Below are 461,373 nucleotides of genomic sequence, written 5' to 3' on the forward strand. Positions count from 1 at the left end.
AGTGTTGTACAGCCCTTATACTAATCCCTTTATACTAAGTCTTTTATACTACGTATTGATCGTTTATAAACTGCCCGATTAACATGGCGTGAGAAATTTCAGGTGAAGTTCATAAAGTATTTTTTGATCCTTATTGTTGTTTGCATTTTCTTGGGAGTTGCCTCGATTTTTGGTTTGTACAAATATATCGAGCCACAGCTTCCTGATGTTGCGACGTTAAAGGATGTCCGGTTACAAACACCTATGCAGGTGTTCAGTACTGATGGCGAATTAATAGCCCAATATGGTGAAAAACGCCGTTTACCCCTTACCTTGTCAGAAATACCTCCCCTAATGGAGAAAGCCTTTATTGCCACGGAAGATAGCCGTTTTTATGAACACCATGGTGTTGATCCCATCGGGGTTATCCGTGCTGTTTCTGTGGTGATCACTTCCGGTCATGCTTCCCAAGGGGCGAGTACCATCACTCAGCAGCTTGCGAGAAACTTTTTTCTTAGCCGAGAGAAGACATTGATACGTAAAGCGAAAGAGGCATTTTTGGCGATTAAGATCGAACAATTATTAACTAAGGATGAAATCCTGGAGTTGTATCTCAACAAGATCTATCTCGGCTATCGTGCTTATGGTGTTGGCGCGGCGGCTCATGTTTATTTTGGCAAAAACGTCAACGAGTTGACATTGGGTGAGATGGCGATGATTGCCGGTTTGCCGAAAGCACCTTCAACATTTAACCCACTTTATTCTTATGATCGAGCGATCAGTCGCCGCAATGTGGTACTGGGCAGGATGCTGGAAGAGGGGTATATCACCCGGCGTCAGTATGAGGAAGCCAGAGAAGAAAAATTGGTTGCCCGCTATCACGCTCCACAAATTGTTTTTTCTGCGCCTTATCTGACAGAAATGGCTCGTCAGGAATTGATCAATCGTTATGGTGAAAATGCCTATACAGATGGTTATAAGGTCTATACCACTATCACGCGCAAATCCCAGTTAGCGGCTGTGAACGCGGTTCGTTCCAATGTGATTGACTATGATGTCCGTCACGGTTACCGCGGCCCTCAAGAAGTGTTATGGAAAGCCAATCAGCCAGCATGGAGCCAAACGCAGATTATCGATAAGCTGAAAACCTTACCTAAATATGGCCCTCTGGTGCCAGCCATTGTGACGAAATCCAGCGCTAACCAGGCACAAGTTATGCTGGTGGATGGCAACAAAGTTGAGTTGACAATGGCAGGCGTGCGCTGGGCACGTCCATTTAAAACCGACAGCTTACAAGGTGCTGTACCACATAGTGTCAATGAAGTTATTCGGGCAGGCGAACAAATTTGGATCAGAAAAGTCAATGATACTTGGTGGTTGGCTCAACTTCCCGAAGTTAATGCAGCGCTGGTTTCCATCAATCCGATGAATGGTGCAATAGAAGCGTTGGTCGGTGGATTTGATTTTGAATTGAGTAAATTTAACCGTGTGACACAATCGTTGCGTCAGGTCGGTTCCAATATCAAGCCATTCCTGTATACCGCCGCAATGGACAAAGGGTTGACGTTGGCTTCATTACTGAATGATGCGCCAATCAGTCGTTGGGATGCCGGAGCTGGGACGGATTGGCGTCCGAAAAACTCACCACCGAATTACGATGGGCCAATTCGTTTGCGTCAGGGGTTGGGACAATCTAAAAACGTAGTGATGGTTCGAGCCATGCGAGCGATGGGGGTTGATTATGCTGCGGATTACTTAAAGCGCTTTGGCTTACCGGGTGAAAACGTTGTACGAACAGAATCTTTGGCTCTGGGTTCCCCTTCATTTACTCCGCTACAGTTAGTACGCGGTTATGCCGTGATGGCAAACGGTGGTTACTTGGTTGATCCTTACTTCATCAGCAAAATTGAAAATGATGAAGGGAAAGTGCTGTTTGAAGCGAAACCTAAAATTGCTTGTCCTCACTGTGAAAACATTCCGGTGATTTATGGTGAAACAGCACGTTCTATCGAATTATCTGAAGATTCCATTGAGAACGTAGCGCATTCTGATGTTCCACAAAATCCAGATTTACTGCCTCAACCGGAGTTAGAGAGCGTATCGGGAAATGTTAATATGGATGATCAACAGTATGCTCCTCACGTGATCAGTACACCGTTGGCGTTCCTTATTCATGATGCCTTAAATACTAATATCTTTGGTGAGCCGGGTTGGATGGGGACGGGCTGGCGTGCTGCTCGTGATTTGAAGCGCCGTGATATTGGTGGCAAAACCGGGACAACCAACAGCTCAAAAGATGCGTGGTTCTCTGGTTATGGCCCAGAGATGGTGGCAACCGCCTGGATTGGCTTTGATGAACATAGCCGAAGTTTGGGACGTACTCCGGCGTTAAAAGGTGAAGGTGGAGCGAAAACGGCTCAACCAATTTGGGATGATTTTATGAAAGTGGCGTTGGCAGGCGTTCCAGATAAAGCCATGGAACCCCCTGCCGGTATTGTTTCTGTCACAATTGATCGGGCAACGGGCAAGTTAGCTAACGGTGGTAACAATACCCGTAAAGAGTATTTCATTGATGGCACTCAGCCGACGGAATATGCTGTACCCGATGTAGGTACGACAGTCATTGAGAATGGTGAAAGCCGTGAATTATTCTGATTGATCTGTCTGTAACCAATATAACGGCAATGAAAGATAAAAAGGCCTTGCTGGGGAACTGGCGAGGCCTTTTGTTATTTTTGATTTTGTCTTTTACCGCATTGGCAAACTGCTGCTGTCCTACAGCAAAGATTACAAAAAGGGTTTTGTTTTTTTTATGGGGAAGATATGATAATGATGCGAATTAATTTGGAAGATGTAGTTAATTTCTTTATTTATTATTTTTAATAAACTGAGTTATTTTTCATAAATATCATTAAAATTATTACATGTATAAAATTAAATCTTACTCTATTTAGGTGTTTATTCTCTATCTCCGTATTTCACTTAAAACGAGTATAAAATTGGTATTGGGATATCAATTGCATACCCGTTTTTAAAGAATGCATTAATTAATGTTTCCTATTATTTTTTTGCTTGCAGGTATCGTTGAGCAAAAAATAGGGCGCTGACATTTCTGGCTTCGTTAAAATCGGGATGCTCCAATAGTGACATCATGTCAGAGATTGGCCAGCGTTTCTGCACGAGTGGTTCGGGTTCATCTCCTTTCAGACATTCTGGGTAAAGATCATGAGCAATCATGATATTCATCTTGCTGGAAAAGTAGGACGGTGCCATCGTCAATTTCGTCAACAGCTCCAATTTTCCTGCGCCGAAACCAATTTCTTCCTTCAATTCACGATTGGCGGCTTCCAAAATACTCTCGCCAGCATCAATGGCACCTTTTGGAAAACCTAATTCATATTGTTCGATGCCAACGGCATATTCGTGAATCAGAATTAATTCATCCCCGATAATTGGAATAATTAGAACCGCTTCACGATTTGCCGGTTTCATTCGTTCATAAACGCGTTTTACACCATTGCTGAATTCAAGATCAACAGATTGAATACTGAATAAGCGAGAGTGGGCAACGTCATTTATATTCAGTATCTTAGGTTTTTTAAGATCAATCATGCTTGCCCCTGATGGTTGTCATATACCGGATAATTGAAAATAATAATGCGCCAAATAACTTAAATATTACTGTATTTTTAAGTGTTGTGATGAAATGGTTACGCATTCAAGCTTTGCTTTAATATGGCGGATTATGTTAGTAAATGATAGCGATTATCGCTTGAATGTATTTTTGTTGCTATCTTACTCACTCTTGCAAAAAGATGTTAGTTTATGGAAAGGTATGAGAAAAATTATATAACCTTTTGTAAATAAAATTAAAAATAGAAGACAAAAATAGGAATAGCCTGATTCTGGGTGTTTCATGAGATTGTTATTCTGCTGATCTCTGTACTGCTGTTATGAGCATGGGGAAAAAATGAGCTTATTGGTCATTATATTGGCTATTTTTATCATTAGCCTGATTATAATGGCTTCCTTTCTGATTTTCAGATGGAGGCGGCTTGGTAACGCGTGTTATCTACAGTCAATGACTAAAACTGCCAGCCGTAAACTGGATACTGATGAATACCAGGCCATAGGATCTTACTTGCGAAATGCCCGTCTTCTGATGAAACCGAATAGTAGACACAGGGCTGATTATCCGGTACTACCTGTTAAACAGGCTGATGTCTATACCATCACGCATCCTATTAGCCGTTTTTCTACTGCAACGGATGGGGAGCACTATTGGCGCTATTATCTTGGTGAAACAGAAATACATTTGCCTGTGTTGTTTGAACCATTTATCAAGCAGCGGAATACGATTGAGATTGTTCTAACCTCATCAATACCGCTAGTCATCGCGGTTAATGGTCACTTTTTGCAAGATTATCAGCAAGATCTGTTCATCACGAGAGTAACGGCAAAAACCGAACATGCCTCCATTCAAAAAAATGGCAATTCGAGCGCTAAATTACTGCATATCCGCAAGGAGACATTAGAAGAATATCGTTTGCGAAAATCAACGGGCATTCAGGGAAGCATCCTGATGTGTGTTGGTTTATCGCTGTGGTTTGTGGCTCTTTTTGTGCCCATCCCGATGTTGCCGTGGTTAATGCTGGTGGTGTTTTTGTTTATTCTAGGCAGTTTTTGGTCACATTTTCGATTGCCCTCTAGTCGAAAATTAGCCAATATCCATTGTTTCAATGGCATTCCGAAACGATGGGGAATATTTAGCGAATTTGAGCCGGAGCAAAGGAAGAACATCTCCCTGGGCGGCATTGATCTGGTTTATCCCGTACATTGGGAGCCTTATATTTCCCATGATCTTGATCAGAATACCGATATTGACACTTACACCAACTGCCATGTTGTGCGGCAGGGGCGCTATCTCTCTTTGCATGAAGAAGAGAAGCACTATCCTTATCAGCGTAGTAGAAAGAATGTGATGTTGGTGGCTTTCTCTATATTTGTCATACTGTTGCTTTACTTTTACCAACCGGTGAACTTATCCATGCGGCTTAGTTTTGCCTGGTTATATGGCAGTAATACCAAGGTCATTACCAGCTTTCATGAGCTACAAAATATGCCGTTGAAGGAAGGGGATGTATTAAAGGTCAAAGGTGTTGGGATGTGTTATGTTCCTCCTAATATCATGCCCAAAGCGAATATTACAATATTCGCACCATTTGATTGTGTGGGTATCTATTGGAATAGTGAAATTCCATTACCTATGCTGGAATCTGAAGTTGTCGAAAGTGCTTCAGCACTGATTACAGCGGTTGGTGAGCAATTACATCCAGTTGAACGTAAAAATAACCCAGGCCTAAATGCAGCCATTGCCAAATCGGGTATGACCTTGCTCGACAATTTTTCACAAATCATTTTGAAAACACAAAAGTTGTGTCAAAACGATGCTGATTGTGACCGTTTGAAAAATGCATTGGTCAATTTGGGAAATGCCAAAAGTTGGCACAAATTGTTAAAAACCGCGGAAAGCGGCAAGTTGGACGGAACTAAGGTATTACTGCGTTCTGTCAGTGCCGATGCGTTGGAAAAACTGGTTGATTCTACTACTGCATCATTTATCTATCGCGAGATCGATAGAATGGTCATTCTTATAAACAGTCCATCTCCGGGAGGCGTTTTATTGCTGAGTGATGAGGGGAAAACCTTAGTTGAATACCCGATGCGGACACAATACATATACGAGCACTCAGCGTTAGATCGGTGGCGGGAATTAGAGGGGCTTTTAGAACTGTTGATGAAGACACCATTTGAGGCAGAGGGGATTGTGACAAAATTGTCAGAAGATCCCAATGGAACTCGCCATATCATGTTGCATCGTGAACCGGATTCCACGTCGATTATTCGTTATCTGGGTAGTTGTCTGCTGCTGGCGATCTTGCTGGTAACGTTGATCATCAACGTCATATTGATTATCAAGAAAAAGCAGAAGAACCGACGGCGTCCTCAACAAATCACCCAATACTATGATAACTGTTTTAATGAGAGAAATATCCATGCAGAATTCAGACACTGATCAGGCTGTTCGCCTTGATAAATGGCTGTGGGCTGCCCGTTTTTATAAAACCCGTTCCATCGCCCGTGAAATGATTGAAGGGGGAAAAGTCCATTATAATGGGCAGCGGAGTAAGCCGAGTAAGCTGGTTGAGTTGAATGCAGAGATTAAACTGCGTCAGGGAAATGATGAAAAAACGGTGATCATCTTGGCATTGTGCAGTCACAGACGGAGTGCTACCGAAGCCCAGCAGCTTTATCAGGAAACGGCAGAGAGCATTATCAATCGGGAAAAAACGGCATTAGCTCGTAAAATGAATGCGCTCACGATGCCGCATCCCGATCGCCGTCCAGACAAAAAAGAACGGCGTACACTAATAAAATTCAAGAACGCAAAACTAAATGAGTCGGAAGATACTTAATCGATTTTAAGCTGCATCCAATAAAAACAGGCAACTTGAAAGACGAAGGGTACAACCGTCTCAATGAAATGAGAGAGATTTATGACCAAGCATGACCAATTACACCGCTTTTTATTTGAAAGCCATTCTGTCAGGGGGGAACTTGTTTCCGTTAGTGAAACTTACCAACGAATGTTGGAAAATCATCATTTCCCCCAACCGGTACAGCAGCTATTGGGTGAATTGTTGGTCGCAACCAGCCTGTTAACCGCTACCTTGAAATTCAATGGGGATATCACGGTACAGATCCAGGGGGATGGGCCGGTCAAACTGGCGGTGATTAATGGTAACAACCTGCAACAGATGCGTGGCACGGCTCGCATTGATGATGAAGTGAATGCCGCAAGTAGCCTGCGCGATATGATCGGCAATGGTTATATGGTCATCACAGTGACACCAACAGAAGGTGAGCGTTATCAGGGCGTTGTGGCACTGGAAGGCAATACGTTGGCAGAGTGTCTGGATGCGTACTTCAAACAGTCAGAGCAGTTACCAACTCGTCTGTTTATCCGTACTGGGGAGCAGGATGGAAAAATAGCAGCAGGTGGCATGTTATTGCAGATCTTGCCTGGGGCACAGGAAAGCAGCGAAGACATGCTTGATCATTTGGTGCAACTGACTGCAACCATTAAGGGAGAAGAGCTGTTTACGCTGGATGCGAAAGAGATTTTGCATCGCCTTTATCATGAAGAAGATGTCACGCTATATGAACCTCAGCAAGTGGAATTCCGTTGCACCTGCTCCCAGCAACGTTGTGCTGATACTCTGGTGACATTATCGGAAACCGATCTACAGGAAATTTTGCACAATGATGGCAAAATTGACATGCAATGTGAATTTTGCGGCATGCATTATGTTTTCGACGAGAAAGATATCAACGAAATAAAAGCGGCAAAAACAGAGCGGTTGCACTAATTAGGTTTCATAGGGCGTTATATACGCCCTTTTTATTACGAATGATTTCGCCATTCCGTGTTCTGTGTCTCATATGAACTTAAAAAAAGTAATGTGATTTCAATTTTTTGATAACAATCGCTGTTAATTAGTCATAATTATTTATTATCCCCTACAGAGATAAAGTATAACCGACCAGGAGCAACAAATGAGCGTTACAGGCATTACTGAGCAGGAACTTGCGGTTTATGGTATTCACGGTGTTAGTGCAATTGTTTATAACCCAAGTTATGAACTGTTATTCTCTGAAGAGACTCAACCCATGCTACAAGGGTATGAGCGTGGCACATTGACTAACCTCGGTGCGGTCGCGGTAGATACAGGTATTTTCACGGGGCGTTCTCCGAAAGATAAATATATTGTTCGCGATGATGTTACCCGCGACACCGTATGGTGGGCTGATCAGGGCAAAGGAAAGAACGACAATAAACCGCTCAGTCAGGAAACCTGGTCTCATCTAAAAAGTTTGGTTACTCAGCAGCTTTCAGGCAAACGTTTGTTTGTGGTTGATGCTTTTTGCGGAGCCAATGCGGATACGCGTCTGAAAGTGCGTTTTATTACTGAAGTGGCGTGGCAGGCACATTTTGTGAAGAATATGTTTATCCGCCCGTCAGACGAAGAATTAGTTGACTTCACACCTGATTTTATTGTGATGAACGGAGCTAAATGCACCAACCCACAATGGAAAGAGCAGGGGCTGAATTCTGAAAACTTTGTTGCTTTTAACCTGACCGAGCGTATGCAGTTAATCGGTGGTACTTGGTACGGTGGTGAAATGAAAAAAGGGATGTTCTCAATGATGAACTACCTGTTACCACTAAAAGGTATTGCCTCTATGCACTGTTCCGCCAACGTGGGTGAAGCGGGAGATGTCGCTATTTTCTTCGGTCTTTCTGGGACAGGGAAAACCACGCTTTCCACTGATCCGAAACGTAAGTTAATCGGTGATGATGAACATGGCTGGGACGATGACGGCGTGTTTAACTTTGAAGGTGGTTGCTACGCGAAAACCATCAATTTATCCAAAGAGGCTGAACCGGATATCTATCACGCCATTCACCGTGATGCCCTGCTGGAAAACGTCACTGTACTGGCGGATGGTACGGTTGATTTCAATGATGGCTCCAAAACAGAAAATACCCGTGTTTCTTATCCAATTTACCATATTGAAAATATCGTTAAACCGATCTCAAAAGCAGGGCACGCGACCAAGGTTATTTTCCTGACCGCAGATGCTTTCGGTGTACTGCCTCCGGTTTCCCGCTTAACCCCAGAACAAACCCAATACCACTTTCTGTCTGGCTTCACGGCAAAATTGGCGGGAACTGAGCGCGGTGTGACAGAACCAACCCCCACTTTCTCTGCTTGCTTTGGAGCGGCATTCTTGTCACTGCATCCGACACAATATGCGGAAGTTCTGGTTAAGCGTATGCAGTTATCGGGCGCGAAAGCTTATTTGGTCAATACCGGCTGGAATGGCACGGGTAAACGTATCTCCATCAAAGATACCCGTGCCATTATTGATGCGATCCTCAATGGTGACATTGAAGATGCGGATACCCTTCAACTGCCGATTTTTGATTTAGCCATACCAACGACATTGCCGGGTGTAGATACCCACATTTTGGACCCACGCAATACCTATGCCGATAAATCTGAATGGGATGTGAAGGCAAAAGATTTGGCCGAGCGTTTTATCGATAATTTTGACAAATATACTGATACTGCTGCGGGTGCTGCATTGGTAAAAGCAGGCCCTAAGCTGTAGTGTAATTTGAAAGAACTCTATTCGGTTGGGTAGAGTTCTTTTTCAATACCCAACATCAGTTGGGTGGTAAGTCAAACAGTAGGATCTCACTTTCTTGATTTGCAGTTAGCCGAAATCGGGATTCATTCCAAATAGCAATACCATCGCTGGTAGTAGCCCGAGTTCCATTGACCATCACTTCACCACGAATCACCTGAATCCAGACATTTCGTGTTTTTTCCATGTTATATTCACCCTCTTCGCCATTTTTTAATGCCCAACGCCATAATGTCATACCTGAAAAACTTTCAGGGAGCCAGCACGGGCATCAGGAGAGAGAATTAATTGGCGACCTTCTGTAGTATCAAAACGGTGTTGTTCATAACGGGAAGTGAGTCCTGTTTTTTCCGGTATTACCCCGATCTGGTAGAGGATGCAGTTGGCTATCATGTTGTGGATTGTATTCTGAGTGACGGATGCCTGTTCCTGCACTCATAATTTGGAATTCTCCCGCAGACACGCTTCCTTTGTTCCCCATACTGTCTTGATGCTCCACCGTTCCAGACAGCACATAGGTCAATATTTCCATATCCTTGTGAGGATGCATACCGAATCCCTGACCAGCGTCAATCACATCTTCGTTAATGACCCTGAGTGCAGAAAATCCCATGAAATTCGCATCATAATAGCTGGCGAAGGAAAAAGTATGCCAACTGTCCAGCCAGCCATGATTGGCATGACCCCGTTCTAAAGCTTGGCGTAAGTAGATCATTGCAAAACCCTTCAAAGTTTTTTTGGTAGTCTAGTTGAAGGAATGAAATAGAAAAGACGGGAAATTTAATCTTAAATGTCAAAATATTTGAATAAAAATAAGCATAGCATATCGCTACGCTTATTGACTATTTACATAGGGATATATCTTTTACATATTTATTAGGGGCCATCCATGATGATTTATCACATGTGGTGTAATTTTCATTTTTTAGTTTAAAATCAACATAAAACGAAAAAAATAAACTAAAAACGAAACCAATTACACCTATAAGAATAAAAGAACCTCCTATTTTATTATTGAATGTAACCTGTTTTTTGGTTAAAAGATACTTGAATGATAATAGAGAAAAATACATAGAGAATGGGCTGCACCAAATAAACCAAGCGCTTTTTGTCGAAAATGTAACAATATCACTTCTGGTTAAAAAGCTGCTATAGTCAACTATTGATGCTAATCCCCCAAATATAGAAATACTCATAAGAACCAGTGATAAAATGAATATTTTTACTCTGGACGGAATATTTTCATTAGCCACGGGAATACCTGCCCCACACGTTAAAAAATTGATCTGGATGATAAGGTGTAGGTGGTTTTATCTTATATTCTTTTAAATTTTTAATTATGGTTTCACTGATTTTATATTTGCTATCTAAGTAATATAAACCATAAGCAACACTTACCCCAACTAGAAAAACACTGAAAGCTATAGCAGTGGCACTAAGAGCCGTGGTAAACATGGCTGAAGTTGCCACTGAAACAGTTACCTTAGCTATCGCTGTTGCTACAACTAACTTTGCTATGTCTACTGATAAGTTAACGAAAAAATCTGTTAGGCTATATTCATCCTTGATCATTAATTCAACAGCTCTATATCCAGCAGAAAATACAATACCGAACCTAGCGCCAGAAACAATACTACTTTCCATAGCGACAGAACCGACTCCAACCTCCATTATTTTTTTATCATTTATAAGATATCTTGTGGAATTTAAATATCGTCTTACATCTGGGGAGTCAGTTAGTTTTATATATCTTATGCCATTTTTTCCTAAATACTCTATGGCTTTTACACCTTTTCCTTTTAATTCATTTATTATATGCGTTGTTATTCCAACATTTATAGGCTTGAAATGTTTTGCTACTTTAAAAACTCCAGGTGCATCTTTTATGTTTCCAGAAAAATTTGACAATGGATCAGTTATTGAATAGATATCATCTCGTAATGATTCAAGATTGCTTCCTAATGTTTTCAAAAAAATGATAGCTTCATCCTGATCTAATAAGGCATGATAATCTACGTTTTCATTCAGTTGCTTTTCAAGATCTTTATAATTAATGTAATCCATTTGTTTTTTAAAGTTTGCTTCATAGTCAAAATCATCTTCAACCCATGTTCTTAAGCGAGGATCATATTTCATTTAATAACTCCTTTTTATTTAAATTTAATATCTTATCGTACTTAATTGTTTTTTCTTTGATTTTTATTAATTATTGTGAACTAGGTCAAGTTTTCCTATTGGAGAATTACATTGTGTTTTGAGTTGTTCAACAAGATGGTAAGTACAGGCTATTGTGTTGTAATTTTTGTTCACTCCTTAAATCCGTGATAATCGCTTGTAGGCAGCATTGCACCGTTGATAATCAAATAAAAACCGTAAGTTAAATCGCAATTTTTATATATACTTAATAAAAATTATTAATAATAAATCTATTAAAAGGATGTTTTTTTATATTTATATGTCTGTTTTTATTCTTATTTATATGTTAAGTTTTAAACTTAAGCTATCAGATTGAATGATAAAAACTAGGATGGTATTTGTATGTCATATATGATTTATTTATCTTTAAATGGTAAAAAACAAGGCTTAATTTCTGCGGGGTGTTCAACCCCAGACTCAATAGGAAACAGGTATCAAAATGGACACGAAGATCAAATACAGGTATTGAGTTTAAACCATACAATAACGCGACAACAGAATGTCAGCCATCAGCCAATACAATTCATTAAACCAGTGGATAAATCATCACCATTATTAGCAATGGCGATAGATTCAAACGAATCTCTAAATGGTACTTTTGTTTTTTACAGAACGAGCCAAGCTGGCCAATTAGAATTATTCTATGAAGTAAAAATAACTGAAGCTACTATCACTGACATTTCCTGTGTATACCCACATTCTGTAAATAATTTCGATGCTATGCCACATGAAAGAGTTTTACTAAATTATAAATCTATATCATGGAATCATATAACAGCCGGCACATCAGCTTATAGTATATGGGAAGACAGAACCTATTAATAAAATAAGCATAGCATTCTGCTATGCTTATTGATTATTTGCATAAGGATATATCTTTTACATATTTATTAGGTGCTATCCATGATGTTTTAGCACATGTAATATAATTTTCATTTTTTAGTTTAAAATCAACATAAAAAGAAAGAAAGAAATTAAAAATAAATCCTATTACAGCGATAAAACCAAATATACTTCCTATTTTATTATTGAAATGCACCTGTTTTTTAGTTATCAGGTACTGGAATAATAATAAAGAAAAATACATACATAATGGGCTAGTCCAGATAAACCAAGCGCTTTTTGTTGAAAAAGTAATAATATCATTTCTAGCTAAAAATCCGCTATAATCGTTTATTGATACTAAACCAAAAGCAGCAACGCACATAAATATTACTGCTGCAAAAAAAACTTTAAATCTATTTATATTAACCACGAGAATATCTACCCCACATGTTAAAAAATTGATCTGGATGATAAGTGCTTATAGGTGTTTTTACATTATTTTCTTTTGGTTTTTTAATTATGGTTTCACTGATTTTATACTCGTCATCTAATAAATATAAGCCATAAGCCATAAGCAATACCAATCCCAATAGCAAAAACACCAAGAGCTATAACAGTAGCACTAGCAGCTGTAGCAAAAAATGTCGAAGTTACCGCTGTAACAATAACCTTTGAAGCTGTTGTTGCTACAATTAACTTCGTTATATCCATTGTTAAATTAACAAAAAAATCTGTTAGGCTATATTCATCCTTAAGCATTAATTCAACAGTTCTATATCCAGCAGAACATACAATACCGAATCTAGCACCTGAAGCAATATTGCTTTCCATAGCCACAGAACCTATCCCAACTTCCATTATCTTTTTATTATTAATAAGATATCTTGTAGAATTCAAATATCGTCTAACGCCTGGCGTGTCAGTGAATTTTATATATCTTGTGCCATTTTTTTTTGAAATTATTTTCATAATCAAAATCATCTTCAACCCATGTTCTTAAGCGTGGATCATATTTCATTTTTATAACTCCACTTATATCTATTGTTAATTAATATTTTATCGGATTTACCTATTTTTTCTTTAATTTTTCTGAATTATTGGGAGACAGGTCAAGTTTTCCTATCGGAGTAAAAAGTGGCGTTTGGGCTAGTTATGACGCTATTTAAGGATATCTTCAGGAGCTATGATATTTTTTGCAAATTCAGGGCAAAAAAAAAGCCAACATAAAGTTGGCCTATAAAAGTAAACACTGGAAGCAATGTGAGCAATGTCGTACTTTCACATGGACCCTGAAGGTGGTGCACTGAAAGTGTTAGTAATGATAATCGTTCTCAATATCATTTGTAAAGTGTTTTTTTAATCAAATTTCAAATTTGAGGTACTGTTTAAAATGCGATTTTTGACATGTCAGTTGTATGGTTATTAACCCCCCAATTCCATCTGATAAAGATGTTGAGTGCCCTTATCATGAAATTGATAGGACGTTAATTGGTAGCCTCGTAGCCACAGCAAAAACCATCCATCATAGGTGTCTGGGCAAAGTCCGGCGAATCGGAATCCGCCTTTTTTCAGTAATGAGTACAACCTCAGAGCTTCTTCACATGCAGGCAGTTTCAAATAGATTAACTGTCCAGAGGGGAGATCGATAACCTCCGATAAAAAATCAGCCTGAACTTTGTATAGTGTGATTTCCAAACGTCTACCCGATTTTTTAATGGTAATCGGCTCAGAAAGAATAGAGTGCCGATACACTGATGGTTCACTTTGGGATGATTCGCCAACATATTGGCTGATTTGAGTGACCCAGCCTTGCCAGGGCTGGGGCCAGTTCAGCTTAGGTAATGGCAATGATTTAAACGGCAAAATGCCCTGAACGATACTTTCGGGTTCTGGCAAACCAAATGGCGAATCAACATAATCCAGCATCAGCGCCGTAGAATAAAACCCCAAATTTTGGGCGATGTATTGGCTTTTAGGATGTGAACATACCTGTTTCATCGTCAATAAATTATAGCCTTGCTCTTTCGCATAGCCGCATAAATAATTGCCCAGAGACTTAGCCACACCATGACCTTGAAAATCGGAACACACCGCAATAAGTGCCAGCTCTGCCTGATTTTTCTGTACCGTATCTTTAACCAGAGACGCATGACCAATGAGCTGACCTTGATGGAATGCCAAGGCAGAGTACCATTGCCCTGTGGACTGGTACTCATTGATAAGCCTCGGCAAATAGATGTCAGGATAGACATACGAATCACCATAAACCTCACGGAATAATTGGCTGATTTTTTTATCATCACCTGACTGGTAGCTGCGGATTTGAATAGTGGATTGGAAGATAGTCATCGATTTCAACCTTAGTTATAACGACGTAGATCCACAACTCGCTGCAATTTTCCTGATCGTGGGTGCGTATACATGCTATCAATATTGGTTTGCACGATCTCCAGCATATTTTGGTGTATGCAAGTCTCTTCCAGGCCCGGAAAGGCGGCCATAACCCTATGGCGTATTCTGTCGATATCTACAGTTTGCAAGCTTGCTACCAACAATCGGATTTGATCTTGCCCCGCCTTCTGGCTTAACTCCAATTGCCAGGCTAAAAGCTCTGTTTGTTGTGATAGTTGTGTAGCTAAGTCGTCAGGGAATAACGACAGGGTGCCAAATCGTATACGATAGCCTTGATTAGCACGTCCTTGCAGGGCAAATTTACGGCCTGTCTGCTCTGGCTCGCACCAGCAAGCCATATCACCAGTAGGATAGCGGATCACAGGCATAAGTTGTCGTTGCAGGTTAGTGACAACTAATAAGCCACGTTTCCCTGGCACAGTAATGGGCTGGTGAGTTATTTCATCCACGATTTCGATAATCGTGTCGTCAGAAAATACGCGGTGCTCTCCCTGTTTACAATCGGGATCAGCAAAACCAATCAAACCCGCATCGACACTGGCACAACCGATGGAGCCTAAACGGGCGTGAGGAAAAACTTGTCTTATAATAGTGATCTGTGAATCAAATAAACTTTCGCCACCATAAAGAATGGTCTCCACCATTGGTAATGTTTGTTCTGTCTCTTTCAGATAGTGAGCTAAGCGGATTAGCTGCACCGGTACACCGGCCAGCACATTAATGTTGTGAAGGCGGATGTTGTTAATCAGTAGTTCATCCTCAACCTTACAGGTGAAAGGAAATTCCAATATCGGGATTGGTGAATTCGATAATGCGCCGTGGATAAATATAAAGCTGGTATAAAGATCGCCAGCAAAAAACAGGTTAGCTACCCGATCCCCGGCTTTTAATTGGCGGGCAATGCCTTGACCAAAGGCATAAATGAAGGCTTTCCATTCTTGTTGACTGAAAACCGACAAGCGCCCATCGCTGGTAGAACCACCTGTTTTAAACACATGGCCGCCTTCCAGCGGTGCAGTCAGCACCGGCCATGTCGGTAAGTCGTTTGAATGTGCCCAATAATGGTTAGGCTCCACGAGAGGTAAATCTTCCAAAACCCAATTATCGGGAATGGACTTATAGTGTTCCAGGTAATAAGCAGAATGCTCGCGCGCATGATGGAGCAAATCAGTCAATGTCGTTTTGGTCATCATCTTAATTTTACTCAATTAATATTTACGCAAGTCGTTGAATAATGGTGTTTTCCCACTGTGTTCATTGCGGTGAAATTCAGCGCTTGGAGTAGAAATAACATCTAAATGCAGCAGGTTTCCTTCAACAACTTCGGCAATTTTGGGATCTTTTAATAAATTTTGGCGCACAGTGAGGGGATCGGTATGATCAACCAATAGCTGAATGCTATCGATACCATCACTGTTATGGTCGATTATCCACTGTACGGGTAATGACAGTTGTTCAGACAAATCAGCAAGATTGAAAAAAATACTGCCTATGCGCAGCAGGGAACCATTACGCCCTTTAAGTCGGAAACGTGGTGAGGTCAGACCACAAGAACAAGGTTGATTAATCCAGCAACCGAGATCGCCTAAATCGTAGCGTTGGACGGGTAGAGCCTCACGGTGGCGGGAAGTAAATACCAGACGACCTGTTTCACCCTCTGCCACGGGGTGATCATTCTCTATATTGAGAATTTCCAGCCATTGGGTATCAGCCATTAAATGGAAAACACCGTCCTCGCTGGCTGCACACGCATGACCCATTGGTCCCGCATCGACTGAGCCATAAATTGTTGAACGTATCAGGGTAACACCAAAGCGGGTCAGGAAATTTCGCTGGCTTATATTGAGGTGTTCACCCCCCAGTAATAACTTACGAATACCGCCATATTGACGTAGTTTGGTTTCTTCATTTAGAAATAGCCGATGTATTGTGCTTGGCATACCCACCAGCGTATTAATGCGTTGATGTACGATAAAATCAGCGATTTCACTAAAGTCATTATCAGTAGGGCCACCCATTGGATATTGTGTCACTCCCAATTTATCCAGGATGGTGAAGAAGCTCATCATGCCACCGTACAACTTCCCGCCATACAACAGGTTCATGACGCGATCGGTTGCAGGTTCAAGCCCTGAGGCGAATACGCCATCAGCGGCCGCTTGCATCTGCCTGTGGTAATCATGGTAGCTATAAGCAGCCAGCTTAGGCGTACCACTACTACCGCCACTGCGGAAAAACAGGCGAGTCTTATCGTTAGGAACCAGCGCCTGAAAATCTGCCTTATTCATGACAGGCAGATTTTCTAATCCGCGTGGACGTGATGGAGGTACATCAAGATGGGCGCAACCTGCCATTAAATCAGGTGCAAGGCTGACAGAGACTCGCTTGGTAAGGCGTGATAGTGCATAGACTCCATCGTGTGGCTCACCATGATAGCCGTCATGCATCTGTCCCGCCGGAGTGATACGGCTGACACCAGCAGCAAACAGGGTATGACTCATTTCGGTGATATGCTCTTGACGGGTAATCAAAGCACAGCTTTGTAGATAGTTACGCCAGGGCAGCAAAATCGAGCACAGGCGCTGACGTGGTGCAGGGCGGATCTGTAATGTGCGGAACAGCGGAGAGACCGCTAATTCCTCTTCATGGCGCCATATGACTCGCCAGCCGTTGGCTTGCCATATTTCACCGCGTACCTGTGTAAACGCAAAATCGAGTTGTTGAAAAGCCGTTTGAGTCGTAATTTCAGCAGCTTCCTGAATATCCGGTTTCAGGGCTGGATGCAATCCGGCACGGCGTTGCAAAGCGGCCGCCATGCGTTGTCCGATATGTTGTAAAATTTCAGGATCACAGCTATCGACCAGCAAACATTGCGGGCTGGAACAGGCTTGTTGGTCATAACGACAGATATCATCAGCCAATGCATCCAATTGGGTATCATCGGCGTCGTCGGGGCTTAACCAGCCAATACTGATACGGTGCCCCCAATCTATCCAGCGGCAACCTGCGGGGAGTTGAGCACGAATGGATGTCAGGGAAGAATCGCTTCCCCAGGCAGAAACCGCATCAGCCTGACTGAACAACTCTGCCAATTGCGCCACTGGCAACGGTAAGACTGCTACCCGAGCAGCTAAATCACCTGAAATATCATGGGACAAAAATTCTGCCAGCAGTTGAGCACTAAACCCGTTATCGCTGCTGCTTGGACGTAACCAGTTAATATTCCCCACCAGCAAACTCTCGATTACGGCCATAAAGGGCAAAAGTTCAGCATTGGCAGGCGTAATGTGGACGACTAATCCCAATGGTTTCCAGGTCTCATATCGGTTCTGGTTATAATCAAATCGACGCAGTGAAAAAGCGTTTTGCCCAAGTTCCCGCTCCAGTTTGGTTTCCAGCGCTTCACGTTGGCAAAAAGCGATAAGCGATTCCCGTGTCTGGGCATCAAACAATGGATGTTCACTCAGATTGGCAAGATATTCGGCAAAGCGTTGCGCACAATCCAGAACCTGCTCAGCAGTATGGGGACGTGCCAGCAGATCAGGTAAACGCTGACGTAATTTTGCGATTTTTTGTTCTGCCGATTGTTTTGCAGAAATCGGATTATTCATGTTTTTTACGGAAGACATATCAAGATCTCTGAATCAATTCTGAAGCGGCAATCGCACAACTCCGGTTTTTGCTAGTGCCAGCGCGGCCAAGCAGTTCAAACCAATCTGTTTCAAGTTCACATCCACAGTTTTCACCGGAATGCAGTACAGCCAGGTCACTGGTAACAATACTGTGGGCTGGGCAGGAAGTGATATAAGGGGATGTAAAATGCAGAAAACCCGGTTTCCCATAAGGTTGGCAGGTCAAGTTAGAGGTATGACGCACATAGGCACGGGCGTAGACTGGAACATGGAAATTATGGTGAGAACATTCAACATAAGGGACTGGGTGTTCAACGGAACCATAACCATCACGACAGCGAATATCAGGGATACCCAATTGTTCGGTTATTCGTTGATACAGTTCTTTTTTAGGAATGGATTTATCGGCATGGGTTTTCCATCCTCCACCGAAGAAAACCAGTGAATCAGGATGTAATTTTAGTGCTGGTAGCCCCATTTGTTCCATTCTTTGCAGGGTAAACCACAAAAAGGCAGGAAAACCGAAAATCCGCACTGGCAATCCTTCTTGGGCGAATTGCTGGAGTGCCGTAATAGTACCGAAGGGATCGAATTCATTACCTTGTCCGTTATGGCGCAAAGCATAATAAGCCCGATTTACCGGAGCATATTTACACAGGAATTGATCGGTGTAGGCTGTACCCAGAGTGACGGCACCAGCGGGTTCGTAACTAAGCAGTAGGTAGTTACAGGGATGATCGGGGGTATTCCAGCCATAATAGTCAAAAATACAGTCCACCATATGTTGGGCAGCCGCCATACTTGCAGCGTCATAGCGCATACGGCTTTTTTGTCCGGTGGTTCCAGAGGAAGTCAGCTCCAGCGCATCGTGTGCACTATCGCTGAGTATTAGGTTACGTTTGAAATAATTAGCAAATAGCAAAGGCAGATTTGACCAATCATCCAGTGTCATTAGCGTCTGTTTATCCAAGCCATGCTCTGTCAGCCACTGCTTGTAACCAGGAGTATGTTCACAGTGATATAGCGTCAGTTCATACATGGCGTTATTAAATAACGCATCATATTCGGTACAAGCACGGTAAGGATGTGTGATAGTACACAGTGCTTTGACGTGAGGTAAGTTTTGCATATCAGCACTCATTCTTCAGTAGCAGCTATAAAGAATTATTAATTAAAATATATTAATTAATTTTTTATTCTTATTCTTAGGTTGGGTGTAATTATTTTTGATAGGTGTTATTAATATAATAAATAAGGTGCCTGTTTTAATTTAATCTTTAGACGTTGTTGGAAGATGATGTTTTGGTTTCTGACAATATGTAATTTTTATAAAAACAGCGGGTTATTGATAATAAACAGGTGTTTTTTTACCGTTATTTATTTTTACGTCAGTACCGTGTTTGCGGAGCGCATTATTCCAAATCGAATGATAACAATCAAACTATATTTATAATGTTATGCCTTATTTTGTGTTTGACGCAAACATTATTTGATATATCAGTTCCATTATTTAGTATTATATGATGATTGGGTTAAATTTATTTTTTTGTGTGCGTTATTTATTTGATGGGAATGCTTATTTTAAATTATTTTAAGAAATCAAAGTGAATTTTATATTCAGAATGGTTTCGTTTTCTCTGAAAGATTTTTATCACAAAGAATGGGTAGTAAATTTAATGAGAAAAGCGTGAAGCTACCACCGCCGAAGGCAAGGCGGTTAAGAAATATAAATAACATTATTCAAATAAATAGCGTGAATGGCGTACTACATTCTCCGTAATGAGGGTTAAGAAATTACCCTACTTCATTTAAGACTATCTAACTTAAAATGAAGCTATATCTAGTTTTTCCAAGATAGCAGACAGAACTTGATGAATCATTCGCATACACAACTAGAAGTTCGTTCATATAAATGATCTGAGTCCAAATCGAAAACGATGAAGCGTTAAATCCTAAAATTTAGATCTATTGAATTCTTCAGCTTATTCATGACCTGCCGATCGTAAATCATCAATTAAAGGTCTAAAACATTTGATAATAGCTCTGCCCTGAGAGGGATTCCGCCAAAGGCTTATCTTTAATAATGAGAGGCGAATACAAATATCATTCTTCATATTCTTTTATGGGTACACTCCACAGCCACGATGAAGAGAGCAGGGACGACATCGTTCATATAAATATCTGGATGAATACGTGAAGCGTAAACTAAACTTTCTGCTTCAGCTTCATGACCTCGCTCATCTCGAAATCATGAATTAATGATAATAGCTTGCCCTGAGAGGATTCCAGCCCGAAAGGCTTTATCTTTAACAATAATTTCTTCATATTCTTTTATGGGTACAACGCCTGTGCACAAGCCCACGCCGAACTCCATGCCCACTGGAAGTTATACCCACCAAGCCAACCGGTTACATCGACCACTTCACCAATAAAGTACAACCCTTTCACCTTATGGGCTTCCATCGTTTTTGATGACAACTCGTGAGTATCCACGCCGCCAAGAGTAACTTCCGCTGTACGATAACCTTCCGTACCATTGGGTTGCACCTGCCAGCATTGCAGGGTTGTGATTAGCGCTTTTTGCTGTGCGCCATTAAGTTGTTTCAAAGACAGTTCCGGCAATTGCCCCAGGGACTGTAAACATTCCACCAGACGTTTGGGCAGTAATTTAGCCAGTGTGTTTTTCAAACTCTGATTAGGATGAGATTCCCGTTCCTTATCCAGAAAACTCTCGAAATCTGTATCAGGAAGTAAGTTAATACTCACATACTCACCAGGCTGCCAATAGCTGGAAATTTGTAAAATAGCCGGGCCAGAAAGACCGCGATGGGTGAACAGAATATTTTCCCTGAATACGGTGCCATCTTTTGCGGTCACAACCGAGGAAACCGAGACACCGGAAAGGGTTTGAAGTTGTTCCTGTAGTGGTTTATGCAGGGTAAAGGGAACTAATGCTGCACGTGTAGGCAGGATGTTGAGTCCAAACTGTTCTGCGATACGGTAACCCAAAGGAGAGGCTCCCAAGCCCGGCATGGACAAACCACCGGATGCCACAACAAGTAAGTGGGCGCTTACCTTTCTTCCTGTCGCCGTAATGACAAAACCCTGCGCTTTCTTCTCGACATGAGTCACTTCACTGCGCAATTGAATCGTTACCTGTCCTATTTCACTCTCTTTCAAAAGCAGGTCTATGATTTGTTGGGCTGAGTCGTCGCAGAAAAGCTGTCCCAATGTTTTTTCGTGGTAAGGGATTCCATAACGTTGTACAAGATCAATAAAATCCCACTGGGTATAGCGAGCAAGTGCTGACTTACAAAAATGGGGATTGGCAGAAAGGTATGCTGCTGGTTCGGTATACATGTTGGTGAAATTGCAGCGCCCACCACCGGACATCAAAATCTTGCGGCCTGCTTTTTTGCCATTATCCAGTACCAGAACGTTTAATCCAGCTTGCCCTGCTTGTGCAGCACAGAATAAGCCGGCAGCGCCAGCACCAATAATAACTACATCAAATTTTTCCATTCATTTGTCTCTTTTTACCGAGTTAATTGTGGGAATTCACTGCATTGTGAAGGCTCTGTTCACGAACTACGGAGAAAAATAGGCATTTGGTTTAACTTTCTACGGTAAAAAGTTATTTTTCATCAAAAAAATATCAAAATATTAAAATTAAATAACTATTTGATATGATTAACAAATGCAAGAATTTTTATGTCATTTGACCATCATTAAATCAAAAAAAGGTCATATTTCTCTTTTCCCGCTACCATTTGTCACTGATAATGCGCGCGTTCATGTCCTACTAACTGGCTTAACGTTTATGCTACATCTGTTTACTGGCCTGGAATTTTATACCGGCCTTATGTTAGTGCTTGCTCTGTTGTTTGTGCTTTTCTATGAAGCCATCAATGGGTTTCATGATACCGCAAACGCAGTAGCAACTGTTATTTATACCCGGGCAATGCGTTCACAGCTTGCTGTTGTGATGGCAGGGGTTTTTAACTTTTTGGGTGTTCTCCTTGGTGGGTTAAGTGTCGCTTATGCGATTGTGCATCTACTACCAACGGATCTTCTGCTAAATGTCAGTTCAGCTCACGGTTTGGCTATGGTTTTTTCCATGCTGCTGGCGGCGATCATCTGGAATTTAGGTACGTGGTATTTCGGTATTCCTGCATCCAGTTCCCATACGTTGATTGGTTCTATTATCGGCATCGGCCTGACTAATGCGATAGTGACCAGTTCTTCAGTGGTTGATGCGTTGAATATTCCGAAGATGATACAGATTTTCATGTCCTTGATCCTGTCTCCTCTCGTTGGCCTGATCATTGCTGGCGCGATGGTGTTTTTACTGCGTCGCTATTGGAGTGGTACAAAAAAACGTCGCCGTATCCATATGACGCCTGTTGAGCGTGAAAAACAGGATGGCAAACGTAAACCCCCATTCTGGACACGTACTGCCCTGATCCTCTCTGCTGTTGGTGTGAGTTTCTCCCACGGAGCGAATGATGGTCAGAAAGGTATCGGTTTGATTATGCTGGTTCTGATTGGCGTCGCGCCTGCGGGGTTTGTCGTCAATATGAATTCAACCAGTTATGATATTGCTCGCACTCGTGATGCCGTTGTTCATTTGCAGCAGTATTATGGGCAGCATGCTTCAGCGCTGACTCATGCGATTGAACTAAATCCAGCCGCTTCTTCTGTTGAAGATCAACTCGATATGACTTTCCATTGCAATAGCTCACGCGCATTGGTGGTGCTGAACAAAGCGGAAAGCATGTTGGCGAGTATTCAAAATTTCAACGAGTTAACACCGGATCAACGTAACAGCATGCGCCGTATGTTGATGTGCGCCGCTGACACGACCAACGTTGTGGCTAAGCTGCCAGAAACCAGCCTTGAAGATGCACGTTTCCTGAATAAGCTGCGTAAAGATCTGCTAAGTACGGTGGAATATGCGCCATTATGGATCATTGTTGCCGTGGCTCTTGCCCTGTCTTTAGGCACAATGGTTGGCTGGAAACGTGTTGCTGTGACTATCGGTGAGAAAATTGGCAAAAAAGGCATGACTTACGCCCAAGGTGTTTCTGCTCAGGTAACTGCTGCGGTTTCTATTGGTGTTGCCAGTTATACGGGGATGCCGGTATCCACGACACAAGTGCTCTCATCTGCGGTAGCAGGGACGATGCTGGTTGATGGTGGAGGTGTGCAGAGCAAGACCATCAAGAATATCATGTTGGCGTGGGTTTTGACGTTGCCGATTTCCATTGCATTGTCGGGCTTACTGTATTGGATCGCCCTGAAACTGATCTAATCACATCTTAGAAAAAGGGTTGGTTGTTTGTTATTGTAAGCCAACCCTTTTTTATTTATCTCAGATCATCATCGCTATCAGGCAAAGCAGGACAACGCCACAGAGTATTTCTGTCAATATAAATTGTTTCCTCATCCTTTCGCACAACAAGACGACATCAGGGTCGTGATGGTTAATATAACTTTGTGAATTGATATAACGCACGAGCCGAATCTGCTTATTGAATTGACTATTAGCCTTAAAAAAACCATTCCCATCAACGGCTTGATACAACATGGGATCTGTCTCACGTAAAATTGACAGAAGTACACGGAGCGAAGAAAAATAGCGCATTATGTTAATAATGCAGATAAGGCAAACGGCCCAAAATAGTGCAGTGGTATTGAACATACTTCCCCCTCCTGATCGTGGCAGTAAAGGTTGCCAATAGCTGCCAGCAAAAGAAGAAACCAATAGGAAACGTTTTGATTTGAATAATAACTATACTAAATCTTAGTTAAAAATACAGTGCTCAGTGGGTATTATCGTAAGGCATATAATCCATTATTGTGGCCAGTCTGCGAGAAATAAAACAATAAGTTGTGATCAAAACAACACTCAAAAGACACATTGAGCGGTTATAGTATAAACATCGAATCATGGCGTTTAATGTTGCCAATCCATTTAATCGACGTTATGGAAGGAGTTCTTATGGCTTACAAACACATTCTTGTTGCGGTTGATTTATCTCCAGAAAGTCGGATTTTGGTGGAAAAAGCTGTATCATTGGCGAAACCGTACAATGCCAAAATTTCCCTGATCCATGTTGATGTTAATTACTCTGATCTTTATACCGGCCTGATTGACGTAAACCTTGGCGATATGCAGGAGCGTATCGCGGATGAAACGCGTAATTCTCTGAAAGAACTCTCTGCTAGTGCAGATTATCCCGTTCAGGAAACGTTGAGTGGCAGTGGTGATTTAGGGCAAGTCCTTGTAGATGCGATTAAGCAATACGATATGGATCTGGTTGTATGTGGTCACCATCAGGACTTTTGGAGTAAGTTGATGTCTTCAGCTCGTCAGCTTATTAACACCGTTCATGTTGATATGCTGATTGTACCTTTGCGTGACGAAGAATAATCTTCGGTTGATGTTTTATTTCGTAAAATCGCCTGCTTATGCAGGCGATTTTTTTATCCTCAGAAAAGATAATGAAACTGGTTTAGAAATTGTCAAAGGTATTTTTGAGAAAATACATAAAAAATAGTTGTTGAAATTTAAGCATAGAACAGTGCTATATTCAGAAAGCAAACCGTAACTACCTCACATTTTCGACAAAAAAATAATATGGAAAATGGCAGGGGGTCATCACATCTGAATGACAAAAAGGAAGCCCAAATGAATGTTTCATTATCTTTAGTTTCGTTTCTCGATTCAGTTCAATCCCGTAATCAGCATCAACCAGAATACCTACAGGCAGTACGAGAAGTATTGACTTCTCTCTGGCCTTTTCTGCAACAAAACCCACAATATTGTGAGCAAGGGTTATTGGAACGTTTGGTGGAGCCGGAAAGAGTTATCCAATTCCGCGTCTGCTGGGTGGATGATCAAGGGAAAGTACAGGTTAACCGCGCGTGGCGGGTTCAGTTCAGCTCTGCTATTGGACCCTTTAAAGGAGGGATGCGTTTTCACCCTTCTGTTAATCTTTCTATCCTGAAATTTTTAGGTTTTGAGCAGACATTGAAGAATGCGTTGACAACGTTGCCGATGGGTGGCGGAAAAGGGGGTTCTGATTTCGATCCCAAAGGGAAAAGCCACGGTGAAATTATGCGATTTTGTCAGGCATTGATGACAGAACTTTACCGTCATTTGGGGCCAGATACTGATGTGCCAGCCGGGGATATTGGCGTAGGCAGCCGTGAAGTTGGGTTTATGGCGGGTATGATGAAAAAACTGTCGAACAATACGGCGTGCGTTTTTACGGGTAAGGGCCTGTCTTTTGGTGGCAGCCTGATCCGCCCTGAAGCTACCGGATATGGGCTGGTTTATTTCACCCATGAGATGCTTAAACGTCATGGTATGGAACTTGAAGGCATGCGAATATCTGTGTCTGGTGCGGGGAATGTCGCCCAGTATTCTATTGAAAAAGGTATGGAATTGGGGGCGAAAGTCGTCACAGTATCGGATTCAGGCGGTACGGTATTGGATGAAGATGGTTTTACACCGGAGAAACTGGCTCATCTTCAAGAGATCAAAAACCAGCGTTATGGCCGTGTGGAAGAGTATGCCAAAGAGCGTGGACTGACTTTCCTTAAAGGCCAGGATCCGTGGTCTATTCCTGTGGATATTGCCTTGCCTTGTGCGACGCAGAATGAACTGGATTTGGAAGCCGCAAACACATTGATTAAAAATGGTGTGAAAGCTGTTGCGGAAGGCGCCAATATGCCGGCGACGATTGAGGCTACTACCGCTTTCCTTGATGCAGGCGTTTTGTTTGCACCGGGTAAGGCGGCTAATGCGGGTGGAGTGGCAACTTCGGGTCTGGAGATGGCACAGAACGCAGCGCGTCTGAGTTGGAAAGCAGAGAAAGTGGATATTCGCTTACATCATATTATGCTCGATATCCATCAGGCTTGCGTAGAATATGGTGGAGAAGAGAAACAAACTAACTACCTGCAAGGCGCAAATATCGCTGGCTTTGTCAAAGTGGCGGATGCGATGTTGTCACAAGGCGTTGTTTAGAAAAGTCATTGTTTAGGCAATTAATTGTGTAGCCAGGTAATTTAAAAACCCCATTCAGAACATGGGGTTTATTTTTTCTAACAAGGATAAATATCGAATCGGTGATTTTTGGTAGTAATTGCAGCGGATGCTTTAACACCCGCCAGCGGTTCTGCATAATCTGGCCGTTTTACCACAACCCGACGTTTTGCCAATGCTCGGGCTGGTTCCAGCAAACTGTCAGCATCCTCATCCGCCCCGACCAGCGATTGGAAAACCCGCATCTCTTTTTTGACCAACGCGCTTTTTTGCTTATGTGGATACATTGGATCAAGATAAACCACATCTGGCGGCGGTGTAATATCAGTCAATGCTGCAATGCTTGAGGTATGGATCAGCGTCATGCGTTCTTTCAGCCAGCCACCAATCTCTTCATCCTGATAGCCACGCTGTAGGCCGTTATCCAACAATGCTGCTACCACCGGGTTGCGCTCCAACATCTTGACATGACAGCCGATAGAAGCCAGTACAAAAGCATCGCGTCCTAATCCAGCGGTGGCATCCACAACATTGGGTAAATAATCTTTCTTGATGCCGACGGCTTTCGCGACGGCTTCGCCACGGCCACCACCAAAGCGACGACGGTGTGCCATTGCCCCGCTGACAAAATCGACATAAATCCCGCCCAGCTTAGGCTCATCGCGCTTGCGTAATTCCAATCGCTCGGGAGTCAATACTAATGCCATGACTGAATCTTCATCATGGATCAGATCCCAACGTTCAGCCAATCGCGATAAGGCGCTGCGATCCGCGCCTTCTTCACAAATCAAACAAATCTTCACAGGTCATTATCCGCCGATGCCATAGCTCTTTAGCATGGCATCCAGTTCTGGTTCGCGACCACGGAAACGGACAAACAGGGTCATCGGATCTCTGAGCCGCCGCAGGTCAAAATGTTGTCGAGGAATGACTGACCAGTGGCGCGATTGAAAATTCCCTCTTCCGAGAAGCGAGAATAGGCATCGGCTGCCAGCACATCCGCCCACAGATAGCTGTAATAACCCGCAGCATAACCACCATTAAAGATATGGCTAAAGGAGTGCGGGAAGCGTCCCCAATCGGGTGATGGCGCAACTGCAACCTGTTTTTTCACAGATTGCAGCGTTTCCAGGATTTGCGCTCCTTTGGCTGGATCATATTCCACATGTAAGCGGAAATCGAACAGGCCAAACTCAAGCTGGCGCAGAATTTTCATTGCCGCCTGATAGTTTTTGGCTGCCAGCATACTATCCAGCATCTCTTGTGGCAGCGGTTCCTGAGTTTGATAGTGACCGGAGATAAACGCCAATGCTTCCGGCTCCCAGCACCAGTTTTCCATAAACTGGCTTGGGCACTCTACCGCATCCCACGGTACGCCACTGATGCCGGCAACATCCAGGGCTTCAATCTCGGTCAGCATATGGTGCAGGCCATGCCCAAATTCATGGAACAGCGTTGTCACTTCATCGTGTGTAAACAGGGCCGGTTGATCACCGATTGGCTTGTTAAAATTACAAGTCAGATAAGCGACTGGGTTTTGCAACTCGCCAGATGCATGGCGCATTCTGCCGACATAACTGTTCATCCACGCGCCACCGCGTTTATGTTCACGGGCGTAAAGATCTAAATAGAAACTACCACGCAATACCTGCTGATCATCATACAGATCAAAGAAACGAACATCAGGATGCCATGTATCTACATCATGGCGTTCTTTGGCGGTGATGCCATAAATGCGGCGAATGACTTCAAACAGTCCTTCCAGCGCCCGTTGTTCAGGGAAGTAAGGACGCAGTTGTTCATCATCAATGGAGAAGTCATGTTGCTTTTGCTTCTCGCTGTAATATGTCAGATCCCACGCTTCCAGCCCATCAACACCGTGGTGAGATTTGGCGAAGTCAGTGAGTGCTTCCAACTCTTCTTTACCTTGTTGATGGGCGCGTTTGGCCAGATCGTTCAGGAAATCGAGTACTTGCTGAGGTGTTTTAGCCATTTTGGTTGCCAGGGAACTTTCAGCATAGTTCTTGAATCCCAGTAATTGGGCGAGTTCATGACGTAATGCAAGTAGTTCCGCCATCACTTCACTGTTATCCCATTTTCCGGCATCTGGCCCTTGATCGGAAGCACGGGTCGTATAGGCGTAATACATTTCTTTGCGCAGTTCACGATTATCGCCATAGGTCATGACTGGCAGATAACTTGGCATATTGAGTGTCAGCAACCATCCATCCAGCCCCTTGACTTCGGCCGCCGCCTTGGCTGTGGCTCTGGCACTGTCAGGCAGGCCAGCCAGATCGCCCTCGTCGGTAATCAGCCTGGTCCATCCCATAGTAGCATCCAGTAAATTATTGCCGAACTTTGCGCCCAGCTCAGATAAACGGGCAGTAATTTCACCGTAACGCTTCTGTTTCTCTTCTGGCAAACCGATGCCGGTCAATTCAAAATCACGCAAAGTATCTTCAACAACCTTGCGCTGTGGCTGGGAAAGGGTTTCGAAGGCTTGGCTCTCTTTTAGCGATTTATATGCCTGATATAACCCTTCGTGTTGCCCCAGCCAGGTATCGAATTCAGAGAGCAGGGGCAGGCTTTGCTCATAGGCTTCGCGAAGCTCTGGACTATTCTTGACCGCATTCAGGTGTTCGACTGGCGACCACATACGGGAAAGCCTGTCTTTCTCTTCTGAAATGGGTTGGCACAGGTTATCCCAGGTAAAAGCGGCATTTTCGGATAAAATCTTCTCAATGGCTTGGCGGTAATTGGCTAACGTCTCTTTCACAGCAGGCACGACATGTTTTGGTTCGATTGCAGAGAACTTAGGCAATGCAGAAGATGTCAGTAACGGATTAGTCATAATGAGTGCCTTATAGGTGTATTTGGGTATAGGCTTAAACCAGCCCCGCATCCCAATGGGTTGTTGACGATAGATGGGGATAAGATATCGTGAGTTCAATGCTAATGCCGCACTTTTATGCGAATAATTAGGCTCTTTTTCTGTCAGGGATCTGTGAGGTCATGGAAACGTTTAGATATTATTGAAGACGCGCTATAATCCTTGCTCTTCATCAATTTTATTAATGGAAGATCATCGTCCCCGGTGGGGTGGCTGGGCGTCAAAAAAGAGATACCCCCAAATGAAATTAACAGCCCGTCAAGTAGATACTGCAAGCCAAAGGAAAGTTACATTACTTTTTTACCTTCTGAAAATGCTTTTCTTGCTTCATTTAAACTCATTTCATTGGCTCCTCCTTGAAATTCGGCATCTTTAGACTGCACCGGATCATCTTCCCACCCACAAATGTCACAAATAAGATATTCACCAAGTTCATCAAGGGTCGTATGATTACAACATGGGCAATGGTATTTATCACTCATTGATTACTCCAATATTTAAAAGATTATAAATTGTCTGATGGGCATATTAACACTCAAATAAACATAAACCGCCGGCACGCCTTCAATCGGGAAGACCAGAATATAGTCCCGGAAATCCCGCTCCTGTACCGGTGTGGTTGTCTTCGTCGGCCCGCGATCTGTGCCGTCTGATATCGGCGTTTCCGTTGTGTTCCCCGCCATTTCATTCGGATCCTGCGGCGGATTGACCATAATCCCGTCCCGCCACGTTGTCTGATCCGGGATTTCCAGGCCGGGGGTTTGACCGGTCAGGCTCGGATCATCAAGCGGCACGGTATTGACATTGATTGGCGTGCCACGCTGGTTAAAATATTGAGGCAGGTCCTGCGGTGATAATGCCTGATACACTGATGACGCGTTAGTGTACCAGACCAGTATAGGCGAATCCGCGCCATCCTCCCGAAATTCATAGGTTCCCGGGGCAGTTTGCTTCACATGACGCACTTTAACCGTATCCATACCACTCCCTTCGCGGGTATGGTAGCCAACCACCTTCACTTCACCGGTCTGCTCATCCGCCACAAAACGATAGCGAACCCGGGTTTCTGCCCGGCCTTTTTGATCAGCCAGTTGTTTCAGTCTTTCGAGCTGGTGTTGAGCCGTGTCACTGTCCGCGCCCAATGCCCGTTTCATTGCCCCCCAGACGGCCTGTGCCCGGTCCGCCGGTGTGGCAGAAATGGCGGCCATAAACAACTTCTCTTTCTCAGAAAGCCGTGGAAGCGCGCTTTGGGTTTCCCATGATCCCTCATTATCACTCGCCGTCCCCGCCGCCCCCGCCGCCGCATTTAATGCCATCTGCGTCTCCATTGCCTGATACACCAGCGGGTTGGCTTGTGCCGGTGGCACCACCTGGTCAAGCAGCCACCCTATCGGCACCATATACCATGGCGGCGTGTTTTTATTCTGCGCCGCAGAAGCCATCACGGATGTCTGCGGTGCGGATGCAGGCAGGTAAACCTGCAATTGGCCAAAATTGGCAGCTGGCTCGGTTTCTGTCCCCGCATCGGTACAACCCAAAGGTTGCAGGCAGGATTTGACTCAAATAAACATAAACCGCCGGCACGCCTTCAATAGGGAAGACCAGAATATAGTCCCGGAAATCGCGTTCCTGTACCGGTGTGGTTGTCTTCGTCGGCCCGCGATCTGTGCCGTCTGATATCGGCGTTTCCGTTGTGTTCCCCGCCATTTCATTCGGATCGTGGGCGGATTGACCATAATCCCGTCCCGCCACGTTGTCTGATCCGGGATTTCCAGGCCGGGAGTTTGACCGGTCAGGCTCGGATCATCAAGCGGCACGGTATTGACATTGATTGGTGTGCCACGCTGGCTAAAATATTGAGGCAGGTCCTGCGGTGATAATGCCTGATACACTGATGACGCGTTAGTGTACCAGACCAGTATAGGCGAATCCGCGAGAACAGGGGGGGGAACGACGACAAGAACGGGGGGAGAAACACAGGGAGACAAACGAGCGACGGGGGGGCGAGCAGGAGCCGAGCTGGGTCGAGCGGGAGGGAGGAAGGGGGGGGGGGGGCGATACCCGATGATTTTGTCTGAGCCTGCCAAACAATCCGCGCAGAAAATGGTCTTTCACACTTAATTCCACATCCAAATCATTCAGTTTTGGGTTTGAACAAATCGCTTTCTTATCCTGCCCCTTGGCTTTGACACAGTCAAAATTGGCAGCAAAACCGAGTGGGGAGAAAATAAGCAACATAAATCAGAGATATTTCATTTACTTCTCCTTTATGGAGAAGAACTTGAATAATCGGGCTTTGCCAGTTGCATCTAATTTGCAGGAGAATCGAATGTTATGCCGGCCATCATTTGTCCTATACATACCAATGCCGACCAATTCAGAAGGCTGTTTGAGTCTGATACTCTCTTCTGAAACCACACCGAGAAAAATTTTATCAGCGTCTTTGTAATATTTCTTAATGATGGGTAAGGCAAAAGGACGACAAATAAACTCTGCCACTTTTTTGGTATCTGACCAACTTTCTACCATTGGTATGCAGATTTATCTGTAACTTGTTTATTAATCTGCTGTTGCAGGTATTTTTTCTGGTCTGGAGATAATTGTTGAGATGGCACTGTGCTTAGCAAAGGCAGATAATAGTAGACTGATAACCCCCAAATAAGTTAAGTATCTTGAGTAAAACATAATGGTATACTCCTTGTTTGAGATTAAAAAATTATGGCATAAATTTTGTAGGTGCGCCATTAATATACTGCTATTGCATGCGTTTTGGATTACTTATCTATGAGATTAATGGTAAAAATATATCGATTAAATTGTCTGATGGCTATTCGGGTCACGTATTCAACATGTCGAGCAGAATTAAAATAATATTTCTTTCGATAAAAGTCCCGATGATTTTGTCATGCATTTTTTTGATAAGTAAGGTGTTACTTTTTTTTGAAAGAGAAAAACATACCTCACCTTATTTTTAGTGAGGTATGTTATTTAAAAGATTTTATAAATAATTCAATATGCCAAATGACGATATATAAATAAAATTATCATTTGGATATTAAATAGATTGATTCATAAGGTTTAATTCTAATCTCATGATCTACCGTTGCAGGTGATGAGTAATTGCTCATCAATACCTGCCATTCTGTGCTTACAAGTGAAGTCTCTGGAGACCACAGTTGAATTTCATCGCTTAGGTTTGCAATAACCAGTAAGGTTTGATCCTGCCAACGACGCAGATAGCACCACAGTGAAGGGTGCTCTGGCAGCAAATCCAGGTAATCACCGTATGTCAGAATGGGCTGTTGCTTTCTCAATTTAATCAAATTGTGGTAGCAATAGAAGACGGAATCTTCATCCTGTAATACGGTTTCGGCGTTGATCTCTGAGTAATTATTACAAGGCGCAATCCACGGCGTTCCGGTGGTAAAACCCGCGTTTGCTGAAGCATTCCACTGCATGGGGGTTCGGCTGTTATCACGGGATTTCTGCGCCAAAATTGCCAGTATATCCTCTGGTTGCATACCTTTTTCAATGCGCTCTTTATACATATTCAGGCTTTCGATATCCCGATAATCCTCAATACGTGTAAAGTGAGGGTTTGTCATGCCCAGCTCTTCGCCCTGATAAATATAAGGCGTACCCTGCATACCATGCAGCACCATCGCCAGCATTTTAGCGGATGTTTTGTGGTGCTGATGTTCATCCCCGAACCGAGAAACAATGCGCGGTTGATCATGGTTACACCAAAAAAGCGCGTTCCAGGCTTTTTGGTGCATACCCTGCTGCCATGTTGAGAAAATCTTTTTCAGCTCAACATAATCTGGTTTTGCCCGAGTCCATTTTTCTCCATTTGGGTAATCAACTTTTAGATGGTGAAAATTAAACGTCATAGACAACGCTGCTCCGTCCAAGGCAGCATAGCGTTGGCAGTGCTCAAGGCCGGTCGAGGACATTTCACCAACGGTCATCAATCCCTTGGGTTGAAAAACATCACGGCTCATTTCTTGCAGAAATTCATGTATCCGCGGGCCATCGGTGTAGAATCGGCGGCCATCACCATGATCATCATCAGGAAAATTTTGCTGTTTTGAGACAAGGTTAATGACATCCAGACGCAAGCCATCAACACCACGATCAGCCCAGAACTCACAGATTTTCTTAAGTTCCGCGCGAACCGGTTCATGCTCCCAGTTCAAATCTGCTTGTTCAACCGCAAACAGGTGGAGGTAATATTGTTGGCTTTCTGCATGCCATTGCCATGCATTACCACCGAATTTGGATTTCCAGTTATTGGGCAGGGAACCTTCCGAACCATCCTGCCAGATATAAAACTGGCGGTAGGGGTTGTTAATATCCTGTGCCGACTGGAACCACGGATGCTGGGTTGATGTATGATTGAAAACCATATCCAAAATAATGCGAATGCCACGGCGATGGGCATTTTGTACCAAATTATCAAAATCTTCCATCGAGCCATAATCAGGATTGATGGCACAATAATCAGCGACATCATAACCATTATCGACTTGAGGAGAGGGATAAATTGGCGTGATCCAAATGGCTTCAACGCCGAGTTGCTGGAGATAATCCAGCCGTTGGGTGATCCCGTTGATATCTCCTGTGCCGCTACCGGTACTATCCTGAAAACTTTTGGGATAAATTTGGTAGATAACGCTATCCATCCACCATGGTTTTTGTTCCGTCATAAATAGATACCTGCAAAATTAATTAGTAGCCTGTTCATTGGGTAAGATCGGCATTGAGTAAGGTTGCTTTGCGTTCATTTCTACGATAAGCCAGAACGGTCAGCAGGAATGGCACAATAATCGCGACGAGCATGGCAATCAGATAAACCACCCAGAACTGTGGCTTGATAGAGAGAATTCCCGGTATTCCGCCAACACCGATACCATTGGCCGTGACATGGTTGAGTCCACAAATCAGCCCGGCTATGGCTGCACCAATCATCGCACAGAACATGGGGTAACGGTATTTCAGGTTGATTCCATACATAGCGGGTTCGGTGACACCTAGATAGGCTGAAATCGCCGCGGGAATAGAAATTTCGCGCTCTTTTTGTTTTTTGCTTGCCCAGACAATGCCGACAACGGCAGAACCTTGAGCGATATTAGATAGCGCAATAATCGGCCAGATTGGGGTGCCGCCGGTGCTTTGGATCATTTGCAGATCGATTGCCAGTGTGGTTTGGTGTACACCGGTGATTACCAGCGGGGCGTAGAAGAAACCAAACAAGGCGGCTCCAATAGGCGCAAAGCTACCCGTCATTAATCCTTTGACCGCCCAGGCAACACCATCCCCGATAGCGCGTCCGGCAGGACCTATCAACGCATGGGCAAGGAAGACGGCCAGTAGCAGAGAAACTACAGGGACAATAACAAGATAAAGGTAATCCGGAACCCATTTTTTCAGTCGGGTTTCAATCCATCCCAACGCCAAACCGGCTAATAAGGAAGGAATGACCTGAGCCTGATAACCGACTTTAGAAATGGTAAACCAGCCGAAATTCCAGACTTCGGGCGTTTGTTGCCCAATCAGGTAAGCATTCATCAATTGTGGGGAAACCAGGGTAATGCCGAGAATAATCCCCAGAATGGGGGTTCCACCCATTTTTTTGACGGCAGACCAACAGATGCCTACAGGAAGGTAGAAGAATATTGCTTCACCGATCAGCCAGAGAAAATCATAAATACTTTGCCAGACCGGATAGAGTTGTGCGAGCGATTTGCCCTCACTAAACGGGATATCCCCGATAAGGTTACGAAAACCGAGGATTAAACCGCCACTGATCAGGGCTGGCAGTAGAGGGAAAAAGATCTCGGCAAAATGTGAAATTGCATTTTCATACCATTTCATATTTTGGCGAGCAGCTTGCTTAACTTCCTCTTTATTAACGGATTGTTTTCCCGTGGTTTCAAGCAGAGCTTTATAGTAGACATCCACATTCGTCCCAATTACTACCTGAAATTGTCCGGCATTGGTGAAGCACCCCTTGACCATGGGCAACTCTTCAATGGCTTTGGCATCGGCATTTTCGGGTGTATTAAGAACGAATCTGAGGCGGGTGATGCAATGACTGACGGAAGCGATATTCTCTTTGCCGCCAATCAAAGTAATAAGATTATCAATATCCTTTTGATTTATTTGTTTTTTCTTCATGCCTTTGCTCCTTGGTATGGCAGGAGGTAAATAACGGAGTTTTGCGATTAACAGAATGATTACTCTCGTAATGAGATAGTGAATAGACTGAAGTAATAGCAAGTTGATCCTAGACAGATTTTTATATTTTGAATATGAAAAGTTGCTTTGTTTGAGTTTTAGATCACATTTTGTACCATTGATTTGAAATTAAAGGGTTTTTTATATTCGTAATGCTTATCATTATGGGTTTTTAGTTTTCCTTGAAATTAATAGATATGGTTTATGGGTTTATGCCATCGGTTGGTCAATAAAGGAAAGTTCGCAATTTAGCGAGTGATAGCCTGGATCTGCGCCCAGTGACGGCGCAGCATATTATTTAATTCGATGATGTAAAAACCAATAACTTATACTCCATATGATTATCGGTATTAAGGCTATAATGAAAGCCAATAGCAAACTTTGTAATCCGCTGCTGATCAAGTAAACCACAGGCGTATATAAGAGACCTGAAAAATAGATTCCTAATGTGGTGGTAATGAAAGCGAGATAAAATCGATGATATTTAAATAAAATGATGTGTGAAATTAATAAAAATAGGAATGGGATGGTAATTAAATAAGAAAGAACTGGTGTTTTTATAGAAATTATTGCGCAGAGTAATCCAATAAAAAGAAAGGGAAGTTGTCTGTAAATTTTTTTTATCTTATGATCCCGCTGATTATGGAAAAGATGTTTCCCCCAGAATAAACAAAGCATTAAAATGCCGATGCCAAGAGCAGCGGTAACATGGGGAGACATGATAACCAATCCGTACAGGGGCAATGGAAAGTAAACCGCACCCTTATTATGTTTCAGTAGTGCCATATCTTGTTGTACGACAAAATGATAACCCACTTTTCTCACGGTATCCTGATATTGGAATAAGGTCTCAGCGGAAATATTTTCCAGCGTGTCGCTCATTCGGTGATAATGTTCGAAGCCCTGCACGACTGCGAAATTCAGTCCGGCTATTCCTTTTTCTTTAAATACCGTGTAATCAGTATCGTTTTGTAATATCTCATATATCAAAGGGGTAAATGAGAAGGCGGTAATGTTGCTTACATTCTTATTTAATGCAGCCATCAGATCATAAGGTTGAGCAGAGGTTTCAAATAATACCGGAATGCCATGATTTCCCCTTGCTTCAAAGTTCAAAACAAGGCTAATCGATTGTAACTCTTCATCGGTCAATTGGTTGGCAAAATATTTTGCGCCTAACAAGCCCAGCTCTTCACCATCGGTCAGTAAGAAGATGACATTATTTTTTATCGTCGTGACTTGGGTTAGATCCCGCATTAGCTGCAACATGGACGCGACAGCCATGCCATCATCACCGGCTCCGGGAGAGGAGCCAACACTGTCGTAATGCGCGACAATCAATATCGTATTTTTTGCGGAAGGAGAAGTGCGTTTGGCAATGATGTTGGTGCCATAAGCGGAGTTTCCCTGTTTTAACCCTGAACGGATACGGACTTCTTCTTCAAAGGTTTTAGCGCCGATGCGGGCTAATTCTGCATCAAATTTGCGGCGTTGGTATTCATCAAGTTGTGAATAGATTTTTTCCTGACGTGCAACAAGTTTATCGATAGTAAAAAGGAATGGTTGTTCAACAACAGGGTATCCCATTGCTTGAATTTCTGTCAGTAAATAGCGGCGGATCTGCTCTTGCTGTACGGATACGGTAGGGTGGGGTTTGGCTGCAATGATGCTTAGCGCTTTTTGTACGTTTAAGTATCCTGTTGCTTTAGTGGGTAAGGTGACCATCATGGTCGGTTGTACCATGCTGACACCTTGATATACAGATAAACAAAGAACAACGACTAAAATCAGGCTCAAAATGATACGCGTCATATTGTTTCCCAGTGTTGTCAATAGGCTGCGTGATAAAAGTTTCCTGGTAAGAACAGGTGCTGTCACACGCAGTGCTAATACTTAGCTCATTTTTACGTCCATTAAGGTTTCGGTAGCACCACTTTGTAATACTCGCTGCATTTTGGGAACCACTTTAGTATTTTGGTCGATTGGCAGAACATTCACACCAGAACCCAGAAATACGGGAATGGTTGTAATGAACAATGTCAGATACCAAAAAAGTGGCAGAGTTTATTTGTCGTCCTTTTGCCTTATCCATCATTAAGAAATATTACAAAGACGCTGATAAAATTTTCCTCGGTGTATTTTGGGGATTCTTGGGTGACTACTGCGTTGATCCCGACGGGAATGGAGAGTTTTTTTTGAAGAAAGGATGAATGACGGAATATCTTGATAAGGCCAATCATTAGCTGAGTTTTTCATGATCCATTCATAAGTTGCAGCCCCCATAATGGCCGCGCCAATTCCACGGTAAAAATCATCATATGGGGTGGCATCATCGCCAAGTGTGAATTCATAGAGTCAATCCAACTCGTGGTTTTCCGTTGCGATATAACCATCCATTGTTGCAGCAACATAATAAATGAGCTTTGACATCATTTTTCCTCATAGTTACACATGACTATTAAAAACTTTGGCTAATTAATCCTGCTTGGCAAGTAAAAATATTTATTAATTAATTACCAGTAAATTTAAATAGCGTTTCAAAATGATAGGCGTATTCCAGCGGTGTATGCGCGCTCTGTTTCGAGAGGTTTGGTTGCGCTATTTCCATTACCAGATGGTACTTATCGCATCAGCATTGAAGATAATCAAAGAATGGATTTGCCGGTCAAGCAACCTGTTACCAGAGAAGAGATTGCGAGTAGTATGTCTGCCATTTTGGGGCAGGATTTTGGGTTAGGCGATATTTTATGGAGTGCACGTTACAGAAGTAAACAGCGGTTAGCGGAACGGTATCGAGAGGGAAAGATCTTCCTGCTTGGTGATGCGGCTCATACCCATGTTCCTGCTGGTGGTCAAGGGCTTCAAATGGGGATCGGTGATGCGGCCAATTTAGGTTGGAAATTGGCTGGCGTTATTCAGGGAACTTTATTGCCAGATATTCTGGATTCCTATGAAAACGAACGCAGGCCGATAGCAAAAGCGGCATTAAAAAATACAGACTTACTGTTTAAATTCAATACAGCGACAGGTATTTGGGGGCGAATGGTGCATTGGATTGGCGTGCAGGCAACCAAAATTCCCTATATCGAGAAAAAAGTTGTCAGGATGTTGGCTGGTGAAGATGCTCAATATCATTGCCTGCGACAGAAAGGTGATCATAAGCGAGTTGGTCAGCGTTTACCGCATGTAGTGCTGCGTCATGCGGGACAGGAACGTAAGCTGACAGAAGTATTGCGGGAAAGACAGTTTGTCTTAATACACAATCATGCACCCAGACTGGTATCTGCACTGCAATCATATTTTCAAACCGCTGCTCAACAATTGACGGTGGTTGAGATAATTTCTCCTCAGAAACTACTGCGAGATGGACAGGCGACTATCGTGAGACCTGATGGCATTGTTTTGTGGTTGGGGAGTGATATTACACAGGCAAAAACACGTTTAGAGAGTTGGATAAATCGTTAGCGTAATCGAATATCCTCACAATATTTTTTAGTTTTGGCGAGATAAGCGCGATCGGGGCAGATTGTTGTTTACACAAATCTCCCTAAAATGGGGTTTTTGTGTATAGAAATAATTGCTATGATCAATATCTATACACATAACACCCTTTAAGGGGGTGTCAGAGTGGAGATAATGAAATGGATAGGATCACAGCAATTAACAAGTTAGATGAGTTCAGCAAAATGGGAAGAGCTATTTTCCTTTTACAAGATTTGGAAGTCATCTTTGCTGACGAACCTTCCCGGACATTGCAAAAATCTATTGATCGCCTCGTCAAAGCTGGGCTGTTACTTCGCATTACCAAAGGCGTTTATGCCTAACGCGGGCCAGTATGGGAAGCTATCCTCTGGAAACTATCGCCAAAATATCCGACGAGGTGAATATAATTACATCAGTCTGGAGTCAGCTTTATCGCAATATGGGCTCATCTCACAAATTCCCATTGATCGCCTGACCATTATGTCTACTGGCAGAACAGGAGAGTTTAAAACACCGTGGGGAGTTATTGAAATCACCCACACTAGCAGAAAGCCTAACGAAATTCTGAAAGCAACATTAGAAAGCCGTGGGCCCCTGCGTATCGCAAAAAAAGAGACGGCTTTGCGTGACCAAAAAAGAGTAGGTAGGAATATACATTTAGTGCAGCTGGAGGAACTCGACTATGTCATATGAGACTCTGCCTGATACGGCAATCAATCGCTCGCAGGCGACAAATTTCCTGCTTGATCTGCTTAAAGAATGGCATTTTGCTTGGTTAGATCTAAGAACAGTCATCACCATGAGTAAAACAATTATGCGAACCGCGATGGTAGATAGGCAACCATTAGAAAAATGGAGTCGTGGGCGGTGTGTTCTGCTGGGTGATGCTGCGCACCCGATGTTTCCGGTTGGGGCAAATGGTGCAACCCAAGCTATTATTGATGCAGAAACTCTTGCCTATGCGCTATATGAATACCCTGATTTCGAATCTGCAATCGCGGCATATGAATATGTTCGTATACCTGCCGTCTCTAAAATTGTCATGGCAAATCGTAAAATGAATGAAAGAGATCTGATGCTCCGAAACCTCAATCCCCAAGAGCGTAGTCAAGAAATTGCCATGACGACGACCAATTACGAAACCGAAACGATTAAAGAGATGTTCGGATTCACGCCGTATAAAAACGCAGGACTTTTGTGAATCTCCTAATAGGCCCCTATTTCATTGTGTAATCCGCCAAAACGTCGGTAATACGCGGCGGAGGGTTGAGGTAATTGTCCAATGGTCGTTTCACCGTGTTCACTGACATAGCGTGTCGCAGCAAGGTCAATGTGCTGATAAATATTTATACACAAATTACGGGCAATCTGCCCTTCCCATTGTGCTGGTAGCAGGGCACTCGGCAACTGTGGATCGCGTAGCACTACGCGGCGGTAAAAATGAATCAGCAGCAGACGCAACTGGAAACAGCGTTCTGGAGTCAGGTCGGCCTCATGGCAATCCCGTAGCAGTGTCATCAACGGACGGAAGAAAACAATAAATTCGTGATAATGCTGTGATATCTGCGCCAGTGACCAATTGATGGATACAAGTTCTTTCAGGCTCTGCTCCGAATGCGGGTAAGGATAATCAGCACGGAAGTAGATGACAGAATCGCTGGCGTTGAGTTCTCCCAACAGAGAGAGAATGTCTCTTTGGGAATTGCTTGGTGCAGCCATCAGGGTGCTGTTAAATTGCGCGAATCCGAGCCAGCCCAACGCTTTTTTCAGGCGGGTACGCTCATTTTTGGTTGTGCCTTCCAATAGCAACAGATCCCACTTGCCATCCCATTCTGGCTGCTCGCTGAGATAGATTTTATCCTCTGCATGACGAAATTGATGCATTCCCCGTTCGGCGATGCGGTAATAACTGCGTCGCCCGAGTTTTTCTACTGTAAGCCACCTCTCTTTTTGCAGCCTGAATACGGATGTTCTCACGAAACGGTCACTAAACCCCATCGGTTCCAGCAAGAGGCTCAAACTGCCAAGCCAGACTTCACCACCACGGTGGCTGAGAGCATCGCCATATAGGGAGATGATCAGTGATGTTCCGCTGATAGGTTGGGCATCAAGGGCGTGCCGAATAAAGTCGTCAAGTTTGTGCGTCATATTTTTCTGTAATCTGCTCAAAAGTGTGTCATGACATTAGCATAACTGTATAAATATGCTTAATCGATACGCTTAGAAAAATCCCTTTAAGGCGACATACTATTGGGAAAAATACCATTGGAAAAAGGTGCCACCGCTGTTTCATATTATTTAAATTGCGATGGCGAAAGGTTTAATCATGTGGGCGATTATCGATTACCCGAACGGCTTTTCCTTCTGAACGAGGGATGTCTCCGTAGTTGACAATACTGACATCTGTATTGAGTCCTATCATGGATTTAATGTGATGGCGCAATTGATGGCTGATGTCGCTGCGTTGTTGAGAGTTCAACAGGTCTGATTCTTTCAGTTCGACCTTGACGGATAGTTTGTCATAATTGCCGACACGGTTTACTTCCAATTGGTAGTGCGGCGATAGTTCTTTGATGTGCATGATCTGTTCTTCTACCTGTGATGGGAACACGTTAATACCACGAATAATCAGCATGTCATCGGAACGTCCGGTGATCCTGTCCATGCGCCGCATATTACGCGCCGTACCGGGCAATAAGCGTGTCAGGTCGCGGGTGCGATAACGGATCACGGGCATGGCCTCTCTGGTCAGGGTGGTGAGGATCAGCTCTCCGGTTTCGCCATCTGCCAGGTTATTCAGGTTGTCAGGATCAATGACTTCCGGGTAGAAATGATCTTCCCAGATGGTAGAGCCGTCGGCGTATTCCAGTGATTCCATGGCAACGCCTGGTCCCATTACTTCGGACAGGCCATAGATGTCTAGGGCTTTGATACCCATACGTGTTTCAATTTCAGTACGTAAGGTGGTTGTCCACGGTTCTGCGCCAAAAATACCAATACGTAAGGAGCATGTGCTGGCATCCCCACCCATTTGGCGCTCCAGCTCATCCAGTAAAGTCAGGCAGTAAGAAGGCGTCATCATAATGATGTCAGGCTTGAAATCCACAATCAGTTGCGCTTGTCTGGTGGTGTTACCGCCAGATACCGGAATGACGGTTGCTCCCAGTCGTTCGGCACCATAGTGCGCTCCCAATCCTCCTGTGAACAGGCCGTAACCGTAGGCGATGTGAACTTTGTCTTTGGCACTTGCCCCGGCAAATCGCAGGCTGCGGGCGACCAGCTCTGACCAATTATCGATGTCCTGTTGGGTATAACCCACCACCGTTGGGCGTCCCGTTGTGCCGGATGATGCATGAATGCGAACTATCTGTTCCATCGGGACGGCGAAGGCATCAAAAGGATAATGTTCACGCAGATCTTGCTTGGTGGTGTAAGGAAATTTGGCGATGTCACTGAGTTGCCTGAAATCACTCGGATGGATTCCGGCTGTATCAAATTTGTGGCGGTACATGGGAACGTTGCTGTAAGCGTGGTTGAGGGTCCATTTCATCTGGTTAAATTGCCACGCCTGAATCTCATCACGTGAAGCAAACTCAATGGCATCCAGATTTTGGGATTTTCTAGGTTTTTTACGTTGTTGCTCATCGTTTCCTGTCCTTTTGTTGATTTGTTTGTAACAGGTTGCTTTTGTCGTTATGTGCACGTAGTGATATGCAGGTGTTGGTTAAGTCAGGTAATCGTGTATCAGTTTGTTGTTGTAAAAATGGTTATGGTTGTTGTGAAAATAGCGGCTATGAAACACGTTCAATAATCATGGCGATGCCTTGTCCCACGCCAATGCACATGGTGCACAAGGCGTAACGTCCGGCCCGTCGCTCCAGTTCAAGGGTGGCAGTTAGCGCAAGGCGGGCGCCGCTCATACCCAGAGGATGCCCCAGCGCAATCGCTCCACCATTCGGGTTTACGTGCTCTGCATCATCTGGTAACTCGAGTTGGCGCATAACAGCCAGTGCTTGTGCAGCGAAAGCCTCATTCAGTTCAATAACATCCATTTGATTTAGGGTTAAGCCTGTGAGTTCCAGTACCTTGCGAGTCGCAGGCAGTGGCCCGATCCCCATGATGCGTGGCTCAACACCACATGTTGCCGTTGCGACGATGCGCGCCCGTGGTGTCAGCCCCTGGCATAAGGCTGCTATTTCTGAGGCGATGATCAGTGCTGCCGCGCCATCGTTGACGCCGGAAGCGTTGCCTGCGGTAATGGTGCCGTCCGTACGGAATGGGGTTTTGAGCTGTTGTAGCTGTTCGAACGTTGTTTCGGGTCGGGGATGCTCATCCTGTGCGATGATCGTTGCTACGCCTTTTTTGTTGGATGCGGGCAGAGTGACAGGGATGATTTCCCCGGTCAGTACACCGCGTTGTTGCGCGCTGGCGGCACGTTGCTGGCTGCGCAGGGCGAAGGCATCCTGGTCATCGCGGCTAATTTTAAATTGGGCGGCGATATTTTCTGCCGTTTCTGGCATGGAATCTGTGCCGAATTGCTGTTGCATCAGAGGGTTAATAAAGCGCCAGCCAAGGGTGGTATCAAAGATCTCAACCTGCCGGCTGAAAGCACTGTCTGCTTTGCCCATCACAAAAGGAGCACGGGTCATAGATTCAACGCCACCCGCCAATATCAATTGGGCGTCGCCGGATTTAATACTGCGAGCGGCGAAGGCCAACGCATCAAGGCCTGAGCCACATAACCGGTTGACTGTCGTACCAGAGACCGAATTTGGTAGCCCTGCCAACAATAGTGCCATACGTGCGACGTTGCGATTATCTTCTCCTGCCTGATTGGCGCAGCCGAGGATCACATCATCGATTTGTTGCCAATCCAATGCTGGATAACGCGTCATCAATGCCCGTAGCGGTAGGGCTGCCAGATCATCAGCCCGCAGGCTGGACAGAACTCCACCATAACGGCCGATAGGTGTGCGGATACCATCACAGATAAATGCGTGGTTCATGATTGCTCTCCCTGACGGTTTGGCTGAGTTTTTTTCACCGTATTGTCAGAAATAGGGTGGCTGAGACGATGGGAGTAACCGCGGAAAAAAGCCACAACGTTGCCGTTCTGGTTGATGATCTCCACGTCGTACAGGCCAGTGTTTTTGCCTTGATGCCGAACGGAAGCGGTGGCGGTCAGTCGATCACCCACTAATGCCGGACGGATAAAATCAATGCTGCCTCTGGAAGCGACCGCAGCCAGTCCTTCACTGTTACAGGCATAGGCGAAAGCCGTATCTGCCAGACTGAACAGAATGCCACCGTGACAACGTTGATGACCGTTGAGCATGTGAGGCATGATCTTCATACTGAGTCGGGCCAACCCGATATCAATATGTTCAATATGCATACCCATATTTTGGGCGCAGCTATCTTGGGTATAAAGGGTTTCAATGTGATGGCGAGCCGTGTTGACATTATTTTGCATAGTCATCCCCTTTCTTGTGTTTTTGGGCCTGTTGATAGGGGAATTGGGTATGCCCTGCCGCGAGTTGGCGCAGTAAGGGGGCTGGGCGGTAACGGGGTTCCCCATAAAACTTCTGCAAATTTTCCAGCGTACTGAGAATATGTTTCCAACCCAACTGTTCACCCCATGTCAGCGGTCCAATGGGATAATTCACACCGTGGCGCATCGCCAGATCGATATCTTCAGCGCTGGCGATGCCTTTATTGATGGCATCCAGCGCTTCGTTGCACAGCATGGCGACGGTACGCATTGTTAGCAGGGCGGGATAATCCGGCAGGAGAATGACCTGTTTACCGAGGGATTGCAGAAAGCCGATCACCTTTGTTGTTTGTTGGGGCGTATTCTGGCAGGCGGCACTGAGTGTCATGACAGAAGCCGATTGGTGATTGGCAGAAAGGTCAAATTGCACCACGGGTATCCTGACTTCGTCGGCAATCTGGGCACAGGTTCTCCCTTTGGTCAGAATCAAAAGAATGTCATCAATTTGCAAGGTCGGGGAGTGAAATCGGTCATTTTTGCTTTCTTCGAAAATGATCCCATATTTTTGTAACTCAGGCTGTTGTAACGGGGCGACAAAGTGTGGCAATGCCGCCCAATTTCCTGTCGCCTTGATCCGCACTGGCTGTTTTTGTGCTTTGGTGTATTTCGGTTCTAGTTTGGGTTGCGGCTGGGTCTCTTTTTTTCCGCTGCTTCCTTTTATGTCATAGGCGTAAAAACCACGACCGCGTTTACGCCCAAGATGATTGGCATCCACCAGCTCTTTTTGCAGCAGTGAAGGCTGGAAGCGGGGATCATAATGGAAGGCATGGAACAGGGATTCAGTCACGGTATAGTTAACATCATGGCCGATCAAATCCATCAGCTGCAACGGCCCCATCGCGAAACCGCCAGATTCTTTGAAAATGGCATCCAGTGTGGCGGGAGTTGTAATCTGCTCTTCCAGTGCGCGCAGAGCTTCAGCATAGAACGGCCGGGCGATGCGATTGACGATAAACCCGGGCGTAGAACGGCAAATCACCGGCTGTTTTTTCCAGTCGGTCACGAGGGTTTTGAGCGTAGCCACGGTTTGGGATGACGTTTCCAGACCCTGCACGATTTCCACCAGTTTCATCAGGGGGGCCGGATTGAAAAAATGTAGCCCTGCCATGCGCTGTGGTGCAGACAGAACACGGGCAATGGCGGTAATCGACAACGAAGAAGTGTTGCTGGCAAACAGGGTTTGGTGTGAACAAATGGATTCCAGTTGCTGGAAGAGATTTTGCTTAGATTCCAGTTGTTCGACAATGGCTTCAATCACCAGACCACACGGTGCCAGCGCATGTAACGAATTCGCCTGAGTGAGGCGTTGTAACAGGGCTTCTGTTGCGCTGGCTTCTGCTTTGCCTGCTGCCACACGTTGATGCAGGCGCGTGCGTAAATTGTCCAGCGCCTGACTGACCGCTTCACCGTTGATGTCAAACAGCAGGACGGAATGTCCTGCTTGAGCCGCAACCTGAGCAATGCCGATGCCCATTGTTCCCGCACCGATAACGGCTATGGGACCGTGGAGGTGAGGCGTGTTCATGATCATTTCCCCTTGAACATCGGCTGACGTTTTTCAATGAACGCATTGACACCTTCACGGAAATCTTCACTATGCCCGCACCGACGTTGTAAATCTCGTTCGAGAGCAAGCTGTTGTTCCAGCGTATGGGCTGCGGCTGCATAGGTGGCTTGCTTGATGCAGCCAAGGGCCAGGGTAGGTTGGGCAGCAAGGTGTAGGGCGAGCTTCTGGGTTTTATCTTCCAATTCGTCTGACTCAACAACCTGCCAGATCATTCCCCAATCCAGCGCTTGTTCAGCGCTGATTTTGTCGCCCAAAAGTGCCATCCCCATTGCCCGCGCCTGCCCAATCTTATGAGGCAGGAACCAGCTACCGCCAGAATCAGGTGTCAGGCCAATACGGCAGAAAGCCTGAATAAAACTGGCGGTACGAGAAGCGATAACTATGTCACAGGCCAAGGCAAGGGAAACACCAGCCCCCGCCGCTACGCCGTTGACGGCGCAGATAATGGGCTTAGGCAGGGAAGTCATACGCCGGATTAGCGGGTTGTAGTAGCGTTCAACCGATTGGCCGAGATCAGGGATACCACCATCAGAGATAACGACATTGCGATCATTTAAATCTTGTCCGGCACAGAAGCCGCGTCCAGCTCCGGTGAGCCGGACACAGCGTACGGACTCATCCTGTTCAGCAATATCCATTGCCTGACTTAATTGTTGGTGCAGCTCCTCGTTAAAACTATTGAGGCATTCTGGACGGTTGAGAGTAATGCTAAGGACACCTGCTTGTATATCAGTCAGTACCGTTGACATGTTTTCCATCGATCAGAACCCTTTAAATGTTGGTTTACGTTTTTCCAAAAAGGCGGAGATGCCTTCCTGACGATCGGTTGTGCCTGCCAACGTAACAAAATGCTGGCGTTCGGCGAGTAGCCCTTGTGACAGGCTTGTTTCTTGGGCGGTCTTGAGGGCTGCTTTGGCTGCCCGCAATGCCAGAGGGGAAAATTCGCTGATGCGTTGCGCTATCTGCTTTGCACGTTCTAGTGTCAGGGCATCAGGGCAAACTTCGCTGACCAGACCCGCTCCCAGGGCGCGATGGGCATCGATAGCTTCGCCGGTCAATACCATCTGGTAAGCCAATGCCTTGCCGACGCTGCGGATGAGCCGTTGTGTTCCTCCCGCCCCTGGCATCAGCCCCAAGGTGATTTCTGGCAGGCCAAAACGGGCGCTTTCTCCACAAATCACCAAATCACAAGCCAATGCCAGTTCGCAGCCAGCGCCAAGTGCGTAGCCATTGACAGCAGCGATCAGGGGCTTGCTGATATTATTTAAACATTGCCAAAGTTGTGGACGGCGATCCGTCATGGCTGTAGCAACGCTTTGTTGTTGTAGTTCTCTCAGATCGGCACCTGCCGCGAAACAGCGCCCGGATCCCGTAATAACAATGGCGCCTGTACCGTTATCTGCCTCCGCGAGTTCCAATTGCTGCACGAGCTGTTCCAGACAATCATTACTGAGGGCATTGCGCACTTCTGGCCGGTTTAGGGTCAATGTGCGTACCCTTTGCTGCTGGTGGCATAAAATCCATTCCTGACTCATGGTGACTCCTCAGACATCAAAATCGACAACGACACCACCGCCTTTCGGCCATGACTGGCAGCTCAAAATATAACCGGCAGCCAATTGATCGGGTTCAAGGCTGTAGTTCACCCTCATATCTACTTCGCCGGCTTTAAGCTGGCATTTACAGGTAGCGCATACTCCTCCTTTGCAGGCGTAGGGCAAATCTGCGCCCTGGCGTAATGCGGCATCGAGGATGCTGTCATCTTCGGCGTTCATGGCAATGTTGAGGATGCGGCCATCCAGGTGGATCTCAACGCGGGTTTCACTGCGTTCTGCAAGATTGGCAGGGCGGGAATTTATCGTGGCTTGTCCGGTATTGAAACGTTCACTATGGATGCGTTCAACAGGTATCCCCGCCTGCTCCAGCGCAGAATGGGCATCATCCAACATGGCTTCTGGTCCGCAGAGAAAAGTATGGTCAAATTGGGTAAAATTGAGCAGGATTTTGCCGATGTGGTTTAGGTGTTCAGTATCAATACGTCCGTTAAATAATGGGCTATCGGTGGTTTCCTGACTGAATAAGTACAGCACCTGAAAACGGCTCAGGTAGCAATTTTTGAGATCGGCCAGCGCTTCTTTGAACATGACAGAGCGACTGGTGCGATTGCCATAAATCAGGGTAAAAGTACTATTGGACTCCAGTGCCAGCGTACTTTTGATGATCGACAAAATAGGAGTAATACCTGAACCGGCGGCGATAGCCAGATAGTGCCCTTGTTTATCTGTAGCGGGACGATGGCCAAAATTGCCCTGTGGCTGCATGACTTCCAGCTCATCCCCGATTTTTAATTGTTGGTTGATGAAGGCCGAAAAGCGGCCGTGATGGATGGCCTTGACGCCAATTTGTAATACATCATCCAACGGCGAGCTACAGATAGAGTAGCAGCGGCGTAGTTCTTCGTTATTCACTTTCGCTTTGAGTGTCAGGTGTTGGCCGGGGTGATAGCAGAACTGTTTTTTCAGTTCAGCGGGAATATGCAGGGTGACAACCACAGCATCCGGCGTTTCCCGTTCGATGGCAGTAATGCTTAAGCGATGAAAGCCATGTGAGCGTGTTTGATGCAAAGTGGACATCTTCTACTTTCCTCGTTAAGTGCACTCCTCGTTAAATGCATTTGAAATAATCAAATGGTTCCAGACAATTCCGACAGCGATAGAGGGCCTTGCAGGCCGTGGAACCGAATTCGCTGATTGTTTCTGTTTCATGACTGCTACAGTACGGGCAGGTAATGGGTTCCATATCCGCTGTTTTTTCGCAAGCCAATCCCTGCGGAGGGGCAATACCAGAGGTTCGCAAGCGTTGTTTGGCATCTGCATTTATCCAGTCGGTCGTCCACGCAGGGTTCAGGCTCACTTCGATATCCACCGGCGAAAAGCCTGCTTGTGTCAGTGTTTCCTGAATGATTCCGATTAGGTACTCCGTTGCAGGACAGCCGGAATAGGTTGGGGTAAGTGTCACCCGCCAGCCGTTTTGTAACGGCGTAACGACCCGTATCATGCCAAGTTCAGTAATGGAGAGTGCAGGCAGTTCTGGATCGGCAATTTGGTGCAGACATTGCCAGATTTGATGAATTTCCGGCGGTTGTATCTCTGCATGGAAGCGAGGGTTACATTGCTGTTCCATGATCTTCTCCTATACCATCCGTATTGTCACCAGTTGCAGTTGGGGTAAGTGCGTTGCAGGTATTGCATTTCTGCCAACATGTATCCCAAATGTTCTGTATGCAGCCCTTGTTTTCCGCCTTGTCGGTAAGGCGCCTCTTGTGGCATTGCTAGCGTGGCTTCGGTGAGCGTTTCGTTGATGATTTGCAGCCACGGTTCATGCAGCGTGCTGGGGTCAACGGCAATGCCTTCTTCTGCCAGTTGCTGCTCGATTTCGTCACAATGGAACAGTTCGCCGGTAAATCGCCACAGTTGATTGATAGATTGCTGGATTTTTTCGTGGCTCAATGCTGTTCCATTCCCTAATCTGATCATCCAGCCTCGGCTAAAGCGCAGGTGATATTCCACTTCCTTTAACGACTTGGCACTGATTGCTGCCAATTGGGGATCACGGCTTTGTTCCAAGGCTTGATGCAGCAGGAAGTGATAGGCATCAATAAAAAATTGGCGTACCAAAGTGTCGTTAAAGCCACCATTGGGTTGTTCTACCAGCAGCAGATTGCAGAATTCGCGCTCATGACGCCAAAACGCCAGATGATCTTCATCCAACCCTGTTTCTGAAAGGGTGCCTGCATAACTGAGGAAATGGCGTGCTTGCCCCAATAGGTCGAGTCCGATGTTGGACAGAGCGAGGTCAATTTCCAGTTCTGGTGCATGTCCACACCATGCGCACAGGCGCTGTGCCAGAATCAGTGGGGTATCTCCCTGACGAAGGACATAGTTGAACAGGGGGTGGTTTAACAGGGAATGGTTGGGAGATGAAACTTTATGTGTATGCATATTCTCGTCCCCTACATATTCTTGATGCCATCAGGAATGGTGTAGAACGTGGGATGACGGTAAATTTTATCCTCCGATGGCTCGAAAAAAGCGCCACGATCTTCCGGTTGTGACGCCACCAGATAGATGGATTTTACTACCCAGATGGAGCAGCCTTCGTTGCGCCGGGTGTAGGCATCACGTGCGTTTTCTAGTGCCATTTGATCATCGGCCGCGTGGAGGCTGCCGACGTGACGGTGCGCCAGTCCCTGTTTACTGCGGACAAAGACTTCATACAGTGGCCAATCGGTATCGTTCATTAGATTTACTCCCTTCAAGGCGGTTCAGGTAACGCAAGGTACTAAGCGACACGATTTTTGGCGGCTATTTTTCCGGCGTGAACCGCCGCCGCTTCCCGTACCCAACATCCGTTTTTCCAGGCCCGGCGTTTGGCTGCCAGTCGTTCGTGGTTACATATCCCTTGTCCTTTCAGCACTTGATAAAATTCATCCCAATTGATTTCACCAAAACGGTAATGTTCTGTTGCTTCATCCCAAGCTAATTCAGGATCGGGAGCTGTCATGCCCAAGGCTTCCAACTGGGGTACGGTGTTGTCGATGAATTTTTGCCGCAGTTCATCATTGCTGAATCGCTTGATTTTCCATGCCATGCTCTGGGCGCTGTTGGGGGAATTACTGTCATTGGGACCAAACATCATCAATGTCGGCCACCAGAAGCGGTTGATAGAATCTTGTAACATGGCACGTTGGGCTTCGCTGCCATTCGCCAGCACTGTTACCGCTTCATAACCCTGCCGCTGGTGGAAACTTTCCTCCTTGCAGATTTTTACCATCGCACGGGCATAGGGACCGTAAGAGGCACGGCACAAGGCAACTTGATTGACAATTGCCGCACCATCCACCAGCCAGCCAATCACGCCAACATCAGCCCAATTGAGGGTGGGATAGTTAAAGATCGAAGAATATTTCATCTTGCCATCCAACAACTTTTGGTAGATATCCTGACGGGAACAGCCCAATGTTTCAGCGGCGCTGTAGAGATACAGCCCGTGCCCGGCTTCATCCTGGACTTTCGCCAGCAATATGGCCTTGCGACGCAGGGTCGGGGCACGGGTGAGCCAATTGGCTTCCGGTAACATGCCGACGATTTCCGAGTGTGCGTGTTGACCGATTTGGCGTATCAGGGTTTGGCGATAGGCTTCGGGCATCCAATCTTTAGCCTCGATTGAGAGATCTGCCGCTATTTTTGCCTCAAAGCTCGCCTGAAGTGGATCTGTTGTCATATGCGACTCCATTATGATTCTTATTTTTTGATATAAGACATAAAAATGAATCACTATCTATAACTATAAATCTACAAATTGATAACAAAAATAGCAAACATAAAAATTGTGTATTTGTCGTTCATATCAAAATATTAATTTTTATTCCTTATAAAACAATTGATTAATTATTTTTATTTAGCGATGGGATAAATATTAACAAGTGATTAGATGATAATGTTTATTTTTTGTTAATTACATGGGTGGTTTTGTCAATCATATATGTGATACATAAATGGCCTTACAATACTTAATGATTGTTTCATTGGTTAAATCGGTGGAGAAAAAAATGCAACAGTTAACGAGTTACATTTGTGGTGCCTGGGTTTATGGGCAAGGTGATCCCAGAACCATTCATCATGCAGTAAGCGGCGAAGCTTTGTATCAGGTCTCTTCAGAAGGTTTGTCATTGGCAGAAAGTTTAGGCTACGCCCGTGAAAAAGGCGGAAAGGCGCTGGCTGCGATGACGTTCCAGCAACGTGCGCAGATGATGAAGGCAGTTGCAAAACACTTGCTCGCCAACAAAGAAGCCCTGTATGCCATTTCCACAGAAACAGGCGCAACCCGTGCGGATAGCTGGGTGGATATTGAGGGGGGCGTAGCAACCCTGTTCTCCTATGCCGGGTTAGCCGGGCGTGAATTGCCGGATGATACCCTGTGGCCGGAAGATGAGATGATCCCGCTGTCTAAACAGTCTCAATTTGTGGCTCGCCATGTGCTGACTTCCCGTTCTGGTGTGGCGCTGCATATTAATGCGTTTAACTTTCCTTGTTGGGGAATGCTGGAAAAACTGGCACCAACGTGGATGGCCGGTATGCCGGCGATTATCAAACCGGCTACGGCATCCGCCCAATTGACACAGGCGATGGTGAAAATGATCATCGACAGCGGTCTGGTGCCGGAAGGGGCGTTGCAATTGATCTGTGGTGGCATTGGTAATCTGTTTGATCATCTCGATTATCAGGATGCCGTGACCTTTACCGGCTCGGCACAAACGGGGAGAAAGTTGCGTGTCCATCCTCGACTGATAGAAAAATCTATTCCTTTTACGATGGAAGCGGATTCGCTTAACTGCTGTATTTTAGGCGCGGATGTGACACCTGACATGCCAGAATTTGGCGTTTTCATCAAGGAAGTTGCTCGTGAGATGACGGTGAAGGCCGGTCAGAAGTGTACGGCTATCCGGCGCGTTATTGTCCCTGCCAGCCAATTGGCAGTGGTCAAACAAGCGCTACTTAAACGGCTATCTGGCGTGGCAGTTGGTGATCCTACTTTACCAGAAGTGCGCATGGGGGCGTTGATTAATCGGGAACAGCGTGATGAGGTGCAGGCGAAGGTTAACGAATTGCGCAATAGTGGCTGTGAGGTTTTATGTGGCGGTTCACTGGATAAATTGGCGTTGACAGGCAATAGCAACAGTAATGGCGCATTTTACCCACCAACATTGCTCTACTGCGCTGATCCAATGACCAATCAGGTGGTACACAACACGGAAGCCTTTGGGCCGGTTGCCACGTTAATGGCGTATCAGGATACCGAGCAGGCGATTGCATTGGCGATGATGGGACAGGGTAGTTTGGCGGGGTCATTGGTGACGGCAGATGAACAGATTGCAGTACAGGTGATCCGGGAAACTGCGTGTGCTCATGGCCGGATGTTGGTGCTGGATGAAGCGGCTTCTGCGGAGTCCACGGGACACGGTTCCCCGCTGCCCATGTTGGTACATGGTGGACCAGGGCGTGCCGGTGGTGGAGAAGAGTTGGGGGGCTTGCGTGCCGTGAAACATTATATGCAGCGCACAGCGATTCAAAGCAGTCCAAGTATGCTGGCAGCGATTGGCCGTGAGTGGGTTCGTGGCGCAAAAGTGAAGGAAGAGCCGATACATCCATTCCGCAAGTATTTTGAGCAGCTTGAAATTGGTGAAAGTTTGCTGACCGCTCGCCGGACGGTGACGGAAGCGGATATCGTGAATTTTGCCTGCTTGAGTGGGGATCATTTCTACGCCCACATGGATAAAATCGGCGCGGCTGAATCCTTGTTTGGCGAGCGTGTGGCACATGGTTATTTTGTCGTATCGGCTGCTGCGGGTTTGTTCGTTGATAGCGCGGTGGGGCCAGTGCTTGCCAACTACGGTATGGAAAATCTGCGTTTCATTGAGCCGGTTAAGATTGGTGATACCATTCAGGTACGTCTGACCTGCAAGAAGAAAATTAAGAAAGTCCAGAAAACGCCAGAAGATAAACCACATGGGGTAGTGATGTGGGATGTGCAGGTGCTGAACCAGGAACAACAGCCAGTGGCGCTGTATAGTATCCTGACGTTAGTAGAACGGCAGCAAGGTGATGCGGCTTAGGATAAGCGTTGTTAAGTCAGGGAAAAGAGCCTGAGGGGATTGTCAAAGGCAAGGGCAGTGGTAATCCTCAGGCTGTTTGTGTCACATGTCCATTTTAACCCTCTTCTAAAATTCTTGGGCCAGTTCCATTTTGTCCAAGAACATCATTCGGATTACGTAAAGGACAGGCTGTTAACGAAAGACATCCACACCCGATACAATTACCTAAATTATCACGCAATCGGATGAGTTTTTTGATGCGCTGATCCAGTACATCCTGCAATTGTGAAGAGAATGTTAGCCATTGTTCTGCTGTCAATTTACTGTCAGGTGGGAACTGATCTAATGCTTTTTTTATTTCTTTCAGAGAGATTCCAGTGCTTTGGGCAACTTTGATGATCGCAATATAGCGCAATACAATCGAAGGAAAACGGCGTTGGTTACCTTGATTACGTGAACTTTTGATTAACCCTTTCGATTCATAAAAATGGAGGGTAGATATAGTAACTCCACTACGTTTTGATACCTCTCCGATAGTTAACGGCCTATTAAAATTAATGTCTTTATCTTTCGCCATATCTATTGACCCGAAGTTAACTTTAGGTTGTAGAACATATATGATGATTTTGTCATTAAATACTGCACTCCTTTTTTATAATTTGAAAAAAAGACAGTATCTTGTCTCTGAAAATTGTGTATGACATCAACAGGGGCAAGCCCCATAGCCAAGGGGCGATCCAGAGCCCCGCAACAGTCACACACTTTAGTGCAAATTCATTTTTTCATTTCAATGATGTAGTAGTTGCCATTTTCTGTGGAAAAATTCATGCTGTAGATATTTGTAATAGAGAGTCCAGCTTGTTTTGCCATAAATTCAAATTCTGATTGAGATCGTTTCCGGCCTAGCAGAAGGGTATCTATATATAAATCAAATGAAACAGTCTCATTTTGTTCTTTAATCATATCGATAACATATAAAACGGAATCCTCCCGCATTGCTTTATGACAATTTTTCAAAATATCAATGGATTGATTATCAGGCCAATCATCCAAAACATTTTTTATGCTGTAAGCATCATATCCTGATGGAATAACAGAAAAGAAATTACCATTAATAAAGTTAACCCCTTCGGATTCTTGCCGAGAAAAATCATATTGATCCATGACGTGGCATTGGATGTGTGGATAATACATTTTTATATTTTTTGCAAAAGAACCCACACCACCTCCGATATCCATAAATGAAAAAATGCCATTTAGAGGGATGTGCTCAATAATAGATTTATTCATCTTATCTGTCATTTTTGCCAATAAATTATCAAAAATCGTTTTGATATTTTTATTATTTTTATGACTGAGATAATCAAAAAATGGCTCATTATGGGTAAGCTCAAAAGCAGATTTTTCATTCATTTTACTTAAGGATGCACTGTATTGTGACCAAGCGTTCCAGAAGGCAGGATCTAACTCAAACTTTATATATAATGTTTCAAAGCTGTTTGGATCACTGAGTGATGCCCATTGTCCAGTCAGGTAAAATTTATCATCTTTTTTTGTTAACACATTGAGGGTTTGCATGTAATCCAATAGCCTATGGAATCTATCTTGATAAACATGACATAGCTGAGCAATTTGTTCTACGGTTTTGCCATCTTGGGTCGTTAAATATAATGGTGCTTTGCTATCAACAAACGCAAAAAGTGCATTTGATTTACGATAGGCAGTAACCAGTTCCAATGACATTATTACTCTCCTTGTTCAAATTATTACATAAACTTATTCGGCTGATTTTTAACTTCATTAGATATATGTATTTTTATTTTAAATTTTATAATTACTTTCTCCTGATTAAAGGATGCACTATAAAACCTTAAGTTAACTTGAGGTCAAGTGATATTTATCTAATTAAATCCAATGTTTTTTGTAATAACATGAATAGACAATAATAAAAATATAATGTTTTTATCTCTTTCCTTACATGCTGAAATGATATTTACCATTTATACCCTTGATTTTTCAAGTTGCCTCTTTTTGCTGCACTCACTCACCCCGTTACATTATTTCTATGCCTCCGTCTTCCCTTGCTGCTGTAACGCAACTTGAAATCCATTGAGATAGACTGTGCTTTTTTATTTCAACTGACAGCTTTCCCGTAATATGCGCATTACGGTATCTGCACCGCTGCGATTGGGATTGATGCGGATCATACGCTGTTCCAGTGTGGGATCTGTTTGACGAAAAGTGCCGGAAATGCGGTAAAACAGAGGCGGGATTTCAAACTTTGACTCTGCACCTACCGGATAAGGGAGTGCACCAAGTGTATGGGCTGTGGCGAGTACGCTTTCTGCAATGGGATCGTGAAATTCCACTAATAATACTTTTGATTGTGCATTGGCGAGAAAGGCGTGTTTCACCTGTGGTAACTCCCCTTGGTTCAGACGGGTCACCAGTTCGTTATTCACTTCTGCTTGCACTGCGTGCATCACTGGCGCGAATACCATACCGCGCAACGCTTCCATAGCCTGATAACCTTGTATCTGGCAGCCACCGGAGTACATGCTGTGGCGTAGATTATCAATAATTGCCTGTTTTCCTACAATTAACCCAACGCCTTGTGGTCCCAATAATTTGAAGCAAGAGAATGTAGAAAGGGTTGCGCCATATTGACAACCGATATGTGCCACTTTCATCGCCGCGTAGTTATCATCGACTAATGAAGGAATGTCATATTGATTCAGGGTGCTGATAACCTCTTGCAGGGAATAACGGTCAGACATTTTCTGGCGTGTATGTTGGACAAGACTGGCTGCGGGTTGGTATTGCTGAATAGCGGCCACAATTTGCTTTGTGTGGTTGAAATCTGCCTGAACGACACGAAGCCCCATTTGTTCAATCGATGCCTGGGTTGTGGGATAAATCGGTGCATTATGCACAAGTAACGTTGAATTAGGGCTGACCAAAGCGGCCAGCCCCGCGCGTAATGCGCCTGTTCCTGCTCCATTGACAAAAGCGGCAGTTTCAGCACCAAAAAACTCTGCAATCACCGCTTCAATGCGTCGGGTCATCCGTGGTTGGTGAAGATCTGGGACCAAGCCCAGATCGCCTTGCGAAAGAAAATCAGCACCAGGAAAGTGGCGACAAATAATATCAACCAGCCTGAATTGTTGCTGTTGCGCTTGCGCCATCGTCATGTTTTGCAATGGATAGGTTTGCATTTTCTTATTTTATTCCCAGCAGAAAGAGCAAGTTTGCAAGAATACCCACGATGATGGTTGCAATTGGGCCAATAGCCATTTCCACTAAAGGACGTTTGGATGTACGGTTAAGCAGGTAGATACCCGCCACGATCATAAAGCCCATACCCGGCAGAATGGCATTGGAAGCAATCATGGCACCAACCAGCAAGGCAACTTCGAGCATTTTGGTGATCGCGGTACGAATATGTCCGCTGCACGCTTTCACTCCAGGGTATTTATCCAACCAGATAGCGATTTTTGCCAGTAGCTGGATTTCAATAAACATGGTGATACCGCCTGCGATAAAGGCAATCCATGGGTTGTTAGTTGCTAACCCTGCCACAAACACAAATTTCATGCCATTTGGACTATAAACGCCGGTGGCGATAGCTGTCGTACCCACTAACGGGATAAAGCTAATGGCACGTGCCAGTGCTACCAGTAGTGCATTGGTCTGCTCACCTTGTGCCATGAGTTGCAGGGAAACAGGCCCTTCCGCCAGCAGGCTAAAAGACATGGTGGCTGCACTGGCGGTCAGGCCACCGCACAGGATTAACAGCCATTTGTTTTTTTGGATACGCTCTATGCGGGTTGAAAACAGGCCGACTAAGACCTCGTTGGTGCCTTTTTGCTCCGCTATCTGCGTTGGGCGCTCACGCATTGCAAAGTAGAACATGGCAATCATTGACAGCAATAGTGCCGCGCCGTTAGGGTCAATGCTGACGGGTTTTTCGATCATCCCCCCAAAGCTCAATGGGCCAATGGCCTTGGTTGCCAGATAGCCGACCAGTGCGGTGAACATGACTAAAAGCCCTTTGCGATAGCCATATTGATAGCCGACGACCATCGCAGGAAACAGGGCAAAACAGGCCACAATCGGATCGCCCACTTTCTTGAGGTCATCGGTGAAATTGACGGGCAGCATGGCAAACAGTTCCACCACCGAACGCAGACCAGCCAGCAACGCGATGGCATATAAGGCACCAATGATGCCAGAGGTGATAAAACCTCTCCGGCTGTTAGTACACCAAATCCCGATCATGTCTGTACCGAGTAACAGGCTGTGAACCAAGACAATTGGGGCAGTGAGTGAAAAGGGAATGCCAAAACCGACAACCAAACCGATGCTCAGGGCGAAACTGGTTGCGGCAAGCGTTTTGCGGCTCATGCGACCTTCAAGGTATTCCGGCAAAAGTGGCCGCAGGCCATCGTGGAAAACGGCGATACCACGGTTTGCCATCATAGCGGCAATGGCACCAATGGTTGCCAATAACCCGGCTTTAAAAGGATCAACTTCCATCAATCTCAGCAGGAAATCATGGAAATGTTGCATGATTGCCTCCTTACAGTGAGATGATGGTATTGATGATCACAGGCAGGACGATATCAATATCTTGGCCGGTAAAGCCAAATGCCTTCTTGCCTGCTTTCACATGGGCGATGATCTCGTCATTAGACAGGATTTTTCCCGGCATTCCGATGGTGACACATTGGTTTAGTCCAATAAGAGCAATTGCCATTGCCAACGCACCTCCTCCCCCCGTATTGCACGCGCCAAAATAGTAATCCGCTTCGCCATTTTTAATTGCCATCGCCGCGTCAATATCATTCATGATGGTAATGGCGGTGGCTTTATTGCCTGCTAATTGACGAATACCTTCGGCTATTGCCTGTTTCTCTATTTGTCCACCAACGACAAATTTCATGTTGTTATCCCTCTCTTTTGTATCTTCATATCGGATTGCTTTTTGAAAAAGCTAAGTTTTTAGAATTAACGTTCTGTTTTATAGATTTATTTTTTATTTAACCTTACCTTGGAAAAATTGTGCAGGATTATCACGCAGCATTTGGTCTATCTGTTTTTGGCAAAAACCAGCTTCCAGCAACATGGGAACGAATACGGTTAGCAAGTAATCAAAGCCATTTCCCCCATTGTTTTTCAAATGCGATCGACGCGTGATATCTTGGGAAAGCATGACCCGATCAAGCAGCCCACGCTTGGCAACCTCTTGTAACATGGTAATGCGCCGACTGTCGGGATAGTAATTATTCTTGCCGATTGTATCGAATTGTACCCATGCTCCGGCCTCTAGCAGCGGAATAATGGTGCCCAGGTTATCTCTCAGATCACAATGACCGATAGCCACATATTCAGGGGAAACGCCAAACTCCTTTAGCAGCGCCAACTGCTCACGTCCCATTGTGCTTAACGTCGTGTGGGTGGAAATGGGACAGCCTGTAGCCTGGTGTGCTAATGCCGCAGCAGTGAACACCTTTTGCTCATCTTTCGTAATTTGATCGAGACTAGAACCAATTTCTGCAATGACCCCTGCTTTTAATGCGGTGCCATCAATGCCAATTTCAATTTCAGCGATCATGTCATCGGCGATAGCCTGTACACTTAATTCACTGAAATGGGCAGGGAAGTATGGTTGTTTATAATAACCGGTCGAGGCAATGATATTGATACGGGTATCACGCATCAGATCCAGCAGAAAAGCGGCGTTGCGCCCCATGTAACGATTGGTCATCTCCACGATGTTTCTTACCCCAAGGATATAGAGGTAACGAAGTTCTCCTACGATCAGATCGTATTGATCCAATCGACAATCCAAATTTCCTTTCACATCAGAGAGATCGATATGCAAGTGTTCATGTACATAGGTGTAGCCTGAAACATCAATCAAATTATTTGCCTTATTGCCAAACGGCCGGATCATGCGGTAATTCCGTTATAGCGAAAATAATATTATTTAATGATGGAATGATCTTATTTGTAATACCTTCGTTGGGGGGATTAGTCACAATAACCACTATTTTTCCAATTTCCTTGACTGTCATAAATACCTTCAAGTTTTGGAGAGCCAGATTGAATACCTGAAACAAGGGCAACATCGCTGCGCGTTATGAAAATCTGAGGGCGAAAACACATGATCACTGGGCTACCAATAGGATGAGTGCCTGCTAATGGGAGGTGGTAGTCAATGCAGGGTTCACCCAGACGCAGTATGCGTACTTTTTTAGCCAGGGTAATGCCTGGAGGGATGGTGCGTTCAGGGAGAACCAATGCATGTTTCATACGCCCGCGTTTATAATAGCCGCCACCATAGCAGTAACTATGACCATCGTGGTGATGGGAAATTTCTGTGAGATAGACCATTGCAATATGTTCCGGCTCTCGTCCGCAGAAGTTAGCGGGGATGGTTCCGGTCAGGGCATGGCCTGGTTCCAGGTGAGTGGCGCCGTATTTGGCCAGTAATGGTATGGTGTTACAGCTTGAGGCCGCCGGAGCATTAATTTGCGCAAGTTTGATGCCGAGCTGTTCCAGTCGGTTTCGTGCACGAATGAGGGTGAGCAAATTGGTGGTAGGTAAGGTTATCTGATAGCGGGAATCCCATGCCAGGCAAGGAAAATGCGTCAGTCCGCTCAATTTGATGCCTGGCATGCGCTTTAAGGCATCCACGATGGTATCTAACTCATTAAAGGCGATCCCGGCTTCTTGACCGGGAAAGGCGATATCTCGTTTATCAAATATTTTCAGCATGATGGGCTGAATTCGCCCCAATTTCTCCGCAATATCCGAAATAGCTTGGGCTTTTTCAAGGGAAAATACGGTAATGATACTCGGACTATGCTTGAGCATAGATTCTATTAAATGGGTTGGGGTCTGCACTAAATGGCCGATGTGGCACAGTGGAATACCATGCTGGCTTAGGCTATAAGCTTCCCTGAAATCGACAGCCACGACACCGCGATAACCGAGTTCAATCAATTTCTTGGTCAGCCATGGGTTACGTCCAATTTGTTTGGTCATCAAATAGAGTTCAATGTCATACCGCTCTGCGGTTTGCAACAAACGCCGACCATTGTCCAAAACCTGATCGACGTCGATGATGTAGGTATCTGGCAAGATTGCACCTTGTTGCCAAAGGTTTTTTGCAACTTCAATCAATTTAGGGTTCTGTTTTTTTAATGCCTCAATAAACATAGGACTCCCTTTATAGCTGTAAAGCAGCCAAGCTGTGTGAAATCAACATTTTTTACAGATAAATTTTCATTTTTTTGAATATTTTTATGAGAATCAAAAACTAACCTCTTTCGAGTGAAAATATTAAACCATATAAATTTGCCAACAGATAGCCTTCCTCGTTGGGATGTAAGGCTACGGTAAATTTTTCAATTAGGGAGTGATGAATGGTGAGTAATTGCTCGTAGTATTCAGATTGTTTGAGTGTTGCCAATATTTCTTTATCCAACGGAGCAATTATTTCACCACGGCGTGAACGCATGAAAGCACTTGCCATATGGGTGAGCGCCATTTCGCCTTGTGGATGACGGATAGGGATGAGCCACATATCTTCCAGAACATGCACAACTTCCAGCATGTTTTCGTAGATATCTTGATCGATAACGTTACCTTGTAGCAGGATAGTTAACCGTTGTTCTATCATTGCTCTTTGTTATACGTAGGTGTTAATCAGCTGTTTATTTTGGTTAATCGAGTTTCAATAAACGGGTTCAATGATGCCTGTTACTACGTTTTGTTGATGGGTCAGCAATAGATCCCGATCCACCATAGTATGCAGGAGTTGCTGGATAGGGATATTACCCTTGCGGGTAAGGATAACGGCTTCAGAAGCCTTGATAAAACACGCACTATTGTCAGGGAGTTGGGTCATCAGGCCTTGTGCTATGAGCTCATGGCCTTGCCCAACGTTCCAGATGGCCGCATCAATGTGGCCTTTTATGATTTGATTTAGGCATTCATGATAGGAAACCTCGACCAATTCAATCTCTTTGTCAGCAAAGTATTGCTTTGTCATTATTTTTTGGTCTGCTGAGGTGCTATCTAACCCAACGCGACGAATTGATTCCATTTCGCCATTGCGAAAGATTAACCTATGCCTGTCTGTATAACTTTGTGTCCCTAGTGAAAGCGCAATATATAGATCTTTATTTTCAGGGTGCTGCTCTGCGGCAAGCCTTGATGTTACCGCTAAATCGTAAACACCGTTCAGTAAACACTCAATGCGGATATCTGAGCCACGCATGTGTGCAAAGTAAAAGGGAACACTTGCACACAATGCTTTTAAACCACTTGCCAGCCCTTCATAAGCACGGGTATACGGGAGCGGCATCGCACAAACCACATTGCCAATATCGGCATACTGTAACAGTAATCTGTGGTTTATCTGTGCAAGAAAGCTACCACTACGACCACGACGCTTAATTCCAACCACCTGTGCTTGTTCAAGAGATTTTAATGCTGCTTGCATCAAACCCACGGACAACCCACACTCTTTAGCTAATAACTCTATGGTTTTCAGTCTGTTACCACATTGTTCAGAGAGGAGATAACGAGCCAGAAATGACTGTGCGATCCCCTCTTTCTTAATGAATGTTTGACTCATCATTACAAGTTGTTGTCCATTCCCATTTATATTCATAAAATTGAACATAAATCGCAATAAGCGAATTAAAGAAAGGGGATTAATATCACAATTACAAAAAAAATGAAAATTTAAAAAATGATAAAGTGTAATATTATCAATACATTGAATATATATTCTAATTTTGCATTGAAGATATAAAAATCTCCATTATGGGAGAATATAGAGAAGGCGGGAGTATTATTAATGCTTACTCACTGTATTTTTCTGTATATTACTGAATCCAACAATGTTGGCATAGCTTGTATTTTGGGGAGTAATTATATTTGAGCCAATAGCACATGCTGGGATTCAGCAATAAACCATTTATGGTCGGGAGATTGTAATGAAGTCAATATTTTCTCTATGGAACATTCTCCCGCAATATATTCTTCCAGTTCATCTTGGTCATGCCATAAATAAGAAAAGTAAAAACGATAGCTTGGCATCAAATAACCAATTGAATTAAATAAAAATAAGGGAATTGCGATAAAAAATAGGGATGATTGATTTCGAAAGTTAACGTTCATTTGCGGACATTGATGAGTGGGAAAAAACGTATATGACAGGAATAAATCGAAATAAAAAATAGCGATAATTTCTATCGCCATTTTAAAAATCAATCTTGCAATTAAGCGGCTTTGGCGTTTTGTGCCAGCCAGTCAGCTACACGCTGTTTTTGTTCATCAGTGAGCCACATACCCAGTTTGGTACGGCGCCAGATAGCATCATCTAACTGCGTTACCCATTCGTGTTTAACCAAATAAAGCAGTTCTGCTTCATATAAACCGTGGCCGAAGCATTCGCCGAGATCGGCCAGCGCTTCTGTGCCTTGCAGGATGAATTGGCTGTTGCTGCCGTAAGTACGGGCATAACGCAGCGCCACACCTTCTGGCAGCCAGTTATAACGCTGACGTAACAGGCGCGCATAACCATCGCGATCACAGCCTTCCAGATCACCGCCTGGTAACTTGCCGTTTTTAGTCCAGGCCTTACCCGCGTTAGGGTAGTACTGCGCCAGTTTTTCCATCGCGTGTTCAGCCAGTTTACGATACGTTGTCAGCTTACCACCAAATACGGACAGCAATGGCGTCTGGCCTTGCTCATCTTGCACATCCAGCGTGTAATCACGGGTGATCGCTTGTGGTGAATCGGATTCATCATCACACAGGGGACGAACGCCAGAGTAAGTCCAGACAATATCATCGCGACCAAGTTGTTTCTTAAAGTGGTCGTTATAGACTTTTAGCAAATAGTCGATCTCTTTATCGTCAATTTTGACTTCTTTAGGATCGCCTTTGTATTCAACATCCGTCGTGCCGATAATCGAAAATTCGTCATTCCATGGAATAACAAATACGATGCGATGATCTTCATTTTGCAGAATATAAGCCTGCGGTTCATCGTGAACGCGAGGCACAACGATATGACTGCCTTTGATCAGACGGATGCCATAAGGCGATTTCAGTTGCAGACCGTTATCGAAGAAATTTTTCACCCACGGACCTGTTGCGTTAACCAAACCTTTTGCGCGCCATGTATTGGTTTCGCCAGTTTTGAGGTCTGTGGCTTCAACCATCCAATAACCATTTTCACGCCATGCACGGGTGACTTTAGTGCGGGTACGTACTTCACCGCCGTGTTTTTGCACTTCTTGTGCGTTCAGAACAACCAGACGCGCATCGTCAACCCAACAGTCGGAATATTCAAAGCCACGGGTGATCGAGGGTTTCAGTACTGAGTTTGCACCAAATTTCAGCCCCTTACTGCCTGGTAAGCTAACGCGTTTGCCCAAGTTATCGTACAGGAACAGGCCAATGCGGATCATCCACGCTGGGCGCAGGTGTGGTTGATGTGGAAGGCGAAAGCGCATCGGGAATGCAATATGGGGAGCCAGTTTTAAAAGCACTTCACGTTCTGCCAATGCTTCACTGACCAAACGAAACTCATAATGTTCCAGATAGCGTAAACCACCGTGGATCAGCTTGGAGCTGGCAGACGAAGTTGCGCTGGCCAAATCTTGACCTTCCAACAGTAGGACAGAAAGTCCTCGGCCAGCAGCATCTGCCGCGATACCAGCGCCGTTAATTCCGCCGCCTATTACAATCAAGTCTTTGGTTTCCATTGCATCCCCTATGAAATGTTCGAAACAGTTCTTTAATGTTCGTTTTCGCTCAAGGATTGTAATTAAAAATTCATCAATCGCCAACCTTTAACTCAGAAAAAACACATTCACGTGATATGGGTAGCAAAATCTCATCATATACATAAGATTAATAAGGATTCTGTGGGATACAAATTTGAGGGGGATATTGGTGGGAGCTAACCCCACCAGAATCTCTGATGGGGCATTATTACGGCACTTTTACCTAAAAAGCGATCAGCACAATTCCAACTTAACGCTGTGTTGCTCGATAATTTTCTGGATGCCGGAAGGAGGTGCTTTATCCGTGAACAAAAAATCAATCAGGTTCATGTTACCGAGATTTACCATGGCATTGCGGCCGAATTTTGAATGGTCGGCAACCAGCATGACACAGCGGGAGTTTTCGATAATGGCACGTTTGGTACGAACTTCGTGGTAATCGAATTCCAGCAGTGAACCATCACTATCGATGCCGCTGATCCCAAGAATGCCAAAATCAAGGCGGAACTGGGAAATAAAGTCTAACGTTGCTTCACCGATGATGCCGCCATCGCGGGAGCGTACTTCACCACCCGCTAAAATCAGGCGAAAATCTTCTTTGCCCATAAACAGAGTTGCGACGTTGAGATTGTTGGTGACAATCCGTAAATCGCGGTGGTTGAGCAGGGCATGTGCTACGGCCTCTGGCGTTGTTCCAATATCGATGAACAGGGTTGCGCCATTTGGAATTTGGGTGGCAACTTGTTGTGCAATTCGAGCTTTTTCATTCGACCACATGATCTTGCGGTCATGGTAGGCAGTGTTGACGGAGCTGGATGGCAACGCGGCGCCACCGTGATGACGCTGGATCTTATTTTTATCTGCGAGATCATTTAAATCGCGTCGAATGGTTTGCGGGCTAACATCAAAATGTGCAACCAGCTCTTCAGTGCTGACATAACCTTGAATGCGCACGAGCTCGATTATTGCATCATGTCGCTGAGTTTGCTTCACAAAATTCCCCTAATATATACATAGATGGATTATAGTTGACCAAAATTATCTCCCTTCTATTTCAAGCCGATGCTGAAACTTGAAATCTATTGGGGCTTATTTGGCATTTTTTGGTTTTTTTGTTTACGCAAATTATCCCATAACCCCATTAATAACCCGATGATTAATCCTGCAACATGGGCGGCATTAGCGATTTTTAACGAAAATAGATCGTCGAAATAGCCCACCAACAACCAAACGACAGAGACAGCGATTAATCCTCTGGGAGCACTGATCCCACGTTTTGGGGAGATTTCACCTGTTAGCCAAACATATCCAATCAGTGCGTAGACGACACCGGATAATCCCCCGAAATCAGATCCGCTGAATAATGATTGCGCCCAACTACTGAAAATGGCTGACACTATCGTGATTTCAAACAGTTTGCTGCCCCCAATCTTCTGCTCTACCTGGCTGCCGAAATACCACCATAAGGCAAGATTAAAGAGCAGGTGTGTCAGAGAGAAATGTAATAGAGCAGGGCTTATCCAGCGCCATAATTCCAGATACTGATCACTGTTGGCTGGCCATGCTAACCAGTTCATAACATCCTCTATGCCTGCCATTGCTATCCAGAGGTAAACGAGGATGCAGAGCAGGGTTATGGCAATAGTCAGTGGGCCAGACTGGTTTTTGAGCGTACTCAAATTCAGGTTGTTATGATACTTGAAGAAGCTGACAGATTTGCCTGTTTGCCAACTGGCAGCTTGATAGCGTTCATTAAGTGGATCGCGAGCAAAGTGGCGAAGTTCTTCTTCAACCCGACTTAGTTGGCTATCATCCTCTAACCAGAGTTCAACTAATGGTGGCTCCTTGGTGGGCCGCATGGTCAAATGAATACCCTGCGTCGCCATATAATCAATAAAGGCCTGAGCCAGCCGAGGATTAGATATTGAGGTTATATGGATCATTGCTCGTCTTATCTCTGCCTTAAGTTGAAGTTAATCGCACTGGAGTTAATGGCATTAAAATCAATGCATTAAATGTTTATTGAGTATGGACAGCGTGAGGATAGTCTTTTTGCCAGCCTTCAAAACCGCCATTGACACTATAAACGGTCTCAAAACCCATATTGACCAGGTACTGTGCTGCTCCCTGACTGCTATGACCGTGGTAGCACATCACCATGACCGGCTGGTCAAAATCCGCTGCCTGTAGAAAGTCATTGAGTGTTTCATTTGTTAGGTGAAATGCATTGGTTGCGTGTCCGGCATGGAAGCTTTGTGGATCGCGGATATCAACCATGACTGCGGTTTTATCGAGCCAATGTTGGTAAGCCTGTTCAGGCGTTATCGTTTGAAAATGGTCCATAAATACTCAACGTAGTTTCTAAAATTTTCATTTTCAATATATTCATTTCTTAATAGTCGTCTGGTATGACCTGACTGTCTTCCCAATATTGACCATTGGGAAGACATAGAAATTGAGATAGAAAACGTCAGAAACAGAAAAATTGTCAAAATAAGAATGAAAAATCAGTAATATGAATGTTCACCGCGCTGGTGCTCAGTCAGATCTCTCACGCCTTTTAATTCAGGAAATAGCTGTAATAACTGTTTTTCGATCCCCTCTTTCAGAGTGACATCGACCATTGAACAGCCGTTACATCCACCACCGAATTGCAGGATAGCATAGCTTTCATCGGTGATTTCCATCAGGCTGACACGACCCCCATGCCCAGCTAGCTGTGGATTGATCTGCGATTGCAGGACATATTCAACACGATCAATCAGTGGGGCATCATCTGCCACTTTACGCATTTTAGCGTTCGGGGCTTTCAGGGTCAGTTGGGAACCCAGTTGATCGGTCACAAAATCAATGACGGCCTCTTCCAGAAAAGGGGCACTAATTTCATCAACATAAGCAGAAAGTTGATCAAACTTCAATTCGGTGTCAGTGGCTTCAACAGCATCCGGTGGGCAATAGGAGACACCGCATTCAGCGGTCGGCGTTCCTGGATTAATAACAAAGACGCGGATCTGTGTGCCCGGTTCTTGATTTGCCAGTAGCTTGGCAAAATGTGCTTGCGCTGCTTCAGTAATATTAATCATGTCATTTGCTCAATAGTTGACTGTTCTAGTTGGTTATAATACGCCCATTTATAAAGGAACTACAAGGTTCGGCAGATTGCCCAAGCCTGTACAGAGCGAGCGCCAGCACGAATCATCAACTGTGACGCTTCATGCAGCGTTGTGCCCGTGGTGATCACATCGTCGAAAATCGCGATATGTTGATCGGTAAAATCGCCCTGTAATTGAAAGGCTTGCTTAAGATTGGTTCTCCTTTGGGCGGCAGATAAACCCCGCTGCGTGAGTGTAGCACGTGAGCGGCGTAAAAAATCGGGTTGATATGGACATTGCAGCCAATGTGATAGGGATCGGGTAATGAGTTCAATGTGATCGAAACCCCGTTGCCAGCGTTTTCTGCTGTGCAGAGGAATACCCAGTATGCGATCTGGCTTATGCCAGCGGCCTTCACGATAGCCTTGCAACCAATGCAGCAGGAACACACGCGCCAGCATTGGTGCGAGTTGCGGGGTACTGTAATATTTGTATTGTTGAATAAGCTGGCTTAATGGTGGGGTGTAATCCGTAATGGCGATCAAATGTTGCCATGCTGGGGGATTCCTTACGCATCGTCCACAGGGAAGGTTGTCGGATTCAGAAGGCAATGCACAGCGTGGACAGACCTGTTGCAGCCGCCTTAAATGACGATGGCAGATGTTGCAGATCCCATGATGGGCAAAATACAAATTTTGATGGCATAGCCAACAGTATCCAACCATTGTTAGCATAGTTTCCTTCCTTGGTGACAAATAAAGTGAGAATAACAATGAATCAGTTGTTTTGGCAGACAATTGGCGATATGCCACGTGATCTTGTGATGCTGCATGGATGGGGTCTAAACTCTGAGGTTTGGCGCTCAGTGGAAACGCGATTGGCTTCGCATTTTCGTTTGCATCTGGTGGATTTGCCGGGTTATGGGCGTAGCCAATCGTATTCGGCTATGTCATTGGCGGATATGGCGGACACTGTATGGCAGCAGGCGCCAGAGAATGCCTTGTGGTTAGGCTGGTCTTTAGGTGGATTGGTGGCTAGCCGGATTGCTTTGGATCATCCGGCACACATTGCGGGTTTGATAACCGTGGCCTCCTCGCCAAAATTTAGTGCTGATGGCGACTGGCCGGGCATTAAGCCAGAGGTCTTGAAGGCATTTGAGCATCAATTGAGTGCTGATTTTCAAAAGACGGTTGAACGTTTTCTGGCTTTGCAGACCTTAGGAACAGACAGCGCCCGCCAGGATGCCCGTGTACTGAAATCAGTGATACTGAATCAGCCGATGCCGACAGTCGAGGTACTTAATGCCGGTTTGGAAATCCTGCGCACTGATGATCTAAGGGAGGAGTTATCCCAACTTCAATTACCTTTCCTGCGCCTTTATGGTTATCTTGATGGTTTGGTGCCGCGTAAGATGGCTTCACAGCTTGACAAGGCATGGCCACATACGCACTCCGTTACTATGCGCAAAGCCGCCCATGCGCCTTTTATTTCCCATCCTGATGAGTTTGTTGAAGTGTTAACGAATTTTGGCTTCTGATATTGGATGGTAATGACCGATAATTACTCTCCCTCTCTGGTGTTAGCACATAAGCTATGGGTAATTTGAGTAGTAGCAGAGAGGGATTTTAACCACAGGGCAGGTCATAAAAGAAATAAGCATCTTGAATAGATTGGTATGGTAATGACCGATAATTACTCTCAGGGAGGTGATAAAAGATAATTTAGGAATCTTTTGAGAGATTGGGGAGATGCTCCTGAAATACAATGATATTTACCCAAACCACACATCAACAAAATTTATCGAAAATACTCACAAATGTGACATTAATCACTATTTAACCTAATGATAATTAATCTTATTTAGGATAATGTTCCTCTCATGGTAATGTTATTCAAAAATGGATATAAGATTATGTTATTTATAGCAATTTTATTTATGATATTTGTATGTTTTTTTATTCTAACTGTGATTGTTAATTATTTTTTATAGAGCACATAGCTTGGGTAGAGTGAGCAAATTAAGAAAGTTAAAAGAAGAAGAGGTGACATAAAAGAAATAATTGTAATGACCAAAAAGCGCGAAAAGTCCCATCTTTTGAGAGATGGTGCAGATCTCCAAATTGACAAATCCCCCAACCCAAACGACACATCAACAAAATTTATCGAAAATACTCACAAATGACATTAATCACAAAACCATATTAGTGTCAATTTTAATGACTATTATTGCAATAATAAGTCATTTTCTACCTATGGTTCTTTAGCCAGTCAATTTTTTAATTGATAAATAGATTTCATGAAGTCGCGCATTTAATGCGAGACTAATTGTTTTTTATCAGTTATTTTTATTGACCAAGCATAGGTTTAATTTTGTTTTCATAAACATCTTTGTTTACCTCGAAATTAACTGATTCAGACCATTCACCAGTAATAACATACGGCGTTCCATTAGGTTATTCCGCTAATACCAGTTACATTTTTTATAACTTATAACCTAATGATAATTAATCTTATTTGATAATGTTTGTTATAGGGAATTTATTCAAAAATGGATATATTATGTTATTTAATAGCAATTTTATTTATGATATTTGATATGTTTTTTTATTCTAACTGTGATTGTTAATTATTTTTTATATTTAAAAGAAACGTTAAAAAAACCATATTAGTGTCAATTTTAATGACTATTATTGCAATAATCAAAACAGATTAACACCCAGTTTTATCAACAATAAGTCATTTTCTACCATGGTTCTTTACCAGTCAATTTTTTAATTGATAAATAGATTTCATGAAGTCGCGCATTTAATGCGAGACTAATTGTTTTTTAAAATAACATACGGCGTTCCATTACATTTCTCTGTGACCAGTTACATTTTTTCAGTTATTTTTGACCAACATAGGTTTAATTTTGTTTCATAAACATCTTTGTTACCTCGAAATTAATGATTCAGACCAGATAATTTGTATTTTGATTCCTTAGAAAAATCATAAGAACAGGTGGAAAATCGGGTTATCGATTATAGCAATAATGCAGATAATTTACCGACAGCGTGTATATCATATGGATCAGTGAATTTATCATAAAGTTCATAGTTTATTACACCAGAAACGCTATATTTATACCCAACGTGGCGTTTTCTGCCTCCTTGTCAAAACCCCGGACTGTTGCTAACCAATTACCAATAGCCCACAGATGGCGATAGATAACCCGCGTTTTCTGCCTTAATGTCAAAACCCCGCGACTGTTGACCACCAAGAATGGATGATAATTTGTATTTTTGATTCCTTAGAAATTAATCATAAGAAAGGTGGAAAGATCGGGTTATGGATTATAGCAATAATGCAGATAATTTATCTAATTAACTTACCAAATAGCACCCCGTGGCGACCAATAACCCCGAGAGACTTATGCCGACAACGGGGTTATAAAGCCAGTAATGCCTTATTTTTTTATGGCAAGCTGATACGCCTTCGTGTCACATTTTTGTGTTTCCGGGCACTGCTTGCAGCCCCCGCTGAGGCAGGAGGAAGCATCCACTTCCTCCAGTTTACCCATTATGACAAGCTGCTTGAGCATGGCTTCTACCATTGGCAGCGGTGCTGAGAACTGATGGCTCAATGACCCGGCATCGGTACGCCCGTTGAGGGCAACAGCATCTCTGATTTTCAGCAGGTTAATCATTTATGGCTCCTCAGTGGCTCCGGCTAGTGACAGCTATTGTTTGAACATTCGCAACTATGGCCAGCAGCGTTGTTGAATGTCACAGTGACTCGGCTGCGTGCGCAGCGTAAACCAATAACTATCAGGATGTTAAACAGGATCACGGCCAGAATGGTGATCAGGCTACTTTGTGGATGAGCTGAAAACGTTGTGATTTGATAAAACAGGGCTGACAGAGAATAAGCGACGTTTAATCCCCACAGAATCGAGAATGTCATCCAGCCACGACTGGTTTCACGGGCAATGGCGCCCATCACGGAAACGCAAGGTACGTACAGCAACACGAAAATCAGGTAACTGTAAGCGGAAATGGCAGAGCCAAATTTGGCGCTCATTGTTCCCATAGAGCTGCGATCCATGTTGCCATCCCCTTTGCTGGCTTCAATCGGGTTAGAAAGTGCGCTCAAAGTGAAGGTTTCTTTCAGGCTATCCCACGTTTCTGCGACAGAATCTTTGAGTTGATCCAGTAAATTAAATTCATCTGGATTAAATGACTCTTGAGCAATGTTTTCTGCGGTATAGAGGGTATTTAGGGTTCCTACAACCACTTCTTTTGCCATCGCTCCAGTGATAAGTCCGACGGTGGCTTGCCAGTTATCGGAATGCACACCGATAGGTTGCAAAACAGGAGTGAGCACTTTACTGACGGAGGCCAGCGCCGATTGGTTGATATTGTCTACGGTCTTACCGGAGAAGGAGAAACTGTTCAGGGCACCAATCAACATGCTTGCTGCGACAATCACTTTACCTGCGCGTATGACAAAACCTTTCAGCCTTTGCCATGTCTGGAGCAGCAGGGTTTTGGTATGGGGAACGTGATAGACCGGCAGTTCCATGACAAATGGCGATGCTTCACCGCGCATTAGCGTGAATTTCAATAGCAGCCCTGTCAGGATGGCGATGACAATCCCCAGAATATACAGGGAGAAAACGATGCTTGCGCCGTCTTGGCCGAAGAAAGCCGCCGCAAAGACGGCAAAGATCGCCAACCTTGCCCCGCAAGACATAAACGGTGCCATCATGATGGTAATCAAGCGTTCACGAGGGGCATCCAATGTCCTTGAACCCATGACGGCTGGCACATTACAACCGAAGCCAACAATCAGGGGCACAAAGGATTTACCCGGCAGCCCCAAGGCTTGCATCAGCCTGTCCATGACAAATGCCGCCCGTGCCATATAGCCGGAATCTTCCAGAAAGGAGAGGAACAGGTACATCATGCCAATTTGGGGAACCAGCGGCAGTACGGTATTGATACCCCCACCAATACCTTGAGCAAGGAACACCGTTAACCAATGCGGGAAATGGAGAGTATGACCAATCCATTGCATTCCATCAATAAAAATGGCGGTGGAAGCGCCGTCAAAGATAGGCTGTAAAGCTCCCCCTATATTGATAGCCAGCACAAACATCAGGTACATGACAAACAGGAAGATAGGCAGACCCAACCAGCGGTTCAGAATAACGGCATCTAACGCTTGGGTCAGTTTGTTGGGGGTGGCTGTGCGGGTATCAATGACAGCCAGACAAATTTCACTGATGGTTTGATAGCGTGAGCCTGCAATGATGAGGTCAGGTTCTTCGATTTGTTGTTTTTGTAAGCGTTCGCTGCTTTCAGCCAGTTGTGCGTGAGTCAGGCCGGATACTCCACGGCTGTAAATATCCCCTTCCAGGACTTGTAAAGTCAGCCAGCGGCGCTGTTGTGGGGTGAATTTTTCTGCGATCTGGCTGGAAAGGTGGGAAATCTCCTGCAATAACGTATCAGGATAATTAACCTGTACAGGGCGGGTATGCTGAGGGTAATGGTCGATGGCTTTTTTGAGCGTATCTATCCCTGTGGCACGGGTTGAAACCAGTGGGATGACCGGACAGCCAAGGCGTTTTTCCAGTGCAGGAATATCAATATTGATGCGTTGATTTTGGGCGATATCCAGCATGTTCAGCGCAATGATGCAGGGAACACCCAGTTCAATCAATTGCAGTGAGAGATAAAGGTTACGTTCCAGATTAGACGCATCAACAACGTTGATCAGCATATCTGCTTCGCCACTGAGGATATAGTGGCAGGCGATTTGCTCATCAATGGAAGTTTGCTCAGAAATGGTGGTAAGGGAGTAAGTGCCGGGAAGGTCGACAAGTTCGATCTGATGGTTATTGGTGGTAAAGTGGCCGGTTTTGCGTTCTACGGTAACGCCAGCCCAGTTTCCCACGCGTTGGTGAGAGCCTGTAAGCTGGTTAAAAAGCGTTGTTTTGCCGGCATTGGGATTACCAATCAGGCCAATGGTTAATTGTTTCATTATACTTTCTGCCAATCAGGAAAGTGAATTTCGTACCTTAGTTATATTCAGTACCAAATTGACTTAGGGCCTTGCTAATTCAGATCTTCATGTAACATGAGAAATGCCAGGTCTTGTTTACGAAGGGTAAGGTTAACTCTGCGTGTTTCGATTTGTATTGGATCGCCTAATGGCGCGAAGCGAATGACCTGAAATGTTGAGCCAGGTAACATGCCGAGTGACAATAATTTTTGTCGGTAAGCTGGGGTAATCTTTGGAGAAAATCCCAGAATTTTATATCTACGTTCTGGAATAAGAACCATATAAATCTCCATTCTAATTGAAAAAATAAGTGATTATAAGAATTATTATCCTCAATAATGGAAGAACCACAAGAAAAAAGTATGGTAATTTCTCTGAATTATAGTTGTTAATGATAATAATACGCAATTGCGATGTTAGCCATTTATCCTGAATAATGTGGAAATGAATTGATATTAATCAAATTAATGTTTATTAAAATAAATTTTTATCAAGAAGGGGAATATTCGGATATTTTTTATTGATAAGCCCCGTTTAATAAACAAGGCTCATTGATTTCAATTTTATTATTAATTTAATAAATAATTTATTGGTATTTACTAACTAAGATCCTGAACTGACACAATTGAGCCAGTTCAGGAAATCATTTAAGCCATCTAACGTTTTTTATTAATTAACGTTTTTTGTTAAAAGCAGCGGCCAATGCATCACTCATGGCGCTGTTGGCTAAAGGCGCAGAACCTGAACGCGAAACAGGTCGATTTCTGCCATTACCGTTACGGTTATTGCGATCCTGGCGGTTACCTTCTTGGGCGCTACGGCGGGCTTGAGTTTCGCCTGGTTGCTCATCAAGACGCATGGTTAATGCAATACGCTTGCGGTTGAGGTCAACATCCATCACTTTCACTTTCACGATGTCACCTGTCTTGACGATGGTGTGTGGATCTTCCACAAAGCGATCGGATAAGGAAGAGATATGAACCAGACCATCCTGATGGACACCGATATCCACGAATGCACCAAAATTGGTCACGTTAGTTACCGTACCTTCCAAGATCATGCCTGCTTGTAGGTCGTTCATGGTTTCAACCCCATCGGCAAATGTGGCGGTCTTAAATTCAGGACGCGGATCGCGACCCGGTTTTTCCAACTCTTTCAGGATATCGGTAACAGTCGGAATGCCAAATTTTTCGGTCGTGAACTCTTGGGCGCTCAGGTTACGCAAATTAGCAGGGTTGCCCATCAGTTCAGGCAGTGTCTGCTGGGTTGTTGCCAGGATCTTCTCAACCACGGGATAGGCTTCTGGGTGAACCGTTGAAGCGTCCAGCGGGTTATCACCCTGATTAATGCGCAGGAAGCCCGCACATTGCAGGAAGGCTTTTGGTCCCAGACGGCTGACTTTCAATAATTGATTACGGTTGTCGAAACGACCGTTTTCATCGCGCCAGTTAACAATATTTTGGGCAACAGTGCGCGTCAGGCCAGCAACGCGAGTCAGCAAGGCAACAGAGGCCGTATTCAGGTCAACACCGACGCTATTTACACCGTCTTCAACCACGTTATCCAGTTTCTTAGCAAGCAGGGTCTGGCTAACATCATGTTGATATTGACCAACACCGATGGATTTGGGTTCTATTTTCACCAGTTCAGCCAGTGGATCTTGCAAGCGGCGGGCAATGGAGACGGCGCCACGCAAGGAAACATCCAAATCAGGGAATTCTAGTGCAGCCAATTCAGAGGCGGAATAGACAGAAGCTCCCGCTTCGCTGACCACTACTTTTTGTGCCGTGACGTCAGGATACTGTTTTTGCACGTTGACAAAGAAACGTTCTGTTTCACGGGATGCAGTACCATTGCCAATGGCAACCAACTCCACTTGGTGTTTGGTGCACAGCGCTGCGACGATAGCAGCCGCTTTGTTTTCCTGTCCGGTGTGCGGATAAATGGTATCGGTAGCAATCAGTTTGCCTGTCGCGTCAACAACGGCGACTTTTACGCCTGTGCGCAAACCCGGGTCCAGGCCCATTGTTGCACGCATACCCGCAGGCGCAGCCATCAGCAGGTCATTCAGGTTACGGGCGAATACGTTGATGGCCTCGTTTTCGGCTTTCTCACGCAGTGTACCCATCAGTTCGGTTTCCAGATGCAGCAGCACCTTGATGCGCCATGTCCAGCTCACCACGGCTTTGCGCCAATTGTCAGCCGGTGCATTGTTCAGGCGCAGGTTCAGGTGATCGGTAATAATTTGTTCGCAGTGGCTCTCTTTTGGTGCTTCCTCAAATTGTGGATCCGCATTCAAAGAGAGTTGCAGGATGCCTTCATTGCGTCCACGGAACATAGCAAGGGCACGATGGGAAGGAACAGTGGCGATGGCTTCGTGGTGGTCGAAGTAATCGCTGAATTTAACACCTTCTTCCTCTTTACCCTCGATAACCTTGGAAACCAGGTGGGCATTTTTCCATAAATATTCACGGACCTTCGCCAGCAAGGTTGCATCTTCGGCGAAACGTTCCATCAGGATATAGCGGGCGCCATCCAATGCTGCCTTGGTATCAGCAACGCCCTTGTCAGCGTTGATATAGGCAGCCGCCGCCAGTTCTGGTTCTTGTTGTGGATCTTGCCACAGCAGATCGGCCAGAGGCTCCAATCCGGCTTCAATGGCAGTTTGTCCACGGGTACGGCGTTTAGGTTTATAAGGCAGGTACAGATCTTCCAACTCAGTTTTGCTCAGTGTCGCGTTAATCGCTTCTGTCAGCTCAACAGTTAGCTTTCCCTGTTCCTCAATGGATTTCAGGATAGTCTGACGGCGGCTGGACAGTTCACGCAGATAACCGAGACGGCTTTCGAGTTGGCGGAGCTGTGTGTCATCCAGACCACCGGTGGCCTCTTTACGGTAACGGGCGATAAAGGGAACTGTATTTCCCTCATCAAGCAGGGAAATGGCAGCTAGGATTTGCTGTGGTTGAGCCTGTAGCTCACCGGCAATGATTCGACTTAAAGATTCATTCATGGTCTGTTTTCTTCAACTTCTTTAGGGCCTGTAGATATTCAGGGACATCAGCAGACAGAGCCGGATAAGATCAAATTTCATCTGAAACAGTATCGGCATGGTTCAAACTGGCTCCATTTATACGTGCTGAACGCGATAATTTCCAGTTTAGCGCGATATTTCGGTTATGTTGCAGCAGAATTCATCAAATATCTTCTGAATTGGGATTGGGTTGATGAAAGTTGATAAGATATAGTACTCCGCCATTAATCCTCTTTTCTCAAGTGAGTTTTTCATGACCAAGAGTCACTATATTACCCGAGAGGGCTGGCATGTACTTGATCAGGAATTGAAATATCTCTGGAAAGTTGAACGTCCCAAAGTCACCCAAGCTGTTTCAGATGCTGCTGCATTGGGGGATCGTTCAGAGAATGCAGAGTACATTTATGGTAAAAAAAGGTTAAGGGAAATTGACCGCCGAGTACGTTTTTTGTCCAGGCGACTTGATGTACTGCAAATTGTCGATCCTGACCCGCGACAAGAAGGGAAAGTCTTTTTTGGGGCATGGGTAAAAGTTGAAAACGAGAATGAAGAGGAACACCTATTTCGTTTGGTAGGGCCGGATGAATTCGATCCTGCCAGGAAGTGGATCTCCATTGATTCTCCGGTGGCGAGGGCATTACTGGGTAAGCAGGTTGATGATGAAGTCACAGTGATGACACCGAATGGCGTGGTGACTTACTGGATACTGGAAATTAGCTATCAGCCTTTGGCATAAGTTTCCTAAAAATACATACGGTTAAGTTTCTATTGGGGTTATGGGTTTTCTGTGAAAGTAATGGATGTTGCGGGCATGGAGTATCTTGGGAGCTGAAACATGCAAGAGAGTTATAAAATCCTTGTTGTTGATGATGATATGCGCTTGCGGGCGTTACTGGAACGCTATTTATCCGAACAGGGGTTCCAGGTGCGTAGCGCAGCAAATGCAGAACAGATGGATCGTTTATTGACCAGAGAATCCATTCAATTGATTGTCCTGGATTTAATGTTGCCGGGCGAAGATGGGTTGTCTATCTGTCGAAGGCTGAGAAGTCAGCATAACGCGATCCCGATCATCATGATATCCGCGAAAGGGGAAGAGGTTGATCGGATTGTGGGGCTTGAAATTGGTGCTGATGATTATCTTGCCAAGCCTTTTAACCCGCGTGAATTGTTGGCACGTATGCGTGCTGTCCTGCGGCGACAGGCGAAAGAATTGCCGGGGGCGCCGACGCCGGATGATGCGGTGATCAAGTTTGGGAAATTTAAACTTGATCTTGGAACGCGTGAAATGTTTCATCAAGATGAATTGTTACCTTTGACCAGTGGGGAATTTTCCGTGTTGAAGGTGTTGGTTTCTTACCCACGTGAACCATTATCACGGGATAAATTGATGAATCTGGCTCGGGGACGAGAGTATGGTGCGATGGAGCGTTCCATTGATGTCCAGATTTCCCGTCTGCGTCGTCTGATTGAAGAAGATCCTGCCCATCCGCGTTATATCCAGACGGTTTGGGGGCTGGGATACGTTTTTGTTCCTGATGGAAACAAGGTATGAAAAAGCCCAGTGTAAAAAAGTATTGGCTTTCTCTGCGTACTTTGTTTTTCCGTGTCCTGTACTTAGTGCTGGGCAGCTTGCTGTTCAGCTCTCTGGTTACCTTACTGCTGGTGGTATTAGAATCGCTTCCTTTTAACGCGGTATTTCCCTATCTCTTTATCAGTGTTTTTGCGGTGGCATTGTCCGTGTTCATGGTGTTCGGGCGATATTCCGCTGTCCAGAAACATTCATTGAAAGCTATGCGGAAAGCCGTTATCGACATGGGAAAAGGAAAAAGAGGCTCCTCAGTGCCTGAAAGGGGGACGCCCGCTATCCGTTCCGTGATTAGGGCGCTTAACCAATTGTCGGCGGAGCTGAAATCACAGGAAAGCGATTGGGCGGTATTAATGGCTGGCGTGAGCCATGACTTGCGCACTCCGCTTACCCGTATTCGTCTGGCGATGGAAATGATGGAGGGAAAAGATGATTTTCTGACAGAATCTGTCCATCAGGACATTGAAGAGTGCAATGCCATGATTGATCAATTCATTGATTATCAACGGACAGGGCAGGATATGCCGATGACATGCTGTGAATTGAACGGGTTGCTTGGAGAGGTAATTGCAGCAGAACAGCGTTGTGCGGCAGATACCGATATTGAAAATCGTTTAGCTACAAGTTCGATTTTCATTTTAGCCCATTCTTTTTCCATCAAACGTGTACTGGTCAATCTGTTTACTAATGCCCGGCGTTATGGCAATGGGTGGGTTCGTATCAGTAGTGGCTCAACAGAAAAATTTGGCTGGTTTCAGGTTGAGGACAACGGTACTGGAATGACGAAAGAAGCCGCCGCCATTTTATTTCAGCCTTTTATGCAGGGAAATAATAGAAGTGAAATAAATAATAGGGCGAAATAAATAGGGGCGTGGGGCTGGGGCTGGCGATCATCCGCCGTATCATTGATAGCCACGGGGGGATATTCAGGTGGGGAGCAGTGAAAAACAGGGGTTATCCATTCGTATATATATTCCATTGAGTGCAACATAAGAACATCGTTGAACACAAAATAAGGCACTACCGCAACCTCCTGTCATAAAAATGTCATAATTCATACATCTTATTGTCATTGAATTCACCTATTTTCTTTATTGAATCATTTTCTTACCTGAATATCAGATTGTCAGCGATACCTGTCATTTATTTTTCATTCATGATGCGTATTCCAACAGGAGATAGTATGAAATCAATGCGTACCACCGTGGCGAGTATCATGGTTACTGTATTTGCCATGACATCCCTGTCTTCATTTGCTGCCGCCAGCTTGACGGGGGCAGGTGCAACATTTCCTGCTCCGATATATACCAAATGGGCGGATTCTTATCAGAAAGAAACGGGTAACAAAATCAATTATCAAGGCATCGGTTCTTCTGGGGGGGTAAAACAGATTATTGCTAATACCGTTGATTTTGGCGCATCTGATGCCCCGCTTTCTGACGAAAAATTGGCGACTGATGGTTTGTTCCAGTTTCCAACGGTAATCGGTGGGATTGTGCTGGCGGTGAACATTACCGGTGTTAAAGCGGGTCAGTTGATTCTGGATGGCAAAACCCTTGGTGATATTTATCTGGGTAATATCAAGAAATGGAATGATCCAGCGATTGCAAAGTTGAACCCCGATCTCAAACTGCCAGAGCAAAACATTGCTGTGATTCGTCGCGCTGATGGTTCAGGGACTTCCTACGTTTTTACGAGTTACCTGTCCAAAGTTAACAGCGATTGGAAACAAAAAGTTGGGGCTGGCTCTACCGTCAAATGGCCAACAGGATTGGGCGGTAAAGGTAATGACGGGATTGCTGCATTTGTTCAGCGTCTGCCGGGTTCGATTGGTTATGTCGAATATGCCTATGCAAAGCAGAATCACCTGGCTTATACCAAACTGATTTCAGCGGATGGTGCCGTGCTAGCGCCTACCGAAGAGAACTTTAGTGCGGCGGCCAAAGGGGCAGATTGGAGCCACAGCTTTGCCCAAGATCTGACAAACCAGAAAGGCGATAATGCGTGGCCAATTACCTCGACGACATTCATTCTTATCCACAAGCAACAGGCAAATGCTGCCAATGGTATCGCAGTGCTGAACTTTTTCAATTGGGCCTATAACAACGGTAAAAAGCAGGCGAAGGCGCTGGATTATGCCACCCTGCCGGAAGAAGTGGTCAGCCAGGTGCGTGCAGCGTGGAAGAGTAATCTCCCCTTTTATTAAGGGGAAATAACCTAACATGAGAATGAAGCGTATGGCCGAACGTAAAACGGCACTGAAAGCACCACGCAAAAATGGTGACATTATCTTCAGCGCGCTGGTTAAGTTAGCGGCGCTGCTAACTTTATTTCTGCTGGGAGGCATTATCATTTCGCTGATCATTGCTTCCTGGCCGAGTATACAAGCATTTGGTTTTGCTTTCTTATGGAGCAAAGAGTGGGATGCGCCGGCAGGGATGTTTGGCGCATTGATACCGATTTATGGCACATTGATGACTTCGTTAGTTGCCTTGATTATTGCGGTTCCCGTGAGTTTTGGTATCGCCCTGTTTCTGACGGAATTGTCACCAAACTGGCTAAAACGCCCGTTGGGTATGGCGATTGAGTTATTGGCAGCGATCCCCAGCATTGTTTATGGCATGTGGGGGCTGTTTGTTTTCGCTCCACTGTTTGCCACCTATTTTCAGCAACCCGTTGGTGACGTGTTCTCCAGTATTCCCATCGTGGGTGCGCTATTCTCCGGTCCTGCCTTTGGCATCGGCATTCTGGCGGCGGGTGTCATTCTTGCCATCATGATTATCCCCTATATCGCTTCTGTCATGCGTGATGTGTTTGAACAGACCCCTGTGATGATGAAAGAATCTGCCTATGGTATCGGTTGTACAACATGGGAAGTGATTTGGCATATCGTCTTGCCGTATACCAGGAATGGTGTAATTGGTGGCGTCATGTTGGGGCTTGGCCGGGCATTGGGAGAAACAATGGCTGTCACTTTTATTATCGGTAATACCTACCAACTTGATAGTTTGTCTCTGTATATGCCGGGGAACAGTATCACTTCTGCATTGGCAAATGAATTTGCTGAGGCTGAATCAGGCCTGCATACCGCCGCATTGATGGAGCTGGGGCTGATTTTATTTGTCATCACTTTTATTGTATTGGCGTTATCAAAATTGATGATTCTGCGTCTGGCAAAAAATGAGGGGCAGCGCTGAGATGACAACCATCAATGAGCAACCCTCACATTTAGTCAATACAGTAAATGAAGCGGAGATGAAAAGCCGTCGCCGTATGCAGTCATGGCGTCGTCAGAAAAACCGGCTGGCGCTGATGCTATCCATGATGACGATGGCATTCGGTTTATTTTGGCTGGGCTGGATTTTAATCTCCACTGTCACTAAAGGTATCGATGGTATGTCGCTGGCGTTGTTTACTGAAATGACGCCACCTCCCAATACCGAGGGTGGTGGGCTGGCAAACGCCATTGTGGGTAGCGGTTTGCTGATCTTCTGGGCGACGGTGTTTGGTACGCCATTGGGGATTATGGCGGGAATTTATCTGGCGGAGTATGGCCGCCGTTCATGGCTGGCAGAAATCATCCGCTTTATTAATGACATCCTGCTTTCAGCCCCTTCGATTGTGGTTGGATTATTTGTCTACACGGTTGTGGTGGCAAAAGTGCAACACTTTTCGGGTTGGGCAGGAGTCATTGCACTGGCACTGTTGCAGATCCCCATTGTTATTCGTACGACGGAAAACATGCTGAAATTGGTGCCGGATAACTTGCGTGAAGCCGCTTATGCACTGGGCACACCGAAATGGAAAATGATCTCTGCCATCACTTTGAAAGCCTCAATATCTGGCATTATGACCGGTGTATTGCTGGCTATTGCTCGTATCGCCGGTGAAACGGCGCCCTTGTTGTTCACTTCGCTTTCCAACCAGTTCTGGAGCACCGATCTTAGCCAGCCGATGGCCAACTTGCCTGTCACTATTTTCAAGTTTGCCATGAGTCCATTCTCTGACTGGCAGCAATTGGCATGGGCGGGGGTATTATTGATTACGCTATGTGTATTGCTAATTAACATTGTGGCGCGGGCGTTGTTTGTGAAGAAAAAGTACTGATATTTTTTCAAAGGAACAAAAGCAGAAAGTATTAAAGAGACAAATACTGATGAATAAGGCTAATGACGTTATTTCAGTAAACAATACGGCGATAAACAACATGGCAGTCAATAAAATCGCAGGAAGTAAAATTCAGGTACGTGATCTGAATTTCTATTACGGCAAGTTTCATGCATTGAAAAATATTACGCTGGATATCGTACAAAATAAGGTAACGGCATTTATCGGGCCATCGGGCTGTGGTAAGTCCACGTTACTGCGTACTTTCAATAAAATGTATGAATTGTACGGTGATCAGCGCGTTGAAGGTGAAATTATTCTGGATGGCACCAATATCCTGACAGACAAGCAAGATGTTGCCTTGCTACGTGCCAAAGTTGGGATGGTCTTCCAGAAGCCGACACCATTCCCGATGTCCATTTACGACAATATTGCTTTCGGGGTGCGCCTGTTTGAAAAACTGCCCAGAGCAGAGATGGATGAACGTGTCCAATGGGCGTTGACCAAAGCGGCATTGTGGCATGAAACCAAAGATAAATTACACCAGAGTGGGTATAGCCTTTCTGGTGGTCAACAACAGCGTCTGTGTATCGCCCGTGGTATTGCTATTCGTCCTGAGATTTTGTTGCTGGATGAACCCTGTTCGGCACTTGATCCCATCTCGACAGGGCGCATTGAAGAGTTGATCAGCGAACTGAAATCGGAATATACCGTCGTGATCGTCACCCACAATATGCAGCAGGCGGCTCGCTGTTCGGATTACACGGCCTTTATGTACCTTGGTGAACTGATTGAATTTAGCGATACCGATAGATTGTTTACCACACCAAAGATGAAACAGACCGAAGATTACATTACCGGCCGTTACGGTTAAGAAGGTACAGGGGTATAGCATAATATGGACAATCTGAATCTCAGCAAACATATCTCCGGTCAGTTCACTGCTGAACTGGAACATATTCGTACAGAATTGATGACAATGGGCGGGCTGGTGGAAGAACAGCTCAGTAAGGCAATTCTGGCGATGCACAACCAGGATGAAGTGTTGGCGCGGCAAGTGATTGAGGATGACCAAAAGGTCAATATGATGGAAGTGGCGATTGATGAGGCGTGTGTCCGCATCATTGCAAAACGTCAACCGACGGCCAGTGATTTGCGTCTGATCATGATGATTTCAAAGACCATTGCTGAACTGGAGCGGATTGGCGATGTTGCCGATAAGATCTGCCAGACTGCGCTTGAAAGATTTTCACATCAACAGAAATCCTTGCTGGTCAGTTTGGAATCATTGGGACGCCATACGATCCAAATGTTGCATGATGTGTTGGATGCCTTTGCCCGTATGGATCTGCAAGAAGCTATCCGTATCTACCGTGAAGACAAAAAAGTTGATCAGGAATACGAAAGCATTATCCGTCAACTCATGACCTACATGATGGAAGATCCCAGAACGATTCCGAGTGTCATGACGGCGCTTTTCTGTGCCCGCTCGATTGAGCGCATTGGTGACCGTTGCCAGAATATTTGTGAATTTATCTTCTATTACGTCAAAGGACAGGATTTCCGCCATATTGGTGGTGACAATCTGGAAAAATTACTGACCCAAAAAGAATAGTTTTATTCCAAATTTGAATAAATATAGTATTTTATATTATTTCAGGTGCTATATCGAAATTGATAGCTTTTGTTGATATATAAAAATTAATAACCAACAGGGGTGTACAATGAAGATGCGCAACAAATCTCGCGTAGCGGTTACCGCTCTGCTGACCAGTTTGGCCTTGGTTTCAGGAGTGGCAAAAGCAGATAAACTCGATGACATTAAAAAAGCCGGCACGGTACGTATTGCGGTATTTGACAGTAACCCACCATTTGGTTTTATCGATCCCAAAACGAAAAAATTGGCAGGCTATGATGTCGATATTGCCAATGCGATTGCTAATGATTTAGGGGTGAAACTGGAATTGCGCCCAACAAATCCGGCAAACCGTATTCCTCTGCTTTCTTCCAAAAAAATTGACTTAATTGCCGCTAACTTCACCATCACTGACGAACGTGCAAAGCAAGTTGATTTTTCCGTTCCTTATTTTGCCACGGGCCAGAAGTTCATTGCCCGTAAAGGCGTTCTGACCAAGCCGGATGATATTGCCAAACTGCGTATTGGTGCAGATAAGGGAACGGTACAGGAGATTACCCTGCGTGAACGTTATCCAACCACCAAAGTGATCTCTTATGACGATACGCCGCTGGCATTTGCGGCGTTGAGAAATGGCAATGTTCAGGCGATTACGCAGGATGATGCGAAACTGGTCGGTTTACTGGCAAATGTACCCGAAGCCCAGAAAGCCGATTTTGAAATTTCCCCTTTCAGCATTACTCGTGAATATCAAGCAGTTGCGGCCTCCAAAGGAGAAAAGCGATTGGTTGATTCAGTTAACCAAACCTTAGTGAAATTGGAAAAAGAGGGTGAAGCAGAGAAAATCTATAATCGCTGGTTTGGCCCAGACACTAAATCCGCTCAACCGCGTGGTGATTTTAAATTTGCTCCGTTAGAGGATCAGGCAAAACAGTAATGTTTGTTTAGTGCTTCCATTTAAGAACACAAATTGATTAGCCCCGTTATTTCGGGGCTTTGCTGTTTGTTTATGCGGTGAATGATATGTTTGAGCAATTTATTACCGAGCATTTACTGGCTCCTGAATATCTGCGATGGCTTTGGCAGGGATTTCTGATCACCTTGTGGCTTTCTGCCTGTGTCATTGTCTCTTCCACTTTACTGGGTTTTGTCATTGCGGCGGTACGGGATAGCCAAATCAAGCCTCTGCGCTGGCTGGTTACGGTTTACACTACTGTATTTCGTAACACGCCTTTGTTGGTACAACTGTTTTTCTGGTATTTCGCATCCGGGCAAATTCTGCCACAAGAGGCGATGATGTGGCTGAACACGCCCCACGACACCATGATTTTCGGCCTGACACTGGAATGGCCATCTTTTGAATTTTTAGCGGGATTTCTTGGATTAACCCTCTATTCAGCCCCGTTTGTGGCGGAAGAATTACGAGCAGGTATTCAAGGTGTTGCACGTGGACAGAAATATGCTGCCCATGCATTGGGTTTAACGAGCTGGCAGGCTATGCGTCACGTTGTCTTGCCACAGGCACTGAAAATCGCCATGCCGCCGTTGTTGGGGCAATACATGAATATCGTCAAGAATTCATCATTAACCATGGCGATTGGTGTGGCAGAACTCTCCTATGCTTCCCGTCAGGTAGAAACCCAATCCTTACAAACCTTTGAGGCATTTGGTGTGGCGACAGTACTCTACATCGCCATTATTGCGGTGATGGAAGGTTGGGGACAATGGCGCCAACAGAGAACATTGGCGAGAGGGTATTAATATGGACTTTACTGTTATTGCAGAAAACTGGCGTTATTTGCTATTGGGCACCTTCCCTGATGGGCCACTGGAAGGAGCAGCCTTGACGCTGGTAATCAGTATCATCGCGGGGATGATTTCCATTGTATTGGGGATCTTAGGTGGAATTGCGTTGGCGATGCTACGCGGCTTTTGGGCCAATCTCTTGGCGGCAGTGCTGGGTTTCTTCCGCGCCATTCCGGTCATTATGCTGATTTTCTGGACATATTTCTTGCTGCCCGTCGTATTGGGAATGGAGATCCCTGAAATTACTACCGTTGTCTGTGCGCTGGCATTGATTACTTCGGCCTATTTGGCACATGGCGTTAAAGCGGGGATTTTAGCGATTGGTGATGGTCAATGGCGGGCAGGGTTATCACTGGGTTTCAATCGTTGGGAAGTGCTGTGGTATATCATCCTGCCGCAGGCATTGCGCATGATGGTGCCCTCATTCATCAACCAATGGATTGCGTTAATCAAGGATACCTCATTGGCTTATATCGTCGGGGTAGGGGAATTGTCATTTTTGGCGGCCCAGGTGAATAACCGCAGCATGGTTTATCCGATGGAAGTCTTTTTATTTGTTGCGCTGGTTTATTTTGTGATGTGTTTATCACTGGAATTGATTGCCAATTATGTTGCTCGCCGTTTCTCGGTGAGACGTGAAAAAAACGCAATCTTCGGATTCTGGCGTAAAAAAACGTTGACCGTGGTTCCGCAAAATTAATATCTGGCACTTGGCAGATATTTTTGCTGTTATATTCATTCCCTGCTGTGTAAGGCAGGGATTTCTTATTTACCACTTTAACTTTATTTCATAAAATTCAGGACAAAAGCTACAAAATATAATTTTATTACTCAGCGTCTTGTTAATCATTGTACTCCGGTTGAGGTTATTTATTATAAAAAATAATTAACTCCATGAACCCGTTCCCCCACCTAAATATTATTTTATTATATTCATAATGTTTTTTAAGAAGAATAAATAAAATAACAGCAAAATACTTCTCTGGTTCGAGATGAAAATACTATAAGATTTGCAAAATCACCTTTAATTTGTGATGTGAATCACGAAAATATTTAAAAAATTAATCAGCTTAAAGGAACATTTTCAGAGAGAATCACAAATATAAGGGCTTAGAGGTGCGTAAATTTAGCGGCGCTTAATGCGGCTTTTTCATGTTTATTGGCTCAATTAATGGCGTTTTTCTTTTCCAAACACAGCAATGAGTACTGAGGTTAACAACAGCAATGTCCCTGCTGCGATTAATACCGACAGGAATGAGTGATTGAAAGCCTGTTTTGCTGCATGGACCAGTGACAGTGCGACCTCTCCTTTTAGCCCTTCTGCAACAATAAGTGCCTCATCAATACTGTTTCGTGCCAGTTCTGGAATACTTATATCAGCCGGAAGAATAAATGCGGCAGAATAGACCGCCACCATCAGGCTGCCGAGAACGGCTATCCCGATTAAACTTCCCAGTTCATAAGCGACTTCTTCGATAGAGGCAGCGGTGCCAGCTTTGTTTTCTGGGGCATTTAGCATGATGGATGTGGAAGCGGCGGTCATTGCCGCACCGATACCAAATCCAATGACGAAAAAAGCAGCGATTTGCACAAAAAGCCCAGATTGCAGGCCAGCAAGATAAACAACGATCCCTAGTCCGGCAAAGGCGAGTGAGAGCCACATGATCCGCTCAGCGCCAAATTTGGGTATCGCAATCCCAGCCAGGGGACCGGCAATAAAAGAGGCAATCGGAATGGGTAAAATAAATAATCCCGCCAACAGGGGAGATAGACCCATGGCGAGTTGGAAGCGTTGACTCACAGCAAGTTCCAGACCGACCAGCGCTGCTGTAGACACGAAAGCAGCGACGACTCCCGCGGTGAAAGCACGATTGCGGAAGAGGTTGAAATCGATCATCGGGGTTGATGAACTTAACTGGCGACGAATGAAAATGACCATGAAAATAATGCCTGTGATGCCCACGGTCGTAGCGGTTACCAGTGACGGTACTGGTTTGCTTAACTCCTTGATCGCATAGGTGATACTGACCAAGCCAATCATAATTTGCACCGAAGCAATCAGATCAAAGGAATGATCTGGGTTGTTTGGGCTTTTAGAAATAACGCCTAGTGCAAAGCCAAATGCAATGAGGGCAATCGGGACGTTGATCAGGAAAACCGATCCCCACCAGTAATATTCGAGCAGGAATCCGCCGATAACCGGACCAAGCGCGGCTCCGCCCGAAGCTATGGCAGACCAGATGCCAATGGCAAGTGCCCTTTCGTTTGGGTCTGCAAACGCTTGCCGGACTATGGCGAGTGTCGCAGGCATCATCATCGCCGCGCCAAAAGCAAGTACCACACGCGCAGCAATCAGAGTGGCAGGGTTGGGAGAAAATGCCGCCATCAGCGATGCAACACCGAAAATAGCTAATCCATTAGTAAACAGTTTCTTTGCACCAAAACGGTCACTTAATGCCCCCATAGCGGGAAGTAATCCTGCAATGGTCAACGTATAGGAATTCATGATCCACAGTTTTTCTGAAGCAGAAGCATGCAAATCATGTGTCAGCCGTGGTAAAGCGGTGTATAGCACGGTCATATCAATAACAACTAAGAAAAGTGCACTGGAAATAATAGCGAGCACAAGCCAGCGGATATTCGATTTCATAAGTAAATTCACCAATGCGGTTCGGCAACTTTGCCGAACCTTGACTAAATTGTTGGCGATTATTATAAATACATCCGTATTTAATGAAAAGGAGGTTCACATGGGACGACGTAAAACAATTGACCGAGAAGTTCTGTTGGATGCAGCGGAACATATTGTCACAACACATGGCGCTGCGGCTCTCACGATTGATGCACTGGCGAAGGCGGTTGGTATTACCAAGGGGGGAGTGCAATACAGTTTTAGTACAAAAGATGGCCTTATTGATGCGATGTTTGAGCGTTGGGAGGCGAGTTATGACGGACAGTTTCATGAAATTGCCGGAAATGATCCCCACCCGTTGACAGCCGTGCGTGCGCATATTGAGGCGACCAGACGATCTGATGAAGCATCGACGGCAAAGGCGGCTGGTTTGATGGCGGCTTTATTACAAACACCGGAACATCTTGAATCAACCCGTATCTGGTATCGACAACGCATAGAAGGTTTGGATACAACGACGGAAGAAGGCCGGCAAGCCCGTTTGGTGTTTTTAGCTACAGAGGGGGCATTCGTTTTGCGTTTCTTCGGCTTAATGGATATGTCCGAGGATGAATGGGAAGATATCTTTACCGATATTCTTGCTGCTGTGTCACCCTGAATTTCTCCTGCAAGACCAATAGCGGATAAATCGAATAAAATATCGTCACAAAATGAATTTCTTCAAGAATCATAATGTTATTTAAGTCATTGATTACACGTGTCGCAATCGTTTTCTTTTTTGTCGTTTCAGGGTAACGATTTATGTAGGTTTCCTGTAGGATAGGCCGAAAACTTCGCTTTTTTTGGGAAACAATATTACATGAGCACAATAAATTCTGGCTCTGCTCATCGTCAGGGTCTGCTTCAGCGTGTGTTTAAATTAGGGGAACATGGCACGACAGTTCGTACCGAAATAGTTGCCGGATTAACGACGTTTCTGACGATGGTTTATATCGTCTTTGTTAACCCGCAAATTCTGGCGGTTGCCGGCATGGATATTAAAGCGGTATTTGTCACGACCTGTTTAATTGCCGCCGTTGGCAGCATTATGATGGGATTAATGGCGAATCTGCCTGTGGCCGTTGCACCTGCGATGGGCTTGAATGCGTTTTTTGCCTTTGTTGTGGTCGGTGCGATGGGGCTTTCATGGCAGGTTGCGATGGGGGCGATTTTCTGGGGTGCGGTGGGACTGTTTATATTGACGCTCCTTCGTGTCCGCTACTGGATGATCGCCAATATTCCATTGAGCTTGCGAGTGGGTATTACCAGTGGTATCGGTCTTTTTATTGCTATGATGGGGCTGAAAAATGCAGGCATTATCGTGCCTAATCCCGACACGATTGTGTCAATCGGCAACTTTGCTTCCCATAATGTCTTATTGGGGACATTGGGCTTTTTTATCATTGCCATTTTAGCAGCCCGCAATTTCCATGCTGCGGTGTTGGTTTCGATTATCGTGACAACCGGCATCGGTTTGATGATGGGCTATGTGGAATATCACGGCATTTTTGATCTGCCGCCTAATGTGATGAGCGTGGTAGGTAACGTTGATGTAAAAGGCGCACTCGATATTGCGTTGGCTGGCGTAATTTTCTCATTTATGTTGGTGAACTTGTTTGATTCTTCCGGCACATTGATTGGTGTGACGGATAAAGCAGGTATTGCTGACAGTAATGGTAAATTCCCACGCATGAAGCAAGCCTTGTACGTGGACAGTATCAGTTCGGTGGCTGGCTCTTACATCGGGACTTCTTCGGTTACCGCCTATATTGAAAGCTCGTCTGGCGTTTCTGTTGGTGGCCGGACTGGCTTGACGGCGATTGTCGTGGGTATTTTATTCTTGCTGGTCATGTTTATCTCTCCGCTGGCAAGCATGGTGCCGGCTTATGCGACCGCGGGCGCTCTGATCTATGTGGGCGTTTTGATGACTTCCAGCCTGACAAGGGTGAAATGGAACGATCTGACTGAATCCGTCCCTGCTTTTATCACCGCAGTGATGATGCCATTTAGCTTCTCCATTACCGAAGGCATTGCACTGGGTTTTATCGCCTACTGTGCCATGAAATTGGGTACGGGCAAATGGCGTGAAGTTGGTCCCTGTGTTCTGGTTGTGACATTACTGTTTGTATTGAAAATGGTGTTTGTGGATGCCCACTGACCCCGATTGACATGGTAATGAAGAAAGCCTGACTGGTATTCACGTCAGGCTTTCTTATTTCTACCCTTGCATACTGTTAGGTGCCACAAAGCCAATGCAGACAGTATCTAACTCAGCACTGGGTTGGGCCTGGAAGGAAAGCGCTTCTTTGTGACTGAGCACCAATGATGGCCATTGTTCAAACGTGTGTTGGAAATCTTCCTCTGCACAGCTTTTTCCTCGTTCTCCCACTAACAAGGCACCATATTGCACCATATTGCCCTGTTTGATATGGCGGTTATAGATATTGGGTGGCATACCTTTGTCTAATTCCCAGGGTTGTATCGTTTCTGGATGATGGTGGCTGTAAAATGTCAGCCATTGATGCAGATATTCTCCACCAACATAACGTAATGGCGTTGGATACAATTCGTTCCAGCGTTGATCCAATTGGCTGGCGAAGGTTTTTATACCAACAAACTTTTGTCCTGCATCACGGACATTTGCCATCATCACACTGACGTAACCGAGCAACACCAATACACCAAACACGGCCAATCCCCGTAATGTGCCTCGCAAGGGTTTATTGGGAAAGACCGTTATCGATCCCACCAGCAATGCCGGCGAAACTGTCATAAAAGGTTGTACCCATTCGGTCATGCGCCCGCCCTGATTGAAGGAGAACCAGCCATAAATCAGCAGCAGAGGCAGCAGGATCACGATATTAATCAGCGCACTGGATTGATGCCTGGGCCAGCCAATCCGACCACCGAGCAGATAAATAATGGCACCGACGATAATTAACGGGTAGAACACGGAAAGGACAGCGCGCGTGGTATGTAGATTGAACCCTTCCTGAATTTGGGAATCTACCCACTTAAATGCGACGAAATCGTTATGCACCAGCCACCAAACGTTCGGTAGTACCAGTGCAAACCAGATGACAATGGCGAGATAAAATAGTGGCTCCCGATAGTTGCGGCGGACTTTAGGCTCGAACAGGGAGAGCAAAAAGACCGAGCCGACTATAGCAAGCGAAGAATACTTTGCCATCGTTGCCAGCCCTGTGGTGAGGGCGAATGCCAGCCACCATTTGGGGTGATCGTCAATGGCACGCAGGAAAAACAGCAATGACCAAGGCCAGAGCATAACCAAAAAGTAATTATCATTATAAGGAATGATATCAAAATTGATGACACCGGATAGATTTAGAGTCAGCATGGCAAGCCATGCGAGTACAATTTTGCCTGTCAGCCGGAAAGCCAGTTGCCAAACCCCAAGCATACCAATGGCAATAGCAACAAAGTGGGTGAAATACCAATAAAAACTAAGAGAAATGTCGCTGATAGAGATAGCGGGTAGCATGATGGCTCCCACTAGCCACGGATTTTTGGGTGAACCCCATTCCCCATTAATACCCCAATTTAAAGCTTCTACGGCATCATAAGGAACGGTGGGATCGAGAAAATAACTTGCTATTATCCACAAAACGGCATAACCAGTGACCCAAAGATACAATGGCATGCGATAAGAAAAGGTATCAAAAAAACGCATGGTAGCCTGAACATATTATTTGAGTTAAATCTATCTATAATACTAGACGAAATTTAAACAATAAGTGAATGATATTGGATGTTAAAGGGAGTTTCTGTTAGATTCCGCCGAAAATATCTTGATAAAAATAAGTTGAGTCACAAGCTATGAGCCTGTTAAAGAAAAAATCACCGGCGAAACCTTCCGCTGGTAAGCAAAAAAGAAAAAGTCGCGCAGAGCTGGATGCAGAAGGACGCGAACGTAAACGCCAGAAAAAGCGCCGTGGTCATTCGGCCGGCAGCCGTCATAACAGTGATGACGGTAATAAGCGTAAGGTAGTCAAGCAGGAACAAGATCCACGTGTCGGCAGTAAAGTTCCGGTTCCTCTGATCGTAGGCGAAAAAGCAACGATAATGAAACCCGCAGTTAAGCCGGTGGTAGAGCAACAAAAACCACGCCTGTCACCGCAGGAAGAGCTGGAAATGCTGGAACATGATGAGCGATTGGATGACTTGTTGGCACGCCTTGAACAAGGTGAAAAATTGTCTCAGGAAGACAATGCTTATGTCGACAATACGCTTGATCGCATTGATACCCTGATGGAAGAGTTGGGCATCGAGCTGGAAGAAGAGGACAGTGAAGAAAAACCACAGGAAGATATCATGCAATTGCTGAAGGGTAAGTAACACTTTCATCAATGAATTGTGATCGTAAAAGGCGGGTTCATTCTGATAACCATGATATTAATAACCATAGTATTAGTATGTTATTTATTGTGGTTATTGGGTAAACTATGGCGGCTATTGCGACGTAAACGTCGGTTGCGCACGATCATCATGGCACGACGTTTCAATTCCACGAAAATGTTGCGTTTTGATGGGCGAAAACAGCGGAAGGAATAAGCATGTCAGAGCAAGCCATTGTTTGGGATCTGCCTTTGATCCAAAAATACAACTATTCAGGACCTCGTTATACTTCGTATCCAACAGCATTGGAGTTTAACCAACAATACGATGCGACTGCTTTTGCTCGGGCCGCCGCCCGTTATCCTGATCGCCGGCTTTCCCTCTACATCCATATCCCGTTCTGCCATAAGCTTTGTTATTTCTGTGGTTGCAATAAGCTGGTTACGCGCCAAAAGCACAAGGTGGATGACTATCTGAATGTGCTGGAAAAAGAGATTGCTGCCCGTGCCAAATTATTTTCCCGGCGTAAAGTCAGCCAGATGCACTGGGGCGGAGGCACGCCAACCTATCTGGATAAAACGCAGATCAGCCGATTGATGTCGATGCTGCGTAGCCATTTCCATTTTCTGCCCAATGCTGAACTTTCCATTGAAATTGATCCGCGTGAAATTGAACTTGATGTCATTGATCATTTGCATCACGAAGGCTTTAACCGCCTGAGTATGGGGGTGCAGGATTTCAATAAAGAAGTACAACGTTTGGTGAATCGGGAGCAGGATGAAGCGTTTATTTTCGAACTGATCAAGCGCGCCCGTGAAACAGGCTTTACATCCACCAGCATTGATTTGATTTATGGGCTGCCGAAACAGACACCTGAGAGTTTTGCCTTTACCTTGCAGCGCGTGTTGGCCTTGTCTCCTGATCGCTTAAGTGTCTTCAACTATGCTCACTTACCGGATTTATTTGCGGCACAGCGCAAGATTAAGGAGCAGGATTTACCCACTGCGACGCAGAAGCTGGATATCTTGCGAGAAACGATTGCGACCCTGACAGGTAATGGCTATCAGTTTATTGGTATGGATCACTTTGCCCGCCCTGATGATGAATTGGCGATTGCCCAACGCCAAGGCATCTTGCACCGCAATTTTCAGGGATATACCACGCAGGGGGAATGCGATTTACTGGGTATGGGGGTTTCCGCAATCAGTATGTTGGGAGATAGCTATGCTCAGAACCAGAAAGACCTGAAAACTTACTATGCTGCGGTGGAAGAGCAAGGCCATGCTTTGTGGCGTGGTTTAGCATTGACGCAAGATGATTGCATTCGCCGTGATGTGATTAAGGCGCTAATCTGTAACTTCCGGCTGAACTTTGCGGATATTGAGCAGCGCTATGGGCTGAATTTCACGGATTACTTTGCCGAAGACCTGCAATTGCTGGCACCGTTGGCAGAAGATGGGTTAGTTGAAGTGACCGAATCGCAGCTCCATGTATCCCCGAAAGGGCGATTACTGATACGTAATATTTGTATGTGTTTTGATCGCTATCTGCGTAACCAGATGCGACAGCGGCAATTTTCGCGGGTGATCTGAAGGTAATTTTCTAGAGATATCTAAAATATTATTTTTTACTGTTTTGATAAAAATCAGAGGTAAGTAACCATGGAAAAAGTAACAGAAGAATTAATGAAAGAAAGTGGTTTTACTTTTAAGGAAATAAATCAAATAAAATCTGCTTCTCAGCGATCTGGTCACGATATAAAAAAAGAAATTATGATTCTAAGTAATGGGTTTTATGGTTTGATATTAGGATTGATTATTATACTTTTTTCTTTTATTTCTGTTATTGTTTTTGTTACTGATGTTAATTATTCAAGTGTTATACCGACCATTTTTATTTCTCTTTTTTTTGCGTTGTTTTTTTCTTCTCCTAAATTAAAATATAAATCCTTTATGTTCTTAAGAAGACATAAAGGATAGATGCGTCCATTAAATCTAGATGAAGATAATGCCACTTCATTAAGTCGTCTTGCTGCCAATGGTACCAGTGTTACATAATAATAATCTATTTGTTGTGTACGTTGATACATTTTAGTAAACCCTATCATCCCAAATACTATATCCGCTAGTCCCTGCTAAATGATGTTGCCAAGTTATGCTTTTATATTTTAAGGAAATGATTTCTTGTGGTTGAACATCGTTATGAGTTAGAGAGTTAGGGCAAATGATGTCAATGTTGCTTATGGTGGCATTTGTGATTTTTATGGTGAAGTAAAGTACGATTCCACCATTACTATCAGTTCTATATAAATCAAATATACATTCTAATTCCTCATTGTTTGAAATTGCTACGCCTAATAATGGAGTAGACTTATCCAATGGTTTTTTAATTGTAATTGGAAAGTGATTTACATTTTGCTCTCTTGATAATGCGTGACTTAATTCGTAAATATATATTTGGTCTTCACGACCACTTTGATAAAGATTACCAATTGAATTTTCTGATGAACATCCAGAAGATATTAAACCTTGTTTTTTTCCTTTAATCGTTAAATAAATAATATTAGCCATTCTATTTTTCCTTGTTGTATTTTTACTCACAATAAAATACAGCATAATTATTTATTTTGTCAATGACACTTATGATTTTTTAAATCATATTAATTGTATTTGATTTTCTGGTGTTTTATATTTCCATGAGTGAACATTTAAATAATTATATTTTTATTATGTAATGGTATAGTTTTTCTTTGGATTTTTTTAAAATTTCAATTAAATAATCCATGTGTAATTTTAATTGTTAAATGAGTTAGAGAAATGGCAAATTGCTGAATAACACACACGGCAATTTTAGAATGGTTTGGTTATAACCCCAGTTCCTTCAATTTTCGCGTTATCGTATTTCGTCCCCAACCCAGCAAACGGGCGGCTTCCTGTTTATGTCCATTGGTATATTCCAGTGCGCAATTAAGCAGAGTGCGTTCCAGTAATGGCAGGGCATCGGCAAGGAGATCGGTTTTTCCCTCTTCTAAGGCATGTCGCGCCCATTCCGCCAACAGTTGTGGCCAATCTTCCGATGGTGGCATGGCGAGTGAAATAGGGAAGTTTTCTGCCTGTCTTGTCGGTTGGTTGCCAATCAGATCAGCGGGCAGATCCTGTACCAGTACCTCCTTGCTTGCCGCCATCACGGTCAGCCAGCGGCAAACATTTTCCAACTGGCGGACATTGCCTGACCACGGCAGACGCATCAGGGCGAGTTCCGTATCAGGATGCAGCACCTTGGCTTCAACGCCCAGCTCTTTGGCAGTGTGTTGCAGGAAATGATGAGCCAGACGCGGAATATCTTCCACTCTGTCCCGCAAAGGCGGTAACTGGACTCGAATCACATTCAGGCGATGGTAGAGGTCTTCCCTAAATTTACCTTCTGCAACACGTTGCTCAAGATTCTGGTGAGTGGCGGCAATGATACGGACATCCACTTTCACAGGTGCATAGCCCCCGACGCGATAAAATTGCCCCTCAGCCAGAACCCGCAGCAAGCGAGTTTGGATATCCAGCGGCATATCACCTATTTCATCTAAAAACAGTGAACCACCATTGGCTTGCTCAAAACGCCCGTGACGTACTTGATTTGCACCGGTGAATGCCCCTTTTTCGTGACCAAACAGTTCGGATTCAATCAAATCCTTCGGGATAGCCGCCATATTCAGGGCAATAAAGGGTGCTGAGGCGCGTGGACTGTGGCGGTGAAGGGCCTGGGCAACCAGCTCTTTTCCCGTGCCAGATTCACCATTAATTAACACACTGATGGAGGAGCGGGAAAGGCGGCCAATAATCCGGTATACCTCCTGCATGGCGGGGGCTTCTCCGATCATATCTGAAACCGATACCGGCAACTGCGGATTGGAGGCTGATTGATGTTGTTCCCGATAATGACTCAGTGCTCGTTCAACCAGCGCAACAGTTTCATCAATATCGAAAGGCTTTGGCAGATAATCGAATGCGCCATGTTGATAGGCACTGACAGCGGCATCCAAATCAGAATGGGCCGTCATAATGATGACCGGAAGCTGTGGGTAGTTCTGCTTTATCTGGTTGAGCAAACTCAGTCCGTCCAATCCGGGCATGCGGATATCTGACAGAATAACTTCAGGGTTACCCTGTCCTAACGCGGCTAATACGGCATCGGCATTTTCAAAACTGATACACTCCATCCCTGCACCACTCAGCGCCCGTTCAAGTACCCAGCGGATAGAACGGTCATCATCAACGATCCAAACTTTTCCTCGTTGCATTGTCACCCCCTACTTAACGGTTATTTCTTGATCGGCAGGTAAATGGAAAATTCCGTATGCCCTGGCCAACTGGTAAATTCAATTTTGCCCGCATGTTGGTCGATAAGATTACGTGCTATGGATAAGCCAAGTCCAGTGCCTCCTTCATACCCGCTGACCATCGGGTAAAAAAGCGTATCCTGAATATTGGGAGGAATACCAGGCCCATTATCTTCAATATCAATTCGGGCTGCCAATCGGTAACGTTCACCCTGTAAGGTAATCTGGAATGCGGTTCGCGTTCTCAAGGTAATAATCCCTCCCTTCTCACCGAGTGCTTTTAGGGCATTACGGGTGATATTCAGTAATACCTGTTCAATCTGGTCAGGATAATGCGCCAGCTCAGGTAAGCTCGGATCATAATCTTTAATCAGCGTGACATTGGTGGGCATTTCCAGTGAAACCAATTGACAGACCCGCTCGACCACATGGTGAATGCTCTGGCGGGTTTGGGCGCCAGGATGCTGTGGCCCCAACAAGCGATCGACAAGGTTACGTAGCCTGTCTGCCTGTTCAATGATCACTTGGGTATATTCCCTCAAGGATGGTTCTGGCAGTGCCTTGGCAAGCAACTGTGCGGCGCCCCGCAGCCCACCGAGAGGGTTCTTGATTTCATGTGCCAGCCCCCGAACCAGTTCCCGCACAGCCGCCTGCTGTGCTTGTTGGATCTGCTCTTGGCTTAACCGGCGTTGACTGTCCATAGATGCCAGTTCCAGCAGGATAAACTGTTCGGAAATTGGTTGGGCACTGAGCGACATCACATGAGAGTGATTATTGATCACCAATATGACTTCGTTATCGGTAAAGCCATGACCGTTGATCAAACTGGAACGCATCAATTCTGTATCCAGTGAAATATAACTAAACAGGATAGGAAGCGGCGTGCCGAATAATTTACGGGAACTTTGTGCCAGAAGTTGCATAGCAGAATGATTGGCGTAGCGAATCACCATATCATTATCCAGTATCAGGACGTTGTTTATCTGTGAGTCGAGAATCTGTTCTGCTTTGGGCAAACTAACCATTGTCATTCAGTTCCTGCACTTTTTTGGTGCATTGTAGCTTATTTAAGCATAGTTCGATGAATCCTTTTACTCAGCATATATCGTCAATCATTATGTCATTGTGTATATGCGAGGGGAAAAAAGCCCATCCAAGGATGGGCCAAAAGTTTCACGGCAACAAAAAAACACGCGTAATGCTCTTACGTTATGGGGCATTACCTGATAAGGCACTACACACTGTAATACAGTTCAAACTCCAGAGGATGTGGTGTCATGCGGACACGTTCAATTTCCCCATTCAATAAATTGATATAAGCATCAATCGTATCATCGGTAAAAACACCACCGCGCGTCAGGAATTCACGGTCGGCATCTAATGCGGCCAGCGCTTCTTCCAAAGAAGAGGCCACGGTTGGGATCTCCTGGGCTTCTTCTGCGGGCAGGTCATACAAGTTTTTATCCATCGCGTCACCTGGATGAATTTTGTTGATGATGCCATCCAAACCTGCCATCAACAGCGCAGCGAAGGCCAGATAAGGGTTCGCTGCGGGATCAGGGAAACGCACTTCAATACGGCGAGCTTTGGCGCTGGCGACCACCGGGATACGGATAGAAGCAGAACGGTTACGGGCAGAATAGGCCAGCATCACCGGGGCTTCAAAGCCAGGCACCAGACGTTTGTACGAGTTAGTTGTTGGATTGGTAAAGGCATTTAACGCACGTGCGTGTTTGATGACACCGCCGATATAGTAAAGCGCTATTTCGGACAAGCCGCCGTACTTGTCACCTGCAAACAGGTTAGTGCTATTTTTAGACAGTGACATATGACAGTGCATACCAGAGCCGTTATCGCCCACCAACGGTTTTGGCATAAATGTCGCGGTCTTACCAAATTTATGGGCAACGTTATGAACCACATATTTATAAATCTGGGTTTCATCCGCTTTTTTGGTCATAGTATTAAAGCGGGTGGCAACTTCGTTTTGTCCGGCAGTTGCAACCTCATGGTGGTGGGCTTCAACTACCAAGCCCATTTTTTCCATGGTCAGGCACATGGCTGAACGCAGGTCTTGGGAGGAATCCACCGGAGGAACCGGAAAGTACCCGCCTTTAATGCCAGGACGATGGCCTTTGTTACCGCCTTCATAGCGTGTGCCGCTGTTCCAGGCGGCTTCCGTATCATCGATATGATAATAAGAGCCAGAGATGGAGCTGCCGAAACGGATATCATCGAACAAAAAGAATTCGGGTTCTGGCCCAAATAAAACGGTATCGGCAATATCGCTTGCCCGCAGGAAATCTTCTGCGCGTTTCGCAATGGAGCGGGGATCGCGGCTATAGCCTTGCATGGTGCCGGGTTCAAGGATATCACAACGCAGGATCAGGGTGGCATCATTAAAGAAGGGATCAAGCATCGCGGTGCTTGGATCTGGCATTAGCACCATGTCGGATTCATTGATACCTTTCCAACCACCGATAGATGAACCGTCAAACATTTTGCCATCTTCAAAGAAGTCTTCATCAACTTGGTGGGCAGGAATAGTGATATGTTGTTCTTTACCTTTGGTGTCAGTAAAGCGTAAGTCAATAAACTTCACCTGATGTTCTTCAATCATGGACAAAACATGTTCAACGGACATACTGGCTCTCCTGGTTTACGTCGGCCTGATAAACCAGGGTAGGAAACAGGCTGTTTTTTCTTAAAAGTTAAGGGTGATTGTGGATCTCTGTATGATCAATTTTATGAAATCACTATCTTATAAAATCACTATCGCTAAAGATAAAAGCGAAAAGTGTGCCAATATTTAAAAATCATTTAATATCAATATGATAAAAAAGTATGGCAGAGGGAAGAGAAAAAATAAATAAGACAGGAGGATGGTTTTAGGTATTTTTGCACCAAAGTGGTGAATTGTGACAATGTGGTTGCATTATTATGGTGCGATTGGCCGGCTGAAATCTCGCAAACTTGCATCAAATTTTGCGGGAAGGCATGCCCTATGCTGTCTACACCAAGCTCGCTTTTGTCGTTGCCCTGGAACTTAAGGAACTCGCTAAATAAAGAGAAAACCGCCAATACTGCACAACTTTTAATACCAGTGCAACCATCCAAAGTGTATAATGCTGCACTTTTGTTCGGCGGCGGCCAAGTAAAACAGAATTCTTTTTGTGTACTGCATTGAGTGCATAAATGATCTTAGCGTTATCGGAATTTTTAAATGTCAAATGAAATCAGTAAGTTAAGAAATATAGCAATTATTGCTCACGTCGACCATGGTAAAACCACGCTGGTTGATAAACTCCTGCAACAGTCTGGCACCTTTGGGGAGCGTACTGCAACAACCGAACGTGTGATGGATTCCAATGATCTGGAAAAAGAACGTGGTATTACCATCCTTGCCAAGAATACTGCCATCAGATGGAATGACTATCGTATCAATATCGTAGATACCCCAGGCCACGCCGACTTTGGTGGCGAGGTTGAACGTGTAATGTCAATGGTAGACAGTGTTCTGTTGCTGGTTGATGCGATGGATGGCCCAATGCCACAGACTCGCTTTGTCACCCAGAAAGCGTTTGCTCACGGCCTGAAGCCTATTGTGGTGATCAACAAGGTTGACCGTCCGGGTGCTCGCCCTGACTGGGTGGTAGATCAGGTGTTTGACTTGTTTGTGAATCTCGGTGCAACCGATGAACAGCTGGATTTCCCAATCATTTATGCTTCTGCGTTGATGGGAGTTGCGGGTAACGAACATACCGATATGGCTGAAGACATGACTCCGCTGTATCAGGCAATCGTTGACCATGTGGAACCACCTGAGGTTGACCTTGATGGCCCATTCCAGATGCAAATTTCGCAGTTGGATTACAACAACTACGTTGGGGTTATCGGTATCGGTCGCATTAAGCGTGGTATGGTAAAAATAAACCAAAATATCACTATCATTGACAGCGAAGGTAAAACTCGCAACGGTAAAGTCGGCAAGGTCTTTAGCCATCTGGGACTGGAGCGTATTGAGTCTGATAAGGCGGAAGCCGGCGATATCATCGCAATTACCGGTCTGGGTGAACTGAACATCTCTGATACCCTGTGTGAAGTCAATGCGGTTGAAGCGTTGCCAGCACTGGCCGTTGATGAACCTACCGTAAGCATGTACTTCTGTGTCAATACTTCACCGTTCTGTGGTCGTGAAGGTAAGTACGTGACGTCTCGCCAGATCCTTGATCGTCTGAAAAAAGAGCTGGTTCATAACGTGGCACTGCGTGTTGAAGAAACAGAAGATCCAGATGCATTCCGTGTATCAGGCCGTGGTGAACTGCACCTGTCCGTTCTGATCGAGAACATGCGTCGTGAAGGTTTCGAGCTGGGAGTTTCCCGTCCAAAAGTGATTTTCCGTGAAATTGATGGCCGCAAGCAGGAGCCTTTCGAGCAGGTAACTCTGGATATCGAAGAGCAGCATCAGGGCGATGTGATGCAGGCATTGGGTGAGCGTAAAGGTGAAATGCGTGACATGCTGCCAGATGGCAAAGGTCGCGTTCGTCTTGATTACGTCATTCCAAGCCGTGGTCTGATCGGCTTCCGTACTGAATTCATGACCATGACTTCGGGTACTGGTTTGTTGTATGCCACATTCAGCCACTATGATGACATCCGCCCAGGTGAGATTGGCCGTCGCCAAAATGGTGTGCTGATTTCCAACGGGCAAGGTAAAGCCGTTGCTTACGCGCTGTATGGTTTGCAGGAGCGTGGTAAATTGTTCCTGGGCCATGGTACTGAAGTGTATGAAGGCCAGATTATTGGTATTCACTCACGTTCAAATGATCTGACCGTTAACTGTCTGACCGGTAAGAAACTGACTAACGTGCGTGCATCAGGTACGGATGAGGCGACAACCCTGTCTCCACATATCAAGAAAACATTGGAGCAGGCATTGGAGTTTATTGATGACGACGAGTTGGTTGAAGTCACGCCAGTGTCAATTCGCTTGCGTAAACGTCATTTGACCGAAAACGATCGCCGCCGTGCAAATCGTAGCAAAGAAGTTTAATTTCTGGATTATGCATTGCATATGACAGTTTGAACATCAACAGCTTAGGGCGCTTCGGTGCCCTGAGTTCTTTTATGAAATCCCCTTCCAGCCATTTTTTTATCCCTCCCTTCTTTTTTCTTAACAAAAGTATGATAAAAGTACTAAACAATGAGCGTCAGTCAGGAGGGATTATGCTGTATATTTTCGATCTGGGTAACGTGATTATTAATATTGATTTTAAAAGAGTATTGGCTGTTTGGAGTAATCTGAGTGGGACACCACTGGCAACATTGGCCCCCAAATTTTCGCAGGGAGAAACTATTGAAAAGCACGAGCGTGGGCAAATTAGTGACACTGAATTTGCAGAAATGATGTGTGATGAAATGGATATCTCACTCAGTTTTGAACAATTTGCGGAAGGCTGGAATACAATCTTTATCGGTGTCAGGCAGGAAGTCATTGAGCTAATGAATAAATTGCGTGCCGAAGGGCATCGTGTAGTTGTGCTGTCAAATACAAACCGTCTGCATTTTGATTACTGGTCAGCGCATTATCCTGAGGTTACAGCATCAACGGATTTCCTTTATTTATCCCAGGATTTAGGTATGCGTAAACCAAATCTGGATATTTTTAACTATGTGCTGGCCGCAGAAGGTGTGACAGCGGAACAAGCCATATTCTTTGATGATCTGTTAGAAAACGTCGAAGCAGCAAAAAAATCAGGCATCAATGCAATTCATGTGACTGACAAGAGTGTAATCCCCGATTATTTTAAGTCACATGATTTCTCGCTTCCCGCAAAAAATTAACATTGTTTGCTTATTGCAACGAAATAACAGGCAAGAGAAATGATCGCATTAATTCAGCGTGTAACACAGGCAAAGGTTGTTGTTGAAGGTGAGACGATTGGAGAAATTGAACAGGGGTTGCTGGTGTTGCTGGGGGTTGAAAAAGACGATACCCCACAGAAAGCGCAACGTTTATGCGACAAGGTAATGGGGTATCGGGTATTCAGCGATGAGCAGGGAAAAATGAACCTTAACGTTCAGCAGGTTGGTGGTAGTTTGCTGGTGGTATCGCAATTTACATTAGCTGCGGACACGCAGAAAGGTTTAAGACCCAGCTTTTCTGGCGGTGCTGAACCACAAAAAGCCGAAGAGCTTTATCGCGATTTTGTTGAACAGTGCCGTGCAACTGGTGTAAAAACAGAAACGGGGAAATTTGCGGCAGACATGAAAGTCAGTTTGATAAATGACGGGCCGGTAACTTTCTGGTTGCAAGTATGATGTGTTTCAAGAAAGGGGTTGTTTCTATGTACCATCTGAGAGTACCTCAAACAGAACAAGAGTTGGACACCTATTACCAATTTCGTTGGCAGATGCTGCGTAAACCGCTTCACCAGCCCGTCGGATCAGAGAAAGACGGTTACGATTCGATGGCCCATCACCAAATGGTGGTGGATGAACAGGGTAATCCGCTGGCGGTTGGGCGCTTATACATCAACGCGGATAATGAAGGTGCTATTCGTTTTCTGGCTGTTCATCCCAATGTACAGCGAAAAGGTTTGGGGACACTGATTGCGATGGCATTGGAATCTGTAGCCAGACAGGAAGGTGTGAAACGAATTGTTTGCAGCGCACGGGAAAACGCGGTTGATTTCTTCGACAAGTTGGGCTTTCAAAACCGTGGTTTGATCAATGGCGCTAAGACATCACCAATTAACCACTTTCTCATGATCAAACCTATCGTGAGCCTGGATGATATCTTGCACCGCCCTGATTGGTGTGCAGAGTTGCAACAGGCATGGCATAAGCACATTCCTCTGAGTGAAAAGATGGGGCTGCGGATCACTCAATATACCGGGCAACGTTTCATCACGACCATGCCTGAAGCCGGAAACCAGAATCCACATCATACTATTTTTGCAGGTAGCTTGTTTTCTCAGGCCACTTTAACGGCATGGGGGCTGATTTGGTTGTTGCTACAGGAACGCCAATTGGGGGGAGATATCATTTTGGTGGATGCCAATATCCGTTATCGGCAACCGATTACAGGGCGCCCCTGCGCAACTGCGGATTTCAATAATATGAGCGGTGATCTTGCCCGTCTTGCCCGCGGCAATAAAGCACGCGTAAAGCTGGAAGTGCAGGTTAGCGGTGAACATGGCGTAGGTAGTGTGTTCACCGGTACTTATATCGTCCTGCCTCCTGAACGTCTTACTAAAGCTTGATTTTTGCGCAGGTTTGACTCTCCGTAGCAGGATTATCTACGGAAGTGGGTGCTGTTGGGGTACAGCGGCTCGTTGAGATCAAACCTTGCTCAATAGATTGTGACTCTTTGTCTGATGATTTATTTTCAGCAACTAATGTCCCGTTTATTGTTCCCTTCACATTGTCAGCGGAGAGATCTCCCGTAATAGCGAGTGAAAAATTGCCTTTTCCCTGAGTTTTAAGCGGTATCCAACCCCATTGTGGCAAGATGTTCAAATCTGCATTCATCCCTTTGAAATTGAGGTTAAAAGGCGTATGAGCAGTTTGTTGTTCCGCTGAACCAGTCACTTGCAGCAGCCCTTCACGGGTAAAGCCATTCAATTTATCAATGGTGGTTTTGCCGTCGGTGGCGTGCAGTTGCAGATAAGGACGGGTTATTTCGATTTTGTTAAATGTTCCCGCAGCCGCTTGTAGCGATGCCTGACCATTCCATAATCCCCACTTACCATTTTTCAAGATATCCAGGTTGTCAATATGGGCTGCAAGGGTGGTGAGCTGGAACGGGAAATGGGGATTGGTATCAATCAGCAGCGTATTATTGATAGTAATATCATTGAGCTTTACTCCTGAAATCCATTCTGGTGCAGGTTGTTTGAAATAATCGAGCCATGTTGGTGGCAGAGCATAAAGCAGCCCTGTTACAGAACTCTCTTTGAGGGTAAGGAGCCGGCTTTTGCGATCCCATTGAGACTGGATATTGAACAGCCCTTTTTGATAGTGGGTTGTCAGGCTTGCGATGGTAAAGGTATCTCCAGAAAAACGGAATTTTCCAAGCGTGTCGCTGAACTGTGCATTATCCAACGTCATGTTCATCGCATTAAAATCAATCAATCCATCTTCGGCGTTCCAACTGCCATTGACTAACCCTAAGTTTTTGATGGTGCTGTCCAGATAATCAACAGACCAGTTTTGTCCATGCAGTTTGGCATTAGTGATATTGAGATCTTTGATATAAGTAGCAGGCAGATGACTGATTTTTTCTTTCAAGTCGCTCAGTGTCATCGGGGTTTGCCAGCGAATGTCGCTGAGCAGGATATTATTCCAGCGCCAACTGCCGTCCGGCAATTGCTGACCATCGCCAGAAATGGCGCCCCGCAAAAATGTTGCGCCAAAAGAGTCGATAGTCAGGGCTTTATTCTGGTAACTGCCTTGTACAACGGCATTTTCAACAGATATATCATTTAAACGGATCGTACTGGCACTGAATTGATATTTTCCATTACCAAATGGATTACCCGCAGCAGGGCGCCAGGGAGTAATGCCCCCCGTGATATTCTCCCCCTGAATACGTGTGTTGGGACTCTCTAGCTGAATATTCATCTGGTTCAGTTGCAGGATATCCGTTTGTAAAAGAGCAGGAAGTTGATTTCCAGACAGTATCAATGTCCCTTGTTGCAATGTCAGACGATGGAGATTTTGGGGGGACAGTAAATGCTGCCATTTGAAATCGAGATTAATGGTATCGGTATTGAGTAAGAAAGGACTTTGTTTATCGCGAATGTCAATGTGGTTAAGTGATATGGTAGCAGGTTGCAGCCAGCTATGGCTGATGCTTTCAATACTGACTTGATAATGTCCTTGTCTGCTGAGCCATTGGCTTAACTGTTTGGCTCCCCAATGCGTCTGGGCAACAACATAGATAACTATGATTGCTAAAATTAGCACTAATAGAAGAGTGACAAAAAATTTCCCTAACCACCTCATATTTCACCTCAACAGTGTGACCTTCCAATAGAAGCCCTTTTATGCCGTAAAATAGAGAAGCACTCAATAGATGTTTTAGGCAAAAAAAGAAAACTCCCGCGGGTAAGGCGGGAGAAAAGTATCATACAAAAAGCTGTTAACTATTTTTCTTGGGGAAAAATGAGATTAAGCAGAATGGCGGTTAACCCACCTGCGGCAATGCCTGAAGAGAGTAAGTTTTTCACCCAATCAGGGGCAAACTGTAAAATCAATGGTTGTTGAGAAACACCTAACCCCACAGCCAGGGACAGTGCGATGATCATAATGGCACGACGATTCAGAGACTCACGGGAAACAATTCTGACACCAGATGCGGCGATAGTGCCAAACATCACAATCGTTGCCCCTCCCAGAACAGGCTCAGGAATATGTTGTACAAAACCCGCTACGGCGGGAAACAGCCCCAATAGAATCAGCATCGCAGCAATCATGTAACCGACATGGCGACTGGCAACACCAGTTAGCTGGATCACACCATTGTTCTGGCCAAAACAGGAGTTTGGAAACGTATTGAACACGGCTGAAACCATAGAATTGAGACCATTTGCCAGCACACCGCCCTTGATACGTTTTATGTAAAGTGGGCCGCTGACAGGTTGCTCGGAGACATCTGAGGTTGCTGTGATATCACCAATTGTTTCCAGTGATGTCACCATAAAAATCAGAATCAATGGGATCAACAGATTCCAGTCAAAAGACAAGCCATAATAAAGTGGCGAAGGAATTGTGATGATTGATGCATCTTCTTGCGGTATTGAAACGGGTAACCTATCCATATACCAGGCCAGCAGATACCCCACTGCCATGGCGATGACCAGAGAAGCAACACGCAAGTAAGGGTTATTTTGGCGATTCAGCAATACGATAACCGCAAGAACAACTCCCGCCAGCAGCAAGTTTTCAGGTGCGCCAAATGTGCCGTTTTGAATCGCAGAATAACCGCCACCAATCGAAGTTAATCCCACTTGAATTAGCGATAAGCCAATAACCATCACCACAATACCGGAAACCAGAGGGGTAATGATCCGTCTTGCCAAATGTAACACTCGTGAGAGCAGCACTTCCGTCATTGAAGCGAGCATCAGTGTACCAAACAGGGCTGCCATCATAGTTGGAATATCCGCACCGCCATTTTTCAACGCCAGGCCACCCATAATAAGTGGGGCAACGAAATTAAAGCTGGTGCCTTGGATTGAAAGCAACCCAGAGCCAATGGGTCCCCAGGAGCGAATTTGAATCAGTGATGCTAAACCTGAAGCAAACAGGGACATACTGATAATGCGTTGGGTATCCTGTTCTGGAAGTCCCAGAGCCTGGCAAATCAACATCGCTGGCGTAATAACAGCCACAAACATGGCCAGTAAATGTTGGCATGCAGCAAATAAGGCATGTGGAAGCGGTGGCTTATCTTCCAGACGATAGATCAGTTCGTTGTTTGATTTATTGGGAACTTCTGATGAATTGGATTCACGGGGTAAATTGACCATGTTGTGAAATTCCAGATAGACAAAAAGCGCATTTTAATGATTCTTATCACTAAAGCAATCGTTTGCTTTAAGTTTTCATCATGAATTACGGTTCAATCCCGTCACATTTTTAAATGTTTTAACTTGTGTTTATGCGTAATTTTATTTCTAATCCAACCCTTACCTGCTCTTGGCGTTTTTATAGGATGATTATAACGTCACATTAAGTTCACATAATATTAACAATGGATGAGGTACATCAATGTATCATCTGGATATTTATGGCACGCTCGTTGCTGCCACACTGGTTTTGCTACTAGGAAGAAAACTCGTACAATCAGTCCCATTCCTTGAGAAATATACGATCCCGGAGCCAGTCGCAGGTGGATTATTGGTTGCATTAGTTCTGCTGGCAGTTAAACAATCTATAGGCTGGGAAGTCAGTTTTGATTTATCTCTCCAAGAGCCTCTCATGTTGATGTTCTTTGCCACAATCGGCTTGAACGCTAACCTTGCCAGCCTGAAAGCCGGCGGAAAATCTTTGGTCATTTTTGTCTGCGTGGTTGTTGGCCTGTTATTTGTACAGAACACCGTGGGCATCGCATTGGCGAAAATGCTTGGCCTTGATCCATTAATGGGATTGCTAGCAGGCTCCATTACACTATCTGGTGGGCATGGAACAGGTGGTGCTTGGGGCAAGGTATTCACTGAACGTTATGGCTTTGAAAATGCTAAAGAAGTGGCAATGGCATGTGCAACATTTGGCCTGGTTTTAGGTGGCCTGATTGGTGGTCCGGTTGCCCGCATGTTGGTGAAAAATACCAAAACGCCAGGGTTGGGGGCTGAGGATACCGAGCTGCCGACGGCATTTGAAAAACCTTATACTGGTCGGCTTATTACACCATTAGTGATGGTGGAAACTATTGCTATGATTTCCATTTGCTTATTGGCGGGTAGGTTTATTGAGAAACTGCTACAAGGCACGGCCTTTGAATTGCCGACATTCGTATGTGTCCTGTTTGTTGGTGTCATTCTTAGTAACGGTCTATCTTTGCTTGGTTTTTATCGGGTATTTGACCGAGCGGTGTCGGTATTGGGTAACGTCAGTTTATCGCTGTTCCTGGCAATGGCATTGATGAGCTTGAAACTGTGGCAACTGGCTTCCCTTGCGCTGCCAATGTTGATCATTCTTGCCGTGCAGACTTTGGTTATGGCTTTGTATGCTGTTTTCGTTACTTATCGCATAATGGGTAAGAATTTCGATGCGGCAGTATTGTCAGCCGGTCACTGTGGTTTTGGCTTAGGTGCAACACCAACAGCCATCGCGAATATGCAAGCAATCACTGACCGTTTTGGGCCATCGCATGTGGCATTCTTACTCGTACCTATGGTGGGGGCATTCTTTATTGATATCGTTAATGCTACCGTCATCAAATTGTATCTGTTATTACCGATGTTCCCATCTGTAGCAGGTTAAATTAATACACTTTTGTCTTGCCTGATATCTTGGCGAATATGCCGCTGAAATACTCAGCGGCTGGAACTTAAGCATGGCTGTATTGGGAACTATCCGGCAACCAGCGCTCAATCAGCGCTTTGGCGTGTTCAGGATAATACTGGTGGATATAGCGGCCGATACGCTGAACTTCGGGCAGCATACTTTGGTCGCGCAATAAATCCGCGATCCTGAATTCTGCATTACCTGTTTGGCGTGTACCCAGCAGTTCACCTGGCCCGCGGATCGCCAAATCTTTCTGGGCAATCACAAAACCATCATTGCTGTCGCGTAAAACTTGCAGGCGAATTTTGGCTGTATGGGTCAATGGGGTTTTATAAAGCAGGACACAGTGTGAAGCGATAGCTCCTCGCCCGACGCGCCCTCTAAGCTGGTGCAACTGAGCCAATCCCAGTCGTTCGGGGTTATCAATAATCATCAGGCTGGCATTAGGCACATCCACCCCGACTTCAATGACTGTGGTGGCAACCAGCAATTGTATTTCACCTTGCTTGAACGCCTCCATGACGGCTTGTTTTTCTGCCGGTTTCATCCGCCCATGCACTAAGCCAATTTTCAATTCAGGCAACGCCAGTGTCAGCTCTTCGCTGGTCGCCTGTGCGGCTTGTGCTTCCAGTACCTCCGAATCTTCGATCAGGGTACACACCCAGTAAGCCTGACGGCCTTCATCCAGACAGGCGCTTTTGATACGTTGGATAATGTCGTTCCGGCGAGTATCTGGGATGGCCACGGTGGTGACTGGCGTTCGGCCTGGTGGCAATTCATCAATGACGGAGGTATCCAGATCGGCGTAGGCGGTCATTGCCAATGTGCGTGGAATAGGGGTCGCTGTCATGATCAATTGATGGGGATGGAAGCCTTGTTCGCGTCCTTTTTCCCATAATGCCAGACGTTGATGAACACCGAATCGATGTTGCTCATCAATGATAATCAGTGCCAATCCTGCAAATTTTACCTGCTCCTGAAATATGGCATGAGTACCGACAACCATGCTCACTTGACCGCTTGCTATCGCCTCTTGCTGTGCCAGACGCGCCTTACCTTTCTGCTTGCCAGCCAACCAACCGACCTGAATACCGAGCGGTTCAAGCCATTGGCGGAAGGTATTGGCATGTTGCTCTGCCAAAAGTTCAGTTGGTGCCATCAGAGCCACTTGCTTGTCGTGAACAATGGCTCGAACGGCTGCCAGCGCTGCCACCAATGTTTTCCCCGAACCGACATCCCCTTGTATCAGGCGCATCATGGGGACATTTTTTGCCAAATCATGTTCTATTTCTGCAACAACACGGACTTGTGCGCCTGTGGGTGAGAATGGTAATTGGCTCAGGAGCTTCTGCTTCAGCGAATCATCTGCCGTTAGGGGGTATGCATGAAAGCGCTGGGTTCCAGCCCTGGCTGCCAACATACTTAAATGATGTGCCAGCAACTCTTCCAGAATTAACCTTCGTTGAGCCGGATGTCGGCCATTCTCCAAATCGGCCAGAGAAGTCTCCGGTGGAGGGTGGTGCAATGTACGCAGTGCATCGGGCAGTCTGATGATCTTCCGGCTGAATTCTTCCGGCAGCAATTCATTGATGGCGCAGGTGTCTAATATTTCCAATGCCTGATCGATTAACTTGCGCAGCGTTGTCTGACGCACTCCCTCGGTCGTGGGATAGATGGGAGTTAACGTTTCTTGCAGTTGGATGTGGTTGGCGTGTTGCTGGACTTTATATTCAGGATGGATAATCTCCGGCCCTTGATTCCCGCGACGAATTTCCCCATAAGCAACAACGTGCTTTCCCGCGGCCAGATTATTTTTCATGGCGGCAGTAAAATTGAAAAAACGCAGAGTCAATATACCTGTGCCATCACTGATTTGGCAGGTCATGATGCGCCGCCGCCCAAATGCCACACTGGTGCGTAATATTTCACCTGTTACCGTAGCATAAATGCCGGGCAATAATTCATTAATGGTATACAGGCGGGTTTGATCCTCATAGCGGAGCGGCAAGTGAAAAAGCAGATCCTGTAGATTGACCAACCCTAACTTAGCGAGCTTAGTGACCTGATTGGCTCCAACGCCACGTAACATGGTTAAGGGGATGGCATCAAGTAGTTGGCCTTTCATACGATTTCTCCGTCAGTGTGATTATTTCCTTGCTGATGGTGCAGTTGTTTTTTGCGCGGCTGATGTTACTTGCATAGCTGACCACCATGACCCACTTGCGATGATTTGCCCTTGCTTATCTATCAAAGGTTGTTCCAGGCCTTTACGGCGAGAAACGGCGGCTAACACGGGATACCCTCCTTTGAACAGTAACCTTTGCTGCTCCTCTTCCGGCAGAACCACTTTTCTCCTGTCCCATAATGATGCAGGTAGGTTTAGTGTAATCAATTTGACGGAAGTCGACGGCCTTATCAGAAAGATGGGTTGCCAGCACTTGCATTCCATCAGATTTAAATTGGTGAATAGCTTGTTCAATCGTGAAATGCGTTTTCACCTGAACCCAGCTATTACTGCCCGCAGCCGAAGATAGCTGGGTTCTTAATTGCTCAGTAGGCCAGATAGCATGGATTTGATGAATACCAACAGCATCCGCAGTACGAATAGCGATGGATACGTAGTGGGGTTTGTGAACTTCTTCTAAACAGATTGTCAGGTCAGGTTGACGCATTGCCATCATCTGGCAAATGCGTGCGTAACGTTTAGGATTCATAACCTCTAGTTTCGGTTACGGCTGACTCGCATCACGTCTGGCATGATACGTATCTTACGCATGATATTCGCCAGCTGAATACGGTCTTTGGTCGTCAGCCTGATGAAAGCACAATAGACACGGCCATCTTTCTCCTCTGTATTCATGCTTTGAATACTGGAGTTTACATCGTTAATGGCCGCAGTCAGATTTGCCAATGCCCCCTGATGGTTAAACATATCGACTTTAATTTCAGCAATAAAATCGCTATTGATATCTTTATCCCACTCAACAGGCATGAATTTTTCCGGTTCTTTCTGATATCCACGGATATTGCGACAGGATTCGTGGTGGATGACTAAACCTTTTCCGGGGCTGATATGGGCAATAATCGGGTCGCCTGGAATGGGGCGACAACATTTGGCAAAAGTAATCAGAATACCATCAGCGCCCTTGATAGGCAGCTTACGGGAAGGATTGCCGTTGTTGTTTGGTATTTTTTCTGGTGAACCCAATAATAAGTTGCGGGCGACAACCACGCTCATGGCATTACCCAATCCGATTTCCGCCAGCAGATCATCCAAAGTAGCGAGCTTCATTCTTACCAGCTCTTTATTGATATTTTCTTGCGGAATATCGGTAATTTTTGTGCCGTTACCGAGTGCATGATTGAGTAAACGACGCCCCAGACTAATGGAATCATCCCGTTTCAGGTTTTTCAGTAACTGGCGAATTTTGGCGCGTGCTTTGGAACTAACGACAAAGTTCAGCCATGCCGCATTAGGGCGGGCACCGGGTGCAGTAATAATTTCGACCGTTTGCCCACTGCTAAGCGTTTGTGAGAGAGGATAAGGCAGACGATCAACGCGTGCACCAACACAGGCGTGGCCGATATCGGTATGGACGGCATAGGCAAAATCGACAGGGGTTGCGCCAGCCGGTAACTCAACAATTCGTCCTTCAGGGGTAAAAACATAAATCTCATCAGGGAACAAATCAGATTTAACGCTTTCAATAAATTCAAAAGAGCTGCCGGCACTTTGCTGGAGTTCCAGCAAGCTTTGCATCCAGCGCTGGGCACGAACTTGCGCAGTTGTACCGGATTCCCCTTGTTCTTTATAGGCCCAGTGTGCGGCAACCCCCATTTCCGCCATTTGATCCATATCTTCGGTGCGGATCTGAACTTCGACGGGTACTCCATGCGGGCCTATCAGGGAAGTATGGAGGGATTGGTAGCCGTTGGCTTTGGGGATGGCAATATAATCTTTCACTCTACCCGGGCGTGGCTTGTACAAACTGTGCATTTGCCCCAGTACGCGATAGCAGGTATCAAGATTATTGACGATGACACGAAAGGCGTAAATATCCATAATGGAATGGAAACGCTGCTCTTTCAGACGCATCTTACGATAGATCGAATAGAGATGTTTTTCGCGGCCACTGACTGCGCATTTGATACCGGCATCCGTTAACCTGCCTTCAATCTCCGACAGAATTTTCTGGATCATCTCTTTGCGATTACCGCGAGCGGCTTTCACAACTTCTTTGATTACGCGGTAGCGGTTTGGATACAGGGCCTCAAACCCCAGTTCCTCCAGCTCGGTTTTTAGGTGATGAATACCCAGACGATGAGCCAGCGGACTATAAATTTCCAGCGTTTCCCTGGCAATGCGCCGCCGTTTATCGGGGCGCAGGGAGCCAAGGGTTCGCATATTGTGCGTACGGTCTGCCAGTTTGATCAAAATGACGCGGATATCCTGTACCATCGCCATGATCATTTTGCGGAAGTTTTCAGCCTGTGCTTCCTTTTTATCACGGAAGTTGAGCTTATCCAGCTTGGATACACCTTCCACCAATCCGGCAACAGCCGTGCCAAATAACTGTTCTATATCCTGAAATGTTGCAGGGGTATCTTCAATGACATCATGCAAAAGTGCCGCCATAAGTGTTTCATGGTCAAGGCGCATTTCAGCCAAAATACAGGAAACGGCGACGGGGTGAGTGATGTATGGCTCACCGCTGGAGCGGGTTTGCCCTTCGTGGGCATCCCGCGCAACCACATAGGCCTGTTTAAGCAGATCAATTTGATCTTCAGGCAAATATTTCAGAACCAGCTGATTCAGGCTTTCAAACAGGTACAAGGCAGACCTACCGTAAAATTAACGACGACCTTCAGCGATGGCAGAAACGGCTTTGATTTCTGCGGCTTCTTGCTCTTGCTGTTCCTGGCGCTCACGAACATTGAGAATTTTGTTGTTGATGAGACCTTGCTCGATTTCACGCAGGGCGATAACAGTCATCTTATCGTTTTCTTCTGGAACGAGGGGATCTTTGCCACCTACTTGCAATTGGCGTGCTCGGCGAGCAGCGACCAACACCAGGTCAAAACGGTTACCAATTTTTTCTACTGCGTCTTGAACAGTTACGCGTGCCATATGTGTGCTACTCCACAGATAAATAAATGACTGGGCATAATACTGAAACTTAGTTCAGTCTGCCAATAATTTGCTGATTAAGGCATCATGCCGCTGGGTCTGACGATCTAATCGTAGACGCTCTGAACGAATAATAGATTGTAAATCGGCCAGTGCCGTATTGAAATCGTCATTGATGATGACGTAATCATATTCGTTGTAGTGTTCCATTTCCGCGACAGCCTGAGCCATGCGTTTGGCAATGATTTCTTCGCTGTCCTGACCGCGCCCACGCAGGCGGCGGAGCAACTCTTCCTTAGAAGGTGGAAGAATGAAAATGCTGCGAGCTATTGGCATTTTCTGGCGGATTTGCTGTGCACCTTGCCAGTCAATATCAAGAAAAACATCAACGCCACTGGCGAGTGTATTTTCGATGACTTTTCGGGATGTGCCGTAATAGTTACCAAAAACACAGGCATATTCCAAAAATTCATCTTGGTTGATCATATTTTGAAATTCATCCACTGTGACGAAAAAATAGTGTTCACCATGATTTTCGCCTGGGCGAGCTTGCCGCGTTGTATGCGAAACAGAAACTTGAGTGTCATACAAGGGCTGGGTTTTTAATAAAGCCTGAATAAGGCTTGATTTGCCTGCTCCACTCGGCGCAGAAACAATATACAACGTTCCTTGGTTCATGATGATTTCTTGACTGATTGGGTATAAATAAATGCAAGCGCAGGAATATAAGATCCCGCATAGTATACACGGATACGTTAATCCATGCAGCGCTACAATACATGCCAACAGGTATTTCACCAAAATATTTTCTTAACAAACGGGGATTAATGAGATTTTTTGCGAAACATTTTCAGCAAAAATAATCGGTTGCAGAAATTGCACATTTACTTTTCGAAACGCCTCGCAAACTTCTTTTTTGCCACTTGGTAAAAATTCTCCTGCTTTTTATTCTCTGCCCATGTCTTGGGAATCAGTCTGGGAATCAATTTTTAGGAAGCCGTTTTAAGGAAACCAAGGAGCAAGGATGCTTAATTTTCTCATCAGTTTTTTAATAACAGTATGGATATTGCTATCTGGTATACCAATGGCATTCGCAAACAAGGTTCAGTGTCCTGACTGGTCACAAGAAAAATTTCAGTATGAAATTAATCAACTGAAACAGCAGGTGGCTAAATGGGATTATCTTTATCGCCAGCAGGGAATTAGTGAAATAGATGATGAAATTTACGATCAATTATTGGAAACCTTGAGAATTTGGCAAAGTTGTTTAAATCACGGATCAGACAGCGCTTTACTCGATGTTAGCCCTGTTGCCGATACTTCTGTGATCCCTGTGCTTTCATCTGAGATACAGTCAGGGAAACAGCTTCATCCTGTCCAGCATACAGGCTTGCTTAAGTTGAAAGGAATACAGGAGATTCGACAGTGGTTGCAGGGACGCACCGGGGTGTGGCTGCAACCTAAAATCGATGGTGTTGCGGCTACTTTGGTGTATGAAAAAGGTCAATTAGTGCAGTTAATCAGCCGGGGTGATGGTATTGAAGGAATAGACTGGATGGATAAAAGCGCGTTTATTCCCAGTATTCCTCAGCGGATTAAAAATGCCCCTGAACATTTGGTATTACAAGGTGAACTTTTCTGGCAGCAGAAACAGCATCGACAGTTTATTGAGGGGAGTCAGGGAGCGCGCAGTAAAGTTGCGGGCTTAATGATACGTAAAACTCCAGCACCGGAACTGAAACAAGTTGGTATTTTTATTTGGGGCTGGCCGGATGGGCCAAATGAAATGGCGGTGAAACTGGAAAAATTGGCAGAAATGGGTTTCCCCATCACACAGCAATATAGCCACCCCATTGCCACAGCAGAAGATGCCGAAAAAAGATGGAAAGATTATTTTGTCCGACCCCTCCCTTTTGCTACGGATGGTGTTGTGTTACGCCAAGAGGTTGAACCGACCGGCCGGCAATGGCGAGCCGCATCAAACAGTTGGGCGATTGCATGGAAATATCCACTGCGGCAGCAAATGACAACTGTAAAAGGTGTTAATTTCACAATAGGCCGGACAGGGAGAATATCCGTTGTATTAGAGCTGGAAAAAGTAAAGGTGGATGATCGACAGGTGAGTCGAGTCAACATCGGTTCGATCAAACGTTGGACCCAGTGGAATGTCTATCCTGGCGATAAAATTACGGTAGCATTGGCGGGGCATGGTATCCCCAAACTCGATAAAGTGGTGTGGCGTATGGCGGAACGCCCAGATATTCAACCACCTAATGAGCAGGATTATCATTTCCTGAGCTGCCTGACATTCGATCATCAAAATAAAATTAATGATGATCATTATTGCCAGCAACAGTTTATCGCTCGCCTGACATGGCTTGGGGAAAAATTGAAAATGAAAGGCATTGGACAAGGAACGTGGTCAGCGTTGGTAAAACATGGTCTGGTGGCAAATTTAACGGATTGGCTGGATTTGGATAAGGAAAAGCTTGAGAGAGTGACCAATATTGGAAATAAACGTGCAGAATTGATCTTCTCCCAATTTCAACAGGCAAGGTTACAGCCACTTTCGCTATGGTACGAAGCCATTGGCCTGCCTTATGCCAAGCACTTTACGGATAAACAAGCAGATAAACGGGGATGGCAGTGGGAAACGATATTATCCGATGCAAAAACGAAAAACGCATTAACAGTAAAACAAAGAGAAAAAATCTTGGCCTTTTTACAGCATCCTGAGATTAAAGTGGTAATTCATATTTTGTCTTTACGGGACATTGAGAATAAACAAGAGATATTAAGTGAATAGGGGCAAAAGGCTGCCCCTGAGGTTCGGTATGGTATCAGTGGTCTGTGCCATCGTAATTGAAGATAGGTAAACCAAGGCGATAACGAATAGCAATTAATCGTGCAGCTAGTCCCGCAACAAGCGTAATCAAGATGACGCTGTTCGGGGGTAATGGCGTATGCTGTAAGGCAATATAAAGCCAGGCGGCGGCAAAAGAGACACCGGCATAAATCTCTTTTTGGAATACCAAAGGGATGGTATTACAAAACATATCGCGCAATACGCCACCAAAAACGCCAGTGATGACGGCGGCAATCGCGGCAATAATCGGGCTGTAGTGCATATCCAACGCGATTTGGGCACCGATGATGGAGAAGACGATTAAGCCAATGGCATCAAGAATGAGAAACAGACGGCGTAGATGTTTCATCATGGGGGCAACCCAGATAGTGAGTACGGCAGCGCAGGCAACGGTCACTATATACTCTGGATTTTTTACCCAGCCGAGGGGATAGTGCCCCAAAATAATATCACGGACGGTGCCACCACCGATGGCTGTCACGGAAGCAATAATGATAACGCCGAATACATCCATTTTTCGACGACCTGCGGCTAGGGCACCTGTCATGGCTTCAGCCGTAATACCAATGATATAAAGGACACTGAGTAACATAAATTTAATTACATGAAATATAACGTAGAAGTAAAGGGTACTGTTGAAATAATAACGTTTCGACTGAAATTTTTTAGCTGAATTTGAATAAAATTAGTTTTTATTATCCGAAACCCCGCAAAATGAGGCAGTAAAATGGTTTTTAAGGAACGTCAGATTACATTCGATAGCCGTAGCCATCAGATAACTAATATAAATGTTTGGACGCCAGACAGCCAATGGTTGGTATACGATGTTCGTCCCGATGGTGCATCTTTTACCGGTTTAACGATAGAAAAAATTCATGTTAATCATGGGCAAACTGAAATTATCTATCAGGCAAAGGATGGCGCTCATGTCGGCGTGGTGACGGTAAGTCCGCAAGAGCCTGTTCGTTATGCCTTTATTCATGGCCCGGAAAAACCAGATGCACAGTGGCAATATGATTTTCATCATCGCCGTGGTGTCATTGTTTCCGATATACAGCCAAATGTGGCAATTAACATTGATGCTATGGATATTACTTCACCTTATACCGCTGGCGCTTTGCGCGGTGGAACACATGTCCACGTTTTCAGTCCCGATGGCAGTCGTCTAAGTTTTACCTACAATGATCATGTGATGCACGAGTTAGATCCTGCGCTTGATTTACGTAATGTGGCGGTGGCCGTTCCTTTGCGAGCTGTAATGCCAGCCAAAAAACATTCGAGAGAATATGGTGGTAGCTATTTCTCGGTTGTGGTTAGCGAGACTACGGCTTGTCCGCGCCCCGGCAGTGATGACATCAATCGAGCTTATGAAGAAGGATGGATTGGACAGCGAGGATATCGCAAAGATAATGGTCAATGGCAGCGTTGGGCATTGGCTTTTATTGGGGATACATACGCCACCAATGGCGAAAAAATATCGGAAATTTATCTCGTTGATCTGCCAGAAAACAACGCTGAATATGCCATTGCGGGCGGTCAACCTTTGGCTGGTACAGAAACAACATTACCGGCACCGCCTGCGGGAGTGAAACAGAAACGCCTGACTTTTACGCACGATAATCGCTGGCCGGGAGTGGTGAAGGTTCCACGTCATTGGCTAAGAACATCGCCGGATGGCAATAAAATCTGTTTTCTGATGAAAGATGAAAAAGGGATTGTCCAGCTATGGTATATCTCACCAAATGGTGGTGAACCCATGCAGATAACTTACAGCAAAAACAGCATACAATCTGCATTTAGCTGGGATAGCCGTGGGCTGTTTATTGCCTGTGTTTGTGATAATAGTGTTGTTCTCTGTGATAGCCAGACTGGAAAAATGCAGCGCTTAACAGAGCACACTGATGATGCCCCTTCCGCTGATGCGATAGTGATATCACCGGATGATCGCTATGTCGCTTTTATGCGTGATATTGACGGTTACCGACAAATATTTGTGGTGGAAACAGGGATAAACTGAAAACAGGGTACACAAATAGAGCAAAATGGGCATTGCCGATTAATGGTGATGCCCGATAATACGCTGATATCGCCCATAGTTTTTATTCTAAGTATCGTGGTCTACAATTTCTGGTTCTGGTGTAGGCAATATGACGATTGGCGTTTTATCGAGCTGCTCTATACGATGTTTGGGGGATTGCTCTGCGCTATCTTGATCGGAACGAGCATAATCGTAGGGAAGCAGAAGCGTGTCTAAGAAGGCAGAAAACGGCAGGTCGATCGCAAGCAAGGGTTTCATAAGCCATCCGGTTTTGTCATCTTGCAACATGCCAATATTGGCTTTTGCTCCAGAATAATAACCTTGATAGGGACCGCTGTGGGTCATGATGCTGGAACAGCCAGTAACCAGTAACCACCCTAATGTGGTACATAGTAATAGAAGTACTTTACAATTTTTCATCGTTTCCATGATCTCAATGAGTTAATTTGCCAATGTCCAGATACTTTATTCGCTATTAACGCCACTTTTCCAAAGCATGACGGGTATTTTAAAGCTATTTACCCTTTAATGCTGTTTACCTTTTAATACTATTTACTATAGTCAGGTAATATTTAGTTTGCTATAGCATTTATCGCTAAAAAGCACATAATATGTGGTTTAAAACACATAACTTACTGTTAATTCGTGCCAATATTTAATTGGTGGTAAGCCATCATTTATGGGGAACAAGGGAAAATGACTAATTTTCCGAATGATTAACCTTTGGTAAAGGAAGCGGGTCATGAGTGATATTGCACTGACAATGAGCTTGCTGGCACTGTCTGCCGCATTGGGGTTATGGATAGGCAACTGGCGAATACGGGGTATTGGTCTTGGAATTGGTGGGGTTTTGTTTGGTGGGATTATAATTGGCCATTTTGCCCAGATGTATTCTCAGTCTCTCAGTAATGACATGCTGCATTTTATTCAGGAATTTGGCTTAATTCTGTTTGTTTATACTATTGGTATTCAAGTTGGGCCGGGCTTTTTTTCTTCCCTGCGGGTCTCTGGCCTTAAATTAAATGGTCTTGCTGTCCTGATTGTTATTATTGGTGGATTAGTTGCTGCAATTATTCACAAATTGTTTGATGTTCCTTTACCCATTATTTTGGGTATTTTTTCCGGTGCAGTGACAAATACGCCATCTTTAGGGGCAGGGCAGCAAATTCTGGCAGATTTAGGATCTGACCCTTCACTGGTTAGTCAAATGGGTATGGGATATGCGATGGCTTATCCTATGGGAATTTGCGGTATTTTGCTGGTTATGTGGTTGGTTCGCCTTGTTTTCAGAGTCAGAATTGAACAGGAGGCCAATTCGTTTGATAACCAGAACAATCAGAGGCGAGAACTGCTCCAGATAATGAATATCGCTGTATGTAATCCAAATTTAAATGGATTAATGATGCAAGATATTCCGTTGCTCAATCATAATGATGCAGTGGTATGCTCCCGCCTAAAACGGCAGGATTTGTTGATGGTTCCCCAACCAACTACCGTGATTCAGAGTGGGGATCTGCTTTATTTAGTAGGGCAGCGGGAAGCGTTGAATCAGGTCAGGCTGGTCATTGGGGAAGAGGTTGATGTTTCCTTATCTACTGCCAGTGATATTTTTCAATCCGTTAGGGTTGTGGTGACGAATGATGAAGTATTGAGCCAGAGGCTTGGGGCGCTCAATTTAAAACAGAAATATGATGTTGTCGTTACACGCCTTAATCGTGCAGGAATTGAACTGGTTGCCAGTAATAATGCCAGTTTACAGTTCGGCGATATCCTGAATATTGTCGGTCGTCCTGAAGCTGTAGAAGCTGTCACAAAGCTTTTGGGTAACTCACAGCAAAAACTCCAGCAAGTTCAGATGTTGCCTGTATTTATTGGAATAGGGTTAGGGGTTTTATTAGGTTCGATTCCTCTGTTTATTCCTGGTTTTCCAGCCGCATTACGCTTGGGGTTAGCGGGAGGGCCTTTGGTCATTGCGTTAATTTTGGGACGGATTGGCACGATCGGTAAACTTTATTGGTTTATGCCTCCCAGTGCGAACCTTGCATTACGCGAATTGGGGATTGTTATGTTTCTGGCGGTCGTAGGGCTGAAATCTGGCGGTAATTTTATTAATACACTGGTGCATGGCGAAGGGCTGGCATGGATTGGTTATGGTGCATTGATAACAATAGTCCCCCTGTTAGTTGTAAGCCTGCTGGCACGTGTTGTTATAAAAATGAATTATCTCAGCTTATGCGGGGTGCTGGCAGGTGCCATGACAGATCCTCCCGCCCTGGCTTTTGCTAATGGAATTCATAGCACCAGTGGGGCGGCGGCGTTGTCATATGCGACAGTTTATCCATTGGCAATGTTTTTAAGGATTATGTCTCCCCAAATTTTGGCCGTTATTTTCTGGGCCTTATGATTTAGTTCATTAAGTATAATTGTTTGATTCATTAAATGTGCTTTAGATCACAGAATGCGGGTCAATTATCTTAATTTGGCTTCAATTTGAGATAGTAGAGGCAATTTAAAGTAAAAAATCCCTGCTTATTCAATTCATTAGAATAATATTTTTCTGGTTAAATATACGCAGTTCAGGGAAGGTATAAAAACAAGGAGTGTTTTCCTTTCCTATTGTGTGTGAAGGATTCTTTTGGGATTCTAATAACTACTGTCCTGTTCGCAGGTAAAAGTCCTCGTTATCATCTTGCTCCCTCCCCCTAAAATGAGGGAGCTTTTTTTTATTTTATTGCTAAGGACAGATTGCGATGTAAGATCAGCGTCCTGCATCTTGATGTGCTATTTCAATCTCTTCAGACAGAATACGAATACCTTCTTCGATCTTCTCAATATCAGGAACATAGTTCATTCGCATACATTGATGGGCATGCGACCAATCGTGTTCCAGTCCCGGAAAGAAGAAATGTCCCGGCACCATCAGCACGTTGCGTTTCTTCAACCGTTGATAAAGCTCTTCTGTCGTGATTGGTAAGTCTCTGAACCAGAGCCAGAGAAATATGGCACCTTCCGGTTTATGGATAAGGCAGCGATCTTCCGAGATGTGGCGACGAATGATGGTAATCACGTTATCTACCCGCTGTTTGTAAAACGGTTGAATAACATTTTGTGACAGGCGGAACAGATCGTTACGTTTAATCATTTCCAGAGCGATGGCCGGCCCTACCCCTCCAGGAGACAAGCTGATAATGCCATTCATGTTACTGATAGCATTGATGATTTTTTCATTGGCGATGATGATACCGCAACGGGAGCCTGGTAGTCCGAGTTTGGACAGACTCATGCACAAAATAACATTGTGATTCCACAGCGGCGTAGCTTCGTTGAAGATAATACCGGGGAAGGGTACACCGTAGGCATTGTCTATCAATAAGGGGATTTGATGCTGTTGAGCCAGACTATCCAGGCGCAGTAATTCTTCATCGGTGATCACATTACCGGTTGGGTTAGTGGGACGAGAGACGCAAATCAGGTTAATGTCTTCGGTAATATTCAGGTTATCGAAATCAACGTGATATTTGAATTGACCGTTGGGTAGTAATTCAATATTCGGTTTATTAGCAACAAATAATCCTTCATCCAAACCTGAATCGGAATAGCCAATATATTCTGGAGCAAGAGGAAATAAAACGCGCTTCATTGAACCATCTTCAGCGCGACCGGCCAATAAGTTAAACAGATAGAAAAAGGCGCTTTGGCTGCCATTGGTCAGGGCAATATTCTGTGGGTGGATATCCCAGTCGAGCTTTTCTCTTAGCTCCTGGGCCAATGCCGCTATTAAGGTGTTTTTCCCTTGTGGCCCGTCATAGTTACATAGTGTTTCGCTTAATTGACCGTCTAACGCCATGTCAGTCAATATCTGCTGGAAATAGGCATCCATTTCTGGGATATGTGCAGGATTGCCACCGCCTAACATAATTGCGCCAGGTGTTCTCAGGCCCTGATTGAGATCCTCCATCAGACGGGTAATCCCTGAATCTTGTGTAAATTTGTTTCCGAATTGCGAAAATTTCATAGTGGCGTTTGCGTCTGTTTTTGTATGAGAAGAAAACACCATACCCTGCACACTATCAGGGCGCAATGGGGTAAAACGGATATTCTGCTTCTGTATCGTTTGTTTTTTCTTTTTTTAATTTTAATAACTGGATATTTTGTGTTTAATCCAGTTTTATTTTTTAAGGCTGATATTTAATTGTTTTTGTTTTTATCACTAATTTTAATTTTTTACTAATTTTAATTTTTTACTACAGTCACTTATTTCCGACATAAACAATTTATGAGGTGATCATTGACCAAACCTGCTGCCTGCATAAAAGCGTAGCAGGTGGTGCTACCAATAAATTTAAATCCCCGTTTTTTCAACTCTTTTGCAAGTGCATCGGAATTGGCTGTTTTGGCAGGAACTTCTGATAAATTTTGCCAATGATTCATTTGGGGAGAGTGATCAACGAAACGCCAGATAAAAGCGCTGAAGTCTTCACCTTGTTCAGCTATTTTCAGATAAGCGCGGGCATTGTGAATAATGGCATTGATTTTGCCACGATTACGCACGATGGCCGGTTCTTCCATCAGTCTTTCAACGTCTGTTTCATCCATTTTGGCTATTTTGACCGGATCAAACTGATGAAAACATTTTCGATAACCTTCCCGTTTTTTCAGGATGGTAAACCATGATAAACCTGCTTGTTGTCCTTCCAGACAAAGCAGTTCGAAAAGTTGTTGGCTATCTCTTAAAGGGATTCCCCATTCGTTGTCGTGATAGGCCAGATAATCAGGGTCGGATGTTACCCAACCACAGCGCGTTATTTCCTTGTCCATGAATTGAACTTACCTCAAATAGTGGTTGATAATGACCCTAATTTTAGCTGTATAAATATACAAATAAAGCGACCTGAATAAGATTTTTTTATACTACGATAAAATTGAGGGTGATCAGTGCTGTATATCTTACGTCCAAAGGGTATACTGACCTCTTTCGTTTAAATTCATATGCATCGCATGCGGGTTCAACATGCAAAAGTTTGATACCAAAACCTTTCAGGGACTCATCCTGACATTACAGGATTACTGGGCGCGTCAAGGCTGTACCATTGTCCAACCACTGGATATGGAAGTCGGCGCAGGAACCTCTCATCCTATTACCTGTCTGCGTGCTTTGGGACCAGAGCCTATTGCAGCAGCTTATGTGCAACCTTCTCGTCGTCCAACTGACGGTCGTTATGGCGAAAACCCAAACCGCCTCCAGCACTACTATCAATTTCAGGTTATCATCAAGCCATCTCCAGATAACATTCAGGAACTCTATCTTGGTTCCTTGAAAGCGTTAGGGCTAGATCCGACTGTTCATGATATCCGCTTTGTTGAAGATAACTGGGAAAACCCAACTCTGGGCGCATGGGGGCTGGGTTGGGAAGTCTGGTTGAACGGTATGGAAGTCACCCAGTTCACCTACTTTCAGCAAGTTGGTGGCCTTGAATGTAAGCCAGTAACGGGCGAAATTACTTACGGGTTGGAACGTCTTGCGATGTATATTCAAGGCGTGGATAGCGTTTACGATCTGGTATGGAGCGATGGCCCGTTGGGTAAAACCACCTATGGAGACATTTACCACCAGAATGAGGTTGAACAGTCTACTTACAACTTCGAGTACGCCGATGTGGATTTTCTGTTTACCTGCTTTGAGCAATACGAAAAAGAGGCACAGGAATTACTGGCGCTGGAAACTCCGCTGCCATTGCCGGCTTATGAGCGCATTTTAAAAGCGGGCCATACCTTCAATTTGCTGGATGCCCGCAAAGCGATTTCCGTGACTGAACGTCAGCGCTATATCCTGCGCATCCGTACCCTGACCAAAGCGGTTGCTGAAGCTTATTATGCCTCCCGCGAGGCGCTTGGCTTCCCTATGTGTAACAAGAAATAAGAGGCCATCATGATTCAACAGACTTTCCTTGTGGAAATCGGCACAGAAGAGCTGCCACCAAAGGCGCTGCGTTCATTGGCTGAATCTTTTGCGGCCAATTTTGAAGCCGAACTGAATAACGCCAATCTGGGTCATGGTGAAGTTAGCTGGTTTGCGGCTCCTCGTCGTTTGGCACTGAAAGTAACCAATTTGGCGGCAGCACAGGCTGATCGTGAAGTTGAAAAGCGTGGCCCTGCAATTGCTCAGGCGTTCGATGCAGAAGGTAAACCAACCAAAGCCGCAGAAGGTTGGGCGCGTGGTTGCGGTATCACCGTTGATCAGGCTGAACGCATGGTAACGGACAAGGGGGAATGGCTGCTTTATCGTGCTCAAGTTAAAGGCCGCGAAGCAAAAGTGCTGCTGGCGGATATGGTGAGCAGTGCTCTGAGTAAGTTGCCGATCCCTAAGCTGATGCGTTGGGGCGATAAACAGACCCAGTTTGTTCGTCCGGTACATACGGTCACCATGCTGCTGGGCAGCGAAGTGGTTGAAGGTGAAATTCTGGGTATTCAATCGGATCGAATTATTCGTGGTCACCGCTTTATGGGTGAGGCGGAATTTACCATTGAGAACGCACAGCAGTATCCAGCTATTTTGCAGGAGCGTGGTCGGGTTATCGCGGATTATGAAGTTCGTAAGGCGATGATCAAGCGTGATGCCGAACAGGCCGCAATGCAGCTTGGTGGTGTAGCGGATCTGAGCGACAGTTTGTTGGAAGAAGTGGCTTCGCTGGTGGAATGGCCGGTTGTACTGACGGCGAAATTCGAAGAAAAATTCCTGCAAGTTCCTGCTGAAGCGCTGGTTTATACCATGAAAGGTGACCAGAAATATTTTCCGGTTTACGACAAGGCCGGCAAATTGATGGCGAACTTTATTTTTGTCACCAATATTGAATCTTCTGATCCTCAGCAAATTATTTCCGGTAACGAAAAAGTGGTTCGCCCACGTTTGGCGGATGCGGAATTCTTCTTCAAGACTGACCGTAAACAACGTTTAGAAGACAACCTGCCGCGTTTGGGAACCGTACTGTTCCAGAAACAATTGGGTACTCTGCGTGACAAAACAGATCGCATTCAAGCCCTGTCTGGCTGGATTGCGGAAAAAATCGGTGCAGATGTCAATCATGCAACGCGTGCGGGTTTATTGTCCAAATGTGACCTGATGACCAATATGGTGTTCGAATTCACCGATACGCAGGGCGTGATGGGGATGCACTATGCACGTCATGATGGCGAAGCGGAAGATGTGGCGCTGGCACTGAATGAGCAGTATCAGCCACGTTTCTCTGGTGATGCACTGCCATCAACAGGCGTTTCCTGTGCCGTTGCCATTGCAGATAAAATGGATACCTTGGCTGGGATCTTCGGGATTGGTCAGCATCCGAAAGGGGATAAAGACCCGTTTGCTTTGCGCCGTGCGGCACTGGGTGTTCTGCGCATTATCGTTGAGAAAAAATTACCTCTTGACCTCCAAACGTTGGCAGAAGAAGCGGTGTGTTTGTATGGGGACAAGCTGACCAACGAAAAAGCGGTGGATGATGTGGTTGAGTTTATGCTCGGCCGTTTCCGCGCTTGGTATCAAGAGCTGGGGTATAGCGTTGATACTATTCAGGCGGTACTGGCACGTCGTCCGACTCAACCGGCAGATTTTGATGCCCGAATGAAAGCGGTTACGCATTTCCGTACTCTGGATGCAGCCGTTTCGCTGGCGGCAGCCAATAAACGCGTTTCCAACATCCTGGCGAAATCAGCAGAACCGTTGAATGATACTGTCCTTGCTTCCGTGTTGAAAGCGGCAGAAGAGATCCAACTGGCGACACACCTTGCAGTGTTGAAGGAAAAGCTGGCTCCTCTGTTTGCCGAAGGAAACTATCAGGATGCGTTGGTTGAATTGGCTTCCCTGCGTGAAGTGGTAGATGCGTTCTTCGATAGTGTGATGGTTATGGATGAAGACAGCCAAGTCAGGATCAATCGCTTGACGTTATTAAGTGAATTGCGTGACCTGTTCTTGCGTGTTGCCGATATTTCCCTGCTCCAGTAATAGGCTATATCGTTCATATTGGATGGTTTATGGTCAACTAACCACATATCTTTAAAAAGGTATTGACGGTTGGTGGCTCTGGCAGTAAGATTCGGCTCGTTTTCGGCGAGTAGCGCAGCTTGGTAGCGCAACTGGTTTGGGACCAGTGGGTCGGAGGTTCGAATCCTCTCTCGCCGACCAGCATCTAGAAACCCTGCTCTTATGAGCGGGGTTTTTTCTTATATATCAGATAAATATATATTAAATAAAATAGTTTGCTATTTTCTTACAAGTCTACAGTCGGGCATTAATTATTCGAATGCCATATTCCGAAAAGACAGTATCAGCAGAAACCAGTGTTAACCCTTCCATTTGAGATTGTACAATGAGCATCCTATCAAAAGGATCTCCATGATGACGTGGTAAATCACCTGCACTTTCTGCATGAGCATGTGTTATTGATAAAGGAATAAAATTATTTTTTTCCATGATAATATCGAAATCAGCATTGAACTTTAGTTTTCCCAATGCACGTTTTATCGAAATTTCCCAAGGAGTCACTGCGCTGACAAATACGCTATTTGTCCCTTTGCTGAGTATACTTCTTGTCATTTTGCCTAAAGATGGATCATCCGTTATCCACCAGATTAGCGTGTGGGTATCTAATAAAAGCCGTTTCATAAAGATCCTTCAAACATTTCCTGTATATCGTGATCAGCTTCGTAAAATTGTTCATCTATGCTAACAGTATTTTCGAATCCTCCAGGTATTCTATCTGATTGATTAATAGGGACTAGCTGGACATAAGGTTTTCCAGATTTAGCAATAATAACAATTTCACCATCAACAGCTTTATCTGCCAGTTGGCTCAAGTGTGTTTTCGCCTCGTGCATATTGGCTTGAATAGTCATGCTTTCTCTCCATTAGCTAAGTTAGCTAAGGTTATATTGTAGTCAATTTTGAGCAAAATATCATCACTAATGTTCATCTAAGTAATATATTGGTCATTTCAGAAAGAAACTGGGCATAAGGAATAATTATTTTTCTCTATTTATTATGCTGTTATAAATTTCCACCTTTTTATAAGCTATATTGCCTATTATTTAAGCATCTGGTCACAAATTCAAATTTATCATCACCAGGGATTAATTCTTTCCATTCGCTTAATTTTTGGTTTATTTGTCTATTTCATGTGCTTTCCGTCATGTTTTTTAACCATGATTGTTAATAATTCTTTTCTTTTGTGTTTTTCTTATGTTTCTGCTGTTGTGTTTGATGATGTTGACGTCAGGCATAACAATTGATTAATTGATAAGCGAAAAATAATAAAACAAGTTAAACATCATAAACATCACAAACGGGGTTTAAGTCATGACGATCTCCAAAAAAAAACAGTCCAGTCTATTAAAACTGGGAATTGGCCTTGTCGCACTGGCTGTTACAGCCAGTATTCAGGCAAAAACGTTGGTCTACTGCTCTGAAGGTTCTCCTGAAGGCTTCAACCCACAGTTATTCACTTCTGGTACAACTTATGATGCAACTTCCAGACAGATCTATAACCGTCTGGTAGATTTTAAAGCAGGGACAACCAACATCGTTCCAAGTCTGGCCGACAGCTGGGATGTGAGTGACGATGGTAAGGTTTATACCTTCCATTTGCGTAAAGGAGTGAAATGGCATAGCAATAAGGAATTCAAACCTACCCGTGATTTTAATGCTGATGATGTGATTTTTACTTTTATGCGCCAGAAAGATAAAAATCATCCGTACCATCAGGTTTCGGGAGGCAGCTATGAATATTTCATCGGTATGGATATGGGAAATATCATCAGCAAAATAGAAAAAGTCGATGATTATACCGTTCGCTTTGTACTGTCACGCCCTGAAGCACCTTTCATCGCTAACCTGGCGATGGATTTTGCTTCGATTATGTCCAGGGAATACGCTGATGTGATGATGAAAGCGGGAACGCCTGAGAAAGTTGACCTGAATCCAATTGGTACAGGCCCATTCCAGTTAGTGCAATACCAAAAAGACTCCCGAATTCTCTATAAAGCCTTTAAGGATTATTGGGAAGGGCCAGCAAAAATCGACCGCTTAGTCTTTTCCATTACTCCTGATGCTTCTGTGCGTTATGCAAAATTGCAGAAAAACGAATGCCAGATTATGCCGTATCCAAACCCTGCGGATATATCCCGCATGAAGCAGGATAAAAATATCGTCTTGACGGAACAGGCTGGCTTGAATGTGGGTTATCTTTCTTTCAATGTCACCAAGCCGCCACTGGATAATGTGAAAGTGCGCCAGGCACTGGCAATAGCAGTGAACAAAGATGCCATCATTGAGGCTGTATATCAGGGCGCTGGGCAGAAAGCGAAAAACCTGATCCCACCGACCATGTGGGGCTATGACACAGATATCAAAGACTACTCCTATGATACCGCCAAGGCTAAGGAACTGTTGAACGAAGCCGGCTTCCCGAATGGTTTCGAAACCGATCTGTGGGCGATGCCAGTACAGCGTCCGTATAACCCGAATGCCCGTCGTATGGCGGAAATGATTCAGGCAGATTGGGCGAAAATTGGTGTCAAAGCTAAGATTGTCAGCTATGAATGGGGTGAATACCTGAAACGAGCTAAAGATGGTGAACCGAAAACGGTGATGATGGGGTGGACAGGGGACAATGGTGACCCTGATAACTTCTTCGGCACTTTGTTTAGTTGTGCAGCTAAAGAGAAAGGTTCTAACTATTCAAAATGGTGTTACAAGCCATTTGAGGACGCAATCCAACCCGCGCGTACAACTGCTGACGTTAACAAGCGTACGGCACTTTATAAGCAAGCGCAGGTTGTTATGCATGAACAAGTTCCTGCATTGATCATCGCTCACTCCACGGTTTATGAACCAGTCCGTAAAGAAGTGAAAGGATATGTGGTTGATCCACTGGGCAGACATCTTTTCTATGACGTTGATCTCAAATAATTCTTGCTGTTGAACTGTTGTGATTAACCATCCCCACAGAAAGATCTGGGGGATGGTTTCGCTTCTCTGATGGGCAAGTCGACTCTGTAGACACCAAACGGTCCGAAGAGCCGTACTGGTATTTAAAAAGGGAACTCAGGATATGCTGCAATTTATCCTCCGGCGTTTGGGATTAGTGATCCCGACGTTTATTGGTATTACGCTGCTGACTTTCGCGTTTGTGCACATGATACCGGGTGATCCCGTGCTGATTATGGCGGGAGAGCGAGGTATTTCTGCTGAACGCCATGCCCAATTAATGGCTGCAATGGGGTTAGATAAACCTCTCTGGGAGCAATATCTTCATTACATCAATGGCGTATTGCATGGTGATTTGGGGATCTCGTTGAAAAGCCGCATTCCTGTATGGGATGAGTTTGTCCCACGTTTTAAAGCGACTTTTGAATTGGGCATCTGTGCCATGTTATTTGCCATCGCTGTCGGTATTCCGGTGGGGGTATTGGCGGCAGTTAAACGGGGTTCTGTCTTTGATCACACCGCGATTGGCTTGTCATTGACCGGCTACTCCATGCCAATTTTCTGGTGGGGGATCATGCTGATCATGCTGGTTTCCGTTCACTGGAACTTGACCCCTGTTTCTGGCCGCATCGCTGATAGTGTGTTTATTGATGACAGCAATCCCCTCACGGGTTTTATGCTGATCGATACGCTGATTTGGGGCGAGGAGGGCGATTTCACCGATGCTGTCATGCACATGATCCTACCGGCTATTGTACTGGGAACGATCCCGTTAGCCGTCATCGTGCGCATGACACGTTCTTCCATGCTAGAAGTGCTGGGCGAAGATTATATCCGTACTGCCAGGGCAAAAGGACTGAGTCGTATTCGTGTCATTATCGTCCATGCACTGCGTAATGCGCTGTTACCTGTCGTCACGGTGATTGGTCTGCAAGTCGGTATCATGTTGGCGGGTGCCATTCTGACCGAAACCATTTTCTCATGGCCAGGATTAGGACGTTGGCTGATTGATGCCCTGCAACGTCGTGACTATCCGGTGGTACAGGGCGGAGTATTGTTAGTGGCAACCATGATTATTCTGGTCAATCTGGTGGTTGATTTGTTGTACGGCATCGTCAATCCGCGCATTCGTCATAAGAAATAGGAGCACATGATGACTCAAACAACTGAGCCTGTCGTATCGGGTGCACCGAAATTAATGACGCCGATACAGGAATTTTGGCACTACTTTAAGCGCAACAAAGGCGCAGTAATTGGTCTTGTCTATATTATCCTGATGCTGCTGATTGCATTATTGGCGGGGGTATTAGCTCCACATGGTCCGGCAGAACAGTTTCGTGATTCCTTGTTAATGCCTCCGGTATGGCAGGAAGACGGAAGCTGGCAATTTATTCTCGGCACTGATGATGTTGGGCGCGATATTCTGTCCCGCCTGATGTATGGGGCACGCCTTTCATTGTTGGTTGGCTGTCTGGTGGTAGTGATGTCACTCATCATGGGCATCATTCTGGGATTATTGGCCGGATATTTCGGCGGTGTGGTAGATACCATTATCATGCGTATCGTCGACATTATGTTGGCCTTGCCTAGCCTGCTGCTGGCATTGGTGCTGGTGGCGATCTTTGGTCCATCAATTATTAATGCGTCCCTGGCACTCACTTTTGTCGCCCTGCCTCACTATATCCGCTTAACAAGAGCGGCGGTACTGGTGGAAGTTAACCGCGATTATGTGACGGCTTCCCAAGTGGCGGGTGCGGGAGCCATACGCCAGATGTTCATCAATATCCTGCCAAACTGCCTTGCCCCGTTGATTGTGCAAGCGTCATTAGGGTTTTCGAACGCTATTCTTGATATGGCGGCCTTGGGGTTTCTGGGAATGGGAGCACAGCCACCAACTCCAGAATGGGGAACCATGTTGGCCGATGTTTTGCAATTTACCCAGAGTGCGTGGTGGGTTGTGACCTTTCCGGGGCTGGCTATCCTGTTGACGGTACTGGCATTTAACCTGATGGGAGACGGGTTGCGCGATGCACTTGATCCCAAACTCAAGCAGTAGGGGTATTGTGAAATGGCATTATTGAATGTAGAGCAATTGTCAGTGCATTTTGGGGATGAAGATGCACCATTCCGCGCCGTTGACCGTATCAGCTACCGTGTTGAGCAGGGAGAGGTTGTCGGCATTGTTGGAGAATCCGGCTCAGGTAAGTCCGTCAGTTCATTGGCGATTATGGGGCTGATTGATTATCCGGGCAAAGTTATGGCCGAAAAACTGGAGTTCGCTGGCCGTGACCTGACTAAAATTTCAGAAAAAGAGCGCCGGCAGTTGGTAGGGGCGGAAGTGGCGATGATTTTCCAAGATCCCATGACCAGTTTGAATCCGTGCTACACCGTCGGTTATCAGATAATGGAAGCCTTGAAAGTCCATCAGGGCGGCAATCGAAAAACGCGATACCAGCGGGCAATAGACTTGTTGAACCAAGTGGGTATTCCCGATCCGGCCTCTCGCCTGGATGTTTATCCGCACCAATTGTCTGGCGGAATGAGCCAGCGCGTGATGATCGCGATGGCTATCGCGTGTCGCCCGAAGCTTCTGATTGCCGATGAGCCGACGACGGCGCTGGATGTCACCATTCAGGCGCAAATCATTGAGTTGTTGCTGGAATTGCAGCAGCGGGAAAACATGGCATTACTCTTGATCACCCATGATTTGGCGCTGGTGGCGGAAGCTGCCCACCATATTATTGTGATGTATGCCGGGCAGGTGGTGGAAATTGGCAAGGCAACGGAAATCTTCCGTGCGCCACGCCATCCTTATACACAAGCATTATTGCGGGCATTGCCGGAATTTGCAGTGGATAAATCCCGTTTGGCATCGTTGTCCGGCGTTGTTCCCGGAAAATATGATCGCCCAATGGGGTGTCTGCTCAACCCGCGTTGTCCTTATGCCAATGCGCATTGTCGCCAGGAGGAACCGCCACTGAAATCAGTAGGAGAGCGTCAGGTTAAATGTCACATGCCACTGGATGATGAGGGGAGGCCAACAGTATGAACATTCAACAAAACAGGGAACAAGAAAAGGCGACAGCACCTTTACTGCAAGCCACGGAATTGAAGAAATATTATCCGGTGAAAACAGGCTTATTCTCGCCTGAGCGTATGGTTAAGGCGTTGGATGGTGTCTCATTTGAACTGGAAAAAGGCAAGACGTTGGCGGTTGTCGGCGAATCGGGCTGTGGAAAATCCACATTGGGCCGCTTGTTGACCATGATTGAAAAACCGACTGAGGGGGAGCTTTATTATCTGGGACAAGACCTCTTAGTGCCAAATAAAGAAGCAGAAAAACTTCGTCGCCAGAAGATCCAGATTGTATTTCAAAACCCCTATGCTTCCTTAAATCCCCGTAAAAAAGTAGGGCAGATTTTGGAAGAGCCGTTGCTGATTAATACTTCACTTACTGCGCATGAACGTAAGGAAAAAGTCTTACAGATGATGGAGAAAGTAGGACTAAAACCGGAACATTATGCGCGCTATCCCCATATGTTTTCTGGTGGTCAGCGTCAGCGTATCGCCATTGCCCGTGGGTTAATGTTAAACCCAGACGTGGTAATTGCAGATGAACCCGTTTCAGCGTTGGATGTTTCAGTGCGGGCGCAGGTTCTGAACCTGATGATGGATTTGCAACAGGAGCTGGGATTGTCTTACGTCTTTATATCCCATGATCTTTCAGTCGTCGAACATATTGCTGATGAAGTGATGGTGATGTATTTGGGACGCTGTGTGGAAAAAGGCAGTAAAGAAATGATTTTTAACACTCCTCGTCACCCTTATACACAGGCGTTGTTGTCGGCGACGCCTCGCCTTAATCCTGAACTGCGCCGTGAACGCATTAAGCTGACGGGAGAGCTGCCAAGCCCGATGAATCCGCCGGCGGGGTGTGCTTTTGCTGCCCGTTGTCGTCGTGCATTTAACCAATGTACCCAATTCCAGCCTAAGTTAAAGCAATATGGCGGACAACTGATCGCGTGTTTCGCGGTCGAACAGGATGAAAACCCATCCACCTGATCATATCTGACCGTGGTATAACGTTTGACATTCTCTAAGCGACGGTTAACGTTATACAATCGCTTTATTTGATGCCGTTATATCCCGGTCATTTTCTCTGTTGCATCGCCATTCATCAAAATGAGACGACCACAAGTAAAATCAAGTATACTCACTCACATTATTAAGATGTGTTGGTCGGTGTTCTCACTATTAGTTTGGTATTGGTTTGGATAAGATGAAATTGCGTGTCAAACGTTCGTTAACCATTAAACAGATGGCCGCAGTGACAGGAGTCACTTTGGTTACTATTGCCATTTTCATCACCATCCAGTTATCCCACCTATTACAGCAGCGGAAAGATGACTATATCAGCCAACTTAACAATGCGGCCGTACAGATCCAGACACCTTTGGCGGAAGCGTTGTTAAGTTCAGATCTCAATAAAGCGAAAACGCTGTTGATTGGGTTGAAGACCTCAGGCATTCTGGGGCGAGCCGATGTGTTATTACCTGATAACGTTCGGGTAATGAGCCTGGATTTTGCCACTCATCGTCCCATACCTGAACTGGCAAAGAAGGTTTTTGGTATTCCTGTTGAGGTCAATATTCCTCTCTATGTTTATGGTGTTACGCCAAAAACAGCGCAATCACAGGGACACCTTATTTTGCAGGTTGATTCCAATCGGGTGTATCGTTTTGCCTTGAATATACTTGCATTAATGTTGACCACTTATTTATTACTCGCACTGATTCTTACGGTGTCGATAAGCTGGTGTGTAAATCGCATTATTATCCATCCATTGCGCAATGTTGCGCGGGAACTGAATGAAGAACAGCCGCCAGTGACTATACCTTGCCCTAAAAACCATCAGGATGATGAGCTGGGGTTGTTGGTGAAAGGCTATAATCGTCAGGTTAATAAGCAGAAAACGCCATCAAAATGAAACCTGACAAGATGAATAACAGTCTAATCCTTGATGATAATATTCAGGGATGAATGATTGTCTTAGGTTATCGCAGGATAAAATTAAACAGGTAGGGGTAAGTGAACATGCTGGGCAACAAAATCGGATATCTTATTGGTGGTGCGATTCTGGTTACAACTTGTTTGGCACAGGCTGAGACCTTGCAACCAGATCCAGCCTGGCAACAAGGCAAACTTGAAAATGGATTTAGCTGGCAAATCCTGCAAACACCACAGCGGCCTAATGACAGAGTACAGTTGCGCTTATTGGTAAAGACCGGCTCACTGTCTGAGAAAACCCAACAACGGGGCTATACCTACCTGATTCCGAAAATCGTCTTATCCAGTAGCAAAGATTTATCATCGCAGAAACTGGAAAACCTATGGCACAATGCGATAGATACTAAAAATCTCTTTCCGCCTGCCATTGTTTCCTATGATTTCACCCTTTACAGTCTGAGCCTGCCAAATAATCGTCCCGATCTATTGCAAGATGCATTGATATGGTTATCCGACATTGCTGGTGGTGCGGTATTTACATCGGAGACACTGGCACAGGCCATAAAAGGGGATGAACATCTTGTGACGACTTTCCCATCTGATATCCAGGATCCTGTGTGGCGTATGCGTCTGCAAGGTTCGACACTTATCGACCATGATCCTGGGATGTCCGTATCAGTGCCTGTCGATGTAAAAAAAGTCGAAAATTTTTATCATCAATGGTACACGCCGGATGCGATGACGCTGTATATCGCAGGGCATGTTGACAACCGATCACTGTCAGAGCGAATTAATCGGGCCTTTGCCGCATTGGAGGGGAAACGGCAGACGCCGGTTCCTGTTTCTACCTTGCTGCCACTGAGAGCAGCAACGATTGGCGTAGTGAGTGATAAGGCCGAACAAGATCGCTTATCTTTAATCTGGAACCTGAACTGGTTGCCAATTAACAATTCGGAAACCCTAATTCAGTACTGGTTAAATGACCTGACGCGTGAAGCGCTTTACCGTTACCTGCAATCGGGGCTTAAGGATAAGCAGGATGACATGAAATTAGGCCTGGATTGCCGGGTCCTATACCAGCGAGCAAACTGCTCACTAAATCTGGACTCCTCTGCGGACAAGCTGATGAAATCTACGCTTTATCTGGCTTCCCAGCTATCATCATTGCGGGAAAATGGCTTGCCACAGGAACAATTTGATGAGCTTTATGCGCAGAAGAAAAGTCAGCTCCAGCAGCTATTTGCCATGTATGCTCGCACTGATACCGATGTTCTGATTAATCAACGTCTGTTGTCACAGCAAAATAATGTGATAGATATCGCCCCTGAACAATTCCAGCGGTTAAGGCAGGCGTTTCTATCCTCTCTGACACCACAAATCTTGAATAAGAGGCTGAAAGAGATGCTGTCCCAAGAAATCTCTTTTATTCTGGTGCAACCAAAAGGTGAAGCGACAATGGATGTGAATCAGATCAAAAATAGCTTTAACCAGATTATGCGACCAGGCCCATTGCCGGAGAAACCGAAAGAGCCTAAAACAGTGAACGATGGAGAGTAAGAGGGTAAACGAGTACTTTTCTATCTATCGTCTTAAGGGGCGGTTTAACCCGCCCCGATTTAAAGTATTCATGTCTTCTGACATCTTCAACTTATTTCTTCGCGGCAGCCCGTAGCTCAGTGACGTTTTTACCCCCAACGCCCCAGTTATCTGTCTCTACTTCATCGATGATCACAAAGGTTGTTGCCGGATTTTTCCCAAGTACATCCACCAGTAATTGGGTTGCACCTTCAATCAGTTGTTTTTTCTGTTCAGCGGTGACGCCTTCACGGGTAATTCTGATATTCACAAATGGCATAAAAATGACTCCTTTTTGGGTTTGTTATAAACAAGTGGGTACAACAAAAAAACAGTCTTACTTATTTGATATGTGGATGTTTACTTGGCTTTCTTCTCTTCTGCGGTGGCGATCCAGGCGGCACAAAACAGTGTCAGACGAGCGAAAAAATAGAAGAATGCCATTAAGCCAATCACCGAACCAAAAGCTGCACCTGAAGGGGAGCTGGCAAGGCGTGGCAGCATCATAGTCATAATATATTTAATAACTTCAAATCCAATGGCGGCCATTAAGGTGCCTTTAAACAGCGCTTTTCTTTCAGGGCGATGACGCGGCAGAATCCACAATATCCACAGGAATAACAAATAATTGGCTGAAATGGAAATGGTCATGCCAATTGATGTCCATGCCGGCCGGAGCCATTCGATGCCTTCCAGTCCGAGGGCGTGGACGATGGTGGCTTGGGCAGAACCTGCGATAGAAGTCAGCGAAAGGGTAATGACCAATGCAAACAGCAGACCGAATAGGGAGAAAAAGTCGCGAATATATTGAAAGTAAATTTTCTCTTTATCTTCATGATTGCGTTCCCAGACATCTCTGGATTGGGCGAGTATTGCCTCACGTAAATTACCAACCCAGTTCATCCCTGAATAAAGTGCAATCGCCAAACCCGTCAATCCCACGGTTGTTCTTTGGTTAATCGCCGTGTCTACACTGTTTTTCAGTGTGTTGGCGAGAGCGGGATCACTGATGCTATTGGCGATGCCATTAATCAAACGTGCCAGTAAATCAGGGTTGGAAGCCAGCACAAAACCGACGACGGCAAAAGAGAGCATCAGAATTGGGATTAAGGATAGAAACGAAAAATAGGTGATGGCAGCCCCGAATTGGCTACCCATGCGGTCGTTAAAACGTTGTGCCGCCCTGATAAAGTGGGCGATAAAAGGAATACGGCGGATGACATTGCCAATACGGATGGTTACGGAAAGTGCTTTTTTACTGCCATATAGCCCTTTCTCTAACGGTGTGAAACTCTTCCCTGTATTGAGTTGTTCCCTTTTTTCATGGTTATCTGGCATTACATCCCCTGACGAAAAAATATGTCTGCGAAAAAAGAGTAACAGGCAAAATGGAAAAGGCAACAGGTTAGGGAATATGAAGAAATACGGTAGCCATATATTGGCTACCGTACAGAGGATCAAGCGTTAGTCATGATGATTAATCTAACTGACGACCCTTAACTTCGCTGTGGATCGTTGGGTGGATAGTTGGGTGGATAGTTGGCAGTTCAGTATCGTGGCCCTCATTTTTCACAAAAGGTACTTTACCGGAGAAAATATCTTTTTGTGCAGAAGTTGCCAGACTGGTGAGGGAATCAGGTACATTAATACCTAAGTTTTTGCCCTTATCGTACCCGGCGACAGATTGTTGATTAATTTGTGGAGTGTTCAGCGAGACAGTACCTTGTGCACTGTCAATTTTGCTGCCCATTAAATAGGTTGTTCCAGAGACATCCAGATTAACCCCTTGAGTACCGGTCAATGTTGTTTGCTTACCTACAGCTTCTCGATCGAGAGTATCGTAGTTGCCTTTGAGTTTGCCATTGAAGCCCTTGAATGTGGCTTTCAATTGATCTGTCAAACTTGGGGCTTTATCCCCGGTTTTAGCGTCGCCGGTAGCCCTGTTCTTTGTTGTGTTTTCTGACAAGACGTCTGTGGTGGGAACAGCCTGTTTGGAAGCGGCATCCCCTTTGACGGTTTTGCTATAACCCAAGCCCGCATCCAGACCCATATTCAGGCTATGGGTGCTGTCTTTGCGGCTTTCGACATTGAAATTGCCACCGACTTTGCCCGTTACCTGATCAGCATCCACATTCGCACCTTTAAGTGAGGTATCACCCGCACTGGTCAGGTTAACATTGCCGCCGGAAACCTGTGCGTTATGGTGTGTGGTTTGCGTCAGGTTATTGACGCCAAATTTCAGTTCACCACTAATATTATATTTATTGTCGAAAATTCTGTTGGCCGGATCGTTTGTTGTTGAAGCATTGCCTGCTGCGCCATCCCCTCCTTCTTTGCGGGCGGTAGAAGACATGCCACCTTTAGCTTTAGCACCGACATGCCAACCATTGGCGCTAGCCGTATCCTGAGCCGAAGTCAGTTCGATTTTCCCACGCTGTGCGGTTAAATCTACCTGTTTGCCGGAAACGTTGCCACCTTGTAATGTCAGATTATTGCCTGCATTCAGATTTACCCCTTGTCCACCAGTGATATTGCTGGTTTGGGCAGTAGTGTTGTTCTGATTGTCGGTGTTATAACCACCACCGAGGCTACCACTGAAATTCTTGCCATCAGGGTTGGTTCCCACGGTCAGGGAAATTTCCCCATTGTAACCATTGCCTTGTTTCTCATTACGGTTGGTGGCCTGATTGAACTGAATATTTCCACCTGCATTAACGTTGGCTGAACCTTCACCGGCATTGATTGACGTGCCTTGGTAGCGTGCATCTCTGGTCACCTGAACATTAACGCCATTTTGGGCGTTGATGCCGCTGGTCACTGCGCTGGTAGTGTTGTTAGATGTTTCTTGATAGCTGCCACTGCCTTTACCATTGACGGAGATATCTGCGCCTGTTGTGGTGTAGACCCGCAAGCTGGCATTGCCAGTTGTGTCAGCGGTATGGGAGTTTTGACTGTTGGCTGCGGCTTCACTGGTATGGCTGCCAGCCGTCAGCGAGACACCACCTTTGTTGGCCTGGTATTGCGTACCTTGGTCATAGATATCACCGTTCGTTGTTACTTTGACATCACCCGCCTTGATGGTAGTGACTACCGCATTGGACTGATGGTTATTGGTGTAACGACTGTTGTTATTCATTGTCAGCTCAATACCGGCATTAGGCAAACCCGTCTTCGTGATGGAAGCATCCAGTTTCTTATCTGTGGCAGCCTTGACTGTTTTTTCTACAGGTCGAGTGGTTGCACTATAATCGGCAGTCCCGCTGATCTCGCCGCCTGCCTGTAATTGATGGGTTGAGCTGGATTCGGTATTGGCCGTTGCCACATTTTTAATGCTGCCGGCATTAGCCTGATAAGCACCTTGCACTTGATGATCCGTACCCTGTTGCTTCAACTCACCCATTGCATTCAGCTCAAGGTTGCCCGTCACCTGGGTTTTGGTTACTTCTGCCGTTGTCCGGCTGTCGGATTTTCCGTTGCTGTTGTAAGTTCCTTCAATACCACTACCGAGTTTGTCCATACCGCCAGTGACAAATACACTGCTGCTCAGTTTTTCTTGTGAGGTTGAAGTTGATGTGCTGTTTTCGCCAGCCAGCAACGCAATGTTATTGCCGGTAATTTTCGCATCACCGTGTGTTGTGACCAACTTAGCGCCAGTCACAGTGACATTGTTGCCCGTATTGACGCTAAGGTTGCCCGCATTCAGTTCTGACGGGCGTTGAATTGTACTTTCATCTTTCTGTTTATCGGTTGTGTGTTCAAAGCCCACTCCAGCACGATATTGGTTATCTTTCATATCCTTGGCGTAGTACTGCCAGTCAAGGTTGGTTTTTTCCTGTTGATATTGATTCTTCTCACCATAATTCAGGATATTGATATTACCTGACGTATTCAGTTGCAGTTTGCCGGCACTTTTTGCCAGACTGCCAATGACATTGATGTCTTTATTACTGAGTAATTTCAGGTCTGCATCGGAAATCAATTGACTGCCGGAAGATTTTTGCTGCTTGTTGTGTTCCTGATTCGTATTTTTGGTGATGTTGAAGATTGTTCCCTTTCTTTCATCCACCTCTTTAGAAATATAGCTGACCGCATTATCGATAATTAACTGCCCTTCATTGGCTTCAACATAAGCGCCTTTTTGCGCTTTGACTTTACTGCCCGTAATGGTGACACCATTTGCACCTGTCATCAGCAAGTGCCCGTCAGCCGTCACTTCGGAAATATGATGGGTTTCTGATTTATCGCGATTATCTTTTTTGCTACCACCGGCAATCCCACCCCAATAGGTTTTATCCTTGGCAAGGATTTGATCATCAACGAGGGATTGGACAGTAATGTGAGTTTGCTGATCCGCAGAAATAATCAGGTTTTTGCCTGAGTTAATCCGGGTTCCAATAATGTCAACATTTCCTCTCGCCTTGATACCTAAGTCTCCACCTGAGCTTAATTCATTGCCGGTGCTTCTTTGGGTGGAATTGACCTCACTCCAATTACCCGTTTGCAATGATGCTCGATGGTTCTTTTTGTATCCCTTCTCTAAGGTCATTTCTGATTCCACTAAACCCGCCAGCTTCACATCTTTCTGGGCGGATACGGACAACAGGTTGCCCGCTTTGATCTTACTGCCAAGGACTTCGGCATCGCCTTCACTGGCGGTCAAGTGGATATTTTCACGAGCGTTAATGGTATTGCCTTCGTGCTGATATTTTTCACTTTCATTGGTGACATCATACTGCCAGCCCCACTTCCGTTGATTGTTAGTGCTACGGTCAAGTTGGTGAAGCTGTTGCCCATCCAGTTTCAGGTTGGCGCCAGCCAGTCTGACATTATCCCCTTCAATATCGGTTGCCATCACTTGATTGTTTTGTTTGGCCACCAGCGTGATATTCTTGCCTGCCAGTTGGGTACGGGCAACAGATTCACTGATTTGCTTTTGTTCGGTATAAATGCCAGTAAAAGTGCTATCGTGATTATTGCTGCCTGTTTTGTCTGATGAAAATTGATTCAGGCGTCCTTGGGACAGCACATTATTGCCGCTCAAGGTGATATCCCCACCTTTTAGCTCCGCCGCTTCCAACTTCACATCACCGTAGGATTCAATTTCAATCCCATCATTGGCGGTTATCTGACCTTTTAAATTGACTCCGCTTCCTTCTGCCGTATTCAGCAGACGAATGCGTCCTGCCCGCATACTGCCCAAATAATAGCTGTCGAGTGCATTGATATTGGCTTGCTGGGTATCCAAGATGCGACCATCGGCCGAAATCTTGTTATTCCCCGTTGTGATATTGAGATTTTTTGTGGTGATCACCTGACCATTGATGTCAATTTTGGGTGCAATCAGATTCAGAACGTCACTATGAGATAACCCATTGTTCCTGATATTCAGGGCGTTTTGGTTATCAAAGGTGTTGAAGCCTTGCAAAATCCCATTTTCCACCAGTGGATTACCGACAACCAATGACGCCTGATTGGTATTGATAAAACCACAGCCGTTACAAGTGATACCGTTAGGGTTTGCCAGTACATAATCGGCGGCGATACCAAATATTTCCTGTTCGCCGAGCAAGAATGAAGGGTTACGGCTAATAACCTCATTTAAGATCACACTGGCAACTTGTCCATTAAGGTTACTGTTGGCAGATAATTCCCCTGCCAATTGTGATGTTCCATCCTCCTGAGAGTTATTGAACACCGCCCCCATTTGATTGACGTTAAAATCCTGGTATTGGTTATGTGATAACCCTGATGCGGAAGGCGCAACGATATTAACCACGGTTGCACCGGTATCAGCTTGCATAACATCCGGGCTGTGGGCAGCATCGCCACCGGGCGTAATATCATTGGCAAAACTGACTGAACAGGTTGCCAGAATAATTGCCATAGAGGCGGCAAGCTTGCCCGTGGGAGACAGTTTAAATTTTTTACTTTTCATATAATTTCCTTATTCGCTTCTTTATTGCCATGTGCAGCGCTCTGGGGATCATTGTTCTGATCATGCCCACAACTGGCTGCGGTTAAAAAAAATCAAATGGTTCAAAAAATTAAAAAGTGTAAGAGAAGCGGGTTAACAGTTGCATAGGTTCATCCGTGTGCCTATTTTGGTGAGAAAGCAATTTGCCTCGGCTGAACTCAACATCCGCAAACAGTTGCTGATAGCGTAGTGTCAAACCTGCACTTAATCCGGCACTGCTTTTCCAGCCGTCCTGACTGCGATAGCCTTTAACCTGGCCGATATCCACGCCGGTACGCAACAAAAGTGCGCCTTTGGCAATGGGGATTGAGTGAGAAAGTGTATTTCTTAAATACCAGCCATTATCAGCCGATGACACATTTTTACTGAATCCTCGCACCGCATTACGGTCGGTCACATTGAGCCACTCAACACCTGGTAGCCCATCTTTGCTGTATTGGGCATAAAATTGGCTGCTAAATTGGTAAGGCACATCCAAGAGTGTGAAACGCTGTTGTAAATTTGCCGATAATTTCCCTTTGGTAAACTGCTTATTCAGGTTGGCTGTAGCGGTTTGAGCACCAAACCACGGCATTCCCCGCTCAATACTCATATTGAGGGAGATGGGCCCTGAAGGGATAATTTGTAAATGGTTAATACCCAGTTCGAGGACACTCAATGTCTGGCTACTGACGGTGAGCTTGGCTTCTTGGAAATGGTTGGTGTAATTCTTATAAACCAACTGGGTATTTAATGTACTAATTTGCGACTGGTTACGATGAAAAACCCAATCGGCACGAATGCCTGTTTGCTTTGAATTCCCGTACAATTTAGTCGAATGTATCTTTAAACGAGGATGACTGGTGTATTGGGAATAACTGTTGAATCCACTGAATGTTACGGCTCCATAGGGGAGTGAATAGAGCAGAGTATAGGCGCGATTATATTGGGTATCGGGTTTATCTACGGTACTGGCGCCGCTGAGGCTAACAAAGTCAGATAGCCCTAATGGGCTATCAACACTGGCATTGAGTCGCGTGATCCATTTTCCTGTGCTTTTCTGTCCATAATTATCGGTTGTGGTGGTTATTCTCCACGGAGAAGCGTGCCGATTGTGTAGCCTGACAATAGAACCCCCATTAACTGTACCCGGTAGAATATCGAGAGTGGTTTTGTTTGACTGCAAACGATTTGCTTGATCCAGCCCTTGATCAAGTTGATTCAGGTTGAGTGGTTTATTTACCAAACGTGGGAAAAGTGTTTGGCTATTGACCCAACGGTCAGCGCCTTCTATCGCCTCGACAAAACCTTCAACAACATTGATCCCTAGCTCACCATTTGCGTTGGGGGGAATAAACTGTACCCGCGCCGTAATGTAACCTTTAGCAATATAAAGGTTGGTGATTTCCGCTGACAGCTTGTTAATGTCATTGCTGGTGATACAGCTATCGGGCAGGGCACTGAGTGTATTCAGATCCCCCAGAGAGAGTAAGGTAATACCTTGAAGATAAACCCCATTAACCGCCAAACATGGCGGTGCTTCCACCACTACGGGTGAGACAGTTTGTGGTGAAACGTTATCTGTGCGATTAATCAATCCCTGATGACGGCGCTCTTCAATTAATTGGTCTATTTCTCGCGAACTATCCTGTAAGGTTCTTCTTGCTTCATCTGTAGGAAAAGCGGGATTAAGCGTATCAGGCGATGCGCTCACCTGAAATGCAGTACATAATAAGATGAAGATTGTCGTCCTTTTAATCATGGGAATACCCAAATGATAATAGTTGATGGAAAATGTATCGTGTTGGGTTAGGTTTAAACATCCTAGTTTATTAATTAAGCATTAGAGCATAGAAAATCTTTTATGTTGTTCTGATTAACAAATGGATTTTGTTAGGAATCATAATTTCCAGTTATAAATTTACATTAGTGATTTATGATAATTCATTTTAGTTATGTATTAACTCAATATGAAGAGTTAAGTAAAATTTAATTTGGCTTAATCAACATTCAGCAGGATAATGAGTTTGAATTAGGGTCTTTCTCTGTATTTTGAGCTTTTTATTTAAAATTTTTACTTATGGAATGTTGATGAAAAGTATCGAAGTGGAGGAAATATAAAACATAAGAGCAGATATTTTTTAGTCAGATTGCTTGACTAAAAATTAATCATTCATGTAACTATAAATTCATTTATCTCTATTTATTGTGAAAATAATTACTATATGAAAATCTGACAGCGAAAAAAAATCAGAAAAACAAATCTAAAAGAGAAAAACAGGAATTAAAGTAAATTGGCGGAAATTTTGAGATGTTAGAATGATTCAGCCAATGAATAATATTCATTGGCTGAAAAGTTATTACTTAATATTTAATGAATAAGATATTAAGCAACAACCGGTGCGCGCCAGTCGTCAGCACCAGAAGTACCCGCAGTAGTGTGTTCCCAGGTAATCTTACGATAAGAAAGAGATACACGAACTAATTGAGTGAATTCTGATTTAGCTGGATCCTGGCAGTGTGGCATTTTGCAATCGATATCAACGATAGTTGCATCTTCCAATTTTGTAGTAAAGAAATGCTCTTGTTTACCTTCGATTGAAGTACGATACCATTTCAATTCTACAGTAGGCAGCATTTCGCCAGAAGCCAGTGCGTTGTACAGCAGAGGAACTGACTTATTCAATGCAACGGTAAAGCGGAATGGCTTATGCGCACGCTGGCCAGAAGGTTGTCCTGACTGTGGATCAGTTGGGACAGTGACGATGTGGTCAAATTCTTGAACCAGCATTTCGTCTTCGTGACCCTGAACAAAGATATTACCTACGGATTCAGCAGTGAATGAGCCAGCGGTAATATGACCCTGAGTTTTACCATGGATGGAAATATAACATGGAGTTGGCATATGAATATCCTATAAAAATTTACCAAAATTAGTGTAAGTGTTCATTCCTTACGTGATTATTCCATCTGTTAATAAAATGAAATTATCGCTTACCAAACACTCGATGCGAATAATAAAGCTGAAATCGCCTGATGCAAAGTCATTTGAAAAATGCAATATGCATGCTAATTCAATGACAAATAATAATTTTATAATTATTGCCGTTATAAAATTTATAGCTGATTTTTTATAAACAATAAGCTCATTCAACTGGTTTAAAAATGATCTATGACTTTTTGATTTTTTTAACTTTTTGATATTTAATGTTTTTTATTTTTTTGTTTAAATGTTTTTTATGATCATTTGAAAAGTGTTATCTAGATCAAAAAAATGGAAATAACCCGGATTGTTATGGCCCATAATTAATCAAGATAAAATAAAAAATGAGATTGATGATGATTATTGATAACGGTCTATAAGGTTATATTTTATTCAGGTGAAGATGAAAAATATTTCTTTTAACGCAAATAATAGGTAATGGGATTACGTACTCTTACAGAGTGTAAAACCAAACTTTTCTCTATTTTAAGAGCAAAAAAATGTTTATAACTTGCTATCTATTTTGATAGGAAGATTAAAAGCTTGAATAGAGGTCTTTATCAATTTGTGTTTAGGCTTTACATCAAAAAAATAAAATGTCAAACTCGAACTTGACGATTTTCGTATCGATGTTATTTCCACGATTGGATAGGATATATCTGATTATTTAACTATATGTTGATATAAAACTATTCGCACCTGCAAATATAGTTGTCTTCTTTAGCCTATTTTTTAGGAAGATCTCCTGTATTTATTATATGGGTGAACATTGGAATCATTCTCTCACCAATAATGGGTTGTTAGACAGTTCATGGTTGTATTAGCCAAAGGATTCAAATATGAGTAAGAATAGTCCAGGTAGCGTAGCTCCGAAAGAAAGAATTAATATTAAGTATGTTCCTAATAATGGTGACCAGACCGCAGAAGTTGAATTACCTCTAAATCTTCTGGTTGTCGGTGACTTGAAAGGAAAAAGCGAAGATACGCCAATTGAAGAGCGGCAGACAGTTTCTATCAATAAGAACAATTTTAATGCCGTAATGAATGAAGCGAACATCAACTTAACTTTTAACGTTCCTAATCGTCTCGATGAAAAAAGCGAAGAAGATCTGCCAGTTAATCTGGAAATAAAATCGCTGAATGATTTTTCGCCAGATAATATCGCAAAGAAAGTGCCTGAATTAAATAAACTTCTCGAACTTCGTGAGGCATTAGTTGCATTAAAAGGTCCATTGGGAAATATCCCAGCATTTCGTGCTCGTTTGCAGTCACTACTGGATGATGAATCCGTTCGTGAGCAACTCCTGAAAGAACTTGAAATCGTCAATAAAAAATAACTGGTTAAAGGAATTTTTAAATGGCTCAACACGAAGAAAACAGCACAGCTATTGCTTCTGGCGCAACGACTTCCTTGCTTGATGAAATTATGTCTCAAGCGAGAATGACTCCTGAAAATGACGGCTACTATATTGCTAAGCAAGGTGTTGCTGCGTTTATCGGTAGCATCCTGGATACTGGCTCTAACGACGAACCCATCAACAAGCTGCTTGTTGATAAGATGATCGTTGAGTTGGATAAAAAGCTAAGTGAGCAGATGGATGAAGTCATGCACGCGAAGCCGTTCCAGGAATTGGAATCTTCCTGGCGTTCACTGAAAATTTTGGTGGATCGCACAGATTTCCGTGAAAACATCAAAATCAACATCCTTCATGCCACTAAAGATGAATTGTTGGAAGATTTTGAATTCTCTCCTGAAATTATTCAGTCTGGCTTCTATAAGCACGTTTATGCCTCAGGCTACGGCCAGTTTGGTGGTGAACCTGTTGCTTCCGTCATCGGTAACTACGCGTTCAACAACACCACGCCTGATATTAAATTGATGCAGTATGTCAGTTCGGTTGGTGCGATGGCTCATGCGCCATTCTTGTCTTCCGTTTCACCGGAATTCTTTGGTGTTAACAGCTTTACTGATCTGCCTGCCATCAAAGATCTGAAATCCGTCTTCGAAGGCCCTTCACATACTAAATGGCGTGCGCTGCGTGAATCAGAAGATTCACGTTACTTAGGCCTGACTGCACCTCGTTTCTTGCTGCGTCTGCCTTATTCCAGTGTTGAAAACCCAATCAAGAAATTCAACTATCAGGAAAATGTCAGCCGTGACCACGAACATTTCTTGTGGGGCAATACCGCGTACTTGTTGGCTAGCTGCCTGACTGACAGCTTTGCTAAATACCGCTGGTGTCCAAACATCATTGGTCCACAGAGCGGTGGTGCAGTAAGCGACCTGCCAGTTCACCTGTATGAAGCAATGGGTCAGATTCAGGCGAAGATCCCAACAGAAGTTTTAGTCACTGACCGTCGTGAATTCGAACTGGCAGAAGAAGGCTTCATTACCCTGACCATGCGTAAGGGTAGCGATAATGCAGCATTCTTCTCGGCAAACTCGGTTCAGAAACCCAAAGTGTTCCCCAATACCCGTGAAGGGAAGATCGCCGAAACCAACTACAAGTTGGGCACCCAGCTTCCATACATGTTCATCATCAACCGCCTGGCTCACTACATCAAAGTGTTGCAGCGCGAACAGATCGGCTCTTGGAAAGAGCGTCAGGATCTGGAACGCGAACTGAACATATGGCTGAAACAGTACATTGCTGATCAGGAAAACCCACCCACTGACGTTCGTAGCCGTCGTCCTCTGCGTGCTGCTGAGATTAAGGTGCTGGATGTTGAAGGCGATCCAGGCTGGTATCAGGTGGCGATGCAAGTTCGCCCGCACTTCAAATACATGGGTGCAAGCTTCGAACTGTCTCTGGTTGGACGTTTGGATAAGGAATAATCATGGCTGCGCTGTACAGTTGGAGTAGGGGCAGCTCTGCCAGTCTGTTCGAGCGCATTCAAGGGAAGAGCGGCGGCTCTTCCCGTCAATCAAGGATGCGTGCACTACTTGATTCTATCAAGAAGCATTTGAATGAAGTGCTGAATTCCCGTCCAGGTGCTTGCCAAAGTGCCGTTGATTTAGGGGTCATTGATCTTAATGATGCGACCGCAACATCGGTGGATTTCAAGCAAAGCATCGAATGGGCGATTGAAGAGTGCATCAGAAATTATGAGCCAAGAATATCAACGGTTTCTGTCAGCGCCATCAATGATGATTCAGATCCGTTGCTGTTGAGCTTTCATATCAGCGCCGAAATCTCTCTGGATGATATCAACGATCTTGTGGAATTTAGCATCCAGTTGGATAACAACCGGCGCTATTGCCTGGAGCGAACTCAATAAATGTCATTTGAAAAATATTTCAGAGATGAGTTGAACTATCTGCGACAACTGGGGAAAGAAGCAGCAGTTGAGCGCCCTCATCTTGCCGCATTTCTGTCAGAGCAGGGTTCTGATCCCGACGTTGAGCGTTTGCTTGAAGGTTTTGCCTTCCTGACGGGCAACCTACGGGCAAAGATTGATGATCAATTCCCAGAATTGACCCACGGCCTGCTCAATATGCTGTGGCCGAACTATTTGCGTCCAACCCCCAGCATGACCATCATCGAGTATACCCCGGATGAGAGCGTGGTGACGAAAGCGACACAGGTCAAGCGTGGCACACAGATTATGAGCCATTCGTTGTCGACTCAAGATGATATTTATTCGAACGAAAAATCGGATGGCAAAAAAGACGATCATGGTCGCTGCACCTTTACGCTCTGCCGCGATGTCTGGCTTTTTCCGCTTTCCATCCGTGACATTACCGTCAATAACAGTAATGAAACTGGAATTATCGGCCTGAATTTTACGTCGAAAACAGAACTGAGCCTGCATGAGTTGGAGCTGGGCAAACTGCGTTTTTATTTGAGCGGTGATAATTATACCACCTCCCAGCTCTATTTCTGGCTTTGTTACTACTTCAGAAAAGCAGAGTTGGTGGCAGGTGATACCGTGATCCCTCTGCCAGATTTTGATTTTGTGCCGGTGGGATTTGAGCGGGAAGATGCGTTACTGCCTTACCCCAAAAATGCCTATATGGGATATCGCATCTTGCAGGAATATTTCTGTTTCGCGGAAAGTTTCCTGTTTTTTGATGTGAAAGGCTTCCCGGAACTGCCGGAAGATCTCAAGACCAAAGATTTCAAACTAAATTTACATTTTTCTCAGGCATTGCCACCAGAAGCCAAGATTCGCCATGACACTTTTCGTCTGCACTGCACACCAGCAATCAACCTGTTCCCCATGGACAGTGAAGCAATTGAACTCAATGGCAGCCAGACGGAATACCCATTGAAAGCCAGTTACAGCTTCCCAGATAACTACGACATTTTCTCCGTTGATAGCGTAGAAAGCTGGCTGACGGGGGAAAATGGTGAACGCAGTCGTGCCCGTCTTGGTGAGCGAGTCTATACCCCGTTTGAAAGTTTCAACCACCAAATGGATGACGAAGATGAACGTTCGATGCGTTATTACCGTATTCGGGTGAAAGAGTCTCCTTTCCGCCGGGGGCTGGAACATTTCATCTCATTGGTACGAAACGATGAGGCAGATCTGCTCAGACTCAAGCTGAAAGAAAATGTTTCGATCAGATTGACCTGTACTAACCGTGAATTGCCTTTAGAGTTACGTGTTGGCGACATTAATTACCCTTCAACCGGCAGCCCGTCATTTGCGTCATTCCGCAATATTACGCGGCCGTCAGTGCCTCTCTACCCTTTGTTGGATGGCGGTTTGCACTGGTCATTGCTGTCAAATATGTCGCTCAACTATATGTCATTGCTGGATAAAGACGCACTAAAACAGGTGCTACGTACCTACGATTTCCCAAGTATTCATAACCGACAGTCCAAGCGTTCATCGCAGAAACGGCTTGATGCTATTGAAAAAATTAATACAGAGCCGACAGATCATCTATTCCGTGGTCAGCCTGTCCGTGGATTGCGCTCAACCCTGTATATCCGGCAACAGGCATTCAGCTCGGAAGGCGAGCTTTATCTGTTTAGTACGATTCTGTCACGGTTTTTCTCACTGTATGCCAGCGTCAATGCGTTTCATATGTTGAAGGTAATCAATTTAGATAATCAGGAATGTTATGAATGGCCGGTACAGATAGGTCAACACTCGTTGATGTAATCACTGAACAGGATCCTGCCACGCCGCTGGCATTGGATATCTCACAGTACAACTTTTACCAGTTGGTTGAGCTGCTTAACCAGCTAGCGGTCGCGTGGGATAAAACCGGAGAGACCGATCGTCCTGATCTGGAATCTATCCGTTTCCGTTCCAGCGCCAGCCTGGCATTTCCGACTCGGGATGTCATCTCGCTTACACAATCCAAAAAGGGATACTTCGAACTGGAAGTTTCCTTTATGGGGTTGCATGGCAGCCAGTCCCCAATGCCTGGCTATTATCTGGATTCACTGGCATGGGAAGATGCTCAAGGGGAAAACCGTCTGACGGATTTTCTCAACATTTTCAACCACCGTTTAATTACGATCCTGCATCAGATTTGGCGGAAATACCGCTATTACATCTGTTTCAAGAAAGGTGGGGAAGATTATTTTTCTCAACGTATGTTCTCTCTCGTTGGGTTAGGCAGTGATGTCAACCGCCGGATGCTGAACATCAATCACAGCAAAATGCTGGCGTACGCCGGATTACTGGCCAGCCCCGGACGTTCGCCAGAAGTCATATGCAGCCTTGTTTCGCACTGTTTTGATTTGCAGGACGTCACGTTGCACGGCTGGCAATTCAGGAAAGTCATCATTCCAGTGTATCAGCAGAATCGTCTGGGGGGAAAAAACAAGGGGCTAAAAATTGGTGATACCAAATTATCGGTATTAGGAGACAACTTCACCATTGGTTCTTGGGTTGGGGATTACAGTGGTAAGTTTTTGCTTAGTATCAATAATTTACCTCGAGACAGGTTCCTTTCATTCCTGCCTGATGGCAAAAACTACCTGCCATTGGTGATGTTTATATCTTTTGTCATGCGCAGCCAGTTTGCCTGGGAACTGCGTCTTAGCCTGGCTGAAAATCAGGTCAGCGGCATGGTATTGGGGGCAACGCAGAATAACCATTTGGGATGGACCAGTTTTCTCGGCGAACCGGAACAGAAACCTTCTGTCATCATTTCAGTTATGGAATAACGACCATGGAAAAAAATCAACCAATCCTTTCATTGCGGGTTCTTAACAGTGAACAGCTAGAAAGTGGTAAAGCCGCCAACTGCCAGTTCTCGATACAGGGTGGTACGGTCGGTAGCAGTGAAAGCCACCTTTGGTCTGTACAGGATCAGCAGGGCAATGTCTGCCCGTCACAATTCGCCATTAAATGGCAGGATGGGGCATTTTGCCTGCAAGTATTTGCTGAATCAGTGCAAATCAACAGTGCGGCTTTGACGCCTGAGTCGGGTTTGATCCTGTTACAACAAGGCGATCAAATCAAAGTAGGTAATTTGTCGATCAAGACCCATATCAGTTTTTCTGAGGCAGATCGTGTTGATCCTTCAATGATATCCCCGAATCGTTGGTTTCCAGTTATAGCAATCCGTTGGATGCCATGATGGAAGGTGCACCTGTACAAAAATCGGTGTTTGCCCACGATGAAGGCATTGCTCCAACGGTTATGCATCGTTTCAGTGATGATCCGCTACGGGTACTTGATAGCGAGAGCCTGACCACATTGAAACCCAAGGTTGAAGCTGATGATACGGAACAACTTTTGCCGCCGGATCATTACCAGACCCCGCCATTTGCTAACCCTATTTCTGATAACCGAGGCAGTGTTATGGATCAGGAGTTCCTTGATTTACCGGACATCGATTCCGACAGACAGTACGAAAGTATGGATGTTGACCATGTCGCCATTACCCCTCTCATGCGTGGGCTGGAAGCGCGTTTGCCTTTGCACGATAGCCAGCAGGCGAATGATTTTCTGCAAGAAATGGGTAAAACCATGAAAGCCGCCATTGAGGGGTTATTGGCCCTCCAGCGTGAACAACATGGGTTACGTGATAAACAGCTCCGGCCTATCGAAGATAATCCACTGCGCCTGAATATGGATTATGACACGACCATGCAGGTGATGTTTTCTGATCAGAAAAGTCCGGTTCATCTCTCTGCTCCGGCCGCGGTAGCGGAAAGTCTGCAAAACCTGCAATTACACTATCAGGCTAACCGAATTGCCATCTCTGCTGCACTGGACACCATGCTGGAAGCCTTTGCTCCAGAGCAATTGCTCCGTCGGTTCTCACACTATCGTCGTAGCAATGAAGCCAGGAATAAAGACGCATCCTGGGCTTGGGAAATGTACACCAACTATTACCGCGAATTATCTTCCAGTCGCCAACAAGGATTCGAAAAATTATTCCGCGAGGTGTATGAGCAGGCTTATGACCGCGCATTGCGTCAGGGCTTGGAGGAATCCAGCAATGACACATTCCGCTAGTCAGCGTGTATGGGCTGTAGGGATTTTATTGCTGTCAGTGATGTTGCTAAACGGCTGTAGCGGTGCATGGAACGCAACAAAAAAAGTGGGCCAGGTCATTTGGGACCCTTACACACCGGTAGGTAAACCTGATGAGCAGGCCTCTGTTGCCAACATTACATTGCTGGCCGAACCCGACATCAACCCCAATGAAAGTGGTGAAGCGGTCCCTGTTGAAATGAATTTGGTTTATCTCAGTGAGGATTCACGCTTTCTGGCTGCCGACTATGACCAGCTTGATAGCGATAAGCTCGAAAAAGCACTGGGGAAAAACTACATCGATCATCAGGATTACACCCTGTTACCAGGACAATACAAACCCCTGGAGCAGATCGCATTGGAAAAGAAAAACCGTTACATCGGGGTCATCGTTCACTATGCAGATGCAAATCAATCTGAATGGAAAAAGATCATCCGAGTAAAAGACATCGGCCGCCATTATCACATCTTGGTGCATGTCAGAAATAACGACGTCGAACTTAGAAAAGAGGAGGAGTAATCATGCCAGGCAAAAATCGGGTGATTTGGCACGAAGGATTATTCATCAAACCCCAACATTTTCAGCAACAACAAAAACATATTGATTATCTGGCACATAGCCTTGTTTCAGTATTGACACCTTATGCTCACGGTTTCAGCTCCCTGAGCATTAATGATGATTTGCTCAAACTGGGACGTATCGGAGTTACTGAGGCCAGCGGCATTATGCCTGATGGCACCGTTTTTTCTGCGCCTAGCCAGGACTTACTGCCAAAACCGTTGGATATTGAAAATATCAATGACCTGAAAAGCAAAGATATTTATCTGGCGTTGCCCATGTCCAGCGATACCATTCGGGAAATTGCTGATCGGGATGCAGAAACGAAAAGTGCAGTGCGTTATCGGGAACTTCCCATTGATGTCCGTGATCTTCACACCAAAGGCGGCGATTCCTTTGCCCTTAACCTTGCCCAACTGACGCCAGTTCTGATGCAAGGCTCCGAGGACATGAGTGCTTACACTGCCATTCCACTGTGTCGCATCAAAGAAAAGCAAAAGGATGGCAACATTGTTCTGGATAACGAATTTGTCCCGACTTGTTTGTCGATCTTCGTAGCCGACAAACTCAAGCGTTTCATGGTGGAAATTGATGGCCTGCTGACCGAGCGTTCAAGAACACTGGCTAAACGCATTGGTTCGCCGGGTCAGCAAGGGGTAGCGGATGTCGCCGAATTTATGATGCTGCAATTGCTCAACCGCGTTCAGCCGTTGTTCAACCATTATGCCAAACAAACCGTTTTGCACCCGCTACATTTGTATACCGAGCTACTCCAGACTTGTGGCGAGTTGAGGACGTTCACCGATTCAAGCCGCCTGCCAGGGAATATATTGGCGTATGACCACAATAACCTGACCGATACCTTCCAGGCTGTGATGCACGCAATTCGTGATGCGTTGAATGTGGTTCTGACCCCACGTGCAACTTCGATTGCACTGAAACAGAACGAAGGTGGCATTCGTGTGGCAACACTGCACGACAACGATCTGTTGCGCAAGTCCGAATTCGTACTGGCAATCAGCGCCAGCACACCGCAGGAGCAATTGCGTCGCCAGTTCGTCCAGCAAACCAAAGTCACATCAATGGAAAAGATCCGCGATCTGGTCAGCGTCCAGTTGCCGGGCGTGCCATTGATTGCCCTGTCTGCTGCACCTCGCCAGTTGCCGTATCACTCTGGATATACCTACTTCCGTCTGGATCAGAAGAGTCCGGCGTGGAAAGAGATCCTGCAAGGAAATTCCATCGCGTTCCACGTATCAGGGGATTTCCCTGACTTAGATATGCAGCTCTGGGCTATCAGGGGCGGTAAGGAATAATCATGAGTGATATCAATGTTGACAGTCCGTCACTGGAAAAGTCTGAAACGCTGCAAACGTCTCAGCGCCAGTACCAGCTACCGTTGCGTGGTGAAAGCCTCAACCCCATGATCGATGCAGCCACCCCCTTACTGGGGATGGTCTTGCGTTTGCAGGATATGACTGATCAGGCACTGCCAGACAAGCTTTACCAACAGGTTGTTACTGACATTCGAGCCATTGAGCAGTATCTGCAAACCAAGGGTTATGAACCCGGCGCGATTGTTTCATTCCGTTACGTACTGTGCACCTTCATTGATGAAACTGCGTTGGGGCACGGCTGGAACAGCCAGAATGGCTGGTTGAAGCAATCATTGTTGGTGCACTTCCACAATGAAACTTGGGGAGGGGAGAAGGTTTTCGTATTGCTTGAACGTTTGATGGGAGAGGCGCAGCGCTACCAGCATCTGCTGGAGTTCATTTACCTCTGCCTCTGTCTGGGCTATCGCGGGCGCTACAAAGTCAGCGCCCAGAAAAGCGATGACTTTGAGCGCTTGTTCCGTCGGTTGCAGCAACAGCTTCACTCACTGCGCGGGGATACTCCGCCGACCACGTTGTATGTCAACGTCAACGAGAGTAATGCGCGTTATCGCCTGAGCAGACGATGGACTATCAAGCACCTGTTTGTGATTAGCGTGGGCTTGCTGGTGGCTGTTTACAGCTTTTATGCCATTCGCCTCGGTGATCAGACCCAAGACATATTAAAGCAGCTAAGTAACTTATTGAGATAGGAAGTCGCCATGATTCAGATTGATCTGCCTACCCTTGTAAATCGTTTAAACCCGATGACCCGCCATGCACTGGAGGCTGCGGCGGCATCCTGCATCAGCCAGCAACAACCTGAAATCACGGTTGCACAGCTGCTGCTCCAAATGATCGATACGCCACTTAGTGATGTGCGACTTATCTTCAATAAAGCAGACATCGATAAAGATCTGCTGAAAGAACAACTCGATCAGGTAATGACGCACCATCAATCGCTTGTGCAAGCCTACCCAAATTTTTCCCCCATGCTGGTGGAATGGTTACAGGATAGCTGGCTGTTGGCTTCCACAGAAATGCAGCACACCGAACTGCGCAGCGGCGTTATGCTGATTGCGTTGCTATTCAGCCCGCTGCGTTACTTGGCACCACAAACTGCGCGTTTGCTGGCAGGTATCAACCGCGAATTATTGCGCCAAAACTTTGCAGAATGGACGAATGGTTCGGCTGAACAGCCTTTTGCGGACAACAGTAATAAAGATGGGCAGGGCGCACATCCGGCAAACAGCGACAGTTTGCTGGCACGCTTTACCCAGAACATGACCAAACAGGCACGTCAGGGCAAGCTTGATCCGGTTTTATGCCGCGATAACGAGATCGATCTGATGATCGACATCCTTTGTCGTCGTCGCAAAAACAACCCCATTGTCGTGGGTGAAGCGGGGGTCGGTAAAAGTGCCCTGATTGAAGGTTTGGCATTGCGCATTATTAACGATCGCGTACCGGAAAAATTGCGCAACAGTGAACTGATGACACTAGATCTGGGGGCATTGCAGGCAGGGGCAGCGGTTAAGGGGGAATTTGAAAAACGCTTCAAAGGTATCATGGCTGAAATTAGCCAATCGGCAAAACCCATCATCCTGTTTATTGATGAAGCCCATACCCTGATCGGTGCGGGCAATCAAGCGGGGGGGTTGGATATCTCCAACCTGCTGAAACCGGCTTTGGCACGTGGTGAGCTGAAAACTATCGCCGCCACCACATGGAGCGAATACAAGAAATATTTTGAAAAAGATGCAGCGCTGTCCCGTCGTTTCCAACTGGTAAAAGTTTCTGAGCCAACAGCAGATGAAGCAACCGTCATCATGCGTGGCTTGCGTGCCATTTACGAGCAAGCTCACGGCGTGCTGATTGATGATGAAGCCCTGAAAGCCTCAGCGGTATTGAGTGACCGTTACCTTTCCGGTCGCCAACTGCCGGACAAAGCCATTGACGTGTTGGATACTGCCTGTGCCCGTGTTGCCATAAACCTGACTTCACCACCGCGTCAGATCTCTTCGTTAACTACCGACCTGCACCAGATGCAAATGGAAATCGACGTGCTGGAGAGGGAACAACGCATGGGATTGAATATCCATGCTGAACGATTGGACGCGTTGCAAAACCAGCAAAAAGACGTTCAGCAGCAACTCACCGCGTTAGAAATGAGCTGGCAACAGCAGCAAGAGTTGGTGAAACAAATCATCGAACTGCGCCACCAATTACTGGCTGATGATTCTTTCGTTGAAAATGCGGTTGAAGAGATTGCCGGGGGACGAACAATCCTTGATCGAAAAACTGGCGACGTTCAATGCCCGGTTGGCAGAACTACAGCAGAAGCAAACGCTGGTTTCCCCGCATGTGGATAAAACCCAGATTGCGGCGGTGATTGCCGAATGGACGGGCGTGCCATTGAACCGCTTGTCACAAAGCGAACTTTCCATTGTCACTGAATTGCCTGCTCACTTGGGGCAAAGCATCAAGGGACAGGAAATTGCGATCCAGTGTTTACACAAACACTTACTGACTGCTCGGGCAGATTTGCGTCGTCCGGGGCGTCCTCTCGGGGCATTCCTGTTGGTAGGGCCAAGTGGCGTTGGTAAGACAGAAACCGTCCTGCAAATCGCGGAACTGATGTTTGGTGGCCGTCAATACCTGACCACCATCAACATGTCCGAGTTTCAGGAAAAACATACAGTTTCCCGTCTGATCGGTTCACCTCCGGGTTACGTAGGATATGGTGAAGGTGGTGTACTGACCGAAGCCATTCGCCAGAAACCGTATTCAGTTGTCTTGTTGGATGAAGTGGAAAAAGCTCACCCTGACGTACTGAACCTGTTCTATCAGGCTTTCGACAAAGGAGAACTGGCGGATGGAGAAGGACGCATTATCGACTGTAAAAACGTTGTGTTCTTCCTGACGTCAAACCTGGGCTATCAAACCATCGTAGACAATGCCGAACAGACAGCGCAGATCAACGACCTGCTTTACCCTGAACTAGCGGCATTCTTCAAACCCGCACTGTTGGCGCGTATGGAAGTGATCCCGTACCTGCCGTTAGGCCATGAAACGCTGAAAACCATTATTCAGGGCAAACTGGCTCGACTGGATACCCTGCTGACCCAACGTTTCAACGCAGAAGTCACCATCAGCGATGAGGTGTCCGAAGAGATCCTGCAACGCGCTACCCGCGCGGAAAATGGTGCCCGTATGTTGGAGTCCATTATTGATGGTGCACTGCTACCGCCAGTTTCATTGCAGCTGTTGCAGAAAATGGCTGCGGGGACACCGATCAAGGCCATTCGCTTAACCGTGGTTGAACACGAATTCCATGCAGAGGTTGAGGAGGCAGAATAATGAAACAGCGGCTGAAAAGCGCGTTAGCGTTATTGGAAAATGACACTGTAGAACAACTGGTTGACCATTTTTTGCAGATCAGCCATAGCTCGCGTTTTGATGCCCTGTTGGTTTTCCTGCTGAACATCAACGAAAACAGGTTGGAATGCTATAACTTGCCGGAGCCTCAGCAAACCAGTTCGCGCCGATTGCAAGTGGACATTGATGACGTCAATAACCCGTTGATACAGGTATTACGCAAGGGAACCCCAACTGTTTGGGATTCCCTTAATCACGGGGCACGCATTGACGAGCCATATTTCCGCACGTTTATTGCAGAACTACCACATAACTGTGGGTTGTACGGCATTCCCCTGTTTGACTGCAATGGGCAGGCTTGTGGTGTGATCGCTATCTTTGCCGAAGATGTCCGCCATTTCATCAATAATGAAAACATGTTCGGCATCTATTGCCATGTCATGCAGCATCGCCTGAAAAAATTGCAGGAACTCGAACAACTGCGCGGACAGTTACGCCAAATCCGCCAGGTATTTCTGGTTCAACGCCAAAAAGAAAAACAATTGGATGAATTGCTTGCTTCCCTGAGTGAATCGAAAAAACCGGCGGCGGTCAGCAGTATCTCCGTGGATTACAGGCATATCGATAATCTGCCAAAGGCCATAGAAGAATTTGAAAGCGCCGTGTTGATTCAACGTCAGCGTCAGTTTGGCAATGACACCAGATTGATCGCACAAAGCCTGGGTATTGCCCAGCGGACGTTGGTTTACAAACTGGCTAAGTACGGGTGTAGATTATGAATATTGTTTTAATTATCAGTTCATTGCTCGCTTCATTGACAGGGAACCCCAAGCTTGCAGAGGTGGCAGAACTCAAGGAAGTGGTTGCGGTAAAGGAAGAGCAAAATTTAGATGAGTTGCATAAATGCCGCTTTGAGCCGTCTCCTCTTATTCGGCTGGCATGTTATGACAGAGCGTTGAATAACCTCAAGTTCAAAACGGTACAAATCCCTATCGAAAATATGGGACCTCTGTGGCGGCAAGCGATGGAACAGGAGATGAAACGTACCGATTACTCTACCAGCTTCATTGTGACGCAGGGAGAGAATGGTGCGGCACCGATTATCTTGACCACGCCCGCGATTGGTGTACCACCCCCACGTCCCGTATTAATGCTGAGTTGCATTGACAGTATCACCCGCTTGCAGGTGGCACTGCCCAAGCCCGTAGAGTCAGGGGCTGTCACTGTGGCAACAGACAGAACTGAATACCGTACTGAATGGTTCGTGCGGGAACAAGGTTACTTGTGGGAATCCAGCCGTGGTTTACCGGGCATTGAAGAAATCAAGCGCTTGATGAACAGCGACCGGATGAGTATTACAGGCAATAATGGTAGTCAGATAACCTTTAACATTTCTCAGTTGGAGCAGGCAGCGAAGCCATTACGTGCTGCTTGCCGTTGGTAATCGACATGGACATCAGAACACAATTCGATTGGTTCGGCTCCCTGCTGGCCCCCCTGTCCGACGAACAGATTGGCAAGGCACTGGGAGACAACGAACCCGCATGGGAATACATTGACAGCGAAATGATCAAATTTGGCTCGCTGTCACATGGGGCGCTGGATGTTGAAGAGATCCAGCGTCAGGCACTGCAATTATTGCGTGAAAACAGCAAAGACTTCCGGCTGGTGGTTCATCTGCTTCGTACTCTGCAACATGCTGGCAACGCGGCTGAACTGATCCTCGCAATGGAGCTGCTGACCGAGTATGTCAAAAACTACTGGGAAAAAGCCTGGCCAACCAAGCCACAGTTAAAACGTCGGCTGGCACAGCAAGTACTCAAGCGTTTCGACTCCGCCCAGAGCAGTTTTATTGAACAGGCAAGCAAAAGTGAACGGGATGATGCGCAAGGGGCGTTAGCCCATCTCGCCCAATGCTGGCATACCAATGAAGCGGATCTTGCTAAAGAAGTTGACCAACTGCGCATTCGTTATAACCGTCAGCCAGAAGCCGTACCTGTGGAGACAAAGCCTGCCCCTGCTGCGGTGCCAGCATCATCTTCTGCTGAACCTATGGCGCAAACGCCGCAGGGTTTTCAAGCTGCACCGATGCCAGAAGTCGACGTCAACAGTTCGAGCGAAAAAACGTGGAAGCAGACCCTGATGACCGTCGCAGATTTGCTGTGTGAACGTTATCCCGAATTGCCTATTGGTTATTCCCTGCGCCGTCACGCGGTATGGCACACCATCACCACAGCTCCGATGGCGAATGCAACAGGCAAAACCCCATTAGCACCGACTTCCGCCGATCGTACTGCCGACTATTTGGCGAGATTGCCGCTGGCGGACAACAAATTGCTCCAGCAAATCGAGCAAAGCCTAACGCTTGCTCCTTACTGGCTGGATGGTCATGCCATTGCGGCACAAGCCGCATTGCAATTGGGATATGGGAACGTCGCTCAGGCTATTCGTGATGAACTGAATGCCTTTTTAGAACGGTTGCCCGTGCTGAAAACCTTAAGCTTTTCTGACATGAGTCCGTTTATTTCCCCTGAAACCCTCGACTGGCTCACGCCTGAACCTGTGGCAACGGGCAAGGGTTCTGTTTCTGCTGAGCAGGAAGTTATCTGGCAATGTTTCCAGCAACAGGGATTGGAAGCAGCCCTGAAAATGCTGGAAGAACATCAGCAACAATTAACGGAGCCACGGGATCAATTCTATGGCCAATGGCTCAATGCCCAATTACTTGAAGAAGCCGGCATGACAGCGCTGGCCCAACAGCATTACCGGAATTTGTTACACACGGGACAACACATGCAACTTATTCAATGGGAACCCAGCCTGCTGGCTTTATTGGCTGAAAAACTCCCTTCTCCTCTCAAGGATACGGCTTCAAACAGGAGTGTTAACCCATGAAATGGCCCTCTTTGTCATCTTTGGCTCCATTGAAATCAGCCTTGCCGACACTGGCAAAGTTTAAATCTCTGCCACGCCTCAAGGCATTGATGGCACTGGTTCTGGCGCTTATCCCCTGCTTGCTGTTAATTGCGGTCTGGTGGTGGGGACCGGAATGGAAACTGCGCAACGATTATCCACTGGAAAGCCTCGCCGCACGCTGGCTGGCAACAATTATCATTGTCATGATGGTCGTGTTTTGGGTTGGTATGAAAGCCTGGCGTCGCTTGCGGACCCTGGAAAAACTGAACCTTGACGTTGAACTGAAAGTGGTTGATCCGGTACGGGTGGATATTGAACATCAGGATCGCTATTTCGACCACTGGAAATCTCAGTTACAACGTCATCTGGATTCGTACAATTATCTGTATGAACGTCCGTGGTACATCATCATCGGTAGCCAGAAAAGCGGTAAATCTTCACTGATCAAGGAAGGTTATAAGCTCTCCGAAATCGCGGCCCCGGAATATTTGCGTCAGGATGGCGAAATACCCCTGATGCTGCGTTGCTGGTTAGGGGAAAAAGCGGTCATCATCGATCCGAAAGGTCAGTTAATTGACCAGCCAGTCCCGCTTAACAGCGACAAACCGCAAATCAATAGCCGTCTGTGGGAAGCATTGCTGAACTGGTTGGCTGAAAACCGTCAGCGCCAGCCCCTCAACGGCATTATCCTGACCGTGGATACCCTGCGTCTGATGTCTGATAGCCGTGAACAGCGTGAACGCTATGTGCGGGAGATCCACCAGCGCCTGCAAGACATTCGCCTGACCTTCCACAGCCAGTTGCCGCTTTATCTGGTGATGACCAAAATTGACTTATTGCATGGCTTTGAGGCGATGTACCAGTCACTGGATCGCAAACTGCGCGACCAGATTTTGGGGGTGACGTTCAGTCTGAATAACCGCGATGAAAAAGCGTGGCGCAGTGAACTGGACGCGTTCTGGAAACAGTGGATGGGCAACCTGAATGTGGCGATGCCAGATATGATGCTGAACAATGTGGACGCCAACCAGCGCAGCGCCCTGTTCAGTTTTACCCGCCAGATCCAGGGACTGCACAGCTATATCACCCAGATGCTGGACGATATTCTGTATAACGATGAACACCACCGCCCCACTTTGCGCGGTGTCTATCTGACATCGGCCCATCAGCGGGGACAGATGGATGACCTGTTCACCCAGTCCGCGTCGGCCCAGTATCACTTGGGATCGCAGGCGTACCCGACCTGGCCGGCGGGCGATACCCTGCCGTACTTCACCCATTCGCTGTTCGAAAATGTCCTGCTGGCCGAGCCGAATCTGGCGGCGGAAAACCGGATCTGGTTAAGCCGCAATCGTCGCCAGTTGTATACCTTCTCCGTGATCAGTGCGTCGGTCATTCTGGCGATGTGGGGGGGCTGGCATTACTTCTACCAGAAAAACTATCGGGCCGGTGAAGAAGTGCTGGCACAGGCGAAAAACTTCCTGTCCGTCCCGCCCCCGAAAGGGGATGACCGCTACGGTAACCTCCAGTTGCCGCTGCTCAACCCTATCCGGGATGCGACACTGGCTTACGGTAACTACCATGACAACAAATCCTTCCTGACCGACATGGCGTTATACCAGGGAGGCGGGGTCGGGCCGTATGTGGAAGGCACCTACCTGAAACTGCTGGAGCAGCGTTTCCTGCCGGCATTGATGCTGGGGTTACTGGATGACTTAAATCAGGCCCCGGCCGGCAGCGAAGAAAAACTCGAGATCTTGCGCGTGATGCGCATGATGGAAGATGCCAGCAAGCGTAACAGCGGCCTGGTGGCCCAGTATATGCGTGAGCGCTGGAGCAAGGCATTCCACGGTCAGCGTGATGTGCAGGCGGCGTTGCTGACCCACCTGAACTACGCGCTGGAGCGGACTGACTGGAAGGAAAAACGAGATAATGGCGAACAGGATGCGGTGGATCGCTTCGCCCCGTTTGTCAAACCGATCCGGCAGGCGCAGCAGGAGTTGAAAGCGTTGTCCGTCAACCAGCGGGTGTACCAGAACCTGCGTATCAAGGCCCAGGATGCCCTGCCCGCGCCGATCAACTTGCGTGACCAGATTGGTCCGAGCTTTGACAGCGTGTTTGTGGCCAGCAACGAAAAACGGCTGGTGGTGCCGCAATTCCTGACCCGCCACGGCTTGATGGATTATTTCGTCCAGCAGGGCAATGAGCTGGTGGAGCTGACGGCGATGGACAGCTGGGTTCTGAACATCAAGAATAACAGCCCGGAGAAATACCCCGAACAGGCACCGTCACCGGTGAACGATAAATACAGTGACACCGATCAATCGCGGATCCAGCGCGAAATCACCGAACTGTACGTGGCCGAGTACACCGCGACCTGGCGGGCAGCGATGAACAACCTTGAAGTGCGTGACTTTGATGACCTGCCGCAAGCCATCAGTGCTATCGAACAAGTGATCAGTGGGGAGCAGCCCCTCAAGCGGGCGCTGCAAATCCTGAGCGACAACACCAATCCGCCGCTGATAAGCAATTCGCTGAGTGACAAGGAAAAACAGGCGCTGACGTTAAAAGAAGACTACCGCCTGTTAAACCGCATTAGCCGCGACTTTGCCCCGGAAACGGGGGTTCTGGTTGAGCATGGTGATAAGGGCAGCACGTTGCAAAGCGTCTACCAAAAACTGATGGCCCTGCACCGTTACCTGCTGGCGATCCAGAATTCACCGGTTCCGGGTAAGGCCGCCTTACAGGCCGTCCAGATGCGTCTGGACAAGAACAACAGTGACGCCATTTTTGAAGTGCAACAGATGGCGAAAAACCTGCCGGAGCCGCTGAACCGCTGGATTGGTGAGCTGGCTGAACAGGCGTGGCGCGTGGTGATGATGGAAGCGGTCCGCTCGCTGGAAGTGGAATGGAACGACACGGTGGTCAAACAGTATAAAACCTATCTGGCGGGGCGCTATCCGTTCAACCCGAACGCCCGCGAAGAAGTGCCGTTGAGCGAGTTTGACCGCTTCTTCCGGCCGGGCGGAACGCTGGACGCCTTCTATCAGCAAAGCCTGAAACCGTTTGTGGAAAATAACCTGACCACAGGCACCGACGGCAAAATGCTGATCCGTCCCGACGTCATGAAACAGCTGGCCGTGGCGAACCGGATCCGCACCACCTTCTTTACCCCCCAAAATGGCCTCGGCACCCAGTTTGCCGTGGAACCGGTGAGCCTGACCGGCAACAAACGCCGGGCCTTGCTGAACCTTGACGGCCAGCTGGTGGATTATTCCCACGGGCGCAGCAATGTGGCGCGTCTGGTCTGGCCAAACTCGATGCGCGCCGGTACGGAAAGCCAGCTGACGTTGATGCCGGCGAAAAGCAATCAGGCGCCGCGCTCTGTCAGCTTTAGCGGCCCGTGGGCCCAGTTGCGGCTGATTAACAGCGGCAAGCTGACTCACGTCCAGCCGGGCTTCTTTGATGTGCGCTTTAGCGTCGATAATGGCGAGATGACCTACCGCATCTATGTGGATGAATCGGATAACCCGTTTGCGGGCGGGTTATTCAGCCAGTTCAAACTGCCGGACACCCTCTATTGAGGTAAAGGTACGCAGATCAGTCTTGAGAGCAACCCCTCCCCCTGCCTTCGGGCAGGGGTTTTTTAAGGAGAAAAGCGAAAATATGAGCGAACATCCTGAAAACCTTATCATCCGGGCCGGCGGCAGTCCGCTGAATTTGCCGGAATTTGCCGTTATCCGTGATGAAATCAATAAAACCAGCCATCCGGCGCAGCCAGAAGTGAACTGGCCGTTGGTGGAATCCCTGTCCCTGACACTGTTCAAAACCAACGGGGTCGATTTACAGACCGCGATTTACTACACCCTGGCGCGGATGCAATTAAACGGGTTGTCGGGGTTCACCGAAGGCTGTGAACTGCTGGCGGGAGTGATTGTCAGTGAATGGGAGACGTTGTGGCCAGCCCAGCCGCAGGTGCGTACCGACCTGCTGGAGTGGTTCCATGCCCGGACCGGCAGCGTGCTGCGCCAGTGGGATTTTACTGCCAGCGACCTGCGGATGATTTACCGCGCCGAACGCGCCCTCCAGCTGATTATCGACCGGTTGCAGCAATCCGACCTGAAACGCCTGCCGCGGGTGGAAAACCTGCTGTGGTTCTTTCAGAACGCGGCGAAAAAACTGGAAAAACCCCGTCAGGCGGCGAAACCGGTGTCACAACCGATGCAGATGCCGCCGCTGGTCTACCTGTCCCAGTCGGAAGCCGAGCCGGAAACGCCCCCTGTCCCCCGCCCCTGCACCATGACCCTCAGCCTGCTCCCGATAATCAACGGCGGGTACGGGTCCAGTTTCCCGAACACCCGCCGCAGGGACTCAATGCGTGGCAGGGCTTTGGCTTGGGCATCCTGTTGGGCTTATTGGTGTTCGTGGGCGGCTGGCTGCTGTGCTACAAGCCCCTGCAACAGCAACTCCAGGCCATCACCAACCACCCCGCAGGGGCCAGGCTGGCGTGGTTGTATCAGCCGGAACTGGCAGATTATTCCCGCCAGCTGGAACGGCTGGCTGAGACCTCGCCCCGGGTTACCTGGGAGGCGGCCCGCCGCCTGACCGCGACCGCGGAACAGCAGTGGCCGCAGTCGCCGGTTCAGCAGCAGACGACCCGCCAATGGCAGCAGCAGGTCGCCGCCCGGATTGACAGCGTGCCGCTGACAGGCAGCTGGAACACCACCCGCGACCAGCTTCAGCAGCTGGCGGATAAAATCCTGTTGCAGGAGCGTACCCGCGGCAGTTTCACCCTGTCCTACCTGAAAACTGCGGTCTATGACATCCAGCGCAGCCACGGCAGTGACATGCCACTGGAAGAGCAGTTGCGCCAGTTGAGCATTTATGCGGCCAAAGGGGAGCCGGCACCGCCGGTATTGCTGAAAGGGATTGATGATCGCTTTAACGCCCTGCTCGGTCGCTATGACCGGCTGCGTCAGGCGAATGAACACCGGGAAAGTCATAACCACCCTGCGGCCGAACCTCCGGCCAAAGACCAGCCCCTCGCGGTTATACCAGACGGCGGGCATTAATCAGGGAGACAAGATATGTCATTGAAAAAGCACAGGGCGAAATTTCAGCAGGGGCAGCAGGTGCCTGCCCACATGGCCTCGCAGACGGCGGGAATAGCGGGCCGGGTCGGGCAAATTGCCGCCGGTGGTCAGGGACTGGCCGAGCGGGCCGCCAGCGGCCAGCCTGCCGCCGTCAGGGCGCTGCAAAAAGCCAGCCAGGAGCTGTTCGGTGGTGACAGCCTCCCAAGCGGGCTGCAATTTACCCTGACGGCGGGCGGATTGCCGCCGCAGACCTTTGTGGTCACCGATTTTGCCCTGGATGAACATTTTTCCCAGCCGTTCACGCTGGACGTGGGGCTGGCGAGTGCCGATCCGGCGATCGATTTTCCGGCAGTACTGGATCGCACGGCAACCCTGACCATTTTGCAGGAGGGCATTGAACAGCGCAGCATCACGGGGGTGGTGGCCCGCTTTGAGCAGGGGAACACCGGCCTGCACCAGACCACCTACCGGATGAGTATCCGCCCGGATCTGTGGCGTACCACGCTGCGGCAAAACTCGCGCATCTTCCAGCAACTCAATATCGCCGGCATCATCACCAAAATCTTCAAAGAGCACAGTATCCGCGATGTGGTGTTCAACCTGCGCCACCCGCATCCAGAGCGCGAATTCTGCGTACAGTACCAGGAAAGTGACTTCAATTTCCTGCAACGGCTGACCGCCGAAGAGGGGATTTTCTACTTCTTCGAATGCAGCAACGGGCGTAACACGCTGGTGTTTGCCGATGACTGCGGCTCGGTGCCTCCGGGCATCCGCCTGCCTTATCAACCGGGCGAGGGCAGCACGCTGGGCGAACCGGCGGTCAGCAGCCTGACCCACAGCGCCCAGGTGCGTCCGGCTCAGGTGCAACTGAAGGATTACACCTTCAAGAACCCAGCCTGGCCGGCCGAATTTCACCCGCAGATACGGGACGAAAACCTGCAACAGCTATACTACGAACACTACGATTATCCGGGGCGCTTCAAGGATGAGGCGCACGGCAAGGCCTTCACCCGCTACCGGCTGGAGGCGCTGCGCAGCGACGCTGTGACCGGAGAGGGCAGCGGCAATGCGATAGCCCTGCAACCGGGCAAACTGTTCATTCTCGATAACCATCCCCGATTAGACCTGAATCAATCATGGCAGACCGTTGCGACCAGTCACAGCGGCAGCCAGCCGCAGGCACTGGAAACCGCCAGCTCCGGCTCCGGCACCACCCTGAACAGCCACTTCTACTTTATCCGCCAGAACCAGCACTGGCGGCCTGCACCACTGCCAAAACCGGTCATCGACGGCCCACAGATTGCCAAAGTGGTCGGCCCGACTGGCGAAGAAATATTCTGTGACCAGTACGGCCGCGTTCGCCTGCAATTTCCGTGGGATCGCTATGGCAAGAGCGATGACCACAGCTCCTGCTGGATACGTGTCACCCAACCGTGGGCCGGTCAGGGCTGGGGGATGCTGGCGATCCCGCGTATCGGTCAGGAAGTGGTGGTGGATTTTCTGCACGGTGATCCGGATCAACCGATTGTCACCGGCCGCACCTACCATGCCAGCAATATCCCGCCGGGCGGGCTGCCGGGCAGCAAAACCCAGATGGCCTTCCGCTCCAAAACCCACAAGGGTGAGGGCTATAACGAGCTGCTGTTTGAGGATGCGAAAGGCAGCGAGCGGCTGGCATTGCATGCGCAGCGGGACATGGATACCACCGTACTGAATGACCGCAGTACCCGCGTGATGCACGACCATACCGAAAGTATCGGACACCATCAGGTGCTCAGCGTGCGGGCTGACCGGCATAAAGAAGTCGTCGGCATGGAAGTGAGCAGCATCGGGACCCGGCAGGTCACCGTGGAAAAAACCAGCGTACTCAGTGCCAAAGGACAAATTACCCTTCAGTCCACCGAGAGCGGTATCACCCTCGGCAACACCAAAGGGAGTATCTCGATTGATGCCGACGGCAATATCCATATTACCGGTAATACCGTCATTGTGAACGGAAAAGAGGTCATCACCCTGAACTGATGCCGGGCCGGCCAATAACAAACTGCAACCCGCTCAGCCCGATTTTTGCAGCGGATTGAAGAGCAAATTAGGTAAAAAAAGTAAAAAGGACAATTATGAGCACCCACCTCTACCAAATGAACGAAGGCACCCTGACCCTGCCTGCCGGCTGGCGTGATGAATCGATGCACGTGTTTGTGCTGCCGGATGACAGCGGCGTCAATCTGGTGATTAACCGCACCCCGGTGCCGGCAGGCACCGACAGCCCCAGACGTATTATGAACAGACACTGACCCAGTTTGTCACCCACCTGCCGGGGTATCAGGAGCATCAGCGGCTGCCAATCGAACTCAGCGGAGACATCGCATGGCGGCTGGATTACCAGTGGCAAAGCCCGGAAGGGGAAATGCACCAGACGGTGGTGCTGCAAATCCGGAACAGCCAGCTGCTGGCGTTTAACCTGACCTCGCCACAGCCCATGAACAGCGGGCAGCGGGAAGAGCCTTACTGGCGGTGGTGAACAGTTTTCAGGCAGCCTAAGGAGAGGCCGATAATGGGATTAGGTAATAACATTGTTGCCGGATTGGCCGGGTCGGGGCCACCCACGCGGTAGGCAGGGTCATGCCACCGTCACAGCCCCGTGGTCCGGCGGCGGCGCGTGAGGGCGATATTATTCAGCATTCGAGTTTTCTGGGTGCGCTGGCGGGGGTTGTCGTCGGGGCTTTGATTGGGGCGGCCGTGTTTGCCGCCGCTTCTGCCGTGATTGTCGGGACCGGCGGGCTGGCCACCGCGGCGGTATTGGCACTCGGCACGGCGGGGACGATGGCACTGGGCGGGTTTATCAGCGATGTCAGTGCGGCGGTCACCAATATGATAGACAGCATCGGGCCACCGGATGGCGCAATAAGCCAGGGTTCACCGAATGTTATCATTGAGGGTAAGCCGGCGGCCCGGACTACCGTGGATTTAGCCGCCTGCAGCAAGCATCCGCCCCCGCTGATCGCCCAGGGCAGTGAATCCGTCTTTATCAATGGTCAGCCGGCGGCCCGTAAGGGTGACAAGCTGGCCTGTGGCGCCACCATCAAGAGTGGCGCCAGTAAAGTCTTTATCGGCAGCGGTCAGGGCACCTATCTGGACATCGCGGAAGAATTTTCTGGCTGGCAACGGGCGTTGCTGATTGCCGTGGAATTTTTAGTGCCGCCGACGCGGGGCATGGGCAAAGGGCTGGGTAAGCTGCTGACCCAAACCGGCCGGCAGGCGGTGCTGGCGGGCGCAAAACAGGGGGCTAAAAAAGCGGGCCATGCCCTGAAGGGCCGGCTGATTTGTGCTAAAACCGCGTTTACCACCCATAAAGGGGTTAAACGTTTCACTCAGGTCACCAAAAAATTCTTCACAGGCGACCCGATAGACGTGACCACCGGCCGCCTGTTTGACCAGCGCACCGAGTTTGAACTGGGGCAAACGCTACCGCTGCACTTTACCCGCAGCTGGTCACCGGGATGGTGGGGCCTGCTGGGCGAAAACTGGCTGGACAATTTCTCCGAAGCCGTTATCGTCACGGGCGACTGGGTGGAAGTCCTGACGCTGGCAGGCGCTTCCCTGCATTTCGCCCTGCCGCCGAGCGTGGACCACAGTATCAACCCGGATCACCCGGAATTCCGGCTCAGCCGGCAAAAACAGGGCTTTGTTCTGAGCGAGCGCAATAATCCGGTGCGCAAATATTTTGCGTTGCGGGCATCCGCAGAAGAAGACGGTGCTATCGGCGTACAACGTTGGTGGCTGACCGAACATCGCGACCGTAACGGCAATGCGGTACGTTTCCATTATGATGACCGCCATCAGCTGGCAACAGTGACCCACAGTGACGGCCCGGCACTGCGGTTGTACTACCGTGAAGATGGCCGGCTAACCGATATTCGTCGCACGGATAACGGTCTGGATGCCGTGATGGCGCATTATGATTATCACGCCGATGGCCGGCTGGCTGAGGCCGACAGTACCCAGCATTTTCATCTGTTTTATGAATACAACGATGAGGGACTGATCAGTCGCTGGTCGGATGGCGACCAGACGGCGGTCGATTATACCTATGATACGCAGGGCCGTTGTATTCACAGTGTGGGCAGCGGCGGGTTCTATCCGGTGCAACTGAGCTATGAGCCGGGCATCACCCGTTCCACAACGCCACAAGGTCACACCACCACCTGGCATTACACTGACCAGCAGCAGGTTACCCAGGTCGAAACCCCGTGTGGTCATGTCACGCGTTATAAATACGATCAGTGGGGTAACCTGACACAGCAGATATTGCCGGAAGGACAAACCCTGACGTTAGATTATCTGGCGGATAGCGGGCTGGTCACCGCCTTGACCGATGCGACCGGTGCAACCTGGCAATACCACTATGATGACACTGACCGCCTGATCAGCATGACCGATCCGCTTGGGCGGGTCTGGTGGCAGCAATACGATGACCATGGCAATGCAGAATGCTTTATTGCCCCGGATGGCAGCAAAACCACGCTGACGCGTAATGCATTCGGCCTGGTTATCGCCGCTGAAGAGCGATGAAGGGCGTCCGCACCTGGGAATATGACGAACACCAGCGCCTGAGCCACCTGTTTGATGAAGAAAACCGCAGCCTGCGGCTGGGCTATGACAGCCATGACCGCTTGCAACGACTGGCCTCGGGGGGCGGCGCACTGTGGCTGTGGGAATACAATCGCCATCATCGGGTCGCATTAAGCGATCGCCCGAACAACAGTCTGGAACGATTCCGTCATGACCGCCACGGTAACCTGACCGGCTGGACAGATGCCCGTGGCGTGCCGTGGTATATCGAATACGGCCCGTTTGACCTGCCGGTGGCGCGTGTCGACGGCGAAGGAAACCGCTGGCAGTATCGTTATGACCCCGACAGCCTGCAATTACTGGCAGTCATTAATCCGCAGGGCGAAAGCTACCGTTATACGCTGGATGCGGACGGCCGGGTGGTGACCGAAACCGATTATGCAGGCACGCAATGGCACTATGCCTATGATGGCAACGGTAACTGCATTGAAAAACGGGATGCGTTAGGCAATATCACCCGCGTTGAGTATGATGCGGCCAGCCGCATGACCGCTGTGCACACCCCCGAAGGCACCACCACCTACAGTTACGATATTCTGGGGCGTTTGCTGGCAGTGACTGACCAGACAGTACGCCCCTGACCTTTGAATACGATGATAAAGACCGCATCGTCAAAGAAACGCAGGTATACGGTGATATGCCGCAGGGATTACCCGGACAGTGCCACCGTCGAAAGAGACATTATTAGCCCCGATAAAATCAACGCTGGCAGGCAAAAACCGAAGCCAATAACGTCGGTGAACTGCGGCGGGTCAGTTTCAGCGGTGAGCACACGCTCAGCCTTGAGCGGGATGACGACGGCCATGAATGGCACCGTCAGTCAGATAAAGGCTTCATCCTGCGGCAGGAGCATGCCCTGATGGGGCAACTGACGGCGCAGCGTGCCAGGCACAACACCGAATTCTTTGAAGCCCATGAAGTGGCCGATATTCCGCAACCCACGCTGGCGGGACTGGGCGGGAATATCGCTACGACGCGGCACTCAATCTGGTGGCCGCAAACGATGAGCGGCAATGGCTGCGTTATATCGTTAACGGCAACGGGCAGGTGACGTCGGTCAGCGACCGGGATCGTTTGCAGGAACATTATCAGTATGATGCTTCCGGTTATCCGTCGCGCCGTTTTGATGGATTAAATGACATCGACGGGGAACGGCTGTACCAGAAAGGGCACCGGTTACGGCAGCTCGGCCAACACCTGTTTGAGTATGATGATGCCGGGCGCATGACCGCGATGCAGCTGTGGCAGGAAGAACACCGCGCTCAGTTGACCAAGTTTAGGTGGAACAGCCAGAACCAGCTGACTGGCGTGTTGACCCCGGGCGGCCAGCAGTGGGACTATCGCTATGATGCTTTCGGGCGGCGCACCGAAAAAGGTGCGAACAGTCAGGCGAGTGCACCACGTATCTGTGGGATGGCGATGTGCCGGCCGAAATCCGGGAGTACCGGCACAACCGGCTGCACTGTATCCGCCATCTGGTGTTTGATGGCTGGCAGTTGCTGGCACAGCAGGTACAGTTCTTCACCCCGGACCCGGAAAACCGCAGTGAACTGCTCGCCGGAGCCATTCAGACCCAGTATGCGGTGTGTGCCCCAACGGGCGAGCCACTGGCCTTGTTTGATACCGCGGGACACCGGGTCTGGCGCCAGCCGCTGCAGAGCCTGTACGGGCTGCGTCTGGGTATACCGGGGGAAAATGCGGCACTGAATCCGGGTCTTAAGTTCGCCGGGCAGTGGCTGGATGACGAGAGCGGGCTGGTCTACAATCGGTTCCGGTATTATTCGCCGGTTGCCAGCTGCTACCTCACGCCTGATCCCATTGGGTTAGGTGGAGGGGTTAATCATTATGCCTATGTGAAAAATCCGACGTCTGGATTGACCCATTAGGACTAAACTCCAAGAAATGTCAGTATGTTTATCGAGAATTAAGTATTGATGACAGAATTAGATATGATGCAGGTTTAAGTATACAGCCTAAAGGGCAGGGTGGATCAATCGTAGAACATGTTGATGGAAAAAATACAGGGTTTATTTCGGTTGCTGAAGAGCAGGCTGCAACGAAAAGATTTTCTTCTGGCAGTGGGCTGGCGCAAATTGATTTGAAGAAAGCAACGAAAAATGGAACAACGTATATTCCTCATAAAAATGTTATGCAAGCGGTTAATTCAAAAGGTTCACTACAAAATAGAAAAGATGCCAAAAGAGCAGTGGAAGGTTTATTTAAAGGTGAAATTCCTCATGACGCTATCAAAATTATAAAGTAGGAGAAAATATGCCAGTATTATCAGAGTATTCTAATGTAACAAATACTGTATTTAATGTTTTAGATAAGAAGGGGTTCAATATATGGTATGATGAAGAAGTAAACATGTACTGTGCCGAAAAAGATGGCTGGGACTTCATGGCAGACTCTCCTTGTGGACTGCTTGGTGTTATATCTATATATGAATTTAAACAACCAGCAGAGTATAAAGAATATTGGTGGCGTGATGAAGAAAAAGATTTATTGAATAATCTAAGCCATACACCGCCAGAATATACATCTGTTATATACAATAAGTAATGCTTAATTAAATTATAATTGTCCGGCTAATTAACTTGCCGGACAATTAATTACTCTGCTTTATCCTGCCTGATAATTTCCAATCAATTCCCGCATCCTGAGCTTAATCTCACTGAGCTGGTCTTGCTGGCGCTGGTACTGTTTTTTAATGGCATGGATGTCGTCGCTGTCAGAGATCAGCACTAGACAGCCCGCCATAAACGTAAGCGTCCGGTGATCTCACCTTGTTCCTTCCATCCGGCTCATGCACGCTACGGCTTCTTAATCTTTCATTTAGAGACGAAAGCGGGCTGGTCTACAATCGGTTTCATATACAGGATCTTAAGCATTAACTGTATATTTTAGATAGAAAAAAGGCTTCATTTATGATCTGATAATCGTCGCCAAACTAATACCAAAACCACGGATGAAGCCTGTGACGATTATTGCTATAAAACACCAGTTAATGCAATTTTTTAGTGATGTTTCTTTGCAAAAGATAGCGTTTGGCTGCGGATTTACTCAACGCATTAGAAATATTGAACCCCGCACATTGCTGCTTAGCCTGATTACGGCGCTCAGCACAGATAAAATCACCTCCATTGCCCAATTACATCAGAAGTTTAATGGCTTGTGCCCTGAGATTCGGCAACAAGTCAGTTACCGACCCTTTTACAATCAATTACGTAAACCGGCCTTTGAGGAATTTGTGAAAATTATTGTCAGGTTTGTCATGGCACAGTGGGTTGAAAAACACGTCGCGATACCGAAAAAATTAGCTCAATTTCAAAATGTTATTTTACAAGATGGGAGTTCATTTAAAGTGCATCCTGCGCTCGCGGAAGTTTTCCCCTCTCGATTCAAAACAACCTCTGCCGCCATTGAATGCCATATGACGATGTCGTTATTGAGCCAGACACCAACAGGAATGGCGGTGACGGCCGATACCGCGTCTGAACGCGCTCATTTGCCTGCACCGGCCACATTACGCGGGCAACTCTTGCTTGCGGATGCAGGATATCCGGCTTTTGATTATTTTGAACAACTCTCCCATTTTGGCGCGGCATTTATTGTCAGGGGAAGCCAATCGCTGAATTCTCAGATTATCACCGCGCACACTGGACAAGGGAAACCGCTGCGGAAACTGGCCGGAAAAACCTTAAAAGAAGTCACCCGCAGAACCAACCGTTCAGAAGTCTTGGATCTGTGCTGTCGGAGAAAGGGCTATGAATTCCGGATCATCCGTCGCTGGTTTGCAGAAAAGAAGCGGTTCTGTATTTGGCTGACAAACTTACCACCAGAGGAATTTACCGCGAATGACATTATGGACATTTATCGTTGCCGCTGGCAGGTCGAGTTGTTATTCAAGGAATTGAAATCACACACAAACTGGCACGGATTTACCACCCGAAAAGCGTCGTTAGTCACTGGGCTTGTCTGGTCAAGTTTGCTCGCGTTGCTGGTCAGGCGGACAATGGCAAGACGACTATTTCCAGACGCTTCTTTGCTAAAAGCAGCAAAAAATACGGATATGTGGTTACGGCCAATAATAGAAAATTTGATCCAACGAGCGTGGTCGGAAACCGGTTTTTTACTGGAAAAGGCGAGGGAATATTTATGCCGGAATGCTTTCAAAACACCGCAAAGAAAATCATGTAAAAACAAAACATTGGAGGCGTGTTTTGAAAGGCTTAATTCTTAAGATCCGGTATATGCAATCGGTTTAGGTATTATTCGCCGGTGGCGGGGTGTTATTTAACGCCGGACCCCATAGGGTTATTGGGAGGAGAAAATCATTATTCTTATGTAGGAAATCCAACGGGATTTATAGATCCGCTGGGATTATCTAAGCTTGATCCATATAGGAATATGGTTAGGCCAGTAAAAGGCCGCTTACCAATTAATAGCAAGCACGCAGGAAAAATATATCCTGCAAGTGAGTTACCTGTCGAAATAAGAAATAAATATCCTCATGGTGTACCATTTACTCATTCAGGATTCCCAGATTTTTCTCGATATTCTATTAAGAATGTAAGGATTGAGCTTGGAAAAACTCGAAATGTTGATTTTTCTAGAGCAGATGCAGCCGCAGGATATAATAGAAATAACCCTCGACCAACCGGATATACGTGGCATCATCACCATGATTCAGGTTATATGCAGCTAATTCCGACAGATATACATAGCAAAGTGAAACATACAGGTGGAGTAGCAACGAGAAAATGTCCAAAGGGGAAATAAATTATGATTGCCAATATTATTGATTTTAAAGGACCTATTGATGAAATTTTAGTCGCTGATTTTGAAAGTGAGATAGGCAAATCTCTTCCAAATGACTATCGTAATTTTCTGAAGAAATATAATGGGGGTTACCCTGAACCTGATTCTTTTTCCTTTATAAATGATGATGAAGAGGATGCTTCATCTGTTGATCGATTCCTTGGTTTAGGAGCCGAGAAACATCATAATCTCAGGAATTATTTTTTTGACTATAAGGATAGAATTCCTCTTGATTTTTTACCTATAGCTCATGATCCTGGTGGTAATTTGATATTAATTTCTTTGTCAAAAGATAATTCTGGAGTGTTTTTCTGGGATCATGAATTTGAAGCAGATGAAGGCGAATTGCCTGATATGAGTAATGTTCATCTTATAAGCCACTCATTCACTGAGTTTTTATCTGTTTTATATAAGTTAGAGATTTGATTTTTTATTAAGCCGGAAAGATCCTATGATCTTCTGGCTTTCTTCTTTTTTAAGAATTGAAAATCATCTCCATTGGGTGTCAGTTGCCAGTTGTTATCTCACGCTTGATCCCATTGGGTTAAACTCCGGTTGTTAAAAAATGGTCAGGATATGGCTTCAATGGAGTGGATGCCTTATGAATATAACAGTATTGTTTATGTTCCCGAAAACCTTAGTCTCTGTTCAATTCTGAAAGAGCTGGTTGAGGAGGAAAATAATAATGGGCTATCTCGCTTTGTTTATTGAATATTCATCTTTAAAAAAGAGAAATGACATTATTAAGATGTGATTTATCAATCGAAAAATGAAATAAACCGGAATTCCTTGTAGTCATTCCGGTTTATTTTGAATAATTCTTTCAGGCCAGCAATAGCGGCAGTTCAGCCCTGATGACAATCCTGCCATACACGATGTCAACAGTGACAGGATGATCCAACAAACCGCTTTCTGTTAGCCAGTCACCGGCCAGATAAAGCTCGCCATTATCGCGTACCCAGTCGATGCCCTGATGGGGATCAAGTTCGGTTTTATGGAACAAGGCAACAAGGTCAGGTTCAGTTTCTGGTTCAATCAGGGACAAAATTAACCCGTTGGCAAATTGTGTGATGTGAAATAATGCATCGGCGATAAAGCCGATTTTTTGCAGTGTGTCACCACTGATCACACATTCTGGCAGTTCGGCAAGCGGCGATGAAAGATGAAGATCCATGAATACATTCCTTGTGTTATTGAATGTGGCAGAAATGCGAACCGCTTCCCAAAATGCAAAAAAGACAGGAAACGGTTCATTTCTTATCAGCGAAATATTTATTTTTCAATTAAAAACAGAGTATTAAGTGTTTTTCCTTAGCCCGATTTTATTTAACTGGCCGGGAAATTGCTGTAACCAGTGGGCGACGGCGATATCATCCCACTCACCTTCATCCACTTTATCCGCCATAACCAGCACTGGCGCCCGACGCCACTGCCCAAACCGGTCATCGACGGCCCGCAAATCGCCAAGGTCGTGGGGCCGGCCGGCGAAGAAATCTTCTGCGACGCGTACGGGCGGGTGCGCCTGCAGTTCCCGTGGGATCGCTATGGCAAGAGTGATGACCAGAGCTCCTGCTGGATACGCGTCACCCAACCGTGGGCCGGTCAGGGCTGGGGGATGCTGGCGATCCCGCGTATCGGTCAGGAAGTGGTGGTGGATTTTCTGCACGGTGATCCGGATCAACCGATTGTCACCGGCCGCACCTACCATGCCAGCAATATCCCGCCGGGCGGGTTGCCGGGCAGCAAAACCCAGATGGCCTTCCGCTCCAAAACCCACAAGGGTGAGGGCTATAACGAGCTGCTGTTTGAGGATGCGAAAGGCAGCGAGCGGCTGGCATTGCATGCGCAGCGGGACATGGATACCACCGTACTGAATGACCGCAGTACCCGCGTGATGCACGACCATACCGAAAGTGTCGGACACCATCAGGTGCTCAGCGTGCGGGCTGACCGGCATAAAGAAGTCGTCGGCATGGAAGTGAGCAGCATCGGGACCCGGCAGGTCACCGTGGAAAAAACCAGCGTACTCAGTGCCAAAGGACAAATTACCCTTCAGTCCACCGAGAGCGGTATCACCCTCGGCAACACCAAAGGAAGTATCTCGATTGATGCCGACGGCAATATCCATATTACCGGTAATACCGTCATTGTGAACGGAAAAGAGGTCATCACCCTGAACTGATGCCGGGCCGGCCAACAACAGACTGCAACCCGCTCAGCCCGATTTTTGCAGCGGATTGAAGAGCAAATTAGGTAAAAAAAGTAAAAAGGACAATTATGAGCACCCACCTCTACCAAATGAACGAAGGCACCCTGACGCTTCCTGCCGGCTGGCGTGATGAATCGATGCACGTGTTTGTGTTACCGGATGACAGCGGTGTCAATCTGGTGATTAACCGTACGCCGGTGCCGGCCGGCGCCGACCGCCAGGCGTATTATGAACAGACACTGGCACAGTTTGTCACCCACCTGCCGGGGTATCAGGAGCATCAGCGGCAGCAAATAGACCTCAGTGGTGACACCGCGTGGCGGCTGGATTACCAGTGGCAAAGCCCGGAAGGGGAAATGCACCAGACGGTGGTGTTGCAAATCCGGGGCAGCCAGTTGCTGGCGTTTAACCTGACGTCACCGCAACCGTTTGAGGAAGGGCAGCGAACCGCGTTACTGGCGGTTATCACCAGTTTTCAGGCAGCGTGACAGGAGGTCATCATGGGACTGGGTGACGATATTGTCACACGGATTGCCCGTGTGGGGGCCACCCACGCGGTAGGCAGGGTCATGCCACCGTCACAGCCCCGTGGTCCGGCGGCGGCGCGTGAGGGCGATATTATTCAGCATTCGAGTTTTCTGGGTGCGCTGGCGGGGGTTGTCGTCGGGGCTTTGATTGGGGCGGCCGTGTTTGCCGCCGCTTCTGCCGTGATTGTCGGGACCGGCGGGCTGGCCACCGCGGCGGTATTGGCACTCGGCACGGCGGGGACGATGGCACTGGGCGGGTTTATCAGCGATGTCAGTGCGGCGGTCACCAATATGATAGACAGCATCGGGCCACCGGATGGCGCAATAAGCCAGGGTTCACCGAATGTTATCATTGAGGGTAAGCCGGCGGCCCGGACCACCGTGGATTTAGCCGCCTGCAGCAAGCATCCGCCCCCGCTGATCGCCCAGGGCAGTGAATCCGTCTTTATCAACGGTCAGCCGGCGGCCCGTGTCGGTGATAAGCTGGCCTGTGGCGCCACCATCAAGAGTGGCGCCAGTAAAGTCTTTATCGGCAGCGGTCAGGGCACCTATCTGGACATCGCGGAAGAATTTTCTGGCTGGCAACGGGCGTTGCTGATTGCCGTGGAATTTTTAGTGCCGCCGACGCGGGGCATGGGCAAAGGGCTGGGTAAGCTGCTGACCCAAACCGGCCGGCAGGCGGTGCTGGCGGGCGCAAAACAGGGGGCTAAAAAAGCGGGCCATGCCCTGAAGGGCCGGCTGATTTGTGCTAAAACCGCGTTTACCACCCATAAAGGGGTTAAACGTTTCACTCAGGCCACCAAAAAATTCTTCACAGGCGACCCGATAGACGTGACCACCGGCAGCCTGTTTGACCAGCGCACCGAGTTTGAACTGGGCCAGACGCTACCGCTGCACTTTACCCGCAGCTGGTCACCGGGATTGCGGGTCTGCTGGGCGAAAACTGGCTGGCGAATTTCTCCGAGGCCGTGATAGTCACCGGTGACCGGGTGGAAATCCTGACACTGGAAGGCGCTTCCCTGCATTTTGCCCTGCCCCCGAGCGTTTACTACAGCGTCAACCCGGAGCACCCGGAATTTACACTGAGCCGGCAAAAACAGGGCTTCGTTTTGACCGAACGCAATCAGCCGGTCAAAAATACTTTACCCAACCGGGCATCCCGCCACGGTGCCATCGGCACACAGCGTTGGCAACTGGCTGCCCTGCGTGACCGCAACAACAATGCCGTCGGGTTTCATTACAATGCGCAAGGCCAGCTAAATCGGTTACCCACAGCGACGGCCCGGCGCTGGTCTTGTTGTACCGTGACGATGGTCTGCTGGCCGATATCCGCCGCAGTGACAGTGGTCTCAGTGACGTGATGGTGCGTTATGACTATCACGACAATGGCTGGCTGGCAGAAGCGGACAGTACCCAGCAATTTCACCTGTTCTATAAATACAATGCCCAGGGACCGATCAGCCGCTGGTCAACCGGTTACCAGACGGCCGTTGATTATACCTATGATGCACAAGGCCGTTGTATCCACAGCGTTGGCAGTCGGCGGGTTCTACCCGGTGCAACTGACCTATGCACAGGGCATCACCCGCTCCACCACGCCCAGGGTCATACCACCACCTGGCATTATAACGCCGAACAGCAGGTCACCCGGATTGAAACCCCGTGCGGTCATGTCACGCATTACGAGTATGATGACTGGGGCAACCTGCAACGGCAGATCCTGCCGGACGGGCAGATTCTGCAACTGGATTATCTGGCGGATACCGGGCTGGTGACGGCATTGACCGATGCCAGCGGGGCAACCTGGCAATACCACTACGATGAGACTGACCGCCTTATCAGCATGACCGATCCCCTCGGGCGTGTCTGGTGGCAGCAATACGATGACCATGGCAATGCAGAATGCTTTATTGCCCCGGATGGCAGCAAAACCACGCTGACGCGTAATGCATTCGGCCTGGTTATCGCCGCTGAAGACGATGAAGGGCATAAGCGCACCTGGGAATATGACGAACACCAGCGCCTGAGCCACCTGTTTGATGAAGAAAACCGCAGCCTGCGGCTGGGCTATGACAGCCATGACCGCTTGCAACGACTGGCCTCGGGGGGCGGCGCACTGTGGCTGTGGGAATACGATCGCCATCATCGGGTCGCATTAAGCGATCGCCCGAACAACAGTCTGGAACGATTCCGTCATGACCGCCACGGTAACCTGACCGGCTGGACAGATGCCCGTGGCGTGCCATGGTATATCGAATACGGCCCGTTTGACCTGCCGGTGGCGCGTGTCGACGGCGAAGGAAACCGCTGGCAGTATCGTTATGACCCCGACAGCCTGCAATTACTGGGGCGTCATTAATCCGCAGGGCGAAAGCTACCGTTATACGCTGGATGCGGACGGCCGGGTGGTGACCGAAACCGATTATGCAGGCACGCAATGGCACTATGCCTATGATGGCAACGGTAACTGCATTGAAAAACGGGATGCGTTAGGCAATATCACCCGCGTTGAGTATGATGCGGCCAGCCGCATGACCGCTGTGCACACCCCCGAAGGCACCACCACCTACAGTTACGATATTCTGGGGCGTTTGCTGGCAGTGACGGCGCCGACAGTACGCCCTGACCTTTGAATACGATGATAAAGACCGCATCGTCAAAGAAACGCAGGTATACGGTGATATCCGGCGGGATTACCCGGACAGTGCCACCGTCGAAAGCACCCCCGATAATCAACGCTGGCAGGCAAAAACCGAAGCCAATAACGTCGGTGAACTGCGGCGGGTCAGTTTCAGCGGTGAGCACACGCTCAGCCTTGAGCGGGATGACGACGGCCATGAATGGCACCGTCAGTCAGATAAAGGCTTCATCCTGCGGCAGGAGCATGCCCTGATGGGGCAACTGACGGCGCAGCGTGCCGGGCGCAACACCGAATTCTTTGAAGCCCATGAAGTGGCCGATATTCCGCAACCCACACTGGCGGGACTGGACAGGGAATATCGCTACGACGCGGCACTCAATCTGGTGGCCGCAAACGATGAGCGGCAATGGCTGCGTTATATCGTTAACGGCAACGGGCAGGTGACGTCGGTCAGCGACCGGGATCGTTTGCAGGAACATTATCAGTATGATGCTTCCGGTTATCCGTCGCGCCGTTTTGATGGATTAAATGACATCGACGGGGGAACGGCTGTACCAGAAAGGGCACCGGTTACGGCGCTCGGCCAACACCTGTTTGAGTATGATGATGCCGGGCGCATGACCGCGATGCAGCTGTGGCAGGAAGGACACCGCGCTCAGTTGACCAAGTTTAGGTGGAACAGCCAGAACCAGCTGACTGGCGTGTTGACCCCGGGCGGCCAGCAGTGGGACTATCGCTATGATGCTTTCGGGCGGCGCACCAAAAAAAGGTGCGAACAGTCAGGCGAATGCACCACGTATCTGTGGGATGGCGATGTGCCGGCCGAAATCCGGGAGTACCGGCACAACCGGCTGCACTGTATCCGCCATCTGGTGTTTGATGGCTGGCAGTTGCTGGCACAGCAGGTACAGTTCTTCACCCGGACCCGGAAAACCGCAGTGAACTGCTCGCCGGACCCTTTCGGACCCAGTATGCGGTGTGTGCCCCAACGGGCGAGCCACTGGCCTTGTTTGATACCGCGGGACACCGGGTCTGGCGCCAGCCGCTGCAGAGCCTATTGGCTACGTCTGGGTATACCGGGGGAAAATGCGGCACTTGAATCCGGGTCTTAGAGTTCGCCGGGCAGTGGCTGGATGACGAGAGCGGGCTGGTCTACAATCGGTTCCGGTATTATTCGCCGGTTGCCAGCTGCTTTACCTCACGCCTGATCCCATTGGGTTAGGTGGAGGGGTTAATCATTATGCCTATGTGAAAAATCCGACGTCTGGATTGACCCTTTGGATTGCAACCAAAGCACAGGGGGAGAATTCAGGCTCAGGGGAGCAAATTAGAAGAGTCTTTTGCTTGGGCACAAGATACGCCTATTACAGCAAAAGATGCGTTAGCGGGTCTTGATTCCCTTGAAGCAAGTCTAAGTAACAAAGATAGAAAACTTAGAAAAGCTGAATTTGATAAAGCAAGAAAATTCATTCTGAGTGCGGAAAAAGGCGGTGGAGTTGATGCCCAAGTTAGTAAAACTTTTTTAGTTAAGGGAACTGCTCATGAACGTGTCGATATTGAAGTAACGACAGGCAAGGCTTTTGTTCCTGACTCACCAACAATCAGGAAATGCCCATGATGTTTGAGAACTATTTGAATGACGAACAAGTTTATTGTGAACTTGAAAAATATTGGGATAGCTTATTTTTAAGTATTATCAATGATCGTAGAAGTGAATGGATCATACCTTATTATAATACTCATTATAGTAACGGAATGAAATTTATGGATGCTAATCCCATTTTTTCTGCAAAATCTAAGTTAACCGATAAATCTATAAAAATAATTCAAGAACCGTTAGAAGAGTTAGATAGTGTCCGATATTGGGTAGACTCCAACGGGAAAAATGAACTGGTTGTAATTTGTTCTTTTTCCGAAGAAAACCTATCAAATGTTAAACGTATCATTAATGAATGGCTTGATAATTTAATTAGCTAGTAATAGAAAGCCGGGAATATCCCTGTAATCTCTGGCCTTCTTCTTTTTTAAGCGCGGCTCAGTCCCTGCCCTTAGCGGCTGTTATAGTCGCCAAGCAGTTCCCGCATTCTCAGCTTAATTTCACTGAGCTGGTCTTGCTGGCGCTGGTATTGTTGCTTAATGGTGCGGGTGTCGTCACTGTCAGGAATAAGCACCAAACAGCCGCCCATAATCTTGACGGTCAGAGTACAACCTTTATCGAACCCGGCGGCCTTAAGCCATTGGCCTTTCAGGTGTATCGCAGGCGGGGCGGTGGCCTTGTTATTTTGCGGCACGTATCCCACGGTGTAATAACATTCTGTTTTGGCGGCTTTATTTACCGCCCGGTTTTGCTTAGAATGCGCCTTAGCCATCATTAACTACCTCTATAGTTGGTTGTGGTTAGCATTCTGGTCGTGCTCCAACACGGTCAGAATGCGATCATTTTATGGACTACTCTTTCTTCTTAGCGGCCTGCCTTGCTGAATCCCAGCGCCGTGACTGATGTTACCCTGCCCGCCGTTTTGATGGCGTCAATGAGATTGAGGGGGAACGGCTCTACCAAAAAGGGCATCGGTTACGCCAGGTCGGTCAACACTTGTTTGAGTATGACGATGCCGGTCGCATGACGGCCATGCAGCTCTGGCAGGAAGGCCACCGCCCGCAACTGACCAAATTTCGCTGGAACAGCCAAAACCAACTCATTGGGGTACAGACGCCGGGTGGCCAGCAGTGGGCCTACCGCTATGATGCCTTCGGGCGACGCACTGAAAAGGTGTGTGAGCGGTCGGGCGAGCGCACGACTTACCTGTGGGACGGCGATGTGCCCGCGGAAATCCGGGAGTACCGGCACAACCGGTTACACTGTATCCGCCATCTGGTGTTCGACGGCTGGCAATTGCTGGCGCAGCAGGTGCAGTTTTTTACGCCGGATCCGGAAAACCGCTGTGAATTACTGGCCGGAAAAGTGCAGACGCAGTATGCGGTGTGTGCACCAACCGGGGAACCACTGGCCTTGTTCGATGAAGCCGGTCACCGCGTCTGGCGCCAGCCGCCGCAGAGTTTATACGGGCTGCGGCTGGGCATGCGGGGTGAAAATGCCGACTTCAATCCGGGCTTACAATATGCCGGCCAGTGGCTGGATGAAGAGAGCGGGTTAGTCTACAATCGGTTTAGGTATTATTCGCCAGTGGCCAGTTGTTACCTGACGCCTGATCCGTTGGGATTAAATGGTGGTCTTAATCCTTATTCTTATGTTAAAAACCCAACAAGCTGGGTTGATCCATTTGGCTTATCAAGCTTTAATGCATTTGAATTAGCTCAAAGAAAAGCCAAAGAAGTCAGGGAATACAGTAAAGCTAATGGAATTAGGAGACCAACAGCTACAACGGTTGTTAAAAATACCAGAACAGGTGATGTATTCTATGGTTTTAGTGGCACTAAACCTCAAAAAATCTCAGCAAGACTTGGTGTTGAAATGCCTTCTAAAAGTTTAGAACCTTGGTCAGTAAATAACTGTGGTGAAATTGATGCAGTTAATAAGGCCATAAAAGGTGGTTCTTCTCTTCATGACTTAGAAATGGCAACAGTGCGAACTGGTGATGGAAGTGCATTTCCAAAATGTAAAAACTGCCAATATACATTCAACCGTTTGGGTATCAAAGTATTAACAGGATAAAATATGTGTTATTCATTTAATAATGCAATAAAGGAAACATTACTTATAAATGGGTGGTTTCCTAATAGGTCAATAAATATTGATAAATATTTATCTGTGCTAAAGGAAAAAGGTTATTACGTTCATAATAATGCTCTGAAATTTTTTCATAATTTGGGCGGGATAAAGGTTGAACATGAAGCTTATGCGGATCCAACAGATATAGATGTAAGTGATTTTACTCCGACGAAGCCAGCAGATTGGCTAGATCCATTATGGGTAGAACATTATGAAAGCATAATTAAAAATAGATTATGTCCAATAGGTATAGGCTTTTCTGAACATATGACATTTTTCCTATCTGAATCAGGTGGTATTTATGGTGGATATGATGATTATTTTTGCTTAATAGGAAATGATATAGAATCGGCACTGCAAAATTTATTTTTTGATCATGATTTTACTCAATTAGAATAATAGATTGTTCTGATATGGCTTAATTTTAAAATTAAAGTTAGTCATGTTTATATTATTAAAAGGCTGGAAAGATCCCATGATCTTCCGGCTTTCTTCGTAACCGTCCGGTGATCTCACCTTGCATTGCCAGATAAGCACAAAGTGGGGTTGAGCTAAACGGGTTTTCAGGCCAGGGCAGAAGTTCATTCAATCGGTTGTTCGGCCAGGTGGGTATGGTAGATGTGTATTTATTGAAAACAAAGAAACAGACACTATTAAAGTGCCCTCTCGCGGGATGAATAGTTTTGCTAAAATGGCAGAGAGAGAATAAAATGAACTATGCTGCTTTAATATAAGTACTCAAATATCATGGTATTACAGTTTATGCCTATGGAATATTGAATTTATACAATTTTATAAAAAAGGAAAAACATGTATTTCCCCAGCAACTACCGCCCTGAGATTATCTGCCAGGCGGGTTGGTTTATTCTATCCTATGATCATGACCGACCTTTTTATAGTGAACATCAAACAACGATTGAACTGTACGGCTCTTTTAATCGCATTACGTGTTATTATAAAAAAAGCGGATATTATTTGGATATCCGTTATGAAGGTGAAGAATATTCTGAAGAAATTATGCCAAAGGGTGTTTTCACAGCGACATTTAAACAATTCAATTACGTTAAAAATACACGTCATTATGGTGATTGTATATTTGAAGAAGTTCACAAAAAAGAGGATATACCAATCGTCATTGAAGATGCTTGATTTTTTATCCTAATCCGATCATGCTTGCGACCATGAAAATTCATCTGACACCAGAACAAAAACGCGCCCTTGAATTGATGCATGACACCACTCGAGACAGTCGAGTCTGTGATCGCATCAAGGCCGTGCTTTTGGCTTCAGAGGGCTGGACAGCTCAGATGATTGCACAGGCTCTACGTATTCATGAGAGTACGGTAAGCCGTCACCTAAAAGATTTTATCGCACAGGAAAAGCTCACGCCGGAAAATGGTGGCTCGGAAAGCCATCTCTCTGCCGAACAAACTGCCGCTCTGATTGATTATTTGACGACAAATTTGATGCATACGACCACCCAAATTGTGGCCTATGTCCAAGTGCGTTGGCAGGTTTCTTTCAGTGTGGCTGGCATGACGAAATGGCTTCACCGCCAGGGTTTCAGCTACAAAAAACCCAAGGGCGTGCCGCATAAATTCGATGCAGATAAACAGCAACAATTTATTGATGACTACCAATCGCTGAAAAGTAGAGCGGGTCAGAATGAGCCGATCTTATTTATTGATGCGGTGCATCCTTCCCAGTCCACAACGCTCAGTTATGGCTGGATGAAAGCCGGAGAAAATCAGGTAAAAGTCGTCGAAACCACTGGTAGTCGTACTCGTCTCAATATTCTGGGTGCCCTCAATTTACAACGCATTGAAGACACGGTGATCCGTGAATATCCGAGTATCAATGCTGAAAACATCGCGTATTTTTTCGGGGTGCTCAGGGAAACTTACCCGCTTTCGCAAAAAATCCATCTTATTCTGGATGGTGCGGGTTACCACCGCGCCGAGTTGGTGAAAGAGATGGCGTATGTCCTAAATATTGAGTTGCATTACCTCCCGCCTTATAGCCCAAACCTCAATCCGATAGAGCGATTGTGGAAGTATATGAATGAGCAAGTGCGTAACAATGTTTATTTTCCGGATACGAAAACATTTCGTGAAACCCTTCGTCACTTTTTTCATGTCACTTTGCCAGAAAAAGCAAAAGAATTGACGACTCGACTGACTGATAATTTCCAGATTTTAAAACCATCATCTTGAAGTGAGATTGGTATATAGTTGAGTTTATTAGTTTGGTTCAGGATTTTATCAAACGCGTAGAAGATGAAAGCAATTTGCGTTCACACAGTACAATTACTCATCTTAAGTCCTCAAGAGAAATTAACTGCAAATTGGTGACCATAGCCTGCTAATAATGTATTAATTTCATCTTCCATGGTCTCCTGAGTCCAGGTAATAAAACGTTGCCAATGGTATTTCGCCTGTTTCCAGACAATTTCAATCAGATTCAGCTCTGGGCTGTAAGCGGGAAGATAAAGTAAAATCATATTATGTTCCATCAACCAGCGATGTTTGATTTCTTTATCGATTCCATGATGAATAGGAGCATTATCCAAGACTAAAAATGTCAGACGATTGTCGCCAGTTTTTGCCACTTGCTCTAAAAAATCAATCACATCAGTGCGCGTCATGTTGCCTTGTTTTATCTGATAAAACAGGGTGTTATCGGTGTAATTGAGCGCCCCCAACACTGACCGTCTAACATGATTTTGCGGCTCCGCTTCATGAGGTTCACCCCGTGGGCTCCATCCATATTGCACTGGCGGAGAGGCGGAAAAACCCGCCTCATCAAGGTAAACCAGTCGATAATGACCGGATCGCGCACCCGCCTTAATTTTATTCAATAAGGCCGCTTGTTCAGCAAACGCCACTTCATCGCGTTTTTTTTAAAGACAGGCGAGCTCGCTTATAGGTTAACCCCTGTTTTTTCAGTGTATTAGCCAATGTCTCCAGCGTACAGGGTAGCGGGCCATGCTTGTCCTCAACTTTCTGTGCGATACGGGCTAACGTCAGCGATTCTGCACGAGCGGATTCGACTGCGGTGGCAATCATATCCGGTGTCATGGCGGGATATCGGCCTCCGACATGACCGCCTAATAATCCGGCTATCCCTGAATCATGCCAGGCGTGAACCCAGTCATAGATAACGCGGAGACTACATCCTATCTCATCGGAAATCTGACGAGGCTTGATGCCTCGGGCAAGCATAAGCAGTCCCGTACCTCGTGTGCGGATGTCCCGGTGTCTGTGATTCAAAGCCAATTGTTGTAATGTAAGACGTTCAGGTTCAGACAGGGTGATATTCGATTTCAATTTCATAAGAACAGGCAGTCAGTCTTCGGATGACCGATTATACCACTGATGCAAATAGTTTTTCTGATGAACTTAAGAAAAATAATATAGTAACCGTATACCAATATGTTTATGATCAGATGATAAAAAAAAGACAAGAGTTACGTCGCTATTTATTGGAACCCCTGAATAATAAATTACCCGAAGAATATAAACCGATACGTGAAACTTATTATAACGGCTCAGGGAAAGCAAAAAATTATGTGGAGAAAATGATCATCAAAACAGCAAATGAACGTTTACTTTCCCAATTGGAAGAGATGGATAAACTCCGGTTGTTAAAAAATGGTCAGGATATGGCTTCAATGGAGTGGATGCCTTATGAATATAACAGTATTGTTTATGTTCCCGAAAACCTTAGTCTCTGTTCAATTCTGAAAGAGCTGATTGAGGAGGAAAATAATAATGGAATATCTCGGTTTGTTTATTGAATGTTCATGTTAAAAATAAAATAAACCGAAATTCTATGTAGCTATTCCGGTTTATTTTGATTGAATTGCTCAGGCCAGCAATATCGGCAATTCAGTCCTTATGACAATCCTGCCATACGTAGTATCAACAGTCACAGGATGATCCAATAAACCGCTTTCTGCCAGCCAGTCACCGGCCAGATAAAGCTCGCCATTATCGCGTACCCAGTCGATGCCCTGATGGGGATTAAGTTCGGTTTTATGGAACAAGGCGGCAAGATCAGGTTCAGTTTCTGGCTCAATCAGTGACAAAATTACCCCGTTGGTAAATTGCGTGATATGAAATAACGCCTCGGCGGTAAACCCGATTTCTTGCAGCGTGTCACCGCTAATCACATATGCCGGCAGTTCGGTAAGAGGAGAGGAAAGATAAAGATCCATGAATACATTCCTTGTGTTATTTAACGTGGCAAAAATGCGAACCGCTTCCCAAAATGAAAAAAGGGTAACAGAGAAACAGGAAACGGTTCATTTTTTATCAATGAGTTATTTGTTATTCATTGAAAAATAAGGCATTAAGCGTTTTTTCGCAGCCCGATTTTATTTAACCGGCCGGGAAATTGCTGTAACCAGTGGGCGACGGTGATATCATCCCATTCACCTTCGTTGAGGCTTTTCAGGCAGTGCCACAGTTCATGAAAATTTTGAGCAGTAATAATAAGGCAACCGGGCATCACTCTGATTTTTAACGGATCATGAATGGAAAATCCAGCTTCAAGTAGCCATTTTCCGCTTAAATTAATGGCAGGGATTGTGCGGTTGGAACCTTGGGGGCGGTAAACGACTTTCTGATACCGTTCCGGTTGGGAAATTTTGTAAATACAGATGTCTGTATTAGAATGCGTGTTAGCCATAATAACTAGTCCTCGTGTGAGTTGTTGTGGTTAGCGGTTTTATCGTGTTACGCCACGGTAAAGCCGCGTTCAGATTTCATTGCCTACCTTATCGCCACCTTGCGTAACATTCCATCATCAAAAACAACCTTTGCAAAGCATCTCGCAAAATAAATACTGGATATACATCCATTACAAGTGAACGTGTCAAATCACTCAATAAATCCACTTTTTTGCCGATAATACCAGCAAATTTAATCATAATAGCAGCATGTTTGGCACCGCGACCTGGCGGGCCGCGATGAACAACCTGGAAGTGCGTGATTTTGATGACCTGCCGCATCCGGCCAAAGATCAAACGCCTGCCGTGACACAGGACGGCGGGCATTAATCAGGGAGACTTCCGATGTCATTGAAAAAACACATGACGACACTACAGCAAGGGCAGTCACTGCTTCAGCAGGGCGCGTCCGCCACCCGCGTGGCCTTGCCGACGACGGGGATTGCGGGGCCGGTCGGGGCCGCTACCACCGGTGGACCGGGACTGGCCGAACGGGCTGCCAGCGGCCAGCATGCCGCTCTCAGCGCGCTGCAAAAAGCCAGCCAGGGGCTGCTTGGCGGGGGGGACAGTAATCCGGGCGGGCTGCAATTTACCCTGACCGCCGGTGGCCTGGCACCACAAACCTTTGCCGTCACCGACTTCACCCTGAGTGAACACTTTTCCCAGCCGTTCCAGCTGGAAGTGGGGCTGGCCAGTGCGGATCCGGCGATCGATTTTCCGGCGGTATTGGATCGCACGGCGACACTGACCATTTTGCAGGAAGGCGTTGAACAGCGCAGCATCACGGGAGTGGTGGCCCGCTTTGAGCAGGGTAACACCGGGTTGCACCAGACCACCTACCAGATGAGCATTCGCCCGGATCTGTGGCGTACCACCCTGCGTCAGAATTCGCGCATTTTCCAGCAACTTAATATCGCCGCCATTATCACCACGATTTTGAAAGAGCACGGTATCCGTGACGTGGTGTTCAGCCTGCGCCACGCCCACCCAGAGCGGGAATTTTGTGTGCAATATCAGGAAAGTGATTTCGCGTTTCTGCAACGGCTGACCGCCGAAGAGGGGATTTTCTATTTCTTTGAATGTGGTAACGGGCGTAACACGCTGGTATTTGCTGATGACTGCGGTTCGGTACCCCCGGGTAACGTGTTTCCTTACCAGCCGGGCGATGTGAGTACCACCGGTGAACCGGCCATCAGCAGCCTGACCTGTAGCGCCCAGGTGCGACCGGCCCAGGTGCAACTGAAAGATTACACCTTCAAAAACCCGGCTTGGCCAGCCGAATTCAGCCAGCAGATGAAGGAAGATACCCTGCAACAACGGTATTACGAGCACTACGACTATCCGGGGCGTTTTAAGGATGAAGCGCACGGGAAAGATTTTACCCGTTACCGGCTGGAAGCCCTGCGCAACAATGCCATGACCGGGCAAGGCAGCGGCCATGCCATTGCCATCCAGCCAGGTAAATTATTCACCCTGAGCCACCACCCGCGTGAAGATCTAAACCAGCCATGGCAGGTGGTGGGAACCCATCATGCCGGCAGCCAGCCGCAGGCGCTGGAAACCGCCAACAGCGGCACGGGTACCACCCTGAGCAGCCACTTTCACTTTATCCGCCATAACCAGCACTGGCGCCCGACGCCCCTGCCCAAACCGGTCATCGACGGCCCGCAGATTGCCGAAGTGGTGGGACCGGCCGGCGAAGAGATTTTCTGTGACCAGTACGGCCGTATCCGCCTTCAGTTTCCGTGGGATCGTGACGGCAAGAGCGATGACCAGAGTTCGTGCTGGATACGGGTCACCCAACCGTGGGCGGGACAGGGCTGGGGGATGCTGGCTATTCCGCGTATCGGGCAGGAAGTGGTGGTGGACTTTCTGCACGGCGACCCGGATCAGCCCATCGTCACCGGGCGCACCTACCATGCCAGCAATATCCCGCCGGGCACCCTGCCGGGCAGCAAAACCCAGATGGCCTTCCGCTCCAAAACCCACAAAGGCGAAGGCTACAACGAGCTGCTGTTTGAGGATGCGAAAGGCAGTGAGCGGCTGGCGTTACATGCGCAGCGGGACATGGATACCACCGTACTGAATGACCGCTCGACCCGCGTGATGCACGACCATACCGAAAGTGTCGGACACAATCAGGCGCTCAGCGTGCGGGCGGACCGGCATAAAGAAGTTATCGGCCTGGAAGTGAGCAGCATCGGGACACGGCAGGTCACCGTGGAAAAAACCAGCGTACTCAGTGCCAAAGGACAAATTACCCTTCAATCCACCGAGAGCGGTATCACCCTCGGCAACACCAAAGGGAGTATCTCGATTGATGCGGACGGCAATATCCATATTACCGGTAATACCGTTATTGTGAACGGCAAAGAGGTCATCACCCTGAACTGATACCGGGCAGACCAACAACAGACTGCACCCCCGCCCAGCCGGATTTTTCGGCGGCGGGCTGAATATCAATCAGATAAAAAAGTGAAAAGGAAAATCATGAGCACACTCCCCTACCAGATGAACGAAGGCACCCTGACCCTGCCTGCCGGCTGGCGTGATGAATCGATGCACGTGTTTGTGCTGCCGGATGACAGCGGCGTCAATCTGGTGATTAACCGCACCCCGGTGCCGGCAGGCACCGACAGCCAGACGTATTATGAACAGACACTGACCCAGTTTGTCACCCACCTGCCGGGGTATCAGGAGCATCAGCGGCTGCCAATCGAACTCAGCGGAGACATCGCATGGCGGCTGGATTACCAGTGGCAAAGCCCGGAAGGGGAAATGCACCAGACGGTGGTGCTGCAAATCCGGAACAGCCAGCTGCTGGCGTTTAACCTGACCTCGCCACAGCCCATGAACAGCGGGCAGCGGGAAGCCTTACTGGCGGTGGTGAACAGTTTTCAGGCAGCCTAAGGAGAGGCCGATATGGGATTAGGTGATGACATTATTACCCGGATTGCCCGGGTCGGGGCCACCCATGCCCGGCCTCCCCTGCCGCCGGCGGGCGGTGCCAGAGGGCCGGCAGCAGCGCGTCAGGGTGACCCCATTCAGCATAAGAGCTTCTTTGGTGCCCTGATGGGGGCGGTGGCCGGTGCCCTGATTGGGGCCGCCATTTTTGGGGCGGTGGGGTTCTGCGTGGTCGGCTTACCGGTGGGCCGGCACCCGGCGGATTGGGGGCACCCTTCTGGCGGCGGCCGCAGGCAGCGGGTTAACCTACCTGGCCAGCGATGCCATTGCAGCCGCCAGCTCGGCCGTCACGGACTTTATCGACAGCTTCGGCTCACCGGACGGGGTGTTGAGCGGGGGTTCCGGTAACGTCATCATTGAAGGAAAACCCGCAGCACGGGCCACCGTCGATATGGCGGCGTGCAGCAAACACCCGGCACCGCCCCTGATAGCGCAGGGCAGTGAATCCGTGTTTATCAACGGTCAGCCTGCGGCGCGGGCCGGTGACAAACTGGTCTGTGGGGCGGCCATCAAAGGGGGCGCGAGCACGGTCTTTATCGGCTCCGGTCAGGGAACTTACCTTGAGATTGAAGAAGAGTTCTCCGGCTGGCAGCGGGCATTACTGGTGGCGGTGGAATTTCTGGTGCCGCCGACACGCGGAATGCTCAAAGGCGTGGGTAAACTGCTGACCAAAACCGGTCGGCAGGCGGTACTGGCCGGCGCAAAACTGGGTGCCAAAAAAACCGGTAACGTACTGAGAGGTAAAACCCTGAGCTGTACCAAAGCCGCGTTTAAAGCCAATAAAGGGGTTAAACGTTTCACTCAGGCCACCAAAAAATTCTTCTCAGGTGACCCGATAGACGTGACCACCGGCGGCCTGTTTGACCAGCGCACTGAGTTTGAACTGGGGCAGACGATCCCCCTGACCTTTACCCGCAGCTGGTCACCGGGATTGCGGGGTCTGCTGGGCGAAAACTGGCTGGACAATTTCTCCGAGGCCGTGATAGTCACCGGTGACCGGGTGGAAATCCTGACACTGGAAGGCGCTTCCCTGCATTTTGCCCTGCCCCGGAGCGTTGACCACAGTATCAACCCGGAGCACCCGGAATTTACACTGAGCCGGCAAAAACAGGGCTTCGTTCTGACCGAACGCAATCAGCCGGTCAGAAAATACTTTACCCAACCGGGCATCGCCGTGACTGCCGGCACACAGCGTTGGCAACTGGCTGCCCTGCGTGACCGCAACAACAATGCCGTCGGGTTTCATTACAATGCGCAAGGCCAGCTAAATCGGGTCACCCACAGCGACGGCCCGGCGCTGGTCTTGTTGTACCGCGACGATGGTCTGCTGGCCGATATCCGCCGCAGTGACAGTGGTCTCAGTGACGTGATGGTGCGTTATGACTATCACGACAATGGCTGGCTGGCAGAAGCGGACAGTACCCAGCAATTTCACCTGTTCTATAAATACAATGCCCAGGGACTGATGAGCCGCTGGTCAGACGGTGACCAGACGGCCGTTGATTATACCTATGATGCACAAGGCCGTTGTATCCACAGCGTCGGCAGCGGCGGGTTCTACCCGGTGCAACTGACCTATGCACAGGGCATCACCCGCTCCACCACGCCCCAGGGTCATACCACCACCTGGCATTATAACGCCGAACAGCAGGTCACCCGGATTGAAACCCCGTGCGGTCATGTCACGCATTACGAGTATGATGACTGGGGCAACCTGCAACGGCAGATCCTGCCGGACGGGCAGATTCTGCAACTGGATTATCTGGCGGATACCGGGCTGGTGACGGCATTGACCGATGCCAGCGGGGCAACCTGGCAATACCACTACGATGAGACTGACCGCCTTATCAGCATGACCGATCCCCTCGGGCGTGTCTGGTGGCAGCAATACGATGACCATGGCAATGCAGAATGCTTTATTGCCCCGGATGGCAGCAAAACCACGCTGACGCGTAATGCATTCGGCCTGGTTATCGCCGCTGAAGACGATGAAGGGCATAAGCGCACCTGGGAATATGACGAACACCAGCGCCTGAGCCACCTGTTTGATGAAGAAAACCGCAGCCTGCGGCTGGGCTATGACAGCCATGACCGCTTGCAACGACTGGCCTCGGGGGGCGGCGCACTGTGGCTGTGGGAATACGATCGCCATCATCGGGTCGCATTAAGCGATCGCCCGAACAACAGTCTGGAACGATTCCGTCATGACCGCCACGGTAACCTGACCGGCTGGACAGATGCCCGTGGCGTGCCATGGTATATCGAATACGGCCCGTTTGACCTGCCGGTGGCGCGTGTCGACGGCGAAGGAAACCGCTGGCAGTATCGTTATGACCCCGACAGCCTGCAATTACTGGCAGTCATTAATCCGCAGGGCGAAAGCTACCGTTATACGCTGGATGCGGACGGCCGGGTGGTGACCGAAACCGATTATGCAGGCACGCAATGGCACTATGCCTATGATGGCAACGGTAACTGCATTGAAAAACGGGATGCGTTAGGCAATATCACCCGCGTTGAGTATGATGCGGCCAGCCGCATGACCGCTGTGCACACCCCCGAAGGCACCACCACCTACAGTTACGATATTCTGGGGCGTTTGCTGGCAGTGACTGCGCCCGACAGTACGCCCCTGACCTTTGAATACGATGATAAAGACCGCATCGTCAAAGAAACGCAGGTATACGGTGATATCCGGCGGGATTACCCGGACAGTGCCACCGTCGAAAGAACATTGCTCACCCCCGATAATCAACGCTGGCAGGCAAAAACCGAAGCCAATAACGTCGGTGAACTGCGGCGGGTCAGTTTCAGCGGTGAGCACACGCTCAGCCTTGAGCGGGATGACGACGGCCATGAATGGCACCGTCAGTCAGATAAAGGCTTCATCCTGCGGCAGGAGCATGCCCTGATGGGGCAACTGACGGCGCAGCGTGCCGGGCGCAACACCGAATTCTTTGAAGCCCATGAAGTGGCCGATATTCCGCAACCCACACTGGCGGGACTGGACAGGGAATATCGCTACGACGCGGCACTCAATCTGGTGGCCGCAAACGATGAGCGGCAATGGCTGCGTTATATCGTTAACGGCAACGGGCAGGTGACGTCGGTCAGCGACCGGGATCGTTTGCAGGAACATTATCAGTATGATGCTTCCGGTTATCCGTCGCGCCGTTTTGATGGATTAAATGACATCGACGGGGAACGGCTGTACCAGAAAGGGCACCGGTTACGGCAGCTCGGCCAACACCTGTTTGAGTATGATGATGCCGGGCGCATGACCGCGATGCAGCTGTGGCAGGAAGGACACCGCGCTCAGTTGACCAAGTTTAGGTGGAACAGCCAGAACCAGCTGACTGGCGTGTTGACCCCGGGCGGCCAGCAGTGGGACTATCGCTATGATGCTTTCGGGCGGCGCACCGAAAAAAGGTGCGAACAGTCAGGCGAGTGCACCACGTATCTGTGGGATGGCGATGTGCCGGCCGAAATCCGGGAGTACCGGCACAACCGGCTGCACTGTATCCGCCATCTGGTGTTTGATGGCTGGCAGTTGCTGGCACAGCAGGTACAGTTCTTCACCCCGGACCCGGAAAACCGCAGTGAACTGCTCGCCGGAGCCATTCAGACCCAGTATGCGGTGTGTGCCCCAACGGGCGAGCCACTGGCCTTGTTTGATACCGCGGGACACCGGGTCTGGCGCCAGCCGCTGCAGAGCCTGTACGGGCTGCGTCTGGGTATACCGGGGAAAATGCGGCACTGAATCCGGGTCTTAAGTTCGCCGGGCAGTGGCTGGATGACGAGAGCGGGCTGGTCTACAATCGGTTCCGGTATTATTCGCCGGTTGCCAGCTGCTACCTCACGCCTGATCCCATTGGGTTAGGTGGAGGGGTTAATCATTATGCCTATGTGAAAAATCCGACGTCTTGGATTGACCCTTTGGGGTTAACGGTAAGTGCGGCGAGACGGTTTCTGTTTTTCGAGTTGAAACAGACCACGCACATAGTAAAATTTTTATTGATGAGAAAGGAAATTTTCTATTGCTGATGAAGAAAGGAAATGTTTCTTATTTTTCCATTTTAAAGAAAGTATAGCCATCAAGGGAAAGAATAATAAACAAAATCACTGTTTCTGTGAATCTAAAAGCAACAGCTATTAGGGAAAGTATTAAGATTAAAGCATAGAATCTGCCTACAGTTATTTAAAAAAACCAAAATCAAAGTTTTTAAGATAATGAATGTTGAGTAAATTATTAAATTAGTACTGCCAAGTTGATGTTATAAATATGCACCAAATAAATATGCCACATAAAATTGATGATAAAAAAATGGTAATATTATCACCTTTTCTGTTTCGTGAAAATATTGTATTATGATTGATTATATTGCAAATTTTAAGATATAGTATAATCCCTTTATATGTGGTTAAATAATATAGATGAAGTTTTATGAATCCATGAGAATAGTTATTCCAATTTGGCGAAAATGTATAAAATTCATTTAATACCTAAATTGTTTATTATAGCTGTTATTCTAATGAAGACTTTAACATTTTGCGCATATATGAAAGAACTTGATTTATTTGACTCGTAAAGAAATTGTAAATTACCCGAGATTCTGAAGGCATTGGCTTACTGGCTACACTTTAAACCAATCAGAACGGGAATGCTTTAAAAGAAGTTTATTAAATGTATAAATATAAGAATAGCTTATGAATTTCCCAGGGGAATTATTTAAAGGTTCTATTTATGAAAATTGGAACATATTAAAGTCTAATTTGAATTTAAATTTAAAAAAAAAGAAGAGAGCCGGAATGATCCCATAATCTTCCGGCTTTTTTAAGAGCCGCTCAGTTCCTGCTCTTAGGGCTTTTTTCTACCCACCAATCAGTTCGCGCATCCGCAGCTTAATCTCACTGAGCTGGTCTTGCTGGCGCTGATACTGCTGCTTGATGGTGCGGGTGTCATCGCTGTCAGGGATCAGCACAAAGCAACCATCCATAATCTTCACGGTCAGGGTGCAACCCTTATCAACCCGGCAGCCTTGAGCCACTTTCCCATGGTACGCAGGCGGGGCTTTGGCCTTGTTATTTTGCGGCACGTATCCCACGTTGTAATAACGTTCGGTTTTGGCGGCTTTATTTACCGCGCGGTTTTGCTTAGAATGCGCCTTAGCCATTATCAACTCCTTATAGTTGCTTGTGGTCAGCGGCATTGGTGTGTTGCAACCACAACAGCGCCGCGTTAAATCAGGTCATCCAAATAGCCGTTTTGCCTGATGTTTTTAATTTTGAGGGGCTTCCAATATCTCAGTGACAGAGCGCTGCTCTTCTTCATCCATCTGTTTAACCGCCTAAAACTTCAGCTAAGTTCATCCTGCGGCTCGCGCTCGTCCCCTCAAATATCAGCCAGTCCGCGACACGCTAAACGTGACGGCAATCCGCTTCAGAATGTCCAAAGAGGGCTGTGCCTCGCCAGACTCGTAACGGCGACCTTGTGTCAGGTGTATACCGACCCGTTCAGCCATCTGGGGCTGAGTCAGACCTCTGCTTACGCGGCCGAAAATTGCAGAAAAACTCATCAATATGTTCCGTTTCTTTATCAAATGAGTTCCATTATCGCCCCCTGTTTTATAGACTTGACTAAGTGACTCTATAGAGCATATAATAATATCTATAGAGAGCATTGACAAGGTTTTAAAAGGGCATTTTTATGGCCCGCATCCCGGAAGCAGAATTACAGCACCTGAAATCCGCCGTTCCCTTAGTGGCTGTTATCGAGCAGCAAGGGCGGCCGCTTTTTAAACGTGGCAAAGACCGGATTGTGCCCGTTCCATGAGGAGAAAACGCCCTCGATGGTGATTACCCCGTCGAAAAATCTTTATCACTGCTTTGGCTGCGATGCGGGAGGCTCAGTACTCGACTGGGTGATGAAAACGGAGAATCTAAGTCTGCGTCATGCCTGTGAACGGTTGCGGGCGCTGCTTGGCAACAATCCGGCGGTCGAGCCGCTGGTTGCATCGTCAGAGCTGCTTCGGGATGCGGTCGGGCAGCAGGCGCTGCTGTCACGGGTGGTTGAGTTCTATCACCAGACTTTGCTAAATGCGCCGGAAGCCCATGAGTATCTGAAAAAACGCCGCCTTGATCGTCCTGAGCTGGTCAGTCGTTTAAGCTCGGCTTTGCCAACCGGACACTCGGTTATCGCTTACCGGAGAAGAAAATCAAAGCGGGCGCTAAGATCCCGTGCCCGGCTTCAGGCGGTCGGGCTAATGCGGGAGAGCGGGCACGAACGCTTCAGCGGCTCGCTGGTTGTGCCGGTGATCGGTCTAGAGGGGCAAATACAGGAAATGTATGGCCTAAAAATCTCCGATCGCTTGCGGGCAGGCACACCGCGGCATCTGTATTTACCGGGTGAACATGGCGGCGTCTGGAATGAAGCGGGGGCTGGTTGGCCTCCGGTTATCCTGTGTGAATCTCGATAGATGCGCTGTCGTTTTGGTGCGGGCTATCGCAATGTCACCTGTTCGTATGGGGTTCACGGCTTTACCCCAACCATCGGGAAGCCTTTCCATGAGTATGAGAGCAGGTGCTTATTGCCTATGACAATGATAAGGCAGGCAATGACGCCGCCGTAGGGCTGGCGGCAGAGTTCGGTAGTCAATGCGGCTGGACGTCTGGCGGGTGGTGTTCCCGGCAGGCCGCGACGCCAATCGTTAGCTGCGACGTGTTAAACCGGAAACGGCTTTCGGTCAGTTACTTGAGAATCCGCGCAATGCTGTGAACCCGCAAAAATCTTATACTGGAGCCTACTCCCGCAGTCTGCTTCCCGCGCCCGCGGCCTTAGGCCCAGAGCCGGGGCGTGGTGACAACGCTGGAGGCCAACGGGGATGTTGTTTATCAAGACGGGCACGGAGTGGCGGCTGCGCGGTGTGCCGCCGAAAATCGGTGCGGTCATGAAATCAATGTGCAGTTGTTGGACAAAAACAGGGGGGCGCTGTTCGTGGATAGTCTCGATATCCTGAGCGCCCGTGCGCGTTACAGTTCTCGCGCCAGCCGGCTGAACTGGCCTGACCGACCCCTATCAAGCGGGCACTGGGGCGGGTGTTACTGGTACTCGAGCAACGTTCAGTGGTCGCCGCAGAAACGGCGCGCCAGTCCTTGCCAATTCCGATTGTAATGAGCAGCAGTCTGCTTTGGTGTTGTTGCAAGACCCACAACTGGTCAGCCGTATTACCGCTGACTTAGCCGCCTGTGGGGTCGTCGGTGAGTCCACCAATCTGTTAGCGGGCTATCTGGCAGCGGTGAGCCGAAAGTTACCCAAACCCTTAGCCGTCCTGATCCAGAGCAGCAGTGCCGCCGGCAAATCCTCCCTGATGGATGCGGTTCTCAATCTGATCCCCGAAGAAGAACGCATCCAGTACAGCGCCATGACCGGCCAGAGCCTGTTTTATCTGGGTGAAACCAATCTCCAGCACAAGATTTTAGCCATCGCGGAAGAAGAAGGCGTCGCAGGCGGCCTATGCGCTCAAGCTGTTGCAGTCAGACGGTGAGCTGACGATGGCCAGCACGGGTAAGGATGAGGCGACGGGCAACCTGGTCACCAAAAGCTACACCGTCAAAGGCCGGTGATGCTGATGCTCACCACAACGGCCATTGATATGGATGAAGAACTGCTCAATCGTTGTCTGGTGCTGACGGTCAACGAATCCCGCGAACAGACCGAAGCTATCCATGCGTTACAGCGCCAGAAGCAGACGCTCGAAGGCTTGCTGGCTGAGAACGAGCGCGACTATCTGACGCAGCTTCACCAGAACGCCCAGCGGTTGCTGAAACCATTAAATGTCGTGAACCCCTATGCCAGCCAGCTCACCTTTATGAGTGATAAAACCCGTACCCGCCGCGACCATATGAAATACTGACCCTCATTCAAAGTATCGCCTTGTTGCACCAGTACCAGCGGACATCAAGACCGCCGTACATCGTGGCAGATGACTTAAATACATCGAAGTGACCAAAGACGATATCCAGCTGTGGAATCAGTTGGCGCATGAAATCTTAGGCCGGACGCTCGACGAAATGCCGCCGCAGACGCGCAAGCTGTTGCTGCTGATACAGCAGATGGCGCGCGCAATGGCAGCAGAGCAACAGTGCGCCCTGAACACCATTCGCTTTACCCGACGGGATATCCGGGCTTACACGAACTGGAGCGACAGCCAGCTTAAGCTGCATTGCCAGCGCTTAAGTGATATGGAGTACCTGCTGATCCACGGTGGCAGTCGCGGGCATCTGTTGCAATACGAACTCCTGTGGGACGGTGACGGCGACAGCGCCCACTTAAGCGGCCTGATCGTGCCTGTATGATCCTCGCAAGTCTGGGTTCCTCTAGCGCAAGTCTATCCTAAGTCTGCCCCAAGTCGGGGCTAAGTCTGGGTAAGCAAAATCATCGTAAGGCCACAGCCAGACAGGGTTAAGCGCTCACAAGTCTGATAACACGAAAAATCACTGTTCCGGCAACACAATAAAACCCCCATCATACCGTACCGCCGGATGGCCTCCATAACAAAAAGGAAAATCCGCATGACACTCTCACACGACAGCTCATTGATTACGCTGCGTCAGCAGCTTGAAGCGTGGCTGGATGTTCGGGCATTACAGGGCAGCAGCCCCAAGACACTGGAAACCTATCGCGCCCAACTGCGTCCCTTCGTTGAATGGTGCGAACAGCGGGCCGTTCACTACGCCCCGCAAGTCTCGTTACCCCTGCTGGAGAGCTGGCAGCGTTATCTGCGCAGTTACCGTAAACCGGATGGGCAACTTTACAGCAATAACAGCCAGCGCGAGCGGCTGAGCACATTGCGGTTGTGGTTCCGTCACTTATTACAGCGCCATCACATTCTCTACAATCCGGCGGAATTACTGGTATTGCCCAAGGAAGAGAAACGCCTGCCCGCCCAGGTCTTAAGCGAAAGTGAAACGGAGCAGGTGCTGGCCAGTCTGGACACGCTGACGCCGATGGGCTTACGTAACCGGGCGATACTGGAAATCCTCTGGAGCAGCGGTATCCGGCGCGGGGAGCTGCGCAATCTGCGGCTGAATGATATTGACTTCGGACGGGGTGCGGTGATGGTACGACAAGGCAAAGGCCACAAAGACAGGGTGATCCCCATCGGGGAGCGGGCGCTGGACTGGGTAGACCGTTACGTTGCAGATGCGCGGCCACGGTTAACACTGCGTGATGACAGCGGACACCTGTTCGTTACGAAATGGGGCAAACCCATCAGTCCGGGGATGTTAACGCAAATCGCCGCCGAAGCCATCCGGGAGCAGGCACAGCTTGACAAACCGGGTGCCTGCCACCTGTTCCGGCACTCCATGGCGACACAGATGCTGGACAACGGCGCGGATATCCGCCATATCCAGGCGATGCTGGGGCATGAGAAAATCAACACGACCCAGGTCTATACGCAAGTCGCCATCAAACAGCTCAAGCAGGTGCACAGCCAGACCCATCCGGCAGAGCGTGCCCCCCAAACCCAACCGGACGCCGACTGCCATACCGAACCGCCAACGAACGGTTCAGGCAGAGCCAGTGGCGAGTCTGAGGCCAAACCGACGTCACAGGGCACGGGACAGTCCGATCCGCCCCGTTGAGTCCGTCGGGGTACGGGCAGGGGCAGACCGTGGCCGGACTGCCCGTCGGCATCAGCGTCTGCGGGGGTAAATGGGCAATGGGCGGCGGCGGCCCCGGTGTCCCCAACCCGTGTGTACTGGCCGCCCAAAAGCCCACTCAACATAATGTGGGGGAATTATACGCCACTCACCGGGCGACCACGCTGTCCCGCCAGCAGCCGCGGGGAGCGGCTCGCAACGCACAATTTGCATTATGTCTGGCGCCCCCGCTGTCCGGCATCGCAGGGGTGCCGCCGCACAAGGCTGCGCCTTATGCTCTAACCGCCTGAGCCAATCCCTGCCAAAAACCCGCGCCCGACCGGAACACCGTGCTCCCGTTCAGCTAACCCCCTTCATCTTTAGCGGCCTTGCGTTGCGCAGGCCAACAACCCGGTAGGCAGGTCGGCCTGCGGCCTCCGCGTTTACCTCCCCCGCCCCAACCCCGCTGCACTGGCTGCGCCCGGCTCGCAGTCGCTACGCTCCTTGCTCGTTGCCGTGCTCGCCATCTCCGCCCCATGCAGCCCCCGCAGGGGGCTTCCCTTGGAAACCCGATGCGGTCATGCAAAGCCGTGCTTCTGCTTAGGCTATCGTGCATCAGAGCGTCGCAGGGCGCCGCTTGCAGGCTCTATGCCGCCCGCACCCGCAGAACGGCCGCCCGGCGTCCGGCAAGCCGGCCCCCGTTCGTCCGTTGCCGAAAGTGAAAACCCTCACAAAATCAGGTTGTTTACTCCATCAATAAGAAACAGAGGAGCTATACTGCACAACGACTTGCGGCGGTAGCAGGGCAAAAAGCGCACCGGGGCAACATCGCAAAACAGGCCAAAAGTGCACATCGGCGTTTTAGGTTCGCGGGGATGGGCGGAACAGGTAAAAATGGTTCTTTAACAAGCTGATAGTCAAAGAAAAAATCGCTTAAAACAGTATGACCGCACCGGAATCGTTCCTAAGACCCGTTGGGGCTGGCAGGCGGGTTTAACCCGTATTCGTATGTGCATAATCCTACGGGTTGGATAGATCCGTTGGGCTTGGCAGCTTGTCCTGAAAGATATGCACGGTATAAAGATTATCGACAGCAAGGTCATACGGCACTAGAGGCAGGTAAATTCTCTAAAGGTGATCCAAATATTTTGTATCATTACACTGATAACAAAGGACTTGAAGGTATATTAAATTCACAGAAATTAAATCCATCTTTAAAAGCCAATAACCCCAAAGACGCTAGGTATGGTGATGGTCAATATTTTTCAGATATATTGCCTAAATCAAAAAGAAATGGCCAGTTATCACATTCCTTCTTAGGTATTCCATATCAGGGAAGAAAATTCGAAAATTATATAGCGATTGATGTTAGAGGATTAAATATCACTAATGGTAGGGAAGGGGTTTTTGTGAATTTGAGTAATGAAGCCCTTGATATATCTGGAAGAATAATTGGCTTTGGGAAAAACATGAAATGATATATATGAAGGTGTATTGGAAACATAGTGATGATGATTATCCAATTGAAATATATAGTGAATTGGATAAGGATAGGTATGAAGTAAGGAAAATAGAAATTTTTTCTAATGGAAAGGTTAATTATGCTCAAGAGGATAAGTCAACAGGATCTACTATATTAGGTGAAGTTCCAGTTCCTCCAATCAACGAAATAAATGGAGATGCTCAGTTCGAAGCTGCTGAGATAACTCAGGAAGAGTTTAACTCTCTATGGCTTAAATATTTCAAGCTTTAATTAACATATTAGAGGGGTATTCACCCCTCTAATTAATATGGAATTAATTATCTTGCCTGATAATCCCCAAGCAGTTCCCGCATTCTGAGCTTAATCTCACTGAGCTGGTCTTGCTGGCGCTGGTACTGTTGCTTGATGATGCGGGTGTCGTCGCTGTCAGGAATAAGAAACAGAAGCCATCCATAATCTTGACGGTGAGGGTGAATCCTTTATCAAACCCAGCCGCCTTAAGCCACTGGCCTTTCAGGTGTATCGCAGGCGGGTGCGGTGGCCTTGTTATTTTGCGGCACGTATCCCACGGTGTAATAACGTTCTGTTTTTGTCGCTTTATTTACTGCACGGTTTTGCTTCGAATACGCCTTAGCCATCATTCAACTCCTAATTTAGTTGGTTGTGGTTAGCGGGGTTAAATGTTATCAGCACCCCATCGCCGCGTTAATTCTATGGCTATTTTTTATTGCTCTTAACTGTCTTGGTTAAAAAAGCATCCTGCATTAAAATCTGTTAATCATTTTCTTAACTGCCTCCGGAAAATCAACATCGCCTGAACTGACCAAGTGTCCTCTAACCGGGTTTTATGCTATCTTTAGTGCCCCTTTCTTTGGGTTATCGAAATCAACCATAGTCACACTGATTTTTAACGTCTGATGCAATCCGTCTTAATACCCTCAAGCGTGTGATGAGTCAATTCCCAACAGTTTTAAAACAGCTTGTACTGGGAAAGGTACCTCGCAATCGTGCCCGTAATCGTTGTTGCGTAAACTTTTCTCTTCACGAGAGGCCGCTGTGTTATCAGAAAAGCTCATAGTCACTTAACCAATTTTGCGTAAATGATTCATTTTAATCCTCCCTTTAAAAACCCTTTACGATGTATCATATTAGTACTTTAATTTATCATCATTCTGTTTATTGAAGTGTTTTATAAGGATTCTGAAATGGCTCGCATTCCGGACGCAGAATTACAGCACCTGAAATCCGCTGTCTCTTTAGTTGCCGTTATTGAGCAGCAGGGACGGCAGTTTTTAAGCACAGCAAAAGCATTATGGTGCTATACCGTTCCATGAAGAGAAAACGCCCTCGATGGTCATTACCCCGTCGAAAAATCTCTATCACTGCTTTGGCTGCGATGCGGGCGAGTCGGTGCTGGACTGGGTGATGAAAACCGAAAATTAAGTCTGCGCCATGCCGCCGAACACTTAAGGGCGGTGCTGGGGGTTAATCCGGCGGTGGAGCCGCTGGCAGGCGGTGCTGGTCGTGGGGAACGGGCGGCAGGCGCTGTTGCAGCGGGTGATCACCTTTTATCACCAGACCCTGCTGAATGCGCCGGAAGCGCTGGCCTACCTGAAAAAACACCGCCTTGATCATCCTGAGCTGGTGAGCCAGTTTAAACTGGGCTTTGCCAACCGCACTCTGGGTTATCGCTTGCCGGATAAAAAAACCAAAGCCGGCGCGGAGATCCGTGCGCAGTTGCAGACCGTTGGCCTATTGCGCGACAGCGGGCACGAACACTTCAGCGGCTCGCTGGTTGTGCCGGTAATAGGTCTGGAGGGTCAGGTGCTGGAGATGTACGTAAAAACTCCGATCGCTTGCGAGCAGGCACACCGCTGCACTTGTATTTACCGGGTGAGCATGGCGGCGTCTGGAATGAAGCGGGGCTGATCGGTTCGGCGTCCGTTATCCTGTGTGAATCGCTGATTGATGCGATGTCCTTCTGGGTGCGGGCTTCCGCAATGTCACGGCGGCCTATGGTGTGCATGGCGTTACGGCGGATCACTGGCAGGTCTTTGAACAGCACGGCATTAAACAGGTGCTGATCGCCTTTGATAATGATACAGCGGGCAATGATGCCGCGGTGAAACTGGCGGCAGCGCTGGTTGCCAAAGGGATCACGCCGCTGCGTGTGGTGTTCCCGCCGGGCATGGATGCGAATAGCTATCTGTGTCAGGTTGCAGAACCAGAAACCGCCTTTGCCCTGCTGCTTGAGAGTGCCGTGCCGATGCAGGAGGCGGCAGACATGGTCGCACTGGAGCGCCAGACGCCTGAGCCGGACACGGCATCAGAATCCGCTTCCCCTTTAGTCGCTGAACCCGTACCCAGCGTGACGCCGAATGTGGTCTGTGAGTCCGGTGATCATGGTGAGTTGCTTATCTCAGCCGGGACACTGCAATGGTGTCTGCGCGGCATGAGTGCGGTGAAAGCCGGTGCGGCTGTGATGAAGCTCAATGCACAGGTGCTGGACACGCAAAGCGGCGTGTTGTTCGCTGACGGGGTTGATCTGATGAGCGGGCGTTCACGTAACAGTTACTCGCGCCTGGCCGCCGCTGAGCTGGGACTAACCGAAGGTGACATCCGGCGGACACTGGGGCAGGTATTACTGGCGGTTGAACAGTGGCAGCAGCAAGGCGGCGCGGCATCCGTGGTCAATGTGCCGACAATGAGTGACACCGAGCAGGAAGCGGCACTGGCCTTGCTGCAAGACCCCTATCTGACCGCCCGTATTACCGCTGACTTAGCGGCCTGTGGGGTTGTCGGTGAATCCACCAATTTACTGGCGGGCTTTTTGGCGGCCGTGAGCCGAAAGTTACCCAAACCGTTAGCCGTCCTGATCCAGAGCAGCAGCGCCGCCGGAAAATCCTCCCTGATGGAGGCCGTACTGAATCTGATGCCGGAAGAAGAGCGCATCCAGTACAGCGCCATGACAGGGCAAAGCCTGTTTTATCTCGGTGAAACCAATCTCCAGCACAAGATTTTAGCGATAGCCGAAGAAGAGGGCGTGCGACAGGCGGCCTATGCACTCAAGCTGTTGCAGTCGGACGGCGAGCTGACCATGGCGAGCACGGGTAAAGATGAAGCGACCGGAAACCTGGTCACCAAAAGCTATACCGTCAAAGGCCCGGTCATGCTGATGCTGACCACAACGGCCATTGATGTCGATGAAGAGCTGCTTAACCGCTGTCTGGTGCTGACGGTCAATGAATCCCGTGAGCAGACCGAAGCGATCCATGCGGTGCAGCGCCAGAAGCAAACCCTTGAAGGCTTGCTGGCTGAGAACGAGCGGGACTATCTGACGGCGCTTCATCAGAACGCCCAGCGGCTGCTGAAACCGCTGAATGTCGTCAATCCGTATGCGTCGCAACTGACGTTCTTGTCAGACAAGACCCGTACCCGCCGTGACCATATGAAATACCTGACGTTGATCCAGAGTGTCGCGCTGCTGCACCAGTACCAGCGGGAAATCAAGACCACTGAGCATCGCGGCAAGACACTAGAATACATCGAAGTGACCAAAGACGATATCAAACTGGCGAACCAGCTTGCGCATGAAATCTTAGGCCGGACATTGGACGAAATGCCGCCGCAGACACGCAAACTGTTATTACTGATCCAGCAGATGGCGCGCGCAATGGCAGCAGAGCAACAGTGCGCCCTGAACACCATTCGCTTTACCCGACGGGATATCCGGGCTTACACGAACTGGAGCGACAGCCAGCTTAAGCTGCATTGCCAGCGCTTAAGTGATATGGAGTACCTGCTGATCCACGGTGGCAGTCGCGGGCATCTGTTGCAATACGAACTCCTGTGGGACGGTGACGGCGACAGCGCCCACTTAAGCGGCCTGATCGTGCCTGTATGATCCTCGCAAGTCTGGGTTCCTCTAGCGCAAGTCTATCCTAAGTCTGCCCCAAGTCGGGGCTAAGTCTGGGTAAGCAAAATCATCGTAAGGCCACAGCCAGACAGGGTTAAGCGCTCACAAGTCTGATAACACGAAAAATCACTGTTCCGGCAACACAATAAAACCCCCATCATACCGTACCGCCGGATGGCCTCCATAACAAAAAGGAAAATCCGCATGACACTCTCACACGACAGCTCATTGATTACGCTGCGTCAGCAGCTTGAAGCGTGGCTGGATGTTCGGGCATTACAGGGCAGCAGCCCCAAGACACTGGAAACCTATCGCGCCCAACTGCGTCCCTTCGTTGAATGGTGCGAACAGCGGGCCGTTCACTACGCCCCGCAAGTCTCGTTACCCCTGCTGGAGAGCTGGCAGCGTTATCTGCGCAGTTACCGTAAACCGGATGGGCAACTTTACAGCAATAACAGCCAGCGCGAGCGGCTGAGCACATTGCGGTTGTGGTTCCGTCACTTATTACAGCGCCATCACATTCTCTACAATCCGGCGGAATTACTGGTATTGCCCAAGGAAGAGAAACGCCTGCCCGCCCAGGTCTTAAGCGAAAGTGAAACGGAGCAGGTGCTGGCCAGTCTGGACACGCTGACGCCGATGGGCTTACGTAACCGGGCGATACTGGAAATCCTCTGGAGCAGCGGTATCCGGCGCGGGGAGCTGCGCAATCTGCGGCTGAATGATATTGACTTCGGACGGGGTGCGGTGATGGTACGACAAGGCAAAGGCCACAAAGACAGGGTGATCCCCATCGGGGAGCGGGCGCTGGACTGGGTAGACCGTTACGTTGCAGATGCGCGGCCACGGTTAACACTGCGTGATGACAGCGGACACCTGTTCGTTACGAAATGGGGCAAACCCATCAGTCCGGGGATGTTAACGCAAATCGCCGCCGAAGCCATCCGGGAGCAGGCACAGCTTGACAAACCGGGTGCCTGCCACCTGTTCCGGCACTCCATGGCGACACAGATGCTGGACAACGGCGCGGATATCCGCCATATCCAGGCGATGCTGGGGCATGAGAAAATCAACACGACCCAGGTCTATACGCAAGTCGCCATCAAACAGCTCAAGCAGGTGCACAGCCAGACCCATCCGGCAGAGCGTGCCCCCCAAACCCAACCGGACGCCGACTGCCATACCGAACCGCCAACGAACGGTTCAGGCAGAGCCAGTGGCGAGTCTGAGGCCAAACCGACGTCACAGGGCACGGGACAGTCCGATCCGCCCCGTTGAGTCCGTCGGGGTACGGGCAGGGGCAGACCGTGGCCGGACTGCCCGTCGGCATCAGCGTCTGCGGGGGTAAATGGGCAATGGGCGGCGGCGGCCCCGGTGTCCCCAACCCGTGTGTACTGGCCGCCCAAAGCCCATTTAACATAATGCAGGGAGATTATGCGAAATTCGCCGGGCGGCCCTGCTGTCCCGCTCACCGCCCGAAGAGCGGCTCACATCGCCTAATCTGCATTATGTCTGGCGCCCCCGCTTATCGGCGCCGCAGACGTGCCGCCGCACAAGGCTGCGCCTTCTGCTCTAACCGCCTGAGCCGATCCCTGCCAAAAACCGCGCCAGACCGGAACACCGTGCCCCCGTTCGGCCAAAACCCCTTCATCTTTAGCGGCCTTGCGTTGCGCAGGCCAACAACCCGGTAGGCAGGTCGGCCTGCGGCCTCCGCGTTTACCTCCCCCGCCCCAACCCCGCTGCACTGGCTGCGCCCGGCTCGCAGTCGCTACGCTCCTTGCTCGTTGCCGTGCTCGCCATCTCCGCCCCATGCAGCCCCCGCAGGGGGCTTCCCTTGGAAACCCGATGCGGTCATGCAAAGCCGTGCTTCTGCTTAGGCTATCGTGCATCAGAGCGTCGCAGGGCGCCGCTTGCAGGCTCTATGCCGCCCGCACCCGCAGAACGGCCGCCCGGCGTCCGGCAAGCCGGCCCCCGTTCGTCCGTTGCCGAAAGTGAAAACCCTCACAAAATCAGGTTGTTTACTCCATCAATAAGAAACAGAGGAGCTATACTGCACAACGACTTGCGGCGGTAGCAGGGCAAAAAGCGCACCGGGGCAACATCGCAAAACAGGCCAAAAGTGCACATCGGCGTTTTAGGTTCGCGGGGATGGGCGGAACAGGTAAAAATGGTTCTTTAACAAGCTGATAGTCAAAGAAAAAATCGCTTAAAACAGTATGACCGCACCGGAATCGTTCCTAAGACCCCATCGGGCTAATGGGGGGAACCAATCCGTATGCTTACGTTCATAACCCTACAGGGCAGATCGATCCACTGGGATTAAATCCAAAAGATTTAATGCGGTACAAAGCTCGTGACACTATAACCCCTCAATCAGGAGCGAGAGGAACAGCGATCAATAGGGCGTGGGGGCAAGAACGAATTCTTGTTGAAGCAGGCGGAGGTTCTCGCAATTGGTCAGATGAAGAAATTAAAATAATCAAAGAGACTAAAAGTAATGGAAAATTGGCTTCTATTATGTCTCAGAGAGGATATACAGGGCACCATATAATTAGTGTTAAGGGTAATGGTGCCTTGGGAGGAGCTTGGAAAGGAGATCCTAGAAATATTGTTTTCTTACAGAATGGTAAACACCCTAGTGGTATTGATGAACACTTATATAGCAATCAAGGGCATAGAGGTATTTATGAAAATCCAGGAAAAGGCCGCCTAATCGATAGAGAGGAAACTGCAAAGCAATTACGGTTGAAAAAATGTAAGGCTAAATAAATTTTACTTTTCTAAGAGATTAACATGAATAAATTAGAAAAAGCGTTAAATGAACTAGTTAGTGTTCATAATAAATTTAATCTTCAAGGTAAATTTGAAGAAAGAGACGGCATTGAGCAAGAATGGCCTGATTATATTAGAAAATCTGACAGTATATTATTTTTGTTTAAAAAATTTTCACCTGTCGATATGGTAATAGAAACTGGTTTTACTCCGATCAAGTTTTGTGGCTTTGATGAAATAGAGGAGGCTCAATATGGTTATGGTTGGATCAAAAATTCAGATGGGATAATAAAAAATCCTAATTGGCCAGATAATAATTTAGTATTCATGGATGATATTGGTGGAGGAAAACCAATCATTGCTGTATTAGATAATCAAGATATACCTGTTTATGCCAATTATGACGCTGGAAAACCATTTAAAATATCTGATTCGTTAGCTGATTTTTTCATCTCGTTATCAAAATTAATAGAAATAGTATATGGTGAATTTGATATTTTTGAAATTTGCGATGAAGATGATGAATTGAAACCAGAGTTTGTTGAAATGATTGCCAAAGAAATTGAGCCATTAATAGGTTCAGACAATTTTAGGAATTTCTTTGACTATTTCTATGGTTAATAAACATAGTTTCTCATAATATCCATCTTATTAAAAAGCCGGAAAGATCCCCATGATCTTCCGGCTTTCTTATTTTTTAGAGCCGCTTCATATACCGGATCTTAAGAATTAAGCCTTTCAAAACACGCCTCCAATGTTTTGTTTTTACATGATTTTCTTTGCGGTGTTTTGAAAGCATTCCGGCATAAATATTCCCTCGCCTTTTCCAGTAAAAAACCGGTTTCCGACCACGCTCGTTGGATCAAATTTTCTATTATTGGCCGTAACCACATATCCGTATTTTTTGCTGCTTTTAGCAAAGAAGCGTCTGGAAATAGTCGTCTTGCCATTGTCCGCCTGACCAGCAACGCGAGCAAACTTGACCAGACAAGCCCAGTGACTAACGACGCTTTTCGGGTGGTAAATCCGTGCCAGTTTGTGTGTGATTTCAATTCCTTGAATAACAACTCGACCTGCCAGCGGCAACGATAAATGTCCATAATGTCATTCGCGGTAAATTCCTCTGGTGGTAAGTTTGTCAGCCAAATACAGAACCGCTTCTTTTCTGCAAACCAGCGACGGATGATCCGGAATTCATAGCCCTTTCTCCGACAGCACAGATCCAAGACTTCTGAACGGTTGGTTCTGCGGGTGACTTCTTTTAAGGTTTTTCCGGCCAGTTTCCGCAGCGGTTTCCCTTGTCCAGTGTGCGCGGTGATAATCTGAGAATTCAGCGATTGGCTTCCCCTGACAATAAATGCCGCGCCAAAATGGGAGAGTTGTTCAAAATAATCAAAAGCCGGATATCCTGCATCCGCAAGCAAGAGTTGCCCGCGTAATGTGGCCGGTGCAGGCAAATGAGCGCGTTCAGACGCGGTATCGGCCGTCACCGCCATTCCTGTTGGTGTCTGGCTCAATAACGACATCGTCATATGGCATTCAATGGCGGCAGAGGTTGTTTTGAATCGAGAGGGGAAAACTTCCGCGAGCGCAGGATGCACTTTAAATGAACTCCCATCTTGTAAAATAACATTTTGAAATTGAGCTAATTTTTTCGGTATCGCGACGTGTTTTTCAACCCACTGTGCCATGACAAACCTGACAATAATTTTCACAAATTCCTCAAAGGCCGGTTTACGTAATTGATTGTAAAAGGGTCGGTAACTGACTTGTTGCCGAATCTCAGGGCACAAGCCATTAAACTTCTGATGTAATTGGGCAATGGAGGTGATTTTATCTGTGCTGAGCGCCGTAATCAGGCTAAGCAGCAATGTGCGGGGTTCAATATTTCTAATGCGTTGAGTAAATCCGCAGCCAAACGCTATCTTTTGCAAAGAAACATCACTAAAAAATTGCATTAACTGGTGTTTTATAGCAATAATCGTCACAGGCTTCATCCGTGGTTTTGGTATTAGTTTGGCGACGATTATCAGATCATAAATGAAGCCTTTTTTCTATCTAAAATATACAGTTAATGCTTAAGATCCTGTATATGAGAGCCGCTTAATTCCTGCGCCTAGTTGCTTTTGTATCCGCCATATCCAGGCGATGCTGGGGCATGAGAAAATCAACACGACCCAGGTCTATACGCGAGTCGCCATCAAACAGCTCAAGCAGGTGCACAGCCAGACCCATCCGGCAGAGCGTGCCCCCCAAACCCAACCGGACGCCGACTGCCATACCGAACCGCCAGAGAGCGGCTCAGGCAGTGTCAGCGGAGAGCCAGACGCCGAACTGAACCCCCCGCGCACCGGACAGCCCGGCAGTCCCCGTTGAGTTCGCTGGGATTCGTGCGGGGGCAGACCGTAACCGGACTGCCCGTTAGCATCAGTGCTTGCGGGGGTACGTGGGCAATGGTCGGCCTGAACAACTGTGTCCCCGTTGAGTCAGTGCAGGCCGCCCAAAGCCCACTCAACATAATGTGGGGAAATTATACGCCACTCACCGGGCAGCCACGCTGTCCCGCCGCACCGCGGGGAGCGGCTCGCAACGCACAATTTGCATTATGTCTGGCGCCCCCGCTGTCCGGCATCGCAGGGGTGCCGCCGCACAAGGCTGCGCCTTATGCTCTAACCGCCTGAGCCAATCCCTGCCAAAAACCCGCGCCAGACCGGAACACCGTGCTCCCGTTCAGCTAACCCCCTTCATCTTTAGCGGCCTTGCGTTAGGCAAACCACCCTAAGGCCTTTCTTATAGTCACATCTCAAATTACGAGCAAATGACCGCAATTTGTTAAATATACCCAACTGTTTTTAAAGGAGATATTTTCCAACACTGTCTCTATAAGTTTAAAAAAATTCTTAAAAAAAACAGCAGGGAAAAAAGGTGTTTTAACAGCCCTGAAGGCAGGTCGGCCTGCGGCCTCCGCGTTTACCTCCCCCGCCCCGACCCCGCTGCGACTGACTGCGCGCGGCTCGCAGTCGCAGGCTCCTTGCTCGTTGCCGTGCTCGCCATCTCCGCCCCGTGCAGCCCCCGCAGGGGGCTTCCCTTGAAAATACGGTGCGGTCATGCAAAGCCGTGCCCCTGCTTAGGCTTCCGTGCATCAGAGCGTCGCAGAGCGCCGCTGGCAGGCTCTATGCCGCCCGCACCCGCAGAACGGCCGCCCACCGCCCAGCAAGCTGGTCGGTGGTCGGCCGTTGCCGTGAAAAACCGCACAAAAACAGGCTGTTCAGCCCATCACAAGGGAAAAGGGGCGCTATACTGCACCATGGCTTGCAGCGGAAGCAGGGTAAAAGTGCACCGGAGCAAACCCACCAAACAACCCAAAAGTGCACATCGGCATTTTAGGTTCGCGGGCGTGGGCAGTACGGGTAAAAACGGTTCTTTAACAAGCTGTTATTAAAGGAAAAATCTCGCAAAAAAGTATGGTCGTGTCGGAATCCTAAGACCCATTCGGGTTAGTAGGGTGTTCGACCAAACTGGGTAAAAACATGATGGAAGATATGGGCTTGCCGCGTTCAACTAAATGGAGCGGTTATCAAGCTCACCATGTTATACCGAAGGAATTGGCAAACCATCCTGCTTTGAAAAAAATTGGATATGATATCGATCATGCTGCCAACGGAATATTCTTGAGAAAAGCTGATAATGGTGTCAGTGCAATGGCAAGACACCAAGGCAACCATCACGGATATACAGATGCAGTTAGAAATGCTTTAGATAAAATAGATATTAGTCAATCCACAAAAGCCATATCGGAGCAAGTCACTAACATACAAAATATAGCTAAGAAAGGTATGATGGATGGGAATATAATTAGATCTAAAGATATGTATAACACGAAAATATTTGGTAAGGATGTTAACCAAATAGGAAGGCAAAGAGTGTTTGATCGTTGGAGTAAAATATTAGGGTGATATCAATGCATGAAACAATAGACTTTTATATGGAGCCAATGCTTTTTTTTAAAAGCTCTGATTTTCTTTCTGGCTCTTCTGATAAATTAGAAGGGTATGAAATCATAGAAGATAAAGAGGATGCTATAAAACTCCTTTTTGATCAGGATGTTCTAAGTCCATATGCAATTTGGAGCGATTTTTTTTCCGATCTCATATCTGAATTTTACCTTCATGAAGATTATAAAAAGGCAGATAAAGATATTCTTGACAGAACAAAGGTGTCAACTGAGGATTATGTAAAGGAAAATATTAGGAAAAGAAAATTATATCTGATGAGAAAGAAGCAAGGATTAGCTGATAATGTCGAATATGATTCATTTTTAGAAGAAGTTAGTGATGAGTGTCATCATATGCTAAATATGGTTAGTATTTATCGATATTTATTTTCTTTTAATGAGAGTTCTAAATTAGAAGAAATCTTCTCCATATTTAAAAAAGGTTTTATGCCATGTGGTGTTACTAAGGATAAAAAAATAGTCGTTTTTAATCCAATGGTATTAAAAACTAGTTGATATAGTAGACATATCATCATGAAAAAGCCGGAAGATCGCAGAGATCTTCCGGTTTTATTATTATCCTGGTGAGCGTCCGGTGATCTCACCTTGCTTTGCCAGGGAAGCACAAAGTGGAATTTAGCTAAACGGGTTTTCAGGCCAGGGAAGGAGTTCATTCAACCGGTTGTTCGGCCAGGTGGGTATGGTAGATGTGTATTTATTGAAAACAAAGAAACAGACACTATTAAAGTGCCCTCTCGCGGGATGAATATTTTTGCTAAAATGGCAGAGAGAGAATAAAATGAATTATGCTACTTTAATATAAGTACTCAAATATCATGGTATTACAGTTTATGCCTATGGAATATTGAATTTAACGCGATGCTCGACTTTAACATCCTATAACGTTGGCTTGTTGAAGCCAGTCGCGTTGACTTTTACCTTGTTTAAAATTGGCAAAAATACCCAACGTGTGAGAAAGCAGTTTTCTGGCAATTCGATTACCCAAATGCCACAAATCCCGCGCCCAGCACTTCTCGATAGCAAATTGCCCGGCGAGTTGACCAATCACGGTTTCAATTAAACGGCGTTTGTCATTAATACGCTTTCTGATTTCCCTGGGGATCGGATCATCCATATTGGCACGCACCGGCGTAATCATCTCAATGCCCTGCTTTTTCATTTCCTGTTTAAACTCAACGCCTAAATACCCTTTATCGCCCAGCAAATAGCCTTTTATCGGGACGGACAAATCCCAGGCCGCTTCACGCTCACTGACGCTCGCAGGTGTTAACGTGAGCCCCGTGACTACGCCGGTTTCATCTATCATCAGATGCCCCTTAAAGCCGCAGCATGTTTTTTTGTTGGCGGCACAATATCCATAATCCGCTTGCCCTTTAAAGTTGGCGCTGCCTTTCGCTCTTTTGAATCCACAGACGGGCAGGGGAAATCCGTCGATAAATGCACCGGTCTGTCGAGCGCGCCCAATAACGTCGCCAGCTGCTCTTGCAGCTTTTGTTTGACAACCCAAAGATTTGCCGCCTGTTTAGCAAAATTGGCGCGTGAGCCCAGTCCCGGAAAACGACTCGCGCCAGTGGTCAAAAAAGTATTTCCAAATCCCTTTATCTGTTGAAAACCCTAAGAATTCACCAATCACTTCCATCGTGATGACTTCGGCATCGCTCATCTTAGGTGGGCGCCCCCGGCTTCGTAATCGTGTGCCTTGCTGTAACGCCGTTAAATTATCGTCTACCCAACAAAACACCCAAATGATAAAATCTCGCCGTGACATAGCCTTTTGTTCCTTTATTTCTCTATTTTTGGCGATTTAAAGTTATAAAGGAGCGGCTATGTCATTTCAACTCATCATAAAAGTCGAGCATCTCGTTAATTTTTACTAATTTTATAAAAAAGGAAAAACATGTATTTCCCAAGCAACTACCACCCTGAGATTATCTGCCAGGCGGGTTGGTTTATTCTATCCTATGATCATGAACGACCTTTTTATAGTGAACATCAAACAACGATTGAACTGTACGGCTCTTTTAATCGCATTACGTGTTATTATAAAAAAAGCGGATATTATTTGGATATCCGTTATGAAGGTGAAGAATATTCTGAAGAAATTATGCCAAAGGGTGTTTTCACAGCGACATTTAAACAATTCAATTACGTTAAAAATACACGTCATTATGGTGATTGTATATTTGAAGAAGTTCACAAAAAAGAGGATATAGTTGAGTTTATTAGTTTGGTTCAGGATTTTATCAAACGCGTAGAAGATGAAAGCAATTTGCGTTCACACAGTACAATTACTCATCTTAAGAAAAATAATATAGTAACCGTATACCAATATGTTTATGATCAAATGATAAAAAAAAGACAAGAGTTACGTCGCTATTTATTGGAACCCCTGAATAATAAATTACCCAGAGAATATAAACCGATACGTGAAACTTATTATAACGGCTCAGGGAAAGCAAAAGATTATGTGGAGAAAATGATCATCAAAACAGCAAATGAACGTTTACTTTCCCAATTGGAAGAGATGGATAAACTCCGGTTGTTAAAAAATGGTCAGGATATGGCTTCAATGGAGTGGATGCCTTATGAATATAACAGTATTGTTTATGTTCCCGAAAACCTTAGTCTCTGTTCAATTCTGAAAGAGCTGATTGAGGAGGAAAATAATAATGGACTATCTCGCTTTGTTTATTGAATATCCATCTTTAAAAAAGAGAAATGACATTATTAAGATGTGATTTATCAATCGAAAAATGAAATAAACCGGAATTCCTTGTAGCCATTCCGGGTCACGTATTCAAAATGTTGATTGGTCTTAAATATAATATTCTCTTTCGATAAAAGTCCCGATGACTTTGTCATGCATTTCCGGTGATTTTGAATAGCCTAATGTTTTACGATTCAGCCGCTTAATTCGGTTTCTAAGGGTGAGGTTTTCACGTTCAATACGCTGCGTAAAACTTTTTCCGATGAGGTGTTTATCCGTGGGCAACAAGGTGTAAGCCTTGAATTTATCGGTACACCAAAAAGCGACGTTAAAGTGCGATAATTTTTTGAGCAGTTTCTTCAACGTCTTTTTGCTTCGTCGGCCGAAAGTATGGGCAATAATACGCTTCAGACGAGGCTCCCAAGCATACCATAACCAACGTTGTTGCTTTTTATTCCCAACAAATGACCACATCTCATCGACTTCACAGATGAGCTCAATTTCCACCTGTTCCAGCGGTAATGTGGTTACACATCGTGGGGACAATTTTTTAAAGTGCGAACGACAGCATTAATACTGATATGTAGTGCCCGTGCAGTGTCACGGATACCGGCATTATTCATGGCAAGATCCACAACTTGTTCTTTTATGCCCGTCCGGCAAGCACGATAAGCATATTCAAGCTGAAAAGTACGGCGACAAGACAGGCAACGATAACGCTGACGTTCACCTTGACCCGTGCCATGTTTTCTTACCGATTCGGTTTGTTGACAAAATCGACATTTCACTTCTACCGTTGCCATCTGATTTCCTGAAAAAGTGAGGAGTATACATGAGAAACAACAAATTGAATACGTGACCCTCATTTAGAGTGATTGGTGACTCAGAGATATCAGGAAGAATCTCAGATGATATTGAAATTATTGCAAAAGATATGATTTTAAGTACTCAAAATAGTTGGCCTATTAACTATCTTTGGAAATCATATATACAAGGAAAGTTCCCAGTATAACTAGAAATATTCTGTGATTTGCCGAAAAAGCCGGAAAGATCCCCATGATCTTCCGACTTTCTTCTGTTTTTAAGAGCTGCTTAATCCCTGCCCTTAGTTGCTTTTATAGTCGTCAAACAGTTCCCGCATTTTCAGCTTAATCTCACTGAGCTGATCTTGCTGGCGCTGGTACTGTTGTTTAATGGTACGGGTGTCGTCAGTATCAGGAATCAGCACCAGACAGCCGTCCAGGATTTTAACCGCCAGGCACTGGATTTTAACCGCCATGCAAGGAATTGAAAGTTTGTAGATACCATAACCGGTAACAGATCTGCTTTTTGCCACAGGGCATGTAAGGTATGTGAATGCAAAAGTACACTGATATGCATAAATTACCTGTATTTCCTTTCTCTTTCTGATTATTTTTTAATACAAATCAGACACACGTGATCGCTCTAAAACTACCATAAAATCACGTTAGCAACTATTTATCTATTTTATTATTTGCTTACCATATTTTTCTATTTGAAATCAAAAAAAACGCGGGTACAATTACTATACTTTTTAGTCATCCAGAGTGTCCCTGTATAACTCTCTTGATGCTAAAGATTCGAAGTGGACATCTATTTTATCTTGTAAACCGCACTTAAGATACCAAATAGCAATTGTATAACAATCGCTTGTAAGTAATAAGTGATGCCGAATTGTCTTCACAATTCAAGATATACCTTCATAGCAATTGTAAACCCTAAAAAATATCAGGCTGCTGTTGGAAAGTGGAAGGCAGAAAGGCGTGTTTTTTGCCTGTGTTTATCAGTGCCGTGAAGCAAGATGTGGCGATAAAAATGAAGTTGTAAAATTCATAAGGAATAATATCAATCACTTGATTTTAAAGGTTAAAATTCCAAGGCCGTTTTCTCATATCAAATTTGATTATGAAGGGGGGAATGATGTTTTTCCGTGGTGTCAACAAAAGTAATATGATTATTTTCTTGTTAATACTGGGAATTGCTATTTTATTTTTTTCTTTTGAAAACAGCAGATTAGGGATTATTGCTTACGCCGATAAGCATTGCCAGAGAAATACAACTTGTTTGATTGATATGAATAAAATTATTCCTTTTGACTGGGACAAAATGTATATCATCGACAAAGGCATAGCACCGGAGGATATTGAAAAAATTATCGGGGCAAAGTTTAATTACGAAACCAGCCTTTTTTATAAAATTATTTTTGTCAGAGATCAGAAGGTGATTTATTCAGATGAGTATCATCCACCAGATGAATCTTATATGAAAAAATTTATTAAGCCTAATTTTCATTATCCTTATGAAAGAGCAGGAAATTACTTTAGTCATTATGCTATTTCTAAAGATAACTCCATTCTTTCCGTGAAAATTGAAAATGAACCGCTTATGAGTGATAAAATTTATTACAATATCTTCCCTTCTAATGCGCAGCAAATTAGAGGGAGGAAGCTATAAACCTATTGGATGATAAAATAAATACAGAATTAGATGCAGGCCGTGTTTTGTACGTGGCCTGCACTTTTTTATTTATTTTTTCTTATGTCTATTTTGTTGCTTTTAGAAGGTTTGTGAGATTGACTTTTGCTACTTGGCTGTTTCAATGGTGGTGAACTGTTCTTGTCCGCTGAATTCCCTGTTGTATTATTTTTCGCATTGCCTTTTACTGTTTCTGGCTTATTGTTTTGTTCTTGCAGAAGCTCTTCCAGAGCACATGTAGTCTTTATGCTTTCCAAAGAGCGCGTTAATCCTTTTATCAGACGCTTATCTTTATCTGCTTGAGCATACTGGAGCTGTTTTTCCAACGTTTTTTTCTTAATCTCACATCCCGTTTTACCCCGGTTTGCATAGGCAACACTCATACTGAAAACGATCAATACAGATAAGATCACTGTTTTCGACATCATGAATTATTCCTAAGATTTTTAGGTTCATTATCTGAAATTTTATACGCTGATCTTGCTTTGATCCTGAAAACTCCTCCTTAGATTCACAACGAAGAGAGCAAAAAAGAGGGACTTATCTTTTTTGTTGCGAATGAGGCCTATGTTACATGCCCCTTTAGTTGTCAATCTGGTAGGGCATCAGGCAAGTTATCAATATTTTGCTCTCGGGGTTAAATCCAATGTTAAGTTATCGCCATTGCTTCCATGCCGGCAACCACGCTGATGTGTTAAAGCACGTAGTCCAAAGTCTGATCATTGAGTCGCTTAAAGTAAAAGAAAAACCTTTCCTGTATCTGGATACTCACGCTGGCTCAGGCCGCTATCATTTGAGTGGAGAACATGCCGAACGTACGGGAGAGTATCTGGAAGGTATTGCCCGTATTTGGCAGCGTGATGATATTCCCGAAGAATTGGCGGCGTACATGGATGTTGTAAAAATGCTGAATCCACAAGGCTCTTTACGTTATTACCCAGGCTCTCCGCTGATTGCTCGTCATTTATTGCGGGAGCATGATGAGCTTAATCTGAGTGAATTGCATCCTAGCGATTTTCCTCTGTTACGTACGGAATTTTCCCGCGACAGACGTGCCCGTGTCCTGCGGGAAGATGGTTTTCAGCAATTAAAATCAAAGCTGCCACCAAAAAGCCGTCGTGGGTTTGTACTGATTGATCCGCCTTATGAATTGAAATCGGATTATCAGAATGTCGTTCAGGGTATTCAGGAAGGGTATAAGCGCTTTGCTACAGGTACTTATGCACTGTGGTATCCCGTCGTTCTGCGTCAGCAGATTAAACGCTTGGTGAAGGGGCTGGAAGCCGCTGGTATTCGTAAGATTTTACAAATTGAACTGGGTGTTCGCCCTGATAGTGATCAACGTGGTATGACGGCATCAGGTATGATCGTCATTAATCCACCGTGGAAATTAGAACAACAGATGAAGGCTGTATTGCCGTGGTTGCATCAGGTACTGGTTCCTGAAGGTACAGGACATACATCAGTAGAGTGGATTGTCTCCGAATAAGGTAAAGGTTTAGCGTGGCGTTATCACTCTATAGCCGTGGCCTATGGCAATAAGAGCTAGAATCGTCCACTGTCAGTGATAACTTTTTGTAATAATGACGTCAGGTTGAGCTTTAGCAGTAACTTAATTGATTAGACGGAAGTGACCTAAGATGAGTAAACATTACGATTATATTGCAATTGGTGGTGGCAGTGGCGGCATTGCTTCCATTAACCGTGCCGCCATGTATGGGCAAAAATGTGCCCTGATTGAAGCAAAGGCATTAGGTGGAACATGTGTTAATGTGGGCTGTGTACCAAAGAAAGTGATGTGGCACGCTGCTCAAGTTGCGGAATCTATTCATCAATATGGCCCCGATTATGGTTTTGATACCACCGTCAATCACTTCGACTGGAAAAAACTTATTGTCAGCCGTACGGCTTATATTGATCGTATCCATCAGTCATATGAACGCGTATTGAATAATAATAAGGTCGATGTTATTCAGGGATTTGCCCGTTTTGTTGATGCGCATACTGTCGAGGTTAATGGCGAAAAAATCACGGCTGACCATATCCTGATCGCAACCGGTGGTCGTCCTGTACGTCCAGATATTCCCGGTGCGGAATACGGCATTGATTCAGATGGTTTCTTCGAGCTTAATGAACTGCCGAAGCGTGTTGCTGTGGTAGGGGCTGGCTATATTGCTGTTGAAATCGCGGGAGTTTTGAATGCACTGGGTAGCGAAACACATCTGTTTGTCCGTAAACATGCACCTCTGCGTTCTTTTGACCCCATGATTGTGGAAACACTATTGGAAGTCATCAAAAATGAAGGGCCAATACTGCATACAGAAGCAATATTACAGTCCGTGATTAAAAATAGTGATGGCAGCCTGACAGTTAAATTGCAGGATGGCCGGGAGCAGGTTGTTGATACGCTGATCTGGGCGATTGGGCGTGAGCCGATGACAGATAAACTGAATCTGGCCGCTACAGGTGTTGAACTGAATGAAAAAGGCTATATTCAGGTCGATAAATATCAGAACACCAATGTTAATGGTATTTATGCGGTGGGTGATAACACGGGCGCGGTGGAATTGACGCCAGTTGCGATAGCAGCAGGGCGTCGTTTGTCAGAGCGTCTGTTTAATAACAAACCTGATGAGCATCTGGATTACACCAATATACCTACAGTGGTATTTAGCCATCCGCCGATTGGCACGGTAGGTTTGACGGAGCCACAGGCAAAAGCTCAGTATGGTGAAGATCAGGTTAAGGTTTATACATCGTCATTCACCGCAATGTACACCGCAGTGACGCAGCATCGTCAGCCATGCCGTATGAAGCTGGTCTGTATAGGAGCCAATGAGAAGATAGTGGGTATTCACGGTATCGGCTTTGGCATGGATGAAATACTGCAAGGTTTTGCGGTTGCGTTGAAAATGGGGGCAACGAAGAAGGATTTTGATAATACGGTTGCTATCCATCCGACGGCGGCAGAAGAATTTGTGACTATGAGATAGGAAGATAGTGCAGGAAAAGCCTCTTTTATCTATTATGTTTACCAAAGTTGGCCTCTAATTACTAAAAATGCCAATTACAACTGGAAATCACAACCCCGGCGCCTTCCATAACGAAGTTGTCAGCCCATCATCCACCAGATGCAGTTGGTCTGCATACACTGCCTGCCAGTCTTTTTTCGCTTTCTGGTAAACCTCACGGTGGCTTAAATTCGGTTGATATTCCCGCTCCCAACGTACCAATCTTTCTCCTGTTGCGGGCATGGAATCATATAATCCAACACCAACCCCTGCCGCAATGGCACAACCCAATGCCGTTGCCTCTTTTACTACAGGCACGTGAACAGGCAGCCCCGTAACGTCAGACAGAATCTGGCTCCAGAGTTTGCCTTTTGAGCCACCGCCTGCGAAGACCAACGATTCTGCCTGGACACCAGAGAAGGCTGAGACCATATCAAGGTTACATGCCGAAACGATAGCGGCGTTTTCTTCCAGCGCCCGAAATAGCGTTGCTTTGTTGCATTTTTCTGGATCAATCGAGAGATTGAGGAAAGATGGCGCAGCGTGATACCACGATTTAAAGCGCATAACATCGGAGAAAATCGGCATGACGCCATGTGCACCGGCAGGAACCCTTGCCGCCATATCTTCCAGCAGATTGTAGGCATCAACGCCCAGTCGTTCTGCCAGCAGTTTTTCTTCTGCGCAAAAAGCATCGCGGAACCAGCGCATGGTGAGACCGGTGAAAAAACTGATGGATTCTGCTTGTGCCATGCCGGGAATAACGTGCGGATTGATGCGGATATTCATATTTGGATCGGTGATGGGTTCAGGCAGATTGACGACTTGCTGCCAAAATGTTCCCCCGAGTACTGCGGTTTGTGCGGGCTTAACGACACCAATACCAAGACAGCCGAGTTGAACGTCTCCGCCGCCCATAATCACGGGAGTACCGCTGTTCAGGCCGCATTCTGCCGCGGCTTTTTCCGTAATATAGCCGAGCAAGGTGCCCGTTTCTTTGACGGGGGAGAGGATGTCCGAGCGCAATCCCGCCATTTCCAACAGGCTGGGGCGCCAATCGCGGCTGGCTAAATCCAGCATTCCTGTTGTGCCTGCGTTAGAGGGATCAACGGCCAGCTCGCCACTTAGCATATAAGCCAGCCAATCGCTGATCATGGTTAAATTACTGACTTGTTGATAGATATCAGGACGGTGATGCGCCAGCCAAAGTAAGCGCGGCATTGCGCCTAATGCCAATGTTTGGCCGGAATAGCGGTAGACATCATATTCAAAGGTATTATTGTAAAGCGCTTTCAGCTCGCCGACTTCATGGCTGGAGCGGGCATCTACGTTGGCACATGCCCAGATAGGATCGCCGTCGCGATTATAAAGGACAATCCCTTCCCGCATTGAACAGGCGGCAACGCCTTGAATCGCATTGGCAGGCAGTTCTGCCTTTTGCAGTGCCTGCCGAATGCATTGGCAGGCCAGTTGCCAGTTATTTTTCAGATCAAATTCCATTGAACCCGCCACATTCGGTACGGGATGGTGTATCCATTCAGTTTGTCCAACGGAAACCTGATTCCCTTCGAGATCAAATATAACCGCACGGATACTGCCAGTTCCTGCATCAAGCGCCATCAAATACTTCCTTGATGGGTGAGCATGAGCGCGTTGATTCATGATACTATCCTCGTCTGTTGTTATCTTCTTTTTATTCGATATGGCACAGGGGATGGATAGAGATTATTGGTCGATCAAATCAGCATAGCTTTCGCGGTCTGTTCTTCTGTCACCAGTGAATTGATGTAACTTCCTTTCAGTGCGGCAACGATAGCGTCTGCTTTTTCGATGCCACCCGCTACACCAATCACGTTCGGGATGGTTTTCATTTCTGGCAAAGAGATACCGATCAGTTCCCGATGAATATCAATATCGCTGATCAGTTCACCTTCCATATTGAAGAAATAACCAAGAATATCGCCGACAGCACCTTTGCGGCCAAGCATCAATTGTTCACCATCGCTGATATAGCCGGAACGCATGATAGTGGCGTTTTGCTTCTGTTTGATGGCGCCAATCCCGACGATAGCGGTATCGGCCGCACAAGCTGCCAAAATCACGTCCCGTACACTGCGTTCTTCGCAAAATGTCGCCGCAACTTGATGAGTGGAGGCTCGCAGTGGTGCAGGAATGATGCTGACAGGACAGGCTGCATCAAGCTGGCCGATGCCCGTCATATAAGGGCCAACACCACCTGACAGCGTTACCAACCGAATTTGCTGGGATGAGATAAAACCGCTCAGATACTGCAAAGTACACATCGGCGTTTCACCAAATCCAATCGCTAATAGCTGGTGAGGTTCAATCAGCGTCATTAACAGATGAGCGGCTCCGATACCGAGACGGGCATTCAGATTCATGCCATCAAGAGTAGGTAATACGCGAACCTGTTTGAGATTAAAGCGTTTTTGTAAAGCATTTTCCAACGCCAAACACCCTTCATAGCGTGAATTGATCTGAACGCGGATCACGCCAGATTGCCGTCCTTTCTCTAACAGACGGGAGACTTTCAGGCGACTGAGGCCGAGTAATTCACCGATGTCTCCTTGCGTCAGACCATCGTGATAGTAAAACCAGGCAATGCGGGCCATCAGTTCTTCTTCACTCATGCTGTTTCCTGGATAGTTGTAGCTTGAATAGTCTATTTCCTCGGATAATACGCTTTTCTCTGAGACTGATTGTTTCTTGATTGATTTGATCGACATAATAACTTCTTTATCCACGAGGAAAGAATAAGCATAAATATCGCTAATGTACTAGAGGCTTATCGCAAAATTTGAACATATTTTAATGCAGATCTAATTTTTTCACAAAATGTGATCTAATTATTGAAAAAATCTTAAGTTTTGCATTAGAGTCTTGAACAAATGTATTTAAAATAAATAAGTGTTCAATTTCGTATCGGTGTCAGAAACGCAAACCCAACATGCCATGAGGTACGTGATGTCACAGAGCAATACTGCCATTAATACCAATGATCCGTTTCGCCTGAACCCTACTAACAGTGCCCCGCTTTTAGTTGCTCGTGGGATCAGTAAGCAGTTTTCTGGCTTGGTGGTGTTGAAGCAGATTGATTTCTTTCTGATGTCAGGACAGGTTCATGCATTATTAGGCGGAAATGGTGCTGGCAAATCAACTTTGATGAAAATCATTGCGGGTATTGAACAGCCGGATGCCGGAACCTTAGTTGTGGAAGGTGCTATTGTCAGCTATCTGACACCAGCGAAAGCACATCAATTGGGCATTTATCTGGTTCCACAAGAACCTTTGTTATTTCCCAATCTTTCCGTTCAGGAAAATATCCTGTTTCGTTTGCCAAAACATCAAGCCAATACAAGCCGAATGCATGAATTACTGCTTCAGCTTGATTGCCAAGTTGATTTGAAGATGCCAGCCGGCGGTTTGAATGTAGCAGATCAGCAGTTGGTGGAGATTATGCGTGGCTTGATGCGTCATTCTCGCATTTTGATTCTGGATGAGCCAACTGCCGCGTTGACGCCCGCAGAAACCGAACGTTTGTTTGCGCGAATACGGGAATTACAGCAGCGACAGGTGGGGATTATCTTCATTTCCCACAAATTACCTGAAATTCGTGAGATTGCGGATTATGTCAGTGTGATACGAGATGGGGATATCGCTCTTAGCGGTGAGATTGAGCGCTTTACAACGGAAGCAATAATTCAGGCGATTACACCTACGGTAAAATCAATTGCGTTGGTTGATAATCAAAAATTGAGCTTGAAAGCTAACGGTAATGTATCGGATAACATCTCAGAACTCCCCGTTTTGGAAGTGACTTCTCTGTGTGGAGAAGGATTCCGTGATATCTCTCTGACGCTACGGGCGGGGGAAATTGTTGGTTTGTCTGGTGTGGTGGGAGCAGGTCGTACGGAACTGGCGGAGACACTATATGGATTGCGCCCGATAACGAGTGGTGAAATTCGTTTCCGACAACAAGTCATCAATAAATTAGATACAGCAGCACGTTTGCAGCATGGGTTGGTTTATCTGCCTGAAGATCGGCAGGCTTCTGGATTATTTCTGGACGCCTTTTTGAGTTGGAATGTTTGTTCGCTGACGCACAGCCGAAGTACTTTCTGGACGCGTTCCACCCACGATGACGCAGTATTGGAACGATATCGTCAAGCGCTCAATATTCGATTCCACAATGTAAATCAGTCTGTACGTACGCTGTCTGGTGGTAATCAGCAAAAGCTCTTGATTGCTAAATGCCTGGAAGCCAAGCCTACCGTGTTGATCATTGATGAACCAACGCGCGGCGTTGATGTTGGGGCGCGTAATGATATCTATCAGCTTATTCACAAAATCGCCAGCCAGCAGGTGGCGATCCTCCTGATTTCTTCTGATCTTGATGAAATAGTTCAGTTGGCTGATCGCGTGATGGTCATGCATCATGGTCAGCTTTGTGGGCAGCTAGATAAAGATCACATGAATGTGGACGAGATTATGCACCTTTCTTTTGGGTGGGGAACGTCGTATTGAAATTTATCCAGAATAACCGAGAAGCCACAGCATTGATCGCCATTCTGGGGCTATTTGCTTTGCTAGGGAGCCTCGATCGCCATGCTTTTAGTCTCCAGACTGTCACTATGATCTTCGGTAATGCCCAAATCCTTATTTTATTAGCAATGGGCGCCACGTTGGTAATGCTGACTCGCAACATTGATGTGTCTGTTGGTTCGACTACCGGATTATGTGCTGTAGTGTTAGGAATGTTGCTTAATACCGGGTTTCCGTTGGCGGTGGCCTGTTTAATTACGTTGCTGATTGGAATGATGGCAGGGTTTATTAACGGTGTGTTGGTAGCATGGTTGAAAATTCCGGCGATAGTTGCCACGTTGGGCACACTCTGTTTATACCGTGGATTAATGCTGTTGTTAACGGGTGGTAAATGGATAGAAGGCTTGCCTGCTGAGGTTAAAGAGCTTGCCAGACCAGTGCTATTTGGTGTTTCACCCATCGGCGGGTTGTTGATGTTATTGATTCTATCGATGGCGTGGATGTTAAAGAAAACTGAGTTTGGCCGTGGGTTTTATGCCACGGGTGATAACCTGCAAGGCGCTCGTCAGCTTGGTGCTCCTATCAATGGCATTCGTATCACTGCATTTACCATAAATGGAGTGATGGCAGCATTGGCAGGCATTGTGTTTGTGGCACAAATTGGTTTTATTCCGAACCAAACGGGGAATGGACTGGAGATGAAAGCCATCGCTGCCTGTGTATTAGGTGGAATAAGTTTGCTGGGCGGCGTTGGAACTGTCATTGGGGCGATCTTCGGGGCATATTTTTTGACGCAAATTGCTAGTGTGCTGGTACTACTCAAATTATCGGCTTGGTGGAATGATTTTATTGCTGGCTTTGTCCTGTTAGTGGTGTTAGTGCTGGATGGGCGTTTACGCCATGTCGTTGGCAATAATTTACGCCAGCAACGTTACGCCCGTTTCCTTGAACCAATAAACAAACATACCGCAAGAAACGAGAGGCCATAATGAATAGGGTAACAACGTTATGGTTGGGAAATGGCGCTCTTGGTGTTGTTGGTGGCGGAAATTTTACTGTTTGGCATAGTTAATCCAAGGATGCTGGATATTAACGTGCTGTTGTTCAGTACCAGCGACTTTATCTGCATCGGTATTATCGCGTTGCCATTAACGATGGTGATTGTCAGTGGTGGTATTGATATCTCTTTTGGTTCGATTATCGGCCTATGTGCTATTGCATTGGGTGTCATGTATCAAGCTGGTTTACCGATGATTGTGGCAATCCCTTTAACTTTATTTGCCGGGGGGCTGTGTGGCCTGATTAATGCTGCCCTGATTTTCTATACAGGTGTGAATCCGTTGGTAATTACCCTCGGCACAATGTACCTGTTTGGTGGTAGTGCCTTATTGCTGTCGGGATTATCTGGCGCGACGGGATATGAAGGCATTGGGGGTTTTCCTGATACATTTACTGATTTTGCCAACCTGACACTGTTCAACCTGCCTGTTCCTTTGGTCATTTTTATACTTTTTGCATTAGTGTCCTGGCTATTTATGCATCGTACCCATCGTGGGCGTAATGTTTTTCTTATCGGGCAGAACAGCCGTGTTGCCCGTTACGGTGCTATCCCCGTAAATCGAACTTTATGCTTGTTATACGCTTTAACCGGGCTGGCTTCGGCAGTGGCGGCGATTATTTTGGTCTCCTATTTTGGTTCAGCGCGTTCCGATTTGGGAAGTTCTTTCCTGATGCCCGCGATTACTGCTGTAGTGTTGGGAGGGGCTAATATTTACGGTGGATCTGGCTCGATTATGGGGACGGCACTGGCGGTTTTGCTGGTGGGTTATTTGCAGCAAGGGTTGCTGATGGTGGGAATTCCTAACCAGATATCCAGTGCGTTGTCTGGTGCCTTGCTGATTGCAGCGGTGATAGGACGGTCCGCTTCGCTGCATCGTCATCAAATCTGTGATTGGTGGCAACGTCGAAGGGCTTCTGTTTCACAACAACATATTTCTGAAACATGAAAGACGATCTTGAAATAAAAATAAATGGAGATAGGCATGAAAGCACCAACAATAAAAAAGCTGGCTTTAGCTGCTGCATTAAGTCTGGGATGTGTTTCCTTGGCTCAGGCGGCAGAAAAGATTGCATTTATCCCTAAATTGGTTGGCGTTGGGTTCTTTACCAGTGGCGGGCAAGGTGCGATGGAAGCAGGCAAAGATCTGGGTATTGAAGTCACTTACGATGGTCCGACAGAACCGAGTGTTGCGGGACAGGTTCAGCTTATTAATAATTTTGTTAACCAAGGCTATGATGCGATTGTTGTTTCAGCCGTGTCACCAGATGGACTGTGCCCTGCCTTGAAACGTGCTATGAAGCGTGGCGTCAAAGTATTGACGTGGGATTCCGATACTGCGCCAGAATGCCGCTCTATCTATATCAATCAAGGAACACCAAAACAGTTGGGTGGGATTTTGGTGGATATGGCCGCAAATCAGGTGAAGAAAGAAAAAGCGAAAGTAGCCTTTTTCTATTCCAGCCCGACAGTGACGGATCAGAACCAATGGGTGAAAGAGGCTAAGGCGAAAATTGCAGAGGAACATCCGAATTGGGAAATTGTCACTACCCGATTTGGCTATAACGATGCCACCAAATCTTTGCAAACTGCGGAAGGCATTTTGAAAGCGTGGGGGGACTTGGATGCGATTATTGCCCCAGATGCAAATGCCCTGCCTGCGGCGGCTCAGGCAGCAGAAAACCTGAAGCGTCAAGATGTCGCGATTGTTGGGTTCAGTACCCCGAATGTGATGCGTCCTTATGTTGAAAATGGTACGGTCAAACAGTTCGCTTTGTGGGATGTGGTCAAGCAGGGCAAGATAGCCATTCATGTTACCAATGAGATATTGCAAAAAGGCGAGCTGAATGTGGGGGATAAATTGAATATTCCTGGTATTGGCAGCGTTGAAATCTCACCCAACAGTGTACAGGGATACCGTTATGAAGCGAAAGGCAATGGCATTGTTGTCATGCCGGAGCGGGTAATTTTCACCAAAGACAATATCAATCAGTACGATTTCTAATTCATGGGGCTGGTATACAGCCCCTGGCACCTTTCTGGAGGGAGAAATGGCAGATTTAGATGATATCAAAGATGGTAAAGATTTTGGCATTAATACACCGCAACAAAACACGCTGTTTGAACTGAAAGGCTGTGGTGCGCTGGATTGGGGTATGCAGTCCCGTTTGTCACGGATTTTCAATCCCACCACCAATAAAACGGTAATGCTGGCATTTGACCACGGTTATTTTCAGGGACCAACGACAGGCCTGGAACGTATTGATATCAATATTGCCCCGTTGTTTGAACATACCGATGTGCTGATGTGTACCCGCGGTATCCTGCGCAGTCAGGTTCCGCCTGCAACCAATAAACCGGTCGTCCTGCGTGCGTCTGGGGCTAACTCGATTCTGACTGAACTTTCCAATGAAGCTGTTGCGGTGGCGATGGAAGATGCACTGCGCCTCAACGTCTGTGCGGTTGCAGCACAGGTCTATATCGGTTCAGAACACGAACACCAATCCATCAAGAATATTATCAAGCTGGTGGATCAGGGAACACGTTATGGCATGCCAACAATGGCGGTGACAGGCGTCGGTAAAGATATGGCGCGTGACCAACGTTACTTCTCGCTGGCGACTCGCATTGCAGCTGAAATGGGGGCAAACATCATCAAAACCTATTATGTCGAAAGCGGTTTTGAGCGGGTTGTGGCGGGTTGTCCAGTGCCGATTGTGATTGCGGGTGGTAAAAAATTGCCGGAACTGGACGCGTTGAATATGTGCTATCAGGCGATTGATCAGGGGGCGTCTGGTGTGGATATGGGACGCAATATCTTCCAGTCGGAAGCACCGGTTGCGATGATGAAAGCGGTGCAGGCAGTGGTGCACCATAATGAGACACCTGCTCAGGCTTATGAGCTTTTCCTGAGTGAAAAAGCCAGAGGGGAATAATATGCATGTCACATTAGTGGAAATTAATGTTAAGGCCGACAAGATAGACGAATTTATCGAAGTATTTCGGGATAATCACCTTGGCTCTGTTAAAGAGCCGGGTAATTTACGGTTCGATGTATTGCGTGATGAGAATATCCCGACTCGTTTCTATATCTATGAAGCCTATGCTGACGAAGCGGCAGTTGCAGCGCATAAGAAAACGCCTCACTACCTGCGCTGTGTCGAAAAATTGGAAGCATTGATGACTGAACCCCGTAAAAAAACTACGTTTATTGGTTTGATGCCGGAAGGGAAATAAGGCAAAAGAGGATATAGATCGAGTGACAGGAAATATTTCTTATTGTTATAACCACGGTTATTGATGTAACCACTCGGCAATAAACGCTGCCACTTGTTCCGGCCGATTGATATCAAGCTGTGGAAGTGGTGTTGCCAGCGTAATATCGCTGGCAATTGCTATTACATGCGGATCGAGAAGCTCATCAACGGTATAATTTAAGCCATCTCGATAAAGTGCGATTTTGGGGATTGGTTCATGTTTGAATCCTTCAACCAAAATCAGATCCGACAAATTTACATCAAATTGGCGGGCAAGATAGTCAAGATCCAGTTCCGGCAACTCTGGGGTTTCAGTCATCAAAGCCCAGCGTTGCTGGCTGGCAACCAATGTTTGTGCAGCCCCCGCTTTGCGTAGCTCGTAGCTGTCCTTGCCTGGCTTATCGACATCCATATTGTGGTGAGTATGCTTGATCAGCCCAACGCGGATGTGTTGCTGGCGTAACAGTGGAATAACTTGCTTCAATAGTGTCGTTTTTCCGGTTCCACTATAAGCGGTGATACCCAGAATAGGCAGTGTTGTATTGTTGATACTGTGGTTCATGCTGGCTCCTGAAGGCGTTCCCAATGATGGCATTCTTCAGGTGTATTTAAGTTGGTGAACGCATTGGGATTGGGAAAATAGACCGCCTTTGCCTTAATCATCTGCATAAAGAACATCAGTTTTCTGTCTCCCAAAGCGAGATAGCTTTCCAGACGGGGGATTAGTCTGCGGTGCATTAATACCAGAGTAGGATGTGCGCGTTCGCAGTCATGAGCATAAGCAGCCCAGGCGTTTTGTTTGTAGTGCCACAGTTTTGCGACCAGGTTTTCCGGGAAATTGGGGACATCGCAAGGGACAAATACCACCCACTCGTGGATGGCGCTTTTTAAAACCGCCAACATACCTGCCAATGGCCCGGAAAAATCGGCAATGATATCCGGTATGATGGGATAGCCACTCTGATGATAAATCCCCAGATTGCGATTGGCATTCACCAACAGTTCATGAACCTGCGGCTGCAATCTTGTGGCAATGTGTTGGTATAGTGGTGCATTGTTAAATTGCAGCAATCCTTTGTCGTTTCCTCCCATGCGGGTGGATAATCCTCCAGCCAGAATTGCGCCACTGATTTTTGGATGCGTCATGTTAAATCACCTGATATTGGGCAATGAAATATTTAATGTTTGGTATACCCTTTGTCTTTCAATTGTGAATCAATATCTAACCATGCTGCTTGAGGTGGCAGTATAACTTTACGCTGATTGACAGACCAATGCTTTCTCAAAGTCATTAACCCTGCTAATTTGTATCGTGATTTATAAGGAACTAAATATGAAGCAGATTTTAAGACGGCGTTGTTGCGTGCCCGGGGCATTATTAAAGATTGATAAAGAGAGAACTGTGTTGTGACAGAACCGAAGGCTTTTAATTTCCAAAATATTACGCCAGATTTAATCATGGATGCATTGGGACAATCTGGCCTGTATCTTGATTCTGGCCTGACTGAACTGAATAGCTATGAAAATCGGGTGTATCAGTTCATGGATGAGAATCGCAAACGCTATGTTGTGAAATTTTATCGCCCCCTGCGCTGGAGCCAGCAGCAAATTCAGGAAGAACACGATTTTGCCCATGAATTGCAGCAGGCTGATTTGCCCGTGGCAGCCCCGTTAATGTTTGACGGGCAGACAGTGCTGAATTACGGCGGTTTCTTTTTTGCTATTTTTCCCAGTGTGGGAGGGCGTCAGTACGAGTCAGATAGTTTTGACCAATTGGAAGACGTTGGGCGATTGCTGGGAAGAATGCATCAAATCGGGGCAAAAAAGCCATTTTCTGCTCGTCCTACCCTTAATCTGAATGAATATTTATATCAGCCGTATCAACATCTAGCTGAATGTGAACTCATTTCCGCCCGGCATAAACAGAATTTTCTGGTTGCACTCGATGAATTGAATCAGGCAGTCGCAAGCCAATGGCATGATAACTGGCAAGTATTGCGGCTGCATGGTGATTGCCATGCTGGTAATATCTTGTGGCGTGATGAAGCATGGTTTGTGGATCTTGATGATGCCCGCAATGGTCCCGCTATTCAGGATTTGTGGATGTTGCTGAGTGGCTCACGGCAAGAAAGGTTGATCCAGTTGGATATCTTGCTTGAGTCATATGGTCAGTTTATGGCATTTGATCCCAAGACATTAGCATTAATAGAGCCTCTGCGTGCGATGCGAATGGTCTATTATTTAGCCTGGGTTGCTCGTCGCTGGCAAGATCCGGCTTTTCCAAAAGCGTTTCCGTGGATGGCTGATAGTGATTTTTGGCATAAGCAAGTGAATCTTTTTTCTGAACAAGTCCGGCTGTTACAAGAGCCGCCTTTACAGCTAAACCCGATGTATTAATTTTTTTTGGAGACCATTATGAAGAAATTTTGGCTAGCACTGGTGGGGGCGTTTATGGCATTTAATGCATCTGCTTCCGGTTTTTCTGAAGGCAAACAGTATACCGAGTTAAAAGATCCGGTTGCAAATCAGCCTCAGGTGGTGGAATTTTTTTCTTTTTATTGTCCTCACTGCTATCAGTTTGAAAATATTTATCATGTTCCTGCTACTGTTGAGAAAAACTTGCCAGCAGGTGTGACTCATGAGCGTTATCATGTTGATTTTCTGGGACCGTTGGGGAAAGCATTGACCGATGCCTGGGCAGTCGCCATTGTCATGAAGATTGAAAATAAAGTCACACCTATTTTGTTTGATGGCATTCAGAAAAGCCAAACCATCAATAGCAAGGAAGATATCCGCAATGCCTTCATCAAAGCGGGTATATCTGGTGAAGAGTATGATGCAGCCCTGAACAGCTTTATCGTGCAATCAGTAGCCGCTAAAGAGCGTCAGTCAGCTCAGGATTTCAATTTGCGCGGTGTTCCGGCGATCTTTGTTAATGGTAAATACCTGATTAACAATGGTGGCGTTGATACCCGTTCAACTCTGGACTATGCCCAGAAATTCTCTGAAGTCGTGAACTATTTGGTGAACAAAAAATAAATGGCAAGAGAGTGGCGTAACGAAGCAAAAACGCTAGCGAGCAAGATTCTATTTTGTAGAAAAATTAATCATCCGGATTAATACAGGTATTGTGCCAGCCATGAGAGAGTTGGCACAATACTTGCCAAAAAACGCCTTTCATAACATAAACTCCGGTAATATCCACAAGTCAGTGATTTTAAAGCGGTTGTAATATTTATTTAATATTCCGCGTAATTCATTGATTTTTACCTCCTGTTATCCTCTCTTTGCGGTGATATACATAAATCTGTTTTATATGCCATTTTTTTGTGCACAAAGTTATCCACAGAGTACTTATCAGAATATTTGTCATAAAATGCAAGTTAATACGAGAAAATTCCCGCAAAATTCGTCTATAACGACACAGTATGGCATTCTATTCTTTATTCACCCCACAGAACGACGAAGAAAATTTTATGGCACAGATAGCAGACAATCCCCTGATTTTGGTTGATGGTTCTTCATACCTTTATCGTGCATACCATGCGTTTCCACCACTGACAAACAGTTCGGGAGAACCGACGGGCGCCATGTACGGTGTGCTGAACATGTTGCGAAGTTTGATTATGCAGTATAAACCCAGCCATGTGGCGGTTGTGTTTGATGCCAAAGGCAAAACGTTCCGTGATGAGCTATTTGCTGAATATAAATCCCATCGACCACCAATGCCGGATGACTTGCGTTTGCAGATTGAACCGTTGCACAAAATGGTTAATGCAATGGGACTGCCTATTCTGGTTGTGCCAGGCGTTGAAGCTGACGATGTTATCGGTACGTTGGCCTTGCAGGCTGAAAAAGAGGGCCGTTCAGTGCTGATTAGCACGGGTGATAAAGATATGGCGCAATTGGTGACGCCAAATATCACACTGATTAACACCATGACCAACACTATTTTGGGACCGGAAGAGGTTGAGGGAAAATATGGTATCCCTCCTGAGCTGATTATCGATTTTCTCGCCCTAATGGGGGATTCTTCCGATAATATTCCGGGGGTGCCGGGAGTAGGTGAAAAAACCGCGCTGGGGCTATTGCAGGGTATTGGCGGATTGGATGAGATCTATGCCCGGCTTGATGACATTGCCACACTTGGTTTCCGTGGCGCCAAAACACTGGCTGGTAAAATGGAACAGCATAAAGAAATGGCTTATCTTTCCTACCAATTGGCGACAATCAAAACCGACGTTGAGTTGGATAGGACCTGTTTAGATCTTTCTGTTATCCCACCGGATACGGATGAGTTACTGTCTCTGTTCAGTCATTATGAATTTAAACGTTGGATCAGTGACGTACAGAATGGTAGTTGGCTGGAAGGTAATAGACAGAAACCTGTTGCAGCCAGCACTAAGTCAGAATCAGTGGCTGCTGTACCTGCTGCTGTCAACATTTCACCGGAAAAGTACCAAACCATCCTTGAGCGTCAATCCTTTGATGAGTGGATTGAAAAGCTGAAACAAGTTCCGGCATTCTCTTTTGATACGGAAACCGACAGTCTTGATACCCTGACAGCTAATCTGGTGGGAATGTCCTTTGCCATTGCCGTGGGGAAATCAGAAGTTGAAGCCGCTTATCTGCCATTGGGACACGATTATCTGGATGCACCACAGCAATTGGAGCTGCACGAAGTTCTTGCAGCATTAAAACCGCTACTGGAGGATGCCAATCTGCCTAAAATTGGTCAAAACCTGAAATTTGATCGTGGTGTTTTGGCGCGTTATGACATTGCTTTAAATGGTATTGTTTTCGATACCATGCTGGAATCGTATGTTTTGAACAGCGTAGCAGGGCGGCATGACATGGATAGCCTTGCTGATCGCCATCTGAGCTATAAAACCACCACATTTGAAGAAATTGCGGGCAAGGGCAAAAAGCAACTCACCTTCAATCAAATCCCCTTGGAGGAAGCCGCAAAATATGCGGCGGAAGATGCGGATGTGACTCTTAGGCTACATCAAGTCATGTATCCTCAGTTGGAGAATGCTCCAACTCTGCAAAAAGTTTTCCAGAAGATCGAAATACCCCTGGTACCGGTGCTGTCCCGTATGGAAAGAACAGGGGTGCTGATCAACTCCCAAACGTTGGCAGAACATTCAAAGGAAATCACTGCACGTTTGGATGAACTGGAAAAATCTGCTTATGTGTTGGCAGGGGAAGAATTCAATCTGGCGTCACCAAAACAGCTACAAGTCATCTTATTTGAAAAAATGAACTTGCCTGTACTGAAAAAGACGCCAAATGGCGCACCATCAACGAATGAAGAAGTACTGGAAGAGTTGGCAGAGAATCATGAATTGGCAAGGGTGATTTTGGAACATCGTGGCCTGGCAAAACTGAAAACTACGTACACTGATAAATTGCCTCAGATGGTGCACCCACTGACAAATCGTGTTCATACCTCTTATCATCAGGCAGTAACTGCGACGGGGCGCCTCTCTTCCCGTGATCCAAATTTGCAAAATATCCCTGTTCGTAATGATGAAGGGCGCCGCATCCGTCAGGCATTTGTGGCCCCGAAAGGTTATCGCATTGTGGCGGCGGACTATTCACAGATTGAATTGCGCATTATGGCGCATTTGTCACAGGACAAAGGCTTGTTAGAGGCATTTGCCCAAGGCAAAGATATCCACCGTGCGACAGCTGCGGAAGTGTTTGGTGTACCATTGGAACAAGTGACCAGTGAACAGCGTCGCAGTGCTAAGGCGATTAACTTCGGCCTGATTTATGGCATGAGTGCGTTTGGCCTATCCCGTCAGTTAGGTATTCCGCGTGGTGAAGCGCAGCGCTATATGGATCTCTATTTTGAACGTTATCCGGGAGTGCTGGCTTATATGGAACGTACACGGGCGCAGGCGGCTGATCATGAATTTGTCGAAACGCTGGAAGGCCGTCGGTTGTACCTGCCGGATATCAAATCGCGTAATGCCATTCGTCGTAAGGCGTCAGAGCGTGAAGCCATCAATGCACCTATGCAGGGGACGGCAGCAGATATCATCAAATTGGCAATGATTGCGGTAGATAACTGGATTGTCAGTGAGCAGCCAAATGTGCGCATGATCATGCAGGTTCACGATGAATTGGTATTTGAAGTGCATGAATCAGAGCTGGAGACCGCAGGGCAGAAAATCAGAGAGCTGATGGAACAAAGTATGCAGCTTGATGTGCCGTTAAAAGTGGATGTTGGGATTGGTGATAATTGGGATCAGGCACACTGATATACTTTTTTATCTTAGAAGCTGAAAAAGAGCCGTAGAAATGCGGTTCTTTTTTTATTGAATGATTTTTATGAAAATACTGCTTGTTTAATGAACTGAAATTATCTCAATTATGCTGCGAAAAGGCATGTGACAAGAATTTCAGTTAGGTTTTAGATTAGATCTAGATCTCATAAATATGTAATTAAACTACATTAATGACGCCATAATAACCTGATTTGCTTAAATGTTAACAGCTGAATCGAGGTAATTACTGAAAATTAATTACAAAAAAGTCTTTTTTTGATTAAAAGAATAGGTTAAAGTTATCGGCGTAGGGTACAGAGGTAAGATGTTCTATCTTTCAGACCTTTTACTTCACGTAATCGGATTTAGCTGAATATTAGCTGCCCCAGTCATTTCTTTTGACTGGGGCGTTTTTTTATGAGGGACAGAGGCGGATGTTATTCCATCTCAATGGCAGGCTGATTGAACCACTGGTTAAGTTTTTGCTCTAGTTTATCAATGCCGATTTTTTTCAGGGCGGAGAAGTATTCGATCTGAATATCACCTTCCAAAGAGGCTAACTCCTGACGAACTTTTGCCAGCTGGCTTTTACGGGCGCCGGATGCCAGTTTATCAGCTTTAGTCAGCAATACCATGACAGGGACTTGCATCACGACCGCCCATTCGATCATTTGCATATCCAGATCTTTCAGTGGATGGCGGATATCCATCAAAACCACCAACCCCTGTAGGTATTCACGTTTCTGGAGATATTCCCCCAACGCTTTCTGCCACTTACGTTTCATCTCTTCTGGTACTTCGGCGTAGCCATAGCCCGGCAAGTCTACCAGACGGATTCCTTCTTCTACTTCGAACAGGTTAATTAATTGGGTACGGCCAGGGGTTTTACTGGTACGCGCAAGGCTCTTTTGGCGGGTCAGTGCATTCAGGGCGCTGGATTTACCCGCATTTGACCTACCGGCAAACGCGACCTCAATACCCACATCATGAGGCAGGTGGCGAATGTCAGGTGCACTCGTAATAAAGTGGGTCATATGATAGTTGTAGTTCTTGATGGTCAAAATGGTTATCTCCCTGAGGAATACACAAAAATAGCGCGGTGATTATACCGAGGGGAGTTGCTTGTGGACAGGAGTAACTTGAGGAATCCATGATAGGTTATTTTTGTTGAACAATTCACCCAATATACAATAGAACGCCTTCTCATAATTAAAATTTTATTTATAAGATAGTGATTATTTATGTAAGAGCATTAAAGAATAAAGAATATATAAAAAAATAGCAAATGCAGAATAAGAAACCAAGTCTAATACACAGAATTTTCGAGACGCTTTATCAACGCTCTTATAATTATTAAATTTTATTTATAGTTCATATTGATTATCATTATGTAAGAGCTTGCTAATAAAGATATTAAAAATATCCGAAGGCACAGTTTAAGAAACTAAGCTTACAGATTTTGAATTGCTCTTATCATTTGTCGAGTGTTCATCAATCTTCAATTTCTATGTTTTAGCATGGAAAACATATCAATATGGGGGTTATTCACAAAATAGACTTTGCTGAACTATGCGAATATAAAAGTTATGGGTAGATTTTCCCTCTATTCATCTAAGGTACTCGTAAATGTAGGTAAATCTTTGGAACTTAACTCCATAGGGAATTACACTTAAGGCGTTTTGTTGTTATGAGTTTTATTGTTGGCCTCAAAAATAAAGGAACCATTAATGTTTAAACGTATTTTTGTGTCGCTTATGGCTGCATGTGCTATCAGTGCGATAGCTGTCCCAGTATTAGCCGCTGAAACTCACGTGAAGCTGGTCACATCGGCTGGAGAAATCGAACTTGAGTTAGATAGCAATAAGGCTCCAATGACTGCCAAGAATTTCGTTGAGTATGTCAATGAGGGATTTTATAACAACACCATCTTTCATCGTGTTATCCCCGGCTTTATGATTCAGGGCGGCGGCTTTACAAAGGATATGAAGCAAAAAGCTACCAGAGAGCCAATTAAAAATGAAGCAGATAACGGCCTGCGGAATCTGCGGGGTACTATTGCTATGGCACGTACCGCAGATAAGGATAGCGCAACCAGCCAGTTTTTTATTAACGTGACTGATAATGCTTTCCTTGACCACGGGCAGCGTGACTTCGGTTATGCAGTCTTTGGCAAAGTAGTCAAGGGCATGGATGTGGTTGATAAAATTTCTCAAGTCAAAACAGAAAATGTTGGCCCTTACCAAAATGTACCGGTAAAACCTATTGTGATCTTGTCTGCCAAGGTTGAACCTTAACAGTCCGAATACCGACATAATACGGTATTCGGATAATCATTACTGGTTGTTTGAGTACCGTTTGCATTCCCCTTCTCCCCGCCATTTCTACGTTGTTACATCATGTTGCATTATGGTAATGCGGTCTCCGTACCACTATTTTAAAAGTGCTTCTGTGGTATGATTAGCCCCCCATTGCTGTTAATACTGCTTTACCTGATTTTACTGTTATACAGAATGCATAATACCCCAATGGGGTAGGGAAACTTATAAGACTATAATAATCAGTAGGATATACTCCTATGTTACTAATAATAGATAACTACGATTCTTTTACATTCAATTTATATCAATATTTTTGTGAGTTAGGGACAGAGGTTTTAGTTAAGCGTAATGATGAGATTCAGCTTGAAGATATCGAAGATTTGGCGCCCACTCATTTAGTCATTTCTCCGGGGCCTTGTACGCCAAATGAAGCAGGGATCTCGTTGGAAGCGATTTCACATTTTGCAGGGAAATTGCCCATCCTCGGGGTGTGCCTGGGACATCAGGCAATAGGTCAGGCTTTTGGTGCAAGCGTTGTTAAAGCTCGTGAAGTGATGCATGGAAAAACCAGTCTGATCCATCATAGCCAGCAAGGGGTATTTAAAGGATTAGATCGTCCATTGACGGTCACGCGTTATCACTCTCTGGTCGTTGCCGCAGAAACGCTTCCTGCTTCATTTGAAGTGACGGCCTGGAGTCAGCGCAATGGCGACGTAGATGAAATCATGGGAATACGTCACCGTACTTTGCCACTGGAAGGCGTGCAATTTCATCCAGAAAGCATTCTGAGTGAGCAGGGACATGAATTGTTGAATAATTTCCTCAAATATTAGTCAGTTACCTCCATACTCCCTCATTCAGTGTTTTTTTATTTGCTCTTAAATGATTTTTTATTCATATTTTATGATTATTATTTCATTTTTAAATAGCAAAGATAAAAATAAGGTGGGGGAAATGGCAGAAAATAAAGCAACAAAACGAAATACCTATGATCAAGTGATGTTGCCCATTTATGCACCGGCGAATTTTATTCCTGTCAGAGGGCAAGGAAGTCGAGTATGGGATCAACAGGGTAAAGAATATATTGATTTTGCCGGAGGTATCGCTGTTCTGGCTTTGGGGCACTGTCACCCGGCTTTGGTGAACGTCCTGAAACAGCAAGGTGAAAAATTGTGGCATGTCAGCAATATTTTTACCAATGAGCCAGCCTTAACTTTAGCGCAAAAATTGATTGATGCGACCTTTGCCCAGAAAGTCTTTTTCGCTAATTCGGGAGCGGAAGCCAATGAAGCGGCATTTAAATTGGCACGTCGTTATGCGATTACTCGTCATCATCCGAATAAAACTAAAATTATTGCTTTCCATCAGGCGTTTCATGGACGCACCTTTTTCACTGTTTCGGTAGGAGGACAGCCGAAATATGCCGACGGGTTTGGACCTAAACCTGCTGATATTGTTCACGTACCTTTTAACGATTTGGATGCTGTCAGGGCGGAAATCGATGATCACACTTGTGCTGTTGTTTTGGAGCCAATTCAAGGAGAAGGGGGAGTGACTCCTGCGACGATGGCGTTTCTGCATGGAGTGCGGGAATTGTGTGATAAACATCAGGCCTTGTTGGTCTTTGATGAAGTCCAGAGTGGAATAGGGCGCACGGGTAAGTTATATGCTTACCAGCATTATGGCGTACAGCCGGATATCCTGACGACAGCAAAAGCGCTGGGGGGCGGTTTTCCCATCAGTGCAATGTTAACGACAGATACAATAGCGGCGGCAATGGAAACGGGCGCGCATGGAACGACTTATGGTGGAAACCCATTGGCTTGTAGTATCGGTTGTGTCGTACTGGATATCATCAATACGCCAGAAGTGATGATGGGCGTGGAAAAACGGCACGATATGCTCATTCATGCTCTGGAAAAGCTGAACCAAAAATATGGTATTTTCCATGAAGTTCGTGGAAAAGGCTTGCTTATTGGCGCCGTATTGAAAGCTGAATATCAGGGCAAGGCCAGAGAAATAGTGCAGCAAGCGGCGGAATCGGGATTGATGTTATTAAGTGCAGGAGACAGCATCTTGCGCTTTACTCCATCATTGATCATTCCTGAGGACGAAATTACAGACGGCATGATGCGGCTGGAAATGGCGATATTCCGCTGGTTAAACCAATAAAAGTAAAAAAGCCAGTGCGAAGTAACAGATTGCACTGGCTGAGTTTCTGGTTTATCGGGAATTAACGAGTCCCGTAAACGACGATGGTTTTGCCATGTGCAGAGATCAGGTTTTGATCTTCCAGCATTTTCAGGATACGGCCAACCGTTTCACGGGAGCAACCCACAATCTGCCCAATTTCCTGACGTGTGATTTTGATTTGCATACCATCAGGGTGAGTCATTGCATCAGGTTGTTTGGCCAAATTGAGCAACGTCTGGGCGATACGGCCTGTAACGTCCAGAAAGGCTAAGTTGCCTACTTTTTCGGAAGTGGTTTGTAGGCGACTTGCCATTTGGGCAGATAAACGCATCAGAATATCAGGATTGACCTGAATTAACTGGCGAAATTTCTTATAGGAAATTTCAGCCACTTCACAGGCACTTTTGGCTCGCACCCATGCAGTACGTTCTTGCCCCTCTTCAAACAATCCAAGTTCACCAATGAAATCTCCCTGATTTAAATAAGAGAGAATCATCTCCTTACCTTCTTCATCTTTTATTAGAACAGCAACCGAACCTTTAACAATGTAGTAAAGCGTTTCTGCTTTCTCGCCTTGATGAATAAGCGTGCTCTTGGATGGATATTTGTGAATATGGCAGTGTGACAAAAACCATTCAAGAGTCGGGTCTGTTTGTGGCTTGCCGAGAACCATTCGCTTTATCCTCTGTTGTTATTTCTGCCTTTATGGTGTGAGAAACTGTAGTTCCTCTTCAGGCTGGCTTTATAAAGTCAATAGCTTAACATATTAACCTGCTGAAAAACTGACAAGCGGGAATTTTATATGGATTATAAAGATGTCAAAATTTGGGCATATTGATCTTAACCATATATCTTGCCAGTCCCTATTTGTAACCTTGTTTGTAACACAGGAAAGCGTTTCTGTCTTCTCCTGTATCGCTTAGCCTATTAAACAGACTGCCAGATTACCAGAAATCAGGCAGAAGAGTTGGTTTTATTGATTTTATATTTATAAAAGGGAAAAAATTATGTCACAAAAAATGGCCTATTTATTTAAATAAAACAGGTAACATTATTTTTTGTTACCTGTTTTATTAAAAATTAAATGGGGATTAAATTACGAGATTTTTTTGCCTTCCAGTAATTGTTTAACAAGCGGCGCCATAATTAATTCCATTGCCAGTCCCATTTTTCCACCCGGAACGACGATAGTATTTATGCTGGAAATAAATGAACCCTGAAGCATAGCGAGTAAATAAGGAAAATCAATTTGAGTGAGACCACGGAAGCGGATCACGATAAAACTTTCGTCCAGCGAGGGAATGGCTTTGGCAGAGAAGGGGTTAGAGGTATCAACGGTAGGGACACGCTGGAAATTGATATGGGTACGTGAAAACTGAGGAGTGATGTAGCGGATATAGTCATCCATTGAGCGGACAACGGAATCCATGACAGCCTCTCTGGAATGCCCACGCTCACCGGTATCACGGATGAGTTTTTGTATCCATTCTAAGTTGACGATAGGCACAACGCCAATCAACAGATCAACATGACTGGCAACATTGTGTTGTGGCGTGACAACACCACCGTGCAGCCCTTCATAAAATAGGACGTCCGTATTTGATGGCAGAGGTTCCCACGGTGTGAAAGTACCCGGCAATTGGTTATAAGGAACGGCCTCATCATAGGTATGGAGATATTTTCGGCAGCGGCCATTGCCCGTTTCTCCGTACTCAAGGAATGTCTTTTCCAACATACCGAAATCGTTAGCTTCTGGCCCAAAGTAGCTGATATGTCTGCCTTGTTCTCTTGCTTTCCGTATCTCGGCATCCATTTCAGGACGAGTATAACGATGGAAACTATCCCCTTCTATCAGTGCGGCTGTTACGTCAAATTGTTGGAAAATCTTGCGAAAAGCGACACTGGTAGTGGTTGTTCCTGCTCCACTGGAACCAGTGATTGCGATAACGGGGTATTTGGCAGACATGAACAGACTCCTTAATCAATAAAATTGGCGAATCAGTCAATTAGAATGAATAAAACAAACTGGGCTTTACGGGCGGAACATCTCTTTAGACAAGATATTAACGGTTCCATGTAGTTCAGACCATACCAGCAGAACTTCACCTCGCTCAAGTTGACGTTTGACGTCTTGCACTTTTTGTTCGAGAGTTTTTTCCTGTTCGCCGTAATCAGTACCTTCCCGCAGGACAAAACTTTCAATTAAGTTGTGGAGTGTATCGGCTTCCAATTGTTGCCACGGGATAATCATTGTGATTGCTCCTGAAAATACGGTAATTCATCATCGGGTAAACTTAGCCATTGTCAATGGAGTTGTAGTCTGGGATTCATAATGAATTGATTTCATGATTAGTTATCTTGTATGTGAAATAACATACTGTTATTTTCTTGCAAAGAAATGTCAACTACCTGGGTGGGAGGGTAATCTACCCATGACTTTAAGCCTGATATTCTCGCTTAGTATATTTATGTTTATTTCCGCTGTCACACCAGGCCCAAACAATTTGTTACTGACATCATCGGGAGCTAATTTTGGTATACGCCGCTCCATCCCGCTTTGTCTGGGCATTATTCTGGGAATGCAGACAATTTTGCTGCTGTCTGCGTTTGGTGTTTCTGCGTTACTGCTGATTTATCCTGCTTTACATACGGGTCTGAAAATACTCGGATGCCTGTATTTATTATGGCTAGCCTGGAAGACAGCCACTTCGCATTATAAGCGGCTGGATACCACAACGTCGGCAGGAGAACCAATCAAAATTTATCAAGGTTGGTTATTGCAGTTCTTGAATCCAAAAACCTGGTTGATGGGATTGGGCGCAATCAGTAGTTACAGTCTGGCTGGAGAGCTGTATAACTATTCCATTTTTGTTATCAGTATAGTGATGTTAATCGTCAATACCCTTGCTGGTGCAATCTGGCTGGTTCTCGGCTCGCTGATTGGTCAGTTACTGAGAAGCCGTCGCGCGTGGTTTACATTCAATATCGCAATGGGTGTCCTGACTGCTGCTTGTGTGCCTTTAATCTGGTTTGGTTGAGTCGATATTTTTGCACCTGAAAAATAGCGTTAGTGAAACTCATCCCGCCAATGGCGTTGAGTATTAATGATCATCGGTTTGTTGAGATAGCTGGCCGGATAAGCCCTTGGTGTTCTGCCAGTAACGCTTTGGCCTCTTCGGCGTTAATACCCGATAAAATCATGACGATTGCAGTCTTGCAATGACCACCACAGGCGTTTAAGGCCTGTTCTGCCATTTCTCTGCTGCACTCCGTGGCGGTCATGACAATACTTTTCTGGCGTTCGATTAATTTGTCATTGGTGGCTTCTACGTCAACCATCAAATTACCATATACCTTGCCAATACGGACCATGGTGCCTGTCGTGATCATATTCAGTATCAATTTTTGTGCCGTTCCTGCCTTCATGCGGGATGAACCCGTTATCACTTCTGGCCCTACGACGGGCGTGATGGCAATATCCGCCAATTGCACCATTGAGCTGTCTGGATTGCAGCTGATACAGGCGACAGTAGCACCAACTGATTTGGCATATTCCATGGCACCTAATACATAGGGGGTTCGGCCACTGGCCGCGATCCCTACCAGAACATCTCTTTGATTAAAGTGTAATACCTTAAGATCTTTTGTACCTAATTGCCGATTATCTTCCGCATTTTCGACCGCTTGCAAAATGGCTTGATGTCCTCCGGCAATTAAGCCGATTACCTGCTCTGGTTTTGTACCATAAGTGGGTGGACATTCGCTGGCATCCAGGATACCTAAGCGCCCAGATGTGCCGGCGCCACTATAGATTAAGCGACCACCCTGACGAAATGCCTCGGCAACTTTATCAACTACACGGGCAATTTGAGGCAGTGTTTTTTCGACGGCAATAGCCACTTTTTTATCTTCATCGTTGATGACACGCAGCATATCGAGAGTTGAGAGTTGATCAATGTGGGTACTGGCGGGGTTACAACTCTCTGTTATCATATTGCTCAAGTCGATTTTCATCATTTTTCTGCCATATTTTATTGAAATTAAGAAGTGAATTATGCACGTCAGATTATCTTACTGAGCATTTAATAGAAAATATACACCAAAATAGATTAAAAACACTATTTTCCGCGTTCTCTTTTATTTGAAAATTGGAATACTAAATTGTCGATAACTATGTTTATATTCTTGGTGGTTTGCACTAAAAATCAACACGTTTTATTCATAAAATGAAAATCTAATACAGAGTATTCCAATATAAAAAAAGATTAAAAACTTGTTAAGAATAAGTGTGCATTATCACTGGCAACACACTATAAAGCCTGTCATTGCCGTGTTGCTATTTTTTAATATCACATCTCCTTATTAACACGTAATAAGAGTGAATGTTAAAATAACCATAAAAGTAAAATATGGAAGAGCTATTAATAATATAATTGGTGTAAATTATCTGCTGTTGTTGCATTATGCGAGTAAGCCAGATATATATGCTTTTCTTTATGTTTTTCAATTAAATTATTCACACAATGGTTTCACAATATGATATTTTGACTTTAATGATTTCTGGTATTTTATTTGGTAGGTTCTCAATAAAGAAAAGTTATCAATTGTGGATCCGTTTGTATGCTATATCTCGATTGTTTTTAAACTTCATAAGTATTAATGACGCTGTAGTTTAAAAAATGAAATGGAGTGATAAATAATATGGGTAACAAGGAAGATACCCACGTTGTCAGAATAATTAGTTACTGTTGAAATGATTTTATAATGAAATTAAAACGTAATTATAATAAATATTTTGCGAATTATCCCCTTATTAACTAACATTTTATTAGTTAACATTTTGACCATTTTACCTGATAAAACCTTTGACAAAACACTAAGTTAAAATGCTATCACCATGAATCTGTAATGTTTTGTAGTTATTCAACAATCATTGGGCTAAAGAACATGGATATACGCAATCTTGAAGCTTTTATCGTTTTGGCTGAAACTCTTAATTATCATAAGGCTTCTAAGAGGCTTTATCTTTCTCAGCCAGCCTTGACGAAGAGAATCCACGGGTTGGAAAATATTCTTGGTGCATCACTATTTATAAGGGGACCAAATGGAACAAGATTGACAGATTTTGGGCAGAAGACGTTGGAAAATACCCGGAAGTTTTTATCTCACTATGAACGCTTCAAAAGTCAGGTTCATTTTGATTCAAAAGAGGATATGGTCAGGCACTTATACGTCGGCTCTTGTTTTCCTATCCACAATTATTCTCAAATAGAGCGACAGTTCGTGGAAAAAAAAGGGAATGTTGTGCTGTCATTGGTGACTGGGCTGTCAGTTGAGCAGCAGATAAATTTATTGAATGCAAGGATGTTACATGTTGCAGTGATGCCGCTATTATCTATTAGCGCTCAGTTAGAGCCAAAAAAGGTATTTACGGAAAGATTGATCTATATCTTTAAGAAAGGAAGTCATCTGGTATCTAAATGCAGAACAGCCTTAAGTAAGTTTGGAAATGGAGTTACTCCGACAAATTCACCAGAAAAAAAAGAGGAGGTTGAGTTAACGGATTGCCTCAATGTTTTTCCTATTTATACTGGTGAAAATATGCATTTGCTATTAAAAACAAATGATATCATGTTGATAGTAGAGATGATTACAAAAAATAATGCCTATACCTGTGTGCCTAAACGGATTATTAATTCTATCCCTGAATATTATATGAATGTTTTAGAAATTGTTGAAACAGATAAAAAAATTGATTTTGGTGTGGTATGGGTAAAATCCATAGATGAGCCTTTGATTGAAGATGCTGAAAACTTTTCTGTCTTAGTTGCTAATGTATGAGCCAGTAATTATTCCTTGTTTTATACGGAATATTTTCATTTTGTCTCTTATGATAATCAGGCTTGAGGTGTGATTTTTAAAAGTTTTTTCAGTCAAGGAGCGAAAAATGAAAATCTGAAATATTTTTAAAAAATAATCTCTTGTATAATTGATGAATTGTTATTTTTTTACGACGAGTATTCTGGCTGTTTGCAAGCAAATTTATATTTTTTCTTTTAAACAGGGATTAATCGGGTGTTGAATGACAATACCCGATTATATACTTACAGGTTTATACCTGAAAAATTAACTGACTCCTTGACTCGCATTAAATTCTGTTGTCATTTGTTCGAGCTGTTCCTGAATATCCAACCATTCCATTTCAGTATCTTCCAGTTTGGATTTTGTTTGCGTTTGCTGATGCAGGCATTCAGTCAGTTCAGTTTTACGATCATGGTCGTAAAGCGTATTGTCTGACAGCTTCTCTTCTAATTCTGTCAATGCCGTACCCAGTTTTTCCATCTGTTTTTCAAGGGTTGCAAGCTGTTTACGCAATGGCTGCGTTTGGTTACGGAATTCAGCTTCACGCCGTTTTTGATCTTTACGCTCTTGAGCACTGTAATTTTGAGTGCTACTTGTTGAAGATTCGCTCTCTGATTTTTCTTTTTCCTGGCTATCCCGCATTTGCTGGCGTTGCAGTTCAGTGAGCCATTGCTGATAATCTTCTAAATCACCTTTAAAAAGTTCTACTTTGCCATCATGTACCAGATAAAGTTCGTCTGTTGTAGAACGCAGTAAGTGCCTGTCATGCGATACGACGACCAGAGCACCTTCGAAATCAATCAGTGCTTCAGTCAATGCTTGTCTCATGTCGAGATCAAGGTGGTTGGTCGGTTCGTCAAGCAGAAGGAGGTTTGGACGTTGCCAGACAATCAGAGCCAGTACCAAACGCGCTTTTTCACCACCGGAAAAACGTCCGCTTGGATCGGTCACTTGATCGCCTTTGAAGCCAAATCCTCCCAGATAATCTCGAAGCTGTTGCTCTGTCTCTTGGGGAGCGATTCGGGCTAAATGTTGTAATGGAGATTCATCTGCCCGTAGGTATTCCAATTGGTGCTGTGTGAAGTAACCCAGTTTAATGCCTTTCGATAAGGCAATTTCTCCTTGCTGAGGTGCAAGCTCTCCTGCCAGCAACTTGATCAACGTGGATTTACCCGCACCATTGCGACCTAGCAGGCCGATCCGTGAACCTGGCACCAGATTTAATTTGATCGAGTTCAATACCGTTTTTTCGCCATAGCCAGCACTAACTTTATCCATATTTAAGAGTGGATTTGGCAGGTTGTCCGGCTGGCGGAAACTGAAATGGAAAGGGTTATCGACATGAGCGGGAGCGATAAGCTCCATGCGTTCCAGCATTTTGATGCGACTTTGTGCCTGTTTCGCTTTAGAGGCTTTGGCGCGGAAGCGATCAATATAACTCTGCAAATGTGCCACTTTTTCCTGTTGGCTTTGGTATAGCGCCTGTTGCTGGGCAAGTTTGGCCGCGCGTTGCCGTTCGAAGGAAGAGTAGTTACCGGTATATTCGTATAGATCCTGCTGTTCAATGTGCAGAATTTTATCGATGATTGGATCGAGAAAATCGCGATCGTGGGAAATTAGGATCAAGGTGCCGGTATAACTCTTCAACCATTTTTCCAGCCAGATAACGGCATCGAGATCAAGATGGTTGGTCGGTTCGTCGAGCAATAACAAATCAGAGCGGCAGATCAGCGCTTGTGCCAAGTTAAGGCGCATACGCCAGCCTCCAGAGAATGAACGTACCGGTTGTTCTAGCTGAACCTGGGAAAAACCTAATCCGTGCAGCAGACTAGCGGCTCGGGCGCGGATTGTCCATGCCTGAATAGTATCAAGCAAACCATGAAGATGGGCGATGGCGTGACCGTCATTTTGTTCGTTGGCTATTTTGAGTTTTTGCTCCAGTTGCCGGAATTCACGGTCACCATCAATGACATATTCCAGCGCTGATGTTTCCAGGGCTGGCGTTTCCTGATTAACCCAAGCCAGTGCCCAGTTGTTGGGGAAGATGACAGAACCACTTTCAGCTTGAAGTTCATTTTTCAATAATGCAAGCAGGGTAGATTTACCGCAGCCATTTTTGCCAACTAATCCGACTTTTTGTCCGGGATTGATAGTTGCGTTGGCGTTATCCAGCAGGACGCGAATGCCACGACGGATTTGCAGTGAAGAGAAAACAATCATAGATGTCGTCTATATATAATGTGTTAAGTTAATTAATAGTTAGATTTATATATCCTTCATCTTTCAAGTTGCTGCTTTGTTGACTGCGTTCCCCATACCAATCGTATATTGATATGTATAGTGATCGTTGATACGTATAGTGATCGATGTGCCGCAATTTGAAATCTATTGGGTATATGTATTGAGTTTTAAGTACCTGGTGTGCATGGTAGCGGAAAATAGATGTTCTGACACGTCTTAGGGGGAATTATGTCAATTAGTCGTAAGCGTTTTATTGCAGGAGCAGTTTGCCCAAAATGCCAATCACAGGATACGCTGGCAATGTGGCAGGAAAATAAGGTTGATGTTGTTGAGTGTGTCCATTGTGGTCATATACAGAGGCAGACGGAGGAAGCTGTCACATCTCATATCAGAGAGCAGGAACAGGTCATTGGGATCTTTACACCACAGTAACTCAATACATGTACAATGAATTGTGGATAAATTTTGCCATTGCCTAGGTACAGTAACGTAGAATTCCGTTACAATTGGCAGCATTTTTTTGAGCAGTAAAAATTTTCCCTCACGGATTTTTTCCCCTCGGGTATGTAGGAGTTGTCATGAAAGTAGCAAAAGACTTGGTGGTCAGCCTGGCTTATCAAGTAAGAACAGAAGATGGTGTTTTAGTTGATGAGTCCTCGGTGAGTGCACCGTTAGACTATCTGCATGGCCGTGGTTCTCTGATCAGCGGATTAGAGAAAGCACTGGAAGGCCGTGAGGTGGGTGAACGTTTTGATGTTAGCGTAGAAGCCGCAGATGCATACGGTCAGTATGATGACAACCTGGTTCAGCGTGCACCAAAAGATGTGTTTGTTGGCGTTGATGATCTTCAAGTTGGTATGCGTTTTCTGGCTGACACAGATCAGGGACCTATTCCAGTAGAAATCACTGCGATAGAAGGTGATGAAGTGGTTGTTGATGCGAACCACATGTTGGCAGGCCAGAATCTGAAATTCAATGTTGAAATTGTTGCGATCCGTGAGGCGACCGAAGAAGAATTGGCCCATGGCCATGTACATGGTCAGGATGGCTGTGGTGATCACCACCATGATCACGATCACGGTGATCATGGATGCTGCGGCGGTAGCTGCCATTAAGATTAATCGGGGCTAACTGAAAATCGTTAGTCACCTGAAATATCAGTAAGCAGAAAAAGGGAAGCGGGTTTTAAGCTTCTCTTTTTTATTTTGCGTCTAGCCTTCCTTGGCAGGGCGCTTCCCTGATGAATATTAGTAATGAGGGGGCGGTGTTTCTTCAGAAAGCGGTGCAATGATGGATGCTTGGTGAGTTTTCAGACGTTCAGCGATTAATTTTAGTTGTTCTTTCAATCTGTCAGTTTCGAGCTGTTGCTTTATCACTTCCTGATTCAATGCTTCAATGGTGGCTTCTTGGTAAGCCAGCTTGGTTTCTAGTTGCTCAAATCTTCGCTCAAATTCAGATAATTCCATTATCTTTCCTCCTGCCTCTGAATCAATTAATTTAAATAACGGACCGATGATTTGGTCAAGATGCCACTATAATGCTCATATATCCAGTGAAATAGAATTTCACGAAACCTCTTTGCTTTAATGTTGTCTCAACGATTTTTATGGCAAGGTATAGCAAATATTGTCATTGGTTTTCTTAGGCGGTTATAGTAAATGTTATGACCTATGCTGATGGCAACCCCACCCAAACTTATTGGAGAATAGGATGAAATCACTGTTTAAAACAACTCTGCTGGCAACAACTCTAGCGGTGGCATTTAGCGTACCCCAAGTTTTGGCTGCTAACACCGAAACCAAAGACGAAGTCAAACTAAATAGTGCTTTTAAAACAGCAGAACAGCAAAATTCTTATGCTCTGGGTGCTTCTCTGGGCGGCTACATGGCCAACTCACTGCAAGAGCAGAAAGCGCTCGGTATCAATATAGAAAAAGAACAGTTGTTGGCTGGTGTTGAAGATGCATTAAATAATAAAGCCAAACTGACGGATAAAGAAATTCAGGAAACCCTGATAGCCTTTGAATCGAAAGTGAAAAGTGCAGCACTGGCTAAGGCAGAAAAAGAAGCCAGTGAAAATGGTGAAAAAGGTGCCCAATATCGCAAAGAGTTTGCTAAACAAGCGGGCGTAGTGGAAACCAAAACCGGGCTTCTTTACAAAATTGAAAAAGCAGGTACGGGTAACGCTCCTAAAGAGACTGATACTGTCGTTGTTAACTACAAAGGTTCTTTGATTGATGGTCAGGTTTTTGACAGCTCTTATGACCGTAAAGAGCCTCTGACAATTCGTTTGGATAGCGTTATCCCAGGTTGGAGAGAAGGTATACAGCATGTGAAGAAAGGTGGAAAAATCACATTAGTTATTCCACCTAAGCTGGCTTATGATCAGGCAAATTTACCTAAAATTCCAGCTAACTCCACTTTAGTTTTCAATGTTGAATTACTGGATATTAAGCCTGCGGCCAAGGCAAAATAATTTCTGTGATTAAAAGATATTAGCAGGGGATTAAGGCTCCTGCTTTATCACACATTTTTTCTATCTTTCGATTTGCTGCTGATATTTACCTCTATTTGATGAGTAATAAGCATGGATAAAAAAATAATAAATTTATTTGCTTATTATTTCCCACGGTATTAAATGGGATATTGCTTTTCGTATTTCAGATGGATTCGGCATAAAGCTGTGATAGAACCCCGCGCTATGCTCAGCAAGCGCTTGACGGCAGTTCGATGTGGTTTTAACGTCACTATTCTGAATAGTCCGAATAGAATAATATAGAACAAACATTTTTAACTGTTTGTTTTTAGCGCTTATCTCATAAGGCTATTTAACTTTCTTGTAACAATAAGCGTTTGCCGAAGTAGATGCTGAGTTGCAGTAATGTGATTTTATAATAAATCTTGCCCTGATGTTTTTGGTGAGGCAAAGTCAGAATTTGAAGGATGGTGTATTACATGTCTACCCCGCTATTAACTGGTGATAATATTTCTAGTGATAACAGTGATATTGATTTACTGGAAAACCAACCATTTAGTGAAACTGATCACGAAATTTTAAAATCTTACGAAGCTGCTGTGGACGGCCTGGCTATGTTGATTGGTGGGCATTGTGAAATAGTTCTTCATTCACTGGAAGATCTTAAATGTTCAGCCGTCAGAATAGCTAATGGCGAGCATACAGGGCGTAAAATTGGTTCTCCGATTACCGATCTGGCGTTGCGAATGCTGCATGATATTACGGATGAAGACAGTAGCGTTTCCAGGGCGTATTTCACACGGGCCAAAAGTGGCTCGTTGATGAAATCTGTCACGATTGCTATCCGTAATCGCCAGCGTCGAGTCATTGGGCTTTTGTGCATCAATATGAACCTTGATGTGCCTTTCTCTGAAATTATTCAGACCTTTATCCCGGAAAAAACCCATGAAGTTGCTTCAAATGTCAATTTTGCCTCTTCCGTGGATGATCTGGTAGCACAAACTCTGGAATTCACGATTGAAGAAGTGAATGCTGATCGCAATGTTTCCAATAATGCGAAAAACAGACAGGTAGTGCTGAACCTTTATGAGAAAGGTATTTTTGATATTAAAGACGCCATCAATCAGGTCGCTGATCGTTTGAATATCTCCAAGCATACGGTATACCTCTATATTCGCCAGTTTAAAAATGGTGAATGTGCTGGTTCGGAGAAATAATGTCGCCGCTGTCTTATTGTTTGCTGGTCACTGGGCCAGCTTACGGTACTCAACAAGCCAGCAGCGCTTACCAATTTGCTCAGGCATTGATCACCTCTGGCCATAAACTGCATAGCGTGTTTTTTTATCGCGAAGGTGTCCAAAACGGCAATCAATTGGTTGCCCCTGCCAATGATGAGTTTGATTTGGTCAGGGCCTGGCAGGCATTGGCAGTCAAACATCAATTCGATCTGTTTATCTGTGTTGCAGCGGCATTGCGCCGTGGTGTCGTAGATGAACAACAAGCCCGTGAATTCAATCTGCCCGCCGCTAATTTAGCCGAAGGATTTGAGCTTAGTGGACTGGGATCATTGGCAGAAGCCATGATGTTATGTGATCGTGTCATACAATTTTAGCGCTGATTAGGTTTGGGAATCTTCGTGGGTATCGATGAAAAAAATTGCCTTTGTTTTTACTGAAGCTCCTCACGGCTCTTCTGCCGGGCGGGAAGGGCTGGATGCACTGCTTGCGACGTCGGCATTGACTGAGCAGATCGGTGTATTTTTTATTTCTGATGGCGTATTTCAATTATTGGCCAATCAGCAGCCGGATAAAATCCTGGCCCGTGACTACATCTCAACCTTTAAGGTCTTGCCGCTCTATGACATTGATAAATGTTACGTCTGTCTGGATGATTTGATGACTCGGGAGGCAGCCTAGCAAACAATTTTGTGCTGGAAGCTGAATTTCTTTCTGCCGCAGCAATCCGAGAATTGTTGGCGGGTTATGATTTTGTGTTGAAATTTTAATCTATTTCAGGCGGGTAACATGTTATATACTGTCAGTCGCTCACCTTACCATAATGACTTCAATGCAATGCTTGGCCTTGTATCTGATACAGATGATGTTTTATTGATGCACAATGGTGTGTTATTGGGCATCAATGATAACCGTTATTTGGCTGAATTGCTCCGTACGAGGGCAGGCATTTATGTTTTGAAAGAAGATCTTGATGCACGGGGGCTGATTGAACAGATTTCAGACCGTGTAATGGTGATTGATTACAATGGCTTTGTTAGCTTAACAGTAAAACATCAGCAAAATTTTGCATGGTAGAGTGTGAATGGCACTTTTCAGCAACTTTACCAGTCCAACGCTTTACTGGCAGTACTTTACCGATAATATTTTGCCGATATAGAAAAACTGTATATTTCTTGACACCTCGTCAAGTCAGCAATAAAATTCCGCGTCCTCTTGTTTTGTCATAATGACAGAGAGAGGGTAAAAATCCGTGTTTACGAAGCAAAAAACCAGGAGCTTTTTTAATAATGGCAACTATTAATCAGCTGGTTCGCAAATCTCGTAGCTCGAAAGTTGTGAAAAGCAACGTTCCTGCTCTGGAAGCTTGCCCGCAAAAACGTGGCGTATGTACTCGTGTATATACTACCACCCCTAAAAAACCAAACTCCGCACTGCGTAAAGTATGCCGTGTGCGTTTGACTAACGGTTACGAAGTTTCTTCCTACATCGGTGGTGAAGGCCACAACCTGCAGGAACACTCCGTTATCTTGATCCGTGGCGGTCGTGTTAAAGACTTGCCAGGTGTGCGTTACCACACCGTTCGCGGCGCTCTGGACTGTGCCGGTGTTAAAGACCGTAAACAAGGTCGTTCTAAGTACGGTGTGAAGAAGCCAAAGGCTTAATGGTTCTCCGTTAAGTAAGGCCAAACATTTTTCACATTAATGTCAAAATAAACTCGTAGAGTTTTGGACAACCCTGAAATTCGAAACGGAGTATTTCCATGCCACGTCGTCGTGTAATTGGTCAACGTAAAATTCTGCCAGATCCAAAGTTCGGATCTGAACTGCTGGCCAAATTTGTAAATATCCTGATGGTAGACGGTAAGAAGTCTGTCGCAGAATCTATTGTATATGGTGCGCTTGAGACCCTGGCTCAGCGTTCCGGTAAAGATCATCTGGAAGCATTCGAGCTGGCACTGGATAACGTGCGCCCGACTGTAGAAGTTAAGTCCCGCCGTGTTGGTGGTTCTACTTATCAGGTTCCAGTTGAAGTTCGTCCGGTTCGTCGTAATGCTCTGGCAATGCGTTGGATCGTTGAAGCTGCTCGTAAACGCGGTGATAAGTCCATGGCTCTGCGCCTGGCAAATGAATTATCTGATGCGGCTGAAAATAAAGGCGCTGCTGTGAAGAAACGTGAAGACGTTCACCGTATGGCAGAAGCTAACAAGGCGTTCGCACACTACCGTTGGTAAAACCCCTTATTGGGTATTCCATCGGCAGTGAATATGTTCCGGGTGGCTGTCCAGCTACCCGTTCTCTAAATTGAACGCCCACGAGAGAGGAAAAAATGGCTCGTAAAACCCCTATAACTCGTTACCGTAATATCGGTATCAGTGCGCACATTGACGCGGGTAAAACCACTACCACCGAACGTATTCTGTTCTACACTGGTGTAAGCCATAAGATCGGTGAAGTTCATGATGGCGCTGCCACTATGGACTGGATGGAACAGGAGCAAGAACGTGGTATTACCATCACGTCTGCTGCGACTACCGCATTCTGGTCTGGTATGGCTAAACAGTTTGAGCCACACCGTATCAACATCATCGACACCCCAGGCCACGTTGACTTCACTATCGAAGTAGAACGTTCCATGCGTGTTCTTGACGGTGCTGTAATGGTTTACTGTGCAGTTGGTGGTGTTCAGCCACAGTCTGAAACTGTATGGCGTCAGGCGAACAAATATAACGTTCCACGTATCGCGTTCGTTAACAAAATGGACCGTATGGGAGCGAACTTCCTGCGCGTTGTTGAGCAGATCAAAACTCGTCTGGCTGCTAACCCTGTTCCTCTGCAATTGGCAATCGGTGCAGAAGATACTTTCACCGGCATTGTTGATTTGCTGAAAATGAAAGCAATCAACTGGAACGACGAAGATCAGGGTATTACCTTCGAATACGAAGATATCCCGGCTGACATGCTTGAGCAGGCTCAGGAATGGCATCAGAACCTGATTGAATCCGCAGCAGAAGCATCAGAAGAACTGATGGATAAATACCTGGGCGGTGAAGAGCTGACTGAAGAAGAAATCAAAGCAGCTCTGCGTAAGCGTGTTCTGGCTAACGAAATTATCCTGGTTACCTGTGGTTCTGCATTTAAGAACAAAGGTGTTCAGGCAATGCTGGATGCAGTTGTCGAATATCTGCCAGCTCCGACTGATGTTGAATCCATCAAAGGTATGCTGCCAGACGGTAAAGATACTCCGGCTGAACGTCACTCCAGCGATGATGAACCATTTTCAGCACTGGCGTTCAAAATCGCGACTGACCCATTCGTGGGTAACCTGACTTTCTTCCGCGTTTACTCCGGTGTTGTTAACTCTGGTGACACCGTACTGAACCCAGTGAAAGACAAAAAAGAACGTTTTGGCCGTATCGTTCAGATGCACGCCAACAAACGTGAAGAAATTAAAGAAGTCCGTGCAGGCGACATCGCTGCTGCTATCGGTCTGAAAGATGTAACTACAGGTGATACTCTCTGTGACCTGAACACTCCAATCATTCTGGAGCGCATGGAATTCCCAGAGCCAGTTATCTCTGTTGCTATCGAGCCAAAAACTAAAGCTGACCAGGAAAAAATGGGTATCGCTTTAGGCCGTCTGGCTCAGGAAGACCCATCTTTCCGCGTGAGCAGTGATGAAGAGACTGGTCAGACTATCATCGCAGGTATGGGTGAACTTCACCTCGACGTACTTGTTGACCGTATGCGTCGTGAATTCAACGTTGAAGCGAACGTAGGTAAACCTCAGGTTGCTTACCGTGAAACCATCCGTGCTTCTGTTGAGCAGGAAGGTAAACACGCTAAACAGTCCGGTGGTCGTGGTCAGTACGGTCACGTTTGGCTACGTATCGAGCCTCTGGAAGCAGGTGGTGCTGGTTACGAATTCGCGAACGAAATCGTTGGTGGTGTTGTTCCTAAAGAATACATCCCAGGCGTCGACAAAGGCGTTCAGGAACAGCTGAAGAGCGGTGTTCTGGCTGGTTATCCAATCGTTGACGTTAAAGTTGCCCTGTTCGATGGTTCTTACCATGACGTTGACTCCTCAGAAATCGCCTTTAAAATTGCTGCATCCATGGCATTTAAAGAAGGCTTCATGAAAGCGAAACCAGTTCTGCTGGAACCAATCATGAAAGTCGAAGTGGAAACACCAGAAGACTACATGGGTGACGTCATCGGTGACCTGAACCGTCGCCGTGGTATGATCGATGGTATGGATGATATAGCTACGGGCAAAATTGTTCGTGCTCAAGTACCATTGTCTGAAATGTTTGGTTATGCTACTGACCTGCGTTCTCAGACCCAAGGTCGTGCTTCTTACTCCATGGAGTTCTTGAAGTACAACGAAGCGCCTAGCAACGTCGCTCAGGCTATTATCGAAGCTCGTAAATCTAGATAAGTTTTCGAGTTTACTATCTTTTAGCTCCCTCCTCTTTGTAACGGGGGAGCGGTATTAAGGAATAGAGTCGTGTCTAAAGAAAAGTTTGAACGTTCAAAACCGCACGTTAACGTTGGTACTATCGGCCACGTTGACCACGGTAAAACTACCCTGACTGCTGCAATCACTACCGTTCTGGCAAAAACTTACGGTGGTAGCGCGCGTGCATTCGACCAGATCGACAACGCGCCAGAAGAAAAAGCACGTGGTATCACCATCTCTACTTCTCACGTAGAATACGATACCCCAACTCGTCACTACGCACACGTTGACTGCCCAGGCCACGCCGACTATGTGAAAAACATGATCACCGGTGCAGCTCAGATGGACGGCGCGATCCTGGTTGTTGCTGCAACTGATGGCCCAATGCCACAGACTCGTGAGCACATCCTGCTGGGTCGTCAGGTAGGCGTTCCTTACATCATCGTGTTCCTGAACAAATGTGACATGGTTGATGATGAAGAGCTGCTGGAACTGGTCGAAATGGAAGTGCGTGAGCTGCTGTCTCAGTACGATTTCCCAGGCGACGACACACCAATTATCCGCGGTTCTGCGCTGAAAGCGCTGGAAGGCGACGCAGAGTGGGAAGCGAAAGTTATCGAACTGGCTGAAGCACTGGATACTTACATTCCAGAACCAGAGCGTGACATTGACAAGCCATTCCTGCTGCCAATCGAAGACGTATTCTCCATCTCCGGCCGTGGTACTGTAGTAACCGGTCGTGTAGAGCGTGGTATCGTTAAAGTCGGTGACGAAGTTGAAATCGTGGGTATCAAAGAAACCACTAAAACCACGTGTACCGGTGTTGAAATGTTCCGCAAACTGCTGGACGAAGGCCGTGCGGGTGAAAACGTGGGTGTTCTGCTGCGTGGTACTAAGCGTGACGACGTTGAGCGTGGTCAGGTTCTGGCGAAGCCAGGCTCTATCCACCCACACACTCAGTTCGAATCTGAAGTGTATATCCTGAGCAAAGATGAAGGTGGCCGTCATACTCCATTCTTCAAAGGTTACCGTCCACAGTTCTACTTCCGTACCACTGACGTAACCGGTACTATCGAACTGCCAGAAGGCGTAGAGATGGTAATGCCAGGTGACAACATCAACATGGTAGTTAACCTGATTGCCCCAATCGCAATGGACGAAGGTCTGCGTTTCGCCATCCGTGAAGGTGGCCGTACTGTAGGCGCCGGTGTTGTTGCTAAAGTGATCGCATAATTTTTTTAATGTGTTCATTTTGGAAGGGCATCGATAGATGCCCTTTTTATACGTTGTCTTAAGAAGAACCTATCTCATCAATAGTTGTTCATTATTGGGCAATTAATAGCAGATAAATTGCTATTTGATTGCTATTCTTAATTATTGGTGAGATAGGCTCTGATACAACGGATGGGCTTAAATATCATTAAGATACAAAAGTCCTGCTGAATTATGGTGCCGAGTCAGATACAATTACAATTATCTTTGGGTTCGGTCTGATTTGTTTTGCTCTTGCGAGGCAAGCTGGCTATCTATTTACATCATAGTTACTTACATATAGTTACAGGTTGGTTTATGAGTGCGAATAGCGATGCTCAAGAAAGCGGGCGTGGTCTTGATATAGCAAAGTGGCTATTGGTGGCGGTGCTACTGGTGGTTGCTATTGTGGGTAATTACTATTACCGAGAGTATAACCTGCCTCTGCGCGCGATAGCCGTGGTTGCTATTGTTGCCCTTGCAGGAGCAGTTGCATTGTGGACTGTAAAAGGTAAATCTGCGTTAGCATTTGCCCGTGAAGCCCGCATTGAAATGCGTAAAGTCATTTGGCCAACTCGCCAGGAAGCACTGCATACGACTTTGATTGTTGCAGCTGTGACGGCTGTCATGTCTCTTATTTTGTGGGGGCTTGATGGTATTCTGGTGCGTTTAGTTTCATTTATTACAGGCCTGAGGTTTTAAAAATGTCTGAATCCCCAAAAAAGCGTTGGTATGTCATCCAGGCATTTTCTGGGTTTGAAGGTCGCGTCGCTCAATCTCTGCGTGAACATATCAAATTACAAGAGATGGAAGATTTTTTTGGCGAAGTGATGGTGCCGACAGAAGAAGTTGTTGAGATCCGTAGTGGTCAGCGTCGTAAAAGCGAGCGTAAATTCTTCCCTGGCTATGTCCTGGTACAAATGGTAATGAACGATGCGACGTGGCATTTAGTTCGTAGTGTACCTCGCGTAATGGGTTTTATCGGTGGCACCTCTGACCGCCCAGCACCAATCAGCGATAAAGAAGTTGATGCGATCATGAATCGTCTTCAACAGGTTGGTGATAAACCACGGCCAAAAACTCTGTTCGAACCAGGCGAAATGGTTCGAGTCAGTGATGGTCCGTTTGCAGACTTCAATGGTGTGGTGGAAGAAGTCGATTACGAGAAGAGCCGCTTGAAAGTGTCGGTTTCTATCTTTGGTCGAGCTACTCCTGTTGAGCTGGATTTCAGCCAGGTAGAGAAAGTCTAATCTGGTGATTAAGTAAGCGACTCCGCTTGCAAAGCGGTGTGAAATTAGCATACAATTTCGCGCCTTTTGTTTTTTATCCAGGCAACATTTTTAGATGATGCTGAGATAATATTAGGTTAGTTAAAGTTTTTAGTGGCCTGGTCTTTAATAATAGACGGGGTTCAAATCGTCAGGGGAGCCTCATTTTGAGGCGATAAGACCCGCATAGAGGAAAAATAAATGGCTAAGAAAGTACAAGCCTACGTTAAGCTGCAAGTTGCAGCTGGTATGGCTAACCCAAGCCCACCAGTTGGTCCAGCTCTGGGTCAGCAGGGTGTTAACATCATGGAATTCTGTAAAGCGTTCAATGCTAAAACTGAAAGTATTGAGAAAGGCTTGCCAATTCCAGTTGTTATTACTGTTTACGCAGACCGTTCTTTCACTTTCGTTACTAAAACCCCACCAGCGGCTGTTCTGCTGAAGAAAGCAGCAGGCATCAAATCTGGTTCTGGCAAACCGAACAAAGATAAAGTTGGTAAAGTAACCAGCGCTCAGATTCGTGAAATTGCTGAAACTAAAGCAGCGGACATGACTGGTGCTGACGTTGACGCGATGATGCGTTCAATCGAAGGTACTGCTCGTTCCATGGGCCTGGTAGTGGAGGGTTAATCAATGGCTAAACTGACCAAGCGCATGCGCACTATCCGTGAAAAAGTTGATGCAACTAAACAATATGACATCAACGAAGCTGTTACTCTGCTAAAAGAATTGGCTACTGCTAAATTCGTAGAAAGCGTTGACGTAGCTGTTAATCTTGGCATTGATGCTCGTAAATCTGACCAGAACGTTCGTGGCGCAACTGTACTGCCACACGGTACTGGCCGTTCAGTACGTGTTGCTGTATTTACTCAGGGTGCAAACGCTGAAGCGGCTAAAGCTGCTGGCGCTGAACTGGTAGGTATGGAAGATCTGGCTGAACTGATTAAGAAAGGCGAGATGAACTTCGACGTAGTTATCGCATCTCCAGATGCAATGCGCGTTGTTGGCCAGCTGGGTCAAATCCTGGGTCCACGTGGTCTGATGCCAAACCCGAAAGTGGGTACTGTAACGCCTAACGTTGCTGAAGCTGTACAGAACGCTAAAGCCGGTCAGGTTCGTTACCGTAACGACAAGAACGGTATCATCCACACCACTATCGGTAAAGTTGACTTCGACGCTGACAAACTGAAAGAAAACCTGGAAGCTCTGCTGGTTGCGCTGAAAAAAGCTAAACCATCTTCTGCTAAAGGCATTTTTATCAAGAAAGTTAGCCTGTCTACTACCATGGGTGCAGGTGTTGCGATCGACCAGTCTGGTCTGAACGCATCAGCTTAATTATGTAAGCTGAGAATAACGCTTTACCTTAGCGTCAGATTTGTCTAAAATCTGACGCTTCGATTTTGCCTGATATAGTGTGTTGGATGACTACATCCTTTGAAAAATAATACATTATCATCGGCAAATAACAGATTTTCGGTTGGAGCTTGGCCTTAATCCAAGCCCCGTCCAAGACCGCAGGCGTAAGTAATTACTTAATATCCTGCGTAGACGGTGACAGAGCCACATGAAATTTATTTTCTGGATTCTGCTCACCGTGTTTTAGCGCTCAGGTACATTTTGTGCTCTGAGTGAAGTGAGTTCCGGGTTTTCCCGGTTAATCCAGGAGCAAGAAGCTAATGGCACTAAATCTTCAAGACAAACAAGCGATTGTTGCTGAAGTCAGCGAAGTAGCCAAAGGCGCGCTGTCTGCGGTTGTTGCGGATTCCCGCGGCGTTACCGTAGATAAAATGACTGACCTGCGTAAAGCATGTCGTGAAGCTGGCGTTAACGTACGTGTCGTACGTAATACCCTGCTGCGCCGTGCTGTTGAAGGTACTGATTATGAGTGCCTGAAAGAAGCATTTGTTGGTCCAACCTTGATTGCTTTCTCTTTCGAACATCCGGGCGCAGCTGCTCGTCTGTTCAAAGATTTCGCGAAAGCGAACCCAGCATTCGAGATTAAAGCGGCAGCCTTTGAAGGTGAGTTCATCCCAGGATCAATATCGATCGTCTGGCAACACTCCCAACTTACGATGAAGCAATCGCACGCCTGATGGCAACCATGAAAGAAGCCTCCGCAGGCAAACTGGTTCGCACTCTGGCTGCACTACGCGATCAGAAAGAAGCTGCTTAATAGCCTATTTCCTCCGTTGCTTTTTAACGTATAAACTTTTTCTGAATTTTAGGAACACTTGTTATGTCTATCACTAAAGAACAAATTCTGGACGCAGTTGCAGAAATGTCTGTAATGGACGTTGTTGAACTGATCAGCATGATGGAAGAAAAATTCGGCGTTTCTGCTGCTGCAGCTGTAGCTGTAGTTGGTGGTGCTGCTGAAGTTGTTGAAGAAAAAACTGAATTCGACGTCATCCTGACTGGCGCTGGTGCTAACAAAGTTGCTGTAATCAAAGCAGTACGTGGCGCAACTGGCCTGGGTCTGAAAGAAGCGAAAGACCTGGTTGAAAGCGCACCAGCAGCACTGAAAGAAGCTATCAGCAAAGACGACGCTGAAGCTCTGAAAAAATCTCTGGAAGAAGCAGGTGCTTCTGTTGAGATCAAGTAAGATTAGTTTGAAGTTCGCAGCCTGATTTTCTAAGGCTGGCGGCTGGCGATTTTTTAATCGCCAGCCTTTTTGCGCTGTAAGGGCATTGTCTGAAAGTCAGATTTGTCTGAAAGGCATTAATAGGGAGTTAGTGGCATTTCACACTGTTTGGCTACTAATAAACCCAAAATACTTCTTCTTATTGACGACTTAATATACTGCGTTCTCAGCTACGATCCACTCGGGTAGCTCGGTAGTCAGGTAACGCAATGAAATGATTTAAGAGTAATAGTAATGAGTATTACGGAAAATATTCTGTTTTCTGTTCGAAAAAATAGTGTTGCAGCGTGCTGTCCTTAAGGGCGGACAGAGTGGGTCACTTATCAGCGAGCTGAGGAACCCTATGGTTTACTCCTATACCGAGAAAAAACGTATTCGTAAGGATTTTGGTAAACGTCCACAAGTGTTGGATGTTCCATACCTTCTTTCTATCCAACTTGACTCGTTCCAGAAGTTTATCGAGCAAGATCCTGAAGGCCAAAATGGACTGGAAGCGGCCTTCCGTTCAGTGTTTCCAATTCAGAGCTACAGCGGTAATTCAGAGCTGCAATATGTAAGCTACCGTCTTGGCGAACCTGTCTTTGATGTCAAAGAGTGTCAGATCCGTGGAGTAACTTTCTCCGCACCTCTGCGCGTTAAGCTGCGTCTGGTGATCTATGAGCGCGAAGCGCCAGAAGGCACAGTTAAAGACATCAAAGAACAAGAAGTCTACATGGGTGAAATTCCACTCATGACTGATAACGGGACTTTCGTTATCAACGGTACTGAGCGCGTTATTGTATCTCAGTTACATCGTAGCCCAGGCGTTTTCTTTGATAGCGATAAGGGTAAAACCCATTCATCCGGTAAGGTACTGTATAATGCACGTATCATTCCTTACCGTGGTTCGTGGTTAGATTTCGAATTTGATCCAAAAGATAACCTGTTTGTGCGTATCGACCGCCGCCGTAAGTTGCCGGCTTCGATTATTCTACGTGCAATGAATTATTCCTCTGAAGACATCCTGAATCTGTTCTTCAAAAAAACCGTTTTCGAAATTCGCGACAATAAATTGCAGATGATCCTGGTTCCAGAGCGTCTGCGTGGCGAGACTGCTTCATTTGATATCGAAGCAAATGGCAAGGTTTATGTTGAAAAAGGCCGCCGTATCACAGCTCGTCATATCCGCCAGTTAGAAAAAGAGCAGGTAGACCGCATTGAGGTTCCTGTTGAATATATTGCGGGTAAAGTTGTAGCAAAAGATTACATCGACCAGAACACAGGTGAAATCATCTGTGCCGCTAACATGGAACTCTCTTTGGATCTACTGGCCCGTTTGAGTCAGTCTGGTTACAAATCTATCGAGACCCTGTTTACCAATGATCTGGACCACGGTGCTTATATTTCCGAAACCCTGCGTGTTGACCCAACCAATGATCGCCTGAGCGCACTGGTTGAAATCTATCGCATGATGCGTCCGGGTGAACCACCAACACGTGAAGCCGCAGAAAACCTGTTTGAGAACTTGTTCTTCTCTGAAGATCGTTATGATCTGTCTGCGGTTGGTCGTATGAAGTTCAACCGTTCGCTAGATCGTGAAGAGGTTGAAGGTTCCGGTATCCTGAGCAAAGAAGACATCATTGACGTGATGAAGAAGCTCATCGATATCCGTAACGGTAAAGGTGAAGTTGATGATATCGACCACTTGGGCAACCGTCGTATCCGTTCCGTTGGTGAAATGGCTGAAAACCAGTTCCGCGTCGGCTTGGTTCGTGTAGAACGTGCAGTGAAAGAGCGTCTGTCTCTGGGCGATCTGGATACCCTGATGCCACAGGACATGATCAACGCCAAACCAATTTCTGCGGCGGTGAAAGAGTTCTTTGGTTCGAGCCAGCTGTCCCAGTTCATGGACCAGAACAACCCACTGTCTGAAATCACCCATAAACGCCGTATTTCTGCGTTGGGTCCAGGCGGTCTGACCCGTGAGCGGGCAGGCTTTGAAGTTCGAGACGTACACCCAACTCACTACGGCCGTGTATGTCCAATCGAAACACCTGAAGGCCCAAACATCGGCTTGATTAACTCATTGTCCGTTTATGCACGTACCAATGAGTATGGTTTCCTTGAAACACCTTACCGCTTGGTTCGTGATGGCGTAGTGACTGATGAAATCCACTACCTGTCTGCAATCGAAGAAGGTAACTACGTTATTGCTCAGGCGAGCACCGTATTGGATGAAGAAGGCCATTTCGTTGAAGAATTGGTCACGTGCCGTCATTACGATGAATCCAGCTTGTTCAACCGTGATCAGGTTCAGTACATGGACGTTTCGACACAACAGATTGTGTCCGTCGGTGCTTCTCTGATCCCATTCCTTGAACACGATGACGCCAACCGTGCATTGATGGGTGCGAACATGCAACGTCAGGCGGTTCCAACTCTGCGCGCTGATAAGCCGCTGGTCGGAACAGGCATGGAGCGTGCGGTAGCGGTTGACTCCGGTGTAACCTCAGTAGCTAAACGCGGCGGTGTGGTTCAGTACGCTGACGCATCCCGTATTGTTATCAAGGTTAACGAAGATGAAATGTACGCAGGTGAAGCGGGCATTGATATCTATAACCTGACCAAATATACCCGCTCAAACCAAAACACTTGTATCAATCAGACACCATGTGTTTCTTTGGGTGAATTGGTAGAACGCGGTGACGTACTGGCTGATGGTCCATCCACCGATTTAGGTGAACTGGCACTGGGTCAGAACATGCGTGTGGCGTTCATGCCTTGGAATGGTTATAACTTCGAGGACTCCATCCTCGTCTCTGAGCGTGTTGTTCAGGAAGACCGTTTCACCACTATTCACATTCAAGAACTGGCTTGCGTGTCTCGTGACACTAAACTGGGACCTGAAGAGATTACGGCTGACATCCCCAACGTGGGTGAAGCTGCACTGTCTAAACTGGACGAATCCGGTATCGTTTATATCGGTGCGGAAGTGAAAGGTGGCGACATTCTGGTTGGTAAGGTGACACCAAAAGGTGAAACTCAGCTAACTCCAGAAGAAAAACTGTTGCGAGCGATCTTCGGTGAGAAAGCGTCTGATGTGAAAGACTCCTCACTGCGCGTACCAAACGGTGTTTCTGGTACTGTTATCGACGTACAAGTCTTTACCCGTGATGGTGTAGAGAAAGACAAGCGTGCGTTGGAAATCGAAGAGATGCAGTTGCGTGAGGCTAAGAAAGACCTGACAGAAGAACTGCAAATTTTCGAAGCTGGTCTGTTTGCACGTATTCACTCTGTACTGGTTGCCGGTGGGATTGAAGCGGAAAAACTCAGCAAACTTCCTCGTGGGCGTTGGCTGGAGCTGGGCCTGGCTGATGAAGAAAAACAAAATCAGCTAGAGCAGTTGGCAGAACAGTACGACGAACTGAAAGTAGAGTTCGAGAAAAAACTGGATGCTAAACGCCGTAAGATCACTCAGGGCGACGATCTGGCACCGGGCGTACTGAAAATTGTCAAAGTGTATCTGGCTGTGAAACGTCAGATCCAGCCTGGTGACAAGATGGCAGGTCGTCACGGTAACAAAGGTGTTATCTCCAAGATCAACCCGATCGAAGACATGCCTTACGATGAAAACGGCACACCAGTGGACATCGTACTGAACCCGCTGGGCGTACCATCACGTATGAACATCGGTCAGATTCTGGAAACTCACCTGGGTATGGCGGCAAAAGGCATTGGTGACAAGATCAATGCAATGCTGAAACAGCAGCAAGAAGTTGCCAAACTGCGTGAATTTATCCAGAAAGCTTATGATCTGGGTGATGATACCCGTCAGAAAGTTGACTTGGGCACCTTCACTGATGAAGAAGTGATGCGTCTGGCAGAAAACTTGAAAAAAGGTATGCCTATCGCAACGCCGGTCTTTGATGGTGCAAAAGAGACCGAAATCAAAGAGTTGTTGAAACTGGGTGGCTTGCCGACTTCCGGTCAGATCACGCTGTTCGACGGCCGTACAGGTGAACAGTTCGAGCGTCAGGTAACCGTTGGTTACATGTACATGCTGAAACTGAACCACTTGGTTGATGACAAGATGCACGCCCGTTCTACCGGCTCTTACAGTCTGGTGACTCAACAGCCGCTGGGTGGTAAGGCACAGTTCGGTGGACAGCGCTTCGGTGAGATGGAAGTGTGGGCATTGGAAGCATACGGTGCGGCGTACACCCTGCAAGAAATGCTCACCGTTAAATCCGACGATGTTAACGGTCGAACCAAGATGTATAAAAACATCGTGGATGGTAACCACCAGATGGAACCAGGCATGCCGGAATCTTTCAACGTATTGCTGAAAGAAATCCGTTCGTTGGGTATCAACATCGAGCTGGAAGACGAATAAATCGTTTTCCCGCTGGTACTGCCCGGCCGTATGTTGAAGCATAAGAATGTCGGGCGGTTTACCAGCCAGTGGTTGCACTGGTCCCAGTGGTTATACTGGTTATAGAGGGGAGTGGCATGGGCCACTCACCTAACAGGTCTAACTCCGACAGGAGCCATTTCGTGAAAGACTTATTGAAGTTTCTGAAAGCGCAAACTAAGACCGAAGAGTTTGATGCGATCAAAATTGCTCTGGCCTCTCCAGATATGATCCGTTCGTGGTCATTCGGGGAAGTAAAAAAGCCGGAAACCATTAACTACCGTACGTTCAAACCTGAGCGTGACGGTCTTTTCTGTGCGCGTATTTTCGGGCCAGTAAAAGATTACGAATGCTTGTGTGGTAAATATAAGCGTTTGAAACACCGTGGTGTGATTTGTGAGAAATGTGGCGTTGAAGTAACCCAGACTAAAGTTCGTCGTGATCGTATGGGCCACATTGAGCTGGCATCTCCAACCGCTCACATCTGGTTCCTGAAATCGCTGCCATCCCGCATCGGTTTATTGCTGGATATGCCTCTGCGCGATATTGAACGCGTACTATACTTCGAATCCTATGTGGTTGTTGAAGGGGGTATGACCAATCTTGAGCGTAGCCAAATCCTGACTGAAGAACAGTATCTGGATGCACTGGAAGAGTTTGGTGATGAATTTGACGCAAAAATGGGTGCAGAGGCAATCCAGGCTTTGCTGAAAAGCATCGATCTGGAAAACGAATGCGAAACCTTGCGCGAAGAGCTGAATGAAACCAACTCTGAAACCAAGCGTAAGAAACTGACCAAGCGTATTAAACTGCTGGAAGCGTTCATTCAGTCTGGCAACAAACCAGAGTGGATGGTTCTGACCGTTCTGCCAGTTCTGCCACCGGATTTGCGTCCACTGGTTCCACTGGATGGCGGTCGTTTCGCAACTTCAGACCTGAACGATCTGTATCGTCGCGTTATTAACCGTAACAACCGTTTGAAGCGCCTGTTGGATCTGGCTGCGCCAGATATCATCGTACGTAACGAAAAACGTATGTTGCAGGAAGCGGTTGATGCGCTGCTGGACAACGGCCGTCGCGGTCGTGCGATTACCGGTTCTAACAAGCGCCCTCTGAAATCCCTGGCAGACATGATCAAGGGTAAACAGGGTCGTTTCCGTCAGAACTTGCTGGGTAAACGAGTTGACTACTCAGGCCGTTCCGTCATTACCGTAGGTCCATACTTGCGTCTGCATCAGTGTGGTCTTCCTAAGAAGATGGCACTGGAACTGTTCAAGCCATTTATTTATGGCAAACTGGAACTGCGTGGCCTGGCGACGACTATCAAAGCCGCCAAGAAAATGGTTGAGCGTGAAGAAGCTGTTGTATGGGATATCCTGGATGAAGTCATCCGTGAGCACCCTGTTCTGCTGAACCGTGCACCAACCCTTCACCGTTTGGGTATTCAGGCATTTGAACCCGTTCTGATCGAAGGTAAAGCTATTCAGTTGCACCCACTCGTGTGTGCGGCATATAACGCCGACTTCGACGGTGACCAGATGGCTGTTCACGTACCGTTGACACTGGAAGCTCAGTTGGAAGCGCGTGCGTTGATGATGTCTACCAACAACATCCTGTCTCCAGCGAGCGGTGAACCTATCATCGTTCCATCTCAGGACGTTGTATTGGGTCTGTACTACATGACCCGTGACTGTGTTAACGCGAAAGGCGAAGGCATGGTTCTGACCGGTCCTAAAGAAGCAGAGCGCGTATACCGCGCGGGTCTGGCTTCTCTGCACGCCCGTGTCAAAGTTCGTATCACTGAAGAAGTGAAAGATGGTGAAGGTAATGTCACTGTCAATACAGGATTGGTTGATACGACCATCGGGCGTGCCATCCTGTGGATGATTGTACCGCGTGGCTTGCCATACTCATTGATTAACCAGCCACTGGGTAAAAAAGCTATCTCTAAGATGCTGAATACCTGTTACCGCATACTGGGTTTGAAACCAACCGTTATTTTGGCTGACCAGACCATGTATACCGGTTTTGCTTACGCTGCTCGTTCAGGGGTATCCGTAGGTATTGACGACATGGTTATTCCTGAGAAGAAAGAAGGCATCATCGCGGAAGCAGAAGCGGAAGTGGCCGAAATTCAGGAACAGTTCCAGTCAGGTCTGGTAACTGCTGGCGAACGCTATAACAAAGTTATCGATATCTGGGCTGCGGCGAACGAACGTGTTGCTAAAGCAATGATGGAAAACCTGTCTTCTGAAACAGTGATTAACCGTAACGGTGAAGAAGAACAACAGGTTTCTTTCAACAACATCTTTATGATGGCCGACTCCGGTGCGCGTGGTTCTGCGGCTCAGATCCGTCAGTTGGCGGGTATGCGTGGTCTGATGGCAACGCCAGATGGCTCCATCATCGAAACCCCAATTACCGCGAACTTCCGTGAAGGTCTGAACGTACTTCAGTACTTCATCTCAACCCACGGTGCTCGTAAAGGTCTTGCGGATACCGCATTGAAAACGGCGAACTCCGGTTACCTGACCCGTCGTCTGGTTGATGTTGCCCAAGACTTGGTAGTGACTGAAGATGACTGCGGTACTCACGATGGTATCCTGATGACTCCAGTTATCGAAGGTGGTGATGTTAAAGAGCCACTGCGTGAGCGTGTATTGGGTCGTGTGGCGGCGGAAGACATCCTGAAACCAGGTACAGCGGATATTCTGGTTCCACGTAACACGCTGCTGAATGAAAAATGGTGTGATCTGTTAGAAGAGAACTCCGTTGACAGCGTGAAAGTACGCTCCGTAGTAAGTTGTGAAACTGACTTTGGTGTTTGTGCAAACTGTTACGGTCGTGACCTTGCTCGTGGTCACTTGATCAACAAAGGTGAAGCGATCGGTGTTATCGCGGCACAGTCAATCGGTGAACCAGGTACACAGTTGACGATGCGTACGTTCCACATCGGTGGTGCGGCATCTCGTGCGGCAGCAGAATCCAGTATTCAGGTACGTAACAAAGGTCATCTGAAACTGATCAACGCGAAATTCGTGACGAACTCAGCAAGCAAACTGGTTATTACCTCTCGTAATACCGAATTGCGCCTGATCGACGATTTCGGTCGTACCAAAGAGAGCTATAAAGTCCCTTACGGCTCGGTATTGACCAAAGGTGATGGTGAAACAGTAACTGGCGGTGAAACCGTTGCTAACTGGGACCCACACACTATGCCAATCGTGAGTGAAGTATCCGGTATTATCCAGTTCTATGACATGGTTGATGGTCAAACCATTACCCGTCAGACGGATGAGCTGACCGGACTGTCTTCGCTGGTGGTTCTGGATAGTGCAGAGCGTACCGGTAGTGGTAAAGACCTGCGTCCAGCACTGAAAATCGTAGACGCCCAGGGTAACGACGTTCTGATCCCAGGTACAGATATGCCTGCTCAGTACTTCCTGCCGGGTAAAGCGATCGTTCAGTTGGAAGATGGTATGTCCATCTCTGCGGGTGATACATTGGCGCGTATTCCTCAGGAATCTGGTGGTACTAAAGATATCACCGGTGGTCTGCCACGCGTTGCGGACCTGTTCGAAGCTCGTCGTCCGAAAGAGCCTGCTATCCTGGCAGAAATCAGCGGTATTGTTTCCTTCGGTAAAGAAACCAAAGGCAAGCGCCGTCTGGTAATTACCCCGCTGGATGGTGGTGAACCTTACGAAGAGATGATCCCTAAATGGCGTCAGCTCAACGTGTTCGAAGGTGAGGTTGTTGAACGTGGTGACGTGATCTCCGATGGCCCGGAATCTCCACATGACATTCTGCGCCTGCGTGGTGTTCACGCGGTTGCTCGTTACATCACTAACGAAGTACAGGAAGTTTACCGTCTGCAAGGCGTTAAGATTAACGATAAACACATTGAAGTTATCGTTCGTCAGATGCTGCGTAAAGCAACTATTGCGAATGCGGGTAGCTCCGAATTCCTTGAAGGTGAGCAGGTTGAATACGCACGCGTTAAGGTTTCGAACCGCAAACTGGAGCAGGATGGCAAAGTACCAGCTATCTTCCATCGTGACCTGTTAGGTATCACCAAAGCATCATTGGCAACAGAATCCTTCATCTCTGCGGCGTCGTTCCAGGAAACAACCCGCGTTCTGACTGAGGCAGCTGTTGCAGGTAAACGTGATGAACTGCGTGGCCTGAAAGAGAACGTCATCGTTGGTCGTCTGATCCCGGCGGGTACAGGTTATGCTTACCATCAGGATCGCATCCGTCGTCGTCAAGAAAACGAAGTGGTTGAAGCGCCACAATTTAGCGTTGACGAAGCCACTGCAAACCTTGCTGAATTGTTGAATGCAGGTTTTGGTAGCAGCAGCGATAACGAGTAATCGTGATGCGTAGCATACCTATAGCTAAATATAGATATAGCTAATTGTGAAAATGCCCTCTCTGGTAGAGGGCATTTTTTATTGGATGGAAAATTGAAATGAGACGAATTGTTTATTATTATTTCATCCAGAATTAAACGTCACCCGCAGAAATGGAATTCTGATCGCCTGCAATTCCTAAGCCTCTCAGAATTATATGTCATGCAAGATGTATTTGATTTTCAGTCTCATACTCACTTCTTGCATCGTCTGGGGAAAGAATAGACAGCCTATATTATTGAATCGGTCATACCATAATATCCTGTATGATCTCAGACGTTCCAGACGGGCATTATCACAATTAAATCCCCATGTACTTTATCTCTCTTATCCTTTTGGTGGATATAACCCAGAGGCAATAAAAGCGGCTAAACAAGCTGGATTCCATTTGGCTTGTTACCACGGTACAGGGAAAAGTTAAATTGGGGGATAATCCATTTTCTTTAAAGCGGTTATATATATTGCGCACAGATCCGATTGAAAAAATGGCAAAAATGCTTGCTAATAACCCTATTTAACGCCTTTACGATTGCTTAATAATTGAATGTAGGATGTAAAATCATTTAATTGCTAAATAGCAAAAGAATATTCTAATATGATGTTTTTACTGAGGATATAAATGATGGATTTCTTGGGGTTAATATTGGAAGTTTTTTATAACATTATAAAGTGCATTATCAAGTTTTTTGCATGGATATTTAAGGTTGCCATGAAGGAAACTGTTATTTCATTGCTTTCCATAGGAATTTTATTCTGCATTATATTTTCATTCATAATACCTAGATTGATTTTTGGTATTTTACTGTTACTAATGTTTATATATTGGTTTTATAAATTCCGTTTAAAAATAAAGAATTATCTGAATAAGAAAGGGTTTATGGATTACTTTAAGTAAATATGATGTTGGTAATGTTATGCAATGAAAATTCATCTGAGAAGGATAATGATCTGTATCTTTTAAGAGCCTATTCCCTTAGGCTCTTAAGTTAAATATCTCGCTATAATTATTTGATGAATAAATTTATTTTTTGTTTTTTATCGTCTTGATAAAAGTTTCCCGTGCAGTTGGAGATCCCAGTCGTTCTGCTTCATCTAACAGTTTCAATGCCTTATCAACATCACCATTGTTAATAGCTCTTTTGATAGCGTCATTGAAATACCGTTCGGTGTCGTTCAGTACAGGTTTAACTACTGGCGCAGTAGTTTGTGGTACATCAGCCGGGGTTGTTCTTATCGGTGATGTAAATACTGTTTGTGTAGAACCAACTGTGATCGGTTTAGGTGCAGGTGAAGAAAATACCTGGCCTATCAGAACGTTGCCTGCATTGCTTTCTGATTGTACTTTTAACGTTAATGTACCTGTTGCTGTATGGCGAGCGATCGGATCTGGAATATCTGGTACAGAATTACCGACACCTTTAGCATAAGCTTTAGCAGGATCGACCATTTGTGTTGAAGCCTGTGAATCAGAACGGGTGGTATAAATCAGCAAATAAATTCGCTGTTGTCCCAATGCCGGTGTCAGCTTTAACACACCCTCAAGTCTATCGGTGGACATAATACTCGGTTGTTGATAGCGGAAGTAGTGGCTTGGATAGAAAGCCGCAGGGTGGAGTTGTTCATCAAAGACTAAAACATTCGGTGAGTATACTTGCTTATCTTTTATCAGACTGTTCAGAGTGATTTCCAATGAACCTTGATTGGCCGGTAAAGCAAATGTGGCTACCGCACCTTGGATATGATCATCATTAAGCTGCTGTGATGCGCTATCAAGAATAATAGTCTGTGTACTATGAGTATTAATGGGCTGCCACTGTAATTTCTGTAAGGTTGACAAAGATAAAGCAGGTGCAGAGTTGATTGTCTCTATACCAGATGTTGCTGGGTCAGACAGTACGGTATCTGATGTAGCATAACTCGCCGGAATTAAGTTGCAGAGCAGGGCACTGAAACAAAGTGAGAGTAATTGCTTTTTCATTACCACCAAGCCTCAAATTGGGCACCAAATGTAAACTCATCGCTGTTCCCACGACTGAATTGATGTGCTGCTGTATCTTTGGCTGCAATGCTACTACCGTCATAACCCCATTTTTCATTCCATTTGGAGTAAGAAGTAAATAAACGGATAGCGGGGCGTGACCAGATGCTGTCACCTGCTTGCCACTGTTGAGCCAGAGTGACCTTGAACTGGTTATTGCTTTCCTTAGTGCGTTGTGATTTCACGTGGTCATAACCCACTTCCATTAAGGTACTCATTATCGGAGTCCACTTATACATTGGGCGGACACCCACGGTGTACCATGTGTTGCCATTGTTATTGTCGAGGTCAATGTCTTGATACATGGCGGCATACATGAGATCCCATTTCTTGGTGATACTAATGGCACCGTGATTCAGGACGCGTAGCATATGCCCGTCATTATTCACATTCGCACCTTCAGCACGCCCATTACCGCTGGAAGTCATAGCATCAGTTGCGTACTGTAAGACAAATTTGTTGAAACCACCTAACAGGCTTTGGGTATGTTCGGCAGTCAGCATCACACCATCTTTGGATGCTCGCTTATCAAGCTGGTATCCCTTACGTGTATTCGCACGCCCATAATCGATACCAAATTCTAGTGTGCCACCGGCATTGACAGGTAAGTTGGCTAGTCGTATATCAAAAATGTCATTTGAAGTATTTGGGGCCTTCTTGCGTTCATTATCAATCCACCCGTATGAACCGCCTGCTTCCGTATTACGGGTCACCGCGAAGGACAATTTGCCAAACCCAAGATCAATATTTTCCAATCCTGCACCAGGACCGGAAATATCCCAGTAATAGAAGTCGATCATATGTACATCGTGACGCTGGTAGAAACGTTTACCCGCCCACAGTGTTGAACCAGGCAGCCAATCAATAATATTGGTTGCTTTCACGTTGACTTCACGAAAACCAGGTTTTGTATCTTCCCAGTCTTTTTGCTGACTGACGGAATAGGCTAAATTGGTATCAAAATAGAAACTTTTATTCCCTTCTTTCCATAACTCTTGCCCTAACTTAAGTTCGGCGTAGGTTTCACATTCGTTGCCGAGACGGTATTTACTCGGTGCCCCAGTGACTTTGGCACATTTCTGCTCACCACCATTACCAGTCCAGCCAATGCCTGAACGGGCATAGCCGTGGAAGTCAACAGCAATAGCTTGCGTGGATAATAAACCAGTAGTTAGCATAGCCAATGAGAGAGACAATATACGCATAATGATTCTCCTGTTATTTTTTATAGCCGCGGATCTAGATTCCGGGTTCTTTATGTAAACGCTGACATGCAGTTCCATCTTCACGGAAAAGATGACATCGGTGGGGAGCTAGTCCGATAGAGAAATCTGCACCTTCTTTAACGAGAACAATATCAGGTTGGCGGTAAACCAAATTTTGATGAATGGCAGGTATGCGGATGTGAATCTGAGTTTCGTTCCCCAGTTGTTCCACGATCTGTACTGTCCCCTCTAACGTAACATCGGCTACATCATTAGGCAAAAGATGTTCGGGGCGAATTCCCAAAGATACATTACTACCGACAGTTAGCCCTTTGCTTTCAACTGGTAACCAAACTGGCTGACCGTTAGGCAGGATGATCTGTACCTGATCAACAGCAATCGCTGAGACTTTGACTGGCAGGAAATTCATTTTCGGTGAACCAATGAAACCTGCGACAAAGCGATTGGCAGGATAGTGATAAATTTCAAGTGGCTTACCAACCTGAGCAATATTGCCCCCATCCAGAACAACAATTTTATCTGCCAGAGTCATGGCTTCGATTTGGTCATGGGTTACATAGACCATTGTACGTTGTAGTCGTTTGTGTAGACGTGAAATTTCAATTCTCATCTGTACACGCAAAGCCGCATCCAGATTGGAAAGCGGCTCATCAAGCAGAAAGATATTGGGTTCAGCAACGAGAGTTCGGCCAATGGCGACTCGTTGGCGTTGGCCGCCGGACAGTGCTTTAGGACGGCGTTCCAGTAAATGGGCAAGCTGGAGAGTTTCTGCAACTTGTTGCATTCGTTTGTAGATATCGCTTTTTTTGACACCAGCCAGCTTCATGCCGAATGACATATTGTCTGCAACAGAGAGATGGGGATATAGTGCATAAGATTGAAAAACCATGCCGATACTGCGTTTGGCTGGTGGAACATCATTCATTCGTTTTCCGTCTATCAGCAAATCACCGGACGTAATGTCTTCCAATCCCGCGATCATCCTTAGCAGCGTCGATTTCCCACATCCCGACGGGCCGACAAATACGACGAATTCTCCTTCCTGAATATCAAGATTAAGATCTTTGGAGATAACAGTTTCACCATATGATTTAGATACATTGCGGAATGTGACGCTAGACATTTGTTCCCTCCCTCGGATTTGCCACCCCAGTTTTTTGTTCGTTTCTGGTTCGTCTTCGTTTCCTATTTGTCGCAGCGAGAAACTTAATGAAAAACTGATGGCTGGATTGTGTATAAAATAACAGGCGCGAAAATCCTCCATCCCAGAATTTTTGATGGTGGAGGAGCCAGGAGGACGAGATTAATGCGATTGAGAAAGAAAGAATAAAATTGTCAGATAAGATGTGATTTAAATCGCAAAAAAGGATGCTGTCTTGATGTTAACGTTCTGATTTTAATTATTTTTGTAAGCAAGTTCACACTCATACGGTATGAGGCGTAGGACTGGGGAGGATGAGTCTTTTTTACATTGATTGCACACTGGTGCCATTTTATCGCGATGTAACAAAGATAATTATCTTGAACTAACAAATGAAAAAGGCGGAATGATGACCAAGAAAATTTTAAAAGTGGGGACTCGTACCCTGATGCTTTCCGTTTTAACAACATGTGTATTGTCTGCTTCGGTTTTTGCGAAACCGGAAGAAGGAAAGTTGGTCATTTGGATCAATGGTGATAAAGGTTATAACGGACTGGCACAGGTTGGTGAGAAATTTGCAAAAGAAACGGGTATTCCTGTCACTGTCGAGCATCCTGACAAACTGGAAGAGAAATATACCCAGATTGCAGCCAGTGGAGATGGGCCGGATATTATTTTCTGGGCACATGATCGCTTTGGTGGCTATGCACAGTCAGGGTTAGTTGCTGAAATCATTCCTGATAAATCATTTATTGATAAGCTATTTCCCTTTACATGGGATGCCGTTCGTTATGACGGAAAATTAGTAGGATACCCTATCGCAGTTGAAGCTCTTTCTCTTATCTACAATAAAGACTTGATTAAATCTCCTCCTAAAACATGGGAAGAAATCCCTGCCTTGGATAATGAACTGAAAAAGCAAAATAAAAGCGCAATTATGTTCAATTTGCAGGAACCGTATTTTACTTGGCCGCTGATTGCTGCTGATGGTGGATATGCCTACAAGGCAGAGAACGGTACTTATAATGTCAAAGACAGCGGAGTGAATAATACGGGTTCTAAAGCGGGGCTGAAATTTCTGGTTGATTTAGTCAAAAATAAACATCTCAATGCCGATATCGATTACTCCATCGCCGAAGCTGCCTTTAATAAAGGTAAAGCAGCAATGACGATTAATGGTCCTTGGGCATGGGCGAATGTCGATGAAAGTAAGATCAATTATGGCGTTACCCTATTACCAACCTTTAAAGGAAAACCCTCTAAACCTTTTGTTGGCATTTTAACTGCGGGAATTAATGCAGCCAGTCCTAATAAAGAGTTAGCGAAAGAATTTTTGGAAAATTACCTGCTTACCAATGAAGGGTTGGCAATGATGGATAAAGATAAGCCGTTGGGAGCAGTGGCTTTGAAATCCTATCAGGAGATCCTGGCGAAAGATCCACGTATTGCTGCCACGATGGCAAATGCCCAAAACGGCGAAATTATGCCGAATATTTCCCAAATGAGTAGCTTCTGGTACGCAATGCGTAGCGCTGTTCTTAACACGGTCAGTGGGCGTCAGACAATAGATGCTGCCCTTAATGATGCTGAAGCGAGAATGACAAAATAAACGAATGACAGGCTCCTGAGTTTAAGGAGCCTTAGCTCTTATTGTGATGATGTTGGATAGTCACAATTGTTGGTAACAGGAAGTGCAAGATGTCAGCGACATTAGAAAAAACAGTATGGTGGCAGCATCCTGCCCTGAAATGGTTTGCTGTAGGTATTTGCCTACTTTTTACAGGTTATCTGGTTGTGCTGATGTATGCACAGGGAGAGTACCTGTTTGCTATGGTGACACTGGTATTACTGGGAAGCGGTATCTATGTTTTTTCTAACCGGAAAGCATATGTTTGGCGTTATACCTACCCTGGAATTGCTGGAATAGGGATATTTATACTGTTTCCGCTTATCTGCACGATTGCTATTGCTTTTACAAATTATAGCAGTACCAACCAATTAACTTTTGAACGTGCTCAAACGGTATTAATGAGTCGCCACTATCAGACAGGGGAACCATTTAATTTCAAACTCTATCCGGTATCTGAACAGTGGGTTTTGGCTTTGAGCGCTCCTGATAGCACCCACCTATTGGCATCTGAGCCTTTTTCTCTTGCGGGAACGGAAGAAATTATTCTGCTTCTCCATGAACAGGAGAAAAAACTTGAAGGCAATGCTGCGACATTGCGTACTATTACTCAATATCGTCAGGCATTGAATCAATTGGTAGTCGTTCTTCCTGATGGCAGTAAACTGAGAATGAGTTCCTTACGTCAGTTCTCTGCTATAAATCCTCTTTATTCCCTTGATGAAGATGGGATTACACTGACCGATAAACAAACTGGTATACGATACCAGCCGAATATGGATACAGGGTTCTACCAATCCATTAATATTGAAGGAGAATGGACTAAAGAAACGTTAAGTCCTGGATTTACGGTTTCTATTGGTTGGAAAAATTTTCTACGGGTGATACAAGATGAGGGTATCCAAAAACCTTTTCTGTCCATTTTTGTCTGGACAATAGTTTTCTCCCTAGCGACATTGGCATTGACGGTTACCCTAGGGATGGTTCTCGCTTGCATTGTACAGTGGGAAGCGCTTAAGGGACGAGCGATTTACCGTGTACTGCTTATTTTACCTTATGCTGTTCCTTCGTTTATTTCCATTCTGATTTTCAAGGGATTGTTTAACCAGAGTTTTGGTGAAATTAATCTGGTGCTAAATGGGTTGTTTGGTTTTAAACCGGATTGGTTTACAGATCCGACATTGGCTCGAACCATGTTGATTATTGTAAATACGTGGTTGGGCTATCCCTATATGATGATTCTTTGCATGGGATTGCTGAAATCTATCCCTGATGACCTTTATGAGGCATCAGCACTTGATGGTGCAGGACCATGGCGGAATTTTACCAAAATTACTTTTCCATTATTGATTAAGCCATTAACTCCGTTGATGATTGCCAGTTTTGCTTTTAATTTTAATAACTTTGTCCTGATTCAATTGCTAACCACAGGTAAACCTGATCATATTGGTACATCGACCCCAGCGGGTTATACCGATCTTTTAGTGAATTATACCTACCGTATTGCATTTGAAGGTGGTGGTGGGCAGGATTTTGGGCTGGCCGCAGCAATTGCAACATTGATCTTCTTATTGGTGGGAGCATTAGCCATCATCAATTTGAAAACTGCCCGCATGAAATTTGATTAAGGAGAAAAGAAGATGGCGATGGTACAACCCAAATCGCAACGATGGCGGGTATGGGGAACACATGTATTAATGCTAGCTTTTATTGCTATGATTTTGTTTCCTCTGCTGATGGTCATTGCTATTTCTTTGCGTCCGGGTAATTTTGCTACGGGTAACCTGATTCCAGACACCGTTTCATGGGAACACTGGAAGCTGGCACTTGGTTATAGCGTGGAATCTGCTGATGGACACGTCATGCTTCCCCCATTTCCGGTCATGCAATGGCTTTGGAACTCTGTAAAGGTTGCCTTGATTACTGCCACTGGCATTGTGGCATTATCAACGACGTGTGCTTATGCATTTGCTCGAATGCGCTTTCGTGGAAAAAGTACCTTACTCAAAGCGATGTTGATTTTTCAAATGTTTCCGGCGGTACTTTCTTTGGTGGCACTATATGCCTTGTTTGATAGATTGGGAGAATATATTCCTTTCCTTGGTCTCAATACCCACGGTGGTGTGATTTTTGCCTATTTGGGCGGAATTGCTCTGCATGTATGGACGATAAAAGGTTATTTCGAAACGATAGATCGTTCTCTGGAAGAAGCCGCTATGTTGGATGGGGCGACATCGTGGCAAATTTTCCGTTTGATACTGTTGCCACTTTCTGTACCTATATTGGCTGTCGTATTTATTTTGTCGTTTATTGGTGTGATTACCGAAGTACCTGTTGCATCTCTATTATTACGTGATGTGGACAATTACACGCTGGCAGTAGGAATGCAGCAATATCTTCACCCACAGAACTATCTCTGGGGAAATTTTGCTGCTGCGGCTGTGCTTTCTGCTATCCCTATCACGGCGGTTTTCTTACTTGCCCAACGTTGGTTAGTCGGTGGACTCACGTCGGGAGGCGTGAAAGGCTGATCTTCTCCCCCAATCATATTTAGCTATATATGATTGGGGGCGTTTTCGTGCTACTTGGCTACATATAGCTGTTAGTTCAGTAAGTTATTAACCCTGTTTTCGGCACTCTCCGATTGTTTGTAACAAGTCATTGATATGAGCATCCGCAAACATAGTTTCCAATGTTGCGGTAAGTTTTCGTCGCCAGTTGGGATATTCCTCTGTTGTGCCAGGAATATTAACGGGGCGTTCCATATCCAGCCAATCTTCAGGTTGTAATCCTAATAAGGCACAGGCGCTATGGGCTATATAGCGGTGTATGCTTTGATTTATAGCATGTGACATCGGATATTCTGTTTGTTTCAGTGATGCCGTTCCCTGCAACGAGGAGAAAATATCTGTCTTAAGCGATTCTACTAATAAATAGCCGTGACGGTTTAAACTGGTTAATAACGCTTGCTTGCAGCGTTTACGTTCCGAATATAAATCAGCAAGAAGAGCTTTATCAGGGTATAAACCGATGGTTTCTCCTAAGGTTAGATCTTTATTTTGCCAGAATCCGCGTAAAGTAGGTAAGTCATGGGTAGTAATGGTTGCCATCGCTTGCACGGGATATTCATCGGGAGAACGGTATTCACCTTGCTCATTGCGTTCGAAATAAAATACCTTATAGGAATAAACGCCCCTGTCCCGTAACTTATCGACAATTTCTTCTGGCACAATACCTAAATCTTCGCCTATCACCAAGCAATGATTGCGCTGGCTTTCCAATGCCAATATTGCCAGCAGATCGTCAACCGGATAATGGACATAAACGCCTTTATCGGCAGTTTCTCCTTGTGGTATCCACCAGAGCCTGAGCAGTGACATCACATGATCGATGCGTAATGCACCGCAATGACGCATATTGCTGCGCAATAATTCAATGAAAGGTTGATAGGCTTGAGTTTTTAATACATGGGGATTCATTGGCGGAAGTCCCCAATTTTGACCCAGTGGCCCCAGAGTATCGGGGGGCGCTCCGACGGATGCTTTAGTGCAATAGATGCTTCGGTTACACCAGGTTTCTGAACCCCCTTGTGCAACACCGACGGCAAGATCACGGTAAATACCAATTGGCATGTGATGGGTTTGGCTGGTAGTGAAGCACTCAGCAAACTGGGTATCAGCTACCCATTGTAGCCAAAGGAAAAACGCTATCTCCTGTGGATATGAATGGCAGAATGCCTTAACCGCGTCACTTTCTGGTTCACGGTATTCTTCCGGCCATACAGGCCAACCCCAATAGACATTATTTTCCCCATATAACTTATGGTGTAGGGCATCATAAGCAGCTTGATAATAAAGATTTTTGCCTCCTTTGGTCACAAACTGTTGGAAAGCGATCTGTTGGGGATCATCGTCAGAGCGGCGCTTAAATTGCGGATAAGTCAGATGCAATGCAGCCATTTTTAGAGACATTACTGTGGTGTAATCAACCCATTCCGCCTGGCGGGTTTGCTGGAGTTTGGATTGTGTTTCCGCTGAATGCCACCACTTTTGTGCTTCGATGCTATAACTAAAGTCTTCTATCTGGTGTACGGCAATATAGATGATATTGAGCCAGTGGCGGGAAGATGGACTGTAAGGGCTGGCGTTTTCAGGCATTGCCGGATAGATGGCATGAAGAGGGTTCAGGCCAACAAAGGCGCCACCACGTTGTGCCAGTTCTTGCAGCATATATTTCAGGTCGCCAAAATCACCAATTCCCCAGTTATTTTCTGATCTCAGGGTATAAAGCTGGACACAAGCACCCCAAAGTTTTTCTCCACGTGTTATAGCATCGGGTTCGTAACAACGTTCAGGGGCAACAATAAGTTGTGTAGAGTATTGCCAAGGGCCAGTTTCTGGTTTCGCTTCCGATATCAAGTTCAGCGTGTGGTATCCCAGGGGGAGATTGGCAGGCAACGTGAGCTGATGTTGGCAGTAACCCTGAAATATCTGCCCTTGTTCAGTGTGTATCTGCCACTGGTAATTATTTGTATCCTCCAGAGGCAGGGTTATCCTTTGTTCCTGAATAACCACCTTAACATTAGGTAAGGGGGAAGCGCGTAAATGAGAAACCGGCCTCCCGACCGGTATATCTGTATTCATGGCTTCCAATATCCGATACCTGATTTCAGCAGGGATCGCCTGGGGTTTCCCATAGGCATTAATATATTCGCTGACAATGCCGGCCTCAGTTGCCAAATCATTGAGGCATTTTTTTTCCATACAAAACCCCTAGTTAGTTTGCCAGATGCGTTGTTGGTAATCCTGGATAGCGCGATCAGAACTAAAGTTACCCATTCGGGCGGTATTGAGTACAGTACTGCGCGTCCAGCTTTGGGCATCGCGATATCGAGTGTCAATTTGCTGGTGGGCGTGGCAATAAGAAGCAAAATCAGCCAGCACTAAATAAGGGTCACCGCCGTTAGTCAGGCTATGTAACATAAGATCAAACGCGTGCGCATCTCCATGGCTGAACTCACCATTGGCGAGAGAGTCAAGGATAGCTTTCAGATGGTGATCCTGCTGAAGGATATCTTGCGGATTGTAGCCGCTGTTCAATAAGGCCTTAGCTTCTTCCACGGTCTTGCCGAAAATAAAGATATTGTCATTTCCAACGTGTTCGGCGATTTCGACATTCGCACCATCCAGTGTTCCAATAGTAAGTGCGCCATTTAAGGCTAACTTCATATTGCCTGTACCGGAGGCTTCTTTGCCTGCGGTAGAGATTTGCTCTGATACATCGGCCGCTGGGATCATCAGTTCCGCAGCGGAAACATTGTAATCGGGGATAAAAGCAATTTTGATGCGATCACGGACGATTGGATCATGATTGATCTTTTCAGCGGCATGATTGATGGCCGAGATGATGTTTTTAGCCAGATAGTAACCGGGAGCTGCTTTGGCACCGAACAGGAAAACACGAGGGTGAATATCTAAGGCCGGATTTTCCTGAATCTGCCGGTAAAGTGACAAGATATGGAGCAGGTTCAGGTGTTGACGTTTGTATTCATGCAGACGTTTTATCTGAATATCGAAAATGGCATTAGGATCAATTTTCAGCCCCATGACCTTATTGATATAGTTAGACAGGCGAATTTTGTTATCTTGCTTAACCGCGCGATAAGTTTCGCGGAAAGCTGAATCATCGGCATAAGATTCGATTTGTTCTAAGGCAGCCAGATCATTTACCCAATCATGGCCTAATGTTTGGTCAATTAATGAAGAGAGTGCAGGGTTACACTGTTTTAACCAACGACGAGGAGTTACACCATTAGTCACATTGTGGAATTTAGTTGGCCACAGTTGATGATACTCAGGGAACAGATCTGTCACGATCAAGGATGAATGCAGGGCTGCGACTCCGTTGACGGCAAAGCAGGCGACAACACACAGGTTAGCCATTCTGACTTGATTATCATGGATAACTGCCAATTTTTCCCAGATTTGTTGGTTATCAGGCCAAATTTGTTCCACGGTTGTTTTAAAGCGCCGGTTAATTTCTTGGATGATGCGATGATGGCGTGGTAGAAGCGCACTCATCAATTGTTCATCCCAACGTTCCAAGCCCTCTGGCAGCAAAGTATGGTTGGTATAGGCGAAAGTTTTTCCTGTTATTTCCCATGCGGTTTCCCAACTTAGCTGGTATTCATCAAGCAGAAGACGCATCATTTCAGGGATTGCAATAGTGGGGTGGGTATCATTAAGCTGGATAACTTCGTATTGTGCTAGCTCTTCTATTTTTCGCCCTGCCTGCTGGTGGCGGCGCAGAATATCTGCCACGGCACAAGCACACTGGAAATATTGTTGCATCAGGCGCAGTCGTTTACCTGCCTGATGATTATCATTCGGGTAGAGAACTTTGGTCAGGCTGGCGGCTTCAATGCCTTGCTGTTCAGCGTGCAGAAACTGCCCGTCATTGAAAAGTGACAGTTCAAAGGGGGTATCGTAGGTTGCCTGCCACAAACGAAGTGGTTGGGTTACCCCATTGTTATACCCAATCACGGGTAAATCCCATGCTTCACCAATCAGGCTAAATGCGGGAACCCAGGTTTCATGGCCATCGGCCGTTGTCACGATTTCGCCACCAAAACTGACGCTGACTTTTAATTGCGTGTTATGGCGAAACCATGGGTAGGACTCGCGTTCCCAATTATCAGGTGTTTCAATTTGTTGCCCATTTTCAAAGGATTGGCGGAAAAGACCATATTGATAATTGAGACCATACCCGATAGCCGGTTGATTGAGCGTCGCCATTGAGTCGAGAAAACAGGCTGCTAGCCTTCCTAACCCACCATTGCCCAATGCGGGATCGGTTTCTTCTTCCAGCACGTCACTCAAAATGATGCCATCTTCTGCCAAATAAGACTGAATATCGTCATACCAACCAAGATTCAATAAGTTGTTGGTTGTCAGTCGGCCTATTAGAAATTCCATCGAGATATAGTTCACGTGGCGTTGATTGTCAGAGGATGGATTGGCACGGTTTTGCTGAGTGGATAAGGGGAGTAATTCTGATACGGCTGCGCTAATGGCCTGCCACCACTGATGTGGAGTCATTTCCTGAGCTGAGTTGAGGCCAAAATATTGCCACTGGCGTGTGAGTGCGGCCTGAAATAAGGCCTTATTGAGTTTTGGGTTTTTATCTAATGTGGATGGTTTTAATGTGGATAGTTGCATGGCGTTGCATCCTGTCACTAACTGAGAAAAGTTTAGATAATTATTTACAGGGATATGCTGAAGGTTAGTGGCTTGGGAAACATCATCCCGTAAAAATATTCACAGGGAGGAGCGCAAGGGCGTAGCTATTTCTTTCGAGCTTTTTCGCAATTTCATAGAAAAATAGCAAGGTTGCAACCAAAGAATGTGACAAGGTGCAATTTAACACAATGAAATTAATCAACTTGTTTGCAAAAGATGGGCGTTTCTCTACATTTGTTGGTCGTAAAGGAATGTTAATGTGTAAGTGACTTAATAGTGTCAAACAGAATTCAGGTATCAGTTTTATTCGTTGCTTTTATTCGTTGCTTTTATTCATTGCGTGTGAGGGGAGAAATTTAATGCTTATCCCATCGAAACTCAGTCGCCCCCTTCGACTCAATAATATGGTTATGCGGGAGCGCCTGTTGGAAAAGTTCAATGAAATTCAGGATTATCGACTGGTATTGGTAACCAGTCCCGCAGGGTATGGCAAAACTACCTTGATGTCACAATGGGCTGCCGGACAGGATCATCTGGGATGGTATTCTCTTGATGATAGTGACAACCAGCCAGAACGTTTCGCGAGCTATCTGATTGCAGCCATTCAGCAGGCAACGCAGGGATACTGTGTGAAAAGTGAGGTACTGGCCCAGAAACATCAATATGCCAGCTTATCTACACTGTTTGCGCAGTTATTTATTGAGCTTAACGAATGGCAGAAACCGATTTTTTTGGTGATTGATGATTATCATCTGATAGTGAATGGGATTATTCATGAAGCAATGCGCTTTTTTCTCCGCCATCAACCAGAAAATTTAACATTAGTGGTGCTATCACGCCATTTGCCCTCGTTGGGAATTGCCAACTTACGCGTGCGTGAACAGTTATTGGAGGTTGATAGTCAGCAGTTGGCTTTTGATTATCAGGAAACACAACAATTTTTTGCCAAGCGTTTAGCCAATCCATTGGAGCCTGAACACTGCGAACAGTTATGTAATGACGTAGCTGGGTGGGCGACGGCCTTGCAACTGATTGCCCTTTCTGCCCGTCAATCCGGTAATACGACGGAAAGTTCAGCAAAGCGCCTTGCGGGGATTAATGCCAGCCATCTTGCTGATTACCTTGTAGATGAAGTTTTAAACCGAGTGGATCAGAAGACGCGGAATTTCTTGTTGCATAGTTCTATTCTGCGCTCCATGAATGATGGACTGATAACCTGCCTGACGGGAGAAGAAAACGGTCAGCAACGTTTGGAAGACATTGAACGGCAGGGATTGTTTATTCAGCGAATGGATGATTCTGGTGAGTGGTTCTGCTTTCACCCTTTGTTTGCTTCATTTCTTCGCCAACGTTGCCAATGGGAAATGGCGGCAAAATTGCCCGAATTACATAGAGCAGCTGTGCAAGGATGGTTGATGCAGGGATATCCCGGGGAGGCTATTCATCACGCCCTGGCAGCGGGAGATACTATTTTGTTACGAGATATTTTGTTGCAACATGCCTGGGAGTTATTTAACCACAGTAAACTTTCCCTATTGGGAGAGTGTATGAATGCACTGCCGTATGAACAACTGCTGGAAAGTCCTCGTCTGGTACTGTTGCAAGCGTGGCTGGCACAAAGCCAGCATCGCTACTATGAGGTCAATGCATTATTGAATCAGGCAGAGCAATCACTAAAGCAGAAGCAAATCGCCATCGAACCGGAACTGCTGGCAGAGTTTGATGCCCTGAGAGCACAAGTGGCGATGAATGATGGACGGCCCGCCGATGCTGAGGCTTTGGCCGAAAAGGCGTTGGCGAACTTACTTCCAAATAATCAATATGGCCGTATTGTAGCGATGTCAGTAAAAGGGGAAGTATTGCATTGCAATGGTCAGTTGGTCAGTGCATTGGCATTAATGAAGCAAACGGAGCAGCTTGCCCGTCTTTGTCATGTTTATCACTATGCTTTATGGGCGTTATTGCAACAAAGTGAAATTTTACTGGCACAGGGTTATTTGCAGGCGGCTTATGATACCCAGTCCCATGCTTCTGATTTAATCCGTGAGCAGCATCTGGAACAGTTGCCGATGCATGAGTTTCTGCTGAGGATACGTTCACAACTTTTGTGGTGTTGGGCCCGTATTGATGACTCAGAAGAGGCGGCGCGTCAAGGGTTGGAAGTGTTGGACAATTACCAGCCACAGCAGCAATTACAATGTCTTACCCAACTGGCGAAATGTTCTTTGGTTCGAGGTGATATTGATAACGCTCGCCGTTACTTGACCCGTTGTGAAAATTTACTGAGTAATGGGCAGTATCACCGCGATTGGCGAACGAACACTGACGAGTTGCGTGTCATTATTTGGCAGACTTTAGAAGATAGTGATTCCTTGACTCAATGGTTGGCACAGGCAGAGCAACCAGAGAGCTTTTGTAACCATTTCAATCAAAATCAATGGCGCAATATTGCACGGGCTAAAATCTTACTGGATCAGCATGAGGAAGCTGAATCTATTCTGATGAAACTGAATGAATATGCCAGAAAATTGGCATTGGTCAGCGATTTGAATCGTAATCTTCTGTTGTGTAATTTGCTTTATTGGCAGCTTGGACGTAAGGCTGAGGCTCAGGATGTTTTGATGGAAGCGTTGAATTTGGCTAACTGCACAGGGTTCATCAGCCATTTTGTTATTGAAGGTGAGTTGATGGCTTTGCAATTGCGTCAGCTTATCCAACTGAATATCTTGCCTGAAATGGAACAGCATAGAGCCCAGCGTATTCTCCGGGAAATCAATCGACAGCACCGGCATAAATTTGCCCATTTTGACGAAACGTTTGTAGAACAATTGCTCACTCATCCTGACGTGCCTGAGCTTATCCGTAATAGTCCACTCACTCAGCGTGAATGGCAGGTGCTGGGGTTAATTTATTCTGGTTACAGTAACGATCAAATTGCGACAGAACTGGATGTGGCAGCGACCACGATAAAAACTCATATACGTAATTTATACCAAAAAATGGGAATTGCTCATCGACAAGAGGCCATTCAACAAGCCCGGAAATTAATGCGAATGATGGGGTTGGGGGTTTAGATTGCTAATTTCTAAACGTGATTTTTTCTGTATTTAATACATTTAACAAGTATTAATAAATAACTATATGATTTTCAAAATTTAAATTAATTTTTAATTTTGCATAATATTTTTTATGGTATTTATGTGATCGAAATAAAATTTTAATGAGCATAATCTAGTCTCATCACAGTCGGTATTTTTTGTTTTTAAACTTAACTTGTTGTTTAATATAACTAATAGTGGTGAGTCATTATGGAAAATAGAAACCATCTTGAAAGCATGCTTTCTCGTTTTATTGGTCATGGCCCTTATTTGATCATTGATGGTGAAACATATATTGATGCGGCATCGGGAACTTTTAATTTGCCGCTCGGCTATACGAATGATCGGATTACAGAAAAACTCAAACAACAGATTGATAGATGTACACATTTGAGTTCGGCTTATACACGTGAAATGTCACAATATATTTTGAGTAAATTAATTAAATATACACCTGAAGGAGTAGATCGCATCTGGTTGCGAGATGTTTCTGGATCGGGTGCGGTTGAATGTGCTATCCGTATAGCGCAAAAATCAACGGGACGCTCAGGCGTTATTTCACTCTTTCTTGCCCATCATGGACAATCTCTTGCAACCGCACAAATTTCTGGCAATGCATTCAGGATTAAAGACTTCCACATCAATATTGATGGTTCAATAAAAATTCCTACGCCAGTCAGTGTATTGGCTGGGCAATCACAGCCGAGTGAAGAACAATTTGTCGATTTAGAACAGTTTATTCAATTAGGCTCTAATGACAATATTGCTTGTCTGATTATTGAACCGATTCAGGGAAATGGCGGCAACATGGTTTTCCCTGTGGCTTTCTACCGGAAACTCAGAGAAATCTGTCACCAGCATGGCATCATCATTATCGCGGATGAAGTACAAACAGGTTTTGGTCGCACAGGTACGTTCTTCGCATCGACGGGTTATGCCAAAGAGCTGGAGCCAGATATCATCGTTTTCGCCAAAGGAGCGGGGGGTATCGGTATTCCAACGGGTGGTGTGTTGATGCGTCATTCACTGGATATCCTGGAATCATTCGAACATTCCAGTACTTCTGGGGCTAATCCGCTTTCTTTGGTCGCCCTCAACGAAATTATCGATATTATTGAAGATGATCACGTTTTGGAAAATGTGCAACAAAATGAAGCCTATCTGCGTGATGGTTTGTTGAAATTACAGGAGCGATATCCAGAGATCACGGGAGTGAGGGGGGTGGGGTATATGTATGGCTTTGACACACCAAACCCAGATTTTGCCGCGCAGGTGATCGCGACTGCTAACCGCCATCATTTGATCTTGCGTGGTTCCCGTTATGGTAAAGGCAGGGCAATCAAAGTGCGTCCTCCACTGATTTGCACACAGGAACATTTGGCAGAAATTCTCCATAAACTGGATCTGACTTTCTCAGAATTAACGACCAGCGCACAAGTACGTACGGAGGCTGTATCATGTTAGCACTTAAATATCATCAAACTTGGGATGTTGAAGTCCAGCAAGTTGAACCTTTGTCTTGTATTGAACCCGATGATGTTGTTGTTGACATTGCAGTGTGTGGTATTTGTGGCACGGATGTGGGAATTATCACGGGTGCTTATCCTGTAGCTATTCCGGGAACCACTTTGGGGCATGAAACCACTGGCGTGGTATCCCAAATTGGCAGCGGTGTTACTCAATTTCAGGTGGGGGATCGTGTTGTCGTCAACCCGACTTACTTTTGTGGGCATTGCCGGATGTGTCAGACAGGCAGCCCTAACCATTGTGAGAGAAAACTGGGCACAGAAGCTGGGGTTTCCTATGATGGCGCTTTCGCAGGGCAATATTTGGCAAAAGAAAATTTGCTTATCAGGCTGGATGATCATGTCAGTATGGAGGAGGCTTCATTGACTGAACCACTAAGCTGCACAATAACCGGCGTGGATAAGCTTGGGATCACTCACACGAATATTCGTGCGGCAGTGGCAGGTGCTGGCCCGATGGGGATGCTGTACATTTGGGCGCTGCATGAGCGGGGCGTAAAAGCCTTTATGGTCGAAAAGAATGAGAACCGAATTCAGTTTGCAAGAAATAATTTGCCGCCGGAATGCCAGTTGTATTCTGACTTTAATGAAGCATTAATGCAGGAATATGGTGATACGTCAGCCCTGATTGATTTATGTGTGGATACAACGGGACAGTTGACTGAATATATTTTTGATCATCTGGCACCGGGTGGGAAATTATTAAATGTTGCCCTGAAAGATAAACATGCCAATTTGGACATTATGAAAATTGCAGATAAAAGTCTTTCAGTAATAGGCTCCATTGATTCGCTGAATAATAGTTTTGAACGTGCTTATACCATGATCCGTGATGGCGCAATCCCTGTTAAGCGTTTTATCAGCCAGATTTTTGATTTCAAAGATTACCAACAGGCTTTTCTTACTGTCGGTTGTGATATTGCATCGAAAACTCAGGTTCCTCTCAATACACCAAGCTGTAAGGTATTAATTCGTATTTCTGACCTAAAATAATTGAATATTTTGAAGGACGACTGCGATGAATAGATGTAATGTCATTTTTGATATCGACGGTGTCATTGTCGATAGTGAACAACTGCATTTTGACGTATTGCTTGATGTATTAGGTAATGAATCAGGTAATGTATTGGAAGGACAGGCACATATTCAATTAAGTGATATCCAACCTCAGCAATTGATTGGGCTAAGTTTGGCGGAAACCTTAAATAAGGTTGGTCTTCCGCCATCAATGCAGCAAGACATTACCGAAAAAATCATTTTGCATTATCAAGAAAAATTGTCTGCGCATTATTTGCGACCGGGGATCACTGATTTGATTGCGGCTTTGCAACAAAATAGTACTAACTTTGGGTTTGTTTCCACTGCGCCGCGCAATGTGTGTCTGGCCAATCTGAGTTTGTTGGATCTCCATGAACCACCTGCTTTGATTTCTGGCGATGATGTGGAAAGAACTAAACCTTTCCCTGATCCTTATTTGGCTATGCTGAAATTGAAAAAGATGGATGTTCAGCAAACTTTGGTAATTGAAGATACTGATTTGGGGATTGCGGCGGCAAAGCAGGCGGGTATTGCGTGGATATATGCCTGGCCTCATGCATTGTCGGTAGCAGAGCAGTATGAGCAGGCTTCCCGTGTTATTGAGAAACTAACGGATATTCCCCAGTTTTCAGGAATAAATATAAAGTGATTTTTTATTGAAGACCAATAATTGACGCCTTCTGCCAATTCTGGCGGAAGGCGTTGTTTAAAAGCTATGGTTTAAAAGATAGGGTTTTTTGAAGGATATTGATTGGAGGATTCAAATTGTCTGAGGAATATACAGTCTCTTCAATAAAGCAGCCTGTTATGGCAACGCGCGTTTCATTTTTTATTGCGGGATTCAGTATTGCCAGTTGGGCGCCGCTGATCCCCTTGGTGAAGGAACGACTGGGTCTGGATGATGGTTCAATGGGGCTTCTGATACTGGTGTTTGGTATCGGTTCTTTTATTATGATGCCAATAGCGGGAATGTTGGCAACTCGCTTTGGCTGCCGGAAAATTTTTACCTTTTTCGCATTATTGGCTATTTTAATATTGCCGGGGCTAAGTGTGCTCTCTACCCCATTGACACTGGCTTGCGCTTTGTTTGTATTTGGTATGGGAATTGGGGCGACAGATGTGGTGATCAATATCCATGCGGTTAATATTGAGAAAAGAGTCCACCAACCGATTATGTCGAGCTTTCACGCATTGTTCAGCCTGGGGGGAATTGCGGGAGCTGGTACGGTCAGCTTATTGTTGTTTTTGGGGATCTCGCCATTTCAGGCCACAATTGCCGTAGCGGTACTTGTTATTCTGCTATTGTTGCCAACGTGGAATGGTATGCTGGATAACGCCGAAACGGAAGAAACGCCATTTTTTGCCTTACCTCGCGGCATTGTTATCTTGATTGGTTCGCTTTGTTTTGTGGTTTACTTAATGGAAGGTTCCATGTTGGATTGGAGCGGGATCTTATTAAGTAGTGTGCATAACATGAATAGTCATCAGGCGGGTTTTGGCTATACGCTGTTTGCCATTACCATGACTGCGGGGCGATTTTTGGGTGACAAGATCATTGCGGCATGTGGATATCGACGCGTATTTTTAGGTAGTGCGATTTTGGCATCGTCAGGGTTTGTGCTGATCTATCTGGCAACCAGCCCAATTCAGTTGGGCATTTCTTTCCTGATGATAGGAGCGGGATTATCCAATTTGGCGCCGATGTTTTTCACTGCTTCGGGTCAACAGAAAGTGATGCCTGATGCGTTGGCAGTTTCTGCCGTTTCTACGATGGGATATTCAGGGATTTTGCTGGGGCCAGCAATTATTGGTGGTTTGGCTCATCTGGTAACATTACATGGTGCTTTTGCTTGTATAGCTGTGCTTTCCCTTTCATTGTTAGCGGGATATGGTTTGGTTAATCCCACCAGGAAATAACAGGGTAAATATTGATGAATTTGCAGCAATGCTATTGGTTGAATGAACCTGCTTTATGGCGGTGTCAGGATAATGAGCTTCATGTCACGACAGACAATAAAACCGATTTCTGGCGTGATACATGGTATGGTTTTCAGCGTCATAGTGGTCATGTATTTGGTGGCTATATTGATGATTTTAAACTTGAAGAAGGTTTTACCTTCCAGTTTTGTATCGAAGGCCAGTTTGAACAATTATATGATCAGGCTGGTGTTATGTTATTGGTGGATGAGCAACATTGGCTAAAAGCGGGCATTGAACATTCTGATGGGCAGGCAACCATCGGTAGTGTATTGACAAATGGATGTTCTGACTGGGCCATGGGGATTTTTCCCGGTACTCCAGAGAAATTCTGGTTACGGTTGACTTACCATGATGGGGCTATCCGGTTGCAGTATTCCACGGATGGCGTGGCATGGCCGTTACTGCGATTGTCTCCTTTTACCGTTGGCAATCAGCGGATTTTTGTCGGGGCGATGTGTTGCTCACCAGAACGTGAAGGCTTACAGGTGAGGTTTTCAGACTTTAGTCTCACGTCATCGTTGAAAAAGCATCTGCATGATTTAAGTTAGCTCTCTACTAATCATAACCATTAATGTGCATTTTCCTGCACATTGATGGTTCTTTTACCTATTATGAGTATATTTTTGCACCTTATAAGAAGGTATGCCGCGATTGCAGCATACCCAAATAAAAACTGTCTACCAAAAATTATCGACCTAAGTAATTGTCCCAATCTTTCCAGACGGGCTGTAAACCCGATTTAATCAAAGCTTCGGCGACCTGAAAAACAGAACGATTGTCGTGGGGAGCGAATTGTTCCAATTCGTGGTGCCCATCGGCATAACCGCCTGGCTGGGTTTTTGAACCTGCACTGATATTGTTGATCGCAAGAGGAACAACGTGATCACGAAAAAAAGGTGATTCACGGGTGGAAAGGGAAAGCTCTACATCGGGTGCCAGCAAGCGGAAAGCGCAAATCAATTGCACTAGTTCGGCTTCATTCATTAAAGAAGCGGGTTCTATACCGCCAGCACAGGGGCGTAGTCGAGGGAAAGAGATGGAATAACGGCTTTTCCAGAACCGTTTTTGCAGGAAGAAGAGGTGTTCAGCCACCATATAACAATCTGTTCGCCAATTGTGGGATAGCCCAATCAAAGCGCCTAGCCCAATCTTGTCTATTCCCGCTCGACCAAGGCGTTCCGGTGTTTCCAGTCGCCAGTGGAAATCCTGCTTTTTGCCTTTCAAATGATGCAGTTGATAGCTGGGCTGATGGTAGGTTTCCTGATAGACCATCACGCCATCCAATCCCAATGTTTTCAGTTCAGCATATTCCTCTTGCGCCAGTGGCTGAACTTCCATTGAGACAGAGCTGAAATGGCGGCGGATCAGGGGAAGATAGCGATGAAAATAAGCCATGCCAACTTTGTTTTGGTGTTCTCCGGTCACCAGCAGAATGTGCTCAAATCCCAGTTTTTTTAGCGCAAGACATTCTGCCTCAATCTCCTGTTCATTGAGCGTCTTGCGTTTAATGTGATTGCTCATGGAAAAACCGCAGTAAGTGCAGTCGTTGGCACACAGATTGGAAAGATAGAGTGGGATAAAAAATCCCACGGTATTACCAAAACGTTGGCGAGTCAGTTGCTGTGCACGTTGGGCGAGTCGCTCAAGATAAGGCAATGCCGCAGGGGAGAGCAGGGCCATAAAGTCATCCAACGTCAGGTGATCGCTGTTTAGTGCATGTTCAATGTCCTGGGATGTTTTACTGTTGATACGTAGGGTGATGTCATCCCAATCCAGTTGTTGCCAGCGTTGGCTAAATGTTCGGCCGGTCATATTACCCCCAGAAAATCAGTCAGTGGGCTGGAAGCCTCAGCATGAGATTTTTGGTTTGCGACGCCTGCCTGATGAGACAGTTCGCCTGCTTCAATGGCCGTTTTAAATGCCTGCGCCATTTTGACTGGATTGCGGGCAACCGCGATGGCGGTATTTACCAGCACAGCATCCGCCCCCATTTCGATAGCGGCTAACGCATGACTCGGTGCGCCGATCCCGGCATCCACCACCACGGGCACGTTAGCCTGTTCGATGATGATTTGTAGAAAATCGCGGGTCAGTAACCCCTTATTTGAACCGATAGGGGCGCCCAATGGCATAACAGCAGCACAGCCGACTTCTTCCAATCGGCGGCACAGGACAGGATCAGCGCCACAATAGGGCAGAACGATAAATCCTTCTTTGACTAGCTGTTCCGCTCCTTTTAAGGTTTCAACCGGATCGGGCAGCAGGTATTTTACATCGGGGTGGATCTCCAATTTAATCCAGTGAGTTCCCAACGCTTCCCGTGCGAGGCGAGCGGCAAATATGGCTTCCTCTGCGGTTTTGGCTCCAGAAGTATTGGGTAGCAGTTTGACACCCAACTGTTGCAGTGGTACGAGAATGCCATCGTCATTATTGCCGTGGAGATCGATGCGCTTCATCGCCATAGTGACCAATTGGCTGCCAGAGGCGCGGATCGCGTCGATCATCAATCCAGCATTGGCAAACTTGCCTGTTCCGGTAAATAAACGGGATTGGAAGGTGGTATCTGCAATTTTTAACATAAAATTAACCTCCGGTAATATCAGCCACCCGCAATGGCTTGAAACAGCAAGATAGTGTCCCCGTCATTGATCCGATGGGTTTGCCACTCTGAACGCGGAATAATGGTTTGGTTGATAGCCAAAGCAGTACCTGATTGCGTGCGTTCTATATGTTCCAGCAATTGTTGCACTGTTATGGTTGCACTTAGCGTAATGGGTTGATCATTGACGATAATATTCATGCGACTTCTTTTCCTGACCGTTTTTTATCGGTAGATCGGGTAGTTCCACAAATTGGGCACTGTAATGAACGGGTAAGCTGTAAGGTGCTCCAACTTTGCTGTTTGCCATCAAACAGCCGGAGTTTTCCATTTAAGGGAGAAGAGAGACCAGCCAGCATTTTTATTGCTTCCAATGATTGCAATGTGCCGATGATCCCAACGATGGGACCTAAGATACCGGCTGTCCGGCAATTCCGGTGAGGCTCTTCCTGATGAGGATAGAGGCAGGCATAGCAACCGTGCTGGTAAGGGGGAGTCAATACCATTAATTGCCCACTAAAGCCGACGGCACTGCCGCTGATAAGTGGTTTATTTTCTGCAATACAGGCAGCATTGATGGCATGACGAGTTGCCATATTGTCGCAGCAATCCAATACCAGATCGACTTGGCTGACAGCATGAACCAAAGAATCACGATCTTGCCGCTCGGTTAGTGCAATGATATTGATTTGCGGGTTTAGTTCAGCCAGCTGTTTTGCTGCCAGTAGGGCTTTATTGGCAGGAATATCTGCAGTGCGATAGATAATCTGGCGTTGCAGGTTTGAGATATGCAACTTGTCATCATCCGCCAGATACAGGTTTCCCACTCCGGCCGCCGCAAGATAAAGCACTGCCGGCGTGCCTAATCCACCCAGGCCGACAATCAGCACCTTGCTGGCTTTTAATTTTTCTTGCCCTTCGGGACCCATTTCTTCCAGCAGTAATTGGCGACTGTAACGTATAAACTCTTGATCATTTAACATAAAAGCCCCCGCGCTTGTCCTTCAACCAGATGAAGTAATCTGGTCGTTGTTTGTCGCCAATCTTTCGCTTTTGTAATGGCACTGACCAGTGCCACGCCACCAACTCCCGTTGCTACCACATCTGGCACCTGTTCCAGTGAAATGCCACCAATGGCGACAGTAGGATATTCCGGTGTGATCTCCACTTGATGTTTTAATGCTTCAAGTCCCTGTGGTGATGAGGGCATCTCTTTCGTGGTGGTGGGAAAAATATGTCCGAGTGCGATATAAGAGGGGCGCAGGGATTTTGCCCGCGCCAGTTCTTGTTGATCGTGGGTAGAAATGCCCAGCCGTAATCCGGCTTGCTGGATAGCATTGAGATTGGCGATATCGAGATCTTCCTGCCCCAAATGAACGCCATAGGCCTGGTGCTTGATTGCCAGATGCCAATAATCATTAATGAACAAACGGGCGTTATATTGACGACCGAGCGCAATGGCGGACTGAATATCCTTCTCTACCTGTTCTTCCGGCAGCCCTTTGATGCGCAATTGCAGAGTGCTGACACCGGCTGCCAGTAAACGCTCAACCCACGTCAGGGAATCCACCACAGGATAAAGCCCCAACCGGTGTGCTGTTGGCGCAAAAGGGGCTTGCGGACGGATTGAAATATCAGGCTGATTTTTCATGTACCACCTCCTCCGCACTGTGATATAGCTCACTGCCACGGGAACGGAATGCTTCTGACATCTGTTCCATACCCGCTTCCTGTTCCAGTTTTGCTGCATAATCGCGTACATCTTGTGTGATTTTCATTGAGCAGAATTTTGGCCCACACATGGAACAGAAGTGGGCCACTTTGCCGGATTCCTGCGGTAAGGTTTCATCGTGATAGGCGCGGGCGGTGTCAGGATCAAGTGCCAGATTGAATTGATCTTCCCAGCGGAATTCAAACCGCGCCTTTGACATAGCATTGTCACGGATTTGTGCCCCCGGATGGCCTTTGGCGAGATCTGCCGCATGGGCTGCGATTTTGTAAGTAATCAGGCCTTGTTTGACATCTTCTTTATTGGGCAAACCGAGGTGCTCTTTGGGGGTGACATAACACAACATGGCACAGCCAAACCAGCCAATCATGGCGGCGCCGATGCCGGAGGTGAAATGGTCATAACCTGGGGCGATATCGGTCGTCAATGGCCCCAACGTATAAAATGGGGCTTCGTGGCAATGTTCCAGCTCTTCCGTCATATTACGGCGGATTAGTTGCATTGGAATATGCCCGGGTCCTTCAATCATGACTTGAACATCGTACTCCCATGCGATCTTGGTCAGCTCACCAAGAGTATACAATTCTGCGAATTGGGCTTCGTCATTGGCATCCTGAATTGAACCGGGGCGCAATCCATCCCCCAAAGAGAGGGAGACGTCATAGGCCGCACAAATTTCACAAATTTCGCGGAAGTGGGTGTAGAGGAAATTTTCTTGATGATGGGAAAGGCACCATTTCGCCATAATTGAGCCGCCACGGGAAACAATACCGGTCAGGCGTTTGGCGGTCATCGGTACATAACGCAACAGTACACCAGCATGAATAGTGAAATAATCCACGCCTTGTTCGGCCTGTTCCAGCAAGGTATCGCGGAACATTTCCCATGTCAGGTTTTCTGCGATGCCGTTGACCTTTTCCAGTGCCTGATAAATCGGGACAGTACCAATGGGAACCGGGCTATTGCGTAGTATCCATTCGCGGGTTTCGTGGATGTAGCGTCCGGTGGAGAGATCCATTACGGTATCTGCGCCCCAACGGGTAGACCAGATCAATTTTTCTACCTCTTCTTCAATAGAGGATGTGACGGAAGAATTACCGATATTGGCATTCACTTTCACCAGGAAATTGCGACCAATAATCATCGGTTCAGATTCAGGATGATTAATGTTGGCGGGAATAATCGCACGGCCGGCAGCAACTTCCTGACGGACAAATTCGGCTGTGATGTTTTCCGGTAAGTTGGCACCGAAACTTTGCCCTGCATGTTGCTGGCGCAAAACTTCACTGCGAATGCGTTCGCGCCCCATATTTTCACGCAATGCGATAAATTCCATTTCTGGTGTGATGATCCCTTGGCGTGCATAGTGCAATTGGGTGACACGCTTGCCATGCCTGGCTTTCAGTGGATATGGGCGATGGTGAAAGCGCAGGTGATCCAATCCAGCATCAGCAAGGCGTTGTTGGGTAAAATCAGAACTGAGGACTGAAACAGGTTCGGTATCATCGCGTTCATCGATCCACGGCTGGCGGATCTTAGGTAAACCCTTCCTTACATCCAGTATGGCAGCAGGATCGCCATAAGGGCCGGAAGTGTCATAAACCGGGACAGGTTCGTTTGCCTCAAATTGGGGTTTTTCTTTCGTGCCCCCAATGAATGTGGGAGAAAGTTGGATTTCACGCATAGGAACCTGAATATCTTGGCGTGAGCCTTCAAGGTAAATGCGCTTTGAATTGGGAAAAGTGACCCCTTGAACGGAATGGATAAATGCTTGTGCCGCATCTCTTTGAACCTTACGTGGCCTCGCTGGATGGGCTTTAGGCGAGATATCAGCCGTTGGAATAACAGTATTCGAAATAACGATATTGTTGGACTTAGACATAGCAAATTCCTGACTGTGTTATCGCCTGTCTCATTGTTGATCAGGCTTAAGTTGAGAAAATTGCTTGTCTGGAGCTCGCAGGGAGTAATGATTGGGGCTGATTGGTATCTGTACATGATTACATAAATGTACAAAATACTGGCAGCGGAGTGATTACTCTTGTTCCCTTCGCGGGTATTAGCCCGATCAGGTTCTGCGGATCCCGAATTAACGGTCTCAGCCTGTGTCCATCGTGATATACGTTGAACGCTAGGCACTCCGACAAGAAAAAACACCTCAAAGTATAAAGGGGATTGTGAAAACTACAACTCCGTTTTTGGGAGCATTTGTTTTGACATTACTGTGACTCCTATTTAAGAAGGGTATTCAACAGTGCGGTTAGTATAACGAGATTGAAGACGTAATAAATCACATAACCAATGATGGAACAGATTATGCAACAAAAACTGACAGGTAGAGAACAAGGCTGGTGGATTGTCAGTCTTGAAAATCGGGTTTGGCTACCACAAGGGGAGTTACCTTTAGGTAGTGCCAATCAATGGTCATTGCAAGGCCATATGGCACAACCCATCGGTGAGTGGTTAGGAGAAACGGTCTGGTTGGTTCGTCAGAAAATGGCTTCAGATATGTCCTCTCCTCGTTTAATTGCTGATCGGGATGCGAAGTTATTTCAGTTGGTTGGGCGTGGTGTTCAACTGGCTGAGTTTTATCGTTCACATCACTATTGTGGTTACTGTGGTCATGAGATGCAGCATAGTCAGCGTGAATGGGCCTGCTTGTGCAACCATTGCCATGAACATTACTATCCACAAATTGCCCCTAGCATCATTGTCGGTATTCGTCGTCATGACCATATCTTGCTGGCACAACACCAGCGTCACCGCAATGGGGTCCATACCGTGCTGGCCGGTTTTGTTGAGGTGGGGGAAACCCTGGAGGAGGCTGTGCATCGTGAAGTGATGGAAGAGAGCGGAATTAAGATCCGTAATTTGCGTTATGTTGCCTCCCAGCCGTGGCCTTTCCCGAATTCATTGATGGTAGGCTTTCTGGCCGATTATGAGAGCGGTGAAATCAATATTGATCCCGCTGAACTTATCAGTGCAGATTGGCACCGTTATGATAATCTTCCCTTGATTCCTCCTCCTGATACGATTGCTCGCCGTTTAATTGAAGATACGGTGGCGTTATGCCGTCATCAGTAATCATCATGTTATGGGAGGTTATGCCAGAAGTTCAATTTCAGGCATGTTAAACTGCACCAGTTTTTTCGTGTGTTTGTCGTGCATAAATTAATCAAGGGAGCTTGTCATGAATGAGTTGAAAAACGACCGCTATCTGCGTGCCTTATTGCGTCAGCCCGTCGATATCACACCGGTATGGATGATGCGTCAGGCCGGTCGATATTTACCTGAATATAAAGCTACGCGTCAGGCGGCGGGAGATTTCATCTCGTTATGTAAAAACACCGAATTGGCTTGTGAAGTTACTCTCCAGCCCTTACGCCGCTTTCCGCTGGATGCCGCTATCCTGTTTTCTGATATTTTGACTATTCCTGATGCGATGGGATTAGGGCTGTATTTTGAAACGGGAGAAGGGCCACGTTTTCATTCTCCGATTCAGAATCATATTGATGTAGAAAAGTTGCCTGTGCCTGATCCCGAACTGGAGTTAGGCTATGTCATGGATGCCGTGCGGGCTATTCGTAAGGCATTGGCAGGGCAAGTTCCTTTGATCGGTTTTTCTGGTAGCCCGTGGACATTGGCCACATATATGGTTGAAGGCGGAAGCAGCAAGGCTTTTACCAAAATTAAGGCCATGATGTATACGGAGCCTGCTACATTGCATATGTTACTGGATAAATTGGCAAACAGCGTTATTTTATATCTGAATGCGCAGATAAAAGCTGGCGCTCAATCTGTCATGATTTTCGATACCTGGGGTGGGGTTTTGTCTCATCGCGATTATCTGGCGTTTTCCCTGCAATACATGCATAAAATTGTTGATGGATTGATCCGCGAACATGAAGGACGTCGTGTGCCTGTTACCCTGTTTACCAAAGGGGGCGGGCAGTGGCTTGAGGCGATGGCGGCGACAGGATGTGATGCGCTTGGTTTGGATTGGACAACGAATATGGCTGATGCGCGTCGGCGCGTTGGAGATAAGGTCGCCTTGCAGGGTAATATGGACCCGTCCATGTTATATGCCCAGCCAGCACGAATTGAAGAAGAAGTGTCGACAATTTTACACGATTTTGGTGTGGGCAGTGGGCATATTTTCAATTTGGGGCATGGTATTCATCAGGATGTTCCGCCAGAACACGCAGGCGCATTCGTTGAAGCAGTACATAGGCTTTCAGTAAAATACCATCAATGATTCTATGATTGATACAAAGGCATTACGTCAGGAACAGATAGAGAAATCACGGCTGGTTATCCGCCATGATGTTTTTTCTGCATCTTTTACGCCAGATTTTACGCCGAAGTTCATTGCGGGTGCTGATGTTGGGTTTGAAAAAAGCGGTACGGTAACCCGTGCCGCCATTGCGGTATTGCAATATCCCTCACTAGAATTGGTTGAATACCAAATTGCCAGAATTGATACGATACTTCCCTATATCCCCGGTTTACTCTCATTTCGTGAATATCCTGCGCTGATAGCTGCATGGCAAAAATTAAGTTTGCGGCCTGATTTGGTGATGGTGGATGGTCAGGGCATTGCCCATCCTCGGCGTTTTGGTATCGCCAGCCATTTTGGGGTATTCGTGGATGTTCCCACCATTGGGGTGGCAAAAAGCCGTTTGTGTGGTGAACATGTACCGGTAGGAGAGGTTCTGGGTGATCGTCAGCCATTGATGGATCATGGTGAGCAGATAGGTGTCGTATTGAGAAGTAAAAAAAGATGTAATCCGCTCTATATTTCCCTTGGACATAGGATCAGTATTGATAGTGCAGTATTTTGGGTTGAGCAGTGTATGAAAGGGTATAAACTGCCTGAACCTATCCGTTGGGCGGACGGGATTGCTTCAAATAGGCTATTTTTTAAGCAAACAATGCAGAAAAATCTATAATTGTGGCGGAAAAGTGTGGATATTCTTGATTTTCAGGTAAACTTCGACGCAAATTAGGCATTATGAGTAACGACCAATGTTAAGAAACCCGATCCACCTGCGGTTGGAGAAACTCGAAAGTTGGCAACATTTGACTTTTATGGCTAGTCTATGTGAGCGGATGTATCCAAATTATCAGGCATTTTGTCTCCAAAGTAGATTTGCAGACCCTGTACAATATCGCCGCATTCTGGATCTTGTGTGGGAAATCTTGGTCGTTAAAGATGTAAAAGTGAATTTTGATAATCAGCTGGAAAAATTGGAAACCATTATCCCATCATCGGAAGATTATGATATTTATGGTGTGTATCCGGCGATTGATGCGTGCATTGCATTGAGTGAAGCAATTCATTCTCGTCTGAGTGGCTCGACGTTAGAACATGCAATAGCCGTCAGTGAAACATCCATCCGTACTGTTGCTATGCTGGAAATGACGCAGGCCGGTAGAGAAATGACCGAGGATGAGTTAAACGTATTACCTGCCATTGAGGAAGAATGGGACATTCAATGGGAGATTTACCGTTTGTTGGCAGATTGCGAAGAACGGGACATCGAATTAATTAAAGGATTAAAGGCTGATCTCCGTGAGGCGGAAGTCAGCAATATCGGCATAAATTTGGCGCAATAACTTATAAAACGTGACTTAGTGCTTGATTTGCCGTATTTAAAGTCTTCACATTTGCCCTCACTCTGTTCTACATTGGAGGGCGAAAAGAAGTGGCTATCGGTGCGTGTATGCAGGGGTGCTGTCAAATCGGCATATCCGTCGCACTCGATGCTTTGCAAACGATAAACACACTGTAAGGATAATCTATGAATAAGACTGAATTAGTTGATGCAATTGCAGCAGGCGCAGACCTGACCAAAACTCAGGCTAAAGCTGCTCTGGAATCAACTTTGAATGCAATCACTGAATCTCTGAAAAATGGTGATGCAGTGCAGCTGGTAGGCTTTGGTACTTTCAAAGTTAATCATCGTGCAGAGCGTACTGGTCGTAACCCACAGACTGGTAAAGAAATTAAAATCGCAGCAGCAAACGTGCCTGCTTTCTCCGCTGGTAAAGCACTGAAAGACGCAGTTAAGTAATCGAATTGCGAAAAAAAATAAGAGGGGGAAATAAACCCCTTTTGTTGATTCTACAGGGGCTGTTAGCATTAGGGTTCATCTCTTTGCTCAGCGCCTGTTCGATTCAGCCAACAACACCTCTTTTCGGCGCCAGTGGTTTTGTGACCGATAACGGCGTTATTCGTTTATGGCGTTTAAACGATCAAAACAGTAAACCTCAGGTTATTATGAGTGTTTACAGCCCCTACCACAATAAAGCTCCCCATAATAAAGACACCATTGTGACTTTCTACGAATATCGTCATGGTAGTTTGTGGCAAATCCGCCGTAATGTGTTTGATAATCCGCCCATCGCAGAGACATTACGTATCTCCCAAGATAATTCTGTCATTTTTAAGCTACGGCAATTGCAAAAACGTAATGAACCGTTGTCCGATGATGATGTGGCTCGTCTGAAATTTGATGCTAAACAGATAGAAAAAATCAGTGATACTTTAATTGCAGATAAGGTTAAGTTGCTACAAGGGCATTGGCAGAACGGACGAGTTACCACCTGTTTAGGAAAACAATTATTCATTGAATTTGAGCCTCACGCACAGAGATGGCTCGAAGAAAGGCAAAGCAATCGTTCCGGTTTACTGACTATTGCATGGTTGGATTCGCCTGAAGGCAAAAAATTATTGTTGGTCGCCAATGATGATTTTTGTCGTTGGGAACCGACGAAAGATAAGCTGTAATTCTGTTCCTTCCGTCGGCTTAGGTTGAGCTATTTCAAACGGGCAATGGCTCGGTAGCCAATATCTTTACGATAAAAGCACCCTTCCCAGTTAATGTGTTCGGCTTTCAGATAAGCTTTTTTCTGGGCGTCTGCAATATCGTGACCTAAGGCAGTAACACATAAGACACGTCCGCCTGCGGTGATGATATTTTCATCCTTAAGGGCTGTCCCTGCATGGAAGACTTTTTCATTGATGTCAGAGTTATTGACACCTGATTTCTCCTCCTAACCCACTGATAACCTCACCTTTTGCATAACTGGCCGGATAACCTCCCGCCGCCAGTACGACGCCTAAGGCAGGGCGTTCGTCCCATACAGAGGTTTTTTCACCTAACTGGCCTTTGGCTCCGGCAAGACACAGTTCGACCAAATCAGAACGTAGACGCATCATGATAGGTTGGGTTTCGGGATCACCAAATCGACAGTTAAATTCGATCACTTTCGGTTCACCCTGTTTATCAATCATCAATCCCGCATAAAGAAAACCAACATAGGTATGGCCTTCAGCCGCCATTCCTTTCACGGTAGGGTAAATGATTTTTTCCATCACTCGTTGGTGGATCTCATCCGTGACTACCGGCGCGGGGGAGTAAGCCCCCATTCCTCCGGTGTTCGGCCCTGTATCGCCGTCACCTACGCGCTTGTGATCTTGACTGGTTGCCATAGGAACCACGTTTTTGCCATCCACCATGACAATAAAACTGGCTTCTTCTCCTGCCAGAAATTCTTCAATGACAATACGATGCCCGGCATTACCAAATGCATTACCTGCCAGCATATCTTTGACAGCGCTTTGTGCTTCTTCCAGGGTTGTGGCAACTACTACACCTTTACCGGCAGCCAAACCGTCAGCTTTGATAACGATTGGAGCGCCTACTTTTTCCAGATAAGCCAGTGCGGGTTCAATTTCGGTGAAATTTTGGTAGGCCGCTGTAGGTATATGATGGCGGGCAAGGAAATCTTTGGTGAAAGCTTTGGAACCCTCCAACTGAGCAGCCGCTTTTGTCGGGCCAAAAATAGTCAGCCCTGCTTGTTGGAAAGTATCAACTACACCAATAACCAGTGGCGTTTCAGGTCCAACAATGGTCAGGCCAATATCATGATCTTGGGCAAATGCCAGCAACCCTTCAATATCTGTCGCGGAAATGTTCACATTTTCTAAATTAGCTTCCAATGCGGTGCCCGCATTACCTGGTGCGACATAAACCTTGTTTGCCAAAGGTGATTGCGCTGCTTTCCAGGCTAATGCATGTTCTCTTCCGCCACTGCCAATAACCAATATGTTCATCTGAGTCTCCTATTAATAAGACATAAATTGTTAATGGCGAAAATGGCGCATGCCAGTGAAAATCATGGCGATACCGTGTTCATCGGCAGCGGCAATCACTTCATCATCACGAATGGAGCCACCGGGTTGGATAATACAGCTCACACCTACAGCGGCTGCGGCATCAATACCATCGCGGAATGGGAAAAATGCATCTGAAGCCATGGCACAGCCCTGAACTTCCAATCCTTCATCTGCCGCCTTAATACCCGCGATTTTGGCAGAGTAAACACGGCTCATTTGTCCGGCTCCAATACCAACGGTCATATTATCCTTGGCATAAACAATCGCATTGGATTTGACGAACTTAGCGACTTTCCAGCAGAACAGAGCATCTTGCATCTCTTGTTCCGTTGGCTGACGTTGGGATACAACAACCAGGTTATCTTCTGTCACCATACCTAAATCGCGATCTTGTACTAGTAAACCGCCGTTGACACGTTTGAAATCCAAACTGGCAACAGGCGAATGCCATTCGCCGCACGCCAAAACGCGGACATTTTGTTTTGTTGCCAGAATTGGCAGTGCTGCTTCACTAACAGAAGGCGCAATGATGACTTCGACAAATTGACGTTCAATTATGGCCTGAGCGGTGTTGGTATCGAGTTCACGGTTAAAGGCAATAATGCCACCGAATGCAGAAGTAGGATCGGTTTTAAAAGCGCGGTCGTAGGCGGTATGGAGGTCAGAACCAATCGCAACGCCACAAGGATTGGCGTGTTTGACAATGACGCAGGCTGGTTCGGAAAAGCTTTTTACACATTCCAGTGCGGCATCGGTATCCGCGATATTGTTATAAGAAAGTGCTTTACCTTGTAACTGGGTTGCCGTAGCAATTGAAGCTTCTGCGATTTGATCTTCTATATAGAAAGCGGCATCTTGGTGGCTGTTTTCACCATAACGCATATCCTGCTGCTTAATGAAGTTGAGATTCAGCGTGCGGGGGAAACGTCCTGATGGTTGATCAGTTTCACCATAATATGGTGGAACCAATTTACCAAAGTAATTGGCAATCATGCTGTCATAAGCGGCGGTGTGTTCAAACGCCTTGATGGCTAAATTAAAGCGAGTGGAATGTGTCAGTGAATTTTGGTTGTTATCCATCTCCTCAATAATTTTGTCGTAATCCTGGCTATTGACAACAATCGCCACATCTTTGTGGTTTTTGGCAGCGGAGCGAACCATTGTTGGGCCACCAATATCAATATTCTCTACCGCATCTTCCAGAGAGCAGTCTGGTTTTGCTACGGTTTGGGCAAAGGGATAAAGGTTAACAACCACCATATCAATCTGTGAAATCTGGTGTTGTCCCATCACTTCATCATCCTGTCCACGTCGACCCAAAATGCCGCCATGAATTTTAGGGTGAAGTGTTTTGACACGCCCATCCATCATTTCAGGGAAGCCTGTATAGTCAGAAACCTCGGTGACATTCAATCCTGCTTCGGCCAGCAGACGAGCAGTGCCTCCCGTTGAAAGCAGTTCGACACTGCGATTGGATAAAGCTTTGGCAAATTCAACAACCCCCGCTTTGTCAGAAACACTCAGCAGGGCACGACGGATTGGACGAAGCTGTTGCATTGGTGTGATCCCTTGAATTTCATAAAACAAGAATGTGTTATTGGGGAAAATCCACTGATTGGTAGAAAAAATGGTTTCTGCAATAACATTTCAAAACAATCTGAAAAAAACACGTGGTGATTTTTCCTTCGCAGATTGTAACGAAAACGTTTGCGTGATGCTCGATAAATTTTATCAAAATATCGATGTGTGGATAAATCTGTGTATATATAGGTATAAAGCGGTGTTTTGCTGTGTAATTCATCAAACGATAATTATTTTCAAAAAAAACTATTGTCAGCGCCGTAAAACGCCCTATAATGCGCCACCACTGACCGACGCCGCGCTGAAACAGGCCGCGAAGGGCAGTGAGAGAAAAGCGAAAATAATCGCTTGACTCCCGAGGCAAAAAGCGTAAGATACGCAGCCTCGCAACCCGGAAGACGCTTCCGGTTGCCCCCGCTCTTTAACAAATTAATCAGACAATCTGTGTGGGCACTCGCAAGACACTCTCTGACGCCGCAAGGCGAAAAAGATTAAACAGTCTTGAAGAGTGACTGAACAGTTAATTCATTATGAACGAACAGTCAGAATTCTTTGAGCATCAAACACTTTAATTGAAGAGTTTGATCATGGCTCAGATTGAACGCTGGCGGCAGGCCTAACACATGCAAGTCGAGCGGCAGCGGGGGAAAGCGTGCTTTCCTGCCGGCGAGCGGCGGACGGGTGAGTAATGTCTGGGGATCTGCCCGATGGAGGGGGATAACCACTGGAAACGGTGGCTAATACCGCATAACCTCGAACGAGCAAAGTGGGGGACCTTCGGGCCTCACGCCATCGGATGAACCCAGATGGGATTAGCTGGTAGGTGGGGTAATGGCTCACCTAGGCGACGATCCCTAGCTGGTCTGAGAGGATGACCAGCCACACTGGGACTGAGACACGGCCCAGACTCCTACGGGAGGCAGCAGTGGGGAATATTGCACAATGGGCGCAAGCCTGATGCAGCCATGCCGCGTGTATGAAGAAGGCCTTCGGGTTGTAAAGTACTTTCAGCGGGGAGGAAGGCACAGGACTGAATAAGTGCTGTGATTGACGTTACCCGCAGAAGAAGCACCGGCTAACTCCGTGCCAGCAGCCGCGGTAATACGGAGGGTGCAAGCGTTAATCGGAATTACTGGGCGTAAAGCGCACGCAGGCGGTCAATTAAGTTAGATGTGAAATCCCCGGGCTTAACCTGGGAATGGCATCTAAGACTGGTTGACTAGAGTCTCGTAGAGGGGGGTAGAATTCCACGTGTAGCGGTGAAATGCGTAGAGATGTGGAGGAATACCGGTGGCGAAGGCGGCCCCCTGGACGAAGACTGACGCTCAGGTGCGAAAGCGTGGGGAGCAAACAGGATTAGATACCCTGGTAGTCCACGCTGTAAACGATGTCGATTTGGAGGTTGTGGCCTTGAGCTGTGGCTTCCGGAGCTAACGCGTTAAATCGACCGCCTGGGGAGTACGGCCGCAAGGTTAAAACTCAAATGAATTGACGGGGGCCCGCACAAGCGGTGGAGCATGTGGTTTAATTCGATGCAACGCGAAGAACCTTACCTACTCTTGACATCCACGGAATTCTGCAGAGATGCGGAAGTGCCTTCGGGACCCGTGAGACAGGTGCTGCATGGCTGTCGTCAGCTCGTGTTGTGAAATGTTGGGTTAAGTCCCGCAACGAGCGCAACCCTTATCCTTTGTTGCCAGCACGTCATGGTGGGAACTCAAGGGAGACTGCCGGTGATAAACCGGAGGAAGGTGGGGATGACGTCAAGTCATCATGGCCCTTACGAGTAGGGCTACACACGTGCTACAATGGCAGATACAAAGAGAAGCGACCTCGCGAGAGCAAGCGGACCTCATAAAGTCTGTCGTAGTCCGGATTGGAGTCTGCAACTCGACTCCATGAAGTCGGAATCGCTAGTAATCGTAGATCAGCATGCTACGGTGAATACGTTCCCGGGCCTTGTACACACCGCCCGTCACACCATGGGAGTGGGTTGCAAAAGAAGTCGGTAGCTTAACCTTCGGGAGGGCGCTGACCACTTTGTGATTCATGACTGGGGTGAAGTCGTAACAAGGTAACCGTAGGGGAACCTGCGGTTGGATCACCTCCTTACCGAAAAGATAGTGGATTTTGTTGCAGTGCTCACACAGATTGTCTGATGAATAAAGAAGAGACGGGAACGGAATAGGCTTGTAGCTCAGGTGGTTAGAGCGCACCCCTGATAAGGGTGAGGTCGGTGGTTCAAGTCCACTCAGGCCTACCAACTTTTCCGGACACCTCGATGGGGCTATAGCTCAGCTGGGAGAGCGCCTGCCTTGCACGCAGGAGGTCAGCGGTTCGATCCCGCTTAGCTCCACCATCCTCTTCTTACTGATAATCATTTCAGAACACATGAAAAGCCGTGTGTTGTGAAATGTAAGCTCTTTAACAATCTGGAACAAGCTGAAAATTTGAAACACTCAGTATCTGTCTTGAGGACGGTATTGAGGAGTCTCTCAATAACTCCGACTCGAAGACACCTTCGGGTTGTGAGGTTAAGCGACTAAGCGTACACGGTGGATGCCTAGGCAGTCAGAGGCGATGAAGGACGTGCTAATCTGCGAAAAGCGCCGGTGAGCTGATATGAAGCGCTATCAGCCGGCGATGTCCGAATGGGGAAACCCGGTGCAATCCGTTGCACCATCATTAACTGAATTCATAGGTTAATGAGGCGAACCGGGGGAACTGAAACATCTCAGTACCCCGAGGAAAAGAAATCAACCGAGATTCCCCCAGTAGCGGCGAGCGAACGGGGAGGAGCCCAGAGCCATCAGTGATAGACTCAGGAGAACGGTCTGGAAAGGCCGGCAGTAAAGGGTGACAGCCCCGTATCCGAAGAGGTGTGATATTGTGAGCTCGAAGAGTAGGGCGGGACACGTGGTATCCTGTCTGAACATGGGGGGACCATCCTCCAAGGCTAAATACTCCTGACTGACCGATAGTGAACCAGTACCGTGAGGGAAAGGCGAAAAGAACCCCGGCGAGGGGAGTGAAAGAGAACCTGAAACCGTGTACGTACAAGCAGTGGGAGCCCTGATTTATCAGGGTGACTGCGTACCTTTTGTATAATGGGTCAGCGACTTATATTCTGTAGCAAGGTTAACCGTATAGGGGAGCCGCAGGGAAACCGAGTCTTAACTGGGCGTTAAGTTGCAGGGTATAGACCCGAAACCCGGTGATCTAGCCATGGGCAGGTTGAAGGTTGGGTAACACTAACTGGAGGACCGAACCGACTAATGTTGAAAAATTAGCGGATGACTTGTGGCTGGGGGTGAAAGGCCAATCAAACCGGGAGATAGCTGGTTCTCCCCGAAAGCTATTTAGGTAGCGCCTCGTGAACTCATCTTCGGGGGTAGAGCACTGTTTCGGCTAGGGGGTCATCCCGACTTACCAACCCGATGCAAACTGCGAATACCGAAGAATGTTATCACGGGAGACACACGGCGGGTGCTAACGTCCGTCGTGAAGAGGGAAACAACCCAGACCGCCAGCTAAGGTCCCCAAGTCATGGTTAAGTGGGAAACGAAGTGGGAAGGCTCAGACAGCCAGGATGTTGGCTTAGAAGCAGCCATCATTTAAAGAAAGCGTAATAGCTCACTGGTCGAGTCGGCCTGCGCGGAAGATGTAACGGGGCTAAACCATGCACCGAAGCTGCGGCAGCGACATGAATGTGTTGTTGGGTAGGGGAGCGTTCTGTAAGCCGTTGAAGGTGAACTGTGAGGTTTGCTGGAGGTATCAGAAGTGCGAATGCTGACATAAGTAACGATAAAGCGGGTGAAAAACCCGCTCGCCGGAAGACCAAGGGTTCCTGTCCAACGTTAATCGGGGCAGGGTGAGTCGACCCCTAAGGCGAGGCTGAAAAGCGTAGTCGATGGGCAACAGGTTAATATTCCTGTACGGGCCATAATTGCGATGGGGGGACGGAGAAGGCTAGGCAATCCGGGCGACGGTCGTCCCGGTTTAAGTGTGTAGGTGGGATAATCAGGCAAATCCGGTTATCCTTAACACTGAGGCACGATGACGAGGCACTACGGTGCTGAAGTTGCTGATGCCCCGCTTCCAGGAAAAGCCCCTAAGCTTCAGATTATGGTCCATCGTACCCCAAACCGACACAGGTGGTCAGGTAGAGAATACTCAGGCGCTTGAGAGAACTCGGGTGAAGGAACTAGGCAAAATGGTGCCGTAACTTCGGGAGAAGGCACGCTGGCGTTAGGTGAAGGACCAGGCGTCCGGAGCTGAGGCCAGTCGCAGATACCAGCTGGCTGCAACTGTTTAATAAAAACACAGCACTGTGCAAACACGAAAGTGGACGTATACGGTGTGACGCCTGCCCGGTGCTGGAAGGTTAATTGATGGGGTTAGCGGCAACGCGACGCTCTTGATCGAAGCCCCAGTAAACGGCGGCCGTAACTATAACGGTCCTAAGGTAGCGAAATTCCTTGTCGGGTAAGTTCCGACCTGCACGAATGGCGTAATGATGGCCAGGCTGTCTCCACCCGAGACTCAGTGAAATTGAACTCGCTGTGAAGATGCAGTGTACCCGCGGCAAGACGGAAAGACCCCGTGAACCTTTACTATAGCTTGACACTGAACCTTGAGCCTTGATGTGTAGGATAGGTGGGAGGCTGTGAAGTGTGGACGCCAGTCTGCACGGAGCCATCCTTGAAATACCACCCTTGAATGTTTGATGTTCTAACGCGGACCCGTTATCCGGGTTGCGGACAGTGTCTGGTGGGTAGTTTGACTGGGGCGGTCTCCTCCCAAAGCGTAACGGAGGAGCACGAAGGTTGGCTAATCCTGGTCGGACATCAGGAGGTTAGTGCAATGGCATAAGCCAGCTTGACTGCGAGAGTGACGGCTCGAGCAGGTGCGAAAGCAGGTCATAGTGATCCGGTGGTTCTGAATGGAAGGGCCATCGCTCAACGGATAAAAGGTACTCCGGGGATAACAGGCTGATACCGCCCAAGAGTTCATATCGACGGCGGTGTTTGGCACCTCGATGTCGGCTCATCACATCCTGGGGCTGAAGTAGGTCCCAAGGGTATGGCTGTTCGCCATTTAAAGTGGTACGCGAGCTGGGTTTAGAACGTCGTGAGACAGTTCGGTCCCTATCTGCCGTGGGCGTTGGAAGATTGCAAGGGGCTGCTCCTAGTACGAGAGGACCGGAGTGGACGCACCACTGGTGTTCGGGTTGTCATGCCAATGGCACTGCCCGGTAGCTAAGTGCGGAAGAGATAACCGCTGAAAGCATCTAAGCGGGAAACTTGCCTTAAGATGAGTCTTCCCTTACTCCTTTGAGGGTACTGAAGGACCGTCCGAGACGAGGACGTCGATAGGCCGGGTGTGTAAGCGTTGCGAGACGTTGAGCTAACCGGTACTAATGAGCCGTGCGGCTTAACCTGACAACACCGAAGGTGTTTTGGGGATTGAGAGAAGGTTTCAGAGAGCACAGCAGCTTGTTCGGGATTGAATACAGTATTTGTCTGGCGGCAACAGCGCGGTGGTCCCACCTGATCCCATGCCGAACTCAGCAGTGAAACGCCGTAGCGCCGATGGTAGTGTGGGGTCTCCCCATGTGAGAGTAGGACACTGCCAGACATCCATTGAGTCAGAGAAGCCATCCGTCACCGGATGGCTTTTTTGCGTTTAATTTTTTTTATGATACTTGGTTATTTTTACGTGTATAAGCGGCTAATATCGCTCTTTCTGATAACTCCAGGTAATCTTTCATTGTATTAGCTGCTTGTTCATTTTTCCCTGAATTGAGTAATTCCAGAATATGCGCGTTTTTATCAATATAAGGTGCATACAAAAGCTCAGGATTATTCAAAATACCAAAAGCCAGACGCAGTTCTGCGGAAATATTGTGATAAAAAGCGATCAACCTATCACTATCAGTTAATTCTACGATCGCGGCATGAAAGTGCATATTTTCTGTTCCGGCACCAATCCAATCTTGTTGTTTGCGACATTGTTGGGCGGCTTCAACGGCTTGTTTCATTTTGGCAATACTGGGATGCATTGGATAAGCCTGAGCAAGTGCCTGACATTCAATTAACTGCCGAACTCGATAGATATCAATAATGGATGCAATATCGGGAGTCGCAACAAACACGCCACGATTAGGTTCATGTTTCAGCAGCCCTTCTTGCGTGAGAAGACGGAACACTTCACGTAATGTATTTCGTGAAATTTCAAGCTGTTCACTCAACGCAGCTTCTGATAGTCGTTGTCCAGGTAATAACTCCCCTGCAACCAGTTTATTTCTGATGGTTTCAGCGATTCTTTTGCTCAAAATTTGGGGAGAATGGGTTTTTTTCATAGTCATCCGTTAGATTTTATGGCTGATAACAAACACCTTCAAAACGTATACGAAAACAAATCTTCACATATTCCCCGATAACCAGCAAGTTACCACCATCGAACCAATATAGGGCAATATTATTGTACCTATTGCACCTAAATTGTGCATATTGACGATAAATTCAACGAAAAATGTTAATAAAGTGATCTCTATTGGATTTTGAAGATCGATAATACAAATTTGTTTGCTTATTTCCTCAGCAGATCTTATCTCTTGTTCAACAATATATTCATTTTACTCAAACAATCTTCTTCTGTAGTTCCACAGCTTAGGGAAATCATCATGATAAAAACGATCGATTTAAATAGTGATCTCGGTGAAAGTTTTGGTCAATGGCACATGGGAAACGATGAAGAAATATTGGATATCGTCAGTAGTGCTAACGTTGCCTGTGGTTTTCATGCGGGTGATCCGGTTGGGATTTTGCAAACATTGAAATCTGCGCAGAAAAATGATGTAGCGATAGGTGCCCATGTTTCTTACCCCGATTTGGTTGGCTTTGGGCGACGTAAAATGGATATAGCCAGTCATGAACTTACCGCTGATATTATTTACCAGATTGGTGCCTTACAAGGATTGGCTGCGGCGGCAGGTACTAAAGTGAGTTATGTCAAACCCCATGGCGCACTTTATAACACGATCGCAAATGATGAATATCAGGCAATTGCTGTGATTGAAGGAATTCTGGCGTTAGATCCCTACCTTGTGTTGGTTGGTCTGGCGGGATCAAACATTCTCAAGTTAGCTCAGAAAAGCGGGTTGAGAACCATAGCAGAAGCGTTTGCTGATCGTGCTTATACCTCACAAGGGGAATTAGTCTCCCGTCGTGAAACGGGGGCTGTTTTGCATGATGCCGATCTCGTTGCTCAACGCATGTTGCAATTGGTGACAGAAGGGGGCGTTGAATCAATTGATGGCAAATTTACCCCTATTCAGGCGGATTCAATTTGTGTGCATGGTGATACTCCTGGTGCGGTAGCGATGGCAAAACAGGTCAAGGCAGTTTTGCAGCAGGCGGGAATAACTATTCGGCCATTTATTCATTCATAAGTATGGATGGCATTGATATGGTTAATCATTTGGGGAGGTAGCCTTGCGTTTTTTACCGGTTAATAGCAATACCATCATGGTTGAATTGAGTGGATTGGCAGAAACACTGGCTTTGCTTGATTTACTGAATATGGCACCTATTTTGGGGGTTGAAGAAATTATTCCGGCAGCGAGAACGCTGATGGTTCGTTTTCGGCCGACAAAAATATCCCTCCAACAATTGGCGCTAGAAATCAGTAGACGAGATTTGCAAGAACGCAGTTATACAACGGGAAAAAGCATAGAAATTCCTGTGCATTACAACGGTGATGATCTCGCACTGGTTGCGGAAATATTGGGATGTACCGTTCAGGAGGTTATTCAGCAACATACCGAAAATGAATATACCGTCGCTTTCACTGGATTTGCCCCTGGGTTTGCCTATATGGTATCGAATACCTCGCAATGGAATATACCTCGTCGTAAAATCCCCAGAACGCGCATTCCGGCAGGTGCCGTTGCATTGGCGGGGGAATTCAGCAGTATTTATCCACAGGCTAGCCCCGGAGGATGGCAGCTTATAGGTATTACGACCGAACGTATGTGGGATCTCTCCCGCCCATCTCCGGCCTTATTGCAACCAGGTTATCGTGTTAACTTTCGAGATACTGGGCGTCACCCTGCAACAATCAGCTTACCTGAAACACCGGACAGTAACAGGGCACTTACTCCAGAGGCTTCCTGTCATCTGGAAATTTTGTCTGTGGGATTACCAACCTTATTTCAAGATCTGGGGAGGGTTGGTCAGGCAAAATCGGGGATCGCAGAATCGGGTGCAATGGATAAAAGTGCTTTGCGCAGCGCAAACCGTATTGTGGGTAATCCCTCTGATCATGCTTGTTTGGAAATCGTGCAGGGCGGATTTAAAGCACTTGCACATGGACAGATATTGATGGCGATTACAGGGGCACCCTGTCCAATAGAGATAAAAACATCATCAGGTAGAATATTCCATGTGAATACTTACCAACCAATTGATTCAAATGATGGTGATGAAATTTCCTTGGGTGTTCCTGTCGCTGGAATGCGTTCTTATTTATCGGTACGTGGCGGCTTTACTGTCCCAGCCATTTTATCCAGCCATTCATTTGATACTCTATCTAATATTGGGCCAGCTCCGTTGAAAGTGAATGATAAATTAGCTGTCGGTGAAACATCTCATTGCGCCGCGATATCTGTTTCTGAAACTCCGGCTTTTGACATGCCAAATAAAGATGAAATCGTAGTATTGGATATCCTATTTGGCCCTCGTACAGATTGGTTTACGCAAGAATCCATCGACTTATTGAGCAAGCAGATTTGGCAAGTAACGCCTCAATCTAATCGAATTGGGTTGAGATTAAATGGTGAGTGCTCACTATCGCGAATTAAGCGACAAGAATTGCCTAGCGAAGGAACCTGTGCAGGGGCGATACAAATTCCTGCCAGTGGGCAGCCGGTACTATTTTTGGCAGATCATCCATTGACCGGAGGATATCCGGTTATTGCCTCAGTAGCAGATTATCATCTCGATCTTGCAGGTCAGATCCCCGTCAATGCCAAAATTCGGTTCAACCCCATTAGCCAATTCCATGAAATTCAAGGGAGTAATGATTTGCCATGAACACCACAGTGAACAATGTAAATAGCAAGATTAATAAGAAAGTTAATAAGAAAGTGCTGATTGCCAACCGTGGTGAAATTGCTGTTCGGATCATTCGAGCTTGCCGCGATTATGGCGTACAGGCAGTCACTGTCTATGCGGATGCCGATATCAACGCACAACATGTTCAACTGGCTGATGAGGCTTATTCTTTGGGAGGAAATAGCCCTATAGAAACTTACCTCAATATTCCTCGTTTGCTGGAGGTAGCGAAGAGATCTGGAGCAACTATGGTGCATCCGGGTTACGGTTTTTTGTCTGAGCGAGCGGAATTTGCCCGGGCAGTGATTGAGGCTGGCTTAATTTGGATTGGCCCTCATCCTGAAACGATTGATGAGCTGGGAGACAAGGTTAAGGCGCGTAAGATAGCGCAGAAAGTGGGAGCACCGTTGGTTTTCGGGACATCCGAACCAGTCAAAAATGTACAGGAAGTTGTTGCTTTTGCGGAGCAGCATGGCTTGCCGATTGCCATCAAAGCGGCTTTTGGTGGTGGTGGACGAGGTTTGAAAGTTGCCTGGCGTATGGATGAAGTGGCAGAACTTTACCACTCAGCGGTACGTGAAGCGACAACGGCATTTGGCCGTGGCGAATGTTTTATAGAGCAATTTTTGGATAAACCCCGCCATATCGAAGCACAGATTATTGCGGATAAACAGGGTAATGTTGTGGTACTTGGTACCCGTGACTGCTCTTTGCAACGTCGTAACCAAAAGTTAGTGGAAGAAGCGCCCGCGCCATTTTTAACTCAGGAACAAAGAGAACGTATTCATCAGTCAGCAAAAGCCATTTGTGCAGAAGCCAATTATGTAGGGGCTGGCACAGTAGAATTTTTACTCAGTGCAGAGGGAATGCTTTCTTTCTTGGAAGTAAATACTCGCTTACAAGTAGAGCATCCTGTGACAGAAGAGACAACAGGCATTGATCTGGTTATCGAGCAGTTGCGGATAGCGGAAGGTTATCCATTAAGCATGCAGGAAACGCCGATCCCAAGAGGGCATTCGTTTGAATTTCGTATTAATGCGGAAGATGCGGAGAAAGGTTTCCTACCAACATCAGGCACAATCACCGAATTTATCCCGCCTGCTGGCCCTGGTATTCGTTTGGACTCTGGTGTGATTAATGGCTCTACAATTCCGGCAACCTTTGATTCACTGATGGCAAAATTAATTGTCATAGGGGCGACCCGAGAACAGGCTATTGTTCGGGCACGTCGGGCATTGAAAGAATTTAAGATCCGTGGCGTAGCCTCCGTTTTGCCTTTCCATCAAGCGGTAATGGAGCATCCTGATTTTATTTCTGGTGATAAATTCAATGTCCACACCCGCTGGATTGAAACAGATTTTGTGAATGAACTTGAGGCTTCATTACGTCAGTTTCCGCTTGAAGATAAAAATATTACCCGCACTTTTATTGAGATTGATGGCCGCAGGCATGAATTGGGATTGCCATCGGATTTATTGGCAGGATTGGCGCATTTAGCTCCTGTTAGTGGACAGCAATTTTCGCCATCTGTCATAAAAGAAAAACTGCCGGAAGATCCCCGTCAGGTAAAAGCCCCTATTTCCGGTATCCTGCATTCTTGGATGGTTAAAGAAGGTGAGCAAGTCAATGAAGGCGATGTGATTGCGGTTATGGAAGCCATGAAAATGGAAGTGCAAATCAATGCTCATCGTTCAGGAAAAATTACATTCTGTGCCCAAGCAGGGGATTATCAGGACGCAGAGCGTGTTCTGGCTAACATAGAGTAGTCATTAACATAAAGTAGTAATTAATATAGGGTAGTAATTAATAGAGATTAATGTCACTTAAAATAGCAGGAACTGGTGGTTGTTCTCTTTTCATCCAGCCTGCCCCCTACTTGTCTGTAAAGTTATTTACATTTCTCTTAGAAATGTAAATAATAATCCTTCTCAATAGTATTTGTGCTTGAAAATAAATGTCTAAAATTACCAAAATTTACGCCAGCCTGGCGAAAAGTGGCCTGTGTGTTCCTTTAATGTCTGCATCTATGCTGACAGTCGCTATCTCTACCACCGCATTTGCAAATGTTGAAAATACGACCAAAAAATCGACTAATACTAGCGATACATTGGTTGTTATTGCGGATAACAATGCTCAGGAAACACCAGAAGATAGAAAAGTCAGTCGTAATGAAATCAGAGTCAAACAGGCACAAAGTGTCGGTGAGATATTAAAGAATGTACCGGGCGTACAAGCCGGTCATCCCAGTGCTTTGGGGCAACGCTTCAAAATCCGTGGCATGGATGATCAATTTATCAACGTGACGATTGATGGCGCAAGGCAAGAAGGATATCACTTCCACCATGCCGGAAATTACGGCATCGATCCTGAGATGTTAAAGCAAGTTGATATCAAGGTCGGTAGTAACAGTATTACTTACGATACTGGTGCCATTGGTGGTGCATTAAAATTTGAAACCGTTGATGCCGGTGATCTGTTAGCGCCGGGGCAATTATTTGGTGCTAAAGGAAAATTAAACTATTCAAGCAATGGTTCTGAATTCCAACAATCGTTAGCGACATACGGTCGATTGGGTGCTGCTGATTTATTAGGTTACTTTACCCACCGCAATATGCATGACTCCAAATCTGGCAGAGATAATAACGGGCGAGACCCAATCCCGACAGATGGAAGGTTATTCAATTATTTATTAAAAGCGAAATTTAATCTGACAGATGAACAGTATATTAATGTATCAAAAGAACATTATAAAAATGATGCTGCAACCAATCATAGATTAAATTTTGGTAATGATATCGGCCCTAAAATAAATAACGGGAAGAAAGCGAAATACGCTATTGACCGCGATACTCATAATATTACTTATGGGTATGCGCCAGTCGATAATGACCTGATTGATTTAAAACTATCCGCTTATCATACGGAACAAACTTCTACCCATATGAAGCCTGTAAGCGGGGATGGGCAAGGATTCAATAGTATTGTTGAAACCCAAGGTATTAAGGTTCGTAATACCTCTAGTTTTGATACCCAGAAGTTATCCCACGCTTTAACCTATGGATATGAATATTTTGACACCAGAATGAGATTCACGGATGTCGATGAAAATGTCTATAAAAAAGAAATCGAAAAAGCAAATTCATCTTCTATTTACTTAGAGGATGATATCCAGCTTGCAGATTTTCATGTTATACCGGGTATCAGATGGGATCACTATAACTATCATACGATTAATAAACAGGATGAATCGTTTGAGAGAACCTATGCTCACGTCTCAAAAGCACTTGGCTTAAAATACGAGCTTGGCGCGGCCACAACATTATTTGCCAACTACACTGAACTCTTTAGAGGTCCATTGGGCAAAGAGTTGATGGGAATTTCCAACCATAGCAATAACCTGCAAGCTACAACCGGTTATAATCTGGAAACGGGTTTGGCGGGTTCTTATGCTGGTGTTTTTGCTGACGATGACTCGCTAGCTATATCAGGTAAAATATTCCAGACGAATTTTAAAAACCTGTCTACAACGTTAGCCAAGAGTGAGTTACATAATATCCAGAAAGCCAGATTGGAAGGATTTGAATTAGCGACTGGCTATAAACTGGGTAATTTGTCCTTAAAAACAACTTACGCTAAGGTCGATAACAAGATTATCCAAGGTAATGAACTTATTAACAAAGCCTTTACCAATGGATTAGAGTTCACGCCATCAATCGGTGACTCTATTACTGTAGGTGGTAGTTACCTGTTTGACAAAACTGACATTGAACTCGGCTGGAATACCCGCTTTGTTCTGTCAAAAAATTCAAAAGGTAAGACCCGGAACGATAAGAAAGAAGACATTATTGTCGATGTACATAAATCTGGATATGGCGTAAGTAATATGTATGTCTCTTGGGCGCCAAAAACCGGGGCATTTAAAAATACCGAACTCCAGTTTGGTATCGATAATGTCTTCGATAAGCGCCACAACGAACACTCTTACTATTTGAATACTACACGAGGACAAGAAGAAAAAGGCCGCACCTATAAAGCGACAATTTCTTATAAGTTCTAACCAACATAATTTAAAGGTTGCAAAAATACCTCTGGTAATAAGTCTGCGGTTTATCCGCAGACTTTTTTCCATTTACCGTGATTACAGCGTAAATACCCCAATCAGGGCGATAACACTCAAAATCGCGGCTGCACCATAAAACACCCACTTACTGGCGGGAACAGGGATTTGCAGATCGTGCATACCATGATGCAGACGGTGCAAACCACACCATAAAGGTAAGCTAATCATCAGCAGTAAAAAGATGCGGCCAATAAAACTCTGGCAAAATGTCAGGATGCGTTCATAAGAAAGCGCTTCTGGCGCCAATCCCAGTGGCAGCAAGATACCCAGCAGCAGAATAATTGCTGGGCCAACAATGGCACTCCACATCCCACCGGCACCAAACAGACCCCAGAAAATCGGTTCATCGGAACGCTTAGGTACTTGATTCATCAGATCCTCCTTGGGGTCAGAAAAACAGAGCTACGCCGAGGATCACGATGGTAGCAATAATCGTGATTGCCCATAGCAACTTGATAATTGGCTCTGGTCGCATTTTCTCATTCTTAACGATGATATTGAGTGCCTTAGGCGCCAGTTCAAACCACGTTTTCGTATGCAGCAAGGCTGCCATCAGAGTGATGATATTAATCAACAGTACGATAGGATGTTGCAAGAAAGAGACAAATCCCGCCCAGCTTTCAGGGCCACCTTTCAGGGCAAACAGGCCATAAAGTACCAGGACACTGAACCAAACGGTGGGGATGGCTGTCCCTTCACGTAACATATAGAAACGATAAAAGCCCAGTTTATGCCACCAATTAGCCTCCATACCGCGCACATAAGGCTTACGTTTTGTCGTCATTACTCTTTCCTCCCTTATTGTGGTTTCAGCATAGAGATCAGGAAATCTTTGGCACTTTCTGCTTTGCTTTGCTGAATGGCACCTGCCGGATCGACATGTTTCGGACACACTTCAGAACAGTAGCCAACAAAAGTACAAGACCAGACTCCATTGTCACTGTTGATATGTGGCATACGCTCTTTCTTACCGTGATCGCGGCTATCAAGGTTATAGCGGTGTGCCAATGTGACCGCCGCAGGCCCAATAAATTCAGGGTTCAAGCCAAACTGAGGACAGGCGGAATAGCACAAGCCACAATTGATACAGCCGGAAAACTGATGATATTTCGCCATCTGGGCTGGTGTCTGCACATTCGGGCCATCAGCGGGTTTACGGTCATTGCCAATGATATAAGGCTTGATAGCTTCCAGGCTCTCAATAAAGTGCGTCATGTCCACCACCAAATCCCGTTCAATCGGGAAATTACCCAGAGCTTCGACTTTCATCCCTTGTGCATAATCACGCAGGAAAATTTTGCAGGCCAATTTTGGCACACGGTTTACCATCATGCCGCAGGAACCACAAATTGCCATGCGGCAAGACCAGCGGTAGGAAAGGTCAGGTGCCAGATTATCCTTGATGTAACCCAATGCATCCAGCAGCGAAGTTTGCTCATCGTACGGCACTTCATAAGTCACGAAATGGGGTTCACTGTCAATTTCCGGGTTATAGCGCATGACTTCCATTTTCAGGTTTTTCATCTCAGCCATTCGCTTGCTCCTTCTGTTTTTTCTCTTGTGCCGCCGCTTCACCCCCGTAGACGCGTTTCGCCGGTTGAGATTTGGTGATTTTCACATCACTGTATTCCAGACGTGGGGCACCTTCTGGGTTATAGAACGCCAGTGTATGTTTCAGGAAGTTCTCATCATCACGTTCGGTACAACCTTCATCAAGACGCTGATGGGCGCCACGGGATTCTTTGCGATTCATGGCGGAATGTGCCATACATTCAGCAACATCCAAACCAAAACCTAATTCGATGGTGTAGAGCAGATCGGTATTGAATACACTGGAACGGTCGCTGATTTCGATGTGTTTGAAACGCTCTTTGAGTGCGGCAATTTTGTCGATGGTTTTTTGCATTAACTCTGGTGTACGGTAAATTCCGCAGCCTTCTTCCATTGACATCCCCAGCTCATCGCGGATTTTCGCCCAGCTTTCCCCGCCTTTCTGGTTTATCAGCTGATTGAGCTTATCTTCAACATCACGGGATTGGGTATCCAGTGCGTTATTATTGGCAGGTTTGACTTCCTGAATATGTTTGACCGCTTCTTCACCCGCCAGACGGCCAAAGACAACCAATTCTGCCAAAGAATTAGAACCGAGACGGTTTGCACCATGTAAACCGACAGAAGAACATTCTCCGATAGCGAACAATCCCCTGATGCGAGTTTCACATTGCTGATTAGTTTCGATCCCGCCCATAGTGTAATGCGCAGTGGGTCGAACAGGGATTGGTTCTTCGACCGGATCAACGCCGACATAGGCTTTTGCCAGCTCACAGATAAACGGCAGACGTTCGAGCAGCTTTTTCTCACCTAAATGACGCAAATCCAGATGTACGACATCACCACGCGGCGTCGCGATGGTACGACCTGCCCGCCATTCATGCCAGAACGCTTGGGACACTTTGTCACGCGGGCCTAATTCCATATATTTGTTTTCAGGATGTCCAAGAGGCGTTTCTGGCCCCAAGCCATAATCCTGTAGATAACGATAACCATCCTTGTTCACCAGAATCCCGCCTTCACCACGGCAGCCTTCGGTCATCAAAATACCGGAACCGGGCAGGCCGGTTGGGTGATATTGCACAAACTCCATATCGCGCAATGGAATACCGTGACGGAGCGCCATTCCCATACCATCACCCGTGACAATGCCGCCATTGGTGTTATAACGGTAGACACGTCCGGCACCGCCAGTCGCCATAATGACTGCATTTGCGCGGAGCTGAACTTTTGTTCCTTCCATCATATTCAGTGCAATCAATCCGCGTGCTTGCCCTTCATCCACCAAAATATCGAGGACAAAATGCTCATCAAAGCGCTGGATTTGTGGGTATTTGAGTGACGTCTGGAACAGTGTATGGAGCATATGGAAACCGGTCTTATCGGCGGCGAACCATGTGCGTTCAATTTTCATGCCCCCGAAACGACGCACATTCACAGAGCCATCATCCTTGCGGCTCCACGGGCAGCCCCATTGTTCCAGTTGAATCATTTCTGTTGGACAATGTTTGACGAAATACTCAACCACATCTTGTTCACACAGCCAATCCCCACCGGATACCGTGTCATGGAAGTGAAAATCATAGGAATCGTGCGCCTGAGTGACTGCTGCCGATCCGCCTTCTGCGGCCACCGTATGGCTACGCATAGGATAAACTTTTGAGAGCAAGGCGATTTTGAGTTGAGGATTGGCTTCAGCAGCAGCAATGGCGGCTCGTAGCCCTGCTCCACCGGCTCCGATAATCGCAAGGTCGACATTGAAGGTTTTCACCGCTCTTCTCCATTGTTCAAGTGGGAGTCAATCTATTACTTTTCATATGGTTTAATTATAGCGAACAACGTAGAGGGTAAATTTGATATGGATGCGGGTTTTGTGGGATTTTACCTGTAAAACGTGATCTAACGCATGTTTTTGTTTATTCAAATATTGCATGTTAATAACTTCACAAATGTGGTTTATATAAAAGTAAATGATGAAATTAATTAATTTGGATAACAAGAAGTTGTCATTGTAAATTTATATCATTACCGTTTTTTATTGAGGATAGAATATTTTAATTAATTTAATTTAGATATTAGTAGAGAAAAAAATAATTTTAATTAATTTTTTTGTATTCATAAATAAATGGATAACGAATATAGTTAACAAGGTCGAAAATTAAAAAATTAAGTGTATAAAGAGTAAAGGCATAAAGAAATTGAGGGCAATGAATTGTCTGGTTGGCTCGATGAAGGTAAACTGCGCGTTTTGTTTTATTTTGGAGTCATAGAAATATGAACGAAAACGCGAATTGGCAGCCAAGTGCCCCTATCGCCAATTTATTGAAAAGGGCAGAGATTTTAGCAGAAATACGGCGCTTTTTCGCAGATCGTGGGGTGTTGGAAGTTGAAACGCCTGCCATGAGTCAGGCGACTGTCACCGACGTTCATCTGGTCCCTTTCCAGACACAGTTCGTTGGGCCGGGAGCGGCAGATGGCTTGACTCTGTACCTGATGACCAGCCCTGAATACCACATGAAGCGTCTGTTGGCAGCCGGCAGTGGTTCCATTTATCAGATGGGGAAAAGTTTCCGTAATGAGGAAGCGGGTCGTCATCATAATCCAGAGTTCACCATGTTGGAATGGTATCGTCCACATTACGACATGTATCGTTTGATGAATGAAGTGGATGACCTATTGCAACAGATCCTGGATTGTGAAAGTGCTGAATCGTTGTCTTACCAACAGGCTTTCATGCGATATCTGGATATTGATCCCCTTACCGCAAGCAAAGAAAAATTGCGTGAAGTAGCGGCAAAACTTGATCTCAGTAATATCGCTGATCAGGAAGAAGACAGGGATACTTTATTACAGCTACTTTTTGTCATGGGAATAGAGACTCAGATCGGCATTGAGAAACCGACGTTTATCTATCACTTCCCGGCATCTCAGGCAGCATTGGCAGAAATCAGCAAGGAAGATCACCGTGTTGCGGAGCGTTTTGAAGTCTATTTCAAAGGCATGGAGTTGGCGAATGGTTTTCGTGAGTTGACCGATAGCAATGAGCAACGTCTTCGTTTCGAACAGGATAACCGTAAGCGTGAAACGATGGGATTACCGGTTCAGCCGATTGATGAATACCTGCTTGCTGCCCTTGCCCACGGAATGCCTGAATGTGCAGGTGTAGCATTAGGGGTTGATCGTTTGATTATGCTGGCATTGGGTGCTGAACGGATTAGTGAGGTTATCGCTTTTCCTGTTAGGATCTCGTGATAACGATGTTATATAGTTAATGCAATGAGTCACGATGGGGGCAGTCTTGGACTGCCCCGTTTTTCTACGCTATTTGCACTGATTATTTATGCTCGTGGTGTTTTCTCAGGAACTTCACTGCCAAATCAGGGAAATCTGTGAATGCCCCATCGACATTGGCCTTGTCGAAAACGATATCAAACAATTGGTTGCCGCTGGTGGCATATTTTGGCAATTGATCAATACGGATAGTATAGGGGTGTACCGCCAGATGGCTAGCGTGAGCCTCTGTTACCATGCCAGTTAATTTAATGTGGTTTGGCGTAGAGTCACTGGCGATAAGCATATGGTAATCAGGGCCAATTCCATCAGCATATTTTGCTACTTCTTTCATCGCGCCAGGTTTAAACATCCAGTCATAGCTATAATTCTGCCATGTACCATCTGATTTCTGTTCGTAAGTTTCGTTCCAGTCGGTGTAAGCGATAAGCTGAATCAGTTTCAGATCCATCCCCAGTTTCGGCTCTAGTTCATTTTTGATGCGTTTGAGTTCATTGGCATCAAAACATTGCAGATAAACTTTATCGCTTTTTTTGGTGTAGCCATATTGTTTCAGAACTTCCAGCACCTTGCTGGTGATATCTTTGCCTTCCTGGCGATGGAACCACGGTGCCTTGATTTCAGGATAAATGCCAATGTTTTTGCCCGTGGATTTATTCAGGCCTTGAATAAATTCCAGCTCTTCCTGGAAGGTATGAATGTGGAAATCTGATTTCCCCATTGGGAAACGTCCGGGATAGCTTTGGACTTTTTTGCCATCTTTGATATCAAAACCTTCCGTAAATTTCAGTGAATTAATTTCTGGCAGGGTAAAGTCGATGGCATAATAGCGACCGTCAGCACGGGCGCGGTTTGGAAAACGTTCTGCGACATCCGTGACGCGATCAAGATAGTGATCGTGCAGTACAATGAGCTGGTCATCTTTGGTCATGACCAGATCTTGCTCAAGATAATCCGCGCCTTGTGCATAGGCCATTGCTTTGGCGGGTAATGTGTGTTCAGGCAAATAACCACTCGCGCCACGATGGGCGATAACAATCTTATCTGCTGCATGTGCAATGCCTGACATGGATGATGCTAACAAAATACCGGCCATAATTGCCTTAACAGGGGTCTGCATTGAGGTTCTCCATTTATTCTAATAAAAGTCTTAAACAAAAGATGATGTTACTTACCGTTTTACTGATTTTTCGTCAGCAGCCAGAAAAATAGGTGGTTATTCAAGTCGATTTTTATATAAGATGATGACATAACACAATCCTGAATATTAATGTTATCAGCAGTATGTCACAGTTTTATGACATAAATTTTTTTCTCCGCGTTCTGTTTATATCTGGTTTTATTCTGTCTGTCATAAAATGAACAAAGCCATAAGATAAAATAGATTTTTTTTATATTGAAATAAGCATCAAACAATCACTGTAAATTATATAAGCGGACAATGATAAGGTAAGAATTATTTAATATTACTTTATGTGGGTGTAAATATTCAGCCTTTATTATCATCAATTAAAGGTGGTTTCAAAATCAAAAAGTTGCTAATAAAATGTGGATATGAGAAATATATCTATAAGGTAAAAGCAAGCTGTCTATTTAACAGAGCAGACTTAATCATCCAGAAATCGCAGTACAAAAAAGTGTACTGCGATGGATAAGGTTATTAATTGGCGTCTTTCAGTTGTGTTTTATTGACCTTGACGCGCAATTTCCTGCTTATGTTTGTGTTCACTTAACATCACAAGCAACAGCAGAATAACTGAGAGGATACAACCGCCGATCATGACCATAAAGCCGCCGTCCCAGCCGAAATAGTCAACGGTATAGCCGACGATGATACTGGCCGCCACTGAACCGCCCAAGTAGCCAAACAAACCGGTAAAACCTGCGGCTGTCCCTGCTGCTTTTTTCGGTGCCAATTCCAGGGCATGCAGGCCGATCAGCATCACAGGACCGTAAATCAGGAAGCCGATAACCAGCATACAGATCATATCGATATCAGGGTTACCTTCTGGGTTCAGCCAGAATACGATAGTAGCGATGGTGACCAGTGTCATAAAGAATACGCCAGTGGCACCACGATTGCCTTTAAATACCTTATCCGACATCCAACCACACAGCAGCGTACCCGGAATCCCCGCGTACTCATACAGGAAGTAAGCCCAGGAAGATTTATCCATGGTGAAGTCTTTCACTTCCTTCAGGTAAGTGGGTGACCAGTCAAGAATACCGTAGCGCAGTAAATAGACGAATACGTTGGCAATGGCGATCATCCACAGCAATTGATTCGGCAAAACGTACCGCATGAAAATTTCTTTGGCAGTCAGTTCCTTTTCATTGTTTTCGGTGTAATCGGCTGGATAGTCGTTTTTATACTCTTCGATTGGCGGTAAGCCACAGGATTGTGGTGTATCGCGCATTAAAGCGAAAACGATGAATGCCACGATGATAGCGGCAAAAGCTGGCATATAAAATGCCGCCTTCCAGTCATTGAACCAGGCCATCCCCAGCATAAACAGTAAGGGTGGAATGCCTCCGCCAACGTTATGCGCACAGTTCCAGACAGAAACAATTCCACCACGCTCTTTCTGTGACCACCAGTGAACCATAGTACGTCCACAAGGAGGCCACCCCATACCCTGGAACCAGCCACAGAGGAACAGCAGAGAAAACATGATAGCAATGCTGGACGTTGCCCATGGTACAAAGCCCATAAATAACATCACTGCCGCCGCCAGTATCAAACCCGCGGGCAAGAAAACACGTGGATTCGAGCGGTCGGAAACGGAACCCATGATGAATTTTGAGAAGCCGTATGCAATTGATATGCCTGACAATGCAAAGCCAAGATCCCCCTTAGAAAAGCCTTGCTCGATCAAGGCAGGTATGGCGAGTGCAAAGTTTTTCCTTACCAGATAGTAAGCTGCGTATCCAAAGAAGATCCCTATAAAAATTTGCCAGCGCAAGCGACGATAGAGTGGATCTATTTCCTGCGCGGGCAACCGAGCTTTATGAGGCGTCGGCTTGAAAATACTTAACATATTTTTTGTCTCCACGTGACTTTTGTATGAGCGAATCACCACCATCAAGCAGTGATGGCGTTAAACGAAAAATTTTAGCTATTTATTTTCTATATCGAAGCTAATATTAGCTGAAAACAACCTTATATGACTGTGAGGTATCGCTAACATATAGATATAATTTCGCAAAGTCGATAATTTTGAGTGAGTTAGCGCTTTTTTTGAAGACAATTTATTTATATTAGTGTGATGATAATCACAATAAACGGCCTTTTGAGCTATTTTTTATTTTCGCATGTTTAAAGTTTGTATATATTCTCGACCCAATAAAAGCTCATTATTATTAGGGGATTTGTCTGAAGTAGTCACCATAGAAAAGTCAGATAAATATAATCCACACAAACATTTCTATTATAAATTTATTTAATAAATGACTGTTGGCGTTTTTCTGTCAGCTTTTTTTAACAAGCGGTACAGTTTTTCTGATGGCATTATTTGAATAATGTTCTCATTTGCCCATGTGATTTATTTTTATTTACATGCTTTGCGTTTTTTGTAACGCGGTTATAAATAAAATTCTTGAAATTAAAATTCAAAATAATAGATATTACTACAAATAGTTATTCATGCTGCTGATAGCCGTTTTTATGCAGGGTTGGATGACTGTTTTATGATATAAATTACAATAATATCAATTTGTTAATTGAAATTGGTTGTAGATTGTATAGGCGTAATACACTCTGCCTTCCAAATAATAATTAGTTTTATATAAGTTGATTGTTTAATTAACAAAAGATTACAAATTAATACTAATTAATATATTTATTAAATTCGCAATAAATTTTTGCAATTTATTTTTCTGATCCAGTTAGCGTCAACATAAGGTATTTGAAAATACTGAATGTAGACAAAAATTGGAAGATAACGACTACCAGCATTGATGCCTCTATTCATCATGAAAAGTGATGAAACTAATGGGGCTCAGAATGAGAGCATCATTATGAGTACTTATACACACAAGGCAATATTACACACAGCATTTACTTCTGGTACTTCTGGCTCTACAGGATGGCCAAAATCAGTGAAAATTCAGTACATGATAACCTGTTGCCTGAACCTATGCGGTCTTGGCAAACTCTATCCATCAGCCCGTGTGATTTTGCCAGTATGCTAGCGATTGACTGTACATTCCTTCCTGATTGATATTATTGCTGGAAGATGGCACGACCTCTCATTGATACCATAGTGAAAGATTAATTCGTCAGTACGGTGATACGATCAGGAATGATGTTAGAAGTGATGATGCATTGAGAAAACAACATGGTGTACAGGTGATAAGCCATTATCCGGGGCGCGAGCATGTGATTTTTCCATAAATTCAGGCATTTTGTATTGGATGCTTACCGGCAGCGCTTTCAATTTTTCCTAATCTGGTTGTATCGCAGGACTGGTTAATCGGAAGAGACCTCAATCGTCATTAATGGTAAAAAGCAGTATTCAATCTGGCCTGTTAAGTATGAGATCCCGTTGTGATGGATGGCAAGCGGCAGAACCGGAACGAAAGAAGAATGCTTGAGTCATACCGCTAAAATTTGACCGGAGCCAACAAAATAGATATCACTGGTTGACATCGTTTAATCAAATTATGGGCATGTTCCTGCGGGTCATGCCCATTTTATTTTTGCTCAGTTTGCTGGTACGAACGCGGATCAAGGGGTAAGTTTCAGTTGATGAGTCAATTAAGTATGCTATTCGCCTCATTTTGTGAGGCGAATAGGGTTGTTATTTGCCTCATTCCATTTCGCAATCACTTAATACAACCAATCTTTACCTATCTGGTCTGCAGCCAAAATTGCAGCGTAAACCTGTTCTGGTGTCACCACAAATGGCATATTGTGAATGGTTTCACCCTCGGCACAACTTGCAATAGCGACTTGCATGATTTTTTGATGCAGTTTCTCATGATCACGTAAGCCCAATTGCTCCAGTGTGACTGGTAGCCCAACCTGTACACAGAAATCGAGTACAGTTTCCAACTCTTCACTTGGGCTATTTTCTAAGATCAATTGTGTCAGAGTACCAAACGCAACTTTTTCACCGTGATAAAGGTGATGACACTCTTCCAGCACGGTAAAACCATTGTGGATGGCATGAGCTGCTGCTAATCCTGCACTTTCAAAACCAATGCCACTCAAGTAGGTATTGGCTTCGACAATATTTTCAACGGCTGGTGTACTGACACCGGCTTCTACCGCCAGTTTTGCTTTATAACCTTCCGCCAGCAAGGTTTCATAACACAGTTTTGCCAATGCCAAACCTGTGGAGGATGTTGCACCGCCAGCCATAGTTGGTTTGTGGGCTGTACTGCTGGCTCGTGCCTCAAAATAGGTGGCGAGTGCATCTCCCATACCTGCGACAAGCAGGCGAACCGGTGCTTTAGCAATGATACTGGTATCCATTAGCACAATATTTGGATTATGTGGATAGAACAGGTAGCTGTCGAATTCACCGAGTTCAGTATAAAGAACAGAAAGGGCACTGGTCGGTGCATCTGTTGAAGCAAGGGTAGGAGAAATAATGACGGGTATTTTGGATTCGTATGCAACAGCCTTGGCAGTATCAATCGTCTTTCCTCCCCCGATCCCGACAACCGCCTGACATTGTTGCTTCAACAAAATGGCAGACAAACGATAGATCTCATTACGGCTGCACTCACCATTGAAAAGTTCGAAATGGCTGGTCACTTCGTGTTCTTCTAGACTCTGGCTGACGGTATCCCCAATAAGGTTCATCACGAAATTATCAGCAATCACGAAGACGTGGTCAGCAAGCATTTTGGTGTATCGACCAATGTGAGATAACGCACCTGGCCCTTGGATATATTTGGATGGAGACTGGATCACTTTCAGCATAAGAAATATTCCTTCTTTACTGGAAACTAGGCATAGAGTGTCACAATACTGGCATAGGGCAAGTTACGAATTGCCCATCTACACTATACGGCAAAATATACCGAGAAGTTATGAGTAAAAGCAGGAAATGAGTGATGTGAGAGGAAACACTGGCGGAACGATTGTCCCCCCTGATTGATTCAGGGAGGATGTTTTTTAGTTGGCTTTAGCCAGGGTTTTATCTTCTGTTTGGGCGAAAAAGTATTTCAGGATTAAGTTTAACAGAATGCCATAAGCTGGCAGGAAGAAAAGCATGCAGATAAACAGCTTGAAAGCATAATCTACTAACGCAATTTCTACCCAATGGGTTGCCATAAATGCATCCGTGCTGCGGTAAAACGCGATGAAGAAAAAGGCCAGTGTATCGAGCATATTACCGAAAAACATAGCGGCAGCCGGCGCTATCCACCAGTGGCTTTTCTGGCGAAGACGATTGAAGACCCCAACATCCAATATCTGACCGAGCACATAGGCCATAAAGCTGGCAGCAGCAATACGGGCGACAAATACATTAAAGGTTCCCAATGTCCCAAATCCCTGCCAGGTTCCCTGAAAAAACAGAGCTGAAATCAGATAAGAGATCAGCAACGCTGGCAGCATAACGGAAATAATGATCCGGCGAGCTAATAGCGCACCATAAATGCGCACAGTCAGGTCAGTCGCCAAAAAGATAAAGGGAAATGTAAATGCTCCCCAAGTGGTATGAAAACCAAAAATGGAGATGGGTAATTGCACCAGATAGTTACTGGAAGTAATGATCAAAATGTGAAAAAGCGACAGCCAGATCAATGCCGTGGCCCGTTGTTGCGCAGTCAATTGGAACATATTGTACCTTTTTGGTGGATGGGGTGAGGGAACCCAACAAATCAGTCTACCTGAAGATCAGGCAGTGGGATCATACGTGTGTTGCGCAATAAAAGTAAAGTACAGCAGTTGACGATATTTTGTAATATAATTCACAGCCACACAGATTGCTTGAACCTACAGAGATTGTTATGTCCGATGTTTTTGCCAACCCTGACAAGACGCTTAATACGTTGGGATTACGTTGTCCAGAACCAGTAATGATGGTGCGTAAGACTGTCCGTTATATGACTGCGGGTCAGACGTTATTGATCATTGCGGATGATCCGGCAACAACCCGCGATATTCCGGGGTTCTGTCGCTTTATGGATCATGCGCTGATCGCCCAAGAGACAGCGCAAACTCCGTATCGATATCTGCTCAGAAAAAGCGAAAATTCTGTTTAATTAAGAAAAGGCTATATCATTAGCTGGCAGAAAAAAGGAGCCGTGCTAGGCTTTAAATATAGCGTTTGGTCAATTATCACCTCGCTGGACGCCATAGTTTCTTTTTCCTTAATAACAATTTTATGTAGTTAGTTATGATTTTGAAAAGGTGCAGGGTGTATGAGTATGCACCTTTTCGATTTGTTATCTTCCTTTGTTATTTCTTCATCCGCTTGCTGGTGGCAATTTAAGTTGATATGCCATTTACTGCGTTTTTGATTTATTCCTAAGCAGCCGGACTGCGTTTGCTGTTACTAAAGCCGTCGCTCCCGAATCGGCCAGAACTGCCATCCATAGTCCGGTAATACCCAACAGGCTCGTGATAAGAAAGATCGCCTTTAAACCTAACGCAATGGTGATATTTTGGCGGATGTTATAACGAGTTGAGCGAGACAAAGCGATAATTTCAGGTAAACCCGTCAGGCGGTTATGTGTCAGAGCGGCATCGGCTGTTTCTAAGGCAACATCTGTGCCGCTGCCCATCGCAACACCGATACTGGCGGCTTTCATGGCTGGGGCATCGTTGATACCATCACCGACCATCATGGTATGATGTTTTTGGTTCAACTCAGTGACCGCGTTCACTTTATCTCCAGGCAATAACCCTGCGCGGTAATCAATACCCAGCCGATTTGCAATGGCGGCGGCGGCACGGGGATTATCACCTGTCAGCATCACTGCTTCGACACCTTGTTTTTTCAGGATACGGATAGCGTCTATGGCATCTTGACGTAAGGTATCCTGCATCGCTATCAGCCCCATAAGTTGCCCATTCTGCGTGACAGCAACCGCTGTTTTTCCATCGTTTTCCAGTTCTGTGACTCTTTGTTGCCAGTTTTCGGACAAGGTATTTTCCGGCAATCTGTCAGGGGCGGTGACGAGAATTCTCTGCCCCGCCAATAGTCCTTCAACCCCGATCCCGGCCAGGGCTTTGCGCTGTTCAGCCTCAACAACTGTCACACCTCTATTGTCGGCGGCATTCAGGATAGCTTTTGCTAAAGGATGATGTGAGCCACTCTCTACGGCACCTGCTAGTGCCAGCAAGGTTTCTGCACTGATATTTTCCACGGGTTCAATGTCAGTAACTTGGGGTTTTCCTTCGGTCAACGTTCCGGTTTTATCCAGCGCAATTGTACTCACTGACCCAAGTTGTTCTAAGGCTGCTCCCCCTTTGATTAGGGAGCCACGACGGGTTGCTGCGGCCAGTGCGGAAGTAATAGCGGCAGGCGTCGAGATGACCAAGGCGCAAGGACAACCAATTAACAGTAGGGTCAGGCCACGGTAGAGCCAGGTTTCCCATGAGCCGGCAAAAAACAGAGGAGGGATCAAGACTACCAGTGCTGAGAACAAGATAATCAGCGGAGTGTAGACACGGCTGAATCGGTCGATAAAGCGCTCAATCGGCGCACGACGCTCTTCCGCTTCTTCAATCAGTTGCAGGATGCGGTCAATGGCGTTGTGACCCGGTTCAGAGATCACCTTCATCTGCACGGCACTATCAACAGAAAGGCAACCCGCGGCGACTTTTTCTCCTTGCTGCCGTTCAACCGGAATCGATTCACCGGTCAGGGCACTTTCATCGAAACTGGCAAAGGGACTGAGCAGTTCGGCATCGGTAGGTAAGCGCGCTCCGGGGGCGATTTCAATGATATCCTCCGGGCGCAGATCTGCCGCTGGCACTGTTTTCTTTTTTCCATCCTTAATCAGCAAAGCTTGATCAGGCACCAATGCCATCAAAGCACTGACGCCACGACGTGCGCGTCCGGCGGCATAGGATTCCAGTATTTCCCCCAACTTGAACAGGAGAATAACCATTGCCGCTTCTGCGGTGGCATCAATGAATAAGGCGCCAATAGCAGCAACACTCATTAACGTTTCAATGGCGAAAGGCGTACCAGAACGGATCAGTTTGATGGCTTTGGTCGCTACCGGATATAACCCAATGAGCGTAGTGATGATGAAAGCGATCTGCCCTGCGGGGGCATTGGCTTTTGATATCCCCCAACTGATGAACATCAGGGTGGTTAGGATCAAGATTGGGGAGAAGGTTTTCCAATGATTGACTTCGGGAGGCAGTTTAGATGCTGAACTAGCCTCTTTGATAGTAAAGCCGGCCTGTTTTACTGCTTGTTCAACGGCAGCACGAATATCAATATCAGCATCGACCACCAGTTTCTCTGTTGTAAACAGGACCTTGACCTGCTTGGCTTCTGGCAGTTTTTTGACAGCATTTTCGATCTTTCCGGCACAGCTTGGGCAATCCATACCTTGGATAGTCCAATTAAAACGCTGTCTCGCGGTTAATTCGGTGAGAACGTTTTCCGGTATGGCATGGGCATGATCGAGTGAACAGAGGGCGCCGCTCTGTTTATGTTCATGAGCGCGCGCGGTGCCAGTAGAGCAACAAGAATGGTGATGGTTTGGAGCGTGAGAATTATGCGAATGTTCGTGGCTGTGATCGTGAGATTGGTGTGAATGCCCACTTACATTATTGGCGATATTCTGGTGTTCATTTTTTTGGCAAGATAGGGAATTGTGCTGTGATTGCTTATGTTTTTTGGTGGTGGATAACATAGGCGACCTCTCAATATAGAGTTAATACTAATGATTAAAGTTAACTCTACACTTTGGAGTAAACTCCAGAGTCAAATCCAATAAGAAGAATTCTTTTGATGATTTGTGCTATCTAAAATGGATTTCCATCATCAATGTCCTTCCTCTTGGTGTCAGTTGTTTCTCAATCTCTTACTGAATAAAGGCAAATTATCACAGGAATAGAGAACGAATAATCAAAAAATGCCCGATAAAACCACCGGCAGCAACAATCGCTTTTGACAGTTTAAAAGGGAAGCGGTACTGAGCAATGATACTGATACTGTGTGCAAGAAGTAGCAGGATAATATTGATTCGCTATTAATGAAAGAATAACGTTTTTTTATCAAAAAAAAGCATCAATGAGTAATTACGCGAATTACTCATTGATGATATTTGCTTTGTTTCCAATCGGAAGAAAACAGGATGAGCCACTGGATATGGGAAGTTATTTTTTCTCCTGTTGTTTCTCTTTTAGTTGTTTTTTCTGCCAGGACAATAATTCAAAGACGCCGAAAAAGAAATCTTGGTCTGGAGAAAACCAGACAGCTTTTGATCTTTAGGCTGGGAGTTTTTCAGCAGCAGTAACTGAAAAGAATGCATGATTACCGTAAATACCATTGCAATATTCATAAAATATTTTAATGGACTAGGGAATGGGTGAAACAAATTGAAGATCATGATCCCCCAAACTAAGATCATGATCCCTTTTCCTAATTGAATAAACATCATCGACTCCAAAATCGAGTTTAAGCCGTGCCTCAGATACCCGATTACGGGTGGCGAATATATAACCGATAAGCAACTTGTCCGGCCGTTTTTTGCCGATGCAGTTGCCAGTTAGGGGGAACTTCTGTTGCCGCAGATTCGGCTTCTGCCTCAACATAAATCCAGCTTTTTTCTGCTAGCCAGCTATTGGTTTCCAATAAATTGATGGTTTCAGTCAACATCCCCTTACGGAATGGAGGATCGAGAAAAACCACATCAAACGGTGTTCCGGTGTTGTTAAGGTATTGTAGCGCATTACCTTGTACCACATCGGCATTTTCAGCTTTCAGTAAGGCTAAGTTAGCCGATAGTTGTTTCGCCACATTGCGATCGTATTCAATTAAGGTCGTGTGGCTTGCATAACGAGACAAAGCTTCAAATCCAAGCGCTCCACTGCCTGAGAAACAATCCAGGCAACGAGCACCCTGAATCACTGGCATAAGCCAGTTAAAAAGCGTCTCGCGGACGCGATCTGTTGTTGGACGCAAGCCGTCACTATCAGGAACCGGTAATTTTCTTCCGCGCCATTTTCCGCCAATAATGCGGATTTGTCCCAAAGACGCGCGCTGTGGTTTTTTAGTCATAATTTACATAACTTAAATATTTGCCATCCGACGCAACTCAATAATATCTGGCGGAGACAAAAAGTGAGTGAAAACGAAGATATCCATTGATTAATTTACCACGAAATCCTCTATAGATATGTGTTGTGGTGTGATGAAAATGTTAGACTGGATTCATTACCGTTAGAACCTATCTCAGTGGATATAACAGCACATATCTAACTTAACCGCGAGGAGTGTAGTGGCCGATGGCAAAAGAGAAAAAAAAGGTTTCTTCTCTTGGTTTGGACTTGGTCGTCAAGATAAGGAACAACAAGAGGAACAAGCCGAACAAGAAAGAGTGGCTGCGGAAGAGGCGGAGCAGCAGCGCTTGGCGGAAGAAGCGGCCCGTTGCGCAGCAGAAGAAGCCGAGCAGCAACGTTTAGCGGAAGAAGCGGCCCGTCGTGCGGCAGAAGAAGTTGAGCAGCAACGTTTAGCGGAAGAAGCGGCCCGTCGTGCGGCAGAAGAAGTTGAGCAGCAACGTTTGGCGGAAGAGGCTACCCGTCGTGCGGCAGAAGAAGTTGAGCAGCAACGTTTGGCGGAAGAGGCTACCCGTCGTGCGGCAGAAGAAGCCGAGCAGCAACGTTTAGTGGAAGAAGCGGCCCGTTGCGCAGCAGAAGAAGCCGAACAGCAGCGTTTAGCGGAAGAAGCGGCTCGTCAGGCAGAAGAACAGGCGGCCTTACCTAAGGAACAAGAACGGCCAACTAAAGAAGGATTCTTTGCTCGTCTGAAACGCAGCTTAGTTAAAACTCGTCAAAATCTTGGCTCTGGCTTCTTGGGACTATTCCGCGGCAAGAAAATTGATGATGATCTGTTTGAAGAACTGGAAGAGCAGTTATTGATTGCAGATGTGGGCGTTGAAACTACCCGTAAGATCATTACTAACCTGACAGACCACGCCAGCCGTAAAGAGTTGAAAGATGCGGAAGCGCTTTACGTTAAACTGAAAGAAGAGATGTCAGCCATTCTGGCGAAGGTTGATAAGCCGCTGGAGATAGAAGGTAAATTACCTTATGTCATTCTGATGGTAGGAGTGAATGGTGTTGGTAAAACGACCACGATTGGAAAGTTAGCGCGTCAATATCACTCTCAAGGTAAATCTGTCATGCTGGCGGCTGGAGATACCTTCCGTGCCGCCGCAGTAGAGCAGTTACAGGTTTGGGGAGAACGCAACAAAATCCCGGTGATTTCCCAACATACGGGGGCAGATTCCGCCTCGGTGATTTTTGACGCCATCCAGTCAGCCAAAGCCAAAGGTATTGATGTCCTGATCGCAGATACCGCAGGGCGCTTGCAGAACAAATCCCATTTGATGGAAGAGCTGAAAAAAATCGTTCGAGTGATGAAAAAACTGGATGAAGACGCACCTCATGAAATTATGCTGACTCTGGATGCCAGCACAGGTCAAAATGCAGTAAGTCAGGCTAAACTATTTCATGAAGCTGTGGGATTGACGGGTATTTCATTGACCAAACTGGATGGTACTGCGAAAGGAGGGGTTATCTTCGCCATTGCCGACCAATTTGAGATCCCAATCCGCTACATTGGTGTGGGTGAAGGCATTGAAGATCTCCGTCCATTTAAGGCAGACGATTTTATTGAGGCTCTTTTTGCCCGAGAGGATTAACTATCAATGATTCGCTTTGAACAGGTCAGTAAAGCCTATCTGGGAGGGCGGCAGGCGCTGCAAGGGGTGGATTTTCATCTACTTCCAGGAGAAATGGCATTTTTAACCGGTCACTCAGGGGCCGGTAAAAGTACACTTTTGAAACTTATCTGTGGCATTGAACGCCCTAGTGCAGGCCATATTTGGTTTTCTGGTCATGACATTAGCCGACTAAAATCCAGAGAGACGCCTTTTCTCCGCCGTCAGATCGGCATGATTTTTCAGGATCATCACCTGCTGTTGGATCGCACCGTATACGAAAACGTCTCTATGCCGTTGATCATTTCAGGGGCAAGCGCTGAAGACATTCGTCGACGGGTATCTGCGGCGTTGGATAAGGTCGGCTTACTGGACAAAGCGAAAAATTTCCCCATTCAACTTTCCGGTGGAGAACAACAGCGTGTTGGGATCGCCCGCGCAGTGGTGAATAAGCCAACAGTATTGCTGGCAGATGAGCCGACGGGAAATTTGGATGGGGCATTATCAGAGGGGATCATGCGTCTGTTTGAAGAATTTAACCGGGTTGGTGTGACGGTTCTGATGGCTACCCATGATACGGCCCTCATTGAACGCAGAAAATATCGTATCTTGACCCTGAATCAGGGACGTATGCAAGGAGGACATCATGGTTAGGCATGTCCGTCATTCAGCGAAAAAAACACAGTCCCCAAAATCAAAATCATTAAAAGGGGGATGGCGTGTACAGTGGCGTTATGCGTGGAAAAGTACGTTGTCGGATATGTTTCGCCAACCACTGGCAACTTTGTTGACCATTATGGTAATCGCAATTTCTCTGACTTTGCCGAGCGTGTTTTATATCGTTTGGAAAAACGTCAATCAAGCAGTGATGCAGTGGTATCCTATCCCACAACTCACGGTCTATCTGGATAAGTCACTGAATGATAATAGCGTCAAACAGGTTATTGAGCAGTTGAAAGGTATGGATGGCGTGAAATCGGTCAATTATCTTTCCCGTGACGAAGCCGTAAACGAATTCCGTGCTTGGTCAGGTTTTGCCAGCGCACTAGATTTGCTGGAAGAAAACCCGTTGCCGGCAGTTGCCATCGTCTCTCCTAAATTGAATTTCCAGGACACTCAGGCGCTAACAACATTACGCGATCAAGTTGCCCAGATTAAAGGCATTGAAGAAGTCAGAATGGATGATAGCTGGTTTGCCCGCTTGACTGCGTTGGCTGACCTTGTTGGCAGAATTGCTGCCGTGATAGGTATCTTAATGGTGGTTGCGCTGCTCTTGGTCATTGGTAACAGTGTCCGACTGAGTATCTTTAGCCGTCGTGAGACGATTAATGTCATGAAGCTGATTGGGGCAACGGATGGTTTTATTTTGCGTCCTTTCCTCAACGGTGGAGCCTTATTGGGGATTTTGGGGGCAATATTCTCCTTGATTCTCTCTTCCCTGCTGGTGTGGAAACTTTCTAATGTGGTCACAGAAGTAGCGAGTGTTTTCGGTACAAGCTTTATACTGCATGGTTTGGAGTGGGATGAATCACTCTTATTAGTGCTTATTTCGGGTATGATTGGTTGGATTGCTGCATGGTTTGCGACAATTCAGCATTTACGTCGTTTTAGGCCAGAATAAAGGCATTGCAGGGCTTGCTGAACTGTTGGGCTTAATTGTTGTCAAAGTCACAGTTATGATTTTGTATTGATACTCACACAACTAAGACGATTTGAATATGATCTCTACGGTGGTAAAATAGACGCATCTTTGGCTTGAATAAACCTTACTGGTGAACTCAGGCAAACTTGAAAGCCATCAATTTGGATCTAATTTTGAGAGAATTTGAATGACAAAAGAAATGCAAACTCTGGCATTAGTTCCACAAGGTAGTTTGGAAGGGTACATCCGTGCTTCCAATGCTTACCCTATGCTTTCTGCTGAGGAAGAGAAGGAACTGGCAGAAAGGCTGCATTACCAGGGAGATCTGAATGCAGCGAAAAAGCTGATCCTTTCTCACTTGCGCTTCGTTGTTCATATTGCCCGCAGTTATGCCGGTTATGGTCTGCCGCAAGCGGATTTAATTCAGGAAGGTAATATTGGCCTGATGAAAGCGGTTCGTCGATTTAATCCAGAAGTGGGCGTTCGTCTGGTTTCTTTTGCTGTTCACTGGATTAAGGCAGAAATCCATGAATATGTATTGCGTAATTGGCGTATTGTGAAAGTCGCAACGACAAAAGCTCAACGTAAGCTGTTCTTTAATTTGCGCAAGGCTAAACAACGTCTGGGGTGGTTCAATCAGGATGAAATTGAACTGGTTGCCAAAGAATTGGGCGTGACCAGCAAAGATGTCCGAGAGATGGAATCCCGTATGTCAGCGCAGGATATGGCATTTGATATGTCTTCTGATGATGACAATCATGATAGCCATCCAGTGGCTCCGGTGCTGTATTTGCAAGATAAGGCGTCTGACTTTGCCGATGGCATTGAAGAAGATAACTGGGAAACTCACGCTGCGGATAAACTTTCTGTGGCGATGGAAGGGCTGGACGAACGTAGCCAGGACATCATTCGTTCTCGTTGGTTGGATGATGACAATAAAACCACCTTGCAAGAATTGGCAGATAAATATGGCGTATCTGCTGAACGAGTTCGGCAGCTAGAAAAAAATGCCATGAAGAAATTGCGACTGGCTATTGAAGCGTAATTTCTTAACTGAGCAAAACTTTTTGGATTAAAAAGCGATAATTTGTTTATCGCTTTTTTTATGCGTGTAAAACAAACAGCACCAAAGAACCGAGGAAATTCCATGATGAAAATTGTGATTGCCCCTGATTCATTTAAGGAAAGCTTGAGTGCCTTGCAGGTGGCACAGGCAATAGAGCGGGGATTTAAGGAGATTTATCCACAGGCAGACTATATCAAGCTACCTATGGCGGATGGCGGCGAAGGGACAGTAGAATCACTGGTGACTGCAACTGGAGGAAAACGTATCGTGTGTACTGTTACTGATCCTTTGGGACAGCCTGTTGAAGCATTTTTGGGTCTGCTTGGCGATGGAAAAACCGCGGTGATTGAAATGGCTGCCGCTTCTGGTTTGCATTTGGTGCCGATGGAACAGCGTAACCCTCTGATCACGACGAGTTATGGCACGGGAGAACTGATTCTGGCTGCATTGGAACAGGGGATACACAAACTGATTTTAGGCATTGGAGGTAGTGCAACCAACGATGGTGGTGCAGGTATGATGCAGGCACTTGGTGCGAATTTATTGGATGGTGACAGTCGTATTCTGCCATTCGGCGGTGCGGCATTAATCCGGCTGGAACGTATTGATTTAACGAACCTTGACCCACGTCTCAGGCAAATTGAACTTACCGTGGCTTGTGATGTGAATAATCCGTTGTGTGGTGAACAGGGAGCATCAGCGGTGTTTGGTCCACAAAAAGGCGCAACAACGGAGATGGTGAAATCGTTAGACTCTGCATTGCGTCATTATGGCATGAAAATAGAATCCCTAACGGGAAAACGTGTGATTGATGCTGCTGGTGCTGGCGCGGCTGGAGGAATGGGGGCTTCCTTGTTGGGATGTCTGGGAGCAAGATTACAGCCAGGTATTGAGATTGTTATCGAAACCTTGCAACTGGAAGACGTGATTCAGGGGGCAGATCTGGTCATTACGGGGGAAGGTCGTCTGGATAGCCAGACCCTATACGGTAAAACCCCCATTGGTGTTGCCTGTGTGGCGAAAAAATTTGGCATTCCCGCCATTGCGTTGGTTGGGGGAATGAGCCGAGATTATCATGTTGTGCATCAACATGGGCTGGATGCGGTCTTTTCCATCATACCAGAGGCTTGTTCCCTTGCTGATGCCCTTGCTAATGGTGCCGATAATTTGCAGGTAACGGCACGGAATATTGCAGCAATTTGGGCTATTTCCCATTAAATGCTACTTGATGAGCACTATCGCCGTTTACTGTGCCGTTGAGTCATGATGGCAGTAAAACCGATAGATACAGCAAATAACAACGCTCCCATTAAAAATACCCATTCATAGTGGTTATTGAATAACAAGAAACTGCCAACCATTGGGCCAACAGCCATTCCCATATATCGAATAAAATTATAAAGCCCAATCACAGTTGCCCGTTCTTCCACAAATGTTGTTAACAATAAAGCGGCATGTGTAGGTGTCGATATCCCCAGAGTGAAACCGTATAAAGTTGTGACAATGATTAACGTGGGAATGCCGAATCGATATGTGATGGAAAACAACAGAATTACAGCCAGATTTAGCAAGCTGCTGACAATCAAGCCATTTATCTTAGATAACCGATGATGGAGTAAACGATAGCTATAGCTGCCAACAATCATTGCCAATGATATGGGAATGTACATCCAACCAATATCGGCAGGGCTGAAACCATATTCATTATTCAAGATGATGGGTAAAAAAGTCAAAAAGCAGAAATAACAATAGGACAGCATAAAGCCAATACAGAAAACAGATTGTGCGATGCGATCTGACAAAATCTGACCGAACTGTACGAATACCTTTTTGGCACTTGCTGACTGTTTGGGCTTATTTTCTGGCAACCAAAGCAAATTGCTGATAAGTATTAGCCCACCGATAACAGCAATAAATTGGAAAATCGCAACATATCCGTTTAATTCAGCTAAATAACCGCCGAGCAATGGTCCCAAAGCAGGAGTCAGCGTTAACACCATCTGATAAGTACTGATAGCTTTGGCTCGATGTTGCTCTTCATACAGATCGCCAATAATTGCCGCGGCAATAACAGGAATAGCTGCAATCCCAATAGCTTGAACTATTCGAAAGGCAATCAGCCAATAAATATCGGAAGCCATCGCGCAACCAACAGATCCAATGACGGAAATAGTCAGAGCAGGAAGTAAAATGACTTTACGACCTTTACTGTCCGCTAATGGACCATACACGATTTGCATAATAGCTAAAACAAATGTGAATGCTGATACAGTCAGGTTTACTAAAGGTAGGGGCGCATTGAATAGCTCCTGTATGATAGGAATAACGGGAACATAGATATTTTGTGCAAGAGATCCTAATAGGGCACTGAAGCATACTAGGTAAAAGATCACGTTTACATGACGAATTGAGTGACATCTATTCATTTTTTTCTCCGTTTTGTTTCTAGGGAAACAATATGAAGATTAATAAATGGGGAGATTTTGTAAACCAGCGTATAGGCGAATCGGTATGATTAAATATCATAAGTATCAGCCAAGTGCTGGGAATGACCAAGGGGGCTATCTCAAAGATCTGTGCAAAACTTCTTCAGCGCTCTATTGTTGAAAAACTGCATTGGCAAATAGAAGCAAGAAGGTTACAAATTGGGAAACTATTCGCCGGAAGAATTGATGATCATTAGGCGATTTATTGCCGATATCTCGGATATAGCGGGTCACTCTCGATAATAAAATGCCGCAATATATAGTGGCATGAAATAGTGGCATGACAAGAATCAGAAGTCTGAATGGGATCATTGAAATCAGCAACATAACAGGCTTCTGACGAATTTATCTTGCCCCATTTACCAACCATTCTTGCCTATAATTGTCTCGGCAATGGGGATATATTGATCCGTAATTTTATTAACAATACAGTCCCCTTTCTTGACTGGTTTGCAATCTTCGAAAAACCATTGAATTGGCGTATTAAATATACCGGCAATATTAACGAGATGGGAGATGTTGATCCGATTCACACCCGTTTCGTAACGTGAAAGTTGCTGTTGACTGAGGCCAAGTCTCTTTGCTAATGCTGTAGCAGTGATACCCAACTCTTTCCTTTTGGTCTGAATACGTTTTCCGACTAATAGGTTTGCATCTTCCATATCTCATCCTTTTTTCATTAGTAAGTTATGGCGTCATCAAGGAGAATTGCCGAAGCTTAAAATGAGTTCGATTTTTGCTCCGTTGGTTGCTCGTATAATAGAACCTGCCTTGACGGATTTACTATCGTTCACGGTATGCCTATTGATACCACCTGATTCGCCGTTTTTGTTTTCTAACATGCGTCTTTTTTTGTCATCCTTGCCTTATGGCTACCTCTGCATATTTTTTCGGTTGAGTTACCGATGCGGCTTAGACAGCGTTTCTATTCTCCTTGCATGAAAGATAACCAATATTTTTCTGGTTTTTATTTTATGGTATTTTGTCTATTTTAATAAATTTATTTAATTGATTTTTAATGGTTTTTAGTTAATTAATTAAGGCAAACATGCAAAAGTAGGTAAATTTTTGTCTAACCTCATATTTGTTGACATATATCATTCTTGCTGATGATTTTCTTTAGGTTATAAACTGGACAAAATATACCAAACTGTAAACATAATCCTACATAATTTAACCTAAGTCAAATTTCATTACATACTACAAATCATTCCATTTAACCAATTATAATATATGATTTTTTTTTGTTATTCACATATTTTGTTGCATCATCATAATATTAATGGTGAAAAAATATCACTTGATGCCAGTCAAGTATTGCCAGAACATCCAGAATTAATGTTTTAAAAGCATTACATATCCAAAATTTAATTCTATTTAGTAAAAGATGTATGGATTATAAATCTAAATAAGACAGTTTGGTATAAATTGTTTTGTTTTTTAATATAATTTTATTTATTTCACTTATGTAAAGGTATTTTGATGTTTTGGTAGATTATTTCGGCTGATTTACCCTATTTCCATTAAAAATATTATTTACCATTACCTTTTCCACTAAATAGACTTTTAATTCGCCTAAAAATGAGGTTTACTCGCACTTTTGATTTTTTTGAAAACGGCAAGAGTATTCCATACGGATTATTGAATAATATTTTTATTTTTATAATAAAAACAAAGAAATGCGTATTTTTCTTGGTAGATGGTTGTTCTATCAAACTGTATTCTGTTTTTCTTTGATGGTTTATCTATGGAAAATAACCGTATTGAAGTGTTTTTTCGGGATATCGCATTAAAATTAAAAAAAACAGCTGTTGTACAAGGTTCCCAGAAATACCATTGTGGTTGGAAACATCGCAGCCGATAATGGTAGCACTCCGGGAAACTCAAAGGAAGGATGTTGAGATCGCAACTACAGCCACAGGTCAAATTGACCTGATTCAGCGTTAAATAATGTTCGAAATAGTTTTCATCGGGACTGTGGGTATAGATGTGGATTCTACAATCAGATAAAAAATATTAAAAAAATTAAAATGAAAAAATTGGCAAAATAAAAAAAGAATTGAAATATGTTGGTTTAACAAAAGGTATATTTTAATAAGGAAATTACTTTCTCAACAACCTTGCGCTCTTCCACTGCCGTATACTATTGCTCTGGTTAATTTATCCTGCATTCCTCCTGAACTTTGACATTAAACTAAAAAGTTCGCGTTTACACTAAATAACTTCAAATTTATCGATTATTCCACTGAGTACTTATACGAAAATTAGTATTTATTTGAAATTATTTTATTTCGGTATTAAATATAATTGGCCTTTACATTTACATCAGTTGTGTAATTTTATTATTATAAAATAATATGTAGTTAATTTAGTTTATTTTTTACATGGGGGAATATACATATGTTTATTATAACGGAATGATAAATAATGACTTTATTTGGTTTTCCTTGTGCCTTGGTTGTTAGTGGCTATTTATAAACATAAACACTTCCTTTTATCTGAAATAATTTCAGACAAATACTAATACTAAGTGGAAAAAATACAGAAGGGACTTAGCGCTCATGCCAGTAGATATATTCAACAGATCCATTTTTATTTAGTTGTGGAATTCAGCGTAATAAAAAATTGATGTAGATCAAAAACGCTTATCTAAAAAACAAGGAAAAAATGGAATTCCTTATTATGGTTCATCAAATAAACCATTTATTCCGTTGTCTGGAAAATTATTGTCACATCATTTTTAGCTGTGCAGTGATTAACCGGACCATGACATCCAGCACCTGAGAAAAATAGTGTCTAAGTATCTTCCGATGCTTGGCGTGCCTGTTGTTATTTCTCCTAAAAGTAAAAGAAAAACATTTGTGACGGTTGCTGGAAATAACGGTTTTCAAATATCCGATAGATTCGTTGAGGTAGTAAGCAAATGAAAGACAGTATTACCAGCAAGGAAAATACCCTTAAAGCGGGGTTGCTGGAAACTTGGAACGCCACGGAAACCCCCTATCCTGACCATGTATGTATTCATCAGTTGTTTGAAAAACAGGCAGAGAAAACCCCGACTGCCGCCGCGTTAATCGCTGGGGATCAGACTCTGAGCTATGCGGAACTGAACGCCCGGGCCAACTGGTTGTCCTGTCAACTGATTGAACAGGGAATTGGACCGGGTGACCATGTAGCGATCCTGTTAGAACGCTCAATTGAACTGGTGGTAGCTCAGTTAGCGATCCTTAAGGCCGGTGCGGTTTATGTCCCGGTCGATCCCAACGTACCGGATGAACGGAAAAACTGGCTGATAAACGATTGTGCCGCCAAATTATTGCTGACTGATATGCAAACGGAGATCCCGGCTGAACTGGTTGTCCCGCAGTTCCGTTTTTCCGGTGAGACAGAACCGCTCCGGGAAGAAGAACATCGCAATCTTGATTTATTGGGTACCAGTACAGAGCCGGCGTATATCATGTATACCTCCGGTTCGACGGGGATACCCAAAGGGGTCATCGTGCCTCATCGGGCGGTCGTCCGGTTGGTTATCAATAATGGTTATGCTGACATCGAACCCAATGACCGGATTGCTTTCGCCGCGAATCCGGCTTTCGATGCCAGCACTTTTGAAGTCTGGGCACCGTTGCTCAATGGTGCTGCGCTGGTGGTTATTGATCATACCACGTTGCTGACACCACGGGATTTTGTTCAGGTATTACAGGCACATCGCATTACGGTCCTGTGGATGAGTGTCGGGCTGTTTAACCGACTGGCGGAGGAGCTATCCTCGGTGTGGCCTCAGCTTAACATGCTGCTGGTTGGGGGAGATGTCCTCGATCCGCATGTCATTGCTCAAGTGCTGCGTAAAAACCCACCCCAAAAGTTATTGAACGCCTACGGTCCGAGCGAGGGAACCACGTTTACCACGACTTACCCTATTGACGAATTAACATCGGGTACGACTTCTATTCCTATTGGTCGACCCATTGCCAACACCCGGGTTTATTTGCTGGATACTGACGGTCAGCCGGTGCCATTGGGGATGATTGGTGAGATTTATATCGGGGGTGATGGCGTGGCCTGCGGTTATCTCAATCGCCCTGAACTGACTGCTGAACGTTTTCTCACCGATCCATTTAGCGATAAACCGAATGCGCGTATGTACCGCACTGGAGATTTGGCCCGCTATCTGCCGGACGGCAATCTGGAATTTCTGGGTCGTAACGACCAGCAGGTGAAAATCCGTGGTTTTCGGATTGAACCGGGGGAAATTGAGGCGCGACTGGTGGAATATCCGGCGATACGTGAAGCGGTGGTGCTGGCGTTAGGAGAGGCACAGGACAAACAATTGGTTGCTTATGTGCTGACCCAAGAGAGTGACGGATTGGCCGCTCGCCTGCGTGAACACCTGAGTGTGCGGTTGCCGGATTATATGATACCGGTGGCTTTTGTGCGTCTGGATGAATTCCCCTTGACGCCGAATGGTAAATTGGATCGCCGGGCGTTGCCGGCACCGGAGGAGGACGCCTTCGCCCGTCAGGTTTATGAAGCACCACTAGGAGAGATGGAGATTGTTCTGGCGACCCTTTGGCGCGAATTACTGGGTATTGAGCGAATTAGCCGACATGACAGTTTCTTTGCGCTGGGCGGTCATTCTTTGCTCGGCGTAAGGATGATAGAACGCCTGCACAATCTGGGGTTGACACTGGCTGCCCGTAACCTGTTCCAGTGCCCGGTGCTGTCAGAATTGGCCCAGACATTGGAGCAACATCAGGCTGTAGTCGTACCGCCGAATGTCATTACCCCAGCGACCACCGTGCTGACACCGGCAATGTTGCCGCTGATTGACCTGTCCCAGTCTGAGATTGACCACCTTGTTGAACAGGTGCCGGGCGGGATCGCTAATGTTCAGGATATCTATGCTCTGTCGCCGTTGCAGGACGGTATCTTGTTCCATCATTTGTTGGCGAAGGAAGGTGATCCCTATTTGCTGGCCTATCCGATGATTTTTGCTGACCGGGCGCTGCTGGATCGCTATCTGGCGGCAGTGCAACGGGTGGTTGATCGTCATGATATCCTGCGAACCGCATTTATCTGGCAAGGATTATCAGCACCGGTGCAGGTGGTCTGGCGTCAGGCGCCTTTATCGGTCACTGAACTGATTCTGGATCCGGCTGACGGGCCAGTGGGTGAGCAATTGGCTCACCGTTTTGATCCACGTCAGTATCGTTTTGATCTGAGTCAGGCCCCATTGTTGCGCTTTGTAGTAGCACAAGAAGCAGTAGCGCAGGAAACCGGTGGCCGTTGGCATGTGCTGCAATTACAGCATCACCTGATTGGCGACCATACGACAATGGAAGTGATGCACCGTGAAGTACAGGCCTGCCTTGCCGGACAAAATGACAACTTGCCTGTACCGGTGCCTTTCCGCAATCTGGTGGCGCAGGCACGGTTGAATGTCGATCAGGAAGAGCATACTCGTTTCTTTACCGACATGCTGGCTGACGTGGATGAGCCGACGCTGCCGTTTGGCTTAACCGAGGTACATCGTGATGGTTCGCAGGTCACACAATCGCACCGGATGTTATCGCCGGAACTAAACGATCGCCTTCGTCAGCAGGCAAAACGTCTGGGCGTCAGTGTGGCAACATTGTGTCATCTGGCCTGGGCGCAGGTGCTGTCGCAGACCAGCGGGCAGGAAAAAGTGGTGTTTGGCACGGTGCTGTTCGGGCGCATGGCGGCGGGGGAAGGGGTTGACAGCGGCATGGGGCTGTTTATCAATACGTTGCCGCTGCGATTGGATATGGATGAGACACCGGTGCACGACAGTGTACGGCTGGCACAGTCCCGGCTGGCCGGATTGTTGGATTATGAACATACTTCACTGGCGCAGGCCCAACGTTGCAGTGGCGTAGCGGGCGGCACGCCACTATTTAGTGCCCTATTGAACTACCGGCATAATGAGCAGCCACTGATCCCACATGAGGTTGTACCGGGTATCGAATTCCTGGGTGAACAGGAGCGGACCAACTATCCGTTGGTACTGTCGGTAGAGGACGGAGGTTCTACTCTGGGGCTGACTGCGCAGGTCGTACAGCCATTTGAGCCGGATCGGGTATGTGGTTATATGCAACAGGCGCTGACCAGTCTGGCAGAAGCGCTGGAGCGGGCATCGGAAACGCCGGTACGGACACTGAACATTTTGCCTGAAACGGAGCGTGCGTTATTGCTGGAAACCTGGAACGCAACTGAAACACCGTATCCTGAGCAGTTATGTATTCATCAGTTGTTTGAACAACAGGCAGAGAAAACGCCGGTTGCTACAGCGCTGATAGCGGGAGATCAAACCCTCAGTTATATGGAGCTGAATATTCGTGCTAACCGGCTGGCTCGTCAGTTAATTGAGCAAGGGGTTTATCCGGGTGAACATGTTGCGATCTTGTTAGAGCGATCTATTGAGCTGGTCGTGGCTCAGTTAGCTATTCTCAAGGCGGGCGCTGTTTATGTTCCGATTGATCCTGGCGTACCGGACGAGCGGAAGAACGGGTTAATAAAAGATTGTTCAGCCAAATTGCTGCTCACCGATATGTGGGCTGATATTCCGGCTGACCTCCTGACTGTTCCATTACTTCGTCTTTCTGGTGAAATGAACACCATCAGGGAAGAAGATCGCCTCAATCTTGACTTACCCGCTTCCAGTACCGGATCAGCGTATATCATGTATACCTCTGGCTCTACCGGTACACCAAAAGGAGTGGTCGTGCCCCATCGTGCGGTGGTTCGGTTGGTTATCAATAATGGTTATGCTGAAACTGGACAGGATGACCGAGTTGCCTTTACCGCTAACCCGGCTTTCGACGCGAGTACCTTTGAAGTCTGGACGCCTTTGCTTAACGGTGGCGCGCTGGTGGTCATCGACCACGCTACCTTGCTGACACCACCGGCATTTTTACAGGCTTTACAGGTTCATCGGATTACTGTCCTGTGGCTGACGGTTGGATTGTTTAACCGACTGGCCGCGGAGTTGTCTCCGGTTCTCCCACAGATCAATATCTTGATTGTCGGAGGGGATGTGCTTAATCCGCATGTGATCGCTCAGGTTCTGCGTAATAGCCCGCCTCAGCAGTTATTGAATGGCTATGGGCCGAGTGAGGGAACAACGTTTACCACGACATACCGTATCGCTGAGCTGCCAGTAGGGACGACAAAACTTCCCATTGGTCGGCCAATCTCTAACACACGCCTCTATTTGTTGAACGCTTATGGTCAACCAGTGCCACTGGGGGCGATCGGTGAGATTTATATTGGTGGAGACGGCGTTGCCTGTGGTTATCTTAATCGCCCTGAACTCACCGCTGAACGCTTCCTGGTTGATCCTTTTAGTGATCAATTGGATGCGCGCATGTATCGAACCGGGGATTTGGCTCGCTATCTGCCGGATGGCGATCTGGAATTCCTTGGCCGTAATGATCAGCAGGTCAAAATCCGTGGTTTTCGGATTGAACCGGGGGAAATTGAAACTCGGTTGAAGGAGTACTCTGCGGTGCGTGAGGCTACAGTGCTGGTGCTAGGTGACGGGCAGGACAAACGGCTGGTCGCCTATATAGTAGCGCAAGCAGATGACGGATTAATCAACAGCCTGCGCGCCCACTTAAGCACAATCTTACCTGATTATATGATTCCGGCGGCTTTTGTCCGTCTGGATGAATTCCCGTTGACGCCGAATGGTAAACTGAATCGTCGGGCATTGCCGGTGCCGGGAGAGGAAAACGTTGCCCGTCAGGTCTATGAAGTGCCGCAAGGGGAAACTGAAATGGCCTTGGCGGCTATCTGGCGCGAATTGTTGGATGTTGAGCAAATCAGTCGGTATGACAATTTCTTTGCTCTGGGTGGTCATTCGTTGTTGGCGATGAGGGTGATGAACCGTGTCGCGGCTTTCGGTGCCGAACTGCCGCTGACCGCACTGTTTAAAGCGCCTGCTTTGCTAGCCTTTGCTAAGGTGGTTGATGAGCATCTTAATCAACAGAGTGGGGCATTACCCGTCATCACACCGACACCTCATGACGGAGCACTGCCCCTGTCATTCGCGCAACAGCGTCTGTGGTTCCTGGCGCAGTTTGAGGGGGTTAGTGATACCTACCATATTCCGTTGGCGCTGCGTTTACGGGGCCGGCTTGATATTCAGGTCTGGCAGCAGGCACTGAATCATCTGTTTGCCCGCCATGAAGCATTGCGCTCCGTTTTTATCACAGTCAATGAGCAGCCCCAGGTTGAACTCCTGCCAGCGGAGTTTGGTCTGCCGATGAAAAAATACGATCTGCGTAAAGCTCCCGAGGTGGATGAACAGCTTAAGCGTTTGTGCGAGCAGGAAGCTAAAATGCCGTTTAATCTTGCCTGCGGTCCCTTAATTCGTTCTGTTCTGATACAACTGACTGACGATGAGTATGTCTTCCTGCTGACCCAACACCATATTGTGTCCGATGGCTGGTCTTTAGGGATATTGAAATCAGAACTGAGTGCACTTTATTCGGCTTGTCTAAACCAACAGCCTGATCCGTTGCCGCCGCTAGTGATCCAATACCCTGATTATGCTGCATGGCAACGTCAGTGGCTTTCTGCGGAGAGGGTTCAGGTTCAATCCGATTATTGGCGGATGGTGTTGGCTGACGCACCAGTCTTGTTGGATTTGCCAACTGATCGGCCACGTCCGCCGGAACAGTTGTTTGCCGGGAACCAATGGTCTATCAGTCTGGACGCAGAGTTAACGGCATCCCTTAAGCGTCTGAGTGAACAACAAGGTGTCACGTTATTTATGACCTTGCTATCAGCCTGGTCCATAGTTCTGTCTCGTCTGTCAGGTCAGGATGATGTGGTTATTGGTACACCAAGTGCGGGTCGCAGTCGTCAGGAAGTGGAATCCCTGATTGGTTTCTTTGTGAATACGTTGGCTTTGCGCATCGACTTATCGGGTGAGCCTGATGTGACGGAGTTGCTGGCGCGTGTGCGGCAAACCGCGCTGGCGGCACAGGAGCATCAAGATTTACCGTTCGAACAAGTGGTAGAAATTGTACAACCACCGCGCAGGCTGGCACATACCCCGTTGTTTCAGGTGATGTTTGCCTGGCAGAGCAATGAGATTGTGGAATGGAGATTGCCGGGGCTGACAATTTCACCGATCGATCAATCCTTTGATGTCGTTAAGTTTGATCTGGAACTTAACTTGTTTGAAGAGGAGGACAGGGTTGTCGGTTATCTCGGTTATTCAACCACCCTGTTTGATCAATCGACAATCGAACGACACGTTGAATATTTGCACACAATACTGCAAGCGATGGTCGCTGACATTCAGCAGCCAGTCGGGGAAATGAATATTCTGGCACCAGTAGAGCGCCAGTTGTTGCTGGAAACCTGGAATGCAACCGTAGCACCATATCCTGAACAACTGTGTGTTCATCGGTTGATTGAACAACAGGTAGAGAGAACCCCGGATGCAATAGCGGTAAGGTATGAAAACCAGACGCTCAGTTATGCTGAATTGAATACCCGCGCCAACCGATTAGCACATCAACTGATTGCATTAGGTGTAATACCCGATCAACCCGTCGCCATTTGTGTGACACGATCACTGGAAAGAATAGTGGGATTGCTGGCGGTGTTGAAAGCGGGCGGGGCTTATGTGCCATTAGATCCGGCTTATCCGGGTGAACGTCTGGCTTACCTGCTTACTGATGCTGCGCCCACTGTTTTGCTGGCGGATCATATTGGACGGGCAGCACTGGGTGAAGAAGCACTAAAGACGTTAATAGTACTCGATCCAAATGCCTTGCCAAATCAGCCGGACAGTAACCCGCAAATTCCTGCTCTCACCTCACGGCATCTGGCGTATGTGATCTACACATCCGGGTCTACCGGAAGACCGAAAGGGGTGATGATTGAACATCAGAGTCTGGTTAACCTGACGCTGGAACACACTGCTCAGTTTGAGGTTGGAGCCACCAGCCGGATGTTGCAGTTTGCCTCATTTGGCTTCGATGCCAGCGTCTGGGAAATCATGATGGCATTGAGCAGTGGCGCTATGCTGGTTATTCCGACTGAAACAATCCGGCAAGACCCGCACCGTCTCTGGCATTATCTGGAAGAGCAATCGGTGACGCACGCTTGTTTGACACCAGCCCTGTTACGAGATGGTGCTGATTTACCGGCGCTGGCGATAAAGCCGACCGTGATATTGGGCGGTGAAGCACCCAGTCCGGCGCTAATCCAGACATTAAACCGTCAGGCCACGCTGTTCAATGCCTATGGCCCGACGGAAATCACCGTTTGCGCCACCACCTGGAATTGTCCGCCAGACTATACCTATACAAACCATACAGGGGGATTAATTCCCATCGGTAGACCGGCAGTTAATAAGCGTGTCTATCTGTTAGACAAACAGGGTCAGCCGGTGCCGCTGGGCGCAGTCGGTGAGTTATATATTGGTGGTGTGGGTATGGCCCGTGGCTATCTCAATCGCCCTGAACTCACCGCTGAACGTTTCCTGACGGATCCGTTTAGTGATCAGCCGGATGCGCGGATGTATCGCACCGGAGATTTGGCCCGTTACCTGCCGGATGGCAATTTGGTATTTGTTGGCCGTAATGACCAACAGGTTAAAATCCGTGGCTTCCGAATTGAACCGGGAGAGATCGAAACTCGATTGATTGAACACCCGGCGGTGAGTGAGGCCCTGGTAGTGGCGTTGGGGGATGGACAGAATAAACGCCTGGTAGCTTATGTGGTGGTGCAAGAGGAGGATGGATTGGCCGCTCGTCTGCGCGAACACCTGAGTGCGCGGTTGCCGGATTATATGGTGCCGACGGCTTTTGTACGTCTGGATGCGTTTCCGCTGACGCCAAACGGCAAGCTGGATCGTCAGGCGCTGCCAGCACCGGGAGAAAAAGCCTTTGCCCGTCAGGTCTATGAAGCCCCGCAAGGGGAGATAGAAATCGCATTAGCGACCATTTGGTGTGAATTGCTGGACGTTGAGAAGATCAGTCGGCACGACAGCTTCTTTGCCTTGGGAGGCCACTCGTTGTTGGCGGTACGGATGATTGAGCGTTTGCGATGTATGGGGTTGGGTATCTCGGTACAAGCGCTATTCCAGCATCCAACATTGAATGTGCTGGCTCAGTCTTTGTCTCAGCATTGTGAGATCAAGGTGCCTGATAACGGTATTACACCGGATACGGCTGTGTTAACACCGGAGATGTTGCCGCTGATTGACCTCACTCAGGGGGAAATTGACTGTATTGTTGATCAGATACCGGGTGGACTGGCTAACATTCAGGATATCTATGCTCTGTCACCGCTACAGGATGGCATTTTATTTCACCACTTGCTGGCAAATGAAGGCGATCCCTATCTTCTGTTAACCCAACAGGCTTTTGCGGATCGATCTTTGCTGGATCGTTATCTGGCCGCGGTTCAACAGGTGGTTGATCGCCATGATATCCTGCGAACCGCTTTTATCTGGGAGGGATTATCAGCTCCGGCTCAGGTGGTTTGTCGTCAAGTTCCCTTATTCATCACAGAATTGACACTCAATCCGGCTGACGGTTCGATCAGTGACCAACTGGCCCAACGCTTTGATCCGCGCCAGCATCGTATTGATCTGAGTCAGGCACCGTTGTTGCGCTTTGTTATTGCTCAGGATATTGATGGTCGCTGGATCTTGCTGCAACTGTTACATCACCTGATTGGTGACCATACCACGCTGGAAGTGATGAGCGGCGAAGTGCAGGCGTATCTTACCGGGCGGGGAGACCGCTTGCCTGTGCCAGTACCTTTTCGTACTTTGGTCGCTCAGGCTCAATTGGGGATCAGTCAGGAAGAACATACCCGTTTCTTTACCGATATGCTGGCGGCGGTGGATGAACCGACGCTGCCATTCGGATTGACAGAAGTACACCATGATGGCTCGCAGGTGACGGAATCGCACAGAATGCTGACGCCTGCACTGAATAACCGCCTGCGTGATCAGGCCCGGCGTTTGGGCGTCAGTGTGGCGGCGCTGTGTCATTTGGCATGGGCACAGGTGTTGTCGCGTACCAGTGATCAGAAGCAAGTGGTGTTTGGCACGGTGCTGTTTGGGCGTATGCAGGCTGGCGAAGGCGCTGACAATGGCATGGGGCTGTTTATTAATACCCTGCCGTTACGGTTGGATATAGATGAAACCCCGGTGCGGGAGAGTGTACAGGCTGCTCATAGCCGATTGGCAGGATTATTAGCGCATGAACATGCATCACTGGCGTTGGCTCAACGTTGCAGTGGGGTAGCCAGTGGGACACCGCTGTTCAATGCGCTATTGAATTATCGACATAATACCCAGCCAATTACGTCGGATGAAATCATCAGCGGAATTGAATTCCTTGGGGCACAGGAACGGACCAACTACCCGTTTGTGTTGTCGGTAGAGGATGGGGGTTCCGATTTGGGGCTGACTGCTCAGGTTGTACAACCCTTTGATCCAGAAAGAATATGCGGTTATATGCAACAGGCTCTGGAGAGTCTGGCAGAGGCACTTGAACAGGCGCCGGAAACGCCGGTACAAATGTTGGAAATCCTGCCGGAAACTGAGCGCACATTATTGTTGGAAACCTGGAATGCAACCGAAACAACCTATCTTGACCAACTGTGCATTCATCAACTGTTTGAACAACAGGTGGAGAATGCCCCGGATGCCACAGCGTTAGTCTATGAAAACCAATCCATTAGCTATGCGGAATTGAATATCCGAGCTAACCGGCTGGCGCATCAGTTAATTGAGCGAGGGGTTTATTCGGGGGAACATGTTGCGCTCTTGTTAGAGCGATCTATTGAGCTGGTCGTGGCTCAGTTAGCTATTCTCAAGGCGGGTGCGGTGTATGTCCCGATTGATCCTGGTGTACCGGACGAGCGGAAGAACTGGTTGATAAAAGATTGTTCAGCCAAATTGCTGCTCACCGATATGTGGACTGATATTTCGGCTGACCTCCTGACTGTGCCGATATTTCGTTTCTCTGGTGAAATGAGCACCATCGGGGAAGAAGATCACCCCAATCTTGATTTACCTGCTTCCAGCACGGGAGCGGCGTATATCATGTATACCTCTGGCTCTACTGGCACACCCAAAGGCGTGGTAGTGCCTCATCGGGCGGTGGTTCGGTTGGTTATCAATAATGGGTATGCTGAAACCGGACAGACTGACCGAGTGGCCTTTACCGCTAACCCGGCTTTCGACGCCAGTACCTTCGAAGTCTGGACGCCTTTGCTCAATGGTGGCGCGCTGGTTGTCATCGACCACGCGACCTTATTGACGCCACAGGCGTTTGTTCAGAGTTTACAAGTTCACCGGATCACTGTTCTGTGGCTGACGGTTGGATTGTTTAACCGACTGGCAACGGAGTTGTCTGCGGTTCTCTCACAGATCAATATCTTGATTGTCGGAGGGGATGTTCTTAATCCGCATGTGATCGCTCAGGTCCTGCGTAATAGCCCACCTCAGCAGTTATTGAATGGCTATGGGCCGAGTGAAGGAACGACGTTTACCACGACATACCGTATCACTGAATTGCCGGCAGGGACGACAAAACTTCCCATTGGCCGACCCATCGCTAACACACGCCTCTATTTATTGAACGCTTGCGGCCAGCCAGTGCCTTTGGGGGCGGTGGGTGAGCTGTATATTGGGGGAGCCGGTGTTGCCCGTGGTTATCTCAATCGTCCTGAACTGACCAGCGAACGTTTCTTAGCTGATCCGTTTAGTGATAACACTGATGCCCGGATGTACCGCACCGGAGATTTGGTTCGCTACCTGCCGGACGGCAATCTGGTATTTGTTGGCCGTAATGACCAGCAGATTAAAATCCGCGGTTTTCGGATTGAACCGGGGGAAATTGAAGCTCGTCTGACAGAACATTCCGCGGTACGTGAAGCGCAGGTATTGGCGCTGGGGGACGGGCAGGATAAACGTTTGGTCGCTTATGTGGTAGCAGAATCAGCTGACGGATTGGCAGCGAGCCTGCGTGAGCATTTGAGTGCTCTGTTACCTGATTATATGGTGCCGGCGGCTTTCGTCTGTTTGACCGCATTCCCGCTAACCGCTAACGGCAAGTTGGATCGCCGGGCATTGCCAGCTCCGGGCGAGGAAGACTTTGCCCGTCAGGTTTATGAAGCTCCGCAAGGGGAGATAGAAACGGCGTTAGCAGCTATCTGGCGTGAGGTGTTAGGGGTTGAACAGATTAGTCGACATGATAACTTCTTCGCGTTAGGAGGCCATTCGTTGTTGGCTGCGCGGGTGATGAACCGGGTAGCCACTTTCGGTATTGAGCTACCGCTTGTTACCTTGTTTATGTCACCCTCTCTGGCTGCTTTTGCGGAGAGGATCTACGCACAATGTAATGAGGATAGTGACAGGTTGCCTGAGATTACTCCGGTATCCCGCGATAGTGCTCTGCCATTGTCGTTTAGCCAGCATCATCTGTGGTTCATCTCGCAGTTTGAAGGAGTGAGTGATACATACCATATTCCTGTCATACAGCATTTGCGTGGTCAGTTTGATATCGATGCCTGGCAGCGGGCGCTTAATGCTCTGTTTGCTCGCCACGAAGCGTTGCGTTCTGTCATTGTGACGGTTGACGGTCAACCCCAGGTCAGGTTATTGCCGACTGAACCCGGTTTGACCATGAAGAAATATGATCTGCGAGGCGTACCTGACGCGGATGGAGAACTTAAGCGTTTGTGTATGGAGGAATTTGGGCTATCGTTTGATCTTGCACAGGGACCATTAATCCGCTCCAGTTTGATACAACGGGCAGACAATGATTATGTATTTCTGTTGATCTTGCATCATATTATTTTTGATGGCTGGTCTTTAGGGATACTGAAATCAGAGCTAAGTGCCCTCTATACGGCTTTTGTGACAGGCCAACCTGATCCACTACCCCCGTTGATGATTCAGTATCCTGATTATGCTGCATGGCAGCGTCAGTGGCTTTCGGTTGAACGCTTACAGTCCCAATCTGACTATTGGCGTACCATGTTGGCTGATACACCGGTACTGCTTGATTTACCAACCGATCGACCACGTCCTCCTCAGCAGTCGTTTATCGGGAGTTCATTGCCCATCAATCTGGATGAAATGTTAACGAAATCCCTCAAGCGCCTGAGTGAGCAGCAGGGGACAACGTTATTCATAACCATTCTGTCAGCTTGGGCGATGGTTCTGTCGCGCCTGTCAGGTCAGAGTGATCTGGTTATTGGTACACCAAGTGCGGGTCGCAGTCGTCAGGAAGTGGAATCCTTGATGGGTTTCTTTGTCAATGTATTGGCCTTACGTATCGATTTATCGGGCGCCCCGGATGTAACGGAATTACTTGCGCGTGTGCGGCAAACTACATTGGCGGCACAAGATAACCAGGATCTGCCGTTTGAACAGGTGTTGAAAATTGTGCAACCGCCGCGCAGACTGGCGCATACACCGCTGTTCCAGGTGATGTTTGCCTGGCAGAACAATGAGAAAATAGAGTGGAAATTGCCAGCGCTGGAAATCTTACCGATTGATCAGGTTTTTGATGTGGTCAAGTTTGATCTTGAACTTAATCTGTTTGAGGAAGAAGGCAGAATTGTAGGTACTCTGAATTATGCAACGGCCTTGTTTGATCAACAGACAATCGAGCGGTATGTGGGTTATCTGCACGCAGTATTGCAAGTGATGGTGGCTAACCCACAACAACCCGTCAGGGAAATTGATATTTTGTCACCGGCGGAACGTAGATTGTTGTTGGAAACGCGGAATGCGACTGAAACAGCTTATTCTGAACAGGTGTGTATCCATCAGTTGTTTGAACAACAGGTGGAGAAAACCCCAGATGCTACAGCGGTGATACATCGGGAGCAGATCTTAAGCTATGCGGAACTGAATGTTCAGGCTAACCGGCTGGCTCATCAGCTTATCTCTTTGGGGGTAGTACCGGATCAGCGGGTGGCGATTTGTGTGACACGTTCGCCAGCGATGGTGGTGGCGCTATTGGCAGTACTGAAAGCGGGTGGTGCCTACGTACCACTGGATCCCGCCTATCCGGGTGATCGTCTGGCTTATATGCTGAATGATGCCGCTCCGTTAGATTCTGTCCCGTTAATAGTCCTGGCGGATAATACCGGGCGTGCCGCTCTGGGTGAAGAAGCACTGGCGAAATTAACCGTACTTGACCCGAATGCCTTGCCTGACCATTTGGACAACAATCCACCGAAAAACAATCAACCGAAAAACAATCAACCAGAAAACAATCCGCAGATTCCTGCGTTAACTTCACGGCATCTGGCCTATGTGATTTATACTTCCGGCTCGACCGGTACACCGAAAGGGGTGATGGTTGAACATCGTGGGTTAGTTAACCTTATCCGGGATAAAATCAGCCAGTTTGACATTCATTCCCATAGCCGGATGTTGCAATTCGCCTCATTTGGTTTCGATGCCAGCGTCTGGGAAATCATGATGGCATTGTGTGGTGGCGCCACCCTGGATATTCCTGCCGACACGGTTCGTCAGGATCCGCTCCGCCTTTGGCATTATTTGGAAGAACAGGCAGTGACTCATGCCTGCCTGACACCGGCTTTGCTGAGGGATGGCGCAGATTTACCGGAGATAAACATAAGACCAACATTGATACTGGGCGGAGAAGCGCCCAGTGCGGCGCTGCTTCAGGCACTGCGTGGCCGGGCCACGCTGTTCAATGCTTATGGTCCAACAGAAATCACGGTATGTGCCACCACCTGGCGTTGTCCGGTAGATTATATTGATGCATTAACGCCTATCGGACGTCCGACAGCCAACACCTGTGTCTATCTGCTGGATGCCTGCGGCCAGCCGGTTCCACTGGGAGCGGTTGGGGAGCTGTATATTGGTGGTGACGGTGTTGCCCGTGGCTATCTCAATCGTCCTGATCTGACCGCTGAACGTTTCCTGACTGACCCGTTTAGTGATGACACTGATGCCCGGATGTACCGAACCGGGGATTTGGCCCGCTACTTGCCGGATGGTAATCTGGTATTTATTGGCCGTAACGACCAGCAAGTGAAAATCCGAGGATTCCGTATTGAGCCGGGTGAAATTGAAGCCCGGCTGATGGAACACCCAGCGGTGCGTGAAGCTACCGTACTGGCTCTGGGTGATGGGCCGGATAAACGTCTGGTGGCTTATGTGGTGGCGCCAGCGGATGATGGACTGGCTACCTGTTTGTATAGCCATCTGAGAGCACTGTTGCCTGACTACATGATACCGGCGGCTTTTGTCCGTCTGAACGCATTTCCGCTGACCCCTAACGGTAAGCTGGATCGCCGGGTACTGCCGGAGCCTGATCAGAATGCCTTTGTTCATCAAGCCTATGAAACACCGCGGGGGGAGGTTGAGATCGCATTGGCGGCTATCTGGCGTGAATTGCTGGAAGTTGAGCAAATAGGCCGGTATGACAATTTCTTTGCGTTGGGTGGACACTCGTTGCTTGCTATGCGGATGATAAACCTTGCCGCAGGTCGTGGTTTGATGTGTACATTGAATGACTTGTTCCAATTCCCTGTGCTGGCTGAACTGGTATCAAAAATCACATTAGATCCACTGTCCCAGCCACAAAGAAGTGCGATACCTGTGCGGCCATCTGGAATGGAACCGCCGTTATTCTTTGTGTCTAGCGGCATGGATGATTACTCCTATATCTTTGGATTGGCTAAATATATTCAGTCAGACTATCCGATTTATGCCTTGCCCTGGCCGTCCATCAATGAAGAGCCGATATCGACTATTGAGGAGTTGGCCGCCAAAATGATCACCTTTATGAAGGCGGTTCAACCGGAAGGCCGATACCGGATCTACGGTTACTCTTCTGGTGGTGTACTGGCTTATGCCATTGCCCAGCAACTTTTGAACGCCGGTGAGACCGTCGATTTTCTGGGTTTGATTGATACGCCTGCCCCTCACTGCTTTAAGCAGCAGGTTATTCAACCAAAGCTTCATTTTCTTGCTGAACTGGCAAAACAGTCGGGCGGGGAACATAAAGAGGAGATTGCGGTATTGCATCAGAGAATTGATAAACTGAATTTGGTGCAATTTATTGCTGCGGCACAGGAACTGGGACTATATCCGGCAAATCTGCGTCCTGACTTGATCGCAAAACGCTGGGAACAGATGGTAAACTATATGCAAATGGTTAAAGAATATGAACCACAAGCATTGGCGATAACGCTCCACCAGTTCTATGCGACCGAATCTTATCCACAGATCCCTTTCGTTACGGAATCCGCATTACCCTCTTTGAGTATGGAACCGTCGTTAGGCTGGAAGCAGGTTATGCCTGATTCTTTGCTCCAGCTAACATCTGTACCGGGCGACCACTTTAGCCTGATGGAGGATAGTAAAAATAAAGCTATTTTGGCTAAAACCTTAAATAGGGCGTTGGCAATGAATTGTGAAGCGGAGGCGGTGTAATTTCACGATTAATTGTGGAATAAATATCAATTAACCTGATAGTTACGCGCGAGACCAGCTTTGCTGGTCTCGCCTGTTTTTGTTGGTATTAATGTACTTGAATAATTTGATATTTAGCCATGACTGAGCCGAATTTCATTCTGAAATCATTGTTTCATGTAAATAACGCCATTGAGGATGGTAATTATTGAATGAAATAATTGCTAGTGACCAACGATAATTCGTATTTCCATCTTTGGTCTGTTTTTCACGATAACGCACCGCAACATATTCTGCACTGAATGCGATCACAGTACAGTTATCAACTTCAATTTTTAAGTTTGGTTTGGAACCAATACTATTAATAAACATTTCTTTTACTTGATTTAATGAGACATGCTGACCAGCCAAAGTGATCATAGTAAAATCAGGGGTAAAACTATTTAGTAGTTTATTCAATGAGTCAGAATTTTTTTCCTGTTTATTGGTGAAAACATTTTCAATCCATTGATGAATTTCAATAACACTTTTGCAGGCAATTAACTCTTTTTCTTTTCGCATATTTTCTCCGAATATTTTTTTAAATTATGCAGACTCATTAAAGGTAATAAACCGATTATCGCTGCAAGGATAAAAGTCAGGTGATACGCATTAGTAGAAATAGATTCTTGCTGTAATAAATTAAAAATCATAGTGAAGAACGCAGTGCCAATACTAAATGACATTTGACGATTGATATTCCAAATCACACTGGCTCGAGATAATTTTTCATTGGAAAAATCCATTAGCGCAGTTGTCTGTGCAGTGTTAGCACCAATGCCTCCACCAATTCCCATCAGCAAATACGCGCCAATCAAGCCTGGTACATCGTTTGTATGATTAATGGTAGCTAAGAACGCAATACCAGTAGCATGAAGTACAATCCCACATAAAAGTAGACGATGAGCACCTAAACGGTTATACATTCGTCCACATATTAATATGGCACCAAATGCACCAATAGCATATAAAATCATTAGAGAGCCGGTTTTTTCCGCTGACCATCCCTGTTGTTGTAGGTAAAAAATATTCAGCAGATTAACTCCGGTAAATACGCCTGGAATTGAGTGATAAATCCACACAGAAATACGCATGCGAGTATTTTTTATTACAGACAGATCCAAAATAGCATTTTGTACACGATGGTAATGCCGTATATAAAACAGAGTAAAAAAAGCGCCACTGGTCAGGAAGATAATTGGCAGCCATTTCGGGGTTGCATCAGCGTAGATAGAAAGTCCTAATAGTAAAGATACCAATGCTAAACTAACCAATAACAACCCTTTCAGATCAGGTTCTTGAGCCGAAATTGTTTCATTACGCATCCAAATAAGTGAAAGAATGGATGCTAGCAAGCTGAAAGGTATATTGCTAAGAAACACCCAACTCCAGCTATAGTGATCAACAATAGCACCTCCAACACTCGGGGAAATAGCCGGTACAATTAGTGCAACAGCCATAACCAATGTCGAGATTTTTGCCCGTTCATGTTTTTTAAACAACCCAAAGGTTAACGCTTGCCCGACCGGAATTAACAAACCGCCTCCCAATCCTTGAATAAAGCGCCACAATACTAAATCATAGAAATGTTCCGCCAGACCAGAAAACAGAGCAGCTATAGAGAAAAGTAGCATCGAAGCTGCCATGATTTGCCGTGTGCCAAAACGTTCAGCCAACCAGCTACTAATAGGTATAATGAGTGTCAAACCCAGAATATAACTATTGGATACCCAAGCTACGCGAGATTCAGAAACAGACATTTGATCGGCAATATTAGGCAAAGCAATTGCCGACATAAAAATATTGATGCAATCAATAAAGAAACCAAGCAAAAATATTAATGCAATACGATAGCGATAACTCATTATTCTACCTCCACCCAGGAAGTTTAATGACCATTGACTTAGTTAGTCTATTCATTTAATTTAAACACTTAATTTAATTATATTTAACAATAAAAATGCAACCTCATCTTAATCGGATACAAACTTTCCTTACAGTGGTAGAATGCGGCTCTTTTACTCGGGCGGCTGAAACTTTATTTATCAGTAAAGCTGTCGCCAGCATTCATGTGAAAGCACTGGAAGAAGCTTTAAGCGTACCATTGTTAGTGCGTAATACTCGTGGTATTGCATTAACAGAAGCGGGGAGAGAATTTTATGAAGATTTTAAAAAAATATTTCATAACATTCAGGTTGCGTTCGATAATGTTGCAGAACGACATCACTCCTTAGCCGGAAAATTACGGATTACTTCAACAGTTGAATTTGGTGAAAAATTTCTTCTTCCTTTGATCAGTCAATTTTGTGAAATTCATCCCCAACTGGAAATTGGTTATTTTGCTGACTCAGCTTTAAATGATTTAATTACCGAGAGAATTGATCTTGCGATCCGTTTGGGGACATTAAATGATTCAACATTGAAAAGCAGGCAGTTAGCGACTTTTAAAATTAAATTAGTTGCAGCTCCACATTGGTTAGAACGCAACCCCATTATTGAACCGATGGAGCTGAATAAAGTGGACTGGATTGCCAACACTAATTTACAAAACCCAACCCAATGGGAATTAAAACATCCTATTCACCCCAGGCTAATCATTCGTGGAAAAATTAAATATGTCTCAAATAATTCCTCTGCCATTCGTTCACTGACTCTATCTGGTTTAGGCGTATCTGTATTACCCGAATGGCTTGTCAATGAGGATATAGCGTCTGGTATTTTGGTAGAACTTTTCCCAGAATATCATCTACCCAAACAGGAAATAACGGTTGTATTTCCAAATAATGTACAACTTCAACGTAAGAACCGTCTTTTTATAGATTATCTATTAGAAAACCTAGTCGTGTGAGCAAGAGAAATAGTGATAATTTGGGGATCGCAGCAGGAAGACATTGAAAAAACTGCTGGCACTCCTACCCTCTTTCAGCATCCGATCCTACTGTACAGATGATTATGCTGTTCAGTCCCTGCAAGTATCTCTATCATGCCTATCTTGCCTATATGAAAGGGCAATAACCTAAACAAACCCGTTTACGTTACCCGCTTCGTCATGGATATGCCAAGAGCACTGGCAGAGTACGGACAGCATTACCTAAGTAAAAAAAGTAAACAAGGTATTCGCAGTAACCTGAGCCTGAATCTTGATGCTGTTATCGAGTGGATGCCGAAGCTGACAAGGAATAATCTACCAGAAGAATAATTTTTTCTTACTCCAAAGATTTTTCAAAGAAATATAAAAAAGTGTTCATCATTATTTACTCTATAATGTAAACCAGATATATCAAGGTATTGCAGGGTGAACAGTTTTATCCATAATTCTTTAATACGGTACGGGTAGCAAAAAAGTTTTCTTTGGCCGGTGATCTTTCAGCTCTCCGAGTTACTGAGTTAATGTATTAGCCTAGTAACTCGGAGAAGACAAGCGTAGCGCGTCAGTTACTTTCTCAACATAGCCAAAATAACTGTGGGAAGAGTTGCAACATAAGATAAATTAGTTCTTTTAGCTTTGAGCTACTACAATTTATAACTGCGTATGTTGTTTTTCCATGGGGGTATACTGTGTACAACTCTAATATTGTAGTAAATGCTTAAAATATATACTTGAAAATGATGATTTGGACACCTCAAGTATCTTAAGTTTTTTTGACGTTTAAAGTTTATTTTCAAGTAGTAAATGGTAATAAAATATCCTTTAATGATTTTATCTCTCATATAAAGCTGTTAAAGGAGTCTTTAACTGACTTGAAGGTGATTATTTTATCTGTTGCTGAAAGTGGTGAAAATGTTCACACTCATCATATGATTAAGGCAAATAAAACGGACGGTTCTATTGTTGAATTCGAAGTTTTTTCCAAATTTTTAATTTGAAAAAGGTAAGATACCACGTTGTTATGAACGTACCAGAATATTCTTGGGAAGTGAAGATGATGATGATTTAGGTTTTAGGAATTAAAGATTATTAACCTTACGAACAGATAATGATTTCATATATTATAATGAATTTTAGTTAAAATATACTGGCATAATTATTATGCATGCTATCATATTTAATAATATAAAAATAAATTTTAGTTATAATAAATTAATTTATCTATGAATGATGATAACAATATAAAACATTATCTTTTTTTATTTTTTCTATATGAAATAATCTTAAATATTGAATTACTTCTTTTTTAAAAATAACTATAGGTTTTTTATATTGTTTGTTTTTTTATTACAATGGAGATAGGATATATTTTCTTTTCATTTTTTATTCTTTTTATATGATGGGGGAGGTATGGAAGGTCATGTTATTTTTGGTGTAAGTCCATTCAATACAAAGTTTAGTAACGATTACGTACATAAAATGCTTGAATGGGGATTTAATAATTATAATTTTGTAGATGTCATACATCCTTTTGAAGAAGCAAAGTATTTGTTAATGGGGTGTGGAACAGAGGAAAATAAAGCACGAAAAAAATCCAGAAAGGAGTATTATAGAATTCAAAGGTATGTTGAAAGTTTTTTAAAATCAAGTGGTTATAGGTTAAGATTTGGAAGAATAATAAAGTTCGAAGACTTTTACGAAAGTGATGAATATATAAAAGCATATAATCTTATAAAAGATGAGTATTACAAGTTTGAAGATTTTAGAAAAATATGTTTAGAACAATCATTTAAAGCTATTAAAAAAAGAAAGTCATCTGTCGGTGATTATTCAGATATAGACCATAACTTATTAGATGTGAGTGTTGAATATATTTTAAAAGAGGTTCCTTTTATAATTAGAGCAGATAAAATTCTTTTATCTACGTCAAGAATATCCATATCTTATTATGATCACTGGAACGTTGCCGACTATCTTTATAACTCATGTAGAAATTTAAAACCATCCAAGAAATCAAGCTTAGCAATTAAAAATCATGAAATATCGGAAGGTGTGATATGACTACTGTTGATTTAAATATTCTTTCAGAAGATTATAATAGAAACCCTTACTTTTTTATTGATAGAATAGACAGAAATAAAAAAGTAATATTTGACTGTAGTTTAAATTGTAAGGTGGCAGTTGGATATGATACTGTAAAAGAGATTTTGTCAAAGAACAATATATTTAGCACTGAACCCTTGGCAGCAAGGGCTGAGCCAGTAATGCGTGGAAGAGTGCTTGCTCAAATGAGTGGGGATGAACATAGAATAAAAAGATCTCTAATTGTAAGGCAAATAACTGGAAATATTTTAAAAGAATTCTATGAGGATTTTTTATCTAGAATTTGCGATAATATTATTTCTGATTTGATTGAAAGGGATGAGTTTGATTTAATTTCTGAGTTTGGAATGAAATATTCTATGTTATCAACATTTGAAATATTGGGAGTTGATAGTAAAGAAATTAATTTTTATCATGAAAGGTTGAAACTGATTGTTAAATTTGCCACTGGATTCAATCTTAATGATAATGAAAAAAACATTTATCTATCATCATCTTATGAATTGGAAGATAAAATTCTAAATCTAATAGAAATGAAGGAAAACAATCCAGGCAAGGATCTTATATCATTCATCATTGATGAAAATAAAAAAGATATAAAGAAAAAAATAACCAATAGCGAGATAGTTGCTCTAGTACTTAATATCTTGCTTGCTGCTAGTGAACCTGTAGACAAAGTTCTCTCAACTTGTATATATCATTTATATAGAAATCCCACTTACTTAAAAGAAATTTTATCTGGAAATCGCAAACCAAATGATATTTTACAGGAATCACTGAGAATAACACCTCCAGTTCATTTAATACCAAGATTAACAACCCAAAAATATATAACTTCTCACGGTGATATTTTTGATAAAGGAGAACTTGTCTATTTGCTTATCCCTGCTGCTAATAGAGATCCTGATTATTTTGAACAGCCTAATGTATTTGACCCAAATAGAAATTTCAAAGGCCATGTATCATATGGAAGTGGGATACACACATGCATTGGTGCTCAGTTTGCCAACTTGCAGTTGAATTTAGCAATACTAAAATTGGCTCCATTAATTTTATCTTTTAATGAAAAATCATATCCTATATTTGATGGTGTATATACTAGAGGTGCAATAAAATATGTTCTTGCAAAGAAAAATAAGTAAATATAAAAACAATGATTATTTACTATTTTGTATTAGAGGAACTAGTTACATAACTTTTACTAAAAAGCCAGCAATAGCTGGCTATATACCGTAATTTTATGAAAAATATGTGATGGCAACAAAAACCATCGAACACTCAATATTAATACAGAGCACGGGCATATTTAATGGGATAGTCCCCCTCACCTTGTAGGCATAAATTAGCAGAGTGATTTTTTTAAAGAGGTCATCATCATGAACAGCATCGCATTTATTGGTATCGATCTCGGCAAACATATCTTTCATATCCATTGCCAGGACAAATCGTGTAAAGCCCTTCTCCGTAAAAAATTTACCCGTACCAAATTGATGGAGTTTTTAGCAGGCTGTTCTTCTGCAACGGTTTTTGTACGTCTGGATGAGTTTCCGCTGACGCCAAATGGCAAGCTGGATCGCTAGGCGCTGCCAGCACCAGGCCAGAAACAGGTCTATGAAGCCCTGAAAGGGGAGATAGAAATGGCATTAGCGGCCATTTGGTGTAACTTGCTGGAAGTTGAGAAGATCAGTCGGCACGGTGGGAAAGTGAAATATGCCTCAAATAACATTTCTGCAATTCGCTCCCTAACCTTGTCTGGTTTAGGCGTATCCATACTCCCAGAGTGGTTTATCAATGGGGATATAGCATCTGGTACTTTGGTCGAGCTTTTCCCTGAATATCATCTGCCAAAGCAGGAAATATCGATTGTATTTCCAAATAATGTGCAACTTCAACGTAAGAATCGTCTTTTTATAGATTATCTATTAGAAAACCTGGTTGTGTGAGCAAGAAAAATAATGATAATTTTGGAATCAAGGAGAGTGAGAAAATGGACTAAAAATAAACAGCCTTCATTTGAAGTAATCAATTTTTATTGATCACTTCAATAATACTGTTTTAGTTCTCTTTATTATTAAGTAAACTGTTTAAACTATTAATAACTATTTCTCTGGTTTCACTCTTACGTATGACTGCATAGACATCAATATTCAAAGATTGAGCAGCAACGTCATCTAATTCTCTGTAACAAAGTCCTTTTTGATTAGAAATACATATAGAACGGGGCATAAGCGCCATTCCTTTTCCTCTTGAAATATCAGAAAGCATGACCAGTGAATCATCAGGTTCCTTACATCTCTTTAATGAGAACGGTAATTGTTGAAAATAATTTTCACATTTGTCATAAAAAATGGGATTTGCATTTCTTGAAAACCAAAAAAGGGGGAGATCTGAAACCTCTGTAAGAGAAACTTTTTCTTTCAGACTAGCGGGATGAGAAGACGGCATTGCAAGCAAAAGGGGTTCACGGTAGAGCCAGTAAAATTTAAGATCATGTTCATTATGTAGACTCTTCTCTCCTATAATAACAATATCCATTTTACCTTTTGCAAGAAAATGTAAGAGCTGGCTAGAAACCAGATGCGGTGTGTCAATTTCATCTCTTGTCATAAGAGCTTTAATCTTATTATGGAGATCCGATATATTGTTAAAATTTAGCGTACAAGTAAGTCCAATACGTAAATAAACTTCCTCATTTTTAATTTCACGCATGAACAGAGTGAATTCATTGATGAGATGTGTTGCTTTTTCAACCAGTATCAGTCCGTTGTTTGTCAGATGAACTTCATGAGTATTCCGGGTAAAAAGATCACAACCGAGAGTTTCTTCAAGGCATTTGATATGACGAGTCAGGGGAGGCTGTGTCATATGTAGCCTTTCTGCTGCTCTTCTGAAATTAAGCTCTTGAGCAACGGCTAAAAAACATTGTAACTGTTTTATGCTGGGTAGCTTATTATTAATGTTGTCCACAAATTCTCCATTCCATTAATTGAGTGGCATATTGAATGACAAATACATTATCCGCTCATTTTTTCACATTATATCAATTTAAATTTTATGCAAATAATTTGTAAATTATTGAGTGCGAATAATAAGGCTAAATAGCGTTTCAAAATGATAGGCGTATTCCTTACCCCGTGCGAGGTAAGGAAATCCAACATCTGATACTCATCAGTATGATGAAAACCTATTTAGTGATATCAAAAATGAATTACAAAATTAACAATTCTCATGAAAATTCATCGTAGTATTTTGATATTTGAAGGGCTAAATAAGTGTTCTAAAAAATAATACTTTTGTGACGTACAGTTCATGAACTTATCGAATTACGCTCATAAAACCAGTATATGTAAGCTCCAATGCAAACCTCTTTGATTATGTGAAGATGAAAGAATGGGGCAACATTTAACATCTATTCAAAGGTTGTAATTCATGACATCAAAAATTAAAAGTCCTGAAATGCCGTTTAGGACATGGTTAGCTTTGTTTATTCTTGCAATATCAACGTTTACTATTGTGACGACTGAACTGGCTCCTGTTGGCCTGCTGACACCGATAGCAGATGGCCTTAATACTTCAGAGTCCAGCATTGGGATGACGGTATCACTGTACGCATGGGGTGGGGCATTAAGTGCGCTTTTGGCGTCTGTTTTTTTGGGAAATTTCCCCAAAAAGATCCTGTTGTTAACGCTGACAATCATCTTGGCTGTATCAAATATCTTGTCTGCAACCATTGATTCATTTGAAGTGCTCTTGGTTGCCCGTGTCATTGGATCTGTAGCCCATGGTGCTTTCTGGGCGATGATAGGTGCGACAACGGTAGCAATGGTTCCGATAAAGTATCTGGGTACAGCAACATCAATTGTCTTTGGTGGAGTTTCAGCCGCCAGCGTATTGGGTATCCCTTTGTCTAACTATATCGGTTTGCACTTTGGTTGGCGCCAAGCGTTTTGGTTGATGGCACTACTGAGTGTGGTTGCATTCTTTGGCATCATGCTTCTTGTTCCTAAAGTTACAACTAAAAGTACAATTGGTATTAACGCCTTAAAAAGTGTGTTGAGTTCAGCCATACAGTGGAAAATTTATGCGGCCACATTACTTGCTATTACAGCACACTTTGCTGCGTTTACTTTCATCGAACCCTGGCTCAATGCGCAACCCATATTTTCTAAGGATTTCATCCCTACAATTTTATTCATTTATGGTATTGCAGGTTTAGGCGGTAATTTCCTGACCGGCATTGTCATTGATAAACACCTTAAAACTACGGTCACACTGTCTGCTTTGCTTATCGGGGTTGTTCTTCTGATCTTAGGTATCAGAGCAGAATCACTATCCCGCACAGATATCCTGATAGCGATAGCTTTATGGGGCGTCGCAATTTCTGGGATTTTCGTGGGCTTCCAAACCTGGGTTCTCCGTCTGGCCGGCGATAAAACGTTTCCGGCATCTGCGGTTTATGTTTCGTTTTTTAACGGAGCAATCGGAATGGGGGCTTTAGTGGGAGCCTGGATGGTCTCAGCGTTGTCACTTCATGCACTCTTTGTGACCGCAGGTGCTGTAATCGCTCTGTCCATACTTATTATCTCTACGATCCCTTCCAACATTTCCACCAGTAACACACTTACGGAGAAAGTTATATGAAACAAGGTACTGAACTGACAAATCATGGTCGGGACATTATGAATCAGTTAGAAAAAGGTCTCGCCGATAAAGTAATCAATCGCCTCAAAGAATTAGATGAAAACTTACCCTATCTGGTTACTGATTATGCATTTGGTTCAGTAGTCGGTCGCCCAGGTCTTGATCTTAAGGCCCGTGAAATGCTCACTGTTGCTGCTTTAGTGAGTCTTGGTAATGCTCAGCAACAGTTGGAGTTACACATGCGAGGGGCGCTTAATGTTGGGGTAACACCTGAAGAGTTACTTGAGGTTGTTATACAGATGGCAGTTTATGCAGGAGTGCCGGCATGTATGAATGGATTAACGGCATACCGTTCTGCTATTGCTGCTACAGAAAACAATTCTCCAACTGCATTAAGGGGTTAATTAACGTCATTCTATTCTTTTACCAAAGTGTCCGAATTTATTAAAGCACAACAATAGGGGTATCTCTGACAGGTAAACAAAAGCCTGATAAATCAAAAGATGTAAAATACGATATCAGCCTGATTTGGTGCTACCAGAAATTTAAGCGATGTAATCTTCTGATTTACTTTAAAAAACAGAGATTAATCACAAATTCATTGCTGCGCTTTCACTCAAGCTGGAATAGATAAATAATCCTGTTGTATTCTGCTTTATTTATTCGGTATTTTCGGAAGTCAGATCACAGGAGACAAAATGTCGCATATTATTTACTTGTCACTCAAAGGCAAGAAACAGGGGTTAATTTCAGCCGGGTGCTCAACGCCTGAATCCATTGGAAACCGCTATCAGGCAGGTCGGGAAGACGAAATACAGATATTGAGTATCAGCCATTCAGTGAGCCGCGACCAGAACGCACATCATCACCCCGTTAGCTTTACCAAGCCTATTGATAAATCCTCGCCGCTCTTAGCAATGACAATTGACGGTAATGAATTGTTAGAGGCCGTTTTTTTGTGTTACCGAACCAGTCCATTGGGGCAATTAGAAGCCTTTTATGAAATCAAACTGACAGGGGCAACCATTGTTGATTTTACCTGTCATTATCCTCATTCGATAGACAGTAATGACCAGATACCGTATGAAACAGTGCAGATTGATTATAAGTCTATTTCATGCCGGCATCTTACCGCGGGCACATCGGGTTATAGCATTACGCAATTATCCGGGCGTGAAGAAGGCAGGCCACTATTGTCTGGGTTCTCGAATGTTAAGCCACTTAAGAAGCCGCTGGTTGAAGAAACTCCGGTAAAACCCGCTAAACATCATGCTCGTTATCGTTGTGTGGATGATGACGGCAATCTTTTAACCGAACGCAAGTATCGGGTTTGCCTACCGGATGGTCAGATAAAAGAAGGGAAGACCGATAAACAAGGTTTTACTCAATGGCATCTCACTGATGACAAAAAGAACCTGAGTTTTCATATTTTAAAGGATTAATACCATGCCGACCTATACCGTTTACACAAAAATAGAATCGAATGTACCTGCTGAAAAGTTACTTTATGATTTGATTATTTATCGTCAGGACGAAGGGGAAGCTATCATATATTGCTTGATATTTTTCAGGCACAATTACAGAGCAATTATGAAACTCAACAGCATGTCACTCAGGAAACAGACGACGATCTTTCCGTGACTTATATTATGCAAATCATGCTTTATCGCAAACATGGTTCAAATACGATTCAGGCATTGCAAGCCCCTTTTAAAAAGATGTATACACTGGGTGAGTTTGTAGCAGGTAAAGCCTGTTCAGAAAAGAAACGGGAAAATGCGTGTTATTTTGAAAGCACGATTGAAACAAAACCGGTCAGCGATGGAGATAATACCGTTGAATTAAAACTGACTGTTCCCGAACGACCTTTTATTGCTAAAGAATATCCAATTGGTCACAAAGATGATCCATTTGAGAAAAGTAAAATTGAATCACAAATTCAGGATAGGCTATCTAAAAAAAATTATCCAACTCAGGGTGATGCAAGTTTATGTGGTCCTGCTGCATTTTTTTATTGTTTACAAATGGACAGACCGGATATTTATGAACAAGCCGCTCATGAGTTATGGAAATATGGCAAAACTAAAATAGGCCAATTAGAAATTAAGCCGGGTGATGGTTGTCTTCACCCTAAAGGTTCTTTTTATGACCAATATGGTTCAAGAATATCAGGATTAGATTGGATAACACTGGCGAGCTTAAGAGACTCAGAAAATATGATTTTCAGCTATGATGAAGTTGATGATCAGGCTGCTGGTGTGACTATGTGGGGGAAATTGACTGAGTGGTTTGAAAAAGCGGGCTATGAAAAAATATTTAGTAATATTAGTTTGATGCATAGTAATAAAGAAGACATTGAAACACTGAATGGTTATATTGATCAAGGTTATCATGTGGTTTCCTTAATTTCTGCTGGTATGTTAGAAAATATGGAAGAAACATCAGGAAAAAACCACTGGATAGTTTGGGAAGGTGTGGTAAAAAATTATGAAAATGAAATTATAAAAAATGATTCAGATCCGAACCAGTATGTGAATTTAAATCTGTTTTCATGGGGTAAAGTAGAACCTCAAATAAAAAACAATAAATCATTAGATTATGTAAAGAATCATATCTTTGGAGGAATGGTTTTTAAACCGCTTAAATAATATGAAAAAAATACTGATAATTTTTATTTTCTTACTTTGTGGCTGTGGGAATCCAACGCCAAAAGTTTTACCAGAATCAGAAATCCTTTCTGATGCTGTGATAAACGAACCATATCAAGCATCAATTACCATCACAGGAGGTGCATTAAATGAGAAAAGTGTTTGGGTGGAAATTAATCCTGCTGACTCTGGCTTAACATGGCACCCCAAAGAAAGCTCTTTTCAATGGGAAGGGAAAGAAATAATAAGAAAACATTATCATAATATAAATATAACTGGTATTCCAAAGAATGCAGGGTTGATAAAAATTGATGTGGTAGGGTTTACTTTGGGCACAATGTATCCAGGGAAAGATTTTAATAAAACCTATACTATAGAAGTAAAAAATAGATAGCTTCAGAAGAATGGCGATTTATATCGCCATTAGTAATACACCTATAAAAATATTTAAAAAAATTTCATCAATTAATTATATTATCTACATCCTATATTATCAGTATTAAGTGGTTGAATTATGAACTTAAAATTGAAAAGGATTACCTAACATATTCGCCTTGGATAATAAGTATAATTTTTCAGTTTTTTTTATTGCTTGCTTTTATTATTGTGTGGGTCATTTTCTCCCCGCTAATTAATTGGTTAATTGGATTTTTCTCTAACTTTCTTCCTTTTCATTGGATTGAAAATATCAATAATAATTATTTCGTAAAATTATCTAATAAGTCAATGTGTATTCTTGTGATCATATTGCCTTTAACTATCCCAGTTGCTTATATAAGCGATCCATTACTTAATATAGCTCTTAGAATAGACGCTTATGCTACATCTGATTGTGGAGGAACAAAGACAAATACAGCCTATTTAAGGAAAAATAATAAAGCGTGCTATAAGTTTTATCCATACTTTAGTTTTGTAAATCCCAGCGTTATACCAAGTGAAAAAGGTAAATTCTTCCCGTAACCATTTAGGAAGTTGACCTAATTTTGTTGTAAATTTTAGTAATTGTTGATGAGTGAATTCCCCAGCCCCTAAGGAGAATTTACGACGACAATGTATAGGTTCATTAGAAATCACGACTAAGATAATCTTTCTTTTAGGTGATAGCTTACGGCAATATGCGGCCATTACATAGGCAATATATGCCCCTAAGCTATATCCAAATAATACAATATCACCTTGAGGTGGGACTTGTGATGCAAAATCCTCAATAACATGATCAACACAATACATTAATGGTTCATGACGCCGACGCCCCCGCCCAGGCATTTCAAGTTGAATGACGTTGAAATCATCAAAACAACGTTTGGCAAAATCCGAAAATATGGATGAATTACCGCCAGCATGATGAAACATCAATAATTGAGGGCGTTGATTATTCATAACGTCTCCCTTCGGCAATACGCCCTAATAAAGCTGAAAAGACTATAATCGCTCCTCCTATGCCTTTTAAAATACCAATAGATTCCCCCATCAGTATGATGGCAAACAGAGCCGCAAAAGCGGGTTCCAGAGATAAAATTAATCCTACTCGTGTCGGACTCGTTGTTTTGGCAGCATAAAGTTGCATGAGGAATGCAAAGGCAGTTGCCATCACACTTAAAAATAAAATGTATCCCCAGGCATTAAGAGAGATCGCAGGGATAAAGCGTAATGAAACAGGTTCAATGGTTAAAACAAAAATGAACCCTAATAGAGAAACGGTGACCAACTCAATCAGAGTGATATTAATCAATGAATAGGGTTTACTTGCTGTTTGTTTACCAAACATGAAAATTTGGAAACCACGAATCAAAGCAGCCAGCAGGATGAGCAAATCTCCCTTATTAACCCCGAAATTACCCGTATTGGCGAAACTTAATATTCCTCCACCAACCAAAGATAAGAGGCAAGTACAGTAAATCAATTTACTTTGCTTACGTTTTCCAAATACACGCTCAAAGAACGGCACTATCACTACCGATAATGCAATAAGAAACCCAGCATTAGCCGCCGTCGTATATTTCACGCCCAGCGTTTCTAATGTCAAAATAGCGTATAATAAACCACCAAATAGTATGCCGTTAACTAATTCTCCTTGAGTAATCTTGCGCAAGCGTATTTGAGCACCAATAAATATAAAAGGTACTGCTAACGCAAAGCGAAGCATGAGAAACAGCGGTACAGTGACACCAGCTTGAATGATGAGCTGCATCAGGGAATAACTCGCCCCCCAAGACAAGGCAATAACCAGTAATCCCAAATCTAAAAGATACAGCCCTGTGTTCGATAATTGCTTACGAGGCATGGTCTGACCTCAAAAAAATATGGCTGGCGTCATAGCTAATACGCAGAATCCCTTTTTTGACTTTGGTTGATTTAATAGAAAATTCATTGATTTTTTTAAGATTATCAACATGCGTACCAGCGCAAGGGGCAGGTTCAGTGCCTTCAATTAAACACAAACGGATGTCGCCTTTATACCAAGTCTTTACCTGCTTCCCATCAGATAATTTAATTCTAATAGCTGCTTCAATATCCTGTAGTGGTAATTGATGTAACGGTATGGTTTGGTCTCCTGTTGGAGAAAATTCTACTCGTGCTTCTCCAGGAAAATGATGACCTTTAGTAGAGATCCAACCATATTGGCGCAACTCCCAGTTCAGCAAATGACCCGTAGTATGTAATGCTGCGTGAGAAATACGGTCTGCCACCGAGACTTTGGATATCACTTTATCTCCCAGCGAACAGCGAAGAGGTAATTCAGGATAGATAGCTACCTGGCCGGTAGTAGGCTGTTTTCTGATCTGGACAGCTATATCATTCACCCACCCAATATCAGACGGCTGACCGCCGCATTGTGGATGAAAAATATTCTCTTTTAGAATAAACCAATTCCCCCAATCATCAGAACCACTCGCAATTATTTCACTCGTACAGAAAAAACAATACGTATCGTCCAGATAGCGCTGAATTTGTGTCATAAAAAATGCCTTTTATAATTGTGTAAATAACGGAGTAAACGGTTGTCCACGTAAGTTATGAGAAATGACTCGATTGTTATTATTACGATTTTTTCCTGATACGATCACACAACCAAATTTATCAAGAGGTATATTCCCGCCATATTCGTAAACATGGTCAGTATTGGGATAGATATCCACATAACTGGGAGCATAACGGGCTACAAACCCCATACGGAAATTATCTTTAGTCATATTTGGATGAGAGGCATGCATCAATGTGGACCAAAAGATCACACACTGACCTGCTTTCATTTCTAGAGAAACGGCTTGAGTTTCATCGGGCTTCCAGTCTGGATCAATTTGCAATTGCCGATAATCGTAACCAAAAAAACCACGATGAATACCATCCTTAGTTAAATTATTGACAATATCGCTTTGATATTCCATTGATTTAGTCTCATCATAATTCATCTTGACATGAGTACCAGGAATGATTTGTAAACAACCATTTTCAATTGTGGCGTCTGTAAATGCAGTCCAAACCGTTAATGTTCCTTTACCGAATTGCTCTTCTGTTTCTCCTGGCCATAAAATTTGAGGTTTACCACTGGCATTCGCGAAAGTGTCAGCTTGATGCCAATCTGTCCCCTCATCTCCTGGATATTTTGGGAAAAACTCAGTTCTCCAGCATAAAACGTCATCTCCTAAAATGCTTGAAACAGGAGCAATTATTTTAGGGTGGATAATATGTCGACTAAGTAAGTCAAGATCTAAATGACGATCGTAGTTCGAAATATTAGTTGCTGCTCCATATGAATCAGTAGGATATGCTGCATAACTACGATCAGGAAGTTGGCGGCGAACATCATTCCACACTTTATTCACTTCTTCTTTGGAATAAATGGTCAATGGACCAATAAATCCATTTTTATGAAAATTATTTAATTGCTCTTTATTAAGTTTAAGATACATAACAAACTTCCTATTTTAAATTGATTATTTATTTATATAAGTAGATTCAATAAATGTTTCATACAGCGTAGAGTTAAAAAGCTTCTCCATAGACAAAATTAAATTGAATTCATTCTTTATTTTCTCATTTAATAAGACTGCTATCATGGAATGACCACCAACATCAATAAAATCATCATTATATTTAACTGTTTTTTCTAACATACTTCCCAATAAGGAAAGATATCTATCTAATGCTTTTAATTTTATATCGCTTTCATTAGTTAATATATTTTTATCTATCATTTATTTACTCCAAGTAATTTAAAATTAGTTTTTTGTCAATTTTTCCATTAATTGTTTTAGGCATGGTTTCTATTTTTCTATAACGCAATGGTCTCATATATATTGGTAAATTTTCTTTTGCTAAATTAGTTAAAGCTCTAATGGATTCTTTTTCTGATGTGGAAGAAGTGAAAAAACAAATCAAATAATCACGACTAACTTCAGAATATGAAGCTATTACTGAAATATCATTTATTTTTTCATATCTAGCTAGAACTGATTCAATCTCTCCAATTTCGATTCTATAACCATTTATTTTCACTTGCTGATCACATCGACCACAATAAACTAATTCACCTTTCTTGTTATAAGAAACTAAATCACCAGAGCAGTAATATCGATGCCAAATGCCATTGTTTTCTAACCAAATAAACTTATCCTTGTTCTTAGTTTCATCGTTTAAATATCCTTTAGTTACTTGATGACCTGATAATAAAAGCTCACCACTTTTTTCGTTAGTTACGTTATCATCACTTATTGGGCGAATAGCATAATCGAATCCAGGTAATAGATATCCTATAGTGGATTCAAAATTTTCTAAATCATTTTCATTAACAACATGCCAACTTGCGTGAATGGTAGTTTCAGTAATACCATACATATTAACTAATTGAGGTGAGTTAAAACCAAACCAGGGCTCCCGCACGAGTTGATTTTTTGTTAAATATATGTTTCAGAATGGATTCAATACACAATATTTAAGCGAATATGACGTAATGTTGGTTCACCTTATTGCTCTATAATTAACCACACAAGGTGTTCTCATCAAGACTTTAGTGTTAATTAATTGTTTGTTTTAACATGCTGATAACTCATGCGGTTGCCCTGAAAACCAAACTGATTATACCAATTTCTCAATGCTTGAAAGTTTAATCTCTCTCCTCCAAAGATAATAAAACGCAATGATAATTCTTCCATTCCGAATTCAGTAAGGGCACGGGAATTAATAGAAAATGCCGTCGGTGTTTGGTTTAGTAGAGTAACTTTTTCATCTTTAACTAATTTAGCCAACTTATATGGCGTTATTCGTGTCTCTTCATCTGGTATCACTAACCTGCCACCATAGGCTAAAACAGACCAAATTTCCCATACTGAAAAATCAAATGCATAAGAATGATATAAAAGTGTAATATCAGTCTCATTGAAACGATAAAAACATTCTGTTGCATTAAATAATGAGAGTAAATTTTCGTGAGTAATTGGAACTCCCTTTGGGGAGCCAGTAGTTCCAGATGTATATATTATATATGCAGTTTCTTGTAATAATGATTCGTCATATACCATAGGCATTGGTGTAGTATTAATCATGAAATTAGTATTTTCTGTTTCACATCTATGATGTAAAATTGAACTGTCATCATTGATGATTAAAACTGGACAAGCATCATTAATAATTAAATTATTTCTTTCTTTAGGTGCTTTTTTATCAATTGGAATATATGCTGCTCCAACATATTGCACTGCTAATAAAGTAGCTATCAATTCTACAGAATGAGAAAGTTCTACAGCGACTTTATCACCTGGCTTAACTCCTTTCTTTTGTAATTCATTAGATATGCTTATGATAAAATTTTGTAATCCGTGGTAACTCAGTTCCCTTTTATTCTCTTTAATTGCTATTCTTTCTGGATATTTTTTAGCAGCAATAAAAAATCGGCTTAACATTGTTTTTTTATTACATTCCATTGATAAAGACTCGGTCACAGAAAACCTCCTATAGTAAAAACCGCTTTAACAAAGACTTGTAATTCTCACTCATTCATTATTGTTCCATTTAACACCACAACATTAAAATATTGCTCTTAAACAATTAATAAACCAGTTCAAGAACGTTATAATTTTAACTTTTGCTGGAAACATAAGAAGCAAAAATTCCAGTAACATAATTATTCTGTTTTTGGGAGTTTATGTCTTTAATAATGCTTGTCTTCAATTAAAATATCGCGAAACCTTTCAAAGTCAGTGGGTCTAATAAGAGCCTATCCAGCCAACAATTTACGGATATGGTTGATCAGTTGCGTTTTTTCTTCCACACCACAAGTCGCCGCATTTTCAAAAAAGTTTGCTCATCTCGCTGTTTAAGGCTTTTACTCTTACCGGGTGGATTGTGCCATGTTGACAGGCCTCAGAAATTGTCTGAGCATCGTTATAGTCATTGTTTTGCTTACGTCGGTAGGCTTTATAACATATTGCGAAGGGAGAGTGAGCACCCAATGTCCGAATGCCTATCCCTGAGTGATAACGCTTTTGTTTCTAAATCATTACATAGGGCTTGCGACACCACCCTATAACTGCTTCTGTCATCCCTTTCACTAAATAGTTTTTCATAATACTGAGAGTATCAAATGTTGGAGTTCCTTACCCCGCGCGGCGCGCGAGGTAAGGGATACTCCTATCATTTTGAAACGCTATTTAGCCTTTGACCAAGCTGAGGTTATCGGTCATCTCATTGAACGCAAATTTCACTTCTTGCTTGTCTCTATGTTTTCCAATGAATTTTTATGTTGAGGATTTTTATGTGGGGTATTCGGTGGGGTACTCAGAAACAAAAAAAGCACTTCCCCAAACGAGAAAGTGCTTCTTCAACAACATGTTGACTGACTAGGATCAGTTCATGCCGTATTTTTTCAGTTTCTTACGCAGAGTACCACGGTTGATTCCCATCATCAGTGCTGCGCGAGTCTGGTTGCCACGGGTGTATTGCATCACCATGTCCAACAGTGGCTGTTCTACTTCAGCCAGTACCAGCTCATACAGGTCATTAACGTCTTGACCGTTCAGTTGAGCAAAATAGTTCTTCAGTGCTTGTTTAACTGAATCACGCAGAGGTTTTTGAGTTACCTGATCTTGTGAATTTACAGTAGCAACGGTTAGTACATCAGAATTTACGCGTTGTTCGAACATAGTTCTGTCAGCTCTTTTCTTTATTTACGCAAAAATTTTCGAAGTATGCCTTCAACGCCTCCAGCTGTTCGCTGGCATCCTCTATGGCGTTGAATGTGCGCCGAAACTGGTCATCAGGGGCATGTTCCTTGAGATACCAAGATACATGCTTGCGTGCAATACGAACTCCTTTGCCTTGACCGTAAAAGTCATGCAGTTCTCGTACATGCTCGCTCATTAAGCGCTGCACTTCGCCAAGTGGCATCGGTGATAGCAATTCTCCTGTTTCCAGATAATGCTGGATTTCCCGAAAGATCCAGGGTCTTCCCTGAGCAGCGCGGCCTATCATCAGGGCATCAGCCCCAGTGTATTCAAGCACTGCTCTGGCTTTTAGCGGGTCAGTAATGTCGCCATTGGCAATAATTGGAATGGCAACAGTCTGCTTAACTGTCCGAATATTGTCGTACTCGGCCTCACCATTAAACAGGCAAGCTCGTGTCCTGCCATGTATCGTAAGAGCCTGAATACCACAACGTTCGGCCAATTGGGCAATTTCTACACAGTTACGTTCTTCCGGTGACCACCCTGTACGGATCTTCAAAGTGACAGGTACATCAACTGCATTGACGACCGCAGACAGGATTTTTTCAACCAGTTGCGGATAACGCAGTAATGCAGAACCTGCCAGCTTACGATTCACCTTTTTAGCTGGGCACCCCATATTGATATCGATGATCTGAGCGCCATTAGCGACGTTAATTTTCGCTGCCGCCGCCATTTCATCGGGATCACTACCGGCTATTTGTACAGAACGCACTCCGGGTTCGTCGCTATGAACCATACGCAGCCGTGATTTATCCGTCTTCCAAACCTGGGGATTGGAAGAAAGCATTTCTGAGACTGTCATTCCTGCACCCATCTGGTAGCAAAGAGATCGAAACGGGCGATCTGTTATGCCAGCCATAGGGGCTGCAATAAGACAGTTTTTCAACTGGTATTGTCCGATACGCATAGGCGAAGAAAGAGTGGTCAACTGTGACTAAGGGCGCGTATATTACGCATTTTTCACAAGATATGAAAGGCCAAACTTTGAGCGAATCGACATTTATAACGGATTTTTTCCAGTTGATTTTTTTAAACTTGGTTAATTACTGTTAAATAACAAATGCTTACATTTAATTGCTGAAATTTGTTATTACTTATATTTCTAATCATAAAGAGAGCGGATTACCACCAATTAACCTCCTGGGTGATCATTTTAGTGGATAATCTCGCTTTTCAATAGACATCAGGTGATTATTTTTTAATCCCTGTGATGCGACACCATTCTTCTTGTTCGGCTATCGGATCAATAATGAATTCATTGTCATAGGCCTGAGCAACACCTTCCGCCTGGCGGGTCAGAACACCGGACAAGCCCAATAATCCACCAGAATTAGGCAGTGAGCCGATGACAGGGGCAAGTTCGCGCAGAGGACCCGCCAGAATATTGGCAATCACGATATCGCATTTGAGGTCTTTAGGTTGATCTTTAGACAGATAGAGGGTTAATTGGTCAGATACACCGTTGCGTTCGGCGTTATCCCGGCTGGCTTGAATGGCTTGTGGGTCGATATCAATACCGATGGCGTGTTTCGCGCCCAGTTTCAGGGCTGCGATAGCCAATATGCCTGAGCCACAACCAAAGTCGATTACCGTTTTACCTGTCAGGTCAAGGCCATCCAGCCATTGCAGGCAAAGGGAGGTGGTTGGGTGAGTACCCGTTCCGAAGGCCAGACCAGGGTCAAGCATAACATTGACGGCGTCTGGTTCGGGTACTTCGCGCCAGCTAGGGCAGATCCACAGACGCTTACCGAAGCGCATCGGGTGGAAGTTATCCATCCACTCTCGCTCCCAATCTTTATCTTCCAGTTGTTCAATTTTGTGGATAAAACCTTTGCCCAGTTGTGGAAGTTGTTCCAATTGGCTGACAACCGCTTTCATATCCATTTCAGCATCATACAGGCCGATAACATCGGTATCACCCCACAAACGCGTTTCGCCCGGCAGAGGCTCAAAAATAGGCGTATCGTGGCTATCCTGAAAGGTGACAGATACTGCGCCATTTGCCATAAGCTCATCGCCTAACGTTTCCGCTTGTTGTCCCGTGGTGTTTAATCTTAATTGTATCCAAGGCATAAAAAATTCTCGTTTTGTGAATCACGTTATTGTGTGAAATGTAATCGTTTAGAGCCAGTCACGCCGAATTTATTTCCTATCCAGAATGCCAGTAAACTCAGCAATAGCGATGGCACGATGGGGTGGAAACCAAAAAGCTGGATATTGAAAGTTGCCAGCAAAGTATAACTTGTCGCACCTGCCAGCATTGAGCTTATCGCCCCTTGGGCATTGGCTTTTTCCCAATATAAGCCCAGAACCAGTGGCCAGAGGAAAACAGCTTGCAGTCCACCAAATGCCAGCAAGTTCAGCCAGATAATCATCTCAGGTGGGCGCCAGGCTGCCAATAGCAGTAATCCCCCTATAAATAGAGTGGAGTAACTGGAGATACGTGACAGTTTTTTCTCCTGACTGATCTGCTGTGGAAACAGATTCAGATAGAGGTCTTTGACGATAGTGGCCGAAGATTGCAGCAGTTGGGCGTTAATGGTAGACATAATCGCAGCCATTGGTGCTGCCAGAAAAATGCCGGCAGCAACAGGAGGTAGTACCGTGAGCATTAAGGTTGGGATCACTTGATCGGGGATAGTCAGATCAGGAATGATGGCTCGGCCAAGGGCACCGGCAAGGTGCATACCGAACATCAGGAATGCCATGATGATCGTGCCAAGCACAATACCGCGATGAACGGCTTGACTGTCTTTATAAGAGATACAGCGCACGGCGGTGTGTGGCAGCCCAACGACACCAAAGCAAACCAGTACCCAGAAAGACGCCATAAATGGCCCGGTGAGGATATGATCAGCACCATAAGGGGAAACCAGATTGGGGTCAATAGTGCGCAGTGTCGTCACTGCTGCTGACAATCCACCGGCTTTGTAGATAATGCCTGCCAGTAATAATGCCGTTCCCAACAGCATCACCAGCCCTTGTAAGGCATCATTAAGGACGCTGGCTCTGAAACCGCCAAATGCGGTATAGAGGGCAATGGAAATGCCAAAAATCAATAAACCCGTATCGTAAGGGATACCTGCGGCTGTCTCCAGCAAACGAGCACCGCCAATGAATTGAACTGTCATGGCACCGATAAAGGCGACTAACAGGCTTATACTGGCAAACCAGACCAGAAAGCGGCTCTGATAGCGCGCATATAGCATGTCATTGAGGGTGACCGCATTGTAACGGCGGGCGAGGATCGCAAATTTTTTTCCCAGTACGCTAAGTGATAGCCATATTGCAGGCAGCTGAATCAGTGATAACAATACCCAACCGATACCATACTTATAAGCGGCGCCAGGGCCACCAATAAATGAGCTGGCACTGATATAGGTTGCTGTAATGGTCATTGCCAATACAAAACCCCCCATTGAACGGTTGCCAAGAAAATACTCATTGAGGAATTCACCGGTTTGTCGGCGGCGATAAGCATAGATTGAGAGTATGAAAACCAATGCCAGATATCCCACGAGAGGCAGAATGACTTCACTTTGCATCACTATCCTCCAGCGGAATGTCTTTGAATATAAACTTCACCATCAAGTAGCAGAGGATGATAAATAAGGCCGGTAGCAGCAGGCAAGCCAGTTCAAACCAGCGGGGCAATCCAGTTAAGCCGGTGGCATCACTGGGTAAATAAGCACACAGTAGCCAGCCAACAAGATAAGCCAACGTCAGGAATATCGCCCAGCGTGCTTCTTTGTGGGATTGAACAAATCGTCCGTCCATTCGTCCTCCGGGTAATTTACATGAAACAAGATGGGGGAATTCATAAACAGGAAAATCCCATCGACAAAAGATGGGATTTTTTAATTCAGGTCAAAGAAACCTTACTTATCATGCAAGCCGAGTTTCTTCTCCAGATAGTGGATATTGGTTCCGCCTGTCTGGAAGTTCTCGTCATCCATAATGGCCAGTTGCAGATCGATATTGGTCTTGATGCCATCAATGATCAACTCAGCCAGTGCGTTCTTCATACGCACTATTGCCACTTCACGGGTTTCGCCGTAAGTGATCAACTTACCGATCATAGAATCATAATAAGGCGGTACGGTATATCCCGCATAGATATGGGATTCCCAACGCACACCAAATCCACCCGGTGAGTGGAAATGGGTGATCTTGCCCGGACTTGGCAGGAAGGTTTTCGGATCTTCTGCGTTGATACGGCATTCGATCGCATGGCCTTTGATTTCGACATCTTTCTGTTTGATGGACAGTGGTAAACCAGAGGCGATACGCAGCTGTTCCTTAATCAAGTCAACGCCAGTGATCATTTCAGTCACTGGATGTTCAACCTGAATACGGGTATTCATCTCAATAAAATAGAATTCGCCGTTTTCGTACAGGAACTCAAATGTACCCGCTCCGCGATAGCCGATTTCGATACAGGCATTGGCACAACGTTCACCAATGCTACGGCGTAGCTCTGATGGGATGCCTGGTGCTGGTGCTTCTTCCACCACTTTCTGGTGACGGCGCTGCATGGAGCAGTCACGTTCAGCCAGATAGAGCGCATTGCCCTGACCATCAGCCAGAACCTGAATTTCAACGTGACGTGGGTTTTCAAGGAATTTCTCCATGTAGACCATGTCGTTGTTGAAAGCTGCTTTGGCTTCTGCGCGGGTCATGGCGATGGATTGTTCCAGATCTTTGTCGCAGCGTACAACGCGCATACCACGACCGCCGCCGCCGCCCGAGGCCTTGATGATCACCGGATAGCCGATGCGGTTTGCAATGGCTTTGTTTTTCTCGGTATCGTCACCCAATGGGCCATCAGAGCCAGGCACGCAAGGGACGCCCGCATTTTTCATTGCGTTGATAGCGGAAACTTTATCCCCCATCAAACGGATGGTGTCCGCTTTCGGGCCAATGAAAATAAAGCCAGAACGCTCGACCTGCTCGGCAAAGTCAGCGTTTTCGGACAGGAAGCCATAACCCGGATGGATTGCCTGTGCGCAAGTGATTTCCGCCGCAGAGATAATGGCAGGAATATTCAGATAACTTTTTGCTGAGGCGGCCGGGCCGATGCAGACGGTTTCATCCGCCAGCAGGACGTGTTTCAGGTCACGGTCTGCCGCAGAGTGCACAGCCACAGTTTTGATCCCAAGTTCCTTACAGGCTCTCAGGATACGCAGTGCAATTTCACCGCGGTTAGCAATGACAATTTTTTCAAGCATGGGGTGCGCCTTGTTATTCGATGACGACCAGTGGCTCGTCGAATTCAACAGGTTGACCGTCCTGGACCAGAATCGCTTTCACTACGCCAGATTTGTCAGCTTCGATCTGGTTCATCATTTTCATCGCTTCAACGATGCACAGGGTTTCGCCCTGATTAACATGCTGGCCGACTTCAATGAAAGGTTTTGCATCCGGGCTGGGTGAACGGTAAAACGTACCAACCATTGGGGAGCGAACTGTGTGGCCGCTAATTTCAGCCGGTTTGTCAGCGATGGCTGGCGCAGCGGCCTGCACTGGCTGCTGGGCGGGTGCAGAAATATATTGCTGGGTCACAGGCATTGCCGCGGCTGTCGTTACCCGGCTGATGCGCACTGACTCCTCACCTTCAGAAATTTCCAGTTCAGAAATGCCAGATTCTTCAACCAGCTCGATCAATTTTTTTATCTTACGAATATCCATGAGTGTGGTTCCGTACTTTTAAGTCAATTAGTTGGATGTTGACAAGCGGTTGACCGCTGCCTGTAATGCGAAACTATAACCATCCGCCCCCAATCCGCAGATGACGCCGACGGCAATATCGGAAAGATATGAGTGGTGGCGGAATGGTTCGCGGGCATGCACGTTGGAAAGGTGAATCTCAATAAATGGGATACCTACCGCCAGAAGTGCGTCGCGCAATGCCACGCTGGTATGCGTGTATGCCGCAGGGTTGATTAAAATAAAATCCGTATTGCCCCGCGCAGAATGAATTCTTTCAATCAGTTCAGATTCTGCGTTGGATTGCAGATGGGATAATTCAGCCCCCGATTGTGGAGCTTCTTTTGACAGTTTGTTAACGATGTCGTCCAGCGTTAACTTGCCGTAGGTCTCTGGCTCTCGTGTTCCCAATAGGTTCAGATTAGGGCCATTCAAGAGTAAAATGCGAAACTTGTCTGCCATTGTGCGGGTATCTCCGGCAATCTGTCAACAATCGACCAAGATAACTCGATGTCAACGGTTTGTCATCTCTTTCTGATAGCTAGAATTGTAAATTTGACGATAAAGCCCGACATTATAAACATATCGTGGCATTTAGCAGCTAAATACTGGTCTTATCAGCACACTTTCACCACTGTTCTGCCCGTAATTTGATTGTTTATCAACTTATTGGCGTATTCGATCACCTGTTCTAATGTAATTTCATTAGCGGCTTGCTGATAAAAGGAATCTGGCAATAGCGCTTGCAAACGCTGCCAAATGGCAGGACGTTTCGACGCCGGGACAGTGACAGATTCCACGCCCTGTAAACGAATATTACGCAGAATAAACGGCATTACGCTCGTGGGGAGTTGATTGTCGCTTGCCATGCCACAGGCGGCTACTGTACCGTTGTAACGCACTTGTGCCAGCAAGGTAGCCAATATCGTGCCACCAACGGTATCTATCACACCGGCCCAACGTTGTTTTTCTAATGGACGTGATGGCTGGTTGAAGTTGCTGGCGGGCAAAACCGCTTTCGCTCCCAGCGAGATCAGGTAATCTTGACTGTCGGGTTTGCTGCTAATTGCTGTGACGGAATAACCCAGTTGTGACAGTAAGGTTATTGCCGTACTGCCAACTCCACCACTGGCTCCCGTTACGACAATTTCTCCGCTTTCCGGTGTGACGCCCCCTTGTTCCAACGCCATGACACATAACATGGCAGTAAAACCCGCCGTGCCGATGATCATCGCTTGTCGGAGACTTAATGCGTGCGGTAAAGGTGTTAGCCATTCACCAGATACTTTCGCTTGTTCTGCCAGCCCACCCCAGTGCGTTTCTCCCACGCCCCAGCCAGTCAGCAAAACATGTTGTCCGACGTGAAAACGGGGATCTTCGCAGTGATGGACAACACCTGAAAAATCGATCCCTGGCACCATCGGAAATTGGCGGATAATCTTCCCTTTGCCACTGATGGCAAGGGCATCTTTGTAATTGAGTGTTGACCAATGGATATCAACGACCACATTACCCGGTGGTAATTGAGATACATCAATATCTTGAATAGATGCTGATAATGTTTCGTGTTGTTCCAGTAATAAAGCTTTCATGATCATCCTCTCTTGATAGGTATCTGGCTGACATTATTACCTGTTTAGCATTACCACGATTCTGGTATTACCACAATTTTGTATCATTACAATTTTGCGTTACTACAATATAGATATAGATAAAGCCTATATAGATAAAACTTATATAGATAAAGCCTGATGTACTGAAATGGGTGGCAACAATGTTGTGATATCTCACCAAATTCATCTATTGTTTTTATAATTCATGAACTATTTCGCCTTGGGACTTTCTTTGTCATGTTGTTTTTTGGTGTATTAGCTGAATTAACCCATTTTTATGCAGTTTTTTTCTGCTCCGTTAGAGAAAAGTAACGTAGAATATCGTATTTCTGATGTGAATAACGTGGCCACTTTTATTGAAGTAGTAAAAGTAGTTAATTATGCGCCTTGTCGCTGCTTCATGTGGTTGGTAGAGTAGACGGAAAATCTCCGTCCCCAGCTTGCAGGATTATCCTTTCGTTATGTTAAAGAAATTTCGTGGCATGTTTTCCAACGATTTGTCCATTGACTTGGGTACTGCCAATACCCTTATTTATGTCAAAGGCCAAGGAATAGTATTGGATCAACCCTCTGTCGTTGCGATTCGCCAGGACAGAGCCGGTTCACCAAAAAGCGTTGCAGCAGTAGGGCTGGAAGCAAAACAGATGCTGGGACGTACTCCGGGTAATATTGCCGCTATCCGTCCCATGAAGGATGGGGTTATTGCTGATTTTTATGTTACTGAAAAGATGCTACAGCATTTTATCAAGCAGGTTCACAATAACAGCTTCATGCGTCCAAGTCCGCGCGTTTTGGTCTGTGTGCCTGTCGGTGCGACTCAGGTTGAGCGTCGTGCCATCCGTGAGTCCGCCCAAAGTGCAGGAGCGCGGGAAGTATTTTTAATTGAAGAACCTATGGCGGCGGCTATCGGTGCTGGTTTGCCGGTTTCCGAAGCAACGGGTTCAATGGTCGTTGATATTGGTGGGGGAACCACTGAAGTTGCTGTTATTTCCCTTAATGGGGTTGTTTATTCTTCTTCTGTGCGTATTGGTGGTGACCGTTTTGATGAAGCCATCATCAACTATGTTCGCCGCAATTATGGCTCCCTGATTGGGGAAGCAACGTCAGAGCGCATCAAACATGAAATTGGTTCTGCCTATCCAACGGATGAAGTACGTGAAATTGAAGTACGTGGTCGTAACCTTGCTGAAGGTGTACCGCGCAGCTTTACTTTGAATTCCAATGAAATTCTTGAAGCTCTGCAAGAACCATTAACGGGTATTGTGAGTGCAGTGATGGTCGCTCTGGAACAGTGCCCACCAGAATTGGCCTCCGATATTTCTGAACGAGGCATGGTGCTGACTGGCGGTGGTGCGTTGCTGCGTAATCTTGATCGTTTGCTGATGGAAGAAACCGGCATTCCTGTCATTGTTGCTGAAGATCCCCTGACCTGTGTTGCCCGTGGTGGTGGCAAGGCGCTGGAGATGATCGACATGCATGGTGGCGATCTGTTCAGCGAAGACTGAAAGTAACTCTGCGAGCTGGGAGGTGGATATGTTTTATTGGGACCTCCTTGCTGATTGTGCCGGAGTTTTATCATTTATGAGACAACACAGCTCGACAATACGCCATTTATGAAGCCGATTTTTAGCAGAGGGCCTTCTCTGCAACTACGACTCTTTTTTGCTATCATTGTTGCCATTATTTTAATGGTGGTAGACACTCGCCTTGGTATTTTCAATAAAGTCCGTAGCTACATGGATACGGCTGTGAGTCCTTTTTATTTTCTTGCCAACGGACCGCGTCAGTTTTTGGACAGCATCTCAGAATCTTTCGTTAGCCGCAATCATCTTGAGCTGGAAAATAGCACCTTGCGTAATGAATTGCGTTTACAGGACAGTAAATTGCTGCTGTTGGGGCAACTGAAACAAGAAAATTCCCGTTTACGTGAATTGCTGGGGTCGCCACTGCGTCATGATGAGCACATGATGGTATCGCAGGTGATTTCTGGGGGGATGGACCCATACCGCGATCAAATTGTCATTGATAAAGGGGCGAAGGATGGTGTGTACGAAGGGCAGCCGGTTATCAGTGATCGAGGTGTCGTGGGTCAAGTGACTGCCGTGAGCCAGTTGAGCAGTCGGATATTGTTGATTTGCGATCCCTCTCATGCAATTCCTGTGCAGGTGCTGCGTAATGATATCCGTGTTATCGCTGGTGGAGCCCGGTGTACGGATGATCTCCTACTGGAACCCTTACCAAGTGATACAGACATCCGCGTAGGTGATGTATTGGTGACATCGGGGCTGGGAGGGCGTTTTCCTGAAGGTTATCCTGTGGCTGTAGTCTCTTCTGTCAAAATTGATAACCAGCGGGCTCATGCAGTAATTCGTGCCCGTCCGTTGGCTGAATTGCGGCGCTTGCGCTATTTACTCCTATTGTGGGGGGGAGATAATGATCCCTCTGAACCATTACTACCTTCGGAAGTATACCGCGCTGCTAATGAACGTCTGATGCAGATGTTACCGCAAGTGTTGCCAAATCCATCAAATGAGTCACCGCATTTGCTGGCACCAAAATCAGCAGAAGCGCCAGCGGAAAAACCGTCATTACCAGCTACAGGAAATCGTCAATGAGTCAATATCATAGCCAAGGACGCTGGGTCATTTGGTTATCTTTCCTGATTGCAATAGTGCTACAGATTATGCCGTGGCCGGAGCAGTTTTTTATGTTTCGGCCTACCTTACTGATGTTGTGCTTAGTGTATTGGTTGCTTGCGCTTCCCCATCGTGTCAGTGTTGGTACTGGCTTTGTCTTGGGGATTATTACTGACCTGTTGCACGGAAGTATTTTGGGAGCACATGCTTTGGCATTTAGCATTATCAGTTTTCTGGTCGCATTCAAATTTCAGCTTATCCGCAATATGGCACTTTGGCAGCAAGCCCTGGTTGTGGTCGGTCTTTCGACATTGATGAACCTCTGCGTTTTTCTGATCCATGCTCTGTTACTAAAGACCCTCTTTCACCCAGAAGTGTTTTGGAATGGGGTGGTCAATGGTATTCTCTGGCCTTGGCTATTCTTATTAATGCGGAAAATCCGTCGTCAATTTTCAGTCCGTTAAAGTGGGTTCTGTATTTAAAAAGCAAAGGTATATAACAAAAAATAGCTGATGGGATAGACTCCTAAGGATTATTCGCGATGAAAACCATTTACTTAGCTTCTGGCTCCCCAAGACGGCGTGAGCTGGTGGAATTATTGGATTTTAATTTTGAAATCCTGGCATCTCAGGTCGAAGAAAAATGGCGTGCGGGAGAGTCTCCACAGCAATATGTTACTCGATTAGCCAGAGAGAAAGCCCAGGCTGGCGTAGCCATTGCACCACATGCTTACCCCGTTCTGGGGGCTGATACCATTGTTGTATTGAATAACCGAATTTTGGAAAAACCGCGAAATCAGCAACACGCTGTGGAAATGCTTAACGGTTTGTCTGGTCAGTGCCATCAGGTAATGACGGCTGTTGCTTTATCGAACAATCAACATACCTTGAGTGAGATAGTCATTACAGATGTGATATTCCGCCAGTTGTCCCAACGGGAAATACAGGAATATATTGCCACTGGGGAGCCAATGGATAAAGCCGGCGCTTATGGCATTCAAGGTAAAGGCGGTTGTTTTGTCAGAAAAATTAATGGCAGTTACCACGCTGTTGTCGGCTTACCATTGGTGGAAACGTATGAATTAATCACACGATTTTTAGCGTTAGCTGATGGGAAGGTCTATTCATGACAGCAGAGTTATTAGTCAATATAACACCATCCGAAACGCGGGTTGCTTATATTGATGGCGGTATCTTACAAGAAATTCATATTGAGCGGGAAGCCAAAAGGGGCATTGCCGGAAACATTTACAAAGGGCGTGTGAGTCGGGTTTTACCGGGTATGCAAGCGGCTTTTGTCGATATTGGTCTGGAAAAAGCCGCTTTTTTGCACGCTTCGGATATTGTGCCCCATACTGAGTGTATTGCCGGCGAAGAGCGGAAAAATTTTCATGTCAGAGATATTGCTGAATTGGTGCGTCAGGGGCAGGATTTACTGGTTCAGGTAGTGAAAGATCCTCTGGGGACAAAAGGTGCCCGTTTGACAACGGATATTACCTTACCGTCACGTTATTTGGTGTTTATGCCGGGAGCATCGCATGTTGGTGTTTCACAGCGCATAGAGAGCAAAGAAGAGCGTGAACGCCTAAAAAGCATCGTTACGGAGTATTGTGATGAGCATGGTGGGTTTATTATCCGCACGGCCGCTGAAGGGGTGGGGAAAGAAGAGCTGGTACAAGATGCAGCATTTTTAAAGCGCCTGTGGAGTAAAGTGATTGAGCGTAAGAAACGCAATATCACCAAAAACAAGGTCTATGGTGAATTAGCGCTGGCGCAGCGTGTGTTACGGGATTTTGTTGGCGCTTCCCTTGATCGCATTCGGGTCGATTCCCACCAAACATTTCTCCAATTGCAGGAATTTATTGATGAATACATTCCTGAAATGAACGCTAAACTGGAACATTATCAGGGAAATCAACCGATATTTGATCTGTACGGCGTGGAAAATGAAATTCAACGGGCGCTGGAACGTAAGGTGGAATTAAAGTCAGGCGGCTATCTGATTATTGATCAGACAGAAGCCATGACGACAATTGATATTAATACCGGTGCTTTTGTTGGGCATCGCAACTTAGATGAGACTATCTTTAATACTAATATCGAAGCAACACAGGCGATCGCCCGACAATTAAGGCTGCGTAATTTGGGGGGTATCATTATCATTGATTTTATTGATATGGGTAATGAAGAACACCGTCGCCGTGTATTAGCTTCCTTGGAACAGGCATTAAGCAAAGATAGGGTGAAAACCACCATCAATGGTTTTTCACAATTGGGTTTGGTGGAGATGACGCGCAAGCGGACACGGGAAAGTATCGAACATATCTTGTGTGATAATTGTCCAACGTGTCAGGGGCGTGGCACGGTAAAATCCGTCGAAACCGTCTGTTATGAAATCTTGCGTGAAATTGTACGCGTCAACCGTGCAATTGATGCCACTCGTTTTCTGGTTTATGCCTCGCCAGCCGTAAGTGAAGCCCTAAAAGGGGATGAGTCCCACGCATTGGCAGAGGTGGAAATTTTTGTGGGTAAACAGGTCAAAGTGCAGACGGAACAACGTTACAGTCAGGAGAAATTTGACGTCATTATGATGTAACACAATCAGTTAATTTGTAAGAGCTAGTTTGTAAAAGCGAGTCTGTAGAAGACGATTTATAGAAACTAGCTTGCAGAGAAATAGCGCTGGCAACCAAGGAGAAATGCGTGAAGCGACTGCCGGGGATACTATTAGCGACAGCCGCAATAGTCATTATCATTGTGGCTTTGCTTGTCAGCGGGTTGCGTTTCTTCCTGCCACACATCAATGAATATCGTCAACAATTAGTCGAAAAAATTGCTGACGTGACAAACATTCCTGTCAATATTGGCGACATAAAAGGTCATTGGGAGCCTTTTGGCCCTAGTCTGGAAATCCGCGATATCAGCGCGAAAACGGCAGATGTCGATATTCACGCCAAAAAGGTTATGCTTTCTTTGGATGTCTGGCGCTCACTGTTACAACGGCGCTGGCATTTTCGTGATCTCTCCTTTTACCAGCTTCAGGTAAATTACGATAAAGCTCTGTTTGGCGCAGAGGGCGAAAACAGGTTTTCTCAGCCGGATAGCCTCTCCACCCTGTTTCTTGAACAATTCAATCATTTTGATTTACATGACAGCCGATTGACCTTTTTTACGCCATCAGGTGAAAAAGCCGATTTGCTATTACCGCAGCTAACATGGCTGAATCAAGATAATCGCCATCGGGCACAAGGCAGCGTAAGCCTCTCTTCGATTAATGGGCAAGAAGGTATTATCCAGGTGAAGCTTGACCTGAAAGATAGTGATGGGATTTTGGATAATGGCACCGTTTATTTGCAGGCCGATGATATCGACATGCGGCTGTGGCTGAGCCGTTGGTTAAGGGATAATACAGGGTTGGATAATGCCCATTTCAGTTTAGCCAGTTGGATTACCTTGCAGAATGGGCGGATTGATAGTGGACGTTTGCAGCTTAGGCACGGTGGCGCCAATTGGCATGTCGAAAATGAAAAACATCGGCTTGAAGTGCGTGACTTCCTTGTGCAGATGCGTCGCCAGGATGAAGGGTGGTTGTTTGAAGCCCCAAATCTAGCAAGCCTGAAAATTGATGAGCAACCGTGGCCTGAAGGGAAGCTCGCGACACTGTATATTAAGCAGTCACAGCAATATCAGGGTAATGATCACTGGCGTATTCGTGCCGAAAATATTCAGCTTGAATATTTAAACGGGATATTACCGATACTCTCTTTTGTGACACCGGATACGGTCAAGGATTGGCAGCATCGACAGCCAAAGGGGATGATTGACCATTTTGCCCTCGATATCACGCCAGCGCTTTCCGATGACATGGGAATTCGTCTGAAATGGCAGGATGTAAGTTGGTTACGTTGGAAGGAATTGCCCTCAATCAACCATTTCAGTGGCAGGTTAGAGGGGAATAAGCAGTGGGGAAAGCTCAATCTTGTACTGAAAAACAGCACCATTGATTATGGCAATATGTTTCAGGCTCCGCTTGAGATTACCCGCAGCGAAGGGCAGGTATCCTGGAGAAATGGTCAAAATGGCCTGGAAGTATGGAGCCAGGGGCTGGATTTGCAGGCCAAATCGCTGTGGCTCAATGGGAATTTCCATTACCTAAAACCTCACAGTAAACCGCCTGTTTTAGCCATGTTAGCGGGAATTCGAGCCAATGACCTGGGTGAAGCCTGGCGCTATTTTCCCAAGCCACTGCTGGGGGGATCCCTGACAGACTATTTGACCGCCTCCTTGATTAAGGGAAAGGTCGATAATGCGACCTTGGTTTTTCATGGTGATCCGCATGATTTCCCGTTTAAACAGAACAATGGGCAATTTCAGGTAGTTATACCGCTGCGCCATGCCACCTTTCAATACCAACCCGATTGGCCGGCGCTGTTTGATTTGAATATCGATCTGAATTTCCAGAACAATGGATTGTGGATGCTGGCACAGAAAGCGCATTTGGGAAAAGTGGAAGCGACCCACGTCTCGGCAGTGATCCCAGATTACGGTGAGCATAAGCTGTTTATTGATGCGGCACTCTCTGGAGACGGGAAGAATATCCATGATTATTTCAACCACAGTCCGATGGCAGACTCGATTGGCAGCGCACTCGAGAACTTACAGCTTAGTGGTAGGGTGGATGGAAAACTCCATATGGATATTCCCTTGCAGCATGGCAAAGTTATGGCGAGTGGAGAAGTGATGCTGAAAGATACCCATCTGTTCATTAAGCCATTGAATAGCGAGATGGCGCATCTCAATGGCAAATTTCGCTTTGACAATGGCAAGTTAAACAGTGAAACATTGTCTGCTCACTGGCTAGGAAATCCTTTGTCCCTGGAAGTTTTCTACCCAAGACTTGGCAAAACATTATCAGGTTGATGTAAAACTGAACTCACATTGGGCGGCGAAGGCATTACCGGAACTTTCAACGGAGATTCGCAACAAGCTATCTGGAACGCTGGATTGGCAGGGGGATGTCAATGTGACGATACCTTCTGGTGAATCAAAAAGTGACGTCAAATACCGTGTTGCAATTAATGCAGATTTGTCACATTTGAACAGTCAATTACCCATATTGGACACAGAATCTCTGCGGGAATGGCATAAGGTTAATCTCCATGCTGAAGGTGATATGAACCAGTTCCAGATCAAAGGATTAATGGGCAAGCGATATGCTTTCAATACCCAGTGGAGGCTGGAAGAAGCCCATGCCAAATTGCAGCGAGGTATTTTTCAGACCGATAATATAGGTATTCCTGCTCTGCCGAAAAAATCATTGTTGGCTTTAAACTTGCCTGCCATTGAGGGTGAAAAATTATTGCCGTTGCTTGAACTTCTGCATTGGAAGCCCTCGAGAGAGAATGGTTCGCTGTGGCCAAGTATATTTGAAATTTCATTGCCTGCACTGGATCTTGCTGGACAGCGTTGGAATCAACTCACACTCAATGTCATGCAACAAAACAGTGAAGTCACCGTGAATGCAAAGGGGAAAGAAATTGATGGCAACTTACTGATTACAAAACATAAACCGATGCAGGCATCAATCAATTATCTTTATTACGATCCTCTGTTTGCGACAGATTCGTCGGTTGATGACAAAAAGTTAATGTCAGAAAAGGCGCCAGTTCCCCATTATGCTTTGAACAATTGGCCTGCATTGGATGTTAAATGCGCAGAATGCTGGGTGGCTGGATTAAAACTCGGCAAAGTATCTGGCTCGCTCAAGCCAGAAGGTGATTCTCTGGTTTTGACCAATGGACAAATGGAAAACAGTGCCGGAAACCTGACATTATCCGGGCGTTGGTATGAAAACCATACCGGCAGTTATAGCCATATCAAAGGGCAGTTATCAGGCGAAAAATTCGATGATATGGCCGCTTATTTGGGCTTCATCGTTCCAATTGTGGATGCGCCTTTCAAATTTGATTTCAATTTGAAATGGCACAATATCCCGTGGCAGCCAGATCTCAAGACATTGAATGGCACGTTGACTGGAGACATGAAAAAAGGGGCTATCGCCAAATTGGGCGGTGGCAGAGCTGGGCAATTATTCAGGCTTATCAGCTTTGATGCGTTGTTGCGTAAATTACAATTGGATTTCAGTGACACATTCAGTAATGATTTCAACTTTGATTCCATTCGTGGTGACGCGACGATAAAAAATGGCGTCATATATACCGATAACTTTCTCATTGATGGATTGGCAGCGGACATTAATGCTACAGGGCGGACAGATTTAGTTCATCGTCAGATCAATATGGAACTGGTCATCACGCCAGAAATTTCGACAACGGTGGGCGTCGCAACGGCCTTTGCCGTCAATCCGGTGGCTGGAGCCGCAATTTTTGCTGCGACAAAAGTACTGAGGCCCCTATGGAGCAAAATATCGGTAATTCGCTATCGGCTAACGGGCAGCCTTGAACAGCCTAAAATTGATGAAGTTTTACGTCAGCTTAAGGAGAATAAAGGGTCATGAGAAATGCTAATGTTGCACTTTTACAATTATGCAGTGGTACGAATGTCAAACATAATCTAGCGCAAATTGAACAGCAGATTAGGCAATTACCAGAGACAGTCAAACTGGTTCTGACACCCGAAAATGCCCTGTTGTTCGCTGATGCTGATACCTACCGCGCACATGCAGAAACGCAGGGAGATGGGCCATTGCAACAAGCTGTGAGCGAAATCGCGCAACGTTACGGTGTTTGGCTGCTGATTGGCTCTATGCCGCTGGTTAGTCGGGAAGATCCTACTCGTATCACCAGCAGTAGCCTGCTGTTTGATGATCAAGGAGAAATTCTAGCTCGTTACGACAAAATTCACATGTTTGATGCCAATATCAACGACGAACACAGTGCCTATAACGAATCTACTATTTACCAGCGTGGGGAACATATTACTGTTGTTGATACGCCGGTGGGTCGCCTGGGGATGGCTATCTGTTATGATCTGCGTTTCCCGGGACTCTTTCAGGCATTGCGTGAACAGGGGGCGGAGCTTATTTCCGTCCCTGCGGCGTTCACCCGCTTGACGGGTAAGGCGCATTGGGAACCCTTGCTGAGAGCTCGTGCCATTGAGAATCAATGTATTATTCTGGCACCTGCCCAGGTTGGTGTACATGGCACTCGCAGGACATGGGGACACACCATGGCGGTCAGTGGCTGGGGAGAAATTATCAAGAAAAATCCTCTGACTGTCAGCGCATTACAGCTTAATATCCGTCGGGAGAGTTTGACTCACATGCGTGAGCAGATAAAAGTGGTGAAACACAATCGCTTCCGTCCACAACTGACTTCTTTGATAAAAAAGAATACAAATTAAGATAAAAGAGTAATCAATATGAGTTTAACTTATGTCAGTGAACATTTACTGGCTGCTAATAATTTGAATCATCAAGACTTATTTTCGGTACTGGGCCAATTGTCGGAACGTCGTTTGGATTATGCCGATCTCTATTTCCAAGCCAGTTATCATGAAACATGGGTATTGGAAGACCGCATCATCAAAGAGGGTTCCTATAATATCGATCAAGGTGTGGGCGTTCGCGCGATTAGCGGAGAAAAAACGGGTTTTGCTTACGCAGATCAAATTACCTTAAATGCGTTACAGCAAAGCGCTCAGGCTGCGCGCAGCATCGTGCGGGAAGCGGGTAATGGCATTTCGCACACGTTAGGAGCAGTGACGCATAAGGCACTTTATCCGGCCATTGATCCTTTGCAGAGCATGAGCCGGGAAGAAAAAATGGCTTTGTTGCATCGCCTCGATCAAATTGCACGGGCGGAAGATCCCCGAGTACAGGAAGTGAGTGCCAGCCTGACCGGTGTTTATGAACAAGTGCTGGTGGCGGCGACAGACGGTACATTGGCAGCAGATATTCGCCCATTGGTACGCCTTTCTGTCAGTGTATTGGTGGAAGAAGAGGGTAAGCGTGAGCGTGGCGGAAGTGGCGGTGGTGCTCGTTATGGTTACGAATATTTCCTGCGTACTGAAAATGGTCAGATTCTGGCAGAGCAGTTTGCGCGTGAAGCGGTTCGCATGGCACTGATCAACTTGTCAGCGGTTGCAGCGCCTGCGGGCACTATGCCTGTCGTATTGGGTGCTGGATGGCCGGGAGTTCTGCTACATGAAGCGGTGGGGCACGGTCTGGAAGGAGATTTTAACCGCCGCGGAACTTCTGTTTTCTCTGGTCAGGTTGGGCAAAAAATGGCCTCAGAGCTCTGTACCGTAGTGGATGATGGGACACTTGAAGGTCGCCGTGGTTCACTGGCGATTGATGATGAAGGCGTTCCGGGGCAATACAATGTCCTGATCGAAAATGGCATTTTGAAAGGCTACATGCAGGATAAACTCAACGCTCGCTTGATGGGGGTGGTTCCGACAGGTAACGGCCGCCGTGAATCCTATGCCCACTTGCCGATGCCACGTATGACTAATACCTATATGCTGGCGGGGAATTCCACACCAGAAGAAATTATCGCCAGTGTGGATCGTGGGCTGTATGCACCGAATTTCGGTGGCGGTCAGGTGGATATCACATCGGGTAAATTTGTTTTCTCAACCTCTGAAGCCTATTTGATTGAAAACGGCAAAATCACCAAGCCAGTAAAAGGTGCGACCTTGATTGGTTCGGGGATTGAAGCTATGCAGCAGATCTCAATGGTTGGAAATGATTTGGCTCTCGACAAAGGTGTAGGGGTTTGCGGTAAGGAAGGCCAAAGTGTACCAGTAGGTGTTGGTCAGCCAACGTTGAAACTGGATAACCTAACCGTAGGTGGAACAGCCTGATAATTTCTTGAGCAATAGAACGCATAGCTTGAGGTCATCATGAAAAAGAGCATCCCGGGACGGTATTATTGGTTTTGGCTGTCATATATACCGCCTTTGCCAGCTCAGAGAAAGAACAGATTGATGTTCTGACTGAACAAAACCGTGTTGCGGGCTATCTGCGCCAGCATCACACATTGCCAGACTATTGCATGACGAAGAAGCAGGCCCGTCGTCTTGGTTGGAACGCTTTCTATGATGAATTCAAACAGCGCTTTGATCTTGGGGATGATTTTGGTGTCAACCTGAATGCACTGTGGGATACAGTGACTGGCTATATTCAGTTACCTGTTGAGATTAATTTTATCCACGTGACTCCGCAAAAAAGAACGTGCTTTGCGGCAGTAATATTGTTGTTAGAAGAAGCCGAAAAAAGAGCTGGAAAGGGAATTTCGGTTTAATGTGATAGATTGAGTTTTTTCTTTTGTTGGATGTTGTCGGCATGCTTTGATAACTATTCCCATTGGGATGTATTATTTATTTTCCAATAATCAATAAGAATCCCTGCCTAAATCAACCTTACCATCAGGGTATTCAACTCTGGATGGTTCGTCACCCCAGGAATTATAATCTTAGGTATTTTAGTTTCATTTAAAATAGGTTTATAGGTAATTTTCCATTCATTTCCATCTATCAGTCTTAACCCAAAATATGTTAACCCACCAGATTTACCATACAAACCTATTTGATTAGGAACATCGTAATCTTTTCTTAAAAAAGGGTAAATAATTGGTCGGTAATCAATCGTATTTAGCATTTCCTTCATACTTTCAGGTTTTTTTGCTCCATTAATGAACGCTTTTATACCAGTTCCAGTGTAGGGAATAGCTCCTTTCATTATATGTTCAACATTTATATACGAAAGAGATATGGTAATAGTATCGATTCTCCATTGGCACCATCCACCTCCATATGAAGGTATTTTCTCCTTAAAGTAACCTGTCTTTGGATTAACTAAGATATTAAATTTATTCCAATGATGATTAGGTTCATGATAAAGCGTACCACCCGCGGTATGATGAGCAGAAAGACACTTAACTGAGGTATAACCACCTTTTAAGCTCGGTTTGGTATTTGGTGGAACAATGCCTTCAACCGTGATCCATTTATTTTCTTGGGGCGGAAAGAATGGGTTAGCATTATTTCTATAAGAATTCCAAGATTCCGAGATAATACTCGATAAAAAGTCACATCCGGTCAAACACAGAGTTAGTGGTAATAATGTTATTGGCATAAATTTTATTGCCATTTCTATGACTCCTCATTATTTTTTATCGTTTTTCAGAATAACGTTGCAAGGCTAATGAACCTATTTTATCATTTCGAGTAACTTCTAGTGTACTTGCTAGCTGATTATCTATTTCCATTAAAAAATAGTGTTTTCTAATCTTTTTTCTATTCTGCATTGCCCGAATGGAGGTTGGTTCACTTTCCAAAAATGACAAGTCTTCATTAGATCTTTGAAATTTTTTATTTGGGGGAAGCGCGCACAGTTCTCTTAATCTCTGGTCAATATAACGTGAATATAAGGTACTACTATGATCTAAAGCTCCTAGTCCCTCCTTATCAGTAGAGTTTTCATTATTATCTGGGTATAAAGAACTTATTTCTTGCTGCCTGAACTGATCTATCTTCGACTGTGCTTGTTGCTCGATAAATTCGGCAGTATCTTTTTGAGTTTTTTCATTTAATGATGGTAGTAAATACAGTTATATGTGTAACCACCAATAGCAATAATCACTTTTCCACCGTGATCGGTGGTGTTATTTAATAAAAGAACGGCTTTGTTTGTCGTCATAATCTTATTACCTGAAAGGTTTGGTTTTTAATGATTGAATCAACTACAACATCAGAAACTACAAATAATTCGTGTTGGCTCATGATGTTGTGATGGTTTCAGGGCAACTGTGTTACCACTCACCATAGGGATATTTTTTCCCTTTGATAAAATCTTTAATACGTTTGGAATATTCCGCTATAGCCATCAGGACTAGTTTGTTTTTCCCTGACATACTGTCATTTTATCGCCGAAAACCGATTCACCGGTGGCAATTAAGATATTATCGCCGTTATTCTTATCGATGCCGCTTAACCATGCGCGAGCTATACCACTTGGTGCTAAACCGATATAAATAACTTTTCGGTAATCAGGTGGCTGTTTTTCATATCTGGGGTAGAAAGCAGGTTCACGCATCAGTTGCCTTACATCTGACGTAAATTTAAAGGTTGTCTGATACGATTTTTTATCAATTACTGAATCCCAGCAAACGGTCAATGAAGGGGAAGGGCTTCTCCATAGTTTCGAATACCACTACTTGCCCATATTCGTTTATTCCAGCCATGTAAACTTTTATAATCTGGGTTTTGCACCATCCGGCATAAATTTTTGCACAATATAGTTATCCTCATCCTGAAATTGGACAAAGCTGATACTGGCAGGAAAATATTTCGGGTGTGTAACTTTAAACCACCATTTATCATAAGGCAGCGGTTCACTGTGGCGTACAATAGGCTTGTAATTTACTACCCGTTTGCCGGGTAGATAAGACTGGCAGGCAGTTAATCCCACTATCATGCCTAGACTCAATAATAAGACCCATGTTTTTTTATTTCTCATTTTGAAATATCCTTACCGGTAATATCAAAGATGGCTCGGTGTCATTTTTCACAAGGGCGGTTCACAAAACTGATTAACTCTAACGCACTTACACCGCCCTGAATCTGTTCATCTTTTATTACCACACTATTCCAGTGGGATGAGCAATGATCTGCCAGTGGTTGTGCTGATATGGATAGTCTTACAGGCATGGGCGGTAGATTTTCTTCCCGCAAGAGTCCCTCCCCATCGGTAACACCTGTGCGGAAATGTTTTATTTCCCTGACTTATCAGTTTATAAGGCATCCCCACCAATGGTTTACCCTGCTCATCCACAAGTTGAAATTCAATCCAGTGTTTCAGTATTTTTTGGCAATCAATACAATTCGTCGGATCTAACTGACTCATTTTTGTTTTCCTTATATTGATTATATTATTCTTAAATCTTTATTAAATGTAACCTGTTGGTTGTCAGTAATAAAATGCTCAATTGTTAACTTATGCAGGCTACGTTTTTCATCTCTTATCTGTTTCAGCCACGCCAAAATGTTGTCCTGCAATTGCCCTTCCGGTTCATCCAGTTTCAGTGCCAATTCGGGTTTTTCCTCCCAAAGCTGGCAACTTAACGCATAAGCCAGATTCTTGAGAATCGTATCAGTTGAGTAACGCGCTTCAATCAGGTGATCACCCAGCACAAACAAACTCGTGTTCAGTTCCTGAGGGCAATTCTCTGGCCGGTAATAGCACATCGGATCGGGCGTATCGATCATCAGTTCATTAACCGGTGTTAACAGTTCACGCCAGTCCCCCGGTTTCAACGCGGGCAGCAACGGTGTGAAAATACGGTTATCCATTAAACGCAATACCACAACCTGACCACGCAGCAACACCTGCTGATGCAACCGCCAGTGTGCTAACTGAAATGACCACGGTAAGGTGCTGCGATAACCCCAGCCCCAACTGGCATCACTGAGTTCGTGTTTATCCAGCAACAAAGCCAGTTCCGGCAGACATTTTGCTTTGGGTTGGATCAGCCACGGGCTTTGTTCCAGCATGGCCTCCATTGGCGTACCGCTGTAGAGCGGAAATGCCTGCTCTGTCCAGCCGTTGAGGTAAAAAGTCTGGACAGGGTTCGGTTTAGCCAGGCTATTGACCAAAAAATAGCAATGGCCTCTGTCCTGCTGTGATAGCCAGTTTTTCCAATCGGTCGGTTCCATCATGCTTCTTCTGCTCCGGTGATAATCCAATTTTCTTCTTGCTGCGCGAGAATGGCGCAAGGCGGTTTAGCCGGAAATTCCACCATTGGCAACGGTGCCACACCTTCCGGTAATTGCAGTGCCAGCCTGCGCCCGCTGCCGCCTGAACCCTGCCCGATACTTATCGGTGAACAGAGAATGCCGCCCGGCGTGACTTTCAGAAAACTGCCACCCACTTTCAATGTGATTTCTGCCGCCGCTTCCAGCACCACTTTGCCGCCGCTTTTCAGGTGGATTTCCTGCCCGCTGTCTATCACTGTGGCATCGCCGGTCTGGATATGCTGGCTACCCGCAATCCGGTGGGAGACATCCCCTTCGGTGGTGATTTTGCGTGAACCGGCCACCTGATGATGGTCATCGGCGCGGATGTCGTGATAGCGGTTGTTATCGATGCGGCTCTTCTGGTCATGTTTGATATGCCAGTAGGTATCATTTTCGATATGCGCGGTCAGGTCTTTTTGGCCGTGGAAATAGATTTCTTCACTGCCTTTTGCATCCTCAAAGCGCAGTTCGTTAAAACCTTTACCTTTGTGGGTTTTGGTTTTAAACGTGGTACGAGTTTTTTCTGCCGGCAAATCCAGTGGCGGACGGTTCAGGCCGTTGTAGACGCAGCCGGTGACGATGGGGCGGTCAATATCGCCATTCAGGTAGGAAATAATCACTTCCTGTCCGATGCGGGGTATTGCCATAAAACCAAAACCGTTACCGTTCCAGCCTTGTGCCACACGCACCCAGCACGAAGCGCTATCATCCGGCGGGTCGTAGCGGTTCCAGTGAAAATGCACTTTAATTGCACCATCTTTATTGACAAAGATTTCCTCCCCTTCCGGCCCAACGACTATCGCCGTTTCATCGCCATCGGCCAACGGTTTGTAGTGGAACGGCGGGCGGTAGTCGGCAAGGCCGTCGATAAAACGGAAAGCGTTGCTCAGTGTCGTGCCGGTGCCACTGTTATCGCCGAACGCCTGCGGGCAGCGTCCGTAGTGGTTGATACCGACTACCTGCCAGCGCACATTCAGCGGTTTATGGGGGTGATTTTTTATCTCGAAAATTTTGCCCGGCCTCAGTTTGATGCAGTTACTGCTGCCGCTGCCGGTTTGTTTCTGGTTATCCCGCGCTTCCTGCCGGTATTTTAAAAACGGTCTGGCGGCCGCATCTTTCTGAAAGCGCCCGTAACTTTCAAACACGGTATAAGGGGTCTGGCTGCCGAAGTCGCGGAAGCCTTCGCTGCTGTGCATATGGGAGAGGTGATAACGCGGATTTTCCGGGTTGAAGTCTTTGTGGAAACTGCGTTGCGGACTCATCCCGACGCCCAGTTGTACTTGATAAACCGTGTCGGTTCCGTTGGCGGTTTCCGGCTGGGGTTGGTATTGCAGCGGCAAGCCTGCGGTCATGCCCAGATGGCTGTCACTGAAAAACAGCGTTTCATCCTCAAACCAGAAACTGATACCTTCTTCCGCGGCTAACCGGCTGAAAAAATCATAATCGGATTCGCGCTTCTGGGTCATATATTCCCGGTCCTGGTGCGTATCGTAGAGCTTAGAATCGGCTTTTACCCGGTGTTTTTTCAGCAGGCGGTTTAATATCGCCGGGGCATTTTGCCGGTGATAAATTCGGCTGTCCTGATTGAGCGTCAAACGCCAGCAGGCAGGGCGGACGGTGACGGTATAGCGCGTCCTGTTACCCTCGGTGCCCACCCAATTAGCGTGAGAGACAATCCCGGTGATTTTGCGCTGCTCTGTTTCACCATAAAAAACCTGCAACACCGCTTCCTGCATCAGCAGCGAGGCCAAATCAATTTCCGTCTGCGGCTTAAAGGGATTCGTGTTACCGGCCCTGACCAGCGTCAGGTTGAGGGTAAACAGCTCAGAGAGTTGTTCTTGCAAAGAAAAATCGCCGACCGCAAAGGTGTCTTCCGGCACACCCGCGATACGGCAGGTAAAACGTAATCCACTTTTCATTTTTATTCCTTCTCGTTGATGACATGAATTTCTTACATGGCCGGGCGTAATCCATCGACGTGCCAGAACTGCCACCGCACTTCACTGTTATCCGGGGTAAAAATTTCCAGCATGACGAACGTGGACTGGCTGATAAAGCAGGCCATCGCCTGATTGATTAACCGGCTGAAGCGGTACATCTCGCCGGGCGTGCGGTAACAACCGGGATTCAGTGTGAGCGATAACACATACCCACGAACCGGTTGCCCACGCCTTAAGCAGTCGGTCAGGCGCTCTTTTACCTGCACAATGCCGTCAATGTGTTGCCGGAACTGGCGGCTCAACGGACGGTTTGTCTCGCTATGCGGGTCAAACAGGCGGAGAAACTGTTTCAGGCTGTCGGTGGCAAATAACATCACCGGCGGGCTGGAGAGGCAGGAGAGCAGCGGCCAGCCGTTATTTTCCTGTAACAATGGCGGATAATCGGTCACCACAGGAATAATATTTTGTACATCAAGATGCGACGGTGCACTTTCCGGCGTCACGGTAATTGCGCCCTGTTCCAGCGTCAGTGCCTGCTCATGGTAGCCGGTGAAATAGCACGAGACAGCAATATCCGGCAGATGGTTTGCCGGATTGCCGGTCAAATCAAAAAAGCACAGCCAATGGCGGGTTCTGCCCAGAAAATCAGACTCAGTCTGGAGCTGGTAGTAAAACGTGTCGGGCTGCTCATCATCATCGAAAAAACGCCCGGTGGGAACAAACTGCGCAATCGGTAGCCAGTGATAAAGCGTACCACGCTGCTCGCTGTCTTCGGGCTGCACCACCACCTGAACCTCCCGCAACCGGTACAAGCACACTGATTCCCCCAATGGCAGCGGATAGCGGTGATTACCGGCTTCCAACCGGACTGGCGGGCTGGTCTGGTTTTCCAGATGAATCGCCGGAACACAACCCAACAAAAATGCCCCCTCGACCTCATCCAGCGGCAATTCACCTTCGAAACGCAAAATCAGCTCAAACGTGCCATCGTCATTCAGCGGGACTTTTGAGCAACTGCTGCTGATATCCAGCGTGACAAAGTTATAAAGCGCCGGCAACGCATAGTATTCCACCAACGGTTGCAGGCCGGAATAGGGACTTTTGGCGGTGGGCAGCAACGGCTCGTCAAGCAGGCCATGCCAGCCATAAGGAAAACCTTTCATGGTTCGCCGCTCGCCCTGTGTGTTCAGGCTGATATCACAGATATGTTGATCCAGCCACAGGCTGAGCTGGGCGGCGCGCTCTGTATCGGAGCCAAGGAAAAAAGATAAGGCTCCGCTTTGCCAGAAAGAAGATGCCGAACCGGTTTGGCATAGTGTCAGGATAATTTCACTGTGAGTACCCGTTTTCCTGACTGCGCGTTCCTGCACAATCAGCGGTTCAATATGCAAAGGACGGCAGGTTTTAAAGTCGAGCCACTGCCCGTTAAGGCGGGCAGACACAGACGTGCCAATCGGGATATCGGCGCTGCCCTGATGTTCATTATCCGTGGGCGTAAACTGTACTATCGTCGTGGGTGGAATGGGAAACAGGGCTAACGGCCAGATACGGGAGAGCATGCCGTGAACAATTTCGGGAAAATTATCCTCCAGCTTGTCCCGCAGATTGGCAATCAAAAATGCAAAGGCTTCGAAAACACGGACAATATCGGGGTCATGAGAGGAAACCAGAAATTCAGCCAGATGCGGCGACTCTTTCGCGATGTGCTCAGCCAGTTCTCGCAGGTAAGCGCGCTCTTTTAGATAGAGCGATCCCTTGTTGTTTTTCATTGAATTTAACTTATGTTTTATCAATCGGGTTTCGGTATTATGCTGAATATCAGCGAGATAAAATGCGTAGTTGAACAGAAAAGCACATTTATTCTACACATTAATCAATCAAATTAATTAACGAATTAAATCCAATTTTTGGCGGGTTTTGGCAGGATATGGGGATACTAACTGCCGAAATGACCGCCAATTCTTAACGAAATGGCGGTCATGGTGGGTTAAGCTGATTCCGATAACTCTTTTAAATACTGGAAAATTTGGCGGTAGGATTTAGGTGGCTTGTTAGCGGCCTTTTCCTTTTTCGCATTACGGACCAATGAGCGAAGTTGCTGGCGATCAGTATGTGGATACAGTGCGACGACTTCTTCAAAGGCATCATCATTTTCGAGCAGTTTGTCACGTAGTTCTTCCAGTTTATGTAAAACAATGACTTGCTGGTTGTGACGGTTTTTCAGTTTATCCAACGCCGTAGTGATTGGCTCAGGATCGCGGGCGCGCAACAGTTTGCCAATTAATTGCAATTGACGGCGGCGTCCTTCCCGTTTGATTTTCTGTGCCAACTCAATCGCTGCCAGCAAATCTTCATCCAGTGGAATTCGCGCCAGTTGATTTTTGCTCAGTTCAACCAGTTCCGTTCCTAACTTTTTCAGTATTTCAGCATCCCGCTTGATTTCACTTTTACTGACCCAGATTATCTCTTCTTCTTCCTCTTCAGCAGGATAATTGTCGAGCCAATCTTCAGGCTGCATTGCCATAATTGTTTTCCTTCTAAAAAGGCCGGATAAGGTATGTTTTGGAGCATGACCTATCGTCCGGTGGGTGTTAACATCCTAATATTGTGTATTGTAACTGGGAAAATTGCCTGATTACCACTCTACATTCGTGTCATGAATCGGAAGCAGGCATTTTTTCTGACGAATTCTCCCTTTACTTCATTGGATTACGGTTAATTAATGATAGTTACCAATCAACAAATCGCGGAACAGCGCAAACTGCTGGAAGAGGCGGTTGCCCATGCGCTGGAGTTAGCGAAAGCCGGTAGTGATGCTGCGGAAGTCGCGGTCAATAAAACGACGGGGATTAGCGTCAGCACTCGTTTTAGTGAAGTCGAAAATGTTGAGTTTAACAGTGATGGCGCATTGGGGATCACGGTTTATCACCAGCAGCGCAAAGGTAGCGCTTCCTCAACAGATCTCAGCCCAGAAGCGATTGCCCGTACTGTGCAGGCCGCCATTGATATTGCACGTTATACTTCGCCTGATCCTTATGCTGGCCCGGCCGATAAAGCGTTATTGGCATTTGAAGCGCCTGAGTTGGATCTTTTCCATCCCGCTGATCTGGATGCAGATAAAGCGATTGAGTTGGCAGCCCGTGCTGAACAAGCGTCATTACAGGCAGATGAGCGCATTACCAATACGGAAGGCGGAAGTTTCAATAGCCATTATGGTATTCGGGTGTTTGGTAATAGCCACGGTATGCTGCAAAGCTACTGCTCAAGTCGTCATTCTATGTCAAGCTGTGTGATTGCCGAGCAAGATGGCAATATGGAACGCAATTATGCTTATACCGTGAGCCGCCATTTTGACGAGTTGGAATCGCCTGAGTGGGTGGGGCAAGAGTGTGCGCGTCGTACGCTTTCTCGTCTGGGCGCGCGTAAATTACCAACGATGAAAGCGCCAGTTATCTTTTCTGCGGAGGTGGCTACGGGGTTGTTCGGTCATTTGGTTGGCGCGATCAGCGGTAGCAGCATTTATCGTAAATCTTCTTTCTTGTTGGATAGCCTGGGCAAACCGATCTTGCCTTCATGGCTGACGATTGAAGAACAGCCGCATTTATTGCGTGGGCTAGCTTCAACGCCATTTGACAGTGAAGGCGTGCGTACAATATCACGTGATATTGTTAAGGAGGGCGTTTTGCAGACTTGGTTACTGACGTCCTATTCTGCCCGTAAATTGGGAATGGTGAACACGGGCCATGCAGGTGGAATTCATAACTGGCGTATTGCTGGTCAGGGTCTGGATTTTGCTGGCTTGTTGCGTGAAATGGGCACTGGCTTGATCGTCACTGAGCTGATGGGGCAGGGGGTTAGCGCGGTGACAGGTGATTATTCTCGCGGCGCATCCGGCTTTTGGGTTGAGAATGGCGAGATCCAATATCCTGTCAGTGAGATCACCATTGCAGGCAATTTGAAAGAGATGTGGGCGAATATGGTGACAATCGGTGATGATATCGAAACACGCAGTAATATTCAGTGTGGTTCGGTGTTACTGCCGGAAATGAGTATCGCCGGTCAGTAGGGATACTCAATCAACAGCAGCCAGTTTGGTGTCACTGAGCTGGCTGGAAATTAGCGGTGATATTCACCCGCGGCTTCTGGCTGATAAAGTATTTCTAATACTTTTATTCGAGTTGTTTCACCGTTTGGCAACTTCCATGTTATTTTATCATTCACCCGCAACCCCAGAAGGGCAGCACCTAAAGGAGCCATGACGGACAGATGTTTGGTGCTGTCTTGCAGGGAAGCAGGGTAGACCAGTGTACGAACACGCTCTTCATCACTGCCCAGATCAATAAAGCGAACTTCACTGTTCATGGTGACAACATCGGCTGGGATATCTACCGGAGCTACTATTTCGGCTCTATCCAACTCTTCGTTCAAGGCCTCTGCGATGCGGGTATTGGCAAAAGCAGGTTGTTCCAACAGAGAATCTAAACGTTCGGCATCCAATTCATTGATAATGATTTTAGGTTTTTTCATACCACACTCCAAATTATGCTCAATATAAAATAACACCCCACATCGCAAGGAGGGGGGGTGTTATTTTCAAAGTGAATAAAATGATATTAGGCTGTTCTGCCACGAAAATAAAGAGATCATGATCACGAACTGTTTTGCATTGTTAATGAAACAAGGCTTATCCGTCATGGAAAAGAAGAACAGTCTGCCATCATTTTGAACTGTAGATTATAAGCCTGTCGTTACGATACGTGGGTTGGTTTCTCCCCAAATGGAAGAAAGCTCAACAACATGCATTCCTCCCCATTTCTGGATATCAGACTGGGTGATTTCGTCGTTACCTTGTTTACCGAAAATAACCACTTCATCGCCACTCTTCACTTCCGGCAAGTCAGTCACATCGACCATCACGGTGTTCATGGAAACGCTACCGACAACAGGGGCACGGTGACCGTTGATCAGAACGTAAGCTTTGTTTGACATGGCAGAACTAAAGCCATCAGAGAAACCAACCGGCAAGTTAGCGAGCCTGGAATCGCGTTGCAGAATGTGAGTGTTGTCGTAACCGACACCATTACCTTTAGGATAGGTTTTAACAGAAGCAACACGGGTTTTCATTTGAATCAATGGCTTGAATTCTGGGTGGCTAGTGGTCAGAATGCCGTACAGCGCACTGCCAACGCGTGCCATGTCGAACTGTGCTTCAGGAATGCTGAGTGATGCAAAAGAGCTTGATGCGTGCAGCGTGATTTCGTCTCTGTTCAGATTTGCTGTTTTGATCAGCCAGGAAGTTTGTTCTTTGAAGTTTTTAATGCTGTCACGGATTGCATCCAGATCGGTGAATGCATGGTGGCTCATCATACCAACCAGTTTCAGGTTAGGTAACTGAGCAATTTTCAAAGCTTCTTGCTTGCCCTGCTCAGTTTTCATTTCCAAACCATTACGGCTCATAAGACCAGTGTTCAGCATCAGATGAACGCGAATGGCTTCACCGTGTTTTTTGGCCAGGTCATCAATAGCTTGGGCGTGATCCAGATCGCCGATCATCTCTTCCATGTCATAGCCCAGTGTGCTTTCGATTTCAGTGATATCAGCCGTACGGACACGTATCAATTGTCCTTTAAAGCCGCTTTCACGCACGATGCGGGCTTCTTCATTACTGGTGACGCCTACACAAGGTACGCCAGTTTTGATGATGGATGGCATCAGCAGATCGATACCATGACCGTAAGCATCGCCTTTCAAAACCGCACACATTTTAGTGCCTTTATTCAGTTTCTTTTGCAGCGTGTGAATATTATTTTCGAAAGTAGTGGTATTGATTTCAACCCAAGCGTTATTGGTTGCTGCGATGCTTTCTGCCTGGGTGTTATCTAAAGAGAGTACAGGCGCTGCTTGGGTAACACCTTGGGACAGACTCAAACCAAGAAGAATTGCCAGTGTGGTTTTATTAAAACGCATGAAGTAAATCTCCAGTTTAGGAACTGTATATATAATGTTCTTCGTGTAATTGCGTTTTAATAATAAGTTTTTTCTGATTTAATTTCACATGGTTAACTTATTGAAAGCTAACATTTATTATCTATATCATACTATTTATAAATAATTAGATTAATTAACTAGGTTAATAATCAAAACGTCTTATTTTTACTCTTAGTTAAGATTTAACAAACAGATTATATTAATGATTTTTTATCTTTGGTTAGTTTTAATCACTGATTTTGCGTTTGCCTTGGCAAGCAGGGCGGGATTCCACTTTGTATTTAATTCAATCAAAGATAAGCTGACTACGGAATTCTGCTGACCACGTTGCTCTTCGACGTTTAGCCACTTGACTATCTTTTATACTGGTATTTTGTTTAATCACATTGAGTGCTATACGATTAAAAAGCGCCATTTGTGCCGCACCATCAGGATCTTTAAGCGAAATAGCATCTTCCCTAAAGGTGACATCCAAAACCCAATGCAGTTCATTTTCCACCGACCAGTGTCTTCTTATTGCTGTGGCCGCCAGTTCCGCATCTAAAGGCAATGAACTGACATACCAGCGTGAGTCACGATGGGGGGCTTGGCCTTTCACTTTGCGTTCACTGACTACTTCTATAACCGATTGTATTGAAGGCCATTTTTCCTGAAGCCCTTCGGGTAATGCCACAGGAATTTGCATAACGTGACGGAGTTCTTCTCGCCCATGACCTCTACTTTTCTCTGTAAATTCAACAAGCTCATGACTTTCATAATGCGCAGCAAAATGGGATTTAACAAACTCAGCCAGACTTTTCTGATTACCTTTAACGGCAACAATAAAGTCGCCCCCCCGCTGAGTAATTAACTCAAGCGTTTCTTTCTGGCAATGCAGCGCATCCATCGTGACGATCGCATCATCAAGCGCCAATAATTCAATCAGTTGTCTTGCAACCGGACCTTCTTTGCCTTTACTTTCGGCTGTCCGATGATACAGGGCAACACCGGAGTCCACATCATAAGCACTGACTATATGCAGGGCTTCAAACAGAGTCCCTTTACACGTCCCTTTCATCGTTTTTCCATCAATAGCGATAAGGCTTTTTCCTGCTTTGAGCCGGCGCTGATTTACCCAGCTATAAAAGGCTTCAACCAGGGCATCTTGTTCTATCATTTTGATAATATTGGCAATACAGTGACGACGAGGAATACCATGAGTAAAGCGCGTATATTTTTTAAGCCACTCGATTTGTATCTCACCAAATTCTTGAATCGATTTCCAACCTGATGCACCACATAACACGGCTGCAAAAGCCAAAAAAATCACATCCATCAATTCATGTTTTTTATTGATGTCAGAACGTGGGTCATCTATCTTGCTGATAAAATAAAAAATACTCATTGTTATGATCGCTATTTTTATGGAATAGCGTGATCTTAGCGTTTTAATGGGAGAAATAGCTATAGAAAGTCATATTCTGGTCTTTATTTAACCTCAATAACCTTGCTAAAAATGTGAGATCTCGCCCTGCCTTGGCAAGAGGACACACCGAAGCGTATCTGTTCTGTATAGTCAGCCCGAACCCATCGGCGGCACTCTCCAAAAAACCATTTTTCCACATCATCAGCGATCATTTCAGGCGTTCCCAATAACATGCGATGAATTCCCATATTTTGTAAAATATGCTGATAGTTGAACCTGCGATGGGGGAATAAACCAGGTAAGATTTTTAGTGATTTTTCGCAGCGCTTTTTGGCTAACTATTTTTATACACATTAAACTTCAAGTTGCAATTTACAACGTGATATGAAACCTGTTTTCTCCCCGCGAAGCGGGGAGAAAACACACGCATATTGAAGTTAGATTGGTATATAATATCAACAAGATTTATTCAAATTTAATATTTTTTGCATTTCTTCTGACAAGCCTATCGTATTTTCTCCGTGACTTAATTTTGTTGCTTTCCAAACACATTGGCCTATTACTTTAGGATGATATCCGTTCACATTCATAACTTTAATGATGGCAGGCCCATAGGCAAGGCCTATGCCAATTCTTAAAGGCGGGAAATTATATCTATTCCATAAAATAGAATTAACATGATTAATTGTATTATTAATGCATTGTTCAGCAGCTAGATAAGCTTTATTGATTACATTAACCCGGTTGTTAGAATCAATATGAAAAAGGATTAATGCTCCATCACCCAGTAACTCGGTTGCTTTTCCACCTTCTTGAGCGGCTGTATAAACAATCGCTGGAATTAAAGCGGATGTCTCATAGATAATTCTTTGTAAACCACACTCTATAACAGGAGAAGTGGGAAGCTGTTTGAAACTAGAGCTGGAGTCCCTCATATCCATCATGAATACCACGAATTCACCAACTTCAGGTTTGTTGTTCTCTAAGAGAGGATAGCCAGGTATGAACGTTTTTACCATTTCTTTTTCTGACACTGGATTAATGTATCTTTGTAACTGAAGTCGGAAGGGAATGGGTAATTTATCGATTCAGCCGTGTTAATTTTATTATTATTTTTAATATTATCATGGAAATTATCACTAATAAAATTCATGGGTATATTAGTTTCATTTTTATATTCATTTAATTTATGCCGGACTTGTTGCCATTCTTTTTCAGCACAGTCGAGATTGAAATTAATTAACTCTATCAGATCATTATCGGAACGAGGTTCAGTTGTTTTTTCTTCTGCATTCATTCTTTTTAACTTATTTTTTTATAGTTGCCTTGATGGCTGGAATTAAGGCTTTTAATTTATGTAATCGGAAAGCTAAATATTGGCTATTTATTCTTTCACTAATGTGCGATTTCAAGTATTGAATATAAGGTTGTTTTGCAATAAAGGAATAATTATTGCATTACCTGTTATATATCAGGAAATAAATTAAGACTCAAGCTATATACCAATCCAATTTCAAGATGCGTGTTATATTTCCCCGCGTAGCGGGAGATATTCGTCTTGATTAACTTGAAGTCCTTATATATTTTTTTCAATGTCAATATTTATGGGAGAAGGGCGTGTTACTCTTCGTCAAATCCTGCGTTGAAGAGTTCGATAATGGCCGCCAGTGCTTGTTGTTCATCCGGTCCGTTGACTTCAACGTCAATATGGCTGCCTTGTTCAGAATCCAGCATCAGCATGGCAATGACGCTGCGGGCCTCGGCCTGTAAGTGACTGCTATTGCGCAGAATCACTTCTGATTGAAACTGTTGTACCAGATCATGCAGTTTCATTGCAGGCCGGGCATGCATTCCGAGCCGATTTTTAATTTCAAGTCTTTGTTTGACTGTCATGACTTGTGTTATGCGTATTATTTGCGTTTTTCCAGTGTGCGGTGGCGTGATTGCACGTTTTTGCCACGGGAACGAAAATAATCAGCCAACTGTTCTGCCACATAGACTGAACGGTGTTTACCGCCTGTGCAACCAATAGCGACCGTCAGATAGCTGCGATTATTGGTCTCCAGCATGGGTAGCCAAAGCTCAAGATAGCTACGGGTCTGATAAATAAAATTATGAACTTCTGTATGGCGATCCAAAAATGCTGCCACAGGGCGATCCAAACCAGTCATTGGACGCAGTTTAGGGTCCCAGTGAGGGTTTGGCAGGAAACGCACATCGAAAACATAGTCTGCATCGATAGGAATACCATGCTTGAATCCAAAGGATTCAAACACCATAGTCAATTCTCGTTCCCGTTTGCCTAATAGACGTGTCCTGAGCATTTCCGCCAGTTCATGAACGGACATTTCAGAGGTATCAATGATCAAGTCAGCGCGTGAGCGCAGGGGTTCAAGTAAATCGCTTTCTTGGTCAATGGCACTTTCCAGTGACAGGTTCTTGCTGGAGAGTGGATGCAGACGGCGTGTGTCACTGTAGCGGCGGATCAGGGTATTACGATCCGCATCAAGAAACAGTAACTGTGGTGAAAAACTGTCAGGCAATTGCGTCAGTGCTTCTTCAAAAATTTCTGGCGACTCGGGCATGTTTCTGACATCAATGCTAACCGCAGCCGAGATATCACGTTCGGCCAGTGTGTTTGCCAATTCTGGCAGCAACACAACAGGCAGGTTATCCACGCAATAGAAGCCCATATCTTCCAGTGCCCGCAAAGCAACGGATTTCCCAGAACCTGAACGACCACTGACTATCATCAGCACCATGAGGTGACTCCCCCTAAATGTTTATAATTATAATCGCTATTTATTCAGTAATAATTTTATACAGTTCTTCATCACTCTGCGCTGAACGCAGGCGACGGCAGAGGTTTTTATCTGCAAGGCGCTTTGCAATCAATGATAGTGAGTGTAAATGGGTCTGACACTGGTCTGATGGCACCAATAAAGCAAACAGCAAGTCAACAGGTTGATTATCAATGGCATCAAAGGTAATGGGTTGTTCCAGATGTAAAAATACCCCAACGGCATTATCCGAACACGCTTTATTTAATTTGCCGTGAGGGATCGCAATCCCGTTGCCAATTCCTGTTGTGCCTACTTTTTCGCGCGAAAGAATAGCCTCGAATACGGTATTTTCCGGCAGTTCAAGCTGTTTTGATGCCAGCTCACTGATAATCTCTAAGACGCGCTTTTTACTCGAACAAGGTACGTTATTGCGTGTACATTCGGGTGAAAGCACAGAGCTTAGTGGTAAATCTGTTTCGTTGTTCATTTCTTTATTCACTTAGGGCCTTGTTATACCCGATGCCTGATGAGGCATCCGGTATTAATGCACTGCGCTCTAAAACCGATCTACAGATCGCACTAATTACCCAGTATTCATTACCGGGCACTATAGGACGTTATAGACGGTGTTATAGATAGAACAGTGATAATTTTATGACAGCCCCGTTGCCTAAAAGCGATTAATGTTGTCTCAATTTACTTTTGTGTTTGGTCAATTGACGCGCCAGCTTATCTACCAGTACATCAATTGCCGCATACATGTCTTCATGTTCTGAGGTTGCATGCAACTCACCTCCATTAACATACACTGTAGCTTCGGCGATCCGTTGCACCTTTTCTACTCGAAGGATGACCTGAATGAGGTTAATTTTATCGAAATATTGATTCAATTTGCCGCATTTGGTGTTCACAACGTTGCGAAGTGCATCGGTGATTTCAATATTGTGGCCTGTAACATTGAGTTGCATAGTGTTTTCCTTCTCTGTGTTGTTCAAACCAATTTTTTACGTTGGTTTGAAGGCGGGATGGATAACGACTCTCTATATTTTGCGACAGTCCGGCGAGCCACTTGAATACCTTGTTCAGCGAGTATACTGGTCAGTTTACTGTCACTCAGTGGCTTGGCCGGGTTTTCTGCCGCGACCAGTTTTTTCACCAGAGCACGTATCGCGGTAGAAGAAGCTTCACCACCACTGTCGGTATTGACGTGACTGGAGAAAAAATATTTAAGTTCAAAGATCCCGCGTGGACTATACAGGTATTTCTGGGTCGTCACGCGGGAAATGGTGGACTCATGCATGTCTATCTGATAGGCAATATCAGCCAATACCAGTGGTTTCATGTGTTCCTCACCATATTCAAAAAAATCTTGTTGTCGTTCAACAATACAGCGGGCGACTTTCAGCAATGTTTCATTACGGCTTTCGATGCTCTTGAGCAGCCATTTGGCCTCTTGCAAGTTATTGCGTATGAACAGGCTGTCACTTTCATTGTTGGCCCGTTGTCCCAGTGCTGCGTAGTGTTGGTTGATGCGCAGACGGGGGATGCTATCGGTATTTAGCCTGACTTGCCAGCTCCCATTTTCTCTCTGTACCAATACATCTGGAATAACGTACTCGGGTTCACCGATATTGACTACCAGGCCAGGTTTTGGTTCCAGAGATTGGATGATATCAATGGCCCTTTTCAGGGTACTCTCTTTTAATTTGCTCTGACGTAATAAATTACGGAAGTCTCGGTTACCCAGTAGTTCCAGATAGTTGCTGACAATAAGTTTGGCATCATTCAGATAAGGTGTCTTTGGCGGCAGCATTGCAAGCTGGATAAGCAAACATTCGCGTAAGTCACGGGCAGCAACTCCGATCGGATCAAAATGTTGTATACGTTTGAGAACGGTTTTGACCTCTGCCAAAGCCAGTTCATCATCACCAATACTGGCAAGGATCTCTTCGATAGAAATGGTCAGGTATCCGGTGTCATCAATGGCGTCAATGATTGAAGTGGCAATGGCAGCGTCTGTTTCGGTAAAGGGCGTTAATCCGGCCTGCCACATGAGATAATCTTGCAAGGTTTGGGTGGTTTCTCCCTGATATACGGGGAAATCATCAGCGCTATAGTCACTGTGAGTTCCTGAAGGCGTGCCAGCGGTGTAAATTTCATCCCAACTGGCATCTAACGGTAGCTCTTCAGGCATATCCCTCTGTTCAAGCGCTTCACGGGTATCCATGACTTCGGTTTCGGCATCAGTATCAGAAAGTGCCTGATTCTCCACTTCCTGATGCGGGTCATCCTGTTCAAGCAGTGGGTTCGTTTCCAAAGCTTGCTGAATCTCCTGCTGAAGCTCAAGCGTAGACAGTTGTAACAAACGGATGGCTTGCTGGAGTTGTGGCGTCATGGTCAATTGCTGACTGAGCCTGAGTTGCAAACTTTGCTTCATAACGTTACCATTTTCTCCTTAACCTAGCTTGAATAGTTCCCTGAATCGCATCTGACAGAAGGATAAAAATTAAAGGCGGAAACCTTCACCTAAATAGACGCGTTTGACCTGCTCGTTATTCAGGATGTCATTCGGAGTACCGTGGGCAATCAAATGACCCTGGCTGACGATATAGGCACGTTCACAGACATCCAGTGTTTCACGCACATTGTGGTCAGTAATCAGTACGCCCAACCCGTAATCCCGTAGATGTTGAATGATCTTTTTAATATCCAGTACGGAAATGGGGTCAACACCGGCAAAAGGTTCATCCAACAGAATGAATTTGGGATTGGCTGCCAGTGCACGGGCAATCTCCACACGACGGCGTTCACCACCGGAAAGTGATTGACCAAGGCTATCACGCAAGTGAGAGATGTGAAACTCTTCCATCAACTCTTCTGCACGTGTTTTTCTCTGCTCCTGATTCAGATCCTTGCGGATCTCCAGTACCGCCATCAAATTATCGAATACACTCAAACGACGGAAGATGGAAGCTTCCTGAGGCAAATAACCTATCCCTCGGCGTGCACGTTCATGCAGGGGCAGCAGGCTGATATCTTCTTCATCAATGGTGATAGAACCGGCATCACGGGGAACAATGCCGACGACCATATAGAAAGTGGTGGTTTTGCCTGCTCCATTAGGACCAAGTAAGCCAACAATCTCCCCCGACTTCACGTTTAGGCTGACGTTCTCAACGACCTTACGGCCTTTGTAGGCTTTCGCCAGATTTTCTGCGTTTAATATTGCCATCAGTCGTTATTTACCCTTTTTCTGAGTGTCCGCGCCATTAACACCAGAACCCTTTTCTTGCAGCTGGGCAGGTAACAGGACGGTGGTGACATGTTTACCTTTATCACTAAACGCTTCCATTTGTTGTGTCGGTACGAGATAAGTGATTTTATCGCCTTTAATATTGCTGTCTAGCTGTTCAAGATAGGCGTTTCCCGTTAGGGTAACCAGTTCTTTATCCATCTCATAGCGCATCTTTAATGCATGGCCTTTGAGGGGTTTACCATCATCTTGCAATTGGTAAAAAGTGGCAGGATTACCGAATGCTTCAATAACTGTCTTGTCTGAATTTCCTTCCGGGCGGGTAACAACGACTTTATCTGCATGAATGTCGATCGAGCCTTGTTTTACGATAACATTATCCGTAAATGTGGCAACGTTTCCCGTTAAATCTAGCGACTGTCTTGCTGAGTCGATAGTAATGGGTTTTTTTGTATCATCTTTTAAGGCCAGTACGGGCAGGCTGACGGCAAAAAGTGTACTGGCAATAACGGAATTACGGATTAGGTTGTGCATGTGGGATCTCATATTGAGTGGTCACCTTTTCAATCAGTTCAGCAGTTTTGTTTCGCAGATTGCCGCGCATTTTCATGCCAACAGATTTCAGACCGACACCAATAAGAGTGACTCGGTCATCAGATGCGACATCTTGGGTTGTCAGATTGACGATCGCATTGTCTGTTGTGATCCGCTGCAATTGTGACGCATCGTTCAGGCTATCCACTTGGACATCCCCGTACAAATAGAGCATCTTATCCTGGGTCAGTTTGGCCTTGTTGGCACGCACTGTCCATGTTGCTATCGGGGTTCCAGGGGAGCCATTGGGGGCAAATGTTGTCAATACCGGGTTGGTAAACCAGGTCAGTTTAGTTTCCGTATAGTTTTTAACATCGTCAGCGACCAGTTTGTAAGATAACTTACCTTCCGGATCGTAGACAAAAGTAATGGCTTCCTGTGTTTGATAAGCAGGATAACCATCATCCACAATGGCTGATGAGGCATCATCATTTACACTCGATAAATTCCAGCCAATCAGCGCAAGCGCGATCAGTGCCAGTAGTGCGATCAGCCAGGATTGAATTTTGCTCATTCTTTTTTCAGTTTTAATTTATATGGATAATCCTTTGGCATCTTCGAGCTTATTCTGAGCGAAGAGCACCAAATCACACAGTTCCCTGACTGCACCGCGACCGCCGGCAATCTGAGTCACATAATCTGCTTTTGGCAACAGTAATGGATGGGCATCAGCAACTGCAACAGATAATCCCACTTGTGCCATGACAGGCCAGTCAATAAGGTCATCACCAATATAGGCGACTTGCTCTGGCTGCAACGCTAGTTTATCCAACAGTTCCTTATACGCCAAAACCTTATCGTTTTGTCCTTGGTAAAGATATGTAATACCTAGTGTTTCTGCCCGATTTTCCAGCAATTTTGCTTTGCGACCAGTGATGATGGCAACTTCAATACCGGAGGTGATTAAACAGCGGATGCCATAACCATCACGAACGTTAAAGGCTTTCAGCTCTTCGCCCTCATTGCCCATGTAGATAAGCCCATCAGACATGACGCCATCGACATCACAAATCAGTAAACGGATTTGGCAGGCTTTTTCGATAATAACTTTATTAACTGGGCCATAACAGGTGTCCAGGTACTCTTTTTGACTCATTAAGACATTCTCTTAAGATTTATATCATGCTTGTTTGTATCAGTTTACTTGCTTTATAGAAGACCGGCCTACACAACACCGGCCTGCAAAAGATCGTGCATGTGTAATACACCAAGTAATTTGTCACCTTCTGTGACCAAGAGTGAGGTGATATGGCGTGATTGCATCAGGTTTAACGCATCAACCGCCAGTGCATTGGGTTTAATACGAATACCGCCGGCAGTCATGACATCAGAGATTTTTGCATTGTTTAAATCAATGCCCATATCGAAAACACGGCGTAAATCGCCATCGGTAAAAATACCACTGATCTGCATGTCATCATTACAAATAACCGTCATGCCCAATTTTTTGCGGGTGATTTCCACCAAAGCCTCACGCAGCGTCGCTGTACGGGGAACCCGGGGAATGTCATTACCCGTGGTCATTAAATCACTGGCCAGCAGCAGAAGTTTGCGTCCGAGTGTTCCACCCGGATGGGAAAGAGCGAAGTCTTCAGCCGTAAAGCCTCGGACCTGCAAGAGCGCAAGGGCTAATGCATCGCCCATGACAAGTGTGGCGGTGGTGCTGGTGGTGGGAGCTAATCCCAATGGGCAGGCTTCTTGTGGAACTTTGATACACAAGTGGATGTCTGCGGCTTTGCCCATGTTACTGTTGCGATTATTTGTCATGCAGATGAGCGGAACTTTTTGCCGCTTGAGTACGGAAATTAACGCCAGAATTTCATTTGATTCACCGGAATTGGAAATCGCCAGCACGATGTCTTTTGCTGTAACCATGCCGAGATCTCCATGGCTGGCTTCGCCAGGATGGACAAAGAACGAAGGTGTACCGGTGCTGGCAAATGTCGCAGCGATTTTTCGTCCAATATGACCAGATTTGCCCATCCCCATCACAATGACTTTTCCTTCACAACTAAACATTAATTCACAGGCTTGGCTGAAATCGTCATTAATGTATTGTTCCAGGCCAATCAGCCCTTCAAGTTCAATCTGTAATACTTGCTTACCTGCTTGCTGAAAATCGATTTTAGGCATTTTTATTTCCCACTCAATTGGCAATTACTCAGTACTGTAATAATTAGAAACAAAAAGTACGACAAAATAAGCGATAAAACAGCCCAGTAGCAAGATGCCGTTTAATCGGTTCAGTCGATGCTTTCTTCCCAGGCAAAATACCGTGAATAGTATACTCGCTGCCATCATGACCCAAAAATCCCGGGAAAATGCTTGAGGTGAAAAGGCACTGGGGGAAAGTATGGCTGGGACACCCAGAACAAGGGTGGTATTGAATACGTTTGAGCCAACAATATTGCCCATTGCCATGTCATTCTCACCTTTTATGGCCGCAGCAATAGTGGTGGCAAGCTCGGGCAAGCTGGTTCCTACGGCAAGCATGGTCAGGCCAATCACCAGTTCGCTAACACCGTAAATACGTGCAATAACGGTTGCATTATCAATCACCATGCGGGTAGAAATGGGAAGAATAATTAACCCCAGAACGACCCAAAGAAGCGCAATTCCTTTGTTGCCTTCGACCGGCAATTCGGCATTTCGTTCCTGGGTATAGCTATCAACCCTATTGTGTTGAGAGAAAGCGGTCATCTTTATCATCAGAGAAATAAAGAAGAGGGCTGAAAGCACTAAAAGAATACCATCCAGTCGGCTCAGGTAGCCATTGGACAACAAATATCCTGCAAATGCGGTGATCGCCAACATTAGGGGCACTTCTTGTCGCAGAATTTCTGATTTTACCCCGATTGGCCGAATGAGCGCTGCGGCTCCCGTAATGAGCAACAGGTTAGTAATATTGGAACCAATGGCATTACCTATGGCCATGTCTGGCTGCCCGTCTAAAATTGCTGTGACAGAAACCATCAGTTCTGGCAGCGAGGTTCCTATTCCCATAATAACCAGGCCGACAATAAAAGGGGGAATTTTCATGGTGCGGGCAAAAACGGCCGCACCATAAACTAATCTATCGGAACCATACACCAGTAAAATCAACCCGGTAATGAGCAGTACAATTGTCAGAAACATGGGGGTTCCCTTAAATAAGTTTTATTCCGAGCATAATGCTAATAATGGTTGATTTTTAAACATGGAATGTTTATTCAGCTAGACTTATACATTCTGACGATCAAGCGATAAAAAGTAAAATTTGTCACAACATTGCTAACGCAAAATTGGACAATTTTTTGTAGTATGCATTATTAATTATTTAAATACAGTCATGAAGACAGTTCTATTAACGGTTAGGGGCTATCAATAATGAGTCAACAAACAGCAAATCTTATTGAGATCTGCGGAATGCATTTCACCCGAGGCCAACGCCCGATTTTTGCTGATATTAATCTGACCGTTCCGAAAGGAAAAATTACCGCCATTATGGGACCTTCTGGTATAGGAAAAACCACCTTGCTGCGTTTGATTGGGGGGCAAATTCGCCCTGAGCGCGGTGAAATTTGGTTTGATGGCGATAATATTCCGGCATTGTCCCGCCCGCGTCTGTATGCTGCCCGCAAGAAAATGAGCATGTTATTTCAGTCAGGTGCCTTGTTCACCGATCTGAATGTTTTTGACAACGTGGCTTTTCCCCTGCGTGAGCATACCCAACTGCCTGAAACGTTGATTCACACAACCGTGATGATGAAGCTGGAAGCGGTAGGGTTGCGCGGCGCTGCGCACTTGATGCCATCGGAACTCTCTGGCGGTATGGCAAGGCGAGCCGCATTAGCAAGGGCGATTGCACTCGATCCTGACTTGATCATGTTTGATGAACCCTTTGTGGGTCAAGACCCCATCACGATGGGCGTTTTGGTGAAGCTGATCGATGAGCTGAATCATGCGCTTGGGGTTACATGTGTTGTGGTTTCCCACGACGTGCCTGAAGTACTGAGTATTGCCGATTATGCTTATATTGTGGCTGAGAAGAAAGTGATCGCAGAAGGTACTCCAGATCAGTTGAGAATGAATCAGGATCAACGGGTACGGCAGTTTCTTGATGGTATTGCTGATGGACCTGTACCTTTCCGTTTCCCTGCCGGGGATTACAAAACTGAGTTATTAGGATGATGGAATGTTGATGTTAACACGGGCATTAGCAGCAATGGGCCGACGTACGATTGAGGTTACGGCTTCATTCGGTCGTGCGGGCTTTATGCTGTTTAATGCAATCATTGGTAAGCCAGAGCCAGCCAAACAATGGACACTATTGCGTCAGCAACTGTATAGCGTAGGTGTGCAGTCGCTTCTGATTATTGTGGTTTCAGGGCTGTTTATTGGCATGGTGTTGGCCTTACAGGGCTATCTGGTTTTAACCACATTTAGCGCGGAAGGCAGCCTTGGCATGATGGTGGCGTTATCACTACTACGTGAATTGGGGCCTGTGGTGACTGCATTACTGTTTGCGGGGCGAGCGGGTTCAGCGTTGACCGCAGAAATTGGTTTGATGAAAGCCACTGAACAGATTTCCAGTCTGGAAATGATGGCGGTTGATCCGCTGCGCCGCGTTATTGCCCCGCGTTTTTGGGCTGGTTTTATCAGTATGCCTTTACTCTCCTTGATCTTTGTGGCTGTGGGGATCTTGGGCGGTGCAATAGTCGGTGTTGATTGGAAAGGCATTGATGGTGGCTTTTTCTGGTCGTCCATGCAATCTGCGGTGGAATGGCAAAAAGATTTGCTTAACTGTTTTCTCAAGAGCGTGGCTTTTGCTATTACGGTAACCTGGATTGCACTGTTCAATGGTTATGACGCTATCCCAACATCGGAAGGGATCAGCAGGGCGACGACGCGCACGGTAGTTCATGCGTCGTTGGCGGTATTGGGTTTGGATTTTGTGCTGACAGCACTGATGTTTGGGAACTAAGTCGATGCAAAGCAAGAAAAATGAAATTTGGGTGGGGGCTTTTGTCTTGATTGCGTTGGCTGCAATCGTATTTTTATGCCTCAAAGTTGCAGATATCCGATCTTTCGGCAGCCAGCCAACTTATCGTGTATATGCCACATTTGACAATATTGGTGGTCTGAAAGTACGTTCACCGGTGAAAGTTGGCGGAGTCGTTGTTGGTCGCGTGGAGAAAATCTGGCTGGATCACAAAACTTATACACCACAAGTTGAATTGGATATTTTCACGCAATACGACAATATTCCAAATACCAGCTCGCTTTCTATCCGAACTTCAGGGTTACTGGGAGAGCAATATATTTCTCTCAATATCGGGTTTGATGACCCTGATTTAGGGTCTGCCATGTTGAAAGATGGCGATCGTATTGAAGATACCAAGCCTGCGATGGTACTTGAAGATTTGATTGGTCAGTTCTTGTATAAGAGTAGTAGCGGGAGTCAAGGAAAATCCGCTTCGGCACCTGAACAAGCACATTAAGTTAGCAATCCACTGCTTAGGAGAAATAACACTTATGTTTAAGCGATTACTTATGATTGCGTTGCTGGTGGTTGCGCCATTGGCCAGCGCTACAGATCAAACCAACCCCTACGCATTGATGAAAGATGCGGCGGAAAAAACGTTTAGCCATTTGAAGAGCGAGCAACCGAAAATTCGGGCTAATCCAGACGTTTTGCGCCAGATTGTGCGTCAGGAATTGCTGCCTTATGTACAGATAAAATATGCAGGCGCACTGGTTCTGGGGCCTTACTACAAACAAGCGACACCGGAGCAGCGAGATGCTTATTTCAAGACGTTTGAATCCTATCTGGAGCAGGCATATGGTCAGGCCTTGGCGATGTATCACGGACAAGATTATCAGATTGCACCAGAACAGCCGTTGGGTGATAAGACAATAGTGGCTATTCGTGTCACGATTACCGATCCTAATGGACAGCCGCCAGTTCGTTTAGATTTTCAATGGCGTAAAAACAGTAAGACAGGTTATTGGCAGGCTTACGACATGATCGCAGAAGGTGTAAGCATGATCACGACCAAGCAGAATGAATGGGCGGATATCCTGCGTCAGAAAGGTATTGATGGCCTGACTGAACAATTAGCCATCAGCGCGAAAGCACCGATCACGTTAGAAAAGAAAAAGTGATATGGAAAAAGCGACTTTTGATAACGGTATGATGAGTAACGAAAACGTCAATCAGAGAACCGTTAGCTGGGAAAAAGCGGGTAGTACTTTGCTTCTGCAAGGCACATTGGATCGTGATAGCTTGCTGCCTCTTTGGCAACAAAAAGAGCAGGCTCTGGAGGGCATTGACAATATTGATGTCTCCCAATTAAGCCGTGTGGATTCTACGGGGTTGGCCTTGTTCGTTCAATTAAAGGGAGAATGCCAGAAACGTGGCGGGACACTGACCTTTTCAGGTGTAGGGGAACGCCTGCGCACGTTGGTAACGTTATATGGCCTGCAAACTCTTCTTGGCGATAATCAGCCCAAGGCGTAATCCCTTTTTTTGATCATCAGCGCCCTTGTAAGCCATCAACTTACAGGGGCGTAGTTGCCTGTATTCCATTAGGATAGGCATCTACTATTATTTTAACGCTAAAGACGAGTGTGAGCAGATTTATGGATACGAATGAAATCAAAAAAGTGCTGATGGAAAAATTGGCACTTGATGAAGTTATCGTCAGCGGTGACGGCAGCCACTTTCAGGTTATTGCCGTTGGCGCATTTTTTGATGGCCTGAGCAGAGTTAAACAACAGCAGGCTGTTTATGCTCCTTTGATGGAATACATCGCAGATAACCGCATTCACGCGTTGTCGATCAAAGCCTATACACCAGCACAGTGGCAGCGTGACCGTAAGCTTCAGGGACTTTGAAGTTGTTTGCCTCGCCGCGAACAGCACACTTTGAATTAAATAAGAGAATCATGACAGATGGATAAATTTCGTGTGAAAGGGCCTACCTGCCTGTCGGGAGAGGTGACTATTTCCGGGGCAAAAAATGCCGCCTTACCAATTATGTTCGCAGCGTTACTGGCAGAAGAGCCGGTTGAATTACAGAATGTTCCTGCATTGAGAGATATTGATACCACGATCAAATTGCTTAATCGTTTGGGGACAAAAGTGGAACGTAATGGTTCTGTTTTTATTGATGCCAGTGGAGTCAATGAATATTGTGCCCCTTATGAACTGGTTAAAACCATGCGGGCATCCATCTGGGCGTTGGGACCGTTGGTGGCGCGTTTCGGTCAGGGGCAGGTTTCTTTGCCAGGCGGCTGCGCTATTGGGGCGCGTCCTGTTGATCTCCATATTTCTGGTCTGGAGCAACTTGGTGCGAAAATCGTACTGAATGAGGGGTATGTCAAAGCCACTGTAGATGGCCGTTTGAAAGGTGCCAGCATTGTGATGGATAAAGTCAGTGTTGGGGCAACGGTTACGATCATGACTGCCGCAACATTGGCGGAAGGCACAACCACTATTGAAAACGCGGCGCGTGAACCTGAAATTGAAGATACGGCCAATTTTCTCAATATGCTGGGAGCAAAAATCAAAGGTGCAGGCACCGACCGCATTGTGATTGAGGGGGTTGAGCGTTTGGGGGGCGGTGTTCATCACATACTGCCTGATCGTATCGAAACCGGCACCTTCCTGGTTGCTGCGGCGGTTTCGCGCGGTAAGGTGGTGTGTCGTCATGCGAAACCTGATACCTTGGATGCGGTTTTAGCCAAGCTGCGTGAAGCAGGAGCAGATATCAACGTGGGAGAGGATTGGGTTAGCCTTGATATGCATGGTCAGCGGCCGAAAGCAGTGACATTCCGCACGGCACCACATCCAGGCTTCCCAACTGATATGCAGGCGCAATTTAGCCTATTGAATCTGGTTGCAGATGGCGCAGGTATGATCACTGAAACCATTTTTGAAAATCGCTTCATGCATATCCCTGAGTTGATTCGCATGGGCGCACGGGCTGAAATTGAGAGCAATACCGTGCTGTGTCATGGTGTTGAAAAATTATCTGGTGCACAGGTAATGGCGACTGATTTGCGTGCTTCTGCGAGCTTAGTATTAGCGGGTTGCATTGCCGAAGGAACGACAGTCGTAGACCGTATTTATCATATTGACCGTGGTTACGAACATATTGAAGATAAGCTGCGTGGTCTTGGGGCAAATATTGAGCGTATAAAGGCTGCTGGTTAAACGGAATTAGATATTTTTTCTCGCCCACCACATAGTGGGTGAGAAAATAATAGCCGAGAAAATAATGGGCGAGGAAAGATTAGTAGCCATCAAACTCATCGATTGTGACGTTAAGGGTGAGATAAGCGCCATCGCGTAGCACAGTGACAGGAACGATACTGCCCGGACGAATTTCCGCGACTTTATCCATCGTTTCCACAGGTGAGATGGCTGGCTGATGATTAACGCTGGTGATGATATCCCCCACTTTGATCCCCGCTTTTTCAGCAGGACCATTGGGTGCAATCTGGAAAACGCGCAATCCCTGAATTTGATTGATATGACTGCCTGATGAGCGAATATAGGGTAACTCTCTGGCGGTGATGCCTATATATCCCCTGATAACTCGGCCATCACGGATCAATTTCTGCATAATGGTAGTCGCCAGTTTTGTTGGAATGGCAAATCCCAGCCCTTCCGGTGTTGAACCAAACTCAGACTTATCGAACGTCAATGTATTGATGCCAACTAATTCGCCTAGCGTATTGACCAAAGCGCCACCGGAGTTGCCTTGGTTAATTGACGCATCTGTTTGCAGGAAATTCTGGCGACGTGTTGGGCTAAGGCCGACGCGCCCGGTTGCACTGATAATGCCTTGTGTGATGGTTTGTCCCAAATTGTACGGATTGCCGATAGCCAATACGATATCCCCTACGTGAGCCATTCGCTTAGGATTAATTGGGATCACAGGCAGGTTTGTGGCATTGATTTTTAAAACTGCCAGATCCGTTGGTCCATCTGAACCGACTAACAGTGCTTCATAAAAGCGCCCATCTTGTAAGGCGACAATAATGGAAGCTGCCTTATTGATAACATGTCGATTAGTGAGAATATAGCCTTGTTCACTCATAATGACACCGGAACCCAAGGGAAGAAGTTCCCGGCTTTGATGGGAAAAACTACCCATGCTGCTGCTGTAAATATTGACTACCGCAGGAGCAGCCCGGCGGACAGCTTTGCTGAAACTGGATATTTTATCGTTGCTGTTGTTATCGCTCATATCGCTCAGGAAATTTTTTAAGCCGCTGGGGCGCAGGGACGGTATCGCGACCAGCAAAATAGCGGCAATCAATAAGCCTATGAGTATAGAGCGTACTAACTTGATCAGCATGACATTATTCAGAGTAGTAATTGATTGAAAGAAGAATAGCATAGAAGTGGACAGACACAGCATCATACTGCGTCTGTCGTGGGTATAGATTAATTACGCAGTAAGAGATAAACATTATCGTCACCACGTAAGACGTTCAGTGCGATAATAGCCGGCTTCTCCTCAGTGATTTTGCGTAATTCGCTGATATTTCGTACACGCACATTGTTGGCACCAACAATCAAGTCATCCTTCTGCAAACCTGATATAGCAGCAGGTGAGTTCGGGGTAATCGAATCCACTTTGATGCCTTGGGTACTTTTCAAGGTGGCATTACTCAGGGTTGCGCCTTGCAGGGCAATACTCAAGTTTTCTGCTTTCGTTGGCTCTCCGTCACTGTTATCCAGAGTAACGGTGACTTCAAGTGGCTTCCCTTTACGCAGCAGACCAATTGTGACTTCTTTACCTGGAACTGTTGTACCCACCTTCGCACGCAGTTCAGCAAAGCTATTAATTTTCTTGCCATCAAAGGAGATTAGTACATCCCCTGGTTTGATACCCGCTTTAGCCGCGGCCGATTTAGGTATAACTTCGCTGACAAATGTCCCTTGTTGTGCTTCAACATTGAGTGCCTTGGCGATGTCTGCCGTCATCTCGGTTCCTTTGATACCGAGTATGCCGCGTTTGATTTCTCCATGGGCAATGAGTTGAGCGGAAAGGACCTTAGCCATATTACTTGGGATGGCAAAACCGATACCGACGTTACCACCGCTTGGGGCAAGGATGGCGGTGTTAATACCGATCAGTTCTCCTTTCAGATTAATCAATGCACCACCAGAATTACCGCGGTTAATTGGAGCATCGGTCTGGATAAAGTTTTCCAAACCTTCCAGATTCAGGCCGCTGCGGCCAAGAGCAGAAATGATCCCGGATGTGACGGTTTGCCCCAGGCCAAATGGGTTACCGATGGCAATCGCATAATCTCCGACGCGCAGTTGATCGGAGTCAGCAAACTTAATGGCTGTCAGGTTTTTGGCATCTTTCAATTGTAAAAGAGCAATGTCAGTTTGTGGATCACGCCCAAGGAGTTTTGCTGAGTATTCACGGCCATCATTTAATTGAATGCGTATTTTATTTGCATTATTAATGACATGACTATTGGTCAATACATAACCTTTATTGGCATCAATAATGACCCCAGAGCCTAACCCCGTGAATGGACGTTTCCTTGGTTCTTGCGGAGGAAAACCAGGCCCGAAGAAGAACTGGAAATCTTCAGGTAATTGGAGCTGTTGGCTTTGTACTTCTGTACCTGAAACATGAACAGTGACAACAGAAGGCAGCACTTTTCCCAGCATGGGAGCGAGACTGGGTGATTCTTGAGAGGTTATTGCAGCAGGTAGGGCTGCATTACTTACCATTGGCACTGAAGCCAAAGACAGTCCGATACTAATAGCGAGTGCGCTGAACAATGTATTTTTTATTTTCATGAATACGTTCTCTTAATACCTAAGCTAGAAAAGGAAATTGTGCTTAAGAGACTTATCCTGTCAAGGCTTTGCTACCTTGGAAATAATCTATTTCTAGGGGTTAGATAGACCTTAAGCATTATTGTTTCAATGCTGTTATGACTCTCAACTATTCAGCAAAGTTCACTAATAAAGTCGTTTCAATGCGTTTCTTTACAGGTATTTACGTGAGTCAAAAATAAAAAACAAAAATCTTTCCATTGGATGAAGGGTACTCAAGGGGCCGTGGTAGCTATTATTACCACGGCAAAGTGCATTAATTATTTATCTTGGTTCGGACGGAATAGGCCAGATGCACCTTCAGAATAATCCCGTGGAGGCGTGTTAGCAGTCGCTTTATTTTTCTCAGTTTCGGATTCGCTTAGACGATAATTGAAAGGATTATCTTGTACTGGCATATTGGGCATCAGTTCATTGGAACTTTTAGCCATGTGCTGATACAACTGACGGTAATCGCGTGCCATATTGTCAAGTAGTTCAGCGCTACGGGCGAAATGGCTGACCAGCTCTTTGCGGTATTCTTCCAATTCAGACCGATTTTTCTCCAATTCAGCCTGTAGGGCATTTTGTTGGCGTAGCTTTGAGCTGCCAAAGCGGACAGCCAGCGCGCCGACGATAAAACCGATGATTAATCCGATCAGGGCATATTCCCAAGTCATGGCAACTCCTTTAGTCACATCGTTATTCTGCAATATTGTTTCTGCAATGTTCTTCGAGCGTTATCCCATTAGGTTGTTCTGTTTGCAAGGATATACAACTATTGGGGTAGGCTCTTGGTTCATGATGACCACTATAACCGTTAATTTAGTCAGAGTGGAATATTGATTATTAATTAATTCATTTATCTGTAATCTAATAGATATATTTTATACAGATTTACCAAGATATGTAGGTAAAAATTCTTATCCAAAAGCAGATATCTCAATTCACATCAGTGAGAATTGGCATCGTTCTTATTGGTAAATTACGATACGTACTGAGAATAAAAAACTTTAAGGATTGTCTTTTTCATGTCACCGATTACACCTTCATCTCTCTATCAATCAGTATTGTCTGAGGGGCAGTATCAACCTGACGAAGTACAGCGTAAGACGGTTGAACTCCTTGATCTTATTCATCGCGATCTTATCAATGCTCAACCGTGCCATACTTCGCAAGCCAGTGGACTGAAAGGCATATTGAGCAAATTGTTTAGTCGGCAAACTTCTGCGCAATTCCGCCCTGTTCAGGGGCTTTATATGTGGGGCGGTGTCGGGCGTGGCAAAACGTGGCTGATGGATATGTTTTACCAGAGTTTACCCACTGAGCGAAAACTGCGTCTCCATTTCCACCGTTTCATGTTACGGGTACACGAAGAGTTAACAGCGTTACAAGGCCATGAAGATCCTTTAGAGATCATTGCTGACGGTTTCAAGGCACAGACGGATATCCTCTGTTTTGATGAGTTTTTTGTCTCTGACATTACGGATGCCATGCTCCTCGGCACATTGCTGGAGGCCTTATTTGCACGGGGAATTGCTTTGGTGGCGACATCCAATATCCCGCCTGATGCGTTATACCGAAATGGATTGCAGCGCGCACGATTTCTGCCAGCCATTGAGCAGATCAAAAAATATTGTGATGTCATGAATGTCGATGCCGGTATTGACTATCGCCTACGAACACTGACACAGGCTCATCTCTATCTGACGCCATTGTCAGAGGAGAATCGACAGGAGATGCGTCATATGTTTCTGCGTTTGGCCGGGCGAGAAGGTGAGCCGAATCCCATATTGGCGATCAATCATCGCAATATGCCTGTCATCAGTAGTGTTGATGGGATATTGGCAATCCATTTCAGAACATTGTGTGAAGATCCGCGCAGTCAACTGGACTATATTGCTTTGTCGAAGCTTTATCATTCTGTTTTGTTACACGATATGCCGATTATGACAACATTGAATGAAAATGCTGCGCGGCGCTTTATCGCACTGGTGGATGAATTCTATGAGCGCCAGGTGAAACTTATCATTAATGCTGACGCGCCAATGGAACAGATTTATCAAGGTGAGTTGTTGAGGTTTGAATATCAACGTTGCCTCTCTCGGTTGCAGGAAATGCAAAGTGAGGAATACCTGAAACTTCCACATTTACCCTGATTCCTTTGCTCTTTAGGATAATTATTGAATTTGGGGTCGATTTTTTATGATGAGTTCTCTATAATCTTGCGACCCCACGTTACAGCAGGATTTTTTATTTCCCAAAAAACTTGCATTAGTGCCGGCATAGGCTATTCGAAGGGGTAGGTTTGCTGGACATGAGTCGTGTGAACCTCAAAAAACAGTTTCTGAACATCGAGTGTTCACCAACGTGTAACTTATAATTGGGTAAGCTTTAATGAAAACTTTTACAGCTAAACCAGAAACCGTACAACGCGACTGGTATGTTGTTGACGCAGATGGCAAAACTTTGGGCCGTCTTGCAACTGAAGTGGCTCGTCGCCTGCGCGGCAAGCACAAAGCGGAATACACTCCGCACGTTGATACTGGTGATTACATCATTATTGTTAACGCAGAAAAAGTTGCTGTAACTGGCAACAAACGTTCTGACAAAATTTATTATCACCACACTGGCCACATCGGTGGTATCAAGCAAGCGACCTTTGAAGAGATGATTGCCCGCCGTCCTGAGCGTGTCATTGAAATCGCGGTTAAAGGCATGCTGCCAAAAGGGCCACTGGGTCGTGCAATGTACCGTAAACTGAAAGTTTACGCGGGCAGCGAGCACAACCACGCGGCACAGCAACCACAAGTTCTGGACATTTAATCGGGATTATAGGCAATGGCTGAAAATCAATACTACGGCACTGGTCGCCGCAAAAGCTCTTCCGCTCGTGTCTTCATTAAGCCAGGTAGCGGTAACATCGTAATCAACCAACGCAGCCTCGAAGTTTACTTCGGTCGTGAAACTGCACGTATGGTTGTTCGTCAGCCACTTGAGCTGGTTGATATGCTGAACAAACTGGATCTGTACATCACTGTTAAAGGTGGTGGTATTTCTGGTCAGGCAGGCGCAATCCGTCACGGTATCACCCGTGCACTGATGGCTTATGACGAGACTCTGCGTTCTGAACTTCGCAAAGCTGGCTTCGTGACTCGCGATGCTCGTGAAGTTGAACGTAAAAAAGTGGGTCTGCGCAAAGCACGTCGTCGTCCACAGTTCTCCAAACGTTAATTTATTGCCACAACTGTGGCAGTGGGTTAAAGTTAAAAGCCCGTCATTTTATGGCGGGTTTTTTATTCCTTCCGGTTTTTCACTCTCCGATAATTCTCTTTTTTTAGCAAAAAAATAGCATTTTTGAGAAATAAATTCCCAGACTCTAATATTTCATCATTAATTCTCAATGTACTTTCCCACAAAATGGGCAAAATCTGGTAGACTAGTAACAATTTTTTGCCTTATCCATGAGTTTGCCCGATTTGGCAGAGGTAAAAATACCCCAAGATATTTTCTTGTTACAGCCAATAAAGCAGTCACCGGAAGATAAAGGGGGATAACCTCGGATAATAAGCGCGAAACAGGATGAGAATATGAGCGAGAATAGCCGCTGTTCATTGAAGGGCTGTTCGTTCCTTTTTTTAGATAAACTTGGAGGTTTTCATGGCTGTCGCTGCCAACAAACGTTCGGTAATGACTCTGTTTTCCGGCCCGACCGACATTTTTAGCCATCAAGTGAGAATTGTATTGGCGGAAAAAGGGGTCAGCGTAGAGATTGAACACGTTGAAGCAGGTAATTTGCCCCAGGATTTGATTGATTTGAATCCTTACCAATCTGTTCCTACTCTCGTTGATCGTGAGCTGGCCCTGTATGATTCTCGCATCATTATGGAATATCTGGATGAACGTTTTCCGCATCCACCACTCATGCCTGTGTATCCTGTCGCACGAGGCTCCAGTCGTCTGATGATGCATAGAATTGAAAAAGACTGGTATTCCCTGATGTACAAAATTCAGGAAGGGAGTGTTCAGGAAGCGAATGCTGCACGTAAACAGCTTGCTGAAGAATTACTGGCGATTGGGCCAATTTTCAGAGAAATGCCGTTCTTCATGAGTGAAGAGTTCAGCTTGGTGGATTGTTATTTATCTCCACTGCTGTGGCGTTTGCCTGTCTTGGGTGTTGAGTTGTCAGGACCTGGTGCCAAAGATCTTCAAGTCTATATGCAGCGTGTATTTGAACGTGACGCATTTTTGGCCTCGTTGACGGAAGTAGAACGTGAAATGCGTTTACAATCACGGAGTTAATATATGGAGATGACTCATATGTCTCCACGCCGCCCCTATCTACTGCGGGCGCATTATGAATGGCTGTTGGATAATGACATGACCCCGCATATTGTTGTGGATGTTAACTTTTATGGCGTTAACGTCCCGATGGAATATGCACAAAATGGGCAAATTATCTTGAATATCTCGCCGAAAGCGGTTGGCAATTTGCAATTGACGAACGACGAAGTGAGATTTAATGCCCGATTTGGTGGTGTTGGTCGTCAAGTGACTGTTCCAATGGTGGCTGTGATTGCGGTTTATGCCCGTGAAAATGGCGCAGGAATGATGTTTGAGCCAGAACTTGCCTATGACGTGGATAATACTGAGTCAGCAGAAACGGATATGCCAGCAGCGGATAATCTGGTGTTTATCCATAATAATAAGTATGATAGAAAAGCTTCTCACGATGATGATTCGCCAGATGACGAACCACCTCAACCGCCAAAAGGTCGCCCAACCTTGCGCGTCGTAAAATAATTGTTCAAAGCTCATACTCAATAGATTTCAAGTTGCAGTCAGCAAGGCCGCAACTTGGAAGGCGAAAGGAATTCATGAGAAAAAGAGACATTTATCCCTAAAGGAGACATTGATCTCCTTTATTTTTAGCAAGTTAGTGCTACATATAACTAAACGCTCTCTCAAGTTCCCACATACAGGCTTCAATATTATATTGGTTTTTTCCTCTATTAGATTGTTCCGCTGCTCTTAGGCTATTTATTATTTTCTTAGCAAATGATCTCTGTTGGCTCAGTCCTTTGATCGTTGGCGGTATATTGCAGATATCCGCGAATGAGAGGGAGCGGTGTGCTTTTGTCAGTGATAATACCTCTACAGGATTTTCAATTAAAGCAACTGATAAAGCATTAATAATTTGCCGGGAAAATTCTGGATGAATATTAGGGGATAGCTTAAAGGCAACTTGCAGCCATGGTTTATCACCAGTCGCAATATTCTGGATAATTTTGTCTTGTTTATATTCTGCGTTTATCTCTGCCACAACAGAATTTACTCCTCTTTCTTGTACTTGCTGCATAATTTCGGCAGGAGTAGAGAATCTGGCAAGTGAGGGCAAGCTTGCTAAGGATATAAAAGAGAGGAAGAGTATCTGGGGAAGTAAGCGCATATATTTCTACCTATTATTATCACTTTAATGGTTTTTTATTTCATATCTATTTAATCAGTTCTGCTAAGCAATTTTCTCTTCGAAAAAAATAAACCTTATTGCTGTATTACGGTATTGCACTATTGCTGTACTGTTATAATGGGCAGGAGATTAAATCGATATATTTAACTTTAGAATATAAGAATAGTCGTATAAATTCCAAAAATACAACTAATCTGGTAGTAAAAGAAAATAAAAAAATGGTGGTATTTTTATTTTGTGAGAGCTTCTCCGACTAAAATGTCGGAGAAGTCATTAAAAAAAGAATTGAATTTAGATTTCAAGATAGTCGAGGAGACCGAAAGCGGCTTTTCTGCCTTCATCAATGGCGGTTACTACCAAGTCAGAACCACGTACAGCATCCCCGCCGGCGAATATTTTAGGATTACTGGTCTGAAAAGGCAGATCACTGGATTCAGGCGCGATAATACGACCTTTTTGATCGATCTTGACTTGATGTTCAGCCAGCCAGTTCATAGTGTGAGGCTTGAAACCAAATGCCATGATCACTGCATCGGCTTCTATCAAAAATTCGGAACCTTGAATAATCTCAGCCTGACGACGGCCTTTTTCATCTATGGCACTCAGTTGTGTTTTCACCACCTTGACCCCACAAACCCGTCCTGCGCCATTAATTTCAATGCTAATGGGTTGCAGGTTAAAACGAAACTCTACACCTTCTTCTTTCGCATTTTTTACTTCACGACGGGAACCGGGCATATTTTCCTCATCTCGCCGATAGGCGCAGATAACATGGACTGCCCCCTGGCGAATCGAAGTACGGACGCAGTCCATTGCTGTATCACCGCCGCCCAATACCAGAACACGTTTACCCTTCATATCAACATAAGGCTGCTCAGGCAGAGACGGGTAACCCATCAAATGACGGGTGTTGGCGATTAAAAAAGGTAAGGCGTCATATACCCCGTCAGCGTTTTCGTTCTCCAGTCCACCGTGGATGGATTGATAAGTCCCCACCCCAAGAAATACGGCATCAAATTCTTTGGTGAGTTCAGCCAGAGTAACGTCTTGGCCTATCTCTATGTTTAGACGGAATTCGATCCCCATCCCGGAAAATATTTCACGGCGGCGAATTATCACCTCTTTTTCTAGTTTAAAAGCGGGAATGCCAAATGTGAGCAAGCCACCAATTTCAGGATGGCGATCGTAGACCACCACTTGTACGCCATTACGAGTCAGGACATCTGCACAGGCTAATCCTGCCGGTCCTGCCCCAACCACGGCGACACGTTTACCTGTTGGGATGACATGCGACATATCCGGTTTCCAGCCCATCGCAATAGCCGTGTCATTAATATAACGTTCAATGTTACCGATAGTGACGGCACCGAAATCATCATTTAGGGTACAAGCACCTTCACACAGGCGATCTTGCGGACAGACCCGGCCACAGACTTCCGGCAAGCTGTTGGTCTGGTGTGATAATTCCGCTGCTTCGATGATGCGTCCTTCATTGGCGAGTTTCAGCCAATTTGGAATGTAGTTATGTACGGGACATTTCCATTCACAGTAAGGGTTACCACAAGAGAGACAGCGATCTGCTTGTGCCTGTGACTGAATTTCAGAAAAAGGTTCATAAATCTCAATAAATTCTATTTTTCTGATTTTCAACGATTTTTTAGGAGGATCGACACGTTGTAAGTCGATAAATTGATAAACATTTTGACTCATTATTAACTCCTTACTGTGCCTGAACCCGTAATTCGGCGGAAGAACGGCTACGGTGCCCCAACAACGCACTGATATCACTGGATTTAGGTTTAACCAAAGCAAACTTATTGACCCATTGAGACCAATTTTCCAATAGGTTTTCACCGTGTTGAGAGTTTGTCAGGCGGACATGTTCGGTGATTAATCCCCGCAGATGTTCTTTATGAATGGCAAGGGTATCCATTGAGAGAACTTCTACCAGTTCTGGATTGACGCGTTTGCGGAAGTCATCAAATTCATCAAGTACGTAAGCAAATCCCCCTGTCATGCCTGCGCCAAAATTTACACCAGTGTTGCCCAGGACACAGACGATCCCGCCAGTCATATATTCACAGCCATTGTCGCCGATCCCCTCAATAACGGTGATAGTGCCTGAATTACGTACAGCGAAGCGTTCACCGGCACGTCCGGCAGCAAAGAGTTTCCCGCCTGTTGCACCATAAAGACAGGTATTGCCGATAATAGTGGCTTCGTGACTTTTAAATGCTGAGCCGGCAGGAGGAAGGATGGTAATACAGCCGCCAGCCATACCCTTACCGACATAATCATTGGCATCGCCAATTAAAGTCAGTTCGACACCGGCAGCATTCCAGACGCCAAAACTTTGTCCGGCCGTTCCATTGAAATGCAGTTTGACTGGATCGGCTGCCCGCCCTTGATCGCCATACCGAGCCGCAATCTCACCGGAGAGGGAAGCACCAACAGAGCGATCGGTATTTTGGATATCAAAATAAAACGTCTTGCTTTGCGCGTTTTCTACATAAGGCATAGCCTGTGCGACGATCAATTTATTCAGCGTACCTTGGTCAAAAGGAGGATTACCTTCTGTGCAATGCAGCGCTTTGTCGGTATGAGGTTCTACGGTTTCCAGTAATGGTTCGAGATTGAGTTTGCTTTGCTTGGCAGAAATTCCCTCAAGTATTTCCAGCAAGTCTGTTCGTCCAATCAAATCGGTAAGTCTTTTCACCCCTAATTGCGCCATCAGTTCACGTGTTTCCTGCGCAATAAAGCGGAAATAGTTAATGACTCTTTCTGGCAAGCCGTGATAATGAGATTGGCGTAGTTTTTCATCTTGTGTAGCGACACCAGTGGCACAGTTATTTAAGTGGCAGATACGCAAATATTTACAGCCGAGAGCAACCATTGGGCCAGTGCCGAAACCGAAACTTTCTGCGCCTAAAATAGCCGCTTTGATGATATCCATCCCTGTTTTCAAGCCACCGTCAACCTGAAGGCGGATTTTATGGCGTAGCCCATTGGCAACCAGCGCTTGTTGGGTTTCCACCAGCCCCAATTCCCACGGGCAACCTGCGTATTTGACAGAAGAGAGCGGGCTGGCACCTGTTCCGCCATCATAACCGGCGATGGTGATCAGGTCGGCATAAGCTTTGGCGACACCGGTGGCAATGGTTCCCACGCCAGGTTCTGAAACCAGTTTGACGGAGATCAGCGCCCGCGGATTCACCTGCTTAAGATCGAAAATCAATTGAGCCAGATCTTCGATTGAATAAATATCGTGATGTGGCGGCGGAGAAATCAGGGTAACGCCCGGAACGGAGTAGCGCAATTTGGCAATATAAGACGTTACCTTATCTCCCGGTAATTGACCGCCTTCCCCTGGTTTTGCGCCTTGGGCGATTTTTATCTGGATCACATCGGCACTGGCTAAGTACGCGGGTGTAACGCCAAATCTGCCGGAAGCAACTTGCTTAATGCGGGAAACTTTCTTGGTACGATAACGCGCGGGATCTTCGCCACCTTCTCCAGAGTTGGAAAACCCCCCTAACGTATTCATTGCCTCTGCCAGCGCCTCATGGGCTTCAGGGCTGAGTGCGCCAATTGACATAGCGGCGGTATCAAACCGTTTGAACAGTGCTTCTGCGGGTTCAACATCTGCAATATTGATGGGATCACCTTTAGGAGCAAGGGCTAGCAGATCCCGCAAGGTGGTGATAGGGCGCCCATTGATCAGTTCGGAATATTTCAGGTAATCACGATAATTGCCACTGTGAACGGCGGCCTGCAATGTGCTGACAACATCGGGGTTATAAGCGTGATACTCCCCATTATGGACATATTTCAGTAGTCCCCCTTGATCGATGGCGTGGCGATGTAACCATGCTCGTTTGGCAAGATTACGCAGATCTTGTTCAAAATCGCTGAAATCTGCGCCCCCAATACGACTGACAACACCATTGAAGCAGATATCTGTCACATCCTGGTGTAAACCAACGGCTTCGAACAACTTAGAGCAGCGATAAGAGGAAATGGTGGAGATGCCCATTTTGGACATAATTTTATACAGCCCTTTATTAATGCCATTGCGATAATTAAGCATCACGCGGGCATATGGCGCATTGATTGTGCCATCATCCACCATTTTTCCCAGTGATTCATAGGCCAGATAGGGGTAAACAGCAGTAGCGCCAAAACCCATCAATACCGCAAAATGATGCGGATCACGCGCACTGGCAGTTTCTACAATCAAGTTGGTATCGCAGCGTAGGTTTTTCTCAACCAGGCAGTGCTGGATAGCACCGATAGCCATTGGCGCAGGGATGGGTACTCTTTCTGGTGCAATATTGCGATCGGATAGTACCAACAATACTGAACCATTGCGGGCGAGTTCCTCGGCCCTTTCACATAAAGCTGAGACAGCACGTTTCAGGGTGATTTCCTGTGGATTGAAGGTCAAATCCAACGTATCAGCGCGATAATAAGATTCCTGCTGTGTTGTTAGTTGTATGAAATCAGAATAGAGCAGGACTGGCGATTGAAAGCACAACCGATGAGCCTGCCCTTCCGCTTCACAAAAGACATTCATTTCTCGCCCAATGCGGGTAGCCAGAGACATCACATGAGCTTCACGTAATGGATCGATGGGAGGATTGGTAACTTGGGCAAATTGCTGGCGAAAATAGTCGTAGATAATGCGCGGGCGGCTGGAAAGCACAGCAAATGGGGTGTCATCTCCCATTGAACCGGTCGCTTCTTGCGCATTTTCACCGAGGGTACGGATAACTTGATCCAGTTCCTCATTACTATAGGCAAACTGCTTGTGATAAGTTGCCAACAGGCGATCATCTAACTCTCGCAGCCCGACCTGTGCTTCCGGCAATTCTTCAAACGGAATCAAACGCCTGACGTTTTTCTCCAGCCATTCTTTATAAGGGTGGCGGCTTTTCAGATCATTGTCAGTTTCCGCTGAGTGGAGAATACGCCCTTCATAGGTATCGATAACCATTAACTCACCTGGCCCAACACGGCCTTTCTCAATGACTTCATCGGGTTGGTAATCCCAAATACCGATTTCAGAAGCACAGGTAATCAGTTTATCTTTGGTAATCACATAGCGGGCAGGGCGTAAGCCATTGCGATCTAAATTACAGGCGGCATAACGCCCATCAGAAATAACGATGCCGGCCGGTCCATCCCAGGGTTCCATGTGCATGGAGTTAAAATCGAAGAATGCACGCAGATCATCATCCATATCAGGGTTATTCTGCCATGCCGGTGGAACGAGCAAACGCATTGCGCGGATTAAATCCATACCGCCATTGAGAAACAGTTCCAGCATGTTATCCAGTGAACTGGAATCGGAACCCGTTTCATTAACAAAAGGTGCAGCAGTATGTAAATCCGGGATTAACGGCGTGCGGAACTTATAGGCCCGCGCTTTAGCCCATTCACGGTTTCCCGTAATGGTATTGATTTCCCCATTGTGAGCCAGATAGCGAAAGGGTTGTGCCAGCGGCCATCGGGGAATGGTATTCGTTGAAAAGCGCTGATGGAATAAACAGATGGCAGATTCCATGCGCAGGTCAGCCAAATCAGGGTAGAAACGCGGTAAATCCGCAGCCATGCACAATCCTTTATAAATCGTGACCAGATTGGACAGGCTGCAAATATAAAAGTCATTGTCGGTAATACATTTTTCTATGCGACGTCGGGAAACGAACAGCCGGCGTTCCAGATCTTGCGCTCGCCATCCGGCTGGCGCGTTGATAAAAACTTGCTCAATGCGAGGAAGGCTTGATAAGGCAATATCACCTAAGATATCGCGATTGATAGGAACTTCCCGCCAACCCACAATGGACAGGGTTTCGTGTTGTAATTCCTGTTCGATAATATCACGGCATAATTGAGCGATTTTGGCATCCTGGCTTAGAAACAACATGCCGACAGCATAATTTTTAGCGAGCCGCCATGATTGCTCGCTGGCGATCATTTGGAAGAAACGGTCTGGTTTTTGCATTAACAAACCACAGCCATCACCCGTTTTTCCATCCGCCAGAATGGCCCCCCTGTGTTGCATCCGGGCCAGTGCGTGTATGGCCGTGCGCACCACCTTGTGGCTTGGTTCTCCTTCGATATGTGCGATTAATCCAAAGCCACAGTTATCTTTTTCCTGCAATCTGTCATATAACATTGTAAAGCTCCCCAAGTTCTGTCCGACTCTCACATCACTCGCGAGAGGGTATCGATATATATTTTTTCTACAGGCGTCTAATTTGCGCCCTCAATAAAACGCCACTTGTTTTATTGGCATTAACAAGCGGTGAATCAAAATGATGTTATGTTATCTATCTATCACTGCATAAATATGAGCCAGAGGATCATCTGACAGGTGATTTTCAGCGAATTCCCAACTTAACGGTAAAAACAGCGTTGGTCAAATCGTGTTAAATAGCGTTTTTTATTGATGTTTTTTATTTATTTTTTTGATTTTTATGAGTAAATAGCGATTTTTTGTATTTTGTGACTAAGATCATTCCTCTTAAATGATGTGAGTTATATCACTAAAATCACCACACTATCTATTTTGGATATGCTTTAAAATAGATCCATATTGATATTTTATTCTTATATTTTGACTTAAATTGGACTTATATTGTGTATTTTTTAATTTGCAAGAGGAAGTGGTTGGTTGTTTTTTCATCAAAAAAGGGACGCTGAAATTTTATTGCATAATTATTCTTATTATTTTCATTTTTATTCTTTTTGAAAGATTGAAGGTCATATCCCGTAACGAAGTTGGGACTTTTTACGTTATGATTCAATACAGTAACTTTACTGGAAAAGATCTTACTGGGAGTTGTTATGAAGCTGATTCGAGGGCTTGCCCAATATTATGTAGATTTGATGATGAAGCTGGGGCTGGTGCGTTTTTCTATATTACTTGCATCAGCTTTAGTTATTCTTGCGATGGCAATGCAGATGGCGGTGACATTTGTACTGCATGGAGAAGTGCAGGGTATTGATTTAATTCGCTCCATTTTTTTTGGTTTGTTAATTACCCCTTGGGCGGTTTATTTTCTCTCCATCGTAGTAGAACAGCTTGAAGAATCCCGCCAGCGGTTATCGAGTCTGGTCGCTAAACTTGAAGAAATGCGCCAGCGTGATGCGAAATTAAACCTGCAACTCAAAGAAAACATCGACCAATTGAACCAAGAGATTAGCGACAGGGAGAAGGCGGAAAAAGCCCATTTGGTTTTGTTGGATAAACTCAAATTGGAAATGGAGCAGCGTGAAAAAACCCAGATTGAACTTGAGCAGCAATCGGTGCTATTGCGTTCATTTCTGGATGCTTCCCCGGACCTGGTTTATTACCGTAATGAAGATAATGAATTTTCCGGTTGTAATAGGGCGATGGAATTGCTGACAGGCAAAAGCGAAAAACAGCTCATCGGCCTGACGCCGACAGATGTTTACGATAAAGAAATTGCCAGCAAGGTGATGGAAACCGATGAAAAAGTATTTCGCCACAATGTATCCCTGACCTATGAGCAATGGTTAGTTTATCCCGATGGACGTAAAGCTTGTTTTGAACTCAGGAAAGTTCCTTTTTATGATCTCGTTGGCAAGCGACATGGGTTAATGGGATTTGGGCGCGATATAACGGAGCGTAAACGCTATCAGGACGCATTGGAGAACGCCAGCAGGGATAAGACGACGTTTATCTCTACGATTAGCCACGAGCTTCGTACGCCTTTAAATGGCATTGTGGGCTTGAGCCGAATTCTGATGGATACCGACTTAACCCCAGAACAATGTAAGTACCTGGAAACAATCCATGTCAGTGCTATTACATTGGGTAATATTTTCAATGATATTATCGAATTAGATAAAATTGAGCGTCGTAAAGTCCAACTTGATAACCAACCCGTTGATTTCACCGGTTTCATGACAGATTTAGAAAATATTTCAGCTTTATTGGCGCAGCCGAAGGGAATTAAATTTGTTCTGGAGCCTGAACTGCCACTACCCGCAAAAGTGCTGACTGATGGAACCCGTTTGCGCCAAATTTTGTGGAACCTGATTAGTAATGCCGTGAAATTTACGCCTGAAGGCGAAATTAAGGTTCGTATCTGGCGTGAAGTAGAAGAAGAACGCCTATTCTTTGAAGTGACGGATTCCGGTATTGGTATTCCTCCTGACGAGTTGGAAAAAATCTTTGCCATGTATTATCAGGTTAAAGACAGCGCTGGTGGGCGTCCTGCAACCGGAACGGGGATTGGCCTTGCTGTTTCGAAGCGTCTTGCCCTAAGCATGGGAGGGGACATTGTGGTGAAAAGTACGTTAGGCAAAGGTTCTTGCTTTACCTTGTCTGTCGTTGCGCCAGCCATTGGTGAACACCTGGAAGGGAAGGCTGAACAAGATACTATGCCATTGCCAGCACTTAATGTCTTACTGGTAGAAGATATTGAATTGAACGTCATTGTAGCCCGTTCTGTTCTGGAGAAATTGGGGAACAGTGTGGATGTTGCTATGAATGGCCATGATGCACTGGCCATGTTTGATCCTGATGAATATGACTTAGTGTTACTGGATATCCAATTACCGGATATGACGGGGCTGGATATTGCCCGTCAATTGCACCAGCGTTATTCCTCCCAATTCTTGCCCCCTTTGATCGCGCTGACGGCTAATGTCTTAAAGGATAAAAAAGAATACCTTGATGCGGGCATGGATGATGTGCTCAATAAGCCGTTATCTGTCAAGGCGTTGACTGCTGTGATAGAAAAATATTGGGGCAAGGACTTTGAATCTGACACTGTCTTAGTGGAAGTTGAGCTTGTGACTCAGGATGAAGGACGGCTGGATACGGAGATGCTTAATCAATATATCGAATTGGTTGGGCCACAAATGATCACAGACAATCTGGTTATTTTTGAAACCATGATGCCAAATTATCTTGCTTTGCTGGACTCCAATATGACCGCCAGAGATCAAAAAGGCATTACGGAAGAGGCGCATAAAATCAAAGGTGCGGCGGGTTCAGTCGGGTTACGCCATTTGCAGCAATTGGCTCAACAGATTCAGTCACCGGATTTACCTGCGTGGTGGGATAATGTTCAAGAATGGGTGGATGAGTTAAAGTTGGAATGGAAGCAAGATATAGAAATATTAAGAAATTGGTTATCAAGCGCTACAAAAAAATAACCCCAACCGAAGTTGGGGTGCGCTAATACTGCGCCAACACCAGGGAAATCTGTTTACCCGCTTATCTAAGATTTGTTTTCGACGCGAGTAATGAAAGAATTCTTTTACACAGAACACAAGTACCAACATAGCAAAGATAAGATTTTTTGTTACAAGATTCATTAAAATCTGTGATGAAGATTGGTGTTTAACCCTCTAAGGGGTTAAGCATTAATCTACTACAAATGGAGAGAAATATGAAATCTGTTGCCATTATATTAAGTGGATGTGGAGTGTACGATGGAAGTGAAATTCACGAATCAGTTCTCACTATGCTCTCTTTAAGCCGTCTTGGCGCCGAAGTGTCTTTTTTTTCGCCTGATGAGATACAACATCATGTTATTAACCACCTTAATGGAGAAGAGAAACAAGAAAGTCGCTACATGATGGAAGAGTCTGCCCGTATAACAAGGGGAAATATACAACCTTTATCCAAAGTTAATATTGATGAGTTGGATGCGCTAATTATTCCTGGTGGGTTTGGCGTAGCCAAAAATTTATGTAATTTCGCGTTTAAAGGATCAGATTGCGAAATAAATAAAGAATTATTAAGTATAGTGCAAAATATGCACCAGCAAGGCAAGCCGATGGGGTTCATATGTATTGCGCCGGTTATGGTATCTAAAATATTAGGCAAACCGATAAAAGTCACCATCGGCAATGATCCAGAAACTGCGGCTCAAATAGCGAGGATGGGTGGGGTACATGTTGAGTGTCCGGTTGATGACATTGTCATTGATTTTGAAAACAAAATTGTAACAACACCCGCTTATATGCTCGCAGAATCTTTGGCGCAGGCAGAAAAAGGAATTGATAAGTTGGTGAGAAAAATATTGGAAATGATTGAGTAATCGGATGAGAAACCCTTTTTCAATATTGTGGCGCTGGCTGAAAAGAATTGTCGTGTCGATCACGGTTTTGTGGTTCGTTGCTGTAATTGCCTTTTCATTTTTGCCAGTGCCATTTTCTATGATGATGATAGAGAGACAAGTCTCAGCCTTAATGTCAATTAATTTGTCTTATGTTTCTCGCTCTTCATGGAGGGATCAGAATCACATTTCACCCTATATGGCGTTGGCTGTTATTGCAGCGGAAGATCAAAAATTCCCAAAACATTGGGGGTTTGATTTTGAGGCTATTGAAACTGCTATGGCGTATAACAAAAAATATGAGAAGCGAATTCGGGGGGCATCGACAATTTCCCAGCAAACAACCAAAAATTTATTTCTATGGGAAGGACGTAGTTGGGTAAGAAAAGGATTAGAAGCGGGAATGACGGCTGTACTTGAATTACTGTGGTCGAAGCAACGTATTTTAACGGTCTATCTCAATCTGGCTGAGTTTGGCAACGGTATTTTCGGCGTTGAGGAAGCGGCCCAACATTACTTTGGCAAACCTGCCTGCCGATTGACAGCTACCGAATCCGCATTGCTTGCTGCTGTATTGCCAAACCCTCATCGTTATAAAGTGAATACGCCTTCCGGGTATGTATTACAACGCCAGCAATGGATCTTGCGACAAATGCAGTTAATGGGAGGCGTGAATTACTTAAAGCAGAATAAGTTAGGATGGGCGTTGAATACATGTGGGGCTGGGCGGCATTGATTAATGCCACCTTGATGGTTTTCAGTTGAGGTAGGTAAATGCTGTTGTTACACGTTTTACACCGCTGGTTTCGCTGGCGATTTTTGCAGCCGCAGCCCCCTCTTGTTGCGTGACAATGCCAAACAAAAAGACTTCACCATCCTCTGTCACCACTTTGATGCTGGATGATCTCACTGCATCACTGGTTAAAATTTGGGAACGCACTTTGGTCGTCAACCAGGCATCAGCGGAGGCCGTCGCCAATGTCACGGGACTGGCTTGACGGATTTCGTTATATACCACATCAGTACCGTCAACCTTTGCCGCAATCTGTTTTGCCCGTTCAGCCAGAGTCATATTGGGGCTTTGTCCGGTTAAAAGGATCTTGCCTTGATATACAGTCACTGATACACGGGCTTGTGCCTTAATTTGTGGGTCCTTGCTGATGGCATTGCTGACACGGGCTTCCAGCGTGGTATCGTCAACTTGCTGCCCAATAGTTCGCGGATCTGAACCCGCTTTTGTGGCAATCGCAGCGGAGCCTACGACGGCGGCACCAATACACCCTTGTAATAGCATTGCACTGAAACAGACCAATAATAGAGAAAATAACCGCATTAGCTGGCTCCTTATTCATCCTGATGAGGGAATAACGTGTTGTCGATTAAGTCGCACAGGCAGTTGATTGTCAACATATGAACTTCCTGGATCCTGACGCTGTGATGTGAAGGAATACGTATCTCAACATCCTGAGGGCCTAGTAAACCCGCTAATTCACCGCCATCGTAACCTGTCAGCGCGACGATTGTCATATCACGGGTAACAGCGGCTTCCACCGCTTTGATAATATCTCGGCTATTTCCATGTGTAGAAATAGCAAGAGGACATCCCCAGGTTGTCCCAGTGCCCTGACTTGTTTGGCATAGATTTCATCAGGCTGTTTACTGTTGGCAATCGCAGTGATCACCACATTGTCAGTATTCAGTGACAGAGCTGGCAAACTTGGTCGATCTGTTTCAAATCGATTGATCATGCTGGCGGTAAAACGCTGCGCCGTTGCAGCAGAGCCACCATTACCACAGCAAAGAATTTTGTTGCCGTTCAGCAGTGATTGAACCATCATCATCGCGGCGCGCGATATTGCGTCAGGTAATGCTTCTGCTGCCGCGATCTGAGTTTGAATACTTTCAGTAAAGCAGACTTTAATTCTATCCAGCACGTTATGACCTATGTATATTGGAATGATTTATTTAGTGAGAAAATTGAGAATCTATTATATTAAAATGGGTTCTCATTCAGGTTGAAGGCATTTTTCAGCCATTCAAATTTCTGTCCTGTTATTGCACAAACATCGAAACGGCAGGATGCCGTTTCCAGACATTCATTGCGTTGAGACAGCCAGACAGCAGCCGTATATAATATCTTTCTACGCTTACTTTGAGTAATTGTAGCAATGGCGCCACCATATTGTGCATTTTTGCGGAAACGGACTTCAACGAATATCCATGTATACCTGTCACGCATAATCAGATCGATTTCCCCGCCACGAATTTTCACATTCTCAGCAACAAAGACAATCCCCTGTTTTTGCAAAAACAGTTTAGCCTGCTGTTCATAATGGCGCCCTAGCGCATAGCGATTGTTTGTTGGTTTTTTCATCCTGAAATGACCACGATACTTTTCATCACAGAGAACCATGTACTGCATTGGAATCAGTGTTATTGCTGCTCTCTATATTATTGGTATTTCCTGCGTTATCGATACCTTCTGTGCTTTTTTTTGGTGTTATTGGTATTTTCGAGGGTTATGCGGCCATTATTGAATTGCATCCAGGGCAATTGACGCAAGATAGTGCAGTTATCTGTCACGGATAGCTCTCCCGAAGCTCCGTTCAGGTGAAAACCCATTTCTTGTTGCATTTGCGTAAATTGATTGGCTAGCGACCATGCATCAATTCCCATGGCATAGAGACGCATCAGGGAATAATCATTGGTGAATTTTTTGGCTGCTTGCTGCATTAAGGGCACGTTTATGCCGGTCAGCAATGGGATATCACTAAACTGTATGCCATCCATTTCCAGACGAAAATCAGGGCCTGAACCTGATTTATTACTGCGTGAGCTGACATAAAGAGCTGGCTTTTTACGGGAACTGATCGCCATATCGATCATGGGCTTGATAGTGGTCAGTTCGTTTGCGGTTGCGACAATATAAACGGCATCGACAGGCTCTGTGGCGGAATTTGTGGACACAACCGGCGTCCCTGACAAGCGAATGCCGATACCACGATTTATGGATTGTCTCATTTCATCTAGCGTGCCAAAAGATTGCTGCAATACCGTTTGACCACCCCGTTTTTGCCACTCTTGTGCAAAGGCTTTTGCAACACGGCTGCCTAATTCAGTACGAGGTATCAACACCAAAGGGCTGTGCTTTTGCTGTTGCCAGATATGCATGGCGGCATTTTTCGCCTCATCTTCAGGAGAGAGTGAGAAATAACAGATATTCGGCCGTCTTTGTGGCATATCGAGTTCATTGAGCGCCAGAATATTCAGTGGCGTTTCAATTTGAGTCAATTGTTCTACATTCGGTTTCAGTAATGGCCCAACCACCAGAGTGACACCATCTTGTTTAGCCTGTTCCAGCAGTTCGGTAAGAGGCTGGCTGTTAGTATCATAGATTTTTACGGTCTGAACATTGACAGGCACATCATTTATCACCCCCATATCAGGTTCAGTTGTGGCAACATCAGTATTCCCTGAATTTGCAGCGCTGGCATTTTCAGGACTGACAGCGGGTTCAGCGTTAACAGCCCCGTTTGGTTCGGTGGCATTTGTTGGCAATGATGATTCTGGCAATGATGGATTTGGTAGCCCTTTTTGAGCATCAAGAAAACCCTGGCGAATGGCGTCACCAAATATTTTGGCCTGGCCGCTCAAAGGCAGAAATAACCCAATTGTGGCATGGCTATTTTTAGCTTCTTGCAACATTTGTTGCAGAGCTGTGGGTAAACTGTGGGCAGCGGGGTTGTCTGGATAACGAATTTGCCAATCGTGAATAGCGAGACGCAGTTTATCGAGATCCTGTTTATTGGTCTGATAGGTATTGAGTAAATCAAGCCAGCCCTGCAACGTATACTCATTGGCATTAATCACCAATTCACGCATTTGCTGCGGGGAAAGTTGCGTCAATAATTGCCAGGTTTCATCAAGGTTTTTCTGGCGGGCAGCTTCATCTGTTGCGTAAGATCCCAATGCGATGTAAGCACGGATCACATCCAACGATGGTTGATTGTGTGCTGCGTCAATAATGGCTTGGTAGCGGTTAATCTCTGCGCTGATCTTATCCTGAGGCTTAGAAGTTGGTTGCCCTTGCTGTTCGGGCATGGTACACCCTGCAATAATCATAGTTGACAGCAGTGCTGTATAGATTAAACCAGTTTTTAAACGCACAAAAATTGAGGGAAGCATACTGTATCCAGTGATGTTTTTTTCAAAGATGCTCAATTTTAAATCGGTCATTCGGATGAAACAATGAATCAAACCAATCGAGCAGTGGTTACGACATCCACGCTATATGTTGTGCCAACCCCTATTGGAAATCTGGGGGATATTACTCAGCGTGCTCTTGAAGTTCTTAAACATGTCGATCTGATTGCAGCCGAAGATACGCGACACACTGGCTTGTTGCTTCAACATTTTGCCATTAATGCGCGCATGTTCGCACTTCACGATCATAATGAACAGCAAAAAGCAGATCAATTGATTACGAAACTTGAACAAGGGGCGAGTATCGCATTGGTATCTGATGCCGGTACGCCGTTGATTAACGATCCGGGTTATCATCTGGTTCGCCGTTGCCGTGAAGCCGGTATCAATGTAGTTCCACTACCTGGCCCTTGTGCGGCAATTACAGCACTGTCTGCTGCTGGCTTGCCTTCAGATCGTTTTTGTTATGAAGGCTTCTTGCCGGCTAAAAGTAAGGGACGTCAGGATACCTTGCGTGAATTAGCGCAAGAGCCGCGTACGCTGATTTTTTACGAATCGACACATCGTCTGTTGGACAGTTTAGAAGATATTGTGAAAGTATGGGGAGCCGATCGTTATATTGTGTTGGCACGAGAATTAACCAAAACGTGGGAATCGATTCAAGGAATGCCCGCCGGTGAGCTTCTGACATGGGTCAAGGAAGATGAAACCCGTCGCCGCGGAGAAATGGTTCTGATTGTGGAAGGATATCGTAAACCCGCCGAGGATAGCTTGCCACAGGAAGCCTTGCGGACATTGGCATTGTTGCAAAAAGAGCTGCCATTGAAAAAGGCCGCGGCATTGGCAGCAGAGATCCACGGTGTGAAGAAAAATGCCTTATATCGTTATTCACTCGATCAAAACACGACTTTGGGACAAATTGAAGAAGACGCGTGAAAACCCTATACATTGGATATTAAACCTCTTATAATCCGCGCCGGAGTTGACCAGACAGTCGCTGCTTTACTGCTCTCTCGGGAGAAGTCAAGGGGAGGAAAGTCCGGGCTCCATAGGGCAGGGTGCCAGATAACGTCTGGGAGGTGAAAGCCTACGACTAGTGCAACAGAGAGCAAACCGCCGATGGCCCAGCTTTGTTTGTAAAAGCAATGTTGGGATCAGGTAAGGGTGAAAGGGTGCGGTAAGAGCGCACCGCGCGACTGGCAACAGTTCGTGGCACGGTAAACTCCACCCGGAGCAAGACCAAATAGGGGTTCGCATGGTACGGCCCGTACCGAACCCGGGTAGGTTGCTTGAGCCAGTGCGCAAGTGCTGGCCTAGATGAATGGCTGTCCAAGACAGAACCCGGCTTATCGGTCAACTTCACAGATTTTGCCCTATAGAGCAGATGCTTTATAGGGCTTTTTCTTTATAAACAAGGAATTATTAGTCAGCCAAATCAATCAGCAGGCCCCGAAATGGCGTCTCCGTTTGTAACATCACTTCCTGCTCTTCCTGAATAAATACGCCATCCCCACATTCAATCTTTACGTCCCTGCTTTGGTTGCCATTAATTATTGCATTACCACTGATGGATTGCAGGTAAGCATGTTGGCTACGTAAAGCCAAAATTTGGCTGTCATGGGGTTTAAGCACGAGATAGCTTATCCACGTTTGTTGGCGCAGATACATACTGTTATTTTCTGATGTAGGAGAAGCCAGTAAAGTAAGCGATTTGTTTGGCAGAACTATATGCTGTAATGGCCGAGCTTCTTGCTGAGGACAGGCATTGAGCCAGAGTTGCAGTCGTGTCAGTGGAAGCGTGTCACTGGTATTGTGCTCACTGTAACGAATCCCTTGACGCGCAGAAAATAGCAAACAATCCCCCTGGCATGCATGGAAGTTATTGCCTTCACTGTCTCGATATTGGACTTCTCCTTGCAGGATAATATTCAGGACATCAACATGAGGGTAAGATTTGGGTTGGAACTCGGCTTTCGGCGCCAAAACTTCCTGATTAAGAACACGCAGCGTCCTATAGTTCAAAAATTTTGGGTCAAAATAGTGACCAAATGAAAAAGTATAGCGAGCCTGTAACCAGCCATAATCGGCTTTTCCGCATTGATTTGCTGTTCTCGTTATTATCATGTTGTTATCTCTTTAACCATAGATCTATGACTGTCGATCTTAATTATCTGGACGTTGAAATGTTAGCCAGTTAATCTGGTGGCTATATTCAAAATTCCTGATTGAGAAAAATATGGGTAAAGAACGTGCGCTTACTTTGGAATCCCTGCGGGTAATGGATGCGATAGACCGACGGGGAAGTTTTGCTGCGGCAGCGGATGAGTTGGGGCGAGTTCCTTCTGCACTGAGTTATACCATGCAGAAATTGGAAGAGGAATTGGACGTTGTGCTGTTTGATCGCTCTGGTCATCGCACGAAATTTACCAATGTTGGCCGGATGCTACTGGAGCGAGGACGGTTACTGCTTGAAGCTGCGGATAAATTGACCGCAGATGCAGAAGCGCTTGCCCGTGGTTGGGAAACCCACCTGACTATTGTGTGTGAAGCGTTGTTCCCAATGGTATCGCTGTTTCCTCTTGTGGATAAATTGGCGGCTAAATCGAATACGCAACTTTCGTTAATGACGGAAGTATTAGCAGGTGCGTGGGAACGTCTGGAAACAGGATATGCTGATATTGTGATTGCACCTGATCTGCATTTCAGGGCTTCATCCGAAGTGAATTCGCGGGCACTTTATTCTATTAACAATGTCTATGTTGCCAGTGCGGATCACCCTATCCATCATGAACCCGAACCATTGTCTGATGCCACACGAGTGAAATATCGTGGAATAGCTGTCGCTGATACAGCAAGAGAGCGTCCGGTGTTGACGGTTAAATTATTGGATAAACAACCGCGCTTGACGGTGAGTTCACTGGAAGATAAACGTCGGGCACTTTTGGCAGGGTTAGGAGTGGCAACCATGCCATACCCTATGGTGGAACAAGATATTGCCGAAGGTCGTTTGCGGGTTATTGGTTCGGAATACAGCCATGAAACCAACATTATCATGGCATGGCGGCGTGATAGTATGGGAGAAGCCAAGTCCTGGTGCTTGCGTGAAATCCCTAAATTGTTTGCGAAGCAAAGACATGCGTGAAAATACAATAAAGATGCATACCACCAAAATAATAAAGCGGATGTAGCGAATATCATCAAGCCCCTTGCTGCGAATACACAGGAAGGGGCTATAAAAAGAAAGGGAAATGATCTGTTTTTCTTCTATTACCAATTTTTCTTCATTACATGGTCAATACTGAATCTTCCTGGTCCCATCATAGCCAGCAGCAGGTAACCTGAGCTTATGGCGAAGTTTTTCAGGAACATAGTCAGGTTCAGGTCATTTGAAAAATCGCTATGGAACAGGAGCGCGGTCAGAATACAGAAAATAAATGTAAACACAGCCGTGGTGCGGGTCAACAGGCCTAATATCACAGCAAGCCCGCCCCCCAGTTCAAGCAAGATAGTCAGTGGCAATAGAATTCCTGGCACCTTCATGGCTTCCATAAATTCCTGCGTTCCTGCATAGGCATCACCTAGTTTTCCATATCCTGCGATAATGAAAAGAACGGAGATTAAAATACGGGCAACCAACAGGCCACTATCTTCAAATTTTTTCATGATTGTCTCCACAAATACCGCAGGCCGCGATAAATAAACTGTCTGTTTAGCTTTTATTGTCCAAAAAACGGACTTAATAGCACGATTTGTTAATCATTATCTGATGGGAAGTATTCTACGGAGAGGTGTTATTGGTTGATAGTAAGGAATATTAACTATTTCATGCAGTTTTTTTGAAATAATTCGTTGGTATTAATTTTTGTATAGTGTGTTTCGTACGATTTTTATGATCCCGAAAATGTTGATTATACGACGTGACCAGCGATAAAACTGCCTGGGGTGGCGGAGTCCGTAAAGCAGGACAAGGCCAGAACCGATGGTAATATAAGGCTTAAAAGTAATGAGGGTTTGCCAGCCTTTATCATAGGGTTGTGTCATTTCAAGCCAGTTCTGGCTATAAATAGCAAGTAACTGCCGTTGTTGCTGGATCTCTTTTAATAGCTGCTGCTTTCGCAATTTTCGCTGACGATACCCCGATTTACTCATGAGGATCATCCTCCAGCATTTTGCGGTCAACATGCAATTGTGTTCGAGTTGCGTTAAGAAAGGTCAGTTTTCGCGCCTTTTTTATTGTCCATATTGCACTAAATACGGCGAGGAGCAGTAATATTCCGGCAGTGATAGCTATTGCTGTTATTCGGTAGGCTGGATCGATAGCCCAGAATATCAGCACCAATAGGCATATCAGGCCAAAACCTGCAAATAGTAATGTCAATCCTACCAGCAGTAGCAGTTGTACCAGTGTTGCTGCTCCCTCTTCCAACTCAACGGCAACGAGTTGGATGCGAGTTTCAACTATGTGAACAGCAATGGCTGCTACTCGCCGTACAGTATCAAAGAACCTTTTTCCCGGGCCTTTTGGGTGAGGGGATTGGGTCATGTCAGCGCCTTGAAAGCAGTACGCCTAATACAACGCCAATTGCTGCACCTATACCGACACCGGTCCACGGATTTTCACGAACGTAACTATCTGCATGACCGGCAATTTCCTTGGTTTGACCTACCAGCCTATCACTAGCTTCACTGAGTGTAGAGCGTGCATTTTTCAGTGTTCTTTCTGCCTTGTTGCGTAGTTTTTCCAGTTCTGCTTTTGAATTATCACCGGAGCTATTGAGGACTTCTTCTAGCGTATCCGCAAGAGATTGTAATTCAGCACGTAGATCTTCAGAGTTTTTCTTTTGTGGCATTGCCTGTCTCCTTGAATATACGATGGATGAATTTCAAACATAGACGTTTTTATCAAGAGATGAAAGTATGAATAGATGAAAAATTATCACAATATATTGCGAATTAGCCTTAAATACCGTTTGGGATGGCTAAGTGGAGAAGTCGTTATAGCGTGTAAGTGAACAAGGTTATAAGAATGTTAAGGGAAGAAAAAAGCAATGCCCTGTGGTAGATGCGGCCATCCACAGGGAAAATAAAGCGTTACGATAGCGTTTTATTAGTGCGCTTTTTGCGCCAAATGACAGTCAGGCTGCCAATTAAACCAATAAGTAATAGACCTACAGGTAACAGCACCAAAAAACTCATCAGATATTCTTCATACTGGCGGAACAGCGGACTCTTACCAAGGGCATAACCTAATGTTGTTAGAATAACCACCCACATGAACCCACTAAGCCAATTGAATATTTGAAAACGTCCATTTTTTAGCCCGGCAAGGCCCGCTAATGTTGGCAGTAATGTTCTGATAAAAGCGAGAAAACGGCCTATCAGTAAGGCAGATAAGCCATGACGATGGAATAAGTTATGTGCGCGTTGATGATAATGTGCAGGAAGATGTGACAGCCAGCCCTGAACTAATTTTGTATTGCCAAGCCATTTTCCCTGAAGATATCCGATCCAGCAGCCGAGGCTGGCTCCGGTGGTGAGAATGACTAATGTGACAGGAAAACTCATGGTTTCTTTTGCAATTAAAACACCGACTAATATGAGCAGGCTATCGCCCGGTAAAAACGCCGCCGGTAATATCCCGTTTTCCAGAAACAGGATGGTAAATAGCATTATATAGATTGCCCATACCAGCGACGGATTCGCTAATGTTTCGTAGTCTTGGTGCCAAAGTGCGTAAATCAGGTCTGTTACAATTTCCATCAAATGTTCCTAAAACACGGATTAAGGATTACATCTTACTTTTATGGTGCATTTATGGTTAATTTCTATTAAATACATTGTAATCAAAAGTAATTAATATCAGTTGTCATAAAATAATCTCGAAATCCCTTCAAGATGGTATAAAGATCGATTGGCACACTTTAACAAAATCAGTAGTATCGAGACAGACAATTTTGGTAATGAATAGAACTTTTAGTTCAGAACTATTAAGATTTGAAGCCATAGTACAGGGGAAATGAGGCACCAGTCACATCGTTATCTATGTGACTGGTTGAAATGACTAACTAATTAAAAATTCAATTGAAAAAAGCATAGGTGACTATGGATGTTTTTATATCAAAAGTCTAATGTAAATAAATTGTTATAGTAAATGATTTTGTTATATTAACTGTAAAAAAATTAGCCATAAACCGAGCATAACAAGGACTATACCTATAACTATATTTATCGCTTTTTGTTTATTTAATAGTGCTTCTCTTAGTTTGTTGTTGGATAAAAAATAAGCAACAAAACTAAACCATATTAGATGGGAAAAGGACATAAACATCCCATACAAAATTTGGGTATATAATGGAGTTGAAATGCTTACGATTTGCGTGTAAACACTAAGCACGAATAAAGTTGTTTTGGGGTTTAAGGCATTAGTAAAAAAACCATTCTTAAAAGAATCAAAATTTCCTATAGTTTCTGATTTGTCATCATCATCAACAGAAATATCTTTACTTATAAAAGTATTATAACCTATATATATTAGATATAATGCACCTACTATTCTGATTATAGCGAAAAAACTGGGTGTTTGGTTGATCAATACTCCGATACCAACAAGAGTATAAAAAACATGAACTAAGACTCCAGCAGAAATTCCTAATGATGAGTAAATCCCAGATTTACGACCATAAATAAGGCTATTTCTTGTTATCATAGCAAAATCAGCGCCAGGACTGATAACTGCTAAAATAGTTACTGTCGCAATAGAAAATAATTCAATCATTTTATTACTCTTGTTTTTTTCTGAAAGTTATTACAAGCATATCTCTTACTGCTTTTTTTTCTTTATCTATCCTGAATATAGGACTAACTCCATGAAATAGTTCTTTATCATTTAGCATTACCATTTCAAAAGCATTTTTCATGGTGAAAGATATTAGCTTATTTTTATTCTTGTCATAAATAGTACTTTCTCCTCCAATACAATTAATTCTGTTTATGCATAACATAAGAACATAATCTACACCATCTCTATGTATCCCTTCTGGCGTTGGTTTTCCAATTTGATTATCTGTTACTTCAATTCTGAATTGATGAGTTTCTATGTGCCAATTACCTTTTGGTGATAGTTCTGTAAATAAATCATGTGATAAATGGAAAATACCTTTCATGATTTTGCTTTTTATTATTTCGTCCTTTATTGGTTCATAATGTCTTTCTATATCACCATTTAGGTTGTTATAATTTTTTGTTTGAAAATGAGGTTGATGAGGTTCTATTCTTACCTCTCTTGATGTAACGTCGGAGCTTAATGTTGAGTATCTTCTTCTCCTATATTGACCACCATCACCCATATATTTATCAAGTTCTAACTTATCCCAGCTTCTTACGAATTTATCAACGTCAAATGACTGATTATTTATATATTCGTTTATTAATTTTATAGAGCTCTCCATTTTTAGATACACAAAATTATTTTCTTTCATTTCTTTGATAACATTTTTCTTAATGTCATTAATTGTAATGTATTGATTATTATCTGTATTAATAAACATGTTAACCTCATTTTTTATTCTATGGTGATCACTTTTATATATGAAATTTTTTTTATTGCAAGGGTAATTTTGGGGTTATGTTTTTTATTTAAATAATAACGATGAGTATTATATCAAGGTCAATTATGATGGTTATTGTTTATTTGATTTAATATTACAAAGAAATAACCACTTGTTAATTTATAATGTTAATATTCCGAGTTAATCATTTGTAATAGTTAAATGATTTCAATTTGTTATTAATTTATGATGGATAATTAATCTTGAAATCAATAAAAAACATTAAATTACTTAAGGTATAAAGATTGTGATATTCTGAGTTCAGAATATATTTTATTGTAATGATTCATTGTATGATGTATTTGAAATGGTAAAAATTGTCGTTTTGATCACATAAATGTGAATGGTTTGTTACTAAGTGTTGATGTTTTTGTTTGTTGGGTTGATTATAGCCTTTCAAATTTTCTTGTCTTGAAAAAGTAAATATAAATGAAAACAGGTAGATTCATTAATTATAAATATCAATTGGAAAGACTATGGAAAAAAAACAAAAAGGTTTTGCGCAGTATATTATACAAGGAAGCCTCGTTACACAAATATCTATCGGTTTAATTGCTGGAATATTATTGGCATGGTTGGCTCCTTCTGTGGCTAAATCAGTCGAATTGCTAGGGACACTTTTTGTAGGAGCATTAAAAGCGGCTGCACCTGTTTTGGTATGGGTATTAGTTATGTCCTCTGTTTCAAATTATAAAGCAGGCCCAAAAAGTAGCATTCGTCCCATACTGATCCTCTATCTTTTAGGAACCTTCCTGGCAGCGATTGTAGCTGTAATTGGTAGTATGCTGTTTCCATCGACGTTGACGTTAGTGAAGAATGATATTCAGATATTACCACCAGAAAATATTATTGAAGTTCTGAAAGGGATATTGCTCAATATAGTAGCTAACCCCATTGATGCACTTATAAGTGCCAACTATATCAGTATATTAGCATGGTCAACAGGAATAGGTATTGCTTTACGTCATGGAAAAGAATCAACTAAATTTATAGTCCATGATCTAGCCGAAGCAGTAATGCAAGTTTTGCGTGTGATTATTCGTTTTGCCCCTATTGGTATTTTTGGATTGGTATCTGCAACGATTGCAACAACAGGATTTAATGTTTTATTAGATTATGTGCAATTATTGTCTGTATTGTTAGGGTGTATGGTTTTCATTGCTTTAATAATTAATCCATTAATTGTTTTTTGGAAAATTCGTCGGAATCCTTACCCGTTAGTTTTCGTTTGCTTACGTGAAAGTGGAATAACTGCGTTCTTCACTCGTAGTTCTGCGGCAAATATTCCAGTTAATATGGCAATGTGTCGTCGCATGAATTTAAATGAAGATACTTATTCTATTTCTATTCCTTTGGGGGCGATCATCAATATGGGAGGTGCAGCAGTTACTATCACCGTATTGACTTTAGCGGCTGTGAATACGTTGAATATTAACGTTGATCTACCAACAGCCATTTTGTTGAGCGTAGTTTCTGCTATTGCTGCATGTGGTACTTCAGGGGTTGTTGGGGGGTCTTTATTATTGATTCCGCTGGGATGTAGTATGTTTGGTATTTCCAATGAAATAGCCATGCAGGTTGTTGCTGTAGGTATGATCATAGGTGTAGTGCAAGATTCGGTTGAAACTGCGCTGAATTCCTCCACCGATGTGCTGTTTACCGCAGCCGCTTGTCAGGCTGAAGAGTCTCGCATCGAGGCTGATCGACTGGCACAGCGTTAATTGTAAAAATAGCTGGAATAAAGAACGGTGATAATGAATCAAATTATCACCGTTCTTGTTCTTAGTATTGACATTACATGTTAAGCGCCAATCGGGTGCCTTGATCGATTGCCCTGCGAGCGTCCAATTCGGCCGCGATATCTGCTCCACCAATGATATGTACACTTTTTCCCATTGCCTGTAACGGTTGATAGAGTGTTTTCAATGGCTCCTGTCCTGCGCAAATAATCACATTATCCACTTCCAGGCATTGCTGTTCATCACCACGACGGATATGCAATCCCTGATTATCAATCTTCAAGTACTGGACACTGTTTAACATGGTTACGCCCCGCATTAACAGGCTGGTTTTATGTACCCAACCGGTGGTTTTTCCTAAGCCATCCCCGACCTTGGAGTCTTTGCGTTGCAGCAGATAAATTTTACGCGGGGAACGCTCGACCTGCGCACCTTCTGGCCGTAATCCTCCCCTATGCATAATTGCCCGATCAATTCCCCACTCATGGCTAAAAGCATGGCTACTCAAACTGGTACTTTGTCCGTTTTGACTCAGATATTCAGCAGTATCAAAACCAATACCTCCAGCACCAATAATAGCGACACGCTTTCCGACTGGCTGTTTATGTTTCAAGACATCAAGGTAAGTCAGTACCTTTTCATGTTCAATACCATCAATATTGGGGATGCGTGGCATGATCCCCGTCGCGATGACAATTTCATCAAACGATAAAAGTTGGTCGGTAGTTGCCGTATGGTTGAGGCATACTTCGACGCCGTTCAAGGCTAATTGGCGTTCAAAATAGCGTAAAGTTTCATGGAATTCTTCTTTGCCGGGGATCTGTTTGGCGATATTAAATTGCCCGCCAATTTGGTTTTCTCGTTCAAACAGCGTGACATGGTGTCCTCGGCTGGCCGCT

At 45.6% G+C, this 461,373-nt stretch carries 392 protein-coding genes, 3 tRNA genes, 3 rRNA genes, 1 other RNA gene, 24 pseudogenes and 1 riboswitch (1 of these 424 cut by a window edge); of the genes and pseudogenes, 225 read left to right on the top strand and 198 right to left on the bottom strand.

The genetic code is table 11. The annotated features are described in order from the left end of the window. Positions 1-102 precede the first annotated feature (102 nt). Entirely contained in the window at positions 103-2,634 is a 2,532-nt protein-coding gene (gene mrcA / locus ACSJJG_RS00270; protein ID WP_481088035.1) for a peptidoglycan glycosyltransferase/peptidoglycan DD-transpeptidase MrcA, read from the top strand. Positions 2,635-3,039: 405 nt separating this feature from the next. Here mrcA and nudE read toward each other — a convergent pair whose 3' ends face one another. Further along, a complete protein-coding gene (gene nudE / locus ACSJJG_RS00275) occupies positions 3,040-3,591 on the bottom strand; it encodes an ADP compounds hydrolase NudE (RefSeq protein ID WP_481088036.1) in 552 nt (183 codons plus the stop codon). A 358-nt stretch (positions 3,592-3,949) separates the two neighbouring features. On the opposite strand from nudE, the gene ACSJJG_RS00280 reads away from it, so the two are divergent. The 4 genes from ACSJJG_RS00280 to pckA all read left to right on the top strand — a co-directional run bounded on the left by ACSJJG_RS00280 (position 3,950) and on the right by pckA (position 9,216). After that, positions 3,950-6,055: an IgaA/UmoB family intracellular growth attenuator gene (locus ACSJJG_RS00280; protein ID WP_481088037.1), complete on the top strand. Its 2,106-nt coding sequence runs from the start codon at positions 3,950-3,952 to the stop codon at positions 6,053-6,055. Continuing rightward, positions 6,036-6,455: a ribosome-associated heat shock protein Hsp15 gene (hslR, locus tag ACSJJG_RS00285; RefSeq protein WP_481088038.1), complete on the top strand. Its 420-nt coding sequence runs from the start codon at positions 6,036-6,038 to the stop codon at positions 6,453-6,455. Before ACSJJG_RS00280 ends, hslR begins: the two co-directional genes overlap by 20 nt. Positions 6,456-6,536: 81 nt before the next feature. Next, on the top strand, positions 6,537-7,409 hold the full coding sequence (gene hslO / locus ACSJJG_RS00290) for an Hsp33 family molecular chaperone HslO (protein WP_481088039.1): 873 nt from the start codon (positions 6,537-6,539) through the stop codon (positions 7,407-7,409). 187 nt (positions 7,410-7,596) lie between these two features. Next, entirely contained in the window at positions 7,597-9,216 is a 1,620-nt protein-coding gene (gene pckA / locus ACSJJG_RS00295; RefSeq protein ID WP_481088040.1) for a phosphoenolpyruvate carboxykinase (ATP), read from the top strand. A gap of 55 nt (positions 9,217-9,271) precedes the next feature. On the opposite strand, the pseudogene ACSJJG_RS00300 reads toward pckA, so the two are convergent. From ACSJJG_RS00300 to ACSJJG_RS00310, 3 genes and pseudogenes are all read right to left on the bottom strand, one after another. After that, positions 9,272-9,967: pseudogene (locus ACSJJG_RS00300) on the bottom strand (pirin family protein). A gap of 127 nt (positions 9,968-10,094) precedes the next feature. Next, complete coding sequence (locus ACSJJG_RS00305) at positions 10,095-10,505, bottom strand: DUF1240 domain-containing protein (RefSeq protein WP_282885553.1); 411 nt, start codon at positions 10,503-10,505, stop codon at positions 10,095-10,097. After that, a complete protein-coding gene (locus tag ACSJJG_RS00310; protein WP_189760866.1) occupies positions 10,498-11,388 on the bottom strand; it encodes a hypothetical protein in 891 nt (296 codons plus the stop codon). The genes ACSJJG_RS00305 and ACSJJG_RS00310 overlap by 8 nt, the downstream gene beginning before the upstream one ends. A 402-nt stretch (positions 11,389-11,790) precedes the next feature. On the opposite strand from ACSJJG_RS00310, the gene ACSJJG_RS00315 reads away from it, so the two are divergent. Next, the gene (locus tag ACSJJG_RS00315) at positions 11,791-12,270 is read left to right on the top strand and encodes an Hcp family type VI secretion system effector (protein ID WP_189760865.1); all 480 of its coding nucleotides are present in this window, start codon (positions 11,791-11,793) and stop codon (positions 12,268-12,270) included. A 34-nt stretch (positions 12,271-12,304) separates the two neighbouring features. On the opposite strand, the gene ACSJJG_RS00320 is transcribed toward ACSJJG_RS00315, so the two are convergent. The 7 genes from ACSJJG_RS00320 to ACSJJG_RS00350 all read right to left on the bottom strand — a co-directional run bounded on the left by ACSJJG_RS00320 (position 12,305) and on the right by ACSJJG_RS00350 (position 21,839). Continuing rightward, a complete protein-coding gene (locus ACSJJG_RS00320) occupies positions 12,305-12,703 on the bottom strand; it encodes a DUF1240 domain-containing protein (protein ID WP_282885552.1) in 399 nt (132 codons plus the stop codon). Between the two features lie 113 nt (positions 12,704-12,816). Next, a complete protein-coding gene (locus ACSJJG_RS00325) occupies positions 12,817-13,254 on the bottom strand; it encodes a hypothetical protein (protein WP_282885551.1) in 438 nt (145 codons plus the stop codon). Between the two features lie 441 nt (positions 13,255-13,695). Beyond that, positions 13,696-14,622 carry a GNAT family N-acetyltransferase gene (locus tag ACSJJG_RS00330; protein ID WP_481088041.1) on the bottom strand — a complete coding sequence of 309 codons (927 nt, stop codon included), beginning with the start codon at positions 14,620-14,622 and terminating at the stop codon, positions 13,696-13,698. An 11-nt stretch (positions 14,623-14,633) separates the two neighbouring features. Further along, entirely contained in the window at positions 14,634-15,878 is a 1,245-nt protein-coding gene (locus ACSJJG_RS00335; protein ID WP_481088042.1) for a phenylacetate--CoA ligase family protein, read from the bottom strand. Positions 15,879-15,893: 15 nt separating this feature from the next. Next, the gene (locus tag ACSJJG_RS00340; protein WP_481088043.1) at positions 15,894-18,314 is read right to left on the bottom strand and encodes an acyl-CoA reductase; all 2,421 of its coding nucleotides are present in this window, start codon (positions 18,312-18,314) and stop codon (positions 15,894-15,896) included. Between the two features lies 1 nt (position 18,315). Further along, positions 18,316-19,446: a LuxE/PaaK family acyltransferase gene (locus ACSJJG_RS00345; protein WP_481088044.1), complete on the bottom strand. Its 1,131-nt coding sequence runs from the start codon at positions 19,444-19,446 to the stop codon at positions 18,316-18,318. Positions 19,447-20,648: 1,202 nt separating this feature from the next. Next, a complete protein-coding gene (locus ACSJJG_RS00350; RefSeq protein ID WP_481088045.1) occupies positions 20,649-21,839 on the bottom strand; it encodes a BaiN/RdsA family NAD(P)/FAD-dependent oxidoreductase in 1,191 nt (396 codons plus the stop codon). A gap of 298 nt (positions 21,840-22,137) precedes the next feature. Here ACSJJG_RS00350 and pitA point away from each other — a divergent pair, with 298 nt between their 5' ends. Beyond that, positions 22,138-23,628, top strand: a complete 1,491-nt coding sequence (pitA, locus tag ACSJJG_RS00355) for an inorganic phosphate transporter PitA (RefSeq protein WP_481090336.1) — start codon at positions 22,138-22,140, stop codon at positions 23,626-23,628. Between the two features lie 60 nt (positions 23,629-23,688). Here the strand turns inward: pitA and uspB are convergent, their stop codons facing one another. Further along, on the bottom strand, positions 23,689-24,018 hold the full coding sequence (gene uspB / locus ACSJJG_RS00360; protein ID WP_481088046.1) for a universal stress protein UspB: 330 nt from the start codon (positions 24,016-24,018) through the stop codon (positions 23,689-23,691). A gap of 300 nt (positions 24,019-24,318) precedes the next feature. On the opposite strand from uspB, the gene uspA reads away from it, so the two are divergent. Both uspA and gdhA read left to right on the top strand, forming a co-directional pair. Then, entirely contained in the window at positions 24,319-24,750 is a 432-nt protein-coding gene (uspA, locus tag ACSJJG_RS00365; protein ID WP_481088047.1) for a universal stress protein UspA, read from the top strand. Between the two features lie 258 nt (positions 24,751-25,008). After that, positions 25,009-26,352, top strand: coding sequence for an NADP-specific glutamate dehydrogenase (gene gdhA, locus ACSJJG_RS00370; RefSeq protein WP_481088048.1), 1,344 nt, complete (start codon positions 25,009-25,011; stop codon positions 26,350-26,352). A gap of 77 nt (positions 26,353-26,429) precedes the next feature. Here the strand turns inward: gdhA and rsmJ are convergent, their stop codons facing one another. From rsmJ to ACSJJG_RS00415, 9 genes and pseudogenes are all read right to left on the bottom strand, one after another. After that, positions 26,430-27,173 (bottom strand): 16S rRNA (guanine(1516)-N(2))-methyltransferase RsmJ, encoded by a 744-nt coding sequence (rsmJ, locus tag ACSJJG_RS00375; protein WP_481088049.1) that lies wholly within the window; start codon positions 27,171-27,173, stop codon positions 26,430-26,432. 6 nt (positions 27,174-27,179) lie between these two features. Beyond that, positions 27,180-29,221, bottom strand: a pseudogene (prlC, locus tag ACSJJG_RS00380) (oligopeptidase A). Positions 29,222-29,547: 326 nt separating this feature from the next. Next, positions 29,548-29,742, bottom strand: a complete 195-nt coding sequence (locus ACSJJG_RS00385; RefSeq protein WP_481088050.1) for a CPCC family cysteine-rich protein — start codon at positions 29,740-29,742, stop codon at positions 29,548-29,550. Positions 29,743-29,757: 15 nt separating this feature from the next. Further along, a complete protein-coding gene (locus tag ACSJJG_RS00390) occupies positions 29,758-30,657 on the bottom strand; it encodes an S-type pyocin domain-containing protein (protein WP_481088051.1) in 900 nt (299 codons plus the stop codon). Positions 30,658-30,679: 22 nt separating this feature from the next. After that, positions 30,680-31,012, bottom strand: coding sequence for an S-type pyocin domain-containing protein (locus tag ACSJJG_RS00395; protein WP_481088052.1), 333 nt, complete (start codon positions 31,010-31,012; stop codon positions 30,680-30,682). Positions 31,013-31,516: 504 nt separating this feature from the next. Next, entirely contained in the window at positions 31,517-31,789 is a 273-nt protein-coding gene (locus ACSJJG_RS00400) for a hypothetical protein (protein ID WP_481088053.1), read from the bottom strand. Positions 31,790-32,304: 515 nt separating this feature from the next. Beyond that, positions 32,305-33,966, bottom strand: a complete 1,662-nt coding sequence (gene treC / locus ACSJJG_RS00405; RefSeq protein ID WP_481088054.1) for an alpha,alpha-phosphotrehalase — start codon at positions 33,964-33,966, stop codon at positions 32,305-32,307. Between the two features lie 34 nt (positions 33,967-34,000). Further along, a complete protein-coding gene (gene treB / locus ACSJJG_RS00410; RefSeq protein ID WP_481088055.1) occupies positions 34,001-35,437 on the bottom strand; it encodes a PTS trehalose transporter subunit IIBC in 1,437 nt (478 codons plus the stop codon). Between the two features lie 354 nt (positions 35,438-35,791). Next, positions 35,792-37,309, bottom strand: coding sequence for a M28 family metallopeptidase (locus ACSJJG_RS00415; protein ID WP_481088056.1), 1,518 nt, complete (start codon positions 37,307-37,309; stop codon positions 35,792-35,794). Positions 37,310-37,533: 224 nt separating this feature from the next. On the opposite strand from ACSJJG_RS00415, the gene ACSJJG_RS00420 reads away from it, so the two are divergent. The 4 genes and pseudogenes from ACSJJG_RS00420 (at position 37,534) to ACSJJG_RS00435 (ending at position 40,181) form a co-directional block, all read left to right on the top strand. Then, the gene (locus ACSJJG_RS00420; RefSeq protein ID WP_481088057.1) at positions 37,534-37,707 is read left to right on the top strand and encodes a hypothetical protein; all 174 of its coding nucleotides are present in this window, start codon (positions 37,534-37,536) and stop codon (positions 37,705-37,707) included. Between the two features lie 352 nt (positions 37,708-38,059). Next, positions 38,060-38,962, top strand: a complete 903-nt coding sequence (locus ACSJJG_RS00425; protein ID WP_282885549.1) for an FAD-dependent monooxygenase — start codon at positions 38,060-38,062, stop codon at positions 38,960-38,962. Positions 38,963-39,138: 176 nt separating this feature from the next. Then, positions 39,139-39,673 (top strand): annotated as a pseudogene (gene abiEi / locus ACSJJG_RS00430) (type IV toxin-antitoxin system AbiEi family antitoxin). Further along, on the top strand, positions 39,663-40,181 hold the full coding sequence (locus ACSJJG_RS00435; RefSeq protein WP_189760312.1) for an FAD-dependent monooxygenase: 519 nt from the start codon (positions 39,663-39,665) through the stop codon (positions 40,179-40,181). The pseudogene abiEi and the gene ACSJJG_RS00435 overlap by 11 nt, the downstream one beginning before the upstream one ends. Positions 40,182-40,186: 5 nt before the next feature. On the opposite strand, the gene paaX is transcribed toward ACSJJG_RS00435, so the two are convergent. From paaX to paaA, 12 genes are all read right to left on the bottom strand, one after another. Further along, positions 40,187-41,128 (bottom strand): phenylacetic acid degradation operon negative regulatory protein PaaX, encoded by a 942-nt coding sequence (gene paaX / locus ACSJJG_RS00440; protein ID WP_481088058.1) that lies wholly within the window; start codon positions 41,126-41,128, stop codon positions 40,187-40,189. Between the two features lie 172 nt (positions 41,129-41,300). Continuing rightward, a complete protein-coding gene (paaK, locus tag ACSJJG_RS00445) occupies positions 41,301-42,587 on the bottom strand; it encodes a phenylacetate--CoA ligase PaaK (RefSeq protein WP_481090337.1) in 1,287 nt (428 codons plus the stop codon). A gap of 184 nt (positions 42,588-42,771) precedes the next feature. Beyond that, entirely contained in the window at positions 42,772-43,986 is a 1,215-nt protein-coding gene (gene pcaF, locus ACSJJG_RS00450) for a 3-oxoadipyl-CoA thiolase (RefSeq protein WP_481088059.1), read from the bottom strand. Beyond that, positions 43,983-44,459, bottom strand: coding sequence for a hydroxyphenylacetyl-CoA thioesterase PaaI (paaI, locus tag ACSJJG_RS00455; protein ID WP_481088060.1), 477 nt, complete (start codon positions 44,457-44,459; stop codon positions 43,983-43,985). Before paaI ends, pcaF begins: the two co-directional genes overlap by 4 nt. After that, positions 44,443-46,056, bottom strand: coding sequence for a 3-hydroxyacyl-CoA dehydrogenase (locus tag ACSJJG_RS00460; RefSeq protein WP_481088061.1), 1,614 nt, complete (start codon positions 46,054-46,056; stop codon positions 44,443-44,445). Before ACSJJG_RS00460 ends, paaI begins: the two co-directional genes overlap by 17 nt. 2 nt (positions 46,057-46,058) lie before the next feature. Further along, positions 46,059-46,856 carry a 2-(1,2-epoxy-1,2-dihydrophenyl)acetyl-CoA isomerase PaaG gene (gene paaG / locus ACSJJG_RS00465; RefSeq protein ID WP_481088062.1) on the bottom strand — a complete coding sequence of 266 codons (798 nt, stop codon included), beginning with the start codon at positions 46,854-46,856 and terminating at the stop codon, positions 46,059-46,061. 3 nt (positions 46,857-46,859) lie between these two features. Further along, the gene (paaF, locus tag ACSJJG_RS00470; RefSeq protein ID WP_481088063.1) at positions 46,860-47,633 is read right to left on the bottom strand and encodes a 2,3-dehydroadipyl-CoA hydratase PaaF; all 774 of its coding nucleotides are present in this window, start codon (positions 47,631-47,633) and stop codon (positions 46,860-46,862) included. A gap of 9 nt (positions 47,634-47,642) precedes the next feature. After that, positions 47,643-48,731, bottom strand: coding sequence for a 1,2-phenylacetyl-CoA epoxidase subunit PaaE (paaE, locus tag ACSJJG_RS00475; RefSeq protein ID WP_481088064.1), 1,089 nt, complete (start codon positions 48,729-48,731; stop codon positions 47,643-47,645). Positions 48,732-48,762: 31 nt separating this feature from the next. After that, the gene (paaD, locus tag ACSJJG_RS00480; protein ID WP_481088065.1) at positions 48,763-49,281 is read right to left on the bottom strand and encodes a 1,2-phenylacetyl-CoA epoxidase subunit PaaD; all 519 of its coding nucleotides are present in this window, start codon (positions 49,279-49,281) and stop codon (positions 48,763-48,765) included. Between the two features lie 26 nt (positions 49,282-49,307). After that, positions 49,308-50,099 (bottom strand): 1,2-phenylacetyl-CoA epoxidase subunit PaaC, encoded by a 792-nt coding sequence (gene paaC, locus ACSJJG_RS00485; protein ID WP_481088066.1) that lies wholly within the window; start codon positions 50,097-50,099, stop codon positions 49,308-49,310. 11 nt (positions 50,100-50,110) lie between these two features. Continuing rightward, the gene (gene paaB, locus ACSJJG_RS00490; protein ID WP_481090338.1) at positions 50,111-50,398 is read right to left on the bottom strand and encodes a 1,2-phenylacetyl-CoA epoxidase subunit PaaB; all 288 of its coding nucleotides are present in this window, start codon (positions 50,396-50,398) and stop codon (positions 50,111-50,113) included. A 41-nt stretch (positions 50,399-50,439) separates the two neighbouring features. After that, complete coding sequence (gene paaA, locus ACSJJG_RS00495; RefSeq protein ID WP_481088067.1) at positions 50,440-51,381, bottom strand: 1,2-phenylacetyl-CoA epoxidase subunit PaaA; 942 nt, start codon at positions 51,379-51,381, stop codon at positions 50,440-50,442. A gap of 328 nt (positions 51,382-51,709) precedes the next feature. On the opposite strand from paaA, the gene paaZ reads away from it, so the two are divergent. Further along, positions 51,710-53,773, top strand: coding sequence for a phenylacetic acid degradation bifunctional protein PaaZ (paaZ, locus tag ACSJJG_RS00500; RefSeq protein WP_481088068.1), 2,064 nt, complete (start codon positions 51,710-51,712; stop codon positions 53,771-53,773). 94 nt (positions 53,774-53,867) lie between these two features. Here paaZ and soxR read toward each other — a convergent pair whose 3' ends face one another. The 16 genes from soxR to gntX form a co-directional block, all read right to left on the bottom strand. Beyond that, positions 53,868-54,329 carry a redox-sensitive transcriptional activator SoxR gene (gene soxR, locus ACSJJG_RS00505; protein WP_481088069.1) on the bottom strand — a complete coding sequence of 154 codons (462 nt, stop codon included), beginning with the start codon at positions 54,327-54,329 and terminating at the stop codon, positions 53,868-53,870. A gap of 197 nt (positions 54,330-54,526) precedes the next feature. Further along, positions 54,527-55,495 carry a methyltransferase gene (locus tag ACSJJG_RS00510; RefSeq protein ID WP_481088070.1) on the bottom strand — a complete coding sequence of 323 codons (969 nt, stop codon included), beginning with the start codon at positions 55,493-55,495 and terminating at the stop codon, positions 54,527-54,529. Between the two features lie 386 nt (positions 55,496-55,881). After that, positions 55,882-56,967 (bottom strand): aminotransferase class V-fold PLP-dependent enzyme, encoded by a 1,086-nt coding sequence (locus tag ACSJJG_RS00515; RefSeq protein ID WP_481088071.1) that lies wholly within the window; start codon positions 56,965-56,967, stop codon positions 55,882-55,884. A 4-nt stretch (positions 56,968-56,971) separates the two neighbouring features. Then, the gene (locus tag ACSJJG_RS00520; RefSeq protein WP_481088072.1) at positions 56,972-58,321 is read right to left on the bottom strand and encodes a YhfT family protein; all 1,350 of its coding nucleotides are present in this window, start codon (positions 58,319-58,321) and stop codon (positions 56,972-56,974) included. Between the two features lie 10 nt (positions 58,322-58,331). Beyond that, positions 58,332-58,694 carry a DUF2620 domain-containing protein gene (locus tag ACSJJG_RS00525; protein WP_481088073.1) on the bottom strand — a complete coding sequence of 121 codons (363 nt, stop codon included), beginning with the start codon at positions 58,692-58,694 and terminating at the stop codon, positions 58,332-58,334. Between the two features lie 93 nt (positions 58,695-58,787). Continuing rightward, positions 58,788-59,708, bottom strand: a complete 921-nt coding sequence (locus tag ACSJJG_RS00530) for a phosphotriesterase-related protein (RefSeq protein ID WP_481088074.1) — start codon at positions 59,706-59,708, stop codon at positions 58,788-58,790. 77 nt (positions 59,709-59,785) lie between these two features. Continuing rightward, entirely contained in the window at positions 59,786-60,976 is a 1,191-nt protein-coding gene (locus ACSJJG_RS00535; RefSeq protein WP_481088075.1) for a YhfX family PLP-dependent enzyme, read from the bottom strand. A gap of 100 nt (positions 60,977-61,076) precedes the next feature. Beyond that, positions 61,077-61,439: a PRD domain-containing protein gene (locus tag ACSJJG_RS00540; RefSeq protein WP_481088076.1), complete on the bottom strand. Its 363-nt coding sequence runs from the start codon at positions 61,437-61,439 to the stop codon at positions 61,077-61,079. Between the two features lie 54 nt (positions 61,440-61,493). After that, positions 61,494-62,402: a GntR family transcriptional regulator YhfZ gene (gene yhfZ, locus ACSJJG_RS00545; RefSeq protein ID WP_481088077.1), complete on the bottom strand. Its 909-nt coding sequence runs from the start codon at positions 62,400-62,402 to the stop codon at positions 61,494-61,496. A gap of 296 nt (positions 62,403-62,698) precedes the next feature. Next, positions 62,699-62,866 (bottom strand): hypothetical protein, encoded by a 168-nt coding sequence (locus ACSJJG_RS00550; RefSeq protein WP_481088078.1) that lies wholly within the window; start codon positions 62,864-62,866, stop codon positions 62,699-62,701. A gap of 182 nt (positions 62,867-63,048) precedes the next feature. After that, positions 63,049-64,542, bottom strand: a complete 1,494-nt coding sequence (gene glpD, locus ACSJJG_RS00555; protein WP_481088079.1) for a glycerol-3-phosphate dehydrogenase — start codon at positions 64,540-64,542, stop codon at positions 63,049-63,051. Between the two features lie 255 nt (positions 64,543-64,797). Next, positions 64,798-65,556: a DeoR/GlpR family transcriptional regulator gene (locus tag ACSJJG_RS00560; protein WP_481088080.1), complete on the bottom strand. Its 759-nt coding sequence runs from the start codon at positions 65,554-65,556 to the stop codon at positions 64,798-64,800. 86 nt (positions 65,557-65,642) lie between these two features. After that, on the bottom strand, positions 65,643-66,506 hold the full coding sequence (gene glpG, locus ACSJJG_RS00565) for a rhomboid family intramembrane serine protease GlpG (protein WP_481088081.1): 864 nt from the start codon (positions 66,504-66,506) through the stop codon (positions 65,643-65,645). Between the two features lie 76 nt (positions 66,507-66,582). Continuing rightward, positions 66,583-66,906: a thiosulfate sulfurtransferase GlpE gene (gene glpE, locus ACSJJG_RS00570; protein WP_481088082.1), complete on the bottom strand. Its 324-nt coding sequence runs from the start codon at positions 66,904-66,906 to the stop codon at positions 66,583-66,585. A gap of 164 nt (positions 66,907-67,070) precedes the next feature. Then, the gene (nfuA, locus tag ACSJJG_RS00575; RefSeq protein ID WP_481088083.1) at positions 67,071-67,646 is read right to left on the bottom strand and encodes a Fe-S biogenesis protein NfuA; all 576 of its coding nucleotides are present in this window, start codon (positions 67,644-67,646) and stop codon (positions 67,071-67,073) included. A 59-nt stretch (positions 67,647-67,705) separates the two neighbouring features. Further along, complete coding sequence (gntX, locus tag ACSJJG_RS00580) at positions 67,706-68,389, bottom strand: DNA utilization protein GntX (RefSeq protein WP_481088084.1); 684 nt, start codon at positions 68,387-68,389, stop codon at positions 67,706-67,708. Between the two features lie 38 nt (positions 68,390-68,427). Between gntX and bioH the strand changes: the two genes are divergently transcribed. Next, positions 68,428-69,192 (top strand): pimeloyl-ACP methyl ester esterase BioH, encoded by a 765-nt coding sequence (gene bioH, locus ACSJJG_RS00585; RefSeq protein WP_481088085.1) that lies wholly within the window; start codon positions 68,428-68,430, stop codon positions 69,190-69,192. 1,908 nt (positions 69,193-71,100) lie between these two features. Here the strand turns inward: bioH and ACSJJG_RS00590 are convergent. From ACSJJG_RS00590 to ACSJJG_RS00605, 4 genes are all read right to left on the bottom strand, one after another. Then, complete coding sequence (locus tag ACSJJG_RS00590; RefSeq protein ID WP_481088086.1) at positions 71,101-71,340, bottom strand: FeoC-like transcriptional regulator; 240 nt, start codon at positions 71,338-71,340, stop codon at positions 71,101-71,103. 23 nt (positions 71,341-71,363) lie between these two features. Then, positions 71,364-73,676, bottom strand: a complete 2,313-nt coding sequence (gene feoB, locus ACSJJG_RS00595; RefSeq protein WP_481088087.1) for a Fe(2+) transporter permease subunit FeoB — start codon at positions 73,674-73,676, stop codon at positions 71,364-71,366. Between the two features lie 74 nt (positions 73,677-73,750). After that, positions 73,751-73,978 (bottom strand): ferrous iron transporter A, encoded by a 228-nt coding sequence (gene feoA, locus ACSJJG_RS00600; protein ID WP_047766405.1) that lies wholly within the window; start codon positions 73,976-73,978, stop codon positions 73,751-73,753. 392 nt (positions 73,979-74,370) lie between these two features. Next, positions 74,371-76,707, bottom strand: coding sequence for a Tex family protein (locus ACSJJG_RS00605; protein WP_481088088.1), 2,337 nt, complete (start codon positions 76,705-76,707; stop codon positions 74,371-74,373). A 274-nt stretch (positions 76,708-76,981) separates the two neighbouring features. On the opposite strand from ACSJJG_RS00605, the gene greB reads away from it, so the two are divergent. The 11 genes from greB (at position 76,982) to ACSJJG_RS00660 (ending at position 86,565) form a co-directional block, all read left to right on the top strand. Then, positions 76,982-77,464 (top strand): transcription elongation factor GreB, encoded by a 483-nt coding sequence (greB, locus tag ACSJJG_RS00610; protein ID WP_481088089.1) that lies wholly within the window; start codon positions 76,982-76,984, stop codon positions 77,462-77,464. 99 nt (positions 77,465-77,563) lie between these two features. Beyond that, entirely contained in the window at positions 77,564-78,283 is a 720-nt protein-coding gene (gene ompR / locus ACSJJG_RS00615; RefSeq protein ID WP_481088090.1) for an osmolarity response regulator transcription factor OmpR, read from the top strand. Beyond that, on the top strand, positions 78,280-79,179 hold the full coding sequence (locus ACSJJG_RS00620; protein ID WP_481088091.1) for a histidine kinase dimerization/phospho-acceptor domain-containing protein: 900 nt from the start codon (positions 78,280-78,282) through the stop codon (positions 79,177-79,179). Before ompR ends, ACSJJG_RS00620 begins: the two co-directional genes overlap by 4 nt. A 320-nt stretch (positions 79,180-79,499) precedes the next feature. Then, positions 79,500-80,522, top strand: a complete 1,023-nt coding sequence (gene pstS / locus ACSJJG_RS00625; RefSeq protein WP_481088092.1) for a phosphate ABC transporter substrate-binding protein PstS — start codon at positions 79,500-79,502, stop codon at positions 80,520-80,522. A 31-nt stretch (positions 80,523-80,553) separates the two neighbouring features. Further along, a complete protein-coding gene (pstC, locus tag ACSJJG_RS00630; protein ID WP_481090339.1) occupies positions 80,554-81,513 on the top strand; it encodes a phosphate ABC transporter permease PstC in 960 nt (319 codons plus the stop codon). A gap of 1 nt (position 81,514) precedes the next feature. Beyond that, positions 81,515-82,423 (top strand): phosphate ABC transporter permease PstA, encoded by a 909-nt coding sequence (pstA, locus tag ACSJJG_RS00635; protein ID WP_481088093.1) that lies wholly within the window; start codon positions 81,515-81,517, stop codon positions 82,421-82,423. A gap of 100 nt (positions 82,424-82,523) precedes the next feature. After that, positions 82,524-83,297 (top strand): phosphate ABC transporter ATP-binding protein PstB, encoded by a 774-nt coding sequence (pstB, locus tag ACSJJG_RS00640; protein ID WP_481090340.1) that lies wholly within the window; start codon positions 82,524-82,526, stop codon positions 83,295-83,297. Between the two features lie 24 nt (positions 83,298-83,321). Further along, positions 83,322-84,038 (top strand): phosphate signaling complex protein PhoU, encoded by a 717-nt coding sequence (gene phoU, locus ACSJJG_RS00645; RefSeq protein ID WP_481088094.1) that lies wholly within the window; start codon positions 83,322-83,324, stop codon positions 84,036-84,038. 109 nt (positions 84,039-84,147) lie between these two features. Continuing rightward, positions 84,148-84,996, top strand: a complete 849-nt coding sequence (locus ACSJJG_RS00650; protein ID WP_481088095.1) for an ABC transporter substrate-binding protein — start codon at positions 84,148-84,150, stop codon at positions 84,994-84,996. A gap of 86 nt (positions 84,997-85,082) precedes the next feature. Further along, on the top strand, positions 85,083-85,820 hold the full coding sequence (locus tag ACSJJG_RS00655; RefSeq protein ID WP_481088096.1) for an amino acid ABC transporter permease: 738 nt from the start codon (positions 85,083-85,085) through the stop codon (positions 85,818-85,820). A gap of 1 nt (position 85,821) precedes the next feature. After that, positions 85,822-86,565 (top strand): amino acid ABC transporter permease, encoded by a 744-nt coding sequence (locus ACSJJG_RS00660; protein WP_481088097.1) that lies wholly within the window; start codon positions 85,822-85,824, stop codon positions 86,563-86,565. Positions 86,566-87,033: 468 nt separating this feature from the next. Here ACSJJG_RS00660 and ACSJJG_RS00665 read toward each other — a convergent pair whose 3' ends face one another. Continuing rightward, a complete protein-coding gene (locus ACSJJG_RS00665; protein WP_481088098.1) occupies positions 87,034-88,515 on the bottom strand; it encodes an MFS transporter in 1,482 nt (493 codons plus the stop codon). A 100-nt stretch (positions 88,516-88,615) separates the two neighbouring features. On the opposite strand from ACSJJG_RS00665, the gene ACSJJG_RS00670 reads away from it, so the two are divergent. Continuing rightward, positions 88,616-89,155, top strand: a complete 540-nt coding sequence (locus tag ACSJJG_RS00670; protein ID WP_481088099.1) for a TetR/AcrR family transcriptional regulator — start codon at positions 88,616-88,618, stop codon at positions 89,153-89,155. Between the two features lie 201 nt (positions 89,156-89,356). Further along, positions 89,357-90,694 carry an NCS2 family permease gene (locus ACSJJG_RS00675; RefSeq protein ID WP_481088100.1) on the top strand — a complete coding sequence of 446 codons (1,338 nt, stop codon included), beginning with the start codon at positions 89,357-89,359 and terminating at the stop codon, positions 90,692-90,694. 60 nt (positions 90,695-90,754) lie between these two features. Here ACSJJG_RS00675 and ACSJJG_RS00680 read toward each other — a convergent pair whose 3' ends face one another. Next, positions 90,755-92,227 (bottom strand): glycosyltransferase family 39 protein, encoded by a 1,473-nt coding sequence (locus ACSJJG_RS00680; RefSeq protein WP_481088101.1) that lies wholly within the window; start codon positions 92,225-92,227, stop codon positions 90,755-90,757. 146 nt (positions 92,228-92,373) lie between these two features. Here ACSJJG_RS00680 and yihI point away from each other — a divergent pair, with 146 nt between their 5' ends. The 3 genes from yihI (at position 92,374) to ACSJJG_RS00695 (ending at position 94,871) form a co-directional block, all read left to right on the top strand. Continuing rightward, complete coding sequence (gene yihI / locus ACSJJG_RS00685; protein ID WP_481088102.1) at positions 92,374-92,892, top strand: Der GTPase-activating protein YihI; 519 nt, start codon at positions 92,374-92,376, stop codon at positions 92,890-92,892. Between the two features lie 218 nt (positions 92,893-93,110). Beyond that, the gene (hemN, locus tag ACSJJG_RS00690) at positions 93,111-94,484 is read left to right on the top strand and encodes an oxygen-independent coproporphyrinogen III oxidase (RefSeq protein ID WP_481088103.1); all 1,374 of its coding nucleotides are present in this window, start codon (positions 93,111-93,113) and stop codon (positions 94,482-94,484) included. Positions 94,485-94,553: 69 nt separating this feature from the next. Further along, positions 94,554-94,871 carry a hypothetical protein gene (locus tag ACSJJG_RS00695; RefSeq protein ID WP_481088104.1) on the top strand — a complete coding sequence of 106 codons (318 nt, stop codon included), beginning with the start codon at positions 94,554-94,556 and terminating at the stop codon, positions 94,869-94,871. Between the two features lie 111 nt (positions 94,872-94,982). On the opposite strand, the gene ACSJJG_RS00700 is transcribed toward ACSJJG_RS00695, so the two are convergent. The 4 genes from ACSJJG_RS00700 to glnA form a co-directional block, all read right to left on the bottom strand. Continuing rightward, positions 94,983-95,462 (bottom strand): Hcp family type VI secretion system effector, encoded by a 480-nt coding sequence (locus tag ACSJJG_RS00700; RefSeq protein ID WP_481088105.1) that lies wholly within the window; start codon positions 95,460-95,462, stop codon positions 94,983-94,985. A 293-nt stretch (positions 95,463-95,755) separates the two neighbouring features. Beyond that, entirely contained in the window at positions 95,756-97,186 is a 1,431-nt protein-coding gene (glnG, locus tag ACSJJG_RS00705) for a nitrogen regulation protein NR(I) (protein WP_481088106.1), read from the bottom strand. Between the two features lie 20 nt (positions 97,187-97,206). Beyond that, positions 97,207-98,250: a nitrogen regulation protein NR(II) gene (gene glnL, locus ACSJJG_RS00710; protein WP_481090341.1), complete on the bottom strand. Its 1,044-nt coding sequence runs from the start codon at positions 98,248-98,250 to the stop codon at positions 97,207-97,209. 209 nt (positions 98,251-98,459) lie between these two features. Then, the gene (glnA, locus tag ACSJJG_RS00715; RefSeq protein WP_481088107.1) at positions 98,460-99,869 is read right to left on the bottom strand and encodes a glutamate--ammonia ligase; all 1,410 of its coding nucleotides are present in this window, start codon (positions 99,867-99,869) and stop codon (positions 98,460-98,462) included. Positions 99,870-100,448: 579 nt separating this feature from the next. On the opposite strand from glnA, the gene typA reads away from it, so the two are divergent. The 4 genes from typA to fabY all read left to right on the top strand — a co-directional run bounded on the left by typA (position 100,449) and on the right by fabY (position 104,490). Further along, positions 100,449-102,278 (top strand): ribosome-dependent GTPase TypA, encoded by a 1,830-nt coding sequence (gene typA / locus ACSJJG_RS00720; RefSeq protein ID WP_481088108.1) that lies wholly within the window; start codon positions 100,449-100,451, stop codon positions 102,276-102,278. 173 nt (positions 102,279-102,451) lie between these two features. Next, positions 102,452-103,069 carry a glucose-1-phosphatase gene (gene yihX / locus ACSJJG_RS00725; RefSeq protein WP_481088109.1) on the top strand — a complete coding sequence of 206 codons (618 nt, stop codon included), beginning with the start codon at positions 102,452-102,454 and terminating at the stop codon, positions 103,067-103,069. Between the two features lie 39 nt (positions 103,070-103,108). Then, entirely contained in the window at positions 103,109-103,546 is a 438-nt protein-coding gene (gene dtd, locus ACSJJG_RS00730) for a D-aminoacyl-tRNA deacylase (protein WP_481088110.1), read from the top strand. Positions 103,547-103,572: 26 nt separating this feature from the next. After that, the gene (fabY, locus tag ACSJJG_RS00735) at positions 103,573-104,490 is read left to right on the top strand and encodes a fatty acid biosynthesis protein FabY (protein WP_481088111.1); all 918 of its coding nucleotides are present in this window, start codon (positions 103,573-103,575) and stop codon (positions 104,488-104,490) included. Here fabY and ACSJJG_RS00740 read toward each other — a convergent pair. Then, positions 104,480-106,234: a translocation/assembly module TamB domain-containing protein gene (locus tag ACSJJG_RS00740; protein WP_481088112.1), complete on the bottom strand. Its 1,755-nt coding sequence runs from the start codon at positions 106,232-106,234 to the stop codon at positions 104,480-104,482. The two genes, fabY and ACSJJG_RS00740, sit on opposite strands and share 11 nt — an antisense overlap. A 140-nt stretch (positions 106,235-106,374) precedes the next feature. Beyond that, positions 106,375-107,760: a uracil-xanthine permease family protein gene (locus ACSJJG_RS00745; protein ID WP_481088113.1), complete on the bottom strand. Its 1,386-nt coding sequence runs from the start codon at positions 107,758-107,760 to the stop codon at positions 106,375-106,377. Positions 107,761-108,001: 241 nt separating this feature from the next. Between ACSJJG_RS00745 and gltS the strand changes: the two genes are divergently transcribed. Beyond that, the gene (gene gltS / locus ACSJJG_RS00750; RefSeq protein WP_481088114.1) at positions 108,002-109,216 is read left to right on the top strand and encodes a sodium/glutamate symporter; all 1,215 of its coding nucleotides are present in this window, start codon (positions 108,002-108,004) and stop codon (positions 109,214-109,216) included. Positions 109,217-109,283: 67 nt separating this feature from the next. Here the strand turns inward: gltS and recG are convergent, their stop codons facing one another. The 5 genes and pseudogenes from recG to gmk all read right to left on the bottom strand — a co-directional run bounded on the left by recG (position 109,284) and on the right by gmk (position 115,046). Beyond that, positions 109,284-111,365 (bottom strand): ATP-dependent DNA helicase RecG, encoded by a 2,082-nt coding sequence (recG, locus tag ACSJJG_RS00755; protein WP_481088115.1) that lies wholly within the window; start codon positions 111,363-111,365, stop codon positions 109,284-109,286. Between the two features lie 21 nt (positions 111,366-111,386). Continuing rightward, a pseudogene (locus tag ACSJJG_RS00760) lies at positions 111,387-111,954 on the bottom strand (TrmH family RNA methyltransferase). Between the two features lie 5 nt (positions 111,955-111,959). Next, the gene (spoT, locus tag ACSJJG_RS00765; protein ID WP_481088116.1) at positions 111,960-114,074 is read right to left on the bottom strand and encodes a bifunctional GTP diphosphokinase/guanosine-3',5'-bis pyrophosphate 3'-pyrophosphohydrolase; all 2,115 of its coding nucleotides are present in this window, start codon (positions 114,072-114,074) and stop codon (positions 111,960-111,962) included. Positions 114,075-114,092: 18 nt separating this feature from the next. After that, complete coding sequence (gene rpoZ, locus ACSJJG_RS00770) at positions 114,093-114,368, bottom strand: DNA-directed RNA polymerase subunit omega (protein ID WP_481088117.1); 276 nt, start codon at positions 114,366-114,368, stop codon at positions 114,093-114,095. Positions 114,369-114,422: 54 nt separating this feature from the next. After that, on the bottom strand, positions 114,423-115,046 hold the full coding sequence (gene gmk, locus ACSJJG_RS00775; RefSeq protein ID WP_481088118.1) for a guanylate kinase: 624 nt from the start codon (positions 115,044-115,046) through the stop codon (positions 114,423-114,425). Positions 115,047-115,452: 406 nt separating this feature from the next. On the opposite strand from gmk, the gene ligB reads away from it, so the two are divergent. Next, a complete protein-coding gene (gene ligB / locus ACSJJG_RS00780; protein WP_481088119.1) occupies positions 115,453-117,174 on the top strand; it encodes an NAD-dependent DNA ligase LigB in 1,722 nt (573 codons plus the stop codon). Positions 117,175-117,208: 34 nt separating this feature from the next. Here ligB and ACSJJG_RS00785 read toward each other — a convergent pair whose 3' ends face one another. Continuing rightward, entirely contained in the window at positions 117,209-117,826 is a 618-nt protein-coding gene (locus tag ACSJJG_RS00785) for a trimeric intracellular cation channel family protein (protein WP_481088120.1), read from the bottom strand. A 135-nt stretch (positions 117,827-117,961) separates the two neighbouring features. Here ACSJJG_RS00785 and ACSJJG_RS00790 point away from each other — a divergent pair, with 135 nt between their 5' ends. Beyond that, the gene (locus tag ACSJJG_RS00790) at positions 117,962-119,251 is read left to right on the top strand and encodes a YidR family protein (RefSeq protein ID WP_481088121.1); all 1,290 of its coding nucleotides are present in this window, start codon (positions 117,962-117,964) and stop codon (positions 119,249-119,251) included. A gap of 87 nt (positions 119,252-119,338) precedes the next feature. On the opposite strand, the gene ACSJJG_RS00795 is transcribed toward ACSJJG_RS00790, so the two are convergent. Next, positions 119,339-119,692 carry a YceK/YidQ family lipoprotein gene (locus ACSJJG_RS00795; RefSeq protein WP_481088122.1) on the bottom strand — a complete coding sequence of 118 codons (354 nt, stop codon included), beginning with the start codon at positions 119,690-119,692 and terminating at the stop codon, positions 119,339-119,341. A gap of 322 nt (positions 119,693-120,014) precedes the next feature. Here ACSJJG_RS00795 and ACSJJG_RS00800 point away from each other — a divergent pair, with 322 nt between their 5' ends. Next, entirely contained in the window at positions 120,015-121,676 is a 1,662-nt protein-coding gene (locus tag ACSJJG_RS00800; RefSeq protein WP_481088123.1) for a putative transporter, read from the top strand. Between the two features lie 354 nt (positions 121,677-122,030). Here ACSJJG_RS00800 and ACSJJG_RS00805 read toward each other — a convergent pair whose 3' ends face one another. Next, a complete protein-coding gene (locus tag ACSJJG_RS00805) occupies positions 122,031-123,287 on the bottom strand; it encodes a valine--pyruvate transaminase (protein ID WP_481088124.1) in 1,257 nt (418 codons plus the stop codon). A gap of 239 nt (positions 123,288-123,526) precedes the next feature. Beyond that, positions 123,527-124,090: a DNA-3-methyladenine glycosylase I gene (locus tag ACSJJG_RS00810; protein WP_481088125.1), complete on the bottom strand. Its 564-nt coding sequence runs from the start codon at positions 124,088-124,090 to the stop codon at positions 123,527-123,529. A gap of 193 nt (positions 124,091-124,283) precedes the next feature. Here ACSJJG_RS00810 and glyQ point away from each other — a divergent pair, with 193 nt between their 5' ends. From glyQ to ACSJJG_RS00825, 3 genes are all read left to right on the top strand, one after another. After that, positions 124,284-125,192, top strand: a complete 909-nt coding sequence (gene glyQ, locus ACSJJG_RS00815) for a glycine--tRNA ligase subunit alpha (protein WP_481088126.1) — start codon at positions 124,284-124,286, stop codon at positions 125,190-125,192. Between the two features lie 9 nt (positions 125,193-125,201). After that, a complete protein-coding gene (glyS, locus tag ACSJJG_RS00820; protein ID WP_481088127.1) occupies positions 125,202-127,271 on the top strand; it encodes a glycine--tRNA ligase subunit beta in 2,070 nt (689 codons plus the stop codon). Positions 127,272-127,374: 103 nt separating this feature from the next. Next, positions 127,375-127,451: transfer RNA gene (locus ACSJJG_RS00825), tRNA-Pro, on the top strand. Between the two features lie 93 nt (positions 127,452-127,544). Here the strand turns inward: ACSJJG_RS00825 and ACSJJG_RS00830 are convergent. Further along, a complete protein-coding gene (locus tag ACSJJG_RS00830) occupies positions 127,545-127,931 on the bottom strand; it encodes a type II toxin-antitoxin system VapC family toxin (protein ID WP_189759247.1) in 387 nt (128 codons plus the stop codon). Next, positions 127,928-128,161: a type II toxin-antitoxin system Phd/YefM family antitoxin gene (locus ACSJJG_RS00835; RefSeq protein WP_189759246.1), complete on the bottom strand. Its 234-nt coding sequence runs from the start codon at positions 128,159-128,161 to the stop codon at positions 127,928-127,930. The genes ACSJJG_RS00830 and ACSJJG_RS00835 overlap by 4 nt, the downstream gene beginning before the upstream one ends. 460 nt (positions 128,162-128,621) lie before the next feature. Here ACSJJG_RS00835 and dppA point away from each other — a divergent pair, with 460 nt between their 5' ends. From dppA to ACSJJG_RS00870, 7 genes are all read left to right on the top strand, one after another. Beyond that, entirely contained in the window at positions 128,622-130,232 is a 1,611-nt protein-coding gene (gene dppA, locus ACSJJG_RS00840; protein WP_481088128.1) for a dipeptide ABC transporter periplasmic-binding protein DppA, read from the top strand. 142 nt (positions 130,233-130,374) lie between these two features. Further along, complete coding sequence (dppB, locus tag ACSJJG_RS00845) at positions 130,375-131,394, top strand: dipeptide ABC transporter permease DppB (protein ID WP_481088129.1); 1,020 nt, start codon at positions 130,375-130,377, stop codon at positions 131,392-131,394. A 9-nt stretch (positions 131,395-131,403) separates the two neighbouring features. Beyond that, positions 131,404-132,306, top strand: coding sequence for a dipeptide ABC transporter permease DppC (dppC, locus tag ACSJJG_RS00850; RefSeq protein ID WP_481090342.1), 903 nt, complete (start codon positions 131,404-131,406; stop codon positions 132,304-132,306). A 12-nt stretch (positions 132,307-132,318) separates the two neighbouring features. Next, positions 132,319-133,299, top strand: coding sequence for a dipeptide ABC transporter ATP-binding protein (gene dppD / locus ACSJJG_RS00855; RefSeq protein WP_481088130.1), 981 nt, complete (start codon positions 132,319-132,321; stop codon positions 133,297-133,299). Next, complete coding sequence (dppF, locus tag ACSJJG_RS00860) at positions 133,296-134,312, top strand: dipeptide ABC transporter ATP-binding subunit DppF (RefSeq protein WP_481088131.1); 1,017 nt, start codon at positions 133,296-133,298, stop codon at positions 134,310-134,312. The genes dppD and dppF overlap by 4 nt, the downstream gene beginning before the upstream one ends. Before the next feature lie 217 nt (positions 134,313-134,529). Continuing rightward, positions 134,530-135,237, top strand: a complete 708-nt coding sequence (locus ACSJJG_RS00865; RefSeq protein WP_481088132.1) for a HAMP domain-containing protein — start codon at positions 134,530-134,532, stop codon at positions 135,235-135,237. 107 nt (positions 135,238-135,344) lie between these two features. Continuing rightward, positions 135,345-136,814 (top strand): insulinase family protein, encoded by a 1,470-nt coding sequence (locus ACSJJG_RS00870; RefSeq protein WP_481088133.1) that lies wholly within the window; start codon positions 135,345-135,347, stop codon positions 136,812-136,814. 91 nt (positions 136,815-136,905) lie between these two features. Here ACSJJG_RS00870 and ACSJJG_RS00875 read toward each other — a convergent pair whose 3' ends face one another. The 5 genes from ACSJJG_RS00875 to ACSJJG_RS00895 all read right to left on the bottom strand — a co-directional run bounded on the left by ACSJJG_RS00875 (position 136,906) and on the right by ACSJJG_RS00895 (position 145,690). Beyond that, positions 136,906-137,112 (bottom strand): 2-hydroxymuconate tautomerase family protein, encoded by a 207-nt coding sequence (locus ACSJJG_RS00875; protein WP_481088134.1) that lies wholly within the window; start codon positions 137,110-137,112, stop codon positions 136,906-136,908. A gap of 80 nt (positions 137,113-137,192) precedes the next feature. Beyond that, entirely contained in the window at positions 137,193-138,170 is a 978-nt protein-coding gene (yhjD, locus tag ACSJJG_RS00880; protein WP_481088135.1) for an inner membrane protein YhjD, read from the bottom strand. A 139-nt stretch (positions 138,171-138,309) separates the two neighbouring features. Beyond that, on the bottom strand, positions 138,310-142,767 hold the full coding sequence (locus ACSJJG_RS00885) for a hemagglutinin repeat-containing protein (RefSeq protein WP_481088136.1): 4,458 nt from the start codon (positions 142,765-142,767) through the stop codon (positions 138,310-138,312). Positions 142,768-142,876: 109 nt separating this feature from the next. After that, complete coding sequence (locus tag ACSJJG_RS00890; protein WP_481088137.1) at positions 142,877-144,547, bottom strand: ShlB/FhaC/HecB family hemolysin secretion/activation protein; 1,671 nt, start codon at positions 144,545-144,547, stop codon at positions 142,877-142,879. 624 nt (positions 144,548-145,171) lie between these two features. Next, complete coding sequence (locus ACSJJG_RS00895) at positions 145,172-145,690, bottom strand: Hcp family type VI secretion system effector (protein WP_047770551.1); 519 nt, start codon at positions 145,688-145,690, stop codon at positions 145,172-145,174. Positions 145,691-146,607: 917 nt separating this feature from the next. Here ACSJJG_RS00895 and tssB point away from each other — a divergent pair. The 20 genes and pseudogenes from tssB to ACSJJG_RS00995 all read left to right on the top strand — a co-directional run bounded on the left by tssB (position 146,608) and on the right by ACSJJG_RS00995 (position 171,746). Next, positions 146,608-147,105: a type VI secretion system contractile sheath small subunit gene (gene tssB, locus ACSJJG_RS00900; RefSeq protein WP_481088138.1), complete on the top strand. Its 498-nt coding sequence runs from the start codon at positions 146,608-146,610 to the stop codon at positions 147,103-147,105. 20 nt (positions 147,106-147,125) lie between these two features. After that, on the top strand, positions 147,126-148,604 hold the full coding sequence (gene tssC, locus ACSJJG_RS00905) for a type VI secretion system contractile sheath large subunit (protein WP_481088139.1): 1,479 nt from the start codon (positions 147,126-147,128) through the stop codon (positions 148,602-148,604). Between the two features lie 2 nt (positions 148,605-148,606). Then, positions 148,607-149,047, top strand: a complete 441-nt coding sequence (gene tssE, locus ACSJJG_RS00910) for a type VI secretion system baseplate subunit TssE (RefSeq protein ID WP_481088140.1) — start codon at positions 148,607-148,609, stop codon at positions 149,045-149,047. After that, entirely contained in the window at positions 149,048-150,880 is a 1,833-nt protein-coding gene (gene tssF / locus ACSJJG_RS00915) for a type VI secretion system baseplate subunit TssF (protein ID WP_481088141.1), read from the top strand. It abuts the gene before it with no gap. Continuing rightward, on the top strand, positions 150,844-151,896 hold the full coding sequence (gene tssG, locus ACSJJG_RS00920; protein WP_481088142.1) for a type VI secretion system baseplate subunit TssG: 1,053 nt from the start codon (positions 150,844-150,846) through the stop codon (positions 151,894-151,896). The genes tssF and tssG overlap by 37 nt, the downstream gene beginning before the upstream one ends. A gap of 5 nt (positions 151,897-151,901) precedes the next feature. After that, positions 151,902-153,196 (top strand): annotated as a pseudogene (gene tagH, locus ACSJJG_RS00925) (type VI secretion system-associated FHA domain protein TagH). Continuing rightward, positions 153,180-153,734: a type VI secretion system lipoprotein TssJ gene (gene tssJ, locus ACSJJG_RS00930; protein WP_481088143.1), complete on the top strand. Its 555-nt coding sequence runs from the start codon at positions 153,180-153,182 to the stop codon at positions 153,732-153,734. The pseudogene tagH and the gene tssJ overlap by 17 nt, the downstream one beginning before the upstream one ends. A 2-nt stretch (positions 153,735-153,736) precedes the next feature. Next, on the top strand, positions 153,737-155,089 hold the full coding sequence (gene tssK, locus ACSJJG_RS00935) for a type VI secretion system baseplate subunit TssK (protein ID WP_481088144.1): 1,353 nt from the start codon (positions 153,737-153,739) through the stop codon (positions 155,087-155,089). Positions 155,090-155,091: 2 nt separating this feature from the next. Continuing rightward, positions 155,092-155,859: a type IVB secretion system protein IcmH/DotU gene (gene icmH / locus ACSJJG_RS00940; protein WP_481088145.1), complete on the top strand. Its 768-nt coding sequence runs from the start codon at positions 155,092-155,094 to the stop codon at positions 155,857-155,859. A 9-nt stretch (positions 155,860-155,868) separates the two neighbouring features. Beyond that, positions 155,869-158,506, top strand: a pseudogene (tssH, locus tag ACSJJG_RS00945) (type VI secretion system ATPase TssH). Continuing rightward, a complete protein-coding gene (locus ACSJJG_RS00950; protein ID WP_481088146.1) occupies positions 158,506-159,303 on the top strand; it encodes a Fis family transcriptional regulator in 798 nt (265 codons plus the stop codon). The pseudogene tssH and the gene ACSJJG_RS00950 overlap by 1 nt, the downstream one beginning before the upstream one ends. Next, positions 159,300-159,968, top strand: a complete 669-nt coding sequence (gene vasI, locus ACSJJG_RS00955; protein ID WP_481088147.1) for a type VI secretion system-associated protein VasI — start codon at positions 159,300-159,302, stop codon at positions 159,966-159,968. The genes ACSJJG_RS00950 and vasI overlap by 4 nt, the downstream gene beginning before the upstream one ends. Before the next feature lie 5 nt (positions 159,969-159,973). Next, positions 159,974-161,419 carry a type VI secretion system protein TssA gene (gene tssA, locus ACSJJG_RS00960; protein WP_481088148.1) on the top strand — a complete coding sequence of 482 codons (1,446 nt, stop codon included), beginning with the start codon at positions 159,974-159,976 and terminating at the stop codon, positions 161,417-161,419. Then, on the top strand, positions 161,416-165,024 hold the full coding sequence (tssM, locus tag ACSJJG_RS00965) for a type VI secretion system membrane subunit TssM (protein WP_481088149.1): 3,609 nt from the start codon (positions 161,416-161,418) through the stop codon (positions 165,022-165,024). The genes tssA and tssM overlap by 4 nt, the downstream gene beginning before the upstream one ends. 82 nt (positions 165,025-165,106) lie before the next feature. Further along, entirely contained in the window at positions 165,107-166,045 is a 939-nt protein-coding gene (locus ACSJJG_RS00970) for a type VI secretion system ImpA family N-terminal domain-containing protein (protein ID WP_481088150.1), read from the top strand. Next, positions 165,952-166,512, top strand: a complete 561-nt coding sequence (locus ACSJJG_RS00975) for a VasL domain-containing protein (RefSeq protein WP_481088151.1) — start codon at positions 165,952-165,954, stop codon at positions 166,510-166,512. Before ACSJJG_RS00970 ends, ACSJJG_RS00975 begins: the two co-directional genes overlap by 94 nt. A gap of 15 nt (positions 166,513-166,527) precedes the next feature. Next, entirely contained in the window at positions 166,528-168,555 is a 2,028-nt protein-coding gene (locus ACSJJG_RS00980; protein ID WP_481088152.1) for a type VI secretion system Vgr family protein, read from the top strand. 95 nt (positions 168,556-168,650) lie between these two features. Next, positions 168,651-169,074 (top strand): annotated as a pseudogene (locus ACSJJG_RS00985) (DUF1795 domain-containing protein). A gap of 81 nt (positions 169,075-169,155) precedes the next feature. Beyond that, positions 169,156-171,105 carry a PAAR domain-containing protein gene (locus tag ACSJJG_RS00990; RefSeq protein WP_481088153.1) on the top strand — a complete coding sequence of 650 codons (1,950 nt, stop codon included), beginning with the start codon at positions 169,156-169,158 and terminating at the stop codon, positions 171,103-171,105. Next, positions 171,102-171,746, top strand: coding sequence for a hypothetical protein (locus ACSJJG_RS00995; RefSeq protein WP_481088154.1), 645 nt, complete (start codon positions 171,102-171,104; stop codon positions 171,744-171,746). Before ACSJJG_RS00990 ends, ACSJJG_RS00995 begins: the two co-directional genes overlap by 4 nt. 68 nt (positions 171,747-171,814) lie before the next feature. Here ACSJJG_RS00995 and ACSJJG_RS01000 read toward each other — a convergent pair whose 3' ends face one another. Beyond that, complete coding sequence (locus ACSJJG_RS01000) at positions 171,815-171,970, bottom strand: hypothetical protein (RefSeq protein WP_481088155.1); 156 nt, start codon at positions 171,968-171,970, stop codon at positions 171,815-171,817. A gap of 54 nt (positions 171,971-172,024) precedes the next feature. Here ACSJJG_RS01000 and ACSJJG_RS01005 point away from each other — a divergent pair, with 54 nt between their 5' ends. The 5 genes and pseudogenes from ACSJJG_RS01005 (at position 172,025) to ACSJJG_RS01025 (ending at position 173,727) form a co-directional block, all read left to right on the top strand. Continuing rightward, entirely contained in the window at positions 172,025-172,216 is a 192-nt protein-coding gene (locus tag ACSJJG_RS01005) for a hypothetical protein (RefSeq protein WP_481088156.1), read from the top strand. Continuing rightward, positions 172,213-172,482, top strand: a pseudogene (locus ACSJJG_RS01010) (hypothetical protein); the annotation flags it as partial. The gene ACSJJG_RS01005 and the pseudogene ACSJJG_RS01010, both read left to right, overlap by 4 nt. A 104-nt stretch (positions 172,483-172,586) precedes the next feature. Further along, on the top strand, positions 172,587-173,051 hold the full coding sequence (locus tag ACSJJG_RS01015; RefSeq protein ID WP_481088157.1) for an RHS repeat-associated core domain-containing protein: 465 nt from the start codon (positions 172,587-172,589) through the stop codon (positions 173,049-173,051). Between the two features lie 212 nt (positions 173,052-173,263). Continuing rightward, positions 173,264-173,428: a hypothetical protein gene (locus ACSJJG_RS01020; RefSeq protein WP_481088158.1), complete on the top strand. Its 165-nt coding sequence runs from the start codon at positions 173,264-173,266 to the stop codon at positions 173,426-173,428. Between the two features lie 8 nt (positions 173,429-173,436). After that, entirely contained in the window at positions 173,437-173,727 is a 291-nt protein-coding gene (locus ACSJJG_RS01025; protein WP_189761404.1) for a hypothetical protein, read from the top strand. Between the two features lie 60 nt (positions 173,728-173,787). Here ACSJJG_RS01025 and ACSJJG_RS01030 read toward each other — a convergent pair whose 3' ends face one another. Next, on the bottom strand, positions 173,788-173,925 hold the full coding sequence (locus tag ACSJJG_RS01030) for a hypothetical protein (protein ID WP_189761403.1): 138 nt from the start codon (positions 173,923-173,925) through the stop codon (positions 173,788-173,790). Between the two features lie 217 nt (positions 173,926-174,142). Between ACSJJG_RS01030 and ACSJJG_RS01035 the strand changes: the two genes are divergently transcribed. From ACSJJG_RS01035 to ACSJJG_RS01045, 3 genes are read left to right on the top strand one after another with little or no spacing between them, the layout of a single operon-like run. Then, positions 174,143-175,408, top strand: coding sequence for an IS4 family transposase (locus tag ACSJJG_RS01035; protein ID WP_282885521.1), 1,266 nt, complete (start codon positions 174,143-174,145; stop codon positions 175,406-175,408). A gap of 8 nt (positions 175,409-175,416) precedes the next feature. Then, positions 175,417-175,947 (top strand): HNH endonuclease, encoded by a 531-nt coding sequence (locus tag ACSJJG_RS01040; RefSeq protein WP_193836477.1) that lies wholly within the window; start codon positions 175,417-175,419, stop codon positions 175,945-175,947. A 3-nt stretch (positions 175,948-175,950) separates the two neighbouring features. Beyond that, complete coding sequence (locus ACSJJG_RS01045) at positions 175,951-176,412, top strand: SMI1/KNR4 family protein (protein WP_189761401.1); 462 nt, start codon at positions 175,951-175,953, stop codon at positions 176,410-176,412. A gap of 397 nt (positions 176,413-176,809) precedes the next feature. Here the strand turns inward: ACSJJG_RS01045 and ACSJJG_RS01050 are convergent, their stop codons facing one another. Beyond that, positions 176,810-177,160 (bottom strand): SymE family type I addiction module toxin, encoded by a 351-nt coding sequence (locus ACSJJG_RS01050; RefSeq protein WP_282885544.1) that lies wholly within the window; start codon positions 177,158-177,160, stop codon positions 176,810-176,812. A 219-nt stretch (positions 177,161-177,379) separates the two neighbouring features. On the opposite strand from ACSJJG_RS01050, the pseudogene tssI reads away from it, so the two are divergent. The 10 genes and pseudogenes from tssI to ACSJJG_RS01100 all read left to right on the top strand — a co-directional run. Beyond that, a pseudogene (gene tssI, locus ACSJJG_RS01055) lies at positions 177,380-178,168 on the top strand (type VI secretion system tip protein TssI/VgrG); the annotation flags it as partial. 95 nt (positions 178,169-178,263) lie between these two features. After that, a complete protein-coding gene (locus tag ACSJJG_RS01060) occupies positions 178,264-178,683 on the top strand; it encodes a DUF1795 domain-containing protein (RefSeq protein ID WP_189761321.1) in 420 nt (139 codons plus the stop codon). A 12-nt stretch (positions 178,684-178,695) separates the two neighbouring features. Further along, complete coding sequence (locus ACSJJG_RS01065; protein WP_481088159.1) at positions 178,696-179,694, top strand: PAAR domain-containing protein; 999 nt, start codon at positions 178,696-178,698, stop codon at positions 179,692-179,694. A gap of 17 nt (positions 179,695-179,711) precedes the next feature. Then, positions 179,712-180,083, top strand: a complete 372-nt coding sequence (locus tag ACSJJG_RS01070) for a hypothetical protein (RefSeq protein ID WP_481088160.1) — start codon at positions 179,712-179,714, stop codon at positions 180,081-180,083. Beyond that, a complete protein-coding gene (locus ACSJJG_RS01075) occupies positions 180,017-181,081 on the top strand; it encodes a hypothetical protein (RefSeq protein ID WP_481088161.1) in 1,065 nt (354 codons plus the stop codon). The genes ACSJJG_RS01070 and ACSJJG_RS01075 overlap by 67 nt, the downstream gene beginning before the upstream one ends. Further along, positions 181,008-181,355, top strand: coding sequence for a hypothetical protein (locus ACSJJG_RS01080; RefSeq protein WP_481088162.1), 348 nt, complete (start codon positions 181,008-181,010; stop codon positions 181,353-181,355). Before ACSJJG_RS01075 ends, ACSJJG_RS01080 begins: the two co-directional genes overlap by 74 nt. Positions 181,356-181,614: 259 nt before the next feature. Then, positions 181,615-182,475: an RHS repeat domain-containing protein gene (locus ACSJJG_RS01085; RefSeq protein WP_481088163.1), complete on the top strand. Its 861-nt coding sequence runs from the start codon at positions 181,615-181,617 to the stop codon at positions 182,473-182,475. 35 nt (positions 182,476-182,510) lie between these two features. Continuing rightward, positions 182,511-182,585 carry a hypothetical protein gene (locus ACSJJG_RS01090; RefSeq protein WP_481090343.1) on the top strand — a complete coding sequence of 25 codons (75 nt, stop codon included), beginning with the start codon at positions 182,511-182,513 and terminating at the stop codon, positions 182,583-182,585. Between the two features lie 60 nt (positions 182,586-182,645). Beyond that, a complete protein-coding gene (locus tag ACSJJG_RS01095) occupies positions 182,646-182,981 on the top strand; it encodes a hypothetical protein (protein WP_481088164.1) in 336 nt (111 codons plus the stop codon). Next, a complete protein-coding gene (locus ACSJJG_RS01100; protein ID WP_223281885.1) occupies positions 182,978-183,340 on the top strand; it encodes a hypothetical protein in 363 nt (120 codons plus the stop codon). The genes ACSJJG_RS01095 and ACSJJG_RS01100 overlap by 4 nt, the downstream gene beginning before the upstream one ends. A 71-nt stretch (positions 183,341-183,411) precedes the next feature. On the opposite strand, the gene ACSJJG_RS01105 is transcribed toward ACSJJG_RS01100, so the two are convergent. Beyond that, the gene (locus ACSJJG_RS01105; protein ID WP_481090344.1) at positions 183,412-183,732 is read right to left on the bottom strand and encodes a SymE family type I addiction module toxin; all 321 of its coding nucleotides are present in this window, start codon (positions 183,730-183,732) and stop codon (positions 183,412-183,414) included. Positions 183,733-183,899: 167 nt separating this feature from the next. Between ACSJJG_RS01105 and ACSJJG_RS01110 the strand changes: the two genes are divergently transcribed. From ACSJJG_RS01110 to ACSJJG_RS01125, 4 genes are all read left to right on the top strand, one after another. Then, positions 183,900-185,036, top strand: a complete 1,137-nt coding sequence (locus ACSJJG_RS01110) for an RHS repeat domain-containing protein (RefSeq protein ID WP_476756475.1) — start codon at positions 183,900-183,902, stop codon at positions 185,034-185,036. 3 nt (positions 185,037-185,039) lie between these two features. Then, positions 185,040-185,492: an SUKH-3 domain-containing protein gene (locus tag ACSJJG_RS01115; RefSeq protein ID WP_189761275.1), complete on the top strand. Its 453-nt coding sequence runs from the start codon at positions 185,040-185,042 to the stop codon at positions 185,490-185,492. 411 nt (positions 185,493-185,903) lie between these two features. Next, positions 185,904-186,242 carry a hypothetical protein gene (locus ACSJJG_RS01120; RefSeq protein ID WP_282885542.1) on the top strand — a complete coding sequence of 113 codons (339 nt, stop codon included), beginning with the start codon at positions 185,904-185,906 and terminating at the stop codon, positions 186,240-186,242. A 32-nt stretch (positions 186,243-186,274) separates the two neighbouring features. Further along, positions 186,275-187,306: an IS630 family transposase gene (locus ACSJJG_RS01125; RefSeq protein ID WP_282885471.1), complete on the top strand. Its 1,032-nt coding sequence runs from the start codon at positions 186,275-186,277 to the stop codon at positions 187,304-187,306. A 110-nt stretch (positions 187,307-187,416) separates the two neighbouring features. On the opposite strand, the gene ACSJJG_RS01130 is transcribed toward ACSJJG_RS01125, so the two are convergent. Next, positions 187,417-187,977 (bottom strand): IS630 family transposase, encoded by a 561-nt coding sequence (locus tag ACSJJG_RS01130; protein ID WP_282885473.1) that lies wholly within the window; start codon positions 187,975-187,977, stop codon positions 187,417-187,419. Position 187,978: 1 nt separating this feature from the next. Further along, the gene (locus ACSJJG_RS01135) at positions 187,979-188,425 is read right to left on the bottom strand and encodes a helix-turn-helix domain-containing protein (RefSeq protein ID WP_282885474.1); all 447 of its coding nucleotides are present in this window, start codon (positions 188,423-188,425) and stop codon (positions 187,979-187,981) included. A 23-nt stretch (positions 188,426-188,448) separates the two neighbouring features. On the opposite strand from ACSJJG_RS01135, the gene ACSJJG_RS01140 reads away from it, so the two are divergent. Beyond that, positions 188,449-188,889, top strand: coding sequence for a transposase (locus ACSJJG_RS01140; RefSeq protein WP_481088165.1), 441 nt, complete (start codon positions 188,449-188,451; stop codon positions 188,887-188,889). Positions 188,890-188,958: 69 nt separating this feature from the next. On the opposite strand, the gene ACSJJG_RS01145 is transcribed toward ACSJJG_RS01140, so the two are convergent. Together ACSJJG_RS01145 and ACSJJG_RS01150 are read right to left on the bottom strand one after the other, a co-directional pair. Beyond that, positions 188,959-189,309, bottom strand: coding sequence for a SymE family type I addiction module toxin (locus ACSJJG_RS01145; RefSeq protein WP_481088166.1), 351 nt, complete (start codon positions 189,307-189,309; stop codon positions 188,959-188,961). Between the two features lie 134 nt (positions 189,310-189,443). After that, positions 189,444-189,782, bottom strand: coding sequence for a SymE family type I addiction module toxin (locus ACSJJG_RS01150; RefSeq protein WP_481088167.1), 339 nt, complete (start codon positions 189,780-189,782; stop codon positions 189,444-189,446). A 385-nt stretch (positions 189,783-190,167) separates the two neighbouring features. On the opposite strand from ACSJJG_RS01150, the gene ACSJJG_RS01155 reads away from it, so the two are divergent. From ACSJJG_RS01155 to ACSJJG_RS01170, 4 genes are all read left to right on the top strand, one after another. Next, positions 190,168-192,216 (top strand): type VI secretion system Vgr family protein, encoded by a 2,049-nt coding sequence (locus ACSJJG_RS01155; RefSeq protein ID WP_481088168.1) that lies wholly within the window; start codon positions 190,168-190,170, stop codon positions 192,214-192,216. A gap of 96 nt (positions 192,217-192,312) precedes the next feature. Next, a complete protein-coding gene (locus ACSJJG_RS01160; protein ID WP_481088169.1) occupies positions 192,313-192,732 on the top strand; it encodes a DUF1795 domain-containing protein in 420 nt (139 codons plus the stop codon). 187 nt (positions 192,733-192,919) lie between these two features. After that, a complete protein-coding gene (locus ACSJJG_RS01165; RefSeq protein ID WP_481088170.1) occupies positions 192,920-196,546 on the top strand; it encodes a PAAR domain-containing protein in 3,627 nt (1,208 codons plus the stop codon). A 29-nt stretch (positions 196,547-196,575) separates the two neighbouring features. Next, a complete protein-coding gene (locus ACSJJG_RS01170) occupies positions 196,576-196,830 on the top strand; it encodes an RHS repeat-associated core domain-containing protein (protein WP_481090345.1) in 255 nt (84 codons plus the stop codon). An 827-nt stretch (positions 196,831-197,657) separates the two neighbouring features. On the opposite strand, the gene ACSJJG_RS01175 is transcribed toward ACSJJG_RS01170, so the two are convergent. After that, entirely contained in the window at positions 197,658-197,960 is a 303-nt protein-coding gene (locus ACSJJG_RS01175) for a SymE family type I addiction module toxin (RefSeq protein ID WP_481088171.1), read from the bottom strand. A 105-nt stretch (positions 197,961-198,065) separates the two neighbouring features. Then, positions 198,066-198,362, bottom strand: a pseudogene (locus ACSJJG_RS01180) (helix-turn-helix domain-containing protein). 131 nt (positions 198,363-198,493) lie between these two features. Here ACSJJG_RS01180 and ACSJJG_RS01185 point away from each other — a divergent pair. Further along, positions 198,494-201,141 (top strand): annotated as a pseudogene (locus tag ACSJJG_RS01185) (CHC2 zinc finger domain-containing protein). Between the two features lie 216 nt (positions 201,142-201,357). After that, the gene (gene xerC, locus ACSJJG_RS01190) at positions 201,358-202,431 is read left to right on the top strand and encodes a site-specific tyrosine recombinase XerC (RefSeq protein ID WP_189759840.1); all 1,074 of its coding nucleotides are present in this window, start codon (positions 201,358-201,360) and stop codon (positions 202,429-202,431) included. A 361-nt stretch (positions 202,432-202,792) separates the two neighbouring features. Here xerC (ACSJJG_RS01190) and ACSJJG_RS01195 read toward each other — a convergent pair whose 3' ends face one another. Continuing rightward, positions 202,793-202,966, bottom strand: coding sequence for a hypothetical protein (locus ACSJJG_RS01195; protein ID WP_481088172.1), 174 nt, complete (start codon positions 202,964-202,966; stop codon positions 202,793-202,795). 502 nt (positions 202,967-203,468) lie between these two features. Here ACSJJG_RS01195 and ACSJJG_RS01200 point away from each other — a divergent pair. Together ACSJJG_RS01200 and ACSJJG_RS01205 are read left to right on the top strand one after the other, a co-directional pair. Further along, positions 203,469-203,906 carry an HYD1 signature containing ADP-ribosyltransferase family protein gene (locus tag ACSJJG_RS01200; protein WP_282885539.1) on the top strand — a complete coding sequence of 146 codons (438 nt, stop codon included), beginning with the start codon at positions 203,469-203,471 and terminating at the stop codon, positions 203,904-203,906. Further along, entirely contained in the window at positions 203,903-204,181 is a 279-nt protein-coding gene (locus ACSJJG_RS01205; protein ID WP_189759843.1) for a DUF6881 domain-containing protein, read from the top strand. The genes ACSJJG_RS01200 and ACSJJG_RS01205 overlap by 4 nt, the downstream gene beginning before the upstream one ends. A gap of 43 nt (positions 204,182-204,224) precedes the next feature. Here the strand turns inward: ACSJJG_RS01205 and ACSJJG_RS01210 are convergent, their stop codons facing one another. Beyond that, a complete protein-coding gene (locus ACSJJG_RS01210) occupies positions 204,225-204,461 on the bottom strand; it encodes a SymE family type I addiction module toxin (RefSeq protein ID WP_481090346.1) in 237 nt (78 codons plus the stop codon). Beyond that, positions 204,409-204,552 (bottom strand): hypothetical protein, encoded by a 144-nt coding sequence (locus ACSJJG_RS01215; RefSeq protein ID WP_481088173.1) that lies wholly within the window; start codon positions 204,550-204,552, stop codon positions 204,409-204,411. Before ACSJJG_RS01215 ends, ACSJJG_RS01210 begins: the two co-directional genes overlap by 53 nt. A 564-nt stretch (positions 204,553-205,116) precedes the next feature. On the opposite strand from ACSJJG_RS01215, the gene ACSJJG_RS01220 reads away from it, so the two are divergent. From ACSJJG_RS01220 to xerC (ACSJJG_RS01240), 5 genes are all read left to right on the top strand, one after another. Continuing rightward, a complete protein-coding gene (locus tag ACSJJG_RS01220) occupies positions 205,117-205,245 on the top strand; it encodes a hypothetical protein (RefSeq protein WP_481088174.1) in 129 nt (42 codons plus the stop codon). Positions 205,246-205,261: 16 nt separating this feature from the next. Next, a complete protein-coding gene (locus ACSJJG_RS01225; protein WP_481088175.1) occupies positions 205,262-205,354 on the top strand; it encodes a CHC2 zinc finger domain-containing protein in 93 nt (30 codons plus the stop codon). Between the two features lie 81 nt (positions 205,355-205,435). After that, positions 205,436-205,840, top strand: a complete 405-nt coding sequence (locus ACSJJG_RS01230) for a hypothetical protein (RefSeq protein ID WP_481088176.1) — start codon at positions 205,436-205,438, stop codon at positions 205,838-205,840. A 91-nt stretch (positions 205,841-205,931) separates the two neighbouring features. Continuing rightward, positions 205,932-207,815 (top strand): toprim domain-containing protein, encoded by a 1,884-nt coding sequence (locus ACSJJG_RS01235; RefSeq protein WP_481088177.1) that lies wholly within the window; start codon positions 205,932-205,934, stop codon positions 207,813-207,815. Positions 207,816-208,031: 216 nt separating this feature from the next. Next, positions 208,032-209,105 (top strand): site-specific tyrosine recombinase XerC, encoded by a 1,074-nt coding sequence (gene xerC / locus ACSJJG_RS01240; protein WP_189759840.1) that lies wholly within the window; start codon positions 208,032-208,034, stop codon positions 209,103-209,105. 218 nt (positions 209,106-209,323) lie between these two features. On the opposite strand, the gene ACSJJG_RS01245 is transcribed toward xerC (ACSJJG_RS01240), so the two are convergent. After that, positions 209,324-209,638 carry a hypothetical protein gene (locus ACSJJG_RS01245; protein ID WP_282885537.1) on the bottom strand — a complete coding sequence of 105 codons (315 nt, stop codon included), beginning with the start codon at positions 209,636-209,638 and terminating at the stop codon, positions 209,324-209,326. A gap of 445 nt (positions 209,639-210,083) precedes the next feature. Here ACSJJG_RS01245 and ACSJJG_RS01250 point away from each other — a divergent pair, with 445 nt between their 5' ends. Both ACSJJG_RS01250 and ACSJJG_RS01255 read left to right on the top strand, forming a co-directional pair. Beyond that, complete coding sequence (locus tag ACSJJG_RS01250; protein ID WP_223281904.1) at positions 210,084-210,596, top strand: hypothetical protein; 513 nt, start codon at positions 210,084-210,086, stop codon at positions 210,594-210,596. Between the two features lie 24 nt (positions 210,597-210,620). Then, complete coding sequence (locus ACSJJG_RS01255; protein ID WP_189761393.1) at positions 210,621-211,220, top strand: hypothetical protein; 600 nt, start codon at positions 210,621-210,623, stop codon at positions 211,218-211,220. Positions 211,221-211,321: 101 nt separating this feature from the next. Here the strand turns inward: ACSJJG_RS01255 and ACSJJG_RS01260 are convergent, their stop codons facing one another. Continuing rightward, positions 211,322-212,587, bottom strand: a complete 1,266-nt coding sequence (locus tag ACSJJG_RS01260) for an IS4 family transposase (RefSeq protein ID WP_282885521.1) — start codon at positions 212,585-212,587, stop codon at positions 211,322-211,324. A gap of 145 nt (positions 212,588-212,732) precedes the next feature. Here ACSJJG_RS01260 and ACSJJG_RS01265 point away from each other — a divergent pair. From ACSJJG_RS01265 to ACSJJG_RS01280, 4 genes and pseudogenes are all read left to right on the top strand, one after another. Next, a pseudogene (locus tag ACSJJG_RS01265) lies at positions 212,733-212,975 on the top strand (hypothetical protein); the annotation flags it as partial. Beyond that, positions 212,972-213,280, top strand: a complete 309-nt coding sequence (locus tag ACSJJG_RS01270) for a hypothetical protein (RefSeq protein ID WP_481088178.1) — start codon at positions 212,972-212,974, stop codon at positions 213,278-213,280. The pseudogene ACSJJG_RS01265 and the gene ACSJJG_RS01270, both read left to right, overlap by 4 nt. A gap of 849 nt (positions 213,281-214,129) precedes the next feature. Then, a complete protein-coding gene (locus tag ACSJJG_RS01275) occupies positions 214,130-214,555 on the top strand; it encodes an AHH domain-containing protein (protein WP_481088179.1) in 426 nt (141 codons plus the stop codon). A gap of 5 nt (positions 214,556-214,560) precedes the next feature. Next, on the top strand, positions 214,561-215,109 hold the full coding sequence (locus tag ACSJJG_RS01280) for a hypothetical protein (protein WP_481088180.1): 549 nt from the start codon (positions 214,561-214,563) through the stop codon (positions 215,107-215,109). A 373-nt stretch (positions 215,110-215,482) separates the two neighbouring features. Here the strand turns inward: ACSJJG_RS01280 and ACSJJG_RS01285 are convergent, their stop codons facing one another. Together ACSJJG_RS01285 and ACSJJG_RS01290 are read right to left on the bottom strand one after the other, a co-directional pair. After that, the gene (locus tag ACSJJG_RS01285) at positions 215,483-216,121 is read right to left on the bottom strand and encodes an IS982 family transposase (protein ID WP_481088181.1); all 639 of its coding nucleotides are present in this window, start codon (positions 216,119-216,121) and stop codon (positions 215,483-215,485) included. Between the two features lie 15 nt (positions 216,122-216,136). After that, positions 216,137-216,382 carry a hypothetical protein gene (locus ACSJJG_RS01290; RefSeq protein ID WP_481088182.1) on the bottom strand — a complete coding sequence of 82 codons (246 nt, stop codon included), beginning with the start codon at positions 216,380-216,382 and terminating at the stop codon, positions 216,137-216,139. A gap of 129 nt (positions 216,383-216,511) precedes the next feature. Between ACSJJG_RS01290 and ACSJJG_RS01295 the strand changes: the two genes are divergently transcribed. After that, positions 216,512-217,309, top strand: coding sequence for a hypothetical protein (locus ACSJJG_RS01295; RefSeq protein WP_282885535.1), 798 nt, complete (start codon positions 216,512-216,514; stop codon positions 217,307-217,309). Positions 217,310-217,429: 120 nt separating this feature from the next. Here ACSJJG_RS01295 and ACSJJG_RS01300 read toward each other — a convergent pair. Further along, a protein-coding gene (locus ACSJJG_RS01300) for an IS1 family transposase (protein WP_189761441.1) occupies positions 217,430-218,124 on the bottom strand; the annotation gives its coding sequence in 2 pieces (ribosomal slippage) (positions 217,430-217,875 and positions 217,875-218,124; 696 coding nt in all). A gap of 302 nt (positions 218,125-218,426) precedes the next feature. Next, a complete protein-coding gene (locus tag ACSJJG_RS01305; RefSeq protein ID WP_481088183.1) occupies positions 218,427-218,657 on the bottom strand; it encodes a hypothetical protein in 231 nt (76 codons plus the stop codon). A gap of 602 nt (positions 218,658-219,259) precedes the next feature. Between ACSJJG_RS01305 and ACSJJG_RS01310 the strand changes: the two genes are divergently transcribed. Further along, complete coding sequence (locus ACSJJG_RS01310; RefSeq protein ID WP_481088184.1) at positions 219,260-219,796, top strand: hypothetical protein; 537 nt, start codon at positions 219,260-219,262, stop codon at positions 219,794-219,796. A gap of 68 nt (positions 219,797-219,864) precedes the next feature. Here the strand turns inward: ACSJJG_RS01310 and ACSJJG_RS01315 are convergent, their stop codons facing one another. Beyond that, on the bottom strand, positions 219,865-220,245 hold the full coding sequence (locus ACSJJG_RS01315; protein WP_481088185.1) for a DUF1090 family protein: 381 nt from the start codon (positions 220,243-220,245) through the stop codon (positions 219,865-219,867). A gap of 218 nt (positions 220,246-220,463) precedes the next feature. On the opposite strand from ACSJJG_RS01315, the gene ACSJJG_RS01320 reads away from it, so the two are divergent. Continuing rightward, positions 220,464-221,306 carry a 23S rRNA (adenine(2030)-N(6))-methyltransferase RlmJ gene (locus ACSJJG_RS01320; RefSeq protein ID WP_481088186.1) on the top strand — a complete coding sequence of 281 codons (843 nt, stop codon included), beginning with the start codon at positions 220,464-220,466 and terminating at the stop codon, positions 221,304-221,306. Positions 221,307-221,457: 151 nt separating this feature from the next. Beyond that, positions 221,458-222,810 carry a glutathione-disulfide reductase gene (gorA, locus tag ACSJJG_RS01325; protein ID WP_481088187.1) on the top strand — a complete coding sequence of 451 codons (1,353 nt, stop codon included), beginning with the start codon at positions 221,458-221,460 and terminating at the stop codon, positions 222,808-222,810. Positions 222,811-222,897: 87 nt separating this feature from the next. On the opposite strand, the gene lsrK is transcribed toward gorA, so the two are convergent. Together lsrK and lsrR are read right to left on the bottom strand one after the other, a co-directional pair. Continuing rightward, the gene (lsrK, locus tag ACSJJG_RS01330; protein ID WP_481088188.1) at positions 222,898-224,490 is read right to left on the bottom strand and encodes an autoinducer-2 kinase; all 1,593 of its coding nucleotides are present in this window, start codon (positions 224,488-224,490) and stop codon (positions 222,898-222,900) included. Between the two features lie 74 nt (positions 224,491-224,564). Continuing rightward, positions 224,565-225,575 (bottom strand): transcriptional regulator LsrR, encoded by a 1,011-nt coding sequence (lsrR, locus tag ACSJJG_RS01335; RefSeq protein WP_481088189.1) that lies wholly within the window; start codon positions 225,573-225,575, stop codon positions 224,565-224,567. A 238-nt stretch (positions 225,576-225,813) separates the two neighbouring features. Here lsrR and lsrA point away from each other — a divergent pair, with 238 nt between their 5' ends. From lsrA to lsrG, 6 genes and pseudogenes are all read left to right on the top strand, one after another. Continuing rightward, positions 225,814-227,373, top strand: a complete 1,560-nt coding sequence (lsrA, locus tag ACSJJG_RS01340) for an autoinducer 2 ABC transporter ATP-binding protein LsrA (protein ID WP_481088190.1) — start codon at positions 225,814-225,816, stop codon at positions 227,371-227,373. Beyond that, positions 227,355-228,380 (top strand): autoinducer 2 ABC transporter permease LsrC, encoded by a 1,026-nt coding sequence (lsrC, locus tag ACSJJG_RS01345; protein WP_481088191.1) that lies wholly within the window; start codon positions 227,355-227,357, stop codon positions 228,378-228,380. Before lsrA ends, lsrC begins: the two co-directional genes overlap by 19 nt. A 15-nt stretch (positions 228,381-228,395) precedes the next feature. Beyond that, positions 228,396-229,397: pseudogene (gene lsrD / locus ACSJJG_RS01350) on the top strand (autoinducer 2 ABC transporter permease LsrD); the annotation flags it as partial. Between the two features lie 36 nt (positions 229,398-229,433). Next, positions 229,434-230,453, top strand: coding sequence for an autoinducer 2 ABC transporter substrate-binding protein LsrB (lsrB, locus tag ACSJJG_RS01355; RefSeq protein ID WP_481088192.1), 1,020 nt, complete (start codon positions 229,434-229,436; stop codon positions 230,451-230,453). Between the two features lie 46 nt (positions 230,454-230,499). Next, the gene (lsrF, locus tag ACSJJG_RS01360) at positions 230,500-231,384 is read left to right on the top strand and encodes a 3-hydroxy-5-phosphonooxypentane-2,4-dione thiolase (protein WP_481088193.1); all 885 of its coding nucleotides are present in this window, start codon (positions 230,500-230,502) and stop codon (positions 231,382-231,384) included. A 1-nt stretch (position 231,385) separates the two neighbouring features. Then, positions 231,386-231,685, top strand: coding sequence for a (4S)-4-hydroxy-5-phosphonooxypentane-2,3-dione isomerase (gene lsrG, locus ACSJJG_RS01365; RefSeq protein WP_481088194.1), 300 nt, complete (start codon positions 231,386-231,388; stop codon positions 231,683-231,685). Positions 231,686-231,742: 57 nt separating this feature from the next. Here the strand turns inward: lsrG and mobB are convergent, their stop codons facing one another. Together mobB and mobA are read right to left on the bottom strand one after the other, a co-directional pair. Next, positions 231,743-232,267 (bottom strand): molybdopterin-guanine dinucleotide biosynthesis protein MobB, encoded by a 525-nt coding sequence (gene mobB / locus ACSJJG_RS01370; protein WP_481088195.1) that lies wholly within the window; start codon positions 232,265-232,267, stop codon positions 231,743-231,745. Next, positions 232,264-232,851, bottom strand: coding sequence for a molybdenum cofactor guanylyltransferase MobA (mobA, locus tag ACSJJG_RS01375; protein WP_481088196.1), 588 nt, complete (start codon positions 232,849-232,851; stop codon positions 232,264-232,266). Before mobA ends, mobB begins: the two co-directional genes overlap by 4 nt. A 261-nt stretch (positions 232,852-233,112) precedes the next feature. On the opposite strand from mobA, the gene ACSJJG_RS01380 reads away from it, so the two are divergent. The 4 genes from ACSJJG_RS01380 (at position 233,113) to spfP (ending at position 238,353) form a co-directional block, all read left to right on the top strand. Beyond that, positions 233,113-234,102, top strand: coding sequence for a serine/threonine protein kinase (locus tag ACSJJG_RS01380; protein ID WP_481088197.1), 990 nt, complete (start codon positions 233,113-233,115; stop codon positions 234,100-234,102). 18 nt (positions 234,103-234,120) lie between these two features. Next, a complete protein-coding gene (gene dsbA / locus ACSJJG_RS01385) occupies positions 234,121-234,744 on the top strand; it encodes a thiol:disulfide interchange protein DsbA (RefSeq protein WP_481088198.1) in 624 nt (207 codons plus the stop codon). 437 nt (positions 234,745-235,181) lie between these two features. Beyond that, a complete protein-coding gene (polA, locus tag ACSJJG_RS01390) occupies positions 235,182-237,974 on the top strand; it encodes a DNA polymerase I (protein WP_481088199.1) in 2,793 nt (930 codons plus the stop codon). 331 nt (positions 237,975-238,305) lie between these two features. Continuing rightward, a complete protein-coding gene (gene spfP, locus ACSJJG_RS01395) occupies positions 238,306-238,353 on the top strand; it encodes a small protein SpfP (RefSeq protein ID WP_438361642.1) in 48 nt (15 codons plus the stop codon). Positions 238,354-238,417: 64 nt separating this feature from the next. On the opposite strand, the gene yihA is transcribed toward spfP, so the two are convergent. Then, positions 238,418-239,041: a ribosome biogenesis GTP-binding protein YihA/YsxC gene (gene yihA / locus ACSJJG_RS01400; protein WP_481088200.1), complete on the bottom strand. Its 624-nt coding sequence runs from the start codon at positions 239,039-239,041 to the stop codon at positions 238,418-238,420. Between the two features lie 666 nt (positions 239,042-239,707). On the opposite strand from yihA, the gene ppiA reads away from it, so the two are divergent. The 3 genes from ppiA (at position 239,708) to ACSJJG_RS01415 (ending at position 242,470) form a co-directional block, all read left to right on the top strand. After that, positions 239,708-240,274: a peptidylprolyl isomerase A gene (ppiA, locus tag ACSJJG_RS01405; RefSeq protein WP_481088201.1), complete on the top strand. Its 567-nt coding sequence runs from the start codon at positions 239,708-239,710 to the stop codon at positions 240,272-240,274. A gap of 281 nt (positions 240,275-240,555) precedes the next feature. Further along, positions 240,556-241,131, top strand: coding sequence for an aminodeoxychorismate synthase component II (locus tag ACSJJG_RS01410; protein ID WP_047770751.1), 576 nt, complete (start codon positions 240,556-240,558; stop codon positions 241,129-241,131). 121 nt (positions 241,132-241,252) lie between these two features. After that, a complete protein-coding gene (locus ACSJJG_RS01415) occupies positions 241,253-242,470 on the top strand; it encodes an aspartate aminotransferase family protein (protein WP_481088202.1) in 1,218 nt (405 codons plus the stop codon). Between the two features lie 61 nt (positions 242,471-242,531). Here the strand turns inward: ACSJJG_RS01415 and crp are convergent, their stop codons facing one another. The 3 genes from crp to ACSJJG_RS01430 form a co-directional block, all read right to left on the bottom strand. Next, entirely contained in the window at positions 242,532-243,164 is a 633-nt protein-coding gene (gene crp, locus ACSJJG_RS01420; RefSeq protein ID WP_004240730.1) for a cAMP-activated global transcriptional regulator CRP, read from the bottom strand. Between the two features lie 423 nt (positions 243,165-243,587). After that, on the bottom strand, positions 243,588-244,457 hold the full coding sequence (locus ACSJJG_RS01425; RefSeq protein ID WP_481088203.1) for a phosphoribulokinase: 870 nt from the start codon (positions 244,455-244,457) through the stop codon (positions 243,588-243,590). Between the two features lie 66 nt (positions 244,458-244,523). Continuing rightward, on the bottom strand, positions 244,524-244,742 hold the full coding sequence (locus tag ACSJJG_RS01430; RefSeq protein WP_481088204.1) for a YheU family protein: 219 nt from the start codon (positions 244,740-244,742) through the stop codon (positions 244,524-244,526). Between the two features lie 181 nt (positions 244,743-244,923). Here ACSJJG_RS01430 and ACSJJG_RS01435 point away from each other — a divergent pair, with 181 nt between their 5' ends. Then, positions 244,924-245,529, top strand: a complete 606-nt coding sequence (locus ACSJJG_RS01435; RefSeq protein ID WP_481088205.1) for a LysE family translocator — start codon at positions 244,924-244,926, stop codon at positions 245,527-245,529. A 70-nt stretch (positions 245,530-245,599) separates the two neighbouring features. Here ACSJJG_RS01435 and murQ read toward each other — a convergent pair whose 3' ends face one another. Next, entirely contained in the window at positions 245,600-246,505 is a 906-nt protein-coding gene (murQ, locus tag ACSJJG_RS01440; protein WP_481090347.1) for an N-acetylmuramic acid 6-phosphate etherase, read from the bottom strand. Between the two features lie 933 nt (positions 246,506-247,438). Here murQ and ACSJJG_RS01445 point away from each other — a divergent pair. Next, the gene (locus tag ACSJJG_RS01445) at positions 247,439-248,332 is read left to right on the top strand and encodes a LysR family transcriptional regulator (protein WP_481088206.1); all 894 of its coding nucleotides are present in this window, start codon (positions 247,439-247,441) and stop codon (positions 248,330-248,332) included. 285 nt (positions 248,333-248,617) lie between these two features. Here the strand turns inward: ACSJJG_RS01445 and ACSJJG_RS01450 are convergent, their stop codons facing one another. Beyond that, complete coding sequence (locus tag ACSJJG_RS01450; RefSeq protein WP_481088207.1) at positions 248,618-250,573, bottom strand: ABC transporter ATP-binding protein; 1,956 nt, start codon at positions 250,571-250,573, stop codon at positions 248,618-248,620. Between the two features lie 249 nt (positions 250,574-250,822). Between ACSJJG_RS01450 and ACSJJG_RS01455 the strand changes: the two genes are divergently transcribed. Continuing rightward, positions 250,823-251,026 carry a YheV family putative zinc ribbon protein gene (locus ACSJJG_RS01455; RefSeq protein WP_481088208.1) on the top strand — a complete coding sequence of 68 codons (204 nt, stop codon included), beginning with the start codon at positions 250,823-250,825 and terminating at the stop codon, positions 251,024-251,026. 146 nt (positions 251,027-251,172) lie between these two features. Further along, positions 251,173-251,709: a peptidylprolyl isomerase gene (gene slyD / locus ACSJJG_RS01460; RefSeq protein WP_481088209.1), complete on the top strand. Its 537-nt coding sequence runs from the start codon at positions 251,173-251,175 to the stop codon at positions 251,707-251,709. 132 nt (positions 251,710-251,841) lie between these two features. Here the strand turns inward: slyD and ACSJJG_RS01465 are convergent, their stop codons facing one another. Then, the gene (locus tag ACSJJG_RS01465) at positions 251,842-252,060 is read right to left on the bottom strand and encodes a SlyX family protein (RefSeq protein WP_193852040.1); all 219 of its coding nucleotides are present in this window, start codon (positions 252,058-252,060) and stop codon (positions 251,842-251,844) included. Between the two features lie 244 nt (positions 252,061-252,304). Between ACSJJG_RS01465 and fkpA the strand changes: the two genes are divergently transcribed. The 18 genes and pseudogenes from fkpA to ACSJJG_RS01555 form a co-directional block, all read left to right on the top strand. Beyond that, positions 252,305-253,069, top strand: a complete 765-nt coding sequence (gene fkpA, locus ACSJJG_RS01470) for an FKBP-type peptidyl-prolyl cis-trans isomerase (protein ID WP_481088210.1) — start codon at positions 252,305-252,307, stop codon at positions 253,067-253,069. 479 nt (positions 253,070-253,548) lie between these two features. After that, positions 253,549-254,286 carry a helix-turn-helix transcriptional regulator gene (locus ACSJJG_RS01475; RefSeq protein ID WP_099130918.1) on the top strand — a complete coding sequence of 246 codons (738 nt, stop codon included), beginning with the start codon at positions 253,549-253,551 and terminating at the stop codon, positions 254,284-254,286. Continuing rightward, entirely contained in the window at positions 254,286-254,681 is a 396-nt protein-coding gene (tusD, locus tag ACSJJG_RS01480) for a sulfurtransferase complex subunit TusD (protein ID WP_481088211.1), read from the top strand. The genes ACSJJG_RS01475 and tusD overlap by 1 nt, the downstream gene beginning before the upstream one ends. A gap of 34 nt (positions 254,682-254,715) precedes the next feature. After that, positions 254,716-255,074: pseudogene (gene tusC / locus ACSJJG_RS01485) on the top strand (sulfurtransferase complex subunit TusC). Between the two features lie 19 nt (positions 255,075-255,093). After that, positions 255,094-255,381 carry a sulfurtransferase complex subunit TusB gene (gene tusB / locus ACSJJG_RS01490; RefSeq protein WP_481088212.1) on the top strand — a complete coding sequence of 96 codons (288 nt, stop codon included), beginning with the start codon at positions 255,094-255,096 and terminating at the stop codon, positions 255,379-255,381. Between the two features lie 212 nt (positions 255,382-255,593). Next, complete coding sequence (rpsL, locus tag ACSJJG_RS01495; protein ID WP_010848548.1) at positions 255,594-255,968, top strand: 30S ribosomal protein S12; 375 nt, start codon at positions 255,594-255,596, stop codon at positions 255,966-255,968. Between the two features lie 98 nt (positions 255,969-256,066). Continuing rightward, positions 256,067-256,537 (top strand): 30S ribosomal protein S7, encoded by a 471-nt coding sequence (rpsG, locus tag ACSJJG_RS01500; RefSeq protein ID WP_481088213.1) that lies wholly within the window; start codon positions 256,067-256,069, stop codon positions 256,535-256,537. Positions 256,538-256,632: 95 nt separating this feature from the next. Further along, a complete protein-coding gene (gene fusA / locus ACSJJG_RS01505; RefSeq protein ID WP_481088214.1) occupies positions 256,633-258,741 on the top strand; it encodes an elongation factor G in 2,109 nt (702 codons plus the stop codon). Between the two features lie 69 nt (positions 258,742-258,810). Then, positions 258,811-259,995 (top strand): elongation factor Tu, encoded by a 1,185-nt coding sequence (tuf, locus tag ACSJJG_RS01510; RefSeq protein WP_047770768.1) that lies wholly within the window; start codon positions 258,811-258,813, stop codon positions 259,993-259,995. 336 nt (positions 259,996-260,331) lie between these two features. Beyond that, positions 260,332-260,715 carry a preprotein translocase subunit SecE gene (gene secE, locus ACSJJG_RS01515; protein ID WP_481088215.1) on the top strand — a complete coding sequence of 128 codons (384 nt, stop codon included), beginning with the start codon at positions 260,332-260,334 and terminating at the stop codon, positions 260,713-260,715. A 2-nt stretch (positions 260,716-260,717) separates the two neighbouring features. Then, the gene (gene nusG / locus ACSJJG_RS01520; RefSeq protein WP_189759071.1) at positions 260,718-261,263 is read left to right on the top strand and encodes a transcription termination/antitermination protein NusG; all 546 of its coding nucleotides are present in this window, start codon (positions 260,718-260,720) and stop codon (positions 261,261-261,263) included. Positions 261,264-261,482: 219 nt separating this feature from the next. Continuing rightward, the gene (gene rplK / locus ACSJJG_RS01525) at positions 261,483-261,911 is read left to right on the top strand and encodes a 50S ribosomal protein L11 (RefSeq protein WP_047684958.1); all 429 of its coding nucleotides are present in this window, start codon (positions 261,483-261,485) and stop codon (positions 261,909-261,911) included. A gap of 3 nt (positions 261,912-261,914) precedes the next feature. Beyond that, entirely contained in the window at positions 261,915-262,616 is a 702-nt protein-coding gene (rplA, locus tag ACSJJG_RS01530) for a 50S ribosomal protein L1 (protein WP_481088216.1), read from the top strand. A gap of 341 nt (positions 262,617-262,957) precedes the next feature. After that, a pseudogene (rplJ, locus tag ACSJJG_RS01535) lies at positions 262,958-263,454 on the top strand (50S ribosomal protein L10). Between the two features lie 63 nt (positions 263,455-263,517). Further along, positions 263,518-263,883, top strand: coding sequence for a 50S ribosomal protein L7/L12 (rplL, locus tag ACSJJG_RS01540; RefSeq protein ID WP_481088217.1), 366 nt, complete (start codon positions 263,518-263,520; stop codon positions 263,881-263,883). A gap of 382 nt (positions 263,884-264,265) precedes the next feature. Then, positions 264,266-268,294: a DNA-directed RNA polymerase subunit beta gene (gene rpoB / locus ACSJJG_RS01545; RefSeq protein ID WP_481088218.1), complete on the top strand. Its 4,029-nt coding sequence runs from the start codon at positions 264,266-264,268 to the stop codon at positions 268,292-268,294. 161 nt (positions 268,295-268,455) lie between these two features. Further along, positions 268,456-272,682: a DNA-directed RNA polymerase subunit beta' gene (gene rpoC / locus ACSJJG_RS01550; RefSeq protein WP_481088219.1), complete on the top strand. Its 4,227-nt coding sequence runs from the start codon at positions 268,456-268,458 to the stop codon at positions 272,680-272,682. Positions 272,683-272,799: 117 nt separating this feature from the next. Continuing rightward, positions 272,800-273,239, top strand: a pseudogene (locus ACSJJG_RS01555) (polysaccharide deacetylase family protein); the annotation flags it as partial. 503 nt (positions 273,240-273,742) lie between these two features. Here ACSJJG_RS01555 and malM read toward each other — a convergent pair. Genes malM through malK form a run of 3 tightly spaced genes read right to left on the bottom strand, consistent with a single transcriptional unit; the run spans position 273,743 to position 277,108 of the window. After that, positions 273,743-274,699, bottom strand: coding sequence for a maltose operon protein MalM (gene malM / locus ACSJJG_RS01560; protein ID WP_481088220.1), 957 nt, complete (start codon positions 274,697-274,699; stop codon positions 273,743-273,745). Then, a complete protein-coding gene (locus ACSJJG_RS01565) occupies positions 274,699-275,964 on the bottom strand; it encodes a maltoporin (RefSeq protein ID WP_481088221.1) in 1,266 nt (421 codons plus the stop codon). The genes malM and ACSJJG_RS01565 overlap by 1 nt, the downstream gene beginning before the upstream one ends. A gap of 34 nt (positions 275,965-275,998) precedes the next feature. Then, positions 275,999-277,108, bottom strand: a complete 1,110-nt coding sequence (gene malK, locus ACSJJG_RS01570; RefSeq protein ID WP_481088222.1) for a maltose/maltodextrin ABC transporter ATP-binding protein MalK — start codon at positions 277,106-277,108, stop codon at positions 275,999-276,001. Between the two features lie 427 nt (positions 277,109-277,535). Here malK and malE point away from each other — a divergent pair, with 427 nt between their 5' ends. The 3 genes from malE (at position 277,536) to malG (ending at position 281,284) form a co-directional block, all read left to right on the top strand. Beyond that, positions 277,536-278,735, top strand: coding sequence for a maltose/maltodextrin ABC transporter substrate-binding protein MalE (gene malE, locus ACSJJG_RS01575; protein ID WP_481090348.1), 1,200 nt, complete (start codon positions 277,536-277,538; stop codon positions 278,733-278,735). A gap of 89 nt (positions 278,736-278,824) precedes the next feature. Then, positions 278,825-280,381: a maltose ABC transporter permease MalF gene (gene malF / locus ACSJJG_RS01580; protein ID WP_481088223.1), complete on the top strand. Its 1,557-nt coding sequence runs from the start codon at positions 278,825-278,827 to the stop codon at positions 280,379-280,381. 12 nt (positions 280,382-280,393) lie between these two features. Next, positions 280,394-281,284, top strand: coding sequence for a maltose ABC transporter permease MalG (gene malG / locus ACSJJG_RS01585; protein ID WP_481088224.1), 891 nt, complete (start codon positions 280,394-280,396; stop codon positions 281,282-281,284). 87 nt (positions 281,285-281,371) lie between these two features. On the opposite strand, the gene malQ is transcribed toward malG, so the two are convergent. Both malQ and malP read right to left on the bottom strand, forming a co-directional pair. Continuing rightward, positions 281,372-283,516 (bottom strand): 4-alpha-glucanotransferase, encoded by a 2,145-nt coding sequence (malQ, locus tag ACSJJG_RS01590; RefSeq protein WP_481088225.1) that lies wholly within the window; start codon positions 283,514-283,516, stop codon positions 281,372-281,374. A 9-nt stretch (positions 283,517-283,525) separates the two neighbouring features. Beyond that, entirely contained in the window at positions 283,526-285,970 is a 2,445-nt protein-coding gene (gene malP / locus ACSJJG_RS01595; RefSeq protein WP_481088226.1) for a maltodextrin phosphorylase, read from the bottom strand. Positions 285,971-286,350: 380 nt separating this feature from the next. Here malP and malT point away from each other — a divergent pair, with 380 nt between their 5' ends. From malT to ACSJJG_RS01625, 6 genes are all read left to right on the top strand, one after another. Then, positions 286,351-289,065: an HTH-type transcriptional regulator MalT gene (gene malT / locus ACSJJG_RS01600; RefSeq protein ID WP_481088227.1), complete on the top strand. Its 2,715-nt coding sequence runs from the start codon at positions 286,351-286,353 to the stop codon at positions 289,063-289,065. Between the two features lie 234 nt (positions 289,066-289,299). Next, positions 289,300-290,553 (top strand): class-III pyridoxal-phosphate-dependent aminotransferase, encoded by a 1,254-nt coding sequence (locus tag ACSJJG_RS01605; protein WP_481088228.1) that lies wholly within the window; start codon positions 289,300-289,302, stop codon positions 290,551-290,553. Beyond that, positions 290,547-291,608, top strand: a complete 1,062-nt coding sequence (locus ACSJJG_RS01610; RefSeq protein WP_481088229.1) for a zinc-dependent alcohol dehydrogenase — start codon at positions 290,547-290,549, stop codon at positions 291,606-291,608. The genes ACSJJG_RS01605 and ACSJJG_RS01610 overlap by 7 nt, the downstream gene beginning before the upstream one ends. Positions 291,609-291,633: 25 nt before the next feature. After that, a complete protein-coding gene (locus ACSJJG_RS01615) occupies positions 291,634-292,302 on the top strand; it encodes an HAD family hydrolase (RefSeq protein WP_481088230.1) in 669 nt (222 codons plus the stop codon). 158 nt (positions 292,303-292,460) lie between these two features. After that, positions 292,461-293,570 carry an MFS transporter gene (locus ACSJJG_RS01620; protein WP_481088231.1) on the top strand — a complete coding sequence of 370 codons (1,110 nt, stop codon included), beginning with the start codon at positions 292,461-292,463 and terminating at the stop codon, positions 293,568-293,570. A 14-nt stretch (positions 293,571-293,584) separates the two neighbouring features. Continuing rightward, on the top strand, positions 293,585-294,181 hold the full coding sequence (locus ACSJJG_RS01625) for a DUF1349 domain-containing protein (protein WP_481088232.1): 597 nt from the start codon (positions 293,585-293,587) through the stop codon (positions 294,179-294,181). Between the two features lie 139 nt (positions 294,182-294,320). Here the strand turns inward: ACSJJG_RS01625 and thiH are convergent, their stop codons facing one another. From thiH to thiC, 6 genes are read right to left on the bottom strand one after another with little or no spacing between them, the layout of a single operon-like run. Then, on the bottom strand, positions 294,321-295,445 hold the full coding sequence (gene thiH / locus ACSJJG_RS01630; RefSeq protein ID WP_481088233.1) for a 2-iminoacetate synthase ThiH: 1,125 nt from the start codon (positions 295,443-295,445) through the stop codon (positions 294,321-294,323). Beyond that, positions 295,442-296,212 (bottom strand): thiazole synthase, encoded by a 771-nt coding sequence (locus ACSJJG_RS01635; RefSeq protein ID WP_481088234.1) that lies wholly within the window; start codon positions 296,210-296,212, stop codon positions 295,442-295,444. The genes thiH and ACSJJG_RS01635 overlap by 4 nt, the downstream gene beginning before the upstream one ends. A 20-nt stretch (positions 296,213-296,232) precedes the next feature. After that, positions 296,233-296,433: a sulfur carrier protein ThiS gene (thiS, locus tag ACSJJG_RS01640; RefSeq protein ID WP_481088235.1), complete on the bottom strand. Its 201-nt coding sequence runs from the start codon at positions 296,431-296,433 to the stop codon at positions 296,233-296,235. Then, on the bottom strand, positions 296,430-297,215 hold the full coding sequence (locus ACSJJG_RS01645; RefSeq protein WP_481088236.1) for a HesA/MoeB/ThiF family protein: 786 nt from the start codon (positions 297,213-297,215) through the stop codon (positions 296,430-296,432). The genes thiS and ACSJJG_RS01645 overlap by 4 nt, the downstream gene beginning before the upstream one ends. Next, positions 297,209-297,883, bottom strand: coding sequence for a thiamine phosphate synthase (thiE, locus tag ACSJJG_RS01650; RefSeq protein ID WP_481088237.1), 675 nt, complete (start codon positions 297,881-297,883; stop codon positions 297,209-297,211). The genes ACSJJG_RS01645 and thiE overlap by 7 nt, the downstream gene beginning before the upstream one ends. After that, complete coding sequence (thiC, locus tag ACSJJG_RS01655; protein WP_481088238.1) at positions 297,867-299,843, bottom strand: phosphomethylpyrimidine synthase ThiC; 1,977 nt, start codon at positions 299,841-299,843, stop codon at positions 297,867-297,869. The genes thiE and thiC overlap by 17 nt, the downstream gene beginning before the upstream one ends. A gap of 146 nt (positions 299,844-299,989) precedes the next feature. Continuing rightward, positions 299,990-300,114, bottom strand: a riboswitch (TPP riboswitch). A gap of 163 nt (positions 300,115-300,277) precedes the next feature. Here thiC and nudC point away from each other — a divergent pair. The 6 genes from nudC (at position 300,278) to ACSJJG_RS01685 (ending at position 304,751) form a co-directional block, all read left to right on the top strand. Beyond that, positions 300,278-301,045: an NAD(+) diphosphatase gene (gene nudC, locus ACSJJG_RS01660; RefSeq protein WP_481088239.1), complete on the top strand. Its 768-nt coding sequence runs from the start codon at positions 300,278-300,280 to the stop codon at positions 301,043-301,045. 106 nt (positions 301,046-301,151) lie between these two features. Next, on the top strand, positions 301,152-302,216 hold the full coding sequence (hemE, locus tag ACSJJG_RS01665; RefSeq protein WP_481088240.1) for a uroporphyrinogen decarboxylase: 1,065 nt from the start codon (positions 301,152-301,154) through the stop codon (positions 302,214-302,216). Between the two features lie 4 nt (positions 302,217-302,220). Continuing rightward, on the top strand, positions 302,221-302,910 hold the full coding sequence (gene nfi, locus ACSJJG_RS01670) for a deoxyribonuclease V (protein WP_481088241.1): 690 nt from the start codon (positions 302,221-302,223) through the stop codon (positions 302,908-302,910). A 76-nt stretch (positions 302,911-302,986) separates the two neighbouring features. Further along, positions 302,987-303,577 (top strand): YjaG family protein, encoded by a 591-nt coding sequence (locus ACSJJG_RS01675; RefSeq protein ID WP_481088242.1) that lies wholly within the window; start codon positions 302,987-302,989, stop codon positions 303,575-303,577. A gap of 185 nt (positions 303,578-303,762) precedes the next feature. Continuing rightward, on the top strand, positions 303,763-304,035 hold the full coding sequence (gene hupA, locus ACSJJG_RS01680) for a nucleoid-associated protein HU-alpha (RefSeq protein WP_010848914.1): 273 nt from the start codon (positions 303,763-303,765) through the stop codon (positions 304,033-304,035). A gap of 41 nt (positions 304,036-304,076) precedes the next feature. After that, positions 304,077-304,751, top strand: coding sequence for a DUF1481 domain-containing protein (locus tag ACSJJG_RS01685; RefSeq protein WP_481088243.1), 675 nt, complete (start codon positions 304,077-304,079; stop codon positions 304,749-304,751). 29 nt (positions 304,752-304,780) lie between these two features. On the opposite strand, the pseudogene purD reads toward ACSJJG_RS01685, so the two are convergent. Then, a pseudogene (gene purD, locus ACSJJG_RS01690) lies at positions 304,781-306,080 on the bottom strand (phosphoribosylamine--glycine ligase). Between the two features lie 30 nt (positions 306,081-306,110). Further along, complete coding sequence (gene purH / locus ACSJJG_RS01695; protein WP_481088244.1) at positions 306,111-307,700, bottom strand: bifunctional phosphoribosylaminoimidazolecarboxamide formyltransferase/IMP cyclohydrolase; 1,590 nt, start codon at positions 307,698-307,700, stop codon at positions 306,111-306,113. 58 nt (positions 307,701-307,758) lie between these two features. Between purH and ACSJJG_RS01700 the strand changes: the two genes are divergently transcribed. The 6 genes from ACSJJG_RS01700 to rrf all read left to right on the top strand — a co-directional run bounded on the left by ACSJJG_RS01700 (position 307,759) and on the right by rrf (position 313,361). Then, entirely contained in the window at positions 307,759-308,076 is a 318-nt protein-coding gene (locus tag ACSJJG_RS01700) for a hypothetical protein (protein WP_481088245.1), read from the top strand. Positions 308,077-308,293: 217 nt separating this feature from the next. After that, positions 308,294-309,836: ribosomal RNA gene (locus ACSJJG_RS01705) — 16S ribosomal RNA — on the top strand. 74 nt (positions 309,837-309,910) lie between these two features. After that, a tRNA-Ile gene (locus ACSJJG_RS01710) sits at positions 309,911-309,987 on the top strand. 20 nt (positions 309,988-310,007) lie between these two features. Further along, positions 310,008-310,083 (top strand) — tRNA-Ala (locus ACSJJG_RS01715). A 173-nt stretch (positions 310,084-310,256) separates the two neighbouring features. Then, positions 310,257-313,165: ribosomal RNA gene (locus tag ACSJJG_RS01720) — 23S ribosomal RNA — on the top strand. Positions 313,166-313,245: 80 nt separating this feature from the next. Further along, positions 313,246-313,361: ribosomal RNA gene (gene rrf / locus ACSJJG_RS01725) — 5S ribosomal RNA — on the top strand. The 16S, 23S and 5S rRNA genes sit together here with 2 tRNA genes alongside, the layout of an rRNA operon. 58 nt (positions 313,362-313,419) lie before the next feature. Here rrf and ACSJJG_RS01730 read toward each other — a convergent pair. Next, on the bottom strand, positions 313,420-314,085 hold the full coding sequence (locus tag ACSJJG_RS01730; protein WP_481088246.1) for a GntR family transcriptional regulator: 666 nt from the start codon (positions 314,083-314,085) through the stop codon (positions 313,420-313,422). A gap of 324 nt (positions 314,086-314,409) precedes the next feature. On the opposite strand from ACSJJG_RS01730, the gene ACSJJG_RS01735 reads away from it, so the two are divergent. The 4 genes from ACSJJG_RS01735 to ACSJJG_RS01750 all read left to right on the top strand — a co-directional run bounded on the left by ACSJJG_RS01735 (position 314,410) and on the right by ACSJJG_RS01750 (position 320,897). Further along, on the top strand, positions 314,410-315,177 hold the full coding sequence (locus ACSJJG_RS01735) for a LamB/YcsF family protein (protein ID WP_481088247.1): 768 nt from the start codon (positions 314,410-314,412) through the stop codon (positions 315,175-315,177). A gap of 43 nt (positions 315,178-315,220) precedes the next feature. After that, positions 315,221-316,819 carry a 5-oxoprolinase subunit B/C family protein gene (locus ACSJJG_RS01740; RefSeq protein WP_481088248.1) on the top strand — a complete coding sequence of 533 codons (1,599 nt, stop codon included), beginning with the start codon at positions 315,221-315,223 and terminating at the stop codon, positions 316,817-316,819. Continuing rightward, on the top strand, positions 316,816-318,606 hold the full coding sequence (locus tag ACSJJG_RS01745; protein ID WP_481088249.1) for an acetyl/propionyl/methylcrotonyl-CoA carboxylase subunit alpha: 1,791 nt from the start codon (positions 316,816-316,818) through the stop codon (positions 318,604-318,606). The genes ACSJJG_RS01740 and ACSJJG_RS01745 overlap by 4 nt, the downstream gene beginning before the upstream one ends. A 188-nt stretch (positions 318,607-318,794) precedes the next feature. Beyond that, positions 318,795-320,897, top strand: a complete 2,103-nt coding sequence (locus ACSJJG_RS01750) for a TonB-dependent receptor domain-containing protein (RefSeq protein ID WP_481088250.1) — start codon at positions 318,795-318,797, stop codon at positions 320,895-320,897. 81 nt (positions 320,898-320,978) lie between these two features. Here ACSJJG_RS01750 and frdD read toward each other — a convergent pair whose 3' ends face one another. From frdD to frdA, 4 genes are read right to left on the bottom strand one after another with little or no spacing between them, the layout of a single operon-like run. Continuing rightward, complete coding sequence (frdD, locus tag ACSJJG_RS01755) at positions 320,979-321,335, bottom strand: fumarate reductase subunit FrdD (RefSeq protein ID WP_481090349.1); 357 nt, start codon at positions 321,333-321,335, stop codon at positions 320,979-320,981. A gap of 13 nt (positions 321,336-321,348) precedes the next feature. After that, positions 321,349-321,744, bottom strand: a complete 396-nt coding sequence (gene frdC, locus ACSJJG_RS01760; RefSeq protein ID WP_481088251.1) for a fumarate reductase subunit FrdC — start codon at positions 321,742-321,744, stop codon at positions 321,349-321,351. Positions 321,745-321,758: 14 nt separating this feature from the next. Next, positions 321,759-322,493 carry a succinate dehydrogenase/fumarate reductase iron-sulfur subunit gene (locus ACSJJG_RS01765; RefSeq protein WP_481088252.1) on the bottom strand — a complete coding sequence of 245 codons (735 nt, stop codon included), beginning with the start codon at positions 322,491-322,493 and terminating at the stop codon, positions 321,759-321,761. Next, positions 322,486-324,282 (bottom strand): fumarate reductase (quinol) flavoprotein subunit, encoded by a 1,797-nt coding sequence (frdA, locus tag ACSJJG_RS01770; RefSeq protein ID WP_481088253.1) that lies wholly within the window; start codon positions 324,280-324,282, stop codon positions 322,486-322,488. Before frdA ends, ACSJJG_RS01765 begins: the two co-directional genes overlap by 8 nt. A 503-nt stretch (positions 324,283-324,785) precedes the next feature. Between frdA and epmA the strand changes: the two genes are divergently transcribed. Beyond that, positions 324,786-325,763, top strand: a complete 978-nt coding sequence (gene epmA, locus ACSJJG_RS01775) for an elongation factor P--(R)-beta-lysine ligase (RefSeq protein WP_481088254.1) — start codon at positions 324,786-324,788, stop codon at positions 325,761-325,763. Between the two features lie 82 nt (positions 325,764-325,845). Here the strand turns inward: epmA and glpQ are convergent, their stop codons facing one another. The 4 genes from glpQ to ACSJJG_RS01795 form a co-directional block, all read right to left on the bottom strand. Next, positions 325,846-326,922 (bottom strand): glycerophosphodiester phosphodiesterase, encoded by a 1,077-nt coding sequence (gene glpQ / locus ACSJJG_RS01780; protein ID WP_481088255.1) that lies wholly within the window; start codon positions 326,920-326,922, stop codon positions 325,846-325,848. Positions 326,923-327,487: 565 nt separating this feature from the next. Next, positions 327,488-328,840, bottom strand: coding sequence for a glycerol-3-phosphate transporter (gene glpT / locus ACSJJG_RS01785; protein WP_481088256.1), 1,353 nt, complete (start codon positions 328,838-328,840; stop codon positions 327,488-327,490). Positions 328,841-330,630: 1,790 nt separating this feature from the next. After that, on the bottom strand, positions 330,631-331,731 hold the full coding sequence (locus tag ACSJJG_RS01790; RefSeq protein ID WP_481088257.1) for a glycerol dehydrogenase: 1,101 nt from the start codon (positions 331,729-331,731) through the stop codon (positions 330,631-330,633). Between the two features lie 195 nt (positions 331,732-331,926). Beyond that, positions 331,927-332,595 carry a 7-cyano-7-deazaguanine/7-aminomethyl-7-deazaguanine transporter gene (locus ACSJJG_RS01795; protein ID WP_481088258.1) on the bottom strand — a complete coding sequence of 223 codons (669 nt, stop codon included), beginning with the start codon at positions 332,593-332,595 and terminating at the stop codon, positions 331,927-331,929. Positions 332,596-332,765: 170 nt separating this feature from the next. Between ACSJJG_RS01795 and tusA the strand changes: the two genes are divergently transcribed. Continuing rightward, positions 332,766-333,020, top strand: a complete 255-nt coding sequence (gene tusA, locus ACSJJG_RS01800) for a sulfurtransferase TusA (RefSeq protein WP_481088259.1) — start codon at positions 332,766-332,768, stop codon at positions 333,018-333,020. A 243-nt stretch (positions 333,021-333,263) separates the two neighbouring features. Here tusA and ACSJJG_RS01805 read toward each other — a convergent pair whose 3' ends face one another. From ACSJJG_RS01805 to rsmD, 3 genes and pseudogenes are all read right to left on the bottom strand, one after another. Further along, complete coding sequence (locus tag ACSJJG_RS01805; protein WP_481088260.1) at positions 333,264-335,633, bottom strand: zinc/cadmium/mercury/lead-transporting ATPase; 2,370 nt, start codon at positions 335,631-335,633, stop codon at positions 333,264-333,266. A gap of 466 nt (positions 335,634-336,099) precedes the next feature. After that, positions 336,100-336,380, bottom strand: a pseudogene (locus ACSJJG_RS01810) (DUF1145 family protein). 44 nt (positions 336,381-336,424) lie between these two features. After that, the gene (gene rsmD, locus ACSJJG_RS01815; protein ID WP_481088261.1) at positions 336,425-337,003 is read right to left on the bottom strand and encodes a 16S rRNA (guanine(966)-N(2))-methyltransferase; all 579 of its coding nucleotides are present in this window, start codon (positions 337,001-337,003) and stop codon (positions 336,425-336,427) included. 220 nt (positions 337,004-337,223) lie between these two features. Between rsmD and ftsY the strand changes: the two genes are divergently transcribed. The 5 genes from ftsY (at position 337,224) to ACSJJG_RS01840 (ending at position 342,592) form a co-directional block, all read left to right on the top strand. Beyond that, positions 337,224-338,648, top strand: coding sequence for a signal recognition particle-docking protein FtsY (gene ftsY / locus ACSJJG_RS01820; protein WP_481088262.1), 1,425 nt, complete (start codon positions 337,224-337,226; stop codon positions 338,646-338,648). A gap of 6 nt (positions 338,649-338,654) precedes the next feature. Then, positions 338,655-339,320: a cell division ATP-binding protein FtsE gene (gene ftsE, locus ACSJJG_RS01825; RefSeq protein WP_047768551.1), complete on the top strand. Its 666-nt coding sequence runs from the start codon at positions 338,655-338,657 to the stop codon at positions 339,318-339,320. Next, entirely contained in the window at positions 339,313-340,287 is a 975-nt protein-coding gene (ftsX, locus tag ACSJJG_RS01830; protein ID WP_481088263.1) for a permease-like cell division protein FtsX, read from the top strand. The genes ftsE and ftsX overlap by 8 nt, the downstream gene beginning before the upstream one ends. A 208-nt stretch (positions 340,288-340,495) precedes the next feature. Further along, positions 340,496-341,353 (top strand): RNA polymerase sigma factor RpoH, encoded by an 858-nt coding sequence (gene rpoH / locus ACSJJG_RS01835; protein WP_374052374.1) that lies wholly within the window; start codon positions 340,496-340,498, stop codon positions 341,351-341,353. A 105-nt stretch (positions 341,354-341,458) separates the two neighbouring features. Then, positions 341,459-342,592 carry a glycerate kinase gene (locus ACSJJG_RS01840; protein WP_481090350.1) on the top strand — a complete coding sequence of 378 codons (1,134 nt, stop codon included), beginning with the start codon at positions 341,459-341,461 and terminating at the stop codon, positions 342,590-342,592. Positions 342,593-342,609: 17 nt separating this feature from the next. On the opposite strand, the gene ACSJJG_RS01845 is transcribed toward ACSJJG_RS01840, so the two are convergent. Further along, positions 342,610-343,800 carry an MFS transporter gene (locus ACSJJG_RS01845; protein WP_481088264.1) on the bottom strand — a complete coding sequence of 397 codons (1,191 nt, stop codon included), beginning with the start codon at positions 343,798-343,800 and terminating at the stop codon, positions 342,610-342,612. A 419-nt stretch (positions 343,801-344,219) separates the two neighbouring features. Further along, a complete protein-coding gene (locus ACSJJG_RS01850; protein ID WP_481088265.1) occupies positions 344,220-344,522 on the bottom strand; it encodes a helix-turn-helix domain-containing protein in 303 nt (100 codons plus the stop codon). A gap of 2,261 nt (positions 344,523-346,783) precedes the next feature. Between ACSJJG_RS01850 and ACSJJG_RS01855 the strand changes: the two genes are divergently transcribed. Beyond that, positions 346,784-362,341: a non-ribosomal peptide synthetase gene (locus ACSJJG_RS01855; protein ID WP_481088266.1), complete on the top strand. Its 15,558-nt coding sequence runs from the start codon at positions 346,784-346,786 to the stop codon at positions 362,339-362,341. Between the two features lie 135 nt (positions 362,342-362,476). Here ACSJJG_RS01855 and ACSJJG_RS01860 read toward each other — a convergent pair whose 3' ends face one another. Beyond that, positions 362,477-362,881: a hypothetical protein gene (locus tag ACSJJG_RS01860; RefSeq protein WP_481088267.1), complete on the bottom strand. Its 405-nt coding sequence runs from the start codon at positions 362,879-362,881 to the stop codon at positions 362,477-362,479. Beyond that, entirely contained in the window at positions 362,860-364,224 is a 1,365-nt protein-coding gene (locus ACSJJG_RS01865; RefSeq protein WP_481088268.1) for an MFS transporter, read from the bottom strand. Before ACSJJG_RS01865 ends, ACSJJG_RS01860 begins: the two co-directional genes overlap by 22 nt. Before the next feature lie 95 nt (positions 364,225-364,319). Between ACSJJG_RS01865 and ACSJJG_RS01870 the strand changes: the two genes are divergently transcribed. The 7 genes and pseudogenes from ACSJJG_RS01870 to ACSJJG_RS01900 all read left to right on the top strand — a co-directional run bounded on the left by ACSJJG_RS01870 (position 364,320) and on the right by ACSJJG_RS01900 (position 369,274). Then, entirely contained in the window at positions 364,320-365,207 is an 888-nt protein-coding gene (locus ACSJJG_RS01870) for a LysR family transcriptional regulator (RefSeq protein ID WP_481088269.1), read from the top strand. A 19-nt stretch (positions 365,208-365,226) separates the two neighbouring features. Continuing rightward, positions 365,227-365,319 (top strand): annotated as a pseudogene (locus ACSJJG_RS01875) (IS1 family transposase); the annotation flags it as partial. Next, a pseudogene (locus tag ACSJJG_RS01880) lies at positions 365,309-365,558 on the top strand (primase-like DNA-binding domain-containing protein); the annotation flags it as partial. The pseudogenes ACSJJG_RS01875 and ACSJJG_RS01880, both read left to right, overlap by 11 nt. Before the next feature lie 1,080 nt (positions 365,559-366,638). Continuing rightward, complete coding sequence (locus ACSJJG_RS01885; protein ID WP_189759108.1) at positions 366,639-367,289, top strand: tRNA-dependent cyclodipeptide synthase; 651 nt, start codon at positions 366,639-366,641, stop codon at positions 367,287-367,289. A 146-nt stretch (positions 367,290-367,435) separates the two neighbouring features. After that, complete coding sequence (locus ACSJJG_RS01890) at positions 367,436-368,473, top strand: cytochrome P450 (protein WP_399477945.1); 1,038 nt, start codon at positions 367,436-367,438, stop codon at positions 368,471-368,473. A 234-nt stretch (positions 368,474-368,707) separates the two neighbouring features. Beyond that, a pseudogene (locus ACSJJG_RS01895) lies at positions 368,708-368,857 on the top strand (IS110 family transposase); the annotation flags it as partial. A gap of 111 nt (positions 368,858-368,968) precedes the next feature. Further along, on the top strand, positions 368,969-369,274 hold the full coding sequence (locus ACSJJG_RS01900; RefSeq protein ID WP_189759110.1) for a LysR substrate-binding domain-containing protein: 306 nt from the start codon (positions 368,969-368,971) through the stop codon (positions 369,272-369,274). 112 nt (positions 369,275-369,386) lie between these two features. Here the strand turns inward: ACSJJG_RS01900 and ACSJJG_RS01905 are convergent, their stop codons facing one another. Further along, complete coding sequence (locus ACSJJG_RS01905) at positions 369,387-370,298, bottom strand: LysR family transcriptional regulator (protein ID WP_189759111.1); 912 nt, start codon at positions 370,296-370,298, stop codon at positions 369,387-369,389. Between the two features lie 462 nt (positions 370,299-370,760). Between ACSJJG_RS01905 and ACSJJG_RS01910 the strand changes: the two genes are divergently transcribed. From ACSJJG_RS01910 to ACSJJG_RS01930, 5 genes and pseudogenes are all read left to right on the top strand, one after another. Further along, complete coding sequence (locus tag ACSJJG_RS01910; RefSeq protein ID WP_189759112.1) at positions 370,761-371,972, top strand: MFS transporter; 1,212 nt, start codon at positions 370,761-370,763, stop codon at positions 371,970-371,972. Then, positions 371,969-372,376: a carboxymuconolactone decarboxylase family protein gene (locus tag ACSJJG_RS01915; RefSeq protein ID WP_189759113.1), complete on the top strand. Its 408-nt coding sequence runs from the start codon at positions 371,969-371,971 to the stop codon at positions 372,374-372,376. Before ACSJJG_RS01910 ends, ACSJJG_RS01915 begins: the two co-directional genes overlap by 4 nt. A gap of 294 nt (positions 372,377-372,670) precedes the next feature. After that, a pseudogene (locus ACSJJG_RS01920) lies at positions 372,671-373,129 on the top strand (Hcp family type VI secretion system effector); the annotation flags it as partial. A 396-nt stretch (positions 373,130-373,525) separates the two neighbouring features. Next, positions 373,526-374,620: a hypothetical protein gene (locus ACSJJG_RS01925; protein WP_481088270.1), complete on the top strand. Its 1,095-nt coding sequence runs from the start codon at positions 373,526-373,528 to the stop codon at positions 374,618-374,620. A gap of 1 nt (position 374,621) precedes the next feature. Further along, positions 374,622-375,014, top strand: coding sequence for a hypothetical protein (locus ACSJJG_RS01930; RefSeq protein WP_223281651.1), 393 nt, complete (start codon positions 374,622-374,624; stop codon positions 375,012-375,014). Between the two features lie 467 nt (positions 375,015-375,481). On the opposite strand, the gene ACSJJG_RS01935 is transcribed toward ACSJJG_RS01930, so the two are convergent. The 16 genes from ACSJJG_RS01935 to acuI all read right to left on the bottom strand — a co-directional run bounded on the left by ACSJJG_RS01935 (position 375,482) and on the right by acuI (position 389,144). Next, entirely contained in the window at positions 375,482-376,000 is a 519-nt protein-coding gene (locus tag ACSJJG_RS01935) for a thioesterase II family protein (protein ID WP_481088271.1), read from the bottom strand. Then, complete coding sequence (locus ACSJJG_RS01940) at positions 375,993-376,904, bottom strand: DMT family transporter (RefSeq protein ID WP_189759116.1); 912 nt, start codon at positions 376,902-376,904, stop codon at positions 375,993-375,995. The genes ACSJJG_RS01935 and ACSJJG_RS01940 overlap by 8 nt, the downstream gene beginning before the upstream one ends. Continuing rightward, positions 376,894-377,580, bottom strand: coding sequence for an alanyl-tRNA editing protein (locus ACSJJG_RS01945; protein ID WP_481088272.1), 687 nt, complete (start codon positions 377,578-377,580; stop codon positions 376,894-376,896). Before ACSJJG_RS01945 ends, ACSJJG_RS01940 begins: the two co-directional genes overlap by 11 nt. A 12-nt stretch (positions 377,581-377,592) precedes the next feature. Then, positions 377,593-378,534, bottom strand: coding sequence for a chlorinating enzyme (locus ACSJJG_RS01950; protein ID WP_189759118.1), 942 nt, complete (start codon positions 378,532-378,534; stop codon positions 377,593-377,595). Positions 378,535-378,558: 24 nt separating this feature from the next. Beyond that, on the bottom strand, positions 378,559-378,819 hold the full coding sequence (locus ACSJJG_RS01955; protein ID WP_189759119.1) for a phosphopantetheine-binding protein: 261 nt from the start codon (positions 378,817-378,819) through the stop codon (positions 378,559-378,561). A 4-nt stretch (positions 378,820-378,823) separates the two neighbouring features. Beyond that, on the bottom strand, positions 378,824-379,504 hold the full coding sequence (locus ACSJJG_RS01960; protein ID WP_193836332.1) for an AMP-binding protein: 681 nt from the start codon (positions 379,502-379,504) through the stop codon (positions 378,824-378,826). Between the two features lie 137 nt (positions 379,505-379,641). Beyond that, positions 379,642-380,562 carry an AMP-binding protein gene (locus ACSJJG_RS01965; protein ID WP_189759121.1) on the bottom strand — a complete coding sequence of 307 codons (921 nt, stop codon included), beginning with the start codon at positions 380,560-380,562 and terminating at the stop codon, positions 379,642-379,644. Positions 380,563-381,465: 903 nt separating this feature from the next. Next, complete coding sequence (fis, locus tag ACSJJG_RS01970) at positions 381,466-381,762, bottom strand: DNA-binding transcriptional regulator Fis (protein ID WP_010847912.1); 297 nt, start codon at positions 381,760-381,762, stop codon at positions 381,466-381,468. Positions 381,763-381,769: 7 nt separating this feature from the next. Next, positions 381,770-382,753, bottom strand: a complete 984-nt coding sequence (gene dusB, locus ACSJJG_RS01975; protein WP_481090351.1) for a tRNA dihydrouridine synthase DusB — start codon at positions 382,751-382,753, stop codon at positions 381,770-381,772. A gap of 284 nt (positions 382,754-383,037) precedes the next feature. Continuing rightward, positions 383,038-383,919: a 50S ribosomal protein L11 methyltransferase gene (gene prmA, locus ACSJJG_RS01980; protein ID WP_481088273.1), complete on the bottom strand. Its 882-nt coding sequence runs from the start codon at positions 383,917-383,919 to the stop codon at positions 383,038-383,040. Between the two features lie 26 nt (positions 383,920-383,945). Continuing rightward, complete coding sequence (panF, locus tag ACSJJG_RS01985) at positions 383,946-385,391, bottom strand: sodium/pantothenate symporter (RefSeq protein ID WP_481088274.1); 1,446 nt, start codon at positions 385,389-385,391, stop codon at positions 383,946-383,948. After that, a complete protein-coding gene (locus tag ACSJJG_RS01990; RefSeq protein WP_047768703.1) occupies positions 385,381-385,623 on the bottom strand; it encodes a YhdT family protein in 243 nt (80 codons plus the stop codon). The genes panF and ACSJJG_RS01990 overlap by 11 nt, the downstream gene beginning before the upstream one ends. Positions 385,624-385,724: 101 nt before the next feature. Then, entirely contained in the window at positions 385,725-387,074 is a 1,350-nt protein-coding gene (gene accC, locus ACSJJG_RS01995; protein WP_481088275.1) for an acetyl-CoA carboxylase biotin carboxylase subunit, read from the bottom strand. 13 nt (positions 387,075-387,087) lie between these two features. Further along, positions 387,088-387,534: an acetyl-CoA carboxylase biotin carboxyl carrier protein gene (gene accB / locus ACSJJG_RS02000; RefSeq protein WP_481088276.1), complete on the bottom strand. Its 447-nt coding sequence runs from the start codon at positions 387,532-387,534 to the stop codon at positions 387,088-387,090. A gap of 27 nt (positions 387,535-387,561) precedes the next feature. Further along, positions 387,562-388,014, bottom strand: coding sequence for a type II 3-dehydroquinate dehydratase (gene aroQ / locus ACSJJG_RS02005; RefSeq protein ID WP_481088277.1), 453 nt, complete (start codon positions 388,012-388,014; stop codon positions 387,562-387,564). Positions 388,015-388,169: 155 nt separating this feature from the next. Next, positions 388,170-389,144 carry an acrylyl-CoA reductase (NADPH) gene (gene acuI / locus ACSJJG_RS02010; RefSeq protein ID WP_481088278.1) on the bottom strand — a complete coding sequence of 325 codons (975 nt, stop codon included), beginning with the start codon at positions 389,142-389,144 and terminating at the stop codon, positions 388,170-388,172. A gap of 482 nt (positions 389,145-389,626) precedes the next feature. On the opposite strand from acuI, the gene mreB reads away from it, so the two are divergent. The 10 genes and pseudogenes from mreB to ACSJJG_RS02060 all read left to right on the top strand — a co-directional run bounded on the left by mreB (position 389,627) and on the right by ACSJJG_RS02060 (position 401,079). Then, complete coding sequence (mreB, locus tag ACSJJG_RS02015; RefSeq protein ID WP_481088279.1) at positions 389,627-390,670, top strand: rod shape-determining protein MreB; 1,044 nt, start codon at positions 389,627-389,629, stop codon at positions 390,668-390,670. 108 nt (positions 390,671-390,778) lie between these two features. Then, positions 390,779-391,780, top strand: coding sequence for a rod shape-determining protein MreC (gene mreC, locus ACSJJG_RS02020; protein ID WP_481088280.1), 1,002 nt, complete (start codon positions 390,779-390,781; stop codon positions 391,778-391,780). After that, positions 391,777-392,265, top strand: a complete 489-nt coding sequence (mreD, locus tag ACSJJG_RS02025) for a rod shape-determining protein MreD (protein ID WP_481088281.1) — start codon at positions 391,777-391,779, stop codon at positions 392,263-392,265. Before mreC ends, mreD begins: the two co-directional genes overlap by 4 nt. Positions 392,266-392,342: 77 nt before the next feature. Next, positions 392,343-392,930: a Maf family protein gene (locus ACSJJG_RS02030; RefSeq protein WP_481088282.1), complete on the top strand. Its 588-nt coding sequence runs from the start codon at positions 392,343-392,345 to the stop codon at positions 392,928-392,930. Further along, positions 392,927-394,396 carry a ribonuclease G gene (gene rng, locus ACSJJG_RS02035; RefSeq protein ID WP_481088283.1) on the top strand — a complete coding sequence of 490 codons (1,470 nt, stop codon included), beginning with the start codon at positions 392,927-392,929 and terminating at the stop codon, positions 394,394-394,396. Before ACSJJG_RS02030 ends, rng begins: the two co-directional genes overlap by 4 nt. 107 nt (positions 394,397-394,503) lie before the next feature. Beyond that, positions 394,504-396,720 (top strand): YhdP family protein, encoded by a 2,217-nt coding sequence (locus ACSJJG_RS02040; RefSeq protein ID WP_481088284.1) that lies wholly within the window; start codon positions 394,504-394,506, stop codon positions 396,718-396,720. Beyond that, on the top strand, positions 396,698-398,317 hold the full coding sequence (locus ACSJJG_RS02045) for a YhdP family protein (protein WP_481088285.1): 1,620 nt from the start codon (positions 396,698-396,700) through the stop codon (positions 398,315-398,317). Before ACSJJG_RS02040 ends, ACSJJG_RS02045 begins: the two co-directional genes overlap by 23 nt. Further along, entirely contained in the window at positions 398,314-399,162 is an 849-nt protein-coding gene (gene nit1 / locus ACSJJG_RS02050; RefSeq protein WP_481088286.1) for a deaminated glutathione amidase, read from the top strand. The genes ACSJJG_RS02045 and nit1 overlap by 4 nt, the downstream gene beginning before the upstream one ends. A gap of 18 nt (positions 399,163-399,180) precedes the next feature. Beyond that, positions 399,181-400,626, top strand: a complete 1,446-nt coding sequence (gene tldD, locus ACSJJG_RS02055; RefSeq protein ID WP_481088287.1) for a metalloprotease TldD — start codon at positions 399,181-399,183, stop codon at positions 400,624-400,626. A gap of 191 nt (positions 400,627-400,817) precedes the next feature. Then, positions 400,818-401,079: pseudogene (locus ACSJJG_RS02060) on the top strand (barstar family protein). Positions 401,080-401,173: 94 nt separating this feature from the next. Here ACSJJG_RS02060 and ACSJJG_RS02065 read toward each other — a convergent pair. The 8 genes from ACSJJG_RS02065 to yjgA all read right to left on the bottom strand — a co-directional run bounded on the left by ACSJJG_RS02065 (position 401,174) and on the right by yjgA (position 409,023). Then, on the bottom strand, positions 401,174-401,914 hold the full coding sequence (locus ACSJJG_RS02065; protein ID WP_481088288.1) for a hypothetical protein: 741 nt from the start codon (positions 401,912-401,914) through the stop codon (positions 401,174-401,176). A 741-nt stretch (positions 401,915-402,655) separates the two neighbouring features. Next, on the bottom strand, positions 402,656-402,940 hold the full coding sequence (locus tag ACSJJG_RS02070) for a DUF2931 family protein (protein ID WP_481088289.1): 285 nt from the start codon (positions 402,938-402,940) through the stop codon (positions 402,656-402,658). A 75-nt stretch (positions 402,941-403,015) separates the two neighbouring features. Next, positions 403,016-403,282 carry a hypothetical protein gene (locus tag ACSJJG_RS02075; protein ID WP_481088290.1) on the bottom strand — a complete coding sequence of 89 codons (267 nt, stop codon included), beginning with the start codon at positions 403,280-403,282 and terminating at the stop codon, positions 403,016-403,018. A 126-nt stretch (positions 403,283-403,408) separates the two neighbouring features. Further along, positions 403,409-403,669, bottom strand: a complete 261-nt coding sequence (locus ACSJJG_RS02080; protein ID WP_481088291.1) for a hypothetical protein — start codon at positions 403,667-403,669, stop codon at positions 403,409-403,411. 20 nt (positions 403,670-403,689) lie between these two features. After that, positions 403,690-404,481: a DUF4123 domain-containing protein gene (locus ACSJJG_RS02085; protein ID WP_481088292.1), complete on the bottom strand. Its 792-nt coding sequence runs from the start codon at positions 404,479-404,481 to the stop codon at positions 403,690-403,692. Then, positions 404,478-406,478, bottom strand: a complete 2,001-nt coding sequence (locus ACSJJG_RS02090; protein ID WP_481088293.1) for a type VI secretion system Vgr family protein — start codon at positions 406,476-406,478, stop codon at positions 404,478-404,480. The genes ACSJJG_RS02085 and ACSJJG_RS02090 overlap by 4 nt, the downstream gene beginning before the upstream one ends. A gap of 32 nt (positions 406,479-406,510) precedes the next feature. Next, entirely contained in the window at positions 406,511-408,268 is a 1,758-nt protein-coding gene (locus ACSJJG_RS02095) for a type VI secretion system baseplate subunit TssF (protein ID WP_481088294.1), read from the bottom strand. A 218-nt stretch (positions 408,269-408,486) separates the two neighbouring features. Next, entirely contained in the window at positions 408,487-409,023 is a 537-nt protein-coding gene (yjgA, locus tag ACSJJG_RS02100) for a ribosome biogenesis factor YjgA (protein WP_481088295.1), read from the bottom strand. Positions 409,024-409,221: 198 nt separating this feature from the next. Between yjgA and pmbA the strand changes: the two genes are divergently transcribed. Further along, positions 409,222-410,565, top strand: coding sequence for a metalloprotease PmbA (gene pmbA, locus ACSJJG_RS02105; RefSeq protein WP_481088296.1), 1,344 nt, complete (start codon positions 409,222-409,224; stop codon positions 410,563-410,565). A gap of 50 nt (positions 410,566-410,615) precedes the next feature. Here pmbA and rnk read toward each other — a convergent pair whose 3' ends face one another. From rnk to ACSJJG_RS02190, 17 genes are all read right to left on the bottom strand, one after another. Further along, a complete protein-coding gene (gene rnk, locus ACSJJG_RS02110) occupies positions 410,616-411,026 on the bottom strand; it encodes a nucleoside diphosphate kinase regulator (protein WP_481088297.1) in 411 nt (136 codons plus the stop codon). Between the two features lie 207 nt (positions 411,027-411,233). Then, positions 411,234-412,466, bottom strand: a complete 1,233-nt coding sequence (gene alr / locus ACSJJG_RS02115) for an alanine racemase (RefSeq protein WP_481088298.1) — start codon at positions 412,464-412,466, stop codon at positions 411,234-411,236. Positions 412,467-412,773: 307 nt separating this feature from the next. Beyond that, a complete protein-coding gene (locus ACSJJG_RS02120) occupies positions 412,774-413,871 on the bottom strand; it encodes an ISAs1 family transposase (protein WP_189761399.1) in 1,098 nt (365 codons plus the stop codon). A gap of 83 nt (positions 413,872-413,954) precedes the next feature. Next, a complete protein-coding gene (locus ACSJJG_RS02125; RefSeq protein WP_481088299.1) occupies positions 413,955-414,140 on the bottom strand; it encodes a hypothetical protein in 186 nt (61 codons plus the stop codon). 207 nt (positions 414,141-414,347) lie between these two features. After that, positions 414,348-414,926 (bottom strand): nucleotidyl cyclase domain-containing protein, encoded by a 579-nt coding sequence (locus ACSJJG_RS02130; RefSeq protein WP_481088300.1) that lies wholly within the window; start codon positions 414,924-414,926, stop codon positions 414,348-414,350. Beyond that, a complete protein-coding gene (locus tag ACSJJG_RS02135) occupies positions 414,905-415,189 on the bottom strand; it encodes a hypothetical protein (protein WP_481088301.1) in 285 nt (94 codons plus the stop codon). Before ACSJJG_RS02135 ends, ACSJJG_RS02130 begins: the two co-directional genes overlap by 22 nt. Before the next feature lie 323 nt (positions 415,190-415,512). Then, on the bottom strand, positions 415,513-415,785 hold the full coding sequence (npr, locus tag ACSJJG_RS02140) for a PTS phosphocarrier protein NPr (RefSeq protein WP_481088302.1): 273 nt from the start codon (positions 415,783-415,785) through the stop codon (positions 415,513-415,515). 17 nt (positions 415,786-415,802) lie between these two features. Next, positions 415,803-416,654 (bottom strand): RNase adapter RapZ, encoded by an 852-nt coding sequence (gene rapZ, locus ACSJJG_RS02145; protein WP_047768744.1) that lies wholly within the window; start codon positions 416,652-416,654, stop codon positions 415,803-415,805. Between the two features lie 40 nt (positions 416,655-416,694). Next, positions 416,695-417,162 carry a PTS IIA-like nitrogen regulatory protein PtsN gene (ptsN, locus tag ACSJJG_RS02150; protein WP_481088303.1) on the bottom strand — a complete coding sequence of 156 codons (468 nt, stop codon included), beginning with the start codon at positions 417,160-417,162 and terminating at the stop codon, positions 416,695-416,697. A 193-nt stretch (positions 417,163-417,355) separates the two neighbouring features. Next, positions 417,356-417,643: a ribosome hibernation promoting factor gene (gene hpf / locus ACSJJG_RS02155; RefSeq protein ID WP_099130964.1), complete on the bottom strand. Its 288-nt coding sequence runs from the start codon at positions 417,641-417,643 to the stop codon at positions 417,356-417,358. A 23-nt stretch (positions 417,644-417,666) separates the two neighbouring features. Further along, complete coding sequence (rpoN, locus tag ACSJJG_RS02160; protein WP_481088304.1) at positions 417,667-419,112, bottom strand: RNA polymerase factor sigma-54; 1,446 nt, start codon at positions 419,110-419,112, stop codon at positions 417,667-417,669. A 69-nt stretch (positions 419,113-419,181) separates the two neighbouring features. After that, complete coding sequence (lptB, locus tag ACSJJG_RS02165; protein WP_481088305.1) at positions 419,182-419,907, bottom strand: LPS export ABC transporter ATP-binding protein; 726 nt, start codon at positions 419,905-419,907, stop codon at positions 419,182-419,184. A gap of 6 nt (positions 419,908-419,913) precedes the next feature. Then, positions 419,914-420,462, bottom strand: coding sequence for a lipopolysaccharide ABC transporter substrate-binding protein LptA (lptA, locus tag ACSJJG_RS02170; protein WP_481088306.1), 549 nt, complete (start codon positions 420,460-420,462; stop codon positions 419,914-419,916). After that, positions 420,443-421,036, bottom strand: coding sequence for an LPS export ABC transporter periplasmic protein LptC (gene lptC / locus ACSJJG_RS02175; protein ID WP_481088307.1), 594 nt, complete (start codon positions 421,034-421,036; stop codon positions 420,443-420,445). Before lptC ends, lptA begins: the two co-directional genes overlap by 20 nt. An 18-nt stretch (positions 421,037-421,054) precedes the next feature. Continuing rightward, the gene (gene kdsC / locus ACSJJG_RS02180) at positions 421,055-421,618 is read right to left on the bottom strand and encodes a 3-deoxy-manno-octulosonate-8-phosphatase KdsC (RefSeq protein WP_481088308.1); all 564 of its coding nucleotides are present in this window, start codon (positions 421,616-421,618) and stop codon (positions 421,055-421,057) included. Between the two features lie 68 nt (positions 421,619-421,686). Beyond that, a complete protein-coding gene (kdsD, locus tag ACSJJG_RS02185; RefSeq protein WP_481088309.1) occupies positions 421,687-422,655 on the bottom strand; it encodes an arabinose-5-phosphate isomerase KdsD in 969 nt (322 codons plus the stop codon). A 24-nt stretch (positions 422,656-422,679) separates the two neighbouring features. Further along, positions 422,680-423,657: a calcium/sodium antiporter gene (locus ACSJJG_RS02190; RefSeq protein ID WP_481088310.1), complete on the bottom strand. Its 978-nt coding sequence runs from the start codon at positions 423,655-423,657 to the stop codon at positions 422,680-422,682. Between the two features lie 231 nt (positions 423,658-423,888). On the opposite strand from ACSJJG_RS02190, the gene mlaF reads away from it, so the two are divergent. From mlaF to murA, 7 genes are all read left to right on the top strand, one after another. After that, positions 423,889-424,692 (top strand): phospholipid ABC transporter ATP-binding protein MlaF, encoded by an 804-nt coding sequence (gene mlaF, locus ACSJJG_RS02195; RefSeq protein WP_481088311.1) that lies wholly within the window; start codon positions 423,889-423,891, stop codon positions 424,690-424,692. Between the two features lie 10 nt (positions 424,693-424,702). Continuing rightward, on the top strand, positions 424,703-425,485 hold the full coding sequence (gene mlaE, locus ACSJJG_RS02200; RefSeq protein ID WP_481090352.1) for a lipid asymmetry maintenance ABC transporter permease subunit MlaE: 783 nt from the start codon (positions 424,703-424,705) through the stop codon (positions 425,483-425,485). A gap of 4 nt (positions 425,486-425,489) precedes the next feature. Then, positions 425,490-426,002, top strand: coding sequence for an outer membrane lipid asymmetry maintenance protein MlaD (gene mlaD / locus ACSJJG_RS02205; RefSeq protein WP_481088312.1), 513 nt, complete (start codon positions 425,490-425,492; stop codon positions 426,000-426,002). A 34-nt stretch (positions 426,003-426,036) separates the two neighbouring features. After that, on the top strand, positions 426,037-426,666 hold the full coding sequence (gene mlaC, locus ACSJJG_RS02210) for a phospholipid-binding protein MlaC (RefSeq protein ID WP_481088313.1): 630 nt from the start codon (positions 426,037-426,039) through the stop codon (positions 426,664-426,666). Between the two features lies 1 nt (position 426,667). Further along, positions 426,668-427,021 (top strand): lipid asymmetry maintenance protein MlaB, encoded by a 354-nt coding sequence (gene mlaB / locus ACSJJG_RS02215; protein ID WP_481088314.1) that lies wholly within the window; start codon positions 426,668-426,670, stop codon positions 427,019-427,021. A gap of 122 nt (positions 427,022-427,143) precedes the next feature. Next, complete coding sequence (ibaG, locus tag ACSJJG_RS02220) at positions 427,144-427,398, top strand: BolA family iron metabolism protein IbaG (RefSeq protein WP_074020576.1); 255 nt, start codon at positions 427,144-427,146, stop codon at positions 427,396-427,398. A gap of 57 nt (positions 427,399-427,455) precedes the next feature. After that, positions 427,456-428,718 (top strand): UDP-N-acetylglucosamine 1-carboxyvinyltransferase, encoded by a 1,263-nt coding sequence (gene murA / locus ACSJJG_RS02225; protein WP_481088315.1) that lies wholly within the window; start codon positions 427,456-427,458, stop codon positions 428,716-428,718. 79 nt (positions 428,719-428,797) lie between these two features. On the opposite strand, the gene degS is transcribed toward murA, so the two are convergent. The 3 genes from degS to zapG form a co-directional block, all read right to left on the bottom strand. Then, complete coding sequence (degS, locus tag ACSJJG_RS02230; RefSeq protein ID WP_481088316.1) at positions 428,798-429,868, bottom strand: outer membrane-stress sensor serine endopeptidase DegS; 1,071 nt, start codon at positions 429,866-429,868, stop codon at positions 428,798-428,800. A gap of 89 nt (positions 429,869-429,957) precedes the next feature. Continuing rightward, complete coding sequence (locus ACSJJG_RS02235; protein WP_481088317.1) at positions 429,958-431,337, bottom strand: Do family serine endopeptidase; 1,380 nt, start codon at positions 431,335-431,337, stop codon at positions 429,958-429,960. Positions 431,338-431,636: 299 nt separating this feature from the next. Continuing rightward, complete coding sequence (gene zapG, locus ACSJJG_RS02240) at positions 431,637-432,035, bottom strand: Z-ring associated protein ZapG (RefSeq protein ID WP_481088318.1); 399 nt, start codon at positions 432,033-432,035, stop codon at positions 431,637-431,639. A 351-nt stretch (positions 432,036-432,386) separates the two neighbouring features. On the opposite strand from zapG, the gene zapE reads away from it, so the two are divergent. From zapE to sspB, 5 genes are all read left to right on the top strand, one after another. Continuing rightward, a complete protein-coding gene (zapE, locus tag ACSJJG_RS02245; RefSeq protein WP_481088319.1) occupies positions 432,387-433,514 on the top strand; it encodes a cell division protein ZapE in 1,128 nt (375 codons plus the stop codon). A gap of 238 nt (positions 433,515-433,752) precedes the next feature. After that, positions 433,753-434,181: a 50S ribosomal protein L13 gene (gene rplM / locus ACSJJG_RS02250; RefSeq protein WP_481088320.1), complete on the top strand. Its 429-nt coding sequence runs from the start codon at positions 433,753-433,755 to the stop codon at positions 434,179-434,181. Positions 434,182-434,196: 15 nt separating this feature from the next. Further along, positions 434,197-434,589, top strand: a complete 393-nt coding sequence (gene rpsI / locus ACSJJG_RS02255; protein ID WP_045959780.1) for a 30S ribosomal protein S9 — start codon at positions 434,197-434,199, stop codon at positions 434,587-434,589. A gap of 426 nt (positions 434,590-435,015) precedes the next feature. Then, positions 435,016-435,657 (top strand): stringent starvation protein SspA, encoded by a 642-nt coding sequence (gene sspA / locus ACSJJG_RS02260; protein WP_481088321.1) that lies wholly within the window; start codon positions 435,016-435,018, stop codon positions 435,655-435,657. A 3-nt stretch (positions 435,658-435,660) separates the two neighbouring features. Next, complete coding sequence (gene sspB, locus ACSJJG_RS02265) at positions 435,661-436,158, top strand: ClpXP protease specificity-enhancing factor (RefSeq protein WP_481088322.1); 498 nt, start codon at positions 435,661-435,663, stop codon at positions 436,156-436,158. A gap of 139 nt (positions 436,159-436,297) precedes the next feature. Here sspB and ACSJJG_RS02270 read toward each other — a convergent pair whose 3' ends face one another. The 3 genes from ACSJJG_RS02270 to gltB form a co-directional block, all read right to left on the bottom strand. Then, positions 436,298-436,804, bottom strand: coding sequence for a hypothetical protein (locus ACSJJG_RS02270; RefSeq protein WP_481088323.1), 507 nt, complete (start codon positions 436,802-436,804; stop codon positions 436,298-436,300). A 312-nt stretch (positions 436,805-437,116) separates the two neighbouring features. Then, positions 437,117-438,535, bottom strand: coding sequence for a glutamate synthase small subunit (locus ACSJJG_RS02275; RefSeq protein WP_481088324.1), 1,419 nt, complete (start codon positions 438,533-438,535; stop codon positions 437,117-437,119). A 10-nt stretch (positions 438,536-438,545) separates the two neighbouring features. Next, complete coding sequence (gene gltB / locus ACSJJG_RS02280) at positions 438,546-443,003, bottom strand: glutamate synthase large subunit (RefSeq protein ID WP_481088325.1); 4,458 nt, start codon at positions 443,001-443,003, stop codon at positions 438,546-438,548. Positions 443,004-443,674: 671 nt separating this feature from the next. On the opposite strand from gltB, the gene arcB reads away from it, so the two are divergent. The 3 genes from arcB to mtgA all read left to right on the top strand — a co-directional run bounded on the left by arcB (position 443,675) and on the right by mtgA (position 447,661). Then, a complete protein-coding gene (arcB, locus tag ACSJJG_RS02285; RefSeq protein ID WP_481088326.1) occupies positions 443,675-446,017 on the top strand; it encodes an aerobic respiration two-component sensor histidine kinase ArcB in 2,343 nt (780 codons plus the stop codon). A gap of 236 nt (positions 446,018-446,253) precedes the next feature. Beyond that, on the top strand, positions 446,254-446,907 hold the full coding sequence (gene elbB, locus ACSJJG_RS02290) for an isoprenoid biosynthesis glyoxalase ElbB (RefSeq protein WP_481088327.1): 654 nt from the start codon (positions 446,254-446,256) through the stop codon (positions 446,905-446,907). A 4-nt stretch (positions 446,908-446,911) separates the two neighbouring features. After that, the gene (gene mtgA / locus ACSJJG_RS02295) at positions 446,912-447,661 is read left to right on the top strand and encodes a monofunctional biosynthetic peptidoglycan transglycosylase (RefSeq protein ID WP_481088328.1); all 750 of its coding nucleotides are present in this window, start codon (positions 446,912-446,914) and stop codon (positions 447,659-447,661) included. 21 nt (positions 447,662-447,682) lie between these two features. Here the strand turns inward: mtgA and dolP are convergent, their stop codons facing one another. The 4 genes and pseudogenes from dolP to ACSJJG_RS02315 form a co-directional block, all read right to left on the bottom strand. Continuing rightward, positions 447,683-448,258 carry a division/outer membrane stress-associated lipid-binding lipoprotein gene (gene dolP, locus ACSJJG_RS02300; RefSeq protein ID WP_481088329.1) on the bottom strand — a complete coding sequence of 192 codons (576 nt, stop codon included), beginning with the start codon at positions 448,256-448,258 and terminating at the stop codon, positions 447,683-447,685. 11 nt (positions 448,259-448,269) lie between these two features. Then, positions 448,270-448,859: pseudogene (diaA, locus tag ACSJJG_RS02305) on the bottom strand (DnaA initiator-associating protein DiaA). Between the two features lie 59 nt (positions 448,860-448,918). Next, positions 448,919-449,299 (bottom strand): YraN family protein, encoded by a 381-nt coding sequence (locus ACSJJG_RS02310; RefSeq protein WP_481088330.1) that lies wholly within the window; start codon positions 449,297-449,299, stop codon positions 448,919-448,921. Between the two features lie 95 nt (positions 449,300-449,394). Beyond that, the gene (locus ACSJJG_RS02315) at positions 449,395-451,110 is read right to left on the bottom strand and encodes a penicillin-binding protein activator (protein WP_481088331.1); all 1,716 of its coding nucleotides are present in this window, start codon (positions 451,108-451,110) and stop codon (positions 449,395-449,397) included. Between the two features lie 63 nt (positions 451,111-451,173). Between ACSJJG_RS02315 and rsmI the strand changes: the two genes are divergently transcribed. Then, a complete protein-coding gene (gene rsmI / locus ACSJJG_RS02320) occupies positions 451,174-452,064 on the top strand; it encodes a 16S rRNA (cytidine(1402)-2'-O)-methyltransferase (protein WP_481088332.1) in 891 nt (296 codons plus the stop codon). Positions 452,065-452,106: 42 nt separating this feature from the next. After that, positions 452,107-452,493: RNase P RNA component class A (gene rnpB, locus ACSJJG_RS02325), an RNA gene on the top strand. Positions 452,494-452,550: 57 nt separating this feature from the next. Here the strand turns inward: rnpB and ACSJJG_RS02330 are convergent. Then, positions 452,551-453,252: a pirin family protein gene (locus tag ACSJJG_RS02330; protein ID WP_481088333.1), complete on the bottom strand. Its 702-nt coding sequence runs from the start codon at positions 453,250-453,252 to the stop codon at positions 452,551-452,553. Between the two features lie 112 nt (positions 453,253-453,364). Here ACSJJG_RS02330 and ACSJJG_RS02335 point away from each other — a divergent pair, with 112 nt between their 5' ends. After that, entirely contained in the window at positions 453,365-454,270 is a 906-nt protein-coding gene (locus ACSJJG_RS02335; protein ID WP_481088334.1) for a LysR family transcriptional regulator, read from the top strand. Between the two features lie 125 nt (positions 454,271-454,395). On the opposite strand, the gene ACSJJG_RS02340 is transcribed toward ACSJJG_RS02335, so the two are convergent. The 7 genes from ACSJJG_RS02340 to ACSJJG_RS02370 form a co-directional block, all read right to left on the bottom strand. Continuing rightward, positions 454,396-454,791, bottom strand: a complete 396-nt coding sequence (locus tag ACSJJG_RS02340; protein WP_481088335.1) for a DoxX family protein — start codon at positions 454,789-454,791, stop codon at positions 454,396-454,398. A 192-nt stretch (positions 454,792-454,983) separates the two neighbouring features. Next, positions 454,984-455,277: a YqjK-like family protein gene (locus ACSJJG_RS02345; protein WP_481088336.1), complete on the bottom strand. Its 294-nt coding sequence runs from the start codon at positions 455,275-455,277 to the stop codon at positions 454,984-454,986. Then, the gene (locus ACSJJG_RS02350) at positions 455,270-455,671 is read right to left on the bottom strand and encodes a phage holin family protein (RefSeq protein ID WP_481088337.1); all 402 of its coding nucleotides are present in this window, start codon (positions 455,669-455,671) and stop codon (positions 455,270-455,272) included. Before ACSJJG_RS02350 ends, ACSJJG_RS02345 begins: the two co-directional genes overlap by 8 nt. Before the next feature lies 1 nt (position 455,672). Next, a complete protein-coding gene (locus ACSJJG_RS02355) occupies positions 455,673-455,978 on the bottom strand; it encodes an ElaB/YgaM/YqjD family protein (RefSeq protein ID WP_481088338.1) in 306 nt (101 codons plus the stop codon). Positions 455,979-456,219: 241 nt separating this feature from the next. Continuing rightward, entirely contained in the window at positions 456,220-456,888 is a 669-nt protein-coding gene (locus ACSJJG_RS02360) for a DedA family protein (RefSeq protein ID WP_481088339.1), read from the bottom strand. A gap of 400 nt (positions 456,889-457,288) precedes the next feature. Next, positions 457,289-457,903 carry a LysE family translocator gene (locus ACSJJG_RS02365; protein WP_189758716.1) on the bottom strand — a complete coding sequence of 205 codons (615 nt, stop codon included), beginning with the start codon at positions 457,901-457,903 and terminating at the stop codon, positions 457,289-457,291. Between the two features lie 4 nt (positions 457,904-457,907). Further along, positions 457,908-458,675 carry a 2OG-Fe dioxygenase family protein gene (locus ACSJJG_RS02370; RefSeq protein WP_189758715.1) on the bottom strand — a complete coding sequence of 256 codons (768 nt, stop codon included), beginning with the start codon at positions 458,673-458,675 and terminating at the stop codon, positions 457,908-457,910. A gap of 536 nt (positions 458,676-459,211) precedes the next feature. On the opposite strand from ACSJJG_RS02370, the gene sstT reads away from it, so the two are divergent. After that, positions 459,212-460,456: a serine/threonine transporter SstT gene (gene sstT / locus ACSJJG_RS02375; RefSeq protein ID WP_481088340.1), complete on the top strand. Its 1,245-nt coding sequence runs from the start codon at positions 459,212-459,214 to the stop codon at positions 460,454-460,456. A gap of 73 nt (positions 460,457-460,529) precedes the next feature. Here sstT and ACSJJG_RS02380 read toward each other — a convergent pair whose 3' ends face one another. Further along, positions 460,530-461,373, bottom strand: the 3' end of a protein-coding gene (locus ACSJJG_RS02380; RefSeq protein ID WP_481088341.1) for an oxidoreductase. The gene runs 1,178 nt beyond the window's last position; 844 of the gene's 2,022 nt are visible here — the last part of the coding sequence; its start codon lies off the right edge, out of view — the gene reads right to left on this strand; the stop codon is at positions 460,530-460,532.

It is taken from the genome of Xenorhabdus sp. SGI 60 (genome assembly GCF_056632175.1).

Bases quoted from the DNA above. Each gene is read 5' to 3' on its own strand.
- ACSJJG_RS00620 (WP_481088091.1), top strand. From the start codon at position 78,280: ATGAAAAAGCCCAGTGTAAAAAAGTATTGGCTTTCTCTGCGTACTTTG.
- gntX (WP_481088084.1), bottom strand. From the start codon at position 68,389: ATGCTAACAATGGTTGGATACTGTTGGCTATGCCATCAAAATTTGTAT.
- ACSJJG_RS01290 (WP_481088182.1), bottom strand. From the start codon at position 216,382: ATGTCACGGCGAGATTTTATCATTTGGGTGTTTTGTTGGGTAGACGAT.
- treC (WP_481088054.1), bottom strand. From the start codon at position 33,966: ATGACGGAACAAAAACCATGGTGGATGGATAGCGTTATCTACCAAATT.
- ACSJJG_RS00550 (WP_481088078.1), bottom strand. From the start codon at position 62,866: ATGCCAAGCTATCGTTTTTACTTTTCTTATTTATGGCATGACCAAGAT.
- ACSJJG_RS00420 (WP_481088057.1), top strand. From the start codon at position 37,534: ATGTCAGATACCAAAAAAGTGGCAGAGTTTATTTGTCGTCCTTTTGCC.
- thiE (WP_481088237.1), bottom strand. From the start codon at position 297,883: ATGAAAAATCAGCCTGATATTTCAATCCGTCCGCAAGCCCCTTTTGCG.
- mreC (WP_481088280.1), top strand. From the start codon at position 390,779: ATGAAGCCGATTTTTAGCAGAGGGCCTTCTCTGCAACTACGACTCTTT.
- ACSJJG_RS02190 (WP_481088310.1), bottom strand. From the start codon at position 423,657: ATGTTTCTGACAATTGTACTGCTCATTACCGGGTTGATTTTACTGGTG.
- rpoN (WP_481088304.1), bottom strand. From the start codon at position 419,112: ATGAAGCAAAGTTTGCAACTCAGGCTCAGTCAGCAATTGACCATGACG.
- accB (WP_481088276.1), bottom strand. From the start codon at position 387,534: ATGGATATTCGTAAGATAAAAAAATTGATCGAGCTGGTTGAAGAATCT.
- pstA (WP_481088093.1), top strand. From the start codon at position 81,515: ATGACAACCATCAATGAGCAACCCTCACATTTAGTCAATACAGTAAAT.
- rsmD (WP_481088261.1), bottom strand. From the start codon at position 337,003: ATGACTAAAAAACCACAGCGCGCGTCTTTGGGACAAATCCGCATTATT.
- tssG (WP_481088142.1), top strand. From the start codon at position 150,844: ATGGCCGGTACAGATAGGTCAACACTCGTTGATGTAATCACTGAACAG.
- ACSJJG_RS01730 (WP_481088246.1), bottom strand. From the start codon at position 314,085: ATGAAAAAAACCCATTCTCCCCAAATTTTGAGCAAAAGAATCGCTGAA.
- ACSJJG_RS00650 (WP_481088095.1), top strand. From the start codon at position 84,148: ATGAAGATGCGCAACAAATCTCGCGTAGCGGTTACCGCTCTGCTGACC.
- alr (WP_481088298.1), bottom strand. From the start codon at position 412,466: ATGCGTTTTAATAAAACCACACTGGCAATTCTTCTTGGTTTGAGTCTG.
- ACSJJG_RS01625 (WP_481088232.1), top strand. From the start codon at position 293,585: ATGAATTTGCAGCAATGCTATTGGTTGAATGAACCTGCTTTATGGCGG.
- mlaD (WP_481088312.1), top strand. From the start codon at position 425,490: ATGCAAAGCAAGAAAAATGAAATTTGGGTGGGGGCTTTTGTCTTGATT.
- malG (WP_481088224.1), top strand. From the start codon at position 280,394: ATGGCGATGGTACAACCCAAATCGCAACGATGGCGGGTATGGGGAACA.
- paaI (WP_481088060.1), bottom strand. From the start codon at position 44,459: ATGACTATGCAAAATAATGTCAACACGGCTCGCCATCACATTGAAACC.
- lsrF (WP_481088193.1), top strand. From the start codon at position 230,500: ATGGCAGATTTAGATGATATCAAAGATGGTAAAGATTTTGGCATTAAT.
- ACSJJG_RS01150 (WP_481088167.1), bottom strand. From the start codon at position 189,782: ATGGCTAACACGCATTCTAATACAGACATCTGTATTTACAAAATTTCC.
- thiH (WP_481088233.1), bottom strand. From the start codon at position 295,445: ATGACCGGCCGAACATTTAGCCAACGCTGGCAACAACTGGATTGGGAT.
- ACSJJG_RS01620 (WP_481088231.1), top strand. From the start codon at position 292,461: ATGGCAACGCGCGTTTCATTTTTTATTGCGGGATTCAGTATTGCCAGT.
- ACSJJG_RS00700 (WP_481088105.1), bottom strand. From the start codon at position 95,462: ATGGCTAATATTATTTATTTAACGATTAAAGGAAAAAAACAAGGTTTA.
- ACSJJG_RS01025 (WP_189761404.1), top strand. From the start codon at position 173,437: ATGCCAGTATTATCAGAGTATTCTAATGTAACAAATACTGTATTTAAT.
- ACSJJG_RS01140 (WP_481088165.1), top strand. From the start codon at position 188,449: ATGACCGATTATACCACTGATGCAAATAGTTTTTCTGATGAACTTAAG.
- tssK (WP_481088144.1), top strand. From the start codon at position 153,737: ATGCCAGGCAAAAATCGGGTGATTTGGCACGAAGGATTATTCATCAAA.
- nit1 (WP_481088286.1), top strand. From the start codon at position 398,314: ATGAGAAATGCTAATGTTGCACTTTTACAATTATGCAGTGGTACGAAT.
- gmk (WP_481088118.1), bottom strand. From the start codon at position 115,046: ATGAACCAAGGAACGTTGTATATTGTTTCTGCGCCGAGTGGAGCAGGC.
- ACSJJG_RS00665 (WP_481088098.1), bottom strand. From the start codon at position 88,515: ATGAAATCGAATATCCGCTGGCTTGTGCTCGCTATTATTTCCAGTGCA.
- ACSJJG_RS01635 (WP_481088234.1), bottom strand. From the start codon at position 296,212: ATGTTAAAAATTGCAGATACCACCTTCCAATCCCGTTTATTTACCGGA.
- paaZ (WP_481088068.1), top strand. From the start codon at position 51,710: ATGCAACAGTTAACGAGTTACATTTGTGGTGCCTGGGTTTATGGGCAA.
- dppC (WP_481090342.1), top strand. From the start codon at position 131,404: ATGACTCAAACAACTGAGCCTGTCGTATCGGGTGCACCGAAATTAATG.
- ACSJJG_RS01060 (WP_189761321.1), top strand. From the start codon at position 178,264: ATGAGCACCCACCTCTACCAAATGAACGAAGGCACCCTGACGCTTCCT.
- pstC (WP_481090339.1), top strand. From the start codon at position 80,554: ATGGCCGAACGTAAAACGGCACTGAAAGCACCACGCAAAAATGGTGAC.
- thiC (WP_481088238.1), bottom strand. From the start codon at position 299,843: ATGTCTAAGTCCAACAATATCGTTATTTCGAATACTGTTATTCCAACG.
- mlaE (WP_481090352.1), top strand. From the start codon at position 424,703: ATGTTAACACGGGCATTAGCAGCAATGGGCCGACGTACGATTGAGGTT.
- accC (WP_481088275.1), bottom strand. From the start codon at position 387,074: ATGCTTGAAAAAATTGTCATTGCTAACCGCGGTGAAATTGCACTGCGT.
- ACSJJG_RS02030 (WP_481088282.1), top strand. From the start codon at position 392,343: ATGAAAACCATTTACTTAGCTTCTGGCTCCCCAAGACGGCGTGAGCTG.
- tssM (WP_481088149.1), top strand. From the start codon at position 161,416: ATGAAATGGCCCTCTTTGTCATCTTTGGCTCCATTGAAATCAGCCTTG.
- ACSJJG_RS02365 (WP_189758716.1), bottom strand. From the start codon at position 457,903: ATGATTGAATTATTTTCTATTGCGACAGTAACTATTTTAGCAGTTATC.
- ACSJJG_RS01205 (WP_189759843.1), top strand. From the start codon at position 203,903: ATGATATATATGAAGGTGTATTGGAAACATAGTGATGATGATTATCCA.
- paaB (WP_481090338.1), bottom strand. From the start codon at position 50,398: ATGAACGATACCGATTGGCCACTGTATGAAGTCTTTGTCCGCAGTAAA.
- ACSJJG_RS00695 (WP_481088104.1), top strand. From the start codon at position 94,554: ATGGAAAAAGTAACAGAAGAATTAATGAAAGAAAGTGGTTTTACTTTT.
- tusB (WP_481088212.1), top strand. From the start codon at position 255,094: ATGTTATATACTGTCAGTCGCTCACCTTACCATAATGACTTCAATGCA.
- aroQ (WP_481088277.1), bottom strand. From the start codon at position 388,014: ATGGCAGACAAGTTTCGCATTTTACTCTTGAATGGCCCTAATCTGAAC.
- ACSJJG_RS01615 (WP_481088230.1), top strand. From the start codon at position 291,634: ATGAATAGATGTAATGTCATTTTTGATATCGACGGTGTCATTGTCGAT.
- ACSJJG_RS00330 (WP_481088041.1), bottom strand. From the start codon at position 14,622: ATGACTATCTTCCAATCCACTATTCAAATCCGCAGCTACCAGTCAGGT.
- lsrA (WP_481088190.1), top strand. From the start codon at position 225,814: ATGTCACAGAGCAATACTGCCATTAATACCAATGATCCGTTTCGCCTG.
- ACSJJG_RS02075 (WP_481088290.1), bottom strand. From the start codon at position 403,282: ATGAGAAATAAAAAAACATGGGTCTTATTATTGAGTCTAGGCATGATA.
- ACSJJG_RS01435 (WP_481088205.1), top strand. From the start codon at position 244,924: ATGACTTTAAGCCTGATATTCTCGCTTAGTATATTTATGTTTATTTCC.
- ACSJJG_RS01855 (WP_481088266.1), top strand. From the start codon at position 346,784: ATGAAAGACAGTATTACCAGCAAGGAAAATACCCTTAAAGCGGGGTTG.
- pstB (WP_481090340.1), top strand. From the start codon at position 82,524: ATGGCAGTCAATAAAATCGCAGGAAGTAAAATTCAGGTACGTGATCTG.
- icmH (WP_481088145.1), top strand. From the start codon at position 155,092: ATGAGTGATATCAATGTTGACAGTCCGTCACTGGAAAAGTCTGAAACG.
- ACSJJG_RS01945 (WP_481088272.1), bottom strand. From the start codon at position 377,580: ATGACACAAATTCAGCGCTATCTGGACGATACGTATTGTTTTTTCTGT.
- yjgA (WP_481088295.1), bottom strand. From the start codon at position 409,023: ATGGCAATGCAGCCTGAAGATTGGCTCGACAATTATCCTGCTGAAGAG.
- ACSJJG_RS01220 (WP_481088174.1), top strand. From the start codon at position 205,117: ATGGCTCGCATTCCGGACGCAGAATTACAGCACCTGAAATCCGCTGTC.
- ACSJJG_RS00835 (WP_189759246.1), bottom strand. From the start codon at position 128,161: ATGACTATTCAAGCCAATATGCACGAGGCGAAAACACACTTGAGCCAA.
- xerC (WP_189759840.1), top strand. From the start codon at position 201,358: ATGACACTCTCACACGACAGCTCATTGATTACGCTGCGTCAGCAGCTT.
- yhjD (WP_481088135.1), bottom strand. From the start codon at position 138,170: ATGCCAGATAACCATGAAAAAAGGGAACAACTCAATACAGGGAAGAGT.
- rsmI (WP_481088332.1), top strand. From the start codon at position 451,174: ATGAATCAAACCAATCGAGCAGTGGTTACGACATCCACGCTATATGTT.
- nfi (WP_481088241.1), top strand. From the start codon at position 302,221: ATGATTGATACAAAGGCATTACGTCAGGAACAGATAGAGAAATCACGG.
- purH (WP_481088244.1), bottom strand. From the start codon at position 307,700: ATGCAACAGCTTCGTCCAATCCGTCGTGCCCTGCTGAGTGTTTCTGAC.
- ACSJJG_RS01745 (WP_481088249.1), top strand. From the start codon at position 316,816: ATGAACACCACAGTGAACAATGTAAATAGCAAGATTAATAAGAAAGTT.
- typA (WP_481088108.1), top strand. From the start codon at position 100,449: ATGTCAAATGAAATCAGTAAGTTAAGAAATATAGCAATTATTGCTCAC.
- ACSJJG_RS01045 (WP_189761401.1), top strand. From the start codon at position 175,951: ATGATTGCCAATATTATTGATTTTAAAGGACCTATTGATGAAATTTTA.
- rplK (WP_047684958.1), top strand. From the start codon at position 261,483: ATGGCTAAGAAAGTACAAGCCTACGTTAAGCTGCAAGTTGCAGCTGGT.
- hslO (WP_481088039.1), top strand. From the start codon at position 6,537: ATGACCAAGCATGACCAATTACACCGCTTTTTATTTGAAAGCCATTCT.
- tssJ (WP_481088143.1), top strand. From the start codon at position 153,180: ATGACACATTCCGCTAGTCAGCGTGTATGGGCTGTAGGGATTTTATTG.
- ACSJJG_RS01950 (WP_189759118.1), bottom strand. From the start codon at position 378,534: ATGTATCTTAAACTTAATAAAGAGCAATTAAATAATTTTCATAAAAAT.
- ACSJJG_RS02345 (WP_481088336.1), bottom strand. From the start codon at position 455,277: ATGAGTAAATCGGGGTATCGTCAGCGAAAATTGCGAAAGCAGCAGCTA.
- lsrB (WP_481088192.1), top strand. From the start codon at position 229,434: ATGAAAGCACCAACAATAAAAAAGCTGGCTTTAGCTGCTGCATTAAGT.
- ACSJJG_RS01930 (WP_223281651.1), top strand. From the start codon at position 374,622: ATGAAAAAAATACTGATAATTTTTATTTTCTTACTTTGTGGCTGTGGG.
- hemN (WP_481088103.1), top strand. From the start codon at position 93,111: ATGTCAGAGCAAGCCATTGTTTGGGATCTGCCTTTGATCCAAAAATAC.
- ACSJJG_RS01415 (WP_481088202.1), top strand. From the start codon at position 241,253: ATGGCAGAAAATAAAGCAACAAAACGAAATACCTATGATCAAGTGATG.
- fusA (WP_481088214.1), top strand. From the start codon at position 256,633: ATGGCTCGTAAAACCCCTATAACTCGTTACCGTAATATCGGTATCAGT.
- ACSJJG_RS01085 (WP_481088163.1), top strand. From the start codon at position 181,615: ATGGGGCAACTGACGGCGCAGCGTGCCGGGCGCAACACCGAATTCTTT.
- ACSJJG_RS00680 (WP_481088101.1), bottom strand. From the start codon at position 92,227: ATGCGTTTTTTTGATACCTTTTCTTATCGCATGCCATTGTATCTTTGG.
- ACSJJG_RS00540 (WP_481088076.1), bottom strand. From the start codon at position 61,439: ATGATAGAACAACGGTTAACTATCCTGCTACAAGGTAACGTTATCGAT.
- ACSJJG_RS00660 (WP_481088097.1), top strand. From the start codon at position 85,822: ATGGACTTTACTGTTATTGCAGAAAACTGGCGTTATTTGCTATTGGGC.
- ACSJJG_RS02065 (WP_481088288.1), bottom strand. From the start codon at position 401,914: ATGGCAATAAAATTTATGCCAATAACATTATTACCACTAACTCTGTGT.
- glnA (WP_481088107.1), bottom strand. From the start codon at position 99,869: ATGTCCGTTGAACATGTTTTGTCCATGATTGAAGAACATCAGGTGAAG.
- ACSJJG_RS00785 (WP_481088120.1), bottom strand. From the start codon at position 117,826: ATGTTACTCAGTGTCCTTTATATCATTGGTATTACGGCTGAAGCCATG.
- nudE (WP_481088036.1), bottom strand. From the start codon at position 3,591: ATGATTGATCTTAAAAAACCTAAGATACTGAATATAAATGACGTTGCC.
- glpD (WP_481088079.1), bottom strand. From the start codon at position 64,542: ATGGAAACCAAAGACTTGATTGTAATAGGCGGCGGAATTAACGGCGCT.
- ACSJJG_RS00310 (WP_189760866.1), bottom strand. From the start codon at position 11,388: ATGAAATATGATCCTCGCTTAAGAACATGGGTTGAAGATGATTTTGAC.
- lptB (WP_481088305.1), bottom strand. From the start codon at position 419,907: ATGGCAATATTAAACGCAGAAAATCTGGCGAAAGCCTACAAAGGCCGT.
- ACSJJG_RS01990 (WP_047768703.1), bottom strand. From the start codon at position 385,623: ATGGACGGACGATTTGTTCAATCCCACAAAGAAGCACGCTGGGCGATA.
- gltB (WP_481088325.1), bottom strand. From the start codon at position 443,003: ATGTTATATGACAGATTGCAGGAAAAAGATAACTGTGGCTTTGGATTA.
- tusD (WP_481088211.1), top strand. From the start codon at position 254,286: ATGTCGCCGCTGTCTTATTGTTTGCTGGTCACTGGGCCAGCTTACGGT.
- lsrR (WP_481088189.1), bottom strand. From the start codon at position 225,575: ATGTCGATCAAATCAATCAAGAAACAATCAGTCTCAGAGAAAAGCGTA.
- ACSJJG_RS00980 (WP_481088152.1), top strand. From the start codon at position 166,528: ATGTCATTGAAAAAGCACAGGGCGAAATTTCAGCAGGGGCAGCAGGTG.
- mreD (WP_481088281.1), top strand. From the start codon at position 391,777: ATGAGTCAATATCATAGCCAAGGACGCTGGGTCATTTGGTTATCTTTC.
- rnk (WP_481088297.1), bottom strand. From the start codon at position 411,026: ATGAAAAAACCTAAAATCATTATCAATGAATTGGATGCCGAACGTTTA.
- ACSJJG_RS00340 (WP_481088043.1), bottom strand. From the start codon at position 18,314: ATGTCTTCCGTAAAAAACATGAATAATCCGATTTCTGCAAAACAATCG.
- ACSJJG_RS01310 (WP_481088184.1), top strand. From the start codon at position 219,260: ATGATGTTTTTCCGTGGTGTCAACAAAAGTAATATGATTATTTTCTTG.
- ACSJJG_RS01315 (WP_481088185.1), bottom strand. From the start codon at position 220,245: ATGATGTCGAAAACAGTGATCTTATCTGTATTGATCGTTTTCAGTATG.
- ACSJJG_RS00895 (WP_047770551.1), bottom strand. From the start codon at position 145,690: ATGCCAACTCCATGTTATATTTCCATCCATGGTAAAACTCAGGGTCAT.
- hpf (WP_099130964.1), bottom strand. From the start codon at position 417,643: ATGCAACTCAATGTTACAGGCCACAATATTGAAATCACCGATGCACTT.
- ACSJJG_RS02090 (WP_481088293.1), bottom strand. From the start codon at position 406,478: ATGAAAAGTGGATTACGTTTTACCTGCCGTATCGCGGGTGTGCCGGAA.
- ACSJJG_RS01840 (WP_481090350.1), top strand. From the start codon at position 341,459: ATGAAAATTGTGATTGCCCCTGATTCATTTAAGGAAAGCTTGAGTGCC.
- rplL (WP_481088217.1), top strand. From the start codon at position 263,518: ATGTCTATCACTAAAGAACAAATTCTGGACGCAGTTGCAGAAATGTCT.
- ACSJJG_RS00530 (WP_481088074.1), bottom strand. From the start codon at position 59,708: ATGATCCGGCCGTTTGGCAATAAGGCAAATAATTTGATTGATGTTTCA.
- malP (WP_481088226.1), bottom strand. From the start codon at position 285,970: ATGCAACTATCCACATTAAAACCATCCACATTAGATAAAAACCCAAAA.
- degS (WP_481088316.1), bottom strand. From the start codon at position 429,868: ATGCTGATCAAGTTAGTACGCTCTATACTCATAGGCTTATTGATTGCC.
- mtgA (WP_481088328.1), top strand. From the start codon at position 446,912: ATGAGAAACCCTTTTTCAATATTGTGGCGCTGGCTGAAAAGAATTGTC.
- ACSJJG_RS01885 (WP_189759108.1), top strand. From the start codon at position 366,639: ATGGAAGGTCATGTTATTTTTGGTGTAAGTCCATTCAATACAAAGTTT.
- polA (WP_481088199.1), top strand. From the start codon at position 235,182: ATGGCACAGATAGCAGACAATCCCCTGATTTTGGTTGATGGTTCTTCA.
- malT (WP_481088227.1), top strand. From the start codon at position 286,351: ATGCTTATCCCATCGAAACTCAGTCGCCCCCTTCGACTCAATAATATG.
- ACSJJG_RS00605 (WP_481088088.1), bottom strand. From the start codon at position 76,707: ATGAATGAATCTTTAAGTCGAATCATTGCCGGTGAGCTACAGGCTCAA.
- ACSJJG_RS01065 (WP_481088159.1), top strand. From the start codon at position 178,696: ATGGGACTGGGTGACGATATTGTCACACGGATTGCCCGTGTGGGGGCC.
- ACSJJG_RS01135 (WP_282885474.1), bottom strand. From the start codon at position 188,425: ATGAAATTGAAATCGAATATCACCCTGTCTGAACCTGAACGTCTTACA.
- ACSJJG_RS02350 (WP_481088337.1), bottom strand. From the start codon at position 455,671: ATGACCCAATCCCCTCACCCAAAAGGCCCGGGAAAAAGGTTCTTTGAT.
- ACSJJG_RS00830 (WP_189759247.1), bottom strand. From the start codon at position 127,931: ATGAAACGGCTTTTATTAGATACCCACACGCTAATCTGGTGGATAACG.
- glnG (WP_481088106.1), bottom strand. From the start codon at position 97,186: ATGCAACGAGGAAAAGTTTGGATCGTTGATGATGACCGTTCTATCCGC.
- rplA (WP_481088216.1), top strand. From the start codon at position 261,915: ATGGCTAAACTGACCAAGCGCATGCGCACTATCCGTGAAAAAGTTGAT.
- hupA (WP_010848914.1), top strand. From the start codon at position 303,763: ATGAATAAGACTGAATTAGTTGATGCAATTGCAGCAGGCGCAGACCTG.
- ACSJJG_RS01430 (WP_481088204.1), bottom strand. From the start codon at position 244,742: ATGATTATCCCGTGGCAACAATTGGAAGCCGATACACTCCACAACTTA.
- glpG (WP_481088081.1), bottom strand. From the start codon at position 66,506: ATGATCCATATAACCTCAATATCTAATCCTCGGCTGGCTCAGGCCTTT.
- rpsI (WP_045959780.1), top strand. From the start codon at position 434,197: ATGGCTGAAAATCAATACTACGGCACTGGTCGCCGCAAAAGCTCTTCC.
- ACSJJG_RS01105 (WP_481090344.1), bottom strand. From the start codon at position 183,732: ATGGCTAAGGCGCATTCTAAGCAAAACCGGGCGGTAAATAAAGCCGCC.
- ACSJJG_RS01850 (WP_481088265.1), bottom strand. From the start codon at position 344,522: ATGGAAGATGCAAACCTATTAGTCGGAAAACGTATTCAGACCAAAAGG.
- ACSJJG_RS01465 (WP_193852040.1), bottom strand. From the start codon at position 252,060: ATGGAATTATCTGAATTTGAGCGAAGATTTGAGCAACTAGAAACCAAG.
- ptsN (WP_481088303.1), bottom strand. From the start codon at position 417,162: ATGAACAACGAAACAGATTTACCACTAAGCTCTGTGCTTTCACCCGAA.
- ACSJJG_RS00810 (WP_481088125.1), bottom strand. From the start codon at position 124,090: ATGGACAAGGAAATAACGCGCTGTGGTTGGGTAACATCCGACCCTGAT.
- rplM (WP_481088320.1), top strand. From the start codon at position 433,753: ATGAAAACTTTTACAGCTAAACCAGAAACCGTACAACGCGACTGGTAT.
- feoB (WP_481088087.1), bottom strand. From the start codon at position 73,676: ATGAAACAATTAACCATTGGCCTGATTGGTAATCCCAATGCCGGCAAA.
- ACSJJG_RS00805 (WP_481088124.1), bottom strand. From the start codon at position 123,287: ATGAAATTTTCGCAATTCGGAAACAAATTTACACAAGATTCAGGGATT.
- ACSJJG_RS00510 (WP_481088070.1), bottom strand. From the start codon at position 55,495: ATGTCATTGGAACTGGTTACTGCCTATCGTAAATCAAATGCACTTTTT.
- murA (WP_481088315.1), top strand. From the start codon at position 427,456: ATGGATAAATTTCGTGTGAAAGGGCCTACCTGCCTGTCGGGAGAGGTG.
- ACSJJG_RS02370 (WP_189758715.1), bottom strand. From the start codon at position 458,675: ATGTTTATTAATACAGATAATAATCAATACATTACAATTAATGACATT.
- fkpA (WP_481088210.1), top strand. From the start codon at position 252,305: ATGAAATCACTGTTTAAAACAACTCTGCTGGCAACAACTCTAGCGGTG.
- uspA (WP_481088047.1), top strand. From the start codon at position 24,319: ATGGCTTACAAACACATTCTTGTTGCGGTTGATTTATCTCCAGAAAGT.
- ACSJJG_RS00870 (WP_481088133.1), top strand. From the start codon at position 135,345: ATGCTGGGCAACAAAATCGGATATCTTATTGGTGGTGCGATTCTGGTT.
- dppB (WP_481088129.1), top strand. From the start codon at position 130,375: ATGCTGCAATTTATCCTCCGGCGTTTGGGATTAGTGATCCCGACGTTT.
- nudC (WP_481088239.1), top strand. From the start codon at position 300,278: ATGCAACAAAAACTGACAGGTAGAGAACAAGGCTGGTGGATTGTCAGT.
- ACSJJG_RS02360 (WP_481088339.1), bottom strand. From the start codon at position 456,888: ATGGAAATTGTAACAGACCTGATTTACGCACTTTGGCACCAAGACTAC.
- vasI (WP_481088147.1), top strand. From the start codon at position 159,300: ATGAATATTGTTTTAATTATCAGTTCATTGCTCGCTTCATTGACAGGG.
- tssE (WP_481088140.1), top strand. From the start codon at position 148,607: ATGGCTGCGCTGTACAGTTGGAGTAGGGGCAGCTCTGCCAGTCTGTTC.
- ACSJJG_RS02335 (WP_481088334.1), top strand. From the start codon at position 453,365: ATGGGTAAAGAACGTGCGCTTACTTTGGAATCCCTGCGGGTAATGGAT.
- ACSJJG_RS01845 (WP_481088264.1), bottom strand. From the start codon at position 343,800: ATGAATAGATGTCACTCAATTCGTCATGTAAACGTGATCTTTTACCTA.
- ppiA (WP_481088201.1), top strand. From the start codon at position 239,708: ATGTTTAAACGTATTTTTGTGTCGCTTATGGCTGCATGTGCTATCAGT.
- ACSJJG_RS00520 (WP_481088072.1), bottom strand. From the start codon at position 58,321: ATGCAACATTTCCATGATTTCCTGCTGAGATTGATGGAAGTTGATCCT.
- ACSJJG_RS01425 (WP_481088203.1), bottom strand. From the start codon at position 244,457: ATGTCTGCCAAATACCCCGTTATCGCAATCACTGGTTCCAGTGGAGCA.
- ACSJJG_RS01280 (WP_481088180.1), top strand. From the start codon at position 214,561: ATGCATGAAACAATAGACTTTTATATGGAGCCAATGCTTTTTTTTAAA.
- elbB (WP_481088327.1), top strand. From the start codon at position 446,254: ATGAAATCTGTTGCCATTATATTAAGTGGATGTGGAGTGTACGATGGA.
- rpoB (WP_481088218.1), top strand. From the start codon at position 264,266: ATGGTTTACTCCTATACCGAGAAAAAACGTATTCGTAAGGATTTTGGT.
- tssA (WP_481088148.1), top strand. From the start codon at position 159,974: ATGGACATCAGAACACAATTCGATTGGTTCGGCTCCCTGCTGGCCCCC.
- dppA (WP_481088128.1), top strand. From the start codon at position 128,622: ATGACGATCTCCAAAAAAAAACAGTCCAGTCTATTAAAACTGGGAATT.
- kdsD (WP_481088309.1), bottom strand. From the start codon at position 422,655: ATGCCTAAAATCGATTTTCAGCAAGCAGGTAAGCAAGTATTACAGATT.
- nusG (WP_189759071.1), top strand. From the start codon at position 260,718: ATGTCTGAATCCCCAAAAAAGCGTTGGTATGTCATCCAGGCATTTTCT.
- ACSJJG_RS00315 (WP_189760865.1), top strand. From the start codon at position 11,791: ATGTCATATATGATTTATTTATCTTTAAATGGTAAAAAACAAGGCTTA.
- ACSJJG_RS01100 (WP_223281885.1), top strand. From the start codon at position 182,978: ATGATGTTTGAGAACTATTTGAATGACGAACAAGTTTATTGTGAACTT.
- ACSJJG_RS00670 (WP_481088099.1), top strand. From the start codon at position 88,616: ATGGGACGACGTAAAACAATTGACCGAGAAGTTCTGTTGGATGCAGCG.
- ACSJJG_RS02125 (WP_481088299.1), bottom strand. From the start codon at position 414,140: ATGGGAATTCATCGCATGTTATTGGGAACGCCTGAAATGATCGCTGAT.
- ACSJJG_RS00740 (WP_481088112.1), bottom strand. From the start codon at position 106,234: ATGAGGTGGTTAGGGAAATTTTTTGTCACTCTTCTATTAGTGCTAATT.
- ACSJJG_RS01160 (WP_481088169.1), top strand. From the start codon at position 192,313: ATGAGCACACTCCCCTACCAGATGAACGAAGGCACCCTGACCCTGCCT.
- pstS (WP_481088092.1), top strand. From the start codon at position 79,500: ATGAAATCAATGCGTACCACCGTGGCGAGTATCATGGTTACTGTATTT.
- ACSJJG_RS01870 (WP_481088269.1), top strand. From the start codon at position 364,320: ATGCAACCTCATCTTAATCGGATACAAACTTTCCTTACAGTGGTAGAA.
- phoU (WP_481088094.1), top strand. From the start codon at position 83,322: ATGGACAATCTGAATCTCAGCAAACATATCTCCGGTCAGTTCACTGCT.
- mlaF (WP_481088311.1), top strand. From the start codon at position 423,889: ATGAGTCAACAAACAGCAAATCTTATTGAGATCTGCGGAATGCATTTC.
- yihI (WP_481088102.1), top strand. From the start codon at position 92,374: ATGAGCCTGTTAAAGAAAAAATCACCGGCGAAACCTTCCGCTGGTAAG.
- tusA (WP_481088259.1), top strand. From the start codon at position 332,766: ATGTCCGATGTTTTTGCCAACCCTGACAAGACGCTTAATACGTTGGGA.
- dolP (WP_481088329.1), bottom strand. From the start codon at position 448,258: ATGCGGTTATTTTCTCTATTATTGGTCTGTTTCAGTGCAATGCTATTA.
- sspB (WP_481088322.1), top strand. From the start codon at position 435,661: ATGGAGATGACTCATATGTCTCCACGCCGCCCCTATCTACTGCGGGCG.
- treB (WP_481088055.1), bottom strand. From the start codon at position 35,437: ATGAAGAAAAAACAAATAAATCAAAAGGATATTGATAATCTTATTACT.
- ACSJJG_RS00435 (WP_189760312.1), top strand. From the start codon at position 39,663: ATGTCATATGAGACTCTGCCTGATACGGCAATCAATCGCTCGCAGGCG.
- glpQ (WP_481088255.1), bottom strand. From the start codon at position 326,922: ATGCAGACCCCTGTTAAGGCAATTATGGCCGGTATTTTGTTAGCATCA.
- lptC (WP_481088307.1), bottom strand. From the start codon at position 421,036: ATGAGCAAAATTCAATCCTGGCTGATCGCACTACTGGCACTGATCGCG.
- ACSJJG_RS00655 (WP_481088096.1), top strand. From the start codon at position 85,083: ATGTTTGAGCAATTTATTACCGAGCATTTACTGGCTCCTGAATATCTG.
- ACSJJG_RS00590 (WP_481088086.1), bottom strand. From the start codon at position 71,340: ATGATTAACCTGCTGAAAATCAGAGATGCTGTTGCCCTCAACGGGCGT.
- ACSJJG_RS01175 (WP_481088171.1), bottom strand. From the start codon at position 197,960: ATGGCTAAGGCGCATTCTAAGCAAAACCGCGCGGTAAATAAAGCCGCC.
- ACSJJG_RS02235 (WP_481088317.1), bottom strand. From the start codon at position 431,337: ATGAAAATAAAAAATACATTGTTCAGCGCACTCGCTATTAGTATCGGA.
- ACSJJG_RS02120 (WP_189761399.1), bottom strand. From the start codon at position 413,871: ATGAGTATTTTTTATTTTATCAGCAAGATAGATGACCCACGTTCTGAC.
- rpsL (WP_010848548.1), top strand. From the start codon at position 255,594: ATGGCAACTATTAATCAGCTGGTTCGCAAATCTCGTAGCTCGAAAGTT.
- arcB (WP_481088326.1), top strand. From the start codon at position 443,675: ATGAAGCTGATTCGAGGGCTTGCCCAATATTATGTAGATTTGATGATG.
- ACSJJG_RS01790 (WP_481088257.1), bottom strand. From the start codon at position 331,731: ATGCTGAAAGTGATCCAGTCTCCATCCAAATATATCCAAGGGCCAGGT.
- nfuA (WP_481088083.1), bottom strand. From the start codon at position 67,646: ATGATTAATATTACTGAAGCAGCGCAAGCACATTTTGCCAAGCTACTG.
- ACSJJG_RS01915 (WP_189759113.1), top strand. From the start codon at position 371,969: ATGAAACAAGGTACTGAACTGACAAATCATGGTCGGGACATTATGAAT.
- ACSJJG_RS00400 (WP_481088053.1), bottom strand. From the start codon at position 31,789: ATGGTAGAAAGTTGGTCAGATACCAAAAAAGTGGCAGAGTTTATTTGT.
- sspA (WP_481088321.1), top strand. From the start codon at position 435,016: ATGGCTGTCGCTGCCAACAAACGTTCGGTAATGACTCTGTTTTCCGGC.
- glpT (WP_481088256.1), bottom strand. From the start codon at position 328,840: ATGTTAAGTATTTTCAAGCCGACGCCTCATAAAGCTCGGTTGCCCGCG.
- paaG (WP_481088062.1), bottom strand. From the start codon at position 46,856: ATGGAAAACATGTCAACGGTACTGACTGATATACAAGCAGGTGTCCTT.
- feoA (WP_047766405.1), bottom strand. From the start codon at position 73,978: ATGGTTCTTATTCCAGAACGTAGATATAAAATTCTGGGATTTTCTCCA.
- ACSJJG_RS01125 (WP_282885471.1), top strand. From the start codon at position 186,275: ATGAAAATTCATCTGACACCAGAACAAAAACGCGCCCTTGAATTGATG.
- ACSJJG_RS01645 (WP_481088236.1), bottom strand. From the start codon at position 297,215: ATGTTAAATGATCAAGAGTTTATACGTTACAGTCGCCAATTACTGCTG.
- ACSJJG_RS01455 (WP_481088208.1), top strand. From the start codon at position 250,823: ATGTCAATTAGTCGTAAGCGTTTTATTGCAGGAGCAGTTTGCCCAAAA.
- ACSJJG_RS00415 (WP_481088056.1), bottom strand. From the start codon at position 37,309: ATGACGCGTATCATTTTGAGCCTGATTTTAGTCGTTGTTCTTTGTTTA.
- fis (WP_010847912.1), bottom strand. From the start codon at position 381,762: ATGTTCGAACAACGCGTAAATTCTGATGTACTAACCGTTGCTACTGTA.
- ACSJJG_RS01250 (WP_223281904.1), top strand. From the start codon at position 210,084: ATGGGGGGAACCAATCCGTATGCTTACGTTCATAACCCTACAGGGCAG.
- slyD (WP_481088209.1), top strand. From the start codon at position 251,173: ATGAAAGTAGCAAAAGACTTGGTGGTCAGCCTGGCTTATCAAGTAAGA.
- murQ (WP_481090347.1), bottom strand. From the start codon at position 246,505: ATGAAAATCGACTTGAGCAATATGATAACAGAGAGTTGTAACCCCGCC.
- dusB (WP_481090351.1), bottom strand. From the start codon at position 382,753: ATGCGTATCGGACAATACCAGTTGAAAAACTGTCTTATTGCAGCCCCT.
- thiS (WP_481088235.1), bottom strand. From the start codon at position 296,433: ATGAATATTATCGTCAATGATCAACCCATTACGCTAAGTGCAACCATA.
- mobA (WP_481088196.1), bottom strand. From the start codon at position 232,851: ATGACGCATCCAAAAATCAGTGGCGCAATTCTGGCTGGAGGATTATCC.
- ibaG (WP_074020576.1), top strand. From the start codon at position 427,144: ATGGATACGAATGAAATCAAAAAAGTGCTGATGGAAAAATTGGCACTT.
- ACSJJG_RS01115 (WP_189761275.1), top strand. From the start codon at position 185,040: ATGTGTTATTCATTTAATAATGCAATAAAGGAAACATTACTTATAAAT.
- ACSJJG_RS00280 (WP_481088037.1), top strand. From the start codon at position 3,950: ATGAGCTTATTGGTCATTATATTGGCTATTTTTATCATTAGCCTGATT.
- greB (WP_481088089.1), top strand. From the start codon at position 76,982: ATGACCAAGAGTCACTATATTACCCGAGAGGGCTGGCATGTACTTGAT.
- pitA (WP_481090336.1), top strand. From the start codon at position 22,138: ATGCTACATCTGTTTACTGGCCTGGAATTTTATACCGGCCTTATGTTA.
- fabY (WP_481088111.1), top strand. From the start codon at position 103,573: ATGTACCATCTGAGAGTACCTCAAACAGAACAAGAGTTGGACACCTAT.
- ACSJJG_RS01275 (WP_481088179.1), top strand. From the start codon at position 214,130: ATGATGGAAGATATGGGCTTGCCGCGTTCAACTAAATGGAGCGGTTAT.
- ACSJJG_RS01030 (WP_189761403.1), bottom strand. From the start codon at position 173,925: ATGGCGGGCTGTCTAGTGCTGATCTCTGACAGCGACGACATCCATGCC.
- malE (WP_481090348.1), top strand. From the start codon at position 277,536: ATGACCAAGAAAATTTTAAAAGTGGGGACTCGTACCCTGATGCTTTCC.
- zapG (WP_481088318.1), bottom strand. From the start codon at position 432,035: ATGACTTGGGAATATGCCCTGATCGGATTAATCATCGGTTTTATCGTC.
- pmbA (WP_481088296.1), top strand. From the start codon at position 409,222: ATGATAGTTACCAATCAACAAATCGCGGAACAGCGCAAACTGCTGGAA.
- ACSJJG_RS01155 (WP_481088168.1), top strand. From the start codon at position 190,168: ATGTCATTGAAAAAACACATGACGACACTACAGCAAGGGCAGTCACTG.
- ACSJJG_RS00800 (WP_481088123.1), top strand. From the start codon at position 120,015: ATGAGTGATATTGCACTGACAATGAGCTTGCTGGCACTGTCTGCCGCA.
- ACSJJG_RS01450 (WP_481088207.1), bottom strand. From the start codon at position 250,573: ATGATTGTTTTCTCTTCACTGCAAATCCGTCGTGGCATTCGCGTCCTG.
- frdC (WP_481088251.1), bottom strand. From the start codon at position 321,744: ATGACGACAAAACGTAAGCCTTATGTGCGCGGTATGGAGGCTAATTGG.
- ACSJJG_RS00795 (WP_481088122.1), bottom strand. From the start codon at position 119,692: ATGAAAAATTGTAAAGTACTTCTATTACTATGTACCACATTAGGGTGG.
- ACSJJG_RS00335 (WP_481088042.1), bottom strand. From the start codon at position 15,878: ATGATGACCAAAACGACATTGACTGATTTGCTCCATCATGCGCGCGAG.
- pckA (WP_481088040.1), top strand. From the start codon at position 7,597: ATGAGCGTTACAGGCATTACTGAGCAGGAACTTGCGGTTTATGGTATT.
- ACSJJG_RS01295 (WP_282885535.1), top strand. From the start codon at position 216,512: ATGTATTTCCCAAGCAACTACCACCCTGAGATTATCTGCCAGGCGGGT.
- ACSJJG_RS01805 (WP_481088260.1), bottom strand. From the start codon at position 335,633: ATGTTATCCACCACCAAAAAACATAAGCAATCACAGCACAATTCCCTA.
- rapZ (WP_047768744.1), bottom strand. From the start codon at position 416,654: ATGGTGCTGATGATAGTCAGTGGTCGTTCAGGTTCTGGGAAATCCGTT.
- ACSJJG_RS00350 (WP_481088045.1), bottom strand. From the start codon at position 21,839: ATGGAAAAATTTGATGTAGTTATTATTGGTGCTGGCGCTGCCGGCTTA.
- ACSJJG_RS01910 (WP_189759112.1), top strand. From the start codon at position 370,761: ATGACATCAAAAATTAAAAGTCCTGAAATGCCGTTTAGGACATGGTTA.
- malM (WP_481088220.1), bottom strand. From the start codon at position 274,699: ATGAAAAAGCAATTACTCTCACTTTGTTTCAGTGCCCTGCTCTGCAAC.
- uspB (WP_481088046.1), bottom strand. From the start codon at position 24,018: ATGTTCAATACCACTGCACTATTTTGGGCCGTTTGCCTTATCTGCATT.
- ACSJJG_RS02080 (WP_481088291.1), bottom strand. From the start codon at position 403,669: ATGAGTCAGTTAGATCCGACGAATTGTATTGATTGCCAAAAAATACTG.
- rpoH (WP_374052374.1), top strand. From the start codon at position 340,496: ATGACAAAAGAAATGCAAACTCTGGCATTAGTTCCACAAGGTAGTTTG.
- hemE (WP_481088240.1), top strand. From the start codon at position 301,152: ATGAATGAGTTGAAAAACGACCGCTATCTGCGTGCCTTATTGCGTCAG.
- ftsE (WP_047768551.1), top strand. From the start codon at position 338,655: ATGATTCGCTTTGAACAGGTCAGTAAAGCCTATCTGGGAGGGCGGCAG.
- hslR (WP_481088038.1), top strand. From the start codon at position 6,036: ATGCAGAATTCAGACACTGATCAGGCTGTTCGCCTTGATAAATGGCTG.
- ACSJJG_RS01735 (WP_481088247.1), top strand. From the start codon at position 314,410: ATGATAAAAACGATCGATTTAAATAGTGATCTCGGTGAAAGTTTTGGT.
- ACSJJG_RS01000 (WP_481088155.1), bottom strand. From the start codon at position 171,970: ATGGCCGTCGTCATCCCGCTCAAGGCTGAGCGTGTGCTCACCGCTGAA.
- ACSJJG_RS01225 (WP_481088175.1), top strand. From the start codon at position 205,262: ATGGTCATTACCCCGTCGAAAAATCTCTATCACTGCTTTGGCTGCGAT.
- ACSJJG_RS01955 (WP_189759119.1), bottom strand. From the start codon at position 378,819: ATGATAGATAAAAATATATTAACTAATGAAAGCGATATAAAATTAAAA.
- ACSJJG_RS01255 (WP_189761393.1), top strand. From the start codon at position 210,621: ATGAATAAATTAGAAAAAGCGTTAAATGAACTAGTTAGTGTTCATAAT.
- ACSJJG_RS01005 (WP_481088156.1), top strand. From the start codon at position 172,025: ATGGGGCAACTGACGGCGCAGCGTGCCAGGCACAACACCGAATTCTTT.
- glnL (WP_481090341.1), bottom strand. From the start codon at position 98,250: ATGGTTAGTTTGCCCAAAGCAGAACAGATTCTCGACTCACAGATAAAC.
- sstT (WP_481088340.1), top strand. From the start codon at position 459,212: ATGGAAAAAAAACAAAAAGGTTTTGCGCAGTATATTATACAAGGAAGC.
- ACSJJG_RS02135 (WP_481088301.1), bottom strand. From the start codon at position 415,189: ATGAATGCAGAAGAAAAAACAACTGAACCTCGTTCCGATAATGATCTG.
- rpoZ (WP_481088117.1), bottom strand. From the start codon at position 114,368: ATGGCACGCGTAACTGTTCAAGACGCAGTAGAAAAAATTGGTAACCGT.
- ACSJJG_RS02270 (WP_481088323.1), bottom strand. From the start codon at position 436,804: ATGCGCTTACTTCCCCAGATACTCTTCCTCTCTTTTATATCCTTAGCA.
- dtd (WP_481088110.1), top strand. From the start codon at position 103,109: ATGATCGCATTAATTCAGCGTGTAACACAGGCAAAGGTTGTTGTTGAA.
- ftsX (WP_481088263.1), top strand. From the start codon at position 339,313: ATGGTTAGGCATGTCCGTCATTCAGCGAAAAAAACACAGTCCCCAAAA.
- ACSJJG_RS01410 (WP_047770751.1), top strand. From the start codon at position 240,556: ATGTTACTAATAATAGATAACTACGATTCTTTTACATTCAATTTATAT.
- ACSJJG_RS00970 (WP_481088150.1), top strand. From the start codon at position 165,107: ATGAGCGAACATCCTGAAAACCTTATCATCCGGGCCGGCGGCAGTCCG.
- ACSJJG_RS00515 (WP_481088071.1), bottom strand. From the start codon at position 56,967: ATGCAAACCTATCCATTGCAAAACATGACGATGGCGCAAGCGCAACAG.
- glyS (WP_481088127.1), top strand. From the start codon at position 125,202: ATGATTCAACAGACTTTCCTTGTGGAAATCGGCACAGAAGAGCTGCCA.
- ACSJJG_RS01610 (WP_481088229.1), top strand. From the start codon at position 290,547: ATGTTAGCACTTAAATATCATCAAACTTGGGATGTTGAAGTCCAGCAA.
- ACSJJG_RS00460 (WP_481088061.1), bottom strand. From the start codon at position 46,056: ATGAACACGCCTCACCTCCACGGTCCCATAGCCGTTATCGGTGCGGGA.
- zapE (WP_481088319.1), top strand. From the start codon at position 432,387: ATGTCACCGATTACACCTTCATCTCTCTATCAATCAGTATTGTCTGAG.
- mobB (WP_481088195.1), bottom strand. From the start codon at position 232,267: ATGAACCACAGTATCAACAATACAACACTGCCTATTCTGGGTATCACC.
- pcaF (WP_481088059.1), bottom strand. From the start codon at position 43,986: ATGAACCACGCATTTATCTGTGATGGTATCCGCACACCTATCGGCCGT.
- ACSJJG_RS00995 (WP_481088154.1), top strand. From the start codon at position 171,102: ATGAAGGGCGTCCGCACCTGGGAATATGACGAACACCAGCGCCTGAGC.
- acuI (WP_481088278.1), bottom strand. From the start codon at position 389,144: ATGAAAGCTTTATTACTGGAACAACACGAAACATTATCAGCATCTATT.
- ACSJJG_RS01900 (WP_189759110.1), top strand. From the start codon at position 368,969: ATGGCATTAGCGGCCATTTGGTGTAACTTGCTGGAAGTTGAGAAGATC.
- mlaB (WP_481088314.1), top strand. From the start codon at position 426,668: ATGGAAAAAGCGACTTTTGATAACGGTATGATGAGTAACGAAAACGTC.
- ACSJJG_RS02310 (WP_481088330.1), bottom strand. From the start codon at position 449,299: ATGAAAAAACCAACAAACAATCGCTATGCGCTAGGGCGCCATTATGAA.
- lsrG (WP_481088194.1), top strand. From the start codon at position 231,386: ATGCATGTCACATTAGTGGAAATTAATGTTAAGGCCGACAAGATAGAC.
- gdhA (WP_481088048.1), top strand. From the start codon at position 25,009: ATGAATGTTTCATTATCTTTAGTTTCGTTTCTCGATTCAGTTCAATCC.
- ACSJJG_RS02085 (WP_481088292.1), bottom strand. From the start codon at position 404,481: ATGATGGAACCGACCGATTGGAAAAACTGGCTATCACAGCAGGACAGA.
- malF (WP_481088223.1), top strand. From the start codon at position 278,825: ATGTCAGCGACATTAGAAAAAACAGTATGGTGGCAGCATCCTGCCCTG.
- soxR (WP_481088069.1), bottom strand. From the start codon at position 54,329: ATGGCGAAAGATAAAGACATTAATTTTAATAGGCCGTTAACTATCGGA.
- tssF (WP_481088141.1), top strand. From the start codon at position 149,048: ATGTCATTTGAAAAATATTTCAGAGATGAGTTGAACTATCTGCGACAA.
- glyQ (WP_481088126.1), top strand. From the start codon at position 124,284: ATGCAAAAGTTTGATACCAAAACCTTTCAGGGACTCATCCTGACATTA.
- yihX (WP_481088109.1), top strand. From the start codon at position 102,452: ATGCTGTATATTTTCGATCTGGGTAACGTGATTATTAATATTGATTTT.
- ACSJJG_RS00745 (WP_481088113.1), bottom strand. From the start codon at position 107,760: ATGGTCAATTTACCCCGTGAATCCAATTCATCAGAAGTTCCCAATAAA.
- dsbA (WP_481088198.1), top strand. From the start codon at position 234,121: ATGAAGAAATTTTGGCTAGCACTGGTGGGGGCGTTTATGGCATTTAAT.
- ACSJJG_RS01795 (WP_481088258.1), bottom strand. From the start codon at position 332,595: ATGTTCCAATTGACTGCGCAACAACGGGCCACGGCATTGATCTGGCTG.
- lptA (WP_481088306.1), bottom strand. From the start codon at position 420,462: ATGCACAACCTAATCCGTAATTCCGTTATTGCCAGTACACTTTTTGCC.
- dppD (WP_481088130.1), top strand. From the start codon at position 132,319: ATGGCATTATTGAATGTAGAGCAATTGTCAGTGCATTTTGGGGATGAA.
- ACSJJG_RS01940 (WP_189759116.1), bottom strand. From the start codon at position 376,904: ATGCCTCGTAAGCAATTATCGAACACAGGGCTGTATCTTTTAGATTTG.
- ACSJJG_RS01935 (WP_481088271.1), bottom strand. From the start codon at position 376,000: ATGAATAATCAACGCCCTCAATTATTGATGTTTCATCATGCTGGCGGT.
- dppF (WP_481088131.1), top strand. From the start codon at position 133,296: ATGAACATTCAACAAAACAGGGAACAAGAAAAGGCGACAGCACCTTTA.
- paaE (WP_481088064.1), bottom strand. From the start codon at position 48,731: ATGTCCACTTTGCATCAAACACGCTCACATGGCTTTCATCGCTTAAGC.
- bioH (WP_481088085.1), top strand. From the start codon at position 68,428: ATGAATCAGTTGTTTTGGCAGACAATTGGCGATATGCCACGTGATCTT.
- ACSJJG_RS00890 (WP_481088137.1), bottom strand. From the start codon at position 144,547: ATGATTAAAAGGACGACAATCTTCATCTTATTATGTACTGCATTTCAG.
- ligB (WP_481088119.1), top strand. From the start codon at position 115,453: ATGGCATTCGCAAACAAGGTTCAGTGTCCTGACTGGTCACAAGAAAAA.
- ACSJJG_RS00875 (WP_481088134.1), bottom strand. From the start codon at position 137,112: ATGCCATTTGTGAATATCAGAATTACCCGTGAAGGCGTCACCGCTGAA.
- ACSJJG_RS02275 (WP_481088324.1), bottom strand. From the start codon at position 438,535: ATGAGTCAAAATGTTTATCAATTTATCGACTTACAACGTGTCGATCCT.
- crp (WP_004240730.1), bottom strand. From the start codon at position 243,164: ATGGTTCTCGGCAAGCCACAAACAGACCCGACTCTTGAATGGTTTTTG.
- tssC (WP_481088139.1), top strand. From the start codon at position 147,126: ATGGCTCAACACGAAGAAAACAGCACAGCTATTGCTTCTGGCGCAACG.
- rpsG (WP_481088213.1), top strand. From the start codon at position 256,067: ATGCCACGTCGTCGTGTAATTGGTCAACGTAAAATTCTGCCAGATCCA.
- malK (WP_481088222.1), bottom strand. From the start codon at position 277,108: ATGTCTAGCGTCACATTCCGCAATGTATCTAAATCATATGGTGAAACT.
- ACSJJG_RS00325 (WP_282885551.1), bottom strand. From the start codon at position 13,254: ATGATTTTGATTATGAAAATAATTTCAAAAAAAAATGGCACAAGATAT.
- prmA (WP_481088273.1), bottom strand. From the start codon at position 383,919: ATGCCTTGGATACAATTAAGATTAAACACCACGGGACAACAAGCGGAA.
- ACSJJG_RS01145 (WP_481088166.1), bottom strand. From the start codon at position 189,309: ATGGATCTTTATCTTTCCTCTCCTCTTACCGAACTGCCGGCATATGTG.
- ACSJJG_RS00535 (WP_481088075.1), bottom strand. From the start codon at position 60,976: ATGTTTATTGAGGCATTAAAAAAACAGAACCCTAAATTGATTGAAGTT.
- ACSJJG_RS00345 (WP_481088044.1), bottom strand. From the start codon at position 19,446: ATGCAAAACTTACCTCACGTCAAAGCACTGTGTACTATCACACATCCT.
- malQ (WP_481088225.1), bottom strand. From the start codon at position 283,516: ATGGAAAAAAAATGCCTCAATGATTTGGCAACTGAGGCCGGCATTGTC.
- gltS (WP_481088114.1), top strand. From the start codon at position 108,002: ATGTATCATCTGGATATTTATGGCACGCTCGTTGCTGCCACACTGGTT.
- ompR (WP_481088090.1), top strand. From the start codon at position 77,564: ATGCAAGAGAGTTATAAAATCCTTGTTGTTGATGATGATATGCGCTTG.
- ACSJJG_RS01475 (WP_099130918.1), top strand. From the start codon at position 253,549: ATGTCTACCCCGCTATTAACTGGTGATAATATTTCTAGTGATAACAGT.
- ACSJJG_RS01605 (WP_481088228.1), top strand. From the start codon at position 289,300: ATGGAAAATAGAAACCATCTTGAAAGCATGCTTTCTCGTTTTATTGGT.
- paaA (WP_481088067.1), bottom strand. From the start codon at position 51,381: ATGACAACAGATCCACTTCAGGCGAGCTTTGAGGCAAAAATAGCGGCA.
- ACSJJG_RS02095 (WP_481088294.1), bottom strand. From the start codon at position 408,268: ATGAAAAACAACAAGGGATCGCTCTATCTAAAAGAGCGCGCTTACCTG.
- ACSJJG_RS01675 (WP_481088242.1), top strand. From the start codon at position 302,987: ATGTTAAGAAACCCGATCCACCTGCGGTTGGAGAAACTCGAAAGTTGG.
- ACSJJG_RS02330 (WP_481088333.1), bottom strand. From the start codon at position 453,252: ATGATAATAACGAGAACAGCAAATCAATGCGGAAAAGCCGATTATGGC.
- ACSJJG_RS01445 (WP_481088206.1), top strand. From the start codon at position 247,439: ATGGATATACGCAATCTTGAAGCTTTTATCGTTTTGGCTGAAACTCTT.
- tssB (WP_481088138.1), top strand. From the start codon at position 146,608: ATGAGTAAGAATAGTCCAGGTAGCGTAGCTCCGAAAGAAAGAATTAAT.
- npr (WP_481088302.1), bottom strand. From the start codon at position 415,785: ATGACAGTCAAACAAAGACTTGAAATTAAAAATCGGCTCGGAATGCAT.
- ACSJJG_RS02315 (WP_481088331.1), bottom strand. From the start codon at position 451,110: ATGCTTCCCTCAATTTTTGTGCGTTTAAAAACTGGTTTAATCTATACA.
- ACSJJG_RS00950 (WP_481088146.1), top strand. From the start codon at position 158,506: ATGAAACAGCGGCTGAAAAGCGCGTTAGCGTTATTGGAAAATGACACT.
- lsrK (WP_481088188.1), bottom strand. From the start codon at position 224,490: ATGAATCAACGCGCTCATGCTCACCCATCAAGGAAGTATTTGATGGCG.
- kdsC (WP_481088308.1), bottom strand. From the start codon at position 421,618: ATGAGTCAAAAAGAGTACCTGGACACCTGTTATGGCCCAGTTAATAAA.
- paaC (WP_481088066.1), bottom strand. From the start codon at position 50,099: ATGCATACACATAAAGTTTCATCTCCCAACCATTCCCTGTTAAACCAC.
- ACSJJG_RS01565 (WP_481088221.1), bottom strand. From the start codon at position 275,964: ATGCGTATATTGTCTCTCTCATTGGCTATGCTAACTACTGGTTTATTA.
- ACSJJG_RS01320 (WP_481088186.1), top strand. From the start codon at position 220,464: ATGTTAAGTTATCGCCATTGCTTCCATGCCGGCAACCACGCTGATGTG.
- ACSJJG_RS00385 (WP_481088050.1), bottom strand. From the start codon at position 29,742: ATGAGTGATAAATACCATTGCCCATGTTGTAATCATACGACCCTTGAT.
- mlaC (WP_481088313.1), top strand. From the start codon at position 426,037: ATGTTTAAGCGATTACTTATGATTGCGTTGCTGGTGGTTGCGCCATTG.
- rng (WP_481088283.1), top strand. From the start codon at position 392,927: ATGACAGCAGAGTTATTAGTCAATATAACACCATCCGAAACGCGGGTT.
- ACSJJG_RS00990 (WP_481088153.1), top strand. From the start codon at position 169,156: ATGCCACCGTCACAGCCCCGTGGTCCGGCGGCGGCGCGTGAGGGCGAT.
- ACSJJG_RS01050 (WP_282885544.1), bottom strand. From the start codon at position 177,160: ATGGATCTTCATCTTTCATCGCCGCTTGCCGAACTGCCAGAATGTGTG.
- panF (WP_481088274.1), bottom strand. From the start codon at position 385,391: ATGCAAAGTGAAGTCATTCTGCCTCTCGTGGGATATCTGGCATTGGTT.
- ACSJJG_RS01865 (WP_481088268.1), bottom strand. From the start codon at position 364,224: ATGAGTTATCGCTATCGTATTGCATTAATATTTTTGCTTGGTTTCTTT.
- tldD (WP_481088287.1), top strand. From the start codon at position 399,181: ATGAGTTTAACTTATGTCAGTGAACATTTACTGGCTGCTAATAATTTG.
- gorA (WP_481088187.1), top strand. From the start codon at position 221,458: ATGAGTAAACATTACGATTATATTGCAATTGGTGGTGGCAGTGGCGGC.
- ACSJJG_RS02355 (WP_481088338.1), bottom strand. From the start codon at position 455,978: ATGCCACAAAAGAAAAACTCTGAAGATCTACGTGCTGAATTACAATCT.
- ACSJJG_RS00885 (WP_481088136.1), bottom strand. From the start codon at position 142,767: ATGAAAAGTAAAAAATTTAAACTGTCTCCCACGGGCAAGCTTGCCGCC.
- ACSJJG_RS02340 (WP_481088335.1), bottom strand. From the start codon at position 454,791: ATGAAAAAATTTGAAGATAGTGGCCTGTTGGTTGCCCGTATTTTAATC.
- ACSJJG_RS01195 (WP_481088172.1), bottom strand. From the start codon at position 202,966: ATGGGGCGGAGATGGCGAGCACGGCAACGAGCAAGGAGCGTAGCGACT.
- epmA (WP_481088254.1), top strand. From the start codon at position 324,786: ATGAACGAAAACGCGAATTGGCAGCCAAGTGCCCCTATCGCCAATTTA.
- xerC (WP_189759840.1), top strand. From the start codon at position 208,032: ATGACACTCTCACACGACAGCTCATTGATTACGCTGCGTCAGCAGCTT.
- paaF (WP_481088063.1), bottom strand. From the start codon at position 47,633: ATGAGTCAGGAATGGATTTTATGCCACCAGCAGCAAAGGGTACGCACA.
- glpE (WP_481088082.1), bottom strand. From the start codon at position 66,906: ATGGACCATTTTCAAACGATAACGCCTGAACAGGCTTACCAACATTGG.
- recG (WP_481088115.1), bottom strand. From the start codon at position 111,365: ATGAAAGGCCAACTACTTGATGCCATCCCCTTAACCATGTTACGTGGC.
- ACSJJG_RS01860 (WP_481088267.1), bottom strand. From the start codon at position 362,881: ATGCGAAAAGAAAAAGAGTTAATTGCCTGCAAAAGTGTTATTGAAATT.
- ACSJJG_RS00525 (WP_481088073.1), bottom strand. From the start codon at position 58,694: ATGAAATTTGTCGTTGGTGGACAAATAGAGAAACAGGCAATAGCCGAA.
- ACSJJG_RS00790 (WP_481088121.1), top strand. From the start codon at position 117,962: ATGGTTTTTAAGGAACGTCAGATTACATTCGATAGCCGTAGCCATCAG.
- ACSJJG_RS00865 (WP_481088132.1), top strand. From the start codon at position 134,530: ATGAAATTGCGTGTCAAACGTTCGTTAACCATTAAACAGATGGCCGCA.
- ACSJJG_RS01245 (WP_282885537.1), bottom strand. From the start codon at position 209,638: ATGGGGCGGAGATGGCGAGCACGGCAACGAGCAAGGAGCGTAGCGACT.
- secE (WP_481088215.1), top strand. From the start codon at position 260,332: ATGAGTGCGAATAGCGATGCTCAAGAAAGCGGGCGTGGTCTTGATATA.
- ACSJJG_RS01215 (WP_481088173.1), bottom strand. From the start codon at position 204,552: ATGATGGCTAAGGCGTATTCGAAGCAAAACCGTGCAGTAAATAAAGCG.
- ACSJJG_RS01750 (WP_481088250.1), top strand. From the start codon at position 318,795: ATGTCTAAAATTACCAAAATTTACGCCAGCCTGGCGAAAAGTGGCCTG.
- ACSJJG_RS01120 (WP_282885542.1), top strand. From the start codon at position 185,904: ATGTATTTCCCCAGCAACTACCGCCCTGAGATTATCTGCCAGGCGGGT.
- yhfZ (WP_481088077.1), bottom strand. From the start codon at position 62,402: ATGATGAGTCAAACATTCATTAAGAAAGAGGGGATCGCACAGTCATTT.
- mreB (WP_481088279.1), top strand. From the start codon at position 389,627: ATGTTAAAGAAATTTCGTGGCATGTTTTCCAACGATTTGTCCATTGAC.
- ACSJJG_RS00675 (WP_481088100.1), top strand. From the start codon at position 89,357: ATGAGCACAATAAATTCTGGCTCTGCTCATCGTCAGGGTCTGCTTCAG.
- ACSJJG_RS01765 (WP_481088252.1), bottom strand. From the start codon at position 322,493: ATGGCTGAGATGAAAAACCTGAAAATGGAAGTCATGCGCTATAACCCG.
- paaX (WP_481088058.1), bottom strand. From the start codon at position 41,128: ATGACGCACAAACTTGACGACTTTATTCGGCACGCCCTTGATGCCCAA.
- paaD (WP_481088065.1), bottom strand. From the start codon at position 49,281: ATGGAACAGCAATGTAACCCTCGCTTCCATGCAGAGATACAACCGCCG.